Raw genomic sequence first — 461373 nt, 5'->3', positions numbered from 1 at the left:
ATTGTCGGCACCCGCCACCAAATCGAGCGCTCTAATTTGGGACTGCATTTCCTACGCAACCTCGCACATTTCACCGGGCAAAACCTGTGGTTCTTTGCCCTGACGGTCATCCCCCTTGCCCAGGTCTTTGCGCTCGAATTCACCTCACCCATCTGGGTTTTGCTGCTCAGCCCCTTGGTCTTGCAAGAACGGCTCAGCCTCAACCGCGTCCTCGCAGCCCTTATCGGCTTTATTGGCATTCTGATCGTCACCCGTCCCGAAGCCGACAATCTCAGCTTTGGCCAACTCGCAGCTGCGCTGGCCGCGATAGGCTTTGCGGGCTCTGCGGTGTTCACACGGCTTTTGACGCGCAAGACCTCGATCACCAATATCCTGTTCTGGCTGACACTGATGCAGGCAGGGATGGGGCTTATCTGCGCTGGGTATGATGGCGATATTGCCCTGCCCTCGCTGGATTCATTGCCTTGGGTGGTTTTGATCTCGGTCGCGGGCCTTGTTGCGCATTTCTGCCTGACAACAGCGCTGGGCCTCGCGCCCGCAACCGTCGTGATCCCAATCGATTTCACCCGCCTGCCCGTGATCGCCCTGGTCGGGATGTTGCTGTATCAGGAACCGTTGGATGGCTTTGTTTTTCTTGGCGCTTTGATCATCTTTGCGGCCAACTACACCAATATCTGGTTTGAGACGCGAAAAGCGCACTCTTAGAGTGTTACAAAAACGTGACGCAGCGTCGAACCACGTCACCTTTACGTATAGTCAAAATTGACCGGGCTTGAATGGTGCTTTTACCATAATGCTTGGAGACAACCCGAAAACCGGGACGAGGGAAGATATGAAAAAAACACTCTGGACCGCAGGCGCGGTCATAGCGACAGCGTCAGCCGCATCCGCCGCTGGCATTGAGCGCGCGAGCAACGATTACGGTATTTTGTTTCAGGATGGCCATCAGGCTTCTGTTTCGGCGACCTTTGTGAACCCCAGGGTTTCTGGTGACTATGTGGGCGGTGGGTCGACAGGAAACATGTCTAAGAACTACGTCGCGACGTCTGCATCCTACAAGGGTGACTTTGGCGAACGTTTGTCGTTTGGGCTTTTCTTGAACGATGCTTACGGGGCTGACGCGGAATATACTGCCGGAGCATATACTGGGTTGGCCGCAGAATGGGACAGCAAGCAGATCGCAGCCATCCTTCGTTATGGCGTAACAGATCGTTTCTCGGTCTATGGCGGTTTTCGCTACGTTCAAAGCGATGCCAACATCGTAATTCCCGGCCAGTTTTTTGCGCCTCGGGTTCAAGCCGGTGCAGACGAAGCGCAAACCGCCGCTGATACTTTGGCCGGGTTGGGTGCCGCAGATCCGTTGCATCCGCTGCACACTCAGTATTTGACCGCGGTTGGAACGGCTGCGCAACTGAACGGCGTGTTGGCCGCCTATGGCGGCGGCGCAGGCGCTGCTCCAAACATTCTTGATTACACCGCCAAGGGCGACAAGACCGGCGATTGGGGCTATGTCGTTGGTGCCGCGTACGAAAAGCAGGAAATCGCACTTCGTGTCGCTTTGACATATGAAAGTGCGATCACGCACACATTCGATACACGGGAAGCTTTGCCGGGCCTCGGTATCGGTGCCGATACAAAAACCGAAGTTGAGATGCCCCAGTCTTTGACACTCGACTTTCAGTCGGGCGTTGCAAAAGACACTCTTGTGTTTGGCAGCATCAAATGGACGGAATGGTCGAAATGGGAAGTACGCCCGCCTGAGTATTCTGATCTGACCGGTTCTGAAATCACCGGGTTTGACAATGACACCATCACCTACCGCCTTGGTGTCGGTCGCAAATTTACAGATTACACCTCGGGTTTTGCGCAGGTTCGCTATGAAAAGTCGAACGGCGGCGTAGCATCTCGTTTGGCACCCACAGACGGTATGTTCGCCTTCGGTGTTGGTGGTCAGTACACCAAAGACAACATCAAGATCCGAGGCGGGATGGAGTATGTGAAGCTCGGTGATGCCGAAGACGCGAGCGGCACCAAGTTTGAAGGCAACTCTGCTTTTGGTGTCGGCGTGTCACTGAGCATGTCCTTCTAAGCTGGATTTCAACGCAAATGAAAACACCCAAGTTCGGGCTTGGGTGTTTTTTTAGTGCTTATGTGTTGGATCCTTCGCTTTGGAAAAACGCGTTTCTTTTGGATGAGCGCAGGGTTTCCGCCCAGAGCTTCTGGTAGCGCCTACCCGCTCCGATGGTTCAGCCCACATTTTGCGATGAATAGATTGGCTTCATCAGGATCGGCGTGAGGTACATTGGAAACTGGTAACACCCGAGAAAGATCAAGAATTCGGGTGTTTGAGTAAAGCTTGATGCCACAAGGAAAAGCGCCACGTTTCGGTTCCCGGATACAATTGCAAAGGGCACGCGCTCCTTTTTGTATCCGCATCTTTTCAGTGCGAAGAACGCAGCAATCTGAGCCCCAAAATTGAGCGCAAAGGCGAACAGTAACCAAGCCACCACCTGACCGGGTGCTTTGGATAACATGGGGGCGATGGCGCTCATCAAGCCAATGACGATGACCGCCAGCGTCACTGAGATGACACCATCAAGCACTTGGGTTTCTTCGGCGCGCATCTTTGGTTTGAACACCGCGCGGCCCAAAAACCCAATCGCCACGGCGGCGGTCAGCGATAGGCCCAATGTGACTGCGGCGTCCAGAGCTTCTTGCCAATTCCCCAAGGCTGGCGAGACCCAAAAAATCGGTAAGATCGTCAGCGGCATAAGCAGCGTACCCAATGTCAGCACGCGAAAGGCGGGTTCAGGCGCATGACCAAGCATGACCGACATATTCGGCGCCGCGGTTACGGGCGGTGCGGCCAAGACAAGAAGGCCTGTGATGACAACCGGTGAATGATGTAGGCCCGCAGCCCACGCCGCCAACAAAAGCGCCAGCGGCAATCCCAACTGATAGGCCAAAACGAGGGTTAAAGTGCTTTTGAAACTCCTCAACCCGCGCAAGGCATCCGGTAAACCGATCCGAATGGCGTTGAGACAGAGCAAAGCCAGAACTAGCTCACTTAGCCAGGGGCGTAGAAACGCGGCAACTTGTGGCAGGAGCAATCCCGCCACAAGTCCGGCAATCAGAACAAAACGTCCGTGTCGCGCCAGGAGGCGCAGTAAGCCAAGCAAGGTTTAGCCACCTGGCCCCTGACGAATATTGTCGGGCAGCCATGTGGCCAGTTCTGGCCAGACCACCAGGATCACAACCATCACCAACATCAGCCCCACCATCGGGATCGCTGTCTTGGCGATGTAACCGATTTCGTGGCGCGTCATGCCTTGAAGGACAAACAGGTTGAAGCCAATGGGCGGCGTCACCTGCGCGGTTTCAATCACCACAACTAGGAAGATCCCGAACCAGATCACATCAATACCGGCCTGACGGATCATCGGCTCGACAATCGCCATGGTCAGAACAACCGAAGAAAGCCCGTCCATGAACATGCCAAGGATGAGGTAGAAGATCGTCAGAACCGCAATCAATGCCACCGGAGACAGGCCCCATCCATCGATCATTTCGGCCAGGGCGCGTGGCAGGCCGGTAAAGCCCATGGATAGCGACAGGAACGCCGCTCCCATCAGAATGAATGCGATCATCGCCGAGGTTTTTGTCGCGCCCATCAGGCTGTCACGAAAGGTTTCCCACCCCAAAGACCCCTGCAAGGCAGACAAGGCCAATGCACCGACGACTCCGACAGCGGCCGCTTCGGTCGCCGTGGCATAGCCCAGATACATCGAGCCGATGACCACAAAGACCAAACCAAACAGCGGCAGCAAAAAGCGACTTTCGGCAAACATCTTTCCAAGCGACATGGCCGGTTCTGCCTCGGGGCGCTGACTTTTATAGGCAAAGTGCCAGGCGATGATGTAGAGCATGAACAGCCCCGCCAGTACGAGCCCGGGAAAGACACCAGCCATGAACAGCTTGGTGATGCTTTCATTGATCGTCACACCATACACGATCAGCGTCAGCGATGGCGGGATCATCAGACCCAATGTTGCCGCACCGGCCAGGGTGCCGATAATCATGAACTCAGGATAGCCGCGTTTGCGCAGCTCGGGGATCGACATTTTGCCGACCATATTAAGCGTCGCCGCCGAAGAACCGGACACCGCGGCAAAGATCGTACAACCGGCAATATTGGTGTGCAAAAGCCCACCGGGCAGGAAGCGCATCCACGGCGCGAGACCGCGAAACATATCCTCGGATAATCGGGTTCGATACAGGATCTCGCCCATCCAGATAAACAGCGGCAAGGCCGTGAGGGTCCAGCTTGAGGCTCCGGTCCAGATCGTTGTGATCATGGCGTCGCCCGCTGGGCGCGAGGTGAAAAGCTCCATGCCAACCCAGGCTACCCCCATAAGCGCAAGCCCAATCCAGACGGAGCCGCCAAGGAGCGCAAAGAGCACGAAGAGGAAGATGACTGTTGCGTAGAGTTCGCTCATTATTCCAGCACCTCCGAATGAATTTGACTTTCACGCAAGGCCAGAAGCCGCGTGAGATAATCCCAGATTGCGATCGCCAAAAGAATGGTTCCGATCGACATAGGCAGTTGAGGCAACCAGACCGGGGTATAGACCCATTCCGAACCGGTCTTGGCCCACATTTCCCCCCATTTGGCGGGGGAACTGGCGAACATGGCAAAGAAAGTGAGCAACCATTCGGGAACAAAGTCTTGCCCCTGGGTGCGGTCGTTCAGGATCTCGGACATGATGTTTGTCTTGATCGCGTAGCGCGCAAAATAGGTGGCTGTGACTGCGGCGATGAGCATCGCGACCGCATCCAGCCAGAACTTGGTGTGTTCGTTGAGATTAAGCAGCACCGAAACCCGGATATGCCCGCCTTGGGTCAGCGTATAAGCCAACGCGAAAAACGAGGTCGCGGCCATGGAATAACCCGCATATTCCGTTGAGCCCGGAAAGGTCATATTGGACCAGCGCGCAACCATCTGCCCGATGATCAGCAACAGGATCACAACCATGAAAATGGCGGCCAGAACACCGGAGGCCTTGTAAACCCGGTCCAGCAACCGCCAGACAGGTTGCAACTGATTGGCCGCTTTTGGTCCCTGCCAAAAGCAATAAAGCGCCAGACATGTCGGAAAAACAAAGAGCCACACCCATAAGGGCAGCCCCAGAAAAGGTTGCCAATCTCGCATATATTTGTCCCTGTCGTAAGAGCGGCCCGTAGGTGAAACGGGCCGCCTGTTCGCTTAGTTTGCGTTATAGGCGTCTAGGATTGCCTGACCGTCTGCCCCGACTTCGGAAAGCCAGTCAGCCGTCATTTTTTCACCGATGGCTTCCAGCTCAGCCAGGAAGTCCGGACCGGCATCTGTCACCTTCATGCCATTGGCTTCGAGCTGTTCGAAATACCAGTTGGCCAGTTCCGCAGATTTCGCCGAGCAAGCCGCGCCGGTTTCGTCAGCCGCTTTCTGGATCGCGGCCTGGGTGTCGGCGCTGAGACCTTCCCAGATGCCTTTGTTGACCATGACATAGTTTCGCGGCAGCCAAGCGTTCACTTTGTAATAGTGAGACAGGTGTTCCCAAACCTTGCGGTCATAACCGGTTGAACCGGAAGATATAAAGGCCTCAGCCACGCCAGTCGCCAAAGCCTGGCTCAGTTCTGCGGCCTCGACCTGAACCGGGACCATGCCCAGCTCTTCGGCAAAAGTCGCCGTGGCGGTGTTGTAGGAGCGGAACTTGACCCCTTGTGTATCCTTGGAAGAGCCGACTTCTTTCTTGAAGTAAAAGCCCTGACCCGGCCATGGGCAGGTGTAAAGCGCAACGAGGTTCAGGTCGGAAAGCTGCGCGTTGACCTTGTCTTTGGCGGCGGCCCAAAGCTTTTCGTTGTTTTCATAAGAGGTTGCGATGAAAGGCAGGTTGTCCCAGCCCAAAAGCGGCGCTTCGTTGGCATGAGCGGACATGAAACGTTCGCCAATCGGAGCCTGACCTGTCTGAATGGCGCGCTTGATTTCGCCCCCTTTGAACAGAGATCCGCCCGGATGAACGGTGATATCGATGTCGCCACCGGTATATTCCCGAACCTTATCGGCGAAAACCACACCCATTTCAGAGTGATAGTTGGTTGCCGCATAGGCCATAGGCATATCCCACTTTTCAGCGGCAACTGCGCTACCGGCAATCGCGAGAGCGACGGCCGCTGCAGCGGTGTTCAGTTTTTTGGACAGTGCGTTCATTTTGTTTCTCCCTGAATTGGTGCACTTTTCTTGGCTATTACTTCGCTGCGAACCGCATGGGTTCGAAGGGACGCAAATCTTGGTTTGAATGGTTTCCGGCGATCATATCCGCCACAAGACGACCCGTCTTAGGCCCGCCCGTCAAGCCGATATGATGATGGCCAAAGGCCGTGAAGACGCCGCTGTTTTTGACTTCGCCAATCAATGGCAGGCTGTCGGTTGGTGCCGGGCGATAGCCAAGCCATTCTTCGGCGCTTTCATAGGTGAGGTCTGGAAAGAACTCCTGAACCTTGCGGCGCAACAGTTTGAGCGGCGCTTTTGACCGTTGCTCGGTCAGGCCCCCAAATTCGACGATGCCTGCACAACGCACCCCTTGATCCATAGATGTGGCCACAAATTTGCCTGCTGACAACATCATCGGGTTGTTGGGGCGTTGGCTCGGCTCTTTGAAAACAATGTGATAGCCGCGTTCCGCCTCAAGCGGGACAGACAGGCCCAGTTTCTCCATCAGGGGTTTTGACCAGACCCCGGATGACACAATCGCCTTATCACAATGAATGCGGCCTTCGCTTGTATCGACAGCACTGATCTGGCCGCCGCTCATCTCGAAATCTTTGACTTCGGCCTGGATAAACTTGCCGCCCAGTTCCTCAAGCAGTTTGACAAGATCCTGCACATAAGAGCCGGGATTATGGATAAAGCCATGGTCCTTCATGATTGCCAGAAGCTGAGTATTTTTACCCAGGATCGGCTCGGCCTCCTGAACTGCCGCACCCTCGATGATCTCGGGAACAAACCCGGCCTCTTCGCGCAACTGCCAGGTAAAGGCATCTGCTTCAAAGGCAGCGCGGTTCGCATAGGCAAAGTTGTATTGGCTTTCCTGCACCCATTTGGCCGCATCTGTCCCAGCTGTCAGCGCCTGGTGCTGTTCAAGGCTGTCACCGACAATGGTGTTCAAACCTTGGCTGATGCGACGCGTATCCGCAGTATTGGCGTGACCAAGATATTTCACCAGCCAGGGGATCAGCTTGGGCGCATAACTCCAACGCATGAATAGCGGAAAATCTGGATTGGCCAGGTAAACCGGCCCCTTGGCCAAAAGGCCGGGACCCGTCACCGGGACAATAGAACAACGTGCCAAAATGCAGCCATTCCCGTAAGAGGCCCCCATGCCCGGTGTGCCTTTGTCGAGGAGCGTCACGTCGAATCCCGCGCGTCTCAGCCAAATGGCCGAGGCAGCACCCACGATCCCAGCCCCTACGATGACGACATGCTTTGAATTCATTAACCAGCTTCCCCTGTTGAGATTCGAAGTCTGGCAGGGGTGCGATATCATTTCCAATACAAATTTGTGGAACATCCATTAGGAAAAATGATATCCATCCCGAATGAGACTTCGATTCAGACAGTTGCAGGCCTTTCACGCTATTGTCGAGGTGGGAACCGTGACCGGTGCCGCCGAGGCGCTGGGAATCTCTCAGCCGGGTATTTCAAACCTCTTGGCAGAGCTTGAACGCCAGACCGGCCTCAAACTGTTTGAGCGTCTGCATGGACGGCTTGTCCCGACACCTGAGGCGGAGTTGATGTATCGTGAAGTCGATACTGTGGTGCGCGGGTTGGATCACGTGACGCAGACGGTAGTTGATCTGCAAAACAAGCAAGCCGGTCAATTGCAGGTTGCTTCGCAACACTCCATGTCCTTTGGATTTATGCCGCGGACCATCGCCGAATTCGCCAGAACGCGCCCGGACATGAATATTTCATTTCAGTCGCAATACAGCTCAAAGATCCAGGAATGGGTGTTGTCCGGTTTGTTTGAGATCGGGATCTGCGAGATGCCGATGCTGTATGACACGCTGAATGTTTATCCGCTGCATGTGGAAACCAAGGTCGCCTTGCACCGCGACAATCCATTGGCCGCGTATGAAGTTCTCACGCCGGAGCTTTTGCGCGGCGAGCCCTTTATCGTTATGGGCCCTGATCACATTACCCAACGTCGGCTTCGCGATGTGTTTGAAAAGGCTGATGTCCCGCTCAAGACGCGCGTAAACTCACACCTTTTCAAAAACTTGTTGAGCTTTGTTAAAGAAGGAATGGGCGTGTCACTCTTGGATCGGTTCGGGCTGGAATTCGATTACGACGACCGCTTTGTCGCGCGCGATTTTGAACCCCGTATCACAATGGATCTGGCGGTCATTACATCGGCCACACGCCCCTTGTCACAAGTGGGTAAGGAGTTTTTGGCCTATTTGTTACAAGAGTTGGAGCCCTATTCCGCGACCGGCAGCTTGCGAAAACTCTCGCGCGACAAGGTGTGAGCTTAGAAAATGATCTAAGAGTGCGTGACTTATGAGTTTTCAGGAAAGTCGACAGTTCCGAACACCAGAGGATCTCCACTTGCAACTGCAGATTGACCGGACCGCAGGCGTTTTTGCATCACATGTGCATTAGTGCACTACGTTCCCATTGGAAAACTTGACCAATTGGTCGGTCTGAATGCAAACTTGCAAAGGGGAACATGCAAGATTGAAGCTGAATACAGTGACCAGAACGCTAATTGAGGTAAATCTTCAACCTGTTTGGAGCGCTTTCTTTGATGGCAAGGAGCTGACAATCAAGGGCAAAAAGACAATGGCCCTTGTAACCTATTTGGCGTTTGAGCCACACTCACATAATCATCGCGATGTGATCGCTGCCTTGCTGTGGCCGGATACCTCACAGGCCAATGCCCGCGCTTCGTTGCGCCAAGCGCTGTCGCAGCTTAGACGTCAGTTGGGGGAGGCTGCAGACACGGTTCTGGAAACGAATGGCAGTTCCATCGGCTTTGCCGACTGTGTGCTCAGAACCGATGCGGATACGGTGTTTGATACCATTCGCGACGGTGTTTTTGAGAAAAGCCATCAGGACTGGGCTGCAAATCTGCGCGAAATGCTCCGCCCCTTGGATGGTGTTTCCAACGATTTTGACGACTGGTTGCATGGCCTGCTTGGCAAGCTCGAAATGCAATTGGTTGAGGTGCTGGAACGCCAGTTTTCCGCACCCAATATCGCGATTGAGCAACGTTTGCGCATGGCCGAAACCGTTCTTTCGTTGGATGAGTACAACGAAAAGGCCGTGCAGGCTCAAATGGCCTGCCACGCCGCGATGAACGACAATGCCACGGCATTGCGGGTGTACCGCGATTTCTTTGACAAGCTCGATGCAGAGCTGGGCGGGGAACCCTCGCCCGAGACGCAGCAACTCGTGGCGAAAATCAAATTGTCTGGTCCGTACGGTCCACCGGATACGATCCAGAGGATCGAGCGCCCTGCCCGCCCGGCAGAAAAACGCAAACTGACCATGGTTGCTGTGCTGCCGTTTGAACGGCTTGGGCCGACCAATATTTCGCGCTTTCAGGTCCTGGCGCTGCTTGAACAGATCACCTGCCATTTGGCGGCGTTTAAATCGCCCGGCGTGATCTCTAGCAACAGCACGCGCCACTATATCGATAACCCGCCCAGAATTTCGGATATCGAACATGACCTTGGCGCGCATTATGTTGTGACCGGCTCGATCACGGCTGCAGGACCCAAGGTTCAACTCTCGGTGCAAATGGTGGGCGTTGATGATGAGCGGATCCTGTGGGCGACGACTTTGGCACTTGACCCCGAGGCCTTGCTGCTTGAAAGCGTCTCATTGGCCGAGCAAATCAGCCTTGCGATCGAACCCTCGCTGAATATCGCGGAATTGGAACGCTCCGAGGTTCTTCCGCTCGAAGAGTTGGAACCGCATCACTATGTCTTGCGCGCCAAGAACCTGATGTTCTCGCTTGGGCGCAGCGATTTTTCCGAGGCCAAGCGCATTCTGGATGTGGTGCAAACCAAACATCCACATTTTGGGCCGGGCCATACGGTCTTGGCGGAATGGTATGCCATCAACCTCTGGCAAGGTTGGTCAGCCAATGCTGATGCCGAACGTCATCACCTGGAACAGCATTCCCGCCGCGCCGTTGCTTTGACGCCGCAAAACGGGCGCGCCCTGGCGATGTGGGGGCATAACAAAATCACGCTGGATCGCGACTATGACAGCTCTTTCAACCTGTTTGAACGTGCGGTGCGCCTGTCCCCCAACGATTCCGAAACCTTGATCTGGACTGTTCCGACGCTGGCCTATGGGGGCGAGCCTGAATTGGCCTTGGACCACGCAGAAAGGGCGTTTTCCCTTTCGCCAGCAGACCCGTTCCTGTTCCGCAATGAACATTTTCTTTCTGTCGCGCATTACGTGAACGAAAACTACGAAGAGGCGGCGCGATATGGCCTGTCATGCTTCCGTCGTGCGCCGAATTACAGTTCGAACACACGTGCGACGATTGCCTCGCTTGTATCGCTGGATCGCGTCGATGATGCGCGTTTTCTCGTCGAACACCACAACTCGATTGCGCCGGAATTCTCGGTTGAAACCTTTAAGGGCAACCATGGATATCGCCATGCCCGCGACCGGGCGGATTATGCGCAAAAACTGATTTCAGCCGGATTGCCGGACTGACAATGCGTCGACAATGCGATCTCGGTTTCGCATTGGGTTTGTTGTTTTTGGTGCCTCACAGTCGCTGATCTGGACAGGTTTGGAATACCTGACTTGCCAGAGACTGCAGGATTTACGTTTCTTTGACGCATGTTTTACGCGTCCAACCTATTCAAAGGTTATTATATTGGGAGAGGACATTATGAGCATCTTGGGCAATTCGCACGGTCATTCGCACGGCCATTCACATGGGCATTCCCATGGACATTCGCACGGCCATTCGATGGCTGTCGCAGCACCGGGCACCGGGATGACCCATCCGGTTGTTGAACCGCTTGTGGATGACGGCACATTGGGTCCGGTGGATAGCGGCCCCTTTCTTGAGATCGAAGTGCATCCCGACCTTTGGGTGCTCGACAAGATCCCGACTTTGGTCGAAGGCCTGCCTGCCGAGTTGCTCGACGGGATGAAGACCGAGCTTCAGGCGATCCTGGACGGTCTGAAGGAAGACGGCACCAAACCCGGGAAAAACCCGGCAGATGTTGTCAAAGAAGACCTAGAGCGCGCGCTTTATGGCCGTTCGGAATCGCTGCGGGTGTTTGGTGGCGAAATTTCGTCCCAGTCCGGAAATTTTCAGGGGTATTACCATTCCCTTCTGTCGCTGAATTCCCGTCAGTTCCCGGCCACCATGCGGCTGATCGCGTTGGTATATGGTGTTGCGGGCATCGTTGGCATGAAGATGAAGTTGCATTTCATGCGCGCCCGCCCTGTTCAGGTCTGGCCCGGCCTTTTCCCGGTTTTGCCAACGCCGCCGCATCCATCTTATCCCAGCAATCACGCAACTCAGGCCTATAGCGTGTCCAAAATTCTGGGCCGTGTCCTGACCCAGACCAAGCGCGCCGGAACCGAAGAGCATGTCGCGACCATGTCCGAGCGGATTGCCCGCAACCGCGAATATGCCGGGTTGCATTTCGCCAGTGATACCGCTGCGGGTGATGCGGTTTCGACAGCATTGATTGACCACCTCGCCGATCAACCGCTGGTCCAGGACCTGATGGCGCGCGCCATTCTTGAGCTGGGGATCGCAGAATGACCGAGGCATGCCGAGATGCGCTTGGCTGCTCTATTCCGGCAAAGGGCGGCGTGGTGCAACGCGTCGCCTGCGCGCCGGATACAGCGCCGCGCCAAAGCTTTCACCTGCTGGGCGATTACCTTTCTGACCCGAATTTCTGGCCGGTCAAATATCAAGGTGCGCGTGGCACCTGCAACGCGTTTGCCGTGAATGCGGCGGTGGAGTTGGACCATTGGCTACGGGACAAATCACAGCCAATCACACCACTTTCCGAAGAATACATCTATGCAAAGATGCGTGGGATCAGCCTTACGGATAAACGCCTGAACCTTGATCTGACGAAACGACAGCTTGAGGAGCGGAAAAAGAGCGGTGCGACCTATCTTGCGCAGGCCGTGATCGCCTTGGCTGAAAACGGTGTCTGCCGCGCCGATCTTGCCCCTTATTCGCAGCGCGGGGCAATCAATCACTATCAAAAAGAGTTCACTGAAGAAGCCGAGGCAGATGCAGCGACCCGCCGCTCCAACGCTGCAGATCTGAGGCATTACATTGTCGTGCCGGGCGATGATCAGATCTTTTTCGGACCGGAAAGATGCTGGGAACCCCCTTTGGAAAAAGACGGTTCGCCGCAGGCCTGTTCTGACATCATCTATTCGGCCCTGGCCCAGGGAGCCCCGGTCGTTGCCGGGTTCGGTGTCTTGTCACAGGTGGGCAAAGCCGCCTGGTTTGGACTCAGAGCTTATCGGTTTGGCGGCATTCACTATCCGTCTGACAAACTGGTGCGCGAGGAAAAACTGGGGCCCTCGGGCGGTCACGCGATTTGCATCGTTGGATATGAACGTGACGAAGCCACTGGCAAAGGCTGGTTTGTCTTCCGCAACAGCTTTGGCAGTTTCGGCTTTAGTGCAGATCGCGACGATGACGACTTGCTGCCGATCGCGATTGCGCGGGGATATGGTTATATCTCATCCGACGATGTGGATCGGTACTGCTGGGAGCTGATGTATCGCCAGCCCGAGGCTTTGGTGGCCTAGGTCAATAACTGGTCACATCAAACGGCGCAATTTCCTGCGCCGTCATGATATAGCCGATATCCGCTAGCGGCGTAGATGCAGATGCTGTGTCAAAGATCCCGGTCACTTCGACCGGGTCAAACAGCCCGTCATATTCATAGGGCGTTTCTGTCGTAACCAGGATCAACTGGTTTGCCGGAGGCGGGGGCACATGGATGCAGGCACCGACAAATGGGGCCAAAATGAACATGGTGATCCCCTGCCCTGTCAGATCCAGCGGCACAACGAATCCGGGAATGCGGACCACGGAGCCGTTGAACTTCTGCGTCACCGCCTCAGCCTTTTCCTGCTCAAACCCGCTGGATAGTTCACCGTGATTGATAACCCCCAATTCGCGCAGGTCTTTCATCAACAGAGCGAAATCCGGGTCAGGGACCAAATCCCCCCAATCCAATGCAATCACATTCGGCTTGGCCAATCCACGCCCAGAAACCACGCCAAAAGACGTTGCAAGCAAAGTCAATAAAGCCTGTCTGCGGTTCATCGCATGTCCCATTTCAATCAACCGCCAAGCCAGATTTCTGTGCGATGCCAATATATTGGTTCGCGGCAAAGACATCGGCAATGGTTGTGGGGCGGAAAACCTGCATCGCTCGGTTCACATCTTTGGCATAACGCCAATCCGCCCGCGCACCAAACTGACGCGCCACGGCGGGCGCGAGATCAGGGTCAGTTTGCAGCAGCGCCATCACCTGTGCCTCAATCGCGCGCTTGACGCGTTTGTCACCGGTTTGGCCATGGATTGCCAACGCTTCGATCATGCGCTCGCGCAGCGCAACCGGGTGTTGTTTTGCATCTGTCAAATGGCGCGCGACCATGTCGACCCCTTGCGCCCCTTTGAGTTCAATCAAAGCCGTTGCATAGGCCCCCAAATAGGGCAGATCGCGCGTGATACCTTTGGCCAGCCCCTCTTGAAGGCGGCCGGCATAAGACGCATCGCCAGACAACCCCGTCATTAGCACGCGAATAGGCTCAAGATCCTCATCTGAGCTGAGCTTGTCAGTTTGCAAAAACGTCATCCGCGGAAGACGAAGATTGCGCAGCAGACCGTAATCCGCCCGGTCCAACTCCAACAATGCGAGGCGGCGAATATCCGGGTTGTTGCTGTTCAGGTGTTTGGCAAAAAGCTGAAACCGGCCTTGATCCCCTTCGTAAAGCCAGGTTTCGCGTTGCGCGATCACCCGTTTCACCAGCTTTTCATAAGCGGGATCCAAGACCGCCAATTGTGTCCAAGGGCCATAGGCACCGTCGCGCGCATATAAGAGCTTGGCGCGCTGGGAGCGGGCCAGAAACGCCTTGGTTTCGTTGTCCAAATCGGCTGGAAGGGCGACAGCCTGGCTAGGTCCAACCAGACCAGACACCACCCGCACCCCCTGCCCGTTCGCCGTTGGACGCGCCAAAACCACATGCTCACTGGCAAGCAGGAAATCGACAAGCGTCGGATCAGGCACATAGCTGTGAAAGGCGCAGGCATGTATCACCTGAGGTGCTGCCACGCCCAAGGCCAGCGCCAAACCTATGTTTCGAAGACTGTTTTTGAGGCGTCGCAAAACTCTCAGACCCTGATTTGCATCCCATCCGCCAATGACAAACGATAGGCCCGGATGGCCGGGGCGAGGCTGGCCAAAATGGCGGCGACCATGACCCAGCCCAAAAGGATGACCTCATCGCGCGTCAAAGGCGATATGTCCAAGTATAACCCAAATTGCGCATCCACATAGGGGCGTGCCAAAAACAACCCGGCATAAAGCAATATTACGCCCAAGATCACGGCCATGAGGCTCATGAATACTGCCTCGGCCATCAGTAAGGCAAAGATCGTCCGGGGCGCCGCCCCCAAGGTTCGCAAAATCGCCATCTCGCGCCGTCGCTCGTTCAACCCGGAAAACACCATGGCGACCATACCCATCAAGGCCGTGACGACAACCATGGCCGAAACGCCCATCAGTGCGGTTTCCGCCACGCTGATCACCTCCCACAATTCGGCCAGCGCCACCCCGGGTAAAATGGCCAGCAAAGGTTCTTGGGCATAATCGTTGACCCAGCGTTGCAGGCCAAACACTTGGAGACGGGATTCAAGCCCGATCAACGCCGCCGTGATCGCCTTGGGGCGCAGATCCATCGCTCGGACGTCTTCAGCGGAGATCGGATCACGGCTCTGCGCGCCGCCTTGCCAATCCACGTGAATGGCTTCAATCGCTTCGAGGCTCACAAAAACGGTGCGATCGACCGGTGTTCCGGTCTTTTCCAAAATCCCAGACACGCGAAATGGTTTGTCATCGTGATGCACGAAAGAAGCGATGCCATGGGCAACAACGATGGATTGATCAACCTCATATCCTAGTGATTTCGCCACATCGGCCCCTATAACGGCGTCAAACAAGTCGTCAAACCGCTGCCCCTTGGCCAGCTCCAGCGATCGGTCACGGCGGTATTTGTACCGGTCAAAAAAGGCCGTGGTCGTGCCCAGCACACGAAAGCCGCGATGGCTATCGCCAAGGGACATGGGCACACTCCAGGCAACCTCGGGGCGCGCGGCAATATCCTGATAGCTTTGCCAACTGACATTATTCGTGGCATTACCAATGCGGAAGACCGAATAAAGCAGCAATTGCACGCTGCCTGACCGCGCCCCGATGATAAGATCCGTGCCGGAAATCGTGTCGGCAAAGCTGTCCTTGGCACCGGTCCTGACCTTTTCAACACCAAGAAACAAGGCAACCGACAGCGCCATGGCGATCACCGTCAGGCCGACAGTCAGACGGCGGCTGAGCAGCGATAAAACGGCGAGACGCAGGAGGATCATGTAATGTCACCTCTCTGAACAAGCTCTGCCATGGAAATGCTGCGGTCAAAGTGTTGCGCCAAGCGGGTGTCATGGCTGACCATCAACAAGGTGGCATTCGCAGCCTCAACCTGTTCGATCAACAGGTCGACAAAGGCGGATTGGCTGGCCGCGTCCAGCGCTGAGGTCGGTTCATCCGCGATCACCACGCTTGGGCCGCCGATCAAAGCACGTGCAACGGCAACACGTTGCTGTTGTCCGGTGCTGAGGTCAGAGGTTGCGGCTTTGCTTACCTGCGCCTCGCTTAATCCCAAAGCTTGGCACAATCTCAAGGCTTCCTGCTGCGGGGCGCTCACCCTCTGGCTCCGCTTGGCTGAGAATGACAGAGGCAATAGGATATTTTCCAAGGGGGAGGCGTAGGGAAGCAAGTTAAATTGTTGAAATATCAACCCGATCTGATCGGCGCGTAGCCTGTCTTTTTGACGAGCGGACAAGGTGGTTAGGTCGGTGCCATTGACCTCTAACTGCCCGGCATCCGGCGTTACAATCCCGCAAATGAGGCTCAGCAAGGTGGATTTTCCCGACCCGCTTTCACCGGACAGAAAAACCTTTTCCCCGATCGTGATTTCGAGTTGCGGAATGTCGAGGGCAAAGCCGTGTTTGCCCTTCCAATCAAAGGCAATACCCCGAAGCCTGATCGCAGGACACGTGTCAGGCTTGGGTTCAGACATGATTTACCTCAATTTGAGTTCCGGCTGATCCGCGGACGCTTCCAGCAGCTTGGCGCCCGTCTCATCGATGAATTGGACATGTAGTTCCTTGGCATTTTTGAAGGCGGAAAAATAGCCCAAAGAGATCACATCAATGGCTGCTGTGTTCTGACAGCTCAGCACATATTCGGCGTGAAACTCTGAGTGTTGCGCATTTTCATGATCAGCATGATCATGCGAGTCTTCGTGATCATGATGGTCCTCATGATCGCCGTGCCCATGTTCCTCGTGATCCTCGTCATACTCGCCATTGTGCAACTCCGCCACGGCTTTGGTGACGTGGCAGTCAGCGGCTTCGGGCAATTGAAACACGTTCAAAGGCTCTGACAAGGCGGTCAATGCAGCTGCTATGGCATCCTTGTCATTTTGGGACTCTGCCGAATGTTCAAAGCCAACAATATCAAAACCTGGAACCTCAAGTTCTAACGCAATTTCAGAACCTTCTACGGCAATGTTCAACTTGCCCTCACCATGCACATGCGCATCGAGATCGCGTTGGGTTTCTGCTTGTGATGCCAAGGGGACAAGCGCCAGAGACGTGGACAGCAGAAGAGTTTTACAGGTCATGCGAATGCTCCGAAACCAAAACAGGTAGGGGTTTGTTATAGTATCACATAACGTCCCGCAATTGACGCTCGGAGCGCTGGCGATTACTTGCCAGTGACTGCGCCTAATCCGCCAACAGCTCTACATTGACCAGCGCCGTATGGGCGCTGCAGCCCTGCCCGAGTTGTGACGTGCCCACATCCAAAGTCAGTACATTTGGATTGCCGTTTTGGTCGATATTGTCCTGAGCGTCGCCGAACCACGCACCAGTCGGCAGCGCCACAACGCCTTGCAAAATGTCCTCGCTCACCTTGGCGCGAGCCCGGCAGGCACCGCGACTGTTAAAGACGCGCACCAAATCACCGCTCGAAATGTTTCGGGCGGCGGCGTCCACCGCGTTTATGACAAGTGTTTCGGGGCGCGCACCCTCATTGTCCTGAAGCGCCGCCTCTAACTGACTATGCAGCTTGTCCCCCGGCTGAGGAGAGACCATGTGCAGCGGTGCTTGCTCATCCGCCGATCCCAACCATTCCGACGGTGGCAACCATTTGGGATGCCCGGCGCAATCCGCGTATCCAAAACTGGCGATGGTCTCTGAGAAGATCTCGATCTTGCCCGAAGGTGTGCCAAGCGGATTTGCCTCTGGATCTTCGCGGAATTTGGCCAGCAGTGTCGGGACATATTCCTCTTGAACGATGGGCAGTTCGACCCAATTGCGGTCGCGCAACTCATCCAAATCAGGCACGTCAATTCCCGCGCTTTGCGCCTTATCGACATAGCCCTGATACAGGTGCCCCAGCCAGTCGCCACTGCTGCGCCCTTCGCTAAAGGCCTGACCAGCTTGCAATCGCTGCGCCAGCCCCCAAAAGATGTCGTAATCGTCGCACGCACCATATTGAGGCGGCACAAGAGCGGGCATGTGAAACAGGTAGTTATCCATGCCCGAGCGCCCGATATCCTCGCGCTCATACGGTGTTGTGGCAGGAAAGACGATATCGGCGCGTTTCGCGGTCGCCGTCCACCAGGGTTCATTGACGATCACGCAATCAGGATGCTGCCAGGCTTTGTGCAACTCCTTTAAATCCTGATGGTGGTGATAAGGGTTGCCACCGGCCCAGTAGATCAGCTTGATATCCGGGTAAGTCTTTGTTTCACCGTTGAATTCATAGTGACCACCGGGATTGCGCAGCATATCCCCGATACGGGCAACAGGGATGAAATACTTGATTGGGTTATGCCCTTGATCAAAGGTCATACCCTGCATCGGTTTCATCGCCTTGCCGATCCCGCCAATCGCGCCATAGCCATAGCCAATACCGCGCCCGGGCAAGCCGATTTGGCCGATCATCGCGCCAAGAACCGCTGACATCCAATAGGGTTGCTCCCCATGTTCTGCGCGCTGCAATGACCAGGCCGTGGTGATCATCGTCCGCCCACGCGCCATGCGCCGCGCCAGATCGCGGATGGTGTCGGCATCAACACCACATAGGGGCGCCGCCCATTCCGGCGTTTTGGCGATCCCGTCTTGCTCGCCCATCATATAAGGGCGGAACCGATCGAACCCGGTGGTGTATTTGTTCAGGAACTCATGGTCGCTCAAGCCTTCGCTCTCCAGCACATGGGCGATGGCTAGCATCAGGGCTGTGTCGCTGGCCGGCTTGCAGGGAATCCATTCGCTCCCCTCAATCCCGTCGCTGCGCTGCGGACCAATATTGATAAAGCGAATGCCCTTGTCGGCGTATTTGGCAAACCAATCGGCGGTGTCATGTTCCGTCACCCCGCCCATACTGACCTGAGCGTTCTTGGTGTTGATGCCGCCAAACATCACAATCGTATCGGCATTTTCGCCAATCGATTGCCAGCTTTCCTGGCAATCATAGGTGTATTGAAGGAACGGCATCCCCAACACATGAGGCATGATTGCCTGCGCGCAGCCGGTGGAATAGCTCCCAAAGGATGACACATAGCCGCCGATCTTGTTCAGAAATCTGTGCACCTGGCTTTGCGCATGGTGGAACCGCCCGGCCGAGCTCCAACCATAGGACCCGCCATAGATCGCCTGATTGCCATGCTCTTGCCGAATACGCTCGATCTCGGCTGCTGCGATATCAAGCGCTTCGTCCCAGGGCAGTTCCACATAATCGCCGTCACCCCGCCCTGCCCGGTCGCGACTGTTCAACCAGGCGCGGCGGATCGAGGGCTGTTTGACACGCAAGTCATGATGCACAGCCGCGGGCACGGCGGCTGGTATGCCCGAAGGGTTGGGATCTTTGTGGAAAGGTCGTGCGGCGATGATCTGACCGTCCTGAACATCAATTTCCATCGCGCCCCAATGGCTGGAGGTGACACGGGTTTCAATCGCACCGTTTTCAGAATTGTCCTTCGCCATACCCCATGCCCTCCGCACTTGTCGGGGCCAAGTCTTGCGCGCGAGTTTCACTGAAATCCAGACCAAAAACGCAAAAACCCCACGGCTTTACGCCATGGGGTCATCACATTCTGTTTCAGATCGGTTTAAGCCGATGCGGCAACCAAACCGGCCTCACGACGCTTGGTCAGCTCTTCGCCAACCAGGAAGGCGAGTTCAAGAGATTGCGACGCGTTCAGGCGTGGGTCGCAGGCGGTGTGATAGCGATCCGAGAGGTTCTCTTCGGTCACGTCACGCACGCCGCCGGTGCATTCGGTCACATCCAAGCCGGTCATTTCGAAATGCACGCCGCCGGGGATGGTGCCTTCGGCATTATGCACGCCAAAGAAGTCCTGAACCTCGCGCAGAACGGAATCGAACGGACGGGTCTTGTAACCGGTGGCGGATTTGATCGTGTTGCCGTGCATCGGATCACAGACCCACGTGACATTGGCCCCTTCTTCCTGCACGGCTTTGACCAGACGCGGGAGGTGTTCCGCCACTTTGCCAGCCCCAAAGCGCGCGATCAGGGTCAGCTTGCCCTCTTCGTTCTCCGGGTTCAGCTTGGCCATCAGCACCTTGAGGTCTTCGGCGGTGGTGGTCGGGCCACATTTCAGGCCAACCGGGTTCAAAACGCCGCTGGCAAATTCCACATGGGCGCCATCGGGCTGACGGGTGCGGTCACCGATCCAGATCATGTGACCAGAGCCTGCCAGCCACTTGCCGGATGTGGAATCAAGACGGGTCAGCGCCTCTTCATATTCCAGCAGGAGCGATTCATGGCTGGTGTAGAAATCGACGGTCTGCAAGGAATGCAAACGATCCGAGGTCACGCCTGCCGCCTTCATGAAATCAAGCGTATCGCTGATACGACCGGCCATCTCACGATAACGCGCGGCTTTCTCACCTTCGACAAAGCCCAGGGTCCAGGCATGCACCTGATGCACATCCGCATAACCACCGGTGGAAAAGGCGCGCAGCAGGTTCAGCGTCGCCGCTGCCTGGGTGTAGGCCTGCAGCATTTTCTTGGGGTCGGGAATGCGCGCTTCGGGGGTAAAGGCCAGTTCATTAATGATGTCGCCACGGTAGCTAGGCAGTTCCACGCCATCCACGGTTTCAGTTGGCGCGCTGCGTGGTTTGGCAAACTGACCCGCCATGCGGCCCACTTTGACCACCGGCACCTTGGCCCCATAGGTCAGAACCATCGCCATTTGCAGCATGACCTTGAACGTGTCGCGGATACCGTCAGCGCTGAATTGCTCAAAGCTCTCGGCGCAATCGCCGCCCTGAAGCAAGAAAGCCTCGCCACGTGACGCGGCGCCCAAGGCATCCTTGAGGCGGCGGGCTTCACCGGCAAAAACCAGCGGCGGATATTGCGACAGTTGCGCCTCGACGGCGTGCAGGGCATCGGCGTCCGTATAGTCCGGCATCTGAATCCGCGGCTTGTTGCGCCAATTCGATTTCTGCCACTCGGTCATGGGTTTTCTCCGCTAAAATTCGGCTTGCTGCTTGCGTCAGCGTTAACAGCGCCCCTTCTACCCAAACAAAACAGGGCTGACCAGCCTGCATTTCAGCGACAGAACTTGACGTGTTTTGCACATTCTGACCTTCTGACAAAAACGACTCGGCTGGCCTCGTTTCAGACAGAGTTGACCCACCCGCCTTTCGTAGCCCGCATATAGAAGGATGCAGCCAAATGCTCCCGTCGCAAAATCGACCCACGCTCGACGTGCAAAACATTCCAGACAAGCCCAAGCGCTTTGTCTTTGTTTTGCTGGAAAATTTCACCATGCTCAGCTTTGCGGCAGCGGTGGATTGCCTGCGTCTTGCGAACCGTATGGCCAATAAGGAACTCTATTGCTGGCAGGTCGTCGCGGATGGTGGCGGAACGGTTCAGGGATCAACCGGGATTGGCATCCAAACAGATGGCGATCTGGGCGAGTTGCACCGCGATGACACGTTGATCCTGTGCGGTGGCGCCGATGTACAGGGCGCGACGACGAAAAAACTGCTGAACTGGGTGCGTCGTGAAACCCGAAAAGGGGTGACAGCCGGAGGGTTGTGCACCGCTGCCTATACTTTGGCCAAGGCCGGTTTGCTGGACGGAAAACGGGCGACGATCCACTGGGAAAACCAGGACAGTTTTTCCGAGGAATTTGACGAAGTCGAGCTGACAAAGTCCGTGTTTGCCATTGATAACAATCGCTTGACCACCGCAGGCGGCACATCATCGATTGACCTATTCCTGCAGATCATCGCGTCGGACCACGGAGAGGAACTAGCCTCAGCCGTGGCTGATCAGCAGATCTACAACTCCATCCGCACCGATCAGGACACGCAGCGCCTGTCGGTTCCCACCCGCATTGGGGTGCGTCACCCGAAGCTCAGTCAAGTCATTCAGATGATGGAATCCAATATCGAAGAGCCGGTCAGCCCGTCGATCCTGGCCAAGGATGTCGGCATGTCGACGCGCCAGCTTGAACGGTTGTTTCGGCGCTACCTCAACCGATCCCCGAAACGCTATTACATGGAATTGCGCCTGCAAAAGGCGCGCAATCTGCTGATGCAAACCGATATGAGCGTCATCAACGTCGCCCTTGCTTGTGGGTTCGCGTCACCGTCGCATTTTTCCAAGTGCTACCGGTCGCATTACGAGACTACGCCCTATCGCGAAAGGGGCACCCATGCCTCGCGCTTGTCTGTTTAGATGACCGACCGGGACGTGATTGAGACAAGCCGTTTGCGCCTTCGTGCCGCAAGGCAAGAAGATTTGATGCCCTTGCATCAGATCTTTTCCGATCCCGATACCATGCGGTATTGGGATCGTCCCGCCTATACCGAGATCGCAAAAACCCAGGCTTTCCTTGATCACTTCATGTCCAAGGATATAAGCAATCGCGAGGAATATATCCTGGAGTTTCAAGGCGTTTGCGTTGGAAAGGCCGGGATGTGGAAACGTTATGAAATCGGCTACATTCTGCGCCGCGACCTCTGGGGGCAAGGCCTGGTCTGCGAAGCCTTAGAGGCGATTATTCCACGGGTGTTTGCGCGCTTTCCTGAAACGGATGTGCTTACGGCTGAGCTTGACCCTAGGAATATCGGATCAAGCCGGGTGCTGGAAAAGCTGGGTTTCGTGCAAACCGGCTTTGAGGAAAAGAACTTTCTCTATGGCGAAACCGAGCTGTGTGACACCGCCTATTATACGCTGACCAGGCCCGAGGTTTAAGTCAGAACAAGCTGTTCAGTGTTGAAAAATCAGAATTAAAACGGAAGTTGATCGCCACAACACGATCCCCCAGATCGTGGTACAGAACATAAGCATAAACATAGGACAATCCTGTCCAATAGGCGATCAACTCTTGCTGAAACCCGCCTTGAAGGTCGCCCTTGCGGATCACAACGACATTTTCAAAATCTGTCGGGTAAATCTGTTCGACCTGCGCATCGAGTTGGTCCAATTGTTGTGGTGTCATCTCGTCACTGCCGCCAAAACGCAGCATGAGCGACTGGATGTCCCGCGTGACCATCATGCGGTCCATTTCATCGCGCATTTCGTCGTAACTCGCAAAGACCGGGTCCTGCGCTTGGGCCTGTAGGGGCAAGGTCAGAACGATCGCCGTCAGCACCGATTGAAAGGCCGTCTTCAACATATCTTAATCCACTGGTTTTCCTCAACTTGGGCAGAGTGTGACACGATCCCAAGCCAGAAGAAACCTGCAATCTAAGACTGTACCGCAAAGGGGCTTATTGCGCGATTTTATACAGCGCCCCTTGTCCGACGCTGAGAAACCAAATCGCTCCGTCGGGTCCTTGCCGGACATCCCGAACGCGTTCGGTTTCTGGGCCAGAGATCTGCTCAACCTCCCTAAGAGGCGCGCCTTCGAGCCGGGCGATATAGTCAAACTTCAGCGATCCAACGAACATGTCGCCTTTCCATTCCTGGTTGCCACTGCCATCGTGAATGGCCATGCCGGATGGTGCGATGGACGGATCCCAGTAGAATTTTGGCTGCTCCAGCCCCGCTTTGGCGGTGCCTTCTCCTATCTTGGCCCCACTGTAATGCGTGCCGTATGAAATCACCGGCCAGCCGTAATTGGCACCGGGCTGGATCAAGTTCACCTCATCCCCACCGCGCGCGCCATGTTCCACCGCCCAGACCTGCCCTTGACCATCGATGGCCAATCCTTGCGGATTGCGGTGGCCGTAGCTGAAAATCTCTGGCTGAAACGCCGAGTCCTTGGTGAATGGATTTGATGCCAGGGGCTGACCATCCCGCGACAATCGCAGAACGCTGCCATTATGGGATGCGCGATCTTGTGCGGTCGCGTCATCGCCGCGATCACCAATGGTCATATAGATCGTGCCATCCTGACCTTCGACAATACGCGAGCCAAAGTGGCGGCCACCCGTGCCGGTTTTCGACATTTCAAAGATGGTTTTGCCTTGGGTCAAACGCGCCCCATCCTCGGACAAAACACCCCGAAACAAGGCGGTCCCAGATCCTCGCCAGCCTTGCTTGGTCACATAGGTTAGAAACACCTCACGACTGGTGGCAAAGTCGCGGGGGATCAGGATGTCTAATAATCCGCCTTGGCCGTCCGCTGTGATATCCGGAAGGCCCGCAACCTCGACTCGTTTCGTACCGGAAAAGTGCAAGAGCTTACCATCACGTTCGGTAATGAGAATGCCGCCTCCGGGTAGAAAACCAAAGGCCCAGGGCGTGTCCAGCCCCTCAACAACTGGCTCAAAGGTATAAGTGTCGGCAAAGCCAGGCGCAGGAATCGACATCAAGATCGCCACGCAAGATACTGCCTGAAAATACTTTTTCCTCAAAAAAATCATTTCAATCTCCTCTTGAACGGAGGTTGTTTCACCGGTCTTAGGTAAAGGTATAGCGCTGCTATACATAATGTCGACAAACCCAGCAAAATACACTTTTCTTTTGATCCAAGCCCGCTTACGCTCCCGCGAGATCAAAAGATCCAACGAGGGAGAATAAAATGAAAAAGCTGCTTCTGGCGACTGCCGCAACAGCACTGAGCGCCGGCGTTGTCGCCGCTGAAGAGGTCAAAGTTGGCGTCATTCTGGGCTTTACCGGCCCGATTGAATCCTTGACCCCACATATGGCTGGCTCTGCCGAACTGGCCATGAATGAAGTCAATGAAAGTGGCAAATTCCTGGACGGCATCACCTTGGCCCCGGTTCGCGCAGACTCCACTTGCGTTGACGCGGCTGCCGCCACCGCCGCCGCAGAACGCCTGATCACCGCCGAGGGTGTTGTTGCCATCATGGGCGCGGATTGCTCTGGCGTGACCGGCGCGATCCTGGCCAACGTGGCCGTGCCAAACGGCATCCCAATGGTATCGCCATCCGCAACTTCGCCTGCTTTGTCGACTGCCGAAGACAATGGCCTGTTCTTCCGCACCGCACCATCCGATGCGCGTCAGGGCGCGGTTCTGGCTGAGATCCTGACCGAAAAAGGTATCAACGAGATCGCGGTCACCTACACCAACAACGACTACGGCAAAGGTCTGGCAGACAGCTTTGCCGCGTCCTTTGGTGGCACCATCACCCTGTCGGCACCACATGACGATGGCAAAGCAGATTACTCTGCCGAAGTGGGCGCGCTAGCCTCTGCCGGTGGTGAGCTTCTGGCCGTGTTCGGCTATTCCGACCAGGGCGGTAAGGGCATGATCCAGGCCTCCATCGACACCGGTGCTTTTGACACCTTCCTGATGGGCGACGGCATGTATGGCGACGCACTTCTGGCGGATCTGGGTGGCGACATGGAAGGCACATTCGGTACCGTTCCTTGGGCCGAAGGTGATGGCGCAGATGCCTTTGCCGCAGTCACCAGCGCCGCTGGCGTCAACGGTGAATCCTCCTTCACCCGCGAAAGCTATGACGCGGCCGCCTTGATCGCTCTGGCGATGATGAAAGGTGGCGCAGCAACCTCCGAAGCCGTTGCAGCCAACCTGATGGACGTGGCCAACGCCCCGGGTGAGCCGATCCTGCCGGGTGAGCTGGGCAAAGCTCTGGAAATCCTCGCCGCTGGTGGTGATGTCGATTATGTCGGTGCCTCCGGTGTCGAGCTGATTGGCCCAGGTGAAGCGGCGGGTACATACCGCCACTACGAAGTCAAAGGCTCCGCCTACGAAACCGTCGAATTCAAATAAAATTCGATATGTCTTGGAACAGCCCGGTCTTTACCGGGCTGTTTCCGTATTCTGGTGTGCGCATCTGATAGCGCCATCATAGGGGGAACATCCTTGATCCGGGTTGAAAACCTTCACCGCCATTTTGGCGGCTTCCGAGCTGTTGACGGCGCTTCGCTTGAAATCGCCACCGGCTCGATCACCGGTCTTGTCGGTCCAAACGGGGCCGGGAAAACCACGCTCTTCAATGTCATCGCAGGTGCGCTGCCCCCAACCTCGGGGCAAGTCTTTATGGATGGTGAGAATATCACCGGCCTGCCGCCGCATGAATTGTTTCACAAGGGGCTGCTGCGTACCTTTCAAATCGCACATGAATTCAGTTCGATGTCTTGCCGGGAAAACCTGATGATGGTGCCAGGCGGGCAATCAGGTGAGAAACTGTGGAACACATGGTTTGGCCGCAAACGCATCGCTGATGAGGAACGCGCCTTGCGGGCCAAGGCCGATGAGGTGCTTGATTTCCTGACCATTTCCCATCTCGCCGATCATCCGGCAGGCGCGATTTCCGGTGGTCAGAAAAAGCTGCTCGAACTTGGTCGCACCATGATGGTTGACGCCAAAATCGTGTTCTTGGACGAGGTCGGCGCCGGGGTGAACCGCACCCTGCTGATGACCATCGCCGACGCGATCCTGCGCCTGAACAAAGAGCGTGGCTATACCTTCTGCGTCATCGAACATGACATGGATTTCATTGGCAAGCTTTGTGATCCGGTGATTGTTATGGCCGAGGGAAAACACCTGGCCGAAGGCACCCTGGATGAGATCAAGGCCAACCAACAGGTGATCGAAGCCTATCTCGGCACCGGCTTGAAAAACAAAGACAAAGAGGCCGTGGAATGAGCGATAATCCGTATCAGCACGACCGTGGCAACAAGGATCGCTCGCTAGGCAATCCTGATGGCATGGGCACCATGGACACCACCAAGAAAAGTGGTCCGACCAGTCAGACCAGCGGCGAGCCTTTCTTGATCGGGGCCAATATGACCGGCGGTTATGGCCGTGGCGGCCCGGACATTCTGCATGATTGCACCATTGCCGTCGAAAAGGGCGAAATCGCCGTGATCGTCGGCCCGAACGGCGCGGGCAAGTCCACCGCCATGAAAGCCACCTTTGGCATGTTGAACCTGCGCGAGGGGCATGTGACCCTGGACGGCGTCGACATCACCAACCTCACCCCGCAGGATCGCGTCGGCAAAGGCATGGGTTTTGTGCCTCAGACCAGCAATATCTTTACCTCGATGAGCGTCGAAGAGAACCTTGAAATGGGCGCATTCATCCGCACCGATGATTTCAGCGAAACCATGGAACAAGTCTATGATCTGTTCCCGATCCTGCGCGAGAAACGCAACCAACCGGCGGGCGAATTGTCTGGTGGTCAGCGTCAGCAAGTCGCCGTGGGACGCGCGCTGATGACCCAGCCCAAGGTCTTGTTGCTGGACGAGCCGACGGCAGGGGTTTCGCCCATTGTGATGGATGAGCTGTTTGACCGCATTATCGAAGTGGCGCGCAGCGGTATTTCCATCCTCATGGTGGAACAAAACGCCAAGCAAGCGCTTGAAATCGCGGATAAAGGCTATGTCCTGGTGCAAGGGGCCAATGCGCATACCGGCACCGGCAAATCCTTGATGGCCGATCCTGAGGTGCGCGCCTCCTTCCTGGGGGGCTGAGCCATGCGAACACCTTGTTTAACGGTGGTTTTGGCTCTGGCGCTGACATCTCCGGCTTTGGCGGCGATGACCTGCATACCCGAGGGCGAAAACGCCACCGGCTTTGTTCTGATCCCCTCGGCTGAGGGTGTGATGATGGTGCAGGAAGGGTTGAACTGGACCAAACCCAACGATCTTTTGCCCGGACCGGCCAGTGTTCAGGGGCTCGACAGCCCATCGGTGGTGATCGGCGGTTCGGCCACGGTGATTGTCGAAGGCAAACAGGCCAAACCGTCCTCGGGCACCCTGCCCTTGGCAAAACTGTCTGATGATCCGCTGACGCTGGCTTATCTCAACACGGCCTCTGGCTTGCGGCGCGATCTCACCATTTCCGACGAAGGTCTGTTCAGCGACACATTCGGTGGGCAAACCCGAATGGGGCGTTGCGTGGGGGATTTGTCATGAAACAAAGCCTCGCAATTGCTGGGATGCTTGCCATGCCCTGCGTTGTTTCTGCCGATGACCTCGCAGGAACTACGCTGACCTGCAGCTTTACAACCGAGTGTTACGAGCTTGAGGAATGCACCTTTGCCGATTTCTCGGTGGATGTTGCCCTGCCCGAGACCTTTCCTGGCACCGGCTCCCTTTTGCCCGACACAGGTCCGGCAAAGGGCACGGCGGATATGCTGGGCGATCTGTTGATCCTGTCGGCACGGGACGACAACGGCGCTTACCTTTTGTCTCGCAGCGCCGGTGGTCTGGCCAAGCTCAGTGTTCATTACTCCGGCAATCACATGATGATCGCCTATGACGGTCAATGTCGGGTGGCGCAATGAATATTCATCGCCTTCCCGCCCTGACCTCTGACATTCACAACAAAGACCTCGGCCACCTGCCGCGCTCTTGTCGAAAGGAAAATACCTGATGGATTTCCTGAACGCCCTTGTGGCGCTAACCAACTTTGTTCTGATCCCGGCCATGACCTATGGCAGCCAGCTGGCGCTAGGGGCTTTGGGTGTGACCCTGGTTTACGGGATTTTGCGGTTCTCAAACTTTGCCCATGGCGACACCATGGCCTTTGGCACCATGTCGGTGATCATCTTCACCTGGCTGTTCCAATCCATGGGGATCTCGCTGCACCCACTGCCCACCGCCCTGATTGCCATTCCTTTTGGTATCGCGGTGACAGCGCTTCTGATGTTGGGCACCGATCGCGTCGTTTATCGCTTTTACCGCGCGCAAAAGGCCAAACCGGTGATCGTTGTCATGGTCTCGCTTGGCGTCATGTTCATCTATAACGGGTTGACTCGCTTTATCCTTGGCGCGGATGAACAACGTTTTATGGATGGCGAACGTTTCATCATGCGGGCGCGTGATTTCAAGGAAATGACCGGCCTGCGCGAAGGTCTGGCGTTTAAAACCACCCAAGGCCTCACTATCATCACCGCCGTGATCGTTGTGATCGCCCTGTTCTGGTTCCTGAACAAGACCCGCACCGGCAAATCCATGCGCGCCTTTTCGGATAACGAAGATCTGGCGCTGCTCTCGGGCATCAACCCGGAACGTGTGGTCATGGTGACCTGGCTGATCGTTGCCGCGCTGGTGACTATAGCCGGTACGCTCTATGGGCTCGACAAGAGCTACAAACCCTTCACCTATTTCCAACTGCTGCTGCCAATCTTTGCTGCCGCCATCGTTGGTGGCCTTGGCAGCCCGGTTGGGGCCATCGCAGGGGGCTTTGTCATCGCCTTTTCCGAGGTCGCCGTGACCTATGCCTGGAAAAAGGTTGTGACCTACGCCCTGCCCGAGGGTCTGGCCCCCTCGAGCCTGCTGCAATTCATGGCGACGGAATACAAATTCGCCGTCAGCTTCATGATCCTCGTGATTGTCTTGCTCATCAAACCCACCGGGATCTTCAAGGGGAAAGCGGTATGACCCAGTCTATGAAAACCATTCTGCTTTTCGCGCTGGTGGCGGTGTTGATCATCGGTACTGGCATCCTGCAAGGGCCCAACCTGGCGCTTGTGATCCTGAATATGGGGCTGGTCAGTGCCATCATGGCGCTGGGGGTGAACCTGCAATGGGGCATTGCAGGGTTGTTCAATGTTGGCGTCATGGGCTTTGTCGCACTGGGTGGTCTGGCCGTGGTCCTGACCTCAACCGCGCCCGTGCCCGAGGCCTGGTCAGCCGGAGGCCTGCGCGCCTGGTTTGCCATCCTTTTGGCCATTTGCACGGTGGCGGGCTCTGCCATGATGTATAAACGCACCCGCAAGGGTTGGCTCGTCGCTTTGGTCTTGCTGGTCGGCTTTATCGTCTACCGCTGGGTTCGTGACCCTGCCGTGGGCGCGATTGAGGCCGTCAATCCGGCCTCGACCGGCTTTCTGGGTGGTCTTGGCCTGCCCGTGGTAATGGCGTGGCCCATGGGCGGATTGCTGGCTGCAGGGGCCGCTTGGGTGATTGGCAAAACAGCCCTGGGCCTGCGCTCGGACTATCTGGCCATCGCCACCTTGGGCATCTCGGAAATCATCATCGCCATCATCAAGAACGAAGACTGGCTGAGCCGCGGCGTCAAAAACGTCACCGGCCTGCCACGCCCAGTTCCCTACGAGGTTGATCTGCAAAACGATCCCGGCTTTGTCGAAAGCGCCGCCGGATTCGGGTTGGACGCAACATTGGCCTCCAGCCTTTATGTGAAAATTGGCTACTCGCTGATGTTCACCGCCGTCTTGCTGATCATCCTGGTCTTGGCGCAGCTGGCTTTGAACTCCCCATGGGGGCGGATGATGCGCGCGATCCGCGATAACGAAGTGTCATCCCGCGCCATGGGCAAAGACGTCACCTTCCGCCATTTGCAAGTCTTCATTCTCGGCTCGGCCATCTGTGGCATTGCCGGCGCGATGATGACTACATTGGACGGTTTGTTCGTTCCAACCTCGTATCAGCCGCTTCGCTACACTTTCCTGATCTGGGTGATGGTGATCGTTGGTGGCTCGGGCAACAACTTTGGCTCGATCCTGGGCGGGTTCATCATCTGGTTCCTCTGGGTTCAGGTAGAACAGATCGGCCCGGCCATCATGATCTTCCTGACCAGCGGATTGGCCGAAGGGTCTGCTCTGAAAGCCCACCTGCTCGACAGCGTCGCCCATATGCGCCTGCTGACCATGGGGGTGATCCTGTTGTTGGTGCTGCGGTTTAGCCCACGCGGGCTTTTGCCGGAAAAATAAACACCGCCCATCCGGCGAAGTTTTACAAAAATGTCATGGTCCGCGCATAGCTCTGCGCGGACCATTTTTGTAAGGGCCGATCAATGCTGCAAAAACTCGCCGCTGAATTCACCGGAACAGCCATGTTGTTGATCGCAGTTGTCGGGTCGGGCATCATGGGCGATACGCTGGCAGGTGGAAACACGGCCATCGCGCTGCTCGCCAATGCGGTGGCGACCGGCTGTATGCTTTACGTGATCATCTCAACACTCGGCCCAATTTCCGGAGCGCATTTCAACCCGGCCGTCACGTTGTTTTTCGCTTTGCAGCAGCAATTCCCTAAGGCGCAAATCCTGCCCTATATCAGCGTCCAAATCGCTGGCGGCATCCTTGGTGTCTGGCTCACCCATGTGATGTTTGACCTGTCAATCCTGCAGCTCTCCACAACAACACACCGCACCGGTTACGCGCAATGGAGTTCCGAGATCCTGGCAACGCTCGGCTTGCTCTTTGTCATCACGGGATGCAAGCCCGCCACCGCCCCTGCCCTTGTTTCGATCTACATCACCGGTGCCTATTGGTTCACGGCCTCTACCAGCTTTGCCAATCCGGCAGTGACAATCGCGCGCAGCTTCACCGACACTTTTGCGGGCATCCAACCCACGCATGCGCCCGCCTTTGTCGCCATGCAACTTTTCGCAATGGCGCTCGCCACGCTGACCCTGCCGCGCCTCTTCGCCAAACCTTGACCTTTCTTTCGGAGCCACCCGTCAGCTTGCCCATGTCCGGACAGGCTGCGGGCTTGGGGCCAAGGAAAATCAACGCGGGGCCCCGCTTGCGGGGATACGTTTATTCTCCTTGGCGCAAAGACCGAAGACTGTCAGGCAAAGGCTGCTGAGGGGTGGTTTTGCAAGAAAGGTCTTTCTTTTGGTGAACCCAAATGCACCACCTTTCACACCCAGCACACCAACGAGTTAAACCAACACCTCGCCACGCATCTAAAAAAGCGCGCGGAAGTGCACCTTTTAACAGCGATGTGCCGAAAGGTCAGTTGAGCGAGGTCACCCAAAGGATCGTTGCATCCTCATCCGAGACCGAGATCACATTATGCCCCATGGTGGAGTCATAATAGGCACTGTCCCCGCGCCGCATTTCGATGGGCTCATAGAATTCCGTAATCAGCTTGACCACACCGGTCAGCACATACAGGAACTCTTCACCGTCATGGCGCACCCAGCCGTCGAACTCTTCCATGGAGCGGGCCCGAACCCGTGCGCGATAGGGCAGCATCTTTTTGCGAGACAGGTTTTCGGCCAGCAACTCATGTTCATAGGTCGCGGTCAGGTGTTGCTGCCCCTCGCCGCTACGATTGATCGCCATGCGGCCATTCACCTTTTCCTGCTGCGGTTGGGTGAAGAGTTGCGGCACCGAAATCTCCAACCCCACGGCAAGCTTTTTCAAGGCTTCGTAGGTTGGCGACATTTGCCCGTTTTCGATCTTGGACAAGGTCGAGCGCGCCAGCCCCGCCTGTTTTGCGGCCTGTTCAAGGGTCCAGTTTTTTTCCTTGCGCAGGTCACGCACCCGCTGGCCCAGGTCCAGCGGTTCGGCAACGGCTTCTTCACCGCTCTCACGAGCGATACGGATCAGGCTTTTGGGGTCACGCGTCATAACGTCCTGCTATAGGGCCAAGTTTCCCCCGATTCAAGCAATCCCGAAACCGCCCCTTGCATCGGGTAAAGGACGGGCATAGGCAACTGGCATGGCCCTTTCGATTTTTGACAAAGGCGCGTTCGCGCCCTGCCCTGCGCCGTTCAATATGGCAGAACATGTGTTGGCTGCCGGGTTGGAAACGCCGGACAAGCCAGCCTTGTCGATCCTGTCACCGACGGTGTCAAAGGATTGGAGCTTTGCCGAAATCCGCGCGGCCATTCTGGGCACCGCAAATGGCTTGCTTGCCTCCGGCCTTGCCCCAGATGACATCCTCTTGATGCGGCTTGGGAATACGGTGGATTTCCCGATTGCCTATCTTGGGGCCATTGCCGCAGGCATCGTTCCTGTCCCAACCTCCTCGCAACTGACCGAGTTTGAGGTGGCCAAGATCATAGAACACCTGACCCCCGCTGCCATCCTGCGCGGGCAAGGCATTGCCTGCCCGGACACAAACCTACCGGTTTTCGATACGGTGACCTTTGAATCCTGGCACAGTTTGCCCGCTGTGGATTTCAATCGCGGTGATCCTAACCGGCTGGCCTATATCATTTACACCTCTGGCACCTCCGGCGTGCCGCGCGCGGTTGGCCACGCACATCGCGCGATTTGGGCGCGCCAGATGATGATGCAGGGCTGGTATGGGCTGAGTGCTGATGACCGCCTCTTGCATGCCGGGGCGTTCAATTGGACCTATACGCTCGGCACCGGATTGATGGACCCTTGGACTATGGGCGCGACGGCTTTGATCCCGGATCAAGGCAGCGATCCCGCGCAATTGGCCACCCTGATGCACCAGTATCAGGCGACGATTTTCGCTGCAGCTCCAGGTGTTTACCGCCAACTTCTCAAGTTTCCTATTCCTGACTTACCTCATCTGCGCCACGGATTGGCCGCGGGTGAAAAACTGACCTCTTCCATTCGCACCGCCTGGAAGGTCAAAACCGGCGGCGACATTTACGAGGCCTATGGCATGTCGGAATGCTCGACCTTCATTTCCTCGGCCCCCGGGTCGCAATCCGTCGAAGGCTCGCTAGGCAAACCGCAGATCGGGCGCAAGATTGCCATTGTCGATGAAACTGGCGCGCCTGTCGCTTTGGGCGATGACGGCATGATCGCCATTCACCGATCTGACCCCGGCCTGATGCTTGGATATGTTGGGGCGGCTGAGGCGACGCAGGACAAATTCAAAGGCAATTGGTTTCTGACCGGTGATCGCGCCCGTATGGATGGTGATTGCAACATCACCTATCTTGGGCGGTTCGATGACATGATGAATGCGGGCGGGTTCCGCGTCTCCCCACTTGAGGTTGAGGCGGCTCTGGCTGACTTTCCAGGGGTTACGGAACTGGCTGTCACAGATATCGCCGTGAAACAGGATGTCCGCCTGATCGCCGCCTTTTACACCGCAGAGCAAGAACTAGAGCAAGAGGCATTGCTAACCTACGCCCAAGAGCGTTTGGCCAAATACAAATGCCCCCGCAGCTTTATCCGGCTTGACGCCCTGCCCAAGAACCCGAATGGCAAACTCCAACGGCAAAAGCTCCGTGCCTTTGCGGACAACCAATAACTATATTTCTGCCCCACCGCTTGGTACAAACGCTTGGTACGCTGGGGCAAAGAGGACGTGACCGATGATCCAACTCGACATTTTTTCCGACCCGATTTGCCCCTGGTGCTATATCGGCAAAGCCAATCTTGATCGCGCCCTGGCGGATATTCCCGATCATCCGTTCAATATCCGCTGGCTGCCCTTCATGCTGAACCCGGCCATGCCTGCGGATGGCATGGATCGGCGCGAATATCTTGAGGGTAAGTTTGGCGGTCAGGAAGGCGCGGTTCAGGCTTATTTGCCGGTGCATCAACATGCCGAAGCGGCGGGTTTGGAGATCCATCTCGACAAAATCACGCGCACGCCCAACACGATTGATGCGCACCGCCTCATCCATTGGTCCGCCATGGAAGGCACGCAAACAGCGGTCGTTTCATCGATGTTCCGCGCCTATTTTGTCGAAGGGCGCGATATTTCCGATCACGAAGTTCTGGCCGATATCGCTGACGAATGCGCCATGGATGCCAGCGTGGTTCTACGCCTGTTGAAATCAGACGAAGATCGCCGCGAAATTGTCGAACGCGACGCCGCAGCGCGGGGCATGGGCATCAACTCTGTCCCGACGTTCATCGTCGCCGGGCAACATGCCGTTCCCGGGGCACAGCCGCCAGAACTCTGGGCCAAAGTGATCGAAGAGATACGCAACGGCCCGGTCGAGACCGCATGACCCATTACCGCGCCCTGACCCTTTTGGGGATGTTGTTCAGCGTCGTCGCAGTTGGCACCGTCTTTTTCCACTATGCCGAAGGGTGGTCTTGGCTCGACAGCTACTTTTTTACCGTCGTCACCCTGTCCACGGTGGGCTATGGCGAGTTGGTTCCGGCCACGCCAATTGGCAAGATCGGGACCACGGTGTTCATCTTTGTTGGGCTTGGGATTTTTGCGGTGGCGATCCAACAGTTTGGCCATTACGCCATACGCCGCCGCGAACAGCATTCCGAAATCCTTGTCGCGAGTTTGGGCAAGGAAGAAACTGCCGCAAATGATGATTTTTCCGAGGAAAAACCATCGAACGACCGCTCTTCTTCGCACTGATTGCCGTCTGAACAGCTTCGCAATCCTGGGCCGCCTGTGACGGTGGTGCATAGTTGTTAACATGGTAATAAAAATACCCCCCTCGGCCCTCTTGCCCTGTTCATCCCGAAACAAACTTGATAGCGCTCAACCATAGTTTGAGAGGTTTTATGCGCCCGCTCCCCAAAAGACTCGAAATCATCGCTTTGATGGCGATGCTCACGGCAACTTTGGCGTTTTCCATTGATGCCATGCTGCCTGCTTTGCCCGAAATCGCAGCCAAAATGACGCCGCAGGATGTCAATCGTGCGCAGTTCATCGTCACGAGCTTTGTGTTCGGGTTGGGCATTGGCACCCTTTTTGCCGGTCCTTTGTCGGACCGGTTCGGGCGTCGATCTCTGGTCATCGGCGGGTGCACCATCTATGTCGCGGCAGCAATTTGGGGCAGCCAGGCCCAAACTTTGGAAAGCTTGCTCGTTGCGCGGGTCATTCAGGGGATTGGCGCCGCGGGACCTCGCGTGGCGACCATGGCCATCTTGCGCGACCTCTATTCCGGGCGCGACATGGCGCGGACCATCTCGTTCGTTATGATTATTTTCACGCTGGTTCCGGCCATTGCGCCGCTTGTGGGCACCTATCTGATTCATTGGGGCGGGTGGCCGGCGGTCTTCTGGGCCTTTGCTGTCTTTGCGCTGATTTGCTCGCTTTGGTTTTCCATCCGAATGCCAGAGACCTTGCCTGTCGAAAATCGCCGCCCCTTCACGCTTGGCGCCATCTGGTCGGCAACCGTCGAGATGTATCGCCACCCCGTTGTTCTCTGGTCTATCGTGACCCAAGGGTTCTGTTTTGGCGTGTTGTTTTCGATGATTTCCACGGTGCAACCCATCTATGACGGAGTGTTCGGCCGGGGCGTAGAATTCCCCTATTGGTTTGGCGGCATCGTTTTGGTCGCCGGTATGTCTGGCTTCGTCAATGCCGCCTTGGTTATGCGCCTTGGCATGCGAAAATTGATTGTCACGATGCTTTGGGTGCAGGTGACAGCGTCATCCGTTATGCTGGCCTTGACCCTGTCCGGACTAAGTGGCGAGACCGCGTTCTATGTCTTTGTCGCCTGGCAGACTCTGGTGTTCTTTCAGATTGGCCTGACGCTTGGAAACCTGAACGCCATTGCCCTGGAACCGATGGGTCACGTGGCCGGTCTGGCCACCTCAATCATGGGCTCAATCGCAACCGTTGTTGCTGTGCTTTTGGCAGCACTCGTGACACTCAACTTTGACAATTCGATCCTGCCGCTTGTGGTTGGTATTCTGTCCTATTGTGCAATCGCGATCCTCTGCATGCGCATCATGGCGCGCGCAGAGCAGCGTATGTGAGCATGTCACTGCCTGACTTTACGGCAGTGGCCCAGTTTTACGCGCAAAAGAAGTGTATACCATCGCATACAGTCTTTATTCTTTAACGAATTCCAGCTAAGAGAGGGTCAAATCGTCCCTCCAACCAAGAGGCCAGTATGACCAAGATCAAGGTAGAGAACCCCATCGTCGAAATGGACGGCGATGAAATGACCCGCATCATGTGGCAGTTCATCAAAGACAAGTTGATATTGCCCTACTTGGACATTGATCTGCTCTATTACGACCTTGGCATCGAAGAGCGTGATCGCACCGAAGATCAGATCACCATCGACGCCGCCGAAAAGACCAAAGAGGTTGGCGTCGCAGTCAAATGCGCCACGATCACACCTGACGAGCAGCGGGTTGAGGAATTTGGCCTAAAAAAGATGTGGCGCAGCCCCAATGGCACCATTCGCAACATTCTGGGCGGTGTGGTGTTCCGCCAGCCAATTATCTGCAAAAACGTCCCGCGTCTGGTTCCGGGCTGGACCCAGCCGATTGTCGTCGGCCGCCATGCCTTTGGCGATCAATACAAAGCCACCGACTTCCGCTTTCCCGGCAAGGGCAAGATCACAATGAAGTTTGAGGGCGAAGACGGCACCGTGATCGTGAAAGAAGTCTACGACGCGCCAAGCGCGGGCGTGACCATGGGCATGTATAACCTCGATGACTCGATCCGCGATTTTGCCCGTGCCTCGATGAATTACGGCTTGAACCTGGGCTGGCCGGTGTATCTGTCGACCAAGAACACCATCCTCAAGGCCTATGACGGACGGTTCAAGGACATCTTTCAGGAGATCTTTGAAGAGGAGTTCGAAGCGCAATTCAAAGAGGCCGGGATCGAATATCAGCACCGTCTGATCGACGATATGGTGGCCTGCGCACTGAAATGGAATGGCGGCTTTGTCTGGGCTTGCAAGAACTATGACGGCGATGTGCAATCCGACACCGTCGCGCAGGGTTTCGGCTCGCTTGGCATGATGGCCTCGCAACTGATGACACCTGATGGCAAGATTGTTGAGGCTGAGGCCGCCCATGGCACCGTGACGCGCCACTATCGCCAGCATCAAGCGGGCGAAGCGACCTCGACCAACTCCATAGCCTCGATCTATGCTTGGACCGGTGCGCTCAAACATCGTGCCAAGCTCGATGAAAACACCAAGCTCAAGGAATTTGCACAAACGCTTGAGCAGGTGATTATCAATACAGTGGAATCCGGGTTCATGACCAAGGACTTGGCCCTGCTGGTTGGCCCGGATCAGGGCTGGCTGACCACCATGGGTTTCCTTGAAAAGATCGATGAGAACCTGAACAAAGCGCTTGCAGGGTGATTCTGCTTTAGATTGTTAAACAGGGGCTTATTGGGCCCCTGTTTTGAAACAGTGTTACCTCAACCTTATGACTGTTTCCGATCATTTTCCAATGCGACACAAATTTGCCTAAATCCTTGTGATTGTTCTCAAACTTCCTAATCTGACGCCGAGTATCAGTTTGGGGATTTAAGATATGCTTTTCTATTTGGCTCTTTTGGCTGCGGCAGGCAGCGTTGGTGTTCTTTATGCCGAAGGCACCGATGGCGACGACACCATGATCGGCACCGATGGTGAGGACATCATCTTTGGCGAAGACGGCAATGACCTGCTTCAGGGCAAGGGCGATAACGACCTGATACGCGGCGGCAATGGCGATGATACCATAGATGGCGGTGCCGGTGATGATCACGTTATGGGCGACGGCGGCAATGATTTTGTTACCGACGAAGAAGGCGGCAATGACACATTGCGCGGATATAATGGAAACGACACCTTACTCTCCGGCGATGGTGCGGATCTGGTCGAAGGTGGTCTTGGTGATGATTTCATCGGTGGCGGCGCGGGCGACGACTACCTGGTTGGTCAGCTCGGCAATGACATTATTCACACCAATGCCGGGGCTGATTTCGTCGAAGGTGGCTTTGGAAATGATTCCATCATCGCCTCGCCAGGTGACACGATTTTCGGCAATGAAGGCGATGATTGGGTCGAAGACGAAAACATCGACGGTGAAACAGGCGGGTTCACTGCGTATGGCGGTAGCGGCAATGACTATATGGATGGGTCTTACGGCGAGGATACGCTCGTTGGCGGCGCAGAAAATGACACGATCATGGGCCGCTTTGGCAGCGATATCCTGAATGGAGGCGGCGGCAATGACATCCTTTGGGGCGGCGCCTCGGGCAGTCACCAAAGCGATCCGGGTGACGATACCCTTATTGGCGGTGCCGGTGAGGATTCGCTCTACGGCAGCAACGGCAATGACCTGCTAATCGGCGGCAGCGAAAACGACTTCCTCAATGGCGAGGCCGGTGATGATGAATTGCGTGGCGGTCACGGTGATGACACGCTGATCGCAGATCGCGGCAATGACACGCTGCATGGCGGGTCTGGCAAAGACCATCTCAGCGATTATTCCCCTGATGGCACGTCGCAGTTCTTTGGTGGTGACGGAGATGACACGCTTGATGCGATTTCCGCCGATCACACTCTGCATGGCGGTTCTGGCGACGACCTGATCCTGAGCGATGGGGCAAACGGCGATAAACAACTCTATGGTGGCGATGGTAACGACATCCTCGTGTCTTCTGATACTCAAGGGTCGCTCCTGGACGCGGGCGCCGGAGCTGATGCGATATTTGACTTTGGCGGCAGTGACATCACGACTGGTGCTGGGGCAGACGCTGTTTGGATCAAGGTTGGCAATGCAACAGCCTCGCTCATCCAGGATTTTGATCCGTCCGAGGACCAATTGCTGATCGCCTATCCTGACTTCATTGATCCGGATGCCAGCACGATTGACGTGCGCGCATCTGCAAATAACACCGATGCGCTTGAGGTCTATTTGATGGACGACTCGGGCGGTGAGGTTCTGGTTGCCGTAGTGATGGGCCAGACTGACCCGACTTCCTTGCCTGCAGATGACATCGCTTTTGTGCCGCTGTCTGACATGCAAATGGCGGCGCAAGTGGCCTAACAGCCCTAGCCCTGCGCGCTGAAACGCTCTGGCAACTCTGTCCGATAGGGTAATTTCAGCGCGCGGGTTTTGACGAGGTTGCGGTTTTCCAAACGTGCGGGTTTCACCGACAAAGTTGCATAGGCTTTCGCCTCGGCCTTGTCCCAGGGCAATACCGGCTTGGCTTCGAAATCCGCCAGAAACCGGGTGGCATCAGCCTCGGCCTCTTGCCACCCTGCCCCGGGCAATCCGCTGCCCTCGCCATTTGCGACTTGCATCCGCACCTGCGTTGCATCGGCCAAGGCCGCAGCATTGGCGTATTTCAGATGCGCAAGGAGCAGCCCACGTGGCATGTTAAAGGGGAAGCTGTCCAACCGGCGCGGGGCCACCCGCACGCCATGAAGTGAAAAATCCATCGCGCGGCGCGACGCAACGGCTTTGGAATAATGGCCGCTAAAAGCCAGTTGACGCCGGGTGGCAAAGACCGGGCCGTCATTCAATTCCGGCTCCCCCGCTTGCGCCACCAGTTCAAACCCCAGGGCCGTCAAAACCGGAGATTCGGCATTGGCGGAAATCGCATCTGACAGCGAGGCGTATAAATCCGGGTCAAAGCAAATCAGCTCATCCGCATCGGTGCGCAACACCCAATCATAAAGCGCGGCCAAGCCGGAATGGATTCCGTTCAGCAGTGTCGCCCGCACCCGATCAAAATTGTCCAGGCTGTCACGCGGGATGGTGATGATGCTGGCCTTTGGGCAGATCTCGGCGATCTTCGGATCAGCCCCATGCGCCACGACAAACAGGTTCTCAAATCCAATTTGGGTGCCATGATGCGCATACCAACGCGACAGCGCCCAGTAATCGCGGTAAACCATTGTCAAAGCGGCAATTTTCATAACACCCACACTCCTTGCCGCAACCTATCCCAGACAAGGGCGCGAAAAAAGGGCCCCATGCGGGGCCCTTGCCAGTTTCGCTGATAAGGCTCCTATGATTCACCGCCCTTGAGTTTTTGCCTGCGGCCCTATCCGCGTTCAGGGCCAGCGCACCGGCCCCGGAAACGATTGGGGGCAGGCCTTGGCCTACCCCCTGTCTCATTAGCTACACCCGGATGTTGATCCGCAGGTGTTGCACTTCATGCAGGTGCCGTTGCGCACCAGCGTGTAGTTGCCGCAATCTCCACAGGCCTCGCCCTCATAGCCTTGCATCTTGGCGCGGCTCGCGGCTGTCATGGTAGGCATTGCCGCTGTCTCCATGACGGATGTTTCAGCGGCTGGTGACACCGAGGTCTCTGGCACCAAAGTGTTCAAGGCCTGCACCGGATCGGTGCCTGTCTGGCCCAGGGCCACACCGCCGGATTGCCCGCCTTGCAGCACAACCAATTCCTGAGGCAGACGTTTTCGCAGATAGCCGGTCGAACTGATTTGTTTCAGCACTTCCAAGGACTTGCTAGCCGCACTTTCGCTGAGCTCCTTGACGTTGGAAACGCCTTCTTCTTCGCCACGACCAAGGTCATCAAACGACGCGCCTTCGGGTTTGACATGGGCCAGATCGGTGCGGTCCAGATAGGACACCGCCAACTCGCGGAAAATATAGTCAAGGATCGAGGTCGCATTTTTGATGCTGTCATTGCCCTGCACCATGCCTGCCGGTTCAAACTTGGTGAAGGTGAAGGCGTCAACGAACTCTTCAAGCGGCACGCCATATTGCAGACCAACCGACACCGCGATGGCAAAGTTGTTCATCATGGCGCGGAAACCCGCCCCTTCCTTGTGCATGTCGATAAAGATCTCACCCAGGGAGCCGTCTGAATATTCGCCGGTGCGCAGATAGACCTTGTGACCGCCCACAACCGCCTTTTGCGTGTACCCCTTGCGGCGTTCTGGCATTTTGGAGCGTTCGGATTTGATGATCTCTTTGACGACGATTTTCTCGACGATCTTTTCCGCCAGAACCTGCGCCTTTTCTTGAGGTGCGCCAGTTTCCAGGATTTCGGCGGCCTCCTCGTCATCCTCAACCAAGGCCGCGGCCAGTGGCTGGGACAGTTTGGAGCCATCACGATACAGGGCGTTGGCTTTCACACCCATTTTCCAGCTGCGCTCATAGGCGGCCTGGCAATCCTCGATGGTGGCATCGTTGGGCATGTTGATGGTCTTGGAAATCGCGCCCGAGATAAAGGACTGCGCCGCGGCCATCATATCGATATGCGCATTCACCGACAGGAAGCGTTTGCCCTTCTTGCCGCATGGGTTGGCACAATCAAAGACCGGGTAATCTTCGACACGCAGATGCGGCGCGCCTTCCAGGGTCATGGTGCCGCAGACATGGTCATTGGCAGCATCAATCGCGGCCTTGTCATAGCCCAGATGACGCAGGAGGTCGAAGGTTGGATCATTCAGCTTTTCCGCCGGAATGCCCAGCACGTCCTGACAGAAATCCTCGCCCAGTGTCCACTGGTTAAAGACAAAGCGGATGTCAAAGGCCGTGGCCAGCGCGGTTTCGATCTTTTCGATCTGGGCCGGACCAAAGCCATGGCCGATCAGCGAGGTGTGGTTGATCACCGGCGCGTTGCCTAGCGTCTGATGGCCAACCGCATAGCCGATGATCTCTTCGATCTGGCTGGAGCTGTAACCCAGCTTGTCCAGCGCCGCCGGAACCGAGCGGTTGATGATCTTGAAGTAACCCCCCCCGGCGAGTTTCTTGAATTTGACCAGTGCAAAGTCAGGCTCGATCCCGGTTGTGTCGCAATCCATCACTAGGCCAATGGTCCCGGTCGGTGCGATCACAGACACCTGCGCGTTGCGATAACCGTGTTGTTCACCCAGACGCAGAGCTTCGTCCCAGCAGGACATGGCCAGCTCAACCAGCGTGCCATCGGGGCAGCCAGCGTGGTCCAGCGGTACTGGCTTGATCTCAAGCTTGTCATAGCCTGAGGTCGCACCATAGGCCGCATTGCGATGGTTGCGGATCACTTTCAGCATGTGATCCTTGTTACGCTTGTAGCCCGAGAATGGGCCCAGCTCACCGGCAATCTCAGCCGAGGTCGCATAAGAGACACCGGTCATGATCGCGGTCAGAACACCACCCAGCGCGCGACCTTCGACGCTGTCATAACCCAGCCCCATATTCATCAGCAGACCGCCAATATTGGCATAGCCCAGACCCAGCGTGCGGAAGTCATAAGACAGTTGCGCAATCTCTTTGGATGGGAACTGCGCCATGGTGACCGAGATTTCCAGGGTCAGCGTCCAAAGGCGCGTGGCATGCATGTAGCTTTCGGCGTCAAACGCGTCACCCTTGAGGAAGGTCAAGAGGTTCATCGAGGCCAGGTTACAGGCGGTATCGTCCAGGAACATGTATTCCGAACAAGGGTTTGAGCCGCGAATCTCACCATCTTCGGGGCATGTGTGCCAGGCGTTCACGGTGTCGTGGAACTGGATGCCCGGATCAGCACAGGCCCAGGCCGCGTGCCCCACCTGTTCCCACAGCTCCTTGGCCGAGATGGTCTTGGCGACCGAGCCATCGGTGCGGCGGATCAGCTCCCAAGGCTTGTCTTCTTTGACAGCCTTGAGGAAGGCATCGGTGACGCGGATCGAGTTGTTGGAGTTCTGGCCCGAAACGCTGGCATAGGCTTCACTATCCCAGTCGGTGTCATAGGTTGGGAACTCAATGCTGGCATAGCCCTGCTTGGCATAGTCCAGCACGCGCTTGATATAGGTCTCGGGGATCATTGTCCCCTTGGCGGCGCGGATCGCCCCCTTGAGCGCGTCGTTCTTTTTGGGGTCATAGGCGTCGGCCTCAAGACCATCCCAGGCTTTGATCGCATCAAAAATGCTATTCAGCATCTTTTCATGCATCATGGAGCCCGCAACGATCGAGGCGACCTTTTGCTCTTCCTTGACCTTCCAGTTGATGAATTCTTCGATATCGGGGTGATCGGCGTCACAGATCACCATCTTGGCGGCGCGACGGGTGGTGCCGCCGGACTTGATGGCGCCAGCTGCTCGATCGCCAATCTTGAGGAAACCCATCAGGCCCGAGGATTTGCCGCCACCGGACAAGGATTCCCCTTCAGCCCGCAAGCTGGAGAAATTGGTGCCGGTGCCAGAGCCATATTTGAACAGGCGCGCCTCACGCACCCAGAGATCCATGATGCCGCCCTCTTGCACCAGATCGTCAGAAACGGACTGGATAAAGCAAGCATGCGGTTGCGGATGCTCATAGGCGCTTTTGGATTTGGTCAGCTTGCCGGTTTTGTAGTCGACATAGTGATGCCCCTGCCCCGGCCCGTCGATGCCATAGGCCCAATGCAGACCGGTGTTAAACCATTGCGGAGAGTTCGGGGCCGCCATCTGCGTGGCCAGCATAAAGCGCATTTCGTCAAAATAGGCGCGCGCATCTTCTTCGGTGCTGAAATAGCCACCTTTCCAACCCCAATAGCACCAGGCACCTGCCAAACGGTCAAACACTTGCTTGGCCGAGCTTTCACCTGTTTTTTCGGTGCTGTCATTGGCAGGAACAGAGCGCCACAGAAATTCCGGCACGCCATCTTCGGGAACGCGTTTCAGCGCGACTGGTACACCAGCTTTGCGGAAATATTTCTGCGCAATCACATCACTGGCGACTTGAGACCATTTTGCCGGAACTTCGAGATTGTCATTTGAGAAAACAACCGTCCCGTCCGGGTTCCGAATCTCGGAACTGGTGGTGACAAATTCGATGCTGTCATACGCATCTTGGCCTGCTTTTGTGAATTTGCGCTCGATTTTCATCTGTGCTGCCCCTGTCTCTCTTTGTGACTCTGGCTGTCCCCGTTGTGATGCCTTCTTGCGAAGCATCAGAGACAAATCTTCCCTGTCAGCGCGCGTGGCAGCGCTGATCCCGGCGTGGAACCGGTGCAGATTGCTTGTCAGAGCGTTTTGTCCCTCATGCGGTCTTGGCTACTATATCTAGTGGGCTTCCCGACCGGCCCGCACAAATTGAAGTCTTTGGCCTGCCCGGTCAACGGGTTTTTTCACAGTTTCTCCATATATTTTGTGTTGACCAAATTTACCCCCACTAGGGGATGTGGAACTCCCCCGATTCACCCACAGAAGGTTAATTTGGGCTTTGCTTGGATTATTGGGAAAAACCTAATGTTGCGGCAGAGTTATCCACAGCTGTTGAAGAATAGCCTGAAGGATAACCCCAAAATCTGTTAATAATGGTTAAGTTAACCAAGATGTGGCCAAAGAGGCACGACCAAGGTCGAACTCGCCGAATCGAAACAAGCGGACACACCAGATATAGGCGCTCCGCAACGGAAACATGACAGTTTCATCTAGATTTAGTGAAGTGGTCGGGGCGGCGAGATTCGAACTCACGACCCCCTGTACCCAAAACAGGTGCGCTACCAGACTGCGCCACACCCCGACCGTGGAGGCGTATTTAGCGACCCTTTCAGCAGATGAAAAGCCCAAAAACGCGGAAAAATTCACTTAGGCAAAAGTTTTATGAACAGGGCCATGCAGGGTTGGAAATAGCCGGGTGCTGAATCTGCGTTCCGGGCAGGATTCCCAAGGCATTCGCCATGCCGCCATTGATCTCAAGCACATATTGGATAAGCCCCTCACCCGGAAGCGGCGTCAGATCACCGGGAACCGCATTGGCGTGAATCGACTGCACAACGCCGCGTTCATCGGCATAAATGATATCGAGCGGAATCAGCGTGTTCTTCATCCAGAAGGCCACTTCGCGCGGAAACTCATAAACAAAGAGCATCCCCTTGCTGGCGGGCATGCTTTCAACATGCATCAACCCCTGAGCGCGGGAATCGCGGGTATTGGCCACATCAACCGTAAAGCGCGCCTTGCCAAACTCGCCACGCAACCACAGCACATCCTCGGGGCATGTCGGTTTTGGGGCTTCGCTTTGATCCGCGATTTTCTCAGCCGCGTCATCTGTTGCAACGACATCACCCTCTGCATCTGGCGTTTCAACCTGTTCGGGATCGTCCATCGTGGTTGCATCCGGCTCTGTCACCGGCTGATCCGGCACCAAAGGCAATAGCTCGGCCGGAGGCGCAATTCCTGGGGCCGGAACAATAAGAGGGGCAGTGGCTCCTTCTATCGGTGCCCCTGCCCCTTCTGATGTGTCCCCATCTGCCAAAGTGGTGCTTGGCAAACCAGTTACGAGTGAAACCGTCGCTGACAATGCGACGGTTTTGACAATACGGTTTAACGTGTGAGGGCTGCTTCCCATGCGTTCACTTCCATCGCCATGCGTCCACGCTTGCCGTCGACCACACGGATTGCCAGGGCTTCGCCCGGTTGCAAATCCGCAAGTCCCGACCGGCGCAGAACTTCGATATGAATGAACACATCTTCGGGTTTTCCAAAGACATTTGCAAACCCAAAGCCTTTGGCCTTGTCGAACCATTTGACGCGTGCCGGCTCGAGTGAAGCCTGCGCCATGGTATCTGGGTCCAAATGCTCAAAATCCGCCAAAGGTGCACTGTCTGTGACCTCTGGTGGTTCGATCCGCAACACTTCTGTTGCTTGCACACCGCGATCGGTCTCTTGAACCTCGATCTCGATCTGCGCTCCGTCGGCTACTGAGCTCTGCCCGAAATTGCGCAAGACATTTGCATGTAGCAAAATATCTGGCCCACCTTCGTCGGCAACCACAAAACCGAACCCTTTTACAGGATCAAACCACTTAACCTTGCCCAACAGCCGCGTCACTTCTTTGTCGTTCTGTTTCAAACTCACCTTCCAGTGATGTACTGACGTATCCCCGCCGTCTGTCTTGATACATATGACAGTCGGATTTCAAGGCCTACAAAATGGCCTATTTTGTGTCAGGGCGACAGGCAAAGTTGAACAAATGGTCCAAAACTATCCGTTTGGGCATGATTCAATCCCTGCTAGGGATGCAGTCTGTTAACCTTCCATTTACCTTTACAATCTGCCCGTGTCCATCGAAAGCGGTCATGCAATCTAAAGGCACCATCCGCCCAGAACTCGATTTCCAGCGGGCGAATCCTGTAGCCGCCCCAAAATTCCGGACGCGGGGGATTCGGCCCCTTGGTTGCGGTGACTTTGGCGACTTCTGCCATCAGGGCAGAGCGTGAACTCAGCGGTTGCGATTGATGCGAGGCCCAGGCCCCTAGCCGACTTTTGAGCGAGCGTGAGGCATAATATACATCCGCCTGCGGCCCCTCTTCGCGTTCGACCAGGCCCCGCACTCGGATCTGGCGGCGCAGGGATTTCCAATGCATGACAAAGCTTGCCTTGCCCTGCGCGTCCAGCTCTTGCGCTTTGACCGACCCGTAATTGGTATAAAAGACAAAGGCGTCCGCCTCGATATCCTTAAGCAAGACCATGCGCACATTGGGCATACCGTCTGCATCCACCGTCGACAAAGCTATGGCATTCGGGTCGTTGATTTCTGATTTCACCGCCTCATCAAGCCATGCCTGCGACAAGGCAAACGGGTCATCCCCCGCGAAAATTCCGGATCTCTCGCTCATCACAGCCTCCTGTGCATATGACATTGTGCTTTGCCCAAGGTGTTTCTCAGCTTTCATGTTTGTGCAAGCCTTTAAAGCTGCGCCCTTGATGCCAAAGAAGTGATCACATAAAGACCTTGCAGGAATACGGACAGGGTTGGAGTGCCAAAGATGTCGAATGGTTTGATGGCTGGAAAACGTGGGCTGATCATGGGTCTTGCCAATGACAAATCCATTGCTTGGGGAATTGCCAAGGCTTGCGCAGATGCAGGCGCGGAACTGGCCTTTTCTTATCAGGGCGAAGCCTTGATGAAACGCGTCGGGCCACTGGCCGAGCAATTGGGCAGTGACATTGTCCTGCCTTGCGATGTGAATGACGAGGCCTCGATCGACGCCCTCTTCGCCGCGCTTGAGGAAAAATGGGGCAAGCTGGATTTTGTCGTTCACGCCATCGGCTTTTCTGACAAGGGCGAGCTGCGCGGTCGTTACGTCGACACCACGCGCGGCAACTTCTCTATGACCATGGATATTTCGGTCTACAGCTTTACTGCCGTCATGCAGCGCGCCGAAAAGCTGATGTCCGAAGGTGGCAGCGCGCTGACACTGACCTATTACGGTGCCGAGCAGGTCATGCCGCATTATAATGTCATGGGCGTCGCCAAAGCCGCGCTTGAGGCGTCCGTCAAGTACCTGGCCGAAGATCTGGGCAAGGACGGTATCCGCGTCAACGCGATCTCGGCCGGTCCGATCAAAACACTGGCCGCTTCGGGTATTGGTGATTTCCGCTATATTATGAAATGGAACGAATACAACTCGCCACTACGCCGCAATGTCACCACCGAAGATGTAGGCAAATCTGCGCTCTACCTGCTCAGCGATCTGGGCAGCGGTGTGACCGGGGAAAACCTGCATGTGGATGCGGGCTATCACGTGGTCGGCATGAAAGCCGTTGACGCGCCTGACATCTCCAAAGGCTGATGCGTCGGATTTTTGTTATCCTTGGAATGCTCGCCATTGTGGCGGGCATTTCTGTTTTGGCTTATCAATATCGCGCCCATTTGCCAGTGCGTATCGCCGAGCCGCTTGGGCTGCGGGCGGATATTTCCGACATTCGTTCCAAACAGGTGCCGCTGCTAACGCGCGCCTTCGCCCAGCACGGGCTGGCCTTCGGGGCACCTGTGTTCTTGCGGATCTTCAAAGAAGAGAGTGTGTTGGAATTGTGGGTTGAGAATGACGGCACATTCAACCTCTTCAAAACCTACCCAATCTGCCATTTCTCCGGTGACCTTGGCCCCAAACTGCGTGAAGGCGACGGGCAATCGCCAGAGGGCATTTATCATGTCCCAAAATCGGCCCTGAACCCGAATTCCAGCTTTCACCTGTCATTCAACCTCGGCTTTCCCAACGCCTTTGATCAATCACTGGGTCGCACAGGCAGTTTCCTGATGGTGCATGGCAATTGCGTCTCAATCGGATGTTACGCCATGACCGATCCCTTGATCGAGGAAATCTATGTGCTGGTCGAAGCCGCCTTGGCGCACGGCCAAGACCGTGTGCCAGTTCACGCCTTCCCATTCCGCCTCACAGAATCCCGTATCAAAGAAGCGGCTCAATCGCCCTGGCATGGCTTTTGGCAGGATCTGCAGCCGATTTACCAAGCTTTTGAATCAACCAAGAAAGTGCCCACCGTTTCCATCAAAGATCAGAAATACCACCTGAACTGACTTGCCCCTGCGCGTGTTTTGCGCTGTGCTCGGCCCACCGTTTGGTTTTTGCGGTGATTGGCATGAGGGGCGATCTATGGATTGGACACATTTACTGGCATTTAACCTGACCTTATTGGCGGCCCTCGCGGCCCCCGGCCCGGCTTTGCTGTTTGCCTTGCGCCAAGCCATCACAGGCGGGTTTTGGGTCGGGCTTGCTACGGGTCTTGGCCTTGCCCTGATGGCCGCCACCTGGACGGCCGCTGCCCTATTGGGGCTCGAGGCTGTCTTTGCCCTGTTTCCCTGGGCCTTTCTATTGATCAAGACACTTGGCGCGGCTTACCTGATCTGGGTGGCCTATGGGTTGTGGCGCGACGCCTCGAAACCGCTGAGCGACAGCGCAACACCGGGTCGCAAGGCATTTTTGGGTGGGCTCTTGGTCAACCTGGCCAACCCGAAATCGGTGCTGTTCGCGGCCTCGGTCCTGGTCGTGATCTTTCCCGCCGGACTGACCCTCAGCGAAAAGGCCTTTATCGTGACCAACCACCTCTTGGTCGAGGTCATCGCCTATGGCTCCTTTGCTGCCCTTCTATCGACCCCACCGGCTCGGGCTGGCTATCTGCGGCTGAAACCGGTATTCGACCGCGTGGCCGGGGCGATCCTTGGCTTGCTGGGCCTGAAGCTTTTGGTTGGGAAATAAATGCTGCTTTCCGTCTTTCTCTCTATCGCGCTCATCCACCTCTTGGCCGCGATGAGCCCAGGGCCGACCTTTGTGCTTTGCCTGCGCACCGCGGCGAGTGAAGGATTTCCCACCGCGGCCATGCTGTCGATCGGTTATGGAATCGGTGCGATGCTTTGGGCCGCCGGGGCGATGGCTGGCCTTGCCGTTCTGTTCGAACTTGTTCCGGCGCTGTTTGTCGGCCTCAAGATCCTCGGCGGACTATTCCTGCTTTATGTGGCCTACATGATGTGGAAACACGCCAAATCACCAATGCCGCAATTGGGCGAAGTCGCGCCACGCAGCAAAATGGCCGCCATGCGCATGGGATTTCTGGCCTTTGCCACCAATCCCAAACCAGCGATTTTCTTTGGTGCGGTCTTTGTCGGGCTCTTGCCCACCGATGCCTCGCTGTTGTCGCGGGTTTTGCTGGTACTGGTTATTGGGCTGAACGAAACCCTGTGGTATCTGACCGTGGCGCGGGTCTTTTCGCTGCCAAAACCACGCGCAATATATGCCCGTTTGAAAACCTGGACAGATCGGGTATTTGGCGCGATGATTGCCGCTTTTGGCGCGAAAATCGCCCTGACCTGAACCAAGCAGATCCAATGGATCGCCAAGACACCGCTAGGAGACCAGAATGACCGACCGTTTGCCCCATGAAAAAGGATTTCATGTCAGCTGGGATCAGCTGCATCGCGACGCCCGCGCGCTGGCGTGGCGTTTGCAAGGGCAAGGTCCGGGCGAAGATGGGGCGTGGAAGGCTGTGGTCGCCATCACCCGCGGCGGCATGGCCCCAGCGATGATCATCGCGCGCGAGCTCGACATTCGCATGGTCGATACGATCAGTGTCAAAAGCTACCATCACCAGACGCAATCGGAACCGCAGGTGATCAAATCGCCAAATGCCGATCTGGTGGGCGACGGCGAAGGCGTGCTGGTTATCGACGATCTGGTAGATACCGGCAAGACATTGGAAGTGGTGCGAAAACATATGCCCAAGGCCCATGTCGCCACCGTTTACGCCAAACCGATGGGCAAACCGCAGGTGAATTCCTATATCACCGAGGTAAGCCAGGACACCTGGATCTTCTTCCCATGGGATATGGCGCTGCAATATGTCAAACCCTATACCGGCAAGGATGACTGACCTGCTGATGATCAGAGGTCAGGCATGAGCAGTTGGACGCAAACCACCTTTGCGCCCCCAATTCCAGCCGCGCGCAAGTGGCTGGACGGGGTGACGTTTTCGCCTGACCGCCCTCTGATCAATCTCAGCCAGGCAGTCCCGGCTGACCCGCCCCCCTTGGCGTTGCAAGAGGTGATGGCCGAGGCGCTGAAAGATCCCGAAACCCATCTTTATGGTCCGGTTCTGGGCCTGCCGTCCTTGCGAGAGACCTTGGCCCAAAGTTGGTCGGGCTTTTACGCAGCACCCGTCCGCCCAGATCAAATTGCCATCACGGCGGGCTGCAATCAGGCCTTTACCGCGACGATTGCCGCGCTTTGTGGCGCAGGGGATGAGGTCATCCTGCCGGTGCCTTGGTATTTCAATCACAAAATGTGTTTGGACATGTCCGGGGTCATCGCCAAACCGATGAGTTTGGGCGCGGATTTGCTGCCGGATCCGGACATCGCCAAATCCCTGATTTCGCCGCGCACCAAGGCGATCTTGCTGATCTCTCCCAACAACCCGACCGGCGTCGAATACCCGCCCGCGCTGCTGCACAGCTTTTTTGAGCTGGCGCGAGATCACGGGTTAAAACTGATCATTGACGAAACCTATCGCGATTTTCACAGCGGAACTGACCCGGTTCATGATCTGCTGAAACAGGCAGATTGGGATCAAACCCTGATCCAGCTTTACAGTTTCTCCAAAAGCTTTCGCATGACCGGACATCGCACCGGGGCGATCTTTGCCAATGCGAAATTCTTGGCCGAGGTCGAGAAATATCTCGACACAACAACCATTTGCGCGCCGACCTTGGGGCAAACCTCCGCCGAATGGGGATTGCGCAACTTAACGGATTGGTTGGCAGATCAACGTCAGGACCTGATCGACAGGCGCGCGGCCATCGAAACCCATTTCCCCAAACTCGCCGCCAAAGGTTGGCGGTTGCAGGGCGTTGGGGCCTATTTCGCCTGGGTCACACATCCTTTTGCCGAAAGCGCAGACAGACTTGCCCCGAAACTGGTGACGGAGGCCGGTGTTTTGCTGTTGCCCGCCTCCATGTTCATGCCTGAGGGCGACCCAAACGCACCACGCGCCTTCCGCGTCGCCTTTGCCAATGTTAACGCGGTTGGCATAGCAGAATTCACAGAACGGCTCGCCAGCCTCGACTGGCCCCTTGCAGGGGCCTGACACGCGTCGTAGACATTGCGACACAAAAAGCACTTCATTCCTGCGGAGAACAAAATGGCCGAGAAAAGAACAAGCATGGGCAAGATTTTTGTCTACGGTCTCATGGCCTTGCTGTTTGTAGGATTGGGTGGCTTTGGCGCGACCAATTTCTCGGGCAATGTGCGCAGCATCGGCTCGGTTGGTGAGGCGGAAATTGGCGTTCAGGAATATTTCCGCGCCCTGCGCAACCAGATCTCGGCCGCCGAAGCACAGGCCGGTCAGCCGATCACCTTTCAGCAGGCGCAGGAACAGGGTCTGACCAGCCAGGTCTTGGCCCAGATGGTGGTGAATGCCGCGCTTGAGGACGAAGCCCGCCGCCTTGGCATCTCTATCGGTGACGAGCGTCTGGCCGAAGAAATCCGCAACACCCAGGCCTTTCACGGCCCAGATGGACAGTTCAGCCGCGAAGCTTATAACTACACGCTGGACAATGCCGGCCTAAGCGAAAGCGAGTTCGAGGAAGGGCTGCGCGCCGACAGTGCCAGCACGATTTTGCAGGGCTCGGTTCTTGCTGGTATCAAACTGCCGGCAACTTATGTTGACACTTTGGCCGCCTTTGCCGGTGAGCGTCGCGCCTTTACCTGGGCCGAACTTGGTGCCGAGGCACTGACAACCGGCCTTCCGGTCCCTTCGGAGGAAGAGCTGACCAAATGGTATGATGACAATATCGACCGCTTCACCCGTCCGGAAACCAAACGCATCACCTATGTCTGGCTGACCCCTGACATGATTCTGGATTCCGTTGACGTGGACCAAGACAGCCTGCGCGCCGCATATGAAGAGCGGGAGGCCGAGTTCAACCTGCCAGAGCGTCGTCTTGTGGAACGTTTGGTCTTTGGTGACGAAGCAACGGCGCAGGCCGCGCAAGATCGCATCACTGCCGGTGAAGCGACATTCGAGGATCTTGTGGCCGAACGTGACCTGACCCTGTCTGACACCGATATGGGCGATGTCACTGTTGGCGATCTCGGCGCTGCCGCGGATGTTGTCTTTGCTGCTGAAGTCGGAGCAGTTGCGGGCCCGGCGCAATCTGATCTTGGCCCGGCTCTGTTCCGTGTCAACGCTGTACTGCCCGCACAATCCACCAGCTTTGAAGAGGCTGTTCCAGCTCTGCGCGACACGCTGGCATTGGACCGCGCCCGCCGCGTGATTGAAGGCCAGGCACAAGGCTTTGATGATGAGCTTGCCGCCGGTGCCACTTTGGAAGAGCTGGCCGAGGCCTCTGATCTGCAACTGGGCGAAATTGGCTGGACGGGGCGTGATGGCGACGGTGAAATCGCCGCCTATGAAGGCTTCCGCAACCTTGCGGCGACGGTTTCGGGGGACGATTACCCAACCGTCACACAGCTGGGAGATGGCGGCATTTTTGCCATGCGTCTCGAAGAGGTGCTGGCCCCTGCCCCGATCCCCTTTGCCGAGGTGAAATCGCAAGTTGAAACCCAATACGAAGCCAAACAGCGCGTGGATGCTCTGGTCGCAATCGCCAAAGAGAAAGCCAGCGAATTGGGCGCAGGCAAAACCTTTGACGCGATTGGTTTGACCGCCAACAAGGAAGAGGCCCTGACGCGGAACGCTTTTGGTGCCGAGCTTGCCCCGGGTGTTCTGCAGGCGGTTTTTGAACTGGAGCCGGGTGAAACCCGTGTGATCGACGGGCTGGACAGTGCCGTGATCATCCAGTTGGACAAAATCCTGCCAGCGGACAAAGAAGATGAAAGCGCCCAGATGCTGGTGAATCTGTTTGGCGATCAGGCCAATGCAGATGTCGCACAGGATCTGTTCCGCGCCCTGTCTGCCGATATTCAACAACGCGCCACCGTGTCGATTGATCAGCAAGCGATCAACGCGGTTCACGCCAATTTCCAATAAGGTCCAGACCCGATATGTCCGCTCTGACCCCGTCTTTTGACGATTTCGCCAACGCCTACCAAGCGGGGCAAAATCAGGTCGTCTATACCCGTTTGGCCGCCGATCTGGATACGCCGGTTTCGCTGATGCTGAAATTGACTGGTGCCGCCCGCGACAGCTTTATGCTGGAATCGGTAACCGGAGGTGAGATCCGCGGGCGCTATTCGATTATCGGGATGAAGCCAGACCTGATCTGGCAATGTCACGGGACACAGTCGCGGATCAATCGCGCGGCACGCTTTGATCCGGATACGTTCCAGGACCAGGAGGGTGACCCGCTCACAAACCTGCGCGCTCTGTTGGCCGAAAGCCGGATCAACCTGCCCGAGGGGCTGCCGCAAGCCTCTGCCGGTCTGTTCGGCTATCTTGGCTATGACATGATCCGCTTGGTGGAGCATTTACCCAACATCAATCCGGACCCTCTTGGCCTGCCGGATGCCTGCATGATGCGACCGTCGGTTATTGCGGTGCTGGACGGTGCCAAAGGCGAGGTCACCGTGGTTTCCCCGGCTTGGGTCCAAGACGGTATGTCAGCCCGCGCAGCTTATGCGCAGGCGGCAGAACGGGTGATGGACGCCGTGCGCGATCTGGAACGCGCCCTGCCCCAACAAGCACGCGATCTGGGTGATGCAGCGGACCTGGGGGTGCCACAGTCGAATTTCAGCCATCAGGGCTATTTGGACGCGGTGGAAAAGGCCAAGGATTACATCAAAGCTGGTGATATCTTTCAGGTTGTTCCGGCTCAGCGTTGGACGCAGGATTTCCCACTGCCGCCCTTTGCGCTCTATCGCTCTTTGCGACGCACCAACCCGTCGCCCTTTATGTTCCACTTCAACTTTGGTGGCTTCCAGGTCATCGGGGCGTCCCCGGAAATTCTGGTGCGCGTCTTTGGCAATGAGGTGACCATCCGCCCCATCGCCGGGACCCGCCCACGCGGCGCGACCCCCGAAGAGGACAAGGCGCTGGAGCTGGATCTTCTGGCCGATAAGAAAGAGTTGGCGGAGCATCTGATGCTGCTCGATCTCGGCCGCAATGATGTCGGCCGGGTGGCCAAGATCGGCACCGTACGCCCGACCGAGGAATTCATTATCGAGCGTTACAGCCACGTGATGCATATCGTGTCAAACGTGGTGGGTGAGTTGCACGAGGATCAGGACGCCCTGTCCGCCTTCTTTGCCGGAATGCCCGCCGGGACGGTGTCTGGTGCCCCCAAGGTGCGCGCGATGGAGATCATCGACGAGTTGGAGCCTGAGAAACGCGGCGTATATGGCGGCGGTGTTGGTTATTTCAGTGCTGGAGGCGATATGGATATGTGTATCGCGCTGCGCACCGCCATTGTGAAAGATCAAAAGCTGTATATTCAGGCCGGTGGCGGCGTTGTCTATGACAGCGATCCCGAGGCGGAATACCAAGAGACCGTGCACAAATCCAACGCAATCCGTCGAGCCGCTGCCGATGCGGCCCGCTTCACTGGCAACGGCAATAGCTGATTTTATGTCAGAGCGGGGGCCAGCCCCCGCACCCCCGGGATATTTTTAGCCCAAAGAAACCCAAAAGGGCCCGTTGGGTTTTCAAACTTGGTTCTGCGCCTCAAGGCGGATGCGTTCGATCATCGAGCGCAAGCCATTGGATCGTTGCGCCGATAGGTGATCGTGCAGGCCGAGGCGGCCAAGCTCTTCGCGGGCTTCGACCGCGGTAACTTCGGAGATGGGCAAGCCGTCATAAAGCTTATGTAGCAGGGCAATCAGCCCCTGCACGATCATCGCATCACTTTCACCCTGAAAATGGAAAACGCCATCTTTGGGGGTGATATGCAGCCAGACCTGACTGGCACAGCCATCAACCTTTTTCGCCGCAACCTTGAGCGCATCATCAAGCGGCGGCAGAGCCTTGCCCATTTCGATCACCATGCGATAGCGATCTTCCCAATCGTCAAGGAATTCGAAATCTTCGACCACCTCTTCGAATGCAGCCTGGGCCATGCCTGTCTTCCTCTTATCCACTCTGCGCTTGCGCCTTCTGACCTAAGCCCGCTCATGGCAAAGGTCCAGCCCTGCAAGCGCTTTTCAAACCCGACAAATTGCGCTAACCCGGTATCCATGCAGGGTGAGGCAGATTGAAATGAAAAAACCGATTTCCGTTCTTGTTGTTTCTATGCTGGTTCTGACCAGCTGTGGCGCGGTGCGCGACTCGGTGGTCAATCCGTTCAACTGGTTTGGGCGCAGCAAATCCGAGCCGGTTGCCACAGAGGCCAATGTCAATCCATTGATCCCGAAACGACGCGCTTCGCTTTTCCGAAAGGAAAAGGATGAGAGCTATAAAGGTTGGGAGATCGCCGAGGTCACACAACTTTTGGTGGAGCGCCGCCCAGGTGGCGCGATTGTGCGTGCCTCGGGTGTGACAGCGCAGCAAAACGCGTTTGACGTTAAGCTTGTCCCCGTGAAAGAACAAAGCAACGAAACCACGTTGACCTTTGCTTTCAAAGCGTTGCAGGCACGTGGTCCAGTTGGCAGCGAAGCTTCTCGGACCGTGACTGCGGCAATCTGGCTGACGGATAACCAGCTGGCCGGGATTCGCCAAATCCGTGTTGTTGCGGCAAATAACGCGCGCGTGTCGCGCCGGTAACCCGGCGCACCCGACGTTAGGTTTCAATCACCACGACATTTTTGCCTTTGGCCGCCAAGGCAATTTCGCCTTGGCAAAGACGCAGTGCATCCTCTCCAAAGACTTCGCGGCGCCATCCGCGCAGAGCGGCAACGTCACGCTCACCTGACGCAATCAAATCAAGGTCTGATGCTGGCGCAATCAGTTTTGACGCCACGCCGTAATTTTCGGTTTTGGCTTTCAACAAGACGCGCAGCAAATCCGCCAAGGCCGGGTTCACCTGTTGTTTGTCCCGCTCTTTGGAGACTTTCGGCATTTGATCCGGTGGGCAATTCAAACCGGCCTGGATTGCTGCCAGAATACCTTCGGCAATGTCGCCCTTGCGGGCTTCGCGCAGCAAAAGCCGGGACCGCCCCAAATCCTGCATTGTGGCAGGTTTGGTGGAGGCCAGCTCGACCAAGGCGTCATCCTTAAACACCCGATTGCGCGGGATGTTTCTGGATTGGGCATGGGACTCGCGAAACTGTGCCAAGGCCCGAACAACCGCAAGGAAGCGCACCGAATTGGAGCGGGTTTTGACCCGTTTCCAAGCCTCTTCCGGGCGTGTGATATAGGTTTCGGGATCGAGCAATATGGCGATTTCCTCGCCGACCCAACGGGCGCGACCGGTTTCTTTCAACTTGCGCGAGAGGAACTCGTAAATCTGGCGCAGATGGGTCACATCCGCCAAGGCATAGGTCTTTTGTGCATCCGTCAGCGGGCGCCGGGACCAATCAGTAAAGCGCGAGCTTTTATCGAGCTGCTGTTTGGCGATACGTTTGACCAGTGTCTCGTAACCGACCTGTTCGCCAAAACCGCACACCATGGCCGCCACTTGCGTATCGAACAAAGGCTTTGGAATAACGCCATGATCAATATAGAAAATTTCCAGATCCTGACGCGCGGCATGAAAGACTTTGACAGTGTTTTCATCGCGAAACAGATCCAGTAGCGGATCCAGAGACAAGCCATCAACCAAGGGATCCACCAGCACCGCATCCTCGACCTTGTCCCCCGGCAAAGCCAATTGGATCAGGCAGAGTTTCGAGTAATAGGTGCGTTCGCGAAGAAACTCCGTATCAACCGTAACATAAGGTTGGCCTTTGGCGCGGTCGCAAAAAGCGGCGAGGTCCTGGGTCGTGCTGATCGTCTGCATGCGCAGCCTTTTCTTTGTTGTCTTTATCTTTTTGGCGCGAGTTTTCAGACAGCTAACCCTGTGGCGCGCGAAAACACAACCCAAACGGCGCGCCAATTCAGAATTTAAGGCAGTAAAACCGGTGTCTTATCGCCAACCGCAAAGCGACGCAGCACCGCTGGATAGAGTTTGTGCTCTTGCACCAAAACCCGTGCGGCCAAATCATCTGACGTATCACCCGCCACTATCGGAACCCGCGCTTGACCAAGGATCGGGCCACCATCAAGTTCAGCCGTGACCTCGTGCACACTGCAACCGGCCTCCTTGTCCCCAGCCTCAATCGCGCGCGCATGGGTGTGCAACCCTTTGTATTTGGGCAGTAAAGATGGGTGAATGTTCAGCACGCGACCGGCGTAATGGGTCACGAATTCTTCGGTCAGAATACGCATGAACCCGGCCAGCGCCAGAATGTCGGGCGCGTAAGGGTCAATAACTGAAATCAGTTTTCTTTCAAACCCTTCGCGATCACCTTTAAAGTCGCGGTGATCAACAACCTCGGTTGCAATCCCCATCTGCGCAGCCTTGGCCAGACCACCGGCATCGGGATTGTTCGACAGGACCAAAACCGGGCGCGCCGGATGATCATCGCTCATGTCCTCGGCAAGGCGAACCATATTGGATCCGCCCCCCGAAATCAGGATAGCGACCCGCTTCATGCAAGGGTTCCGCTATAGGACACCCCTTCGCCCGGAACGACACGGCCCAAACGCGCGACGTTTTCGCCTGCGTCGCTCAGCAGAGTTTCCAGCGCATCCGCCTGCTCGGCATCAACGGCCAGGACCATGCCCATACCACAGTTGAATGTCTTGAGCATTTCAGCGGTTTCGATCCCGCCGGTCTCTTGCATCCACTTGAAAACAGGAGGCAGGCTCCAGGCGCTGAGATCAATCTCGGCCCCCAGCCCTTCCGGCAGAACGCGCGGCAGGTTTTCGGTCAGCCCGCCGCCGGTGATATGGGCCAAAGCATGCACACCGCCCGCGCGGATCGCCGCAAGGCATTGTTTTACATAAAGGCGCGTCGGCGTCAGCAAGGCTGCGCCCAGCGATCCTTCGCCCCAGGGGCAATCGGCATCCCAGCCAAGTCCCGAGACCTCGACCAACTTGCGCACAAGCGAGTAGCCGTTGGAATGAACACCGTCAGAGCCAAGGCCGAGCAGAACGTCGCCCTCTTTGACACCTGCGGGCAATGCGGTGCCGCGCTCCATCGCGCCAACCGAGAACCCGGCCAGGTCAAAATCACCCGCCGGATACATGCCCGGCATTTCCGCGGTTTCGCCACCGATCAGCGCACAGCCGGACAGAACGCAGCCCCCGGCAATGCCTTCGACAACACGAGCAGCGGTATCTGTATCCAGCTTGCCGGTCGCAAAGTAATCAAGGAAGAACAGCGGTTCCGCCCCCTGGCACACCAGATCATTGACGCACATGGCAACCAGATCGATGCCAACCCCGTCCACATGACCGGTATCAATGGCAATCCGCAGCTTGGTGCCGACACCATCGGTGGCCCCAACAAGGATCGGATCATTGTAACCGGCATCCTTGAGATCAAAGAGAGCGCCAAAACCGCCAAGCCCGCTCATCACGCCAGAGCGGTTGGTGCGTTTCGCCGCCGGTTTGATCCGCTCGACCAAGGCATTGCCTGCGTCAATATCCACGCCTGCCTCTGCATAGGTCAGCCCGTTCTTACCATCGCTCATAGCGGTCCCCTTGATCGAGATATCGTCTGAAACGCCCGCATTTGCAGGCTTTGCGCCGCGATAGCCCATCCGCCGCCACACTTCAATGTCTGGCCATGTCGCAACCCGAATTTATCCCACACTTCGCGCCGAAGTTGACGGCTTGACGCCGGATACCGGTCTGATACGTAAAGCGATACGGTGGGCCTGTAGCTCAATTGGTTAGAGCAGGGTGCTCATAACGCCTTGGTTGGGGGTTCAAGTCCCTCCGGGCCTACCAGATTCAACACAAAGCCAGACTCAACATAAAATTTGGCTTCGGCCCTGTTCCTTTGCTTAGACAAGCAAAGACAAGGCCAGCCAGCCAGCGCATTCGGCGGCCAGTTGGACGGCACCCAGCACGTCCCCGGTTTGGCCACCAATCAGCCGTTTGGCCTGATATCTGAGGGCAAGCGCAGCGCATAGCATGGCGGTCAGGACGATGAAACCCTGTGTTCCCAGTGTCAAAACGCTGACCGAGGCGATTGCGAATCCAACGAATGGCCGCCATCCGCCGCGTTCATGGGCGCTGTGACCCATGCCATCGCTGCGCGCCGGTGACAATGTTTCCTGAACCAGCAACATGCAACCACGGCTGGCGGCCATCATCGCCAGCAAAGGCCAAAGCACGTAACCCGCTGCAAAAACCGCCAGCATTGCTTGCGCCTTGAGCGCCAGTGTCAGGCCAAGCGCCAGCACACCATAGCTGCCAATCCGGCTGTCGCGCATGATTTCGAGACGGTGTTTTTTGTCGCGCCCCCCGCCAAGCCCATCAGCCAGATCAGCCATTCCGTCTTCGTGCATGGCTCCGGTCAACAAAACGCCAATCGCCACCACCAAAAGCGCGGTGATGCCTGGGTGAAATCCCAGAAACGCCGCGCCGCTAGCGAACAAGGCCATCACCAGACCAAGCCCCAAACCGATAACCGGATAGGCCCATCGCGCATCTGGCAGGCTGGGAATCGGCTCCCGCAGCGTGCCCATTGGCACGCGCGTCAGCAACATGCCCGCCAGTCTCAGCTCTTGCAGGCGGCGGGCAAAGGGGGTCATGCGTCAGACACTCCGGCTTCGGCAAAGGTGGCCATGCCGTTATGACAGGCCAAGGCGCTGCGCAAAATGCCCAAGGCCAACGCGGCACCAGAGCCTTCACCAAGGCGCATATCAAAGTCCAGAACCGGGGTTTTGTTCATGGCAAACAATAGCTTTTGATGGCCGGGCTCAACGCTGCGATGACCGACAAGGCAGTGGTCAAGCAAGCTTGGGTCAACAGCGAAAAGTGGTGCCGTCGCTGCCGTGCAAATATAGCCATCCAGCAGAACCGGAATGCGCGCGGCACGCGCCGCAAGAACTGCGCCACAAATCGCGGCCTGTTCGCGCCCGCCCAAAGTGCTTAGAATCTCAAGCCCGTTGGCATCGCCATGCAAAGCGACGGCGCGTTCGACAACATCAACCTTACGCTTGACGCCTTCATCATCAGAACCGGTCCCGCGACCCACCCAATCCAAGGCGGTCCCACCAAAGACCGCATGGGCCAAGGCCGCGGCCACTGTGGAATTTCCAATGCCCATCTCGCCAAGAATCAGAATGTCAGCATCCAGATCGACCGCAGCGGCCCCGGCATTGATCGCGCTCAGCGTTTCTTCGGCTGACATGGCCGGATGCACTGTGAAATCCCGGGTCGGATTGTCCAAGTTCAAAGCAATGACCGACAAATCGGCCCCGTTGGCCTGACAAAGCTGATTGATCGCTGCGCCGCCCGCTTCGAAATTGGCGACCATTTGCACGGTCACCTCTTGTGGGAACGGGTTTACGCCTTGCGCACAGACGCCGTGGTTTCCCGCAAAAATAAGCGCTTGTGCCTTGTTGATCACTGGCGTTTCGACAGCTTGCCAACCGGCCATAAAGATCGCCAATTCCTCAAGGCGACCCAGGGCACCGGGGGGTTTGGTCAGGCTATCCTGGCGCGCACGGGCGGCGTCAGCGGCGGCATTGTCGACTTGCGGCAGATCCGCAACCTTATCTTTCAACGCATCCAACGCCGTCAGTTCAAATTTCGATGTCATTGGGTTTCACCTTCAATGGATAGCCAGCCACGGCGAGATACAGTTCCTCGCAGGCCTGGGCAATGATCTGATTGACGCGGCCCGCCTCATCACGAAACCGACGCGCCAGCGCGTTCTCGGGGACGATGCCGCCGCCAACTTCGTTTGTGACCAAGACCACAGGGGCGGTTTGCGTCGTGATAGCTTGAGCAAGCGCGCGCGCCTCGGCCTCAATCTCACGCTCATGATGCATCATGTTGGACACCCATAGGGTCAGGCAATCTAGCAGGCGCGGCCCCTGCCCGTCTGTGTCGCGCAAGGCCTGCCCAACGTTCAAAGGTTCCGCTACGGTGCGCCATTCCGGCCCGCGCCGTTCCTGATGCAAGGCAATGCGATCTTCCATCTCGGCGTCAAAAGCCTGGGCGGTGGCAATATAGACCGGCGGCAACTGGATTTCAGCGGCCAAACGTTCGGTAATACGCTCGGCAATGACGCTTTTCCCTGATCGGGCCCCGCCGGTTATCAGTATCGACTTGCTCATGGCGCTATGAAAAAGCAGAAACAGAGCGCGAGCGAAAGAGGAATAACGACAGTGCAAGACCATGTCGCGACAGAGATCTTTTTGATACGGCATGCGCCTGTCATTCAGGATGGTCGTGTTTATGGTCGCCGCGATATTGCGGCGGATTGCAGTGATTCCGATCATTTTGCGCGGCTGCGCTCTGCTTTGCCAACCATGGACCGCGTTCTGTCCAGCCCAGCACAGCGTTGCATTGAAACGAGCGCGGCCATCTGGCCCGATGCCAATCCCGTGTTGGAACCGGCTTTGTGGGAACAGGATCTGGGTGATTGGGAGGGGCAACCCTATGCTGCCCTGCCCGATCTCGGACCGATGGATGGCCAAGACTTGGCATCCTTTGCGCCCCCAAATGGCGAAAACTTTCTGGATGTCTGTGCGCGGGTAGACCCAGTTTTGGCCGATCTGCCCTCGGGCAAGACCGCGATTGTCGCCCATGCCGGCAGTATCCGAGCGGCGCTTTCGGTTGTTTTGGGCGGTGTACCCACAGCGCTGCGTTTTGATATTGCAAACCTGTCAGTGACCCGCCTTACGAAACTGCAAGGGGGCGTTTTCTGCATCAATGACGTCAATCGCTGCATATGAGAGCTGTATTCAAACCGTCTCGGGCCAAGATCACATCCGTCGCCGGCCATTTCGGAGAGCTTTTGCAAGGGCGTCTCGGCAAGGACGGGCCGTTGGTACTGGTCACCCTACCCTGCCCGAGTTTGGCGGTACACGCCCGGGCGATCCCAGCCGCGCAATACCACCTGTTCAGCGGGCAACGGATTTCCGACACCGTATCGGCACGGCGTTTTCTAAACCACCTCAATTGCCCTGCCCAATTCCGCTTTACCTTGCGCGCCGACATGCCACCGGGTGGCGGTGCCGGAGCGTCGACCGCCGCTCTTGTTGCGCTGGCAAGGCTTGCCGGTACAGCCGCAACACCGCACAATATAGCCAAAGCCTGCCTCGCGATCGAAGGTGCGACCGATCCGCTGATGTTTTCGAGCCCGGAACGCCTCCTTTGGGCCTCACGTCGGGCCGAAACAATCGCGCAACTGCCCGCTTTGCCGCGCTTTGAGGTCATTGGCGGGTTCTGGGGCCCTTGCCAAAGAACAAAGGCCAGTGACGTGAATTTCGCCGATATCAGCGACCTGGTTTCGGCTTGGAAAACACTTTCGCCGCAATCCCCCGTGGAAGAACTGGCAGAACTGAGTTCGGAATCAGCCCGTCGTAATCTGGCTTTGCGCAGCGCGGCCCAAGACCCGACGCCAGACTTGGCCAAAGCCCTGGGTGCTGCCGGCTACGTCATTGCACATACCGGGGCCGCGCGCGGCTTTGTCTTCCCACGCGGAGGTACCCCCAAACATGGCGCGGCACTGCTGCGCGAAGCGGGTTTGCGCCAAATAACCCAGTTTGGTGCCGGAGGGCCATCATGAGTTGGCCGCTTGCCATGATCTTCGCCCTAGCCCTAGACGCCCTGATCGGCTGGCCGGACCCGATTTTCCGTCGCATTGGCCATCCGGTGACCTGGATTGGACGCCTGATTTCCATGTTAGAGCAAAAAGGTAATGTCGGCAGCCCAACGAAACGGTTCCTCGCCGGCAGCCTGACAACACTGGTCACCTTGGCCATAACGACCCTTTGCGCGATTCTATTAACCATTGCACTGCCAGAAAACAGGCTCGGCACCTTGATCGCCGGGTTCCTAGCATGGCCCCTCGTCGCGGCGCGCTCGATGTATACCCATGTGCGTGACGTGGTCATCCCCTTGGAACGTGGCGATATAACCCGAGCGCGACACGCTGTTTCGATGATCGTGGGCCGCGATCCGTCTCAACTGGACTCTGCAGGTGTGTCTCGTGCCGCGCTGGAAAGCCTGGCCGAGAACAGTTCGGATGGAATCGTTGCACCAGTTTTCTGGGGCGCGCTGTTCGGCCTGCCCGGAATTGCCGCCTATAAGGCGATCAATACGCTGGATTCCATGATCGGACACCGCAATGAGCGCTATGAGTATTTCGGCAAAGCTGCCGCGCGGTTGGACGATCTGGTCAATTTGCTGCCATCCCGCCTGACCGGCCTGCTTTTTGCTCTGACCTCAAAGCGCCCCGGTGTAGCGCTGCGTTGCATCCTGGCAGATGCACGCAAGCACCGTTCCCCCAATGCGGGCTGGCCCGAAAGCGCCCTTGCCGGTGCCTTGGGCATTCGCCTGTCTGGTCCACGGGTCTACGGTGATCACATGTCCGACGAACCCTGGGTCAACGGCTCTTGCCCGGATCCGGACGCCATGGCGATACGTCGCGGATTGCGTCTCTATACGATTGCACTGCTTGCTTTGACCCTCGGGCTTGCTCTATGGGCCTTGTTCTGAGGGGGACAGAAATGCGCGATCACGGTGGCAATATCGATTGGGCCATGGCCCATTTTGGCGGTGACCCTAGCCGTTGGATCGACCTGTCGACTGGGATAAACCGGGTGCCTTACCCGATGCCCGCAGTCTCTCCCGCCGCATCGCAGGCCCTGCCCACCCGCGCCAGTATTGAGGCGCTGATCTCGGCCGCCGCCCGCGCCTATCGCTGGTCCGGGTCGATCCTGCCTATGGCCGGCGCTCAAGCGGCCATTCAACTTTTGCCCCGCCTTATCACCCCCGGCACCGCGCGCGTCCTTGCCCCGACCTATAACGAACACGCCGCCTGCCTATTGGCGGCTGGCTGGCAGGTTGAGGAAGTCGCCACACTGCGGGATCTGGCCGGAGCCGATCTGGCAGTGGTCGTGAACCCGAACAACCCGGATGGTCAAAGCTTTGCCCCGTCCGATTTGATCGCCCTCACCGACCAGGTTGGCCACCTTGTGGTGGATGAAAGCTTTGCCGATCCGCGCCCAGATCTGAGCCTTACCTCGGTCGGAACCCACCCGGAAAATCTCTATATTTTGCGTAGCTTTGGCAAGTTTTTCGGGCTGGCCGGGATTCGCTTGGGTTTCGTCCTTGGCAGTGCTGCCAATGTGGCAAAATTGGCTGAAATCTCCGGCCCATGGCCCGTGTCCGGCATCGCAATTGAGGTTGGCCAAAAAGCCCTGAGCGATGATACCTGGGCGCAAGAGACCATCACCCGCCTACGGGCAGAAACAAGCGAAATTGACAGCATGGCAAAGGGCAAAGACTGGACCTTGGTCGGGGGGACAGAATTGTTCCGTCTTTATAAAACTCCGAATGCCAAAGAGGCGCAGGAGCATCTCGCCCGCCACCATATCTGGAGCCGGATTTTCCCCTGGTCACAAAGTTGCATTCGATTAGGCCTGCCGGGAAGCCAGGATGAATGGGCGCGGTTGCAGGAGGCCATGGCGTGAAGTTCGACACCCCTCATCAGAGCTGCCTTCAAGACCTGTTGGAGTGGCGCCGCGATGTGCGTCACTTTGACGGTCGCGCGGTTCCAGAGCACCTGCTCGACAAGCTAAAAGACGCCATGGAACTGGCCCCTTCGGTCGGAAATGCCCGACCTTGGCGCGTCTTGCGCATCGAAACACCTGCCCTTCGCCAGCAAATCCGCGACGTGTTCGAAGCCAGCAATGCCGACGCCGCGCAAAGCTACCAAGGGGAGGATCGTCAAAAATACGACGCTCTGAAACTGGCTGGTTTGGACATTGCACCGGTGCAATTGGCTATCTTTACCGAAACGGACCCCGAAGAAGGCCGTGGCTTGGGCCGCAAAACCATGCCGGAAACGCTGGCGCAATCCACATCCATGGCGATCTTTAGCCTCTGGCTCACCGCGCGAAGCCACAATCTGGGGGTTGGCATGGTGTCTATCCTCGACCCGCAGCGTGTGATCGATATTTTGGACGTGCCCGCGACGTGGCAGTTCAACGCCTATCTCTGCATCGGCTATCCCAGTTTCACCGATGACACGCCGCTCTTGCATCGCGCTGGCTGGCAGGAAAACACGCCAACCCTGTGGCAAAAACGATAGTTTCCCTACCGGGCCAAAGCCAAAATTCCATCTACGTCAATATGTTGGCACATATGTTCAGCCAGGACATCCAAGGTCTCATCCACGGTTTGCGCGTAGCTTGCGACACTGGATGTCCCACCTAGCCTTTCGACAAAGGCCTTGCGAAATTGATCTGAGGAAAACAACCCGTGCAGATACGTGCCCATGATTTTGCCATCACTCGATTGTGCGCCCTCGGCGGTTCCATCAACGAAGGCAAAGGGCCGGTCACGATCAGGGCCATCACTGCGGCCGATATGGATTTCGTAACCGCTCATTTCGGCGCCGGAGTCGGCATGGCGCGCAGCGACGCGGGTCAGGCGTTTGTCATCGGTCATTTCCGTTTCAACCTGTAACAGCCCCAGACCAGCATCCCGACCGGCTAGCCCTTCGATCCCTTGTGGGTCGGAGATAACCGTTCCAAGCATCTGATACCCGCCACAAATTCCCAAAACATGCCCGCCACGCCGGACATGTGCCTGCAGGTCGATATCCCATCCTTGGGCGCGCAGAAACGCGAGGTCTCCTCGGGTGGATTTGCTTCCTGGTAGGATCACAAGATCGGTGTCGCCGGGAATGGCCTCGCCAGGAGAGAGCATGGTCAGGTCCACATCCGGTTCCTGCGCCAGAGGATCAAGATCATCAAAATTGGCTATCCGTGACAGGCGCAGGCACACCACCCGCAACCCCTGCCCTTTAGCACGTTTTGGCAAATCCAACGCATCTTCGGCTGGGAGTTTGTAAGCATCTGCAAAGAAGGGCAAAACACCGTAGCCCTGCCACCCAGTGATGGTCTCAATGAGCTTGTAACCATCCTCAAAAAGCGACGGGTCGCCGCGGAATTTGTTGATCAAAAACCCTTTGATCTGGGCGTTATCCTGATCATCAAGGACCGCTTGCGTGCCTTTGATCTGAGCAAAAACGCCTCCGCGATCAATATCTCCGGCCAAAAGGACCGGCACATTTGCAGCGCAGGCAAACCCCATATTGGCAATGTCACCAGCCCGCAAATTGACCTCTGCCGGGCTGCCGGCACCTTCGACCAAAACGAGGTCATGCTGGTCTCGAAGACGAGTAAAACTGTCGAGAACGCTCTCCATCAATCGCGGTTTAAGGTTGGAGTATTCTCTTGCCTTACAAGTGGTTAGTCGGCGACCTTGAACTACTACCTGAGCACCTACATCGGTTTCAGGCTTTAGAAGGATCGGGTTCATATCCGTATGCGGTTCCAACCCACAAGCCTGCGCCTGCAAGGCCTGCGCCCGCCCAATTTCACCGCCATCCGCCGTCACGGCGGCATTGTTGGACATGTTTTGCGGTTTGAACGGAGCGACAGACAATCCCCGATTGCGCGCCGCGCGACACAGGCCCGCCACCAACATGGACTTGCCCACATTCGAGCCCGCCCCTTGGATCATCAAAGCCTTGCTCATCCCCGCACGACTTCTGGATCAAGAAAGGCCTCAACCGCAGCCGAGGCAATCACGATAACATTGCCCGTATCGGGGTTGGTCACATTCAAGCCGCCGCTAACCGCCTTTACGGTCACGGATCCCCGCGGCAGGTTTTCACGCAACGCGTCACAATCGACCTGATCGGGTTCTTGAACACCCACAGTGACTTGCACGGACATCTTCATGTGGTCGATACCCAAGGTATCAAACATGGGAATCGAGGAATGGCGAATGGCGTCCTCGATCGCGCGCGCAGCGGCCTTGGTGTAGTTCTGGCCGTATTGATCATTGCCGCTGCCCATTTCGATAATGAACCGCTGCATCTAACCCTCCATCTCGAAACTGACGGAAATCGCGATATTCGCCATAACGGTCGGCTTGCCGCCATCCTGACGCGGAATGTCCAAGCCGCCTTTGCTCACGTGAACAGACACCTGCCCATAAGGGAACACTCTCGCCACTTTGTCCACATCCACCTGATCCGGGGCAGCGACGGCCACATCCACGTCGATCAACATGTCGGACTTTTCGCGCCCGAAAAGCTCGGCCAGATTGATCGAATTATGCCACAGCGCGTTTTCAACACCGCGCATAGCCGCTTGAGTGTAATCCTGTCGCCGAAGCGATGACCCAAAGCCAAATTCCGTTAGCAACCGCTTGCGTGGCATCAGAATTCCACCCCTTTTTGACCTTTGATCCCCGAGCGGAACGGATGTTTGACCAAGGTCATCTCGGTCACAAGATCGGCAATTTCAATTAGCTCTTCCTTGGCGTTACGCCCTGTCAAACACACATGGGTCATGTCCGGTTTTTCGGTCTTAAGGAATTCGACCACCTCAGCGATGTCGAGATAGTCATAACGCAGGGCGATGTTGATCTCATCCAGAAAAACGAAATTGATCTCAGGATCACGGATCAATTCCTTGGCCTTTTCCCAACCCTTTTTTGCGGCGGCAATGTCGCGCTCTTTGTCCTGAGTTTCCCAGGTAAACCCTTCTCCCATCGCGTAAAACTGGCAAAGATCGGGGAAGTTTTTTTCGATCAGGCTCCGCTCGCCGGTTTGCCAGGCCCCTTTGATGAATTGGACGACGGCGCAGGGCATTTCATGCGCGATACAGCGCAAAATCATGCCGAACCCAGAGGAAGATTTGCCCTTACCCGCCCCGGTATGGACGATAATCAGACCTTTTTCGCCCTCTTTCTTGGCCATGATCTTGTCACGCGCAGCTTTCTTCTTGGCCATCTTCATTGCGTGGCGTTCTGAATCGGCACTCATCCCGGCTCTCCTCGTTTCGGCTCAGGCCCGGAGTTGAAACGCAGCCTTTCCGGCCTGTCAATGGGGACTGTTTCCGGTTGAGGTCGAAAACGCGTAGCACCATTCGCCTGCTCGCTTTCGTCGCGAGCCCACCAATTCCCCCACAACGCACCGTTAGCGACAACATCCCAAGCGATCCGCGGCGCTAAGCACAAATCCCGACCAAAACCGTTGCGACATGTCGTTTTTCATCCTCAAATCGCCCCCTGTGACGCTTGACAAATACAGGCCTGAGCGATCATTTGGCCCGGCTGGTTCCTGTTTCACAACAGGCGAAGAGGGAATGTGTGAGATCAGCATTGATCGAAGCACAGCCGCCCCCGCGACCGTGACCGGAAAGGATGCTGCGCCACTGGCTAGAAGGCCGGGAAGGTGGGCAATCCGTTGGGGCCTATCAGGCGTCTGAATCCGCAAGCCGGGAGACCTGCCAGCGCGAATGATTGCAACGGGCGAACGGGGTGTTTCGCGACCGGCTTGGCAGAGTTTTGGCTCTCTTTGCTGGCAGACCTCGTCGTTCTGGAAAGGACGAATTGGATGGCCGAGGTCACCTTGACAGTATGCACCACCTGCCGCGCAGGTGCCCCAACCGATGAAGAAGGCCCCCGTGCCGGGCAGCTGCTATATGATGCACTAAACGCCCAGGATCTGCCGGAAGGGGTCACTTTGCGCCCTGTTGAATGCCTGTCGGCCTGCACACGCGGCTGTTCCATGGTGTTGTCTGGCGGGGCGGAACGGTGGACGTATGTGTACGGAGATCTGAAAGCCGATGAGCATGTCGACGATATTCTCACCGGGGCACGCGCTTATGCAGCAACGGATGACGGCCTGGTCCCATGGCGTGAACGCCCCGTGGTGTTTCGCAAACAATCGGTAGCCCGCATCCCTCCAATCATTTCCAAAGAGCAGGACAACAAGAAATGACCAACCTGAACAAAATCCCTGTCACGGTCATCACCGGCTTTTTGGGCGCAGGAAAAACCACACTTATTCGCCACCTAATGCAAAACCCGCAAGGCAAACGGCTGGCCGTATTGGTCAATGAGTTCGGAACAGCGGGTGTAGACGGTGACATCCTCAAAAGCTGCGCAGATGAAAACTGTCCGGAAAACAATATCATGGAGCTGTCCAACGGCTGTATATGCTGCACCGTGGCCGATGATTTCATCCCAACCATCGAAGCCCTGATGGCCCTGCCAGAAACGCCCGAGCACATCCTGATCGAAACCTCTGGCCTGGCCCTGCCCAAGCCTTTGCTCAAGGCTTTTGATTGGCCCGCGATCAAATCGCGCATCACCGTTGACGGCGTGATTGCACTGGCGGATGCCGAGGCTGTCGCCTCCGGTCAGTTCGCCCCGGATCTGGACGCAGTCCATGCACAGCGCGAGGCCGATGACTCTCTGGATCATGAAACGCCGCTTTCTGAGGTTTTCGAGGATCAGATTGCTTGCGCCGATATTATCCTGATGTCCAAGGCGGACCTTGCAGGCGAAGAGGGGCTGGCCAAGGCGCGCGCCGTGATTGAGGCTGAAACACCCCGCAAGCTGCCGATCATCCCTATGACCGAAGGTGTTGTTGACCCCCGAGTGATCCTGGGCCTGGAAGCCGCAGCCGAGGATGATCTGAACAACCGTCCCAGCCACCATGATCACCATCATGACAACCACGACGATGATCATGATCACCATCACCATGATCACGACCATGATGACTTTGACAGTATCGTTGTGGAATTGGGCGAGATCGCGAACCCGGACCAGTTGCAAAACAACATCGAGCGCCTGGCCAACGAACAGAACATTCTGCGCGTAAAAGGCTATGTTGCCGTGCAAGGAAAGCCCATGCGCATGTTGGTTCAGGCCGTAGGTGCCCGCGTTCGTGCACAATTTGACCAGCCGTGGGGCGCGCAGGAACGTCGCACGCAATTGGTTGTGATTGCAGAACACGACAATATCGACGAAACCGCGATCCGTCAGGTTCTGGAGGCCTAAACCAAATGCATGTCGTCTTTCGCGAAAGCCACGGGCTTGAAGAAACGGATACACCGCAGGATCTCGGGCAGACGCCCGCGGATCTGGTGGTGCTGTCCTTTTCTGACAGCGACCTCGGGGCTTTTGCAGCGGGATGGCATCGGGCCAATGGTGCGCTTCCCAGCCTGAGGCTGGCCAATATCGTTGCGCTCAAACACCCTTTGTCGGTCGATACCTATGCCGAACAAACCCTGGTTGGGGTCAAAGCGGTTTTGGTGCGCCTGATCGGTGGCGAAAGCTATTGGCCCTATGGGTTGGCGGTGTTGCAGGATATGGCGCGCCGCAACGGCTTTGCCTTGGCAGTCCTACCGGCGGATGGTCGTCCAGACGCGCGGTTGGACGAGGTTTCGACCCTTCCGGTATCCACATTGCGACAGTTGCAAAGGCTCTGCGATGCCGGGGGAGCCGTGGCAGCGCAGGCCGCCCTTGCGCAATTGTCTTTGGCGGCGGGCCTTTATGCGGGGCCGGTTACTGGCGAAAAGCATGTTCCGGATATGGGGTACTATCACCCAGCATCTGGCGTGTGCGGCAAGCCTGCCTCCGACCGCCCGGTTGTTCCCGTCACCTTTTACCGTTCCTATCTCACATCTGCCGACACCTCGCCGGTTGACGCCCTGATCGACGCGCTCGAGCAGCGCGGTTTTTGTGCCGTCGGCATGTTCGCCCCCAGCCTCAAGGCACCGGGCGCGGGCACCTGGTTGCGTCAGGAACTGGCGTCGTTGAATCCAGCCGCCATCGTCAACGCTACTGCCTTTTCAGCGCAGGGTGCAGATGGCGCGGCCTCGCCTCTTAACGAAACCGGCTGCCCGGTGTTTCAGGTCGCCCTGTCGACAGCGCGCAAAAAGGACTGGGCAACAGCGGATCGCGGTCTTTCGCCCGCCGATTTGGCCATGCATGTGGTGCTGCCCGAGGTGGACGGGCGCATTTTCACCGGTGTGGCCAGCTTCAAACAGCCCGGTCGCAAGGATGACGCGCTGGAATATTCCCGCTTTGCCCATCGCGCTGATCCCACCCGAATTGACGCGGTCGCTGACAAAGTCCTGCGCTGGCACAATCTGGCAAGCAAACCGCAGAAAGAGAAAAAGCTGGCCTTGGTGCTGTCCACCTATCCCGGCAAGCAGCATCAACTGGCCCATGCGGTGGGGTTGGATGCTTTGGCGTCATGTACTGAAATCATGCGCGAATTATCCGCCTCAGGCATCAACTGTGCAGAAACTGCCGATATTGGCGCACGTTTGACCACGGAGACACTGGCTTGGCCGCTCTCCGAGTACCTGTCAGAGTTGGCAAACCTGCCACAAGGGCTGCGCGATGATTTACAGGACGCCTGGGGAGCGCCGGAGCAAGACCCATTGCTGCGCGACGGCAGTTTTCACTTCCCGGCGATCCAATCCGGTGACGTTCTTATTGCCTTGCAACCCGAGCGCAGCGATGTTGACCTGCGCGTCGACGATTACCACGATCTCGACCGCACCCCGCGCCATTCTTATGTTGCCTTCTATCTCTGGATCCGTCGCCAGATCGATGCCCTGATCCATATCGGTGCCCACGGCACACTGGAATGGCTACCGGGCAAGGCGGTCGCCCTTTCACATGCCTGCTGGCCCGAAGCGCTGATCGGCGATTTGCCGGTCATCTATCCCTTTATTGTCAACGATCCCGGCGAAGCGGCCCAAGCCAAGCGACGCATTTCAGCCGTCACAATCGGCCACCTGCCCCCGCCCCTGGCGCAGACCAAACTGCCCGAGGGCATGGGGCGTTTGGAAAGCTTGCTGGACGAGTATTCGACAGCCGATGGGCTTGATCCAGCGCGACGAGATCGCCTGATCGGTGACATCAGGTCTGAGGCACAAGCTTCGGGTGTCGAGCAGGATCTTGGGCTGAGCTCAGACACTTCTGCCGCCGAAGCCATCACCCTGATCGATGCCTTTGTTTGCGACATCAAGGAAAGCCAATATGGCGACGGGTTGCATATTTTTGGCACCGGCGATTGCGGGGCCGAGGAAAGAGCCGGGCTCTCATCAGCCCTGCTGGGCCGCCTCGTGACACCTGGACCATCCGGGTCTCCGTTTCGCGGGCGCACAGATGTCATGCCCACGGGACGCAACCTGTTCACAACCGATCCTCGTGCGGTTCCGTCTCGATCTGCTCATGCGCAAGGGGTCAAACTGGCCGAAGAATTGCTGCGTCGCCACCTGCAAGATCACGGCGATTGGCCGCGCAATCTGGTGATCGACCTTTGGGGCTCCGCCACCATGCGCACAGCGGGTGAGGAATTCGCCATGGCGCTGCATCTGGCAGGCCTGTCGCCGAAATGGGATGAAGGGTCAGAGCGCGTTGGCGGGTTTGACGTCATCCCCTTGGCCCTACTTGGACGCCCGCGTATCGACATCACCTTGCGCGTGTCCGGCCTGTTCCGCGATGTGTTTCCCGGCCTCGCGCAGATGTTTGAAAAAGCGTCCGAAGTCTTGTCACAGCGCGAAGAAGCGGCGTCTGACAACCCGTATCTGGAACAACAGCCACGCGTTTTTGGGCCACGCCCGGGACAATATGGGTTGTCCATGAGCCAGCATCTCGACACCTATACAGATGAGGCGCGGCAAGCAGCAGGCGAGGCCTGGCTAAACGCCTCCAGTCACAGCATCAACGCGACCGGCGAAATCAAGGCCGACCGGCAGGCGATTGAGAAACGCGTCAAGGCAGCCGATGCCTTTGTGCACCTTCAGGACCTGCCCGAAACCGATATTCTGCTTGCCTCGGACTATGCCGCCCATGAGGCCGGGTTTGCCGCGGCAGTCGCCCGCGTCGGGGGCGAGGCCCCTGCCCTTTACCATCTTGACGCAACCCGCCCGGACAACCCCACCGCGCGTAACCTAAACGAAGAAATCGCACGCGTGACCCGCGCCCGAGCCGCCAATCCGGATTGGATCAACGGTATGATGCGTCATGGCTTTCGCGGCGCGGCAGAGATCAGCGCGACTTTGGACCACATGGCGGCCTTTGCCCATCTCGCGCAGGTGGTTCCGGCCCATCTGTTTGATCTGTTCTTTGATGCCACATTGGGCCGCTCGGACCTTGTTGAGTTTATGGCGGATGCCAATCCCGGTGCCCTGCAGGCCATGCGCGACCGCTTTCGCGCGTTGCAGGATTCCGGTCTTTGGACCACCCGCCGCAACTCGATCATTGCAACGCTGGAGGAAAGCGCATGAGCGCCGCGTCAAACGCCCCGATTGTCAAAGGCTGGTGCCCTGGTGCCCTGCGCCCAATGATGTCAGGCGACGGTTTGGTGGTGCGTATTCGCGCGCCCTTTGGTTATTTGTCACAGGAACAGGCCATTGGCGTCGCCGATCTCTCTGATCGTTACGGCTCGGGCCAGATGGATCTATCGGCGCGGGCAAATTTGCAGCTTCGCGGCGTTTCTGAGGGGAACCATCCTGATCTTTTGTCCGGTTTGCGGGAGCTTAACCTGCTTGATCCGTCCCTAGAAGTTGAGGCGCGGCGCAATATTGTCATGACACCCTATTGGGAGATCGGAGACGAAACTTTTCGCATTGCAACCCGCCTGAATGACGCGTTGCAAGCGGAGACCGCGCCACAAACACCGGGTAAGTTCGGCTATGCGGTGGATTGCAGCATGGCACCTGTGCTGGGCGATTGTTCTGCTGATATACGGATTGAACGTTGCGAGGATGGGCGGTTGATCTGTCGTCCAGATGGCCATGCATTTGGTGCTTGGGTCACCGAAAACTCGGCGGCACAAACGGCCTTGGAGCTGGCGCAATGGTTTCTGGATACCGGCGGAGCGCCAGAAAATCGCGGGCGGATGCGCGCACATCTGGCCAAGGGAGCAGTATTGCCTGAGAAGTTTTCCGAAGTGCCTGCGCCTCTCGGCGCGGCCCGTCCATGCCCGGGAATGTCTGAAAAGGGCGTATTCTTTGGTCTGGAATTTGGCGCTTTGACCAGTAACACTTTGCGCGGCTTGGCATCGCTGGGACCGCTGCGCTTGACCCCTTGGCGCATGATTTTGGTCAATTCCTGCACAAAACCGGCCGAAATCCCCGGCACCTACCTGGACCCAGAGACTCCTTTGCAACGCGCCTTTGCCTGCACGGGCGCGCCGCATTGCCCGCAGGCTCTTGGCCCGACACGACTCGTTGCGCGGTCGCTGGTTTCAATGCTAGAGCCCGGCCAAAATCTGCACGTCTCTGGCTGTGCCAAAGGCTGCGCCTTGCCCGGAAAGGCTGATCTGACACTTTGCGCCACCGGGCCTGACCGGTTTGACCTCATTCGCAATGGCCGGGCAAGCGACACCGCTGCCATGGAAAACATCTCTGCCAGCGCGCTACCTAAATACCTATCCTAGAAGAACAAAATGCCCCACACCTACGAAAAGAATGGCGCAGCGATCTACAAAGAAAGCTTTGCCACGATCCGCCGAGAAGCCGAGCTAGAGCGGTTTACCCGTGACGAAGAGCCGGTTGTCGTGCGCATGATCCACGCCCTTGGCATGGTTGGGCTCGAGGAGCATGTGCAGTTTTCCGATGGCATGGCCTCGATCGCACGCAAAGCGCTGGAAGATGGCGCGCCGATCCTTTGCGACGTTCGCATGGTATCCGAAGGCATCACCCGCCCGCGCCTGCCTGCTGACAACCAGATCATCTGCACCTTGCAGGACCCGCGTGTTCCCGAGATGGCCAAGGAAATGGGCAATACCCGTTCTGCCGCCGCGCTCGAACTTTGGCGCCCCCAGTTGGACGGCGCGGTTGTGGCCATTGGCAACGCGCCCACGGCCCTGTTTCACCTGCTGAACATGCTCGAAGACCCGAACTGCCCGCGCCCTGCGGCCATCATCGGCTGCCCGGTCGGATTTGTCGGTGCCGCTGAAAGCAAAGACGCTTTGATGCAAGACTTGCCTGTGCCCTCCATGATCTGCAAAGGACGATTGGGCGGATCGGCCATTACAGTGGCGGCGGTCAACGCCTTGGCGAGTTGGAAGGAATAAGATGGGCAAGGTTATTTGCGTCGGGCTGGGCCCCGGCGACCCCGAACTGATGAGCGTCAAGGCAGATCGTCTGATCCGGTCTGCCGGGCACGTGGCCTATTTCCGCAAAGCCGGTCGCAGCGGGCAGGCCCGCAAGATCGTGAATGGCATGATGGCCGAGGGTGTCACCGAATATCCCATGGAATACCCGGTCACGACCGAGATCCATTTCAGCGACCCAGAATATAACCGGCTCTTGGCCGAGTTCTACGATGACTGGGCCGTCAAGCTTGCCAAACTTGTTCATAGCCAAGATGTTATCGTGCTTTGTGAAGGTGATCCGTTCTTTTACGGGTCCTTCATGCACCTGCATTCCCGCCTGCAGGACAAAGCAGAAATCGAGGTCATCCCCGGCATCACCGGCATGTCAGGCTGTTGGACCGCGACAGGCATCCCGATCACCTGGGGTGACGATATTCTGACAGTCATGATGGCCACCCTTCCAGAGGAAGAGCTGACCCGCCGCGCCGCCGATACAGACGCTTTGGCGGTCATGAAAATCGGCCGAAACCTGCCCAAACTCAAACGCGCCTTGGCCGCCGCTGGCCGTTTGGACGACGCTTGGTTAATCGAACGGGGCACCATGCAGGGCCAGCGCATTGCTCGGCTGGCAGAGTCCGAGGGCGATTGGCCCTATTTCACCATCGCTGTCGTGCATGGTCAGGGGCGCCGCCCATGAGCGGTTGGGTTCAGGTCGCCGGACTTGGCCCCGGCGATGACAGGCTTGTCACTGCCGAAGTTCAGGAGGCTATTTCTCAGGCCACTGATATTGTTGGATATATCCCCTATGTGCGCCGTGTTGAACCTCGCGCAGGGCTGACCCTACATGAAAGCGACAACCGGGTTGAATTGGATCGCGCCCGCCATGCTTTGGAGATGGCCAGCCAAGGCAAACGTGTTGTGGTCGTGTCGTCGGGTGATCCCGGCGTTTTTGCCATGGCCTCGGCCCTGTTTGAGGCGGTCGAAAATGGCCCCAAAGCCTGGCAAGACCTCGATATTCGAATTCTACCCGGCATCACGGCCATGCTGGCGGCAGCGGCACAGCTGGGTGCCCCTTTGGGCCATGATTTCTGCGCCATCAATCTCAGCGACAATCTCAAACCCTGGGAGTTGATCGAAAAGCGGTTGCGACTGGCCGGACAAGCAGGCTTTGCCATGGCTTTCTACAATCCACGCTCAAAATCACGCCCGCATCAGTTTGGTCGCGCACTTGAGATTTTACGTGAAGAGTGCGGCACAAATACTCTGATTTCATTTGCAAAAGACGTCACAAAGCCAACGCAAAACCTGCTAACCGTTACCCTTGCCGAAGCTGTGCCAGAGATGGCCGATATGCGCACGGTTGTGATTGTCGGAAACGCGGACACCCGCCAGATAGGGCGTTTCGTCTACACGCCAAGGCAGGTTCAATGACCAAGCCAGCCCATGATTTGATCAACTTCGCCAAACACCAGACGCTCGGGCACCTGTGGTCGGTTGATCATGATCACCGGCAGCTTCAAGGCGCGGGCCGCCAAAATCTTGGCTTCGGCCCCGCGCCCGCCAGCGTTCTTTGCGATGATCAGGTCGATTTTGTGGCTTTGCAACAGAGCAGTGTCCTGGGCTGTGTCAAAAGGCCCGCGCGCGATCACGACACTCGTATTGGGCAGCGGCAGGTCGCCCTGCGGCGGATCAACCAACCGCAACAGATAGTGATGCTGGGGGGCCGCGGCAAAATCCGAGAGGTTTTGCTTACCAATCGCCAGAAACACACGCTTGGGCCTGTCGGGCAGCGCTGCAACAGCCTGTTCGATGCTGGCGACATTCTGCCAAATATCGCCGTCCATCGCCCGCCACGCCGGGCGTTCAAGCGCACACAAATCAACACCCGCAGCTGCACAAGCCGCAACCGCATTCCGGCTCATCTGCGCCGCAAAGGGATGGGTGGCATCGACCACATGGGTGATAGACTCTTGGCGCAAATAGGCGACAAGGCCCTCTACCCCGCCAAAGCCCCCGACGCGCGTCGGCAAAGGCTGAGCCACCGGATTAATCGTGCGCCCCGCATAGGAAAACACAGCATCACTGCCGCGCTCGGCCAAAGCGTGGGCCAATCGGCTCGCCTCGGTTGTTCCGCCAAGAATAAGGGTGCGCGCCATGTCTGAGCCCTGGTTGACCATCATCGGTATCGGCGAAGATGGCCTGAACGAGCTGAGCTCTGCAAGCCGTTCTGCGTTGGACGCGGCAGATTTTGTCTTTGGCGGCCCAAGGCATCTGGAGCTGGCAAATTTTCAGGATCGCGGACAGCCATGGCCAGTGCCGTTTTCGGTGCAACCGGTCCTCGAGCACCGCGGCAAAAACACCGTCATTCTCGTGTCCGGTGATCCGTTCTGGTATGGCGGGGGAGCGTCGATTGCGCGCCATCTAAAGCCTGATGAGTGGGTGACACACCCGGCCCCGTCGTGTTTTTCGCAAATCGCGGCGCGCAAGGGCTGGCGGATCGAGGAAACGCTGTGCCTTGGACTGCACGCCGCCCCTTTTGAGCAGCTGACCCGGCATCTCGGGCAAAAACGGCAGGTGATTTGCACATTGCGCGATGGCGAAGCACCCAAGGACTTGGCCAAGTGGTTGACGGAACACGGCTTTGGACAAAGTACGCTTGACGTAATTGAGCGACTGGGTGGGCCATTGGAAAGGCATCGCAGCAGCCCGGCCCAGGGGTTCGACCTGACGGACATTCAGGCACCAGTTGCCATCGCGCTAACCATGCAGACTGAGACGCAAGGCGGTTTTCAACAAGCTCCCGGGCGCGACGAAGATCAATTCGCCCATGACGGGCAAATCACCAAAAGCCCGGTGCGCGCCATGACCATCGCCGCATTGCAGCCGCGCTATGGCGATGTGCTTTGGGATCTTGGGGCGGGCTCTGGCTCGGTCTCGATTGAATTCCTGCTTGCCGCTGAAAAATCCCGCGCGGTCTGTGTCGAGGCGCGCGCCGACCGCGCCGCCAATATCACAGCAAACGCCAAACGGTTCGGTCTGTCCCATCGCATGAACATTGTGACCGGCAAGGCCATCGAGCAAATCGATACCCTGCTCGCGGGCAAATTTGGCCATCCCGACGCGGTGTTTATCGGCGGCGGTGCGCGCCATGACTTGCTTGAGGCGCTCTTTGCCAAATTGGCTCCGGGGACGCGTTTGGTCATCAATGCCGTAACGCTGGAAACCGAAAGCCTGTTGATTGAATGGCAGGCGCGCAAAGGCGGCGAATTGCTCAAGCTGGAACTGTCCCAGGCTGCACCGCTTGGCACCATGCGCGGCTGGGATCGCGCCCGCCCGGTCATTCAATGGAGCGTATCCCTATGAGGGTGGCCGGCATTGGATATCGCAGGGGTGCGCCCATTTCGGCCATGCGCCAAGCGCTTGAGGCGTTTGAGGTACAGGTCGATGCGCTGGCCGTTTCTGATCACAAAACGGATCGCGCGGCCCTGACCGACCTGGCGCGCCAGTTGCAAATCCCTCTTATCGCGGTTCGCCAAGACGAGCTGCGCAAACAACAAACTTTGACGCAATCACCAGCCCAATTGGCCCGGTTTGGCACCGGGTCCTTGGCTGAGGCAGCCGCATTGGCCGCGGCTGGCAAAGGGGCCATACTAAGAGGGCCGCGCGTCATCTCTCCTTGTGGTCGTGCCACAGCCGCAATTGCAGAAGGACAAACGCAATGACCGTCCATTTCATCGGTGCTGGCCCCGGGGCCGCAGACCTGATCACCTTGCGCGGGCGCGATCTGATCGCCTCTTGCCCGGTTTGCCTTTATGCCGGGTCGCTGGTTCCCGAAGCTTTGCTAAGCCATTGTCCCGAGGGGGCGCGGATCATCAACACGGCGCCTTTGTCGCTGGACGAGATTATGGCCGAAATTCAGGCGGCCCATGCCGCAGGACATGACGTGGCCCGCCTGCATTCTGGCGATCTGTCGGTCTGGTCAGCACTCGGGGAACAAACCCGCCGCCTGCGAGAATTGGACATTCCCTATGATGTCACACCAGGCGTGCCCGCCTTTGCTGCAGCTTCAGCCGCTTTGGGCGCGGAATTCACCCTGCCCGGCGTAGCTCAGTCGCTTGTCTTGACCCGAACCTCTGGGCGCGCCTCGGCCATGCCGGATGGTGAAACGCTTGAGAATTTTGCAAAAACCGGGGCGACCTTGGCCATTCACCTGTCGGTTCATGTGCTCGAAGACGTGATTGCGCGGTTGATCCCCTATTATGGCGGTGATTGCCCGGTGGCCGTGGTCTGGCGCGCCACCTGGCCCGATCAGCGCATCGTGCGCGCCACATTGGAAACTTTGGAAGAGGCCACCGGCGGAGAACGCGGGCGCACAGCCTTGATCATGGTTGGCCGCGCCATAGGTGCCGAAGAGTTCGACGAAAGCTGCCTTTATGCAGGCGATTACGACCGCCGCTACCGCCCCGTCGGCACCAATCCGCGTTTCCCGGAGGGAGTCGAATGAACGCCCCCGGATTGGTGATCTCTGCCCCGGCCTCAGGGACGGGCAAGACAACGCTGATGCTGGGGCTGCTGCGCGCCTTTTCCCAGCAGGGACTGACGGTGCAACCCTTCAAAAGCGGACCGGATTATATCGACCCGGCCTTTCACCGGGCCGCATCGGGCCGCGCCTCGGTCAACCTTGATAGCTGGGCCATGCCCAAGGGCATGATCGCGCAGCACCTGTCGGCGGCCAAGGATGCTGACCTTGTCCTGGCCGAAGGCTCCATGGGCCTGTTTGACGGTGTCGCCGTCAAGGGTGAGACCGGCAATGGCGCCAGCGCGGATGTTTCCGAAATGACCGGCTGGCCGGTGGTTTTGGTCGTCGACGTGTCAGGCCAGGCGCAATCGGCAGCAGCCACCGCCAAGGGATTTGCCAGCTTTAACCCCAATGTCAAACTGGCCGGTGTGGTATTGAACCGCGTCGCCTCCCCCCGTCACGAAGCACTGACCCGCGTTGGCATGGAAGCCATGGGGATCGAGGTTCTGGGTGCCCTGCCCCGCAAACGCGAGATTGAGATGCCTGAACGGCATTTGGGCCTTGTGCAGGCGCAGGAACAAGAAGGCCTGCAGCGCATTCTGGACGAGGCCGCCGCTTTCGTTTCCGAGCATGTTGATCTGGCGCGCCTACGCGAGGTGGCACAGCCATGTCAGATCTCACCAGGCGATACGCCTCTTATCACGCCGCCCGGCCAACGCATCGCCCTAGCACAGGATGACGCGTTTTCCTTTGTCTATCCGCACTTGGTGCAGGCCTGGCGCGCGGCGGGCGCAGAGATCATCCCGTTTTCGCCCCTTGCCGATCAAGCCCCTGATGACAGTGCTGATATCTGCTGGCTGCCCGGCGGTTACCCGGAACTGCACGCAGGCAAAATCGCGTCAGCGGCCGATTTCCGCGATGCTTTGCAAAAATTTGCCACGACCCGCCCGGTTCACGGAGAATGCGGGGGCTATATGGCCATGGGTGAGGCATTGATCGACAAGGAAGGCACACGCCACCAGATGGCAGGTTTGCTGGGCCTCGTGACCTCTTATGCCAAACGCAAGATGCATTTGGGCTACCGTCAGGCAAAACTGGCCACCCCAATGCCGGGTTTTGCGGCAGGCAAACAGTTGCGCGGTCACGAATTCCACTATTCAACCATTCTGGATCAGCCCGACGCGCCTTTGGCTTGCGTCCGCGATGCGAACGGCGCAGAAGTGCCCGAAACCGGGTCCGTGCGAGGCAATGCCAGCGGGACCTTCTTTCACCTGATCACGGAGGCCAGCACATGAGCGGTTTCGTCAGCTTTGTCTCCTCGGGCCCCGGTGACCCCGAGCTTTTGACATTGAAGGCCGTGGATCGGTTGCAAAATGCCGATGCGGTGTTGTTTGACGATCTCAGCTCGGGCCCGATCCTGGCCCATGCCCGCGATGGTGCGGATATGGTTGGTGTTGGCAAACGCGCCGGACGCCCCTCGCCAAAACAGGAACATGTCAGCCGGTTGCTGGTGGATTACGCCAAAGCGGGCAACCGGGTCGTACGTCTGAAATCCGGCGATTCCGGCGTGTTTGGCCGTCTTGAGGAGGAGCTGGTGGCGCTGCGCGAGGCCGGAATCGATTACGAAATCATTCCCGGCGTGACTGCGGCCAATGCCGCCGCGGCCGCTGCCGGTATCCCCTTGACCCGCCGCCTCACCGCGCGACGCGTGCAATTCATCACCGGCCATGACGTGACCGGGGCCCTGCCGGAAAACCTGAACATGCCCGCCCTGGCAGATCCGATGGCCACCACCGTTGTCTATATGGGACGGCGTACCTTCACCAAAATGGCCGCGATGTTGATCGAAGCAGGCCTGCCCGGCGACACACCCGCCATGCTGGCGGAATCCGTTTCAACCCCGGACCAAGCCATCAGCTTCCATACCGTGGCCGAGCTTGCCCAGGATCTCGACGGGCATCCCAGCCCCTCACCTGCCTTGATCCTCTACGGTCCACTGGCCGATCCAGACATGCAGTAACTCCGCCGCCATGATTGACCTATTGCTTGTCGGCATTGGTGCCGGAAATCCGAAACACCTAACGCTTGAGGCGATTGAGGCGCTGAACAGCGCCGATGTGATCCTGATCCCGCGCAAAGGGCCGGGCAAAGACGATCTGGCCGAGCTGCGCCGGGTCATCTGCCGCGATTACCTGACCAATGGTGGCCCGCCTCAGCATGAATTCGACCTGCCGGTGCGTGACCCGGCCACGCCCGATTACGTGCAACGGGTCAATGATTGGCACGACGCCATCGCCACCGCTTGGCAAGATGCGATCACATCGCAGGTTGGCAGCTCGGGCAGGGTTGCCTTTCTGGTCTGGGGCGATCCGTCACTTTATGACAGCACGCTGCGCATCGCCGAGCGCGTCCAAAGCAAACTGGCGCTGCGGTTAACGGTCATCCCTGGAATCACCTCGGTCCAGGCTTTGACCGCCGGCCATACAATCCCCCTCAACACGCTGGCCGCGCCGGTCACCATCACCACCGGGCGCAAATTGCGAGATTTTGGCTGGCCGCCTGAGACCCAGACTCTTGTGGTCATGTTGGATGCTGGCGGCGCTTTCGAGGTGCTCGCCAAAGATGATTACGACATCTGGTGGAGCGCCTTTGCCGGTATGCCGCAAGAGATCCGCATCGCCGGCCCCCTCTCTGAGGTACAGGACCATATCCTCGAGACTCGCGCCAAAGCTCGCGCCGATCACGGCTGGATCATGGATGTCTACCTGATCCGCAAACGCGACACATAGGACGACGCCCTAGGTTTCTTTGGGCCCAAAATATCCCGGGGGTGAATGGAGACCTTGGGCTCCAGACGGGGCTGGCCCCCTATTTTCGCCAAACCCGCCATTTCCCCCTTCAAATCCCCCAATTCCCTGCCTATATTCAATATGTTCCCTTGTGGAACTATGGACATAAACGCGCTCGTAATAAGCGGATCGGACCAGGGGGCGGTACCCTGCGTCTCCACCAAATACACACCGGCTGCGTCCTTCGTTTGGGGATGCGATCGGATCTGGGGGGACGAAATAGGATCGACGAACGTCTAAAGGGGTTAGCTTTGTTTCGGCTGTCTGCCACCGTTATCGGCGAAACTAGTACAATTGCAAACGACAATCGTGCTCCGGTTGCTCTGGCTGCGTAAGCAGTTCGAGTCGAACCGACTTTAAGCCCTTGCGCCTAGCCGCGTGAGGCGGGGTTCGCAGGTACCTGGCAACAGAAACCTGCACTTTCCAACATGATCGGCAGACAGGATTTACCCACAGGCTTTCAAGGCCCATTAAGACCTTTTTGCTATGCAAAACTCATGCGGCCTCTGACCAATCATATCCCCAATATCATCGATGACATCATGCGCGATGTCTGGGTGAACGAGGATTTGGAGGCTATCGACACCTATTTTCATCCCGATGCCCGGTTTTATGGGCGGATTCGCAACACCGCGCTGACGCGGAGCGAGTTTCGCGATTGGGTGGCGCAGTTTCAGTCCATGGCCTCCATCACGGGTTTTGAGCGCGTCTTGACTGTTGCAGAGGATGAGGAAAATTTTGCCCATGTTATCCGAGCTGATCTGACCTCTCATATGAATGGTGCGACCGGGAAATTGATGGGGATGTTTTTTGACAAGCTGTGTGATGGCAAGGTCATTCAATCTTATGCCAATGCAGATCTGTTGACCTATTTCGAAACCACCGGTTTCTTGCCTGACAATGCAACGCTGATCATGTTGGGCGGCACGCCTCTATCCTGAACAGGCGCGGTGACGCATAAGTTTCATTTGACCTCGCCCCATCTGCCTGTCACCTGCAATTCATGCAAAGCGACACTTCTTTCCGTCAACTTTTCCGGATTTTCGGGCGCATCGGCCTGCTCTCTTTCGGCGGGCCTGCGGCGCAAATCGGATTGATGCACCGCTCTTTGGTGGACGAGCAAAAATGGCTGAGCGAAGAGCAGTTTTTGCGCGCACTGAGCTTTTGCATGTTGCTGCCCGGCCCCGAAGCCATGCAATTGGCCACCTATGCTGGTTGGCGGCTGCACGGCATTTGGGGCGGATTGCTGGCCGGTTTGCTCTTTGTACTTCCCGGCGCGATGGTCATTGCGGGTCTGGCCTTGCTTTACGCTGAATATGGCAATCGCCCGGAAACGGATGTTTTGTTACAAGGGGTCAAAGCCTGCGTTGTGGTCATCGTGCTGCAAGCACTGTTGCGACTGTCGCAGAAAACGCTGACGTCTCAGGCCTCGTTTTGGCTAGCGGCACTGTCATTTACATTGATCTTTGCCTTCTCACTCCCCTTTCCCGTGATCATTGCCGGGGCCGCAATCTGGGGTGTTTGGCGCACGAAACCAAGGGATCAACCTGCCCTCGCCAGCCCACCGACGCAGCCAACACGAAAACGCATTTTGGTGCTTTTGGCGGCGCTGTGGCTGCTGCCCTTGCCAGTTCTGTTTCTGTCGGGCCAAACGCTCCTGTTTGATCTCGCGGCCTTCTTTGCCAAACTGGCCGTCGTGACCTTTGGCGGGGCCTACGCGGTTCTGGCCTATATGGCGCAGGACGTCGTGCAACATCATGGCTGGCTGAGCACAACCCAAATGGTGGACGCGCTGGGGCTGGCCGAGACGACCCCAGGGCCGTTGATCCTTGTCACCCAGTTTGTTGCTATGTTGACCGGGCATAGCAACGGCGGCGTTGCCGGTGCCTTGATCGCCGGAATTATCGCGCTTTGGATGACCTTTGTGCCGTGTTTTCTCTGGATCTTTGCCGGGGCCCCTTATGTGGAAAACCTTCTGCACCGGCCGCGTCTCAATAACGCTCTCTCTGCCATCACCGCGGCCGTGGTAGGGGTAATTTTGAACTTGTCACTTTGGTTTGCGCTGCATGTGCTTTTTGGCACAGTAATCATGGCAGAATTCGGTCTGGCCACCCTGCCCGTCCCTGACGCCGCCAGTTTCCAACCCGAAACTCTGGTCTTGATCGCTTTTGCCGGGCTGCTTCTTGGCCCCTTCAAACGTGGCGTGCCCCTGACTTTGCTCTGCACGGCAGCATTAAGTTGGACCATCGGGCAAATCTGATAAAATCCGACTTTCGTTCGCCACGGAATCCAATATGCTGATTTTCAACAGATGAAGGCGAAGACATGTCCTCAGGAATTGATTACGGCAAATTGATGCATCACGCCATGCGTGGGCTGATCCAAACGGTGTTGGAAGACGTTAAAGAAAACGGGCTTCCGGGTGACCACCATTTTTTTATCACCTTTGACACCCGTCATGAGGGGGCCAAGGCTGCGGATTGGATCAAGGAACGTTACCCCGAAGAAATGACCGTGGTGATGCAGCACGAATATGACGACCTGACGGTCACGGATGATGGGTTTTCCATCACCCTGTATTTCGGCGGTGCCCCGGAAAATCTGACGATTCCCTTTGACGCGATCCAGACTTTTGTCGATCCATCGGTTGAATTCGGTCTGCGTTTTGAAACGCAGGATGATCTGGATGATGACGGCCCGGAACCGCCAGAGGATGATCCAGATGGCGGCGAACCCGCGCCAGAGCATCACGACGCCGAGGTCGTCAGCCTTGACCGGTTCCGGAAATAACCCAGTCAAACAAGCCCCCAAGCCCTGGGGGCTTTTTCTTTGCGCGGGCTTCCGCGCATCAAAGTTTACGTTAAGACCGTTTCCCATCTTGTTTCCCAGCTTCGTAAACCGCATCTTAACAACAAATGAACAATTGACGGTTTCCAATATGTCATCACAGTCCGGTTTGCCTTTGTTTTTGGGCCAGTTAATTCGTTCCCCTAGAAACATCTCGGCCATTGCCCCCTCGTCCATGGCCTTGGCCCGGCAGATGGCTGCAGAGCTTCCAACCAATCGCACAGGCCCGGTCGTCGAATTTGGTCCCGGCACCGGCAGGATCACACAAGCCTTGCTTGAGGCCGGCGTGGCAGCGCAGGACCTACATGCATTCGAATTGAACGAAGAGTTTGTGCAATTGCTGCGACGTAGTTTCTCTGACATCCATGTGCATCACAAACCGGCCCAGGATCTGGGTACACTCGGCTTGGACCAAGTGCGCGCCGTGGTGTCTGGGCTGCCGCTTTTGTCGATTCCCGGTGCGATCCAACGCGAGATTTTGGGCGCGGCGTTTCGCGCGATGGGCGCTGGCGGCGTTTATATCCAGTTCACCTATGGCCCGAAATCTCCGGTTGATGAACAGGTCGCCCAAGAGCTAGCGCTAACCTACACAAAATCGCGCAGAATTTGGGGCAATCTCCCCCCTGCAACGGTCTATTCCTTCCGCAGCAACATGGTATAAGCCCTGCGCGCATGTAGCCTGTTGCCCTTTGAACCAAGGGGCTTTATTCGGCATGCAACTGTATACCACGCGAGGAGACCGTGATGTCCGAGACCCGTACAGAGACCGACAGCTTTGGCCCGTTGGAGGTTCCATCCGACAAGTATTGGGGCGCGCAGACACAGCGCTCGGTCATGAACTTTCCGATTGGCTGGGAAAAGCAGCCGGTTTCCATCGTGCGCGCGCTGGGTGCCATCAAAAAAGCCTGCGCCATGCAGAACAAGGCAACCGGCAAGCTGGATGAAAAGATCGCAGATGCGGTTATTCAGGCCGCTGGCGAAGTCTTTGAGGGCAAGTTTGACGATAACTTCCCCTGCGCCGTCTGGCAGACCGGGTCCGGTACCCAGTCCAACATGAACTCCAACGAGGTCATCGCCAACCGCGCGATTGAGATTCTCGGCGGTGTGATCGGCTCCAAAGATCCGGTTCACCCCAATGACCACTGCAATATGGGTCAGTCCTCCAACGACACTTTCCCGACCGCTATGCATATCGCAACCGCGATGTCTGTGCGCGATGTTTTGATGCCGGGCCTGATCAAACTGGCCGAAGGGCTTGAGGCGAAAGCCGAAGAGTTCAAGGACATCATCAAGATCGGCCGTACCCACACCCAGGATGCGACACCGCTGACTTTGGGTCAGGAATTCTCGGGCTACGCCCATATGATCCGCCAGGGCATCGCCCGTGTCGAGGCAACCTTGCCCGGCATTTACGAACTGGCACAGGGCGGTACCGCCGTTGGCACCGGTCTGAACACCCAGCCCGGCTGGGCCGAGGCTGTGGCCGCCAATATGGCAGAGATCACCGGCCTGCCGTTTGTCACCGCCCCCAACAAGTTCGAAGCGCTCAGCGCCCATGACGCCATGGTCTTTATGTCCGGCGCTTTAGCGACGGTTGCGGGGTCGATGTATAAAATCGCCAACGATATCCGCTTTCTGGGCTCTGGCCCGCGTTCCGGTCTGGGCGAGTTGATCCTGCCTGAGAACGAACCGGGCTCTTCGATCATGCCGGGCAAAGTAAACCCGACACAGGCCGAAGCCATGACTCAGGTTGCCGCCCATGTGATGGGCAATGACGCGGCGATGAAATTTGCTGGCTCGCAAGGTCATTTCGAGCTCAACGTCTATAACCCGATGATGAGCTACAACCTGCTGCAGTCCATCCAACTGCTGGGTGACGTTGCCGACAGCTTTACCACTCGGATGCTGAACGGCATTCAGGCCAATGAGCCTCGCATCGACAAGCTGATGAAAGAAAGCCTGATGCTGGTGACCGCGCTGGCCCCGACCATTGGCTATGACAACGCCACCAAAGTCGCCAAAACCGCGCATAAGAACGGCACAACCCTTAAGGAAGAGGCGATTGCGCTTGGTTTTGTCGACGAGGAAACCTTTGACGCGGTGGTGCGCCCAGAACAGATGATCGGCCCGAAAGCCTGATCATCCACCGCTTGGCGCATCGTCAAGACACGATAAATCCACTTAAACACGCCCGGTTTACCGCCGGGCGTGTTTTTTTTCGACGGGATTGAAAGGCTGGTGCGTACTAGGGGTGATGACGACAAAAGGAATTGAAAAATGTCACGCCTTTCCCCCTATTGGTTGTGGCTGGTATTGGCCTTGCCAGCCCTTGGTATGACCTATGAGCTTGCCACCACCACAAACCCGCGCATCTACCACATTTTGGTTCATCCGACCGGCGAATTCGCCGCGCGCTTTACCATTATCGCAATGCTCGCCACCCCGTTGATGTTGCTGTTCAAGGGCTGGCGCGGGCCGCTTTGGCTCAAGAAAAACCGACGTTACTTCGGCGTCGCCGCGTTTTTCTATGCCATTGCCCATACGGTGTTCTACCTGATTGACAAAGGGTCGATGGACCGTGTCATAACCGAATTGCCGCGCTTTTACATTTGGACCGGCTGGGTGGCCTTTGCCATTTTCATCCCGCTTGGCGTCACCTCGATGGACTATTTTGTGCGCAAGATGGGCCCGGCCTGGAAGCAATTGCAGCGTTGGACCTACCCGGCGGCGGCCTTGACCTTGCTGCATTGGGCCAGCCTGCACAACTGGAACAGCATTGCCCCTGCCATGGTGCATTTCGGCCCGCTGATCGCGCTTGAAGCCTATCGTATCTGGTATTGGTATCTGCGCCCCCGGCCCACACAACAGGCTTGAGCTTGGCAAGAAAAACGGTCTTGGCTATGGTATCCCCATGGCCGAGATCATCAATCTGAACCGCTTTCGCAAAAACAAACGCCGGGCTGAGAAACGTCAGGAGGCGGATGAAAACGCTGTCAAATTCGGGCGCAGCAAGGCGGAAAAGGAGTTGGATCAGGCGCAGCAATCCAAGGCTGATCGCGATCTAGACGGGCACGAGCTGGAATGAGCGGTCGTCCCGAAAAACACTCGCTGACATTGAAAGGTCACCGCACCTCGGTCTCTTTAGAGGCGGAGTTTTGGCGCGAATTTCGTCGCATCGCCGCCGCGCGCGACATGCCTATCAATGCCCTCGCAGCGGAGATTGACGCGGAACGTGATCCAGAGGTCGGGCTGGCCTCGTCTATTCGGGTGTTTATCCTTAGGGAAGCTTTGACTTCAACTTAGGCCTTTAGACAACTGTTATTCAACAGGAAAAACAAAGCAGCGATCGCGACGCACAGTCAACCAAAGCGGCATTCCCGGCTTGGGCATAAAGACATTGGGCACCGTCGCCTTAAGCACCTGACCATCATGATCCATGCGGAACTCAACCAGGCTTTCCGACCCCATAAAGCGCGCACGCTCCACAATGCCCCGCGCCGGTGTCCCGGCAAGCGCTGTGGGGTTTGGCCCCTTGCCATCACGGTCAAAGTCGATGCTGACATGTTGCGGGCGGAAAACGATTTCCACTTCGGCACCGTCAGGCTGACCGGGGGCCAGAAACTGACCAAAGGGGGTATCGGTAAGCGCCCCTTGAACTTTGCCGCGTAACACGTTGATGTCACTGAAAAATGAAACTGCCTCGCGATCCACCGGCGCGTTATAGATGTTATACGGTGCGCCACGTTGCACAATGCGCCCACCGCGCATGAGGGCGATTTCATCGGCCATGCGCATGGCTTCTTCTGGCTCATGCGTGACCAACAGGACTGAGGCCCCTTCTTCCTTCAGCAGATCCAGTGTTTCATCGCGGATACCGTCGCGCAGCCGGTTGTCGAGACCAGAAAACGGTTCATCCATTAGCATGATGGACGGGCGCGGCGCCAAGGCGCGCGCAAGCGCAACCCGTTGCTGTTCGCCGCCAGACAGTTGGTGCGGGTATTCGTCAATGAAATGCGCAAGACCAACACGTTCCAACAACGACTTCGCGCGGGCCTTTTTCTCGGCCCCAGTAGAGGAGGTCAGGCCAAAGGCGACATTCTCGCCCACTGTCAGATGCGGAAACAGTGCAAAATCCTGGAACATCAAACCGATAGAACGCCGTTCGGGCGGCACGCGAAACACCGTGTCGCACACCAGATTGCCATCCACATAGATTTCGCCACTGTTTTGCATGTCAACCCCGGCGATCATGCGCAGGGTCGTGGATTTTCCACAGCCTGATGGCCCCAAAAGGCACATGACCTTGCCCGGATCAATCGACAATGACACGTGATCGACCACGGTCTTGCCTTCATACACGCGCACGAGGTCGCGAATTTCCAATCGGGGATGGGGGGATGTGGTCAAACCGGCCTCGCGTCAATTCCGATACTTCTTCTCGGGATTGACGCGAGAGGTACCAGTCTTACTGCGGGCTCGCAACCCTGCGACTGCCCAGGATCACTGCGACAAAGCCAACCACCAGCACGACAACACAGATCACAAAGAGCTGTTCGTATTTATGCCCCTCGGGCAGGACCGCCGCGACCGAGGGCCAAGATCGGGCAAAATAGGCAAAGGCCCCGGCCATGGCGGCAAACCACGCCACCAGATAAGCCCAGAGCGTAACCTGACGCCCCAGAACAAGCCCGACGATCAGGACCGGTGTCAGGAACATGGATGCAGTGCCGCTGACCGCGACGGCGTCAAAAAGGGTCTGATTGCCCCACAGGGTCAGTGCTGTACCCGCGAGTGTAAAGACCACCATGGCGGCGCGGCCCCCGTTCAAACTGCGCGGCGCAAGCTTGAGCTCTTCGACCACCAGGCGGGCCGCTGAGCTCAGAGCCGAATCCAAGGTCGACAGCGCCGAAACCAGCAGAGATAGCAGCAAGGCAATAAAGATGAAGGGCGGGAACATCTGCGCCCATGTGCCCAGCAATTGTCCTTCGTATTCAGAACCTTGCAGGCTGGCCTGAATGCCGAAAAAGCCGAATCCGATAATGCAAAGCGCCGAAATCCAGAAGGCATGGATAAACGAGGCCCGCGTGGTTTTTTCATCGGCGAGAAAACCGCGATCCATCATCACCGGATCATGCACCGGGTAGGAGAACACTTGCAGCGCTGCGACAGCCATCAAGACCCACCCCAGATAGCCGCCGGAATTGCCCGGAGCGGTCACGACCGCAGAGAATGAAAAGGACGGGTTCAGGATCAGGGCGACAAAGGCCACCGCAAAGATCACCAGAAACAGCGACATCTGCAAAACATCGGTGCGCAAAGCTGCCGACAAGCCGCCCCAGGCGGAATAGGCCAGCGCCAAAACCGCCACGACCAAGACAGCCACAGTTCCCGAACCGTCGGAGACTGCGTTAAAGATCAGGCCGACAACGATGAGGTTCGCAAACACTTCGGACAAAAGGCGCAGGCCAATCACCAGATTATAGGCGGCATTCCCGGTTTGACCGAACCTTGCGCCCAGCCAATCCTGCACACTCATCGCCCCATTGCGGCGCAACTGGCCAACCACATAGGCTCCGGTTAAAAACGACCCGTAATAGGCCGCATAGGCCAGGGTACCGGCGATGCCATAGAAATAGCCCAGAATGGCAGAGTTCATCAGAGAGCGGGCAAAGATCCAGGTGGTGACCTGGCTCAGCACCAATGTCCAAAGACCCGGACTTTGCCCTGTCGCCCCAAGCCCGCCGAAAAATCCCTCAACCGAGGCCCGGCGTGGGGCAACGGCCAGGCTAAGCACTAGAATGGCACCAAAAATGGCAACCAGCAGAATGGTTTGCATTGCGTTTCTCCTGTCGATCCCTCTGCGCTAGCAGCAGAGACACCGGCGGACCAGTAGCGTTACACCTGCCTTGCGCAAATGTGAGCGAATGTCAGGAAACCGCTTTGGCGAGACGCGGCAGCCGGGCCTTTTTCAGCAAGGGGCGCATGTGCCAATCCTCACCGGATAGGGCGCGCGCCTGGGCCAGAACACGGTCTGCAACATGTTGGAGCGCCTCAGGGTTGGCCTGCCACAGGCCGAACAGGAAGGCATCGGGATCAGAACGCGCAACACCCTCTTCGGCGAGGATATTGCGCGGGAAATCCTTGGCGTTGACTGTCACAATCATATCCGCCGACCCGGCGATGGCGGCGGCCAGAACATGGGTGTCATTCGGATCTGGCAGATACAGTCGATCCTCCAGAGATGGTTTCCATGTCACCGATGCTTTGGGCCAATGCACCGCAAGCATGGTGATTTCGCTGCGCGCCTGCGCCTCGCCTTCCGGCCCGAGTTTACGGGCCGCGCGGGCCCATTCCTCAAGAATACGGTCTGACCAAAGCGGCATGAACAGGCCCTGCCCGGCTGCCCCCAACAACACTTCGCGCATCACGGTGGGAAACAGCACGCAGGTATCCAGCAGAACCTTCACAACCGCCCCTTACAACCGGAAAAACAGCGCCTTGAGATAGCCGCTTTCGGCCAGTTGCGGCAAAAGCGGATGATCCGGCCCGGCATAACCCGTATGCAAAAGTTGCGCGCGCCGCCCGGCCCGTCCAATCCCGCGCAGGCAGGCACCGGTAAAGGCGGTGACATCCGCGGCGTGGGAACAGGAACACAAGACGAGATAGCCGTCTTCCTTGACCAGGGCTGTCGCCAAACGGGCAACCCGTTCATAGGCGCGCAGCCCCTTGTCCAACGCGGGTTTGTTCGGTGCAAAGGCGGGCGGATCACAGATCACTACGTCAAATTTGCGCCCCTTAGCAGCAAGATCCGTCATGACGTCAAAGGCATCGCCCTGACGCGTATCCAGCACCTTGCCCATTTGGGCAGCCCCTTGCGCCGCCAGTTCCAAAGCCGGAGCCGATCCATCCACCGCCATAGCCGATTTCGCCCCGCCTGCCAGTGCTGCAAGAGCGAAGCCACCGACATGGGAAAACACATCCAACACGCTGGCCTCATAGGCCAAACGCGCCGCAAAGCCATGATTTTCGCGCTGGTCAAAGAACAGCCCGGTTTTCTGGCCGCCGGTCAGGTCGGCCATATAGGTCGCGCCATTCATTTGGACAGGAAGAGGAGCCTCAGGGGCTGAGCCTATCAGCACCGCATTCTGGTCATCCAACCCTTCCAACGCCCTGCCCCGACCCGAGGCATTTTTGAGCACATTGGCCACGCCCGTCGCCGCCATCAGCGCCGAAGCCATATCGTCAATCACCCGGTCGGCCCAGGCGGCATTGGGCTGGATCACGGCGGTATCGCCAAAACGGTCAATCACCACCCCCGGCAAACCATCGCCCTCGGCATGGATCAACCGGTAAAACGGCGCATCATAAAGACGGTCGCGCATCGACACCGCCTTGGTCAGCTTGTCAAACAACCAATCGCGGTCAATCACCGCCAAAGGATTGCGATCCAACATGCGCGCGACGATCTTGGAGTTTGGATTGACCGCAACAACGCCAATGGCCTGACGATCATTGTCTTCCAAAACCGCAAAGCTGCCCGGTTCGATTTTGCGGCTGCGGCGGTCCATCACCAGTTCATTTTCAAACACCCATGGCGCACCTCGCCGGATGGCACGGGCATTGGCCTTGGGCTTGAGACGCAGTACAGGCAGGGAATCGGGGCGATCAGATGCGGAAACGGGGGCTGTCATGCCCCCGCCTTAGCCTTGTTTTGCTGTGGTGAAAAGCAGGATCAGATCTGATCCACACCTTTTGCCAGACGTTCACCTTGATCCGCCCACCCATTGGCAAGCGTCAGCTCGGCGCGGATGACCCGCTCAAGATGACGGTGGATGCGTTCCTTCATGGTCAAGCCCTGACGATCGGCGTTGATCGCACGGCGACCACCAAAGGCCTTGAGGTCAGCCTTGACCGGACGTTCCAGCAGCACAGCCCCGGTTTGTGCATCGCGCAGAACAAGGTCAAAGTTGATGGAATGGACACCGCCAACGGTATAGCGGGTTTTTTCCGTGATCGAATGGAAGCGGCGCACGGTGATCTCAGCCTTGACCGCCTGCCCGTTCGAAACGCTGCGACGCGCACGGTTCAGCCCTTCTTGAAAGATATAGCCAACCTGATCCTTGCGGTCACCTATGGCATCACCGCGCCAGACGATGTCTGCCACAGGATAGTAGAGGTTCGCTTCGGAAACCGACAGTTCTTCGGGCACAGTGATCGCATAATTCACGATGTTATAGCGTGCTGTGGCGGTCGGACGCTGCGGCAGATCCGGCTGCGCAGCAACCACCGGCAAAGCGCGGTAACCTTCCGGTTGGCCCGTTGGCAGCCCGGTCTGGGCGGCAGGCAATGTTTCAAAAGGCACGTTGCGGCTGGCGAACTGCGAATTGCCACAGGCCGACACTCCGGCCAACATCAGAACGGCGGCTGTGATACGGATCAGTGTCATCTTTTTGCTCTCTCTTGCTCTGCCGGGCCTCTCCGGCGGTCCGCTCTTTGGCGGTTTTCATTGTTTGTTAACTTTTCAGTCGAATCGGGCTGAACTTGGGCAAGTTTGAGACAAATTGACGGAATACGGCCATTTTTGCGCAACTTCGAATAATTTCGCGCCAAAAAGAAAATGGGCGCGCCCCACACGAATAGCCACGAAAATACCTAAGATTTCCTACGATTAACGCCGAAAATCGGCTTTACTGTTAGCGCTAACCGAAATAGACCCGCACACAAGCGCATCAGGATGGATCACAGTCATGCCCAGCACCTCGCCACTCAATGACACCATTGCCCGGGTCACCGCTCGGATCGAAGAGCGCTCAAAAGAGCTGCGCGCCACCTACCTTGATCGCATGCGTCAAGCCGCCGAAGAAGGCCCGCGCCGCGCCCATCTGACTTGTGGCAACCAGGCCCATGCCTATGCGGCCATGGGTCAGGATCAGGACGCGCTGGCACAGGGGCGCGCGCCCAATCTGGGCATTGTGACCGCCTATAATGACATGCTGTCCGCGCACCAACCCTATGAGCGTTATCCCGCCCTGATCCGCGAGGCCATTCGCTCGGTTGGGGCCACCGCGCAGGTCGCAGGGGGCGTGCCTGCCATGTGTGATGGCGTCACCCAAGGGCAGGTCGGAATGGAGCTGTCGCTGTTTTCCCGTGATGTCATCGCTTTGGCTGCCGGTGTTGGCCTGTCGCACAACACCTTTGACGCGGCGGTTTATTTGGGGGTCTGTGACAAGATCGTACCCGGCCTTGTGATCGCCGCCGCCACTTTTGGCTATATCCCGGCGCTTTTCCTGCCCGCGGGTCCAATGCCCTCGGGTCTTCCCAATGATGAAAAAGCCCGGGTGCGCAACCTCTTCGCAACTGGCGAAGTCGGGCGCGAGGAATTGATGAAGGCCGAAATGGCCTCATACCATTCCCCTGGCACCTGCACCTTTTATGGCACCGCCAACACCAACCAGATGCTGATGGAGTTCATGGGGCTGCACCTGCCGGGCAGTTCCTTTGTGAACCCCAACACTCCTCTGCGTGACGCGCTGACCGTGGCCGCTGCCAAACGCGCGACAGAGATCACCGCGCTAGGCAATGATTACCGCCCGGTTTGCGACATTCTGGATGCCAAAGCTTTTGTAAACGGTCTGGTCGGGTTGATGGCCACCGGGGGGTCAACCAACCTGGTTTTGCACCTGCCCGCCATGGCCCGCGCCGCTGGCATCGCGCTGACTTTGGAAGATTTCGACGATATCTCTGCCGTTACCCCGCTGATGGCCAAGGTCTATCCAAACGGCTTGGCGGATGTGAACCACTTCCACGCCGCAGGCGGTCTGCAATACATGATCGGCGAGTTGCTGGATGCCGGCCTTATGCACCAGGATGTGCAAACGGTCGCCGGATCAGGTATGCATCATTACACCCAGGAGCCCAAGCTTGAGGGCGATGCAATCACCTTTGTCGAGGGCGCGAAAGAGACCCAGAATGACAAGATCTTGCGCCCTGCTCGCGATGCGTTCCAACCCACTGGCGGGCTGAAACAACTGGCGGGCAATCTGGGCAAAGGCGTGATCAAGATCTCTGCCGTTGCCCCGGAACGTCATGTGATCGAAGCCCCTGTTCGGATTTTCGAAGACCAGCATGACGTCAAAAAAGCCTTTCAAGCGGGCGAATTCACCTCGGACACCATCGTTGTCGTGCGGTTCCAAGGGCCGAAATCCAACGGGATGCCTGAGCTGCACAGCCTGACCCCGACCCTGAGCGTGTTGCAAGACCGCGGCCTGAAAGTCGCCTTGGTCACCGATGGCCGCATGTCCGGTGCCTCTGGCAAAGTGCCCGCTGCCATCCATGTCAGCCCCGAAGCCGCCGATGGTGGGCCGCTGGCCTATTTGCGCGATGGTGATGTGGTGCGTTTAGACGCGGCCAATGGCACGCTGTCCTGCCTTGATGACAGCTTTCTGTCACGCGAGGCTGCCACTGCCGATCTTTCAGGCAATGGCCACGGTGTCGGGCGCGAGCTCTTTGCCGCCTTCCGCAATTCCGTTGGCCTCGCCTCCGAAGGCGCAGCCGTTGTTGTCTAACGCCCTGTCTCTTCTTGGCCCAAATATCCCCGCCGGAGGCTCCACCGGCGCGTCACATGAAAAGGTTTGAACATGATCACGCCCCAAGACGCCAGCATCGCCAATGAAAAGCTTTGCCTCATGGCTCCGATCATTCCCGTCATCGTTGTCGAAGATCCCGCCCATGCCAAACCTTTGGCGACGGCGCTGGTCAAGGGCGGCTTGCCCGTGCTTGAGGTCACATTGCGCACCCCTGCCGCGCTTGAGGTCATTGCCGAGATGGCCACGGTTGAGGGCGGCGTGGTTGGAGCAGGCACATTGCTCACCCCCAAAGACGTTTCGGCTGCTGTAGACGCAGGTGCCAGGTTCGGTGTGTCGCCCGGTGCAACCGATACCCTGCTGGACGCGGTCGAACAGGCGGATTTGCCGACCTTGCCCGGGGCTGCAACCTCATCCGAGGTCATGCGCCTGCTGGAGCGCGGCTATACGGTTCAGAAATTCTTTCCCGCCGAGGCCAATGGCGGCGCACCAGCGCTCAAGGCCATCGGCGCTCCGCTGCCGCAGGTGCGCTTTTGCCCAACGGGCGGCGTATCGATGAAGAACGCCACCGATTACCTGAGCCTGTCCAACACCCTGTGCTGTGGCGGCTCTTGGGTGGCCCCAAAGCAAATGATGATCGACGGTGATTGGGACGGTATCACCAAGCTGGCGGCCGAAGCCGCCGCCCTGCCCCGCAGTTAAAACTCAGCTCAGCTTTGCGGCTGACGATGCCGCATGAAACCGCCGCGCCGTTTTGGTGCGGCGGTTTTTGTAAGGCCATCGCGCAAAACAGCCGTCATCGGATGATCTGGCGCATCGGCTTCATGACGTGCCATCAGCGTGCCAATCAGAGTGGTCGTGTCCACATCAACCGGCACCGAGAGCGCCCAATCCAGAAAGATCGTCCGACATTCCTCGACCCCGATCCCTTCGATTTTATAGGCATCTGCGATCAACCCTTTGGGGTCTATGGCGTCACCCTTCATGGCTTGGCATCCTCTTCGTTTTCCGCGCGTAGCGGGATTTCTGCGGTGATGATCTCAGCCGCGTGGCGCGACCGCGCTGTCAGTTCCGACTTCAGGCTCTCCATATCCGACGTGTTGGTCAGTCTCGTCAAGAAGGCACAACCACCAGAGCCAAGTGTTTCGGGATCCAGCGCCTCGGGACTGATCAGTTTCGAGCCGATCTGCAGAGACCAGAACAGCGCATAGCTGTCAATCAGCCATTGCCGGTCGGTTTCATTCAGCCATTCGGTCACGCGCAGCGCGCGCGGCGTGTGCCTGATCCCCTGCCCTGACACCAGTGTCGCCGCCTGAGAAAACAGCTCAATATCCTGCATCCGCCCCGCGCCGATCTTGGCCCCCCAAAGATTGCCTTCGCCCTTGGCAGCGGCGATGCGCACCCTCATTTCGCCGACATCCTGCAGGATGGCCTCGCGATCACGCGCGACACGCAACACTTCCAAACGAAACGCCTCCACATCCGCCGCCAAGTCAGCGGGGCCTGCCACGACACGCGCTCGGGTCAGGGCCAGATGTTCCCAGGTCCAGGCCTCTTCGCGTTGGTAATTCTGGAAAGATTCCCATGAGGTTGCCACCGGTCCCTGATTGCCCGAAGGCCGCAATCGCATATCGACCTCATATAGCCGCCCTTCGGCCATGGGCGCGGTCATCGCGGTGATCAGGGCCTGTGTCAGACGCGCATAATAGGTGCGGCTGGCGAGCGAGCGTTTACCATCTGAAAACTCAACCCCATCCGGGTCATAGATAACGATCACATCGAGGTCCGAATGCGCATGCAAGCGCCCGGTGCCAAGCGAGCCCATGCCGACAACCACGGCCCCGCGCCCCGGACAAGGCCCGTATTTACGCGCGAATTCTTCCTGAACCACCGGCCAGGTCGCCGCCAATGTTGCCTCGGCCAGATCCGCATAGGCGCGCCCGGCCTCTTCGCCCTCCATCAAGCCGCGCAGCAAATGCACCCCGACGCGGAAATGCCATTCCTTACCCCAGCGTCGCGCCAGATCGAGGCGGCGTTCGTAATCCGGTTCCTCCTGCAAACGCGTGGACAATTCCTGCGTCAAGGCAGATCGCCCCGGCCAGGGGCTAAAGAAATCGCCGCCAATCACCGCATCAAACACCTTGGAATTGCGCGACAGGTATTGCGCCAGATCGGGCGAGGTGCTGACCACATCAATCAAGAGATCAATCAGTTGCGGATTGGCCTCGAAGAGAGAAAACAGTTGAACACCCGCCGGTAACCCCTTGAGAAAGCCATCAAAAGCCAAAAGCGCCTCTTCTGGCTTGGCTGCTTGTCCCAACCGGTTCAGGATCTCGGGGCGCAACCGTTTGAAGATCTCGACAGCCCGTTCCGAACGAAGCGACGGATAAGTCAACCAGCGCGACGAAATCTCGGCATGTTCGCCCTCGTCAAACTCGCTCGTATTGGCCCCGGCATCCGGGGCAAAGAACCCTTCGGTCACGTCATGCACCTCGGTCAATCGGCGCGTCAGGTCCTGCTCCAATTCCCCGGCGGACATGCCCGCCAGATAGGCAAGACGTTCGAACCCTTCGGGCGATTTGGGCAAGTCATGGGTCTGAGCGTCGTTCACCATTTGAATACGGTGCTCAATATCGCGATGGGCGCGATAATGCTCTGCCAAAACATCTGCTGCGTCTTGCGGGATCCAGCCCTTGGCCGCCAGAACCTGCAAGCCGGGAACGGTTTGGCGCGTACGCAGCTCGGGGTCGCGCCCCCCAGCGATCAATTGTCGGGTCTGGGTGAAAAACTCGATCTCACGAATACCACCGCGACCGAGCTTCATATTGTGCCCCGGCAAGGTGATCGGACCACCCAAGCCCTTATGTTCGCGAATACGCAACCGCATGTCATGGGCGTCCTGAATGGCGGCGAAATCCAGATGCTTACGCCAGACAAAAGGTTTGAGCGTGTGCAAAAACCGCTCACCCGCCTGGATATCCCCCGCTGCCGGACGCGCCTTGATATAGGCGGCACGCTCCCACGTCCGCCCGAGGCTCTCGTAATAGCGTTCCGCCGCCTCCATCGCCATGCAAACAGGGGTCACCGCCGGATCAGGACGCAGGCGCAGGTCGGTGCGGAACACATAGCCCTCACCGGTCAAATCGCTCAGCGTTGACGCCATCTTGCGCGTTGCCCGCACCAATGAGGTGCGCGCCGCATGGAAGTCATCACGCTCATAGCGGGTCTCATCAAAGAGGCAGATCAGATCAATATCCGAGCTGTAATTCAGCTCATGGGCGCCGCCCTTGCCCATAGCCAGGCAGACCATGCCACCCGCCGTGGCAATGTCATCTTCGCTCTGCCCCGGTAGTTTGCCGCGGCGAACCTCCTTAGCGATGGCCGCCTCAAGCGCCAATTGAACCGCCAGATCCGAGAAATCCGTTAAAGCCCCGGTCACATCCTCCAAGGTCCAGACGCCGGACAGATCACAAAGCGCAATCAACAGCGCGACACGCCGTTTTGCCTGACGCAGGGTCACATCCACCGCGTCCGGGTCAGCCTGGCGTAGATTCGCAAAGAGCTCTGACATGGCCTGCTCAGGCTGTTCGATCGCGCCTTCCAGCCAATCCGTCTCTTTGGCCAAGAGCCCCTTTAGATAGGGGCTGGACCCGCATGTGCCGTGAAGCAGTTTGTAGACATCGCCGGATGCCCAAGGCGCAAGGGACTTGGCCTCATCTGCGTGGTCAGTGTCATAGGGGCGCGGCAGTCGGGTGATACGGTCAGACAGGTTCATATCGACAAATGGCCATGTCGCCACAGCCGGTGCAACCGCCAAAACATCACTTCAGGCGCGGCAGAACGTCGTTTTGAACTATAAATCTGGTGTTTTCGGCCTCAACTCCCCCATTTCACCCCACTTGTCACCTAAAAATATCTCCACCTAACCCGCTGGAAGTAAGTCAGAATTTCGAAAATGTAAAAAACATTCACATTGACCCTTGAAACCTCACCCGACAATCACGATCTGGTGTAATGTGAAAGACATTCACATCAACACAAAGAGAAACGGAGACACCAATGACCACCGCCACCTATTCCGCTGACGTTCCCGCCAATGCTGGCTGGTTCACCAAAAGCGAGGCCTGGCTGGATCAGCGCGGTAAAGGCGCGTGGATTGCTGCCATGGTCCTCGGTTTCATCTTCTTCTGGCCCGTCGGCCTTGCCCTTCTTGCCTATATGATCTGGAGCAAACGCATGTTCTCGAAATCCTGCCGCCATTCTGGTCACCGTAACGCCCGCCGTCAGGCATGGGCCGCGATGAAGCCAAGTGGAAACACCGCCTTTGACGCTTACAAGGCCGAAACCCTGCGTCGTTTGCAGGACGAACAAGACGCCTTTGAATCCTTCCTGGAGCGCCTGCGCGAAGCCAAGGACAAGGCCGAGTTCGACCAGTTCATGGATGACCGCGAAAAGCGCGCCAAGGAAATGATGGAAACTGAAGACGCCTAAGCGCATAATTTCCACAAAACATAGCCGGCCCAAATCGGGGCCGGCCCCCAACAAACCGCATCATTATGGAGACCAAAATGTATTCCGAGCCCCTGTCCCATCTGCCCGACCCGCAGCGACAGGCCGAATTTTACGAAGGCGTGGCCTTTAAACGTGGGATTGCCTGGTTCGTCGACTCGGCCATCATTTTGGCCATCACCCTCCCGATTGCGCTGTTTACCGTTGTTGGGCTGTTCTTTATCCCGCTGTTTTACATCGTAATCGGGTTTCTCTACCGCTGGTTCACGATTGCCAGCGGATCAGCCACCTGGGGCATGCGCCTGATGGCGGTCGAGTTGCGCGATGCCTATGGTCGGCGTTTGGATGGCACGCAGGCCTTGCTGCACACAGCGGGTTATTCCATCACCATGACAACCGTGATCCTGCAGATCATCTCCATCGGCCTGATGCTGTTCAGCGAGCGCGGGCAAAGCCTGACCGACATGTTCCTGGGCACAACGGCGTTGAATTTACGCGCCTAAGGATTCTTGGTTAAGTTAACCTAAACTTTAGAAAGACCCCGGTTTTCGGGGTCTTGTTCGTTTCGGGGGGTTGGAGAGGCGCGGAATTATTGTTACCGTTTTGTTAAAGTCTTAATCGTTATCGGACCCTCATGCGCCACTCGCTGCCCCTTGCCCCTCAGTTCTATGTCACGGCTCCACAGCCCTGCCCTTATCTTGAGGACAGGATGGAACGGAAGCTGTTCACAGCCCTGCAAGGCGATCAGGCGCAAGTGTTGAATGACAGCCTGTCCAAACAAGGGTTTCGCCGGTCGCAAAACGTGCTGTATCGACCCTCTTGCTCGGATTGCAATGCCTGCATGTCGGCGCGAATCTCAGTCAATGATTTCAAACCGTCGCGTAGCCAGAAACGGGTGATCAAGCGCAACACGCAGTTTGAACGTCGCGCCACCAGCCCCTGGGCCACGGATGAACAATACGAACTGTTCCGCAGCTATCTGGACAATCGCCACGCCGATGGCGGCATGGCGGATATGGATATCTTTGAATTCGCCGCGATGATCGAGGAAACGCCGATCCGCTCGCGGGTGATCGAATATATCGACCGTGAAACCGACCAACTGGCAGCGACCTGTCTGACCGATATGTTCGATGACGGCTTGTCGATGGTCTATTCCTTCTTTGATCCGGCTTATACCCGTGCCAGCCTGGGCACCTGGATGATCCTGGATCATATCGAAATCGCCCGTGAATCCGGTCTGCCCTATGTCTATCTGGGCTATTGGGTGCCCGGCAGCGAAAAGATGGGCTACAAAGCGCAATTCGATGCGCTTGAAATCTATCGCAACGGGTCATGGGAACCATTGGGAGATCCCGAAGGGTACGAGGACGATTTGCACCCGCTCTCCAGCGACCCGATTGCCGAACAAGTCGCCAAGATCTCCTTTCCTGACGGGCGCGGTTAACGCCTCGTCAGGTGACCAATCCAAAAGTTACGTAACGTCTCTTCACGTCAATGCTCCACTTGTTGGATTATGATCCCTATTTCTCCTTTTTCCCCTCTCAAAGCGCTTTGGAAAGGGGCATTTGCTGGTTCAGAAATTTGACTGCCCAGTAAAAATCAACATGTAGAGAAAGGGAATTGGCTATGAAACGCCCAGAAGATTACTGCGCTACGATCATTGAAGACACCCAGACATTGGCGATCGAAGATCGCATTTCCTATTTGCGCGGCATTGTCGTGCCTTTGATTGAACATTTGGGATATACTTTGGCCCACGCCCCCAAAGATTTTGCCGCCACCTCAACCTTTGTGTTGGCGACAGATATCGAAAAGCGATTGACCGCTTTGGAACAGGCTGTGTTTCCTCAGGGGCCCGTTCAGTGCTGAGACCTCGGTGCACTTTGGGAATGAAACCCCGGCAAGTGCACCAGCCAACTAGCCCAAAACAAACGCCCCGACGGCGAAACCTATCAAGGCAATCGCAACGAGACGTGCCTTGTTCTCGGGAACCGGGTCAGTCTCACCAGGCACAGGAAACCCGTCAGGCGCATATTGCAGCCCACGCATATTCGGCGCTGTTTTGCCGGAGACCTTGGCACGCCGCGCATTCAAATGGGCCTCAGCCTTGGCGAACAGGTCTTTTTGTATTCCAGCTTGAACTTGTGACCGACTAAGAGCTTCCACTCGGGTACCTGGCATATCTGCCTCCTCATGTGATCATAGGGTGATCAACGTATGAGGGTATTCTGTGCACCGTTTACGTTTTGTTAAGGTAAGTCCTGCGGCAAACCAGGATCGTTTTTAAGGCATTATCTAGGCAAAGAAAAAGGGCCACCCAACGGGCAGCCCTTTGATTTGTCAGAGAATAGCTCGCGCATCACGGCATGAGATCAGGCACGATGGTGACGATTGACGGGAAGAACGCCAGGATCGCCAACCCTACAACCTGGATCAGCACAAACGGGATCACACCGCGATAGATGTGGCCGGTTGTGACCTCTTTCGGAGCAACACCGCGCAGGTAGAACAGCGCAAAGCCAAAGGGCGGTGTCAGGAACGAGGTCTGCAGGTTCACCGCGATCATGATGGTCACCCATTTCGGATCGAAATGCGCACCATAGATCACCGGCCCAACGATTGGCACAACGATGTAGATGATCTCGAGGAAGTCGAGAACAAAGCCCAGCACAAAGAGCACCAGCATCACGATCAGGAAGACCGTGCGCACATCGTCAAAGCTCTTGAGGAACTGCTGGATGTAATGCTCACCCCCAAAGGAGATCACCACAAGGTTCAGCAGCTGCGAGGCGATCAGGATGGTGAACACCATGCTGGTCACTTTCGCGGTCTCACGCACCGCAGGGCTCAGCACCCCGGCCTTGTAGAGAACCCAGCAGCTGAACAGCAAGCCAAACAGCGCATAGAGGTAAGCCGCATAGGCAAAGAAGAACGCCACCCAGCTTTCAAAGCTGACCTCATTTGTGTTGATCCGCAGGTCAAAGTTCACACCGACAAGGATCATGATGAGAACCGCGAGGGTCGACATCAGGATGACCTTTGGTGATTTGTCCTGCTCGGTCAGCTTGCGATAGGCCGCCAGCATGATCGCCCCTGCCGCACCCAAGGCCGCAGCCGGTGTCGGGTTGGTGATCCCGCCCAGGATCGAGCCCAGAACAGCCACGATCAGAACCAGCGGCGGGAAGACCACGCGCAGCAGCTCATTCTTGGACAGGCGCACAAAGGCGTGCTTGCAGCCATAAAGCGTCAAGGCCCAGGGAACCGCCATCAGCAACACCGTCACCCCAGAGGAGGTTGTCGGTGTCAGCAACAGGATGTCGACCAAGTAACCCAAGGCCAGACCCCCTGCCCCGATCAGCAATGGCAGCGGATCAGAGGAAGGCGACACGCCGCGAGCAATCGCGAGGATCAGGCCCATGATCACCGCCAGGATCGCAATGCCGGTGCCAATCGGCGCAGCATTGTCGATCTTTTCGGCGCGCAGGGTCGCGATCTCTTCCTCGGTCAGACGACGGCTTTCGGTCGCGCCTCCCGATTGATCGATCTTCTCCTGCTCGGCGATTGCCGTATCCCAGGCTTCTTGACCATGCAGTTCGATCATCGAGACTTTACACTGCTCAGACACGTTGGTGCGCAGGCTGGCCGCCTCACCAATATCCGAGAAGCTGTCAACGCGCGTCGACTGATCACCAACCAGGCCAACTTGTGCGGCCAGAATGGTGCCTGCAATCAAGGCAATTGGCACCCCCAAATACCAGGTAAAGGCTTCGCCACGGGTTACAGGTTCATTGCCGCTGTCACCCAGAGCAACCGCAGGGGCTTTGGACGGGTTCAGCATGGCAAAACCAAAGGCATAAGCCGCATAGAGACCCGCGAGCATGACGCCGGGCAGCAGCGCCGCCTGGAACAAGGTCCCAACCGAGACAACCGCAGGCTCACCCAGATAGGTCAAGGCATCGGTACAACCCGCCTCGACCGCGCGGGTTTCCTGCGCAGCCGAATAGAGGTCACCGGCCAATGTGCCCAGCAGAACGATCACGATCGAAGGTGGAATGATCTGCCCCAGAGTACCAGACGCCGCGATCACACCCGTCGCCAGTTCAGGCGAATAGTTGTTGCGCAACATGGTCGGCAAGGCGAGCAAGCCCATGGTGACTACGGTCGCACCAACGATCCCGGTCGAGGCGGCAAGGAATGCGCCCACAACCACGATGGACACAGCCAGACCACCTGGCAGCGGGCCAAAAACACGCGCCATTGTGGTCAACAGGTCATTCGCAATCTTGGAGCGTTCCAGAACGATCCCCATCAACACGAACATCAGAACAGCCAGCAGGGTTTCAATCGACTGGCCCGCAATCACACGTTCGTTGATCCGGTTGGTGATGCCCGCAATGGTACGCTTCATCGCCGCTTCCCAATCCCCGGCCGGGAACAAGGAAGGCGCTTCGATACGTGGCAATTCCGGGTATCTGAAGATCGAGATCTTGGCCTCGACCACACCGCTGGCTACCAGGTTTCTATAGGCCTCCGAACTGGTATCGATGGCCTGGTGAATAAGAATGCCAGCACTGTCCAGTGAGGCGATGATCCCAAAGGAAATCACCCCGGCCCCACCGATGGCAAAGGCCACCGGGAAACCTGACAGAATGGCGGAAAAGAGCGTGAGAAAGACGATGATCAAGCCGATCTCGACGCCGTCCAATCCAAACAACATCTACGTGCTCCCTCAGAATTCTGCGTGGTCGTAGGGTTCTTCACCCGCTTCGAGCACGTCTTTGTCCAGATATTTGTTTTCAGACTCTTCGCCTTCGCGCCATTCCAGGAAGGAGCGATAGAAGAAGGCCCAGGCGTGCAGGAAGATCATGCCAACCATGACAACCATCAGCACCTTGAAGAGGAAGTAGCCGGTGAACCCGTTGGGGCTGAACCCGATGGTTTCCACATTCCAGCGCACCGCACGTGCCTTGAGTTCCAGGCGTTGCAGCGGATCGGATGGGGAAACCGGCGGGACAACCAAAGAGCGCCACATGAAGAACCAGTTATACATCCAGATCAGCACAGCCATTGGCACCATAAAGATAATGGCACCGACCATGTCGATGACCTTTTTGGTGCGGAAACTGACTGCCGAATAGACCAGGTCGACGCGCACATGACCGCCCTGCACAAAGGTGTAGGTCAGACACAGCGCCACAACCATGGCGTTATAAAGCTTCAGCTCTTCTGCATACCACGAGATGTCGAAATCCAGCGGCACGCCAAAACCGAACACGATGTCAGGTCGGGTAAAGATCCGCTGCATGAAAACGATGATGACCTGTTGCAGCACCATGGCCAGACCGGCCCAGGCGGCAAAGCGACCAACCGTATTGGCCAGCCCTTCCAGAACGCGTACCGCGCCCCAGAGAATGTTGCTTTTCCAGACACCAATCGCGAACAGCACAATAAAGAAGGCTGTGAAAACAAAGAAAAGCTCCGACGAAGCGCCGTAATAAACGGTCTTCATCAAGGATGCCTTGTCTTCTTTGGTGTTGTCCCAGATGACCCAATCCAGCCAGCTGGCCGGATGCGTGATCGCATATCCCAGATTGTAGAACGCCATGGCGAATTCGGTCAGCACCCATAGGATACCATCGCCCAATGCGCCCAGAGCCCCCGCGCTCTCTTCTTCCATAAGATCCCCCGCCGCCGGTTGTCCGGCTGATTTTCAGGTGATGTGCCGCGAACGGCAGTTGAGAAAAAGGCCCCTGATGTCAGGGGCCTTTCCGATTGTGGTCCTGTTCGGCTTAGCCGCCCAGCACGCGCACACGCTGTTGAACGTAGTAACCGTCCGACTTGTTGATCCAGCTTGCGGATTGCGCCAGCGAGGATTCAAAGGAGGCACGGATTTTCGCGAACAGTTCGTCATCCATGTTCTCGTCCATGACTTCGGCAGATGCTTTGCCGAACGCATCCCAAACATCGTCGGAGAACTGCAGAGTTTTCACACCCTGAGCCTGCAGACGTGCCAGAGCCGCACCGTTGTTGGCCAGAGTTTCGGCCAGCTGGTACTGGGTCACAGCCATGGACGCATAACGCAGGATCGCTTTGTGCTGGTCAGACAGTTCGTTCCAGACGTCGAGGTTGACGGAGGATGCCAGAGCCGAACCCGGCTCGTGGAAGCCCGCAGTGTAGTAGATCTTGGCAACTTCCTGGAAGCCGGCGCGCTCGTCAGCCATCGGGCCAACCCACTCCAGACCGTCCAGAGCACCAGAAGACAGCGCTTGGTACAGTTCGCCACCTGGGATGTTCTGAACGGATGCGCCCAGTTTACCCAGAACCTTGCCGCCCAGACCCGGCATACGGAACTTCAGACCGTTGAAGTCGTCAGCAGAGTTGATTTCCTTGCGGAACCAACCACCGGATTGCGAACCGGAGTTACCAGCCAGCAGGCCTTTGAGGTTAAAGATCTGGCCCAGCTCGTCATGCAGCTCTTCGCCGCCGCCATGATAGTACCAGTTGGAAACTTCCTGCGCAGTGCCGCCGAACGGAACAGCGGTGAAATAGGCGTAACCTGGGTGCTGACCGATATAGTAGTAGTCGGCAGAGTGGTACATGTCGGCCTGACCGGAAGAAACCGCGTCAAACACTTCCAGAGCACCAACCAGCTCGCCCGGAGCTTTCTTGTCGATGGTCAGAGAGCCACCAGACATCTCTTTAACCATGTTTTCAAGATAGGTAGCTGCATCATCCAGAACAGCAAAACCGCGTGGCCAAGATGTGACCATTGTCAGCGTACGGTTGCCCTGCGCGTAAGCCGGAGCTGCCAGAGTCGTCGCAGCAGCGGCGCCTGCACCAACGGTAGACGCTTTTAGAAAAGAACGGCGATCCATGTAATATCCTCCCATGGGTATTCTTATGCGCCAGGGCTCCCCACCCGGGCGCGGATCGTTGCAAGTGAGCGAAGCGTAGGACGCAAGCCCCCTGATGAGAATACCCACTGCTACGTAGTTTAGCCCAAAATTTCGCCAAGATGTTGAATTCAGTGGCAAAACAGATTCAAATTAGGTGAATTTTCGTTCATTTTTGTCCCAATTCGGCCAACTCTACTTGAATTTACGCGCATCATTCCGGTCCTCAGGCAAGAAATGCGCGCTCTTTTCCCAGACTTATCCGCTCGGAGGAATCGTAATCGTGTACGGAAGCGCTGCATCCCTTGGGCCCTACGCGAAATCCCAATCCTGTCGTCAATTGCTCGACACGCTCAGGCCTTTCACAAATCAGCCAAACCTGCTTTAAACCGCCCCCATGGCAAGCCTGTTTTCCCGGTTCAGCATCAGCTACGGCCAAAAGATGTTTCTTTTGGCCTCTGTTCCGTTGGTTTTGGCGGTGTCCGCGATCGCCTTTCTCGTGGCCGCACAATCCCGCGCCTTGGCCGAACGCGAGATCCGCAGCCTCGAAGAGCAATTGATCGAAGCCAAGAAACAGGAATTGCGCAATTATGTGACCCAAGCCCGCAACGGGTTTTACTTTGTATACGGGTCCGCCGCTCCCGATGACCAAGCCGCCAAGCAGCAGGTGAAACAGATCCTCGCCGCGATGATCTATGGTGATGAAGGGTTCTTCTTTGTTTATGATTATGACGGCAACAATATCGTCTCTCCGCGCCAGACCGATCTGATCAACAAGAACTGGCTGGATTATCAGGACAGCGAAGGCACGCCTGTTGTGTCAGAATTCCTGTGGACGGCACGCAGCGGCGCTGGCTATGTCGAACATTTGTGGCCCAAACCATCGACCGGTGAAGAGGCGCGGATGATCACCTATATCACCTCCTTTCCCTCCTGGCGGTGGGCGGTTGGGACCGGGGTGTTTATCGACGATGTCGTGTCCTCGGTCGCGGCGACCCGCGCCGAAGTCGAAGCCCGCGTTCAGCAAACTTTCTTTTATATCAGCGCGATCACCTTGGCCGCCCTGCTTTTGGTGTTCTTATCTGGTCTGGTGATCAATATCCGGGAAAGACGGCTCGCCGATGCCAAGCTCAAAGAACTAGCACAAAGGGTCTTTGACACGCAGGAAGAAGAACGCGGCCGCGTAGCGCGCGAGCTTCATGACGGGATCAGCCAGATCCTGGTAGGGATCAAATACGCGCTTGATGTCACCAAACGCCGCTTGGATCGTGGCGATGACCGCGCACAGGACACCTTGGACAAAGGCATCGACAACCTTGGCCAGGCCATCAACGAAGTACGCCGCATCAGCCGCGACCTGCGCCCGGGCGTGTTGGACGATCTTGGCCTTGGCCCTGCCCTGCACGCCCTGACCGAAGCCTTCCGCGCCCGCACCGGGCTGGAAACCGAATTTGAAACTGCTGTGTTTCGCAATCGCCTGTCCCAGGACGCCAAGATCGCCCTGTATCGTATTGCCCAAGAAGCCTTGACCAATGTCGAACGCCATTCGGGGGCCAGCAAGGTTTCAGTCATGTTGCGTGGACATCGGTCGGGCGGCACCTTGCGGATCGAAGACAATGGCTGCGGGCTGGATGACACCAAGCGTCGCGCCGGCCCCGGTATTGGGTTGCGCAACATGCAAGAGCGGATGGACCAGCTCGGAGGGACGCTCCGGGTCTTGTCGAGCCGCTCAGGGACCGTTATCGAAGCCCAAGTTCCACTGTCACACTTGTTGCCACCCGAAAAGGACGGCCTCTCAGATCCAAAGGTTCGCGCATGAGCACCGAGACAAAAGTTGTCATTGTCGATGATCATCCCATGGTCGCCGAAGGGATCGAAGCCATTCTCGACAGCTATGACGACATTTCGGTGATCGCGACCCTGTCTGATGGCAAGGCAATTGTTGATCAGCTTGAAGCCTTGGCCCCCGATGTCATCCTGATGGATCTCAACATGCCGGGTCTTGGCGGTTTGTCGGCGACCGAAATGATCCTTGAGAAAACCACAGACACGCGGATTCTGATCCTGTCGATGCATGACACTCCGGAATACATCAATACCGCGCTTAGCCATGGCGCACGCGGATATGTGCTGAAAGACGTTCAGACCGAAGAGATCAAGACAGCGATTGACGCGGTCATGGCTGGTGAAATCTATTTGTGTACCGGTGCCAAGGGGTCCTTGGCACCCAGCGATGACAGCCGCGAACCTTTGACCAATCGCGAGCAAACTGTGTTGCTGCAATTGGCGCAAGGCAAGTCGAATAAAGAAGTGGCGCTTGCCCTGGATATTTCGGTGCGAACCGTGGAAACCCACCGCAAGAATATCAAACGCAAGCTTGGCATCAGTACGACTGCGGGGCTGACCCGCTATGCGCTGGAATATGGTGTTTTGCAGGGCACCGGCACCAACCTGTAACCACCCACCAAGCAAAAAGCCCGCCTTGGATTACCTTTCGATAACCAAATAGCGGGCCGGACCTTGTCGGACAGCACCGCTTGAAAACCAGCGGTGCTGCCTCTTGATCGTAGAATTACTGGGTGCCTGACGAACTGTTGCTCAGCGCGAAGACGGTTACCAGAGCGATACCACCTGCGATTGCTGCAGCTGAGGCCCCGCCAGAAGATGCAGCTGCAGTAGCAACTGCTCCGGCTGGTGCATTTTGGTATTGCGTCACGCGGCAGACCTGCTCGCCGGTGCTTTTCTGTACGACGGTGACGCCGCCACGCGCTTGGCATTCTTGCGGTGTCAGCTCAACGCGCTCGTAACGGCTGTCCTGGCCGGTGCGCAAAACAGTGCAACCCGAAACTGCGGCTGCCGTCAAAATAACCAAGGCTGCTTTTGATACTGAAAATGTCTTCATTGTTGTGCCCTCAACCAAATGACGCTTTTGCGCCTAGGATCCCGATAGGAGAAAAATTAACTCCTGTTAACCTCATTTAACACAGTGGAATCCGTCGCAGCACAAAAAATCTGAAAATTCGCGGTTTTGTTGCACAATTTCTTGGTCAGAGAGCTAAAATTCACCGCTCTCTAAAGGGGTGCCAAACCTAAAGTTGAACACCCTTATCTTCATTCTCGCAATCCACGCCCAAAATGTGAATCACCGCCGGAAGAATACGCGCCTTGCCGACACCTTCCTCAGCCGCATAACCATTTGTCGCGCCGGGCACTTCACCTGCGAAGGCGGCGATACCAATAAGCACGGTCAATAACCCGGCCTTGATCAGGGTGAAGTCGCGGAAAAAAACGTTGCGGACCATGATAGCCCCCTTCCTGTTGCATTCTGAGAACAACTTGCCAGAAAAACCGTTCACGACACAATTCACGTTGCCGCGCGCAATTGTTGCAATTTCTGCGACACTGGCCAAATGACGCCTGAAACGCGCAGGCTCGGCAATCTCTTGCCGAAGCTTCAGCGCATTTCACGTGGTGGAATTGTTTTCTCTATCTAAGTGCCTATCTGCCCTGTTTGGACCGGCGCGTTACACACCAAAACCAGCTTGCATCGTCAGGGCGATGACGATCAATGTGCTGAGTTTCACCGCCTGGCACACACCGAAATCACGATAATTATGTGTTCTAAGCATTGGCGCATTTCCCGTTCTGAACTAACCGGTTCAGTATTGCAAAGATCAAGCCCGCTTTCCACGAATTGTTCTGTGCATCAGCGCACAGACATATATGCGACATCCGCCCCTGCCCCTGACATTTCTTGACCATGTGTTAAAATCGCCCATCCGCGCAACAACCGAAAAGAAAAAATGCGCCTTGCGACAGATTTATTCGCGCAATGGCGGTTGACGCCCCGTTCTCACTGAAATAACGTCCGCGCACGTGTTTAAAGGAGCCTGGGCATGAATGCTCTAGTCGTCATTGTAGGAAATATGCGCATGGGCCGGTAACGGAACCCTCTTTGGAACCCATGCGCCCCCGCCAAGACGGGGGCTTTTTTATGCGCGTTAGAAAAGTTGAATGATCGTAGACGGAGAAATGCGATGAGTGGTCAAATGACCGGTGCGAAAATGGTGGTTCAAGCGCTCAAGGATCAGGGCGTTGACACAGTCTTCGGATATCCCGGCGGCGCAGTCCTACCGATCTATGATGAGATTTTTCTGCAAAACGACATTCGCCACATCTTGGTCCGCCACGAACAGGCCGCGGTTCACGCTGCCGAAGGTTACGCCCGTTCGACCGGCAAGCCTGGTGTTGTTCTCGTGACCTCTGGTCCGGGCGCTACCAACGCTGTGACCGGCATCACCGATGCGCTTTTGGATTCCATTCCGCTGGTTGTTCTGACCGGTCAGGTTCCGACCTTTATGATTGGCTCGGACGCCTTTCAGGAAGCCGACACAGTGGGCATCACCCGCCCCTGCACCAAGGCCAACTGGCTGGTAAAAGAGACGGAAAAACTGTCCGGCACCATTCACGAGGCGTTCCATGTTGCCACTTCTGGCCGCCCCGGCCCGGTTGTGATCGACATTCCGAAGGACGTTCAGTTTGCCTCGGGCACCTATTCGCCCAAGCCTGCCGCATCGGCCAGCCATTACCAGCCGCCCGTTAAAGGCGACATTGAAACCATCACCCAACTGGTTGAGGCCCTCGAAACGGCCGAGCGCCCGGTTTTCTACACCGGCGGTGGCGTGATCAATTCCGGCCCGGCTGCGTCGCAATTGCTGCGCGAGCTGGTTGATGCGACGGGCGTTCCGATCACCTCGACCCTGATGGGGCTTGGGGCCTATCCTGCATCGGGCAAAAGCTGGCTCGGCATGTTGGGGATGCACGGTTTGTACGAAGCCAACCTGGCGATGCATGGTTGCGATCTGATGATCAATATTGGCGCGCGCTTTGACGACCGGATCACTGGCCGCCTGGATGCGTTCAGCCCGAACTCGACCAAGGCGCATATCGATATTGACCCCTCTTCGATTAACAAAGTGATCAAGACCGACATTCCGATTGTCGGCGATGTTGGTCATGTACTTGAGGACGTGCTGCGGATCTGGAAATCTCGCGGGCGCAAGATCAATCGTGAGGGACTGGCGCGCTGGTGGGCGCAGATCGAGGAATGGAAAAAGACCGATTGCCTGAGCTTTAAGGAATCGGAAAAAACCATCAAACCGCAACATGCCCTGGCGCGTTTCGAAGCACTGACCAAAGGCATGGATCGCTACATCACCACCGAGGTTGGCCAACACCAGATGTGGGCCGCGCAATATCTGGGCTTTGAAGATCCCAACCGTTGGATGACTTCCGGAGGCCTCGGCACCATGGGCTATGGTTTTCCAGCCTCCATCGGTGTACAGATGGCCCATCCGGATGCGCTGGTTGTGAACGTTGCTGGCGAAGCATCCTGGCTGATGAACATGCAGGAAATGGGCACCGCGGTGCAGTTCCGCCTGCCGGTCAAACAGTTCATCCTCAACAATGAACGCTTGGGCATGGTGCGCCAGTGGCAGGAATTGCTGCATGGTGAGCGTTACTCCCACAGCTGGTCCGAGGCCCTGCCCGATTTCGTCAAGCTGGCCGAAGCCTTTGGTGCCAAAGGCATTCAATGCTCTGACCCGGCTGATCTGGATGATGCGATCATGGAAATGGTCAATTATGACGGGCCGGTAATCTTTGATTGTTTGGTTGAGAAGCATGAAAACTGCTTCCCAATGATCCCATCGGGCGCACCGCATAACAAAATGCTGTTGGGCGAGGCCTCGACCAAAGACGCCATCGGCTCAAGCGGCGCTGTTCTGGTGTAAATCCACCGATCAGAGCAAAACAGATAAGGCCCGGTTCTTCGCCGGGCCTTTTCCTTTTGCGCCTCAATTGGTGTGCCTTGTCGCCTTCTTCTTTCGCAGGGCTTCCAACACCGGATGCACTGTTTCTTTTGTTGTATGGCGATGTTGGTTCAAGGCGAGCAAAAGCGTTTTCTTGCGGATCGGTTTGGTCAAAAACCCATCCATCCCCGCCGCAAGCGCCCGGTCTTCGTCTCGTTTAAAGGCGTTACCAGTCAGGGCCAAAATGGGTCGATAAGGCCAGCCGAGGTTCAATTGCCGTGCTCGAATTTCGCGCGCGGCCTCAAGCCCAGTCATCAGGGGCATCGACAAATCCATCAGAACCAGATCAACGGCATCTGGATCAAACTTCTCAACAGCTTCACGCCCATTATTGGCAATTGTGATCTCAACCCCGCATCGTTCCAGAATGCGGCGCACGACGAGCTGGTTGGTTTTATTGTCTTCCACCAGCAACACCCGCATCCCGGTGAGATCTTCAACCTCGGCATCGGTCAAAGATTTCGAAGGTTGACTACCAGGGCAAAGAACCAGAGGCAGCAGCACCTCAATATCCGTGCCATGACCGACCGAGGATTCGACAAAGATGTCGCCATTCATTGCGCGTATCAGGCTTTTGGTGATGGCAAGGCCCAGGCCTGTACCTTGATGTTGACGCGACTGACTGGAATCGACTTGTTCAAACGGGTCAAAGATTTTCTGCAACTGATCCACGGGGATGCCGATGCCGCTGTCGGACACCTGAATGACCAGCCCTTCATTAATGGCGGCGCTGAACTCGACGACACCCTGGTCAGTAAATTTGATCGCATTGCCAAGCAGGTTCAAAAGCACCTGCCGCAACCGCAACCCATCACCCATCATCATGGATGGCAGATTGTCGGCGATATCGAGGTTCAGAACCAATCCGCGCTCTTTTGCCAATGGCCCAACCAAATCCCGCACCTCACGCAGCAAGGAGCGGATGTCATAAGGTTCATGGGCCAATTCCAGACGACCGGCCTCAATCTTGGAGAAATCCAGGATGTCAGAGATCAAGGTGGTCAGGGCGACCGCCGATCCTTTGATCGTGTCTACGAACTCCTTTTGTTCGACTGACAGATCGGTGTCAGCCAAAAGGTCGGCCATGCCGACGATACCATTCATCGGCGTACGAATTTCATGGCTCATCGTTGCCAGAAAATTGGATTTGGTTTGGTTGGCGACCTCGGCCGCATCCTTGGCCTTGGCCAAAGCCAGGTTGCGTTCCTGCATGTCGGTGACGTCGGTATGCACCAGAACATAGCCCCCGGATGGGCGTTTGGCTGCGGTGGTATGAAAGAACTTGTTGCTGCTGGGCACCTCCATCATGACGGTTTCGCCCGCAGCCAACATCTGGTTCACCTCTTTGGCCTGCTTCATCACCCGCGCACTTTCGCCCCGGCTGGCCAAAAGCTGCAGATAATCGGGTAACGGCATATTCGGAGGGATGTCACCCTTGCGCAGGTTAAAGAGGCGGCGATAAGCCCGGTTGGTCAGGATAATTCTGTTGTCAGGATCATCGGCCTCGGTGCCCGAGGTCACCATCAACCCATCCCCCATCGCTTCGACGACTTCGGAAAGCAACTGGTTGGTCTTTTCCGTTTCGGCCTGCCGGCGCGCAACATCCTCTTCCAACGCATTGGCACGTTTCAAAAGTTCCTGCTCGGCCTTGATTGCATTTTTTGAACCGTTGACAGCCCCGGACAAGATCATCGCCGCGCCGCGGTAACCAATAAACTGCCCATCCGCGTTAAACAAAGGGTCACCACTGGTCGTCACCCAGTCCAGTTGTCCTTTTTGAAACTGATGGCGATAGACAAAATCACGAAACGGGCGATGGTTCTCGAGATCCTCAAGATGCTGTTTAGCCGCGTCGCTATGCTTGCTGATCTTAACAAAGTAGTCGCGCCGTGACATGCCGAGATAGGGTGCTTTCTTGGCATGGGTCAGCCGGCACCAACTGTCAGAGAAGTAACAAAAGCGATGATCGGAATCGGTTTCCCAGAACCACATCGGTACAATGCCAAGAACATCCGCGACCGCAGTCGGGATGTTGTCAATCACCTTGGCAAAGCCACCAATAGGAGGCCGGTCCGGGGCCCCATCTCTCATCGCAAATCCTACCGCAAACGCTTTTAAAACCTGATTTGACACTGGCGCATGGGCGTGAAGTATTGTTTAAGTAGCCAAGCAGTTTCCGCGCAACTTTATGAAAAGGCCTGACATGTCGCCGCTAAAGATCAAGAAAGGTTCGAGCAAGCACTCGGCTTACAACCTGCGTCCCACGTTTTCTGATATCCAAGAGACCCATACCCTGGCTGTCCTGGTCGAAAACGAACCTGGCGTCCTGGCCCGTGTCATTGGTCTCTTCTCTGGGCGCGGATACAATATCGAAAGCCTGACGGTCGCTGAAATCGATCACGAGGGTCACCTGTCGCGTATAACCGTTGTGACTACGGGCACGCCGCAGGTCATTGAACAGATCAAAGCGCAGCTGGGCCGGATCGTCGAAGTCCACGAAGTTCATGACCTGACTGTCGAAGGGGCCTCGGTTGAGCGTGAACTGGCACTGATCAAGGTTTCCGGAACCGGGGAAAAGCGTGTTGAGGCGCTGCGCCTTGCGGATATTTTCCGTGCGCATGTTGTTGATTCAACTTTGGAAAGCTTTGTGTTCCAGATCACCGGAACGCCGGACAAGGTCGACGCCTTTGCCGATCTGATGCGTCCTCTAGGCCTTGATGAGGTGGCACGCACCGGTGTCGCCGCCCTCGCCCGCGGCGCGTAATCACGCGACACAGCGTTAAGAACTTCAAGGCATCTGTGAAAACAGGTGCCTTTTTTCTTTCTAACGCGCTTTAGGCGCGGCCCGCAGGAAACTGAACAATGTTGTTCCGTTCAACCGGTTTGCTCTGCAAATTCGCAGCAATGTCTGGCGCGTAGCCAGAATTGACATGTTCAAGATTGCTGGCATAGCGGCAATCCCGCGATTCACTCATGTCAAATTGAATCAAATCACCGGCATCCAGGGCAACGCCGCAATGTGCGCTCTGCTCTGCAGCTGAATAATATGCCAGGTTTCCGTGATCCTCGCACCAGATTACCGCTTTGCTATCCTGCTTGTCGGCCCAGAGGACAACCCCATACATCCGTTCTTCCATGACGCACTCTTTGGTTATTGCCTTCTTAAGGTGACCGAAAGTTTTTGACTCGAATATGATTTTTCGCGCGTCGGGTCCTTGATTTTTGTGACGCAAATCTGCACGATTGGCGCGAGTAAGCATCATCATTGCCGCTAATTAGCATCAGGTGTTGTGTCAGTTTAGGACAATTTTCACGTCTGGGGTCCAATCCCCTGAAAGAAACAACCAAAAAGAGAAGGCGCATGCCCTCCGATCTGACCAAAACTGTGACCCGACGACCAAGCCCTGCGGAACTTCGCAGCATGCTCGGTGCGAACCTGCGTCAACTGTCCAACCAAGCCGCGTCCATATCCGCACTCTGCCGAGAATTGGGTATCAACCGGACACAATATAATCGCTATCTCGCCGGAGAGAGCTTCCCACGACCGGATGTTTTGCATCGCATTTGTTCCTATTTCGAAGTGGATGCCCGAATTCTGCTTGAACCAGTTGAGAAAATCGAAAATTCCTCCAGCGGGCTGCTAACAGACCCGGCCATTGCCGAATATGTCAGCGGCGCGTCCAGAAAACTGACAGAGGACGAATTTCCAAGCGGGTTTTACCGTTTCGCCCGGCGCAGCTTTATGGAAGATGCGAAATATGTTCAGGGGCTGATCTACGTGTTCCGCAACGGCAACAACTCCTTTTTGAAAGGGTTTGAAGCCAAGGATGCCATGCGCCAACAAGGGCTGCCGACTGACCCCTCAACACGCGAGTTCCGCGGCGCGCTGCTTCCCCAAGAAGATGGGGTTGCCGCATTGGTCAGCCGCAAAGGCTCAGCCACGACCTCCTTTAACTATCTGGCGCGTATTCCGTCCTTTGAAAACAATTTCTGGGCCGGATATGTCACGCGAACCGTTCGTGAAAACGTCGCCGGTCGCCGGGTCGAACGGTTGGTCTATGAATATCTGGGCACCGATACAGGCAAGGTTTTGGCGGCGGCCCGCGTCTCAGGCTTCTGCGACGAAGACGGGCTCGTCCCCTATCACAAGAACCTTTTGAAAGTCGGACAAGACTTTACCTGACGCGTCCGGTTGACGGTCGCACTCACCGGGAAAGGCAGGCCAGTATTTGGCCTGTCATTTCTGTTTTAGGCTTTGGCTTTGGTTCCATAGGCCAGCATGTCATAGAGATGCCATGTGGCGTGGCCCAACAGCGGAAGGGACAAAAACAAGCCAACAAAGCCGGGCAGCATCGACACAAATGTCAGCACCGCAATGAACCCAGCCCAGGCGAACATGACAACCGGATGTGCCTGTACATACTGAAAGGACGTGATCATCGCGGTGACAAAATCCACCTCGCGATCCAACAACAGCGGCAGAGACAGAACTGTGATCATGTAGAGAACACTGGCGAAAATCGCGCCAACGACTGTCCCCACGGTCAACATGGTAATGCCATCCACGGTGAAATAGACCTCAAGCGAGCTGGACACGTTTGTCATGGTCGACAGCCCCATGAACAGTGCAAAGATCATATGCGCCACAAAGAACCAGAACAGAAACACGACGATGATGATGGCACTGATCGACGGCAGTTGGCGTTTGGATTGCCGTATGATGACCGACAGGATTTCCGGCCAATCAAGGGGGCGCCCCTGCTCGATCCGCCGGCTGACGTCATATAAACCTACCGCAAAGAACGGCGCGATGAGTGGAAAGCCAATTGCCGCAAAAACCAACCAATAGCTTTGCCCCGTCCACCAGGTGATCCACGCCATGAGCCAGCCGCACAACACATAAGTCCCGGCGAAAACAAAGGCAAAAAGCGGAGCTTTGCGCAGGTCTGACCAACCCCGCGACAAAGCTTCTTTGAGATGGTCAAACGAAACCGCGCGCAGCGTTGGCACGCCGGGCTGCGGTGTATCGGGCCCTGAAGAATTGGCCATGTCCCCTCCTCCTTGAGACAAGTCCAGATGTTCATTCAGTAAAGCGGATATGTTTTTGTCGCGCAACAACGCCAGACATCCAATCGGCCTTCTGCGACAATTGATGCAGAAACGGCGAACCTTGACGCCGAAATTCCGTGCACGGAATTTGCAAAACCCGTTGACGGGTTTTCAGCGCCAAGTGCGTCCCAAGCGCGACACCTTAGTCGTCGGATTGCGCGTCAGCCCGGCTTTTGCCCGAAACTTGCAAGGCCAGCGTCGCCGCCATGAAACCGTCGAGATCCCCGTCCAGAACGCCCTTGGTGTCCGAGGTTTCGTAATTGGTGCGCAGGTCCTTAACCATCTGATATGGTTGCAAAACATAAGACCGAATCTGGTTACCCCAGCCCGCATCCCCGGCGTTTTCATGCACCTCATTCACCAGGGCAGACCGCTTGTCCAATTCCATCTGATAGAGCCGAGATTTCAGCGCCTTCATGGCGATGTCGCGGTTCTGGTGTTGCGACTTTTCAGATGAGGTCACTACGATCCCAGTGGGATGGTGGGTGATCCGTACGGCGGAGTCCGTCGTGTTCACGTGCTGACCACCGGCACCCGAGGACCGATACGTATCGATGCGAATATCAGCCGGGTTTACCTCGATCTCGATATTGTCATCCACCACAGGGTACACTTTGACCGAAGTAAAGGATGTGTGCCGCTTGGCCGCGCTGTCAAAGGGTGAAATCCGCACCAGACGATGCACGCCGCTTTCGGATTTCAACCAGCCATAGGCATTGTGACCGGAAATCTTATAGGCGGCGGATTTGATGCCCGCCTCTTCGCCCGCGCTTTCCGATTGCAGCTCGACCTCGTAGCCATGCGCCTCAGCCCAGCGGACATACATCCGCGCCAACATGCTGGCCCAGTCACAGCTTTCGGTGCCCCCTGCCCCGGAATTGATTTCCAGGAAGGTGTCATTGCCGTCTGCCTCACCGTCCAACAGCGCCTCAAGCTCTTTCTTGGCGGCCTTTTCAACCAAAGCTGTCAGCGCCTCTTCGGCATCTTTGACAACCTCGTCATCCTCTTCCATTTCGCCCAGCTCGATCATCTCGACATTGTCCGACATCTCTTGCTTGATCGAGCTATATGTCTCCATCGCGTCAACCAGCAGCTGACGATCGCGCATCAGCTTTTGGGCCGCCTCAGGATCATCCCAAAGGTTCGGATCCTCAACACGCGCATTGAATTCCTCAAGCCGGTGCTGGGCTGTGTCCCAATCCAACCGCTGGCGCAACAATTCGAGCGATTTCTCGATCTTTTCCACGTTGTTCTGTGCTTCTGCGCGCATCGGTTCGATCCTGTCTCACATCCTCAGGTGATGCGTGATAGCAAGGGGCGAAAGGCTGGGCAAGTCGGGTATCGGTGGAAATGGATTTAGAACAAGCTTTGCCGCGGTTTGACCTGCATTCCGCTATGGAACTGACCCAGACCAAGAGCGCCGCTCTATGGCGCGTTCAGGATCGCCATGGGCGCGACTTGGTGCTGAAACTCTATCACGGCCCGGACCCGGGCAACGAAGCCTCTGGCCTGCGTTTTATGCAAGCTGTGGCCCAGATCGCCCCAAATCTCGTGCCTGTTATCTATCGCACCGAGGAAAACGCCGTCGCTATGGAATATGTCGTAGGGCAGCCGTTGGGCGATGCTCTGCGACGGGGCGATTATATGCAAGAACACAGTCTGCTAGACACAGCCAGACAGTTGCACGCTCACACGCTGCAACCGATCTCAGGTTTGCCGCACCTGGCTGATTGGTTTCAAAGGCTGTTTAACCTGCGTTTTGCCAGTGATTGCCCCTCCGATCTAAAGGCGGACATGCAACGCGCCCAAGAACTCGCGAGCGCTCTCTTGGCGACACAAAGAAACGTCCGCCCCTTACACGGTGATCTACATCACGACAATCTGATTGGCGCGGGCAGCTGTTACAAACTTATCGACGCCAAGGGCGTCTTGGGCGAACCGGAATATGAGCTGGCAAATGCCCTGCGCAACCCGAAAGGTTGCGAGACATGGCTACGCGACAAGGACCAGCAAAAACAGCGCCAACGGGCCTGTTGTGCAGCGCTATCGCTTGATCCCAAACGCTTTGCCCAATGGGTTGCAGCCAAATGTGCCTGTTCCATCGCATTGCGATCCGGTGGAGTGCTAAAGGCCGACCCAGAGGCCGACCTTTTGAACATGTTTCTTGCGCTGGCAGACGAGGTTTAGAACAACCCGCCCGAGGACAGTGTGCCAAAGCCAGCTTTCGGGCCTACGATGGCTTTCTTACCTGTCGAAGTCGTGACTTCACGCGCTTGGCCTGCCGCCTCATTCGGGCGGATCAGGTCAAAGCTGCCAGAGACCGCAAAGCTGCCGGTCAGGCCTGCGCCGCCAAAGACGATGGTTTCGATATCGAACTCGCGGAAGCATTCCGAGACAACATTGTCGCCGCTGGCTCCTTCACCCACGCGTGCGCCTGAGAAGCGGTCAATTTTCACAAATTCGCATTCTTCGGGCACCTTGAACTTGCCGCCACCATATTTCTTGGTCGCTTTTTGCATAAAGCGGGTAAAGACCGGGCCACACATGCCGCCGCCCGACGCCCCCCGCCCCAGCGAGCGCGGCGTGTCATAGCCGATGTAACAACCGGCCACGATATTCGAGGTAAAGCCGACAAACCAAACGTCTTTGGCGTCATTGGTTGTCCCGGTTTTACCCGCCGTGGGCACTGACAGGTTCACTGTCTTTCTCGCCGTGCCGCGCTGCACAACCCCCTGCATCATCGAGGTCAGCTGATAAGCCGTCACCGGGTCCATCACCCGTTCGCGATCATTGATGATACGCGGGCTGCGACCACTGGTCAGGTTCGGATCGTCACAATTGACGCAAACACGTTTGTTGCCCTCAGCCGCGTCATGGCTAAAGATCGTGGTGCCATAGCGGTCCTGAACCCGGTCAATCAGGGTGGGCTGCACACGCTCGCCGCCATTGGCGAACATGGCATAGGCCGCGACGACCTTGTAAAGCGTGGTTTCATCCGCCCCGAGCGCGTTGGCCAGAACCCGGCCCATATTGTCATACATGCCAAATTTCTCGGCGTATGAGGCCACAACATCCATGCCCACTTCTTGTGCGAGGCGAATGGTCATCAGGTTTCGCGATTGTTCAATCCCGGTGCGCAGCGGTGTCGGGCCATAGAATTTGTTCGACGCGTTCTTGGGCCGCCAGACACCATGAGGGGTGTTGATTTCAATTGGGGCATCAACAACGATGGTCGCAGGGGTATAGCCGCTGTCCAACGCCGCCGCAAAAACAAAGGGCTTAAAGCTTGAACCGGGCTGACGTTGCGCCTGTGTTGCGCGGTTGAAGACCGAGTTCTGATAGCTGAAACCGCCCTGCATCGCGATCACGCGACCGGTATTGACGTCCATCGCCATAAAGCCACCCTGAACGCGCGGAACCTGTCGCAGGGTCCACCGGATGAACGCGCCGCCATTGTCGTCCTTCATCTCGCGCACATGGATCACATCACCGCGTTCAAAGTTTTCAAACAGGTTGCCCTTGAACCAGTTGGTGTCCTTGCGTGGCACACGGTTGCCGCGCGGATCGTTCAGGTCGATGCCTTCGATACCGATGACCAGCTCATTCTCGCGCACGTCCAGCACAACCGCCGGGTGCCATTGCGACACAAGATCAACGTCTCGGGCGACGCGGGTGTTGGACAAAGCCTCACGCCAGGCCTCTTCGCTGCCCAACTGCTCGGCTTCGATCTTTTTGCCGGTGCCGCGCCATTGACCCAGCCCACGGTCATACTGTTCCAGAGAACGTTGCAACGCATGGGCCGCCTCGACCTGCATGTCCGGGTCCAGGGTCGCGCGGACGGAATAGCCGCCCGAGAAAAACTGTTCCTCACCAAAGTCGCGGCTCAGCTGACGGCGGATTTCGTCGGTGAAATAATCGCGCGGCGGCAAGGACCGCGCATAGGGTTCGTAATCGCCGTTCTGAACCGATTTCAGCGGCAGCAGGCGTTCCGACTGATAGGTGTCCCATGAGATATAGCCATTCTCATACATCTCTTTCAGAACAAAGTTCCGCCGCCCGGTGACCCGTTCCTTTTTGCGAACAGGGTGGAATTGCGACGGGGCCTTGGGCAGAGAGGCAAGAAAAGCCGCCTCATGCGGGGCAAGTTCGCTCAGGGTCTTGTTGAAATAGACCTGCGCGGCGGCGGTGACACCATAGGCGTTCTGTCCCAGGAAAATCTCGTTCAGATAAAGCTCAAGGATCTTTTCCTTCGAGAGCGCGCTTTCAACGCGGGCGGCCAGAATGATCTCTTTGATCTTGCGGTCGATGCGGCGGTCACCAGACAAGAGGAAGTTCTTCATCACCTGCTGGGTGATGGTCGAGGCCCCGCGCACATCGCGCCCGCGCGATTGCACCGCCTGCACACCGGCGGCAACAATGCCGCGCAAGTCATAGCCCTGGTGGCTGTAGAAATTCTTGTCCTCGGCGGACACAAAGGCGTGTTTGACCAGATCCGGAATTTCACCGGCGGGGGTGAACAGGCGGCGTTCCTGGGCAAATTCGTCAATCACTTGCCCTTCGGTAGAATAAATCCGGCTGATCGTGGGCGGCGTGTATTGGGCCAGATGTTCGTGGCTTGGCAAATCGCGGCCATACATCCAGAAAATCGCACCAACTGACAGGGCCACCATAATGGTCCCCATTGTGATCACCGAAAAAATCGCTCCGAAGAACGAAAGGATGAACCTGGTCACGTCTGACCCCCGATCTGGTGTTTATGCACTGCTCTGGCTCTCATTATAGGCCAAGTTTGCGATGGTCAAAACACATCTCGCGGGGAAAGCACAAAGCGGCACGTCATTGCCGCCGCAAACGCGACAGCGCCTCGTCTTCCCGCGCCCAAGCCTCGATCCCATCGCGAATCCCGGCTGCCATGCCTGCGCGCCACACCGGATCTTGCAGGTTCTTGCGGTCTTGCGGTGTCGAAAGGAACCCCAGCTCGATCAGGACCGAAGGGATATCCGCAGATTTTAGAACCGAAAAACTGGCCTCGCGTTGCGGTTTCTTATGCATATGCCCCAGCGCGTTTTTGATCCCGCCAACCAGATGAGTCGCCAAGGATTTTGACCGCGGCGTGTTATCCAACCGCGCCAGATCCAGCAAAACCTGCGCCACACGGTCGTCAGAGCCTGACAGATCGACACCAGACAGCAGATCGCTGCGATTGTGGCGTTCCGCCAATGCCGCCGAGGCCGCATCAGAGGCCTCTGCCGCCAATGTGTAGACGGTCGCCCCATGGGCAACCCCTTGCTCTAGCGCATCAGCATGTAAGGAAACAAAAAGATCCGCACCGATTTCATGTGCCATTGCCACCCGTGCCTCGAGCGAGACAAAGATGTCCTCACTGCGCGTCATGGCCACGTTGTAATCACCAGTGCGGCGCAGAACCTCTTGCAATTCATGAGCAAATTGCAAAACGATATCTGCCTCATCCAAACCGCCCCGCTGTGCTCCGGGATCAATGCCGCCATGGCCGGGGTCAAGCAGAATGGTCTTTGGGCCGCCCGGCTCTTTGGGCGCGGCGCGTTGCACCACTGTCTTGGTGATTTGCCAATTCGGATCAAAGGGCATGCCTGACAGGGCTTCGAACTCGGTCTGATCGGTTTTAACAAGTATCAGGTGAAGCAAAGCCGTCGACGTATGCGGTTCAATCTCAAGGCTGGCCGTGTCCACCTTCATCGGCCCGGCCAATTCAGCGACAAGCCGCGACCATCCGGGGCGAAAGGGGCCCATGCGCATAGATAAAACCGCCTCGCTGTCATCCATAGTCAGCGCATTGGCCCCAGACCAATCCACTTCTTTGAAATCCAGAACCAATCGCGCCGGATCGCTCAGCGTGAACACCCGCCAAGGCACGCCTTGGCTCAGCTCGAGGTTTAACCGGGTTTCGCCGCCCCAAAACGCCTCGTCAAAGCCACCGCCCTGATAACGCGCCAGCGCCCCGATATCCTGCGCCCGCAACGGCGCGGCGGACCACAGGATCAGGGCCAGGAAAAGAAGAATTCTGCTCATCACATGCTCTTGATTTATCCAAGGCCGATCGGCCCGGTCTTTTCCCAAAGCCTAGCTTTTTTGCAGCTTTGCCACCAGCCCGCGCCTGTGATCAGGCGTGAATATGCCCATGCTTGGCCATGAAACGTCGAAGGCGCTCCAACCCTTCGGCAATATCGGCGCTGGATCGGGCATAGGAAAAGCGCAATGTCCCTGCCCCGCGTTGCTGATCAAAATCCAGGCCCGGCGTCACCGCCACGCCGACCTCGTCCAGAATGGCACGGGCAAACGCTGCGCTGTCATCAGTGATGTGGCTGATATCGGCATAGACGTAAAACGCCCCATCAGGTGGCGCGATGCGGTCAAACCCGGCGGCGGGCAACCCGTCGAGCATGAGCTGACGATTCTTACGATACACATCCATATTCGCCTGCAACTCATCCTTGGCCTCCAAGGCCCCAAGCGCCGCAATCTGCGCCGCATGGGGGGCGCAGATGAACATGTTCTGCGCCAATCGCTCGACCTGACGCACCTGCGGCTCGGGCAAAACCAGCCAGCCAAGCCGCCAGCCTGTCATGGAGAAATACTTGGAAAAAGAATTGATCACGCAGACATCATCCGAGACTTCAAGCGCGCTCACCGCTTTCTTTTCGTATTCAATGCCGTGATAAATCTCGTCCGACAAAAACGTCGCACCCTTGGCCTGGGTGGTTTCGATTAAGGCACTTAGCTCGGGTCGACCCAGCATCGTGCCACTGGGATTCGCAGGCGATGCGACCATGATCCCCTCATAATCGATCCCAGCGAGATCCTCGGGCACCAGTTGCAAGCGGTTCTTTGCCGAGGTCTGAACCTCGACCGGGACCAGGTTCTGCGCCTTGAGGATCTGGCGATAAGACGGATAGCCAGGCGCGCCCAGGACCACGCGATCACCCGCATCAAACAGGGCTGTAAAGGCCAGAACAAACCCGCCAGAAGACCCCGGCGTCACAACCACACGTGCGGGATCAAGATCGACATTATACCAATCTTTATAGAGGCTTGCGATACGTTTTCGAAGTGCTGGAATACCCAAGGCAACCGTATATCCCAGCGCGTCATCCTGCATCGCCTGTGTCAGAGCATCGCGCGCCGCTGCCGGTGCGGCCGTGCTGGGCTGCCCAACTTCCATATGGATGATGTGACGTCCCTCAGCCTCGGCCTGCCGCGCTGCTTCCATGACATCCATCACGATAAAGGGATCTACCGCCCCTCGGCTTGAATTCCGCATACCGCCCTCTCTACTGTGCGCTTAACCGAGGCTTAGGAGCGACAGGGGCTAAGTGCAATGATCCTTTCCAGATTGATGAGTGTGGTCCTCGTGCTGACCCTGCTATTCGCGGCCCCTGCGCGGGCCAGCGTATCTTTGCTACGCGATGCGGATATCGAATATGGGCTGAAACAACTGGCCGCGCCGATCCTGACGGCGGCTGGGCTAAGTTCGTCTCAGGTCAGGCTGTTGGTCGTGAATGATAGCAGCCTGAACGCCTTTGTGGTCGATACACGGCACATCTTCATCCATTCCGGGCTGATCATGAAGCTGGACAGCGCCGCCGCCTTGCAGGCGGTGATTGCGCATGAAGCCGCGCATATTGCCAATGGCCATATCACTCGGCGCCTAGGCAATTTGCGCACTGCGCGCACAGCCGCCGGGCTGGGCATGCTTTTGGCGGCGGCGGCTGGGGCGGCCTCGTCCGATGGGCGCGCGGCAGCGGCCATTGCTCTTGGCTCGCAAAACTCGGCCAAGCGCATCTTTCTTGCCCATACCCGCGCCGAAGAATCCTCGGCCGATATCGCGTCAGTGCGCTATTTGAAACGCGCCGGGATTGATCCCAAGGGCGCTGTCGAAGTCCAAGAGCTTTTCCGTGGTCAAGAGGCCCTGTCAACCTCGCGCCAAGACCCCTATGTGCGCTCGCACCCACTAAGCCGGGACAGGCTGCGCGCGCTGAAAGGGTTGGTTGCGGCTAATCCGGGCGGCAAACGCGACCCGAATGCAGAATATTGGTTTGCTCGGATGCGTGGTAAATTAACGGCGTTCAAACGCGCACCCAGTTGGACGCTACGCCGCGCCGGCTCCAGCGCTTCCAAGGACATCGCTTTGATGCGGCAGGCGGTGGCGCATCACCGCTCTCCCAATGCCAAAAAAGCCATTCGAGACATCAACGCCGCCCTGGCGCTGCGCCCCAATGATCCGTATCTCATGGAGCTCAAAGGGCAGATCCTCTTGGAATCACGCAATTTTGATCAAGCGGTGGCCGTCTATCGCAACGCGGCCAACCGCGCCCCACGCGAACCTTTGATCACTGGCGGTTTGGGGCGTGCTCTTTTGGCGGCCAACCGCCCCAAGGAAGCGTTGAAAGCCTTAGAAACCGCGCGTGGGCGCGACTTTTTCAACGCGGGCCTATTACGCGATCTCAGCGTGGCCTACGCGAAAACCGGACAACCGGCGCTGGCATCCTTGGCAACAGCCGAACGCTTTGCGCTGCGCGGGCGATGGAAAGATGCGGAATTACACGCAAAACGTGCCTCAGACCGCTTGCCACGCGGGTCCAGCCCATGGCAGCGTGCGCAGGACGTGCTACATGCTGCGAAACAATCCCAGCGCAAGCGGCGCTAAAATCTAGATTGGAGTGACGATGTTCAACCCCCGCCCTTTGTCCGCGACCCTTTTCGGAACAGTTGCCGCTGCCGCAATCGGCCTTGGGTCCATGACCATGGCCGACGAATTTGACCTGTCCAATATGAGCGACGATCAAAAAGCCGCTTTTGGTGAGGCCGTGCGCGCCTATCTGCTCAAAAACCCCGGCGTGATTTTCGAAGCCGCCGCGCTTTACGAGGAACAGCAGGCTGCACAACAGGCCCGCGCGGACGAGACCCTGGTCGCTGACAATCTCGACGCGTTGTATAACGATGGCTATAGCTGGGTTGGCGGCAATCCCGAAGGTGACATCACCGTGGTTGAATTCCTAGACTACCGATGTGGCTATTGCCGCAAAGCGCACCCGGAAGTGGCTGAATTGATTGCCAAAGACGGCAATATCCGTTTGATCGTCAAGGAATATCCGATCCTGGGCGAAGGGTCTTTGATTTCCTCACGTTTTGCCATCGCAACCCAGATTGTTGCCGGGGATGAGGCTTATAAAGCCGTTCACGAGGCGCTGATCGCCATGAAGGGCAATCCCGGCAAAGGCCCTTTGGTGCGCTTGGCGGGCACATTGGGGCTGGATGGCGATGCTATTTGGGCCGAAATGGAAAGCGAAGAAGTCACGCGCCGCATCTCGGAAACCCGCGCCTTGGGCCAAAAGATGGGCATCAACGGCACCCCCAGCTTTGCCTTCGGGGATCAGATGGTCCGTGGCTATGTGCCTTTGGATTCCATGCTGGAAATTATTGCTGAGCTGCGCCAGAACGGTTAACGACGCAAAAAGCGCGGAAGGATTTCCTTCTGCGCTTTCACAGGCTTACTAACAGCCCCTCAAGTTAAGCTTGAATTATTCAGCCGCAGCCTTGGCCGCCTCGGCCTCAAGAGATGCGGCTTTTTTCTCGACCTCTTCGACGATGTGATCGACCATCTGGTCGTTGTTCATCTTGTGACTGGCTTTTCCCGCGAGATAGACCATGCCGCTACCGGCACCACCGCCGGTGAAACCAACATCGGTCATCAACGCCTCGCCCGGGCCATTTACAACACAGCCAATGATCGACAGGCTCATAGGAGTTTTGATGTGCTCAAGCCGCTTCTCCAGCGTCTCAACGGTTTTGATCACATCAAACCCCTGGCGCGCGCAGCTGGGACAGCTGATGATATTGACGCCGCGATGGCGCAGACCCAAAGATTTCAGGATCTCATAGCCGACTTTCACCTCTTCCACCGGATCAGCGGACAGGCTGACTCGGATCGTGTCGCCAATCCCCATCCAGAGCAGATTTCCCATACCGATCGCAGATTTGATCGTGCCGGAGGTCAATCCCCCAGCTTCGGTGATCCCCAGATGGATCGGCGCATCGGTTTGCTCCGCCAGTTGTTGATAAGCAGCAGCGGCCATGAACACATCCGAGGCTTTGACGCTGATCTTGAACTCATGAAAATCATGATCTTGCAGAATCTTGATGTGATCCATGCCGCTTTCGACCATCGCGTCGGGGCAAGGTTCACCATATTTTTCAAGCAGATGCTTTTCCAAACTGCCAGCGTTCACACCAATCCGAATGGAACAGCCATGATCCCGCGCGGCCTGGATCACCTCCTTGACCCGTGCCTCGGACCCGATATTGCCGGGATTGATGCGCAGACAAGCCGCCCCCGCCTCAGCCGCTTCGATACCGCGGCGGTAGTGGAAATGGATGTCGGCGACAATTGGAACCGGGCTTTCGCGCACGATTTCCTTGAGGGCGCGCGCGCTGTCCTCATCAGGCACAGACACGCGAACAATATCCGCCCCCGCCTCGGCAGCGGCCTGAACCTGCGCGATGGTGCCGGCAATGTCCGTGGTGACCGTATTGGTCATGGTTTGCACAGAGATCGGCGCATCGCCTCCCACCGGCACATTGCCCACCATGATCTGACGGGAGGTCCGGCGATAAATGTTGCGCCAAGGGCGGACGTGGTTGAGGCTCATCGGAATGCATCCTGTGACGGAAGTGTTTGCGCCATACATAGAGCGCCGCGCGGGCCATTGCCAGCGCAGAGCCTGCGACAATTCAGGAAAGACTCAGGGTCCTGCCCTAGCGGTTGCCCGGTGTGACGCGCGGAACAGCCAGCTCAGCCACGACCTTGGCCAATTCCGGGTTCCGGGTCAGATCAGCCACAGCCAGTTTCTGGGTGATGGCGTCAGGAGACAAGGTCAGATTGCGCCCAAACTGACCACTTTTGCCATAGGGGCCGTAGGTCTGACCGTTCACCGCGAAATAAACCCCGCCAGCATTGCCGGAAAAGATCGTTGCGGCCTGTTCGGTCTGCGGCACGCTATAGCTTTGGCCCTTTTGCAAGGTCGCGGCAAACAGCTTGGTTCCCGAAGGAGATGTCACTTCGACCCAGGTTTCCGCCATGGCGACCACGGTCACACCGGGCAGCGGATCGGCCAGAACCTTGGGAATGCTTGGCGCAACAGGGGCTTGCGGAGTGGCAGTGGCAACCGCCATAGGGGCAACTGTCGGGCGGCTTTGGATGTCAAGTTCAACCAGAACCGTCTCCAAATCCTTGTCTCTGCTCAGATCAGCCTGCGCATAGCGATCCGTCAGATCCTGCGCGGTGAGTGACACGTTTTCGGTCACGGTGCCATTTGGGCCGGAGGGGCCAAGTGTTTGACCATTCACAGCAAAATAGATCGCGCCGGATTCGCCAATCTGCATGCGCGGCGTCGCGGCATCTGCCGGAACGACATAGGTGTCGCCCGCATTCATGATCCCGGTATGAAGCGTTTTCCCTGCCTCGTCCTTGATCAACACCCAAGCCGGGCGTGCGGCGACAATGGTAACGCCCTGCCTGTCAAGAACAGGTGCCTGCGCCAAGGCAAGCGGCGTCTCCCCCGGACGCGCGGCCAGCCCTTCGGCCAGGGCAGCCGCAGCAAGGCTGCTATCCTGAACCTGCGGCAGGTCACCCCGCGCCTGGCCAGCAAAGACGCCGACATTTTCCGGATCAAGTGTCGAGATCGGCCCATCACGCGCTACCAACACCGGCACATCCAGCGCCTCAGGACGGTACAAGCGATCAAAAGCCTCAGAGGTTGGCGGGGTGAACACCCCTGCCCCGGTTGGCCCGACAGCCGCGACAGTTGGGCCAACAGTGTTGGTTTCAGCGACAGGCGCAGCTGTGCCACGCGCGGCGGCGATCGGGTCCAACTCGCTCAGCACAACAGGGGTTTGATCAACCGGTGTCACCTGAACGCGCTGCACCTCTTGCAAAACGGTATAGCCGCCATAGCCAATGCCCGCGATCAAGGCGAGCAAGACCAGGGATGAGCCAATCGCGCCGGGTTCGACCCGCGACAAGACGGAATCGCCAACAGGAGCGAAGGGCATCTTGGGCTCGGCCAAGGGGTCGCGTGCCCGAGGGCGCAAGGCGCTGTCTTCAGATTTCTTAACGACCGAAGCCTTGTCGGACATGCCATGCGCCACGGAAAATCCGCTTTCGGCGCAGAAGGCTTCAAAGGCTTCGTCGGGGTCCATGCCCAGATAGCGCGCATAAGACCGCACATAGCCGGCAATAAAGCCGGGCGTATCAAAGGCAGAAGGATCACAATTTTCGATAGCAGCGATGTAGCTGGCTTTGATACGCAATTCACGCTGCACATCCAGCAGGGATTTGCCCAAGGTCGCGCGTTCACCCCGCATCACATCCCCGAGCGACAGGGTGAAGTCGTCAAAGCCCTGCGGAGTTTCCTCCACCACCTGTGGCTTATCCTGGGATTTGCGCCCGATCATCCAGACTGCCCCGCTTGAACCCTGTTCCATTAACGCCTGCTCGCTGCAAGCGACTCGATTCGAGTCGCTCACTTATTGCGTTCACATTACCATATCGCAATAGTTATGACAGGTTTTCCGCAGGTTACCCGGCCAATTCGGCACGATTCAGCGCACAATGGCTCCAAAGTTCATCCATAGCGTGAACGAGTTTATCCATCTCGTCCGGGCCATGAACCGGCGATGGGGTAAAGCGCAAACGCTCGGTTCCGCGAGGAACGGTCGGGAAATTGATCGGCTGAACATAGATGCCATAGCCGTCCAGCAGCATATCCGACAGCTTTTTGGTATGCACAGGATTGCCAACAATCACCGGAACAATATGCGAGCCGTGATCGATGATCGGCATGCCCAGACCTTTGAGACGGGTCTTGAGGATCTTGGCCTGTGTCTGGTGCTGTTCGCGCAGTTTCTTGTCATGCTTCAGGTGACGCACCGAAGCGCAGGCCCCTGCCGCAACAGCCGGAGGCATGGAGCTGGAAAAGATGAAACCGGGCGCATAAGAGCGGATCGCATCACACATTTTTGCACTGGCTGCGATATAGCCACCAACCACGCCATAGGCCTTTGCCAAGGTCGCGTTGATAATGTCCAGACGATGCATCAGGCGATCACGCTCGGCAACACCGGCACCGCGCGGGCCATACATGCCAACAGCGTGCACTTCGTCAATATAGGTCAGCGCGCCAAATTCATCCGCCAGATCACAGATCGCTTCGATCGGGCCAAAATCACCATCCATCGAATAGACCGATTCAAAGGCGATCAGCTTGGGCGCATCAGGATCGTCAGCCGCCATCAGCTCGCGCAGATGTTCGACATCATTGTGACGGAACACACGCTTGGCCCCACCATTGCGGCGGATACCTTCGATCATCGAGGCGTGGTTCAATTCGTCGGAATAAATGATCAATCCCGGGAACAGCTTGGGCAGCGTCGACAGAGTTGCGTCATTGGCCACATAGGCGCTGGTAAAGACCAAAGCCGCCTCTTTGCCATGAAGATCAGCAAGTTCGGCTTCCAAAGCCTTGTGATAAACCGTGGTGCCGGAAATATTGCGTGTGCCGCCTGAGCCTGCGCCGGTTGCGTCCAACGCATCATGCATCGCCTCAAGCACAACAGGGTGCTGGCCCATGCCAAGATAGTCATTGCCACACCAGACTGTGATCGGCTGCTCGGTCCCGTCAGGCTTACGCCATGTGGCGTGCGGGAAATTGCCTTTCTTGCGCTCAATATCAATGAAGGTGCGATAGCGACCTTCGTCATGAAGGCGATTAAGGGCTTCGTCGAGTTTCGCGGTGTAGTCCACCGGTGACCTCCTTCTTGTTATGGGCCTGAGCGCGGCAGCGACCCTTGCAGCGAGTTCCTGCATTCAATTTCACGAATAGATATCTTCCACGCATCTTTATGTCCATGGTCTAGCCGGGGACCAAGGGTCGCATCCTTGATTTACGTCAAGCTTATCACCCGGCCCAGTCCGGCATACCCCACCTGTGGTCGCCTATCGGAAACTTTGCCTTGTGCTCTGGACAGTGGACCGGCCTTTGATAGGGTCGCGCCAACCAAAAATTAGGAGTGCCTCCCCATGTCTCTTGATGCTGTCCTGACGCGCATTGATGACGATTTGCCCAACGCAATCGAGCGGTTGCTGGATCTGCTGCGGATCCCGTCCATTTCCACGGACCCAACCTACAAACCCCAATGTAGCAAGGCCGCAGAGTGGTTGGTGGATGATCTGAAATCCATCGGCATTGCCGCTGAAACACGGGAAACACCGGGCCACCCGATGGTTGTTGGCCATGTTGAGGGCGATGGTCCGCATGTGCTGTTCTACGGTCATTATGACGTGCAGCCGGTCGATCCGCTTGAGCTTTGGGACAATGATCCGTTTGACCCACAGATCGAGGAAACCGCCAAAGGCCAGGTCATTCGTGGCCGCGGCTCGTCGGATGACAAGGGGCAATTGATGACCTTTGTCGAGGCTTGTCGGGCCTGGAAAGCCGAGTTCGGAAAGATGCCATGCCGAATCACGTTTTTCTTTGAGGGTGAAGAAGAAAGCGGTTCGCCCTCGCTTGTTCCATTTCTTGAGCAGAATAAAGACGAGCTAAAGGCCGATATCGCCCTGATCTGCGACACCGGCCTCTTCGAATCGCGCGTGCCAGCGATCATCACGCAATTGCGCGGGCTCTTGGGCGAGGAACTGACCATCACCGCCGCCAACAAAGACCTGCATTCTGGCATGTATGGTGGCGTTGCGATGAACCCGATCCGGGTGCTGTCGGGCATTCTTGCGAACCTGCATGATGAGAATGGACGCATTCAGGTGCCGAACTTCTACGATGGTGTTCCAGAACTGCCTGCCGATATCGCGGAGCAATGGCGCGCCTTGGACTTTGATCACAGCGCCTTTCTAGGCGATGTCGGCCTGTCTGAACCCGCCGGTGAGCAAGATCGTTCGCCCATCGAAATGATCTGGTCGCGCCCCACCGCCGAAGTGAACGGCATCTGGGGGGGCTATTTTGGTGACGGTTTCAAAACCGTTCTCCCATCCAAAGCCCACGCCAAGGTAAGCTTCCGTCTGGTTGGACAGCAAGATCCGCACAAAATCCGCGAAGATTTCCGTGCTTGGGTGCAATCGCAACTGCCTAAGGATGTCGAGGTGGAATTTTCCGACCATGGCGCGTCTTCTGCCGGTCACATGTCCACCGCCCACCCGGCCTTTGAGGCCGCGCGTTCGGTGCTGGGCGCGGAATGGGGCCACGAGGCTGCCTTTGCCGGATGCGGCGGCTCGATCCCTGTTGCCGGGTATTTCGAGACGATCTTGGGCATGGATTCCATGCTGGTCGGTTGGGGCAAAGATGACGACCAACTGCATTCGCCAAACGAGAAATACGATGTGGAAAGCTTCCACAAGGGCATCCGTTCCTGGGCGCGGGTGCTGGACGCGATTTCGACCAAGGCCTGAACTGGCGCGGGAGAGCATCGTGCTCTCCCTTTTCGCCCCGATTCGGCCAAATTCATTAAGGTTAACCCGCAGTTAATTTCCTAAACCCGTGACGGTCCGGCGGTCAAAACCTAATAAAACAAGCATTCCTGACCCTAGGTCACCGGGAAAGTTTTACACATTCAAAGATAAATATGTCATTTTCGCCGTATTTGATCCTAGCTTTGCCTCAATCGTTGGATAATTCTATCGACATGCTGCGTACGACCAAAAAACTCACTCACCGGGACTTCCGGCAACGTATTCGCCGGGTTGATCCTCACTTTTACCGAACCGGTAATTGCGTTCAGATGGATGCGCGCGCGACGCGCCCAATTGGCGCAACACTACTGGGATTTGGGTGGGTCTATCTGGTCATCACCCTGCTGCAAAACCGCCCAATCCTTGAGGCCTCTTTGCACAAGGGCAACCTGCCGCAGGAATATCACATCTGGGTCATGGGCGGCCTGTCGGTCTTTATCGCTGCTTCGCTTGTCATGCTGGGCGCGCATGTGATGCGTTTTCTGTTCCAAAATGGCGCGCGCAAGAAAAACTCCGGCGGTATCCTGATGGGAAGCCTGGCCGCCATGGTGATGATCTTTACCCCACCCTCCGTTTGGCAGGCCGGGTTTGCGATGTTGGACGAGAATTCCCAGACCTTCATTCAAAGCGCCAGCGCCAAGATGGAGATCGACATGCCCGAGGTTAACCTGACGCAGGTTGCCTTTGTGTCCTCGCGCGGGAATTAATGGGTCCTGACCCCAAAGCGTTTCCAGTTTTCGTTGAAGCAATGCATCGGCTTTCTGCGTTTGAGCCTAAGGCGAAAGGCTGCGAAAGCTGATCCAATGTGAACTGGAAACGCTCTAAATCACGCCGTTGAACCGCTCGGGCAGCACAAACTGCGCGTCATATTCTGGACGTTTAAAGTGATAAAACCCGGTATCGCCGCGTGGTTCCCAACTGCGATACATCCGTTTGCGCACCCAGCCCAGGTCGAAATGCTCCTGCATTTGCAGCTGTGAAAAGGCTTCGAACACCGCGCGATCTTCGCCTCGCGCCTCGGCAAACCAATGCCGCCCGATCGACGCCTCCTTGACCCCGACCCCGACATCTTGCGTCACTTGATTGCGCGCATTCATGACCGAGGCGTATTCGGCAAAATCGCAGAATTTCAGATGAAACAGATAAAGCTCATCCGGCGTGTTGAGCTTGTCATATTGAGTAAAATGCCCGCCCCGCGCGATCTTTGCGCCGTGGCTGGTGATGCAGGGTTTCGAATAATGCGGGGCGAGGCGCACATGGCGGCGCGGGCCAATGATGTGATCGGTGATCGCCTCGGGTTCCAGATCGATGCGGTGGATCACCTCTAACCCCAGCGGCGTCAGCACCTGACGAGGTTTCTGATCCTTGAGGTATTGCAACAGGTTACGACCATCGCTTGGATCAACCACCACCAATTCATCCACATCGCCCACCACGATATGATCGTAGTAACAACGCAGCCCCTGCACAAAATTATTGAGCATACGCCAGCGTTTCATGTCGAAATTTGGATGCGGATCGCCGGGGATGCCGATGATGTTGCAGCCTGCGGCCAGTTCAGCGACCGCCTCGCCGCGCCCATGATTGACGATATAGCAATTCTCGCGGCCAAAGACCTCGCCGTAATGTCGAAGCCAGGCTTTCAGGAAAAACGCGTCATCGCGCACCATGGTAAGAGCGGCTGCCACCGATTGCATCTGCTGGCCTCATTCTTGTTTGTTTTGCGGCAACATTAGCGGATTGCCACGCGGCTGAGAATCGCCTTTCTGCGCAATCCCCGCTAACGTGGCGCACAAACATCAAAAACCACAGAATATCACTGGGAAAACCCCATGTTGTCCGAGCAGTTTCAGCAAAAAGGCTGGCAGATCCAACCGGGATCGATGCCCCCGACCCATATCCAGGTTTTTGGAGAGCGCTCCTCGGGCACCAATTTTGTCAAACGGCTGATCGGGCGCAATTCGCATCTGAAACCCAGCGAGGATCTTGGCTGGAAACACGGCTTTCCCCATATGACCGCGATCCCGGCCCATTTTGCCGTGATCTGCGTGGTGCGCGATGCGCGGGCCTGGGCGCTGTCGATGCATGCCAAGCCTTGGCATTGCCCCCCGGTGATGCAGGCCCTACCCTTTTCACATTTCATCCGCGCCGAATGGGCCACCATCGCCGACCGCCCGCGCTATTTCCCGCAGGTGAAAGAGCTGGGCGGCGCGGGCCAACCCCTGCAACATGACCGCCACCCTTTGACTGGCGCGCCCTTCGCCAACCTGTTTCAAATGCGCACCGCCAAGCTGCAAGGGCTGCTGTCCTTCTTCAATCGCGGCTGCACTTTGGTGTTTTGCCGATTGGACGCGGTGCAAAAAGCGCCAGAGAGCTTTCTGGCAGAGTTACAGGGCGATCTGTCATTGCCCGCATGGGACACTGAATACCGCCCGGTCATCAAACGCTTGGGGTCCAAATTCCTGCCATCGGTTGAGCCAAGGCTGCCCACGCCAAAAGAGATGAGCGCGCAGGATTTGGAGTTCCTACGCGCCCAGGTTTCCCCTGATCTCGAAGCCCAATTAGGTTTCGATTACGGCTAAGTCACCCTGCGTGCTTGTCCGCCAAAGCCTCAACCGCCGCCAGAACGTCTGGCAAAGGCGGGCAGGATTTGCGCGTTTCCAACGAGACATGCAGCAGGAATTGATCACAGCTTGACAAGACAGCCCCATCCGAGGCGCGCTTCATCTCGTGCAGCAAACGCAGCTTCTTACCCTCACCCAAAGCGACGCGCGTTTCGACAAAGAACTCTTCCCCGACAAGGGTTTCATCGAGATACTTGATGTTGGTTTCAGCGGTGAAATAGCTGTTTCCCGCATCGATATAGGCGCGATCCGCGCCCACATGGGCCATCAACTCTTCTGAGGCATCGCTGAACACTTGCCCATAGCGCCCTTCATTCATGTGACCATTCACATCGACCCAATCCACAGGAACGGTTCGGCGCACGGTGACCAAAGGCACCTCGTCCGCCAAGGGCCCCCGCAGCCGAGCATCATGGTCGCGGATCAGTTTACCGGCCGCGGCCTCTTGCCCTTTTAGGGCGCGCATCATGGCCACCAGATTGTTGTCGCGCAGCCGCTCCAACTCGCGGATCGACATATGGCCGGATTGATCATCGGACTGCCCTGCAATCAGATCAACCAGATCATTGTTGAACTCGGGCACATCCATCAGCTTGGTCCAGGGCCATTTCAGCGCCGGGCCAAATTGCGCCATGAAATGCTTCATCCCGGCCTCGCCACCGGCGATGCGATAGGTCTCGAACAGGCCCATCTGCGCCCACCGCAGACCAAAGCCATAGCGGATCGCGTCGTCCAGCTCTTCAGTGGTACAAATCCCGTCCTTGATCAGCCAAAGCGCTTCGCGCCAGACCGCTTCGAGCAGGCGGTCCGCAACATGCGCGTCAATCTCGGCCTTGATATGCAGCGGGTACATTCCGATGTCACGCAGGGTTTCTGACGCCTTTTCAATAACTTCCAGAGAGGCTTGCCCAGGCACGACCTCGGCCAGCGGCAGCAGGTAAACCGGGTTAAACGGATGCGCGACCAGGATCTGCTGCGGGCGCGCCGCGCCCTCTTGCAGCTCGGACGGCTTGAACCCGCTGGTAGAAGAGGCCAAGACCGCATTCTCGGCCACATGCTTTTGCAGCTCGGCATAGACCTTTTGTTTTATCTCCAACCGCTCCGGCACGCTTTCCTGCACATAGGTCGCCCCTACCACGGCCTCGGCAATCGTGTCGTGAAAGGTGATCTCGCCGCGCTTGGGCATTGGGGATTCGTAGAGCATCGGCAGGGCGCGCTCGGCATTGGCCATGACCTCACCGATCTTGCGCTCGGCCTCGGGATCCGGGTCAAACACCCGCACCTGCCAGCCCATCAGGGCAAAACGCGCCGCCCAACCGCCGCCAATGACACCGCCACCGATTATCGCTGCAATCTTTTCCAAAGCGCCTCTCCCTTGTCTGGCCTAACGCGCGCGCTCCATGCGGGTCAGGTCATAGCCGTACCAATCCAAAATCTCGCGCGCCGCTTTCAGGCGCTCACCGGGCTTGCCGGTGCGGTCCATGATCCACATGCGCGCGCCGCCTGGCTCCCCCATGGCGGCGGTACGGTTGTTGATATCCAACCAATGCACCCAGATCTCTTCCTCACCCAGCTGAAACCGTCCCGGCCCTGTGGCGACAAAAGGCAGAGAGACCTCTCCCAGCCGCATCACCCCGTCACTCACCACCAATTCACTGCCCACCGGCACACCTGCCGCCTCGACAATTTGCCAGCGCCCCGCCAGCCGCTCTGTCGTCACATCCACCTGCGAGGCGATCTGAGCCGTTGGATTGCGCAGAGGAATGGATAATTCGGGCAACATGGTTACCGGAGTGCAAGCCGTAGCCAAAACAAGAAGACCACCACACATCCCCCTGTAAAATAACGATAAACAAGATGCGTGCATCCATCCCCCTATAGGATCAGTTACTGACTAAACGCCAAATCAGCCGGTTTTTCATGCGCAAACCGAATGTAGTCATGCGCAAGGCGTCTCATGGGCCAAAACCTGCCTCATTTGCGCCGCAGGGTGAAGGCCGTCATTGGAATTAACGATTCAGGAGCTGCTGCCACATGCTTCTCACCCCGCCGCCTGTCCCAGGAAAAGAGACAGAGAACCGGTTTGCACGGGTTTTTGGTCTGTTTGAACAAGGTCTGGTTCAGGAAGACACCAAACCCACTACAACGCTATCAGAAGCCAAGGAAAAACAGCTTTTGGCCCAGGCGCTGACATCCTTGCATCAACGCCCCAAGGGCAAAGGCAAATCAGCCGCGAAAGCCAGTTGCGACAACGAATTTTTCCGACGAATCCGAGCGACTGGCGGGGGGTTTGACATGGGCGACCTTGGTGAACCGCTGCTTTAGGATCTGCTGCAGCGATCCTTCGGCACCGCCTGCCAGAACTTTGGCGACGAATGTGCCGCCCTCTTCGAGCACGTCAAAGGCAAGATAGGCCGCCGCCTCGCACAGAGCCATGATGCGCAGGTGGTCGGTCTGTTTGTGCCCCGAGGCCGAAGCCGCCATGTCGGACATGACCACATCTGCCTTGCCGCCCAGCCATTCCTTGACCTTGTCGTCCGCGTCATCCTCCATGAAATCCAACTGATGGATCTCGCAGCCCGCAATCGGGTCGACCTCTTGCAAATCGATGCCGAGAATCGTGCCGATGGCCTTACCCTGCTTTTCACCCAAAGCGTTGACGCGCTTTGCCGCGACCTGGCACCAGCCACCGGGCGCACAGCCCAAATCAACCACACGCGCCCCAGGCACCAAAAACCGAAACTTATCGTCCAATTCCAGGATCTTATAGGCCGCGCGACCGCGATAGCCGTCTGCCTGTGCCCGTTTGACATACGGATCGTTCAGCTGGCGCTGCAACCAAAGCGTCGAGGACAGTTTGCGCCCGCGCGCGGTCTTGACCTTGACCTTTAGATCCCGCTGGCCGCGTCCGGATGAGTTTTTAGGTGACTTGGCCATGTGGTTCGCCTCTTGCCGTTTCGCAATGGTCAGGTTGATCAGAGCGCGTCCCTATCACAAAGGTCCGTCTTCCAAAACCCCATCCGCAGACATCTGCGCATATAGCAGCCCCTCGCGCAGGCCACGATCCGCCACACTGAGCCGATCCGTGGGCCAAACCCGCAGCAAAGCCTGCAAAATCGCCGACCCGGACATGATCAAAGCCTGCCGATCCGGCCCAATACGCGGGTCTCGGCGCCGCCCTGTCGGGCCAAGTTCGAGATAGCGGCGAATGACCGACTCGATCTGGTCCGAGCTCATGCGTAACCCGTCCACTTTGGTGCGATCATAACGCCGCAATCCCAGATGCGAGGCGGCAACGGTGGTGACGGTGCCCGAGGTGCCAACGATCTGAAACCCTTCGCGCGCTTGCTCATCCGCATAGGGCGCAAATTCCGAAAGTTGCTCTTCGAAAAACCAGCTCATCAGCGCATAGCGACCGGCATCATCAGAGACATCCGAAAATTGATCACGCAAGGTGGCCACGCCAAGCGGCACGCTGATCCAATCCACCACTTTCGCGGTCGGAAACGGGCTGTCGACTGGGTGAAACCCAGCATGCAGACGCATGATCGCCGCTGGTCGGTCGCGGCGCGGGACAGAGCTGAGGTCGATCCAGACCAGTTCGGTCGAACCGCCGCCAATATCCACTACCAAGAGCTGTTCCGTTTTGGTTGACACCAAAGGCGCGCAGGAGATCACCGCCAGACGCGCCTCTTCCTCGGGCTGGATAATTTCCAGCGGCAGGCCGGTTTCCCGCCGCACTTGGCGAATAAATTCTTGCGCGTTTTTCGCACGCCGACAGGCCTCGGTCGCGACCAGACGCATTCGCGTGACCCCGTGGCGTTCGATTTTCTGACGACACACTTTCAAAGCCGACACCGTTCGCCCCATCGAGGCGCGGCTCAGCCGACCGTATTTCTCTAACCCCTGCCCCAGTTGGACAGATTTAGAGAAACTGTCGATCACATGGAACTGACTGCCCTTGGGTTGGGCAATCAACATGCGACAACTATTTGTGCCCAAATCCAGCGCCGCATAAAGCGCATTGGGATCAGGCCGATTTGGCGCGGTGCTCTCGACCGGTTTCGGGAAAACGCCCGCAGCCTTGGGACGCTTGGGCGCCATCTGTTGCGCCCTCCGATTTCAACTTGAATTCAGGATACGCGGCGGATCGGTGCCGCGCAAGTCGCATGAAGCTTCGAACCCAAGGGATTTTCATAATATCCCTTCAAGAATGCGTATTCCTCTTCCAGGAAGGGCCGGATCGCATCGATGGTCTCGGGCTTGAGGTCGTCCAGGGTCAGTTTGGCCTCAGATGTATTGCGGCGCGGCATCTCAACCGGTTGGCGGGTCAGCAGTGACAGATCATAGGCCAGCTGACCCAATTCCTCGGTCTTATAGACCTTGTTATAGTCCGCCAAATTGCGGCCCACAAACAGCCAGGCCTGAATGGCGTGATGTTTGATCGAAGACGAGGCCTGTTTATAGGCATCAAGGTTCTGAAAGAACTCGTCCGGGCTAGGTTCGCGCGGAAGATCGGGCAGCCAATCGCGCCCGTCGCGCAATTTGATGCTGTTCCTCAGATCGCCAAATTGCAGCACACGATTGGTATAAACCGACAGTAACCGCTTGATCGGGTCGCGCACCACGCAGAACCGCCAATAACCTTCGTATTCTTCAAACCGATGCGGGCGGAACCGCTTGGTCGGGTAAAGATTGTGCCAGGTATAGAGCGTCACATCCTTTTCATCCGGCAAATCCACCGATGGATCGACCCGTGCCAAGGCTTCCTTGACCGAGGAACACCCAGCCTTGGGAAGCGCCATATAAGCGAGTTTATGTGCGTCTATTGCGATGACCATTGGTCACTGCCCCTTCTCTTTGCCCTCTCCTTTTACTGCCACTTTCGGGCGAGAGTTTGGCAACAAGGTTAATTTGCCTCATGTTTATCCTGAAAACTTAGACGATCCGAACCGGTTTAACAATCTTGCTCTTGGCCTTACCCTGTCGCTCATGGATCGGCACAAGTCGAAATCCGACAAAACGCCAATCCCTCCCGCAGCTAGGGTGTCGGAACAGAACCGAAGGAATCAAACGGATGCCAGACATCACAATCGTCTATTGGAGAGATATCCCCGCGCAGGTGATTGTGGGCAAAGGTCGGCGTGGCGCAAAAGTTCAGCTGCCTGAACGTTTTGAGCAAGCCATTGATCGCGCCGCCATGAAGGGCGGTCAGATCGACACCGATGCTTATCTGGCAGAATGGCGCAAAGTTCCTTCCGGCTCTGCCGAGGGTGACCAGAATGACGTGGCCGCAGAATTGGCCGCCAAGCTGGACGCTGATTATGATCAAGAGCGCCTGAAAACGCTGATCGCCAATGATGGATGGGCCTAAGCCCGCCATGAAGCTGAGGGAGGCCATCATGGCTCTGCTGAATTTCCGCAAGCGCGATGACGCTGCAACTTCACCGCGCAATGCAGATCTGGAGGCCTTTCTAAAAGGCTATTCCATCGAGGTCATGCCGCGCACCGCCGCCAAGGTTGACGATTTCCGCGCGTTGCTGCCCGAAGGCACGCGCGTCTATATCGCTCATATCGAAGGCACCCCGATCGAGGAAATGGTCGCAACGGCCAAGCGTATTTCCGAAGACGGTTACAATGTGATGCCGCATTTCCCAGCGCGCATCATCAAAGACGCCGCGACCCTGGAAAACTGGATCGCCATGTATCAGGGCGAGGCCGGTGTTGAACAGGCGCTGCTGCTCGCCGGTGGTGTCACCTCTCCGCATGGGGATTTTCACAGCTCCATGCAGCTCATGGAAACAGGGTTGTTTGACAAAGCAGGCTTTAAACGTCTGCATGTCGCCGGTCACCCCGAAGGCAACAAGGACATCGACCCTAATGGCGGCGATGCCGTTGTGATGGACGCGCTGCGTTGGAAACAGAAATTCAATGAGACTACCGATGCGGAAATGGCGCTGGCCACCCAGTTTGCCTTTGACGCCGATCCAATCATCGCCTGGGCGGATCGCCTGAAATCCGAAGGCATCGATATCCCGATCCATATCGGTATCGCGGGCCCGGCCAAGCTGCAAACCCTGATCAAATTCGCCATTGCCTGCGGTGTTGGCCCCTCGCTCAAGGTTTTGCAGAAACGCGCCATGGATGTGTCCAAGCTGCTGCTCCCATATGAGCCAACTGACGTGTTGACCAAACTGGCCGCCCACAAAGCCGCCAACCCGGATTTCAACATCGATAAGGTCCATTTCTTCCCACTTGGCGGCATCAAGACCAATGCAAATTGGGCGATTGAAAACGGTGGCGAGTCGACCCGCCCGGCAAAGCAGTAGAACCGGTGTCGCGTCCTGCTCTGCTTTTCGACCTCGACGGCACGATGCTGGACACGGACGCGATCCATATGGCAGTTTTCGCTGACATGATGGCCCCGCGCGGGCTGGATGTGACGCATGAGTTCTACATGCGTCATGTTCATGGACGGCTGAACACCGACATTTTTGCTGAATTTCTGCCGGACGAACCGGATCCTCAGGGGTTGTCGGACGCCAAAGAGGCCGAGTTTCGCAACCGCCTGCCCCGCCCCTACCCGGCCATGCCCGGTGTCGTGGATCTGGTGGCGCGGGCGCAACGCAACAACTGGGGGCTGGCCGTGGTGACCAATGCCATGCGGCTCAACGCCGAGGCCATGCTGGAAGCCATCGGCCTGAGCACGGCGTTTGACGTGATTGTCATCGGCGAGGAATGCCCAAAAGGCAAACCAGACCCGGCCCCGTATACAATCGCAATGCAGCAATTGGGTGTGAACCCAGACCGCTGCATCGCCTTCGAAGACAGCCCTTCGGGCATGCGCGCTGCCGCAGCCTCGGGGGCCTATCCTGTGGGCATCCGCTCCTCCCTGTCTGACACAGATCTCAGGGCGGCGGGCGCACAAGACAGTTTGGAACACTTTAACGACCCTGCGCTGGCACACATATTGCAGCGTTTTGACAGAGAGGCACTGACATGACCCGCACGATCATCGAGTCGCAAACCAAAACCACCGTGATGGGCTTTGATCAGCCCTTCTGCGTGATCGGCGAGCGTATCAACCCAACAGGCCGCAAAATCCTGAATGCCGAACTGGAAGCCGGCGATTTCAGCCGCGTCGAAACGGACGCGCTGGCGCAGGTTGCGGCCGGTGCCAATGTGCTCGACATCAATTCAGGCGCAGTCTTTTCCAACAAAATGGCCGAAGATCCCCGTTATGCCGATAACAACTTTGTCGAGCCAGACCTGATGCGCCAATTGGTGGAAAAGGTTCAGGCGGTCACAGATTGCCCGCTTTGCATTGACAGCTCGGTGCCCGGTGCGCTGGAAGCTGGTCTTGAAGCCGCCAAAGGCCGCCCCTTGCTGAACTCGGTCACCGGTGAAGAGGAACGTCTGGAAATTGTTCTGCCGCTGGTCAAGAAATACAACGTTCCCGTTGTCGCGATCTCCAACGACGACACAGGCATTTCCGAGGACCCGGATGTGCGCTTTGCCGTGGCGAAAAAGATCGTTGAGCGCGCCGCCGATTTCGGCATTCCTGCGCATGACATCGTGGTTGACCCTCTGGTCATGCCAATCGGCGCTATGGGCACCGCGGGCCTGCAGGTTTTCGAACTGAACAATCGTCTGCGCAATGAGCTTGGTGTGAACACCACCTGCGGGGCCTCCAACATCTCCTTTGGTCTGCCCAACCGTCACGGTATCAACAATGCCTTCCTGCCCATGGCCATGGCCACCGGCATGACCTCGGCGATCATGAACCCGGTTGCCCTGCCCGTTGGCCCCAAGAAACTGGCCGAGAAAAAGGCCGAGGTTGAGGCCGCCGGTATCGTTCTGCCCGAGGGTATGGATGACGAAACCTTCTGCAAGATGTTTGGCCTCGGCTCGACCAAACCGCGCCCTGGCAAGGAAATGGAAGCGATCCGCGCCGCCAACTTCCTCACCAACAACGACGAAGGCGGTGCCAACTGGATCCAGTTCAACAAGGCACCGGGCGAAGCTGCAGGTGGTCGCGGTGGCCGCCGCCGTCGCCGCGCCTGATCCAAATTGGAAAATGCGAAACGCCCGCCAAACCGGCGGGCGTTTTTATTCGGTTGCCGTTGCCCGCTCAGCTCGTCTCGCCGCCCAGATTGGCCAGACGACCAAGATCAAAAAAGTCAGGTTGGCCAAGGCGTTCATCGGCGCGCCGACCAAAATGGACCCGCTGCTATCCACCAGATACCAGCTCCAGATCATTACCAACAGGGCGGTTCGGGTCTCATGGGGCATCCGGGCCAGATGCGCCCCGGCCATCACCCAAATGATCACCCCCAGCCCAACACAAAGCCCGGCCATGATCGCGCCCAGCATTTGACCCGGCGTCTTGCCAAGCGTTTCAGCCCCATCCCCGCTGAGAGTTACCAGATCCAGCAACAGCACCAATGGGCTCGACACCCCGAACACCAGGGCCGCCCAGGTCAGCACACCAAACCCGACAATCACCCCAGCGCCAAAGCGCAACCGTTTCTGTTCCAAAGTCATCGCAGTCTCCTTTCACGTTGCTGTGGAAACTGTCGATCCTGACGCGTCTCATCAATTACCTGTCAGGTAAGTGAATTCGTGATCCTGACGTGATAGCAAACAGCATGAGCAATTTTGGACAAGAGCTGAAAACATGGCGCAACACCCGCCGCCTGTCGCAACTGGCCTTGGCCACAGATAGCGGAATTTCCGCGCGCCACCTGTCCTTTTTGGAAACCGGACGCGCCCGCCCCAGTCGTGGGATGATTTTGCGCCTGACCGATTGTCTGAACATCCCACGCCCGGCCCGCAATCACATGCTGGTCGCCGCAGGGTTTGCCCCCGCCTATCCCGAGATCAAGCGGGACGCAGAGATGCTTGCCCCGTTCTCGCAAGCCATTGATCGGATGCTGGAAAAACACGCGCCTTACCCGGCCTCGGTCATGGATCGCGAATGGCGTATCTTGCAGATGAATGCGCCTGCGCAACTGTTGTTTGGCAGCGTCGGTTTGCAGGTCGGGCAGAGCCTGATCGACATCCTTCTTGAGACCAATATCGGCCCGGAAGTGGTTGAGAACTGGCCAGAATTTGGCCACCACATCCTCATGCGTCTACGCGCCGAAAGCGCGGAGGCCGGTGGTCTGCCAAGCCTGGACAAGGCAGCACGCATTCTGGCCGATGACCCAGCCATCGCCTCTTATGAGCCGCCTATCCCCTTACCAGCGGTCACACCGACCCGGTTTCGAGCTGGCCCAACCACCCTCTCGCTCTTCAGCACATTTGCACAATTTGGCAGTGCCGAAGAGGTCACCCTTTCTGATCTCAAAATTGAATTGTTGTTCCCCTGTGACGAAGCAACTCGGCTGTTTCTTGAGCAGCTAGGCTAAGTCAGACTTCCGTGCCAGGGCCCAGGAACAGATCGGAAAATCCTCCTGATTTTCCAGACTGTCCACATCCTCGCGGTAAGCCGGTGGAAAGGGCCCGGCAACATTGCGGATCCCTGCCCAGCGATTGCCCCATTGTTCGGCGTGAATCTCGGTTTCTTCAAACCCGCATTCAATCAGGAAATTCGTCAGCCCGCGCGCGCTCCAGCGCGTATTATCCACCGGTGCCCCGTGCAACGGCACGAAAAAAGGCACCGCCACCAGAAAATATCCGCCGGGTTTCAGCGATTGCAGCACATGTTGCGTGGCGCGGTATGGACGGTCGAGATGCTCCCAAACCTGATCAGCTATGATCAGATCATAGTGCAGCAGGCTGCCATCCTCAGCCTGTAGCGGAGATTTGCAGATGTCATATTCGGGAAACCAGAAGGCGCGGTAAGATTTGAAGGGAAACTTGGTGCCGAACTTCCCCGAAATCTCAGCCACATCAAGCGTTTCCGGCTCCAGCATTCGCACCAGATGCCGGCATTTCTTGGAACTGACAATACGATTGATACTGGCCATGACCCACCTCGCTTTGCGCCATTTGGCGTCAGCTTGCGAGAGGGGTCAAGCCCTTGTTGAAAAACGATCTATTTCGCCCGTTTCTTGATCTTACCCGCCGCCTCTGCGAGATCGCGGGCAATGGCAAAGGCTCCTTGGATCTTGTCCTTGTCGCTCTTCCAGTCACGCCGCAGGATAATCTTGTTATCTTTGATCTTGGCCATGTCGCCTTGCGCACGCATAAAGCTTACCAGCCCCTCAGGCTTGGCGAATTTGTCATTGTGGAATTGAACAGTCGCGCCTTTTGGCCCGCCATCAAGCTTGGCAATCCCGGCGCGTTTACACATGGCCTTGATGCGAACAACAAGCATCAAGGTGTTGACTTCACGCGGCAATTTCCCAAACCGGTCGATCAGTTCCGCGGCAAACCCCTCCAGCTCAACCTTGGTTGAAAGCGAGGACAAGCGACGATAAAGCCCGAGACGAACATCGAGATCGGGCACATAATCCTCGGGGATCAGAACCGGAACGCCCAGATTGATCTGCGGAGCCCACTGCCCATCATCGTCGGTCAGCCCCTCCATCTCGCCGGATTTGATCTTGGCAATCGCCTCTTCCAGCATGGATTGGTAAAGCTCATAGCCGACATCGCGCATCTGGCCAGATTGCTCTTCGCCCAGAAGATTGCCCGCGCCGCGAATGTCGAGATCCTGCGAAGCCAAGGAAAAACCGGCCCCCAATGTATCAATCGACCCCAAAACCCGCAGCCGCTTTTCAGCCGTTGCAGTCAGTTTGGCGCGCGGTTTGGTGGTCAGGTAACAATAGGCGCGGGTTTTGGAACGCCCAACCCGGCCTCGGATCTGATACAACTGGCTTAGGCCAAACATATCGGCGCGATGCACCACCATTGTGTTGGCCGTCGGAATATCCAGACCGGATTCAACAATCGTCGTGGCCAATAGCACATCATATTTGCCGTCATAAAACGCGTTCATACGCTCATCCAGCTCACCCGCGGCCATCTGGCCATGCGCCACAACATAAGAAATCTCGGGCATCTGCTCTTTGAGGAATTCCTCGATCTCAGGCAGGTCGGCAATGCGTGGCACCACGTAGAAGGATTGCCCTCCACGATAATGTTCGCGCAGCAGGGCTTCGCGGATGGTGACCGCGTCGAACTCGCTGACATAGGTGCGGATCGCCAGCCGGTCCACCGGCGGCGTACCAATGATCGACAGATCGCGCACCCCGGTAAGAGACAGCTGCAAGGTCCGAGGGATCGGCGTTGCGGTCAATGTCAGCACGTGAATGTCACTGCGCAACTGTTTAAGCCGTTCTTTGTGCTGCACGCCAAAATGCTGCTCTTCGTCGATGATCAACAGGCCCAGCCGTTCAAAACGGATATTTTTGGCCAAAAGCGCATGGGTGCCCACGGCAATATCCACCGTCCCGCGCGAAATCCCCTCGCGCGTCAAAGAGGCCTCTTTCGTGCCGACAAAGCGCGACAAAGGCGCGACCTGTACCGGAAAGCCCCGAAACCGTTCCGCAAATGACTTGTAATGCTGGCGCGCCAACAAGGTTGTGGGCGCAATCACCGCCACCTGAACCCCAGATAGCGCGGCGATAAAGGCGGCGCGCATGGCGACCTCGGTCTTGCCAAAGCCGACATCGCCACAGATCAGTCGATCCATCGGCTGGCCAGAATGCATGTCATCGACCACATCATTGATGGCGTTTAGCTGGTCATCGGTCTCCTGATAGGGGAAACGCGCCGCAAAGCTTTCATAAGACCCGACCGGAGGATCCATCACCGGAGCCTTGCGCAAGGCGCGTTCTGCAGCGATGCGGATCAAGCGATCCGCCATCTCGCGAATGCGTTCTTTCAGCTTGGCCTTTTTAGCCTGCCAAGCCCCGCCGCCGAGCCGATCCAACAACCCGGTGTCATGGCCATATTTGCTCAGCAGTTCGATATTCTCGACTGGCAGGTACAGCTTGGCCGCTTCGGCATATTCCAGGCTGATGCACTCATGCGCCGCCCCGGCGGCGCTGATCACCTCCAACCCCAGATAACGGCCAATCCCGTGATCCACATGAACAACCAGATCGCCGGGGCTCAGGCTTTGGGTTTCGGTCAGGAAATTCTCTGCCTTGCGACGTTTGCGCGGCGCGCGGATCAACCGATCCCCCAGAACATCCTGTTCGGAAATGACGGTGATCTCACCATCATCCCAAGGGGCCACAAACCCAGCCTCAAGCGACCAAACCGCCAAATGCAGCCCGCGCTTTCCGATCCTTGTGCCATTGCCAATCGGGACCGCCTCGGCCAGCCCTTCATCCTCGATCAAGCCGGTCAAACGTTCCCGCGCGCCCTCGGAATAAGAGGCGATCAAGACCGGCCCCTTGGCCATACGATCCTTTACGTGGGCAGCCAAAGCCCCAAACAGGCTAACATTTTCCTGCTGGCGTTCTGGCGAGAAATTACGCCCGATCCGCCCACCAGCATCAACGACGCCGGGGCCCGACGCCTGGGGCAGTGGATGAAACTGCACAGCGCGCCGCGTGCCGATCGCCTCAGCCCAGGTGCCATCATTCAAATACAACAGCTCCGGCGGCACCGGTTTATAAACGCTGCCCATGGTCTTTTTCTGAGACAAGGCATGGGTGCGCGTCTCATACTGATCCTGAATACTCTCCCAACGCGACAGGCGCGAAGGCGTCAGTTGGTCATCCATGACCACCGGCACATCCGGCAGGTAGTCAAACAGGGTTTCCAATTTCTCATGGAAAAACGGCAACCAATGCTCGATCCCCTGATGCTTGCGCCCGGCACTCACCGCCTCATAAAGCGGATCATCCTTGACCGCAGCGCCGAATTCGATGCGGTAATTCTGACGAAAGCGAGTGATCGCCGCCTCATCCAGGATGACTTCGGACACAGGGGCCAGTTCCACCACGTCCAGCTTTTCCGTGGTCCGCTGCGTCACCGGGTCAAAGCGGCGCGCCCCGTCCAACACATCACCAAAGAAGTCCAGACGCACCGGCCCACCCTCACCCGGAGGGAAAATATCCACAATGCCGCCGCGAATGGCGTAATCCCCGGGCTCGGTCACCGTGGGGGCCTGGCTAAAGCCCATACGCACGAGAAAAGCGCGCAATTCGGCCTCATCCACACGGGAATCAACCCGCGCGACAAAAGCAGCCTCGCGCAACACATTCCGTGCTGGCACTTTCTGCATTGCCGCAGACAGGGTGGTCAGAACCACATATTGCTTGGGCATGCCATGTAAAAACCCGGCGAGCGCCGCCATACGCGCCGCAGAAATATCCGCATTGGGCGACACGCGATCATAAGGCAGACAATCCCAGCCCGGAAAGGTGATCACCGGCACATCCGGTGCCAAAAACTCCAGCGCATCCCGCATCGAGGCCGCGCGCTTGTCATCGCGTGCCACATGCAGCACCGGCCCACCGCTGCGCGCCATCTCTTCCAGCAAAAGCTTGGCGTCAAACCCCTCCGGGGCCCCGCCCATGATCACGTTTTGTCCTGTCATACCGCCTGCAATGCCCCCCTGCCCGACCAAGGTCAAGCCCAGCTTTGTTTCGGAGCCATCCCTTGCTTGACGCAGGCGTGACGGGCTGGGTTTGGAGGGACAAGATCAATTGACGAGGGGCCCCATTCATGGGGAGACGTCCATTGATCTTGGCGCGACAAAAACAGTCTGTCAGGACCAATCAATCAAGGGATGGGTCAGTAACAAAGCGGTTTTGTTTTGGTGAATCTCAGCGCCCTCACCCTCTCGACCCGCACCCGCTTCACGCGGAATCGTCACCCAACAATTTGCTTCAAACAAAGCGCGCGGAAGCGCATAATGTAACAGCGCCACGCTCAGAGCACGTAAGACGAAAGGTTGTGATACATGCCCCACATGGCCGTCAAAAAGATCGACACCATGCCGATGAACTGCGTGGTCATGCGATGGATGCGCAAGCGCCGCCACAATGCCTCACCGCTGTTTTCTCCCCCCTTCACCTTGCGCGCCGAATAGATGCTCAGCAAGCCGACAAAGATCAACGGAGACATCAACAAGAACACCGCTTGCGCAAACTCAACCCCATAATAAAACCCCAAAACCAGCAAACCGCTCAACAAGGCCGAGGCAATGGCGGTGATCCACAACCCGGCCTCTTCGACGATGAACAAAAACCGGTTGGCATTGATGCGCACCAGATCCTCAAGATCCTGTTCGGCCTGCCCGCCATTGCGTCGCGCGCGGCTCACCATGTCAAAGGGCACGCCCAGAACCCAATGGCTGATCGAGGACCAGGCGACCGCCAGCACGATCCAGAACCAAAGATTGGAAAAGGACCGCATTTCGATCACTTCAAAAACGATTGTGTACCAATCCAAAGGGCTGCTCTTTCTTTAGTCGACCCGTTTCGGCCAAGTCTGATTTCTTTGTGTCGCGACCCTAAGGCGCAGATCACCAATTCGGGGCTTGAGACAATGCCCATTCCATGCCACCCAAATGCGACCTTTACAAGGACTTCACAATGAAACCCACTGTCGCCTCCTTTCCCGCTACAAGATTGCGTCGTCTGCGCCGCACCCCTGCCATCCGGTCCATGGTTCAGGAAACCACACTCAGCCCCGGCGATTTCATTTGGCCGGTCTTTGTGCGCGATGGAGAGGGCGAGGTTGAACCGATCCATTCTATGCCCGGCGTCAATCGCCTCTCGGTGGACAAAGTGGTCGAGGCCGCCAAGGACGCACACGCCCTGGGCATCCCCTGTATCTGCCTCTTTCCCTATACGGATCCCGCCCTCAAGAACGAGGATTGCGCCGAGGCCTGGAACCCGGACAACCTGTCAAACCGCGCCACCCGCGCCATCAAGGATGCGGTGCCCGATATTGCGGTCATGACCGATGTGGCGCTCGACCCTTATAACATCAATGGCCATGACGGCTTTGTCGAAGGCGGCGAGATCGTCAATGACCGCACCGTAGAAGCGCTGGTGAAACAGGCACTCAGCCAGGCCGAGGCTGGTGCCGATATCATTGGCCCTTCCGATATGATGGATGGACGGATCGGAGCCCTGCGCACGGCGTTGGAGGCTGAGGGGCATCAGAACGTCTTGTTGCTGAGCTATGCCGCCAAATATGCCAGTGCGTTTTACGGACCGTTCCGCGATGCGGTTGGCGCATCCGGTGCGCTCAAAGGCGACAAAAAAACCTATCAGATGGAGGCCGGCAATTCGGATGAGGCCATGCGCCTGATCGAACGCGACCTGATGGAAGGCGCGGATATGATCATGGTCAAGCCGGGAATGCCCTATCTCGATATTTGCCGCCGAGCCAAGGATATGTTCGGCGCGCCGACCTTTGCCTATCAGGTCAGCGGTGAATACGCGATGTTGGCCGGTGCCGGTGAGCGCGGTTGGGTTGATGGCGAGAAAGTCATGCTGGAAAGCCTTGTCGCCTTCAAACGTGCCGGTTGCGACGGCATTCTGACTTATTTCGCCCCTGCCGCGGCCAAAGTCCTCAACGGGTAGCGGGGATTTGCTCATAAATTGTGTCGGATTGGCAAGGTGAGGTGACAATCTTGCCAGCCCGGCCTATAAATCCACGCAACCGGCGCAAACAAGCCGGAGTTGAGGCACTGGCAAGGAACGAGCATATGACTCTCACACGACGGAATCTGACCTTTGGTCTGGGCGCAACCGCGCTCCTTTCAGCCTGCGGCAATGGTGTCGGCAGCCGCGGCCCTGCGATGATCGACGCGCGCGTCGATGCAACGCTGAGCCAGCTTTATTCGGATTACCCAGCCACCCGCGACCTGGCGACCAAAGCGACCGGTATGCTGGTCATGCCACTGGTGACCGAGGTTGGGCTTGGATTTGGTGGCGGCTATGGCCGCGGCGCTCTGCGCGTTGGCGGCGCGACTGTTGATTACTACTCGGTGGCCAAGGCCTCGGGTGGGTTGCAAATCGGTGGTTCGCAATACTCGCACGTGCTGTTCTTCATGACCGAAGAGGCGCTGAGCACCTTCCGCCGCTCCCCCGGCTATGCTGCTGGCGCGAATGTCGAATATGCGATTCCTGAGCGGGGCGAGACCCTGGCCGCAGAAACCACAACCTCGCTGGCTCCGGTGATCGCAGTGATCTTTGGTCAGGCTGGTTTACGTGTCGGTGCGACGCTTGAAGGCGTGAAATACACCCGTATTCTGCCCTGATATTCATTTAAATTAATGTGGTTAGGGGGCCAGCCCCCTGCCCGCCAAAAGGCGGGCCACCCCCGGGATATTTTTTGGCCCAAAGAAACGCTCAGTCGCGCGTTTTTTTAGTGATAGTGAAACTCTCCCACTACATTGCGCCATTCCCCCGGTGAGATCATTTTGCGATGGGTAAAACGCACTGAATGCAGCGGCCCTTCGATTTCGTCATGCCAGAAGGCGATGAAATCAAACAGACGCTCGTGATCGGGTGCCAGATCATATTCCTGCCAGATGAACGTGTTGAGCACGTGGGGATAATCCGGGATGTGGTAGAAAAGTTCCGCGGTGGTCAGCCCATAGCCTTTGAGCATCAATTCAGTCTCGGTTTCCTGCATTTTTGCCTCATGTTTTTCTGGGGTCACCAGACTGGCGCAGAAATCTTTACTTTTCAATAAAAACAACCTGTTAGCACTGTACAAAGGTGGCTGCCAGAAATGGGCAGCCACGCTGCCATTGCACCCTACATCCTGCATCTGTTATAAAAGCTTCAACAAGATATGGCAGATAACCGAGTAGGCACTCTACGTGAACGACACGCCAGAAACACCTGAAAACACAGACGAAAATCCGCCCGAATATACAGGGCCATCCATTTCCATCTCGCAAGAGATGAAAACCAGCTATCTCGATTACGCTATGAGCGTCATCGTGAGCCGGGCGATTCCCGATGTACGGGACGGTTTGAAACCGGTGCATCGCCGGATTTTGTACCACATGTATGATGGCGGCTATACGCCGGACAAATCCTATCGCAAGGCCGCAAAACCCGTTGGCGAGGTGATGGGCAACTATCACCCGCACGGCGATGGCGCGATCTATGACGCGCTGGTGCGTATGGCGCAGGATTTTTCCATGTCGCTGCCGCTGATCGATGGTCAGGGCAACTTTGGTTCTATGGATGGTGATAGCGCTGCCGCCATGCGTTACACAGAGGCGCGGCTTGAGAAAGCGGCGTTGAACCTGTTGGTGGATATCGACAAGGAAACCGTTGATTTCCAGGACAATTACGACGGCAAGGAACGCGAACCTACGGTTCTGCCCGCCCGTTATCCCAATGTTCTGGTCAACGGGGCTGAGGGCATTGCGGTTGGTATGGCCACCCGTATTCCGCCCCATAACCTTGGCGAGGTCATCAATGCCGCGCTGGCGCTGATCGAAAACCCAGATCTCGACAGCGAACAGCTGATCGAACACATCCCTGCCCCGGATTTCCCAACCGGCGGCGTGATCTTGGGGCGGGCTGGCGCGCGCAAAGCCTATACCGAAGGGCGCGGCAGCGTCATTATTCGCGCCAAGACCCGCGTCGAAGAGATCCGCAAGGATCGCTGGGCCATCGTGATTGATGAGATCCCCTATCAGGTCAACAAATCAACCATGATCGAGCGCATCGCTGAGGCGGCGCGCGACAAAAAGATCGAAGGCATCGCCCATGTTCAGGATGAATCTGACCGGGATGGCGTTCGCGTGGTTGTTGAACTGAAACGCGATGCCACGGCCGAGGTCGTGCTGAACCAGCTCTTCCGTTTCACACCGATGCAGACCAGCTTTGCCTGTAACATGCTCGCGTTGAATGGCGGGCGGCCTGAGCAGTTGAACCTGCGTGGGTTCCTGACGGCCTTCCTCGACTTTCGCGAAGAGGTTGTCATTCGCCGCACCGCGTATTTGCTGCGCAAAGCACGGGAACGCAGTCATATCCTGTGTGGTTTGGCTGTGGCTGTGTCGAACGTGGACGAGGTGGTCGCGACCATCCGTGCCTCGGCAGATGCGGCAGAGGCGCGCGTCAAGCTGATGGAGCGCCGTTGGCCCGCGCATGAAATCCTGCCTTATATCGCGCTGATCGACGATCCGACCCATAAGGCGAATGACGACGGCACCTATAACCTCTCTGAAACCCAGGCACGCGCCATTCTGGAACTGCGTCTTCAGCGTCTGACCCAGATTGGTGTCAAAGAGGTCACGGATGAGCTGGAAGAACTGGCCGCCAAGATCAAGGAATACCTTGCCATTCTCGCCAGCCGGGATCGCATCCTTGAGATCATCTCGACCGAAATGCGTCAGGTGCGCGATGATTTCGCCGTGCCGCGCCGCACCGAGATCGTCGATTGGGCCGGCGATATGGATGACGAAGACCTGATCGAACGCGAAGACATGGTCGTCACCGTCACTGCCGAGGGTTATATCAAGCGTACCCCGCTGGCCGATTTCCGGTCGCAGAAACGCGGCGGCAAGGGCCTGTCTGGCGGCGCGATGAAAGATGATGATGTGGTAACCACGCTGTTTGTGGCCAACACGCATACGCAGCTTTTGTTCTTTACCACCGACGGGATGGCCTACAAGCTCAAGACATGGCGTCTGCCGCAGGGCTCGCGCACGTCCAAGGGTAAGGCGATTGTCAACATCTTGCCGATCCCGTCTGGCGTTTCGATCGCGGCGATCATGCCGGTGGATCGTGACGAGGAAGAATGGGACGATCTGCAGGTGGTCTTTGCCACTTCGGCGGGCACGGTGCGTCGCAACAAACTGTCGGATTTCACCAATGTGAAATCCAACGGCAAGATCGCGATGAAGTTCGAGGATGACCATGCCGAGACCAAGCTGATCGACGTGCGCATCGCTGCGCCCGAGGATCACGTGATGCTGGTCACCGATTCCGGTCGCGCAATCCGCTTCCCGGCTTCTGATGTGCGGGTGTTCAACAGCCGTGCCTCGGTTGGTGTGCGCGGCATCAAACTGCTGGGCGATGATCGTGTTGTCTCGATGGCGGTGATCCATCCGTTCGAGGCCACGCCTGACGAACGCGCTGCCTACCTCAAGATGCGCCGTGCCATGGCGGGCCTGGCCGATGATGCGGAACTGCCAAGCGAAGAGGAAGGTAATGCCAATGCCCAACTGGGTCAGGAACGCTATGCCCAGATGTCGGCGGCTGAAAACCTGATCCTGACCATCACCGCCAAGGGTTTGGGCAAGCTGAGTTCGTCCCATGATTACCCGGTGCGCGGTCGTGGCGGTATGGGTGTGCAGGCCTTTGACAAAGCCATGCGTGGCGGGCCTCTGGTGGCGTGTTTCCCGGTTGAGATGGAGGATCAGATCATGCTGGCCACCTCGACCGGCCAATCGATCCGGGTGCCGGTGGATGGGATCTCCTTCCGCTCACGCGGCGCTGGTGGGGTCAATGTCTTCCGTACTGGCAAAAGCGAGGTGGTCGTCTCGGTCGCGCGCATTGCCGACCAAGAGGACGACCAGGACACCGATCCGGGAGAGACCAGCGACAGCTGATCCTTCCTCGAAAACCCAAACGCCGGCTTGTTCAAGTCGGCGTTTTTTTTCAGGTTTTTCAATGTGTACCACCCCTTACCTACAGCAACTCCATTTCGAAGGCTTCTTGCGCTTTTTGCAGGTCGACCTTGGATTGACTGAGGAACAAATCCAAGACGCCCTGAAGGAACTGGATGGCCCGACAGCGGTGGTCGCTTCTCGTGCCTATATCCTGGCCTATGACCATTTGGGACGGTATGTGTCACAACTCCTGACAGCCCGGCAGCTCAAGGCGTTTGTAACGCAGAACGAAACTGTTCTCACGGACGATGAAGACCGGTTTTTCTTTGCGCGAAGCTTGCTGGAAACCGCCACGCTGACAGCCACTGAGCGGGCTCAAATCATTGCTGCTGTGCCAGAGGATTACCAACCCAACCTGATAAGGTGGTTCGGATCAGACCACACAAACCCGGTTTAAGCCATCCTCAACCCTTCTCTGCCAATCTTGCGCCAGAGGAGACCGCGATGAACCTTTATACCTGCATGATCGATTTGAAGAATGATTCAAAGGCGCTGGCCTTTGCCCATGCGGTCGAACAATGGTTGGATCATTTGATGACCGCCGGGGTGATCACCCGTTGGCACCTCTATCGGCGCAAGCTGAACCTGGCGGCGGATTGCTATCGTGACTTTCTGTTACAGATTGAGGTTCAGGATCTGGCCCAACTCGATTCAGCTTTTAAGACCAGCGGCCAGCAGGATGATCATATCGAAACGCTCTATCGCGTCGTGCATGAACAGATTTTGTCATCGGATTTTGCCCTGTACCGCCCCTTCCCTGATGCGGAACGGGCGGAGCGAATGGCGCTGCTTTAGGGTCAGGACCCTAGGGTCGGGACCCATTAATTCACAACGCTCAGTTCGCTAAATTTTGTTTCAGACCAGGCATATGACCGCTGGAATAGTGGTTCTATTTCAAGGGCATATAACGCAGGTTGGGACAAAATCCGGTGAACCCGAAGGGCATGGAGAAATACATGCTCTCAGCGGCTCGATTTTCTTGCCAAGGCAACCAGCCTTGTCTGCGAAATTCAAACCTCTGATAACACGTATTTTTCCATGCTGAGCATTGTGAATTAATGGGTCCTGACCCTAAGGAAAAGGGCGGGTTGCCCCGCCCTGCCCGTTACAACTTGTAGAGATCTTTGAACTTGCTCTCGAGGTAATCGAGCAAGGGTGCCTCGCTTGGCTCTGCCCCGGTGGCATGTTTGATGGTTGCCTTGGCCTCGCGCAGCCCGCCATACTGCTGCAGGTTCTCTTGCAGCCAGCCGGTGGCGGCGCTGGTGTCACCCTGCGCCAATTGGTCATCCAGATCCGGCACCGCCTTGCGCAGCGCGTCATGCAGGCAGCCCGCATAGACATTGCCCAGCGAATAGGTCGGAAAATAACCAAACAGCCCTGCGGCCCAATGCACGTCCTGCAAGACACCGTTTGAGGGTTTGTCCACCGCATAGCCAAAATCGGCAAGGAACCGGTCGTCCCAGGCCCCTTGCAGATCGTCCACGGCCAGATCCCCCTTGATCACCGCTTGCTCCAGATCGAAACGCAGCAAGACATGTAAGTTATACTGAACCTCATCCGCTTCGGTGCGGATATAGCCGTTTTTGATCCGGTTCACGGCACCATAGAACGTCTCTTCGTCCGCGATCCCAAAGTCACCAAACTCATCGCGCATCTGTTTGAACAACCACCCGGTAAAGGCGCGCGACCGGCCCAGCTGGTTTTCATAAATCCGGCTCTGGCTTTCATGCACCCCCATGGACACGCCAGACCCCAGCGGGGTCAGACGATAGGCTTGATCGATGTTTTGCTCGTAACAGCCATGCCCCACCTCATGGATGGTGGAGTAAAAGCAGTTGAACGGGTCCAGCGCCTCGGTCCGTGTGGTGATGCGCACATCATTGCCACTGCCCGAGCTGAACGGATGCACGGCCTTGTCAACGCGGCCACGGCGGAAGTCATAGCCAAAGGCCGCCGCCAGCTTTTCGGCCAGACGCATCTGCCCCGCCTCGTCAAAATGGGTCGTCAGCCCCGGCAATTCCGGCTGTGCCAGAACCGCCTCGCGCAGGGCCACCAAACGAGGGCGCAGGGCCCCGAACATGGCGCTGAGCTCAGCTGCGGTTGCGCCCGGCTCGTAATCGTTCAACAGGGCGTCATAGCTGTCGCCCCCTTGCGCCAGCGCCTGGGCCTCTTCTTTGCGCAGGGCGACAACCTCTTTCAAGGTCGGGGCAAAGGCGGCAAAATTGTCATCCGCCCGCGCCTCGGCCCAGATCCCATGCGATTTGGAGATCATGCGCGCCAGTTCCGAGGCCAACCGTTCGGGCACCCGCGAATTGCGCTCAAACGAGCGCCGGATTTCGCGCACCTGTGCCTGTGCGACCGCGTCCAAAGACGCCTCATCAATAGCGGCCAGCCAGTCGCCAATGCGCGGATCGACACGGCGCTGATGCAAGATCCCCTCGATTGCCGCCATTTCATCGCTGCGCTGATCAGCGCTGCCTGGTGACATCATGGTTTCCTGATCCCAGCTCAGCCGGCCAGCGGTTTGACCCAGGGCCTCAGTGTCACGCTGAAAGGCCATAAGATCGGTATAAGCGTTCATATCACGCTGCTCCTCGGATGCTTTGTTCCACAGGGTAGCGGGCCGCAAACCGCGCGCGCAGGATCAATGCCCACAAAACCACTGCCCCCAATTGGTGCGCCAAGGCCAGATGCCATGGTGCGATATACAAGACCGCGACAATTCCCAGAACAACCTGCAAACACAACATGGCGAAAACCGCGTTGAACCTGAAACGTGTATCTGCATTTGCGGACAGTCGCGCACGACGCCAGGTGATGAAACCGTAAATCAACAATAAATATCCAAGTACACGGTGAACGAATTGAACCAACCCAGCATTCTCGAAAAAGTTGCGCCAAATCGGCTGAATGTCAAATGCTTCTGGCGGCAGGATTCCGCCTGCCATCAGCGGCCAATCGTTAAAGGTTCGCCCCGCATCAATACCGGCCACCAGTGCCCCCACCAGGATCTGCAAAAAGGCGAAATGCATCAGCCCGGTGGACATGCCAAACAGCTTGGCTTCGCTCAAACGCCGCGCTTGCATCAGCGCGCGTTCTTCGCGACCCAGACTGTAAACATACCAGGCGATAAAGCCCAAAATGACAAACGCCAGCCCCAAATGGGTTGCCAACCGGTATGAGGCCACATCGGTCATCTGCCCCGTCAGGCCCGAAGCGACCATCCACCAGCCAACGGCGCCTTGCAAACCGCCAAGTACGCCAAGACCCAGCAAACGGCCCGTCCAGCCTGTCGGAATACGTTTCGTCGCCAGAAAACCAAAAAAGCCAAGGGCCCAAACCAGGCCAATCACCCGGCCCAGCTGACGATGGCCCCATTCCCACCAATAAATGAACTGGAATTCAGACAGGGTCATGCCTTTATTCTCCAGTTCATATTCCGGGATCTGTTTGTATTTCTCAAATTCCGACTGCCAAGCCTCGGCACTCATCGGGGGCAGCGCACCTGTCACGGGGCGCCATTCGGTGATGGACAGCCCGCTATCGGTCAACCGGGTCAACCCGCCCACGGCAATCATCACGACCACCAGCGCAAATAGCAGCATCAGCCAGACACGGATCGCCCGCCGCGCCCCGCGCTTGCCCGCATCGATCATCCCGCCTGTCGGTTCGGCTGGCTTGCTCTGAGCCTCGCTCACATCTTCAAACAGCTTGCGTTTTTCAGCCATGTTTCTTCTCCATTTGCGCGAGACACTAGTGCTGGAGTGCACTGGCTTCAACCTCAACAGGGATGCGTTTCTGCGACGCGGTTTGGCGTTTCCCGTTTCCACAGAACCGCCGATCTAAGACCATGCCTTCACTGCCCTCTCGACATTGGCGAAACCTTGTTTCTGCGAAAATTGGATGAGCTAGAGGGTAAGGAATACCTTGGTCAGACTTTCCAGACTTAGCCGCCCCATCCCAATCATGTAGGTTGAATGCAGAAATTACGACAACAGCAACACAGACTTTAGCCAAGGACCTACAAAATGAAAAAGCTTCTGATTTCCGCCATTATCGCCGCCACTGCCATGGGTGCAACTGCCGCAACAGCCTCTACCGCATGGATCGAAAAAGGCGTTAAGCTGAACGCACGCTCCGGCCCAGGCACCTATTACAAGGTGATCGGCACCTTCCACCCCTGCACCAAGATCCACGTTGTGGGCTGGAAAAACGGTTGGGCCAAGGTGTCTTACAACCACCACTACTACTGGGTGTCCGGCAAGTACCTGCAGAACCATTCCTGCAACCACTACGTAAAGCCGAAGAAAAAGCATTACGGCCACAGCCACGGCCACAAGCATTACTAAACCTACCTGGCCGGGGTCTCCCCTCCCTAACCCGGCACAGCCTTGGACCAGCCTCTTGGCTGGTCCTTTTTCGTTCGACAAACCGTTATGAGCGATCTTTCCAGCGCACGATCTGGCGCATCATGCCATGCAACATCTGGACATCTGCGCGTGTCAGCGGCATTCGGCTCCACATATTGCGCAGGTTGACCTTCATACTCTCGATCTTGTGTTCCGGATAGAAAAAGCCCGCCTCTTCCATCCGCTCCTCATAATGCTTGGCAAGGTGTTCGATCTCCTGACCATTGGCCATTTCGGTGCCCGCCAGCACATCGACCACCGGCTCCGCCTCGGATGTGGCGCGCATCCATTCATAAGCACAAAGCAACACACATTGCGCCAGGTTAAGCGAGGCATATTCCGGATTCACCGGCACGGAAATGATCGCATTGGCTTGCGCGATGTCGGCATTTTCCAGACCGGCGCGTTCCGGGCCAAACATCACCGCCACTTTCTGACCTAGCGCGATTCGCACACGCGCCTCCTTCATCGCCTGTTCCGGCGTGTAAACGGTCTTGGTCAGATCCCGCGGCCGCGCCGTAGTCGCAAAGGTAAAGGTGCGGTCTTCCAGCGCGCCAGCCAGATCATCGCTCAGCTGGGCGGCATCCAAAACCCGACCAGCCCCCGACGCCATGGCAAAGGCCGCTTCGCTGGGCCAGCCGTCTCTTGGCCCGACAACCCGCATCTGTTCCAGCCCAAAATTCAACATCGCCCGCGCCGAGGCCCCGATATTCTCACCCATTTGCGGGCGCACCAAAACAAAGGCCGGCTGCGCGTTTTCAGACACCATGTCGCTCTCCTTCAATCGGCCTCATGCCCTAGGCCCCCAGCCGGTTTTGCGCAAGCCCCGTGTTTTTTCGATCCTGTCTTCTTCTTGGCAAAAACACTCCCGCCGGAGGCATCCGCCCCCTATACTGGGAACAAAGGTAAGGAGTGACACGATGCCCTATGATGAAGGCCATGCCACAGTGATGCGAGACGATCTCATGGCGGCGGGCGAATTGCCTGGCCATGAGGAAAAGCGCATGTTTGGCGGGCTCTGTTTCCTGAGTTTCGGCAATATGGTGTGCGGCGTTCACAAAGGGGGCGGCATGTATCGCGTCGGCCCGGATCGCTATGAAACCGCCCTCGCCCTGCCCGGCGTCAAAGAGCTGGGTTTCACAGGTCGTCCGATGAAAGGCATGGTCGAGGTGGACGAGGATGTGCTTGCCGATGACGACACTCGCCAGAAACTGACCGAGCTTGCCATGGCATTCGCCGCCTCACTGCCCCCTAAGCCAGCAAAGAAACCCAAGTCCAAATCCTGATGGTCAAACCCTGCGTGACCGGCTAAAACATCCGTCAAAGCAAACGCATAAGAGTTCGAAATGGCAGATCAGGACCTCCCGCAGATTTATCTCACCACGCCACCGGAATTCGATCTGGGCAGTTTCCCTGCCAAGCTCGAAACGGTTCTGCAAGGTGCCGAAATCGCCTGCCTGCGCCTGAGCCTTGCCACCCATGACGAAGATCGCCTGACCCGAGCCGCTGACGCCATTCGCGATGTCGCCCATCGCGCCGATGTGGCCCTGGTCATCGACACCCATGTTGTGCTGGCCAAGCGTTTGGGGCTCGACGGGGTGCATTTGCTGGACGGTGCGCGTACGGTGCGCAATGCCCGCAAGGAACTTGGCCCCGATGCTATTGTCGGTGCCTATTGCGGGCAATCCCGCCATGACGGGATGAGCGCGGGCGAAAATGGCGCGGATTACGTCTCCTTCGGGCCGGTTTCCGGCTCCTTGGGCGATGGCGAACTGGCCGGTCACGAGCTCTTTGAATGGTGGTCGCAGATGATCGAAGTGCCCGTTGTGGCCGAAGGCAATGTGACGCTGGATCAGGTAAAGACGCTGAGCCCGGTCACCGATTTCTTTGCCATCGGAGAAGAGATCTGGGCCACGGATGACCCGCTGGCAACATTAAATTCTCTCATCGCCGCAATGCGTTAAGAGGGCTCTTTCTGCCCGTTTTCAAACCCCTGTCGCACCTGCGCCTCCAATGCGGCCGCCAGCGCTTTGCGGTTTTCAAACGCATCGACGCGCACCGGGTCATGATAGGTCAGTGTAACCGAACCTTGCCGCGGTTGCGCAAGCAGCTGGATCAGAGAGGGGCCAAAATCCATATCGCCCCACCAGCCATAAAATCGTGGATCCTGCCCCCGTGGCGCTTTGTAGATCACGCTGACCGGCTGAACCTGCAATTCATGCTCTAATCGCGGTGAAAAGAACGCCGCAAAAAGCGTTGTTTTGAAGGGCAAAACCCGGCGACTATCGGTGGACGTGCCTTCGGGAAAGAACAGCAAACGATGCCCATGCAGCAAGCGATCCTCGATGATCCGCGCGTGTTTTTGCGCCTCTCTCCGGTCCCGATTGATAAAAACCGTACCCGTCGCCCGCGCCAGCCAGCCGATCCCGGCCCAAACGGCCACCTCGGCCTTGGAAACGAAATAGACATTCTTGCGGCTGTTGAGCACAAAGATATCCAGCCAAGAGGCATGGTTGGCCACAATCGCCCCCGGCCCGATCATGCGCGGCCCGCTGACCATTAGGCGCAGCCCCATGACCTTTAGCGTGATCCGACACACGGTTTGCGTGATCCACGGCGTCACCGGACGCTCCATGCCGAACAAAGGGCGTTCTACCAGCCGCAGCGCCAGCAGAACCAAGAGCCCGCCAAAGATCACCACCAGCAGAATCGGCACCCGGATCGCCACCAGCCCCCAGCCCAAGGCAGAAATGCGCACGTCGGGCGGGCGTTCGCCCGGGTCCCAGGTCGGGCTCATGCTTTACCTTCCTTAACGTAGAGCTGTCTTTGCCGATCCGTCATGCGCGCCGTGTCCATGACCAGACAGACATCTGTCGTGTTGAAGTCATGATCGACAAAGGCCCCATCGCCAACACAGCCACCCAGACGCAGATAAGCCTTGATCAGGGGTGGGATATTCAACATCGCCGCGCGCCGGTCGATATCCGCCTCCGGTATCAAATCCATGCTTTGATAGGTCCGCGCCCTGACCCGTAGCTCTTCGGGCACCAGATGACGATGATGCAACAAGGACAGCGACTGCGCCAAGGGCGCAATATCCGTACCGTGGAAACTGGCCGTTCCAAAGAGAATTTCGATCTCATGCGTCAGCACGTAATCCGCCAGCCCCTGCCAGAGATGGAACAATCCGGTGCCACCGCGATAATCCGGCGCAACGCAGGAACGTCCTAATTCCAATAGCTTGCGGCCACTTCTTACCAAAGGTTCCAGATCATATTCATCCTCGGAATAGAACTGCCCGGCCGCCTTGGCCTGATCTGCGCGCAACAGGCGATAGACCCCCACCACCACGCCATCGCGATTTTCATCCAGCAATAAAAGGTGATCAAAGAACGGATCAAACCGATCCCGTTCCAAACGGTTTTCGTGATCCACCAGCGGGCCATCGCCCCCCAACTCCTCGACGAAAACCTCATAGCGCAGGCGCTGAGCCGCCTTTAGATCCGCATCATCACGCGCCAATCGCGTGCGAAAGCTATCGACCTTGGCCACCATCATCCCATCCCGCGTTTCAGAACGTGTCTGCTTCTAGGCAGAGAGAAAAAGATTGGCAAGTTTGGCAACATGGTTAACTATTCAGAAACAGTTTCTCTGTACGTTAACCTTCGTAAACCGGGATCAAAACCACACGAGCGCCATCAATGACCACTTTGCCTTGTTCGCGGAAATTTACCGTAATGCGCCCCGCGATATTCGATTGGACCTGACCGGTTCCCCAATCAGGTTGATCGGGATGTGTCACCAACATGCCCGGCTCCAGCAAAGCGTTGAGATCGCTCATAACTACTCTCCTAATGTTGGAACACTAAATGCCCCATTCCAGTGAATCGCTAGCCACCCTTATCGGGTCGCGACTGTGTCACGATTTGATAAGCCCCATTGGTGCCATCCAGAACGGATTGGAGCTGATGTCAATGGCCGGTGCGGCCGATACCAGCCCAGAAATGGAATTGATCCAGGACAGTTGTGCCAGCGCCGCCGCCCGTATCCGGTTTTTCCGCGTTGCCTTTGGCAGTGCGTCAGACGGGCAAAAGATGAGCCGCAAGGAAACCGTCGCAACTCTTGAGGGGATCTGCAAAGGCACCCGGATGGAGGCGGAATGGCAGCCCCAAGACGACATGCTGCGCACCGAGGTACAGCTGGCCTACCTTGCCTATCTCTGCTGTGAATCCGCCATGCCGACCGGTGGCAAGGTGACTATCGAAAACACAGCCGCGGGCTGGATGATCTCGGCCACAGGGCCGCGCCTGTCGGTGACCTCCAACCTTTGGGAACACTTGAACGGAACCGCCGAATTGGCAGAACTTGCCGCCAATCGGGTGCAATTTGCCTTGCTGCCGGTTCTGGCTGCCGATCGCAGTCTCAAACTGCACGCCGCCGCCAGTGAGGTTAAGTTGAGCCTGTCGATCAGTTGATCAACAGGCCCACGCAGGTCAACCCCGCGTTGTTCCGTCTCCCACCACCAGATACTTAAAGCTGGTCAATTGCGCCGCCCCGACCGGGCCGCGCGCGTGCATCTTGCCGGTGGCAATGCCGATCTCGGCGCCCATACCAAACTCGCCCCCATCGGCAAACTGGGTTGAGGCATTGCGCATCAGGATCGCGCTGTCGAGCCGCTGAAAGAAACGGTCCGCAGCCGCGTCATCCTCGGTCAGGATGCAATCGGTGTGGTTCGAGCCATACTGGCGGATATGGGCGATGGCTTCGTCGATATCATCGACCACCTTGGCGGCAATGATCGTGTCGAGATATTCGCGCCCCCAATCCTCGGCGGTGGCTTCGGTTGTGCCTTCGATGGCTTTCAAGGTCTCGCCCGCGCGCACTTCGACCCCTGCATCCAGCAGTGCCTTGACCAGCCCCTGCCCGATCGTGTCAACCACATCGCGATGGATCAGCAGGCATTCCGCCGCGCCACAAATCCCGGTGCGGCGGGTTTTGGCGTTCATCACAACCGACAGGGCTTTGACCGGATCGGCGGCCTTATCGACATAGATATGCACGATGCCCTCAAGATGGGCAAAGACCGGCACGCGCGCCTCTTTCTGCACCAGGCCAACCAGCCCCTTGCCGCCACGGGGCACAATCACGTCTACGGTGTTGGTCATGGCCAACAACTCGCGCACGGCGGCGCGGTCACGGGTCGGGATCAACTGGATCGCATCCTCAGGCAGACCAGCCTCGCGCAGCCCCGCCACAAGGCAGGCGTGGATCGCGCCTGACGAGTGGAAGCTTTCCGAGCCACCGCGCAGGATCACCGCATTGCCAGATTTCAAGCAAAGCGCACCCGCATCCGCCGTCACATTGGGACGGCTTTCATAGATCACGCCGATCACCCCCAGGGGCGTGCGCACGCGGCGGATATTCAAGCCCGAAGGCTGGTCCCATTCCTCGGTCACTTGGCCAACAGGGTCATCCTGCGAGGCAACCGCGCGCAAACCGTCAACGATGCCCTGAATGCGGTCCTCATTCAGCATCAGGCGGTCCATCATCGCATCGGACAGACCCTTTTCGCGGCCATAATCCAGATCTTTGGCATTGGCCGCGATGATGTCGGCGCGCGCCGCCCAAACCGCATCGGCTGCGGCTTCGAGCGCTTTTTGCTTAACCGGGGCCGGGGCAAAGGCAAGCTCCGCTGACGCGGCTTTTGCGCGTGCGCCGATATCGGCCATGAGGGCGGGAATGTCTGTCAGGTCTTTCATGACGGCTTCCTTTGCGTGGTTTTGGTTTCGAACGTAGTGTTAATCTGTGCGGGCGTTTGCGTCTAGCTGCGGATCAAGACGCGTGTTTAAAGCGCCATATCATCGCGATGCACCAGCACCGCGCGGCCCGGGTAACCCAGCACCGCCTCGATCTCGGAACTGTGCCGCCCGGCAATGGCGCGGGCCTCGGTCGCCGTGTAGCGCGACAGCCCCTGCCCCAAGGTTTCGCCCGATGGCAATTGGATCGCCACAGGATCACCGCGGCCAAAGCGCCCTTCGACGCCGCGCAGCCCCGCTGGCAACAGCGATTTGCCCGAGGCCAGCGCGCGCGCAGCACCTTCATCCACGGTCAGCGCCCCTTGCGGTTTCATCGCGGAAATCCAGCGTTTGCGCGCCGCGTGTGGGTCAAGCTGCGGGGTGAACAACGTATTCGCCGCCCCGTTTTCAAGCCGTTTCAGCGGATGATCCTCGGCCCCATGCATAATGATCATCGCACAGCCCGAGGCCGTGGCAGTTTTCGCGGCCAGCACCTTGGTCTTCATCCCACCTTTCGAAAGGCCCGACCCGGCATCACCGGCCATCCCCTCGATCTCGGGGGTGATATGGTAAATGATATCAAGGTGTTGCGCTTTTGGGTCCTCATTGGGGTTCCCGGTATAAAGCCCATCCACATCCGAGAGCAATATCAACAGATCCGCGCCGACCGTGGCCGCGACCTGCGCCGCCAGACGGTCATTGTCGCCATAACGGATTTCATCGGTGGCGATGGTGTCGTTTTCATTGACGATGGGCACCGTGCCAAAGCCAAGCAGTGTCGACAGGGTTGCACGCGAATTCAGATAGCGGCGGCGATCGGCGCTATCCTCAAGCGTCACCAGCACCTGCGCCGTTGTCAGCTCATGCGGGGCCAGCGCCTCTTGCCAGGCGCGTGCCAGCCGAATCTGACCCACAGCCGCAGCGGCTTGGGAATGTTCCAGCGACAGCTCGGTCATGGGCAGGCCAAGAATGCCGCGCCCCAGCGCGATAGAGCCGGACGAGACCAGCACCACGTCACTGCCTTGCGCCTTGAGACCTGCAATATCCTGGGCGATGGCGCTCAACCAAGTCTCGCGCAGCTCGCCGCTGTCTCGATCCACCAACAGGGCCGAGCCGATCTTGATGACGACCCGTTTTGCCGCGCTTAGGGATGCCATGTTTCTTCCTCGGCATCGGGATCAACGGGCTTTTCTGCCTCGCGCTTGGCCTCAACATGCGGGCGCAGGGCGCGCAGAACTTCGGTTACCCCTTCGCCAGAAGCCCCTGACATCAAGAGGATATTTTCCGCCCCGGCCAGTTCCAGCTCTTCCTTGAGGAATTCGCGTTCTTCTGCATCCAAGGTATCGATCTTGTTCAAAACCGTGACGCGCGGCTTTTCGGCCAGTCCCGCGCCATAGGCTTCGAGCTCGTTGCAGATGGTCTGGTAATCCTCGATCAGCGACCCCGAGCTGCCATCGATCAGGTGCAAGAGCACCGCGCAGCGCTCCACATGGCCAAGGAAGAGATCGCCCAAACCGCGCCCCTCATGCGCGCCTTCGATCAGGCCGGGAATATCGGCGACAACCATCTCTTTGCCATCGACCAACACAACCCCAAGGTTCGGGTGCAGTGTGGTAAAGGGGTAATCGGCAATCTTGGGCCGCGCGTTTGACGTCGCCGCCAAAAAGGTAGATTTCCCCGCATTGGGCAGCCCGACTAGCCCGACATCAGCAATCAGTTTCAGGCGCAGCCAAAGTGTGCGGTTGATTTCCTCTTGGCCGGGATTGGCCCGGCGCGGAGCCTGGTTGGTCGAGGTTTTGAAATGCAGGTTGCCCCAGCCGCCATTGCCACCCTTGGCCAGCAGCACACGCTGGCCGAGCTCGGTTAGGTCGGCGATCACGGTTTCCTCATCCTCGTCCAGGATCTCGGTCCCGACAGGTACGCGCAACACAATGTCATCGCCATCCTTGCCAGTGCGCCCCTGCCCTTTGCCCGCCTGGCCGTTCTTGGCAAACCAGTGCTGCTGATAGCGGAAATCAATCAGCGTGTTCAGCCCATCCACAGCCTCGGCCCAGACCGAGCCGCCCTTGCCGCCATCACCGCCATCCGGCCCGCCATATTCGATGAACTTCTCGCGGCGAAAGCTGATACAGCCATTCCCGCCCCCACCAGAGCGGATATAGACTTTGCATAGATCAAGAAATTTCATCGGACGGGCTTTCTGTGAAGGATTGGCGCGGTGTAGCGGGGAACGGGCGGTGACTCAAGCGGGCTTGGCGATTTGCCACTGATCTTTTGACAGGGCAACACGTTCAATTGGCACCTCTTTCCCGTGAAAATAAGCATGGCGCATCAGGGTCTCTCCGGTCGGGGTAAAGCCAAGCTTGCCAAGCACGCGGGCCGAGCGGCTATTGCCACGGATCCAGCCCGAGCCGATTACCTCGCCCAGACCAGAGCCAAAGAACCAATCGACCATGCGGTGCCCGGCCGCGGTCATCACCCCGCGCCCCCAGGCATGTTCGGCCAGCCAATAGCCAAGCTCAGGAACGTTGGGACGGTCTGGGTCAAACGATGACGCGCTTTCAATAGAAATCACGCCAAGCGGATGCTCAGCCGCGATCACGCGAAACCTTGGGTTTTCAGCAAAGCGGTCAATGAACCACTTCGCATTTGACAGCCCATAGGGACAGGGCACGCTGGTCAGCCAGCGATGCACATTGGGATTGGCGACCTCGCGCGCAATCCAGTCAGCGTCAGCGGCACTGAGGGGCCGCAACTCAAAACGACCCATCTGATGCTCCGATTCAGGTCAGTTTCTTGATATAGGTCCAGGTCGGGACCTTGGCATTGCGTGACACACAGAACGCTTCGGCATCGCCGATATATTCAAAGCCGCAATTCACCAAAACACGGGCCGAGGCCGGATTGTCCTGAAAGACAGAGGCAAAGATCGTGTCATTGCCCATCGGATTGGCACCAATCAGCGCCTCTACCGCCTGCGATGCGGTGCCGGTGTTCCAGAATTGCGGCGCGACCCAATAGGCGACCTCGGATTGGTTGCGATCCATGCGTTTGAGCGTGATCGCCCCCATCACCTCGGCACTGCCGGTCTTGGAGGCATCCATGACCCAAACATCCTCGTCCCGCTCAACGGCGGTGACGCGATCAACCATGGCCTCAACTGCACCGGGCGGCAAAGGATGTGGGATCGTCGGGGTCATGCGCGCAACGCGTTCATCGCTGCAATAATGTTCCAGCAACCCGGTGTCAGACATCTGAACTGGGCGCAAATCGAACCGCTCGGTCTCAACCAAGGGCTGCTGCTGTAAACTATCCAGGCTCATCTGCACTCTCCTCTGTGCATTGCCTTTATCACTTAGGCATTTGGGTTCGGTTAATCGGCTTTTGTCGCCAGATTGTGACCGATCCACATGTCGTAAATGAAACAGGGGACCGGCAATGTGCCGATCCCCTGATTGTTTTTCAACCTCTAGGTCGGCTTATTCAGCGGCCTCCGCCACTGGCAGGACCGAAATAAAGGTTCGGCCCTTGAGGCCTTTGTGGAATTTGACCGCGCCTTCGACAGTCGCAAAGATGGTGTGATCTTTGCCCATGCCGACGCCTTCGCCTGGCCAAAACTTGGTGCCGCGCTGACGCACGACGATGTTGCCAGGAATTGCTGCCTGACCACCATACAGTTTTACGCCAAGACGACGACCAGCTGAGTCGCGACCGTTGCGGGAGGAACCGCCAGCTTTCTTATGTGCCATGTGTCTCTCTCCTTAGGCTTAGGCCAGGGTTTTGGCCTGTTCGACCCACTCGGGCTTGACTTTGGCACCGTCAAAGGTGTCCGCGTCAACAGCCGCCAGCTGGGCAAACGTGGTGATGCCGGCCTCGACCAGCTTTTTGGCAGCGGCTGGGCCGACACCGTTGATTTTGGTCAGATCATCTGCGCCCTCGGCTGCGGTAGCAGCAGGAGCCGCTTTCTCAGCTTTCGGAGCCGCTGCAGGTGCATCTGCTTTAGGAGCAGAAGCCGCACCAATCGCCGCCTTGACGCCCGACTTGTCCGCACCGGCAGTGAGGATCTCGGTCACGCGCAGCAGGGTCAGCTGCTGGCGGTGGCCACGGGTACGCTGCGAGCTGTGCTTGCGGCGACGCTTGACGAATTTGATGACCTTGTCACCTTTGATCTGATCGATGATTTCGGCCTGAACACCAGCACCTGCCACAAAGGGCGCGCCAATGGTCGTGCTGTCGCCACCAACCATGAGAATGTCGTTGAACTGGACGGTTTCGCCCGCATCAGCAGCCAGCTTTTCCACGCGGAGCAGATCGCCCGCCTGAACTTTGTATTGCTTGCCGCCGGTCTTGAGTACCGCGAACATCGCGTGTTTCCTTTCTTTCCCGCGTCCTTCGGCCCCCGGAACCCCGGGCGTTCATGGCTGGATATCGGCAGTTCCCCACCTCAACCCGCGGACCATCAGGCCCTGGCCGCCTCGAACCGCGCGCCCCTTGGGGACGTTCGTTTCAAAAAAAACAAAAGGCGGGGCGCACCGGCCCCGTCCTCGTGTGAGCGTGCATTACACAAAGGGCGGGCAAGTTGTCAAGTGGGACCGACAGTTGCGCGATCGACAAAACAACCGGTCCCCTCATGTAGCAAAATTTGACAATATCTGTTTGGCAACCAAGTAGGCAATGCCACCCCAGCCTTCGAATTCACAACCCGAGATTCAAACCGATTAAGTTGAAAGACTTCAAGACGCACACCCTTAACTTGCACACCTCAAGAGGTTATCACACGTTAACTTTGGTTAAGCCTATTTCGGGCGATTCATTTTGCCGCGAGTGACGGAGAGTTTTTACATGCCCACCATTAATCATGACCCAACTGCCCTGACCACCAGCCAAGGGGATGTGACCTCAGCGCATTTCGGATCGAATTTCCTGTTCGACCAGGATTTCAATCCTGACGGTACCATTGAGGGCAATTGGTACGATCAGGTCACCGATGCCGCCCATACCCAAACACTGCGCTTTCCCGGAGGAACGATCACTGAGACACAATTCGATCTGAATGATACCGCCAAATTAGAGGAGTTCCTGTCTTACTGCAGCGCTAACGGCCACAAGGCCATGATCGTTTTGCCGACATTCCGTTTTTTCGATCCAGACTCTCCCAATTCAAATTACCTGGAGAGTGACGCAGAAACCATTATCAAAAACTTCGTTCAAACCGTGTTGGATCTGGCTGACGCGCAGAATCCGAAAGTCATCATCGAAGGATTTGAAATCGGCAACGAATACTATCAAAAGAAGTTCACCAACGAAGATGATTTACTTTTCGGCGATGAAGACAACCCTTTTGTCGCAGATGAAGATACCCCCTGGACGACAGAGCAATTCGCAAGACTTCAGGCGCAGATGGCAAGCTGGGTAAATGACGTGGTTGCAGATAACGTGGGAGTCTACGTTCAGGCGGGACGAAACTCTGATGAAAACGACACACTCTACGGGGGGTTCGCGGATGCCGGAATCGGCCTGGACGTTATTGATGGTGTTTTAACGCACTTATACTACCCGCCTGAAAACCGTGATTTGTCAGTTATCGAAGACGTGGAGGTGCGAATTGAAACCATACGCGAAGTGTGGGGATCTAGTCGCGAACTTATCGTAACCGAGTGGAACACAAGCGAAGCGAATAACTACGGTGGTAACAACGCCGTTTATGGCATGGCCCGACTTGCCGCTCTGACACGCGGGTTTGCCGATTTTATCGGACATGGTGTAGACCAACTGCTCATATGGTCGACCATCGCCGGCGGGCCGAATGGACGGGCGACCCTAGGTCTCCATACCACTGCAGAGCAAGTCTTTACACCAACCGGGTACTGGTTCCGCTTGATGGCCTCGGAATTGATCGACACGCAGTTGGTCTCGGACTATGGAAGCGCCTCGCGTCTCCTGGACGCGCAGGATGAATTTGTGGGCTATTCCTATGTGTTCCAGGGAACGACATTCGAAACCAGTAACGACTATCACCTGCTCTATTCAAACGGCACGAATGGTGACCTGACACTGGACCTTGATCTGTCAAACCTCATGACAAATGACAGTTTCGTTTACGCTGCTCACATAGTTCATACAGGTGCGCTTTCACAAGGCGACCCCCAAGACGCTGCTGATCCAGCTGATCCACATGCCACGGCAGAGTTGCAATTCGTGACAAATTTTGAGGACTTGGAGGATTACGATCTTGGCGCTTACGAGTTTTTGCAGGTGAACATTGTCACCGGACACGGGATAGATCTGGAAACTGATCCGTTCAACGCTGTAGATGATAACATGTCGCTGACCAAATATGGGGATCGGCTGAGCACCTTTGATGGCAATGACAGCGTTTACGGAGGGGCAGGCTTTGACACAGTTGACGGCGGTGATGGCAATGACTTTATTAACGGCGAAAACCATGCGGATAGCCTGCTTGGCGGAGCTGGTGATGACACCCTGATCGGTGGTCACGGCGTTGACCAATTATTTGGTGGGGTCGGCCATGACAGCCTGGATGCCGGGAGCGAGGCCGACCGGGTTTGGGGCGGGGATGGCAATGATATCATCCGCGCCGGGTCCAATTTTGGTGAATCCGTCGACGGGCTCTGGGGTGAGGCCGGGAATGACACGCTTTATGGCGATGCGGGCTTTGATTATCTGTCAGGAGGCACGGGGGAGGATGTGCTTATAGGCGGTGACCAGGCGGATAACCTCTATGGCGACGCAGGCAATGACTCGCTCTATGGTGGTCAGGGTCTAGACCGGATGTTTGGTGGCGACGGCAATGACTACCTCTACGATATCACTGATAGTAATGGATTTTTCGGAGAGGGCGGCGATGACATGATGGTTGCCGGGAACGGCAATGATCGCTTTTTCGGCGGGACCGGGAATGACATCATTTCAGCCGGAGGTGGCAATGACTCGATCTATGGCGGCGCAGGTTTTGATACGATCATTGGCGGCGCGGGCAATGACGTCATGCGCGGGGATTTCAACGCCGATACCTTTGTCTTTGAAGACGGGCATGGCAGCGATACGATCAGCGATTTCGACACGAACACCAACCTGGAACAGATTGATTTATCAGGCGTTTCCGCGATCGCCAACGTCAGTGACCTGAACCTCGGATCGGCCACATCGGGCGCGGCAACGCAGGTCGGCGCGGATGTGGTGATCAACACGGGCGGCGGCAATTCCATCCGCCTGACCGGGGTGAATATCGCCGATCTCGAGGCGGGCGATTTCATCTTCTGAAGCCAAATTAACGCAGCGCCCGCAACCCGGTAACGGGGCGGGCGCTGAATGGGCAACGGGGCAATCAGTACAAAACAGAGCGCCTTTGGGGGAGATTGCCCCCTGCCCTTTCGCCCCAATTCCGGGGCCCCGGATCAAACCTCCCACCCAATCTGTCCGATTCTGCCTGAATTTAGCAGAGATTGCCCCCTGCGTTGGTTTTTCGGGCCGGAAACTGGGTTAACTTCGGTTAGGGTTGGTTAAGGGGGAGGGAATGGCAGTTTGCGGTCCGAAAGAGATGTTCGCTCCGGCTGTTCTGATCAAGTGGCCCCCGCAGTTGGGGCGGAGACCAACTATTCGCTGCGTTCCGAGCGAACGACCGCTACACAAGAAAATGTCCCTCTGGATCCTTGCAGAATGATGAAGTCCCTAGCATTCTATAGGCCGACTCCTTTTCGTTTTGGAGAGAATAGCCATTTCTCGCGGAAAGGCCCATTGCCATGCATTAGGACACAGTAAGGTTTTTTGATGAGCAGAATAAAGTCTATTGATTTCTATGACTACAAAACGTTTTCCAAGTTCACTATTTCAGCAAGGGCCAAAAACATCCTCGTTGGCCCAAACAATGCAGGCAAGTCGACAGCTTTAGACGCATTTAGGATTTGCTTTGATGCGCTAAGGTATGCCGGTCGACGGAACGCTTTTTTTAAGTCCCACGGTGAGGATGGCGTCTGTTCTACTTGGGAAGTACCAGTCTCGGCTGTTCAAACTGACCTAAGATATTGCATACACAATTTTGGAGATGGGCGTGCAAAAATATCAATCAAATTGGAGAACGGAAACTCCTTCATCGTTGCTGCTTCCAACGACGGGCCATTGGAATGTTACTTAAAAACAGAACTTCAACCACGAAAGAACACGCAGTTTTTGCGAGATCAATTCCCCATAAGTCTGACTATAGTTCCAACGCTCAGCCCGCTTGAGCAAAACGAAGAACTTGTGCAGCAAGAAACTGTAGAAAGAAACCGATATGGGCGACTTGCCAGCCGGAACTTTCGGAACTTTTGGCTTCATAAAACCGAAGCAGAGTTTGAGACGTTTGCAGATTTGGTTGAGTTGGGCTGGCCGGGTATTAGGGTCCAACGACCCGAGATCGAGCGAGGAGGCAAACGCCCAGTTGTTCGAATGTACTTCCGTGACGGGCCTCATGTAAGAGAGGTACAATGGGCTGGGTTCGGCTTCCAAGTCTGGATGCAAACTATGATGCACCTCTCGACCTCGAACCATGCATCAACACTTATCTTGGACGAACCTGACATTTACTTGCATCCTGATTTGCAGCATCGTCTTCTCAGACTGGTTGGCCAACGAGTTGGTCAGTACTTCATCGCAACGCACTCAACGGAAATTATTAACGACGTCGAACCCGGCGAAGTTTTAATTATCCGACCCGGATCCAGGAGCGCCAAGAGAATTCAGGGCGAAGCTGGATATTCAGATGTATATGCTGCGATCGGCAGCTCAGAAAATGCACAGTTTGCAAGATTGGCAAAAACAAAAAAGGTTCTGTACTTCGAAGGTAATGATGCAAGGATACTTTCGAAAATTGCCAAGAAGCTTGGGGGGATGGACTTCATTTCAAACTCATCTGTTACTCTCATGAAGACGGACGGATTCACAAATTGGACTAGAGTCACAACTTCCTCCTGGGTTTTTGAAAACTTCTTTGGGTTCAAGATTCCTGTGTCGGCGATTTTTGATCGTGACTATCGGTGTGATGAAGAGATAAAAGACTTCATAGAGGATGTGAGTGTTGGGGATACGCTCTGTCGAGTTCTTCCACGTAAGGAAATCGAAAACCTACTTTTGGTGCCTGAGGCGATTGCTGCCGTTGTAAAGAAGTATGGCCGTGATCAACTGCAAGAAGGCTATGAAAAAGTTGTCCTTGGCGCGATCAACACAAGTGTCGACGAAGTGAAGTCAAAGACGTTGTCGGCCAGGATTGGAGCAAAGATAGCGTATGAAGTTGGCAAAGGGTCAAAGAAGGACATCGCGACTATTTCCGCAGAAGAAGAGGCTAATTTCACAAAAGGCTGGCAAGAGGTGGACTTTCGGTATCGTGTTGTGCCAGGCAAGTCAGTATTTTCCGCAATCACCAAGAGGATACAAGAAGAGTTGAAAGTCACTGTGACTTCATCTCGGGTTATTGATGAGATGACAGCGGCTGATATCCCGCCAGAGCTTTTCGAAACCCTGAAGGAAGTGAAGGGCCATCTCGAGGGCTAGCTTGAAAGCAAGTGATTGCAGTGCTCGTCTGGAGGTTTTGTCTTTTATAACTTTGCAGCCGTTAAATGCAGATGTGACGAAAGGCTGGTTTGGGCTAGGCAAACCTGTCCGTCTGTCGTTCGCCAAACTTTGCAAAGCCCCCTTCCTGCGCTTTGCCGCCCCCTGCCCTAAAGATCCTGCCCTTGCATTTGGCGGGCGGCGGCGAGGCCCAGGGCGTAGGAGATGTCGTCATACATTTTGTTGAACCCGGCAAAGAGGGCGCGGTTGAGGGCGCGGCCTTCGGGGCTGGAGGAGAAGGCGACATAGGCGTCGAGCTGTTCAGCCTCCAGCGGGTCATAGGCCAGCATCAAAAAGCCATAGATCCATTCGCGGGTATCGTTGCGCGTCTCTTCTTCCTGCGCCCAGACATCCGAGAGGATCTCGCTCTCGCTCATCTCGAAACCGCCGCCATCGACCATGCCGCGATAGAACTGGAAAGAGGCGTTCAGGGCCCCGGTGACATTGGCTTCGATCAAGTCATTGGCCTCGATAAAGGCGGTGACACCGGCGAGATCCTTGTCATCGGTTTCGTAATATGAGGCCCGCGCTGCCTGTTCGACCGCATCATCGATCATCGCCTTGCGGGCGCGCAATTCCAGGGTGACCACCTCTTGGCCAAGGTCAGAGGCAAAGAAGCTCAGCAGGGCGGCGGTGTCGGCATCGCCCAGCGAGTCGCCAAAATGCTTGCGCACCACGGCCTCCATCTTGTCGATGTCATAGATCTGATCAAGCAGCGCCTGCCATTGCGCGTTTTCACCGCTGGCAAACATGTCGGTGGCCATGTCCTGACCATAGGCCACGCCCTCCTGGCGCATGATGGCGAGCAATTCATCCAGTTGCAGCGCATCCAGCACCTGATCCGAGGGCGCAACCTGGGCCCGGGCGGGATCCGGGGTGAGGATGGGCACAATCAGGGTCAGGGCAACAAGACAGACGAAAAAGCGGCGCAGCATTGCGGTATCCTTTGATAGGGTCCCTCTAACGGTAGGCCCCATGGGCGGGATTTCCAAGGGGGCAGCGCCTTGATGAGCGGATTGTGTAAATTTCGGGTTGCAACGGCCCGCTCTGCGGTCTAAACGCCCCTTCACCAAGACCCCCGCGGAGAGGTGCCGGAGTGGTCGAACGGGGCGGTCTCGAAAACCGTTGTGGGTGCAAGCCTACCCAGGGTTCGAATCCCTGTCTCTCCGCCACTTTTTCACTATCGTCGTCCAGGTCGTCTAAGGCCTTGAAGGGTAAGGTGGTTTTGGCGGTTCGAAATCCTTTTTCTCGGTGATATGGGATGGGGGCTTCGAAAACCAGTTTCAAGACGGTTTGACGGTCATCATCACGCCCTGTTTGCCAGAGTTTCCAAGGGTTTGCTAAGAAATCTAGAGCGGTTCGAAAACTTGTGTCGAAGTCCTTTTGTTTTGGCTTGGTTTTGGCGAGGTTTTCCGAGATCAACGCGGATTGCGTTTCAAGCTTTTCGATCTTTGCCTCAAGCGCGCGGGCTGTAGCCGCGCTTTCGGTGTCGATCAGCAGATCAGCGGCTTTGCGGATGTCGGTTTCGATTTTGCGTAGGGACGTCTGCTGTTCCTTGCGGCGGATTTCAAAATCGCCAATGCGTGCGTCCCAAAGGTCTTTGAACATGGCTGAGGCCACGGCGAACAGGCTGCGTGGCGGGCGCAGGGATTGCAGCAGCGTTTCGAACGCGCCCTCGACATCGGCGCGGCGGATCGACTTTCTGCGCGCATCGCACCCTTTTTGAAAGCACTCGTAGTAAGGATAGCGCTTGTTGCGCCCCTTTGCCCAATAGGCGGTCATCGGGTGGCCGCAGCTGTCGCAGGCGACGTAGCCGCGCAAGGGGAAGTCTTCGTTCGCCACCTTTTTCTGCGGCGCAGTCGACGTGCCATTCAGGCGGGTTTGAATGCGTTGGAACGTTTCCCACGAAATGATCGGGTCAAATTTGCCCTTTGAGAGCGGAATGCCCCAGGGTTTGTATTCGTAATAGCCCGCGTAAATCTTGTTGGTCAGCATGTTTTTGATGCGCTGCGGGTGCAGCGTGCCGTTGGCGTCCAGTTTGTAGATGCCATGCGGCACGAGGAAGCGGGCAACATCCGCTTGGCTGTCGAACCGACCCGATGCAAATCCCTCAAGCGCCTCTTGCAAGGTGCTTGCGGCTGGTTCGTCGCGGATTAGGACTTTGCCGCCGCTATCCCCTTTGACGTATTTGTATCCACGCGGGACAAAGAAGGGGTAATACCCTGCCTGCAACCTAGCACGCATGCGGTTTCGGGTTGTCTCGGCATTTTTCTGGCGGTGGTGCTGTGAGACAGAAGCCAGCATGTTTTCGATCAACAGGCTGTCGCTGTCGTCACCAAATTCGATGCTAGGACTTTCCAGCCGTGCACCAACCGAGCCAATCGCGGCGCGTAGTTTCAGGTGTGCATCCAGATCGCGAGCAAGGCGCGAGATATCATCAATGATGACCACGGGTTCGTGTTTGCGGTTCTTGCGCAACCAAACGAGCATTTCTTTGATGGCGGGACGATCCACCAGCCCACCGGAGACACCTTTGTCTTCATAGACCTTTTCGACGCTGTAGCCCTTGTAGGCCGCAAATTCGCGACAACGGCTTTGCTGCGAAGCAAGCCCGTCGCCCTTTTTCATCTGCGCTTTTGAGGACACACGCGTGTAAACTGCGGCAATTGTCATTGGCTGGCCTCCTTTTCTTGGGATTCTACTGTCTTCGCGGTGAAACTGGAGGGTTTATTGACCGAGGCGGGCAAAAGAAGTTGTGGACAAGTCTCGGACAACACACGGGGCAGCAGGGTTTCGAGACACGCCCAGAGGCGCAAGAGTCGGTCATCTGTGTAGAGATGCGCTTCGCCTTCCTGCTCGGCGATGCGGCGGTATTTGTTGAGGTCGGGCGACATGAAAAACACTTTCCAGCGCCGCCCAACTGGGCGGCGCAAAATTTGGTTACTGATTAGAAAAACAAATCCGCCGCGCACAAAGGGTGCGGGCCGCACGCGGGCGGGCTGCGGTGCAAATTCTGGGCGGATTTCTGGGAATGTTGTCCTAATCATGTCACATATCTCGGAAATTGTCTAATCTTTTGATGATCTTGCCGGATAGCGCGTCGCTATCCGGCAGTGACCATTCGTTACGCGGCTTTCATGGTGTCTTCCGTCTCGACAGCTACTGCGGCCTCGCGATAACTGCCCTGCGGGAAGGCCATGTAGCGGGGCATCCAGTCTGGATCGACGGGTTTGCGGGTGCCGTCCATACAGGCGGTCAGGAGGGCGCGTTGGGTCTTGGCAGTGGCGGTGATGTGCTCCGCCGCTGCATTTGTTCCTGCGAACTCACCTACCATGGCATTCAAGACCTGCTTGTCACGGATCAGCGCGAGGAATGTCTCGTCCGGTTGCCAGTGCTTGGACATATCCGTGCCCATGTCCTCGCCCAACTGTTCAATCATAGGGCTGTTCACATCAAGGCTTTCCGCCATGAGGAAGGTCAGGATGCGCAGCACGTCTTCGTCACTAAGTTTTTTCAAAGCATCCAGAATATCCCAGATCGGCTTGCGCTTGTCCCAATCCTCGGGATTGTAGAGGATGTTTGAAAGGTCGTCCAAACCAAGAAGCTTAGTGATTTCAAAGCGCTGTTCGTCGAAATGGGTTTGCCCCGAATTCGTCGCAAGGCTGTCTTCGATTTCCGGTTTCGCGGCAATTTGTAGATCGGGTGATACCGTCCAATGACGCGCCCCGCAGATCATATGCGCCGCAATCAGACGCAAAGCCAAACCCTGATGCACAAGCATATCGCTGCGCACGGCGGCATGGCGGTGCAGGTCGACGTAGTTCTGCGCGGCTTTGGTCAGTTCCGGCTTCTCGGCGGGCGTGATGTCTGCCTTCTCGCGGCGTTTGGCTTCTGCCTTGGTGATATAGCCCTTGTGGGACGTGACTTCGCCTTGGTTAGTCACGGTTACAAAGACCTTGCCGCCATCTTCCTTGGCGCAGCTGCGGTGATCCCAATTGGCGAACCAGTTGCCACGATCCATCAGGATCACATCCGCCCAGCCATCGGCCTTGAGTGCGTCCACGGCTTCGGCAATGGCGGTGTTTTGATGCGTCCAGAAAGCCTCAGCATCTGCAAAATAGCTGTCCTCGCTAAAGAGGTCAGAGACAACGGCAAGCCCGCTCTCCAGCACATCGAACACGGCATTCGCGGTTGGGATATGCGCCCCGCCAAACAGCCAGTCTTTGAGGCGCTGCCCTGTCGGCGCATAGGCATCTTCATCTTTCATCAACGCCCACCAGTCTTTTTGTTGCTTGGGCGTTGCCATGGTCAGATTGCGGATGTCGCCTGCTTGAATTGCGCCCTTGCGATAGGCCGTGAGGATCGGCGGGTGCAGCCGCCCGAGCGCGAGGCGTTGGCTCACCATGCGCGGAGTGATGCCAAACGTGGCGGCGATATCGTCTGCGTCGCGGCCTTCTTTGATCAGCTTGGCAAAGGCTTTGTACTGATCCACCTCGTCCATTGGCAGGCGCTCAATATTCTCTGCAAGACTGGCCTCAAGGGCAGCAGCATCGTCGCCCTCCGCCATCACAAGGCACGGGATCGGGTCAATCTCGCCATCCTCGGCGATGATCCGGCACGCGTTCAAGCGGCGCTGTCCGGCGATGACCTCAAAGCCATCTTCAAACGGGCGCACGAGAAGCGGTTGCAACATGCCAAGCGCGCGGATGCTGCTGACGAGGTCGTCGCATTCCTTTGCACCGAATTTGCGCACGTTGAGCGGGGAAACGGAAAGTTGGTCTAGGTCTATAAATTGCAGGGTCATGATTTTATCCTTTCATGAGTAATCGATGCGGGATTGCACCCTGAAACCGCTCACGCAGAGCGGCTTGGGGCTGCACTCCCCCTCACGCGGCGCGATAGACCAAGCGTTCCCCTGCGATGGTGATTTCGCTGTATTCCATGCCCAGATCACGGGCGATGGCGTCATAGTCGATGTAGAATTGCAGCCGCTCGGGGATGTCGCCGAAAACACCGTCCTCGACAAAGCGCTCGGCAAGCTCGCGCAGGCTGTCCACGTAATAGAAGTCGATGCCATGGCTGTCGGGGCATTCCTGCACATCAAAGCTGTATCCGCATTCGCCCACGGCAAAGATGACAAGGGTCTTTTCCCAATCTTCCCAGTCCTCGACACAGGTCAGATAGTCGGCAAGATTGGCCTGATTGATCCCGATGGCTTTCGCCATTTCGCAATCAATGTCTTCTCCGTCGATGAACTGAATCTCGAATTCCTCGACCGGATCGCCAAAGTCGTTCCGCAGCTTCGCGGATTTCTCGGCATAGTCCTCATAGCTCTCGAAATAGAAGCCGCAGGCGGTGATGTCGTAGGGTTGTGCATGAAGTGTAACGGTCATTTTTTCTTCCTTTCCAAATGGATGCAGGGGTTGCGCTTGCAACCCTTGCCCCTCGGCGAGAGCGGGGGTGCAAATGGAAAGGAAAACCGACGAAAGATGCTTTGCCTTTGACGGAGGCTCCGGCGCTTGCGCTGGAAACCGTCAAAGCAAGGATCTCTTCGATCTGTTTTGCTTGAAATGCGCCAGGGGCAGCGCCCCAAGCACGCGGCGGTCAAGACCGCTGCCATCGACATGCCGGTGATAACCGGTGCGCAAGGGATTGAAGCCGCATGGCCGAAACTGTCAAAGACAGGTTCGGTTCACGAAAGCCCGATCCGCTCGCGAATGCGCCAAAACTAAAAAAGAGGCGCAGCCAAAGCCACGCCTCTTCTCACAGGGGAACCTCGTTCGTTTGATCTATTCCGGCGACGGCTCAATCACCTCGCCCGTCCCATCATGATCCTCAGGCACGGTGCGCAGAACCAGCTTGCCATCAACCGGCATCGCATCCATCTGCACATTGAAGCCTTGCCCATCCTTATGCGCCCAGGCCACGGCAATCTTGCTCCAATAGGATTTGTTGCCCTCTCCTGTAGGTCGAACGGAATAGCCCAGCAGGAAGGGGTTATTCAAAGCGGGTTTATCTTGGGGTTGGTTTGTTTCATGGCTCATAAAATCTCCTTGGTTTATGTGTTGATGAAAGGAGAACATTGATAGAACAAAACACGCGTCACGATCAAGAATAAATTCCTGATTTCATACACTTGTATGGAATGGGCGGAAACCGGACCTTCGCTGCAGGTCCCGAAGCTGCCAAGAGTTTCGCGATAGGAGACATATTCTCGTTGCGAGATCTGCATTTTCGACCCATATGTTGAATACTTCTACTGCAACTCACGTAATAGGTGGATGGCGCTCGGGTGATTGCCAACCAGGAGATGAAATGCAAGCTTAGGAAGCAACGATACGAATCATGTTTTTGGATTGAATTCGAATGCCGATTGCGGAAATTGAAACGCCCTTTCTGGACGCCTGCGTAAGACAACGACTGGTCGAAGACGAAAATTTAGAAGATGCGAAAACCGAAGAAGCATTGACGCACTGCCAAGTGGATGCCGAAGATGAGGTGGAAGCGGCATTCAATGAATTTGCTGGTGGCAACCGTTTAGTGGGTATTCAGGCCGTCGAACTCGATGCTGGCGAATGGGTCGGCCACATTAAGCGGATTGACGCGATTACACGGTACTTATCGGGTGCGCTAAATGATCTCCCGGGTTCACCTGGGGACTTTTCCCCGGCCCAAGTTGAAGCCCGAATACGAGCTTTGGCTTTGCCGGGTAGTCCTCTTAGCAAAAATGAGGCCTTGATGTGGTTCGAGGAGGAGGTTTTCGACCAACTTCCTAACTACAAGGTAGCGGGCCGACCAACTTGGTTGTTTGAAGCCGACGATGGTGACGCAAGGTCTCTACTGGTGTCAAAGGAGTGTTCAACACTTCCATGCCGCTTGGGGTTGCCTGAACCACTTTTTTGGGGCGATCCACCTTTCTACCCCAGAGGGTTAGAGTTCGTTGGGTTCGCTTTCTCAGGCGATGATTTCGACGGTGGCAGACGACCGACTGCACTCGATGGAGATTATGACTCTGTTAGGAAGATTTGGATTATTGGCGGTCGAACACAGCCACTTCCACATGGACCTGAAGACATGAGGAAGCTCAACGGTTTGGGGGAGGTAGTTTCGGAGCCGCCGCTACTTTCCAATGCAGTCAACAACGTATATGTGTTTTTAAACTAGTGAGGGAACGTAAATGAGCCTTCTTCAAGCCTTTGAAGAAACGATCGCCGGTAAGGAGGATCGTGCCGGCATCACTGCTGTGGATGTTTTTACGTCAAAGTTTTTTGAGAACGGTCACTCTCAACAAGATAAATTGGTTGAATTGCAAGCGGTTGTTGAAGCCAACCTGGCTGACTCCGAACGCAAGTGGTTCATGTTGACCGGTGTGATCGCCAAATGGGGGATAACATCCGAAGCACTTTCTGAATGCATTCGCAGTAAACTGGCTGACGATGCCGAACCTATGCCATCTATGGCACAGTACCACGCGCTGCGGGCCATGGGCGCAGCAGCTGGTGGTTTGCTGCCAGTGGATGTGCTGAATGAGCATGCGCTAAGGCAATCCCACCCGAAACTTTGGGCGGAGCTGGTTTTGAGTGCATACAAAAATGGAAGTCCTGAACAAATTACTAAGCTTATGGTCAACTTGCTCGTAGGAAACCCGCCTTTGATGCCTTGGAAGAGCCTTCGTGCATTACTCCCAGAAGTGCGGTTGGCTTACGGTTCGCCAGCTGAGTTTCGTAAGCAGATTCAGATAATAGCGAATAATCTCGCTGACCTTACTGCCCGAAACGGAATACTAGATGCTGCAGAAAAAAGAGTCGGTGGAGGGATATCAAGTGGGGCTGTGAAAATATCCAATAAGACGGCTAACAGAAAACAATTCAACATTCCAACTAAAACAATAAGACGGGATATTAACTACGGCCGAAAATTTGTTGAGCCTGACGGGCAGCTTGCTCTAGCAACTGGTTGAGGTCAATCCGATGGGACAAACCACAGAGACTAGACCAATAACAGACGAAGACTTCCTGATTGAGCGTCCGTTCGGCGACATTTCGAGAAGCCTTTTTGAAGAGTGGTTTGATGCTGCAACTCTATTCGTCAATGCAAAAGAGTTGTTTACTGACGAGGATAGCTTTGTTTCGGCGGTAAATAAGTGTTTTTTGAGCCTTGAGAAACACTCTACTCGATATGATGATCATATCTCCGGTGGGCGACCAGGAGTTTATGAAACCGCGCGTGTGGTCGGTTCTAATAAAGTAAGATCAAAGAAAACGCGAGCCTTTCTCTTGCTGGAACAGATGTTTCAAGGTTTCTCGTTCAACCAACATCCACTTCTCGAAAAAGCCGACATCACCAAAGAACAGATGCGTATTCCGTCGCCTCTGCTTTTCATCCGTCGATTGCTTACCTCGGAAGACTATCTTGCCAGTGAAGCATATACCCATGCAGTTGTAAGAGCGGAGATTTTCGCGGCAGCGGCGCGCAGTTTCCCTCCGAGCGAGACGCAGAATCTCTATGAATATATTGCTGATCAAATAGACTACAAATCTGTCGGTGACGCTCTCAAAACCATGACTTCCTATGCGGAGAAGAGGGAATCCACCAACATAACCAAGCCGATACAGTTCATAGTCGGGCATTATTTGGCTTCATTGGGGCTGGCTCGGATAAGCCTATCGAGAACCCACCAATCGCACGGCCCAAGCCGCAACGAGTACAGACTGTTTTCTGTCTACGAGTTCCTAGAACGCAAGTCGCTAGATATCTTTCCGAATAAGTCTTCTAACCGTCGCGAGGACTATGGCTACGAGATCAAGCTGACTGTGTCTCCAAGTGACCTGCCATCGATACCACAAATCTTGAATGACCTAGAAGGGATACCTTTTCCTGTGCCTGGTGCGAAGACTGTGTTCGCTGGGGGCATTAGAATGACCGAGCATGGTGGTGCAGTAGTTAGAATAAGTGGCAAAAGCGGCAGTGGAAAGACAAGCCTCGCGCTCGCAGCGTGCGTGGGACTGGCACCGCTGGGCACTGAAACATTCTATTTGTCTTGCGAAGAAGAAAGGGATGATCTCCTCGACCGAATTTCAACGGTCACACCAGCTTTTGTAAGCACCAATCGGGTTTTTTCAGCAAAATCAGTGCACGGAGCAGCAGGCAGTACCTCGACCTCCCTTGAGACCGAAAGCCATTACGAAAACGCATGGTTTCACACTTATCATTTGGATAGTAATGACGCTCGCAGCAATTTCGAAGATGCTCTGTCTTTCGTTGACCAGATTATGGAGAAATATGACACAGAGCCTGGTGATCAACCTCGCTACCGAGCGCCGGGAACTGTTCCTTACGTCGTTGTCTTGGATGGGGTTCATGAACTTGTAGACCGTGATGCATATGAGCTGATCCTGAAGGACCCCCAGGTGGATGATGGGGGTGATTATGGTCCGATATCGGAGCTGCATCGGTTGATCGAAAAATACCGAAAGCTCAATGTTCTGGTCATATTGGTCTCCGCCGATTTTGATACACCTGTCTTTAGTTCGCTGGACTACCTAGTCGATGTAGTTGTCGAACTTGACAACAATCAGGATGTAGATGTGCCCCACAAGCCTCTACGTACTGCTAGCCTTACGAAGACGCGCCGCCAGTTTTCCAATACCGGCACCCACAAGTTTCATATTTCGAAAAGAGACGGTGTCCGCTTTTATCCAAATCTCGAAGCTACTGTTGAGCAGTTCAAATCCAGAAATTGGCAGCAGCCAGACGACAACTTTGTTTTTGACTTTCTGCTTGGGCAAGAGCCTTCGTTGAAGATTTTCAGTAAATCTCAAACAGTTATAGCGGGAAAGGGAAGCGGCGGGAAGGCAGGTTTTGCGCTCAGGCTTCTTACTTCACCGCTCACCCCGAGAAAAGAAAGAACTCTTGGTTTTGCCGATGCAAACGGTGTGGGCCTTGTTGGCCTGGCTCGGCGTTGTCTAATCATATCCTTTCTCTATCCACAATCCTATTACGCCGGATTGGTCAAGAAGATCAAACAGTCAAAATTCTCCGATAACTCAACTGACTATCCAAACCCAGATTTCGATTTCTCTACTCTCACTTTCTATCCTGGTTACGTGTCTCCAGAGGTGCTTCTAACCAAGGTTGCGGATGAATTGCGCTCGGCAGAATTACAAGGTTACCCGTTTGACAGCATTCTTCTCGACGGCCTTCACAATGTGTTCCTACAGTTCCCACTACTGGAAAAAAGCACATTGATTTGGCCGATGCTATCCGAAATGTTTAGGCGCTTGGGGGTTAACGTGGTTACAACCCACTCACACTTTGACGTGTTGGGGATGGGAAATGCTCCCCTCCTAGCGGCGGATGTTATGTCGGTCGCGCACAGGTCCACCCCTCTGCTTCAAGCGCTGATAAATTCAGCCGACTATTATCTTGATGTCTCTTCTGCTTATGACAATGAAAAAGTCAGGAGCAGGTCTGACAAAGACAACCTCTACGAAGTCAGGGTCGCAACTGCGTTTGGTCAAGCGGTGCCCCGCAGTGATGTCGCCTTTTGGGATAGAGAAGCTATGCAAATTAAAGACTTGAGCAAACTCATCTAATTTAGGCCAAGACTAAGATTGCCTCTCCTAGCCTTGGCGAGCCTCCTTGTTGAGGTGATGTTCGTAGCTTTCGGCTTATGTCGTTTTTAACAACATTATATCCCAGCCCTTTTGCAATTTCGGCTAAGATGCGACCGGTTTCAATTTCTACACCCGCATACTGACTGTTTCCCACCACGATCCATACCCGTCCTTTTGGTTTTTTAGACTTGGCGAGATTTTCCAAAAGGTTAGACATCTCGAGGAAGTATGTCTCGATCATTCTAGGAATTCGTTTGTCCCACAGTCGATCTTGCTGAATTTGTAACTTTTCTACCGTTTCAGTGAGTAGCGCAGGTTGATCCACCAAACGTGCAAAGGCCTTGGAAATTTGAACGTGTGAAGTAAGAGTTTGTCTTCTCAATTCAACGTTCTGGATTCGGTTTTTGAGGTAACCAAGCATCCACAGTTCAACATTGTAGACATCTGTATAGTCGAACGAATTCGGGTAAGGCGGTGAAAAAACACTGACGTCGAATTCCGGAAAGCAAAGGTCTTCATCGCGAACATCTTGCAGTTCTATTCTGGCCGGAACCGCTGACTTGGAGTTGAAACTCTCAATATCGACAAAGCAACGCTCGGCTCGCGTCTGAAAAGTATCGAGAAGGTCGAATTTTGTCTTCGGCCGTTGCTGCCAACTTTTCCGGTAGCGTCTTCCCTTCCCGTTAATCACGACGTTTGAGTTTTCGATGAGCGAGCTCCCCAGAATAACTTCGAAGAGGCGTCTTAACGTCGGGTCATTAAGACACGAAATCGCGTCTCGAAGTCGAAACACTTGGTGAGCAACATCTGCGTTGAAGAGCCATTTGCCGTTCTTTCCAGGTTCTACGAACGTTTCGGGTAAATTTGCTTCGTTGTTGTGGTCGAAGGTGCTTTCGTGGGTTTGGGCCGATTGGACAACGGAATGGAACGAGGAGCGAAGTTCCTTGATATCATAATATTCAGTCTTCGCGCGGCCGAGATCGGCCAAGAAGGGGTTTACCTCATATGAAGTGCTTGGGACGCCAAGGAACTGTGCTGTTAGCGCAGTGGTTCCAGAGCCAGAGAATGGATCAATGCAGGCCTTTACCTTCGTCGGATGATCGACAATCGCATGCTTAACAATTTCTGGTGAGAATGCTTCCTTGAAACGATACCAGCTAGAAAACGGCAAGTCCTGCGATCGGTGATTGGTTCCCAGAAAAACCGGGGTCCTTTCACCTATCCACTTGTCGAAAAGTGCCTGCATTTGTTTCTGCTCGATTGATTGCGGACGATTTGGTTGACTTGATCCTATACCTTATTACATGCAGCGATTTCGTCGCCAATGATGCATGGCGAAATCCTTACGCTTGAGTAAAACTGCTTCCGTTCCGCATAAAGTTTCTGGTTGAACTTGGCAAAGCAAGAATGGGTGATGGCTTGGCCCACTGACACTGAGCCGGAGTGGCCTCAAATTTTGCGACCGCAGCGAATCTCGGCGATGCAGGCTGCGACCGCGGCAACCAAGGAGCGAGTTCAAGGTCGGCTGTGGGCCGAAGTTTAGTTGGAACCCAGCGGCAATTGGATGTCAGGAAGCTTGGGGCGAATTGCATCTATCAACCTGTTGAACTGCTTCTTACCTAAGAATCGTCCTGTCGTTTTAGAACCTCGAAACAGCTCCGCACTACCAAGGTGCAGCTTGAGACCCACAAATCTATCTCGACCTCCAACGCAGTGAACGTGCGGGCTCGAAGGGAAAGGGTCCGCATCAAACTTATGCACCCGCCATACCTCCCCATCAACCTTGTAGTCCTTCTCAACAAGCCAACCTCCTTGCTGATCGCACAAAGCCATCTGCGAGATTGCAATGTCGATGTGATCATCTGTTTCATCTACAAGCTCAACGCTGCCTCGCTCATCCATCATCGGTACTAACCTTTCAATTGGCGGACAGCACTCCTATCATGCAACACCGTGCATTGAAACTCTGTTCTCGAAACTAATGGCAGCAAAGCGGGCTGCACTCGCAGCATCCCGGCCCATTGTCGAGTGACCGCTTTGGGCCGTCCTTCTCGAGGCGGCCAAACCTCTTGTCTACTCTTCAATTTGTTCCAAGCAGAAGATTCCCTAAGATCTTAAAGAGCGCATCACTTGGAGTTTCGGTCATTTTCTGCTAGCGTCGGCTCATTATTTTTTGAATTCTAGAGGTTTTGCATGGCAATTCGACTTAGCATTCGCTCGTTGGAACAAAATGGAGCGTCCATAGACGTTCTACGTGCTGCTTACGCAAACTTGAAATCTGTCTCAGATGAACGTGGGTTTGATTGGTTTGCTGCAACGCATGGTGCTCCCACGCCAATTTGGTGCCCGCACGGATCACCTCTCTTTCTGCCTTGGCACCGGGCATTCCTGTATTATTTCGAACTCGCCCTGCAGACACGGCTTGGTGCCCGTTTTACGCAGGTGGCCCCGGAACGAACCGAATTTGCCGACGTCGGACTGCCTTGGTGGGATTGGGCATCTGATCATTCCCACACTGTGGGCCTGCCGGAAAGCTATGCCGTGGCAAATGTGGGCGGACAACCAAACCCACTAGCGAATTCCGAGATTGGGAATCCGAGCTCCCCACTTGTTTCGGGTGTTTGGTCAGACGGGCTTATCAGTTTCATCCGCACAAATCCCGACTTTGAAGGTGTGATAACGGACGTGGACCCGCCAACGACACGAAGGGACCCGGACGATGCAGACGATTTACCTCGTCAAAGCACAATCCGCAATGTTTTGATGCGGATGGAGACGTTCGCCGACTTTACAACTAGCGTTGAGCAGATACATGACGACGTCCACGGCTGGGTTGGTGGGTCGATGTCATCCGTTCCGACGTCGGCCTATGATCCGATTTTTTGGTCCCATCACTGCATGATCGACCGCCTGTGGCATATTTGGCAGAATAGTTCGAACGCGATGGACCCACCGCCTGACTTGATGGACACGGTCTTGGCACCATTTCCGCTGACCGTTGCCCAAGTTTTGGACATTGATCGCATGGGCTATGAATACGCCGTCGCGGCTGTGGCTTAGGAGATAGTCAATGATTGGATACGATAGCACCATATCCGAAAAATCCTCTCCTGCAGAAGGGGTTGAACACATAGCCATGAAGTTTGATCTCGATATTGAAGATTGGGAGACGATCACGCGTGCCGATCTGGTTTTTGAAGACTTGTCGACTGTTGGCTCAAGTTATGGGCTGCGGGTTTTCTTCAACAACAAGAAAGCTGCTGCTGGGACAAAGAGGACCGCAAAGAATGGCTATGCCGGGCGGCTGACAATTTTTGGACATGGCGAATGCCTGGGGTCAGAAGGACACTGCTCCTCTGCGAGCAAGGTGCATGTACCTCAGGACACGCCAGCGATGCCTGTACTGCAACACCCTACAGCGCCGATGAAAAGGATCTTGACCGTAACACCGGCTTTGGATCGCGTCATGCGTCGCTATACTAAGGGCTTGCATACGGTAACCTTGGTCACGGTATTGCATGCGCCGTTGCGCAAGAACCGCAAGCCAATGTCTGGTCTTCTAAGATGCCGCCGCGTGTCATTACGCACATATAGTTAGAGAGTTTGGTGGGTGGGAGCCAAAGCAATGTGCTTTCTGGCTGATCGAATTTGAGCCGGCATTGCTATGGTTAGTATGGTCAGGATAGACGAGACCCGGAGTTCGCGCTTGCAGCGAATGGCCGCAAAGAGGGCTGCGCCTGCAGCAACGTGAAGGTGGGGCGAAGGGCCGCAAAGGGACGTGAGCGACGAAGAGTGACGAAACGGCGATACGTTTCATGGGTCATCCAGGGTTCAATGCCCTGCGATGACCCAAAGCCGAGAGGGTGCACGGGAGACGCGCAGCGGGTCTCCCTGCCAAGGTGTGGTGGTCTGCCACCACACATCTTGCAATCAGCGTGAACCATCGGAGAACGCACATCTCGCTTATGTTCTTTTTAGCTTAATTCTTTGCAACAGTAGAGCTGCCAAGTTGACCGCTTGGCGCATGATCTGGATCGGTATCATACGCTCAATAGAAATTCCGCCGCGCTGTGCTCGTCTTCATTTCTTCAGCTCAAACACATTCACCTCGGCGGCGTGCAGCAGAAGCACCCTGTTGCCCGTATCATCCCAACAGTAGTCATCAACAATATCAAAGTGATCGTTAGATAGGTATCCAAATTGGATAGACCTTCTGTTCCTAACGGGTCCCAACTCTACCAAATTCTCACCAAACTTGGAGCACACGGAAGCGAACTGAGATCCATGCTTCAAAACTAGAAGCCGCTCCCCATCTGGAGAGAAAACAGGCTCTCTGCATCCTTGCAGTATTGAGATTATGGAACCAGAAAACAGGTCAGCAATGACGACTTGTTGAGCGTACAGCTGTTCAAATGCAACCGTACGTCCATCCCTACAGAACGAAACGTTCGGCCATCCTGCAGCTCCTAGACCATCAAACTGGGTAGTATCGGTGTGCTCGCTGTTAGCGTCACCGTTTCCAAAGATTTCAAAACTTAGATTCTCCTTATGATCGATATTTACCAATATTGGTACGCCCGATGGGTGAGCATACAATTCTTCCCGAGCATTCAAATCGACTTTGGTGACCGAAAGCTCCCGATCGGTTACTTGTCCAAAGTAAACCGACCGTGGTTTCGGGTCGCTACCTAAGCGTAACCGGTCTTTGAGAACAAACGAGAAATCGCGGTATCCACCGCCGCGCTGGGACCATTGAACATAGGTGCCTCTAGCAGCTTGGTCACTCTCTACGTGTGATCCCAATCCATTGAAGCTTCGATAGTACTTAACAGGCGCTGTGTCTCCAGTGTTAAATAGAATAACATCTTGATCATTCTTAGAGCGCCGGGCGACACCGCATCCTTGGTTAACCTCTTCCCCGCGGAGGTCCGAGGTCTCAGCAGGAGTTCGTAGAAATACCCAATCCCATATTCTCCATGCCAATCCCAGAGAACCGCCAGACCAGTAGTAGTCTCTTGCCCCGTACCCGCCACAGACAGTGAAATAGTAATCTGGCCAGAAGAACCCATATTGCGAACGTACGCCTTCTATCCGTTTAGCACCTCTAGCAACGCCATCCTTCTGCCCAAGAAGCACTTCGGTTACATCGTCGTAACCATTGAAGAAGCAAATCCCAATTTCCTTTCTGTTTCCGCTATGGACTTCAAAGCGAAAGTCGTCACTCGGAGAACCACCAAACTCGTACTTTGCGGACCTTTCCCATTGTTCGTTTTGTTCACAAGGAACGATTGTCCCATCAGAAAAGAACGGGACACGCTTCAGGCGTCTCATAGTCTCTTCTTCCAACAAAACCGGGGCCAAAGACTGTCCAAAAACTCGTGGGTATGAAAAAGTTAGCCGCCTCAGAAGGTTATCTAGATCAGGAAGCAGACTTGATGTTCTGAGATGCTCGCTGTTCAGCTCCTCAAGAGATTTGATCGAAGAGGGAATGTCGGACACAGATAGTGGTTGAGATTCCCGATCTACAAGGATCGGGATAATAGTTTTTTCCAACTCGATGGCCGTCTTAATTTCCTCTGCAAGTGGATCGAACAGTTCTTGCCTTGCCCTTTCGCGCAAAGTCTCTTCCCACGAGCATCCAACAACACAGAACACAATTTGTGCTTGCTCCAATTTTGGAAGCGTTACCTCCTTGAACCGTTCACCAGGATTTAGAGAGCCGAAGTCCATGAAGACTTCATCATTTCCCAGTCGAGCGCCAAGGCGCGAATAAATTGTCTCAGAGACGCTCTGTGTGTCACTTCTTCGATATGAAATAAAAACCTGCATTCAGTACTGCCATCCCGAGCAGGTTGGTGTCAGTGACTTAAAAATTGAGCTGCTACCAACCTCACTTTCGCCCAAATTCGTTGTGATGGATTGCAACCAGGTTCCCAGATTGTCGATTTGTGAGCTAATCATCATCTGTGCGTCCGGATAGTCTAGAAGAGATGCCATCAAGGCCCCATACACGTTTGCCGCGATCAAGCGGAATGAGGTGCCGAGAAGGCACATTGACGAATTGTATGTCAAAATCAGGCCGGCGACCGCGAATGAGAAGGGGATTACGAAGTCTCTGAAAATTAGAGGTGGAACATACAGCACTCTTCGAAAGATCAGATCCTGCTTCGCTTCACCGTCGATTTCGTCGTTCAGGTACATGGCCGAAACGGCGAGGCACGAACCATAGAATGTTAAAGAACCAAAAAGGAATAATCCCAATACCCCCCGGATCTTTGGCGTAAACTCGCCAAAAACCAATACTAACTCTTCTTGAAAAACGAACGCAAACAATATCAAAGCTGAGATGCTCACTGTTCTGTTGCGCATCGACAATGTGGTAGTTGTTTTTTGGGGGTTTGCGGACCCAACTAAGATATTGATGAATGAAGCTATCGTCAGTACAATCAAATACACCGCCGGAACAGCAAAAATCGCAAGATAAATCGCGCCGAACAGCAGGCTGACAGAAATACCAAAAATCACCAAGATAATCGAAATTACAAGCATCAGCCTAAGAGCAATGATCGGCCACCGCATATCGTATAACTTCTTGTATATGGAACTAAGCTTTGAACGAATCATTCTGTATCTTTCTAGCGGAAAGCCCTGAGAAGAAGGGTCAAAAATTGTTTGCATCTGTGAGTCTCAGGCTAGCAATCTTTGGCACCGCTCATGATTATTTCTTCAGGGGCGCGGGCTCACATCTATGGATGTGTGCCATTTTCACAATATAGTGGTGCAGCTATGATCCTGCAGTTTGGAGTGCCGCGAAGGAATGCCTCTATCCCTCCCTGAAACCACCATACGCTCACTCCTATTTTGCCTAATCAATGAGCAACGTGAAGACATACGCTTCCCTGCGGTTTGGCTTGACTCGCAGATTGTCAAGTTGCAGGGCGAGATAGAAAACGACAGCGCACCCGTTACAGATGTTCGCGCCTTGCGACGTTTTTACGTGAAGGGCGAGCGCCCTGGCTCTCAAACCTTAGCTGCGTGTATTTCGCTTTTAGAGTATTACAAGTTTCTGGAGACCGATCACCTTGTACTCGCTCAGCAGCGCTCTCGAAAAAGTAAGAAACGGATGCCAGAAACCGGTATGATCCCGCCGCATCGAAGCCTAGAGGGCGTACATTTCGCCGAGCTCGGTGTTGGTTCGGTCACAAAACTGAACTGCTTGCTGCTCAGTGAGCGCGAGGAGACTTCCTTTCAGTGGGAAGCCTATCGGGCTGTGAGAAACTATGTGAAACAACCGGATGAGAGCGCAGAGCGCTACGAATATCGGTTGGGCGATGGCAATTATGATGATCTTGAGGAGTTTCTTGGCGTCGTTGATCTGCGTCTGGAAGGCACTTTTTTTGACTTTCGCGGTGAACACGGAACTTACCTTTGGGGAGGCCTCAATGGGCGCGTTCTGATCAAAGACGAGCAAAATCTTGTTTTAAAGCCTTTTGACCGCCAGCCTCCTGAGCCCCATAAGCGCATTGCACCGCTGGACGTAATGGCGGAGTCAGCATCCTCAAATTTGACCAAAAGGCAAAAAAATAATATAGTTAGATATGCGCAAAGATATTTAGCGCCAACCGGTGATTTTGTATTTAGGAGGTTTATGAGTAGTGATTTAACAAGCATTGATAGCAAACTATTGCAAGCGGCAAAGGATCAGCAACCGCTTGAAATAATGGCAGCATTGGCAGATGGTGCAAATATAAACGCGATTGATCCCGCCAATGGGCAGACGGCGCTTCATTACGTGGCTAGTGGATTAGATCCCTACTGTTTGGTCGCTTTGGTTTATGAGCCAAACTACTATCCTCACCTTCTCGACAGCCTAAAGAAAGACACCGACCTAAATGTCGTCGAAGTCGATCTCGCCGTCCGACAGGCGCAGGCAAGACTTGATCCTTTGATCTTGGATCATGAACACCGTTTTGCAAGCGAGCATGTCGACGTTCCTGGACCTGAAGAGGACGACGATGCCGATCCCACGGCCAGCCTGCGTCTCAACAACTATCTCTTTTTAGTTCGTTTCGAAGAGGAGGCGCTTCAAGCAGGTGGCTTGAGCCCAAGTCTGAACAATGTCTTGACATTCTCACTCGAAGAGCGGGTAAGGCAACTGTCAAACGGGCCTTCTGCTCCCAAACCTAGCGAGCCAGGGCTCTAAGCCTACACCCCGAGCTCACCCCGGACAACGAGATTACGATAGTGACGGCCAAGAGGTGTGAGTGCGCAGGACTTACGTTCAATCGCAGCATAATACATGTGCGCTGCACCGACCGGAACGACGAGTCCCTGACGGTTGCACGCCTGCAGTCCTTCAAAGATCATTGTCAGCTTGGGATCCGGCGGAATATCCATCAGTTCCTTCGGCACATTGTCCCGGTTCGGCTCATATCGTTCATCCAATGCGTGCTGATCTTGCATATCAGGGTTCGCCGCATTTTCTGGAAACCACTTCGGCAGGTTCTTAAGGTGCTCAATGTCAATGGGTGGTTCACACTGGCGCAAACTCGTGAACCTCGAGACATTTGCTTTGTAGACCGGACGCTGCCCAACCGCGCCAAAGTTCTGGTCAACAAATGAGTAAACAGCAGCTGGCGTGACCCGCCCAAGAAGATCTGCAGCGCCCCCCTTCAACGCTTCGAGCATCAAGCTTGTGAAAATACCACCGGCGTTTCTTTCCCCAGCTCGTTGTTTGCGACCGCTTGCCGCTAGAATGGTGACCCCTTCGCCCAAAGTAGATGTTGCTGAAGCGGAGTTCGAAATTCGGTTTTCACCCAAAGCACCGGAGTGACAGGTGTCGAGAATAATCACAGTCGACTGAACACGTGGAAAGGCGTCATTGGCCAGATTCATGATCTCTTGTAGGCTGACGCCACGGGACTTCTTTTCTCCTTCAGGTGTCACCAGAACCAGATCCGAACTGTTCGGCTTATAGACGCTGTGACCCGCCAGATAGATCACCGCGCAAGAGAGCGTGGATTGGAACAGTTCCTCAATAGCATCCATGATGCGGTCAGCCGTAACGTCCGCTGAAACTCCGCTCAACAGAGGCGTCACCTGCATGTTGCGCGCTCTGTTTTCATGCGCGGCAAGACAGTCAGCGACATTCTGGGCATCTGCGACGCAGCCATAGAGCATGTTGGGTTGCGAGTAATGATCGATACCGACCACAACAGCAGCTTTGTTGTTCTCTCCGGCAATCATCTAAATCTCCAAATACATTTACTTCGCCAAAATTACCTTGACCTGAAAAATGACGATTCGGCTATTCATTGTCCCCGTTGTTTCTGGCCGATTCGTTTTTCGTTGCTCCGAATCGACTCAGATCCAGGCCAGCTTAAAGACGTCGACTGCGGCCGGAAATGCTTCTGGTTTGGCCTTAACGCAAACCCCGAAAAAAAGGAGTTTGCTCAATGAGCAATACTGAAAGTGGAATTGTAAACACCCGTACCCTGATCGCGCTCCCTTTGGAAGTTGTTGAGATCCCTCAGAACGCCCACGCAATCGGCATGGCCATTGCCGACTTGCGCTGGCCGCGCCGGAAAATCGTGAACCGGATGCAGCTGCGCTTCGACTATTTTTTGGATGCGGGACATCAGTTCCGCAGTTACGAAGGCGATCCCTTCAATACTGGAAATGATCGGCTCGACAAGCTGTTCAACGATCCGGCGTACAAATGGTTCTCGGATTTTGCACGACGCTGCAAGACTGGGCCGTTGACACACGCGCCCAGCCTTTTGGTCCAGAAACGCTTGCAGCTTCTGGAACTCGGTTTGCGGACGCCGCCACTCGGCTACGCGATCTGACTTAACCGCTCGCCCTCACCAAATGAGGGCGAGCAACGATACAAAAAAACCCGCCCACTGTCAGCCCGAATGAGCGCATTCGAAGCCTTAGTCCGAAGCTATTCGCTCGGACAATCCGCGCGGGTTTCTACGTGAAAGGAAAACCGATGTCTGAACAAGATATCAAAGACGTAGGCGAAAGTGCTGAGTCGCATTTCAATGCCTTCGACAAGTCCGAAGGTTACGTTATCGCAGTGATCGCGGCGGTCTTCGTCATCACCGGCCTAGTCAGTGGTTTCGCCACCTTTAGCGGAATTCGCCTGTTCCTCGAAGAAGTTGGGCAGGCCAGCACGCTGGTCAACGGCACATCTGTGATCATTACAATTGCAACCTCGGCAATTGTGATTGTTGGCTGGAGCCTGATCACAAAATTCGGACCAGAGGCGCGCGGGCGCGCGATGAAAAGCTGCATGGTGCTGTTGGGAGCTGCGCTGCTTGCCATCACGCTATCCGTCTCAAGTTTGAGTAACCTGATGGCCTTGGTTGGTCCTGCCTCTAAGGTGCATGATTGGCGCGACACCCATCGGGTTCAATCAGAGAGAATGGAGCGTCTGGAACTGACGGCGCTTGGCGTCAAACAAATCTTGCCGGGTTGGAAGGCGGAAGCCGCCAAAGCCTGTCCCGCTGCCGCCCGTGAAGCGGAGGGCGGGATGGTGTCCGGAACAGGTCGTGGCGCTGGTCCAGTCGCTTTTGCATTGAGCGGCGTCTGCGAGCAAACCACCGCTTTTGTCGAAGCAATGGAAGGCGCGATTGCAGAAACGGATGATGCCGTTGATCTGGCGCGTCAGGCACTTCTGGAAATGCGCAAAGCGACCCGGGATCGCAAAACAGCCGTGATCGAACGAGAAGACCACTTTCTGCTGGCAGGAGACCTGCTGACCATCGCCATGCAGAAACTGCGAGCAGCGGATCTGACTCAGATTCTGGATGCTGGAGCCAAACAGGTGCGTGCCAGCGTCGCCGAACTCTCCGAAAACTCGACTTATACGGCAAAACAAGTTGAAAGCGTGCGCAGCATTCGAGACGGCATTGACGGCTTGATCCTGAGCACCGAATTGATCTCCGCTCAACTGCGCGCCGCGCCGATCCCGGACCGGCAGGCGATCACCTCTCCGGACTACATCGAAGGGGTCATTCGGCACGCGCAACGGTTCATTCCGGTCTTTGCAGCCGCGATTGGCATCGATCTGTTCCAGCTCTGGGCGCTGCTCTTCATGCTGGTGTCCAAGGCTGGCCAACCCAAATGCCCCCGACAGACGACCGCGCTCCAAACGTTGTTGGGACTTGTTCAAACCACATCCAAATCAAAGAAGGAGGCTGAGTGATGTTGAAGTTTTCATCCCGTGCAATCTCAATGACCATTCTAGCAAGTGCCATCGCCCTGACGTTCTCAATCATTGTCTTTCTGATGGCTGTAGTGCTGGTTGGAGAAGGCCCAGTTATCAAGGGCATTGCCTGCGAGCTTAACGTGTCGGAAGATTGCTTGCGCAAGGATCTGCAAAAGGAACGCCAGAAATTCCAGCAGATGCAGCGCCGCAACCAGGAATTACAGGCCGAGAACAAGAAGATGGAGGCGCTCGTCGAGCGCCTCGCCGCTCTGGATCATGCATCAAGCTCTTATGTGGTCTTCTACACCAAGTCCGGGCGTCGTTCGGTCACAACGGGCCATACCTATGCATCATTGCTCAAGCCTGACGACCTCATTGGTGCACATTGCTACTTTTTTGCAAATGTCACCGGTGCAGGCACCCGCCAGGTCAATCTGGGCAAAATGGATCGCCGTATGAGGCTGAAACTTTCAAATTACAATCCTTCGGAACTCCGTGGCACTGGCGTCAGTGTCGCGGATATCGCGGCGCTTCAAGCGCAGTGTCAGTGGCCGGAAGGCGCGAGCTAATCCGCCCGCCTTCCGCCCACGGATCAAATCGTAGCGGCAGATATTGGATTTGAGCGGCGCACAAGGCGGCGCTCTTTTTCTATTGGAGGACCCAATGGTATTGAAACACATCAAGCATGGACCAGTGGCAATGGCCGTGATTGCCGTGCTCATGGCTGACCCGGTGATGGCGGGTGGCGGCAATGCGGTTGGCAATGTTGCCGATGATTTGACGAAACTATTCAATGATCTGGCCAAGCCGACCACACCGCCGAAAACGCCGAAGGTGCAGTTGGACCTTAACACCCCCAAACGGGTGCCTGAAGGACCAACTGTCTTCGGAACCGGGCAGGTTGATGCGACGGTGCCTGACTTTCCGCTGCCGCCTGTCTTCAATCGTCAAGCGACGGGGAATGGGCCAGACTCGAATGGGCTGATGGACCTGTTCAACTTTGGCGCGCGTGGCCACTGAAAACAGCTGACAAACGGACGCTCTCCGGGAGACCGGGGAGCGTCAATTATTGTCAAATTTGCGAGCCGTCATCAAAACATGATATGATTTCATCATGTTAATTGGTGGCTACCGTGAAATGACATCTTATGCTGCGATCAATGCCAATGGGGCGATGATACGGCTCTACCTGCCCAAAACGCATTGGGATTGTCTGATCAGCATGCAGGCACATGGGCTTGACCTGGATGCATTTACCAAAGCCTGCGATCAGCGACGCCGAGGCATTCCCAAGGACAATATCTCAATCTCCGAATTCATCGAATTTGCGGTCTGTCGTTTGTCGGAGATGCATTGGCAATCTCTACCTGATCGAACCAACGTCATACAACCTGTGTTCAAGACCTTGCTGGCAAACGTCCTTGATAAGACTGAGGCATTCTTCCGAAAGTCCGGCGATAACCCGATGCGCCGATACGGGCCACTTGCGTCTCGTCGGGAATGACCAGCCGCCGCCGAACTCATCAATCACCACCAAATCCGCCCGACTGACGCCCGCATAACATCGGTCCAAGCGTTTTGATGTCCAAAGGAAAGCTCCTGTTTTCCAATTCATGACATCAACGCGGAGATCAATGATGGGCGATATTTTCCAAGCCTTCTTTCTTCATTTCCTCAACGGGATTACCTTTGAATTTGCCGATGACCTGCTTTGCTGGGCGGGGGATGCCTGGTTTGGCGGTCATCTCGGCACTTGCCGCGCGACCATGACCGGATGGGCCAATCACAGCGCCAATACCGCACCCTATGCAGCTTTCGCTGGAACACTCCTGGGCTATGCCGTGTCGCCACTATCGGTGATCGTCGCATGGTTTGTTGGCAAACCGAAAAGTCCTGGCGATGCGTTCTGGCGTGCAATCACGCTGGAACTCATCGAAGGCGTTATTGCTGTCATCGGACAGGTCATCACCGACCAGAACCTCGGCGTCGCCATGTGGTCGCTGGGGCTCAGCGCTGTGATCGCACCAATACGCGGCTGCGTGTCTTCTTTCACCTATGCCTGGAGCACGAGCGTCGTGTTCAAATTCTTCGTTTTGCTCTCCATCCTCACGGTCGCGGCCATCGGGTTGGCGCGCTTGGGTCTGTTGCCCCTGTAATTTGCGCCCACCCGAAGCCCGCCTGACCAACGCTCCCTTTCAACAATGCCATCAGCGCCCCGCATGTCGCGGGGCGTCTTTTTTGATGGAGGCAACTGTAATGTCGAACAAATCTTCTCAAGGCCCCTCGCCAATGGGGCGGTTACTGATGACGACGGCCATTGGCTACGGGCTCTATTCTTATCCGCTGGACACATTTTATGACCCGATGCTGCGGGCAATGTGGTGGTTTTTGGCGGCCTGTGTGGTCTGGGGCGCGCTTTTGTCCCTGCCGATGCTGTCCTTTGGGATCGGACGTGTGGCAAAGCTGTTTCGTGCCTTTGGCAAGGACACGTCCAAAGGCTCTGCCGGGTTCCTGAGCGAACGGGAAGCCCGCAAGGCGGGGCTGCAACGGCGGCGCAAAGGTGCGCGGCTTGCGGGTATTCTCGGCGGCACAGCCTTGTGGCTGTGGACCGAGACACACCACCTGATTATCGGCCCAAGTGGTTCCGCCAAATCGACGGCAGCGATCATCAATATCTTGATGGGCAGCCCGGAAGGCGCCGTGATCAACGATATCAAAGGCGAGTTGCTGGAAACCACATCCGAGCACCGCCGCAAGGCTTTTGGGCATGATATCGTTGTGATCGATCCCAAAGACCCGGATCAATCCATCAAGATCAATCCACTGGATGACATTGCGGCGAATATCGAGGCAGACAGCCCAGCTGCCCTGTCGCGGTCCCGTGGTATCGCGCTGCAACTCTCGCCTGACCCAAAAGATGGCGGCGGGGCCAATGCCATCTTCTACCAGGGCGGACGAAACCTGATTGTGACGGTGATGCTGGCGGTCTGTGTGGTCATGCCGCCGGAACATCGCAATCTGGCGATGGTCTATCGCGCCCTTAGCGATATGGACATCCTGCATGACTTGCTTGAGGCCGCCGCCAAATCCAAGGCGCTAAAGGGTGAAATCGGCGATATGGCCCGCTCGGCCCATGCGCAGGCCTTTGGGGATGATGGCAATGCCAAAACGTTTGATTCATTCCGGACGAATGCCACATTGGCGCTCGAGGTCTTCGGGCCAGGCAACTACCTCGCTGCCATCACCTCGGAAACCACCTTCCATTTCCGTGAGTTGAAAGAGCGCAAGGTCTCGCTCTACATCAAGATCGACTATGCAAATGCCGAGGTGTTGGGGAAATTCTCCGGCTTGATGCAACATCTGGCCGCTGAGGCGATGGTGGCCGCGGGCAACAACACGCCCGTGCTGTTCTGTCTCGACGAATTTGTTGCCGCCCCTTGCCAGAAAATCTGCTCCATCCTCGTGCTTCTGAGATCAGCAGGCGTCAGGGTCGTCATGGCCTGTCAGGACCTCAATGACATCGAGCGGGTCTATTCGAAACACGATCTAGAGACCGTGCTGTCGGAGACCCATATCAAGCAATTCCTCGCGGTTCGGTCGAAGAAGACACTCGATTGGCTTTCTGGCTATTTGGGTGACTACACCGAGACAATTTCCTCCTACAGCATGGGCCGTGACGGGCCGCAGGAAAGCCTTGCGCGGGCCTCGCGCAAGCTGCTGACCTCGGACGAGCTGCAACGCCTACCGGATCGCGCCCAGATCATTCTCTTCGGCAATTTGAAGCCCATTCTGGCGCTCAAGTGCCAGGTCTTTGCCATTGCCCCTTGGCGCAAAACGCTGGGGATCAATTCGAGCTATGGTAGCAAGCGCAAACTGTCGCCAGTAGAGATCCGTCTGCGCTGGTGGGGTACTGATGTCACGCCGCGTGCGCGCCGTGCCTATGCGCGGATGCTGCGCGCCGTGTTCCGGGATCGCGGCCAGAAAGGCCGCTTCTGGACGCATCTCGTCGGCGGGCTCCGTCCCGGCCTTTTCCTCGCAATCGGCTTGATCCTGGCCGCACTGACGCAATCGCCTGCGCTACCCAATTTGCGCTGGGACTTCACCTATACCGGTTCCGCCCATCAAGCGCCCCGGCACTACCTCACCTGCCGCTATGTCGGTCCTACCAGCCCCGGCGTCATTCGTGGCCCAAACTGCCCGCTGATCCTGTGGCGCTAATCAGAAGGAGACCAATATGGACGATCCCAAAGAAATCCGCATGATCCAAACCCGCGATGGCGTGGCCCGCGTGCCCCGATCACAAGTGGGCGTGAGCCTGCGTGACTATTTCCAACACACCGAACTTCCCGAAAACCTCGAAAGTGCGCAGGTGTTTGTGACGGCACAAGGCCCCGTTGCCGTGCCACCGGACCCAGTGGCTTGGACAGATGAACATACCGAGAAAGTCCGTCAATACGCACATCAGGTAAAGGAATATGTCGATGATAAAGGCAAATACGGTTGGAAACTCACAAGTTGTGCCAATGCGCTGTCACGCGAAACGGGGTATCGCCCAGCCGAAATGAAAGCCCATATTGTGGCCGCGTTTACCGATGAGTTTGGCCGGGACCCATATCAATACCTGAGGGAACAGCGTATCGCCAAAGGCCTGCCAGTGCGCGACCGCCAGCCAGAGATGGGACAGCAATCGGAGCCTGACTTCTGATGGCAGAGGAGGATTTTGCAAAAGCTGCAGACAGGCACAAGGCCGACCTTGTAGGTGCGCCTTTTCCGACCAAGGAGAAGCTCCTGAATCTCATCGCTGAACGCGACAAAGCCCTGTCGCGGATGATGCCAGAGCACAAGCCATCATGGGCACTTGATGCCAACGACGCGCGGCGCAAGCAATACCGTACATTGGCCCGCGCCAGCCAGCGCATTGAAACCCGGTTGGAGAAGGCCACTCAGAAGTTCCGGCATGACTTTGACTGGAACAGTTGAGGCCAAATTAGCAGACATGCCCGGGAATTTGTTTTTCTGGGGCATGTTCTTATCAGAGTTGAATTTTTTAATGGATCTGGAGCGCGAAATTCTGCTCCGCAAACAGGTCAGACAGGTCGAACTGCCCGGCGCGGGCAGCCACCAAGTCGAAGCCTACGCCCTCATCTGGCACTGGTACGACCGCCTCGCATCCTTCGAGTTCGGCGTCGGTGAGGCCAAGCTCCGCCACTACTGGCAACGCTGCATCGACGAAGAAAACCTCTCCCCTTCCAACGCCCTCATTCGCCTCGTCTATGTCTTCACCGAAGGCTACCAACGCGACGGCATCGACATCGCCAATCACAACCTGACACTAGACCTCGCCCAAAAGCACATGGCCGCGTGGCGAGAGCGGAAGGCAAGGCGTTCACAGGTATAATGCAGACGCTCGGAATCCGTCCTGCGAACGGGTATGTTGCGGACAATCCCGACCTTGGGTTTTTGCGCTTTGCTGACGCAGCATCTGCTCGCATCTGCCGCAAGTCTTTTGTTGCAGTGCCGCGAGTGTCGTCATTGTGGACGTCCACTGGTGTCGATTCCGCCCGAACTGACACGCTACTTTCGCCGCAGTCAGGTCAGACAGGAATAGTGCGGACGAACCGGTCATCCAAATTTCGCGCTTTGCTGACGCAGCATCCTCACGCTCATGTGGCGTCGCTTGTTTGCTGGAAAGGACGGTTCGCCAATCCGGTCATGAAATCCCAGCGAGAGGACAGATCCCACACCGCCCCCTTGCCGCTTGTGTAACTGACTAACAAGCCGAGGCCAGAACTAACGTTCGTTTGCTAGCCATTACACATTTCGCTGACACCAATGAAGGCGTCGATTTCGTCGCCGCCACCAACGATCAAACCAGGATCAAAGCGCCGCGCAAAGAGAGCCAAGACACCAGTCTCGAAAATTGTTTGCAAACACTTGCACCGTGCCCAACAACGCATTTGTCAACACAGATTAAAGCGCAGTAGTTACGCAGTTCCCTCCGAAACTGACGCCGCCATTGCTGAAAGGATCGCGAAGCCTACTTCCGGGCCGCGGATGTCTGCATGTCCTTTGACGAACGCGTCGGCGAGGAGGTTGTAAATGCGGCCCGACTGCAGGTCGTAGGGCCCCCCTCCGGCCGGCAGCAGAGCGCCATCCTGCGCTTCGTCGGTGTAAAGCGCGCCGTTTGCACCCAGCCCGCCGTATTGGCTTGGCGCGCCGTCTGAGAGCGAAGAGGCGTTCTGGCCCGACACGAGCGACGCGAGCGAATAGGCCCAGGTCACGGCCAGATCGTTGTGCGTGTGGCTGACCAGGATGGGTCCTGCCACGAGCTCGTCTTCCATCACCGGGCGGAAGTAACCCGCCCGATATCCCGGTGGGAACCGTGCCGAGAAGCTGTTTTGCGAGAACGCGGCTTGCAGCAGGCAGAGGCTGTCGGGCCGGGCCGCGGCGTCGCCCTCAATCGTTTGGGTCGCCATCGTCAGCACTCGGGCGCCGAAGCTGTGCCCGACGAAATGGATCCGCAGACCTGGACGCGCGTCTCGAAGGCCGCGCAGACTGCGGGCCACGCCGCGTTGTCCCACGTAGCCCGCGCGGCGCTTCATGGTGTAGAAGGTGGACAGGTTGAGCAGCAGGCCCACCGACGCGCGGGCGGTGCGCACGGGCCCGCCTGCCGCGCCGCCCTGTTGGAAGTCAACGGGTCCAAGACCGCTTTCAGCCATGGCGAACGCCTCAATCTGCGCACGCACCTCCTCGGCGACGCGCGCAGACCCGAACGCCGCTTTGTCCGACCGTTCCGCGGCCGTCTCATCCTCTGGCAGCGCGTCTCGGAGGGCGTTGAAGAACGACGGGAAGGCGTCACGGTCTGCGAAGGCCGCGGCGGCGCGGGCCTGCAGCCGATTGAGTTTTCCGGCCTCCACTTCACCGTCCAACGCGTCGCTGAGGTCTGCCAGGGCGGTATCCGCCAGCGCCTGCATCTCCTCTTCCCGGGTTGCGCCCGAGGCGGCTCCGCCGAGCTGCGCCCGCTCTGCGCCGAACTCGCGATAGGGTTTCGAGGGCCAGAACACAGCCATGACCCCGACCTTACGCCCCGCCAGCGCTTGGGCCGCGGCGCTGTCGCCCTCGCGAAGGGCGCTGATCTGGCTGCAGATAGCCGCGTAGAGGCTTTCGGCTTCAGCCGCGTCGTTGCGCCAGCCGTGGCTGATCACCAGCAGGTCGTCGAAGGCTCCCTGTCCCACGAAGTCCTGCAAGTCGTTGGCGTGGCCGCGGTCGTCGGCCTCGCCGCGTTTGTCATACTTGATGAAGTGTGCGGGGTAAGGGCCGAGTTGGGGCATCGCCGTGTTCCACTTTTCCTTGAGGGGTTAAACCGATTGCATGGCGCGCATCAGGTCGAGAAGTCCGGTGCCCTGCATGTAGCGGTCGCGTCCCAGGTCGGTTGCGGTATCCATGAAAATCTGCTTTAGGCGCTCGGGCTCGCCGATGAACTCGCGGCGCACGGATAGGAAGGCGGCCATCGCGCCCGACACATGCGGCGCCGCCATGGAGGTGCCGGAATCGTCCACATAGAGCCGTTTCATTTCGGCGTTGTCGGTTGTCCGCGCACGGGCCTTGGCGCCGGCACCGCAGGACAAGATGCGCTCACCGGGCGCGAGGATATCGGGCTTGAAGCGCCCGTCCCCTGTCGGCCCCTTCGAAGAGAAGAAAGACGGCCCGAATTCGTGGGGCTTGTCCCGATGCGTGGCGCCCACAGTGATGGCCAGCCGGGCATTGCCCGGGTCGTTGATCGTCATCATCATCCCCGCGCGGATGACCTTGGTCATCTCGGTCTGCTTGGTGCCGTAGCCCGAGTTTCCCGCGCTCACCACGACAACGACGCCAGAGCGCACCAGCCGATCCACTTCCACACAGAGCGGGCTCTTGCCACAAGCGAACCATTCAGGATTGAACGGGTAGCCCACGCTAAGGTTGACACCGTGGATGCGGATGAAGCGGCCGTGCTCGTTGATCTCTTGGATCTGCGCGAGGGCCGCGATGATGTTCGAGACGTCGCCCTCTCCCTCCTCGTCCAGCACCTTGAAACTGACGAGGCGGCATTTTGGTGCCATGCCTTTCAACGTTCTAATTGTGTTCTTGCTGTATTCTGGATCTCCATACTCGTCGCGACGTTTGATGCGCGTGATGGCTACAGTATCATTGTTGTTGTCGTACTCCCCGGCGATGATCCCGGCCACATGCGTGCCATGCCCGTATTCGTCGGTGAGGGCCGCGGCTTCTTCGTCCTTCGCCGCATCGTCCCCCCAGTTGCGCGTGAAATCCATGTGCCGAATTGGCAGGTCGGTGGGCTTAAGCTTCAGGTTCTCGTGTTTCTCGAAATGCAGGTGGTTGCGGTCGATGCCGCTGTCGACCACGGCCCAGACAACGTTCTCCCCGCTGGCACTGAAGGAGCGGGTGGCCGCGTCGACCTTCACGGTCGCAACGCTTCTGGTGATGTGGGCTTCCAGCTTGAAGTCGAGCCATATCAGGAAGATGGCACGGTTGGCGAAGGCCGCATCCCCCGGACTGCCCTGCGTGCCATTCTGATAGGCCAGCGCGGCGAGCTTGCGGATGATCTGCGCGGTCAAATTGGCAAAGACGAATTGCGGCGCGAGCCGCGTTTTGCGCTTGTCGACAGCCGTTTCACAGTCGTCAGGTCCAAGCAGCTTTTTGAGTTGGTCGCACACATGGGTCTTGGCGGCTGGCAAGCCCTCGCGGAAGGTGAAGTTGAGGTCAATAACGGTCGGAATGGGCACATCGTCGCCCGTATCCGCCATGCGTTCGAGCAGGGGCTTGGAGATGACAGACAAGTCCATCTCGTCAGGGTTGTAGACGTCGTCTTTTTTGCCTTTGACCCTTTTTTTGCCATGCGCGGAGGCTGTGTTCGTAGAGGCTTCCTCTTCCTCCGCAAATTCCTCTTCTTCTTCGACCATTTGATCCTCCCTCTCTCACGCGGGCCTCACATCAGCTGTTCAGCAGCTCATCCACCCGTTGCGTCACCCAATCGTAGAAGTCGCGCGCCATCATGCGGTCGTGCCGCGTTGCTGCCGTCCTGCGCAGCTTTCCGTAATACTCGTCGATATCGGCCCGAAGCGTCTCCAGTTTGCTTCTGTTCTCGTCCGAGGCTTCGCTGATGTCGGCGAAGGTCAGCACGGAGATGTCGAACAGAAAGAGTGGGCTGTTCAAGGGTGCGTTGATTTCCCCCTCATCGTCGAACTCGGGCACGCCGTCTGCAAGAGCGGCATCGGTCGATTCTTCGTTGCGTCCTCTGGCTTTGTTCATGGCGGACTCTGTTTTGAGCCGCTGCCATGCCCGCTTGGCTTCTTCCACCATGTCGTGAAAGCGTGAGGGGGTGTAGCTGTCGGGGAACCCTGGCGCTTCGGGCAGGATGAAATGGCCCAAGAGGTCGAAGAAGGGGCGATTGAGTGTCGCCTGGCGCCAAACATGCCCAGAGACGCGTCTGAGCTGGTTCTGCGTGCGGGGGTCGAAGTGATCAATCTGGTTTTGCTTGAAGAGCTGGTCATAGTGGCTGCGCGCCAATCGGTCGGCGTGTTCCAGGTCGTCCCTGGCTATGATCATGTCTTCCGCCGTTAGGCAGCTTTCGGGTGAACTTGAGCGCAGTCGCCGAAACTGCTCGAAAAGGCGCAGCGTTCCCCGTTCAGAAAGCGCGCGTGCCAATCGCAATTGTTCCTTGTGGTCGTCTTCCGGCGCCTTCGCGTGGTGGTCGATCGCCCGCGAAAGAAATCCGTCGGCCTCTTCGAAGTCGCTTTCGTAATGGCGCATGCGCCGTCCTATGGCCGCGGCATAGAGCGTCTCAAAATACCCTTCGTCCTGGGTGTCGGTGTGATTGCTTTTTGCGGCTGCCTCAAAGGCTTCCCGTGTCTTGTCCGCGTACCAGATGAGGCGGCTCCAATCGGACGCGCGCGCGGCCAACACGGCGCTGAGCAGAAGCGCGCTCCAGATTCGGTCGTCGTCAAGCGTTGTGATGCGGCGATCGATCTCGTCAAACGTGGACTTGTTGTTAAGCTCCAGCTCTTCTTGGACGGTGTGCAGCCGTTTGTCGCCGATAACGGGCCCATAGTCGAAAATCAGATGCGCGGGCATGCGCGTTTCGTCTTTGCCGCGCTTCCTACGCCGTTCGACAAGGGCATCGCGGACCTGACCTAGGGCCTCGCGGGCTGCGGTGGCCAGGCCGATCTGAGTGACGCTGTTCCAAAGTGACAGCTGCTCATCTTCGAGGAACTTCTCCAACTGACCGTCGCCCAATTGCACGTGCTCATGGATCTGCCGAGCGGCGCGCATGCGGTCGATCACGGCGCCGCGATTGATGATGATCGAGTGCTGCGTGCTGCCCAGCCATTTGTCCTGAAGCTCGTCAAAGCTTTTTTGGATGCGCTGACGGTCCTTCGAGGTGATCCGAGCAATGCAGGCCTGGATCCTCTGGATCGCACTGCTGGCGTCGCGCACGGCCTCTGTGGCGAGGTCGATGGTCTCCGCCTCGGAGTCCGTGATCATCGCAATGATCGCCTCGGTCCCTGTGACGACCTCGTTGAAAAGTTGGCGGCCGCTGATCTTGTTGCGCATCTGCCTCTGGTTCAGCGTGGCCACGAACTGCGCGGGGTGCCGTACAGTATAGGTGCGCATGAAGCGTGAGAAGATCTCGCGGTCCCAATCCGGCACGAACCGACCGTCGCTGTCGATTTCGCCGCCGCGGCCGCCGTATTGCGCAGCCTCGAGCCTCCGGTCAAAGAAGGCCTGGTGGATCGCGTGATCTCCGGTGACCAGCACGTTCAGCACGCGCTGCGACCGCGGCTTCTGCGCTTGCGCCTCGTTGAGCATATCCAACTGCGCCAGGACCTTCGCATCCGCTCGGATGCTGTCCTTCTTGCCCGCGTCGCGCAACGCCTTGGACCAGGCGCTCACCTCGGTTTCGCCGGGCCGGAAGACGGTCTGCGGGAGTTGGCTGGCTGGGAGGACAAGTTGGCGCTCGCGGATGCGCCGCTGCATCGCGATCTGCATGATCGTCGTTCGCTCCAGCCGAGCGGCCGCCGCCTCCATCCGTTCGGCTCGCAGCCTCTTCTGGATCTCGAGGCCGCCCTGGTTTATCTGTTCATTGGCACCTTCTAGGTGGTTGCGAGCGTCGGAAATAGCGTCCTGGAACTCGGCGGTGAGCCCCACGCTGTCGCGCCCTACCTCCTGGCCCAGGAAGGACCGGAGCCGGTTCACAAACTCGGTCCAATGGGACGGGAACATCTCACGGTGACGAAAGGCCGGCGTCTCGCCGCCTGCTTTGTCGGCGTCAAGATCGGTCAGAAAGAGGCATTCGCCCGACAGCAGCGCGTCCACAACCTCGGCTTCTTGCCCCGGAGAGCCATAGGAAAACGTCGCCAGGTAAGAGACGTTGTGGCGTTCTTGATCATAAAGCCGGCCCGGCCAAACGAAAAGCAGCAAGGCCACGGCAGGGTCAATGAAATAGCGGATCGGGCGCCGGAACTGCTCGGCGTAGCGGACATCATAGTCGTTGAAATATGCGAGGCCCCGCAGCCGCGCCGCGTTGTAGATGCTGTGTTCCAGAAGCTGCGTCTTTGTCATGGCGCGTCCAACCAGAGCGCTTCGTCAAGAAGGTTGTCGGCGCGGTAGAGGTCCTCAAGCGCCTCAAGTTCCCCCCATGCCCCCAAAGCGTCAGCATCGCCCGCGCCTGGCGGTTTCGCTTCCGTGCCCAGCACATCCAGGTCTTTCGTAAGCGCTTTTGTCGCGCCGTGAAGCCGCCTTAGCCCAGCATCCACGGACAGGTCCGCCGATACTCCGGCCAGATACATGTAACTGTAGCTGCACGTGTCTAAAGTGCGCTCGGTGTCCCAGTCCTGGCCGAGCGCTGCTCGATACGCGTCGTGTACCTCGGGCTGTTTGGCGATCTCGGGCAACTCGAATTCAGCATCGCGTGTCTGAAAGTACAACGTCGTGTAGGCGACGCCGGTTTTGATCGGCGTGGCCGCGCTTTTGAACAGGAGTTCCAGCGTGGGCATATGTCTGTAGCTCTGCGGGGTCGCGGGGCGGCCGTCGGGGTCGAATGTGTAGGGCAGGATGGCCGAGCTGCCGATCAGCACGTTGCGAAACCCGGCCCCGGCGACCACCTGTCGCAAGGCGCTGCGCTGCGCGCCCAGCTTAAGCGTCGCGAGCTCGGGCTGAAAGCGCGACAGATGGGTGTACCAATTGTCAGGCTCCGCCTGCACCAGCCCCGCCGCGGTCATCACGCTGCAATCGGGTGACCAGTAGTCATTCCGGTTGGGCATCTCCTTGAGTAGGTTCCGCGCCATCGTCGAAGGCGCGAATTCATAAGCAATCGCTACGGCCTTTCGCCCGATCGCCTTGTGCCAATCCGCGGGCGTCCTCGCCACCTGGCCGCGCGCGAGCAACATGTGCACGGTCTCCACCGCTGGCTCCAGCCGGTGCCGACGCGCAAGATCGAGCAGCAGGTACAGCGTCGCGGCCCCCTGAGACGGGACCCATTGCAGCAAGAGCCGTTCCAGGACCTCCCGCAACGGGCCCGTGCGGTCTGGCATGCCTGCGCGTGGGTGATCGGGGTTGCTGAGCGCGTCGGCGGTGCCAAGCGCCTGGCTGACATGGCGGTGAAAGTAATCCTCGCCATCGTAAGGTACTGGGTCGAGTGCGCGGCGGCGTTTCTCAAGGACGTCCCTGGCGTCCGCGCGCTTTCGGTCGATGGCCTCCGGCACGTCGCCGGTCTGCGCATTCGGAACCAGCGTCTTCCCGTAGGCATGCGCGGCATCGAGTATCCAATCCGCCAGCGCCTCTGCATTTTGGAGTTGGACGAGCTCAGGCATCCTTCAGCCCGCTTCCTTGAGGAACTGAGTGATCCGTTGTTTCGCCACGTCGATTGACTGCTGACGCATCATGATGTCCACCACGACCTTTTCTCGCCCGGTGCAGGGCGGCTCGTCAAGAACCTCCAACGGGATGCACCGTTCCACGGCGCTGCACGGGACCGAGGTCATGACGATTTCACGCCCCCCTTCCGGCATGGTTCCCGGGTCTTTGACCGCCGCGAGGTTGAGCGCGCGATTCCACGGGGCATGGGTCTGGTGGTCGAACAGGTGGAACCGTGCGTTGCCGATCCCTTCGAAAATGAAGGGCCGCGAAACCTGTGTTTCGGGCGAATCTGTATGGTTGCAGAGGGCATCTAAGTCGAAGACTAGTAGCACTAATTCGGCGTTCGCCCCACGTTGTACAAGCCCCAGGTGGTCCCGCAGCGTGCGCGCTTCCTCGAACGGGATTACGCGTTCAGTTTTCGCACTTGGCGCAACGTTGATAACGTCCTGCATCGTTGTGGCCCACATGAGGTCAGGGCGTTCAAGTGTCTGGGCACCTACCCGTGCGCCTGGCTCGAAGTCACTGGCCGTAAGCTCGGCGAAGTCATCATTGGTGACCATGTCCACGTCCAAGAATCCCTCGGGTAGGAGATACTCGACCAGCACGAAGCGCGTCACCAATGTGGCCATCTGGGTCTTCGAGACCTCCTCACGTCTCTCATCAAAGTGAAAAAGCTCGTTCCAACGCGGGAACACGTGGTCGGTAAAGACCTTCTCATGGAGATGGTTCGGAGGTAATGAACTTTCGAGCGCCACCATGCAATCGCGCGCCAACTCTCGCACTGCCTCGATCGCCTCGTCGGATCCAACCTCGGGAAGGCATTCGATCGCGTTGTACAGCTGAGCTAACAATATCTGACGTCTGTAATCTGGCATCGAATTTAGGTCGGGCATCGAACTTCCGTAAGTGAAACTGTTTAGGTAAACAAATTTTGAAAGAACGCTAATAAGATACCGGCCAACTAGCAAGGATTGATTGTATCCCAAATGTTCTTTCCACATTTGGCTTCACTAAAAAAGATATGGTGACCGAAGCTCAACCCTCCCTGGACGGACCAGCAAGCTCCGTTGTTTCTCTTCGCTCGATTACCGAAAACAGACTTAAACAGCAGGCCGAAACAGCGCTTGGTCCGCGAAATGTAATTTGCCGCGGATACCTAAACCGCGCCGGGCGTCAATGGCTGGTTTTCCTGCTGCCGCGCAACACGACCTTCGATACAAAGGCGTTAATTTTGGCGCGGCTGGCGAGCGCAGCCTGAAGGCTCAAGGTACTAATTGGGCTCACTACCGATCTTAACTGCAGGGCGTTTGGATGGAGTTGGGCGGACTTTGCCGACCTTCGATTTCGGTACCTCGCTGACGCAGCATGACTTCGCAATCGCGGCATGTCATTCACTGCGAAGCAGCGCATGTCACCTAAGCAGCCATTCAAGGGTATCGACTTGGCCAAGATCGAAAGTGAACTTTTGCCGCAGCTGAGTTCGACAACTCAGAAGCGGACAATCCAGCCTTTCGCTCACGCAGCTATTGCTGACGCAGCATTTGCTCGCGCGTGGAGAATGTTTGTTGCTGCGATGTCGTGTAAGTCACCGAAACAGTCGTTGCAGGGCGTCGATCTCATGGAAACCGAAACCAAACTTTCGCCGCAGGCCGATCCTACAACTCAGTCGCGGACTTTGCTGTCGTTGAGAAATTTTCGAGAAAATGGCTCTTGAGGTGTTTTGCGAACTATCAGCTTTTGTCGCCATGCGCTTGTGACGTGGCTTCTGCCTCCACGAGTTTGCTAGAAAACCTAAAATATGAAAACCCAGCCGCGCCGCATGAAATCGCGAATAGGCTTAGAGCAAAGAGTGTTGAAAACACGCTGTCCTCGACGCCTCCGAAGAGAACGATCAGCGCAGACATGAGCATAGAAGTGGCGCAAACTCCGTAGAGCGCAAGCGATGTCTTAAACATATACTCTCGTCTTTCGCTCTCTGATTTTGCCTCGATTTCTTTGATCACGATGTCCCGAAGCATCTGGTCTCCGATATCGCCATCGGATTGGAGTTGCCGTGACCTTTCGACGACTTTTTCGTCATTCGGCAATCGGTACTTTGATGCGAGGTAACGATCAATTTCTTCTGGAGCCAGGTCCTTAGCGCTTTCCCTAGGAAGTTCAGAAAATTTCTCACTTAAACGCACTGTTCCCATGGTTCGCCTCCTGCCTACCTTTTTGAATATTGGTATGAAGTGTTCTCATTGCAAGATGGTCTTCAACCACAGAAGAGAAGGACAGCGTCCATTTTGCGGCCATTCGTGTGCCGCGCAGCATTTGAAACTAATGGGCTCAGCGCCGACCAACGCCGCATAAGGGACGGACACCCGCTTTGAAATGGCGAACGGCAGGACCGTTCGCCAAGGTGTCTCAGATATCAATGCGCTCAGCTATGCTCAGGGCATCTTCGAGTTCGACGCCAAGATAACGCTCTGTACTGTCGACCTTGGTGTGACCAAGCAGCAGTTGCACCGCGCGGAGGTTGCCTGTCTTGCGGTAAATCTCCGCTGCCTTTGTACGGCGAAGTGAATGCGTGCCATACCCACTTGGTTCAAGGCCGATTGCAGTCACCCAATCGCGGACAAGCCGACCATACTGGCGAGTGGAGATATGCGGCCGGTCATGGAACCTGCTTGGGAACATGAACTGACACGCAAACATTTCGGGTGATTTGACCCAGGCCAAGACAGTTTCGCGTGTGTTTTCCGTCAATTCAAACTGAACCGGCCGCTTGATCTTGCTCTGGATGACCGATACGCGTTCTCGCACACGATCGTCCTTTACCAGGTCAGGCACAGCTAATCTGACGAGATCACAGCCGCGCAGCTTGCTGTTGATGGCGACGTTGAACAGCGCCAGATCGCGTAGATAACCAGCCAGTTCGAGCCGCGCCCGGATCGCCCAGACCTGTTTTGGCAGCAAGGGCCGTTTTTGACCGATGATCCGCCCCTTGTTCCAGGCTCTGCGTTTCGGGGTTGTTGCAGGAAGTTGGACTCTTGGCATGTTTTGCCCTCCGATCCTCCCTCCAAACCCAGTCACCAGCACCATGCGGGCAATGAGATTGTACCGTCCTTGGCAATGGCAGCTTTCAGAGGCCGTTCAACTGCGTCGGCTCTGCATGCGCACTCGGCGGCTTTGAGCCCATGTTTCTAAATCCTGCGCTTGGCATGAACGTCCGCTTCCATTGGATTGTGTTGAAAAACTCTTCCTTGATTTGGTGATGCGCGCCTGATTCAATCTCTGCATTGGTCAGGAGATTTGAAGATGATGGGGCATCGGCCAGAGGCACAACCAGCATTGTTTTATGAGTTTTCGCTGGAAGATCACGTCCCTCAAGATCACCTTCTACGTTCGATCGACCCTTTCGTGGATTTAACAGGCATCCGCGCTCACCTTTCTGATTACTATAGCCACACCGGACGCCCTTCCGTGGATCCCGAACTGATGATCCGGATGCTAATCATCGGCTATTGCTTTGGTATCCGCTCAGAACGACGACTGTGTCAGGAGGTGCATCTCAACCTCGCGTATCGCTGGTTTTGCCGCCTCGACCTAAGCGACCAGGTGCCCGATCATTCGACCTTTTCCAAGAACCGCCACGGTCGTTTTCGCGACAGTGACCTGTTCCGTCATTTGTTCGAAGATGTGCTCGCTCGATGCATCGCTGAAGGACTTGTCGGCGGCGCAGCCCTTGGCGCGGATGCCTCGCTGATCAAGGCCGATGCCAGCCGCTACAGCAAGGTTGATTTTAAGGAGTGGTCAGCCTCGGATGCGGTTGCCCGCGCGACCCAAGAATATCTTGATACACTCGATGACAGTGCCTTTGGCGCGGCAACGCCTGTGAAACCCAAGGCGATCTCGCCATCAGATCCCGTGTCACGTTACACCAGTGCAAACGGCGACAGACCCTTTTTTGCATACAGCACAAACTATCTGGTCGACTTAGATCATGCGGTCATCGTCGATGTTGAAGCGACGGTGCCCATCCGACAGGCCGAAGTGCGTTCGGTACGCCAGATGCTGGAACGCACGCGGGAACGCTTTGACCTGCATCCTGAACGATTGGCGGCCGACACAGCCTATGGCACCGCCGAGATGCTCGGCTGGCTGGTCGAGGAACAAAGCATTGAGCCGCATATTCCCGTCTTTGATAAATCCGCCCGCAAGGACGGCGCTTTCCCAGCCACTGAGTTCATATACGACCCCGAGACTGACGCGTATCAATGTCCGGGCAGACGCGAGCTGCGTCCCTACTGGCGCGACATCGGCAAGGGGCGGCCCAAGTTCAACAAGGAGGGGGGCAAACGTTATCAGTCCCGAAAACAGGACTGTGCCGCCTGTCCGCTAAAGTCAAAATGCACCCCCGGACAACCTATCCGGAAGATCTCTCGATCCAGACACGAAGCTGCTCGTCAGAAAGCCCGAGACATTGCCAAGACCGATGCCTATGTCGCGTCAGGCTACGCCAGGAAGAAGGTCGAAATGCTGTTCGCACACCTCAAACGTATCATAGGTCTCGATCGCCTTCACCTTAGAGGACCAAATGGAGCCAAAGATGAATTCTTGATGGCTGCAACCGTCCAGAACCTTCGCAAATTGGCAAAGATGAAGCCAGTGATGGTGTGAGAAGAGCTCAGAAAACCTTCAGGACCTCGCAACGAAACGTCCATCAAGCGAGTTTTTCAACAGCATCATTGATCTGCGGCCCTTTCGATGTGAAGGGTGTTATTTTCCTTCATTGGCCTGCAAGGCAGATATGATCCCACTCAGGGTGATAGCTGCTGCTCCAATGTAAGTGATCAGGTCGGGAACTTCGTTCCAGAACAACCATCCGAAGAGCGTTGCCCAAAGAAGCGCAGTGTAGTCGAGTGGAGCGACAACTGTTGCTGGTGCCAAACGGAAAGCCTGGGTCATCAAGACCATGCCCGCTGTTCCAAATGCAGCGACACCCGCGAACAAAATGAGATCCCGAACTTGGAGCGGGACCCAAAAGAAAGGCACTGCCAAGGCGCTGACCAAAGCGCTCGAAGCCGTCAAGTAAAGCATGAGTGTCCAAAAGCTTTCTGTCTCATCCACCCAACGCGCTGACAACATCAGGAAAGCAGCCATCAATGCTGCAAGAAGAGCTAAGAGAGCCAACGGATCGAATCCCGCAAGACCTGGTCGTACAATGATCAACGCACCAAGCAGCCCTGAGATCACGACAACCCACGTATTGAAGCCCGTTCTCTCTTTGAGGAAGACTGCGGAGACGGCAACAATGAGCAAAGGCGACGCGAGCAATAGGGCGGTCGATTTGGCCAGTCCCACATGTTTGATACTGGTGAAGAACAGGAAAGTCGCCAGTATCCAAAAGACCCCGCGTACAAGGTGCACGCCCGGTTTGCTCGACCGTAGAGCCCTGTGTCCTTGAAAGCCAAGGGCCAGTAGGAGGGCGACCGGCAGAGCAAGGACATTGCGCATAAACAGGATCTGCATTGGAGAGTATCGGTCCGCCAGGACCTTTGCGATCGCGTCATTCACACCAAAACACGCCACGCCCAGGCACATGAGTGCGACACCCGACAACACTGTCGCGCGCGATTGGCAATTGATCTCGGTCACTCGGAAAGCTCCACGATCTCGGTTCTTTCGATGCAGGCGTCACGTTCCGCCCGGACAGCGCGCGCTTCGGGTCCCTGTTTGTAGGATTCAAATGCCGCCTTGCTTGGAAACCCCAAGACATGTCTTTCTGTAGGGCCAACTTCAGGGCGGGATTGCCCGACAAGAATGCCGCCATAGTTGGCCATATTGACCATCGCTTTGCGTTCATATGCTTCGAAAGCTCTCTCCATCCCCGGTTTGACCCAGAGATCCACCTGGAGTTTGTACTGCGACGGATCGAGATAGTCCTCTTGGCTCCCGGAGGCCAGGTGGACCAACCCGTCATCACGAAATTGGAGCGTCTCGGCGGCAAGCTGACCTCTGTGATTGCAGAACACGATGACAACCATCTTGTGCCCGCCAAAGACATGCTGAACCTCGAACTTGAGGTCAGGCTGCGCCTTTAGAGCGGCCTCCCAGTAGACGCGCAAAGCCGCTTTGCCGCGGGTTTCTCCGTCACCGACAAAGACAAGGGCTTTTCTCGACCGAAAGACAACGTCGTCCGAGTAATGAGACAAAATGCGGTCCAGATCATGAGAGTTCCATGCGGCTTCCCATTCTCTCGCAAAGTCTTGGTAGTCAGGAATCATAGGTCACCTCTATTTACCTATTGCATTTATTGGACCGCCGGTCTAAAAAAGGCAAGAAACGAATTTTAGCGAGGCGGCCAGTATGAGTGAGCAGTCTGAAAGACTTTGGGCGCTTCCAGAGGATAAGAGGGCGCGCTTGCTCGATCCTGCTCAGGCTGAGTTCATTCGGCACGGGTATACCGACGCATCGCTCAATCGCGTTCTCTCCGACGCTCAGATGAGCAAGGGCCAAGCCTATTATTATATCACCGGAAAATCGGATCTGTATCTGGCGGTCTGCACACGTGATTTTTCTCCGTTGCTGGACTTCGCGCATAAGCAGGCCGAGACCCTGCGCGATGTGGACGACTACTGGATTGGTTTGGAAAATCTTGTAGGCGACCTTGTTGATTTGCTCCACGCAAACGACAAGGTGGCGGCGCTGGCGCTGACTGTTTACGGCAGTGCCGCTGCCGCGGAATGTCTCGCGCCGCTCACGGCCCAACTCGATGCAATTCTGGACGATGTCATTCAGATTGGTCAGACCGCCGAAGAGGTTCGGGCGGACCTACCAGACGGGTTGATCCGGGACATGCTCAAGGCTTTGGCTCGCAGCGTGGACCGATGGTTTGCGTTAAATGGGCCATCACTTTCCCCCGAGGAGATGGCCCATACCTCGAATAGTACTTTTGAAATGATCCGCGGCTTGGTCCGCCCCCTACCGGAAGGGAATTCTAATGATTGAAGACTTTGTCCCCAACCTATGGATCGTAGAGGGCCAATGCGTGAATTTTCACGGCTTCGCCTATCCGACCCGAAGCGTCGTCGCGCGCCTCGAAAACGGCGATATCTGGGTTTGGTCACCGATCAAGTTGACAGAAGAGTTGGCGCAAGAGGTCGAGGCTCTCGGACCGGTTCGACATCTCGTCAGCCCCAACAAGATTCATCATCTCTTTCTATCAGAATGGCAGCAGCGGTTTCCGGACGCTCTGCTCTGGGGGCCAGCTTCGACAATCAAAAAGCGTAATGATCTCAGCTTTCAGACGCCATTGAACGGTAACGCTCCGCGCCTTTGGAGCGATGAATTCGAACAGTTCCATGTACAGGGGTCAATGGCCATGGATGAAGTTCTGTTCCTCCACAAACCCTCACGAACGCTGATAGTTGCGGATTTTTCGGAGAATTTCGGGAGCGACTTTCTCGAGAAGAACTGGAAAGGCTGGCAACATTGGCTTGCACGCGCTTGGGGCATAACTGAGGGTAAGGGTTATGCTCCCCTGGATTGGCGCATGTCGTTTTTTCGTCGCGCCAAACTCAGGCAAATTCGCGACAAACTTCTGAGCCGCGACGTGGAAAACGTTGTGATGGCACATGGTGTGATACAGCAAACAAACGGAAGCGCCTACTTACAGCAATGCTTGCGATGGATTTGATTTATGTACTTGTTGCCGCACAGCACGCGACTAATGCTTGAGAGCCGCCATTGGCGCAGCCGCAGCGAAAGCTCTCTTTGTCCCACGCCTTTCCCATAACCTGAAAAAAATTTGCTGCGGCCGGCATGAACGGCCGGTTTTCACGCCACCTCGGAGAGACAAACATGATGCGAGTGCAGCAAGATTTACGCCGCGTGCGCGCGCAGCGAGAAAATCCAAGGTTCCAGTTGGGCTCCTGCACCTCCTTCGCCGCATTCCACCTGAGCGACCGCTCTAAGGCACTTCACTCCCACTCGCGTCCCATTGGTCCATGGCCCAGGCTTCGACGGTGCGTAGGAACTCGGCGCGGATGGATGGGTTTTTGATGGCGCTGTAGGCGGTTATGAGACGGAACAGCTCTGCCTCAGTGATGCCATAGAAATTGTATGTCATGGGGCCTCTCTTTCTTTTTAATGAATCGGGTATTCCAGCCCCAGCCGCCGGAACCCGCGTTGCAGGGTCAGGCGGGAGACGCCGAGGAACCAGGTCACGTAGCGGCAGGGTAAAGCGGCTTCGCGCATCCAGTCATGGGCCTCGCGGATCACAGTGTCGGGCAGGATTGCCGGACGTCCGAGGCGCACGCCGCGTTTGCGGGCCGCGGCGAGGCCTTCGCGGGTGCGGCGTCTAATGGTTTTGCGCTCGAGTTGCGAGAACAGCGCGAGGCAGCCGTAGAGGATTTCGCCGAGGTCGGTTTGCACGTCGACGGGTAGATTGATGATGTCAAACCCGACGCCGCGCTCGCGCAGGTTTTGCGCGGTGACAAGGGCATCGACAGCACTGCGAAAAGCGCGATCCACGTCCAGGACAACAAATGTGTCGCTTGCGCTGAGGTCGCGGATCAGGGCGTCAAACACAGGACGTTCGCGCGCCGCGCCGGATATGTATTCGATACGAATGTCGTCGCAACGCTCTTGCAACGAGTGGATTTGACGGTCGATCAGCTGGTCGCTGGTCGAGACGCGGACATAGCCGATGCGGCGGGGATTGGGCATGGGACCTGATCGGAATTGATCCTTTTCGATCAGGTCTCGATCTACGGGTTCGTGCGGGTCTTCGCCCTCGCAAACCCCTTGTTTTGCTGTTCCTCTATTTACCGTATTCGCGGAATCCCGAAAAGCTGCCGATTGAACAAAAACCATAGAAAATGAACAACATAGCAGGTGCGGTTGGGGCAACAGGCTTGGCGCTCATGACCGCGATTTGTCCACAGGAATCTGCGGCGGAAGGGTTTAACGGGACGGAGTTCCTGCAACGTTCTGCAGACCGCCAACGCGCCTATATTTCAACGCAACTTGTCATGGCCTCGTCCATCGCAGCGCGGATCAAGCCCGCCATGGCAGACTGTATTGGCTCAGCGTTTTTTGATGGAACCGGACTATCGGAAACGGGTTTTGAGACGTCAATTGAACGCATTCGAGAGTTCAACGACTACCACCCAAGTTCGGTTTTGGTTGTCGTCATTGAAAGCCAGTGTGGCCCATTCAACTGAAGCTCGGGAAGGCCTGTGGCGCGGCGAGTGGTTTGGTCTCTTGCGCCATATCTGTGTTAAGCGTGGCTTCTAGGGGTCTGGCAGTTTCAATCTGATCCAACGCGTCCTTCAAGTCATCTTTCGTCATTGGATTTTCTTTGTCATCATAGCGGTGGCGGATACCGCCCAGAACGTCGTTCCGATAGCTCTGCCATTCGTTCAGCTTTGCAACTGCAGAATCTCGTTCTGCACGAGCGGCGAAATAATCCTCTGCACTCGGGGCATTATCTGGCCAGATGATACCTGCAGCGATCTCGGGCGGTAGCTCTTCGCCGTCCGCGTGGACGACGCGACCGTGCGCCGTGCGGAAGACAGGTGCACCGTCCGGCCCTTTCGCCGCTCTGGCCTCAATGTCCGCGATCTCGGCTTCAATGGCGCGCAGATGCGCCTGCATCGCGGCAATGGTCTCATCCGCGCCCGTTTCGGCATCTCGCAACTTATCGCCCAGATCGTGATGCAGCGCCGCATATTCCGGGTCTTTCATCAGATCCATCAATCGCCGATCCGCCGCCTCCTGCTTCTCACGCTTGCGACGTTTGCCCTCGACCGAGCGATCGTCTTCCGCGCTTAGAAACCGCGAAATACGCCCCGTCTCATTCCCAGCAACCTCATTTTGTAGATCATCAACGTCGCGCTGGCGTTTGTCCGCTGCGCGCTCTGCGTCCAAATCCTCATCGGCGAAATCACGCATCACGCACCTCGATCCGCGCTGCGCCCCTGTCTCCTACAGAAGACAGGAAGCGGTGTTCTGCTGTCCAAAACATCGGTCGAGTCCCCGATGTCACCGGACCACCCAAATTGCAAAAACTACCAAATGAATTCAATATCATAACCCCATCATTGTACCGCATTTGTGGGGTGGCGTGCAAATTTGCCCGTGCGCATGCAGATGTATGATTGGATCAAGGCTCAGGGCCGGGAAAAGGTGCAATTTGCGCATCGTGCATAGGCCGTTTGCGTTTGCGCCTCGGGGTGGGCTGCGGGGCGGAAAGTTTGGCAACCAATTCATCACGTTCACTGCGCATTTCGCGGATCAGCCCCATCGCTTTTTGGCTCAACATACGGCGCTGTTCCTCCAACACGCGGCGCTCTGCCAATTGCGCTTCGCTCAAAGCCTGTTTCTGTGCTTTGTCGCGGTCGAGCGCGGCAAGCGCTTCACACTCGTTCTGCCGCGTGATGGCACGGCGTTTGCCCGAGAGGCGCTGCCAGAGGCCGGACAACCCGGCCTGAAAGCGCGCCTTGCGGGCGGCGGTTTCCTGCGCCCAGCGTTTGGCCTGACCCTGACTGAGCCGCGCACGTTCCTTTCGATGCGTGGCAATCATCGCCGCGCGTTGTGTGTCCAGCGCTTGTCGCCTCAAAGCCAGCTCCGCACGCGCTTCTCCAGCCATGCGCCCAAACTGCCCGCGCACATCTGCTCTATGCGCCTCCATCGCCTCCGCGACGCTCTGTAAATCATCCGGTGCGCCCAATCGCTCCTTCACGGCTTTAGCGCGCAGGCCTGTGGCTCTTGCAACGGTGAACACCTCACCATCATGACAGACGATCACATGCCCGCGCCGATCCCCTTTGGCGAGACGATAGCCATGATCGGCCAAAGCCGCCTCAAACCCCGCGCGGCTATCGCTCACCGCCCAGCATTGCTGAATCAATGCCTTTTGGTCGATGGCGTTCTTGCCGCGCCGCTTGGCGGCCTGCCATTCGGCGAGCGTGACATTGGTCGGGGATTTGAGGCTGCAGTCGCGCAGGCCAGCAGGCATTTTCCACGCGTTTTCGAGGAAAAGTTGGCGGGACAGGGTTTGCAGGCGGTTTTTATAGTGGGGGAGATTGATTGCGGTCATGCTGGCGGGGTCGATGCGCGAGAAGACCACATGCGCATGGCGACGCCCGTCTTTCTCATGGAAGATCACCACGCGGGGTTGGTGTTGAAGCCCGTTGGCCTCGGCCAATCGGTCGATGGCGTCGTCAAAGGTCTTGGGGTCGACCTTAGCCTCCATTGGCGGCGACAAGCTCACCGAAAAGAACATCTGACGGCATTTGGTGCCTTTGGCGATGGCTTCGATCTCGGCAAAGGCCTCGGTCACGTCCTCGCTGAGGAACCCATCGACGCTATGCACCTCAACATGATCATTGTCCTGATCATTGAGCAAATGCCGCGACAGTTGGGTGCCATGCCCGCGCTGGCTGCCCTTGAGGATCATGATCCCCTCCGCCCAAGCGCATCCATCAGTATGGCACGGATGTCGCGCAATAGGACATGAGCCTCGTCAATTTTGGCAAGCTGCGCCGCGTCGGCATCCAGCACGCCATTTTCCGCAGCACGCGCGGCTTGCCGGAACTCTCGTACAAGCTGATGCGTCCCCAACCGCGCCAGAATTGCGGCCGCGGCTTTGTCCTCCAATCGTACACGGCGCTGTGGCTTCGCCCGTTTGCCCGATGCATCGCCCAAAGCCGCCTCACGAATAAACGCGCTTAACGGCACATCCCCAGCTAAGGCCACAATCCGCGCATGCTCCTCCGGCTTGAGCCGAAGTGTGATACGATGATCGGACGTGCGGGACATGGCGGGTGGCAATTCTCCAAAGAAAAACCCGCCGCTCGTACCGAGGGCGGGTTGGTTAAAACTGTGATGTGTTGGCTATGAGAAGGCGGGCGTCAGCCGGGCGGATCAGGCGGATCTCACGGGTCGTCCGTCGACAATTTGGAATGCTGGCTCAAAACCTCTTCCCACCGCTCAAGCTCCGCAAAGAACTCATCCCATTGGTTCGAAGCACCTCCCCAATGCTCCGCCACTTTCCCCTTTAGAAATTTGGAAAACCGGGCTGTTTGCTTTTCCGTGCCCAAGTGCCTCCTCAGTGGCGAAGCGATGGGGGGCGGGGCTTTGCGTAGCTGAGTGACCGTCTGAACGACCAATAACCGGATGAAAGCAAGCTTCGAGTTCCAGGTACCTCAAGACAACCCTCGTGGGTCTTGCCGTTTTCGGTACATGACGTTTTCTTTTGACGGAATGGGCAAACCTTCCTAGGTTGGAATGTGTTAATGGTTTCTCTCAGGTGGACACAGGCACGAAAGCATCCTCACCATGCCGATAGCGCGCAGGATACTCCCAGAGTTCGGACTGACTTTCGTCCGCTACTTTGGTGATGTCACTGTCAAAGAGAACCTGGACTGCTTTCTGGGTTATATCGACGATCCGCAATTTGACCCGAACTTCCATGTGCTGGTTGATCAGGAATCCTGCACATTGTCCGAAGCCACCTATAGCGAGATGCGCAGGTTGGCCTATTGCCTCCTGCCCTACTACAAAGCGCGCGGGAGGGCGTCGCGCACGGCGTTATACGGGCCGACAGATGTCCAATTCGGCATTTCGCGCTTGTATGAATCCGTCTCCGAAACCTATGTGGATCGGGATGTCGGCGTTTTTCGCACACAAGAGGAAGCGCTGGCGTATCTGGGCTATGACCCGGAGGATCAGGAATTGTTCGACACGCTTTGGCAAAGTGCACTCCAATTCAAATCCGGGACCTAGGCTCTGTTGATAAAAGGCCACCACACAGGTTCGCAGGCGATCCGGCTATATTGGCGCTATGACAGGAATGCGGTTCCGGGCGACTAGGGCCAGGACGCATTGATGCGCCCCTGGCTTATCTGTCTTTCGCCTATCACCTTTTCATCCGCGTGCCCTCTGGGTCAAAGAGCGGTCCTGTGATCAGCGTCGCGTCAAACATCTTGCGGGCGATGTCGATCTGGACGGTGGTGCCGTCGGCGACAGGGGTTTTGATGTGACCAAGGGCGATGGGGGCATCGATGCGGTGGCCATAGGCGCATGAACTGGTTTGGCCGATGATGTCTCCGTTCAGATAGATCGGTTCATGGCCCAAAGGCACGGCGTTTTGATCTGCCAGTTTGAGCGACACAACCTGAGCCACCGCGCCGGCATCACGACGGGCAGCCAGGGCTTTGTCCCCGATGAAACCACCGCCCTTGCGGGTGGCGAAATCGAGCCCCGCTTCGATCGGGGTCACGTCTCCATCAAGCTCGTGGCCCATCGCACAAAATCCCTTTTCGATCCGCATGGAGGTCTGTGCATAAAGCCCGGCGGGCTTGGCCCCGGCCCTGGTGAGGGCGTGATAGATCGCAGGCGCATCCGAGGCCGCCATGGTGAGTTCCCAACCGGCCTCGCCCACATAGGACAGGCGCGCGGCGCGCACATCCTTCCCAGCAAGCCGGGCGAACGCGTGTTTGAAATAACCAAGCTCTTGCAACTCTGGTGCGCCGCAGTCTGCGGCTATCCGTGCTGCATCAGGCCCCATCAGGCCCAAAACCGCATAACTTTCGGTCCTGTCGCTTAGGGCGACATCAAAGCCTTCGGCATGGCTGCGAAACCAGGCGAGATCGCGTTTGATCGCGTTGGTGCCAACAAAGAGGCGATAGTGGTCCTGGGCCAGACGCTGTGCGGTGATGTCGGATTCAAACGTGCCGCGTTCATTCAACACGGCGGTATAGATCACCGAGCCGGGCGCGCGGCCCATGAAACCAGCGCAGGTCGTGAGCAAGAACGCCTCGGCATCCGGGCCGGTGACGTCGATCTTGCCAAAGGAGGAGGCATCAAAAATCGCGGCGCTTTCATGGGCGGCTTTGACCTCAGCTGCGACATGGTCAAACCAATCCGGGCGCTCAAACGTCAAACGCGGCTCGGCGGTTTTGCCGAAATAGAGCGGGCGTTCCCAGCCATAGAACTGCCCCATGTGCGCCCCTGCCCGTTTGTAGTCTTGCTCAAGCGGCAGGGCACGCAGGTTGCGCGCCGTCGCGAGCTGTTTGCCGGGAAAGGCGATGTCGTAATGGGTGCCCAGGATCTCGGGCGCGCGGGCCATGAGGTGGTCAATGGAATTGAACACCGGAGCAAAGCGTTTCGCATCCGCCTCGCCCAGATCATAGGCGGTATGGCCATGCACAATGCAATGGGCCAGGTTCATCCCTGCCCCGCCGCCCGAAGCAATGCCGACCGAATTCATGCCACAGCCAAGGAACAGCCCCTTGGTTTCGGCGGTTTCGCCCAGCATGAACGTGCCATCAGGCGTAAAGCTTTCGGGGCCGTTCAGCAGCATCTTGACCTCGGCGGTTTCCAGGGCGGGCAACCGATGCAGCGCGTTCATCATCATGGGTTCGAAATGATCCCAATCCTCGGGCAGCAGACCAAATTCAAAGCTTTCATCCAGAATGCCCGGCGCGATGGGTTTGCCCATGGGTTCAAAACAGCCAACCAGCAAGCCACCGGAATCGTCGCGGATATAGAGGTGGTTGTCATGGTCTGACAGGGTTGGCTTGTTGCCGGTGATGCCCTCAATCGGCTTGGTCAGCAGGTAGAAATGTTCGCAGGCCAGAGCCGGTACTTCGGCCCCCGCCATGGCCCCGATCTCGCGCGACCAAAGCCCGGTGCAAAGCGCAATGGCGTCACACATGATGGTGCCTTGATTGGTTTCAACACCCCGCACCCGGCCATTTTCCGTCAGAATGCCGGTGACGCCGGTCTCTTCAAAGATCTTTGCGCCCAGCCCCTTGGCTGCTTTGACCAGCGCCGCGCAGACATCCGAGGGCGAGACGCGCCCATCGTCAGGGGACCAGACCGCGCCCAGCACATCATCGGCATTCATCAGCGGCCAGCGTTCCTTGGCCTCCGCCGGCGAGACCGACACCGCGTCGATACCATAGGCATGGGCCAGCGCCTCTTGCCGTTTGATATGCACCAGACGATCAGGGTTGGTGGCGATGGACAACGACCCCTTTTGAATCCAGCCAACATTCTGGCCTGTCTCGGCCTCAAGCTGAGCATAAAGGTCAACCGAATACTGGATCATCCGCGTCAGGTTTTGCGAATGACGCAGGGCGCGCACCTGCGCGGCGGAATGCCAGGTGGTGCCGCTGGTGAGCTTGTTGCGCTCAACCAGAATGGCATCAGAGACACCCATCTTGGCGAGATGATACAGGGTCGAGCAGCCCATGATACCGCCGCCAATAACAACGACAGAAGCGTGAGAAGGAAGAGAATGCGCCATTTGGCAGGTCTTTCGGATTGTTGGGTCTTGGCCTGAGAAAAGGAAAAAATTACGCTAGCAGTCAATATGCGCGCCTATATAACACTGGTTATCAAATCCGCGGCCCTTCTGACGAACGACACCCAATGGACCCGACCCTAAAATCCAAAACGATTTCAATGCTTAAGGAGCGCGCGCCGCAATTGACGCCGCGAATGCAGGAGGCGGCCAAATACATCCTCGATAACCCGGCGGATTTTGGACTCGACTATATTCGCGAGACCGCGCGCAAATCCGGGGTCAGCACCTTTACCCTGATCCGGCTGGCGGAAAAGCTGGGCTTTGACAGTTTTGAGGCCTTTCGTGATCCCTTCCGTCATGCGCTGGTCTCGACCACCGAATTGCAGGATCGACCCGATTGGATTGACCCACTGTTTGCCCATGGCAAAACCGGTCAGGTTCAGGCCGAGGCGGCGCTGAACACCCTGTCAAATGCCCAAAGGTCTTTGGAGCGGCAAAACCCCGCGCTTTTGGCCGAAGTGGTCGAGGTATTGCTGACGGCTGATCGCGCCTTTGTCACCGCGGTGCGGGCCAGCTATTCCATGGCCTATTACTTTCACTATGTCGGGCGTATGGCGCTGACATCATTGGAACTTATCCCGCGCCACATGGGCAGCGCCGTGGATGAGCTGATCCATGCCAAACCCGGTGACGCGATGATTGCCATCAGCCTCACCCCCTATTCGCGCGAAACGGTTGAGGCCTGCCAATTTGCGCAGGCACGTGGGGTGAAGCTGATCCTGATCACCGATTCCGATTTCATCGCGCCGGATCTGGTGCCGGATTACCTGCTGACCGTTTCCTCGAACAGCACACATCACTTTGCTTGTTATTCCGGCGTGGTCTCGGTGCTTGAGGCGATCCTGTCGCTTTTGGTGTCCCATGGCGGCGCTGAGGCCGCCGAAAGAATCACCGCCTATGAACAGGCGCGGATCAAACAGAACGCCTATGTGACGATTGCAAAAAAACCGTAGTTATCTGCGCCTAGTCACCTACATTCGAAATCCTTGTCATAGAAAAATGTCCCCGGATCGTCTGCGATCCGGTTCGCGCCCGACCCCGCCCCCCAGGGCGGGCGCGAATTCGTCTGAACGTTTCAAAAAGATGCGCAGCTAGATGATGCCACAACCCATTTGCCAAGTTTCGACGCGCCCACCCTCGGTGCCGGGCGCGAACCAGTGTAGTAACCAATTGTCTATGTTGCGGATTTCAATTCCAGCACCCTAGGAAAAGGAGCGCCCGACCATCACCCCGGCCCAGGCGGCAATGCCGGTCAGGAAACCGCCCCAAAGCGTGTCGACAATCACTTGCTCAAGGCTCCAATCCCTGAGCGTCGCGTAATTGGTGAACTCATAGGTGCCATAGGCCAAGAGCCCCAGCAGAGCGCCGCCAATCAGCGCCGCCATCGGATCGCCCTGACGCAAGGCGGGCAGCGAGACAAACCACAAGATCCCCGCCACATAGCCCAAATAGAACAAAGCCGCCGCGCCCATACGGAACGGGTCGGCAAACAGATGCCCGACATGGCGCTCAAACACCGGTTTGACGAGGTAGCGCAGGCCAATAATATCCAACAGCAAAAACACCGCTGCGGTGACCAGATACAAAACGATCAGTTTCATGAGGGAAGTCTCTTTGTGAGGGGGAGTTGCAGCGCGCGCATCATCGCACCAGCCTCTGTGTCAGGGGGAGCGCCGCCCAATAGGGCAAGGCGCGCAAGAGTTTCAGCGCCAGGGTCAGGCGACGGGGAAAGTGGACCTCGAACTTGCGTCTGTTCAGGCCGTGGATGATTTCGCGTGCGGCCAGCTCGGGTGTGATCAAGGCGGGCATGTCGAAATCATTGCGCTGGGTCAGGCGTGTATCGACGAAACCGGGGCTGATCAGGCGCACGTCAATGCGGCCTTGCAGCTCGACCTTCAAAGATTCCACAAGGTTGATCACCCCGGCCTTGGTGGCGGAATATATCTGCCCCTGTGGCAGGCCGAAATAGCCCGCGATCGAGCCACACATGGCCAATTGCCCGCCCTGTCGCAGCACCCTGGGCGCCAGTTGCGAGATATGAAAACTACCGGTCAGATTGATGCTGACAATGCGCGCGGCGGTCTTGGCGTCAATCTCGTCAATGCGGCCCGGATCATAGGCGGCGGCCATATGGATCACCCGGTCCACCGGGCCCATATCCGACACCGCCGCAACCGCCTGTTCCAGACTGGCCCGGTCGCTGACATCCAGCGGCAGGGCAATATGCGGGTCGGTTCCGATCTCGCGCACGAGGTCATCCAACCGATCTGCCGAGCGCGCCGACAGGATCAGCCGGGCCCCGCGCATGGCAAACCCGCGCGCCAAAGCCGCGCCGATCCCATCCGAGGCCCCGATGATCCAGATGGTTTCGCGATCAGGCGCTGGCATGACCCAGCTCCACTTGCACCACATTGGTTTGGCCAACCGCAAAGGAGGCCGAACAGATGGCAAGGTAAAAGCGCCAGCTGCGCAGGAAGCCTTCGTCATAGCCCAGTTTGCGGATCTTCCGGGAGGCATCGTTTAACCGGTCCCCCCACATGGCGCAGGTGCGGGCGTAATCCTGACCAAAGGCAAAGCTTTCCCTGACCTGCAAACCCGCCTGCGCCGCCTGTTTGGCGATCACCTCATCCGATAGCAACATGCCGCCCGGAAAGGTATAATGGCGAATGAAATCAGAGGTTTTGCGATAGGTGTCGAAATAACTGTCCGGCACGGTGATCGCCTGCACCAGGGCGCGCCCGCCCTCGGACAGGCGCGATTTCAGCGTGGCGAAATAGGTCGGCCAATAGCGCGAGCCTACTGCCTCGATCATCTCGATCGAGACGATGGCGTCAAAGCTGCCACCGCTTTGGCGATAATCCTGCAAACAGATCTCGGCCCGCCCATCCAGACGCGCATCGGCATAGCCCTTTTGGCTGGGCGAGATGGTCAGCGCCTTGACCGCATGGCCGCGATCCGCAGCGCGTTCGGCAAAGCCACCCCAACCACAGCCGATTTCCAGCACGTTCTCGCGCCCATTGATCCGGTCAAGAATGCGGTCATATTTGCGGTTCTGCCCGCGCATCAGATCGCTGTCCCCCTTGGCAAACAGGGCCGAGGAATAGGTCATGCCTTCGTCCAGCCAGAGCTGGTAGAAGTTGTTGCCCACATCATAATGCGCCTGAATATTGCGCGAGGCTCCGCGCTGGGAATTGGCGCGCATCAACTGGTTCACCACCCGGAATTTCAGATTGTTCCAGAACCCGGCATACACATAGCCCTGAAAGGCGCTCATATTGAGCAAGGCAACCTCGGTCAGGGTCTGGATCGACGGACTGTCCCACAGCCCCGCCACATAGGTTTCACCCAGACCAATATCGCCGCGCGCTGCAATGGCGGTTACGACCGACCAGTCATGGATCTGCATTTCCGCCTCGGGGGCACCCATGCCGAAATTATAGGTCTCGCCCTCGGGCGTCAGGAGTTTGAGGCTGCCTTTCTGGATCTGCGCGCAGGTGTCGAGAAAGTCATGCTTTACGCGTTTGCTTAGGAAGAGCATCAGGTTACCTCGGTCTTTGGGGGTTCTGGCCGCGTGCGATAGCGCGCGCCTTTGAGTTTGAGTTGCAGGGCTTGCCAATAGATCAGCGCGATGGTGCGCAGCGCGCCTAGCGGGCGGCGCAGGCTGGCGGTGATCAGCCCGCGATTGGTCATCGGCGCGCGGGTGCCGCTAAGGGTGGCGTTCACGCCTTGGCTGTCATTGCGGTGCTTGATTGCGATGGCAAAACGGTCAGGCCCAATATCAAAGGTAAAGCCATAGCTGCCCTTGATCTCTTGGAAGGGCGAAACATGCAGCGCCTTGGGTTTACTCAGCCGGGTCTGCGCGGTGATCGGCGCAAAATCCGGTGCGTGACACAGATAGGAATGGCGGTCTTTGAACGGGGTCGAGACCTCGGCAATCACCGCCAGCAGCTCCCCCTCGCGATAGGCCAGCCAAAAGCTGACCGGGTTGAAAACATAGGCCAGAAAGCGCGGTTGCGTCAGCAGGAACAACCGGCACGTGGCCTCATCCAGCCCGTGTTCGCGCAGCACCTCACGCGCCCAGGTGGCCCCCCTGCCCTGTTTCCACACCCCACCATGATCGCGGTCATGCACCGAGAACAGGTTGAACCTGTTGCGGGAAAACAGGCCCGGGCTGGGCTGATCCGCCTCGGGTTCGATCAGCACAAAGTCGACGCCATAGCGAAAAGCATGGCGGATCTCGCCGCACCGGATATGGGTCGTGCTGCCCCGGATATGTTCGGCTGGGGTGATCATGCCGGTTGACGCTCCATCAACCGGGCAATGCGCGCCGCACTGGCAAACCCGTCTTCATGGAAACCATGGCGCGTATAGGCCCCGGCAAACCAGGTGTTGTTCTGCCCTTGCAACGCCGTCAACTGGCGCTGCGCGCGCAAAGCCGGACCGTCAAAGACCGGGTGGCGGAATGTGGTCTGGTCATAGATCAACCGCTCATCCACCGGCTCGGACGGGTTCAGCGACACAAAGAGCGGGTCCTTTTCGTCGATATTCTGCAGCCGGTTCATCCAATAGGTAACACCAATGGCGGGTTCCGGGCGGGTGGTGTCGGCCTTGTAGACCCAGCTGGACCAGACCGAGGGGCGGCGCGGCATCTGACGGGTGTCGCGATGCAGGATCATCTCATTATCCTGAAAGCGGATCGCGCCAAGCGCCTGCGCCTCCTCCATCGTTGGCTTTTCCAACAGGCGCAGGACCTGATCGGAATGGCAGGCAAAGATCACCTGATCAAAGGGTGCCTCTGCCCCCTGCCCGGTCTCAACGAAGCTCTGCTGGCCATCCCGGCGCACCGTTTGCACCGGCGTGCCCAGACGCATCACCACACCGCGCGATTTCAGATGCTGCTCCAACCGGGTGACATATTCGCGGCTCCCGCCATCCACGGTCCACCATTGATGCTGCCCCGAGGTGCTGAGCAAGGCGTGATTGCGGAAAAACTGCACCAGGGCGCGGGCCGGAAATTTGCGGATTTCCGAAGGCGGCGTCGACCAGATCGCCCCGCAAAGCGGCATCAGGTAAAAACGCTGGAACCAATCGCCCAAACGCATCTCATCCATCAGCTCGCCAATGGTGAGGCTGTCATCGCTGGACAGCCGTTCGGCATTGGCGTTGAAGCGCAGGATATCGCGCACCATGCGCAGGAAACCGGGCCGCGCCAGATTGCTGGGCTGGGCGGTCAGCGCCTTGAGATCCTTGAGCCCATATTCCACCCGTCCGTCATTGATCGAGGCCCCAAAGCTCATATCGCTTTTGGCCACCGGCACGTCGAGATCGTGGAACATGCGAGTCAGATGCGGGTAATTGGCGTAGTTAAAGACGATAAACCCGGTATCGACCGGCTGATCCCCCCGCATCCCCGCCATCACGGTGCGCGCATGGCCGCCCAGTCGCGGCGCGGCCTCAAACACAGTGACCGCATGATGGGGTGCCAACAGGTAGGCCGATGCCAGACCCGAGATGCCTCCGCCAATGATCGCGATACGCTGCGGGGCGATGGGGCGGGATTGAAACGTCATGAAAGCTCCGAAATCTTACGTGGTTTGATCTGGTTACGAGAAAACCCGCATTTCGGATCAAAAAAAGTGATCCGATTTTTCAATGCTTGCGTAATCGGGGTATGTTGAACAAAATCAGCGATATATCCCCGCGTTTGAAAGGCGCGCCAGCGGCGGTGCATCCGGCAGCGCTGCAAAAGGAGGTGACGCCATTGGCCCCGCCCAAGGCAGAGATATCGCAGCAAACGCTTTGGATGCTTGAGGTGCGCGATCAACGCGACCGGGCGGCCTTTGCCAATTTGTTTGACTTCTTTGCGCCCCGGCTCAAGGGGTTTGTGATGCGGTCCGGCACGCCCCCCAATCAGGCCGAAGAGATCGTGCAAGAGGTGATGCTGGCGGTCTGGCGCAAGGCCGAGCAGTTCGATCCGCACCGCGCGCCGGTCTCGGCCTGGATCTATCAGATCGCGCGCAATCGTCAGATTGACCATCTGCGCCGCGAAAACCGCCCCGTCCCCGAAGAGCTGCGCGAAGATCCCGGAACAGAACCCGATGCCAGCCAGATCCTGGCGGTGGACCAAGAGGCCGCCCATCTGAAAGAGGCGCTTTCCTCGCTGAAACCGGACCAGAGAGAGATCATAGAACAGGCCTATTTTGGCGAGTTGAGCCATCAGGATATCAGCAGCAAAACCGGCCTTCCGCTTGGAACCATTAAATCCCGTATCCGCCTAGGGCTGGAACGTTTGAGACATGAATTGAAGGGCATGCGATAAGATGAGCGCAATCACCCATCATATCCCCGATCACCTGCTGGCAGCCTATGCGGCTGGCAGCTTGGATTTTCCCTTTGCCATGGTTGTGGCGGCGCATGTGTCCATGTGCCTTGAGTGCCGCGCAGCACTTGAGGCGCATCAGACCATCGGCGGTACCCTGTTGGAAGAGGTGGCGGAAACGCGGATCTCTGCCGGGTTAAAGGATAAGGTCTTTGCCCAGTTGGACGCGCCGGTGCGCGAAAAACCGGTCTATCCGCGCTCTGGCGTGTTTCCCGGCCCGGTCATGCAGGCGCTCAAGGGCAAACCGCCACGTTGGAAAACGGTTGGTATGGGCGTGCGGCAATGCATTGTCTCGGCCAGCGAGCAAGGCACGGCGCGCCTGCTTTATATTCCCGGTGGCCGGGCGGTGCCCGATCACAGCCATAACGGGCTGGAGCTGACCCTTGTCCTGCAGGGCAGTTTCAGCGACGAGACCGGGCGGTATGGCGTCGGTGATCTTGAGGTGGCGGATGATGATTTGGAGCATACCCCCATCGCTGATGAGGGGGATCCGTGTATCTGTCTGGCGGCCACGGATGCGCCTTTGCGCTTCTCATCTCTGATCCCGCGATTGGTGCAGCCCTTCATACGAATTTGACCTATTACACTCCGCAAGAAAGCCGCCCTTTGAGGCGGCTTTTTTGTTTTAGGGCAACACCTTATCACGCAGTCATAACATATTCGTGAACTCAGTGAACCGCTCGCAACCTCCCCGCGTAACAGCCATGTGAACCATCACAAACAGGGACAGTTGTCCTCCGAAACCCAAGGGAGAATTTCAATGAAAACCACCATCGCAGCCGCCGCCTTTGCCCTGACCGCCGCAACCGCTCAGGCCTCGAGCATTGTGGATATTGCCGCCGGGGATGAGCGGTTTAGCACGCTGGTCGCCGCCGTTCAGGCCGCCGGTCTGGCCGAGACTCTGGCGGGCCCCGGTCCGTTTACCGTTTACGCCCCGGTGAATGACGCCTTTGCCGCCCTGCCCGAAGGCACCGTCGACACGCTGCTCAAGCCTGAGAACAAGCAACAGTTGACGGATGTACTGCTGTATCACGTGGATGATCGCAAATTGGCGGCGGCTGATATTCCGCAGGGCTCGAACTATTTCAAGCCGCTGCTGGCCTCAGAACGTCTGTGCATCACTGCCGGTGGCGAAGGTGTGATGATCGCCGATGGCACCGGGCAGATGGCCAATGTGATCATCGCCGATATTCAGGCTGAAAACGGTGTGATCCATGTGGTGGACAAAGTGCTGCTGCCCGGCACCCGCCCCGATTGCCACTGATCTCACGTTGATTTCCAGGAAAGAGCGGCCCTTGTGGTCGCTCTTTTTTCGTCTGGCTGCCCAGTCAAGCCTCTCAAAGTAGTCCTACCGCAGGTTCGCGCCCGGCACCGAGGGTGGGCGCATTTGAGCTTGATGAGCGGGTCTTTTCCTCCAAAACGGCGCGACCTGGCGACCCCTTGCATTTATTTCGCGCCCGCCCTGGGGGGCGGGGTCGGGCGCGAACCGGATTGCCCGCAATCCGGTAGGCAAACTAGCCCACCCATTCCCGACCATTAGCGCAAACACCACATCAGTGATGCAATATCTGCATTGGACACCTGGCCCCCTCCTGAGGTTTCTCTGCGCAAATCTACAACAGGGCAAACGGGCCAATGGCACAACAAAACTTCCTCGAAAGCGTCGAGCATTTCATCGATACAGCCACCGCACAAGTCGACCTCCCCGAAGGGCTGGCTGAACGCATCGCGCAGTGCAATTCCACCTATGCGGTGCGCTTTGGTGTGAAACTGCGCGGACGCATCCACAGCTTTATCGGTTGGCGTTCGGTTCACAGCGAGCATATCGAACCGGTCAAAGGCGGCATTCGTTATGCGCCCGATGCCAATCAGGACGAGGTCGAGGCGCTCGCCACCCTGATGAGCCTGAAATGCGCGCTGGTGAACATCCCCTTTGGCGGCTCCAAAGGCGCGTTGCAGATCAATCCCGCCGATTGGTCCGAGGATGAGCTGGAACATATCACCCGCCGCTTTACCCAGGAATTGGCGCGTCGCGACCTGATCCATCCCGGCCGCAACGTCCCAGCCCCCGATATGGGCACCGGTGAACGTGAAATGGCCTGGATGGCGGATGAATACCGCAAGATCGGCACCTCGGACGCGATCAACCAGGCGGCCTGTGTCACCGGCAAGCCGGTGGTGCGCGGTGGCATCGAGGGCCGGGTCGAGGCCACCGGGCGCGGCGTGCAATATGCGCTGAACGCCTATCTCAACCACCCCGACACGCCCCCCGTGTCCGGGCAAAAGACCGCCAAGGGCCTGACCGTGGTTGTGCAGGGCTTTGGCAATGTCGGCTATCACGCCGCGAAATTCCTGGCCGAAGATGGCGCGATCATCACCGGGATTGTCGAACATGACGGGGCGATCTTTGATCCGCTGGGGCTGGATGTCGAGGCCGTCGTCAAACACCGCAATGCCACCGGCTCGATCACCCATTTCCCCGGCGCGGAAACGACCACCAGCAGCGATGGGCTGACCTATATGGAGGCCGATATCCTGATCCCGGCGGCCAAGGAAAACGCCATCACCGCCGCCAATTGCCGTGATGCCAAATATCAACTGATCGTCGAGGCCGCCAATGGCCCGATCACCGCCGAGGCCGAAGACATCCTGACCGAGCGCGGTGTTGTCGTTTTGCCCGACCTCTATGTGAATGCCGGCGGTGTGGTGGTCAGCTATTTTGAATGGGTCAAGAACATCACCCACCTGCCCTTTGGCCTGATGGACAAGCGCCAGACCGCCAGTTCCGGTCAGGCGGTTGTCTCGGCTCTCGAAGGGATCTCGGGCCGCCCGCTGGCGGATGACCAGCGCCGCTTGATTGCCCGTGATACCAGCGAGATTGATGTGGTGCGTTCGGGGCTTGAGGAAATCATGACCCGCGCCTTTGACGACATCATGGCCCGGCAAAAAGAGATGCCCGACGCCACCTTGCGCACCGCCGCCTATGCTGTCACCATCGCGCGCATTGCTGATTACTACCGGGCCATCGGCCTCTAGCGCTGAGGGACCCAGCGCAGCGCAAGGAAAGACATCATGGACGTTCGCTGGCTCGAAGATTTTCTCGCCCTTGTGGATCTGAGAAACTTCACCCGGGCCGCCGAGTTCCGCAATGTCAGCCAGGCCGCCTTTTCGCGACGCATTCAGTCGCTGGAACAGTGGCTTGGCACACCTCTGGTGATCAAGGGCGCATCGCCGGTGCGCCTGACCGATGCGGGCGAGCAGTTTCGCGACAGCGCCCGCATCGCCGTTGAGCGCCTGTTCGAAGCGCGCTCGTCGATCCGCGCCAGCCAGTTCGACGTGATGACACAGGTGCGCATCGCCATGCCCTCGGTGCTGGCGCGGTCTGAATTCAAACGGATTCTGGATGCGTTTGGCGATCGCAATCGCAGTTCCTTTTCGGTGATTGTCGGGGCAACCAGCGATGTGGTGGCGCGCTATCTGGCCGGGGATGCGGATATCCTGTTCACCCATGATTGCCCCGCCATTCCCGTGCATGACAACCTCACCCAGCATCGCCGCTTGCATATCCGCAAAGACGTATTTCAGCCCTATGCTTCCAAAGATCCCGCCCGACGCGACCGGTTTGACTTTCCCGGCAGCAAATCCCGCCCGGTACCTCTGATTACCTATTCACAAAAGGCTTATTTCACCCGGTTGTTCGAACATCTTCTGGACCGCAACAAGGGCGCCCTGCCCTATAAGCAGCGCGTGCAATGCGACATGTCGGATGTGCTGAAAGAGGTCATCGCCTCGGGCTATGGCATCGGCTGGCTGCCACAAAGCGCCGTAGAGCCGCTGGACACCGCGCCGATTTCCGCAATTGGCGGGCCGGAATGGCGGCTCGAGATTGATATCTGCGCCTTTCGCCCGCAAAAAACGCTCAGCCCCAATATCGAAAAGGTCTGGACCATGCTGGAACAAAGCACGGCCTTTGCGGCCTAGGGCCAGGATGCAGCCCGGCGCCGCCGAGCTGCACATGCCAACCGGTTCCTATTCAACCGTGATGGTGATCACGTCGCTGACCATTTGCGGGCCAAATGGGACATGGTTCATATCACCAAACACCATTTGCAATGTATGCGTGCCCGTTGGCAGATCGAGTGAGGCTTCGGTCTGACCGCCACCGTAATGCTTGTGGTTCTCATCGGCAGGAAGGCCGTACAGCCATTCTTCGGCCCCATCTTCGCCCTCCCCCATGGTGGCGCGATTGATCAGCAGGTGATGATGGCCCGTGCCTTCACGTTCCGTCCCGGCGGGCGCTACACCCATGCCGCTGACACCCATGCGCACCAGAACCGGCGAGGTGACAGTCGCACCGTCTTTGAGATCAATGAAATAGACATAGGCCCCCTCGGTCGCGGGCCAGGCCAGGTGGTCGTCCGCCCAGACACTGCTGGCGGTCGCAAGGGGGATCATCGCGGCGGCAAATAGGAGATGTTTCATTGTTGACTTCCTCGTCGTTGGATCAGTTAGTAAAAGGGAAACACCTGTCCGGAGCGTCTTATTCGAAACTTTTTTGCAAAAAATGCGCGCCGCGGCGCGGGGCGTAAGGCTGTCCAACAGGGCTTGCCCGGCACCTATCCCCGCATCTGGCGTTTCGCCTTGTCCTTGACAGGGGATCGGGCCGGGGCGGATGACCTGGCGCAGGCGGTCGCCATGCGCGCATTGGAAAACGCAGACAAGTTTCAGCCCGGCAGCTCTTTGGACGCCTGGCTGTTCACCATGACCCGCCGGGTCTGGCTGAACGAAAAACGCGCCGAGCGCATACGCGGAGCCGGAGCCATTGGCGGCGCCGATCTCAGCGATCTGCCCGCGCCGGATCTGGACACCGAAACGAATATTCTCGCCCGTCAGGTGTTATCCCAGGTGATGGCCCTGCCCGAGGCACAGCGCAGCACGGTTTTGCTGGTCTATGTCGAAGGGTATAAATACAGCGAGGCGGCCGAGATTTTGGACATCCCCATCGGCACTATCATGAGCCGATTGGCCTCGGCGCGCAAAAAGCTACAATCGGCGACCCAAGAGAGTGAAACCCGGTCCAATGGATAAATCACTAAGCGACGATATTCTGACCGCCTATCTCGACGGTGAATTGGACCCGGTCCAAAGCCAACAGATCGAGGCTCGACTTGCCTCCGATGCCGCGCTTGGCAGACGGTTGGACGCGCTCCGCCTGTCGACATCTGACATCCAGGATGCGTTTGACGCCTTGCTGCCCACCGCCCCTGCGGTGCCGCCCCTGCCTGAACAAGCGCCCCAATCTGGCGCGCGCGTCGCTGTCATCGCCGCTGCTGTTTTGGGTCTGGGCATAGCCCTCGGCGCGGTCTGGTCGCCGCGCAGCCTGCCGGATGTGACAGATTGGAAACTGGCCGTCGCCAATTACCAGCTGCTTTATGTGCCTGAAACATTGGCGCAATCACCGCCCACACCGAAACAAGCCCAGGCACGCCTGACCGAACTGTCCAAGGCGCTTGGCTATGACGTGTCTTCGGCTTTCTCGGCAGCCGACCTAAATTACCGCCGTGCCCAGATGCTGCGGCATGAGGGCGAACCGCTGGTGCAAATCGCCTATCTCGGTGATGGTGACATCCCCTTTGCCTTTTGCATCACGCCGGTCAGCGACACCGCACATCCCTTGCAGGTCGAGATGCTGTCAGGTCTCGCCTCGGCCCATTGGGTCCAGGACGGGTACGGTTTTCTGGTGATCGGTGGGCAGGCCTTAGACAGGGTCTCGGACATCGCCCAGGACCTGCAAAGCAAGATTTGAGGACAGAAGATGAAATGGCGTGATCTGGCAGAACATCAAATTCAAAAAGCCAAGGCCCAAGGGGCGCTGGACGATCTCAGAGGCGCTGGCAAACCTCTGCCCAAGCGCGATGGCGGCGATATTGTCTCTGCCGGGATGGGCATCATGGCCGAAGCTGGCGTGCTGCCGCGCGAGATTGAGCTGAAAAAAGCCGTGGACGCCCAACGAGAGACCCTCGCCGCCTGCACCGACCCGGCCGAGCAAAAAGCCGCCATGCGCAAACTCGCCGACCTGGAAATGAAACTCGCCATCGAACAAGAGGCTCGGAGGAAGTTTTATCGGACGTCTTGAGAAACAGCCGCTTTGTGTGACATGGGTGCGCTCAGCTATACCCTTGTTTGATCGCAGACTTCAGGTGATCAGACAGGTCCTGTAGATCCTGTTTCAATATCGCTTCGCGCAACACCTCAACAGCGCTGTCCATTACATTCCTATAAACCTCAAAAAGCTGCCTCTGATCCTGCTCCTGCCTTGCCGCATCCAGCACGGAAAGGACGTCTGAAAAGAGACCTCGCCGCCAAAACGGATTGTTGATCAAAAGACGCTCGAACATGATCCGACGAAACGCTGGCGTCTGCTGGTCCGAGTTTTCGCCCAAGGCCAAAGGCACGCCCTGCGCGTGACAAATCATTTCGACGCCATCGTCAAGAAACACATTGGACATGGTGCAGAATTCGACAAAGCTCATCATAGGGTTTGAGCTGTGACGATACTTTTCAAAGGCCGTGCCTTGATCCAACAGGGTCAATTTTCGTGGGCCTCCGCCATGCAGGTGTGCCAGCGGGAAAGTCAGCTCCCACCAACTGCCATCGGTTTTGTCACGCAATAACACGTCCCAACCGTCTGATCTGCGCGAGATCTCGTCGAGTTGGTCACGCAGTCGCCGCGTGATCTCCTTCTCATTCTCATCCGGAACAGCCGTGCCATTTTTGATCAGCCATTTGCCTGTAATTTCCATCACGCCCTCTATGCATCAAACACTTTGTCAGCATCGTTCCCAACCAGACTGTCCCGGGCAAGGAGGTTGACTTCAAATCAGTTGGTCATTGGACACTGATTTGACCTCGTTTGAAGATGTTTCGCGACACCGTTATCTGGAGCCCATATTTTGGTGTTCGGACCCCTACCAAAAGCGAAGATGTGAATCCAAGCAGCCGCCAATATGGTTGGACATTATTGAAACCAACCGCGATCATTTAGATTTCGTTTTTGCCAGAGGTTATGGGGACAGCTATCTTTATCTCGTTAGAACCTGCGCCAGGATGGCTTCGATGTTGACGTCGTCCAGCTCGACAGCTTCTAAGATTTCCGAGGCTTTTTCGTAATCTTGTCTCTCGATAGCTTTGTCAAACACCGCCATAAATCCACTCACGACAAGGCGTTCATTGACGGTCATGCCTGCGTATTTTTGCTTATCGCCTACCAATCTCAAAACCTCTCTTACCGGTGCGCTCCATCCTAACCCCTACATATCAAACACTTTGTCAGCATCAATCCAGACCAGATTGTCCCGCGCAACCTTGCTGATCTCAGCCAAGTCAGCCTCGCTCACAACCCCCTGTGTCCCGAGGAAGCGAAAGATCAACTGACCGTCCTGTTCCCGGCTGACATGCAGGATATCGGTCCCCTCGCAGGACACTTCGAGGATCGAAGACTGGCCTTCGGCAGGGGCAAGGATGTTGAACTCAAATCGATTGGTCGTCAAACTTCGTTTTCTCCTATTCGACAGCAGTTCATTCACTCCTCCTTATCGGATGTCTAAAGACCTTCGGTCGATGTCTTTTGAGCGCGGCCAAAAGAGGCTCGCCAAAGATACATACCGTTTGTTCCCACGGGTGTCCCAGCCACCCAAAGGAAAAGGACTGCGACAGAAAGAGGTGATAATCCCCGTCTGGCAGGGCGGGGATCAGCCAGTCTTCACCACTCGAATGCGGGTCGAACTGATAGCACGGGTGGTTCCAATCCAAAGCGTAGATCAATTTCCCTTTGGGTGTCGCCTCCTTGAACAAGGCCTTGGCCCGTGCCTCCAGGTCCGCTTCCAAGCGATCAAATTCATCACCCCAAATGGTACTGAACGAATAGGTTACGGAGGGTTCGGGCTCTTTGAAGCCGGGAAAATTCTCTTTGTAAATACTTGGGTTGAACCCCAGGACTTTATAAACCCTCTCCCAGATCCTGTCCTCCTCAAAACGGCTTAACTCTTGCCAGTTTTTCTTTGTCACTCCAACATCCTATGTAACCAATCCTGCCGAATTTGACCTGCACTCACTAAAGCCGAAAGCCGTCACGCGATGCAGTATCGACGGTTGTCGCCCATAGGCCAAACAAAAAAGCCCGACCAGATGGCCGGGCTTTTCGATCTTATATCAGCAATACTTAGTGACCCAGGATCTGGCTCAGGAATTGCTGGGTGCGGTCTGATTGGGGGTTGTTGAAGAACTCTTCGGGTTCGTTCTGCTCCACAATCTGGCCGTCAGCCATAAAGATCACCCGGTTCGCCACCTGACGGGCAAAGCCCATCTCGTGGGTCACACAGAGCATGGTCATGCCCTCTTCGGCCAGTTCGATCATGGTGTCGAGCACCTCTTTGATCATCTCCGGGTCCAAAGCCGAGGTCGGTTCGTCAAACAGCATGATGCGCGGACGCATGCAGAGCGAGCGGGCAATCGCCACACGCTGCTGCTGACCACCCGAAAGCTGACCGGGATATTTGTTGGCCTGATCGGGGATCTTGACCTTTTCCAGGTAATGCATCGCCGTTTCGATCGCCTCTTTCTTGGGGATCTTGCGCACCCAGATCGGGGCCAGCGTGCAGTTTTCCAGAATGGTCAGATGCGGGAACAGGTTGAAGTGCTGGAAACACATGCCAACCTCTGAGCGGATCTTGTCGATGTTTTTCAGATCCGAGGTCAGGCGCGTGCCATCCACCACGATGCTGCCTTGCTGGTGTTCCTCCAGCGCGTTGATGCAGCGGATCAGGGTGGATTTGCCCGAGCCTGACGGGCCACAGATCACGATCCGTTCGCCCTCATAGACGGTCAGATCGATATCGCGCAGCACGTGGAACTGACCGTACCACTTGTTCATGCCGTTGATTTCAATCGCCACCTGGTCCGAGACTGTCATCCCACCGCGAGGCGCGTTTTCTTGTACTTGTTCAGACATTTATAATTCTCCCTTACCGGTGTCCGCGGTGGAGTTTGTTTTCCATATAGACCGAGTAACGCGACATCCCGAAACAGAACACAAAGTAGATCAATGCGATCACGAGATAGCCGGTATAGGCCGTGGTTGGGGTTGCCCAGGTTGGGTCGGTCAGCGTGGCGTTCATCATGCCCAAGAGGTCAAAGATCGAGATGATCAGAACCAGCGTGGTGTCTTTGAACAGACCGATAAACGTGTTCACGATGCCCGGAATAACCGTGGTCAGCGCCTGCGGCATGATGATCAGTCGCATTTGCTGCCAATAAGACAGACCCAGCGACATGCCGCCCTCATACTGGCCCTTTGGCATGGCCTGCAAACCGCCCCGGATCACCTCGGCCATATAGGCAGCCGAGAAGAGCATCACACCGATCATGGCGCGCAGCAGTTTGTTAAAGTCCACCCCCGGTTCAAGGAAATAGGGCAACATGGCCGAGGCAAAGAACAGCACCGAAATCAGCGGGATGCCCCGCACCACTTCGATGAAGATCACCGAGGTGTATTTCAGGATCGGCGCGTTCGACTGACGCCCAAGCGCCAGCAGCATGCCCAGCGGAAGCGAGGCCACGATACCCGCGATGGCCACAACCAGCGTGATGGTCAGACCACCCCATTGATTTGTCTCCACCACTTCGGTGCCCAGGGCAATATCCAGCGCAGCAGTGATCAGCGGCAGGAAGGCAAACAAGCCAAACAGGGCCGCCGCCATCAGCAGGATTGGGGCAACCGCCGCAGCGACCTCACCCAAACGTCCATCCCGCGCCAAGAACCAGCCTGCGCCGACGACACCCGCCACGATCAGCGGGAACCAGACACCGGCAAAGACCTTGCCCAGATCGCCGTCATGCTCGATCGGCATACCGTTCAGCAGCACGAAGGACACGATTGGGAACGCTGTCAGCATCAGCGCCGCCACAAGACCGCGACGCGGCATCGGGAAGACCAGCCAGGCAATACCAACCGCCAGCAGGAACATGGCGACATTGACGCGCCAGACTTCCTCAGCCGGATAGAAGCCATACATGAACTGATACCATTTGGCCTGAACATAGGGCCAACAAGCACCCGCATTGACCACACAAGCCTCGCGCTTCACACCTTCGGGATCGCTAAAGGTCGCCGAGAACAGGGTAAAGTCGAGCAGACCGGCAATAATCCAATACAGGAACAAGGCCGAACCGACGGTCAGGATGGTCATCAGGATCGAATTGATCGTCTTTGACACAGACGAATAATCCGCCATGGAAGCAAAGATGTTTTTCCACAACCAGCCCCGGATCCCGACCTCGGATGCCGGTGGCGGCAGGGTCGGGGCTTCGGAGGTGCGGAGATAGGCGATGTTTTTCTCTGTCATCTTCTTTCTCCCTTACCGTTCAACCAGTTTGACGCGGTTGTTGAACCAGTTCATGAACAACGAGGTCAGCAGCGAGATCGTCAGATAGACGATGATCACCACGGCGACGATTTCAATCGCACGCCCGACCTGGTTCAGAATGGTGCCGGCAAAGACTGCAACCAGTTCCGGATAGCCAATCGCGGCCGCCAGAGACGAATTTTTGGTCAGGTTCAGATATTGCGAGGTCAGCGGAGGAATGATCACGCGGAAGGCCTGAGGCAGGATCACTTTGCGCATCGCCAGACCACCGGGAAGACCCAGCGCCTCGGATGCTTCGGATTGCCCTTTTGGCACCGCCTGAATACCTGCGCGTACGATCTCACCGATAAAGGCCGCCGTGTAGGTGGTCAGAGCCAGGAACAGCGCCATGAATTCCGGCGCGATATAAGACCCGACACCACGCTCAAAGCCACGGCGCAAAACCGGACCCTCAGAGACGAAGTTTGGCCATTCAATGGTCAGCGGGCGGCCGGTGATCAGGAAAACCAGAGTTGGCAGACCGATCAGGATGGCAACCGAGATCAGAAAGACCGGGCTTTGTTTGCCGGTTTGTTCCTGAACCTTCTTGGCATATTTCCCATAGGCAATTACCGCCCCGATCGCGATGATCACCGCCATCATGGTCAGGTAGAACCCATCATGTGTGATTGGGAACGGGCCATAGATACCCTTGGTGTTGAACTGCAGCAGACCCGGCACAAATGTCCCGGCATCCCGTGGTCCCGGTGCGATCAGGCGCAGAGCCGCGTTCCAGAAAAAGATCTGCAACAACAAGGGGATGTTGCGCATCACCTCAATGTAGATCGTCGCAAACCCTTTGACGACAAAGTTGGACGACAGGCGCATGATGCCCATCAGGAACCCAAGGATTGTCGCAAAGAAGATGCCGGCAATCGCCAGGATCAGCGTGTTGGCAACCGAGAGTTTCAGCACATCAAAGATGGTGCTTTCACCCGGTACATAGCCCACCAGCCATGTCCCGAAAGTTGTCAGAATTTGAATGTCAGATGGGCGGTCGAAAAAGCCAAAGCCAAATTCTTTGCCCTGATCCGCCAGGTTTTGGGCGGCGTTCTGCACGGCCAGATAGATCATGACCATGATCAGAATGGCCAGAACCCCCTGGAAAAACAGCGACCTTGCCTTACCGTCATAGACAAGGGCCGCCAGACCCGAACGTTCTTCGGGCGTGTGGTCGACTTCGTTGGTCGTAGTCATTTAGGTCTCCCCGCTGTCGAAAAAGGGGCAGAGCACACGTCTCCACCCCTTTCCCAAACTGTTATTATGACACAGTCGTCACGACCCTAATTAGCGGATCGGTGCAGCATATAGGAAGCCGCCATCGCTCCACAGCGAGTTCACGCCACGGTCCAGCTTCAGCGGGGTGTTCACACCAACGTTGCGCTCATAGCTTTCGCCGTAGTTGCCAACGGCCTTGATCGCTTTGGCTGCCCAGTCTTTTTCCAGACCCAGAGCCGCGCCATAATCGTTGTCGCCTGCGCCCAGGATACGCTGAACGGATGGGTTATCAGAGCCCATCATTTCGTCAACATTGGCAGCGGTGATGCCATACTCTTCGGCTTCGATCAGCGCGTTCAGAGTCCAGCGAACGATCTTCAGCCACTGCTCATCACCGGCGCGGGTGGATGGGCCAAGCGGCTCTTTGGAGATGGTTTCAGGCAGAACAACGTGTGCGTCAGGATCAGCCAGCTTCAGGCGCTCAGCCGCCAGACCGGAACGGTCGGTGGTGAAGACGTCACAACGGCCCGCGCCATAAGCGGCAACAACCTCGTTGGAGTTTTCCAGAGCAACCAGTTCAAAGGACATGCCGTTCGCTTTGAAATAGTCGGTGATGTTCAGCTCGGTTGTGGTCCCGGTGTTGGTACAGATGGTCGCGCCATCCAGTTCCTTGGCCGAAGACACGCCCAGACCCGCAGGAACCATCATGCCCTGACCGTCATAGTAGTTCACACCGGCGAACGAGATGCCCAGATCGGTGTCACGTGTAATGGTCCAGGTGGTGTTGCGCGACAGGATGTCGATCTCACCGGAGGACAGCGCGGTGAAGCGGTCTTTCGCGGAAAGAGACACATATTCAACGGCTTCGGCATCGCCCAGAACAGCCGCAGCAACCGCGCGGCACATGTCAACGTCCAGACCGGTCCAAGCGCCGGAGTCATCGGGGTTCGAGAAGCCGGGCAGACCCTGGCTCACGCCGCATTTCAGCTTGCCGGCCGCTTTGACATCGTCAAGTGTCCCTGCGGCAGCAGCGCCAGCAGCGAGTGTCGCGGCAGCTGCAATCGTCAGCATAGTGGATTTCATCAGATACTCTCCAGTTGGTAGAATTTTGTGCCCGCCTGGTTGACCAGGTTCAGGCAGAGTTTGCGCGGGTTTCCCGCTGTTTTTCCATGTTGCGCAACAGCGAACCTGAATGACGCATTTGACTGCGTTCCCAGGCTTGGCCATCCCCAATTTTTCGCTGTTACTTTCAACATGGATTCGGACGGTAGCCACTTGATCCGGCGCTGTAAATCCGGCTTGACGACAGAATGTCGTCTAAATGCACACCCCTGCGACCAAGCCGCCGCACCCCCACCAATTAAACCTCTGTTAAGGTTACACTTTCTCAAGTCAATGATTTATTTTTAGGCAGTTTGAAAACTTTTCTTTTCTTTTTCCGGCCCGATTATTTGATTAAATTTTCGGCATTTTCTAACCATTCAGTAAAATTTTACCCCGTATTTTAAGGGAATCGCGGCTCTCTTCACCTTTCAGAAGGCCGCCAAGCGGGCGGTTTTTCAGCGCAAAGAGAATCCCGGTCGCTGCGCAACTCGCACCATGTCGCTTTTGATCAAGACCACGGCGCGTTCTGCGTTGATCCTGATCTCATGAGCGAACCACATCTCAGCAGTCTGCGAACAGAAATCATAACGGGCGCACGCCGAGGGCGTGCGGCGCGGGGGCGGCCTGATCGGCGCTGACCCAGCGCTTTGATCACGTTTCTCGCCAAATCTCAGACCACCACCCGCAACAGAGACCCGATATGACCGACATCACCCGCAAACCCGCTGGCCGCGCTTCTGGCCGTTCCTCCAGCCGATCCGGGGGCCGCGCCGCCCGTGTCGCCGCCCGCGCCGCCGCCCTGGCCGAAGATCAGCGCCCCATTCAGCCGGGCATGACCGGCGGGCTTTACCGCCCCTTGAGCGACGCACAAATGCAGCGCATCCATGAAACCGCCCTGACCGCCCTGGCCGAAATCGGTCTGGCCGATGCGCCGCCATCGGGCATCGAGGCCATGGTGGCCGCAGGTGCCACATTGGGGGATGACGGGCGCCTGCGCTATTCCCGCGCCCTGGTCGAAGACACATTGGCCAAGGCCTGCAAAGAGGTCACCCTCTACAGCCGCGATGGCCAGCATGATCTCAACCTCTCTGGGCAGCGTGTGCATTACGGCACCGCCGGGGCCGCCGTGCATATGGTCGATCTCGATGGCAGGAACTATCGCGACTCCACCCTGCAAGACCTGCATGACGCCTCCAAGATCAGCAACACGCTGGACAATATCCACTTTGTCCAACGTCCCATGGTCGCTCGCGATATCACTGACAATCTCGAAATGGATCTCAACACGATCTATGCCTGCTGCTCGGGCACGACCAAGCATATCGGCACGTCTTTCTCGGACCCCAGCCATGTCGCACGAGGGCTGGAGATGCTCAATATGATCGCTGGCGGTGAGGATAAGTATCGCGCCCGTCCCTTTGTCTCGAATTCCAACTGTTTCGTCGTACCGCCGATGAAATTCGCCACCGAAAGCTGCGAAGCGATGGAGCATTGCATTCGCGGCGGTATGCCGGTGCTGTTGCTTTCGGCCTGCATGGCCGGGGCAACCGCGCCGTCGACCATTGCCGGGGCGATTGCCCAGACCGTGGCCGAATGTCTGGCGGGTCTTGTTTATGTGAACGCCGTGCAGCCCGGACATCCGGCGATCTTTGGCACTTGGCCTTTTGGCCTGGATCTGCGCACCGGGGCCATGTCGGTTGGCTCTGGTGAACAGGCTTTGCTGACGGCAGGCTCGGCGCAGATGCACCAGTTTTACGGTCTGCCCGGCGGCGCGGCGGCGGGTGCTTCGGACAGCAAACTGCCGGATATGCAGGCGGGCTGGGAACAGATGTGTTCCAATGTCATGGCCGGGCTCTCTGGGTTGAACATGGTCTATGAGGCGGCGGGCATGCATGCGTCCCTGCTTGGCTTTTGTCATGAAAGCCTGATCCTGGGCGATGACTTGATTGGCCAGGCACAGCGCTGCGTGCGCGGGATTGAGGTCGATGATGACACTCTGGCGCTGGACCAGATGCGCGAGGTGTGTCTGGGCGGGCCGGGTCATTACCTTGGCACAGACGCAACCCTGGGGCGGATGCAAAAGGACCATGTCTATCCCTCCCTAGGCGATCGCACCTCGCCCAAGGAATGGGAAGAGAAAGACAAACCCGATCTGCTCGCCAATGCGGTTGCGCGCAAAGTGGCCATTTTGGCCCAGCCTTCTGAAGCGAGATTTGCGCCTGATCTTGACGCCGCGCTTCGGGCGCAGTTCAAGATCCATTTATAAGATGTAGGGTGGGGTTTCACCCCACCTCCCCTTTGCGGACCCATTCCAATGCCCTATCTCATCCTCGCTTTGGCGATCCTGGCAGAAACCATCGGCACAACCGCCTTGCAAGCCAGCCAGCAATTTACCAGGCCCCTGCCCGCGCTGATCACTGTGATTGGCTATGGCGCGGCCTTCTATCTGCTCTCCATTGCGCTCAAGACCTTTCCGGTTGGCATCGCCTACGCGCTTTGGTCCGGCCTCGGGATCGTGTTTATTGCCGCGATTGGCTTTGCGGTTTTCGGTCAGAAACTCGACCTTGCGGCGATCTTTGGCATGGGGCTGATCCTGGCCGGGATCGTGGTGATCAACCTGTTTTCCAGCACAGCCACGCATTAAGCCCGAAATGAAGTAGCACCAGGCCTTAATCAGCGCCTTTTCTCTGCCGAATTCAGCACAATCTCGCAAAGCCTCTGGCCTTTTCCCCAAAGGCCCGTTAGGGCCTGCGCAACTTTCGACTTTCTTGCGAACAAGGCGGCCCTCTTATGGACATGCGCAACATTGCGATCATCGCGCACGTTGACCACGGCAAAACCACCCTGGTTGACGAACTGCTCAAACAATCCGGCGCATTCCGTGCCAACCAGGCCGTTGCCGAACGCGCCATGGACAGCAACGATCTGGAACGCGAACGCGGCATCACCATCTTTGCCAAGCCAACATCCGTGGAATGGAAAGACACCCGCATCAACATCGTCGACACCCCCGGCCACGCCGATTTCGGTGGCGAGGTTGAGCGTATCCTGTCCATGGTCGACGGCGTTGTCCTGCTGGTCGACGCGGCTGAGGGCCCGATGCCCCAGACCAAATTCGTGACCTCCAAGGCGCTGGCCCTGGGGCTGCGCCCCATCGTTGTGGTCAACAAGGTCGACAAGCCCGATGGCGAACCGGATCGCGCGCTAGATGAGGTGTTTGACCTGTTCTCGTCGCTGGACGCAGACGAAGACCAGCTCGACTTCCCGCATATGTATGCCTCTGGTCGCTCTGGCTGGGCCGATCACGAGCTTGACGGCCCCCGCAAAGACCTGTCAGCGCTGTTCGACCTGATCGTCAACCACGTCCCTGCCCCGCGTCAGTTGGCGCGTCAGGATGATGATTTTCGTATGCTGGCCACCACTCTGGGTGCCGACGCCTTTGTCGGCCGTACCCTGACCGGCCGCGTTGAATCCGGCAAGATCAAGGTCGGTGCCTCGGTTCAGGCGATCAGCCGCATCGGTCAAAAAATCGAAAACTTCCGCGTCACCAAGATCCAGGCCTTCCGCGGCTTGCAAAACCAGGACATTGACGAAGCGGTTGCGGGCGACATCGTTACCCTAGCCGGCATGTCCAAGGCCACCGTGGCCGACACCATCTGCGCCCTGGCCGTGGATGAACCTCTGGACGCCCAGCCGATCGACCCACCCACCATCACCGTGACCTTTGGCATCAATGACAGCCCGCTGGCCGGTCGTGATGGCAAAAAGGTCCAGTCCCGCGTGATCCGTGATCGTCTCTATAAAGAGGCGGAAAGCAACGTCGCCATCAAAATCGCTGACACGCCGGGCGGCGAAGCGTTCGAGGTCTCGGGCCGTGGCGAACTCCAGATGGGTGTTCTGATCGAAAACATGCGCCGCGAAGGCTTTGAGCTGTCGATCTCGCGCCCGCAGGTGATCATGAAAGAAGAAAACGGCGTGCGCATGGAACCGGTCGAAGAGGCCACCATCGACGTGGATGACGAATATTCCGGCGCAGTGATCGAAAAGCTGACCGGCGCCCGCAAGGGGGAATTGGTCGAGATGCGCCAGAACGGTGGCAAGACCCGCATTGTCGCCCATGTGCCGTCGCGCGGGCTGATCGGCTATCACGGCGAATTCCTCACCGACACGCGCGGCACCGGCGTGCTGAACCGCGTCTTCCACGGCTGGGTCGAGCACAAAGGCCCGATCCCGGGCCGTCGTGCCGGCGTGCTGATCTCGATGGAAAACGGCGAGGCGGTGGCCTATGCGCTGTGGAACCTCGAAGATCGCGGCAAGATGATGATTGGCGCGCAGGCCCCAGTCTATCAGGGCATGATCATTGGCGAGCATTCGCGCGACAACGACCTCGAAGTGAACCCGCTGAAAGGCAAAAAGCTCACCAACGTCCGCGCCTCTGGCTCGGACGAGGCCGTGCGCCTGACCACCCCGATCAAGCTGAGCTTGGAGGAGGCAATCGCCTATATCAACGATGACGAGCTGGTCGAAGTGACGCCAAACGCCGTCCGCCTGCGCAAACGCTACCTTGACCCGCATGAGCGCAAGCGTATGTCGAAACAAAACTGATCACAGATTTCTTAAAACAGTACAAGACCCCGCCCTTTCGGCGGGGTTTTTCATTGGTCCAGCCGCGGAATCCCGCCCAAAAGAAAAGAGGCACCGGGTGGCAGTCCCGATGCCTCTTTCTTAGGGCCTGTGACCCTTACCTTATCGCACCCTTATTTGCAGGGCGCCTTGCGGGCAACATAGTGGCCTGCCTTGTCGAGATGTTTCTTTTCTTTGTAAACAGCCGGGTAATGGATCTTGACCATCTGGCCGTTGCGATATTCCCACTCGGTATGGGCCGCCATAATCAGCTTTTTCGAGTAAGTATAAGTCGCTGGAACCCAGATCTTATCATAGCAAGCGACGACCTTTCCTTCCCACGCAAATGCGGGGGCCGCCAGGGTAGACGCTGCAAGAATTGCGCCTGCAAGAACCTTTTTCATAGTCTTTCTCCCAAGAAAAAATTAAAGGTATTTTAAGTTTAGCCATGATGGCGCTGAACGCGCGACAGGAATTCCTTACTTGCGCAGGCAAATCCTCAATTTCTTCATGAGTTTGTCGGGCAAACGTGGCAAAACTACCTAATTTGCTGTGACGCGGCAGAGTTATCCACAAGACCAAGTGCGGCAAAATTTTCTCATTCGGAAACATTTCCTGACAACGAAAAAACTGTCTCAATTTTTGAAACAGATTTTTGCGGCAATTCGAATCACTGGCTCGGGTTCAAGAGCGGACAGGATCGCCCTCGCCCTGAAAAACAGGACGCATCGGAAAAATGTCCCAAAGGAGGGGCGCAGAACCGGCAATAATTGGCCAATGCCAAAGATCGCCTTGCCGGTTCAGATCGTCAAAATTTCGACCAATAGAGCCGTGGTCATTCGGTGGTTTCAACCACCAAAAGCTCGCGTTCCGAGGCGTCGCGCGCATGGCTCAGCGCCTCTTGATAGGCATCGGAATTGTAGCACTCCACCGCCGCTTCAACGCTTGGGAATTTTGCCACCACATTGCGGGGGCGTTCCTTGCCCTCAAGCTGAACATAGCGCCCGCCCCGCGCCACAAAAGATCCGCCATGCGCGGCGATGGCCGGGCCTGCCAGTTCGGCATATTTGCCATAGGCCTCGGCATCAGTGACGGTTACATGGGCAATCCAAAGAGCGGGCATAGTCAAACCTTTCCAAAATGCTAGCGCGTGCTCGGCGCATCAAAGCAGAGTGCAGCAGAAAGGCAAGGGCAAAGAAAAAGGGCCCGCCGCAGCGCGCCCTCATCCCCAATGTATAGCCGTTTAGCCTGCGATGACAGCCTCAGCCGCCTTGATCGCCGCCTCGGCATTGTCGACGCCTTTGGCCCCGCCTTGCGCCATGTCCGGGCGGCCACCGCCCCCCTTGCCGCCAAGCTCGACCACAGCGGCCTTGACCAGGTCAACGGCGCTCAAGCTGCCCTTGAGATCCTCGGTCACGCCCGCTGCCACAGCCGCCTTGCCACCGGCATCAGCGATCAGCAGCACGGCACCGGACCCGATGCGCGATTTGTGCTCGTCGATCAGGGCTGGCAGATCTTTGCCGCTGACACCGGCCAGAACCTGCGCAACAAAGCTGACCCCATTGACATCGCGCGTATCCGCGCCGCCGCCCTGCCCGGCCCCGCCGGCCATGGCCAGCTCGCGGCGCAGTTGCGCAACCTCATTGGCCAGCGCCTTACGTTCCTCCATCAGCGCCTTGACCCGCGCCGGAACCTCGGCCACCGGGGCCTTGAGCTCACCGGCAACGCTGCTCAGCGCGGCGGATTGCTCGGCCAGATAGGTCATCGCGGCCTCACCGGTCAGAGCCTCGATCCGGCGCACACCGGCGCTCGACGCGCTGTCGCCCAGGGTCACAAAGGCCCCGATATCGCCGGTCTGGCGCACATGGGTGCCGCCGCAAAGTTCCAGCGAATAGGTCGCCCCGTCGCTGCCCTTGCCCGACCCAACCTGCTGGCCCATGGAGACAACACGCACCTCGTCGCCATATTTCTCACCAAACAGCGCCTGCGCACCAATGGCGCGGGCATCATCCGGGGTCATGATCCGGGTGGAAACCTCGGTGTTCTGGCGGATATAGGCGTTTACCTCGGCCTCGACCTGCGCCAGTTCCTCGGCCGTCATGGCCTTAGCGTGGCTAAAGTCAAAGCGCAGACGATCAGGCGCGTTAAGCGAGCCGCGCTGTGCCACATGTTCGCCAAGCGCGTTGCGCAGGGCCTCGTGCAGCAGGTGCGTGGCCGAGTGATTGGCGCGGATGGTGCCGCGGCGGGCGTGATCGACCTCAAGCTCAACCGCGTCGCCCTTGGTCACGCTGCCCTTGGCCATGGTGACCTGATGGGCAAAGATCTTGCCATCGGCGTATTTCTTGGTGTCGGTGACCGTGGCCGCGTCATCGCGGTTCTCGATCCGGCGGATCACACCGGTATCGCCGACCTGACCACCGCTTTCTGCGTAAAACGGCGTTTGGTTGGTGACGATCCAGCCCTCAGCGCCCTCGGCGAGGCTGTCGACCAGCTTGCCATCCGAGACCAGCGCCACAACCTGTCCTTCGGCCTTTTCACTGTCATAGCCGAGGAAGTCAGTGGCCTCGCCCGCATCCAGCACGTCGAACCAAACCGCATTATCCGCCGCATCACCCGAGCCGGACCAGGCGGCGCGCGCCTTGGCCTTTTGCTCTTCCATCGCCGCGTCGAACCCGTCGGTATCCACCTCGCGGCCCTTTTCGCGCAAAGCGTCCTGGGTCAGGTCGAGCGGGAAACCATAGGTGTCATACAGCTTGAACGCTGCCTCACCGGACAAGGGCGCGCCCTCATCCAGCCCCGAAACCTCGTCATCCAGCAGTTTCAAGCCACGGTCCAAGGTCTTTTTGAACCGGGTCTCTTCGAGCAGTAGCGTCTCTTCGATCATCGGCTGGGCGCGGCTGAGTTCAGGATAGGCCTGCCCCATCTGCGCCACCAAAGCGGGAACAAGCGAATGCATAACCGGGTCTTTGGCCCCCAGCAGATGCGCGTGACGCATGGCGCGGCGCATGATGCGGCGCAGCACGTAACCCCGGCCATCATTGGACGGCATCACCCCATCGGCAATCAGGAACGAGGTCGAGCGCAGATGATCGGCGATCACCCGGTGATGCACGTTCTTGTCACCATATGGGTCCACGCTGGTCGCATGGGCGCTGGCCTCGATCAGGGATTTGAACAGGTCGGTGTCATAATTGTCATGGCTGCCCTGCAGCAGCGCGCCGATCCGTTCCAGCCCCATGCCGGTATCGATGGACTGCATGTCCAGCGCCTTCATCGAGCCGTCTTCGAACTGCTCGTTCTGCATGAAAACCACGTTCCAGATCTCGATGAACCGGTCGCCATCTTCCTCGGGCGAGCCGGGAGGGCCACCCCAGATGTGATCGCCATGATCATAGAAAATCTCGGTACAAGGACCACAGGGCCCGGTCGGCCCCATCTGCCAGAAATTGTCGGATGTGGCGATGCGGATGATGCGCTCTTCTGCGACCCCCAGTTTCTTCCAGATCTCAAAGGCTTCGTCATCGGTGTGGTAGACGGTGGTGTACAGCTTATCCTTGGGGATGCCGTATTCTTTGGTGATCAGCTCCCAGGCAAAGGGGATCGCCTCTTCCTTGAAGTAATCCCCAAAGGAGAAGTTCCCCAGCATCTCGAAAAACGTGTGGTGACGCGCCGTGTAACCGACATTGTCGAGGTCGTTATGCTTGCCACCCGCGCGCACACATTTCTGCGCCGTGGTGGCGCGGTTATAGTCGCGGGTTTCCAGACCGGTGAACAGGTTCTTGAACTGCACCATGCCGGAATTGACGAACATCAGCGTCGGATCGTTGTTCGGCACCAGAGGGCTGGAATCCACAATCGCGTGGCCCTGCTTCTCAAAGTAGTTCAAAAAGGTCGACCGGATGTCGTTCAGCGTCGCCATGTCTGGGCCTCATCTCGCGGAAATTTTCGAAGATGTACCCCCAGCCCGGGCCACTGTCCACAGGACAAGATCACCCAAGCTGTTTTTCAAAGAAATGCTCGGCATAGGGGTTGTCATTATAGCGCTCGATCTCGACCCAGCCGTCAGTGCGGTAGAGATGCAGTGCCGCCGTCAGCTTCCCATTGGTATCAAGCTGCAAGGTTGTCAGGCCCAGCCTTTGCGCATGGGTCTCGATCGCATTCATCAGCTGTTTCGCCAACCCCAACCCGCGCGCCGCCGGTGCCACCCACATGCGTTTGACCTCGCCCAGCCCTTCGGCCTGCCGCTTTACGGCAACGCAGCCAATGGGCAACCCGTCAGACAGCGCCAGGAGAAAGGTGCCATTGGGCGCGCGCAGGCTGCCCGCTTCGGGGTCGCCGGACACTTGCGGGTCAAAGAAAACGCCAAAAATCTCACTGATTTCATCGTAATAGGCCTGGACACAATGCTCAACACGCGGGTCCTCGGGATCAGCCTCGATGATTTCAATTCGGTCACGCCCCAGCACCGTGGCGATCAGATCCGCTGCTGCCAGCAAAGCCTCGCTTTGCTTGTAACGCCCCAGCACCGCCTCAGCCGATTGATCCGACAGCGCCTCGTATTGGGCAAAGGCCGCCTGCCCGGCCTCGGTCAGTTTGGCAATCCGGCGGCGTGCATCCTTGGGCGCTGGCGCGGTCTCCACCATCCCCTCAGCCTCAAGCCCCCGCAAGAGCCGCGACATCAAGCCGGAATCGAGCCCGAGATAGACGCGCAACTCGCCCACATCCTCTTTGCCATGGCCAATGGCATTCAGCACTCGGGCCGAACCAAGCGGGCGTCCTAACCCCAGAAAAGACGTGTCCAAAGCCCCGGTCTGTGTGGTGACAGCGCGGGCCAAACGGCGGAAGCGGGAAATATCATCGATCATATAGCTGACTTAAGTCAGACATCTTAGCGGCGCAAGAAAAAAGCGCCCCTTTTGCAAAGGGCGCTTCTTGCAACAACACGTGTTACCCCGTGTCACTCTTCAACCAGATCCGGATCATCCTCTGGCATGTCAAATTCCAACCCATGCGCGGCGCGGATCTTATCCTCGATCTCAAAGGCGATGCGGTTGTTTTCCTTGAGGAAATTCTTGGCGTTCTCCCGGCCCTGACCGATGCGCTCATCACCATAGCTATACCAGGCCCCGGACTTCTCAACCACGCCAGCCTTGACTCCAAGGTCCAGCAGCTCCCCGGTTTTCGAGATGCCTTCGCCATACATGATGTCGAATTCAACCTGCTTGAAGGGTGGCGCGACCTTGTTCTTGACCACTTTGACGCGGGTCTGGTTGCCCACCACTTCGTCACGATCCTTGATCGCGCCGATGCGACGGATATCCATGCGCACCGAGCTATAGAATTTCAACGCGTTACCACCGGTGGTGGTTTCAGGCGAGCCGAACATCACGCCAATCTTCATCCGAATCTGGTTGATGAAAATCACCATGCAGTTTGACCGGCTGATCGACCCGGTGAGCTTGCGCATGGCCTGGCTCATCAGACGGGCCTGCACGCCAACATTGCTGTCGCCCATATCACCCTCAAGCTCGGATTTCGGCGTCAGCGCGGCAACCGAGTCGACCACGACCATGTTCACCGCCCCCGAGCGCACCAGCGTATCGGTGATCTCAAGCGCCTGTTCCCCGGTATCTGGCTGGGAAATCAGCAGCTCATCCAGGTCAACGCCCAGCTTCTTGGCATATTGCGGGTCCAGCGCGTGTTCCGCATCCACAAAGGCGCAAACCCCGCCCTTTTTCTGTTCCTCGGCCACACAATGCAGCGTCAGCGTGGTTTTCCCCGAGCTTTCCGGCCCGTAAATTTCGATGATCCGGCCCTTGGGCAAACCGCCGATGCCCAGAGCAATATCCAGCCCCAAAGAGCCAGTCGAGGTCGCTTCGATCTCTTGGATGGCGTTGCCATCACCCAGTTTCATGATCGAGCCCTTGCCAAACTGGCGTTCAATCTGGCTCAACGCGCTATCCAGCGCCTTTTGCTTATCCGCGTTCTTCTTGTTCATAGTCAGGAGATCTGCCGTTGCCATCAGTTCCATCCCTTATTCCACAGGCCGCCTAGCGCGGCAATTGGCTGTTTTGTTCTCGTGATGTTCTCACTCTTAATGGGACCAAAAAGAGAACATTTCAAGTAAAATCTTTCCTTTCTTACGCTCGCGCAGGATGGTTAAAGGAAGGTTAGGAAATTGGGGAAAATTGACGATGTTGGTGTTCTGGAAGCAAAAACTGGTGATGTTGGCCGTGCCAAAGACGGGAACATCGGCCTATGAAGAGGCGCTGACACCGGTGGCTTCCATGATTGTGAACGACCCGCCCGAACTGAAACACGCGCCGGTCTATCGCTATAATCGATTCTTTCGCCCGATGTTTGACAAGGTTGGTGCCGAAGATATGGAGCTGCTCGCGGTGATCCGCGAACCGATCAGCTGGCTCGGCTCCTGGTATCGTTACCGCCAGCGCCCCTTCCTGGATGGTCGCCCAACCTCGACCAAGGACATCAGCTTTGACGATTTTTGCGACGCCTATGCGCGCGGTGATCGCCCGCCCTTTGCCAATGTTGGCAGCCAGGCCAAATTCATCGAACCGCGCCCCAATGGCGTCTCGGTGACCCATCTCTATAAATATGAAAACCAGGCCGGGCTGATCACCTTTCTCGAAGACCGCCTGAACATTGCTCTGGACCTGCCACGCACCAATGTCTCGCCTCAGCGCGACCTCACGCTTTCCCCCGACATCGAAGCCAAACTGCGCCGCAAATGCGCCGATGATTTCGAGGTCTGGGAGCGCGCAACCTGACCCTAATCCACCAAGGTTTCTCTGGGCCAAAAATATCCCGGGGAGTCTCGGCTCAGCCGAGACGGGGCAGCGCCCCTCCCCCCGCCAGTCAGTTAAACTGCTGATGCACCGTCTCGGTCAGTTCCGACAAAGAGAACGGCTTGGGCAGGAACACCGAATTGGGCACTTCCTGACTGCCCTCGCCAAAGGCATCCTCGGCATAGCCCGACACAAAGACCACCCGCGTGTCCGGCCGATCCACCAGCGCCTTGCGCACCCAGGTCGGCCCATCCATGCCCGGCATCACCACATCGGTGACAAACACATCCACGGCGAGATCGTCATCTTCCAGAAGGTCCAGCGCATCCTCGGCGGTTTCCGCCTCGATCACCGTGTAGCCGCGCAGACGCAAGGCGCGGGCCGCAAAGGCGCGCACCGGTGCCTCATCCTCAACCAAAAGAACCACGCCCGAGCCCTTTTGAGGCAATTTCTTGCTCTCTTCCTTCTGGACCTTCGGCGCGGCCTCTTCGCTGACCTCATGGGCCGGGAAGAGCAGCGTGAAACAGGTGCCTTTGCCGACAACGCTATCGACAAAGATGTAGCCGCCGGTCTGTTTCACGATCCCATAAACGGTCGACAGGCCCAGCCCGGTGCCCTCACCGGTGCGCTTGGTGGTAAAGAACGGCTCAAAGACTTTTTGCAGCTTGTCCTGCGGAATGCCCGAGCCCTCGTCATTAACGCGGACAGAGACATATGTCCCCGGAGGCACCACCGCGCGGTCGCGTTTCAGCGGTTCGCGCAGCACGCGGCGCTCGGTCTCAATGGCGATTTCGCCGCCGTCTGCCATGGCATCGCGGGCATTCACCACCAGGTTCATCATCACCTGTTCCAACTGACGGCGGTCGCCGCGGACGGGCGGCAGAACCGGATCGTGATGCAGGTTCAACTGCACCTTCTCGCCCACCAATCGGTTCAACAAATGCGCCAGGTCAGACAGGGTATCGCGCAGATCCAGCACCTCGGGTTGCATGGTTTGTTTGCGCGAAAACGCCAGGAGCTGCCCAACCAAGGCCGCCGCGCGATTGGCGTTCTGATTGATCTGAACCAGGTCACCATAGTCCGGGTCGCCCTGATCATGGCGCAGCAAAAGCAAGTCGCAATGCCCGGAAATCGCCGTCAGCAAGTTGTTGAAATCATGGGCCACACCGCCCGCCAGCTGGCCAATCGCCTGCATCTTTTGGCTTTGGACAAACTGCGCCTCAAGCGTTTTCAGCTCGGTCGCGTCGTTCAACACCGCCACCAGAACCGGTTCGCCATCTTCGACCACGCGGTTCAGCGTGACCTGCACAAATACCTCGCGATCCGCGCGGGTCAGGCGCAGGAATTCAGAGCGGTGCAAGCCCTTGCCCGCCGCCGCCTCTTGCAACCAATCGGTCAGCGCGCGGCCCAGACCCTCCATATATTCCGACAGGTTGCCCGGCTCACCCGTGCCAAGGTCAAGCATGCGCCGCGCCTCGGGATTGGCGCGCAACACTTTGCCATCGGGAAGGACCTTGACCAGCGGCACTGGCAGGCTGTCAAAGCTGCCCGTTGCCACCTTTTGCTGATCCTCCTCAATCAATGACAAGGTCAGCTCCATGCGCCCGGCACCGGTCTCGGCGCTTTGGACCAGCACACGCTTGACCTCTTCCTGAGCGGCCAATTGGTGCACGCCGCCCGGACGCAGCGGCAGATCCTCAAGCACGTCTTCCAACCTTTTGGCGCGTTGGCCCACCAGATCCCGTGCGGTCTGGTTCATGAACAACACCGCCCCGGTGCGCCCCAAAGTCAGCACCGCCTTTTCCGCCGTATTGCCCTTGGAGGCGCTGATGGCATCCGCCTCAAGCCGCCACAGCACCAATTGCGGTGGCACGCTGCGGGCGTGAATGCGGAACCCCTCGGAATGGCTGGTGATCTCTTCTGTGGCCGAGCCATTGGCCATCAGCTTGTGCATCAGGCGATAGACTATCCCCTCGGAACTGGCAAAGACATCGCGCAACACATCAGCAAGGCTGTGCCCCGCCGGGGTCTCAAACCGTTCGCGCGCGGCGTAATTGGCATGCAACAGCTGCCCATCGAGGTCGCAGACAAAACACAGTGCCGGTTCCTCTTCGACCAATTCGATCAGCATCGCGGTTTTTCGGCGCAGGCGCAGGCGTTTGGTCGCCTCATAGGCGATCCAACCGATCGACATGGCCCCCAAGGCACCCGCCGCCGCCAAGAGCCCGGATTTCACCAAAGGAGACAATGACATAAGCTGAACAGACAAGATGCAGAGCGCGGCCAAAACAGCCAATAACACGCTGCCACCGACCGGTGTCACTTTTCCAAAACGTGGACCGTCATTTTGTTCAGCCAAAGACAAAGGAACCCCCTATCGGTCTCGAATCCTAAGAAAGTGTATCACACCCCGCACGTTAATGACTGGTTAACCACACAGAAAACAACCGTAAGTAGATTCACCTTTGTGGTCAAGGCGACCAAAGGTGCCGTAACGTTACCCTTTGCGCAGGCAAGCGACAAAGAACCCGTCCCCGCCATCCTCGGGCAGGAACTGACGGTGAGACAGGCATTCCCAACCGCCATTCTGTGCCAAAAACCTTTCCACTTGCTCAAGATTTTCTTCGACCAGGACGGAACAGGTGGCATAGGCCAGAATGCCGCCCGATGTGACGAGGCCCTGACAGGTCTGCAGGATGCTGGCCTGAACCTTGGTCAAGTCCTGCAAATCCTCTGGCTGCAAACGCCATTTACCCTCCGGCGAGCGCCGCCAGGCCCCTGCCCCGGAACAGGGCACATCACAAAGCACCACATCAAATTCCCCTTTGGGCGCGGTGAGGCGGTCAACATTGGCCCCGGCCCGCTCGGCGCGCGCTGGCAAGTCTGACATGCGGCGCGGATCGGCATCATGGGCAAAGACCCTTTCGCCGCCCAATCGAGCCGCCAAAGCCAGGGTTTTGCCACCGCCACCGGCGCAATAATCCAACACCCGTTGTCCCGGCTGCACGGGAACCTCATCTACAACCGCCTGCGAGGCGGCGTCTTGCAATTCGACCAACCCGGTGAGGTAAGGCTCGGATCGCGCCACTTTGCGCGCGCCTTCGGTGACAAGCAGCGCCGTTGGCGACAAAACATGTGGCTGGGTCTCGATCCCCGCCTCTGCCAGCACCTCTTGAGCGCCGGCCAGATCAGTTTTTAAGGTGTTCACCCGCAGAAACACCGCCGCCCGACTGCGCAAAGCTTGCGCCGTGGCCTCGGCCTGATCACCCAACCCGGCCTGAAACCGCGCGCCCAGCCAATCCGGCAGATCCCAAGCGGCAAATCCTTGTGGTTCGCCCCCGGCTTGAGCTTCTTCATCGCTCAAAACCGCAGGCCCATGGCCCTGCCCCGAAAACAGCGCCGCCTCATCCAGGCCGTGATGGCGCAGCACACCCAACATGCGCGCGCGCCCGGTTTCACCACCGCCCAAAGCCGCCGCACTGCGCCACAGCCGCAGGCAATCAAACACGTGATCGCGCACCGCCGCCCGGTCCTTGGACCCGGCAAAGCGCGAGGCCCGCGCCCAATTGGTCAGCGCCTTTTCAGCGGCATTTCCGTCGCGGATTTTGTCAATGATGTCGATGGCAGCTTGCAGGCGGGCGGCGGGGGTCATGGCAGGTCTCCGGGACAGAATGGCCCGCTTATATCGCGTATTATTCGCAAGGTGAATCGGTTTTGGCCACCGTGACCAGCGGTCAGATGGCGAAAACGCGGAAAATCAGGGTTTCATCGTTTGAAAATGGCGGCCGCCAAAGCGGATCATCCTGCGGGTGCCAATCCGCCCCTATGCAGTGTGAACTGCCAGCCTTTGGAACGCGTTCCGCATCAGCTGCGGGAGAGATCCAGTTTCAGTGGTTAACCGCAAAGCAAGATGCCCTGTCCAACTTAAGCAAAACTTAGGCCACCGAGCGCCACCCCTATGGGCAGGCCCCAATAGGTCACGAGCGACGGATCGGGGTCAGCTCGGACTGTTTCAAAACCGCGCCATCGCGCCGGATGGTCGTTTTGCGCACGGTATCGGGCCCTTGATGCGCGACTTCGATTTCAACCTCATGCAGCTCATCGCCGCGGCCGCCAAAGCAATCCATCATTGCCTGCAAAATCCCGACATCCTCGATCCGGTTCAGCCGGGGGCGTGGATTGTTGCGCGGGCTGGGCACCGTGGCGGGGAAGAGATAGATGCAGGGTGGTGGCAGTTTATATTGCCCAACCTCGCAACGCCGCGTCTCATCCTTCAGTTTTGGACAGGGCCGCGCCGAGGTGCCACAGATCCAATCCCAGACCACCAGCCCGTCAATGCGCTGATTGCGATCAATCATTTCAGCACTCAGCCGCGTATGGATCCCCGACCAGACATTATGCCGTGGATCAGCACCGGGATTAGAGCAAACCGACCAGATCACAAATTCATCCGCATGCGGTGGGCGTTCAAAGATGTTGGTATTGTTGCCGTCCAGACAGCCTTTGAGCTCTATGATCGCAGTGCGATCATTGTTCAGGGTCACCGCGTAATCATGGCGATTGGCCTCTCCGGCGCTGCTCCAATCCTTGATAAACCCGCCAAAGCGCATCTGATCCAGCATCTGCGCCACAAACCCGCGCTTTTCCTTCATCGAAGCAGAAAACTGCCCGCGCACCCGTTCAATCGCGCCGCGAAACAGCCCCGATTGATAGAAGTCCTCTTCGTCCAGCCCATGCTCGCCCAGCTTATGGGCCTCTCGTTTCAGTACTTCGGCAAATTCGACGATCTTGAGCCGCAGCTCTTCATTCTTCTGGCAAGGGATCTCGCTCATGCCCTCGCCCCCTGCTTTGCCGGGACCAGCTTTTCGAACAGGTGCTGGGACAGGTGGCGCACCACCGGCACCGCCACCCCGTCACCGGTCAAATGATAGGCCTCATTATAGCGCTCTGGCAGTTTGTAACTGTCCGGCAAGCCCATCAGCCGCGCGGTCTCGCGCGTGGAAATCAGGCGGGATCGGATCTCGTCGCGCTCCACCACCATGATCAATTGCCGCGACGACCCGCCCGCAGGCGTGCGCAAACAGCCGGCAATCTCGTCAAAACGCACCTCGGCGCGCTGTACCTTGATGCCATGTTCAACCCGCGTGCGTTTATAAAGCGTCCCCACCATGCGCACGCCGCTGGCCTTGGCGGTTTCGACCTTGGCCAGATTGACCTCGGACATCATTGAAAGCAGTGCGCGCGTGTCCTGCTTGCTGTGCCATTTCGTGGATTTGGGAAAATCCTCAACCAGATCGGCAAAGCGCAGGATGCGTTCGGGGGGCAGCGGCATCTGCCACCAGAGCCAGTGTTTCTGCAAACTCTTGGGCAGGCCCTCAAACGCAGTGCGCAGCGCCTTATTGTGCCAGGGGTCCTGCGGGCTCTGGCCACTCACCCCATCGGGCAGCGCAAGATCGGCGCGCAAAGCCACGATGATCAGACGCGGGCGCGATTGCGGCACAAACAGCGCCGCATCCATCACCACCGCGCCATAGAGATAGCCCAAATCGCGCAACGCCCGACAAATCGCGGCAAAATCCTTGCCCTTATGCGAGGTGAGCGTGCCCAAGACATTCTCAAGCGCGATCACCGCCGGAGCGCGCCCGTCATCCCGCAAGGTCTGTATATGATGCACAAACGGCCAAAACGTGCCAGATCGCGCCGCCTTGAGCCCGCCGCCCATCCCCGCCAAAGACAGATCCTGACAGGGAAAGCTGCCCCAGACCAGATCGGGGGCCCCCGGCATATCTTCGGGCGCGAGGTTGCGGATGTCATCACAGATCAGGTGATCGTCGCCCCAATTTTGCGCATAGCTGGCCGCCTTTTTGGCGTCAAAGTCATTGGCCAAGAGACAGTCCCAACCGGTCCCAAGGCCCGCCCGGGCCATGCCGCCCCCAGCAAAGAATTCATAGAATCTGCGCACTGCTTCGCCCCGTCTTTGCGAATTGTTAAACCACGCCCATCAGAACGGAGCAAGAACAACCCAACAAAAAACCGCCGCCCATGCTTTGGGGCAGCGGTCAAACCTTTCGGCAGGTCTTCTTTGGGCGAAAAATATCCCGGGGGTTTGGGGGCTGGCCCCCAATCCGGTATCAGATCATTTAGCCAACCCGGTAATTCGGAGCTTCGCGGGTGATGGTCACATCATGCACATGGCTTTCCTTCAAGCCCGCACCGGTGATTTTGACAAAGTTACAGTTTTTGCGCATCTCAGGCACGGTGGCACAGCCGGTATAACCCATCGCCGCGCGCAAACCGCCGACCAGCTGGTGGATCACCGTGCCAGCGGGGCCTTTATAGGGCACCTGGCCCTCGATCCCTTCGGGCACCAGCTTGTCGCTGGCCGCGTCTTTCTGGAAATAGCGATCTGCAGATCCGCGCGCCATCGCGCCGAGCGAGCCCATGCCGCGATAGGCTTTGAACGAGCGGCCTTGATACAGGATCACTTCACCGGGGCTTTCATCGGTGCCCGCAATCATCGAGCCAACCATGGCGCAGGACGCCCCCGCGGCGATCGCCTTGGCAAAGTCGCCCGAGAATTTGATGCCGCCATCGGCAATCACCGGCACGTCACCGGCCGCCGTGGCGCAATCCATGATCGCGGTGAGCTGCGGCACGCCAACACCGGCCACCATGCGCGTGGTGCAGATCGAGCCCGGCCCGATGCCGACCTTGATCGCATCCGCACCGGCATCGATCAGCGCTTTGGTGGCGTCACCGGTAGCGACGTTCCCGGCGATGACCTGCACCTGGTTGGATTGGTTTTTGATGCGCTTCACCGCCTCGATCACCCCTTCGGAGTGACCATGAGCAGTATCAACCACAACAATATCCACGCCCGCATCAATCAGCATTTCCGAACGCGCAAAACCGCTGTCTCCCACGCTGGAGGCCGCTGCGACGCGCAGACGTCCAAGGTCATCTTTGCACGCAGTCGGGTTCAGCACCGCCATTTCAGTGTCTTTCAGGGTCAGCAAACCGGTCAGTTTGCCATTGCCATCATGCACCAGCAGTTTCTCGATCCGGCGCGCCTTCATCAGGCTTTTGGCCTCTTCCAGATCTGCCGGTTCCGCCAGCATGGCGAGATTGTCGCTGGTCATCATGACATGGACCGGCGTTTCATCATTCTGGGCAAAGCGCATGTCGCGATTGGTCAGAATGCCCTGAACGATGCCATTCGCATCGACCACCGGGAAACCGGTGAAATTATAGCGTTCAACCAAGGTCTTGGCGTCGGACAGGGTTTGGTTCACGGTCAGGGTCACCGGGTTATAGACGATGCCGGATTCAAAACGTTTCACCCGGCGCACTTCGCGCGATTGTTCTTCGGCATTCAGGTTCTTGTGGATCACCCCGATACCCCCGGCCTGGGCCATGGTGATCGCCATGCGCGATTCCGTCACCGTATCCATGGCTGAGCTTAGCAGCGGAATATTCATGGAAATGGATTTGGTCACCTGCGTGCGCGTGTCAGCGGTGTTTGGCAACACGGAAGACGCATTGGGAACGAGCAGAACATCGTCGAAGGTCAGGGCCTCGCGAATCTCCATGAGGGGCACTCCTGTGGCAGATACGGTTGGCACGTCCCTATTGCATGGCATCGACGTGGTGGAAAGAGGGAAAGCGGGCCTTGGCCCAGAAAGATGCTGCGCCTGCGGCGAGCGGGGAGCCGATTTTCCAGGAAATTCGGCAATTGGGGGCCAGCCCCCAAACCCCCGGGATATTTATGGCCCAAAGAAACCACAGCGTGGTTTTGTGTGGCGGGGCTTTGCCTGTCATCAGAATGTTTGTTGTCTCGGGCAGTGGGGAGGTGCAAAGAGGGAGAGATTTTTGCAAGGCGGAGCGGCGTCATGACAGCACCTTTGGCGGGCTATACGATTTTGGATCTGACCCATGTTCTGGCAGGCCCCTATTGCACCATGACCTTTGCCGATCTCGGCGCTGAGGTGATCAAGGTGGAGCAACCGGGGCTGGGGGATGACACGCGAGCTTTTCCGCCCTTTAAGGATGGCAAATCGGCTTATTTTGCCACGATCAATCACGGCAAGAAATCCATCGCGCTGGATTTGAAAGACGCCGATGATCGGGTGATTTTCGAACGGCTTGTGGCGCGGGCTGATGTTTTGGTCGAGAATTACCGCCCCGGCGTGATGGAGCGGTTGGGCTATGGTTGGGAGGCGCTGCATGCGGCCTATCCCCGGCTGGTTTACGGCGCAGTGAGCGGCTTTGGCCATACCGGCCCGGATGCCAAGCGGCCCGCCTATGACATGGTGGTGCAGGCGCGCGGCGGCGTGATGTCGATCACCGGTGAAGCGGGGCGCGATCCGGTGCGGGTTGGGGCCTCGATCGGGGATATTGTTGCAGGGATGTTCCTGGCGCAGGGGATCCTGGCGGCGCTGCTGGATCGGGACCGCTTGGGCAAGGGGCGCAAGGTGGATGTGGCCATGCTGGACAGCCAGTTGGCCCTGCTGGAACATGCGGTGGCGATCACCTCGGTCAGCGGGCAGCCCCCCGCCCCGTCCGGCGCGCGCCACCCGTCGATCACCCCGTTTGAGACCTTTCACGCCAGCGACGGCTTGTTCGTCATTGCCGCTGGCAATGACCGGCTGTTTGAAAAGCTGTGTATTGCGCTGAGCCTGCCTTTGTCCGATGATCCGCGCTTTGCAACCAATCCGGCGCGTTGTGAAAATGCCCGTCTGTTGAAACGGCTGATCGAGGCGGTAACCCTGGGGGACACGCGTGCCCATTGGATTGCCAAACTGACCGCGGCGGGCATTCCCACCGGGCCTATTCAGAATGTGGCTGAAGTGCTGAAGGACCCGCAAATCAAGGCGCGTAATATGGTGGTGGATGTGCTCGACAAGAATGGGCGGGCCGCCTATTTCGCGGCGGGCAATCCGATCAAGATGACCGACAACCCTGATCCGCCAACCCGCGCCCCTGCCCCGGATTTGGACGCCAATCGCGGTGAGATCCTGCGCTGGCTGGATGAGGGGTAGCCCCGCTTTTGCCCCATACCGACCTCAAAATGCTGCCCAGATCGAGAAGATCTGGGACGGCGACTGCCAAAAGTAGCATCTAAAATACATAAATTGACGCCTTCCGACACTTGAAGGTCGCCCATTGGCTTTTACTTTGGCGCAAAAGCGTTATTTTGCCAGGAAGCCAAGCCAGATTGCCGACGCAGAAGGATCCCTATGAGCACCGAGCAAACCCAAGACCCTCTTGTGATTTTCACCCCATCCGGCAAGCGCGGGCGGTTCCCGGTTGGAACGCCGGTTCTGACCGCCGCGCGGCAATTGGGCGTCGATCTGGATTCGGTCTGCGGCGGACGTGGCATCTGTTCGAAATGTCAGATCACGCCGAGCTATGGCGATTTCCCCAAACATGGGGTCACGGTCGAAGACGGCGCCTTGTCAGAATGGAACAAGGTCGAGCAGCGCTATGATGACAAGCGCGGGCTCAAGGAAGGGCGGCGGCTGGGTTGCCAGGCCACGGTGCAGGGCGATATCGTGATCGACGTGCCGCCGGAAAGCCAGGTTCATAAGCAGGTGGTGCGCAAGGCGGCCAGTGCGCGGGTCATCGAAATGGATCCGGCCACGCGGCTTTATTATGTCGAGGTGCAGGAACCGGACATGCATGAGCCGACCGGCGATCTGGAACGGCTGAAAATCGCGCTCAAAGAGCAGTGGGATCTGGATCAGGTCACCCTGCCGCAATCCCTGCTGCCGCGCCTGCAGACGGTGCTGCGCAAGGGCGGCTGGACCATCACCGTGGCGCTGCACAAATCCCATGAAGGCGGCGAGCAGCAGATTATCGAGATGTGGCCCGGCCTGACCGAAGAGCGCATCTATGGCCTTGCCATCGACCTTGGCTCGACCACCATCGCGGCGCATCTCTGTGATCTGCGCAATGGCCAGGTCAAGGCGAGCTCGGGGGTGATGAACCCGCAGATCCGCTTTGGCGAAGACCTGATGAGCCGGGTGTCCTATTCGATGATGAATCCGGGCGGCGATAAGGAGATGACCAGCGCGGTGCGCACGGCCATCAATGGGTTGACCGAGGCGATTGCGACCGAGGCGGGCATTCGCCCCTTCCAGATTTTGGAGACGGTGTTTGTCTGCAACCCGGTCATGCATCACCTGCTGCTGGGCATTGATCCGGTTGAGCTGGGTCAGGCGCCTTTTGCCCTGGCCACCTCGCAATCCCTGTCGCTGAGCGCGCGGGATCTTGAGCTCAATGTGATGAATGAAAACGCCCAGATTTATATTCTGCCCTGTATCGCGGGCCATGTTGGCGCGGATGCCGCGGCGGTGGCGCTGAGCGAAGAGCCGAACAAATCCGACGATCTGGCACTGATCGTCGATGTGGGCACCAATGCGGAAATCCTGCTGGGGGATAAAAGCGGCGTTCTGGCCTGTTCCTCGCCCACCGGCCCCGCCTTTGAGGGGGCGCAGATCAGCTCGGGCCAGCGCGCAGCCCCCGGTGCGATTGAGGCGATCCGCATTGACCCAGTGACCAAGGAACCGCGCTTTCGGGTGATTGGCTGTGAAAAATGGTCAGATGAAGACGGGTTTTGGGACCTTACGGCACAGACCGGCATCACCGGCATCTGTGGATCGGGCATTATCGAGGCAGTGGCCGAAATGCGCATCGCTGGGCTGGTTGATCCCAAGGGGCTGATTGGGTCAGCCGAGCAAACCGGTACGCCGCGATGCGAGGCCGAGGGGCGCACCAATTCTTATCTCATCCATGACGGCACCGAGGATGGCGGGCCGCGCATCACCGTGACTCAACAGGATATTCGCGAAATTCAGCTGGCGAAATCCGCGCTTTATGCGGGCGCGCGGCTGCTGATGGACAAGCGCGAAGTCGACAAGGTGGATCGTATCCTGCTGGCCGGGGCCTTTGGCGCGCATATCTCGGCCCTGCACGCCATGGTGCTTGGCATGATCCCTGATGTGCCCATCGACAAGGTTGGGTCCGCAGGCAACGCCGCCGGGACAGGCGCGCGGATTGCCCTGTGCAATATCGGCGCGCGCCGCGAGGTCGAAACCTTGGTGCGCCAGATCACCAAGATCGAAACCGCCATCGAAGAAAAGTTCCAGGAACACTTTGTCAACGCCAATGCGATCCCGCATGCCACCGATCCGTTCCCAGAACTGTTGACCCAAGTCACCCTCCCCGAGGTGGATTTCAACACGGGCGGTGATGGTGGCGAAGGCGGCGGGCGTCGTCGCAGACGGCGGCGGGGCTAGCTCGTCCCACCTGACAGCGGGCCTCGCGATGGTGAGGCCCGCCCTAAGGCGGGATGAACAGATTTTGCGCGGATCAGCCTTGACCCCTGCCCGCAAATCCCATAGCAGTCAACTCCTGCGAGCGCGGGTATGGTGAAAAGGTATCACGGCAGCTTCCCAAGCTTTAGTTACGGGTTCGATTCCCGTTACCCGCTCCAGAATTCCCACGGACTTATACCATTTAGTTTCAAAGCCTTAAACGGCATTCCTGTTGTGGATTTCGCACCAATCGAAAGAAGCTACATGAAAAAAAAGGGAACGTCTGGGGCGCTTTTGGAGCACGACCCCCGGACTATCCCTCAGACCTTAACCCTTAGACCAAGCGCATTTTCTGCAGCTTAGAACTTAGAGATCGAGTGATTGATGAAACGAGGACCTCAGGCCACATGTCGAACTGATAACAAAGGATGCCACACGGCACCCTTTGCTCCTAAGGCCGCAAAGGCTTAGGTCGTTGCTAACGGGGCGTGACCGCGCACTATGGTGAGTTTGAGCTTTAGCCCAAGCCCCCATCCTGTGAAGGCACCGGCGACGCGAAATAGAAACCCAGCCTTGTCTCGAAATGGGTACTTGCCTTTTTGGTCATGACAAACAAGAGTATTCCAAGTAATCATATAGTATGCTCCTTATATAAGGGTGCTGGAGACGCTGCCGCTTGAGTTCCAAATCTGACGGCGGCGTCTCACCCTTCATTCAGCATAGCATTGGAAGAGCACCTGACATTCTGAAGATGTGGGTCGCAACTGCAACGATTTTTTTCGCAGCTTCTCCATGTATTTTGTGTTGTCGTCTATTTCATCCACTAGGGGATGTATTGCGCCGCCGATTCACCCACAACCAGTCCCCCTGAGCCCCCCACTGCAAAGGCAAGTAAACCAAGGATATTTACCGCAGCCATGGGTCGAAAAGGCCAATTCCTCCACAGATTTCCCCCAAGATTCAAAGCACGTCAAAAAGCCACACTGAAGTGTTCACACAAACCGTGTTAGAGTGCCGAGATCCTGTTAATCTCCCGAAATCATTTACGTTTTCAAAGAGTTTTGACGCCACATAGCGGTAAACGACACACAAGTGATTCGCCCAAAAAGCTGACAAGATGTCCCACTTCGGGAATTGACCTCAGAAACCACGTTGGATTCTCGGGGCTCTTGGGCTGCCCGCATGTCCAATCTCGGCCACATTATTTTGTCTTGTTCAGTTTCAATTTGAAGCCAAAGCTCATCCTTCGGCTTTCTCTTCCAGCTCCAACCATTCCAGCTCGGCATTGGCCAGGGCCTCTTGCCGTTCGACCAAAGCTTCGGTGGCTTTCTGAAACTTCACCGGCTCTTTGTGGAAAAGGTCCGGGTCAGCCATGAACTCCTCAAGCTTGGCAATCTCGGCCTCAAGCCGCTCGATTTCGCCCGGCAATGCCTCGAGCCGGTGCTTTTCGGTAAAGGAGAGTGTGGGCGCTTTGGTCGGTTTCGCAGCGGGTTTGGCCACGTCTTTCTTGGGCTTGGATTTGACGGTCTGCGCCTGCGGATCATCTGCGCCGCGCTGTCGGCGATAATCGCTCCAGCCACCGGCATAGGCCACGGCGCGGCCCCTGCCCTCCATGGCGATGGTGGTGGTGGCGACGCGGTCGAGAAAATCGCGGTCGTGGCTGATCAGCAGCACGGTGCCGTCGTAATCGTCGAGCAGCTCTTGCAGCAGGTCCAGCGTTTCAACGTCGAGATCGTTGGTCGGTTCGTCCAGCACCAGAATATTGCTTTCGCGTGCCATGATCTTGGCCAGCAAAAGCCGCGCCTTTTCGCCACCCGAAAGCGAGCGCACCGGGGCGCGCACCTGGCGTTCGTCGAACAGAAATTCCTTGAGATAGCCGACCACATGTTTGGGCTGTCCGCGCACCATGACCTGATCGGCCTTGCCCGAAACACCGATTTCCTTATCCCCGGCCAGCGAATCCCAGAGCGAGACATCGCCATCAAGCTGCGCACGGGTCTGATCAAAGATTGCAGGCACAAGATTGGTGCCCAGCTTGACCGAGCCTTCATCCGGGGTGATCTCGCCCATCAGGATCTTGATCAGGGTGGTTTTGCCAACACCATTGGGGCCAACAAAGGCCACGCGGTCGCCGCGCTGCACCAAAAGATCAAAGTTGCGAATGATCGGTTTGTCGCCAAAGGCATGCGTCAAACCCTTGGCATCAATAACTTTCTTACCGGATTTTGGACCCGATGCCAGATCCATTGCCGCCTGCCCCTGACGCTTGATCTGGCTGGCGCGTTCCTTGCGCAGGTCTTGCAGCGCGCGCACCCGGCCCTGGTTGCGTTTGCGCCGCGCGCTGATGCCTTCGACGGCCCAACGGGCTTCGGCCTTGATCTTGCGATCCAGCTTGTGGCGCTGCATGTCCTCGTCATCCCAGGCCTTGTCGCGCCAGGCTTCAAAGGCGGCAAAGCCCTTTTCCTGGCGGCGCACCTGTCCGCGATCAATCCACAGGGTGGCGCGGGTCAGTTCCGTCAGGAAACGGCGGTCGTGAGAGATGAGGACAAAGGCGCGGCGGGTGGATTTGAGCTCTTCCTCAAGCCAGCCAATCGCCTCGATATCCATGTGGTTGGTCGGTTCGTCCAACAGCATCAGATCGGGTTCTTCGGCCATCAGCTTGGCCAAAGCTGCGCGGCGACGTTCGCCGCCCGAGGCGGTCTCGACCAAGCGGTTGGGATCGAATTTGAGACCTTCGCCGGCGCGCTCGACCTTATACATCTCACCGGGCGAAAGATTGGCGGCGGCGAACTCGCCCAATGTGGCAAAGCCGGACAGGTCCGGGTCCTGCTCCATATAGCCAACCGAAATACCCGAGGGGCTGACCTTGTCACCGCGATCCGGCTCCACCAGCCCGGCCATCACCTTCATCAAGGTGGATTTGCCCGAGCCATTGCGCCCCACAAGCGCGACCCGGTCACCCGGTTGCACATTGAGCGAGAGATCGTCGAAGACCGGTTCCCCGCCAAAGGTCAGAGAAACGCCAGAGAGTTGCAAAAGAGGAGATACAGCCATGCCAGAGCGCTAGGGCTTGTGACCGATAAGGTCAAGGCGGGCGCGCCCAAATTCCGTGCACGGAATTTGCAAATTCCATCAATGGAATTTGGTGGCGCTACCCGGCAACCGCGCGCAAGAGCCGCTTGCGGGCCGGTGGGATCGCGGCGATCTCGACCCCGGTGAACACATGCAGCGTGTTCATCTGGCCATCGACGACCGCATGATCGCTCACCCAGCCGCCCATCATCAGATAGGTGCGCAGCAAGGGGGGCATGCGCCCCATGGCCAATTTCGCATCCGGTTTGCGCCGCAAACGTTCAGCAAAGCGAAACACTTTCGGGGCTTTCACCCGTGGCAGCCAGCGACGCGGTGCCAGGTGGCGGGCTTTGAGCATGGCAAATGCGTCAGTGTACTGCTCCGCATCGGTCCCGGCAAAGGAGGCGCAGCCAAAGAGCATCTCCACCCCTTGCGCATCCACATAGGCGGTCATGGCCCCCCAGGCGACGCGCAGAATGTCCGGGTCTGTCCAATCGGGATGGATACAAAAGCGCCCCATTTCCACCATCGGGCCCTGAAAATCATGCAAGGCGGACAGCTCGTAATATTGCGCGGAATAGCTGCGCTCGATCTCGCGCCCATTGGGCAGCGGCAAGAATCGGAAACAGCAGACAAGGTCGCCAGACTTGCTCTCTTCGATCATCACGTGATCGCAAAGCGGGTCAAAATGGTCCGAATCGAGACCGCCCGGCCGTTGAAACGCCTGCCCGCGCAAGCGCTGCACACGCTCCAGATCAGCCGCATGTTCTGCCAGCCGCGCCGCATACCGCCCTTTGGCCAATTCGATCATGGCTTGCCCTGCCTCATCTTTGCTCCCCGTTAGGATACAAGGGTGACATGGACATGACAGAGCGGCCCCTCAACTGGCACTATGGTCAGCAGTGTCGGTCATTAATTGCCAAACAGCTGATCCGCACTCAGGCCACCCAAGTTGCCAAACAGTTTGCGGATAAAGCCGATATCGCCATCGCCGGTCTGTGTCACGCGTCGGGTCAGCGGCACGACTTTACCATCCTCAAGCCCATAGGTGACCAGATTATTGACCACGCCCGCCTCGTCAAAGGTGATGGCCAGCACTTCGCGACCCACCACTTCGGGGCGTTTCCAGGCAAAGTGGCGCACCTCTGATTCGACATAATAATAGCCGCTTTCGCGCAGCACACCGGCCGAAGATGGGACCCCGATCACATCCTCAACTGAGGCCCGGGTATCCACACCGGGAACGATCTGCTGAAGGTCCTCTTCGGGCGGAATATAACCGTGCGAGCGGTATTGAGCCGTACACGCCCCCAGCGCCACGAGAAGTGCCCCCGTCATCGCCAGATTTGCAATTCGAAAAGTGCCGCGCATACCCCACCCCTTGCTTTGGCCCATTTTGCCTCCTATTCGGCTTACATAAGGAATGCCCGTCATTCAAGCACAGGAAAACCCGACCATATGCCGCCAAAGCACCCAACCGCCGCAAAAATCCCCGTTTCGAAATTGAACAAGACCAGCGATACGCCGATCTTGCTTGAGCCCAATGCCGAGAAACGCAGCGCAATTGCTGAGGAACTTGGCGCGCTGGGGCTGAAAAAGCTGCGCTTTGACGGCGAAATTCTGCCCGAAGGGAAAAAAGGTTGGAAATTGCAGGCGTCTTTGGGCGCGACGGTGGTGCAGGCCTGTATTGTCACGCTCGAACCAGTGACCACACGCATTGATACCAAGGTCACACGATCTTTTGTTCCCGAACATCTGATCGATTTGCCTGAAGCCGGGTCGGAAACAGAGATTCCCGATGAGGATGAGATCGACGTGCTGGGCGAAGAGATCGATGTCGAAGCGGTCATGATCGAAGCGCTGTCGCTTGCCCTGCCCACCTATCCACGCAAAGACGGGGCCGAGATGGAAACCGGGCAGTTTTCCGCCGAGGGCGTCACCCCAATGCGCGACGAAGACACACGCCCCTTTGCCGGGCTCGCAAGCTTGCGTGAAAAAATGCAAAAAGATGGCGATGAGAGCTAAGAATCATCTTGCTCTTTTAAGCTTTCTGCGTATTTTCGCGCCTTCATGAGAACACGATGCTTGTCACCGCTGCTATCTTGCCGTAGAGGCCGGGGACAAACGGGATAAATCAGGGCTGGCCGTAACCGCCCTCAGACGCAAAGAAGGTTGAGACATGGCTGTCCAGCAGAACAAAGTATCCAAATCGCGCCGCAACAACCGCCGTGCGCATGACGCATTGGTTGCAGCGAACCCCAACGAATGCCCAAACTGCGGTGAGCTGAAGCGCCCTCACCACGTGTGCCCTTCCTGTGGCCACTATGCAGACCGCGAAGTCGTCGCAATGGCTGACGAAATCGATCTGGACGAAGACGCAGCATAAACTGACCTGATCGGGCCGGCTTCGTATGACCTCTCTGAAGGATCATAGCGCGACGACGCAAGACGAGACCGGCTCGGAACGGATAGTGATTTCGGTTGACGCCATGGGCGGCGACCGTGGACCGGCGGCAGTTGTCGCCGGTATTGCGCATTCTGCGAAAAAGAATCCGACGCTGGATTTCATCCTGCACGGGCCTGAGGACGAGCTGAAGAAGCTGGTCAAGAAACGCCGATCCCTGGATGGGCGCTGCCAGATTCGCGATGCCGAAGGCGTCGTTAAAATGACCGACAAACCCAGTCAGGTCATGCGCAATGGCAAGGGGACCTCTATGTGGTCCGCCCTCGAATCCGTCAAACAAAAAGAAGCCACCGTCGCCGTAAGCTGCGGCAATACCGGCGCGCTGATGGCGCTGTCGATGATCCGGTTGCGCAAACTGCCCGGCATCAACCGCCCTGCCATCGCGATCCTTTGGCCATCCAGCAACCCACAAGGGTTCAACGTCATGTTGGATGTGGGCGCGGATATCCGTGCCGATGCGCAGGATCTGCTGCAATACGCGCTGATGGGCACCTCTTATGCGCGCAACGGGCTGGACCTCGAAGTGCCGCGCGTCGGGTTGCTGAATGTCGGCACCGAAGAGAACAAAGGCTTTCCCGAGCTGAAAGAGGCCTATAACCTCATCGCGGCCAATGCGGATCGCGCCCAGTTCGAATTTGTCGGCTATGTCGAAGGCGGCGATATTCCGGGCAAGCGCTGCGATGTGATCGTGACCGACGGGTTCACCGGCAATATCGCTCTCAAGACCGGCGAAGGCACCGCCAAGCTGATCGGCGATCAGCTGCGCAAGACCTTTACCCATTCCTTTCTGTCCCGTTTGGCAGCGATGTTCGTTGTCTCGCCCATGCGGCGTTTTCAGAAACGGATCGACCCGCGCCGCGTCAATGGCGGCGTGTTTCTGGGGTTGAACGGAACAGTGGTGAAATCACACGGCTCCGCAGACGCAACCGGCGTCTCGGCCGCGGTCAAGCTGGCCTTTGAGCTGGCCCAGGCCGGATTTGGCGAAAGGCTGGCGGCACGGGTTGCGTCTGCTGCCGAGCTCGCCCAAAATGACGCAGCGGCGGACGGTCGCGACGCACAGGACAAGAGCAAGACATGACAATTCGAGCCACCGTGATCGGGGTTGGGCATTACCTGCCGGACCGCATTGTAGAAAATGCGGAATTTGAGAAAACCCTGGACACGTCGGACGAATGGATCAGATCACGCTCGGGCATTGAGCGCCGTCATTTTGCCGCCGAAGGTCAAACCACATCCGATTTGGGCACCCGCGCCGCCCAGGCTGCGCTGGCAGATGCCGGGATCGCGGCGGATGATATTGACGCGATTGTGCTGGCGACCTCGACTGCTGACCTGACCTTCCCGTCTGCGGCCACCATGATCCAGACCAATTTGGGCATGACGCGCGGTTTTGCTTTTGACGTGCAGGCGGTTTGTGCCGGCTTTGCCTATGCGTTGGCAAATGCCAATGCGCTGATCGTTTCCGGTCAGGCAAACCGCGTGTTGGTCATTGGGGCCGAGACATTCTCGCGTCTGATGGATTGGACCGACCGCGCCACCTGTGTGCTGTTCGGCGATGGCGCTGGCGCGCTGGTGCTTGAGGCCCAGACCGGCACCGGCACCAATGAGGATCGCGGTATTCTGGCCACCGACCTGAATTCGGATGGCCGCTACAAAGACATTCTTTACGTGGATGGCGGCGTCAGCACCCATTCCACCGGCCATCTTCGTATGCAAGGCAAAGAGGTGTTCCGCCATGCGGTGGAAAAGCTGGCTTCGACCGCCAATGCCTCTATGGCCAAGATCGGCATGACCGCGGATGAGATCGACTGGATCGTGCCGCATCAGGCCAATATCCGCATCATCAACGGCACCGCGAAAAAGCTTGGCCTGCCCTTGGACAAGGTGGTGGTCACGGTTCAGGACCATGGCAACACCTCTGCGGCCTCGATTCCCCTCGCCCTGTCGGTTGGCAAAGAGCGCGGCCAAATCAAACCCGGTGACATGGTTGTGACCGAGGCAATTGGCGGCGGATTGGCCTGGGGCTCGGTGATTTTGCGCTGGTAACGGGCGCAATCGGCTTTACATCTTTGATAAAGCACCGCTTTCAACCTATTGATATTGACTTGGCTTTTGTCTCTGGCCTAGTCTCCTTTCAAAACCGGGAGGGATGACAATGGGTGAAAAGACTTTGACACGGATGGATCTGAGCGAAGCGGTTTTTCGTGAGGTCGGATTGTCGCGCAATGAAAGCGCGGAACTGGTCGAAGCCGTGCTGCAACACATGTCCGATTCCCTGGTCGAAGGTGAACAGGTCAAGATCTCTTCCTTTGGGACATTTTCGGTTCGCGACAAAGCTGCCCGCGTTGGTCGCAACCCCAAGACCGGCGAAGAAGTTCCGATCCAGCCACGTCGGGTTCTGACCTTCCGCCCCTCGCATTTGATGAAAGACCGCGTGGCAGCTGGCAATAAGAGCTGAGGCCTAAATCATGGCAAAATCCCGGGACGCGTTCCGCACCATTTCCGAGGTTGCGGAATGGTTGGAAACGCCAGCGCATGTGCTGCGTTTCTGGGAAAGCAAATTCACCCAGATCAAACCTGTCAAACGGGCTGGCGGTCGGCGCTACTACCGCCCGGCTGACATGGAATTATTGGGTGGAATCAAGAAGTTGCTGCACGAAGATGGCATGACCATCAAAGGCGTGCAAAAGGTACTGCGCGAAAGTGGTGTGCGCCATGTGGCCGCGCTGAACACCCATAATGTCGATGAGGACGCAACAGGCGATACCATCGAAGACGCCCCATTCATCGAGGCCGAAGTGCCGGATTCGGTTGTGTCCTTTCCCGGCAAAACCGAGGCTGAGCCGCCCGCAGATACGCCGGACATGTTCGCCGAACCGGACGCCGAGGACGGCTCTGACGAGGCGGTCATTGAAATCATTGATGAGGCCGAAGAGATCGGTGCCGCTGAGGAGGTTTCAGAGGATGAGGCGTCAGATGTTGTGGTCTCAGAATCTGAAGATGTCCAGCTTGACGCGAGCGAGCCAGAGCTAGAGACAGCCACCGAGGCGCTGGATATCGTCGAGGAAGCAGCACCAGAGCCCGAGATTGATGTGGCAGATGAGACCACTGAGGAGGTGGAACCTGTCGAAGAGGCAGAGCCGGTCGCAGAAGACAGCGATTCTGTTGACGATGAGGTTTTGACCGAGGAAGAACCGGCACCCGAGCCAGAAGAGAGCCTAGCCGATGATGCGGGTGATGGTTTTGAACCTGCGACCCCTGTAGAGGAAGCCCCCGAACCAGATGAGGCCCTGCAATCAGAGGATGCCCCAGAGGAAGCAGAGCTGGCCGAAGAGGTAACCGCTGAGCCGGTTGCAGAGGAACCGGTAGACGAGGTCGTGGCCGAACCGGACAACGAGCCAGAGATCGAAGTCGAGGATGAGGCAACGGAGACTGCGTCCGAGGGAAGCGTTGTCCTTGCCGAAGAGGCCGAGCCCGAAGAGCCTTCGGATAAGCCAGCCTTGATCGTGCCTCCGCGCCCTGCCCTGCTGGGTCTGATTGCCCGCATCGACCGCTTGACGCCGGATCAGGCCGCCGCCTTATCCGCCCATTGTGAGACCCTGCGCGACATCGCCGCCCGGGCGCAAAAATCCTGATCAAAGACGGCGAATATTTTCTTATCAGGGGTTGCTCCTGCCGGTAAATCCAGTATGACACTCCGACAAGTCGGGCTATGGCGCAGCCTGGTAGCGCGTCCGTCTGGGGGACGGAAGGTCGCAGGTTCGAGTCCTGCTAGCCCGACCAAAAAATCACGACTTGTCCGACGAAGCGAAGCCCTTAATAAATTGGGCGGATCGCTTTTCGCAATTGCGGGTAGGTTGAGTCGTCTGAGCTTAATTGGATCAAAAAGACCGCCAATTCGAATAGGGTCTCGCGAAATATTCTGTCAAAACACAATAAGTTAATCATCAAGGTATATCTAGGACATAGGTACCGCCTTGATTGATCAGCAAAATCTTGTAACGTTGACAGACACAGTGATGGACCAAACAAAGTGAAGGCAGCACGCGGTGCTGACATAATGAATGCCCCATCTCTATATAGCTGACGACAATTTGGACTTTTCTGAATATTTGGAAACCGTCGCCACCCGCGAAGGTTGGACTGTCAGCTTGTGTGCCAATGGGGCGGAATTGGTGGCCAGTTTGAAATCCGGAACTGATCCTGCGTTCGCTCTGGTTGATATCAACATGCCCGAAATGAATGGCATCGAAGTCATCGACGAAATCACCGAGCTCAACCGCCCTTTGCGTGTCCGCTTTATCACCGGCGGCAGCGACAGCACCTTGCTGGCCGCGAAAATGATCGCCTCGGCCCGATCCCTTTCTGTTGGGCGCAGCGTGTTCAAGCCGGTGTCCAAGGACAATTTTGTCAAACTTCTGGTTGAAGAAGCTGAAGAGTTGTCAAAACTCGCCGATGCCTCTTCTTAGGGTCAGGACCCATTAATTCACAATGCTCAGCATGGAAAAATACGTGTTATCAGAGGTTTGATTTTCGCAGGCAAGGCTGGTTGCCTTGGCAAGAAAATCGAGCCGCTGAGAGCATGTATTTCTCCATGCCCTTCGGGTTCGCCGGATTTTGCCCCAGCCTGTGTTATATGCCCTTGAAATAGAGCCACTATTCCTACGGGCATATGCCTGGTCTGGAACAAAATCTGGCGAACTGAGCGTTGTGAATTAATGGGTCCTGACCCTAAGGTCTGAAGGCCGCTGTCGCGTCTTTTAGGCGCGGAACTGAAAGTCACATGGCGATTCAAAACACGTAAGTTAGCGGAACGGCAGAAAAACGCCCAAGAGTTGTACGTTTTGGAAACAGTGTGTGCGCGCGCTTTTCATTGACGTTAACGCCTTGTTTCCTATGATTTGGCATTAGAAAATAACGGATAATCCGTGTTTTTTGGGGCTGAACTAGATGATTACCGGGGGCGAGCGCGTCGCTGATCGGTTGTGTATGCCCCGGCTCAAATCTGCGAGGCTGACCATGGCATCATCTACTCCCCCCGAAGGCAACAGCCCTTTGATGGCCACCCATATGTCAGCGCAATATGACCGCCTGCTGCAAAGCCCGCGTGGCGGCACCTATTCCTTTACGCTTGAGGCGGATGAGCAGGCCCGCGTTCTGGTTAACGGCATGGTGTTGATGGACAGTATCGGCGCGGATCAAGAGGTGCAGACCAAACAGCTGAATCTCGCCCCGGGCAATCACCACATACAATTGCGCTATCGCGACCATGAAGGGGCAGCAAACCTGCGTCTCAGCGTCGGCGAAAGCCAAGCCAACAGCAATTTGCTGGAAATCGCGCAATACGGCAGCAAGGCCACCGTGATTTAACGCGCCGCGAGCGCTTTGGCATCTGTTCCTTTCCCCCGCCCCTTGCTATGCAGATCGGCAAGACCAAAGGGAGAGGCGTGATGACCGGTGTTCTGGCCAGCCAACAGATTGAAAACCTGATTGCCGAGGGCGCGCTATCTGCGTCCCATCCCTTTGTTGACGGGCAAATCCAACCGGCCAGTCTGGACCTGCGTCTAGGTCAGACCGCCTATCGCGTGCGGGCTTCGTTTCTGGCCGGGCATGAGCGCAAGGTCGCGGATCGGCTGGCTGAATTCGAGATGCATCAGATCGATCTGACCGATGGCGCGGTTCTGGAAAAGGGCTGCGTTTATGTGGTGCCGCTGATGGAGGTTCTGGACCTCTCTAGCGACGTACAGGCCATCGCCAATGCCAAGAGCTCGACCGGGCGGTTGGATCTTTTGACCCGTGTCATCACCGATGGCGGTGTCGAGTTTGACCGCATCCCATCCGGCTATTCCGGCCCGCTCTTTGCCGAAATCTGCCCCCGTTCCTTTTCGGTTCTGGTGCGCCCCGGGATGCGTCTGAACCAGATCCGTTTTCGCCGGGGCCAATCGGTGCTGAGCGATGCTGAGCTGACAGAGCTGCATGCCAGCGACATGCTGGTGGCAGGTGGCCCCGCCGTGATCAGCGAAGGCTTGGGCTTTTCCGTCGATCTGGAACCCGGGCAAGGCGATCTTGTCGGCTACCGCGCCAAACCGCATACCGGAGTCATCGATCTGGACCGGATCGGGCAATATGACCCGGCGGATTTCTGGGATGAGCTGCGCACCGACAGCCGCCAATTGGTGCTGGATCCCGGCGCATTCTACATTCTGGTGAGCCGCGAGGCGGTGCATATCCCTCCCGGCTATGCCGCCGAAATGGCCCCTTATCTGGCGATGGTTGGTGAGTTCCGCGTGCATTATGCCGGGTTCTTTGACCCGGGCTTTGGCCATGCGCCGGCGGGTGGTGCCGGGGCGCGCGGCGTGCTCGAAGTGCGCTGTCACGAAGCGCCCTTTGTGCTGGAACATGGCCAGACCGTGGGCCGCCTGGTCTATGAGCGCATGTCAGAAATCCCGCAGACCCTGTATGGGGCGGGCATTGCCTCGAACTATCAGGGGCAAGGGTTGAAACTATCCAAACATTTCAAGAGCTAAACAGGCGCTCTTCACGCACCACCATTGGCTTGTTGCTGCTCTTTGCGGGCGCGGCGTGCACGGCGCTTTTCGCGGATGGCCTGACGTTCGCGACGGGCTTGGCGTACCTCTTCGCGGGTTGGACCGCCTGAATCTTCGGACACCGCACTTTGCGTGACAACAGGTTCCTGGACGTGCGCATCCTGCTTGGGCTGGCGCATTTTTTCGACCTGTTTAAAACTGGCATCCACGCCGGTTTTGACCGCTTTGCGTACAAACATACGCAGGATCATGTTCAATATCTGGTTGGCATTCATACTCGGCCCGCCTCCATTCTGTGTCAGAATGCGTTGCTTTGTTTTTGTTATGCAACGGGACCTTTATACCATATTTAGCGCGAGTTTGTAGGGTTTTCTGCGCAAAACCGGGCGGATCAATCCTCGAACAGCTCGCTTTGCCCTTCATCGGTCTCTTCTGCCGCGTCCAGATCCCCCTCACCAGGTTGTGGAAGGCCCGAGGGCAGCGGGCGGCTTTCGAGCAGGCCAGCGGCGCGCAGCTCGGCCAGACCGGGCAGATCGCGCGCGCTTTCAAGGCCGAAATGATCGAGGAATTCCTGCGTCACCACAAAGGTCACCGGACGGCCCGGTGTCATGCGGCGACGACCAAAGCGGATCCAATCCATTTCCAGCAATTGGTCAATGGTCCCGCGCGAGACGCCCACACCGCGGATTTCTTCGATTTCGGCGCGGGTTACCGGTTGGTGATATGAGATAATCGCCAGGGTTTCGATCGCGGCGCGGGACAGCTTGCGCGTCTCGACAGTCTCGCGCTGCATGAGAAAGCCCAGATCAGCGGCCGTGCGGATCGCCCAGGCATCCCCCACCTTGACCACATGCACGCCCCTGCCCTCATAGCGTTTGCGCAGATAGACCAGCGCCTCGCCCGCGTCACAACCATGAGGCATGCGGTCGTTCAGCTCTTTGACCGTGACCGGGTCGGCGCTGGCGAACAGAATGGCCTCGACCATGCGTTCCTGTTCGCCCATTGGTGGGGCTTCGAACAGGCTGTCTGTGTTTTCGTCCAAGGGGGTGTCACTCACGCGGGGTCTCCCTTCGGCGCAATTGAATGGGGGCAAAGGTGTCGCTCTGCTGGATCTCGGCCTTGCCCTCCTTGACCAGTTCCAGCGAGGCGGCAAAAGTCGCCGCCGTGGCCGAGCGCCATTTCACCGGGTCATCATCCCAACCATCTGGAAGATATGACATAATATCGGTCCATTGGCCCGAGAAACCGATCATGCCACGCATCCGGTCCAGCGCCATTTCCATGGTAAAGACCTTTTCACGATCCATGACAAAGGGCCGAAATTCATCCTTGGTTCGGATGCGCGCATAGCCCTGCATCAGGTCGATCAGCGTGGCGGTATATTTGACCTTGCGCACGCGCTCATATTCTTCGGGCAGACCACGGACAAAGAAATCGCGGCCCTTTTGGTCACGCGCCATAAGCTTGGCAGCGCAATCGCGCATAGCTTGCAAGCGTTCGAGTTGAAAGGCCAGATGCGCGGCAAGATCTTCGCCCGAAGGCCCCTCTTCGGTTGGGTCTGGCGGCAGCAACAGGCGGGACTTGAGGAAGGCCAGCCAGGCCGCCATGACCAGGTAATCCGCCGCTAGTTCCAGGCGCAGCGCCTTGGCCTTTTCGACAAAGGCCAGGTATTGGCGTGAGAGATCAAGGATCGAGATCTTGCGAAGGTCGACCTTTTGCGTGCGCGCCATAGAGAGCAGCAAATCCAAGGGCCCCTCAAACCCGTCCACATCAATAACAAACGCCTCGGCGGCGAGGCGTTCATTGACGTTCAACGGCAGTTCAGGGTTTTCAGTTTCGCTCATGGGCGCTCAGCTTTGCGGCAGGAATGCCTCAAAATCCGCGCGAAGCTGGTCGATGTCAACATCTTGCGGTGTTTGCCGTGTGGCAAGCGCCCGTTCCGCGCGGGTTTGAGCGGCTTCGGTCATGCCGCCAACCGCGTCAAAGATCGACTGCATCTCTGCCAGTTTGCCATTGCAATGCAGAACGGCGTCACACCCCGCCTTGATCGCTGCGCTGCCCCGTTCGGCGACCGTGCCCGACAAAGCCTCCATCGAGATGTCATCGGTCATCAGAAAACCGTTGAACCCAATATCCTGCCGGATCAGGTTGATCATTTTCTTAGATATTGTCGCAGGTTGCGGGTCGATCTTGTCAAAAACCAGATGCGCGGTCATGCCCAAAGGCAGATCGGAAAAGGGTTTGAAGGCGGCAAAATCAACGGCATCAAGTTCCGCGCGATCCAAAGAGATGCGCGGCAGATCGAGATGGGAGTCGAGTTGTGCCAATCCATGGCCGGGAATGTGCTTCATAACTGGCAGGACACCGGCGTCTTGATGGCCCTTCACCACTGCATGTCCAACGTCAATAACACGCTGCAAGTCACTGCTATAGCAGCGATTTCTTAGGATTTGATGCGTGTTTGGCCGGGCCACATCCAGCATGGGCGCGCAATTGCCGTCAATGCCAAGAGCCTGCAATTCGAGACCGGTAATCTGATAGCGCAGGCGCATGGCCTCGGCGGCGTTTTCGCCAAAGCGGGCCACATCATCCAGAGGCGGCAGCCATTCGGTTGCCAGAGGCGCGCGCAGGCGTTGCACGCGACCGCCCTCTTGATCGATAAAGATCGGGGCGGCCCAGCCAACACTGTCGCGCAATTCTGCCGTCAGGGCGCGGATCTGGTCGGCGCTGTTGATATTGCGTGCAAACAGGATGAATCCAAAGGGAGAAACCTTTGCAAAGAAACGCTTTTCCTCATTTGTCAGGCGCAGGCCGTCACAGCCGAAAATCGCCGCAGCGAAGCGGTTCATTTTGTCACGACCGGGATGCAATCGACGTTTTGGGCCATGAAGGCGGCGCAGAAACGGCGGGCATCCGAGAGGTCAGCAAAGCCATGCACACGCAGACGGTAAAATTCGCGCCCGCCACGATTGGCCTTTTCGATCACGCGGTCTTTACCGGCGAGGAAATCACCAAAACGCGTGTCCAGACGCCCCCATTCCTTGCGGGCTGACTCCGGGTTGTTGAAGATTCCGACCTGGACCAGACGGGTCCCAGCCGGCAATGCAGAGGAGGACAGCTCGCGGGTGGCATTGGTGGCGCTGGTGGCCGCAGGCGCGGCATCTGTAGTGACCGGCGCATTCCCCAGCGCAGCCGTTCGCAAGCCAGCCGGGCGCAGCACAGGGCGCAGGGACCGTTCCAGCCCAGGAGGCAGGGGTTTGCGTGCGGCGGCAAGCTCTTGTTCGATCGTCGACACGAGCGGTTCCGCCGTTGTGGTCACAACCGGGTTGTTTTGACCGGCAGGCAAATCGGTGAGAGGCGCGGCCCCTGCAGAGAGCTGATTGGCCAGCGCCTGGATCGGGTCAAGTTCTGCCGCGGCTTGGGTCAGCTCGGCATTGGGTTCGATCTCCATGATCTCAGCCTCGCGCGTCAAAGACGCTTCCATCGGCATGGGCGCAGGCTGCGCGGCCAAGGCACCGGCGGCAACATCTTCTGACGCCAAACCAGCAGGCACGGGGGCGAGGACCAGACGATCGGCAGGTGCTTCTGCCGCGCCTTCGCCAGCGACTTTGTTCACCGCAAGGCCCTGATGATCGGCCAAAGTGCCGCCGGGATTTTCCGGAGCAACGCGCATCGGGCCTGACATGGCTTGCACAATCGGCACGCCACTGACGTCGCGCGCCATGACTTTGTAGCCCCAAACCCCGACGCCCACGATCAGCGCAAGCGAGGCCGCCGCGCCCATCCATGTCGCCAAATTCGCAACTTTACCAGAAGCAGGGGCTGCATATTGCGCCCCATCATAGGTGTAATCCGCCATTCGTGCCTCGTTTCCCCATGGCGATACGTGCCGCCGCGGTGGTCTGCTATATCTTTGTTTTGCGTGGCCTTTTCGGGCCAAAGCGCTGCCTGTTTGCGCCCCGGCCCGCTGCCATAAAGGATGCGTCTTTAGCGCATTTCAGTGGCCGGAGTTACGCCAAGGATACCAAGACCGGCAGAAATAACAACTGCAACGGCCCGCGCGAGCGCAATTTTGGACTGTGTTGCAACTGGGTCATCCTGAAGGAAACGCAGTTCAACCTCTTTGTTGCCCTTGTAGTAATGGCCATGCAGGTCCGACGCGAGCTCTTGTAAGTAGGTTGCGATGCGGTGCGGCTCGTGTGCTTTGGCAGCGGTTTCCAGGAAACGCGGCCATTCCGCCAGCTTTGCCACCAGCGCCTGTTCGGCGGGCAACATGGCAGAGAGATCGGCATTCGCGAGCGTCGCGTCATCCGTGGAAACTCCCTGTTCCGCCGCTTTGGCCAAAACCGAACAGATGCGGGCATGGGCGTATTGCACATAGAAAACCGGGTTTTCGCTGGATTGCTCAACCACCTTGTCAAAGTCAAAATCCAAAGCCGCATCAGATTTACGCGTCAGCATGTGGAAGCGTGCCACATCCGCGCCGACCATATCCACAAGATCGCGCAGGGTGATAAAGGTCCCTGCCCGCTTGGACATTTTGAACGGCTCGCCATTCTTGAACAGTTTGACCAGTTGGATCAGCTTGATATCCAACGGGGTTTTGCCATCAGACAGGGCCGAGACAGCAGCCTTCATCCGTTTGACATAACCGCCATGATCCGCGCCAAAGATGTCGATCAGCTGGTCATAACCACGCTCGACCTTATCATAGTGATAGGCGATATCGGGGGCAAAATAAGTCCAGGCTCCGTCCGATTTCTGGATCGGACGGTCGACATCGTCGCCATGTTCGGTGGATTTGAACAGGGTCTGTTCGCGCGGTTCCCAATCCTCGGGCTTTTTGCCCTTGGGCGGTTCCAGCACGCCGCGATAGATCAGACCTTTGGCGCGCAAGCTATCAATGGCCGCCTCGATTTTGCCGGTGCCATAAAGCGATTTCTCGGAAAAGAAGTGATCCATCTCGACGCCAAGCGCGGCGAGGTCCGAGCGGATCAGATCCATCATGGCATCGGTGGCAAATTCGCGGATCTCTTGCAGCCAGACATCTTCACCCTTGTCGAGATAGGCATCACCGACCTTATCCTTGAGCGCTTGGCCCACCGGGACAAGATAGTCACCAGGATAAGTTCCATCAGCGAATTCAACCTCTTGGCCATGGGCCTCGAGGTAACGCAGATAGACCGAGCGCGCGAGGACATCGACCTGCGCGCCACCATCATTGATGTAATACTCGCGTGTGACCTCGTAACCGGCAAAGTCCAGCAAGGAGGCCATGGCGTCACCGACAATCGCACCGCGAGCATGGCCCACATGCATCGGGCCGGTCGGGTTGGCCGAGACATATTCAACATTGACGCGCTGCCCCTGCCCCATGGTCGAGCGGCCATAATCGGTGCCTGCCTTGAGGATCGCGGCGGGCAATTGTTGCCAAACGACCGGCGCAAGACGCAGGTTGAGGAAACCGGGGCCGGCGACTTCGGCGCTGGTGATGCGATCGTCAGCGGCGAGCTTTGCGGCCAAGGCCTCGGCAATGTCACGCGGCTTTTGCTTGGCGGGTTTGGCCAGCACCATGGCGGCATTGGTCGCCATGTCACCATGGGCGGCGTCGCGCGGCGGCTCAACCGTCACCGGGGCAAGGTTCAGGTCCGCTGGCAAAGCACCTTCGGCTTGCAGCGAGTTGATCGAGGCGAGCACCAGCTCGCGAATGTCAGAAAACAGGTTCATGTATCGGCTCCGAAACTTGAGGCTGCTCTACCATGCTGGGCGGCAGCGTCAAATGGTCTGCGGGTTTTGTCTTGGGTTTAACTTGGGGCTTCGGCGCTTTGTCGTCGCGGCGCAAAGGACAAGACCTGCGCCCCGGCGGCATCGCGCAAGCTGTCCTCGGGCCCAAGCAGGCGCAACCCGCCGCCTTTGCCCAGCACGGCCACAGGCACCGCCTCGGGATGTTCGGCGCGCCAGGCCTCGGCGTTGAATGCGTCGCTCAGCGTGGTGGCGCGGAAATCCCAGCCCTCGGACATGCGGGCGTTAAGCTCAAAAAACGTCTCATCCGCGCCGATGGGTTTGCCACCCAACGTCACCGGCAAGGCGTGGCGCGAGCTGGTTTCGCGCACGCGGCGCAGTTGAAACACATTGGCCCGGCCAAATTCCGGCGCGAGATCGGTGGCGACCAGCGTGTTATAGGCGTCATTATCGGTGGCGCAGATCAGGGTATCATAGGCCACAATGTCCAGCCGGTCCTCGGCGGCCTCAGAGAGGATATCGCCGTAATAGACCGGCACGCCCGCCTCGCGTGCGTTGCGCAGATGGGCGTGGTTGGGATCGGCCAACAGCACCTGAAGGCCTAGTTTTTCAAGCCCCTGCGCCAGCGCGACCGAGAATTTTGATCCGCCCAGGATCAAAACGCCCGGCGTTGTGCCGGCGGTCAGGCCAAGCGCGCGAGCCACGGGCGTCAGGGTAAAGCCGTGCAAGACCACCGTGGCCAGAACCAGCGCAAAAGCCAGCGGTGCGATGCGCGCGCCATCCTCGATGCCGAGCTCGGCCAGACGTTCGCCAAACAGGCCCGCAACCGCGACCAGAACCACGCCGCGCGGGCCGGTCATCGCCACCAGCAGGCGTTCGCGCCAGGGCACGTTGGTAAAGGCGAGCGCCGCCAGCACCGGCAAGGGCCGCGCGATAAAGATCACCGCCAGAACAAAGAGCAAGGCGCGCCAATCCAACGCTGCCAAAGTCTCGCGGCTCATATTGGCGGAGAGCAGGATGAAAACGCCCGAAACCAGCAGCACCGTGGCATGTTCCTTGAACCGGCGCAGCTCGACATAGCTGGGCAGGTCGGAATTGGCGATCCAGAGACCCATTATGGTGACCGCCAGCAGCCCGCTTTCATGCAGCATGAAATCTGACAATGCAAAAACGCCAATCAATGCAACGAACAAGACCGGGATCTTCATGTATTCCGGCACCCATCCTTGGCGAAAGCTTTTGGCAATGCCCCAGCCCCCGGCAACACCAAGGATCGTCGCCAACCCGATGCCAATCGCCAGTTGCTGCACCGCATGACCGGCGCTGGTGGCAGCGTTCAGGACGACGATGACCTCAAAGGCCAGCACAGCAGCCAAAGCGCCAACAGGGTCGTTGACGATGGCCTCCCATTGCAAAAGCGCGGCGGGGCGTTTTTGCAAGCGGGCCTGTCGCAGCAAAGGCGCGATGACCGTGGGGCCGGTTACAATCATGATGCCGCCAAACACCGCGGAAGACGCCCAGCCCAAGCCAGCAACAAAGTGTAAAACCGAGGCCGAGGCCAGCCAGCCCAGAGGCGCGCCGACGATCACCAAGCGGCGCACCCCTTTGGCCGCGTCCGAAAGGCTGTGCAGGTTCAACACCATGCCGCCCTCGAACAGGATGATTGCCACGGCGATGGCCACCATGGGTTTGAGCAAATCTCCGAACTGTGCGGATGGGTTCAAAACGCCCAGGCCCGGCCCGGCCAAAAGGCCCGCCGCCAGCATCAGGACAATTGCAGGCAGGCGCATGCGCCAGGCCAACCATTGGCTGCCCACACCCAGGGCCCCGACCAACGCCATTGCCACAACCGGATCCAATCCGGTGCCCGAAGAAACCGCCATACCCACACCTTTGCCTGTTCGCTTATCGAAGGACTACCCTACGCAGGCGTCCCAGTCGATAACCGTCCCACCTTTGACCCCACGTGACACCGGATGGCACAGCATGAGAATCGTGTCGCCCGCTGACAAAGCCTCGGATCTGGTCCAGCTTTCCTTGCCGCGCGGCATGCGCACGCCGACCATGCGCACCATGGTGTTGTTCTTGGTAAATCGCTGAAGCAAGGCGCGGTAACTATCCGGCGCGGGGCGCGCGGTGTCGAGCGGGTTAGACCCTGGAACAACCAGAACTGACAGGGCCTTTCCGGCGCGCAGCCCACGTCGTAATGAGGCGGCAAGCCCGGCGCTGAAGGCGAATCCGTCTGAGGCTTCCAAACTGGTATCCACCTGCATCAGCGGCATGAGATCAACATAGATATCAATATGTTGATCGGCCCAGGCCTCTTGCAAAAGCGGCAGGATATCGCGCCAACCCGCATGCAGCGCCAAGGGTTCGATCTGTTTGGGGTTTGGAGTGGCCAAGGCGCGCAACTTGGTATCATCACGGCCCAAGGCAATGACGGTCGCGCCAAAACCGGCCAATCGCGCGGCCATCGCCGCTCCGATCGGGTGCTCGGCCCCGGCAATCACCGCTACCTTGTTTCGAAACCGCGATACGCCCAGCACGCACGCCCCCCCGGACAGTCCAACGCGACTGGCTGTTCGAAGGGGGTATCAACCCTCAATTGCATACAACCAACCGATACGCGTATTTGACACAAAGCCTAACTGGGGGGAAGCCCGGATTGCGCCAACCCCTCCAGCACATCGCGCCCGGTCAGCTGGATATGCTGCTGCAAGGCAAAGCGATCCGTCATGCCTGCCACGTAATCCGCGACCAGACGGGCGCGGGTGACCTCATCTTCCAGTGCGCTTGGGTCGACCTGCCAGCGTTGGGGCAACAGGGTCGGGTCTTGCATATAGATCGGAAAAAGCTCGTTCAGGGCGATGGTCACCCGGCGGCGCTGCTCCATCACGGTTGGGGCGCGATACATGTTGGAAAAGAGGAAGCTGCGGATCACCTTGAGCTCGGCCCAAAGCGCGTCAGAAAAGGCAATGACCGGCGCGCCCAGTTCACGGATGTCCTGCGCGGTCTTGCACCCCGAAGAGGCCAGTCGCGCCTTAGACTCTGTCAGCACATCGACGACCATGACCCCAAAGACCCGACGCAAGGCCTCGTGTCGGCGCCGATAAGCGTCAATATCGGGATAGGCCTTGTCGACCTCGGCATAGGCCGCGCCGACAATGGGCAGATCCATGACGTCACTTTCCTGCAGCAATCCGGCGCGCAGGCCGTCATGCAGGTCGTGATTGTTATAGGCCACATCATCCGACAGGGCCGCCACCTGGGCCTCGGCGCTGGCATGGGTGTGCAATTCAAGATCATGCAGCGCGTTATATTCGGCCAAGGCATAAGGAATGTCGCCGGTGACCGGACCGTTATGTTTGGCGATCCCTTCGAGCGTGTCCCAGGTCAGGTTCAAGCCGTTGAATTCGGCGTAGTGCCGTTCGAGCGAGGTCACAATCCGCAGGGTCTGGGCATTGTGATCAAACCCGCCATAGGGCTGCATCAGTAGATCCAGGGCGTCTTCGCCAGTATGGCCAAAGGGCGTATGGCCAAGATCATGGGCCAGCGCCACTGCCTCGGTCAGATCGGTGTTCAATCCCAACGCATTGGCAATGGTACGCGCCACCTGCGCGACCTCGATCGAATGGGTCAGCCGGGTGCGATAGAAATCGCCCTCATGTTCCACAAAGACCTGAGTTTTGTGTTTCAGCCGCCGAAAGGCCGAACAATGAATGATCCGATCCCGATCCCGTTGAAAGCACGAGCGATGCGCGCTTTCTTCTTCGTCATAAAGCCGGCCCCGCACCGCTTGCGGATCACAGGCAAAATATGCGCGCATGATCTGCGCTCCTTGTCGCTTGTCCCAAGCCGCCCTATATTGCAATTCTGCGCAGAGATAAACCGCGAGAGATCCCATGCAACTGCCCCCAATTGTCACCCCCCGCGCCTATGAACGGCTGTCTGAAATCGGTGCCGCCGAGGATGGCAAAGCCCTGCGTGTCGCGGTCGAAGGCGGCGGGTGCAGTGGTTTTCAATATGAGATCAAGTTGGACGAGCCAGCAGGCGATGATCTGGTGCTGGAGGAAAGCGGCGAAAAGGTTGTGGTTGACCCGGTCTCCCTGCCCTTTCTGGCGGGCGCGACCATTGATTTCAGCGATGAATTGATCGGCGCGCGGTTCACCATCGACAATCCAAACGCCAGCAGTTCCTGCGGTTGTGGCACATCTTTCTCGATGTAGGCTGGCACGGGCTTGAAATAGAAAAGGCCTCCGCAGTGCTGGTTGCGGAGGCCTTATTTGATTGGTGAGTCTTTTATTCAGCAGCGATGGCGGCGGAGTTGGCCTGTTGCGCATCGATCTTCTTGCGCTGCAGGCTTTCCTCGATCACCAGCCACAGGCCCGAGGCGATGACCAGCATCACGCCCAGAACAGTGCCGGTGCCGGGGATTTCACCAAAGGCGACCATGCCGATGGCAACCATCCAGACAAATTGCAGGTTCATCAGCGGGGTGGCCACATAGGCGGGCAAGAGCCGCAGCGCCTCGGCCACCACATAGCGTGCGCCAAAGAGGAAGACCGCGTAACCGACGATCCAGCCGGCATCGGCAAAGCTCATGGGCCGCCAGACAAAGGGCAAGGCCGCGCCCATGGCGATCAAAAGCGCCAGGTTGGGCCAGAAGACTTGCGCCAGAGGCGCACGTTCGACTTGGGCAATGACACGGGCCAAAAGCATGGAGGCCGTGCCGGTGATGGCAGCGGCGAAGGCCCAGAAATGACCAGCTTGCATGCCGCTAATCCCGCCGGGCATCAGGAAAAACACCCCGCAGGCCCCGATCCCAAGAGCCACCCAGGCCAAGGGGCGCGGGGTTTCCCCCAGCATAGGGCCCGACATGGCCGCCGCGATCAAAGGCATCAGGCCAATGAACAAAAAGACGTCAGCGAAAGGCAGCAACATAAAGGCCTTGAAAAAGGCCACGGCGGCAATCACGGTCAGGACCGAGCGGGCGATCATCGGTTTGACCGAATGGATGCGCAGGGTTTCGCCCTTGCTGACACGGGTGGCCCCCGCGGCCATCAGCACAACCAAGGCGGCGGAAAGCGCAAAGAGCTGCGGTGCTTCATAGCCTCCGGCGATGAATTTGGTGATGCCATCCGCCCCGGCCATCATACCGGTATATATAATGACGAGCAGCGCTCCGAGAGTTGTGGCCTTCATGACAACCGCCCTCCCTGGCTGATGCGCTGGTTGGCGCGGGCGAAGCCTTCGAAAAAGGCGTCGAATTCGGTGCTGCTTTCGGCGGCGATGTTCAACACGTCCCGCGCCTCGGGGGAGAGTTGTGGGGCCATGCGGTTGCGCATCACATGCCAATCACCGCTGCGCGCATCATCCAAAGAAAGCATGACTTGCGAAATCTCACGCAAAGCAGTGGCGCGATGATGATGCTCAAAACGCATCCGCCCGCCCGGAATGGGCATACGAAAGAGCGGGCCACCGGCGACCGCTTGGTGCCAATTGCACACCAGAAACGCGTGATAATCATCATTCAGCGGCACATGGTCTCCATCTTCTATTATGAACCCTACTGTTTCCGTTTTTAACCAATCAGTCCAGATTTTCGGTGGCACCACCCCCGCGTAACGGAGCGCAATGCAGATTTCGGCCAACAAATCAGCGTTCTGATCAAGAAAGGCGGTCAATCCGGCGAAATGCAAACTCAACTTCCCTTCTACGCTAAGTTTCGGGTCACGTCGACCGTACTCGCTCAGGTAGAATGAAATATGTGTTAATTCATACGCAGCTTTCTTGTTTGGCAGGGAAAAAGTGTGCGTTCGGGCGGCAAATGCGCGCAAACGGTCATCTAGCCCTTCATCTCTGACGCTTTCTACCCCACGGCGAATCATCAGCCTGCGCGCCTCTGCACGTTGCAGATCCGAGAGTTCGGCCAAAGGCAGGTCCTGTTGTTTTGCGAAATCCACCATGCGTTGCGCGACATCCCCTGGCAGGCCCAGATCCTCTAGGTCCAAAGCAAGAGACAGCAGAAAGCGGTAATATTGAGGAAAGAATTGCAGCCGCTTTTCGGCGTTTTGGTAAAATCCTTCGAAAAGCTGCAGGGTTTCGGGATGCACCGATTGGCCGGTGCATTCCAGAATGTTCAAAAGTTCCGCATTTTCCTTGAGCCAGAACACATCATCCGAGATGCGGCGGTCTTGGGAAAAGCAACCCAGAAGCGCGGAGATCCGCGCCTCCTGAGGCAGAATCCGGGTCGGAACGTTGAGCGCGATGACATTTGTCACAATAAGGTACTCCTCTTGGTCGGTGAGGCAGAGCAGCGACGCCCGCCCGGATTCTGAAGCCTGATAAGGGGTTAGGCGGTGACTGGACCGGACCAGGAGGTAAAGGCCTCGACATTGTCACCCGCATCGATCTGATCGCCCGCCGGGCCAGACCAGGATGTGAAGGCTTCGACGCTGTCGCCGGCATCGGTGTTGCCGCCTGCTGGACCGGACCAAGATGTGAACATTTCGACATTGTCACCTGCTTCGGTATTGCCGCCCGCCGGGCCGCTCCACGAGGTGAACATTTCTACATTGTCACCGGCATCGGTGTTGCCGCCCGCCGGGCCGCTCCACGAGGTAAACATCTCTACGTTGTCTCCGGCGTCGGTATTTCCGCTTGCAGGGCCGCTCCAAGAGGTGAACATTTCAACGGCGTCCCCTGCATCGGTGTTCCCGGCAGATGGGCCAGACCAGGATGTGAACATCTCGACCGCGTCACCGGCTTCGGTATTGCCACCCGCCGGACCAGACCACGAGGTGAACATTTCCACAGCTTCACCGGTCAGCGCGCTTGTTTCCACTTTGGAAACGGTTTGTTCAGAAATCATGTGCTTGTGTTGAGCAGACATTGGAATTCTCCGTTTGAGAGTTGCGTGTTGTTGCCCCCCAAAGCTGCCACCCTACCGCGTTTGCATAATAGTTAATTCCCGTTAAGGTTGTGGTCGCAAAAAGTTATCCACATCAATTAGTTATCGCAATGTCTTCAAGTTGATTTTGAATCAATTTTATCCACAGATTCAACTTTCCTGTGGATAAGTTGAAACTTTGCAATGCAACACTTTATTGCAAATTTTAGTGATTCCGAATCGCACCCGAGTCACATAGTTTCCTTGCGCTCTGCCCCCGCTTTCAGCGATAGAAAGGCAAAGGGAGTGCGTTCATGAAAATCGCCACATTCAACATCAATGGTATCAAGGCGCGGCTGCCCGCACTGCTTGCATGGTTGGACGAAGCACAACCAGATGTGGCACTGCTGCAGGAGATCAAGTCAGTTGATGACGCTTTTCCGCGTCAGGATTTCGAAGAGCGCGGCTATAATGTGGAAACCCATGGGCAGAAGAGCTTCAACGGTGTCGCTATTCTGTCCAAACTGCCCCTAGAAGACGTGACCCGCGGCTTGCCCGGCGACGAATCAGATGAACAGGCGCGTTGGATCGAGGCCACCGTGATGGGCGAACGGGATGCGATCCGCATCTGTGGGCTGTATCTGCCCAATGGCAACCCGGCCCCCGGACCAAAATATGATTACAAATTGGCCTGGATGGAACGGCTGCAGACACGCGCCCAGCAATTGCTGGAGGGTGAGATGCCCGCGCTGATGGCCGGTGACTATAATATCATCCCCCAGGCCGAAGATGCCGCCCGCCCGCAGGATTGGACCGAGGACGCGCTTTATCGCCCCGAAAGCCGCGCAGCCTTTCGCCGGATCCTGAATCTCGGCTTTACCGAGGCCTTTCGCGCCCGCACTCAAGGGCCAGAGCATTACAGTTTCTGGGACTATCAGGCCGGGGCCTGGCAAAAGAACAATGGCATTCGCATCGACCATTTCCTGCTGACACCGCAGGCGGCTGATAAAATGGTCGACTGCAAAATCGACGCCCATGTGCGCGGGCGCGAAAAGCCATCAGATCACGTGCCGGTCTGGATTGAGTTGGACATCTAACGCCTGATTGCCCAAGGGCGCGACCAAATGGTGGGGCGCAAGTGGCGGCAAGCGCTTGCGCCGGGCCGGGCATCGCCCTATTTCTGTCAGGAAAGACAACAAACCGGAGGCCAAGGCCACATGCCGATGCATGCCCAAGAAATCGAAGACCTGCTGCGCGAGACCTTTCCGGATGCCGAAATCCAGGTGGCAGGCGATGATGGTGTCCATATGTCTGCCATGATCATCGACGAAAGCTTTCGCGGAAAAAATCGCGTACAGCAGCAGCGCGCCGTCTATGCCGCCCTCAAAGGCAAGATGGACGGCCCCAGCGGCGAATTGCACGCGCTGGCTCTGACCACCAAGGCCCCGGATTGATCCCATGACCGGGCTGGCCAACTATCTCAACAATGTTTGGCCCATCCTGGCCTGTCTCGCCGTGTTGGGCGTGCTGACCTATGGCGCGCTGACCCCTTACATCCGCAAAGAGCGCAAACGCCGCTTAGAGGAGCAACAAGATGACTGACGCAAAGACCCAAATCGACGAAACCGTCAAAGCCAATGATGTGGTGCTGTTCATGAAGGGCACCAAGGACATGCCGCAATGTGGCTTTTCAAGCCGTGTGGCCGGTGTGCTGAACTATATGGGCCTGGAATACACGGATGTGAACGTTCTGGCCGACGATGCGATCCGTCAGGGCATCAAGGATTATTCCGACTGGCCAACCATCCCGCAGCTCTATGTCAAAGGCGAATTTGTCGGCGGCTGCGATATCGTCACCGAGATGACCCTTTCGGGCGAGCTGGACACATTGTTTGATGAAAATGGTCTGGCGTACAACAAAGAGGCAGCGGACAAGATCCGTGAGGCCAACGCCTGATCTCTTTATTCAGGAAGAGCCAAAGAAAAAGCGCCCTCAATCGGGGCGCTTTTTGTTTTGGTGAAGAGCGAAGCTTAAGCCAGCTTCTCATCCACTGAGGCTGCCAGTGCTTCGGCCTGCGCGGCCAATTCGGCCAGACCATCGGTCACATTGCCGGGGATCACCGGGACCTCGACCTTTTCGGGCATGGGCGGTGGTGCGCTCTTGAGCTCGTCCAACTCGGCCTGCAAAGCCGCCATCTTGTCATCCGCCTCGCGCAGCTTTTCCTCAAGCCCGGCGGTTTTGTCTGCCAGCATCAGGCCAGACATCAGCAACATGCGTGGCTCGGGGATGCGGCCGATCTGGCCCACCAGCACGCTGGCCTCGGCATCAAGCAGACGCGCGGCGGATTGCAGGAATTGCTGTTCGCCATCCTGGCAAGCCACCTCAAAGGTACGGCCACCAATGACGATTTCGACTTCGATCTGTGACATCAGGCACTCTCCTCTGCGGCATCAGCCAAGAGCGGCTCCATCGCGGCGAGCACGGCATTGGTTTCCGCCATATCGGTCGCGCGCGCCCGGCGCAGGTTTTCCAGCTCGGCCAGCATGGCCTTGTTGATCAGATGCGGATCGCCGACGCCCTGGGCGTTGGCTTCGCGCAGGGCCACAATGGTTTCCTCAAGCTGGGTGTTCGCGGCGCGCAGGCGTTGCAGATCGGTGTCCAACTGCTCCATCGCGGCGCGCTGGTCACTATCCCCGCCGGTATCAGCGACGACCGGAGCCTCCTCCTGCCGGGCGGTCAGCACACGCAGACGTTCCTGCAACTGCGCATTGGCCATCTTTTCGTCTTCGAGCTCTTCGCGCAGCGCGTCCAATTCGCCGCTATCAACCGCAGGTGCGGCGGGCTCTTCGACCTCTGCCACGGGCTCCGCTTCCGGCTCTGGTTCCGGAGCAGCCGAGGCCGCCATTTCCGCGGCCTCTTTGGCAGCGGCCAGTTGATCGGTCAGCTGGGCAATCTCATCCTCAAGCTGGCGGGTTTTCTCGGCTTCAGCCGCCGCAGCCTCGCGCGCGACATTGGCTTCGATCTGCGCTGCCTTGGCATCTTCTTGTGCAGCACTCATCGCTGCCTCAAGCTCGGCCAGACGGGCGGCGGCCTCGGGATCTTCGCCCGCGCTTTCCGGCGGTGCATACCCTTCGACACGTTGTGCAATCTGGTCCAGCGCACGGCTGATGCGACCGTGCAATTCATCGATTTGGGTCATCCTGCCCCCCTGCTTTGTCTCGGACCCGCTGTTGGCGCTAACGCACACGAATCGCGCTTTGGTCCGGTTCACAAAAGTTTATCAAGCGCACACGGAAATTGCGCCCCTTTATATTCCAACGTCTTAGGCCGGTTTTAAGGGTTTTGTCCACCTTGGCACGCTTGCACTTTGGCTCAACACTGCTATTGAGCGCCTAATCCCACCCAGGCTGAAGGATCAAGACCAAGTGGATATCCAAGAGCTCCGTACCCGTAATCCTGACCATTGGATGCGTTCGACCGCTATTCGTGCCCTGGCGCTGGACGCCGTGGCCGAAGCAAATTCCGGCCATACCGGCATGCCCATCGGCATGGCTGACGTGGCGACCGTGCTGTTTTCCAAGCACCTGAAATTCGACGCAAAGAACCCTGACTGGCATGACCGCGACCGGTTTATCCTGTCGGCGGGCCACGGCTCTATGCTGATCTATGCGCTGCTCTATCTCTGTGGCGATCCCGAAGTGACCCTGGAAGAGGTCAAGAACTTCCGTCAATGGGGCGCGAAAACTGCCGGTCACCCCGAGAACTTCTTGCTCAAGGCGGTTGAAACCACCACCGGCCCGCTGGGTCAGGGCATCGCCAATTCGGTTGGTTTTGCCATGGCCGAAGAAAACCTGCGTGGCCGTTTCGGTAAGAAACTGGTCGATCACCACACCTATGTGATCGCAGGTGACGGCTGCCTGATGGAAGGTGTCAGCCAAGAAGCCATCGGTCTGGCGGGGCGCTATGAGCTCTCTAACCTGATTGTCTTCTGGGACAACAATGACATCACCATTGACGGTAAGGTGTCCCTGTCTGATCGCACCGACCAGGTTCAGCGTTTCAAGGCCTCGGGCTGGCATGTTCAGGAAATCGACGGTCACGATCCCGAAGCCATCGACGCCGCGATTGTTGCCGCCAAGAAAGCCGGCAAACCGTCGATGATCGCCTGCAAAACCCATATCGCTTTGGGTCACGCGGCGCAGGACACTTCCAAAGGTCACGGCGCTTTGACCAACGCAGAACAGAACGTTGCCGCCAAGGAGAACTGGGGTTGGACCGCTGGTACCTTTGAGATCCCTGCCGAGATCAAGACCTGGTGGGAAGAGGTTGGCACCCGTGGCGCAGCCGAACGCGAAGCCTGGGAAGGCCGCTTGGCCGAAGCCTCTGCCGGTCGTCAGAAAGAATTCGCCCGCGTGATGAATGGCGAAGCGCCCAAGAAGCTCTCTGCCGTGGTCAAAGGCCTGAAAAAGCAGATCAGCGAAGAGCAGCCCAAGGTTGCGACCCGTAAATCCAGCGAAATGGCGCTGGCGGTGATCAATCCGATCATGCCCGAAACCATGGGTGGTTCGGCTGACTTGACTGGCTCTAACAACACGTTGACCGGCGATATGGGGGTGTTTGACACCGACAATCGCAAAGGTCGTTACGTCTATTGGGGCATTCGCGAGCACGGCATGTCCTCGGCGATGAACGGCATGGCGCTGCATGGCGGCGTGCGCCCCTATGCGGGCACCTTCATGGCCTTTACCGACTATGCCCGCCCGGCCATGCGTCTGGCGGCGCTGATGAAAGTGCCAACTGTGTTTGTCATGACCCATGACAGCATTGGTCTGGGCGAAGATGGCCCGACCCACCAGCCGGTGGAGCATCTGGCCATTTCGCGCGCCACGCCGAACACGTTGGTCTTCCGTCCGGCGGATACCGTGGAAACTGCCGAGGCCTGGGAAATCGCCCTGCGCCAGACCGGCACGCCATCGGTTCTGTCCCTGACCCGTCAGGGCCTGCCCACCGTGCGCAAAGAGCATAAGAACGCCAACCTGGTTGAGAAAGGCGCTTATGTGCTGGCCGAGGCCGAGGGCAAGCGTCAGGCGATCATTATGGCCACCGGCTCTGAGGTCGAAATCGCGCTGGCGGCGCGTGATCTGCTGCAGGCCGAAGGCATCGGCACCCGCGTGGTGTCCATGCCGTGCTGGGAGCTGTTTGAGCAGCAGGATGAAAGCTATCGTCGCCGCGTGCTGCCACCGGCTGGTCCGGTGCGCGTGGCTGTTGAGGCCTCGGTGCAGATGGGCTGGGACAAGTGGCTGTGTGGCGAGCGTGGCTCGGCCAAGAAATCCGGCTTTGTCGGCATGGAAGGCTTTGGTGCCTCGGCCCCGGCTGGCACGTTGTACGAAAAGTTCGGCATCACCGCCGAGGCTGTGGCCGAAAAGGTCAAATCGCTGCTGTAAGCGGATTAGAAGAGCTGATGAAAAGGCCGCGTGTTTACGCGGCCTTTTTTGTTGAATGAGTGGTTTTGCTGGGTCGCGCCTGCCTGGGCAGGCGCGTTCGAAACAGACCAATCAAGAACAAAGGTCGCAAACGACGCATCGCCTTGAAATGCCGCGAGGTTGCAAATGCGCCTGCCAAGGGGGCAGGCAGGCGCGGCCCGGCAAAGCCGGGCGGGAGTTCAGTTGACAGTCGCCTTGCCTTTCAACCCGTTCAAAACCGCCTTGGCGGCGCGCAGTCCCGGATGCTCTCCGCCCAAACCAAGGCGTTCCATGGTCAAAGCCATCGCCGCATTCTGCGCATCTGGCGCGTCCAGGACGTTCAAAACCTCAGCCGCGATTGGATCGGGTTGGCAGTCTTTGCCAATGAATTCCGGCACGGCGCGGGTTTCGGAAACCAAATTGACCAGTGTCACCGTATCCACCAGCAGCATGCGTCCAATTATCTGGCGGCTGAGCCAGCTCATATCATAGGCGATGACCATGGGCGTCCCCGCTGCGGCCAGTTCCAGCGACACTGTGCCTGACGCCGCCAGTGCCACATCAGCCGCCCGAAACGCCGCGCGCTTTTCAGCCCCATCATCGCCGCGCGGGTCCAGCACCAAAGGCGCGCCGGGCCAATCGCTAACCGCGTGTTGGACCGCCTCAACCACATTGCCAGCCGCCGGGATGACCAGTTTCAACGCGGGCCGTTTTTCGTGCAGAAGGACCGCGACTTTCGTAAAAACCGGCAGCAAACGCCCGATTTCTGACCTACGCGACCCCGGCAAAACCAAAGCCAATTCACCTTCGATCCCATATTTGTCCCGAAAAGCCTGCGCCTCTTCGGCACTGGCCTGCGGATCGGTCACCACAGGATGGCCGACAAAGTCGCACTCCATCCCCGCCTCGCGCATATAGGGCGGCTCAAACGGCAAGAGCGCCAGAACCTGGTCCACATGCGCCGCCATTTTTTGCGCCCGACCGGGCCGCCAGGCCCAAACGGTGGGGGCCACGTAATGCACCACGCGCACATCGCTCACCGCCTTAACCAAACGGTTCACCCGCAGGGAAAATTCCGGCAGGTCGATGGTGATCAACACATCGGGTTTCTCGGCAATCACCGCATCGGCTGTCTCGCGAATGCGGGCCTTGAGGTGACGATATTCCTTGAGGATCTCGGTCACGCCCATGACGCTGATTTCGTCCATGGGAAAGAGACTGTCGAGCCCCTCAGCCTCCATCAGCGGCCCGCCAATGCCACGGAATTGCACATCCGGCACCAGCTGGCGCAGGCCACGCATCAGAGCCACGCCCAGCTTATCGCCCGAGGCTTCGCCCGCTGTGATAAAGACCCGCATTATTCCGGCCTCTCGCGGATCCAAAGGAACAGCCCCTCAGCGTCCAGACGTTTCAGGGTTTCCTCAAAGTTCAGCACCATGACACCCTCGGCCTCGATCACGATGCCGGCAAGGCCAGCCTCAGCCGCGTTGCGGGCGGTATCCGGCCCGATGGTCGGCAAATCAGCACGGCGGTCCTGTCCGGGCTTGGGGGCCTTGTAGAGCACACCGCCACGCGCCCCCTGCCCCAGCGAGCTGAGCATGGCATCGGTGCCAGCATCGGTTTCGCGCGCGGCAATGCCGCTGCGGGCCACGACGCAGGCCTGCCCCAGATCCTGCCGCCCCTGATCGGCGCTGACCTCATCGCCCAGCCGCGCCAGACGGTCCGCCTCGGGCGAGGGTTGTGACAGGGTTGGCACGCCGTAATCCGGCAAGAGATCCGGCACTGCTTCATGCGCTGCCAAAACCTTGAACCCGGCGCTTTCAAAAATATCGATGGCAATCCGCAAAGCGCCATCATCCCCCCTGCGCAAAGCGCGCAGAATCCGGGGCAGCAAAAGGATCGTAGCAAAGTCGAGATATTTCCAGTCAAAGACCGGACGGCGCACGGCACCACACATGCAAATCTCGCTCACGCCTTGCGATTTCAGCCATTTCAGCAACCCGCCGAGCCGTTCGAGCCGAAACACATGATCCGGCTTCAACGACGTTGGCGCGACATGCTCCAAGGCGCAGATCACAGGACGATCTGGCAAAGCCTGCGCCACCACGGTGGGCAATTCACCTCGTCCTGCAATCAATGCCAACATGTTGCGTGCCTTAGCCCGGAGTTAGGAATGACCGATCACTGTCGCCCAGAATAAAGGCAACGATCTCTGAGACATAGTCACTCGATGTCTCTTCGCCAAGGCGACGGGCGCGATCTTGGAAGGTTCCTTCGCCTTGCGCCAACATCTGAAAGGCCGCGCGCAGGGCTGTGATGTCCTCACGCGCAACGCCGCGCCGTTTCAGACCCACAAGGTTGAGACCGTCCAACTGGCCACGCGGGCCCTGCACCAAACCATGCGGGATCACATCATTGGTGACCATGGTGACAGCACCAATAATCGCGCCGCGCCCGATGCGGACAAATTGGTGAACGCCGGACAAGCCGCCGACAATCACCTGGTCCTCAAGCGTGCAATGACCAGCAAGGGCGACGTTATTGGCCAGTATGACATTGTTCCCGACAGTCACATCATGGGCCACATGGCTGGAGGCCATGAAGAGCCCGTCATCGCCCACGCGCGTTACTCCGCCACCGCCGGCCGTGCCGGTATTCATGGTGACATGTTCCCGGATGCGATTGCGTTTGCCTACGATCAATCGCGTCTCTTCACCGTCAAACTTCAGGTCCTGAGGGATTTCACCGATCACGGCGAAGGGAAAGATAACCGTTTCCTCACCGATCTCGGTATGGCCGGTCACCACGACATGCGATTTCAACTCAACACGCGGGCCAAGCACAACATTGGGGCCAATCGTGCAAAACGGGCCAATGACGCAACCCTCGCCAATCTGCGCGCCCTCTTCGATTAAGGCTGAGGGGTGGATCTGCGCGCTCATGCAGGCAGGTCCATCATCGCGGTAAATTCGCATTCGGCGGCCATTTCGCCATCGACTTCGGCCACGCCGGAGAATTTCCAGACCTTGCCGCCGGGTTTGCCACGTACCGTGGTCAGGTTCATGCGCAGCTGGTCGCCGGGCACCACTTTGCGACGGAATTTGCATTTGTCGATGGCCATGAAATAGACCTTCATTTCTTTGTCGGCCATATCCAGCGCCGTGCCGACGATGACCGCGGCGGTCTGCGCCATCGCCTCGACGATGGTCACGCCTGGCATGATGGGCAGGCCCGGGAAATGGCCCTGAAAATGCGGCTCGTTCATGGTGACGTTCTTGATGCCAACGCCGGATTGCGTGCCGTTGATCTCTTCGACCCGATCCACAAGAAGGAATGGGTAGCGATGCGGCAGGATGCGCTGGATCAGTTGGATATCGGCGCTCAGAAGCGTGTCGGTCATGAAGCTTGCCCTTGTCTTATGCGACTGTCTTTTCGACGGTCTTTTCTGCCTATGTCCCTATCAACCCAGAGAAGTCAGGGCAAGAAGCGGTCATGGATCTTGTTTTGATGGCTCTTCGGCTGGGGCATCTTTTGGCGCATTGGCTTTGTCAGCTTCGGCCAAGAGCTGGTTGATCCCCAGAATGACCTGATCCGTCACATCAATGGCCGACACCGTGGCAAAGACATTGCGTTTGTCCATGACAACAACAGCCCCGGCATCCTGCATGATCCTGTTCAAAACCGGACGGGCAGAAATCAGGAAATCACGTCGGGCCGTTTCCTGACGTTCGACCAAAGCGCGGGCCTTGGTGTCTTGCTCGCGGCGCAGCTTTTGCACCTTTTGGTCAAAGGCATCCGCCAATTCGCGAAACGCTTGTGGGTCAAGAGTTTGGCGCTGTTCCGTGAGCTTCTGTTCTTCTTCCGTCAGTTCCGCTTCGATCTGACGGTTTTCAGCAGCGATTTCCGCCCCAGCCTGTTCCAGTTCTAGCGCAAAGCGTTTGCCAAAGGCGCTTTCGCCAAAGGCGCGTTCGAACTCAATCACCAGAACCGGGCTTTGCACGGTTCCGATATCAAATTCTCCGGGCACCTGTTGAGCGTGCGCCGAGGGGCCAAAGCCCCCCAGCACCAAGGCAAAAGCAAGTAACTGCGCCCGGAAACCGTTCATCGGATCAGAAGTTTCTGGAAACCGAAATGTTGAAGTTCAGCGGTTTGTCATGCTTGTTTTTCTTCACCGCCTCGGTGAAGTCGAGCCGCAGCGGGCCAAGCACACTGTCCCAGAACAGCGATACGCCAACCACATGACGCAATTCGAAATCACTGGATACGATTTCGCCGCCCGCAGACACGAGACTGTCATAGCCGTCATTGACGCCCCAAACAGAACCCACGTCATAGAACACGCCGCCTTTCAGGCCGTATTCTTCGGGCAGGCCCAAAGAAAAATCGGCTTCAAAACGTGCCACAGCAAAGAAGTTGCCGCCCAGAGGGTCGTCAATATCCAGGCCATCGTTGATTTCGCGCGGTCCGATACCATTGGTCTCAAACCCGCGCATGACAGTAGGACTGACCCGGAAGCGGTCTGTCGTGCGGCTGTCCTCTTTGGAATAGCTCAGCGCTCCGCCTCTAATCGACGCTCGCAAGGTCACTTCATCGTTGAAAATCTTTGTCTGCGCCACGGCACGCGCTGTGGTTTTGACAAAAGCGGTGTCGCCGCCCAACCCGCCAAAGTCCTGGCCGAATTCCAAACGAACACGCGTATTGTCGCTCAGACCAGCACGCAAGGTGTCGTAGGTATAGGTATACCCTACTGAACTATCAAACCGCTCGCCCAACCCGGATTCAAATTTGATAATGCCACCAACATCCGTATCCGTCGCCTCAATTTCCGGAAGGTCCGTATAGGCAAGTGTGTAGCGCAGTTGCAAACGGCCATTGTCAGATACCGGGAAGGCAAGGAACGGTAGGAACGTGCCGCGTGTCGTATCAAAGTTGGAGTTTTCATTGTTCGTTTCAGAATAGTTTGCGCTGAAACCGAACTCCAAATCACGCCCCAGGAAGGCTGGTTCACTGAAAGACAGATCATATTTGTTGCTCGATGACGTGGTATTCACGCCAAAGCTGAACTTTTGACCACGTCCCAAGAAGTTACGTTCGCTAAAGGACAGGTTCAGACCGATCCCGCCATCGGACGAATAAGACCCGCCAAACCCGATAGAGCCGGTTGGCTGTTCTTCCACATCGACGTCAATGATCACCTGCTGAGGTGTCGAACCCTCGCGGGCATTCACGTCAGCTTTGGTAAAGAAGCCCAAAGCGCGAATGCGCTCCGCGCTTTCACGAATGGCGCGTGGGTTGAACGGATCCCCTTCGGCAACCGGGAATTGCTTGCGCACCACGCGATCGAGAGTCGTCGTGTTGCCCTCAATATCGATACGCTCGACAAAGATCCGATCCCCGCGTGTCAGTTGCAATTCAACATCCAGGGTCAAGTCGCGATCATTGCGGGTGATGCGTGGCTCAACACGAACAAAGTTCAGACCTTCACGCACCGCCAGTTTTTCCATACGGGCAATTTCGTTTTCAACGCGGGTCGGTGAATAGACCTTGCCCGAGCGCAGACGGATTTTGCTTTGGAACAGGTCAACATCCACCTCTGGCAAGTCCGAGGTCACCTCGACATTGCCAACATGGAATTGCTGCCCTTCTTCGACATTGAACGTGACGAAATAGCCGTCACGTTCCTGGGTCAGTTCAGAGTTCACCCCAGTGACACGAAAATCGACATAACCGCGCGAGGCATAGAAATCGCGCAGCAACTGCTGGTCGAAGGCTACGCGGTCTTCGATGAAGGTGTCGCTTTTGATGATGGCACGCAATGGGCCGGCCTGTTTGGTCGCAAGAACGCGACGCAGGCGGCGGTCGCCAAATTCTGTGTTGCCAGCAAAGCCGATGCGCTCAATCTCGATAACGCCGCCTTCGAAAACTTCAAAGACCAGATCAACACGGTTGTCGCGGCGTTTGATAACCTTCGGGGACACACGCGCTGCGATACGCCCCTGCTGGGTATAGGCTTCGGAAATGCGTTGCGCATCTTCTTCGGCCACCCGCGGGCTGAACACGCGCCGTGTCTGAGTTTGAACGATATTGGACAGGTCCTCATCCTTGAGGCGTTTGTTGCCTTCAAAAGTGACAAGGTTCACTGTCGGGAATTCCACAACCTTGATGACCAGGGTAGAGCCCTGTGGGATCAGATCAACGGATTCGAACAGCCCGGAACCAAGGATGCGCTGATAGGCGTCATTCAACTCGCCCGCCGACACGCGCTGACCGCGTGCGATCCCGGCATAAGACAGGATGGTCGCCCCTTCGATGCGTTCATTGCCTTCGATAGATACGCTGGTGAAAGCATAGCTTTGCGCATAAGCGGTTTGTGGCAGGGTGGCAGCCCCGACACCGGCCGCCAAGGCCATGGAAACCGCCACAATCTTGGCAGCGCGTGACACGCGATTTTCCCGTTTGAAACCAACCTGCGCATTACGCGCGGAAATGACCTTTGCCATTTTGAAATCCACTCCGACATCCCTCAGAAAGTGAGTATCGGGAATGGCCGCCCTTGTCAAAAGGGCTTGGCAGTCATTTGCCTGTGTTTTTTGCTATACGATCTCTAAGGATAGAGGGTCAGAGGAACATGGTTCCCAGATATGCCCCCAAGAACAGGGCAAAAATGATCGTGAAGACATAGAGCAACCGGTCCCAGTTGATCGAGACCAGCAAGCTTACACTGCGATAGCCAGCTACAAGAGTCGTCATGGATTCGGTCCTTTCCGTTGCAGGACCTGAATACATGGTGAATCGGGCAGGATTAGGGCGATGGCCCTACCCTGCCCGAAAAATTGTTTCCGTCAGCAGAATAAATCGCTGCTCACGCCGAGAATCATTACCGAGAGAACGACAATCAACCCGATTTTCATCAACAGATCCAAGGCGCGCTCGCTCGGCTGTTTTCCAGTCACCGCTTCATAGGCGTAGAAACACAGGTGGCCCCCGTCGAGAACCGGGATCGGGAACAGGTTGATCAAACCCACGGCGGTGGACAGAACTGCGACAAACCAGATGAAATTCGTGGTGCCCTGGCTGGCCATATCACCCGAGGTTTCAGCAATACCGATGGGGCCGGACAGATTACAGGTGCTGATGGCACCGGTAATCATGTGCCACATGCCGGACAGCGAGCCAGTCATGATGCGCCAGACCTGATTGACCCCGGCAAAGAACGCCTCACCAAAACCGGGGGTTTCGGTGGCGGGTTCAAACAGGATGCCGCCAATCACGCCGATCCGGTAGAAGGTCTTGAACGTATTGTCAGGCTGGGGTTCATCCACGCGCTTGGGCGTCAGATCGGCAGACACGGTTTCGCCATCGCGCCAAAGGGTCAGCGCCAGCGTCGCACCTTCGGAGCCCTCGACCTTTTCCTTGAGCTGATCAAAGGCAAAGATCGCCTCGCCATTAATGGCAGTGATCACGTCGCCCTGCTGCAACCCGGCATCACGCGCGGCCGAACGCGGCGCGACCTGCGTCACGATGGGCGGATAGACATAGGGGCCAGAGACAGTTGTTTCGCTGCCATCACGCAAAACGGTGTAGTCCAGCAATTTCTTTTGCGGCAGGTTCTGCATGAAGGCCTCATAGGCGGCCCCATCCTCGAAAGATGGCGGTGCGCCGCCCTCGATCTCGAGGATCACATCGCCAGATTGCAGCTCTTGCGTCACCGGCAATATGCGCAATTCACCAACGGTCAACGGCTCGGACACGATGCCACGCGCCAGAATGATCCCGGTAAAGAGAACAATCGACAGGATAAAGTTAAAGACCGGGCCAGCGGCCACGGTGGCGGTGCGCGCCCAAAGCGGTGCACCATGCATGGTCGAGCGCATTGTGGCGTCATCCATGCCGTGGATCGCATCGCCATCAATCCCACCCGAAGCATTCGCATCGCCCCGGAATTTCACAAATCCGCCAAAAGGAATCGCTGCGATCTGCCATTTGGTGCCAAAATCGTCATATCGCGACCATAGGACCGGACCAAAGCCCAGGCTGAACACTTCTGGATAGATACCGGATTTCTTGCCGACGATGTAATGGCCGTATTCGTGGATCGCCACGATGATCGACAATGCCACGACAAAGAAAACCAATGTCCAAATCAGCCCGCCAAATTGCGGAATCAGGGATGTCAGGTCCAAAACGTCTGCCTTTCTGGTTTCTGTCGTTTATCGCGCCATGATCTCGTCTGCCCGCATACGGGCGAGATGGTCTGCCTCGGCGACCTTATCAAGGGTAATCTCGGCAGGATTATGACCTTCAAAGTAAGAAAGGTCACTTAACACTTGCTCGACCACCTCGGCCATGGCCGGGAATGAGATTTGCTCGGCGATGAAAGCATCCAGCGCGCGCTCCTTGGCGGCGTTGAACACCGCGCCCATCAGCCCACCGGCCTGCATGACCTCGCGCGCCAGTCGCAGGGCGGGCCAGCGGGTCTCACACGGGTTGCGAAAACTCATCTGGCCAAGCTTGACTAGATCCAGCCGTTCTACCGGCAGGGGTTTGCGATGCGGGTAATGCAGGGCAAAGCCGATGGCGTGACGCATATCGGGTGCGCCCACATGGGCCATCAGCGCCCCGTCATTGAACCCGACCAGGGCGTGAACCATCGATTCCGGGTGGACCACGGTTTCGATCTTGTCCGGTGAAACGCCGAAATACTCTTTGGTTTCAATCAGCTCCAGCGCCTTGTTGAACATGGAGGCGGAATCAATGGTGATGCGCTGCCCCATATCCCAATTAGGATGAGTCGCAGCCTGGGCCGGAGTCGCCTTGGCCAGATCCTCGAGCGGCCAATCGCGAAAGGCCCCGCCGCTGGCGGTGATGATAATGCGCTCAACGGCGGCAAGGTCTTCGCCGATCAAGGCCTGAAACACCGCGCTATGTTCGCTATCGACCGGCAGAATATGGGTGCCATGGGCTTGCGCGGTGCGCATGATCAGGGGCCCGGCGCAGACAAGGCTTTCCTTATTCGCCAAGGCCAGCGTCGCCCCGGTTTGCAAGGCCCGCAGCCCCGGTTCCAGCCCAGCCGCGCCGACAATCGCCGACATAACCCAATCAGCCGATCGCGAGGCGGCTTCGATCAAGGCCTGACGCCCGGCGGCAGCTTGCACATCGCTTCCTACCAAAGCCTCGCGCAGCTCTGTCAGGCGGTTTTCATCTGCGGTCACAGCCACTTGCGCCCGCAATTTCATGGCATCCTTGGCCAGTTGCGCAATGTTGCGCCCCCCGCTCAGGGCGACAACCTCATAGGCGTCTGGATCGCGCGCGATCAGGTCTATCGTGCTTTGCCCAATGGAGCCTGTCGCGCCAAAAATCGAAATGCGTCGTGCCATGGAATCAGGTCACCATATAGATGAACAACACCAAAGAGGCCCCAATCACCCCATCAAACCGATCCAAAACGCCACCGTGACCCGGGATCAGACCCGAGCTGTCCTTGACCCCTGCCCGCCGTTTGAGCGCGCTTTCCACAATGTCACCCATCTGGCTGCCAAAGCTCATGAATATGGCCGTTGCAATGAACAAAGGGCCGACATGCCCGGTCATCACCGCCAATGCGCCAACCACGCCGGACGCAACCCAGCCAGCCACAATGCCGGACCAGGTCTTCTTGGGGCTGATACGCGGCCAGAACTTTGGCCCGCCAAAGCTTTTGCCAGCAAAATAGCCTGCCACATCGGTGACAATCACAATGGCCAAAAGCAGAAACACCGTTTTGGGCGCTGCCAAAGACATGCCCGCCAAGAGGTTCCCGGTCAGCAAAATGGCCAAGACATAAGGCGCGAAATAAAGCTGGTCACGCTTTACAGCCAAGGTCAGCAGCAGCGCAAAAACCGCAGTGGCCCCAATGGCATAAAGCGCAAGAATCCCCAAAAGCAGCGGGTATGTGGTGAACACCACCGCCACCGTGACCGAAGCCGTGATCTCGGGCAGCATGACGAAACGCGGCTCATGCATGCGCACCAATTCCCAGACCATCAAACCGGTCGCAACCGATACAAGAACGGCGAACCAGAACGGCCCGGCCAGCGCTGCGCCGATGGCCAAGGCCAACATCACAACCGCTGAAATCACCCGAGGTCCAAGGTCACGCCATTTCTCAGTCATGTCTTTACCCCGCCAAAACGACGGTCCCGCTTGCCATAGCTGCCAACAAGGCTGGCAAATTCCTCAGCCGTGAAATCCGGCCAGAGCGTGTCGACAAATTCATATTCCGCATAGGCCGACTGCCAGAGCAGAAAATTGGAAATCCGCGCCTCGCCGCTGGTCCGAATGACCAGATCGGGATCGGGCAACACATGTGTGTCCAGATAGCGCGGCAGGGTTTCAACCGTCACCTCTTCGGGGTCAAGCTTGCCGTCCCGCACATCCCGCGCAAGGCGCTTGGTCGCGCGCGCCACCTCATCACGGCCGCCATAGTTCAACGCGATGGTCAAATTGGTGCCTGTACAGGTCTCGGTTTCGCGCTCAAGATCGTCCATCAACTGGATCAGCTTCGCATCCAGGCGCACCCGATCCCCAATAAAGCGCACCCGCACATTGCGATCCCGCAAAGCACGGGTTTCCTTGGCGATATAGCGGCGAAACAGGCTCATCAGCCCCGCCACTTCGACCTGGGTCCGTTTCCAATTCTCGGTCGAAAAGGCAAAGATGGTCAGGTAATCGACCCCGACTTCGGGGCAGGCTTCGACCACTTCGCGCACACGGCGCGCGCCGGCATGGTGACCAAACAGACGGGGACGACCACGATTGGTTGCCCAACGGCCATTGCCATCCATGATGATTGCCACATGGCGTGGCCCTGTCTCATCACGCGGCTGCGCTGCCATGCTGTCATCCTTTGCCAAAAAACCACCCGATCGATCGATAGCCTTGCCCAAGACACGGGGCACACGGTGTGACGTTCCCAAAATCAAGCAAGGCCCAAAATACACGAAAGAGGCAGCCTGCGCTGCCTCCCTTACTCATGCGGCCCGTTCGGGCCGCCCCAACAATCAGATCTGCATGATCTCTTCTTGTTTGGTTTCAAGCGCTTCATCAACTTTTTTGATGTAGGCGTCGGTCATTTCCTGAACCTCGGCTTCCCAGAGCTTCTGGTCATCCTCGGACATGCCGTCATTCTTGGCTTTCTTGATCTGGTCCATGCCGTCACGGCGCACATTGCGCACCGAGACCCGGGCGTTTTCCGCGTAGCCCCCAGCGACTTTGCCCAGCTCGCGACGACGCTCTTCGTTCAGCTCAGGGATGGGCAGCATGATGATGGTGCCATTGAGCTGCGGGTTGATCCCGAGGCCAGATTCGCGAATGGCCTTTTCGACCTTGCCGACCAGCCCTTTGTCCCAGACATTGATGGTGACCATGCGCGGCTCGGGCACGTTCACGGTGCCAACCTGGTTGATCGGCGTCATCGAGCCATAGGCATCCACCATCACCGGCTCCAGCATGGAGGCTGAGGCCCGCCCGGTGCGCAAAGAGGCAAATTCCGTGCGCAGGTTCGCCATGGCACCGTCCATGCGGCGCGAAAGATCATCAGTGTCGAGTTCAAAATCGTCGGACATGTGGCCCTCGGTCTTCTTCTTGTTTCCGCTTGGTTTGGTTCTATGCGCTCAGCAGGTGAATGTATAGGCAAGATGGCATGTCATTTGACACCTGACAAAAATCCGCAGGCAAAAAGCGGCAATATTCAGGGATATCGAAAGGCTTCGTTTACTTTAATCCCCGACAACAAAAGGCAACTGCCAAGGAAACAGACCACCACATGCATATCTGCCTGATCCTAGCTCCGGGTTTTCCGATTCTCACCTATGTGATGCTGCGCGAGGTTGTGACTCGCGCCAATGCCCTGGCGGGTCAGGCGCTGTTTTCGCTCGAACTGCGCAGCGTGACCGGGCAGCCCGTGGCCTCTGTTGACGGGATCGAAATCGCCCCGGATCGCACCGATTGGGAGGATCCGCCAGGGTGGGATCTGGTGATCCTATGCGCCGGGGCCAACCCGCTGGCCCGCCTGCCCATGGGGCTACGTGGGTTTCTGATGCGCGCTCAACAGGCGGGCGCGACCCTTGCCGGGTTTGAGGGCGGTGTGACCATCCTTGCCGCGCAAAACCTGCTGGACGGGCATCAGGCGGTGCATCCCCACACATTAAGCGAGGATGAGGTTGAGATCCTCGCCAATACAGCCCGATCTGATCAGATTTTCTGCTATGATCGCGGGCGGTTGACGGCGGCGACAGGGCTGGCGGCCGGTGACGCTCTTTTGGCTTGGGTTGCGCGAGTGCATGACAGCGATATCGCCAAACAGGTCTCTGACCAGCTTGCTCTGGGCCATTTCCGCTCCGATGGCGAGGCCCGCAACCACCCCAAGGCCGAAGACCCGGTGCTGGCGCGGATGCAATCGATCATGGCTGCCCATTTGGCGGACCCGCAACCGATGGATGCGATCGCGCAAAGCCTCGAGCTGAGCCCGAAACAGTTGCGCCGCCGCTGTCGCAAGGCACTTGGGCAAACCCCGACCCAGGTCTATCTGCGTCTTAGGCTGGATCGGGCCGAACAGCTTGTGCGCGACACCGCGCTTTCGGTCGAGGAAGTGGCCAAGGCAACCGGTTTTTTATCCCCGTCGGCCTTCACCCGCAGCTTCAAATCCCGCTTTGGTGCAGCCCCCCGCGCCATGCGCAAGATCTAAATTTCATCGAACCACACCCAGGCTTCTTTGGGCCCAAAATATCCCGGGGGAGTCTGCTTGCAGACGGGGGCAGCGCCCCCTGCCCGCTCTCCTCAACGCGCAACGTCAAAAATGCGGCAAACACATGGCGAGCAAGCTCAGCCTGTCACCCGCGTATAAGTCCCCTTGCCCGCCAAAATTCCGCGGAAGCCGCCTGGTTCATCCAGATTGAACACGATCAAAGGCAGGTTATTATCCCGCGCCAGTGCAATGGCCGAGGCATCCATGACTTTGAGGTTCTTGCTCAGAACTTCGTCATAGCTAACTTCATCATAGCGCTTGGCATCATCATGCGCGCGCGGATCTTTGTCATAGACCCCATCCGTGCCATTCTTGCCCATCAAGATGGTCTCACAAGCCATCTCATTGGCGCGCAGGGCGGCGGCTGTATCCGTGGTGAAATAAGGGTTGCCTGTCCCGGCGGCAAAGATGCAGACCCGCTTTTTCTCCAAATGGCGTACGGCGCGGCGGCGAATATAGGGTTCGGCCACCTCATCCATGCGGATCGCGGTGATCACCCGGCAGAACACGCCCATCCCTTCCAGCGCAGATTGCATCGCAAGGGCGTTCATCACCGTGGCCATCATGCCCATATAATCGGCTGTGGTGCGCTCCATCCCCTGCGCGCTGCCCGACAGCCCGCGAAAAATATTGCCGCCACCGATCACCATGCAGATCTCGACCCCGAGATCATGCACCGATTTCACCTCTTTGGCGACGCGTTCGACGGTTGGCGGATGCAGGCCAAAGCCCTGATCCCCCATCAGGGCCTCCCCCGAAATCTTCAACATGACCCGTTTAAAGGTCGTCTCTTGCGTGTCGGCGGGGGTGTCGCTCTCGGCCATGTTGCGCTCCGTCATGACTGGGGGATATGATCGCGCGCATATTTGGCGCAAATCACGCGCGGCTGCAATGGCCACACCGGGATTTTCCGCCGGATCGACCGGGGCATTTGGGGACAGCACGACATGAGTTCAATCAGCGCAGAGCTGATCCGGCAGATTGACCCTGCCCGCCCGGTGCTGATCGCGGGCCCCACCGCCAGCGGCAAATCGGCCCTCGCGCTTGAGATCGCCGAGACGCAGGGCGGCGTGATCGTCAATGCGGATGCCATTCAGGTCTTTGACGATTGGCGCATCCTGACCGCCCGCCCCCCGGCCGAGGACGAAGCCCGCGCCAAACATCTGTTATATGGACATATTCCCGGCCATCAGGACTATTCCGTTGGTCATTGGCTGCGCGAGATCACCCCCTTGCTCAACAGCCCCGAGCGTCTGATTATTGTGGGTGGTACCGGCCTTTATTTCACGGCGCTGACCCAGGGGCTGGCCGACATCCCACCGACGCCTGCACAGGTGCGTGCGGAATGTGAGGCTCAACTAAGTTCACAGGGGCTGGCCAGCCTGATTGCGGATCTGGACCCGGCCAGCCGCGACCGGATTGATCTGCAAAACCCGGCCCGAGTGTCGCGCGCTTGGGAGGTGCTGCGATCTACCGGGCGCGGCATTGCCGATTGGCAGGACAACACCCCTCCGCCACTTTTGCCCTTGGATCAGACCTTTCCGATCCTGTTTGACGCCCCCAAAGACTGGCTCACCCCGCGGATCGAACGCCGCTTTGATTTGATGATTGCCCAAGGAGCCCTAAACGAAGCCCGTGCCAATCTCGATACATGGCATCCCAAACTGCCCTCAGCCAAGGCCATCGGGGCGACCGAGTTGATCGCGCATCTGCGCGGAGAGATCAGCTTGGAAGAGGCCTGCACCCGCGCCACAATTCTGACACGGCAATTTGCGAAACGGCAACGGACCTGGTTCAACGCCCGCATGAAAAGCTGGACCAAAGTTTCGCCACAGGATGCAATTGCATGAAACGCCCCGCCTTTCTGACCAAACCCATGCCCCCCGGCCCTGGCCAGAAAGCGCCCGCAAAACCACCTGCGGACAAACCCACCCTGGCCTTGCCCACAGACCCGGTGCGCGCGGGGTCGTTGACTCTGGTGACCCAGGCGGCACCGTGGAAATACGAACTGCTGCATGACCGCCCTGACAATGTGCTGATCTGGCTGACACGAGGTCAGGGCATGATCATCGTGAACGGGGTACGGCGCGGTATTTCCACCAATCAGGCCATGTACTTACCCGCCGGGACTCTGTTTGCCTTGGACATGCCCAAAGGTACCCAAGGCTTGATGTTGCAATGCCCCGCCGGGCTGACCAAACGCATGCCGCGCGAAACCTTGCATCTGCGGGTGCGCGACAGTCTTGCTCAGGCCGAGATCATCTCGATCATCGACACAATGGGCCGCGAGTTGATGCAGGAGCGCCCGCTGATGGAGGAGGCGCTGACCGCGCATACCCATTTGGCTGCGGTCTGGTTGCATCGCCAAATTGCCGTTGGCGCTGTTGAGGAACCGCAAGACACCGCAGGCAGTCGCCTGGTCAGTCGGTTTTCGCAAAAACTGGTGCGCGATTACAGCTCGTCGGATGGGGTCAGCGGCTATGCCCAGGCGCTTGACGTTACGCCAACCCATTTGACCCGCGTCTGCCGCAAATCCTGCGGCAAGACAGCGGCCGATTTTCTGGCTGAGCGCAAATTGCACGCCGCCCGGCTGGCGCTTGGCACCTCCAAACAGCCGATCAAGGAAATTGCCGCCGCTTTAGGCTTTGCCTCAGCGGCCTATTTTACACGCTTTATCCAGACACAAACCGGCCATTCGCCATCCGCGCTGCGACGCGCCGACAAGGCGCATTTCCGAGACTGAAACCGCCTGTCTGACTCGCCAGTGTCGCATTCACCCTATGGCCGCGTCGCTTTTTATCGAAAAACGTGTCGCTTTTGCGACTCCAAATGTCGAAATCAACCATTGACCTGTGGCCTGATCTCGGGCGCTATGGGGGGCAAGGGGTGGAAAAGGTGCCGCAAAGCGGCCCGTTACAAAAACAGCACCCTAACAGATCAACAGTGTCTCAGGGAGAAGACCATGACATCTCACACGCAAGCCAACCGAACGCATCCAGCCGCGGATTTGTACGCGCGCGAGCTCAAGGAAGGTCAGCTTGATCGCCGCGAGTTCCTCGCTCGGACAACCGCTTTGGGTGTTACAGCTTCGGCGGCTTACACCTTGGGTGGTCTGTCCAGCCCCGCCGCAGCGGATGGGCACGCACAGCAAGGCGGCACCATTCGTATGCAAATGGAAGTCCGCGCCCTGAAAGACCCGCGCACCTATGACTGGACCCAGATCGCGACCTTTACCGCCGGTTGGCTGGAATACCTGGTTGAGTACAACAATGACGGCTCGTTCAAGCCGATGTTGCTGGAAAGCTGGTCCGCCAATGATGACGCCACAGAATACACATTGAACGTGCGCAAGGGCGTCAAATGGAACAATGGCGATGACTTCACCGCCGAGGATGTGGCCCGCAATATCGAAATGTGGTGTGACAAAGAGGTCGAAGGCAACTCGATGGCCGGTCGTATGGCCAGCCTGATCGATCCGGAAACCAACAAAGCCGCCGAGGGTGCAATCACCGTCGTCGACAGCCACACCGTGGTTTTGAAAACCAATGCGCCGGACATCACCATCGTTCCTGGCATGGCCGACTATCCGGCTGCCATCACCCATTCCAGCCACAACCCGGACACCATGCTCGATAACCCAATCGGCACGGGCTACATGCTGCCTGAAAGCCATGAGGTTGGCGTCAAAGGCGTGCTGGTACGTAACGAAGGCCATGATTGGTGGGGGTACGAGGCTGGTAAAGGTGGCTATCTGGACCGTATCGAGTTCATCGATTACGGCACCGACCCGGCTGCCTTTGTCGCCGCCTTTGATGCCGAAGAAATCGACATGAACTGGGAATCGGTTGGCGAATTTGTCGACGTGTTTGACGGGCTTGGCCTGGAACGCTCCGAAGTGCCGTCGGGCTTTACCATCGTCATCCGACCAAACCAACTGGCCGAAGACGCCGATGGCAACAAGATCTATGCCGATAAACGCGTGCGTCAGGCCTTGGCCATGGCGGTCGACAATGCGGTCTGTCTGGAACTGGGCATGTCCGGTTACGGGATCACCGCCGATAACAGCCATGTCGGCCCGATGCACCCGGAATATGACCCATCCGTCACCCGCCTGCCCCATGATCCTGCCAAGGCCAAGGCCCTGATGGACGAAGCGGGCATGGGCGATTACGAGCATGAGCTGCATTCGATCGACGATGACTGGCGCAAGAACACCACCGATGCGGTGGCCGCTCAGCTGCGCGACGCAGGTATCGCGGTCAAGCGCACGGTTCTGCCCGGCTCGACCTTCTGGAATGACTGGACGAAATACGCCTTCAGCTCGACCAACTGGAACCACCGCCCACTGGGCACTCAGGTTCTGGCACTGGCCTATCGTTCGGGCGAGGCCTGGAACGAATCCGGCTTTGCCAATGCCGAGTTTGACACGCTGCTGGCCGAAGCAAATGCCATCGCCGATGCGGACGCCCGCCGCGAAGTCATGGGCAAGATCCAGGCGATCATGATTGATGAAGGCGTGACCATTCAGCCTTACTGGCGCACGGCCATGCGTCATTCGCGCGAAGGCTTTGTCGGCAATGGCAAACATATCGCCGACCTGCCCCAAATCTACAAATGGGCCGTAAAAGCCTGATTTGGAACTGAAAAGGGCACGCAGCACGCGTGCCCTTTTTCTATCTTCTAGCCAGTACCGGACTCGCCGCGACCCTGTCGCATCTTCCGGTATCGCTACCTACAGGGGCACCCATGGGACTTTTCATCCTCAGACGTGTCGGTGTCATGATACTGACCGCGCTCTGTCTGACCTACATCGTCTTCTTTCTGACCAATCTCTACCCGAACCTCGAAAAGCTGGCCAAAACCCAAGGCAATTTCCGCATGACGGACGAAGCCGTTGCCAGCTGGCTGACCGATCGCGGCTATATGCAATCCATGCCAAAGAAATATGCCGAATGGATCGGGGTTGCCCCGTCGTTCCGGCATGTGGATGAGGATGGCAAAATCACGGGCCGTTGCATCCTGCCCGGGCAAGATCCGGCTGAGGCCCCGCAATATTGTGGCATCTTGCAGGGGCATTGGGGTTGGTCGACCGTATTCAAGGACAAGGTAGGCGATATCATCGGGCAACGCCTGTCTCTGACTGGGATATTGATGTTCTGGGTCATGGTGGTGATGGTCCCCTCGGCATTGATCGTCGGCGTTCTGGCCGGGATGCGCGAAGGCTCGGTGCTGGATCGCAGCCTGTCGACCGTTTCGATCACTTCGACCGCGACGCCTGAATATGTCTCGGGTGTGATCTTTATCGCCCTTCTGGCCAGCTCGAAATCGCCGCTCACCAATTGGCTGCGGGAAAATGGCTGGATCGAGGGCAAGACGGTGTTCAAAGGCTCCGCCACCTCGGCGATGGAGAACCCGACCTTTGAGAACTTTACCCTGCCGGTAATCACCATTGCGCTTTACGGCATGGGCTATATCGCCCGCATGACCCGCGCCTCGATGGCCGAAGTCATGGTGGCGCAATATATCCGCACCGCGCGGCTTAAGGGCGTGAGTTTTTACAACATCGTTGTGAAACACGCCCTGCGCAACGCGCTGATCGCGCCCTTTACCGTGATCATGCTGCAATTCCCATGGTTGCTGAATGGCGTGGTGATTGTTGAAACCCTGTTCAACTACAAAGGCTTTGGCTGGACCCTGGTTCAGGCAGCCTCGAACAACGATATCGAATTGCTGCTCGGCGTGTCCGTGGTCTCGGTCATCGTGGTTCTGGTGACGCAGCTGATTTCCGATATCGGCTATGTCTATCTCAACCCGCGTATCAGCGTGACATAGGAGGCGCTCATGGAACCGATAAGCTGGGGCGCCATTTTCACGCAAATCCTGATACAGTTCACACCGGTCTGGATCGCCTTGATTGTGCTGTTTGCCGTGTCGATCCGCTACAAGCGTCGCCTGGGCCTTTATGGCAAGCTGTTTGACAGTGTCATCGGCATGATCGGCTTTGCCTTGGTGATGTTCTGGGTCTTTACCGCAATCTTTGCCGGTGTGTTTGACCTGATCGGCACCCATGATCCACTGGCGCAGGTCTCGGGCATGAAGAACAAAGTGCCCGGCACGCCTGTGCGCGGTGCCGAAGAAGGCGAGTTTACCCATTACCTGCTGGGCGGCGACAAGCTGGCCCGCGACGTGTTCACTCGCATGGTGCTGGGCAGCACGGTTGTGATCGCCATTGCGCCGCTGGCCACTGTCTTTGCCTTTATGGTCGGGATCACGCTAGGCCTGCCCGCGGGCTATTACGGCGGGCGTCTGGATACCACGTTGAGCTTTCTCGCCAACCTGATCCTCGCCTTTCCGGTGATCCTGCTGTTCTACCTGTTGGTGACGCCAGAGATCGTGCAAACCGGGTTGCCGCAATTTATGGCTGTGGTGTTGTTCCTGTTCCCGCTGGTGTTTTTCGGCGTGCTGATCCATTCGCGGTTCCGCACCCAACCATCGCGCAACATGATCTGGCTGGCCGTCGTGCTGGTGCCGCTGGTACTGCTTTACATGTCACTGATCAACGAAAGCGGCTCCAAAATCAGCTTCTGGCCCCTGGACTTCTTTGATGTGCCCGGTGGGATTTTGGTGGTGTTTGTCTCGGTGGTCTTTGTGAACTCGCCCACGGTGTTCCGCATCGTGCGCGGGCTGACCATGGACATCAAAACCCGCGACTATGTGGCCGCCGCGCAGACCCGGGGCGAACGCCCCTGGTATATCATGCTGTGGGAGATCCTGCCCAATGCCCGTGGCCCGCTGATCGTCGATTTCTGCCTGCGGATTGGTTACACGACCATCCTTCTTGGGACTTTGGGCTTCTTTGGCCTTGGCCTACCGCCGGAAAGCCCGGATTGGGGCACGACGATCAATGAGGGGCGAAAGCTGTTGTCGGTCTATCTGCACCCGGCCCTGCCCCCTGCTCTGGCATTGCTGAGCCTGGTGCTGGGTCTGAACCTGCTGGCGGATGGTCTGCGCGAAGAAAGCCTGCGCGATTGATGAGAGGGGAGGCCGGGGCGCTGCCCCGGACCCCGGGATATTTTTGGCCCAAAGAAACCCTGGCGTTGGATTTGGGCCCTCCGAACAGGAGAGCGACATGAAAGATGATTATGACGGGCCCATTCTGGAGATCGACAACCTTTCGATTTCCTTTTTCACCCGGCTGAGAGAGATCCCGGCGGTGATGGATTTTTCCGTCACTGTGATGCCGGGAGAGGCGGTGGGGCTGGTGGGCGAATCCGGCTGTGGCAAGTCCACTGTGGCCTTGGGCGTGATGCAGGATCTGGGCAAAAATGGCCGGATCGTTGGTGGTTCGATCAAGTTCAAGGGGCGTGATCTGGGGGCGATGACGCGCGAAGAGTTGCGCGATATTCGCGGCTCTGAGATTGCGATGATCTATCAGGAACCCATGGCCAGCCTGAACCCGGCGATGAAGATCGGCAAGCAGCTGATGGAAGTGCCGATTGTGCATAAGGGCGTGTCGAAAGAGGAAGCCTATGAGCGCGCCTTGCAGGTTGTCACGGATGTGAAACTACCCGACCCCAAGCGTATGTTGGACAGCTATCCGCATCAGCTGTCAGGCGGTCAGCAGCAGCGGATCGTGATCGCCATGGCCTTGATGGCCGAGCCGTCCTTGTTGATCCTGGATGAGCCAACCACCGCGCTAGATGTGACCGTTGAGGCGGCGGTTGTGGAACTGGTGAAGGAGTTGGGCAAGAAATACGGCACCTCGATGCTGTTCATTTCACACAATCTGGGGCTGGTGCTGGAAACCTGTGACCGGCTATGTGTGATGTATAGCGGTGAGGCGGTTGAGACCGGATCGATTGAGGCGGTGTTTGACCATATGCAGCACCCTTATACGCAGGCGCTGTTCCGGTCGATCCCATTGCCCGGAGCTGACAAGAATGCCCGCCCTTTGGTCGCCATTCCCGGCAACTTCCCCCTGCCCCATGAGCGCCCGCCGGGCTGCAATTTTGGCCCGCGCTGTGACTATTTCGTCGAAGGACGCTGTAATGCGGATGCCATTCCGATGGCGGAGGTGCCGGATAAGGATCGTCACGAGACCCGCTGTTTGCGCTATGAAGAGATCGATTGGGACGCGCCGATGCAACATGCGGGTCAGGCGGAGAAGCCCGAGCCCGGGCGCGTTGTTCTCAAGATGGACAACCTGCGCAAATATTACGAGGTCGCGGCCAATGCTCTTTTTGGCAGTTCCGGTGAAAAGAAGGTTGTGAAAGCCAACGAAACCTTGAGTTTTGAGGCACGAGAAAGCGAGACTTTGGCGATTGTGGGCGAGTCAGGCTGCGGCAAGTCGACCTTTGCCAAGGTCTTGATGGGGTTGGAAACCGCGACAGATGGCCAGATTCTGCTGGATAATCGCGAGATCCAGGATGTGCCGATTGAGGCGCGGGATACGGACACGATTTCCGATGTGCAGATGGTGTTCCAGAACCCGTTTGACACGCTGAACCCCTCGATGACCGTGGGGCGTCAGATCATTCGTGCGCTTGAGGTGTTTGACATCGGTGACAGTGATGAGGATCGCCGCGAGCGTATGCTCAAGCTGTTGGATCTGGTGAAACTGCCGCGCGCCTTTGCGGATCGTATGCCGCGCCAACTGTCTGGCGGGCAAAAGCAGCGGGTCGGGATTGCCCGTGCCTTTGCGGGGGACGCGCGGATTGTGGTGGCGGATGAGCCGGTCTCGGCGCTGGATGTCTCCGTGCAGGCGGCGGTGACCGATCTTTTGATGGAGATCCAGCGCGAGCATAAGACCACGCTCTTGTTCATCAGCCATGACCTGTCGATTGTGCGCTATCTCAGCGACCGGGTCATGGTGATGTATCTGGGCCATGTGGTTGAGCTTGGTACAACAGATCAGGTTTTTGCCCCGCCCTATCACCCCTATACCGAGGCGCTGCTATCGGCGGTTCCGATTGCTGATACAAGCGTCGAGAAGCAGCATATCGTGTTGGAGGGTGACATTCCGTCGGCGATGAACCCGCCCTCGGGTTGCCCGTTCCAAACGCGTTGCCGTTGGAAATCCAAGGTGCCCGGCGGATTGTGCGAGGCAGAAGTGCCGCCGGTCAAAACCCTGTCACATGGTCACCAGATCAAATGCCATCTGAGTGATGCGCAGTTGGAGGAAATGGAGCCAGTGATCAAGATCGCGGCGGAGTAGATAGAGCCGGTTGGAGCCCTTACCGCTTCGGCCCGGTAAGCGAAGGGTTTAGCCCGCCCCGACCGCGTATACCCTTCGACAGGAGGTCAAAGGAAAGGCCTCCTGTCTTTTTAGCTGTCAGGGTGTCGCTTGCCTCAATCCAACGTCAGGCTTCGTATTTCGGCTTGGACATTCGTTCGGTCGCAGCCGCGTCTTGAGCCTCCCCCTCGCCGCCGCCATCCTGCGGTTTTTTGCTGTTATTCTTGATATAAAAGGGCGAAATCGTCGATTGTGCCAGCAGTTCCTTTTGCGTTTTCAGAGTGATCCGATACGAAAAGCGAAAGTCAGACACATCCTTGTATATTGCGCTGACATGAGCCTGGATCAGGATATCTCCGATCTCGAACACACCGCCGGATTGGCGAATTTTGCCGAGATATTGATCATACATCACCGGCTCATTCGGTAGGATACGGCAACCACCCCGCCCGAGTGTTGTGATCGTTACAGGCACTGCATCCGTCCCCAGACGCAAAATCGCAGAGATGCGACAGGCTTTGCGGTTATACATCAGTGCCATGGCCAGACGATAGCTGCTGTCGATCAAATAGAGCAATCCAACGACGGCACCGATGAGGGACGCCAGCAAAGCCAATGCCATAGGCGGGTTATTGGCAAGAACATTGTCGATTTCCTCCCAATTGACCCCGTCAGAAAACAGCGTACCTCCAGCCCGTTCATCCTGAATCTTCTGATAAATCAGCCCGTTGGAATCGTTACAAGCGATCATGGATTGCTGGTTCAGATCATAAAGCAGCCGTTTCAATCGGCGATGATCCGTCATTGTCGCCGAAGCCGCGATGCGGTCCGCCTCGGCAATAATATCGGCCAGAGTTATGGCCAGACTTTGCACGCCGTGTTTGCGCAGCAGCTCTACAAGAGTCTGATCGTCCAATTCATCCAATTGCGCGGCCAGTTCCGAAGCTGTGCGTACCGGAATGGGCCCGTTGACATTGGGAAGGCTGATCAGGAATGCCGAAAGCCGCGACAGGCGCGGCGGCATTTCGCAGCTTTGCGCCTGAGCGGTATTCACAAAACACACCACACTCAATACCGCCCCAAGAATGGAGCGCATCACCCAATTGAAATCTGTCAAACGAATGCCCATGGCCAATATCATCTGTTACAGTGCCGTAACAGATTGACATCGAAGCCCTAAAAACCCCTAAACGAGGTCTTCAGCTCCCCCAGATCTTTTTGACGTAGTTTTTGGTTTCGCGATAGGGCGGCACGCCGCCATATTTGATCACCGCACCGGGACCGGCATTATAGGCAGCCAAAGCCAAGCGCCAGGATTTGAACTTTTTGTACTGCATCTTGAGATAGCGCGCACCACCTTCAAGATTTTGCTTTGGATCCTTGGGGTTAACCCCCAATGACCGCGCCGTGGCCGGCATCAACTGCGCCAAACCAATCGCTCCGGCATGAGATTTTGCCTTGGGGTTGAAATTGGATTCCTGTTTGACCAAACGCAAAAACAGATCCTCGGGAATGCCATGTTTTCGCGCCGCCGCGCGCGCCATATCCGCATAAGGCCCATTATAGCGCCCGCGATATTTTGGAACCGCCCCTTCGGGCGTCACATCAATGGCCCCATATTTGGTCGGGGTCACCACGGTCGGCGGCTTGAGACGCACCGAACTGTTATATTGTTCCGAGGCGCGATTATCCAACACGCTGGTCTGATTGCGGAACAACAATGCCCGACTTTTGGTCGACAAAACATCCGCCATAACCGTTTGCCCGCCCAGCCCGAAAGCCAGCAAAGACAAAATGCTCAATCGCAAACCTTGCATGTTCAATCACCCGCCCAGCAATGCATTGGGTGCAATATAGCCAATTCTCGCTAAATCGCTAGGGTAAGGTTGCAGCCTCTTTATGTCGGCCCCAGCGCTGGTATAGGTTCGGCAAAGATTCGCCCAAGAGTGGCACAACGACAAGGAGAGATCATGGCCGGTTCCGTAAACAAGGTGATCCTGGTGGGTAATCTGGGACGCGACCCCGAGGTGCGCAGTTTCCAGAACGGCGGCAAGGTCTGCAATCTGCGCATCGCCACCTCTGAAACCTGGAAAGACCGCAACACAGGCGAGCGCCGCGAAAAGACCGAATGGCATTCTGTGGCGATCTTCCAAGAGGGTCTGGTGCGCGTGGCCGAACAATATCTGCGCAAAGGCTCCAAGGTCTATATCGAGGGCCAGCTGCAAACGCGCAAATGGCAGGACCAATCCGGCGCAGACCGCTATTCGACCGAAGTCGTGCTGCAAGGCTTTGGCGGAACGCTGGTGATGCTTGATCCGCGCGGTGGCGGTGATGGCGGCGGCTATGGCGGTGGTGGCCAGGGCGGCGGCTTTGGTGGCGGCGGCGGCGGCGATTATGGCGGAGGCTATGATGACCAAAGCTATGGCGGCGGCTCCGGTGGCGGAGGCGGCGGTCAATCGCGCCCACCTGCTCGCGATATCGACGACGAAATCCCGTTCTAAACACCAAAGGCCAGCCACCCGCGCTGGCCTTTCTTTTTGCGCCAATCCCGCCAGATTCGGGTCAAGGCTCAGCTTCAGCTGACCGCGCATTGCGCGGCTTGGCCTGGACGCGACTCTGGCAAAACCCACACTGGACAAGGCGCATTCAGGGCAAACCTGCCCCTGAATCGCTTCTCAGCAAGTAAAACCCGCTCTCATCCGCATTAGAGAAGGAACCGACCGTCACCTCTCCCCACGGTTCAACAAAAGCGCGCGGAAGCGCATAATGTAACAGCGGCTCGCCTTTGGAAAATCAGCTCAGCTGATCTTTCAACACCTGCAAAACCGCCTCGCGCGACACATCCGAGGTGACAAAGCTCTCGCCGATCCCCCGCGCCAGAATAAAGCGCAGCTGGCCATCGATAACTTTCTTGTCCTGCCCCATCAGATCCACCAGCGCCTCGGCCCCCGGCAATTCACCGGGAATGTCGGCCAGGTCACATTTCATCCCCATCGCTTTCAGATGCGCACGCACCCGGCTTGGGTCCTCCTGGGAACACAGCCCCAGGCGCGATGACAGCTCAAAGGCCAAGGCACAACCAATCGCCACGCCTTCGCCATGCAACAAGCGATCTGAATAGCCGGTCGCGGCCTCCAAGGCGTGACAGAAGGTATGGCCAAGGTTCAACAGCGCGCGATCCCCCTGCTCGGTCTCGTCACGCAGCACGATCTCGGCCTTCATCTCGACCGAGCGTTTCACCGCATGGATCCGCGCCTCAGCATCGCCCGCCGCCGCCTTTTCGCCATTCGTCTCCAGCCAATCGAAGAACGATGCATCGCCCAACAACCCGTATTTTGCCACTTCGCCATAGCCAGCGAGATAATCGCGCTTGGTCAGTGTCCCCAGCACATCAATATCTGCCAAAACCAGCGCAGGCTGGTGAAAGGCACCGATCAGGTTTTTACCGGCAACGGAATTGATCCCGGTCTTACCGCCGACAGAACTGTCGACCTGCGCCAACAGGCTGGTGGGGATCTGCACAAAGCGCACACCACGGCGCAGCACCGCTGCTGCAAAGCCGACGAGATCACCAATCACCCCACCGCCAAGCGCAATGACAATATCGCGCCGCTCGACCTTTTGTTCCAGTAGCCATTCCACCGTACGGGTAAAATGCGGCCAGCTTTTGGTCGCCTCTCCCGCTGGCAAAGACATCGAGACATGGTCGATCCCTTCCGCCTCCAGCGCTTTGGTCAGCGTTTCCAGATGCAGCGCCGCGACGTTCTCATCGCTGACGATCGCCACGCGCGGTCGTTTCAGCAATGGCGCGATCTCGGCGCCGGCCCGTTGCAGTAGCCCCTGCCCGATCCGCACCTGATATTCGCGCCCTTCCAGCGGGACTTCAACAATCTCGATCATGATTTTTGTTCCAAAACATCAGGGCGCTGATCCAGCAGCGCGCGTTGCACCTTGCGCCCCATTTCATCCAATGAGGCCCCGCCCCCCGACACCACCGACAGATCCGCAAGGGAATAGATCGGCACCCGTTTTTCATAAATCCCGGCCAGAGTCGCCTTGGGATCGGCGGTGCGCAGCAAAGGGCGCGTATCCTTGTGGCGCACCCGCTCCCACAGCACCTCAAGATCGGCATTGAGCCAGATCGAGACGCCTTTTTCAGTGATCATTTCGCGATTACGCTCCGCCAGAAACGCCCCGCCGCCGGTGGACAGGATACAGGGCGTGCCCTCAAGCAGACGCTCGATCACCTGGGTTTCTTTTTGGCGAAAGAATGGCTCGCCATCGCGCTCAAAGATCTCGGCGATGCTCATATTGGCCGCCTCTTCGATCTCGTGGTCGGAATCGAGGAAGTCGACACCGATCTGCGCCGCCAAAGTCCGGCCCACAGCGGTTTTTCCCGCCCCCATCATGCCCACAAGAACAATGGTCTTGTGCAATGTCACCGGATTGTTGGAAATCTGGGGTTGCTCCTCGGCCATCTCTCGCTCATTCCTTATTTCGTTGCGTGAATGACGTGAACGGGACAAAAAGGCTAGGTATAAACGTTAAAAAACCACGAGGCGGGGTAACAAGACGCATGGGGCGCATCATTAAATGGCTGTTCATCCTGGCCCTGCTGGGCGCAATCGCGCTGGTGGGATATGCCTATATCGGCCCGTTTTTCGGGGCAGATTTCAGCCCGCCGCAACAAGAAATTCATTTACCTGTTGAGCTGGATGCCAAATAGAGCCCTCTTTTTGACCTTGGCGCTCTTGCCGGTTCTGGCCAGCGCACAAACCAACCCGGCGGCGCAAAACGCCCCGGTGGCGCAGAGTGCTTTGCCGCCGAAAATCGAATCAGCGCCGCTGGATGCGCCTGGCCCCGGAGCGGTCGGATTGCTGCCCAGCACGCGCTCGGGCCTGCCTGCCAGCTTGTGGCGCGGCTCGTCCCCCGAAACCCTGTCCAATCTGGTCAAGGCCATTGATCCCCCCGTCCCGGCGCTGCGCGATCTGATGCGCAACCTCATGCTGGCCGAGGCGGATCCACCCGCCGATGGTCAGGCAAGTGTCGATCATCTGGTCCTGCGTCTGGATTGGCTGCTGGAAAACGGCGCGGTTGACGAAGCCTTGGCCATGCTCGACATCGTCGGCGCGGATGAGCCGGATCTGTTCACCCGCTGGGCCAATCTCAACCTGTTGGTGGGCGATCCTGCCCCGGTTTGCCGCCGGCTATTGTCGCGCCCGCGCCTGTCGGCGGATTTCTCGCTGCGCATCTTTTGCACCGCGCGCAGCGGCGATTGGAACCGCGCTGCCTTGATCCTGCGCAGTGCTGAAACGTTGGGTGAATTGGATGGTCGCCGCGCTGAACTGCTCAGCCGCTTCCTTGACCCGGAATTTGCCGAAGGTGGCCCGGCGCTTCTGCCCCCTGTCCGCCCCACCCCGTTGGAATTCCGCCTGTTCGAGGCATTGGGGGAACCTTTGCCCACCGCACCGCTGCCCTTGCAGTTCTCGGTGTTGGACCTACCCGGCGACAATGGTTGGCGCGCCCAGATCGAAGCAGCGGAACGTCTCGCACGGGTCGGCAGCCTGCCGCCTAACCGCTTGCTCGGGCTCTATTCTCTTCGCCAACCCGCTGCCTCCGGCGGTGTCTGGGATCGGGTCAGCGCGTTGCAGGATTTCGAAAATGCGCTGCTGCGTGGACGCTCTGACACGGTGTCGGAAACGCTGCTCCGGGTCTGGCCGCAGATGCGCAGCGCGCGCCTGCTGGACACCTTTGCCGATCTATTTGGCGAGGCGCTGAGCGCGCAAGACCTGTCAGGGCGCGCTCAGGTATTGGCGCAGCGCGCAGCGTTTCTGTCACCGAAATTCGAAGAACTGGCGCAGCAATTGCCCCAGGACAGGCCGGATGTGCGCTTTTTCACCGCCATCGCCCGTGGCCTTGCCCCGGACAGCAACGATCTACCTGACCTGCCCCATGTCCGGGCCGTGGCCGCCGGGTTTGCCGAGGATGCGCAAATGCCGCCTGCTTTGCAGGAGCAAAGCAAGGCCGGACGTCTGGGCGAAGTCATCCTGCGCGCCATTGCACTGTTTTCCAGCGGTGCGCAGGGCAATAGCCAGGATCTGAGCGATGCTTTGGCCAGCCTGCGCGCGCTTGGGTTGGAATCCAGCGCCCGTCAGGCCGCGTTGCAACTGGTCATTCTGGATGCCGAAAGGGCAAGACGATGAGCGCGGATCGCTGGATCAGCGGCTTTCTCGACGCTATGGCCGCCGAGCGCGGGGCCGCGGCCAACACCTTGGCCGCCTATGAACGCGATCTGGTGCATGTAGAAGGCTGGCTGGCCGATCAGGGACAGGATTTTGCCAGCGCCTCGCAACAGGATGTGGAATCTTACCTAGTGGATTGTGATGTTCAGGGCCTGTCACGCGCCACCCGCGCCCGGCGTTTATCCGCCCTGAAACAGCTTTATCGTTTTGCCTTTGAAGAAGGGTTTCGCGAGGATAATCCAGCCGTCCAGGTCAGCGGCCCGGGCCGCGACAAACGCCTGCCCAAGACGCTGAGCACCGAAGTAGTTGACCGCTTGCTGGAGGCGGCCAGCGCCCATGGGCGCGGCAAACAGGAACGCCAGCGCAACACCTGCCTGATGCAGGTTCTTTATGCCACCGGGATGCGGGTGAGCGAGCTGGTGTCTCTGCCGGTCTCCGCCGCACGAGGCGATCCGCGCATGTTGCTGGTGCGTGGCAAGGGCGGCAAGGAACGAATGGTGCCGCTCTCGCCCCCCGCACGTATGGCTTTGGCTGAATGGCTGTCGGTGCGCGATGAGCAACAGGCCCTAGCTGAGGAAAAAGGAAAACCCGCCTCGGCGTTTTTGTTCCCGTCACGCGGCAAGTCCGGCCATCTGACGCGGCATGCCTTTTACATGTTGATCAAGGAATTTGCGGTTGAAGCTGGCGTGTCACCTGAAAAGGTGACGCCGCACACGCTGCGCCACGCCTTTGCCACGCATCTCTTGGCCAATGGGGCCGATCTGCGCGCGATCCAGACCTTGCTGGGACATGCGGATGTCGCAACAACCGAGATCTACACCCATGTGCTTGAGGAACGGTTGAAGGAGCTGGTGCTGGAACATCACCCTTTGGCGCAGGATGCCTCGGACGGATAGAAGACTTTGGAAAAGTCTTAGGGGCGCTGCCCCGTCACAAGCAAGCTTGTGACTCCCCGGGATATTGTTAGCCCAAAGAAGCCAGGGGCGGCGGTCGTCGCAATGTGGGTGGGAGGACATCTTCGGAGGGCCAGTAGCCGGATGTCAGGCCCTGGTGGTAGCCCTGGGTCAGACCAGCGGTCATCATGGAATTGTAGGCCGCGTCGACATCGTAGGTCAAAGAGTGGAAAGATACCTGCCCGTCTTGCAACAGGGCATAGCGCGTCTCTGTTTGGCCGTCATGGGGTGGCATGCCGATCACGCCGGCATTGACCCAGGTAGAAGCACCGATCTGGCGCTGAAACGGAATGCCGCTGTGACCGGCAAAGATCCAATTCGGAGCGGTATGGGCTGGTGATTTGGCGGCAAGGGTTTGCAATTCTTCGAGGAACGCCTGTTCCGGAGACACGGACCACAAGAAGCGGCTGATATTGGTGAAACCGCCATGGGTGATCACCGCGCTTTGCCTCTGATGGGTGAACACCGCCGCATCGGGCAAGGCCCGCATCCAGTCGCGCGCGTCCTCATTGATCAGCGCATTGGCGTGTCGATACCAGCCGACCGAGAGCAAATCGCAGGTTGACCCTTCGTCAAAGCCACAACCGCAATCATCCGCCCCGACCGCCAACTGCCTCTCGCAATTGCCCGCAATCACGGCACAGCCCCAATCGCGGATCTCGTTGATGGTCTCAACCGGATCACCGCAATAGGCCACCACATCGCCGGTGCAGATGCAGTGATCGGCGGGAATGCCATGTCGCGATGCCTCGGCCCGCATCGCCTGGGTCGCCTGCAGGTTGGAATAGGGCCCGCCAAAAATCAGCACCGGCGCATCATCATCAAAAAGATGTTGCATGTGAAAGGCTTCCATTCACGGCTCCCCTTGATTGAACGGGTCTGTCACCCCATAACCACCCTAACCTTAATGGAAAGCAAAACGCATGGAAGCCGAGACCAGTCTGATTGACACCGCCTTTTGGATCACATCCTTGTCAATTCTGGCCCTTTTGACCCTATCGGCCTTTTTCTCGGGCTCGGAAACCGCTCTGACCGCGGCGTCGCGAGGCAAGTTGAAGGCTGCGCAGGACAAAGGCTCGACCGGGGCTTCGGTGGCGCTGGACATCACCGAGGATAGCGAGCGTCTGATTGGCTCGGTTTTGCTGGGCAACAATCTGGTCAACATTCTGGCCACCTCGCTGGCGACGGCATTGTTCACGCGGCTCTTTGGCGAAAGCGGCGTGGCGCTGGCGACTTTGGTGATGACACTCTTGGTGCTGATCTTTGCCGAGGTGCTGCCCAAGACCTATGCCATCACCAATCCCGAAACTGCCGCTGCGCGCGTCGCGGGCCCTATTTCGCTGGTGGTCAAACTCTTTGCCCCGGTAGTGGCGGCGGTGCGCCTATTGGTGCGTGGCGTTTTGCGCGTCTTTGGCGTTCAGATTGACCCGGACAGCCATATCCTTGCCGTGCGCGAGGAGATCGCCGGGGCGCTGCAGCTGGGCCATTCCGAAGGCGTGGTCGAAAAGGAAGACCGCGACCGGATCCTGGGCGCGCTGGATCTGGCCGAACGCACGGTTGAGGAAATCATGCTGCACCGCTCGGGGATTGAGATGATCAATGCCGATGACGCGCCCCAAGCCATTCTGGAACAATGTCTGCAATCCAGCCATACCCGCCTGCCCGTCTTTCGCGATGATCCCGAAAACATCATTGGTGTGATCCATGCCAAGGATCTGCTGCGCGCCATGTATGCGCTGATCGACGAGGCCGAGACCACCGCCGGGGCGCTGCATGGGTTCAAAGTGACCGATGTGGCCATGACCCCCTATTTTGTGCCCGACACCACATCTTTGGACGATCAGATGCGGCAATTCCTGCGCCGTCGCACCCATTTTGCGCTGGTGGTGGATGAGTATGGCTCGCTCGAGGGACTGATCACGCTCGAGGACATTCTGGAGGAGATTGTTGGCGAGATCACCGATGAATTCGATCCGGACGAGACACAGGCAACCCGCCGCGCCGAGGATGGCGATTACTTGATCGAAGGGGCGATGACCATTCGCGACTTTAACCGCGCCACGGATTGGACACTGCCCGATGATGAGGCCAATACGGTTGCCGGTCTGGTCATTCACGAGGCGCAGATGATCCCGGTCGTGGGTCAGGTTTTCTCGTTCCACAATTTCCGTTTCCAGGTGCTGGAGCGAGAAAACAATCGCATCACCCTGCTCAAGGTGCGCCCACTGATTTCCCGCCCCACAAGCGAAAGCTGACGCGCGCGCCTCCTGCATTAGGTCTTGAACAAATCTGCCCATACGTCTGGTTACAGGTTCGGGCTGGGTGTCCTTTCCGCTCGGAAAACTGCTCCGAACCGGCAATTCGCACGCTGTTCACGACACAACATGTCGCGACTGGCACGTTAAAGCGCCAATTCGCTCCTAAACTGGTCACGATAAAGATCATGTGTTCAGGCCAATACGGGGGGCATTTCATGAAAACCACGAGCAGAGTAGTTGTCATTGGCGGCGGCGTTGTCGGGGCGTCGGTGCTCTATCACCTGACCAAATTGGGCTGGTCTGACGTCATGCTGGTTGAACGCTCGGAGTTGACCAGCGGGTCGACCTGGCACGCGGCGGGTGGGTTTCACACCCTGAATGGCGACACCAATATGGCGGCGCTGCAGGGCTATACGATCAACCTTTATAAAGAGCTCGAAGAGATCACCGGCATGTCTTGCGGCTTGCACCATGTTGGCGGGCTGACCCTGGCGGATAACCAGGACCGTTTTGACATGCTGTTGGCCGAACGCGCCAAGCACCGCTATATGGGGCTGGAAACCGAGGTCTTTGGTCCCGAGCAGATCAAGGAATTTGCCCCGATCATCAACACCGATGGCATTATCGGCGCGCTTTACGACCCCTTGGATGGGCATCTTGACCCCTCGGGCACCACCCATGCCTATGCCAAAGCCGCGCGCATGGGCGGAGCGGAAATTGTCACGCATACCAAGGTGATAGAAACCAACCAACGCCCCGATGGCACCTGGGATGTGGTCACCGACAAGGGCACGATCCATACCGAACATGTGGTCAATGCCGGTGGGCTATGGGCGCGCGAGGTCGGAGCCATGGCCGGGGTCTATCTGCCGCTGCACCCGATGGAGCATCAATATATCGTCACCGACGAGATCGCCGAGATCTATGAGCGCGGCACCGAACATCCGCATGTGATGGACCCGTCCGGCGAAAGCTATCTGCGTCAAGAAGGGCGCGGGCTGTGCATTGGATTCTATGAACAACCTTGTCGGCCTTGGGCGGTTGACGGCACGCCTTGGGATTTTGGTCACGAATTGCTGCCCGACGATTTTGACAAGATCGAAGACAGCATTGCCTTTGCCTACAAACGCTTCCCTGTTTTGGAAACCGCCGGGGTGAAATCGGTCATCCACGGGCCGTTTACCTTTGCCCCCGATGGCAACCCGCTGGTCGGCCCGATCCCGGGCCTGCACGGTTATTGGAGCGCCTGTGGCGTCATGGCCGGGTTCAGCCAGGGCGGCGGTGTTGGGCTGATGCTGGCGCAATGGATGGTCGACGGAGAATGCGAACGCGACACTTCGGCGATGGATGTGGCGCGCTACGGGCGCTGGATCACGCCGGGCTATACGCTGCCCAAGGTGATTGAGAATTATCAGACCCGTTTCAGCGTGTCCTACCCCAACGAAGAACTGCCCGCCGCGCGCCCACTGCGCACCACGCCGATGTATGACGTCTTTGACAACATTGGCGCGGTCTGGGGGCAGCAATACGGGCTTGAGGTGGTCAACTATTTCGCTGAGGGCGATGAGCCACGCTATGAAACGCCGTCTTTCCGCCGCTCAAACGCCTTTGACGCCACCGCGCGCGAAGTCGCAGCCGTGCGCAACGCTGTCGGCATCAACGAGGTGCAGAATTTTGGCAAATATGACGTGCAAGGCCCCGGTGCCCGCGCCTGGCTTGATCGCCTGATGGCCGGTCGCATCCCTGCCCCGGGTCGGTTGTCTTTGACGCCAATGCTGTCGCCCCAAGGTCGGATCATCGGTGATTTCACCGTCAGTTGCCTCAGCGAAACCCATTTCCAGATCACCGGATCGTATGGCGCGCAGGCCTATCACATGCGCTGGTTCATGCGCCATGAACCCGACGGCGAGGTCACTCTCGACAATGTCTCGGACCGGCGCACCGGGTTCCAGATCGCCGGACCACGGGCGCACGACCTCTTGCAGGCCGTGACGCGCGAAGACGTCTCGGACATGCGGTTCATGGATGTGCGCCAACTGACGATTGGCCTTTCCACCGCCATCGTTCAGCGCGTCAGCTATACCGGTGACCTTGGATATGAAATCTATGTCGACGCGATGGAGCAACGCGCACTTTGGCAAGTGCTGTGGGAGGCCGGGCAAGAATTCGGCATCCGCCCCTTTGGCATGCGCGCCATGATGAGCCTGCGTCTGGACAAATTCTTTGGCTCCTGGGGGCGTGAATTCAGCCCCGACTACACCCCGGCCGAAACCGGATTGGATCGTTTTATTTCTTGGAAGAAAGAAACCGATTTCATCGGTCGCGCTGCCGCCGAAGCCGAACGCAGCGCGCCGCCTGAACGGGTATCGGTCGCCTTTGAAATCGAGGCCGAGGATGCGGATGTAAACGCCTATGAACCGGTCTGGATTGATGGAAAGGTACAGGGGTTCTGCACTTCCGGCGGGTATTCGCACCATCTGGGCAAGTCCGTTGCCCTGGCTTTGGTACCCCGAGCGCTGGTCTCATCAGACATGAAGGCCGAGGTGGAAGTGCTTGGAAACATGTGTAAAGCGACGCTTTTGCCCGAACCTCTCTTTGATCAAGACGGGGCGAGGATGCGTGGTTAACACAACCCAAAGGAGAGGCGTCAAAAGATTTCTCTGAGGGATTGTGCCATCTTGCTGTATGGTCCCGCCATGCTTGATATCGCCATTGTGATTCCCGCCGCCGGAGCCAGCCGACGGATGCGGGGCCAGGACAAATTGTTGCAAGAGATTGACGGCGTCGCTTTGCTGCGCCGTCAGGTTGAAATGGCCTTGGCCACCGGTGCGCATGTTTGCGTCACCCTGCCCGACTATGATCACCCCCGCGCCGAGGCCTTGCAGGGCCTGCCCGTGCAGATGGTCGCGGTGCCGGACGCGGCGCTTGGCATGTCTGCCTCACTGCGTCGCGGGGTGGGCATGTTGCCGCGCAATCTCAAGGCGGTGATGATCCTGCCTGCGGATATGCCGGACCTGACCACCGAGGACCTGTTGACGGTCTATCAGGGGTTCCTGAACGAGCCGCACCCAACCCTGCAACAGGCCACAACCGAAGACGGCACACCCGGCCATCCCGTGCTGTTTCCCGCAGATTGCTTTACCGCGCTCATGGCGCTTGAGGGCGATCAGGGCGCGCGGCAGGTGGTCAAGGATAACAGCTATCGCCTGCGCCGTGTCGCCCTGCCCGGTGATAACGCGCTCACAGATCTCGACACGCCCGAAGCCTGGGCCGATTGGCGCGCCGAACAGGTGGCTTTGGTCTAAATCCGAGTATCGGGCTGTCAGCTATCCGGGCTCCAATCAGGTTGTGTGTGAAAACACATCACGCCTTCGCCCAATTGATCCCATTCGGGCCTGTCACGCTCAAAGATCACCACGTCGACCGCTAGATCCTGCGCGTCATCCATACTGCCAAGGGTCAAAGTCATGTGATCCTCGGACAGGGTGTTGCAGCCATAGATCTGACAGGCGCAAATCGGGCATGAGGCTTTGGTTACTTCAGACCCGCGCGCCGACATGTATTTGTATTCATGCACCTGCCCCGACAAATTCACATCAGATTTTGCAAACATCGCGCCGATACTGTGACCTGTCCCGCTGATCTTGCGACATTCTTCGCAATGGCATTGCGCCACAACCACAGGCCGGCCCCGCGCCTCATAGCGCACTGCCCCACATAAACACTGCCCCTGAAAAACCTTTTCCATAAACTACCTCGATAGTCACGCTAAACGCCCCAAGCCTTCAACAACTCCGTTGGCGTCTGGCCAAATTCCGCGCGAAAACACTTGGCGAAATGGCCAGCCGATTGAAACCCGCAGGCCAATGCGACCTCAATGACCGGCATATTGGTCTGGGTCAAAAGGAAATAGGCCCGGCGCAGGCGCAAATGCATGTAATAGCGTTTCGGACTTTGCCCGAGATATTTGTTGAACAATCGTTCCAATTGCCGCGTCGACACGCCGATTTCCTGGGCGATTTGCGGCGGGGTGATGGGGTGTTCCAGATTGCCCTCCATCATCTCCAAGGCGGTCAGGACCGCAGGGTTCTTGACCCGGCTGCGCGCCGAGGCCTCGGCCGACGCCACCTGCTGCACCTGTTGCATGGTGACATAGTTCATCGATTCAGAAACACGCGTGGCAAACGCCTCGCCATGGTAATCCGCAACAAAACGTAGAAACAGATCGATGGCCGACACGCCGCCTGAGCTGGAACAACGATTGCCCTCAGCCACAAATGGCTTGGTGCTCAGCTCGATCTCGGGAAACCGCTCGCGAAAGGTGTCACGGAACTGCCAATGCAGCGTTGGCGCATCCCCACCCGCCATCCCGGCGCTTGCCAAAACAAAGGCCCCCGTCGCTAATGCTGACAGGCGCACCCCTTGCCGAACATGGCGCGCGAGCCAGGCGTTGAGCTTGGCATTGCTCAGCGCCGCGATTGTTGTGCCGCCCACAACAACCACCTCAGTTGGGGCTTTGATCGCCTCCAATGGCGCACAGGGGAATTCACAGCTGCCCAAAGTTGACACCGGCGTGTCCCCAGGCGCGTGAAACGACCAGGTGAACAAGCTTCGCTCAGCCGTGTAATTGGCGTTTTGCAACACCTCCAAGGCTGAGACCAACGACAGCAATTGATAGCGTTCCATCAGGATGAAATGGAAATGTTGCGCTGTCTGTTGCTCCACGCGAGGCATCCTTTTGCTTGAGGTTGTCCAATAGAAACCGAACCACATTCCCCAAGCCAAAGCAATGACTTGCCCGCAAAACCGCAACGGAATATCACGCGCGCCCAAGGCTTCTTTGGGCCCCAAGTATCCCGGGGTGAATTGGCCGCAGGCCAAGAGGGTCGTCATTGTTGCGCCATTGGTCCGAGCGACAATGACGACGCCCCTCCCCCGCCCGCCGCAGGCGCAAACCCCGCCGAACCAAAAACGCAGAAGGGGCAGCCCCAAGGGCCGCCCCGTCCCGGCCCACCACCTTGGCAGGGGCCGTGCTGCATATTCAGCGATTACTTGGCCAACTTACTTGGTGAGCAGAGCCGCCTCATGCTTCTTCAGCGAACGACGCGCCGAGCCATAAGCTTTCAGACCTTCCGCATGCTCCAACTCGGGGAACAGTTCAAAGATCTCCTGACGCTGGGCGTTGCCGATACCTTTGAGGCTGTAGTCACCCGGCTGGAAGCTTTCGGTCCAGGCCCCGTTCGACAGGATCACCTCATGGTTCTCGAACATGATGTGGATATAGCTCACGCCGAGGCTTTCGACCTCATCCACACCGTCCAGACCGGTCAGGTGCTTGGCGGCAACCAGAACTTCGCGCTCTTCAAAGTACAGAGCGGTCTTGTCATTGGCGACCAGCACGCGGTGGTTTGGCGAGACCAGCAGGTCATGCTCTGGCAGGTTGTTGCCCAGCGCGCCCTTCTGGATCAGGATCGGCTTGAAGTGAGGCTTGCGCGCCAGATCATGCCCGGTCAGGTCCTTGCGGCCCAGCCACTTGATTTCCTGAATGCCGTTGTCACGGGTAATGACACGGTCACCTTCCTGAAGGTCTTCGACCAGACGCTCACCCGATGGGGTCGCAATCAGCGTGCCCGGCGTAAAGCAGACGATCTCTTCGATCTCGAAGAATTCCATGGTGCCGGTGACATTGCCTGCCCCGTCGAGGAATTCGATCGTGCCGTCGAGACCGTTACCATTGCTGTCCGGTGTCGCGCCATCAGCGATACGCCAGTCAACATCGCGCTCGCCAACGCCACCCAGATCCAGAATGTCATGGTCGTCCCCTTCTGCACCACCGTCTACAGTGTCACCGATACCCGCAGGTGCGCTATCGACCTGGATCATGTCACGATCGGCACCACCACGGATGCTATCGTCACCGTCACCACCGTTCAGCGTGTCATTGCCATCGCCGCCCAGCAAGGTGTCGTCATCGCCGCCACCCATGAGCAAGTCTTCGTCAATGCCACCGTCCAGCAGATCTTCACCAGAGCCACCGATCAGCGTGTCATCGTCGTCGCCACCCAGCAGGGTGTCGTCGCCCAGCGCGCCATCAATGGAGTCACGGTCGTTTTCACTGTTCGGATCGGTCTCATCGTCAATCTCAAGCGAGGCCGGAGCAGACCCGTCGATGAAGTCATTGCCCTGACCGCCATCCAGCGTATCGGACCCGTGACCACCTAGGATCGAGTCATCACCCTGACCACCCATGACGAGGTCATCATCGATACCGGCGTCAATGGTGTCATTGTCGCCGCCACCGTCGATGGTGTCGTCATCGTCACCAGTCACAATCGAGTCATTGCCCAGGTTGCCCTGAATGCTGTCACGACCATCATCCGGGTTCGGATCGCGGTCAAAGCCGAGACCTGCCAGAGGCGTGCCAGGACCAAAGGCCGGATCGTCATTCGGATAATCCGAGAAGGTGTCGATGCCCGCCAGGATGGTGTCGTCGCCCGACCCGCCCAGGATGGTATCCGCGCCTTGCAGATCGAACACATAGTCGTCACCGCCGCCCAGGTTGACAAGGTCATCGTCAATACCAGGCAAGATGCTGTCATCGCCACCACCGGCATTGATGGTATCCGCATCATCTCCGGTTGCGATGGTGTCAGCGCCCGAAGTGCCGTCGATGGAGTCCAGATCATCCATTGGATCCGGGTCTTCGTCGAAGCCGTTCAACGGATCAAGCGGCTGCAGGCCCGGAGCAACTGGGAAGACGTCTGTGTCAATACGGCCTTCTTCGGGCTCGACGGTCACAACGATCTCACCGGTATCGGTGCCACCATTGCCGTCATCCACGGTGTAAGGGATCGTGTCCTCACCAACAAAGCCATCATCCGGCGTATAGGTCACAGTGCCATCCGGGTTCAGAGTGGCGGTGCCGTTGGTCGGATCACCCACACTGGTCACGGTCAGCGGATCGCCATCCGGGTCTTCGTCGTTGGCTGCAGGATCGTCAATAACAACCGGCGTGCCCTCGGGCGTGGTCGCGGTGTCATCAACAGCCGTTGGAGCCTCGTTCTCGTCTTCTGGTGTCACAGTCACAACGATCTCACCGGTATCGGTGCCACCGTTCCCGTCATCCACAGTGTATGGGATGGTGTCATCACCGGTAAAGCCATCATCCGGTGTATAGCTCACAGTGCCATCCGGGTTCAGAGTGGCGGTGCCGTTGGTTGGCGTGCCCACTTCGGTCACGGTCAGCGGATCGCCATCTGGATCGGTATCGTTGGCCGACGGATCATCGATGGTGACAGGCGTACCCTCGGGTGTGGTGGCTGTGTCATCCACCGCATCAGGTGCTTCGTTCTCGTCACCCTCTGGGGTCACGGTCACAACGATCTCACCGGTATCGGTGCCGCCATTCCCGTCATCCACAGTGTATGGGATGGTGTCATCACCGGTAAAGCCGTCAACCGGAGTATAGGTCACAGTGCCATCCGGGTTCAAAGTGGCGGTACCATTGGTTGGCGTACCCACACCAGTGACAGTCAGCGGATCGCCATCTGGATCGCTGTCGTTGGCAGCAGGATCGTCGATGGTAACCGGTGTACCTTCTTCGGTGACAGCCGTGTCATCAACCGCCACAGGAGGATCGTTCTCATCCCCATCCGGAGTCACAGTCACGGTCACAGTGGCCGTATCAGTGGCCCCATCAGGATCAGTGACTGTGTAATCAAAGGTCTCGGTCCCGGTGAAGCCAGGATCAGGCGTGTAGATAATAGTGCCGTCCACCGGATCAATGGTTGCTGTGCCATTGGTCGGATCATCAACCGAGGTGATGGTCAGCGCTGTGTCATCGCCATCCGGGTCTGTGTCATTGCCGCGCACATAGATACGTACGCCAGTGTCTTCGGTTGTGGTCGCGCTGTCATCATCCGCAACGGGTGGCAGGTTACCACCGTCATCGGCAACCGTCACAGTCACAGTTGCAGTGTCTGTGCCGCCATTGCCATCGCTGATGGTGTAATCAAACGTGTCGGTGCCAACAAAACCGCTATCCGGCGTGTAATCTACAGTGCCATCCGCATTTACAACAACCGAGCCATTGGCCGGATCTGTGGTGCCGGTCACGGTCAGAGGGTCGGATTCTGGGTCAACGTCATTGCCCAGCACGTCAATGGTGACTGGCGTATCAACCGTGGTTGTATCCGCATCATCAGCAGCCAGCGGATCGGTGTTGCCACCGGTCTCGGTAACATCAATGGTCACGGTCGCGGTATCGGTGCCACCATTGCCATCGGTGATGGTGTATTCAAACGTGTCGGTTCCGGTGAACCCAGCATCCGGCGTATAGGTAAAGGTCCCGTCGCCATTATCGACAACCGTGCCATTGGCCGGATCGGTATTGCCGGTCACGCTCAGCGGATCGCTTTCTGGATCGGTGTCATTGGCCAGCGCGTCAATGGTCACGGCCGTATCCATAATGGTACTGTCGCTGTCATCCACCGCATCCGGGTCGCTGTTTTCGTCTGTCACATCAACGGTCGAGAATTCAACGTCAGAGATCAGAACCGCCTGCTCGCTTTCGCCACCGTTTTCATAAACGATCTCGATACGCGATACTGGGCCCGCGATATTCACAAGAACCGAACCTGTGGGATCGGTGAATTCGGATGGGGTGTTGCCATCAACGGTGCTTCCGCTGACCGAGGCGCTGCCCGCAGGTGTCATTGTAACCGGAACCGGGTTTCCGTCGGCATCATAGGCGTTGATGGTCACGACATCTTCGAAATCAACGCCTGCTGCACCCAGGTCGCCGCCCGTGCCTGCATCAACGTCATTCAGACGGAAGCTGACATCCTGAACATTGTCAGTGTAAAGCTCAGTGTTTAGTGCGCGGAAGTCCAGAACCGTGGTCGAGGTCGCGGATGGGGTTGCACCGCCATCGCCACCGTCACCAAACAGCTTCAGATGCGACATCGGGTCGAATGTTTCATCCCCGGCGACGTAACCTTCACCATTGAAGGTGAACGCCTCGGCCCCTGCATCTTGACCATCAAAAGAGATATCAACGGCAACGCCGCCAGTATCCACGGTTGTTGTAACATCTCCTGGCGCGGTGTCTGCCAGCGCGGTGCCGTAAACGCCAAGGGCACCCCAATCCAATACCAAGTCAGCCATAGTCAGACCTTTCCATACTCCAGACGGGGGCTTGCCCCTTCCGCAAAAGCGGGAGGCAATGCCACCGGCACTGCCCGTTTCAATTACGCTCGTCGCGCCTGTCTGTATGCGAAGTGTTTCGCGCTGCCTCTGCCCACGTTTTTTTACGCGGACGAAGAACGCCTAATGCGGCACGGACGCAATGCGCCCTACGCTTCACTTCGCACCCAATTTGATGCGCAACAGTTCAGCGGCCGCCCCCGTGGCCTATGTCTTCACCCCCCAGTTGGGCTTGACCTATTGATACTGCGAACGGCCGCCTCTCAAAAGGAAAAAATGGCGCAAACGGGGCAATGGCTGCGACGTGCCTGTGGAAAAAACCCCTGAAAACGCCCGATTTTTCCGAAGGTTGTAGAAAAATTGTTTCCACTCGCCTTGCAAAAGCCGCAATGAAATCTGGCAAAATCGCCAATTTTAAGCGTTTTCGAGGCGAATTCGGTCGAACCTGGTTTTGCAATGTCTCGAGATTGGCAACAATCAGCCGATACCGCTCAATGGCTTATGGTCGCTCAAGCTGTTTTGCAATTGCGGCAAACTTTGTTCCAGATCCTGAACCAATAACCTCTGTGGCACAATATTGGCCATAATCGCCCTTTTTGAAGCTGCACAAAATGCGAATCATTCTTTATAAATCTAAAGAGAATTGCGGTTTGATTCGTGCCCGGGCCAGCCATACAGGCCCGCTCTTGGTCTCAGCTCCCCCACCGATTGCGCAAAGACTACACCAAGCGGCAACACGCCCCTCAAAAGGGCAAACTTTCTGTCTCGAACCGGCCCACGCTGTATCTTTCCGCACAAATCTTCGTATGGTTGTTTCAATTCAAGTCGACAAGACACCGCCCTCAACAGGGGCACATTGATCAACGGGGGACCTATTCAAAGATCTGTCACACCTTTCCCACGCGCCGCTGCCATCGGCGTGTCGTGAAAGCAGGCCAACTGACATTTTCGACCTGTCCATATTGGGACCGTCAATAATGGCCGGTGGCCGCCAGGTGACAATTCAAAACAACTCAACGAGAAAAGTTTGGAAAGAAAGGCGTAAAGTATGAAGCAGATTGTCGATGTTGGCATGTGTGAAGGCAACGATACCGATTTCTACCTGAAAAAAGGCTTCAAGGTATTGTCGATCGAAGCCCTCCCATCCAATGCGGATCAGGCACGTAAACGTTTCAAGAAAGAGCTGAAATCAGGCCAGCTTGAAATCATGCAGGCAGCGGCCACCGAAACAGCGGGCGAGGATGTGACCCTATGGGTGAACCCGCATAATCCCGGTGGCAACATGGTTCTGCCCCAGGAGGTCGCAGAAAAGCGTGGTGAAAGCATCACCGTCAAATCAACCAACTGGCAGGACATCGTCTCAAAGGTTGGCGAGGTTTATTACTGCAAGATCGACATTGAACGGCAAGAAATTCCCTTCTTGCGCAGTTTCACAGTGGAAACGCGACCCAAATACATTTCAGCGGAATGCTATTTCTTTGAGATCGTCGAGTATCTGCATCATCAACTGGGCTACACCAAGTTCAAGTTCGTCAACCAGACCATCCTGTTCAACTTCAAGGCCCCGAACCCCGCTTTGGAAGGCAACTATGTTGAGAACCATGTCTTCCAACATGCGTCAGGCTTCTTTGGCAAAGAGGTGCCGGGACCAAAATGGTGTGATTTTGACGAGATCCGCGAGGTTTGGGAAACGATCAATCACATCAAGACCTATGAAACGGTGATGTGGCCGGGCAATTTCTTTGACATCCACGCCACGACCTAAAGCGTCGCGCGCTCAGGTCCAAACATGCGGCCCATAAAACACAAAGAAACCCGCCTCAGATGAGGCGGGTTTCTTTGTTTCCAACCGGATAGGTTGGTACCCAAGGCCGGACTCGAACCGGCACGCCCGTGAAGGCGGGAGATTTTGAATCTCCTGCGTCTACCATTCCGCCACTTGGGCAGCGTCCTAGTCGTTTAGCGCCCTCGGCGAAGGAGGTAAAGAGGCAAAGCGCATGTTTAATCGCATGACTTGACGCTTGTTTTCGCACGTGGTCTTTGACCCGCGAAACACCCGCCTACCAAGGGAAGAACCGCCAATGTTGCGCAGCCTTTATGACTGGACCATGGCCCAGGCCGAACACAAATATGCGCTGTGGATCCTGGCCGCTGTCGCCTTTGTCGAAAGCTCGGTCTTTCCGATTCCACCGGATGTGTTGCTGATCCCCATGGTGATCGCCGCGCCGCATCGCGCCTGGCTGATTGCCGGTGTTGCCACCTTGGCCAGTGTGCTGGGCGGGTTGCTGGGCTATGGGATCGGGTTCTTTTTCTATGAAAGCATCGGCGCACCGATCCTGGAAAGCCTCGGCAAGGCGGAGTCGATGGCCGAGTTCAACGAAAAGTTCAACAATGTCGGGTTCTGGGCCGTGCTCACCGCTGGTATCACCCCCTTCCCTTATAAGGTCATCACGATCATGTCCGGCTGGACGGCCATGCCGATGGGCACCTTTATCGTGACCTCGATCATTGCGCGCGCGCTGCGCTTCTTTATCGTGGCGGCCTTGCTGCGGCGCTTTGGATCACCCATTCGTGATTTCATCGAACGGCGTTTGGGCCTTGTCTTTATCCTCTTTGTCGCGATTTTGCTCGGCGGCTTCCTATTGGTGAGATACATATGACACGCACTTTGATCCTTTTGGGCACACTTGGCTGCACAGGCCTGATCCTTGGCGCTTATGGGTTCCAATATATCGGTGACATGCCGCCCTGCGCCATGTGCTGGTGGCAGCGCTATGGCCATTTCGCCGGCATCGGGTTTGGTGTTTTGGGGCTGATCCTCTTACCCCGCCTGATGGCGGGTCTCGCCGGTCTTGGCGCGTTGGCCTCGGGGATCATCGCGATTTATCATTCTGGAGTTGAGCGCAAAATCTGGGAAGGTCCGGACACCTGCACGTCAAACCCGGTTGGCGGATTGACCCCTGAACAATTGCTCGAACAGATCATGGCTGCCCCTTTGGTGCGCTGCGACGAAATCCCGTGGGAGCTCTTTGGCCTCTCCATGGCGAATTACAATATCGCCGCTTCTTTTGTGATCGCCGCGCTGTTCTTTGCCGCCGCGCTGCGCAAAGCCTGACATCCCCAACAAATCACGGGTGACAGTTGCCTGTCTCTCTGGCATCAACACCCGTGACCCAATCAACCAATCCGGAGCCCGCCATGAGCAATCAGCTTGCAATCATCCTTGGCGTGGCAATCCTGGCGGCCATCGGGCTGGACTATTTTCTGGCCGGGGGTGAAACGCTTTTGTTTCTGGGGCGCAAGTTCTTTGTCCTTTTGGACTGGGTTGCCTTCTGGCGCTGACCCGGCCTGTCACTTATTAACTGTTGCCCGACCGCAGGCCTGTCGCTAGCCTTTGCATACGGCGGGGCCGAATGAATTACTGGCATCGCCGGATTTTTAGAATCTTGGGGATTAGCCATGACACTGCCAAAACTATCCAACACAGTTTGCGCCGGTTTGACCGGCACCGCTTTGCTCCTGACCTCTGCCTGCGGGATCAGCCTGTCCAGCGGCGTGCCCTATTGCGATCAAAACCCCGGCATCTGCGCCGCGATCGGGTTCTTGATTGTCGGAGGTATCATTGCCGCCCAAGGCGGAGGATCTGGCAGCTCAGACTCCGGCTATGGCGACACGGCGGTTGTCTCGGACACACGGCTCAAGACAGATGTAACCTATCTGGAGACACTGGATAACGGGCTACGCCTCTATGCATTTCGCTATCATGGCCAAAAGGACGGCTTTGTTGGGGTGATTGCTGACGACTTGCTGCAAGATCCACGTTTTGCCCATGCGGTCCATCGCGGCGAAGACGGCTATCTGCGGGTGGATTACACACGTCTTGGGGTGAAACTCTCAAACATGCAGGCGATGATCAGCGCGGGTAACACCGTCTTGGGCCTGCCGTCCTAAGCGATTCAAGCCGTCTCACAAAGCCGCGAATTCGCGGCCAGCTTCCCCTTGACTTTTTGTCGGGCCTTTGGTTGTTAGCGGTAACAGAGCTATCCAGCAATGACCGGCCAACATCTGGCCCACAAGGGGGACCTCCTCATGACCGTTAAAGTCGCCATCAATGGCTTTGGCCGCATTGGCCGCAATATCCTGCGCGCCATCATCGAAAGTGGCCGCACCGATATCGACGTAATCGCCATCAATGATCTGGGCCCGGTCGAAACCAATGCCCACCTGCTGCAATTTGACAGCGTGCATGGCCGTTTCCCGGTAGAGGTGACCACCACCGAGGACTCCATCGATGTGGGCCGAGGCCCGATCCGTGTCACCGCGATCCGCAACCCGGCTGACCTGCCCTGGTCTGACGTGGATGTTGTTCTGGAATGCACCGGCATCTTTACTTCGAAAGAAGCCTGCCAAGCGCATCTGGACAATGGCTCCAAACGGGTTCTGATCTCGGCCCCGGGCAAGGATGCGGACAAGACCATCGTCTTTGGTGTCAATGACGATGCGCTGACAGCGGATGATCTGATTGTCTCCAACGCCTCCTGCACCACCAACTGCCTATCGCCAGTGGCTAAAGTGTTGAACGACACTATCGGCATCACCAAAGGCTTTATGACCACGATCCACAGCTATACTGGCGACCAGCCAACGCTGGACACCATGCACAAGGATCTTTACCGCGCCCGCGCCGCCGCGATGAGCATGATCCCGACCTCGACCGGGGCTGCCAAAGCGGTTGGCCTGGTTCTGCCCGAGTTGAATGGCAAGCTGGACGGGGTTGCCGTGCGCGTACCGACACCGAATGTTTCAGTTGTGGATCTGACCTTTGAAGCATCCCGCGACACCACTGTGGACGAGATCAACGCAGCCATTCGCGCTGCGGCTGATGGGCCGCTCAAAGGTATCCTTGGATATACCGACAAAAAGCTGGTCAGCATGGATTTCAACCACGACCCGCATTCGTCGATCTTTGCCACCGATCAGACCAAAGTTATGGATGGCAGCATGGTGCGCATCCTGACCTGGTATGACAATGAATGGGGCTTCTCCAACCGTATGGCGGATACAGCCGTTGCCATGGGCAAGCTGATTTAACCTGCCCTTCCAGACGCCTGTCAAATTGACAGGCCTGTCAGATTTACAAAACGGGCCGTCCCCAAAGGGGCGGCCTTATTTGGTTTTGACCGCCGTCGCTGCCGCCTTATAGGCCAGGGCCGCGCGGGTGGCCGACGGCCCTGCCCGATCCGCATCGCTGGACTGCACCGGCGAAACCGGGCCCATCCACATATGCACCGCCTCAGGCGGAGGCAGAGCAGGTTCTACTGTCGTCGTTCTGGTCTTGGCCGTTGCGGGTTGTGTCGCACCCGGCCTTTGCAGCCGCGTCAAAGGGCGGCGCTGGGTCATCAAGACATCCATAGTTCACTCCAACAATCAGAGCGTCGCACCCCCCGGGCACGCAATATGGCATGTCCAGTAGATTAAACAAAAATGGTTTCCAATTCCCTACTGGGTCCGTATCGGCCCAAAGCGCTGAAAAATATAACCTTTCAGGAGAGTTGCAACCAACCCTCCGTTGGCATTTCCATCCCAAACCCGTTCAAATCGTCACATTGCCTAAGCGAGTGAAACAGCTTTCACCTAAGGCCATGTAACAGTGACGAGGCCGCAAATGACATTCCAACAAACCGCAACACTCTTCGCCCTGCTCTGCGCCACTCTGTTTGGCTGCCTTTTGCTTTATCCCAATCTGATCTACCTGATCTTTGCGCTCGATCCCCATCCGCTTGGCGATTTTCTGGCCAGACGGGCGGCGATGCTCTTCGCAGGCATTGCAGTGATCAGCTATTTCGCACGCACTGCCACCCCATCACCAACGCGCACCGCCATTTGCCTTGGCATTGCTACGGCGATGTTTGGTCTTGCTGCGACAGGTCTGTTCGAATTTTTGCGCGGCTATGTGGGTCTGGGAATTTGGCTGGCGATTCTGACAGAAATCACGTTCGGCATCCTGTTTTTGCGGCACCGATAAGGAGCCGCAAAGGATGCAATCCGCGTTCAGCCGTGACGTTCCTGCAAAGCCGCCAGCACCCGTGGCGGTACAAATTTGGACACGTCACCGCCCAGGCGCGAAATCTCTTTCACCAGTTTCGAGGCAATTGCCTGATGCCGCGCCTCGGCCATGAGAAAGACGGTTTCGACACTGTCATCCAGCGCCCGGTTCATGCCAACCATTTGATATTCATATTCAAAATCTGCGACAGCCCGCAAGCCGCGCACGATGATCGATGCCCCGACATCTTTGGCGCAATCGATCAGCAGGTTTTCAAACGGATGCACCACAATCTCGGTCCCGGTCTGTTCGGACAGGGTCGCGCATTCCGCCTCGATCATCGCGACGCGTTCCTCGAGCGAGAACATCGGCCCCTTGTCGCGATTGATGGCGACACCGATCACCAAGCGATCCACCAGCGAAGCACCACGGCGGATGATGTCGATATGTCCATAAGTGATGGGATCAAAAGTACCGGGATAAAGGCCGATGCGCATGGCGCGTCCCCCAATTGTCTAAGTGCGTCTTGCGCGCACGCAACAATATTGCGCGCCAGATTGCAAGCACGAAATCTCTGATCTTACCGCGCCGCAGCACTTCTATTGCGGCGGCGCAGCATGTCAGAGAGGTCAGTGACCCATAATCATCCCTTCTAGTGCGTCTTTTTCCATCGCAAGTTGCGACAGCCGCGCCTTGACCACGTCACCCAGTGTGATCAGACCAACCAATTCGCCATCCTCGACCACCGGCATGTGGCGGAACCGCCCCTCGGTCATCTTGGCCAGAACGGTTTCGGACATTTCTGCGCGAGTGCAGGTGACCAGATCCCGGGTCATATAATCATCGACGCTGGCCGACAGGCATGCCGCCCCTTTGGCGGCCAGTTCGCGGACGATGTCACGCTCGGACAGGATCCCATCGGCGGTCTTGCCCGTTTCAGAGATCACCACCGTCCCGATCCGCTTCTCCGCCAAAAGCTGCGCCGCCTCAGAGACCGGCGTGCCGGGTTTTACGGTATAAACGCTGGCATTGCCTTTGCTTTTGAGAATTTGCTGAACCTGCATACTGGGTCTCCTCCTTGCGTATCGTGCTATGTTCCAGCGTTCCCGGCAAAGGACGGACTGTCAAGTCAGACCTTCCAATCGCGCCAATTCGCGCCGCATCCCGGCACTAAGCGCTGCCGCAAAGCGGTTCATCCGCTCCAAACGTTGGTCATCCGCATGACGAACAAGGTAAAAGCTCCTGGTTAAGTGAACCTTATCACGCAAGACATAACGCAGGTCCGGCGCGGCGGGCATGGCAAAGTCATGTACAATACCCAGACCCGCGCCTGTGCGCACCCAATGAAATTGCACCGAGACGGAATTGGAGGCCAGCGGCACGCGCGTCATGCCAAGATCCGAGAGATAGTCCAATTCCTTGTCAAAGATCATATCGGGGATATAGCCGATGATGCGATGGCCCTTGAGATCCGCCAGGGTGGTGATGGCGGGGTTTTGGGCCAGGTAATCGGCGCTTGCAGCCAGATGCAGGTGATAATCGGTCACTTTCTGCACCAATAGCCGCCCGGCAGTGGGCGGTGAAACCGTCACGGCCATATCCACCTCGCGCCGCGACAGGTTCATCACCCGGGGCAAGGCGACGATTTGCAGGTCCAGATCCGGGTTTTCGTCCGAAATTTCGGCCAGAACCTGCGGCAACAGAAAATTGGCGCTGCCATCCGGGGCACCGATGCGGATTTGCCCGGACAACCCGTCAGAATGGCCGCGCACCGCTTCATTGGCCAGCGACAACGCCTGTTCAGCGGCCTCGGCATGTTCGATGAGACGCGCCCCCGCCTCGGTCAGCCCATAGCCCTGCGGGGATTTGGCAAATAACGGCGCGCCCATGCTTTCCTCAAGCCGCCCAATGCGCCGCCCCACTGTTGCGGGGTCCATGCGCAGGTCACGCCCGGCGGCTGACAGGCTTTCGCCGCGGGCCACCGCCAAGAAGATCCGCAGATCATCCCAATTGCTCATCACGCCTCTCCGACATCACCTTTGCATTTTTGCAAAATACTTTTGCCACAATGCCTGTTTTCGGCGCATTTTTGCAAGACTACAGTTGCGGCAAGCTTTCAAGGGAGGATTCCATGCAAGAACTGACCCACTATATCAACGGCGAACATGTCTCAGGCGCATCTGGCCGCTTTGCCGATGTCATGAACCCGGCAACCGGTGAAGTGCAGGCCAAAGTGCCGCTGGCCACCGTCGAAGAAGTCAACGCCGCAGTGGCCAAGGCCGCCGAAGCACAGAAAATCTGGGGCGCAACCAACCCTCAGAAACGTGCCCGCGTCATGATGAAATTCGGCGCGCTGATCAACGAACACATGGACGAGCTGGCCGAGCTGGTCGCCCGTGAACACGGCAAGACCCTGCCAGATGCCAAAGGCGACGTGCAGCGTGGTCTGGAAGTGATCGAGGTCTGCATGGGCGCGCCGCATATGCTTAAGGGTGAGTTCACCGATGCAGGCGGCCCCGGCATCGATCTGCACTCAATGCGACAGCCTCTGGGTGTGGTTGCGGGCATCACGCCTTTCAACTTCCCCGCCATGATCCCGCTGTGGAAAATGGGCCCGGCCCTGGCCTCGGGCAACACCATGGTTCTGAAACCATCCGAGCGTGTGCCTTCGACCGCATTGCGTCTGGCGGAACTGCTGAAAGAAGCAGGCCTGCCCGATGGTGCCCTGCAAATCGTCAATGGTGATAAAGAGGCCGTGGATGCGCTGCTGGACAATGACACCATCCAGGCGGTGGGCTTTGTCGGCTCGACTCCGATCGCGCAATATATCTACAGCCGCGCCACAGCGAACGGCAAACGCGCCCAGTGTTTCGGCGGTGCCAAGAACCACATGATCATCATGCCCGATGCCGACATGGACAAGGCCGCAGACGCGTTGGTTGGCGCGGGCTTTGGCGCCGCGGGCGAACGCTGCATGGCGATCTCGGTCGCTGTTCCTGTGGGGCAGGAAACCGCTGACGCTCTGGTGGAACGCCTGGTGCCGCGCATTGAAGCGCTTAAGGTTGGCCCCTACACCGCTGGTGACGATGTCGATTTTGGCCCGGTGATCACCGCCGCTTCGCAGGCGCGTATCAATGGTCTGGTGCAAAGCGGTGTCGATCAAGGCGCGAAACTGGTGGTCGATGGCCGTGATTTCAGCCTGCAAGGCTACGAAAACGGCTTCTTTGTCGGCCCGAGCTATTTTGACAATGTGACCCCGGATATGGACATCTACAAAGAGGAAATCTTTGGCCCGGTTCTGTCTCAGGTACGCACCGATAACTATGAGGACGCGCTGAGCCTGGTCATGGACAATGAATACGGCAACGGCACCGCGATCTACACCGCTGATGGGGATACCGCGCGTGACTTTGCCCACCGGGTCAATGTCGGCATGGTTGGCATCAACTTCCCGATCCCGGTTCCGCTGTCCTACCACACCTTTGGCGGCTGGAAGAAATCCGCTTTTGGCGACCTGAACCAATACGGCCCTGACGCCTTCCGCTTCTACACCCGCACCAAGACCGTCACATCGCGCTGGTTCTCGGGCATCAAAGAAGGCGGCGAGTTCAACTTCAAAGCCATGGACTGATCGCTGAGAAAATCAGCAAATGCCTATCCCCGCGGCACCCGCCGCGGGGATTTTTCATTTCTAAACCTCTGGCTGATTCCGGCGATCACAAGATATCGATTCGAAAATATTCCATTTTTTGAAGAAATCAGAACAACGCCCAGCAAGTCGTTGCAAAAAATACTAAAAATCTGGCCCTGTTAGCGCCCAAATCTATGCTTATGGATAGGGCTTTGCCTTGTAAGCATAGGTTGTCTCACCCTCCAATGTTTCTATCGTAGTAGACCCATCTGCGACTTTGGTCGTAGGCGCGAAACCGAGGATAGAATGCCCGTAGAATTCGACGTCTTGAAAAAACCAGACCTGACCTATGTACGCTTGGTCGGTGATGTCGAATTGGGCGACCTGCTGGCTTACATCAAAAGCTATCAGGCCCATCCCGAATATCGCCCGGGCCGGGACGAGCTGTTCGATCTGTCCCAATGGACCGACACGAAAATGGGTTATGCCGAGATGTGCGCCATGCGTCGCGCCGAACGCACACTTTACCCCAAACACCCCAAAACCCGCGCCAAATGCGGCATCTACGCCCCAAGCGAATTGCAATATGGCATGGCGCGCATTTACGCCAGCCTGACCGAACTGACCGGCGATGTCGAAGCAGTGGTTTTTGAAGACATGAACGCGACTTTGGGCTTCCTTGGCGTGTCGCCGGATGACGTCGAGCGCTAGTCAACTGGAACCGAAATCCTTGTCATAGAAAAATGTCCCCGGATCGCTTGCGATCCGGTTCGCGCCCGACCCCGCCGCCAGGGCGGGCGCGAATTCAACTCAAGGTTTCAGCAAGTTGCACTGCAATTTGGTGCCGAAACCCGATTGCCAAGATTTGACGCGCCCACCCTCGGTGCCGGGCGCGAACCTGTGTAATAACCAATTGTCTATGTTGCGGATTTCAGTTCCAGGGTACTAGGGGCAGAATGTCGCCCGCCTTTCCCTTGCATCCCGTCGAAAGCAGCGCAAAGCTGGCAGGTGGAAAAGAGGGGAGAGAGCCATGGCCGAGCCGGAATTCACACTGGGCATCGAAGAAGAATACCTGTTGGTTGATCCCCAATCTGGGGCTCTGGTCGAAGCCCCAGAGGAATTGATGACCGCCTGCGCTGAAGCGCTTCCGGATCAGGTCAGCCCCGAATTCCTCCAATGCCAGATCGAAATCGGCACCAAACCCTGCGCCAATATCACCCAAGCCCGAGACGAGCTGCGCAAGCTGCGCGCTGGCGTGGCCGAGCAAGCGGCCAAGTTTGGCTTGGCCCCCATCGCCGCCTCATGCCATCCTTTTGCCGATTGGAAGCAGCAGCATCACACCAACAAGGATCGCTACAACGAACTAGACCGTGACCTGGGCGGCGTGGTGCGGCGCATGTTGATCTGCGGCATGCATGTGCATGTCGGGCTGAATTCTGACCCGCTGCGCGCCGACCTCATGCGTCAGATGGGCTATTTCCTGCCGCATCTCTTGGCGCTGTCCACCTCGTCGCCATTCTGGAACGGGCGCGATAGCGGGCTGGCCTCTTATCGAATTTCGGTCTTTGACAACCTGCCCCGCACCGGGTTGCCGCCACAATTCGAAAGCTGGGATGACTATCAACGCTCGGTTCAGGTGCTGGTCAATCTGGGCGTGATCGAAGACACTTCGCGCATCTGGTGGGATCTGCGCCCCTCCTCGCGCTTTCCCACCCTTGAAACCCGCATCATGGATGTGCAGCCCCGGATGCAAGACACCCTGACCCTGGCAGCCCTGACCCAATGTCTGATGCGGATGCTGTGGCGCTTGCGAAAACAAAACCAGCGCTGGCGCATCTATGAGAATTTCTTGATCGGCGAAAACCGCTGGCGCGCGCAACGTTATGGCGTCAGCGAAGGTTTAATCGATTACGGCGCGGCCGAGATCATGCCCTTTGCCACCATCATCAACGATCTGATCGATCTTTTGCAGCAAGATGCCGAAGCCCTTGATTGTCTGCCCGAACTCGTACGCATGCGCGAGATTGTCGAAAACGGCAACTCGACCGAGCGCCAGCGCGCCACCCGTCAACAGGCAGCCCGGGACGGTCAGGACGAAGCCGCGCAGATGCGCGCCGTGGTTCATCACCTGATCGAAGAATTCAGTCAGGATCTGTGATACCCGACCTTGCAGCCCGCGCGCAGCACAGCGATAAGAGGCAAAAGATCCACAAAAGGACGCAGGATGCGCATCGCCATTGTCACCTCTGACTACTTTGTCATGGGGGAAACCTTTATCAACCGTCATATCGAGCACATGTTTGACGGCGAGACCGTGGTGATCTGTGGCCGCTCCAATGGTCAAAACCCGTTTGACAAACCACTCTTCACCCGGCGCGCGCGCCTGTCTCTGGCGGACAAGCTTCAGGCCCCCTTTGCCGCGCTCAGCGGAGCCCTGCTGCATGGCACCTCGCGCCTGCCCTTCGGGGCCAATCGGCGCAAGCTGCAGGCCTGGCTGCGCGCCCAACAGGTCGATGTAATCCTGGCGGAATTTGGCACCCAGGCGCTGGTTGTTGCCAAGCTCGGCAATGACATGGGCATCCCGGTCTTTACCTATTGGCGCGGCACTGATGCCTCGCGCGCATTGGGATCAAAACAACGGGTGCGCTCTTATAAACTGATGATGCCGCGCCTCGCGGGCATGTTCTCGGTCAGCCAGTTCCTGCTCGACAATCTCGCCAAACATGGCATCCGCCATCCCAATGCCCATGTGGTGCCCTCGGGCGTGAATGTCCGCCTGTTCACCCCCGGCCCCAAAACCCCTGGCAGCTTTCTTGCCGTCGGTCGCATGGTGGAAAAGAAAGCCCCGCAGGTCACCCTGCGCGCCTTTGCCAAAGCCGCCGCAGGGCGCGACGCGCATCTGACATTCATTGGCGATGGCCCCTTGCTCGACAGTTGCAAAACGCTTGCCGCCGATCTGGGCATTGCCGAACAGGTCACCTTTACCGGTGCCCTGCCTCATGACGAGGTGCGCAAACACCTTCAGGTCACCGAAACCTTCCTGCAGCACTCCGTCACCGCCAAGGATGGCAATACCGAAGGCCTGCCCACCGCCATCCAAGAGGCGCTGGCCTGCGGCTGCATCACCCTTTCCACCATCCATGCCGGCATCCCCGAAGCGGTCGAAGACGGGGTGAACGGCCTGCTGGTCCCGGAATGGGATGAGGCCGGATTTGCCGATCGCATCACCCAAATCCTCGACATGCCGGACCGCTCCGCCATGACCCTTTCGGCGCGCAAAACCGCCGAAGCCAAATTCGACAATGAGATCGGGCTGGCCAAGGTGGAAAACACCATTCTCAATACGCTTTGCACCTCACCCCGCGAAACACCCTAGTAAGAACGCCTGGGCTTAAGGCTTTCTTTGGGCCAAAAATACCCTGGGGTGAATTGGCCTTTGGCCAAGAGGGGCAACGCCCCTCCCTTTCCCGTGCAAAATACCCCCTGAAAACCCACCCCTACGGCATCATTGGGGTTGCAATCCTCTGCCCCTTCCGGCAAATTATGAACAAGTGTTCAATTCATGCTGGAGGGAGGAGCCCATGGATTTCGCGCTCACCGAAGAACAAAGCGCCATTTTCGACATGGCCTATGGGTTTGGGCAGGATAATATCGCCCCAAATGCGCAAAAATGGGAGGCCGATGGCACCATCCCCAAAGAGCTCTGGCCGCAACTGGCCGAGCTTGGGTTTGGCGGTCTTTACGTCTCCGAAGACAGCGGTGGTTCCGCCCTGACCCGGCTGGATGCGACGCTGGTGTTTGAGGCCCTATCCATGGCCTGCCCCTCGGTCGCGGCCTTTTTGTCGATCCACAATATGTGCGCCAAGATGATCGACACATTCGGCTCGGATGAACTCAAGACGAGGGTACTGCCCAAGGCTATGACCATGGAAACGGTCCTGTCCTACTGCCTGACCGAACCGGGCTCGGGTTCAGACGCCGCCGCATTGAAAACCCGCGCTGAAAAAACCAATGAAGGCTACCGGCTGACCGGGTCCAAGGCCTTCATCTCGGGCGGTGGCTATTCTGATGCCTACGTCGTGATGTGTCGCACCGGCGAGGACGGGCCCAAAGGCATCTCAACCGTGATCGTCGAGGACGGGGCCGAAGGTCTGAGCTTTGGCGCAAACGAGAAAAAGATGGGCTGGCAAAGCCAACCCACCGCCCAGGTACAATTCGACAACTGCCTGACATCCCTAGACAATCTGGTCGGCGAAGAAGGCCAGGGGTTCAAATATGCCATGGCAGGATTGGATGGAGGGCGGTTGAACATCTCGGCCTGCTCGCTCGGCGCGGCCCAGGCCGGGTTGAACGCGACGCTGCAATATATGTCGGAACGCAAGGCCTTTGGCAAAAGCATCGACCAGTTCCAGGCGCTACAATTCCGCCTTGCCGATATGGAAATCGAGCTGCAAGCAGCCCGCACCTTCCTACGTCAGGCCGCCTGGAAGCTCGACACCGGCGCGCCCGATGCCACCGCCTTTTGCGCCATGGCCAAGAAATTCGTTACCGAGGCCGGGTCAAAAGTGGTGGATCAATGTCTGCAATTGCATGGCGGCTATGGCTATCTGGCGGATTACGGGATTGAAAAGCTGGTGCGTGACCTGCGCGTGCATCAGATCCTGGAAGGCACCAATGAAATCATGCGCCTGATCGTGGCCCGCCATCTTTTGGCGCGCTAGGGTCAAACCAAGTGCTGGAAATTCCGTTGACGGAATTTGCAAAATCCATCGATGGATTTTGGAGCCCCCAGCCGCAAGCATAGAGGACTGGCAATGACCGATATCAACATTCGCAAAGACGGGCGCGCGGGCCGGATCACCTTGACCCGCCCCAAGGCGTTGAACGCGCTGTCCTATGACATGTGTCTCGCGGTAGAGCGCGCCATTGATCGGTGGCGCGATGATGCCAGCGTGGATCTGGTGCTGATTGACGCTGAAGGGGAAAAGGCCTTTTGCGCCGGGGGTGATATTGCGGAGATGTATCGCACCGGCACGGCGGGCGATTTTGACTATGGCCGCAAGTTCTGGCGCGACGAATACCGGATGAATGCCAAACTGGCGGAGTATCCGAAACCTGTGGTCAGCTTTCTGCATGGGTTCACCATGGGTGGCGGCGTTGGGTTGGGCTGTCACGGCAGTCATCGCATCGTGGGCGAAAGCAGCCAGATCGCCATGCCCGAGGTCGGGATCGGGTTGATACCGGATGTTGGCGGCACCTATCTTTTGTCCCGCGCGCCGGGGCGGATTGGGGAATATCTGGGCATCACCGCCAGCCGTATGGCGGCGGGGGATGCGATTTTCGCCGGGTTTGCCGACAGTTTTGTGCCCGAGGCGCAATGGCAGTCGTTCAAGGAAAGGCTCTGCACCACCGGCGACATCACCAGTCTTGAAGAGGCGGCAACCACGCCGCCAGATAGCGCATTGGCAGCGCAACAGTCGGAGATTGACGCGCTATTTGCAGGCGAAGGATTGCAGGATATCCACAACCTTCTTGCCACAAATGACGGTGATCTTGCGCAAAAGACCCTCAAAGCGCTGAACCGCAACGCGCCGCTGGCCATGGCGCTGACCATCGAAATGCTGCACCGCCTGCGCAGCCCCTCGCTGACCATCCGCAAAGCGCTGGAAATGGAATATCGTGTCAGCCATCGCATCATGGAACATGGCGATTTCCTCGAAGGGATCCGCGCGCAGATCATCGACAAGGACAAATCGCCAAAATGGCAATATGCCGATGGATCGGTCCCGGCCGTCGCAGTGTCAAAAATACTCATGCCTTTGGGCGCGGAAAAATTGGATTTCAAGGAGAGTGCTATGAAGATCGGTTTCATCGGATTGGGCAATATGGGTGGTCCTATGGCAGCCAATCTTGCCAAGGCGGGGCATGAGGTTTCTGGCTTTGACGTGGCCGGGGTTGAGATCGACGGTGTGACCTCGGTCGAGACAGGCCCAGCCGCAGCCGAGGGCGCGGATGTGGTGATCACCATGCTGCCAAATGGATCAATCCTGCGCGCTGTCGCTGATACGGTCATTCCCGCCATGAAACCCGGCGCGGTGCTTCTGGATTGTTCGACCGTTGACGTGGACAGCGCCCGCGCGGTGGCGCAGCAGGCCAAGGCGGCGAACTTGGGAGCCCTGGACGCCCCGGTGTCGGGCGGCATTGGTGGCGCAGCGGGTGGCACGCTGACCTTTATGGTCGGCGGCAATGACGAGGCCTTTGCCATCGCCAAGCCTCTGTTTGACATCATGGGCCAAAAGGCAGTGCATTGCGGTGAGGCGGGCAATGGTCAGGCTGCGAAGATCTGCAACAACATGGTCCTTGGTGTGACCATGATCGCCACCTGCGAAGCCTTTGCTTTGGCGGATAAACTGGGCCTGTCCCGAGAGGCCATGTTTGACGTGGTCAGCACCTCGTCTGGCTATAGCTGGAGCATGAATGCCTACTGCCCCGCCCCCGGCGTTGGCCCCACCTCGCCGGCCGACAACGGATACCTGCCCGGCTTTGCGGCGGAGTTGATGCTGAAAGATCTGCGGCTGAGCCAGCAAGCGGCCGAGGCCGCGGATGCGGATACGCCCATGGGCGAAGAGGCGACGGCGCTTTATGCACGATTTGTGGAAGATGAAGACGGGTTGGGCCAGGATTTCAGCGCAATGCTGCTGCGTTTTGAGAAACGCGGTCGCGGTTGAGATAAGCGCGGGAGGGGCGCTGCCCCTCTTGCTCGCCGGGCGAGCAATTCACCCCGGGATATTTTTGGCCCAAAGAAACCTGAAAGGGTTAGGGCCTGTTGCGGCAATTTGATTGGGGTTGCGGGGTTTTGTGACCGGCTCAAAACCGGCATCATGCCCTTATGAGCAATTGGACCGATATCACCGCCCTGCCCGATCTTTCTAAGGCTGCACTGGCTCGACTGGCCCGGTTGCAGCCCTTGGAGGTGCCTAAAGGGACGGTGCTGTTTCAACCTGGCGAGGCAGTCAAAGGCTTTGTCATCATGCTGGAAGGCCGGGTGGATGTGTTTCTGACCGGCCCAACCGGGCGGGAAATTCTGCTTTATGCGGTCGAGCCGGGGCAAAGCTGTGTGCAATCCACGCTTGGCCTGATGGGGGGCGAGGATTATTCCGGCGAGGCGATCACGCGTGGCCCGGCGCGGCTTGTTCTGGTACCCAAAGAGATGTTTTTGACCTTGATGGGCGAAGATGACGGGTTTCGCGATTTTGTCTTTCGCGCCTTTGCCAAGCGCATGCAAACCATGATGCATCTGCTTGAAAAGGTGGCCTTTACCCGGGTTGAGGCGCGGCTAGCGCAGATCCTGTTGGAGCGTTGCGAGGCTGGTGTTTTGACCGCGACCCATGCGGAAATCGCCGTGATGATCGGATCCGCGCGCGAGGTTGTCTCGCGCCGTTTGGACGCTTTGGCCAAGCGCGGGATTTTACATCTGGAACGCGGCCGGGTTGAAATCAGGGATTTCGAGACCCTAGTGGTTTTGGCGCAAAGCGATTGATGAGGCGCGGCGTCGGTGACCTAGTCACCGACAGCACTCATGGAGCAGCGTAACATGGGCTCAAAGCAAAAGGAGAGACCCATGTTTTCAAAGAATGTTGGCGGATTTGACAAGATCGCGCGCATCGTGATCGGCGCGCTGCTGATCGTCGGAGCCCTGATGGGCTATGGCTGGTGGATGTGGATAGGCGTTGTGCCACTGGTGACAGGCTTGCTTGGCTCCTGCCCGCTCTATTCCATCTTTGGGCTCAGCACCTGCCCGCTCAAGAAAAGCTAAAGAAAGGCCCGGTCTCAGCCGGGCCCTCCCTTACTCTGCCGCTTCGCGCTTGAGCCCCAACATCGGGGCAAGGTAGCGCCCGGTATGGGAGCGCGGCTCTTTGGCGACCTTTTCAGGCGTGCCCTGGGCCACAACTTCGCCGCCGCCATCACCGCCCTCTGGGCCGATATCGATAATATGGTCGGCGGTTTTGACCACGTCGAGATTGTGTTCGATCACCACCACCGTGTTGCCCTGATCGACCAGCTCATGCAGCACCTCGAGCAGCTTGCGCACATCCTCGAAATGCAGACCGGTTGTGGGTTCATCGAGGATATATAGCGTGCGCCCGGTAGAGCGTTTGGCCAGCTCTTTCGACAGTTTCACCCGCTGCGCTTCGCCACCCGACAGGGTCGTGGCCTGCTGGCCGACCTTGATATAGCCCAGCCCCACACGCGCCAGCGCATCCATCTTGTCGCGAATGCTTGGGACGGCCTTGAAAAACTCCTGCGCGTCTTCAACCGTCATATCAAGAACATCGGCGATGCTCTTGCCTTTAAACCGAATCTCAAGAGTTTCGCGGTTGTATCTGGCCCCATGACACGTCTCACAGGTAACATACACATCGGGCAGGAAATGCATCTCGATCTTGATGACCCCGTCGCCCTGACAGGCCTCGCATCGGCCCCCCTTGACGTTGAAGCTGAAGCGCCCTGGTTTATAACCACGAGCCTTCGCCTCAGGAAGCCCGGCGAACCAATCCCGGATTGGCGTGAAAGCGCCCGTATAGGTCGCCGGGTTTGACCGCGGGGTGCGCCCAATCGGGCGCTGGTCAATGTCGATCACCTTATCGAGGTGTTCGAGACCTTTGATGGTTTCGCAGGGCGCGGGTGTCTGACGCGCGCCGTTCAGCGCCATTGAGGCGGTCTTGAATAGCGTTTCAATCGTCAGGGTGGATTTGCCACCCCCGGACACGCCGGTCACGCAGACAAATTTGCCCAGCGGGAAATCGACGGTGACGTTTTTCAAATTGTTGCCGGTCGCCTTGACCACCCGAACCTTTTTGCCATTGCCCTTGCGACGTTTCGCCGGGACCGCAATTTCGCGTTCCCCAGACAGATATTGCCCGGTCAGGCTGGCCGGGTCGTTGGTAACCTCGGCAGGCGTTCCTTTGGAGACCACCTGCCCACCATGCACCCCGGCCCCCGGTCCGATGTCAAAGACGTAATCCGCCTCGCGGATCGCCTCTTCGTCATGTTCGACAACAATCACCGTATTGCCCTGATCACGCAGGTTTTTCAGCGTGTCGAGCAGCCTGGTATTGTCGCGCTGGTGCAGGCCGATGCTGGGTTCGTCCAGCACGTAAAGCACCCCGGTCAGGCCCGAGCCGATTTGCGAGGCCAAGCGGATGCGCTGGCTTTCGCCGCCCGACAAGGTGCCCGAATTGCGCGACAGCGTCAGATATTCAAGGCCCACATTGTTCAAAAACCCCAGCCGTTCACGGATTTCTTTCAGGATCGCGCGGGCGATTTCGTTTTTCTGATTGGTCAAAGACTCTGGCACGGTCTGGCACCAGGCAAAGGCCTCTTTGATCGACATTTCAACCACTTGCCCCACATGCAACCCGGCGATTTTCACCGCCAGAGCTTCGGGGCGCAAACGGTGACCTTCGCAGGTTCCGCACGGGCGGTTGTTCTGGTAACGCTCAAACTCTTCGCGGATCCAATTGCTATCGGTTTCGCGATAGCGGCGTTCCATATTGGGAATGACGCCTTCGAACACCCGCGTCACCTCATAGACGCGGCCGCCTTCGTCATAGCGGAACTTGATCTCTTCCTCGCCTGATCCGTACAGAAACACCTGCTGCACATGCGCCGGGAGATCCTTCCAACGGTCATTTTTGTTGAACTCGTAATGCTTGGCGATGGCCTCGATGGTTTGCAGGAAATAGGGCGATTTGCCCTTGCGCCAGGGGGCCAGCGCGCCATCGGCGACCTTGAGCGTTACATCGGGTACAACCAGACGTTCGTCAAAGAACAGCTCTTTGCCCAGACCGTCACAATCGGGGCAGGCCCCAAAAGGCGCGTTGAAAGAGAACAGGCGCGGTTCGATCTCAGGAATCGTGAACCCGCTTTCAGGACAGGCAAAGTTTTCCGAGAAAACAATGCGTTCCGGGTCACCCTCGCGCGGCGCGGTTTCCAACACCGCGATGCCCGAAGCAAGATCAAGCGCGGTGCGGAAACTGTCAGCCAGCCGGGTTTCCATGCCTTCGCGCACCACGACGCGATCCACGACCACATCGATATTATGGCGGAATTTCTTATCCAGGGTTGGGGGCGTATCCAATTCATAGAACTCGCCATTCACCTTGACGCGCTGAAAGCCGGATTTGCGCAGCTCGAGAAACTCTTTCTTATACTCCCCTTTGCGGTCGCGCACGATGGGGGCGAGCAGATAGGCACGGGTCCCCTCCTCCATCCCCATGACACGGTCGACCATATCCTGCACTTGCTGTGCCTCAATCGGCAGGCCAGTCGCGGGGCTGTAAGGCGTGCCGACACGAGCAAAAAGCAGGCGGAGATAATCGTAAATCTCGGTCACAGTGCCCACGGTGGAACGCGGATTTTTCGAGGTGGTTTTCTGCTCGATGGAGATCGCCGGGCTGAGACCAGCAATGTGATCCACATCGGGTTTTTCCATCATATCAAGGAATTGCCGTGCATAGGCGCTCAGGCTCTCCACATAGCGGCGCTGCCCCTCGGCATAGATCGTGTCAAAGGCCAGCGAGGATTTTCCCGACCCGGACAAACCGGTGATCACCACCAGCTCATCACGTGGAATATCCACGTCAATCGATTTGAGGTTATGCTCGCGCGCACCCCGCACTTCGATTTGCTTCAGCTCTGGCATCAGATCCCCCGTTTACGCGTGAGTAACAGATAGGGGAAAGCCCCAGCATAGCCAATCGAAAAGTTAGAACAAAAGGGGAATACAGACCTCCGCACTGACAAAAACTGTCAGCAAAAAGGTGCGGAAAACCCGCCTTGCAACTTTGTGCTAACGAAGTAATCTCAGCCCAAAGTGATTTTTCTACACAGTTTTCAGGGAGCTTTTGATGAAGCTGAGACGCAGTCTTTGGCTGGGCACCTTCTGCCTGCCGTTTTTATCGCCACTCGCCGCGGTGGCTCAGGAAACCCCCTCCAGCATTCTGGTGCTGGATGGATCGGGGTCGATGTGGGGCCAGATTGATGGCAAGGCCAAGATCACCATTGCCCAGGAGGTCGTGGGCGATCTGCTCAACACCCTGCCCGCTGAAACCCATCTGGGCCTGACGGTCTATGGGCATCGCGAAAAGGGCAATTGCCGCGATATTCAAACCGTTGTTGCGCCGGGTGCAAATACGCGTGGCGCGATTGCGGATGCCGTCAACCGCATCAAACCAAAGGGAAAAACCCCGCTCAGCGATGCGGTTCGTGCTGCTGCCGAGGAGCTGCGCTATACCGAGGATAAGGCGACGGTCATTCTGGTTTCAGATGGGCGCGAGACCTGTGTGGCCGACCCTTGCGAGGTCGCGCGCACCCTTGAGGAAACTGGCGTTGATCTGACTGTGCATGTGGTTGGCTTTGACGTTTCCGACGATCCGACAGCTCTAGGTCAGCTGCAATGTCTTGCCGATGAAACCGGCGGGCAGTTTGTGACCGCAGATAATGCCGATCAGCTTTCGGCAGCTTTGACCACCATCGCTGAAACCCCCGCAGCCCCTCCCGCGCCAAGCCCGGTCGAGACCAGCTTTGCCGCGCTGGATGGCGAGGGCGGCAGCCAGATGCAGTCTGGTGTCACCTGGCGTATCACCGGGCCTGATGGCTATCGCAGCGATGGCACCGGGGTCTTCACCCTCCCCCTCCTGCCCGGCGATTACACCGCCACCGCCATTCGCGACGCAGATGAGGTTGAGGTCAGTGGCACCTTCACCGTGGTCACTGACAGCCAGCGTGTCGTTCTGACCCTGCCGGTGATCACGCCCAAGGCCACCGTTACCGGCCCCGAAACCGCCTATCAGGGGCAAACCATTGATGTCAGCTGGGATGGCCCCGGCGAGCAGGGTGATTTCGTTTCGGTCCACACGGTCAATGGCGATGTTTGGGCGATCAACAGCGCAGATATTGCCAAGGGCAACCCGGTCAAGCTGCGTATGCCCGCACAGCCGGGCACTTATGAGCTGCGCTATCAGGTGAAACGCGACCGTGAGGTGGTCGCACGCACGCCGATCACCATCCTGGCCTCGGACATCTCCTTTGACGCGCCGGGTCAGGCCGAAATCGGCTCTTCGATCAAGATCGACTGGATTGGCCCCGCCAATCAGGGCGACTTTATTTCCGTCCACAAGGTGGGCGGCGATGTCTGGGCGATCAACTCGGTCGACACGGCCGAGGGCAGCCCGGTCACGCTGCGCATGCCCGGTGAGCCCGGCCCCTACGAGTTGCGCTATCAATTGGCCGAAGATCGCGCGGTGATCTACACGCAACCGATTGAAATTACCGACGCGCTGATCACTCTGACGCACCCCGCCGAAGCGCAAATCGGCACGGTGATCGAGGTTGACTGGAAAGGCCCCGCCAATCCGGGTGACTTTATCTCGGTCCACAAACCCGGCGGCGATGTCTGGGCGATCAACAGCGCCGATACCGCGCAGGGCAGCCCGGTCAAACTGCGCATGCCATCCGAGCCCGGCCCCTATGAGATCCGCTATCAATTGGCCGAGGATCGCAAGGTCGTCTTCACACAACCCATTGATATCACAGCGGCAACGGTTACCCTGGACTTCCCGGAACAGGCCGAAATCGGTCAGGTGATCGACATCACCTGGTCCGGTCCTTCCAATCAGGGCGACTTCATCTCGGTCAAAGAGGTGGGGGGCGACGTCTGGGGGATCAATTCGCGCGACACCGCAGAAGGATCTCCGCTGAAACTGCGCATGCCGCATAAACCCGGCGATTACGAGATCCGCTATCAACTGGCCGAAGAGCGTGAGATCATCCTGCGCAAGCCGATCAAGATCGTGCAGGCTGAGGTCGCCATCACCGTGCCCGCACAGGCCGAAATTGGTGAGACGATTGACGTGACCTGGTCTGGTCCGGGCAATCAGGGTGATTTTATTTCGGTCAAAGAGGCAGGCGGCGATGTCTGGGGGATCAATTCACGCGATGTCGCAGAAGGCTCGCCGCTGAAATTGCGCATGCCGCATAAGCCCGGCGACTATGAAATCCGCTACCAACTGGCCGAGGAACGCGGGATCATCCACCGCGTGCCAATCACGATTGTCGACGCGCAGGTCTCGATCACTGTGCCCGCACAGGCCGAGATTGGCCAAACCATCGACGTGACTTGGGACGGCCCGGGCAATCAGGGCGACTTCCTATCCGTCAAAGAGGCTGGCGGCGATGTCTGGGGGATCAATTCGCGCGATGTTGGCGAAGGCTCTCCGTTGAAACTGCGCATGCCACATAAGCCGGGTGACTATGAAATCCGCTATCAATTGGCCGAAGAGCGCGGAATCATCCACCGCGTGCCCATCACGATCATTGGCACCCATGTGGACCTGCAAGCGCCCAGCGATGCCAAGGCCGGTCAAAACGCGCTGATCGCCTGGGAAGGACCGGGCAATCAAGGTGACTTTATCTCGATCAAAGAGGTGGGTGGCGATACTTGGGGGATCCATAGCAGCGCCGTGAATGACGGCGGCCCGATCTCGCTTCGCATGCCTGACCAGCCCGGCCAATACGAGCTGCGCTATCAATTGGGTGAGGAGCGCGCGGTGATCCACCGGGTGCCGATCACGGTGAACCCCTAAAATGCAAAAAGGCGGGCCGTTTGGCCCGCCTTTTCTTTGCCGCCAAGAAACGCCTTAGCGATAGAGCAGCGATGTACCATTGGCGAACAAATGCACCTTATCCGCGGGTGCGGTCAGTTTGACGGTTTGCCCACGCATGCCTTTGTGAATGCCCGGCAGTTTGGCGATGCTCGGCTCCTGCCCTTCGTCGGCTTTGAAATAGAGCAAGGTCACTTCACCCAGCGCCTCGGTGATATTGACCTCACCGGCAAACAGCTCATCGCTCTCGCAGGTTTCAAAATCCTCGGGGCGGACGCCCACATTGACCTTGAGGCCAAGATCGCTCGCTTGCGTCGGATAATGCGAGACCGCCTCGCCACCGCCCGCCAGTTTCACGCGGGTTTGCTCTCCGGTTTCGATCACCTCGCCGGGCAAGAGGTTCATCGCCGGAGAGCCAATGAATTGCGCCACAAATTCGGAGTTCGGGCGTTCATAGAGCTCCAGAGGCGAACCCACCTGCGCAACCCCCTTATTGGCCAGAACCACGATTCGGCTTGCCAGCGTCATCGCCTCGACCTGATCATGTGTGACATAGATCATGGTGCGGTCGGGCATCTGCTCCTTGAGCTGGGCGATCTCGATCCGGGTCGCAACACGCAGGGCCGCGTCAAGGTTCGAAAGCGGTTCGTCAAACAGATAGACCTTGGGGTCACGAACAATCGACCGGCCAATCGCCACCCGCTGGCGCTGACCACCGGACAACGCCTTGGGCAGGCGATCAAGGTATTGATCCAGCTGCAACATCTTGGCGGCGCGATTGACCGCCTCGTCGATCTCGCCCTGCGCCTTGCCCGCCAGCTTCAGCGCAAAGCTCATGTTTTCGCGCACCGTCATATGCGGATAGAGCGCGTAAGACTGGAACACCATGGCAATGCCACGCTGCGCCGGGGGCACGTCATTGACCAGCATCCCGTCGATTTCCAGCTCACCCGAGGTGATCTTTTCCAACCCGGCAATCATGCGCAGCAAAGTGGATTTGCCGCAGCCCGACGGGCCGACAAACACGATCAGCTCGCCTTGCTTGATGTCCAGATTGATATCCTTGAGGACTTCGACAGCCCCGCCATATGTTTTACCGACATTGGTCAGTTTGAGATCTGTCATGTCTCCCCCCTATTCGTTAATGCGCCGCGCCAGCGCCACCTGCCATGGACCCAGCGCGACCGGACCGGCCTTGGGCAGTTCTGTGCTCAAAACGCCGCCGATCTGCTCCCAATTGCCCTTGGGCAGCGAAACCTCACCGGCTTGGCCGGACAGGTTAAAGGCGCAGAAGATGTCTTCGCCCGCCTCACTGCGTGTAAAGGACACCACCGGACCAGATTGCGCCAGCCCGCCAAGCTCCCCCTTGGACAAGGCGCGATGGGCATGGCGCAGTGCCAGAACCCGGCGATAGTGATGCAAGAGCGCCTCTGGGTCTTCCTCCTGTTCGGCCACAGAGCGCACCAGATGTTCCGGCGCGACCGGCAACCAGGGTTTGCCCTCGGAAAAGCCGCCATTGGAATTGGATTTCTCCCAGACCATCGGCGTGCGACAGCCGTCGCGCCCCTTGAATTCCGGCCAAAATTCAATGCCATAAGGGTCTTGCAGGTCTTCAAAGGCAACCTCAGCCTCGCCCAGACCCAGCTCTTCGCCCTGATAGATACAGACCGAGCCGCGCAGGCACATCAGCAAGGTGGCAAAGGCCTTTTGCCCAGCCAGATCCAGGTTCCAGCGGCTGGCATGGCGGATGACATCATGGTTCGAAAACGCCCAGCAGGCCCAACCATCCGGCGCCGCCGTATCGACTTTGGTCAAAACCTCAACCACCCGCGCCGCATCCGGTTGATCGCCAGACAGGAATTCAAAGGAATAGCACATATGCACGCGATCATCGCCTGCCGTGTACTCCCCCATAATCTCTAGCCCGCGCTGCGCATCGCCCACCTCGCCCACGGCTGTCGCCGCCGGGTATTCGTCCAAAAGGGCCCGGAATCGTTCCAAAAAGGCCAGGTTTTCCGGCTGGTTCTTGGAATAGAGATGGAACTGATGGTTATAGGGATTCACACTGGGCGCGATCGAGGAATCCCGCTCTTCTGGTGGCAAGGCCGGGTTCGAGCGCAGCTCTTTGTCATGGACATAGAAGTTGATCGTATCGAGACGGAACCCATCCACCCCCCGATCCAACCAAAACCGCACGGTCTCAAGCAGCGCATCCTGCACTTCCGCGCAGTGGAAGTTCAGATCCGGCTGCGAAGTCAGGAAGTTGTGCAGGTAATACTGCTCGCGCCGCGCGTCCCATTGCCAGGCCGACCCGCCAAAGATCGACAGCCAGTTATTGGGCGGCGTGCCATCGGGGTTCGGATCGGACCAGACATACCAATCCGCCTTGGGATTGTCGCGGCTGGCCCGGCTTTCCTTGAACCAGGCGTGCTGATCCGAACTGTGCGACAGCACCTGATCGATCATCACCTTCAGCCCCAACTCATGAGCGCGGGCAATCAGCGCGTCAAAATCCGCCAGCGTGCCAAACATCGGATCAACGTCGCAGTAATCCGACACGTCATAGCCGAAATCCTTCATCGGGGATTTGAAAAAGGGCGAGATCCAAATCGCATCAACGCCGAGCGACGCGATATGCGGCAAGCGGCGGGTGATGCCCTTAAGGTCGCCAATCCCGTCCCCGGTGCTGTCCTGATAGGAGCGCGGATAGATCTGATAGATCACCGCCCCGCGCCACCAATCCTTGTCCACAACCTGAGCCGCAGCTGAGATATTTGTTTGCGTGTTCATACTCATTCCTATGTCGCCCCTCTGGCGGGGTTATTTGACGGAGCCGGCCAAGAGACCGCGCACCAGGTATTTTTGCATGGCGAAAAAGACCGCCAAAGGCACTGCAATCGACACAAAAGCCGCTGTCGCAAGGATTTCCCAATTGCCACCGCGCGTGCCCAGCAGTTCCACGATCTGCGCGGTCATAACGGTGGTTTGACCGGTGCTGTCAATCAGGAAGACTTTGGCAACCAGCAGGTCGTTCCAGGTCCACAGGAACTGGAAAATCGCGAAACTGGCCAGGGCCGGAAAGCTGAGCGGCAGGATGATCTTGGTAAAGATCTGGAACTCGGTCGCACCATCGACACGGGCATTTTCGATGATGTCACGCGGCAGGCCGACCATATAGTTCCTAAGCAGGTAAATCGCCAAGGGCAGGCCAAATCCCGTATGCGCCAGCCAGGTGCCCAGATAGCCTTTGCCAATGCCGATGCCCAAATGCAGTTTGAGCAGTGGGATCAGCGCCAATTGCAGCGGCACCACAAGCAAGCCGACGATGATCGCAATCAACAGCGCGCGGCCCGGAAAATCCATCCAGGCCAGGGCATAGGCCGCAAAGGCCGCCACCACGATCGGGATGATTGTTGCCGGGATGGTTACGGTCAGCGTGTTGAAAAACGCCTTGGCCATGCCATCGACATTCTTGGGGTCGAGCAACATGTTTTCATAGTTTTGCGTGGTGAATTCCGCAGGCTTGGTGGCGGTGACAAAGATGCGGGTGCCGCGTTTGCCGCTAAACGCCTCTTCGTTTTCCATGCGATAATCGCCATTGGCCTGCACGGTAACGCGTCCGCCTTTGCGCAGCTCGGCGGTTTCGCCCGGCGTGTAATCAGAGATCGCCCGCGAGGAGATGCCCCAGGCGGTGATCTCGGCCTCGTCACCGTCAAAGAGATTGCCCTCGATCACATATAGCGCGCCGTCCTGGGTCTGGGTGTCCGGAGCGGCCGAGCGGATGGTCAGGTTTTGCTCGGACGGAAACAGGGATTTCCACCAGCCCGATGTGGCGATCTGGTCGGCCGTGCGAAAGGAGGATACGAACAGACCCACCGTCGGGAAAAGCCACAGGGCGACAAGAAACGCCACCGAGATATGAACCGCCCAAGTGAGGGAGGATTTGCTGCCAGCGATATTATCCATGGTGTGTCCTCATGTGTTGGGGGAACTGCGCAAAAGGGAACCATTCACGCGGAGTCAAGGGCCTTGGCCCGCCGCGTGATCGCCCTCCCGCCCCGTCGCACCAAAGGTGCGCCGCCGATAGGTGGCCCGCCTTTGGCGGGACGGTGGGCGATTTTTCTATCGTTTGGGTGAACACAGAAGTTGAATTGAGCTTGGCTGGGAAAAAGTGGCAGAAACCGAAGTTGTTTCGCCAACCCGCGAGAGGGCAATCACGCGTCTCATCTTTGTGGAAAAACCGTTCCATCACCGCATCTCCTTACGGGCATTGCGCACGTTCCAGACCAGGATCGGTGTCACCAGCAACATGATCATCATCGCGCTGGCCGAGCCAACACCCCAATCATTGGCAACGAACAGCTGGGTATACATGTAATTGGCCAGAACCTGCGTGCTCCACTGGCCATTGGTCATGGCAAAGACGATATCAAAGACCTTGAGCACAACCAGCGTGATCGTCGTCCAGACCACCATGATGGTCGACTTGATCTGCGGCACCTTGATCTTAAAGAAAATCTGGATCGGGTTGGCCCCGTCCACAATCGCCGCCTCGATGGTTTCCTCGGGAATACCGCGCAACGCCGCGCTCAGGATCACCATGGAAAAACCGGTCTGAATCCAGATCAGCACCACCATGAGGAAAAAGTTGTTCCAGATCGGCAGGGTCAGCCATTGTTGCGGCGCGCCGCCGCTAAAGGCGACATAGATCGCGTTCAACACACCAATCTGCTCAGTGCCTTCGGGGCGGGCGTCATAGATCAGTTTCCAGATCACCGCCGCGCCAACAAAGGAAATCGCCATGGGCATAAAGATCAGCGATTTGGCGATATTGCCCCATTTGATCCGGTCCGTCAGCTGCGCCACCAACAAGCCGAACATGGTCGACATGGCGGGCACCACAATCAGCCACAGCATATTGTTGCGCATGGCCTCCCAGAATTTGGGTTCGCCAAACATCTGCATGTAATTAGCCAGCCCGACAAAGGCCCCGTCCTGGTCACGATCCGTCAGCGACAGGCGTAACGTCTCGATCACCGGATAGGCCAGATACAGGCCCAAAGCGATCATCGCCGGGAACAGGAACAGCCAGGGGCGGATCAGATTGGCACGGTTGATATTCCGCCCCGCTTGCGGCCCCTTGGCGGGAAACAGGACATTGTCCAGCACCCAGTTGGAGAAGAAATAGTAGGCGACACAGCCCCCTACCCCGATGGCGATTGTCAAAAGACCCAGGAATGCTGGATGCATGATGTCCTCCCTTTTCTAACAGGATTCCCGCAAACCGGTGCGAGAAGAGGCCCCGGGCGTCATGGTCGGCACGCGGGACGGACATGTTCAGATGATGTGGTGATGATGTACCAAAAGACCTCGGCAGGGAACCCGCCGAGGTCAAGATCGTGAGTGGTTATTTCAATGCGTCCCAGCTGGACTGGATTTCGCCAGCCACATCCGAGGCTTCTTTGCCACCGGCATAGTCAACCATGCCAGTCCAGAAAGACCCGGCACCAACGCCACCAGGCATCAGGTCAGAGCCGTCAAAGCGGAAGGTGGTCGCACCCAGCAGGATGTCATTCATCTTTTTCAGGGTCGGATCGCCAAACGCGTCAGAATTCACGCCCTTATGCGGGGTCAGGAAACCTTTGAGCGCCATCCATGTTTCATGCGCTTCTGCGGTTTGCAGGAACTCGATGAACTGATGAGCCTCAGGGCTGTCGCTGGTGATCGCCCAAAGCGTACCTGCGCCCAGAACCGGATTGCCCAGCTCTTTTTCAGAATAGGACGGGAAGTAGAAGAAATCCGCGTCTTCACCCACGACTGTGCCTTCGGGGAAGAAAGCCGGGATAAAGGAAGCCTGACGGTGCATGTAGCACTGAGGAGGAGAAGCGAACATGCCTTTCGGGCTGTCGCGGAAATCGGTGCTGGCCACGGCGCCTGCGCCACCGGCCACATATTCATCTTTGCGGGCAAATGCGCCGAACTCGTCAATCGCCGCCACGATGCGCTCATCGGTGAAGGGGATCTCGTTCTTGACCCAGCCGTCATAGACATCCGGTGTCTGGGTGCGCAGCAGCAGGTCTTCGACCCAGTCGGTCGCTGGCCAGCCGGTCGCCCCGCCAGACCCCAGACCGATGCACCACGGCGTGCCACCATCCGCAACGATCTGATCGGTCAGCGCCTTGAGCTCTTCCATGGAGGTCGGAACGTCATAGCCCGCATCCTCAAAGTTCTCAGGGATGTACCAGACCAGCGATTTCACATCGACCTTGTAGAAGAAGCCATAAAGGCTGTCCGCGCCGTCTTTGCCCGCATAGGTGCCCAGATCGACCCAGGACTGACCCGCGGCATAGTTTTCCTTGATCCAGTCACTGGTGCCATCGGCCAGCGGTGTCAGGAAGCCCTTGGAGGCCATGTCAGCCGCCAGACCAGGCTGTGGGAAGACGGCGATATTGGGGGCAGAACCCGCCTCGGCGTCGATGACGATCTGCTGTTCAAAGCTGTCCGAGCCAACATAGCTGACATCAATGCCAGACTGGGCGCGGAACACATCCAGCACCTTCTGCACATTCTCCTCATCCGCACCCAACCATGGGCCGGAGATGGTCAGCTGTTCGGCAGATGCAGAACCAGCAACAAGCGCAGCCATGGCCGCGCCCAGATAAAACGATTTCCTCATGGACAATCCTCCCGATTGATCACGCCCTGCTTGGGCATGTGTCCGTTTTCGTGGCTTTTGAAGATTGGCCAAAGGTGAATTTGGCAAGTATCTCCAAAGCGCTTTGAATGACTTTAAATGATCTGAGTCGGCCTCTCCTGTCAAGCATCAAACCCAATATTTGCTGAGGTTTACATATGGGTCAGGATTTATTCCCTAGATTTCGCACCTGCAAAAATTCGCGGGGAGACTTGACAAATTCGAAGCGCTTTGGCCCTTAATGGGGCATGAGCCTTAAGAAACTGTCCGAACACCTGAACCTGTCCCAGACCACCGTCAGCCGCGCGCTGAACGGCTATCCTGAGGTGAGCGAAAAGACGCGGGAACGGGTGCAAAAAGCCGCGCAGGAGCTGAATTACAGCCCCAATGCGCGGGCCAAAGGGCTGGCCACGGGCCGCGCCCATGCGATCGGACATGTGATTCCCGTCTCGACTCAGCACGAGATGGTGAACCCGGTTTTTGGCGACTTTATCGCCGGGGCCGGGTCGGCCTATTCCAAAGCGGGATATGAGATGATGATCAGCCTTGTGGATGATCAGCAGCAGGAAAAGCTCTATCGCGATATCTGCGCGCGCCGGAACGTTGACGGAATCATCGTGCATGGCCCGACCATGAATGACCCTCGGATCGGCCTGCTGACCGAGCTGGACATGCCCTTTGTCGTGCATGGGCGCGCGTCAAACGTCGATATCCCCTATAGCTGGCTTGACACCAATAACAGCCGCGCCTTTCGCCGGGCAACGGATTTCCTGCTGGATCTGGGCCATCGCCGTATTGCGCTTTTGAACGGTCTGGAATTCATGGACTACGCTTTTCGCCGTCGCGAATCCTATGCCTCTGCGTTGCAAAAGCGCGGCATCGCGCTGGACCCGGCCCTGATGCAATCCACCGAAATGACCGAAATCAACGGCTTTCTCAGCGCCTCCGAGATGCTGAGCATGGACGAACCGCCGACCGCCTTTCTCACCTCCTCTATGATCACCGCCATCGGTGTGCGCCGCGCCATTCAGGCCGCCGGTTTGGAGATGGGCAAAGATGTGTCCGTCATCACCCATGACGACGATCTGGGTTACCTGAAAAACGGCCATGATGTGCCAATCTTTACCGCCACACGCTCTTCGGTGCGGGCGGCGGGCGTGCGGGCGGCTGAGCTGCTCTTGCGCCTGATCGCCAACCCGACGACCGGCCCCCAACACGAGATCATCGAAGCAGAGCTGATCATCGGAACCTCAACCGGCCCCGCCCCACAGCACCCTTAGACTGAACAGCGGCCAGCCCCAAGACAGAGTTCACCATGCCATTCAAACGTACTGATTTCCCCAAGGATTTCCTCTTTGGGGTCGCAACCTCCAGCTATCAAATCGAGGGGCATGGCTTTGGCCAGGCTGGTCGCACCCATTGGGATGACTTTGCCGCAACCCCCGGCAATGTGGTGCGCGCCGAAAACGGCGCAACCGCCTGCGATCACTATCACCGCTTCGAAGAGGATCTCGATCTGATCGCCGGGGCGGGATTGGATTGCTATCGGTTTTCGACCTCCTGGGCGCGGGTCATGCCCGATGGGCGCACCCCGTCCCAAGAGGGTCTGGATTTCTATGACCGCCTGACCGACGCCATGCTGGAACGCGGGATCAAGCCCGCCGCCACGCTCTATCACTGGGAATTGCCCTCTGACCTTGCCGATCTCGGCGGCTGGCGCAATCGCGACATCGCCAAGTGGTTTGGCGATTACACCGAAACCATCATGGGCCGGATTGGCGACCGGATGTATTCGGTGGCCCCGATCAATGAGCCCTGGTGCGTTTCCTGGCTCAGCCATTTCCACGGGCATCACGCGCCGGGCCTGCGCGACATCCGCGCCACCGCCCGCGCCATTCATCACATCCTTTTGGCCCATGGCACCGCCATCCAGACCATGCGCAGTCTCGGCATGGACAACCTCGGCGGCGTGTTCAACATGGAATGGTCCACCCCGGCCGATGACAGCGCCGAAGCTATTGAAAAAGCCGCCCTCTATGATGAGATCTATAACCATTGCTTCCTGAGCGGCGTCTTCAAAGGCCGCTATCCCGAACGCGTCATGGCAGGCATCGCGCCGCATCTGCCACAGGGCTGGCAGGATGATTTCGACGTGATCACCACCCCGCTCGACTGGGTTGGGGTGAATTACTACACCCGCAAACTGATCGCCCCCGACCCAACCGAACCCTGGCCCTCCCTTAAAGAAGTGACCGGCCCGCTGCCCAAGACATTCATGGATTGGGAAATCTATCCCGAAGGTCTTTACAAGTTCCTCAAACGCACCGCGCAGGACTACACCGGCGATCTGCCGATCTTTGTCACTGAAAACGGCATGGCCGCGCCGGATGTCCTGACCAACGGCACCTGTGACGACCCGGACCGCATCGCCTTTGTCGAGGCGCATCTTGCGCAGGTTCAGCGCGCCATGGCCGAAGGTGTGCCGGTGAACGGCTACTACCTCTGGTCGCTGCTGGACAATTACGAATGGGCGCTTGGCTATGAAAAACGCTTTGGTTTGGTGCATGTAGACTTTGAGACACTTGAGCGCACGCCAAAATCATCGTACCACGCGATAAAACAGGCCCTGGGAGCGCTAACATGACTGGTTCCATCCATGAATGATTTCACAGCTGTTGTTGCGGATATTGGCGGTACCAACACCCGCGTTGCCCTGACCCAAGGGACAAAGATTCGCCGCGACACCATTCGTCGCTTTCGCAATGCCGAGAATACCGGCATTGAACCGATCCTGACGCATTACCTTGCTGAGCTGCAAGAAAGCCCCGAAGCAGTCTGTGTCGATATGGCGGGTCCGGTTCAGGATGGCGTCGGCCAGCTGACCAATCTGGATTGGCGCGTTGAGACTGATCGTCTCGGCGCGACCACCGGGGCCAAAACCGTTGCTGTGCTGAACGATTTGCAGGCCATGGGCCATGCCTTGGCGCATATTGGCGATGACAGCATGCAGCAGCTTCTGCCCGGCCAGCCCAGCGGATCGCGCCGCTCTGACGTGCGTCTTGTGGTCAATGTCGGCACCGGGCTGAACATCGCCCCGGTCTATCACAGCCAGGGCCTGACCATTGTGCCCCCCTCTGAGGCCGGTCACATTTCCCTGCCCCCGCAGACGGGCCAGGAAATGCGCCTGTTGGACTGGCTGGCCGAACGCCACGACACCCCGTCCTTCGAAGAGGTTTTGTCAGGCCGGGGGCTGGAGCGGCTCTACGCCTTTATGTGTCGCGAAGACGGCACCGGCACCCCCCTGCCCGCCGCCGATATCATGGCTGCCTTTGGCGAAGGTCAGGACCGTGCGGTACGCACGCTGCGCCTCTTTGTCCGTTTCACCGGGCGTTATTGCAGCGATGTGGCGCTGATCACCCTGCCCTTTGGCGGCATCTATCTGGTTGGCGGCGTCATGCGCCATGTCGGCCCGCATCTGATGGATCTCGGCTTTGGCGAGGCCTTTGCCGATAAGGGACGTTTCAGCGATTACATGGCGCAATTCCCGGTACAGTTGATGACAGATGACTACGCCCCGCTGGCGGGCTGCGCCGGTCATCTGGCCGAGCAAATGGGGCTGGTGCATTAACGCGCGCCATCGGCCGGAACCCAGACTTGCAAAGCGTTGAAAACCCGGCAATACCGGGCGGTGAGTGATTTCAGCCGCCCGAGGCCATCTATGTCCATTCTCAACGTCAAAACCAATCCCATTGCCAATCAGAAACCCGGCACCTCGGGTCTGCGCAAAAAGACCCGCGTCTTTCAAGAGCCGGGCTTTCTTGAGAACTTTATCCAATCCATCTGGACTGGGATCGGCGGCGCGCAGGGCAAAACTTTTGTCCTTGGCGGTGACGGGCGGTTCTTTAACGCCGAGGCGATCCAGACCGTGCTGCGCATGGCCGCCGCCAGCGGTGCGGCGCGGGTGATTGTAGGGCAGAATGGTTTGCTCTCGACCCCGGCAGCCTCGAACCTGATCCGCAAACGCAAGGCCGATGGCGGCATCATCCTGTCCGCCAGCCACAATCCCGGTGGTCCGGATGGCGATTTCGGGGTGAAATACAACATCGCCAATGGCGGCCCGGCCCCTGAAAGCGTGTCCTCGGCCATTCACGCCGCCACCGAAGAGATTGGCGCATACCGTATTCTCGAAAGCGCCGATGTGGACTTGTCCGAGATCGGCATCGCCCAGATTGGCCGCATGGAGATCGAGATCGTCGACCCGGTGGCGGATTACGCCGCGCTGATGGAAGAGATTTTTGATTTCGACGCAATTTCGGCGCTGTTCCAGTCGGGCTTTCGCATGCGCTTTGACGCCATGCATGCCATTACCGGCCCCTATGCCAAAGCCATTCTGGAAACCCGGCTTGGTGCCGGGGCTGGCACCGTGACCAATGGCACCCCCCTGCCCGATTTCGGCCAGGGTCACCCGGATCCTAACCCGATCTGGGCCAAGGAGCTGGTGGATGTCATGATGGATCCAGATGGGCCGGATTTCGGCGCGGCAAGCGATGGCGATGGGGATCGCAACATGATCATGGGGCGCGGCATCTATGTGACGCCCTCGGACAGCCTTGCCGCCTTGGCCGCCAATGCCACGCTTGTGCCCGCCTATAAGGATGGCCTCAGCGGTGTCGCTCGATCCATGCCGACCTCGCTGGCGCTGGACCGGGTGGCTGAAAAGCTGGGGATCGAATGCCACGAGACCCCGACGGGTTGGAAATTCTTTGGCAACCTGCTGGATGCCGGTCGCGCCACCCTGTGCGGCGAAGAAAGCGCCGGGACCGGATCAAACCATGTGCGCGAGAAAGACGGGCTTTGGGCGGTGCTGTTCTGGCTCAACATCCTGGCCACGCGCAAGATTTCCGTGGCGGAGCTGATGGCCGATCATTGGCAGAGCTATGGGCGCAACTACTATTCCCGCCACGATTATGAGGGCATCGATAGCGGCATCGCTGCTGACCTGATGCAAGGGTTGCGCGCGCAATTGCCCGACCTTGCCGGGCGCAGCGTGGCTGGCTTAACCGTCTCCAACGCTGATGAATTTGCCTATGACGATCCGATTGACGGCTCGCGCACCGAAGGCCAAGGCATCCGCATTCATTTCGACGGCGGCGCGCGGGTGGTGTTTCGCCTCTCAGGCACCGGCACCGTGGGCGCAACCTTGCGGGTCTATCTGGAGTGCTTTGCCACCGAGGCGCTGGACCAGAACCCACAAGACGCCCTCGCCGATATCATCACCGCCGCAGATGAGCTGGCGCAGATCGAGGCACGCACCGGGCGCAAACGCCCGACTGTGATCACCTAGGGCCTGTTAACATGATGAATAACGCACTGGTTTCTGTCCAAAATCCGCTGATACAAGGCGTTTTCGCGCCGACAGGGTGGCCCCCTTTCAAGCGAAAACAACGAAGGAGCAGCGGATTTTGGCGAAATCCCGAAGGGGCGCGGCGGATTTTGCCTCCGACGTCGCTGATTTGCCCTTCCGATCACCCAGATCGCCACGGTCAAATCACCTCATCGGCGGCAAAATCCGACACGCGCCAGCGCGCTTTTCATCATGTTAGCAGGCCCTAACATGATCGTCCGCGCAATTGGCATCATGGTCCTGTCCATGGCCCTCTTGGCCCTGAGCGACGCCTTTATCAAACTGGCAGCGCAATATGCGCCGATGGGTCAGATCATGTTTGCCATCAGCACCGGCGGCACCTTGATGTTTCTGGTCATGGCGCGGATCAAGGGCTTTTCCCTGTTCAACCGCGACGCCCTGCATAAGATGGTGCTGCTGCGCAATCTCTTTGAGATTGTCGGGGCCATTGGCCTGGTGGTCGGCATCTCGAAAATCCCGCTTTCTGTCTTTGCCGCGATCATGCAGGTTGCACCGCTGCTGACCATTCTGGGCGCGGCGCTGTTCCTGGGCGAAGAGGTCGGCTGGCGCCGTTGGGCGGCGATCCTGGTTGGCTTGATCGGCATGTTGATCGTGATCCGCCCCTTTGGCAGTGCCTTTTCCGGCTGGGAGCTTTTTGCCGTTCTCGGCGTGACAGGTCTGGCGGCACGGGATCTGGTGACGCGATTGGCCCCAAGCCACATTCCGGCCCTGTCCATGTCCGCCTGGGGATTTGCAGCGACCATCCCGGTCGGGCTGGTGATCTTTTTCTTTGAAACCAAACCGTTGGATTTCGCCCCAATCACCCTGATGCATCTGGTCGGGGCGGTGGTGTTCACCGCCATTGGCTATCTGGCGGTCACCGCTGCGATGCGCATGGCCCCGGTTTCGATCATTGCGCCCTATCGCTACGCGCGGCTGATTTTCACCTCGGCTCTGGGCATTCTGATCTTTGCCGAACGCCCGGATGGCTACACATTGCTGGGGGCGGCTTTGGTTTTGGGCGCAGGTCTCTACAGCTTTTTGCGCGAACGCAAGCTGGCGCAAGGGTGAGAGCGGATTGGGGCGCTGCCCCGCCCCGAGCAAGCTCGGGACTCCCCGGGATACTTTTGGCCCGAAGAAGACTTGGGGGGCTTGGTGAGGCTCTGCTGTTAGCGCCCAACGTTAGCGCAACCCTGTCGCAACCACAATGTTAGCGATAACAATTCCGTTGCGTTTCACGCCCAGCCTGCTATGAGACAGGCAAATTTCTATGCCTGAGGGACAACCCATGAGCACCATCATTGATATCCACGCCCGCGAGATCCTCGACAGTCGCGGCAACCCAACCGTAGAAGTCGACGTGACGCTGGAAGATGGCACTCTGGGCCGCGCCGCCGTGCCCTCTGGTGCCTCCACCGGTGCCTATGAGGCGGTGGAAAAGCGCGACGGTGACAAGGCGCGCTACAAGGGCAAAGGCGTGCTGGAAGCTGTGGCGGCCGTGAACGGTGAAATCGCCGAAGCCATCCTGGGCTTTGACGCCACCGAACAGGTCGCTATTGACGGCGCGATGAATGAGCTGGACGGCACCGAGAACAAAGGCCGCCTGGGTGCTAACGCAATCCTGGGTGTGTCCATGGCAGTCGCCAAAGCGGCGGCGGATTTCACCGGCCAGCCTTTGTATCGCTATATCGGCGGCACCTCGGCCCGCGTGTTGCCCGTTCCGATGATGAACATCATCAACGGGGGTGAGCACGCCGATAACCCGATCGACATTCAGGAATTCATGATCATGCCTGTCGCCGCGAGCAATATTCGCGAAGCGGTGCGCATGGGCTCGGAAGTCTTCCACACCCTGAAGAAAGAGCTGTCCGATGCGGGTCTGTCCACTGGGATCGGTGATGAGGGCGGCTTTGCCCCCAATATCGCCTCCACCCGTGAGGCCCTGGATTTCATCCTGAAATCCATCGAAAAGGCTGGCTACAAACCCGGTGATGACATTCACCTGGCGCTGGACTGCGCGGCCACCGAATATTTCAAAGACGGCAAATACGTGCTGGCCGGCGAAGGCAAGACCCTGTCCAGCGAAGAAAACGCCGCCTATCTGCAGGCCCTGGTCAATGACTACCCGATCATCTCCATCGAAGACGGCATGGGCGAAGACGACTGGGAGGGCTGGAAGGCCCTGACCGACGCCATTGGCGACAAGGTTCAGCTGGTGGGTGACGATCTCTTTGTGACCAACCCGGCCCGCCTGGCCGAAGGCATCGAGCGCGGCTGCGCCAACTCCATGCTGGTCAAAGTGAACCAGATCGGCACCCTGACCGAGACCCTCAAGGCCGTCGATATGGCTCATCGCGCGCGCTACACCAACGTGATGTCGCACCGTTCGGGCGAGACCGAGGATGCCACCATTGCCGACCTCGCCGTGGCGACCAATTGCGGTCAGATTAAAACCGGCTCGCTGGCGCGTTCCGACCGGCTGGCGAAATACAACCAGCTGATCCGCATCGAAGAGATGCTGGACGAGACCGCCGAATTCGCCGGTCGTTCCATCCTGAAATAAGCCGCTCTTTTGGCTCTCTGGAAAAGGCACCGTTTTCGGTGCCTTTTTCTTTTGCACCGTCCAATTGAAACGTCCAATTCGCGCCTCGTGTTTCGGCAATTTGAAACACTCATTGCGCTAATTGCTTCGGCCCATTTCCCTCATTAGATGCGCCGCGCAATACTGATCAGCGTCCCTTATTTGCCTAGAACAACCGCTTTTGCGACTCTACGCAATAAACAGATATTACCCATATATATTTTGTTGTTGCCTGATCACGAACATATTTTTTGAAACTTCGCGATTGTTAACGAACGCGAACCGGAACCTATCCCTTTGTGGCGTTTGTTTGGCTTGCTCTGAAAAGCCATATAGGTCAGTCTTTGCATGAATACTAAATGAATGACGAACCAATCATGGCAAACGACGCAACCGCGCGTCTGATTAAGATGTACCGCGCGGATTTTGGCAATAGATCAGAGCTGATTTTGCGGCTGTTCGCGCTTTTGGTTGCGGTGCCAATCTTTGTCTTTGTGGCCAAGGACTGGACTTTGGCCATTTGGCTTCTGGCCTATTTCGCACAACAATCTCTGCTGTTTTATATCCTCAACCCCAGGCGGCGAAATTCTCCGACTATGCGGCTGCGCCATGCACGGTTGGCCTATAGTCTGGGTGCTGTGATTTTCCATGCTGGTCTGGTTTATATGGTGACCTCCGCAGATCACATCGTCTTTGTCGCGGGCTGCATTTCCGTGGTTGCCTCCGCGCTTTATGTCCTCAATCGCGAAAACCCGACCAAGGATTTTCTCTGGATCGACACAGCCGGATTTCTGGTGGTTATCCTTGCCATCCTCTATCGGATTTGGCCCGGCATTCCCAACCTGTCCAGCCAAGTGCTCCTGGTGGTGCTGACCAGCTTGGGCCTGTTCCTTTTGGTGCGCGCCCAGCATATGGAGCTTGAGCGGCAACAGGCGCGCCGCCATGCGGAACGCCGCTATGCGCAGGCGCAAAAAGCCCGTGCGCTCAATCAGTTTGTCGGCGGCGTCGCGCATGATTTCAACAATCAGATCACCGCGATCATGGGCAATCTGGAACTGGTCGAACTGTTGGAAGACCGGGAAGAACGGGCCGCCGCCATGCGCCAATGCCGCATTGCCGCCGATCGCGCCGCGCTGACCGTGCAGCAATTGGTTGCCTCCAGTGGGCGCACCCGTCTTTCCCCGGTCGATACCAATTGCAACAGCTTCCTCAAGGATTTGGGCCCGGTTCTGACCGACCTGCTCAATCCCGAAATCACGCTCGAAATCCTCCCCGCCGCCACCCCGCTTTGGGCCAAAGTGGATCGTGACATGTTGGAAACCTGTCTGATCCAGCTCTGCCTGAACGCGCAGGATGCCATGCAGGGCAAAGGCCATATCGAGATTGGGGTGAAAAAGGTCGACACCCTGCCCCACGGGCTGGAAGCCAAGCCGGAAACCGCGCCGCCCTATGTCAGCATCTATGTGCAGGATGCCGGGCCGGGCGTCTCTGACGAAACGCTGAACAAACTGCCGGAACCCTTTTACACCACCAAAGGTGTCGGGGCCGGGACAGGATTGGGATTGTCGGCCGTGTCAGGCTTTGCCAAGCAATCTGGCGGCGCATTGGTGCTGGACAACGCCCTGCCAACCGGCTTGCTGGTCACGCTTTTGCTGCCGCGTGTGGCGGGCGAATAGCGCCCCCATCACCGAGACCATCACAGGATCAGCTATCCTGATCCCCATGCTCCTGATAAACGCCCTGCTCTTTCAACGCGTCCACCACCTCTTTGGGCATGTAATTCTCGTCATGCTTGGCCAGGATCTCCGAGGCCTCAAACACCCCATCCACATAGCGCCCGGTGCCCACCATGCCCTGGTTCTCGGCAAAAAGATCCGGCAACACCCCAGCAAAGACCACCGGCACGGTCGCGCCACCATCGGTGACGTTGAAACGGATCTCCTGCCCGGCCCCACGGATCAACGAGCCCTCTTCAACAAGCCCACCAATGCGAAACACCTCATTAGAGGCGGGCGGCGCTTCGGTCACTTGTGTGGGGGAGCGGAACAGGTTGATCCCGTCGCGCATCGCATAGCCGATCAAAGCGGTCGAAACGATCAAAGCCACCGCCGCCAAGGCAATCACCTGAACACGCCGTTTCTTCTTCAAAGATTTCAAAGCCATTTGCAGATCCGCTCCAGCACCGTTTCATTGCACCCTATATAGGGCGCTCCCTTCTGGATTTGCAGACCCTATTTGTCACACCTTATGCCCCCGCCCCCGGGCAGCACGCCTTGACTTTGCGCAATCCGCCCCAGGTTTCTTTGGGCCAAAAGTATCCCGGGGAGTCCCGAGCTTGCTCGGGGCGGGGCAGCGCCCCAGCCCGCCCGCAACAAACGCAATCAGGGGAAACAGGGGGCCAACATCAACCCGGCGGTTTCCTCTTCGCCCAGCATCAGGTTGGCATTCTGCAAGGCCTGCCCGGAACTGCCCTTGGTCAGATTGTCCAGCGCCGCCACCACAATCACCCGGCCCGGCAGCCGATCCGCGACCACACCGATATGGCAAAAGTTCGAGCCGCGCACATGATGGGTGCTTGGGGTCTCGCCCGCCTCCAGCACCTCGACAAAGGGCTCCTCCGCATAGGCCTTGCGCAGCGACGCCTCAACCTCGGCCAGCTCGCCTTTGACATAGCAGGTCGCCAGAATACCCCGGTTGAACGGGCCAAGATGCGGGGTGAACTGGATCTTCACCTCACGCCCGGCAATGGCGGAAAATTCCTGATCGAACTCGCCCAGATGCCGATGCGTGCCGCCCACCGCATAGGCATTGCTGCCCTCGCTCAGCTCTGCATGCAGCAGGTTCTCTTTCAACGACCGCCCGGCCCCGCTGACCCCACATTGCAGGTCCAGAATGATCTCATCGAGATCAATCACCTGATCCGCAATCAATGGCCGCAAAATGAATTGCCCCGTCGCGGCGTTACAACCGGTGCCCGCCACCAACCGGGCCTTGGCAATCTCGTCCCGGTAAAACTCGGTCAGACCATAGACCGCCTCACCCTGCATCTCGACCGCCGAATGGGGATTGCCATACCACTTTTCATAGGCCTCCGGATCACGCAGCCGGAAATCCGCCGACAGATCGACGATCTTGACGCTCTTGGGCAGTTTCGAAATCACCTCTTGGCTGGTCTTATGCGGCAGCGCGCAGAAACACAGGTCAATCTGGTCAAAATCAATCTGCTCCCAGGTCACCAGATCCGGCAGATCCAGATGGCGCAGATGCGGGAACACTTTGGCCAGCGGCAGCCCGGCCTTGGAATTGGCGGCCAGCGCCTTGATCTTGAACGAGGGATGGGTGGCAATCAGCCGGATAAGTTCCGCGCCGGTATAGCCGGACGCACCGATAATGGCGATATTATGCGACATGCGAAGTCTCTTGCTGTTTGGGGGTGGCCCTGGGTTCTGTCCCAATCCGGCCAAAAAATAGATCACGCCCCGGACCAAAAGCCCGGTGAGTCACGGTCATCGTCGCAAAAACAAAGCGTCAAACGCAGCCATGGTGATCTCCTTTCGCGCAGCTATAACGCCGCTCTTTTGCAAATTCAATGGCTTTGGGGGTTTTCTGGCTGTGGCTGCATTGCTATCCGTTGAACAGCGTTCACACAAAGGTCAGACATGTCCGAAAAAACCAAAGCCCGCAAAGCCGCGCTGCGCGAAAAACTGATCGAGCTGGCCGAAGCCCAGATTGCCGCCGAAGGCCTGTCATCTCTGCGCGCCCGATCATTGGCCAAAGAGGCAGGCTGTGCCGTTGGCGCGATCTATACGCATTTTGATGACCTCAACGCGCTCACATTAGAAGTCAATGGCCGCACCTTCCGCCGCCTTGGGGCCAAGGTGGCCGAGGCCGTGGCCGAGAGCGCCAGCCAGCCGCCCCGCGACCGGCTGATCGCCATGTCCCACGCCTATCTCTACTTCGCCGCCGAACAACCAAGCCTGTGGCGCGCGCTGTTTGACGTGGAAATGTCGACCGAGGGCCCGGTGCCGCAATGGTATATGGATGCTCTGGGCGGTTTGTTCTCTTACATCTCCGAACCTCTGGCCGAGATTTTCCCGGATATGCATGAACAGGATCTCGACCTGATGACCCGTGCCCTGTTCTCATCGGTGCATGGCATTGTATTGCTTGGCCTCGAACAACGCATCTCAGGCGTCCCCCTGCCCCTGTTGAAGAAAATGATCGCGCAGATCCTGTCGCGGATTTCGTGACGCCACGTAAAATGAACGCCGTTCATTTATGGCTTGAACGCCGTTCACGCAATTGCTATTTCAAATTCATGAACGATGTTCACGAAATTGGAGAGCACCATGTTTGCAACTTTGAAGACTTTGATCGCCGGTGAAAGCGCCCGTCAGGAAGAAGCGCTGCGTGACCGCTACAGCATTGAACTGATTGACCAAAAAATCCGCGAGGCCGAGGCGTCGCTGAAATCGGCCAAGTATTCTCTGGCCAGCCTGATCCAGCGCGAACGCTCTGAGACCCGTCAGGTCGAAACTCTTGAGACCAAGCTGCAAGACCTGACCGAGCGCGCCACCGAAGCCCTCGCCGCTGATCGCGAAGAATTGGCCACCGAGGCCGCCCAGGCCATCGCAACCATGGAAAACGAACTCACCCTGCGCCGCGCCACCCTGCAGCGCCTGGAAACCCGCATCCTGCAACTGCGCCAATCGGTCGAAACCGCCCATCGCCGCATCATCGATCTGAAACAGGGGGCCCTCGCCGCCCGCGCCGCCAAGAAAGAGCAGGCTATCCAGAAGCGCCTGAATGCGCATGTGGCCGCCGATAGCAGTTTTGAAGAAGCCGAAGAGCTGATCGCCCGCGTGCTGCAAAAGGATGATCCCTTTGAACAGGGTCAGATCCTGAAAGAGATCAATGACGGTCTGACCCAGACCGATGTGGCGGACAAATTGGCGGCTGAGGGCTTTGGCAAAGCCTCAAAAAGCACCGCCAATGACGTCTTGGCCCGCCTGAAATCCACCAAATAAACCCCTACCCCAAAACACTATTTCCACGAGGAGACACAAAATGAACAACGCATCCAACGAAAACGGCATGATCCTTCTTATCAACATGGCGGGCGTTGCCCTGGCCTATGCCCTGCTGGCGATTTCCCTCTGGCTGTCGGTTGATGTTCCGCTCTCGACCAAAGGCTATTGGGGCATGGGCATCGTGCTCTTGACCATCAGCTTGATCAATGTGGTGAAATACAAATTCGATCAGCGCATCAGTAATGACCGCATCAACCGCATCGAGGAGGCCAAGAACGAAAAGATCCTCGAAGACGCCCTGCGCGAAGATCTCTAAGCGCCCCAAATCCTGCCCAAAAAGACGCCTCTCGGACACGAGGGGCGTTTTTCGCGCCTCCCTGTCAAAACTACCCGTTGAGCCATGCCTGCGCTCAGGTAGAACTTAGCCATGACTGACTCCGTGCCCCCCGTCCCGCTGTTCAAACTGTTCTGGAAACTTGGCGGTTTCATCCCGCTTTTCATGATTGGGATCTGGTCGGTGTCTCTGATCGTGTCGATCTTTGTCATCCTTGAGGAACGCCAGACCAATGGCAAAATGAAACCATCCCAGGCCACCGTTCTGAGCCACCTCGTCTCGGAAACCGAAGAAGCCGGCCTGCGCGACGTCATCAGCCATACCTATAATCTTGAGCTCCGCTTTCAGCTGCAAACCGGCAATGAGGTGCGGATCTATCACCCGGTTGGCGGGTTGGAATTTGACCGTATCAAGGATGGGGATGTCATCCCGGTCTGGTATTCCGAAGACAACCCGCGCCTGATCGAACTGACCGAAGGCGAGCGCGGCAAGGCCGCCAAAGTGCTGATCTGGGTTAATTCCGGCATCTTCCTTTTGGTGGTGCTGTGCTGCCTCCCCGCCCTGTCCAAAACCCGCGCCGCCCTGCGCGCACGGCGCAGGGGTGACTGGCAGTTGGTCACGGTCTGTGACTGGAAAAAATCGCTGACCTCTTCGCCCGTCGACCAGGAATACCGGCTGTGCTGGCAGGGCCCCGACGGCCAAGAGTTCCGCAGCTTCCCCCGCGGCGAAAGCGTGCTGAAACCCTACCGCAAGGGCAAAAAGATCGACGTGGTCTTTGAAGGCAAACGCAGCTGGTGGGTGCAGGATATCGGGCAGGAGTTCTAGCCGCGAGAGTAATCCAGGTAGGCTAAAAGCTAGATTTGCCTACAGAACTTTTCAGCCACAACAGAGGTTCGCGCCCGATCCCGAGGGTGGGCGCGTTTCGGCTGGATGACCGGGTGTATTGCCCACAACGACGCCACGTGTGGAAAGGTTAAAGCAATTCGCGCCCGCCCTGGGGGGCGGGTCGGGCGCGAACCGGATTGCAAGCAATCCGGTGTGAAACCCTTTCGCATCTCCAAACCCCACAGGTTCCGTTAACATTTTAATGAAATTCTCTTCCTCGGGGGCGCAAATCAGGAGGAGAGCATGTACCGCGTCATCTATATCAGCCATTCCAAATCCAGCATGTCGGATGACGAGCTGGACACAATCCTGTCCGAAGCCCGCCGCCGCAACCAGGCTGTGAATATCACCGGCATGCTGCTCTATTGCGGCCGCACCTTTTTCCAAGTCCTCGAAGGACCGCAGCATCAGGTTCAGGCCACCCTAGATCGGGTCTATCGCGACCCGCGCCATTACCGGATGAAGGTCCTGTCCTTTGGCCCCGCCAAGAAACGCCGCTTCAAAGACTGGTCCATGGGATTTCGTCGACTGCACAAGGGAATGGACGCCGATAACAGCTTTTTCGAACTGTCGCGCAACGCGCTCAACTACCGCATTCCCAAGAACGCGGCAGGTGATTTGCTGACACTGATGACCAGCTACGCATCGACCAAATTAAGCTGATGCATCCTGAACCTAGTCACCTGGATCCGAAATCCTTGTCATAGAGTTAGTGTCCCCGGATCGCCGGAGATCCGGTTCGCGCTCATGCCAGAGGCATGCTTACAGCATGACCCCGCCCGTCAAACCAAAGGTTTGCCTTCGACAAAGCGGCGGGCGCGAATTCGTCTCAACGTTTCAACAAGATGCACCGATATCTGATACCACTGCCCGGCTGCCAAGATTAGACGCGCCCACCCTCGGTGCCGGGCGCGAACCTGCGTGGTTGATAATTTTTATGTAGCGGATTTCAGTTCCGGGCGATCTAAGCCGCGCGAAACTTGATCTCGCGGCGCAGAAACTGCGTGGCATTGCCCGACACTTTCTTGGGGTCACCCGTGGTCAGAAACCCGCTTTCCTCACCCTTGCCCATCATGGCCGGATGCCGTTTCAGGTAATCCTTGAGCGAGGCCGCCACCAGATCCGCCTGGGAATAGACCTTGACCTCGGCCCCCAGCGCATCCTGAAAGATGTCTTGCATCAGCGGGTAATGGGTGCAGCCCAGAATGGCCGCCTGCGGGTCGGGCATCTTGCGTTTCAGCGCATCCACATGGCTGCGCACCAGCGCTTCGGCCAGGATCATGTCACCCTCTTCGATGGCATCAACCAAGCCACCACAGGCCTGCGCCTCGACATCGACACCGATGGCGCGAAACGCCAATTCCCGTTGAAAGGCACGGCTGCGCACCGTGGCCGGGGTGGCGAACAGCGCCACATGCTCAACAGCCACTTCGCGCGGCGGAGAATTGTCGCCCCATTGCCGCTCTGTCAGCGCTTCGATCAGCGGTACAAACACGCCCAGCACGCGCTTATCCGACGGGATCCAGCTTTCCTGCATCCGCCGCAGCGCTGCCGCCGAGGCGGTGTTGCAGGCCAGGATCACCAGATCACAGCCCTCCTCCCAAAGCCGCTCAACCGCTGCCGTGGTCAGGTTGTAAACATCATCCGCATCGCGCACCCCGTAAGGCGCGTGGCTGTTATCACCAAAATAGACAAAGGGAACCTCGGGCATCGCCTTGGTCACCGCATCCAGAACGGTCAAGCCCCCAAGGCCGGAATCGAAAACACCTACTGCCATGTCACTACCTCTGTTTTTGCCGTGCGTTCGCGGCTCTTTACCCCGTCATCAGGTGCGGGGCTTGTGCTTATCCTCAAACTCGAACCCGTAGTCATAAGATTTCAACGGCTTCGGGGAAAGATCATACGTGGATTTGCGCAGGAAATCCATCATTGCGCGGGTATCGCGGCTATATGCGTCAATTTCTGCGCGTGGGATCGGCTTTCCGATGCTAATCCGCACCGGCGTGTCCACCCGCTTGCGAAATTCCTTGATCAACAGCCCCATGCGCAAGGTGTAATGCAGATGGCTGGCCAGTTGAAACAGGCGCGAGGTGTGGCCGTCAAAATAGATCGGCACCACGGCGGCGTCGGATTTGGAAATCATCCGCGCGGTAAAACTGCGCCAGACCGGATCCATCGGTGGGCCAAAGGGTTTTTCAGCCGTGGCCACCGTGCCCCCCGGAAAGATCCCGATACAGCCGCCATCCCCCAAATAACGCAGGCTTTCCTTGCGGGTGGCCAGGTTCTGCTGCACCGCCTCGCGGGTCTCATCAAAGCTGATCGGCAGAATGATCTTGTCCAGCTCTTCGGCTTTGCGGAACACCTTGTGTGCCAGAATACGGAAATCGCCGCGCACCACCGACAGGATATGCCCCAGCATCAGCCCATCCAGAATGCCATAGGGGTGGTTGGCGATGACAATCACCGGCCCGGTCTTGGGGATGTTGTCGAGCGAACCGCCCATCACCTCAAGCCCCAGCCCATAGCGTTCCACCATGACCTGCCAGAAATCCTTGCCCGCCGCGACCTCTTGCTCATAGCCCTGAGCGCGTTTGATCAGGCTTAGCCGCCCGGTCGCGTTTTCCATCAACCGGATCATCGCCCGCCCCGGTTTGGACTGGGCGCTATAGGCGTATGAGATATCGCGCGCGGCGTGGCGGTCGTGTTTCATTCCGGGCCTCTTGTCGTCGCGGCTCCTTAAGTCAAAGCCTCCGGGGTTTCCAGAGACCCGAGCCCGCAAGGGTGTGAATCATGCGCCAAAGCCATGAACTTTTTGTGACAGAGCCCCTGCCTCGCATCGGCGGATTTCCCCCATGGGAGAGCTGAAAAGAATGACATCTCCTAAAACGGGTGGAAAACTGCTATCACTCCCACACGTCTTGGCGCAAATTTTCGCGCTATCCAAAGGCGGACACTTTTTCAAATACCTCATTTTTCAGGAGAAATACCATGACAGCCCAACTGAAAACCCTGTTCTTTGCTGCCGCACTCGCAACCGGAGCTTTTGCCAGCTCGGCCCATGCCTTTGGCGAACATTACCTGTGCTACAACATCGACCCGCATGGCGGGTTCAAAGAAATCCCGGTCGAGCTCAAGGACCAATTCGCCGGCTATAAGGGGCTGGTGATCCGCCCCGTCTCGCTGTGCAACCCGGTGGACAAGAATGGCGAAGGTATTCGCGAACCCGAGGTGCATCTGGTCTGTTACGAGATCAAGGCCGAGCCCGTCACCAAGACCAAACCAGCCATTGACGTGATGACCGCCAATCAGTTCCGCGAACAAAGCATGACGGCCGTCCTGCCGCCGCATACGCTCTGCGTGCCTTCGAAAAAGGAACATTTGTAAGACGACACGAGGCGCAGGGGGCCCCAGCGCCTCAACTGCAATCCTGATAAGCCAGAGCTTTCCGAAAAGGCGAAACAGAGGTTCGCGCCCGATCCCGAGGGTGGGCGCGTTTCGGCTGGATGACCGGGTGTATTGCCCTCAACGACGCCTTGTGCGGAAAGATTATAGCAATTCGCGCCCGCCCTGGGGGCGGGTCGGGCGCGAACCGGATTGCAAGGCAATCCGGAGGATTAGCGTCTAACAAAAACGCCCACCTATTGCGCCGCCTTGGCCGTCACGCTCAGCCCCTGGCGCAGAACCGCCAGGATCTCTTCGCGCCGCTTGGCCGCCTTGGCCTCATTCCCCTGTTTCACCGGACCAAAACCGCGGATCTGCAAGGGCAGTTCTGCCAAAGCCAGCAAAGCATCCGGATCGACCGAGCCCGCCTTGGGCAACCATTCCGCCATGTCACGCTCATATTGCTTGATCAGCGCGCGCTCCATCTTGCGCTCTTCGGTGCGGCCAAAGACATCCAGCGGCGTGCCCCGCACCCCCTTCATCCGTGCCAACAGCTTGAACCAGCGCAGCATCCCTTCGCTATATTCCTTCTTGGCCGGTCGGCCATTCGGCCCCATCTTGGACAACAAAGGCGGAGCCAGGTGGAAGGTCATCTTGGGATCCCCCTCAAAGCTTTCGGCCACCTTGGAGCGGGTTTCCAGATGCAAGCGCGCCACCTCATATTCATCCTTATAGGTCAACAGCTTGTGGTAGCCCTTGGCCAGGGCTTCCTTCAGCGCATCATCCCCAACCTGCGCCAACATCTTATCAAACTTCTTGGCCAAACCCTTGCCCTGATAAGCCACCAGATGTTTGCGCCGATACGCGATTTTCTCGTCCAAGGACTTGGGCAGCGCGACCACATTTGGCCCCAGGAAATCGGCGACATCATCCGCATGATCCACCGCCCAACGCCCGATCTCAAAGGCGCGCTGGTTCTTCTCAACCGCCGCCCCGTTCAGGTCAATCGCGCTCATGATCGCCTCATGGCTGAGCGGCACCAAGCCACGCTGCCAGGCCGCGCCAAGGATCATCATATTGGAAAAGATGCTATCCCCCAGCGTAGCCTTGGCCAGATCCGACGCATCAAAGAGCGAGACCTGATCCTGCATCCGCGCCTGCAAAGCCAGTTGCAGCCGATCCGTCGGCAGCGAGAAATTCGGATCTTCGGTAAAGGCCCCGGTGACAATTTCATGGCTGTTCACCACCGCCCCGGTGCGCCCGGTGCGGGTCAGGCCCAGCGTTTTGGCCCCGGCCGAAACCACCAGATCGCCGCCAATCAGCGCATCACATTCCCCGGTCGCCACGCGCACGGCGGAGATATCCTCCGGTTTTTCGGCCAGGCGCAGATGGATATGCACCGCGCCGCCCTTTTGCGCCAGCCCGGCCATTTCCATCATCGCCGCGCCCTTGCCGTCAATCTGCGCCGCCTGCGCCAGAACCGCGCCAATGGTCACAACCCCTGTGCCCCCAACCCCGGTGATCACCACATTATGGGTGCCGTTGATCTTGGGCAACTGCGGTTCCGCCAAATCCGGCAGGTCCAATTCCCGCGTCGCGGCCTTTTTCACTACAGCGCCCTGCAAGGTCACGAAGGACGGGCAGAACCCGTTCACGCATGAGAAATCCTTGTTGCAGCTCGACTGGTCAATCGCCCGCTTGCGCCCCAGCTCGGTCTCAGCCGGAACGATGGAGACACAGTTGGATTGCACGCCGCAATCGCCACAGCCCTCGCAGACATCCGTGTTGATAAACACCCGCTTATCCGGGTCCGGGAATTGCCCGCGCTTGCGACGACGACGTTTCTCCGCCGCGCAGGTCTGGATATAGAGGATCACCGACACGCCCTTGGTCTTGGCCATCTCGGCCTGCACATTCGGCATCTCGGCGCGCTCGTGAAAGGCAAGCCCTTTGGGGAATTGCCCCTGATCTACGTCTTCCTTTTCGTCATAGACCACGGCGATATTTTTTACGCCCATGGCCATCACCTCGGCGGCAATGCGCGGCGCGGTCAGGCCGCCCTCATTGGGCTGGCCACCGGTCATGGCCACCGCGTCATTATAGAGGATCTTATAGGTAATCGTGGTGTCGCTGGCCAAAGCCGCCCGGATCGCCAATGACCCGGAATGGTTATAGGTCCCGTCGCCAAGGTTCTGGAACACATGTTCGGTGTTGGAAAACGGGGCCTCGCCGATCCAGTTCGCCCCCTCGGCCCCCATATGGGTGAAACCAACGGTCTCGCGATCCATCCATTGCACCATATAATGACAGCCAATCCCCGCATAAGCGCGCGAGCCATCGGGCACTTTGGTCGAGCTGTTATGCGGGCAGCCGGAACAGAACCAAGGCGTGCGCGTGGCGATCTCCTCGGCATTGTCAGCGCGGGTAATCTCCGCCAGCGTGGTCAGCCCGGCCTTGATGCCATCGGTGCCACGCCCCTCTTCGATCAGAATGTCACCCAGTTTCTGCGCAATCCAGATCGGGTCGAGCGCGCCACGGGTCGGGAACAGCTCTTCGCGCCCCATCAGGCCCGCGCCACCCTTGTACCAGCCATAAATCCGCCGGCCCCTACGGTCGTCAAAGATCGCCTCTTTGATCTGTACCTCGATCAGCTTGCGCTTTTCCTCGATGACCACAATCAGGTCGAGCCCCTCGGCCCAATCGGTAAAGCCCTTCATATCCAGCGGAAAGGTTTGGCCGATCTTGTAGGTGGTGATACCCAGCCGCTCGGCCTCGGCCTCGTCAATCCCCAGCAGCGCCAGCGCATGTTGCAGATCCAGCCAGTTCTTGCCCGCCGAGACAAAGCCGATCTTGGCCCCCGGCTTGCCCCACATGCGCTTGTCCATCTTGTTGGCGCGGCTAAAGGCTTCGGCGGCAAAGCGTTTGTAATCGATCATCCGCGCCTCTTGCGCGTGGGGCGTGTCGCCCAACCGGATGTTCAAGCCACCCTCAGGCATGTCGAAATCTGTGGGCAGCACCAGGTTCATCCGGTCCGGACGGCCATCCACCACCGCCGTGGCCTCAACCGTGTCCTTCATGGTCTTGAGACCGACCCAAACCCCGGCATAACGCGACAGCGCAATGCCATAGATGCCGTAGTCAATCAGCTCCTGCACCCCGGCAGGCGAAACCACCGGCATATAGGCATCCACCAGCGCCCATTCCGACTGGTGCAACACGGTCGAGCTTTCGCCAGTATGGTCATCGCCCATGGCCATCAGCACCCCGCCATTTTGCGAGGTCCCGGCCATATTGGCGTGGCGCATAACATCACCCGAGCGATCCACCCCCGGCCCCTTGCCGTACCACAGCCCAAAGACACCGTCATATTTGCCCTCACCGCGCAGCTCGGCCTGCTGCGCGCCCCATAGCGCCGTGGCGGCGAGGTCTTCGTTCATACCTTCCTGAAACTTGATCTGCGCCGCGCTCAGGAACCTCTCCGCCCGCGTCATCTGCAAATCAACCGCCCCCAGAGGCGAGCCGCGATAGCCCGTGACATAACCGGCCGTATTCAGCCCCGCCGCCTTGTCACGTTCCGCCTGGGTCAGCATCAACCGCACCAAAGCCTGGGTCCCGTTCAACAGGATCTGATCCTTGGTGAGATCAAACTTGTCGTTCAACGATACTTTCTGAGTGCTCATCTCGCGCCTCCCCTCGCTGTGGTCCTCTTTTCAATATAGCGCAACATTAGGTCACAATTGCTGACCTGTATAGGGAATTTTTTGTGATTTTCACCGGTTACGTTATGGTGCTGTTGGATTATGAGGTTATGTCGTAAATCGGGCGCTAACAGAGGCAAAAGTTGCAACAATGGACTGGGACAAGCTAAGAATATTTCATGCAGTGGCGGATGCAGGCAGTCTGACCCATGCGGGCGACTCCCTTCATTTGTCGCAATCCGCCGTGTCCCGCCAAATCCGCGCGCTCGAGGATTCGCTCAAGACAACCCTGTTCCACCGCCATGCCCGCGGGCTGATTCTGACTGAACAGGGCGAGCTGCTATTTGATGCCACCTCTTCGATGGTGAAACGGATCGAGGCCGCGACCGCACGCATTCATGACAGCGAAGAAGAAGTCTTTGGCGAATTGCGCGTCACCACCACCCATGGCTTTGGCGCCATGTGGCTGGCCCCGCGTCTGGCCAAACTTTATGAGAAATATCCAGACCTTAAGATCGATCTGATGCTGGCGGAAAACGTGCTCGATCTGCCCATGCGCGAGGCGGATGTGGCCATTCGCATGAAAGAGCCCAGCCAGGCCGACCTGATCCGCAAACGCCTGATGGCCATTCGTATGCGCCTTTATGCGTCGCCGCGCTATCTCGACAAACATGGTGTGCCCGACAGCATTGAGGACATGCAGCATCACCGTCTGATCTGCCAAAATGTCCAATCCGCCCAGGTCAGCGCCGGCCTGCAGCTCAATCAACAGCTTTTATCGATCGTTAAGACCACTTTGACCGTCAATAACTACTTTGGTGTGTTGCAAGCGGTGCAATCCGATCTCGGGATTGGCGTGCTGCCCAACTATATCATTGACGGCAACCCCCATATCACCCGGGTCCTGCCCGAGGTCGAATCCGTAGAAGTGCCTGTTTTTCTGGCATATCCCGAGGAATTGCGTCAATCTAAGCGCGTTTCTGCATTTCGCGATTTTGTGCAGGAACAAATCCTGGAACACCGCCGTTCTTTGCGCGCACTAGCTGACGAGCAAAGTAGCTGATTCAACTATTGCGGGAAAGACACAGTGTGACATGCACACAACGCATAGCGGCAATGCTGCGACTGCAACATGTTTAGTCTTGATCGTTTCTAAAGTGATGCCATATTCAGCACATGATGATGACGCGTCGATCTTCGACGCCATTATCACCTCCCTGTTGGACTTCGGCCGAGCTTTGAGCTCGGCCTTTTTTCTTTTCAGAGGTCTTCATCTCCCCTCTCAGTCCGGCACCTAGGGTCAGGATGCATTGATTTGACGCCACTGGTTTACCTGATCTTGTTCCTGACAAGACACATCGACGCAGAAATACTGGTTGTATTTCAAGACGATGCAACGCAGATCAGGGGCAAGATCAGGTAAATCGTCCCGACGCGGGAAGCGCTGCAAAGCAGCGGCCTTGACCGCTTGAAATTGACCCTGCCAGTTCCTGCGCGCCCAAAACCTCTGCTTTATTGCTCTTCCTGCGCCAGTGACGCCAAATCAATGCATCCTGACCCTAAAGATCCGAGCTTGCAATTCCGCAGTAATGCGCCATCTCTGACTTAAGAAGTCAGGATCACCGCAGTGACGCAGAAACGACATCATATACTGACCCGTCCGGTCTGGGTCCTGTTTGGCGGGATCAGCCTGGCCTTGGGCGTGATCGGGATTGTCCTGCCGATCCTGCCTACCACGCCCTTTGTGCTGCTGGCCGCCTTTTGTTTTGGCAAAGGTTCGCCGCGTTTGCGCCGTTGGCTGGAAACCCACCCGACCTTTGGCACGCCGATTCTCACCTGGGAGGATCACGGCGCCATCGCACCTCGGCACAAGAAAATGGCAGCAACGATGATGGCTGCTGCTTTTTTGCTCAGCCTGGTCTTGCAACTGCCGCTCTATGTCTTGATCATTCAGGCCATCTGCCTCTCTGGCGCGGCCTTTTATGTGCTGTCGCGCCCGGATGGGCCCGCCGAGTAACCCGTCGCCAAAGCTTAGGAGCCTCCCATGTCTGACACCTGCAAACTCAGCTGCACCTGCGGCCAGATGCAATGGCATATCAAAGCAGGGGCGGATGGGCGGCATCTGATCTGCTATTGCCCGGATTGCCAGACCGGCACCCGTCACCTGGGCAAGCAAGACAGCTATCTGACCGATGGCGGCACGCAGATCTTTCAAACCACCCCCGATAATTTTGTCATTGATCAGGGCGCTGAACATCTCGGTCTGATGCGGCTTGGCCCCAAGGGGCTGTTTCGCTGGTACGCCACCTGCTGCGACACCCCCATCGCCAATACCCTGCCCAGCCCGACCCTGCCCTTTGTCGGCGCGGTCCTGCCTGCCGGCACCGATCACTTTGGCCGCGCCACCTGCCATGCCAACACGGACAGCGCCACGAAGAAAATCCGCCAGCGCGGCGTGCCCGGCGCGGTCTATTCGCTGTTCTGGCGCGCTGCCAAGGCTCTGATCAGCGGCAAAGACAAACTCCGCCCCTTCTTCAACCCCGACAAAACCCCGGTGGTCGCCCCCAAAGTGCTCACCTTGGAAGAACGCAACTCCGCCCGCCCCTGACCCAGAAACAGGGCCAAATTAACCTCGCTTAAGCGAATTTAACCAAAAACCGCCCCGCCCAAAGCGCGACAGCCGACAAAATTGGGGCAATATCCCCCAAGCCCGCCCAGAATCAGACAGATTGCCCCGCGCCCTCTCGCGCCGCCCGCAACTCACCCCCAGGCAATCCCCCCAAAACGCGCCCGGTTTTGTACCGATTGCCCCGTTGCGCAAACCGCGAACGCTCCATTACCCCCACCGAACGCTGCCTTAAAATCGCAAAACCCCGCCCCCATTTCTCTGGGCCACAAATATCCCGGGGTGAATTGGCCGCAGGCCAAGAGAGGCAGCGCCCCTTCCCTCTTCCCCTTTTGCATTGCTTGGCGTAAAGAGCGCCCGACGCCAGCTGCCAAAGAACAGGGGATCCCCATGCAAGAACCGGCCATCACCCAAGAGCTGATTGAATCCCACGGGATCAACGCCGAAGAATATGACCGCATTCTTGAGATCATGGGCCGCGAACCCACCTTCACCGAGCTGGGCATTTTCAGCGCCATGTGGAACGAACATTGTTCCTATAAGTCCTCGAAAATACACCTGAAAAAGCTCCCCGTCGATGGTCCGCAGGTCATCTGCGGCCCCGGTGAAAATGCCGGTGTGGTTGATATTGGCGACGGTCAGGCGGTGGTCTTCAAAATGGAAAGCCACAACCACCCCTCCTATATCGAACCCTATCAGGGCGCGGCCACCGGGGTTGGGGGAATCCTGCGCGACGTCTTCACCATGGGGGCCCGCCCCATCGCGGCGATGAACGCGCTCTCCTTTGGTGAAAAAGACCACCCCAAAACCCGCCAGCTGGTGCATGGCGTGGTCGAAGGTGTCGGCGGCTACGGCAACGCTTTCGGCGTCCCAACAGTCGGCGGCGAAGTCCGCTTCCACCCCGCCTATAACGGCAACTGCCTGGTCAACGCCTTCGCCGCGGGCCTCGCGGATGCCGACAAAATCTTCTACTCCGCCGCCTCCGGTGTCGGTCGCCCGGTCGTTTATCTCGGCGCAAAAACCGGCCGTGACGGGGTTGGCGGTGCCACCATGGCCTCAGCCGAATTCGATGATTCCATTGAAGAAAAGCGCCCCACTGTCCAAGTCGGCGACCCCTTCACCGAAAAACGCCTGATGGAGGCGACGCTGGAATTGATGAAGACCGGCGCGGTGATCTCGATCCAGGATATGGGCGCTGCGGGCCTGACATGCTCCGCGGTTGAGATGGGCGATAAAGGCGAACTCGGCGTGCGTCTTGATCTCGAAAACGTGCCCCAGCGCGAAGAGAACATGACCGCCTATGAGATGATGCTGTCGGAATCTCAGGAACGCATGTTGATGGTGCTGGATCCGGCCAAAGAAGACGCCGCCCGCGCCGTCTTTGAAAAATGGGATCTGGATTTCGCCATTGTCGGCGAAACCATCGCCGAAGACCGCTTCCTCATCATGCATAATGGCGAAGTCAAAGCCGATATGCCGCTGTCCAAACTCAGCTCGACCGCCCCGGAATATGATCGCCCCTGGGTGCCGACCCCCGCCGCCGCCCCACTTGAGGATGTGCCGCAAGTCGACGGGATCGACGCGCTCAAGGCGCTGATCGGTTCGACCAATTACAGCTCGCGCGAATGGGTCTATGAACAATATGACAGCCAGGTCATGGCCGACACCCTGCGCGTGCCCGGTTACGGAGCCGGCGTGATCCGCGTGCATGGCACCGACAAGAAACTGGCCTTCACCAGCGACGTAACCCCCCGTTATGTCAAGGCAAACCCGGTTGAGGGTGGCAAACAGGCCGTCGCCGAAGCCTTCCGCAACCTCTGCGCCACCGGGGCCAAGCCGCTGGCCACCACCGACAACCTGAACTTCGGCAACCCCGAAAAGCCCGAGATCATGGGCCAGTTTGTCGGCGCATTGGACGGGATAGGTCAGGCCTGTTTGGCGCTGGACATGCCGATCGTTTCCGGCAATGTCTCGCTCTATAATGAAACCGACGGTCAGGGCATCCTGCCCACACCGACCATCGGGGCCGTCGGCCTGATCGCAGCGGATGAAGAGCCCATTCTCGACTACGCCCGCGAGGGCCATGTCGCCCTGCTGGTCGGCGAAAGCGGCAGCCATCTCGGCCAATCCGCCCTGCTCGCCGAAGTCTTCAACCGCGAAGATGGCGACGCCCCCGCTGTCGATCTCAACGCCGAGCGCCGCAATGGTGATTTCATCCGCGCCCAGCGTGACCTGATCAAATGCTGCTCCGACCTCTCCGATGGCGGCCTCGCACTGGCCGCCTTTGAAATGGCCGAAGCTTCCGGCGTAGGTGTGCAACTGGACAGCGCGGATACCGCCGAACTCTTTGGCGAAGACCAGGCCCGCTACCTGATCGCCTGTAATTTCGATCAGGCCGAAGCACTGATGCTCGCCGCTGGTCAGGCTGGCGTGCCGCTGAAATCCGTTGGTAAGTTCGGCGGTGACACGGTGAAATTTGGCAGCTCCGAGGCCCCTCTGGCCGAACTCAGTTTGATCAGCCGCGAGGCTTTCGCAGGCTACTTTGCCTAAGGCACAGCGCTGATGTGACAGGGTCAGCCGCCACTTGGTTCCTCTCCCCGCATAAGGGGAGAGGTCAGGAGAGGGGCTTTCAAAATGGCTCGCATCTCATGCGAGACCATTAGGAAACCTCTCCGAACGCGGTTGCACAGAAACCGCCCCGCCCCCATATTTCACCCATGTTGAAATTCGCGCCAATCCTGCTCGCCCTGATCTATGGCTATGTGATGTTCCGGGTCTCAACCTGGCGCACCGCACGCGAGCTGGATGCCAAATCCACCGAGCTGGCCGATCCGGTGCTGAAACGCCTGACCGATCAAATGGCCGCTGCGCTCGATCTGCCTCGGATCAAAGTGCATATCTATGAGATCGAGCCGGTAAACGGCTTGGCCGCCGCAGATGGCCGGATCTTCATCACCCGCGGTTTTTTCAACAAATACAAAGCTGGCGAGGTCTCTGCCGAAGAGCTGTCATCGGTCATCGCCCATGAGCTTGGCCATGTGGCGCTGGGGCATTCGCGTCGCCGCATGATCGACTTTTCCGGCCAAAACGCCATGCGCACCGCTTTGGCGATGATCCTCAACCGCTTTATCCCCGGTGTCGGCGGCTGGATCGCCCATACTGCGATGTCCCTACTTTCGGCCCGCCTGTCGCGCGCCGATGAATACGAGGCCGATGAATATGCCGCCGCCCTGCTGGTCAAAGCCGGGATCGGAACCGCGCCGCAGAAATCCCTGTTCCACAAACTCGAAGACCTGACCAAATCACGCGGCGGTTCCGTTCCGGCCTGGATGATGTCCCATCCCAAAACCGGCGAACGCATTGCAGCGATTGAGAAATTGGAAAAGAAGTGGGATAAGTTGGGGTGATTTCCATCCCGCCTGTTAAGCAGCCCTAACCCGAAACCAGCTCAAACTCTCCCTCAGCCACATCCTGTCCGTTCACCTGCACCGTAATCCCATGGGTGCCGGGATACAGCGTAAAGGTGCTGGCATTGCCTTTCAGAACATGGCGCTTGTTCAAGGTCAGGCTCTTGCCCGCCTTGACCTTGGCCGCCTTGAGTTTGAACACCTTTTCCGCGTTTCCCTTAGGCCGCGCAAAGCGCAACCGGTAATCCACCATGACCGGTAAATCTTCCGCGCAGTCCAGGGTCACATCAAACGCCACCGCCTCACCAATCACCACCTCGGGTGTCGCGATGCTCAGCTGGGCCGAAACCGGACCAGCGCGATACCCAAGCAAATCCAACGCTCCGCGCTCCCCGCGTTTGATCGCGGTGCGCAGCGCGTGTTTGGTCATCCAGGTCAGCTCCTTGGGCTCTTGCAAGCCCGCCTCGCGCCAGGCGGACAGGCGCGCGACAACCTCATCGGGCATCAATTTGGACAGATCATTCATGTGGTTTGAGACCGAGCGCGTCACATAGCGCGTCTGATCCCCATGCAGCCGGTCCAGAAACCGCAAGGGCACATCCGGAGCCAAGGTGATATTGCGCGCCCAGGGCAGTTTCGGGCGCGTGCCCTCGGACACCAGGCGGCGCACATGGTAATTCTCATCCCCGCACCACTCATCCAACCGCGCCAAGGTTTCCTCGGGCCAGCGGTTTATGAAAGGGCGGATATAGAACTCCATCGAAAAGCGTTTGGTCGCGTCATAGAGCAGATCCAACGCCAGATCGCGATGATCCTCCACCCCGTGGCGCACCGCCAAAATTCCCGGAACCGCATGGATAAAGCGGCCAAAATCGTCGTCGCGCAAAGTCGGGTCCAGCTCGGGCGGCATGGCCGCGCGCAAAGCCTCGACCATGGCTGGAAATTCCGCAGGCAGGCGTTTTTCGACGCAGGTCGCGATCCAATCGAGCCGCTCCAAAAGGCCCAAACCGTCAAAGCCAGACAGGACCTCACGGGCAAAGTCCTCGGCCTCGAACCCCGGCAAGACACTGTATTCCTGCGCCAAATCACCAATCGAGCTCTCGTTAAACAACTGATCCGCCAGCGAAAACCCAGCGCCTCCGCCCTGCCCATCCGGTCCACGTGCCATATCTGCCTTATCCTCAATTCTGGATGCCCCAAATTCCATCCATGGAATTTGCAAATTCCGTCAACGGAATTTGGGGCTCTCGGTTAAAGGGTCGCGTTGGTCGCGCCGCCATCCAGCAGGATGTTCTGACCCACAATGAACCCCGCCTGTTGCGAGCAAAGGAAAGCGCACATGGCCCCAAATTCCTGCCGCGTGCCATAGCGCCGCGCCGGAATGGTTGCTGCACGCTGCTCGGCCGCCTCCTCAAGGGAAATCCCCTGCGCGGCTGCGACACCGCCATCCAGAGACACGGCGCGATCGGTGGCGTGAATGCCCGGCAGTAGATTGTTCACAATCACCCCATCCGGGGCGACCTGCCGCGCAGTGCCAGCCACATAGCCGGTCAACCCGGTGCGCGCCGCATTGGACAGGCCCAGTTGCGGGATCGGAGCCTTGACCGATTGCGAGGTGATATTGACCACCCGGCCCCAGCCCTTGGCGGCCATTTTCGGCATCAACTCGGTCATCAGCGCAATCGGCGTCAGCATATTGGCATCCAACGCGGCGACAAATTCCTCCCGCCCCCAATCAGACCACAACCCCGGAGGCGGCCCGCCCGCATTGGTCACCAGAATGTCCACATCTCCAGCCACTTCAAGCACCTTGGCGCGCCCCTCGGGCGAGACGATATCAGCCGCCACAGTGGTCACGGCCACGCCATAAGTGTCGCGGATCTCTTGCGCGGTCGCCTCAAGCGCCTCAGCTCCGCGCGCATTCATCACAAGTTCAACTCCGGCCTCGGCCAGCGCCTCGGCGCACCCGCGCCCTAGACCCTTAGAAGAAGCGCACACCAAAGCGCGCTTTCCCGCAATCCCCAAATCCATGATCTCTCCTGTTCATTTGCCCCCGACAGGGCCCCATCTGCACCAGCCGACAAAAGGCCGGATCACGGGCTATTTGATGCCACAATCATATATCATACAATGGGCTAAGCATTACCATCCGGGAATCGCCTGTACTGTTCCTATCCCGGGTTCCTGCCAAGAGGTGTCATGAGTATCCATTCGTCCAACCGATCCACTCAAACCCTGCATGTTTATCGTGCAGACCTGATCCGTGTGATCAATGGTGCCAATCTTGGCGACTCTCTGTCCTTTGCGGATGAGCTGATGCCGGACGATGTCTATCGCCTCTCGCCCCTGGCTGCGACGACCAAGCTGCGGGTTGTGACCGCGGGCAATCCCCCTTTCAAGCTGGCAACGGATTCCGATCTGGGTCAGGAGGGCGCGGATCTGCATCTGGATTGCTGCGTGACCTTCATGTCCAGCAAGGGCGAGACCATCGAATGTCTGATCCTGGTGGAGACCGACAGTGACTGCAATGTCGCCCGCGTCTACAGCCTGCCGCTTGGAGTGATGACACCCAATGCCGAATATGTGCTGGTGGGCGTCGATACCGACACCGCGCTGCAGCGCTTTGCCCAGGTCGCCTGTGTCTCTTTTACCGGCGGCACCATGATCACCATGGCCAATGGCGCACAACGCCCGATCGAAGAGCTGCAGGTCGGTGACCGCGTGCTGACCCGCGATGACGGCCCGCAAGAAATCCGCTGGCTCGGCCATCACACCGCCCGCGCCGTTGGGGCCTTTGCGCCGATCCTGATCCGCGAAGGCACGCTGAACAATATCCGCGACCTGCTGGTCAGCCCGGATCACCGGCTGTTCATCTATCAACGCAATGATGAAATTGGCGCTGGCCGTTCCGAGATCCTGGTGCGTGCCCGCCATCTGGTGAATGACAAATCCGTCCTGCCCGTCACCGGCGGGTTCATCGATTATTACCAGATGCTGTTTGACAGCCATCAGATCATCTATGCCGAGGGCATCGCCGCCGAAAGCATGCTGGTTGACACCCGCACACAGGCCGCCCTGCCCGAGGACCTGGATGAAAAGCTGGGCGAACTGATCCCCGGCCACCGCCGCTCGGGCTTTGGTGAATTGGAAGTGCAGGAAACCCTGCTCACCCGCCCAGATGCGGCGGATCTGTTGCGCAAATCCTCAACAGGATAAAGGCCGCGCCAAAGCGCGACCTTTCTTTTCTTTCAAACCTCGCAATTACTGCGCCCTATCCGGAATGATCCAGGCAAAATCCGACCGGGTCACGCCTTTGAAACAGGCATCATCCGGCGTCAAAGCCGCCAGCAGGTCCGGGCAATTGGGGTTGGAATAGCCCGTCTTCACCGGCGCATCCTTGGGTGTGTACCCGGCGCGCACATGGCAATTGCGGCAATTGGTGCGGATCGGGTGGATCACCCCTTCGATATAGGGGTTCACCGCGATCGGTAGCTCGCCATCGGGGCCGGGTTTATAGGCATTGGCTTCGGTCAGCAGGTAGTGCCGCCATGGCCCCTCAGCCTCCATATCCGGGCGATCCCAGGCATAGGGCCCCTCATCCGGGCGCGCCGACCACCAAAAGCTTTGCAAGGTCCAGGTCGGCACCTCTTTGGTAAAGATATGCAAGGCCACCTCGACCAGATAATCCCCCGGCTCGAACGGCTCATTATAAAGCCAATAGCTCGCCTGCGAGATGATCGCCTTGTCAGCTTCGGTAAAGACGCCCCAATCTTCTTCGGTCACCTGATGGTGATAAAAGCGGTCCAGCCCCACCACCTGCGCCGTGGCCCGGCGGGTTTCCATTGGGGTTTTGTCATGGTTTTGAATGCCATAGAGGTAATCAATATCGACCCAGTCTCCGATCCGATCCGCGCTGGGATCAATGGCAACCACCGTGCCCCAATTCTCATAGCCAACATAGCCGTTGAACATCGGGGAATAGTTGTTGTCCCACCAGGGCAGCGCCGTCAGCCCGTCGCGTTTCACCGGCCAATACATATGTTTGGTCGAGATATAGCGGTCGGTCAGATCAATGCTGAGACCATCCTCAAACAGCGCCTGCAACACGTCCTTTTTATACAGCTCCTCTTCACGGATCTGGCCAAACCCTTCTGGTGACAGGGATTCCGCCGCGATCATGATGTCGCCATTATTGACGAAAAAGGCCCCATCCTTGACCGAGCCATCGTCAGAAATCGCGCCGGGATACATGTCTTTGACCGCTTGCGGCACAGGGTAATTCGGCCCATCGGTGTTAACCGGAATATCCGCCCCGCCCTCCTTGGCCTTGCGGATCTGCTGGATTTGCGGCGAGACGCGGATCGACACCACGCGCTCGCTATGTTGACCATCCTTGGCAAAGGCCTGAGCCGAGGTCGGCCAGCTGAACCAGATCGGCCAGGAGTTTCTGTCTTCGGGATAAAGCGGCTGGTTGATCCCGGCAAAGAGCCGCCAGGCATGTTCGCGCGAGGGGCGCATATCGCCCTCTTCAATGCTTTCCCAGAGCTTTTCATTCTCCTGGAAATAGCCAAAGCGCTCCGGGATCGGCTGATAATCAGGCCGCCCCTCCTGCGCAAAAACCGGCGCGGCACATAACAGGCCCAACCCGGTCAGACATCCGGCTGTGCGTAAACTTGGCATGGAATCCTCCAATCAATAGGCGAGATAAAGCGTACACTTTCGACCCTAAGGAGATTCGCGCAAATCACATACACCTTTTCTTTCAACCTCCCCCCACTTGACGCCAACCCGCCCCCATGTTGCCTTTGGTACTCGAGCGGTACGAGGACAAAATGGCAAACAAACGACATATCGAATGGCTTAGAGAAGGGATTATTTCATGGAACGCCCGGCGTGAAAAAGACACCACCTTTGTGCCGGATTTAACAGGAGCAGATCTTCGCGGACTAGAACTAGAAGGAGTTAACCTGCGATCTTCAAAACTAGACAGCGCGAACTTTTCAGGTGCAATAATGCGCAACGCGGATTTGCGCAAAGCGAGCTTGAGAAGTGCAATTCTAGTGAACGCTAACCTCCATAAGTCAACACTTTACGCAGCAAATTTGTCAGCAGCTAACTTGCGAAGTGCCAATCTCTCCAATGCAAATTTACAGGAAGCTGATTTAACCAACTCAATTTTGATCGCATCCGATCTATCTCGAGGATACTTTTCTGGTACAAATTTCGAAGGTTCACAAGTTGCCTCTGACCTCACATCCAAGCCTACAGACCTCAGATTAGCGAATAACCTCTCGCAGCAACATCTACAGCAAATGATTGGCGACCGAAATACATTCATTCCGAAGCATTTGTTTCGACCAGAACACTGGTATGAAGAATTCGAAGAGACCAACGAATCTGCAGACCTTCTATCCCAATTAGAACTTGCTGAAGGCATCCTGCAGCAACCCCTAGTAAAAGCTAGTTTCGTCGATTTCAAATTCTCTGATGAAGGAGTCGAAGCTGTCACACCGGAAGGGCAAGATCTGCGCGCCATCCCTTTAGGAACTGACTGCGCGCTACGTGCCTCTGACCTTGCACAAAGCGCGCGAGACATAGCTGAGACAGTTTCAAACAAACTTGGCGAGGATACCAAAGCCGATCTGATACGCTATGCAGATCATCTGGAGAGTTCAGACACGGGAAACCCCCATCGTTTGGTGTCTCTAACTGTGGGCATAAAGGGCGACCTCGAAGACCCCTTTGTTAGCGAGGCGCTCAGTAGCCGCCTGAAACGTCAACTTGAACATTTCCTCTCAAATCATGTGTTGTTTCTGGGTCAATGCTTCCCACAAACAGCAGAATCTGTCGAAGTAAAAGCAAACACTGAACCCTCACGGGAAGTGACCAAAGAGGAGGTTACGGAAGTCCTCAACACCTTGGAGTCCGCTATTTTAGATGCTGAAGCCGCAACAGAGTCCTACAGCAAGACTATCGCTGAATTGCGCGCTCATGATGATGCCTTGAATGATATGATGGCTTTGGCGATTGACGAGACACAGATCAATCGTGTTCGCGCCGCCGTGCAACGCGAGGCTGTTGAATTGGCGTCTTTCGGGTCTCGATTGCTATGGCGTGCGAAACAAGCAATCGCTAGGGTTCGTCTTCACGCAGGTGACCTCGCAATTGCCGGAACATTGGCTGGCCAAACTGCAGAGCAAATGGCGCAAGCCGTCGTAAAACACCTTGATCCCGTTATTCGCCTTTTGCGTGAACTGTTCACGGTGTTGCCTCCCGTTTAGCCACTACCCCAAACCCGCATTGCCCCCGCTCCCGTTTCGCGCTAACCCGTGCCTCATGTTGGATACCGCTTCAAATCGCCCCGAATTGCCGCCCGAGATTGCGCGGCGTCGCACTTTTGCGATCATCAGCCACCCGGATGCGGGTAAGACCACGCTGACGGAAAAGTTCCTGCTTTATGGCGGTGCGATCCAGATGGCGGGGCAAGTGCGGGCCAAGGGTGAGGCGCGGCGCACGCGCTCGGACTTTATGCAGATGGAAAAGGATCGGGGCATCTCGGTTTCCGCCTCGGCTATGTCCTTTGATTTTGCCAGCGGTGACAAGAACTTCCGCTTTAACCTGGTCGACACGCCCGGTCACTCTGACTTTTCCGAAGACACCTATCGCACGCTGACGGCGGTGGACGCGGCGGTCATGGTGATTGACGGCGCGAAAGGGGTTGAAAGCCAGACCCGCAAGCTGTTTGAGGTCTGCCGCTTACGCGATCTGCCGATCCTGACCTTTTGTAACAAGATGGACCGCGAGGCGCGGGATACCTTCGAGATCATCGACGAGATCCAGGAAAACCTTGCCATTGACGTGACCCCGGCCAGCTGGCCGATTGGCATGGGCCGAGATTTCCTGGGCTGTTATGACATGCTCAATGACCGTCTGGAACTGATGGACCGTGCCGACCGCAACGTGGTGGCCGAAAGCATCTCGATCAACGGTCTCGACGATCCCGAGCTGGAAAAACACATCCCCGAAGCCATGCTGGAACAGCTGCGCGAAGAGGTGGAGATGGCGCGGGAATTGCTGCCCAAGCTCGATCCGCAAAGCGTGCTTGAGGGGCATATGACCCCGATCTGGTTTGGCTCTGCGATCAACTCTTTCGGTGTACGCGAGTTGATGGACGGCATCGGTACCTATGGCCCGGAGCCCCAGGTGCAAAGCGCCTCGCCCCGTGCCGTGGCCCCCGAAGAAAAGAAAGTCGCCGGGTTTGTGTTCAAGGTGCAAGCCAATATGGACCCAAAGCACCGCGACCGCGTCGCCTTTGTCCGCCTCGCCTCGGGCCATTTCAAACGCGGCATGAAGCTGACCCATGTGCGCACCAAGAAGCCCATGGCAATCTCCAACCCGGTGCTGTTTCTGGCCGCTGACCGCGAATTGGCCGAAGAGGCCTGGGCCGGCGACATCATCGGTATCCCCAATCACGGCCAGCTGCGCATCGGCGACACGCTGACCGAGGGCGAAGCGATCAAGGTTACTGGCATTCCGAGCTTTGCCCCGGAATTGCTACAAGGGGTGCGCGCGGGGGATCCGCTCAAGGCCAAACATCTGGAAAAGGCCCTGATGCAATTTGCCGAAGAAGGCGCGGCCAAGGTTTTCAAACCGATGATCGGTTCGGGCTTTATCGTCGGGGTTGTGGGCGCGCTGCAATTCGAAGTGCTCGGCAGCCGGATCGAGATGGAATACGGGTTGCCGGTGCGCTTTGACGCGTCGCAATTTACCTCGGCGCGTTGGGTGCATGGCGAACAGGACGCAGTGGACAAATTCGTCAACGCCAACAAGCAGCATATCAGCTACGATAATGACGGCGACGTGGTCTATCTGACCCGCCTGCAATGGGATATCGACCGGATCGAACGCGACTATCCCGATGTGACCCTGAGCGCGACGAAGGAAATGTTAACGTAGGTGCGTTCCATCGCAACTACGTTGGTGGCAAAGCAGTCTTTTGCTTGCAAGAGAGCTGCAGCCACTCAGTCAGGCCCTTGCCACGAACGCAGTGAGTGTCCCACGCTCACCCCATCGCGCCGAACAGATCCGGGGTCGCCTGCGCCCATCTCCCTTCCCCCGGGTCCGGGGGAAGGCCAGGTAGGGGGCCGCTGCCAAGCCTTGGGCTCGGACCAAGACCGTTTAACAACGCCTCACAACATCGCCATCAGCCGCGCCTTTTCCCCCGCATCGTCAGGCCGTGAGATCGCCAGCGCCAAATCTTCGAGCGATTGGATCGAATGCCCGGCGCGGAAGCTGTCCACAAGGGGCAACATAGTGCGAATGCCGCTGGCTTTGGGGGCGAATTCATCCCAGCGCAGCAGCGGGTTCAGCCAGATCAACCGGCGCGAGGAAAGCTGTAGCCGTTGCATTTCATGCGCCAGCGCCGCCGGTTCGCCGCGATCCAACCCGTCGGTGATCAGCAGGACAACCGCCCCCTGCCCCATCACCCGGCGCGACCAGTCGCGGTTAAAGGCGTGCAGGCTGTCGCCAATCCTCGTGCCGCCTTCCCAATCCTGCGCCTCGGCCCCGGCCGCTTTCAGCGCCGCATCCACATCGCGGGTCGCCAGATGGCGGGTGATATTGGTCAATTGCGTGCCAAAGGTAAAGGCATGCACCTTGGCCCAGCCCGCGCCTTTTTCATTGGCCACCGCATGCAGGAAATGCAGCACCATGCGGCTATATTGGCTCATCGAGCCGGAAATATCGCAAAGCACCACCAGATTGGGCCAGCGCAGGCGCGGCTTGGCGCGGGCGATGTCGTGAAACTCACCCCCCTGGCGCAAAGCGTTGCGCATGGTCTTGCGGTAATCCGTGCGCTTGCCCGCCGGGGCCGCAACTGAACGACGCGAGGCAAAAGGTTTCACTGGCAGGGTGAGCCGCGCCAACATGCGTTTGGCCTGCGCCACCTCTTCGGTCGACATCTGTTCGAAATCCAGAGTTTTCAGCCGTTCCTCATGGCTGATGGTCATCGAGGCGTCGACTTCGACCTGCGTCCCTTCTTCTTCCTGCTCGGCCTCGGGGACCTCGGGCATTTCATCACCCAGCAGCGCCTGGGCCGCACGTTTTTCCCCCGATTGGGCGAGCTTTTCCTCCTGCACGCCACGAATGGCGGGCAGCATCATCGACATCATATGTTCAAGGTAGCGCGGGTCGCGCCAATAGAGGCGAAATATCTGCGCAAAGATCACCCGATGCTCGGGGCGGTTCACGAAACAGGCATGCAGAGCCCAGTAGAAATCCATCCGGTCGGTGAAACCCGCCGCCTCAACCGCGCGGATCGCGTCAATCACCCGCCCGGGGCCCACAGGCAGGCCCGCCCGGCGCAGCGCGCGTGCGAAATGGATGATATTCTGCGCCAGCCGTGGGTTGTCCGGCAATTCAAGAGGGATGTATTCCGCCATCACCCAACATGGGGGCGCTGCCCCCATACCCCCGGAGTATTTTTATCAAGAAGAAGCATCAGGCCGGTTCGAGAGAGGCGCTGGCCTCGTCCAGAAGACGTTTGGCCTCTGAGCCTTGGATCTTGGCGATATCGTCCTGGTATTTCAGGATCGCGCCCAGCGTGTCGCTGATCACCTCGGGGGACAGGTCAATCACATCCAGAGCCAGCAGGCATTTCGCCCAATCAATGGTTTCGGCGACGCCGGGTTTCTTGAACAGGTCTTCGGTGCGCAGGGCCTGGACAAAGCTGACTATCTGGCGCGACAGGGCCTCGGCCACTTCGGGGGCGCGGGCATTGAGGATCTCGACCTCGCGCTCGAAATCCGGGTAATCGACCCAGTGATAGAGGCAGCGGCGTTTCAACGCGTCATGCACTTCGCGCGTGCGGTTGCTGGTCAGGATCACAACCGGCGGCTCGGGGGCCTTGATCGTGCCGATCTCGGGGATGGTGACCTGAAAATCCGACAAAGCTTCTAGCAGGAAGGCCTCGAACGGTTCATCGGTGCGGTCCAACTCGTCGATCAACAGGATCGGCGCGCCGTTTTCATCCGGGCGCATCGCCTCGAGCAACGGGCGTTCGATCAGGAAATCCTTGGAAAACAATTCGGTCTGCAAGGCAGTGCGATCCGCGCCGCCCTGCGCCTCGGCAGTGCGAATGGCGATCATTTGCGCGGGAAAGTTCCATTCATAAACCGCCGAAGAGGCATCCAGCCCCTCGTAACATTGCAGCCGGATCAACCGCCGCCCGAGCATCAAAGCAAGGGCCTTGGCGATCTCGGTCTTGCCCACCCCGGCCTCGCCCTCAAGGAACAAGGGCCGTCCAAGGCGCAAGGAAAGGAACACAACCGTGGCGAGCGCGCGCCCGCAGACATAGCCGGTGTCGGCCAATTGGCTTTGCACCTCATCGATAGACGCTGGAATTGTCATGAAAATCCTCCCTCACCCCCGAGGGATTGCCCATGCGGCACCAAGGGTCAATAGCGCCAAAGTCGCAATGGCAAGCCAAATCACGCGCTTCGCTTGACGCATGGACTCTGGAATGCGATGATTCGGTTAACAAAAACGGGGACAACCCCGGCAAGGTGGCGGAAGAGCAGACATGCCAGACAGCAACGCGCGGGCCCAAAGCCTGATCGCGCATAATGGGACAGGCCTGGCACAGGTGGCAGGCCGATGGATCGTAACCTCTGATTTGCGAGGATGCGCTATGCTTGCGCCATACGGCAGCTCGCGCGTCGCAAAAGGGGGCGTTCCATGCGCATAACCGCAGTCACTTGCGTCAAGAATGAAGGCCCGTTCCTGTTGGAATGGATCGCCTTTAACCGTCTGCTCGGCGTGACCGATTTTCTATTCTATTCCAATGATTGCACCGATGGCACCGATGTGCTGCTTGATGCTTTGGCAGAACAGGGGGGGGTCGTGCATCTGCCCAACCCGGCCAAAGGGCGCAATTACCAGATGGAGGCGCTAAAAAACGCCGCCAAGCAAGATGTGGTCAAACAGGCCGATTGGGTCTGGGTGGCGGATGTGGATGAGTTTCTCAATATCCATGTCGGCGATCACACCATCCCGGCGCTGATCAAGGCCTGCGGCAACCCTCAGACCATTTCGGTCACCTTCCAGTTCTTTGCCAATGGTGGCGTTGAGGGGTTCGAGGATCGCCCAGTGATCGAACAATTCACCCGCAGCCACAATCCCGATCTCTGGTGTGGTGAAACCGCGATTGAGGTCAAATCCCTCGTGCGCAAGGATTTTCCGCTGCAATATTACGGCGCGCACCGCCCGTTTTTCAAAGACAAGCTGGCCAAGGAGAAACGCCCCAGCTGGACAGATGGGGCCGGTCGTCCGGTGCAGCATAAATTTCTTGTCGCCGCCAATCCGCGCCGTATCCGCAAATTCCCCTCCCAGGGCGCGCGCGCCTTTGCGACGCTGAACCATTACGCCTTGCGTTCGCTTGACAGCTATCTGGTCAAGAATGACCGCGGGGATGTGAACCGCGAGAACCGCAATTTCGACGACACCTATTGGAAAGAGCGCAATGATGGCTCTTACGAGGATCGCTCGATCCTGCGCTATCTGCCCGATCTGAATGCGGCCATGGACGCGTTTCGCGCCGATCCGGTGATTGGGCCGCTGCATGAGGACTGCGTGCGCCTGCATCGTGAAAAGCGTGATCAATTGATGGCGGATCAGACCTATGCCGGGCTTTATGGTCATCTGCGCGAATTGCCCCCCTACCCGCCCGGCGAATATGAGCTGATGCTTGAGCTTGGGCTGGAACCAGAACCGGAATTGGCATCATGAGAGGGGTGAAATGCGTCAATCTTGGCCTGCCCAAGACCGGCACCACCACCCTGGCCTTTGCTCTGGAAAAGGCGGGCTGGCGGGTGGCCGATCACAAGGTGCGCCGCATCCATACCCGCGATCCGGGGCTTGGCGGGACCTTCGTTGGTCGCCAGCTTTATAATGGCTATTTCGAGGGTGATCCGTTCAAATATGTCGATCTTTACGATGCGCTGTCCGAAATCAGCGTGCTCAAGGGTGACACCTCGCTTTGGCCGCAATGTGATTATGCCATGATCAAGGCCATGCGCCTGGCCCGCCCCGATATGCTGTTTGTCGCCACCTGGCGCCCGGCCGCGGAAACCTCGGACAGTATGCGGCGTTGGAACAACCTTGGCACAGACCGTCTGCCCGCCGGGGCCATTCCGGGCCTGCCGCTGGGCTATGGTGCCTCTGACAGTGAACGTATCCAATGGATCAACGGCCATTACGACATGCTGAATGACATCTTTGGTGACGACCCGCGCTATCTGCGCCTGGATGTCGGAGCCGAAAACGCGCGCGCGCAACTCGCGGCCCATGTAGGGCGCAAACTGCCATGGTGGGGCAAGATGAATGTAAATAGTGGCGGCGATACCGCCTCCAAAGGGGCGGCGTGATGCGGATCTATGTTCATATCGGCCCGGACGGGGCCAGCAGTGATCGGCTGCAACGGGTGCTGGACAGCAAACGCGAACAGATGCTTGGCAAAGGGGTGCTTTATGCCCGCACGCCCGGTGCGCGCAATCATACGCGCCTGTTCATGGCTGTGACCGACCCGGAAAATATCGACAGCCTGCGCTACAATCGCGGCTATATTTCCGCTGAAAAACAACAGGTTCTGCGCGAAGACGTGGCGCGCAAGCTCAAGGATGAGGTTGATCGTCACAATCCCCACACGCTGATCCTGTCCTCGCACCAATTGGGGACTTCGCTGTGCAGCCCGTCCGAGCTGCAACGCCTGCGCGCGATCCTGCTGCCTCTCTCAAATGACATCCGCATTGTCTCGCATATCGATGATCCGGCGCGCATGTTGGTGCGGCGTTATGCGGCGCAGCTGATCGAGGGGCGCGCGCATTCCCTGCAACGCGAGCTTGATTGCCTGTCCGAGCCCGATTTCTGGCAGGCCGCGCTGGACAGCCGCCCCGATCCCGACCCGCAAGCGGGCCAGTTTGGTGAGGTGCAAGGTGCCTGTTTCTGGCTCGACTTCAAACGCTTGCAAAGTTTTTGGGAAGAGGGATTTGGCCCCGGTTCCTTTAGCTACCGCAATGTGAACCTGCCGCTGTTCTATTCCAACGCCGCCACCGAAGAGGTCCGCGCCGCCTTTGGCATCCAAGACACCATTGGCAAGGTCATCCCCGAAGACCTCCCCACCGCGCCCTCCGCCGCCTGGCTCAGCCGATCGCGCCGGTTCAATGACGCGGTGCTGCGGCTTTTGGCGAAAAAGGATGTGATCCTGCCCCGCCAGCTTTGGCGCAAATTCCTGGTGGAAATCAAAGTACCGGGTGACCCCATTGCGCCCGGCAGCCTGCATGCGCTGTCCAGCCGCTTTGCCGATGACATCGACAATCTCTGTTTCCGCCATGACGGGCTGGACGCTGACTTGCTCGCCCCCGATGCAAGCCTGCCCGACTGGGTCGAGACCGATCCGACCCGCGGTTTCCGCGCCACGCAATACCTGCTGGCCTTCCGCTGGCGCATCAATCAAGCGACCAAGGAAGAGCTGGCCAACAAGGCCGCTGATCTGGCCAAGCTAAACGGCAACGCCCCTGCCCCCGCGCCGGAAGAGACCGCCGAGGCCAGCAGCATCGAGGCCCTGCTTTCCCCGACCGCGCGCCGGGTCATGCCCCCCTTGGCCAAGCAGAATTTCGAAAAGCTGCAATCCTCGGTCTTTGCCCCGCATAACCGTCTGGGCCGCGTCAATGAAGAAGAGCTGGCAGGCCCCTATGACGCGATCACCCCGCGCAAATTGCCCGAGAAATCCAGCGGCAATGTCATTGTCGGCTGCATGAAGAACGAAGCCCCATATATCATCGAATGGGTCGCCTATCACCGCGCCATCGGCTTTGATAACTTCCTGATTTACACCAATGATTGCAGCGATGGCACGTCTGAGATCCTGGACCGGTTGCAAGAGATGGGCGTACTTCAGCATCGCAATAATGACAATTGGGGCGGCAATTCTCCGCAGCAATTCGCGCTCGACAACTCGCTCAAGGAACCGGTGATCAAAAACGCCGAATGGATCGCCCATGTCGATGTGGACGAATTCATCAATATCCGCTGTGGCAATGGCACGCTTTCTGACCTGTTCGAACGTGTGCCCGACGCCACCAATATCGCCATGACCTGGCGGCTCTTTGGGCATAACGGCGTCACCCATCTGAACGACAAATTCGTAATCGAGCAATTCGACACCTGCGCGCCGAAATACTGCCCGAAACCGCATACGGTCTGGGGCTTTAAGACGATGTTCAAGAATATCGGGGCCTATGCCAAGATATCCTGCCACCGCCCTAACAAGCTCCACGAAAACTTTGAAAACAAAGTCAAATGGGTGAATGGCTCGGGTCAGGACATGACATCCGAGGCCATCAAAAACGGTTGGCGCAATTCCAAGAAAAGCATCGGCTATGACCTGATCCAGCTCAATCACTACGCCCTGCGCAGCGCCGAAAGCTATCTGATAAAACGTCAGCGTGGCCGCGCGCTGCATGTGGATCGCTCCATCGGGCTCAACTACTGGATCCGCATGGATTGGTCGGTGCATCGCGACTTGACCATCAAACGCAACATCCCGCGCCTTCGCGAGGAGTATGATCGGCTGATGGCGGATGCCGAACTGGCGAAATGGCACCAAACCGGGCTGGACTGGCACCGCGCCAAGGCGATTGAGCTGCACGGAATGCCCGAATTCGAAGACCTGTATCAACAGGCGCTGAAACTGGATCTGACAGAGACTGAACGCGTGGCCTATGCGCTCGCTCTTGATATGGAGAACTGACATGGATGGCGCAACACCCGTGACCGAGACCGACGAAACTGACTCCCCGGCGCGCAAGCCCTTTATCCGCTCGCGGGGGCTCAAGATCCCCAAACATCCGCAACTGACCACCGGTCGGGTGCGCGGCGCTCTGCGCGAAGGCACCTATGAGCGCAAGGAATGCGACGCCGTGATGCGCGTGGTGCGCGAAGGCGACCGGGTTTTGGAGTTGGGCGGCGGGCTTGGCTACATGTCCACCCTGCTCTCGGTCAAGAAAAAGGTCGAGAAAGTCGTCACTTACGAGGCGAACCCAACCCTGATCCCCTATATCCAATCGGTGCACGCCGCCAATGAGGTCACCAATGTCGACCTGCGCAACGCGCTGCTTTCGCCCGAAGATGGCGACCCGGTCGAATTCTACATCCGCAAGAACTTTCTCGGCTCGTCGATGGATTTCGACGCCGATCCCGACAGCGTCACAGACATCGTCGAAATCGAAAAACACGCCATCACCCCGGTGCTGGACGATCTGAAGCCCAATGTACTGGTCTGCGATATCGAAGGTGCCGAGGCGATGCTGCTACCTTCTGCCGATTGGTCGGGCCTGCGCGTCGCGATCATCGAATTGCACCCGCAATGGATTGGCCAGGCGGGCGTTCAGGCAGTGTTTGACGCCATGCACAAAGCCGGGTTGACCTATTTCCCCAAAGCCTCCGAGTCCAAGGTTGTGACCTTCCGCAAGGATTGGCCGGTTTGATGATAGAAGATAAGGGCAGCGCGCGACCGCGGGTGGGCGTGAAGCGCCCGCCCGGGGGGGCGGTCGTGCGCTGCCCGGCTAACCGCCGGGCGATACAATTCTTTCGGTGCTATACCCTATGAACATCACCGCCATCCTCTGCGTCAGAAACGAAGCTGCCTTTCTCATCGATTGGCTGGCCCATCATCTGACCTGCGGCGTCACCCATGTGGTGGCGCTCAGCAATGATTGTCAGGATGGCACCGACACCATGTTGGATCGGCTGGAGGAAATGGGGTTTGTCACCCATATCCGCAATGATGGCCCCTATGACAAAGGCGGCATTCAATTCACCGGCCTCAAAAAGGCTGACAAGCTGCCTGCCGTCAAACAGGCCGATTGGCTGCTCAGCCTCGACATTGACGAATATGTCAACATCCATACCGGCGCACGCAGCCTGCCCGACCTGATCAGCGCCCTGCCCGAAGCCGACGCCATCACCCTAACCTGGCGGTTGTTCGGCAATGCCGGGGTTGCCCGCTATGAGGACAGACCGCTCACCCAGCAATTCACCCGCGCCGCGCCGGTCAACATGCATTGGCCCTGGCGCGCCGCCATGTTCAAAACGCTTTATAAAAACAACGGCATCTATCGAAAGCTCGGCGTGCATCGCCCGCGCAATCCCGATCCGGACCGCGTCGACACGGCCCGCTGGTTTGACGGTGAAGGGCGCGAATTGGACGCGCAATTCCGCAATCGCCGCATCTTTTCCAATTATGGCCGCTCCAATTACAAACTCGCCCAGCTCAACCACTATCCGCTTGGCGCGATGGAAAGCTATGTGCTCAAGGCGGATCGTGGCCGCGCTGTGCATTCCGATCATGTGCTGGGCATGGATTACTGGGTTGAACGCAATTGGTGTGACGAAGAGGATATCTCGCTCCTCGCCCTGCCCGGCGTGGCCGAGAAAAAGGCTGAGCTGTTGGCCGACAAGACCCTGGCTGATCTGCACGCTCAGGCGGTCATCTGGCGGCAAAGCCGTTTCGAAGACCTTATGGTACAAGAACCCTATCGCGCCCTTTTTGGTCGTCTGCTCATGTCGCGCCCTGCCCGCGCCATCGCCCCCGAAGCCGCGCGTTTTCTGGCCAGCCATGCCATCCGGGCCAAGGGCAAAAACGGCGATAAACAGGCGTAGCTTACGCAGAATAACCCCGCCTTAACCACATTTCCGCCCGAAATCCCCGTCAAATTCACCTCAACAAAGACTCAGATTGTCCCTTTCAGGGCAACTGGGCGCATGAGGAAACGGGCATGGCACAGAGTAAGAGCAGCTTTCCACCGGATCTGAGCAAGCTGTCGCGCGGCGAATGGCTGATGCAGCTGCGCGATATCGGCAATAACAAAGGCTTTTCCGAGCCTTTGGGCAAACATCATGCCGGGATCTTTGTCGAAGACGGCGACACATTGCTGGTCTCTTTTGAATCCATGGCCGGAATCGAGGCCCTGTCCCCCACCCGCACGCCCATCGGCTTTGACATGGTGCGCAGCCATGGCTGGTCGTCGCTGTCGGTGCTGAGCCATGGCGATACCTGGTTTCGCGATGCCCGCGTCTTTGGCTTCTTTGACCAATTGCTCGATGACGGCTTCTTTGACGAATTCGAAAACGTGATCTTTTACGGCGCGGGCCCCTGCGGTTATGCCGCTGCCGCCTATTCCGTCGCCGCACCGGGTGCGCGCGTGCTGATGTTGCAACCCCAGGCGACGCTGGATCCGCGCGTCACCGAATGGGATGACCGCTTTCCCGAACAGCGCCGCCGCGATTTCACCTCGCGCTATGGCTTTGCGCCTGACATGATCGATGCCGCCCATCATGCCCATGTGCTTTATGATCCACATGAGCGCATGGACGCAATGCACTCCGCCCTGTTTGAGCGCCGCAATGTCTCCCGTCACCGCATGCCCTATATGGGAACCGCCCTGCAAAGCGAGCTGATCGCGATGGATCTGTTGCCCTCGCTGCTGGCCGCCGTGGCCGAAGACCGCCTGGACACGGCCAGCTTTGCGCAAATGCTGCGCGCCCGCCGAAACCACCCGCCCTATCTGCGCCGTTTGCTGGCGCGCCTGGACGCCGAAGAGCGCCCGGAACTGGCCCGCATCCTGTGCCAAAACGTGGTCGCCCGCATGCACGCCCCCCGCTTCCGCCGTCGTCTGGCAGCGCTTGAAGCTGAGGATGACCAGGTCTCGCAATAAAGGCGCGGCTTTCACTGGAAAACCCGGCGCGCCCATGCTAGGCGGCGCGCATGCAACAGATCACGATCCGCCGCCCCGATGACTGGCACCTGCATCTGCGCGATGGCGCAATGCTGGCCGCCGTTGCCCCTGAAACCGCTCGCTATTTTGGCCGCGCCATCATCATGCCCAACCTGATCCCGCCCGTGGTCAAAAGCAGTGATGCCAGCGCCTATCGCGACCGTATTCTGGCCGCCCTGCCCGAGGGCAGCGATTTTCAGCCGTTGATGACGCTCTATCTGACCGAAGACAGCGATCCGGCAGATGTGAAACGTGCCAAGGAAGAGGGCTTGATCCACGCGGTCAAGCTGTATCCGGCCGGCGCGACCACCAATTCCGCCAGCGGCGTGACTAATTTCGACAAGGTGCGCGGCGTGCTGGAAACCATGGCCGAGATCGGCCTGCCGCTTTGTGTGCATGGCGAAGTGGTCGATCATGACGTGGATATCTTTGACCGCGAGGCCGAGTTCATCGACCGCGTGCTGGATCCTTTGCGCCGCTCCACGCCGGGCTTGCGGGTGATCATGGAACATATCACCACCAAAGAGGGCGCGGATTACGCCCGCTCCGGCGGCGATGATCTGGGGGCCACCATCACCACCCACCACCTCGTGATCAACCGCAACGCCATTCTGGTTGGCGGGATCAAACCGCATTATTATTGCCTGCCAGTGGCCAAACGCGAAGAACATCGCCTTGCCCTGCGCGCAGCCGCCATTTCCGGCGATCCAAGCTTTTTCCTTGGCACCGACAGCGCGCCGCATCTTGATCACCTCAAGGAAAATGCCTGTGGCTGCGCGGGCTGTTTCACCGCCTCCAACACCATGAGCATTCTGGCCGAAGTCTTTGAGCAGGAGGGCGCGCTGGACAAGCTTGAGGGCTTTACCTCGCTACATGGGCCGAAATTCTACGGGCTGGAGCCGAATGCTGCCGAGATGACCTTGGTCAAAGGCGATCCGGTCATCTACCCCGATAAGATCGACACGCCTGAGGGCCCTGTGACCGTGTTTGACCCGATGATGCCGCTGCATTGGCGCGTCGCCTGATCTTGGTGGCAGCAAAATCCGTCGACGGATTTTGAGCGAGGGGGCGCTGCCCCCTCTGGGCCCAAGGGCCCATTCACCCCCGGGATATTTTCGGCCCAAAGAAGCATGGGCGGGGTTTAATCGCCGCAGGTTTCACGCTAAAGCGGCCTGAAAACAGGAGTGCTGCTGCCATGATCCCCACATCATATCCCACCGCCGAAGAAATGGCCCGTCTGACCGCGCGCATGTTGTGGGAGATCGAAGCGGTGCATTTCATGGCGGATGAGCCGTTCAAGCTGGCCTCAGGCCTGCCCAGCCCCGTCTATATCGACTGCCGCAAGCTAATTTCCTTCCCGCGTATCCGCAGCACATTGATGGATTTCCTGACCGTCACCGTCATGCGCAATGCCGGGTTTGAGGCCTTTGACAATGTCGCTGGCGGCGAAACCGCGGGCATTCCCTTTGGCGCGATGGTGGCTGAGCGTATGGCGCTGCCTATGACCTATGTGCGCAAAAAGCCCAAAGGCTATGGGCGCAATGCCCGCATCGAAGGTTTGATGAAAGAAGGCGAGCGCGTCTTGCTGGTCGAGGACCTGACCACCGATGGCGGCTCCAAGCTCAGCTTTGTCGATGCGATCCGCGAAACCGGCGCGACCTGCGGGCATACAGCAGTGATTTTCTATTACGGCATCTTCCCGGAAACCATCAAAACCCTCGGCGATCACGGGGTCGAGTTGCACCATCTCTGCACCTGGTGGGAAGTGTTGGAAGCGGCCAAGGACATGGGCAATTTCAGTCAGGAAACCCTGGATCAGGTCGACGCCTTCCTCAAGGCCCCCCGTGAGTGGCAAGAGGCCAACGCTTTCTGATCGAAAGCGGAAATATCTCTCTCAGGCGCGCGCAACTTTGCTGCGCGCCTACCAAATCTTGACAGAACCAGTTAGCTGACGCCAATATCTGCCCAAGGATCAGCTTTGGGGAGCGCTCCACAGCTTATCCCCAGAAACATACAATTTGCCCCGAGGTGTTGGTCTTTGCTACCACACCCGCCAGAGCAGGTGGGGACCGCAATGAACGAAATCACGACCATCAATCCGACCGGTGTCCAGGTCGAGGAAGCGGAGACGATTCCGCATTCCATCGAAGCCGAACAGCAGCTGCTAGGGGCGATCCTAACGGATAATGACGTGTTCGACAAAATCACCGCGATCATCAATGCCAAGCATTTTTATGATCCGGTGCATGCGCGGATTTTCGAGGTCGCAGCGGCGCGGATTTCCAAGAACAACCTTGCCTCTCCTGTGACGCTCAAGGCGTTTATGGAGGATGATGAGGGGCTTAAAGAACTCGGCGGCCCGACCTATCTGGCCCGCCTTGCCGCCTCTTCCGTGTCCAGCTTTGCGGTGCGTGATTATGCGCAGATGATTTATGATCTCGCCGTACGCCGCGATCTGATCCGTTTGGGCAAGGATATTTCCACCAAGGCGGCCAAGGTCGATGTCGCCTCGGACCCCAAGGAACAGATCGTCGAGGCCGAGCAGGCCCTTTATAATATGGCCGAGCAGGGCCAGGTCGAAAGCGGTTTCGTGTCATTTCTAAAAGCCGTGACCGACGCGGTGAATGTGGCCAATGCGGCCTATCAACGCGAAGGCGGCCTGGCCGGTATTTCCACTGGATTGATCGATATGGATGGCAAGCTCGGTGGCTTGCACCCTTCGGATTTGCTGATCCTGGCCGGGCGTCCCTCGATGGGCAAAACCTCGCTGGCAACCAACATCGCCTTCAACGTCGCCAAGGCCTATAAAAAGGGCATCCGCCCCGATGGCACCGAGGGCGCGGTGGATGGCGGCGTGGTGGCGTTTTACAGCCTTGAGATGAGCGCCGAACAGCTCGCCAGCCGTATTCTGGCCGAAGCGTCCGAGATTTCGTCGCACAAGATCCGTCAGGGCGACATGGATGAAGGCGAATTCCGCCGCTTTGTCGAAGCGGCCAAATCGCTTGAGGCCTGCCCACTCTTTATCGACGACACGGCCGCCTTGCCGATCTCTCAGGTCGCAGCGCGGGCGCGGCGGTTGAAGCGGACCCATGGTCTGGATTTGTTGATCGTGGACTATTTGCAGCTTTTACGCGGCACCTCGGATAACCGGGTGCAGGAGATCGGTGAGATTTCCATGGGTCTCAAGGCCATCGCCAAGGAATTGAATATCCCGGTGATCGCCCTGTCCCAGCTCTCGCGTCAGGTGGAAAGCCGCGACGACAAACGCCCACAGCTCTCGGACCTGCGGGAATCCGGCTCGATCGAGCAGGATGCGGATGTTGTCATGTTCGTGTTCCGCGAGGAATACTATGTGGAGCGGGAAAAACCGTCAGAAGATCAACTGGATAAGATGGCCGAATGGCAGGAACGCATGGCGCGCCTGCACGCCAAGGCCGAGGTGATCATCGGCAAACAGCGTCACGGCCCGATTGGCACGGTGGAACTGGCCTTTGAAAGCCAATTCACCCGCTTTGGCAACCTGGTCAAACCCTGGCAAGGCGGCGGCGACGATTATTAAAGCCGCCCACTAGGGTCAGGACCTTAAGCCACGCACGCCCAAATTCCGTCCAAGGAATTTGCAAGGAGTTTGGCGAGGTCTCGGGGACCAAAGCAGTACTCAGGACGCCAAACCTCATTGACCGCGATTATCCACAACGGCCACGACCATCACCAAACTCCAGTTTGAAACAGAACCTCTAACGTCCAGTTTAAGCCCACAGAGCCGGGTTCTGCGGTGTCACAATTGAACGGATTTAGGCCGAAACCTTTCTAAACAAGAACGAAAATATGCGGCCGTCAGTCACGGCAAAGCCTAATGCGATGATTGCAAAGCCAATCCATGCTTCCTGTTCCATTTTTTCACCCAGGAACAGCACGCCAAGTCCAATTGCGAAAGGTGGAATGAGCAGAGTGACCAGCAAAAGATTGGCCGCACCGGCACGTATCAGAATGGCAAAATAGAGGACGTATGCCAGAGCCGTCGACAATACAGCCATACCGATAAGTGCGCCCCAAACGCCTGCTGAGAGAGAGAGGCTCGGTACCCCATCGAACAGGAACACGATCGGTATCATTAAAATCGCGCTGCCGATTAACATCCCGAGCGCATTCATAAGTGGTGGCTGACCAGCCAATGCTGTTTTACCCCAGACCCCTGCAAAGGCATAAGACAGCGTTGCCCCAAGAATGGCAAGCTGGGCCAGATTGCTCGGGTTAAACTCGGTTAACGCGCTCGGCCCCATGATGCACGCCACTCCTGCTATTCCTAAAGCAGCGCCAATGACTTTCCTTTTCGTTAAAGGTTCATCTCTGAGCAGAATGCCAGCTACAACGACAGCGAACATAGCGGTCGTCCCGTTCAGAATGGACGCCAACCCGCTTTCAATCTGCGTTTGCCCCCAGAAGATCAACGAAAAGGGAATGGCGTTGTTCAACGCACCCATAACCAAATAAGCTCCCCAAACTCGGGCGGCGCGAGGCAGCGCTATGCCCTTGAAGAGCACGACAATCGACAAGATAGGAACAGCCCAAATTACGCGATGAAGTGTTATGGTAAGCGGAGGAACCTCAACCAGAGCAATTTCGGCAAAGAAAAACGACCCGCCCCACACTGCTGCAAGCAGCAACAACATGACGGTGGATCTCAATTCCAAGGACGGGGTTGAAGCGTTGGCCATGTTCAGCAGTTCCCATTTCTTAAGTGCCGACCTTAGGTACCTTGTCAGAACACTAATTCGCGACCCGTTTCATGCGGATTGATTGAACATCATTGCAACTTTCAAGAGCGCTTGGTTGCAATTTTCGCAAACTGTAGAAATGTCCGCTTCGCTGTCATGGAGCCAGAAAAGTTTTGCATCTTGGCAATTGTGTTTGGCCCCCCTCACAACCACAAGCTCAACCCCAAATAGCTGCCCGTTTCCGCAAATAACATCACCGCCCCTAGGCAATCGCTGTTATAGCCGCGCAGTTTGCCCACCAACCGGCTGCGGAAAAGTTGTGCGCAGATCGTGCCTCCGGCCCAGGCGCAGGCGGCGGGCAGAAAGCCGACATAAAAAGCAAAGCACAGCCAAATCGCGGCCATGCTGCCCAGAGCAAAGCGATAGCCGCTGGCGGTGATATAGGGGGCTGCGGCGCGCAGGCCTTCGCCGTGCAAATAGGGCGTAGTCGCGATCACATGCACCACCGCCATCATAGCAATGACCGGCGCAAGGATCATCGCCGCCCCGGCGGTGCCCAGATCCATATGGCTGAGTAGGATCAGCTTCATCGCCACCACCAGCGCCACGCTGATTGCCCCGAACAGGCCCAGCCCCGGCCCCGCCATCATCTGCAGGATCTGCGTCTGCCCCTCGCCGCGATGCATGCCCTCAATGGATTTGGCCAACCCCTCCTCAAAGAAGCCACCGGTGATCATCAACCCCATGACCAGCGCCAGGATCAGCGCCGCGCTGACCGGCAGCCATTGCGCCATCATCCAGAAGGTCACCGCCCCGACCACCCCCAGCAAGGCCCCGACCAAGGGAAAATACTTGTTCGCCCGCACCCGCAGATCATCGGATTCCTGCAGGTTGCGCGCCAAAGGCAGGCAGGTCAGAAACCGCAAAGCCAGTTGATAAAGCTGCCATTCCAGCCGCAGCGTGTCTTTCATGCGCGCCTCCCCTTCCCCTCCTGTCTAACGCTAAAAGCGTTAACCATGCTTTGCAATCGCCCGCCACGATCCGGTCTGATCCACAATTCCCCCTGCCAAACCGGTGATTTTCGCTTGACCCTCGCGCCACGCCTGCCAAAGACAACACATGGCTGTTGCAGAACTTACAATTGATCTTGGGGCGCTTTGTGCCAATTGGCAGGCGCTGAGTGCGAAATCACAAACCGACACCGGCGCGGTGGTCAAGGCCAATGCCTACGGGCTGGGGCTGGACCAGGTCAGCACGGCGCTGGCAAAGGCAGGCGCGCGACAATTCTTTGTCGCCGCAACCGAAGAAGGCGCGCAGCTACGCGATATCCTTGGTTCGGGTCCTGACATCTTTGTCTTTTCCGGGCACATGTCTGGCGACACCGATATGATCCGCGACAACCAATTGACGCCGCTATTGAATTCCATCGACCAGATGCTGCGCCATGTCGAGGCCCTGCCCGGCCACCGCTTTGGCTTGCAACTGGATACCGGCATGAACCGTCTTGGCATGGAGGACGCCGAATGGCGCGCCCTGCGCGAGATCGCTCTGGCGCAGAACCCGGCTTTGGTGATGAGCCACCTTGCCTGCGCCGATGCGCCCGAACATCCGATGAACCAGCACCAGCTGCGCTGCTTTATCGATATGACCGACGGGATCGAAGCACCCCGCTCGCTCGCCGCGACGGGCGGTATTCTGCTCGGCGAAGATTACCATTTTGACCTCACCCGCCCCGGTGTCGGCATGTATGGCGGCCTGCCCTTTGCCGAGGCGCAGCCGGTTGCGACCCTCTCGGTGCCTGTCATCCAGACGCGCGAGGTTCTGCCCGGTGAAACCGTCGGCTATTCCAACACCTGGACCGCTGAACACCCAACCCGCGTTGCCACCATCGCTGCGGGCTATGCCGATGGCATCATCCGCGCCATGGGGCAAGAGGCCTGGCTGTGGTCCGGCGACACCGCCTGCAAGGTGCTGGGCCGCATTTCTATGGATATGATCGCCGTTGACGTGACCGAACTCGACGAAGATCCCGACCGGCTTGAGCTGCTCAATGCCCGCCAGAGCGTCGACACCCTGGCCGAATGGGCCGGAACCATCGGGTACGAAATCCTGACCTCCATGGGGGCACGCTATCAGCGGCGCTATATCGGCGCATGATCCTGCTGCAACCGATCGGAGCGCTGGGGCGCGCGACCCTGGGCGCGATGGGGTCCATTGGCCGCGTCACGCTTTTTGCTTTGCAAACCCTGTCGCACATGATCCGCCCGCCGTTCTATGGGCGCGAATTTCTGGTGGCGCTGCTGAATATCGGCTGGCTGTCTTTGCCCGTTGTCGGGCTGACCGCCATCTTTACCGGCGCGGCGCTGGCCTTGCAGATCTATTCCGGCGGTGCCCGGTTCAACGCCGAGGCGGTGGTGCCCCAGATCGTTGCCATCGGCATGGTGCGCGAGCTCGGACCGGTTCTGGTCGGGCTGATGATCGCCGCGCGCGTGACCTCTTCCATCGCCGCCGAAATCGCCACCATGAAAGTGACCGAGCAGATTGACGCGCTTGTCACCCTGTCCACCAACCCGATGAAATACCTCGTCGCCCCGCGCGTGCTGGCCGCCTTGGTCACCGTCCCGGCGCTGGTGGCGGTGGGGGATGTGATCGGCATCTTTGGCGGCTACGCCGTGGCCACCGGATCGCTCGGGTTTAACGCCGCTGCCTATCTCAAGAACACCGTCGATTTCCTGGAAGGTCTCGACATCCTCTCCTCCCTGGTCAAAGGCTGCGCCTTCGGCGGCATCGCCGCGCTGATGGGCTGTTATTACGGCATGCATTCGGGCCGCGGCGCCCAAGGCGTGGGCCGCGCCACCAAAGGCTCGGTCGAAGCGGCGGCGGTGCTGATCCTGGCGGCGAACTTCCTTCTGACGGGAGTGTTTTTCTCGCTATGATCGAACTCACCAACGTCCAAAAAACCTTTGGTTCCAACCAGGTGCTGCGCGATGTTAATCTCTGCATCGACAAGGGATCCTCGATGGTGATCATCGGCGGGTCGGGCACCGGGAAATCGGTATTGCTGAAATCGGTGCTGGGTTTGGTGATCCCGGATGCGGGCACGATCACGCTGGATGGGCAGGATGTCACCAAGGCGGATCGCGACGCATTTCTCGCCCGCTTTGGCATGTTGTTTCAGGGCGCGGCCCTGTTTGACAGCCTCACCGTCTGGCAAAATGTCGCCTTTCGCCTGTTGCGCGGATCGCTGAAACGCCCCAAATCCGAAGCCCGCGAGATCGCCATCGAAAAGCTGCGCCGCGTCGGGCTGAAACCCGATGTGGCTGACCGTTTCCCGGCCGAGCTGTCGGGGGGCATGCAAAAGCGTGTCGGTCTTGCCCGCGCCATCGCCGCCGAGCCCGAGATCATCTTTTTCGACGAACCCACCACCGGGCTTGACCCGATCATGTCCGGTGTCATCAATGAGCTTACCCGTGAGATCGTTGATGAAATGGGGGCCACGGCGATGACCATCACCCATGACATGTCCAGCGTGCGCGCCATTGCAGACCATGTGGCGATGCTGCATGACGGAGTGATCCAATGGAGCGGCGCGGTGGCCGATATGGATCACAGCGGTGACCCTTACGTGGATCAGTTCATCTCGGGGCGCGCCGATGGCCCGATTGAGGCGGTGAGGTAGCGATGGAATTTTTTGAACCAAGCCCGGTCCTGCTGGGGTTCCTGTTTTACAAGAAATTCCTCTTCCTGCCGCTCCTCGCTGCCCTTGCCCTGATCCGGGTAGCGGTTGGCCATGGCATCGCCCGCTGGCCCGCGCTGATTGCGCTGTTTCTCTCCGCCGGAGGCATCGCCACCACCTTTGCCCCCGCCGCTGGTCTGGCCGAGGGCGAGCTATACGTTGCTGCCGCGCAATTCATGGCCGAAGGCGGTGGCATGGCGGCCCTTCTGGTGCCCGCGGCCTTCTTTCTGATCTGCTCCATCACCCCGCGCGCGCGCTGGCGTTGGCTGGATGTGATCCATATCGTCTTGTTGCTGATCCTGCTGGGGCTCTGGTGGTGGACCAGTTAAATTTACCACTGGAAACCAGCCACCAGACCACATAAGTGCCTGACATGCGTTGGTTAAATCTTGTCCTGCTCGTCCTTTACCCGGTCTCCTGGTTCGCGCCCCTGATGCGCGCCGGATTGCTGCCGATCTTTGGTCTCTCCGAGATCAGCGTGATTTCCGGCCTGCAATCCTTGTGGAAATCCGACATCTTTCTCGCCCTGCTGGTCACCCTGTTTGCGCTCTTTGCGCCGATGCTCAAAACCATTGGTCTGGCACTGGTGCAGTTCCACCTTCTGGATCGCAAAACCATGCCGGTTTTGAACCTGATGGGCAAATTCGCCATGGCCGATATTTTCCTCGTCGCGCTCTATATCACCCTGTCCAAGGGCATGGGTCTGGGCACGATTGAAACCGCCTGGGGGCTTTATCTGTTCACCGCCTGCATCCTCGGTTCCATTATCCTGGGCGCGATAGAGGGGCGCAAAAAGGTGCGACAGATAGAGCACGCTTCAGAATCAGTTTAATTCCCCCTGCAAAAAATTTCCCCAGATGGGCATTATCGGCATAAACTTGCCGATGAGCTGCCGCTCTTTACTTTGATAATGAGTTTTCTGGGGGAATTTCGATGTCGACTTTGCGCCCTGCTGCCGGGCTGTTTCGCGATGTCATGCAACGTATTGCTTTTGGACTGATAATCGCACTGTCACTTGCGCTGACAGGGTATTCGATTGCCTGCGCCTTCGAACTGGCCCCGTGGCTGGAGCTGCCCATCGGCTTTGGCGATCAGATCTTTATGCAGGCGGGCATGTATATTCAGGTTGGAGTCTCTGCGCTGCTCTTGCTGCTGTGCTTTTTCCTGCCGACCAATGCCCGGGTTATGGCGCTCGAGCTGTCGCATCGCAATTTTCACACCAGTATGAAGGATGTCGCCTCGGCCTATGCGGCCTCGCATCGTGCGGATCGGGCGGGGGTGTTCCAGATGAAGGGCGAATATGACTCGATCCGTGAACGCATCGCCTTTCTGCGCGACCACCCGGATCTGGCCGATCTGGAACCTTCGGTGCTGGAACTCGCCGCGCAGATGAGCCATGTCAGCCACGAGCTGGCCGAGACCTATTCCGACAACAAGGTCACCCGCGCCCGTGACTTCCTGATTGCACGGCAGCAGGAAATCACCCTGTTCAATGAGCGGTTGGAAAAGGCCAAGCTTGCCGCGACCGAGATCCGCCAGTGGAACGAACAGATCGAGATGGACGAAGCCATCGCCAAGGCCCAGCTGGACCGCCTGAAAGAAGAGCTCGGGGATCTGCTGCCCGAACTGCAAAAGGCCGCGGATGCGCATTTCATCCCCGAAGCGGAAACGGCAGAGGTCGCGCTGGAAGGGGAAGATGTGGAAATGGCGCTGGAGGCAGAGAACGTCACTGTCCTGCCGCGTGCGGCGGAGTGACCGCCTTTGCATTGATTTCCAAAGCCGCGTGATCGCCGTCTCGCGGGTTGGCGATGAAACATCCGTTTCTGCCACTTTATCCCAGCCACACTCTTTCCAACCACCGTGTTCACCAAGCCGCTTGCCAAATCGCCGACCCGGGGGGCGGGACGGCGATCACGCGGCGGCCCAAGGGCCTTGATTCCGCGTGAGAAATCTATGAACGGGTGTTTACTTTTTGCAGCCTGCCCCTCCCCCGTTGTCCAACGCCAGCAAATCCCCTAAACCTCTCCAAAACCAAAAACATCCCCTCACAGGACAGCCCATGGCCAAATCCGTCACCACCTTTGTGTGCCAATCCTGCGGTGCCACCAGCTCCAAATGGTCTGGCCGCTGTGAATCCTGCGGGGAATGGAACACCATCACCGAAGAGAAACCGCTCAGCCAGGGCCCGTCCAAGAAATCCCTCGGGGCGATGCGCGGCAAAGCCATCCCGCTCACCGATCTCTCCACCAAAGAGGCCCCGCCCCCGCGCACCGCCTCCACCATGGCCGAGCTTGACCGGGTGCTCGGCGGTGGCCTTGTGCCCGCCAGCGCTGTGCTGGTGGGCGGTGATCCGGGCATCGGTAAATCAACACTGCTCTTGCAGGCTGCAGCCTCCTTTGCCAAGGCCGGGCTCAAGGTCATCTATATCTCGGGCGAAGAGGCCAGCGCCCAGGTGCGCCTGCGCGCCCAACGGCTTGGGTTGACCGATGCGCCAGTAAAACTGGCCACCGAAACCAGCCTGCGCGACATCCTCACCACGCTGGACGAAGAACAGCCCGACCTTGCCATCGTGGATTCGATCCAGACCATGTGGGCCGATAATGTCGACAGCGCGCCGGGCTCAGTCTCTCAGGTGCGCGCCGCCGCGCATGAGCTGACCACCTTCGCCAAAAGCCGTGGATCAGCAGTGATCATGGTCGGCCATGTCACCAAAGAAGGCGCGATTGCCGGGCCGCGTGTGGTCGAACATATGGTCGATACGGTGCTCTATTTCGAGGGTGAGCGTGGCCACCAGTTCCGCATCCTGCGCAGCGTCAAGAACCGCTTTGGCCCGGCTGACGAAATCGGCGTTTTTGAAATGACCGGCGCCGGCTTGTCCGAGGTCACCAACCCTTCGGCCCTGTTCCTGTCAGAACGCGGCCAGCCTGCCCCCGGCTCGGTCGTGTTTTCCGGTATCGAAGGCACCCGTCCCGTTCTGGTCGAATTCCAGGCCCTGATTTCCCCCTCGCCTCATAGCCAACCGCGCCGCTCGGTTGTGGGCTGGGACGGCTCGCGTTTGAACATGATCCTCGCCGTGCTCGAATCACGCTGCGGTATCCCCTTTGCCGGGCTGGATGTGTACCTGAATGTGGCCGGTGGCATGCGCGTGAACGAGCCCGCCGCCGATCTGGCTGTTGCCGCTGCGCTGCTTTCCGCCCGCGAAGATACCGGGTTACCCGCAGAAACAGTTGTTTTTGGGGAAATTAGCCTGTCAGGTGCGCTCAGACCGGTGTCGCAAACGGAAAATCGGTTGAAAGAGGCGCAAAAACTTGGTTTCAGCACAGCCATATTGCCAACCGGTGGCAAAGCCGCCGCAACACAAGGCATGGCACTGACGCGCATGGGAGATCTGACCACATTTGTGGGCGAGGTCTTTGGTGCCGGATAAACCAAGTGTCGGAACGGGCGCGAACAGGAAGGGGCGAGCAAGCTCATGGAAGGCTTTACAATCGTAGACGGCGTCGTCGCCGCAGTCATCGTACTCTCGGCCCTGCTGGCCTATTCCCGTGGCCTGGTGCGCGAAGCGCTGGCCATTGGCGGCTGGATCGTCGCGGGCATCCTTGCCTTCATGTTTGTCGGCCAGGTGCAACCGCTGGTCAAAGAGATCCCGATGATCGGGCAATTTGTCGGCGATAACTGCGTGATGTCGCTGATCCTGGCCTTTGCCGCGCTGATGACCGTGGCGCTGGTGGTCATGTCGCTGTTCACCCCCTTCTTTGCCTCGCTGGTGCAACGCTCGGTTCTGGGCGGGCTGGACCAGGCGCTTGGCTTCTTCTTCGGTGTGGCGCGTGGCATTGTTCTGGTTGCCGTGACCTTCTTTGTCTACGAGGTCGCCGTCACTGCCCAGGACATCCCAATGATCGATGACAGCCGCTCGGCCGCTGTCTTTGCTCAGTTCACCGACAAGATCGACGACCAAGACCCCGAACAGGCGGTCGGCTGGATCGAAGCGCAATACCAATCGCTGCTCAGCCATTGTGACGCCCCCGCGCAGAACTGATGAGCAGCCGCCAACAGGCGCAGTGGCAAAGCGCCTGGCATGACATTCTGGACGAATTTCCCGAACAGGTAGCCACGCCTCGCCCGGCAGTGCTCCCAGCGATCAAAGAAGATTTTCGCCTACATTTCGATTTCTGGGCCCTGCCAATCGAAGCCCAAAAGAACGCATTGTCTTTACTTCCCAACGGCGCGGCTCTCGGCCAGCGCGCAGAGGCTTGGCAGCGTTTGAAATCGCCCACATCCCCCAATGAGGCAAAGGTGCTTTTGCAACAAGGTTTGGCGCAGTTGCAGCATCAAGGCTACAGCTGCCCACACCCAAACAGCCCCGTCTCTTTTTGTGCGGCACAAAGCCCGGTTCTCATGCAGTCAGACCCGGTAACATTCGACCTCGATGACGCTCTTTTTGATATGCTGAGGGAATGTCCACCACGCACGGCTGAGGCCTTTCACTTTTTGTCCGAAACCTACTATCGCGCCGCCAATTGCTATGAGGTTGCCAACTGGTTGGTTTGGCCGCTGATCACCGAGCCCTCTGCACCCGATCTTTATTTACCGTTCGCGCGTCTTGCGGCGGGCGGTTGGTTTGCGGTCACGACAACCGGGAGTGACCTGTTGCTCTCCCAGCCAAGCCCCTAGGGTCAGGACCCCTTAATTTCCTTGCTGAGCATTGTGAATTAATGGGTCCTAACCCTAGGGGCTTAGCGTAGGCATCAGCCGACGGTGAATTGCCCCATCATGCCGCAATCTTCATGCTCCAGAATATGGCAGTGATACATATAGGGCGCATCCTTGGGGGCCTCATAGTCAAAGCGCACCAGCACCTCTGACCAGCCTTCTTCGACATGCACCATATCCTTCCACCCGGCGGCATAGGCGGGCGGCGCAGCACCGTTCTGGCTCAGGATACGGAAGGAACAGCCATGAATGTGGAACGGATGCAGTTGGTCATCCACCGAAACGCGCCAAATCTCGGTATTACCCTTGCGCACCACTTCGTCGATCCGATCCATCTTCATCGGTTGGCCATTGATCGCCATCGCCCCGGCATCGCCACAGAAATTGTCCCAGGACGCGGCCAGCGCGGCCAGATCCGCGCCCACATCCATCTCCAACTGGAAAGAGCGCGTCACACTGGCCTCTGAGGCTTTGGGGGGCGCAAGATTTGCCAATCTCCTCGGCATCGCCCCATCAAACCCGGCCTCTGCCCGACGTGTCAGGGTCAGCACCGTGGTGGCGGCATTCCCCCCAAACAGCGAAGCGAAAAAGCTCCCGCCACCATCCATATTCACAGTCAACTCATTGCTGTCGACAGTGCTCATATCCACCAGCACCTCATAGCGCTCCCCCGGCGACATCAGAATGCTTGCGGCCTCAACCGGCGCTGCGAGAAAGCCACCATCCGACGCGATGACCGTGATCGGCCCGCTCTGCATGGAAAGCTCCAGAAACCGCGCATTGCAGGCATTCAGAATGCGAAGGCGCACAAGGCCCGTGGGCACGCTCTGCGCAACGGGGGCAATGGCCCCGTTCACGGTCAGGGTGTCGCCCTCAAACCCATCCTCAAACACCTCCGCCGTCAGCGCATAGGTCATCTTTCCGCTGCCATCGAACATCTTGTCCTGTAGGATCAGGGTGAAATCATCGACCCCATAGGTCTTGGGCAAATCCGCCGACAGGCTGGCATCATCCTCAACCAGCAACACCCCGGCCAGGCCGGAATAGGTTTGCCGCGCCGTGCGGCCATGCATATGTGAATGAAACCAGTTCATCGAGGCGTGCTGAACAATCGGCACATCCGGTGACCAGGTGGCCCCATGGGCAATCTCCTGATGCGGGCCGCCATCTACATCGCCAGGAATATGCAGGCCATGCCAATGCAGGGTCGAGGTTTCGCCAATGTTGTTCACCACATCAAAGGGCAGTGTTTGCCCCTGTTTCACCCGCAGCACCGGCCCAAGGTAATCGTGATTGATGCCAAAGGTCTCGCTTTGCGCGCCGGTCCCGAAATCATGGCTGGCCTTGTTCAACGCCAGTGAAATACGCCCCTCAATCCCACCCGTCAGATCCGTCAGAGGGATCAATGGCAGCGGGCGCGGTGCCGATTGCGCCCAGGCCATACCACTCCCGGCCACCAAAAGGCCCGCCCCTGTGGACTTCAGGAAAGTTCTGCGGTTCATTGAAACCTCCAAAGAATATCAACTACGGTTGATAGATTGGCAGCAGAAGTGGATTTGTCAACTGTGATTGATAAAAGAGATAACGCTTTCCTCGGGCAAAACATCAAAGGCATGATGATGTCGCTGATCTCCCATTGGAACACGCGCATGGATGCTGCGCGGGCAGGAACCGAATTTGTCGATATCCGCCCCGCCGATATGCGCGTCTTTGGCAATCTGCGCGGACGCAGTGTCAGACTGTCGGCCATCCACAAGGAAATGAGCTTTTCCCGCCAAGCCGCGCAACAAGCCGTGGATCGTCTGGTCAAACATGGCATGCTCGAGGTCACGCTCGATCCCAACAGCAAACGCGACAAGCTGGTGTCGATCACCGAAAAAGGGCACCGCTGGCGCAGCATCGCAGCCGATCAAATCCGCCAGATCGAAACCGAGATCGCGGATGTGATCGGTGATGACGCCAAAGAAGAGCTGCGCAGCGCGCTGACAAGCCTTTTGCAGGCGACACAGAAATAACCTCCGGCCCGCGCTTTACGCCAAAAAGTGATCGACCGCCGTCATGAACTGCTCAAAGGCCGGTTCCTGCGGCACAAGGATGTGGTTGATGCTGTCCAGCCGCAGCAGGCTGGCATTGGGCAAAAGCTGTGCTGCCAGTTGCGCCTGCGAAAACGGTTGCAGCGCATCATTCGCCGCATGGGCCACCAGAACCGGCACTTCAATCTCGGGCAACAGATGGCTCACATCCACGGTCCCGAAAAAATCGCGCAACCGCACCGCCCATTCGCGCGAGGCCGAGGCGACCTGAATTTGCATGAAGCTTTGCACCTGATCCTCAGTCGCATCGGGCATAAAAAGCGAGGTAAAGGATTTGAGCGCCCCCACGGTCGGGCTGCCCCAACCGGTCGAAATCCAATGGCCAATCGCCTGGGTCAGCGCCTTGCCTTGATCGCCATCGCGGATCACCGCGCCTTGGACAAAGCTGCCATACAGGATCAGTTTCGACACCCGCTCAGGATAGCGATGGGCAAAGGCGCAGGCCACAGACACGCTTTGCGAGGCGGCAAAGATCGGAAACCGCGCCAGACTGGCCGCATCCGCCACCGCCTTGAGGTCATCCACCATCAGTTCCAGCGACAAATCAGTGCAGCCACGGTCCGACATGCCGGTGCCGCGCGGATCATAGCGCACCAAACGCCGCCCCCGACCCAGCCCTTGCAGCCAAGGCCCCCAGATTGGATTGTCCAGATCCAGCTCCTGATGGGTCATCCAATGTCCCGCCCGCAAAAGCGGCGCGCCCTCGCCAATCTCGCTCCAGGCAATGCCCGTGCCATCGCTGGACCGCAGCAGCCGCACCTGAACGGGCGGCATCGGCGCACTTTGCGCCCTGCCCTGCCTCTCGACCTCGGCCACCAATTGCAGCCCAACTCGGTGGATGGTGCGAATGATCTGTTGCGCCTTGCCCGTATCGCCCACCGCTTGCCGCGCTGCACTGATCCGAGCGCTGATCGTCGCCTCGGACACGATTTGCCCGTGCCAGACCTGATCAATGATCTCTGCCTTGCTCACCACCTGACCAGAATTGCGCGCCAGCAGAACCAGCAGGGAAAACACCTGCGGTTCCAGATGGCGCGCCTCTCCGCCACGCGTGAACAGGTGGCGATCATCATCCAAAAGGCAGTCTGCAAATCGATATTCCATGCGCTCACTAAACGCCTAAATTCAGGTCAGAGAAAGAGGTTTTGAGAAAAGACAAGGGTTTCACAAGAGTTTCTAAAGCCTGTCTTCAAGCGCGAAATTTTCAAACCCGCCACACTGTGTTCACACCCAAAAGGAGACAGTGCCATGGATAACAAAGCCCCCCATCGCCAGCTCAAGGACGGCTCGATCGATATCGGCTTCTACACCGCCCGCGCCCGCCAATTGCGCAGTGAACAGGCCTTTGCGCTGTTTGGCAAAAAGCAAGGCGAGCGCCGCAGGTTTCGCCTCATCCAAGGGTTTCGCCTGCTTTAGGGTCAGGCCCCTAGAACGCTGCCGAACCAAAGCGGCTCCGGCAGCTGCCCGAACGCCGAAAAACACGGTTTCTACGGTGTTCGGGCAGGTCACGGGAAAGCTGGGCGATCACCGTGCGACGTGCCGTCAGATCAGAAAATTCCCGCATTAACCTTTCCAAACGATAATTAACCCCAGTTTTTCGCCCTTTTGGCCAAGCACAGGGGCAATCCCCCCAAAACTCCGGTAGAATCGGACAGATTGGGTAGCGCCGTTTGATCCGGGGCCCCAAAGCCGGGCAAAATATCGGGGGGCAATCTCTCCTAAATCGGGGCTGTTTCGGACAGATACCCCCGTTGCGCATTCAGCGCGCGGGCCGTTACCCGGCGTGCGCTGGGTTTACCGGCATTTTGCCCTGATCTGGTCAGGATACAATTTGCCGCGCGCAAAACCGACTTTCTATCCTTAAGAATTGTAATCCTTTCGTGACAGCACTGCCCGTCTCGCCTATGACGGGGCCGAACACTCGCGACAGGATTCGGAGCTGCCCTTGCCCGACGGTAATATGCCCCCCGCTCACCCGTTCGATTTCGACGCTGTAAACAGCGACGGAGACAAACTCAAAGAAGAATGCGGCATCTTTGGTGCTGTGGGCGTGACCGACGCCGCCAATTTTGTGGCGCTGGGTCTACACGCCTTGCAACACAGGGGCCAAGAGGCTGGCGGCATCGTCACCTATGACCCTGTCGAGGGCTTCAACTCAGCCCGCCGCTTTGGCTATGTGCGTGACAACTTCACCTCGCAAACGCTGATGAAAACCCTGCCCGGCGCGCTCGGCATTGGTCATGTGCGCTATTCCACGGCGGGCTCCAAAGGGGCTGCAATCCGCGATGTACAGCCGTTTTTTGGTGAGTTTTCAATGGGTGGCGCGGCGATTGCCCATAACGGCAATATCACCAATGCCGACGCCCTGCGCCGCGAGTTGGTCGAGCGCGGCTCGATCTTTCAAAGCTCAAGCGACAGTGAATGCATCATCCACCTGATGGCTCGCTCGTTGCAGCGCAATATCCCCGAACGCATGGAAGACGCGCTGCGCCGCGTCGAAGGCGCGTTCTCGGTCGTCGCCATGACCCGCACCAAACTGATCGGTGTGCGCGACCCGCTGGGCGTGCGCCCGCTGGTGCTAGGCAAGATTGGCGAAGGCTGGTGCCTGGCCTCTGAAACCTGCGCGCTCGACATTATCGGTGCCGAATATGTGCGCGAAATCGAGCCGGGCGAAATGGTTGTTATCACAGCAGAAGATGGCGTTCAAAGCCACCGCCCGTTCCGCCCGCAACCCTCGAAATTCTGCATCTTTGAGCACGTCTATTTCTCGCGCCCGGACAGCATCATCGGCGGCCAATCCGTCTATGAAACCCGCCGTCAGATCGGCGTGGAACTGGCGCGTGAAAACCCGGTCGAGGCCGATCTGGTCTGCCCCGTTCCAGACAGCGGCACCCCCGCCGCCATCGGCTTTGCCCATGAAAGCGGCATTCCCTTTGGCATGGGTATCATCCGCAACCAATATATGGGCCGGACCTTTATCGAGCCGACCGAACATATCCGCAACATGGGTGTGCGCCTCAAGCTCAACGTCAACCGCGCCCTGATCAAGGGCAAGCGGGTGATCCTGGTCGATGACTCGGTGGTACGCGGCACGACCTCGCGCAAGATCAAAGAGATGATCCTGGATGCCGGCGCGGCCGAGGTGCATTTCCGCATCGCCTCCCCGCCCACCGCCTGGCCATGCTTCTACGGCGTCGACACCCCACAGCGCGAAAAGCTGCTGGCGGCGACCATGTCCGAGGAAGAGATGTGTCAGCATCTGGGCGTCGACAGCCTCAAATTCATCTCGCTGGACGGGCTGTACCGCGCCGTGGGCGAGGCCGAGGGTCGCGACAAATCCTGCCCGCAATATTGCGACGCTTGCTTCTCTGGCGAATATCCGGTGGAACCCGCTGATATGATCAAGAAAGGCTTTCAGATGAAGGCCGCCGAGTAATCCAATCGCCCCGCCCTTTGGCGGGGCTTTTTCTTTCTTTCGAGTGATTTATGAGTCAATTGGACCCCAGCGCCGGACGCAGCACCGTCACCGGGAATGACAGCGAACTCAACATCACCATCACCGCCAGACGCAGCTGGTTTACCGCCGCGTTTCTCACCTTTTGGATGATGGGCTGGGTCGTCGGAGAGGCGTTTGCGCTGCTCATGGTTTTTGGATCCGGCAGCCTGGGCATCAGCCTGTTCATGCTGATCTGGTTGGCCGCCTGGACAGCCGGGGGTCTTGCCTCAGGCGCAACCTTGCTTTGGCTTTTGATTGGTCGCGAGATCATAACCATCGACCACCAAACCATCACTGTCACCCGCAGCATCCGCCTATGGAAACGCCGCGTAGACTGCGAGACCGGGATGGTCAAAAACCTCCGCCTCGATAGCGAACCCAAGCGGCGCTACGCAAACAAACAATCCATCCAAGGCATTCTGAGCAGCCGCCATCAAGGCGTGCTCAAGTTTGATTATGGCGTCCACACCATCGGCTTTGGCTTGGATCTGGATCAGGCCGAGGCACGTCAAATCCTCGACCTGATCTCCGAACGTTTCCCTGACCTTATCAACCAAAGCCGGGATTGAAACCGCCCCTTACTGTTCGCATTTATAGCGGAACTTGCGGTCTTTCAGCTTGTGAAAGCCAACATTTTCCACATGGCGCTCACCGGTGCGACGCGCGACAGGAAACCCGGGCCGCTTACCCACTTTATGACAAACAATCTCGGCCTGCAGGGCGCGTTTGACCTTGCACCCGACCAAGGGGAAATTGATGGGCTTTGACACGGATTTCCCTGGCCCGGCGCAAATCTTTCGATCGCCCATCGTGGCGATGTTGTTGTTCATGCTGACCCAGCGCGGATTGGCACGGGTCTTGGATTTCAGGTGCAGACAGACCGCCCGATCATTGGACCGGTTATCCACACCGATATTGACCTTGCACCCAGCCGCATGGGCTGCGCCTGCCACGGCAACCAAAGATAGAGAAAGCAAAACGGTTTTAAGCATGTGAAGACCTCAAAAGTGATGAAAACCCCGGGCTCCTTCGCCGGGTCTTTGCTTTCGATACGCCTCAATTGAGGGCTGCACATACCGCATTTGGGGGATAACAGCGTAGAAATCGCCCCGTTCAGCATGGCAGTTTTGATAGGCATGCCAAGGGGATAAGGCCGGACCCCATCTGTCCCATCACGTCTTTTCCTTTCCCAATGCCCAGGACGAACCGTCGCCCAAACCTCACGACGGCCGATTTGCATTTTCACTCGGCAGCAAAACACGTTACACCCGCCCCGGATCGTTCAATAAAACCCGAGTATCCCCATGGCGCTTCTTGCCCTTGATAGCCGCTGGCGTCGCCTGCATTCCCCGCCCTTTGACGGGATTTTCGACATCGGTTTTGAAGAGCCCGAGGACTGGCCGCACACCGCTTTTGAGGGCGGGGGTGATCTGATTGTTGGCGAGGATCGTCTCAACCATGATCTCTGTCGGCTTGAGGGGCGCTATTTCCTGCGCGCCGTGCTATACCTGCCGGTGCGCGGATCAGATGACAGCTTTGGTTTTGGGCTATGGACCGAGGTCAGTGAAACCCTGTTTCGCGCATTCCTGGCAGCCTGGTCCGGCGATGCCCAAGACATCGAACCGGGCGAAGGCTTGATCGCCAATACCCCACCGGGCTTTGAGGAAGAGCTTGGCACGCTTTGCCAAATCGCCCCCGGCCCCGAGGATCAACGCCCGCGCCTCCATGCGATCGAAGGCCCCCTGGCAGAGGCCCAGGAAAACGGCATCAGCTTTGACGATTTGCTGGATATCTATGCCGCCGCGGGCAACGATATCCGCCCGAAACTGGCACAAGACTGATGTCAGACACCCCGCCGCTCCGCTTTCGTCCGCATCATTTCCTCTGTGCCCTGGGCTTTCAGGGCAAGGGCTATTCGGATGATTTCACCGCCAACATGCGCGCCATCGTCATGGGCCGCCTGCGCACCCCCGAGGGGCGCGAGACGCGGATCAAACTGACCGGCTACGCGGATGATATCTGCGCCCCCTGCCCCAAACGTCAGGGGCGGCTTTGCACCAATCAGCAATCCATCTCGCAATTGGATCGCTCTCATGCCGCCGCATTGAAATTGCAACCACACGAAGAACTCACTTGGGGCGAGGCCTTGCAACGCATCAAGCAAAACGTCCCCCCCGGCGCGCTCTCCACCGTCTGTTCCGGCTGCCAATGGCTCGAATATGGGTTGTGCGAAGACGCGCTCAAGCGCCTGCATGACAGCGACGAGGGCTGAAAAGAGCCTTTGTTTCTCTGGGCTGCAAATATCCCGGGGTGAATTGGGCGCTTGCGCCCAAGAGGGGCAGCGCCCCTTCCCCGCCCGCGGCACGCGCAAAACCACAAAAGAAAACGCCGCCCCGACCCCTCGGAGCGGCGTTCCCAATACTTGATCTAACGTGATCAGCGCTTGGCGAGGAAGCTCCAGCCACCAGCCATGATCAGAGCCGCCAGAACCGCCTTGACCGCATCACCGATCAGGAAGGGCTTCATGAAATAGGTCCAGTAGTAAGAACCGAATTCCTTGCCAATCCAGCTGCCTTCGATCCCGGCAACCTGCGCCACGGCCATCGGCCAGGCGATGCCCGGGATGTAAAGCAGAGCGGCAATGACCAGACCAACAATGGCGGTGGAGACAAAACCCTTGGCGATACCACGATCAGCCGCCAGCCCCGCCAAAAAGGCCACGCCAACGAACCCGATCAGAAAGCCCGCGGTCGGGCCAAAGAAAGCCGCACCATTTGCGCCATTGGCAAAAACCGGCAGGCCCATGGCCCCTTCGGCCAGATAGGTGACCAGCGCGGCGGTGCCCAGACGAGCCCCCAAAGCAAAACCAACCAGCAGGATGGCCAGCATTTGCAGCGTCATTGGCACCGGGAACATTGGTACGCTGACCTGAGCGGCTACGGCGATGAAGATCGACGCTCCAAGGACAATCCCGGCCTGCTTCAGTGCAGACAATTGACCAAGAGCGGAGTGAGAAAGGCTAGACATGCGCGCCCCCTTCTATGAATATCTAGTGACCCCGCACTTCTGCGGGCCTCATGGTGCAGTGTCAAGCACTGCACAGGCCTGATCAAGCCTGTTAGCGCCCGTTTTCGCTGCAAAACTTGCAAAACCCGACGCAGGACCACTTTGCAAAGCCAACAAGCTGCGACATCGCCGGTCTGATCCTGGCCATGGCTTGACCTTTTGAGCAAAGCAAGACACACCGCCCCCATGACTGAGCAAAACACAAAGATCGCCCTGATCACCGGCGCATCGCGCGGTTTGGGCTTTTACCTGGCCGAAGCACTGGCCCCGGAGTATCACATCGTCGCCCTGGCCCGCACCACCGGCGGGCTTGAAGAGCTGGATGATATGATCAAGGCCAAGGGCGGCGAAGCCACGCTGGCCCCGATGGACATCACCAATCGCGATGCGATGGCGCATCTGTGTCGCTCGATCTATGATCGCTGGGGCAAGGTGGCGCTTTGGGCGCATACGGCCATTCACGCTGCCCCGCTGACCCCTGCCCCGCATATGGATCAAAAAGACTGGCAGAAATCCCTGTCGATCAATGTGGACGCCATGGGACACCTCATTCCTTTCGTGGCCCCCCTGCTTGGCGATGACGGCACGGCGCTGTTCTTTGACGACCCACATGGCGGCGAGGCGTTTTACGGTCATTACGGCACGACCAAGACGGCTCAGATGGCACTGGCGCGCAGCTGGGCCACCGAAAGCGCCAAAACCGGCCCGAATGTTCAGATCCTGGAACCCAAGCCGATGCGCACCGCCCTGCGTGCTCGCTTCCATCCGGGTGAGGAACGCAACGCCCTGGCAGGCCCCAAAGACGAAGCCGCGCGCCTGCTCACGAAATTGCGAAGCTGACGGGCTTGACCTAAGACCACAGCCCCCGCCTAGTGCGGGAATGAACACGCTTTGGCCAGGATTTCGATTAAGCTTGACCCGTCGCCGTCCCGGCGGGACTTCTGGGCCAGATATGCAAAGCCTTTATGATGGGGCCGCCAAAAGCTGGCAATCGGGCATATCTAAACTTGGTTTTGATGCGGCTTACCGCGATTTGGTTCGGTTTGCCTGCCCCGAAGGTCCCAGAGCCACATCCGTCCTAGATGCCGGATGTGGCACAGCAGCTTTGTCCCAAGCCTTTTATGAGGTAACGGGCTCTGATGCAGAACTCGATCTTTTGGATCTTTCCTCAGACATGCTGACCCAAGCGCATTCCGTCTTTCCGACAGCGCGCTGTCTTCAGGGGACCGTTGGCGACACCCCCTTGGGGCGCAGATATGACGTCATTCTTTGCGCCCATGTGATCGAGCATTGTGATGACCCGATCCAAGCCTTGCGCTGGATTTTTGAACATCTCAATCCCAACGGTCGTTTGATATTGTCAGTCTCTCGCCCGCATTGGTGTACCGCGCTTGTGCGCTGGCGTTGGGGACATCAGTCATACAAGCCGACCGAGATTCTAGATCTCCTGAATGAGACGGGCTTTCATGCCCCAGCCCACGAGTTCTACCGCACAGGACCGCCCTATCGGCTGAGTTGCGGTTATTGCGCGACGCGTCTTTAGTCATCAGGAAACCAGCCACATAGCGTTTGCGCCATGCGCCGCAGCCAAAAGAGTGGCTGCACGCTTGCCCCATGGCACCACATTGCCTATGGAGAAGCAAACACCAAACAGGCTTTCTCATGCGCATACTCATCACCAATGACGACGGTATCAATGCCCCCGGCCTCAAAATTCTTGAGGCCATCGCGCAAGAGCTGGCCGGGCCGGATGGCGAAGTTTGGACGGTGGCCCCGGCCTTTGAACAATCCGGTGTCGGGCATTGCATTTCCTACACTCACCCGACGATGATTGCACAGATGGGCGAACGCCGTTTCGCCGCCGAAGGCTCGCCCGCGGATTGCGTTCTGGCCGGTGTGCATGACGTCATGGCCGACACCCCACCCGATCTGGTCCTGTCCGGGGTCAATCGCGGCAATAACTCGGCTGAAAACACGCTTTATTCCGGCACAATCGGTGCCGCTATCGAGGCCGCCTTGCAGGGCCTGCCCGCCATTGCTTTGTCGCAATATTACGGCCCTGACAATAACGCCATCGACAACCCATTTGAGGCCGCAGCCCAATACGGGGTTGAGGTCATTCGCAAGATCCTGGCCTCTGATCGCGCCGCTGATCCGGGTGACCAAGACCGCTACCGCCTGTTTTACAACGTGAATTTCCCACCTGTGCCTGCGGATGCCGTCAAAGGCATCACCGTGGCCCCACAAGGCAAACGCGCCAATACCCGCTTTAGCGTCACGCCACATAACGCCCCTTCCGGGCGGCGTTTTCTCTGGGTGCGGGGCGGCGACCAACGCGCGCCGGCCGAAACCGGCTCGGATGCGGAACGCAATCTCGACGGGTATATCTCGGTCACGCCCATGCGCGCGGACCTGACCGCCCATGACGCCCTGGACCGCTTGAAAGACGCCTTTGCATGAGTTTTGACGCCGAAGCCAAAATGCAGTTCCTCTTTGCGCTGCGCTCCAAAGGTGTGACCGATAGCAAAGTGCTGTCGGTGATGGAGCGCGTAGATCGCGGCGATTTCATCCAGGGCTATTTCACCGACCGCGCCTATGAGGACATGCCGCTGCCCATCGCCTGTGGTCAGACCATCTCGCAGCCCTCGGTGGTCGCACTGATGACGCAGGCCTTGCAGGTTGGTCCGCGCGACAAGGTGCTCGAGGTTGGCACCGGCTCCGGCTATCAGGCCGCCGTACTCGCCCTGCTGGCGCGCCGCGTCTATACGGTGGATCGCCATCGCCGTCTGGTCAAAGCCGCAACCAAGGTTTTTGACAAGATGGAGCTGACCAATATCACCGCTTTTACGGCGGATGGCAGCTTTGGCTTGCCCGATCAGGCCCCGTTTGACCGCATAATTGTGACCGCCGCCGCCGAAGATCCGCCCGGCCCGCTCTTGGCGCAGCTTAAAATTGGCGGTATCATGGTTGTACCGGTGGGCCAGTCCGATGCTGTGCAAAGCCTGATCCGCGTCACACGCCATGAGGATGGGTTCGATTATGACGAACTGCGCCCCGTGCGATTTGTGCCGTTGGTTGAAGGTCTGGGCAAAGACTGATCAGGGCTGACCATCGATAAAACGGCGGTGCAATGACGTCCCGGCAACAAGGGGCGCGTATGAGGAAATCGAGATGACAGCCAAAACCCGAATTGTATCTGCGCTTGCCCTGGGCCTGACGCTTGGTGCCTGTTCGCAACCGATTGATCTGGACCTGCGGGGCAAGATCGGCGGCCGGATCGACACATCTGCTGCGGCGCAAAAGGCAACGGAAAACCGCCCCGATCCCGATAATCGCGGCATCATTTCCTATCCCAGCTATCAGGTGGCGGTGGCCAAACGCGGCGACACCCTGGCCAGTCTCGCCGCCCGCATCGGCTTGCCCGCCAATGAGCTGGCGCAATATAACGGTATGAAGGTCGATGATCCGCTGAACCACGGTGCCTTGGTGGTTTTGCCGCGCCGGGTGAGCGAACCCTCCCCCGCCACTGGCTCTGACATCACCGGCCCGATCACCCCTGCGGCCACGGTCGATGTGGCCACCCTGGCCGGGGGCGCGATTGATCGCGCCGCCCCAACCACACCACGCGCCCCGGCGGGCTCCAGCGGGGTTGAGCCAACCCGTCATACGGTGGCACGCGGCGAAACCGCCTTTACCATTGCGCGGCTTTACGACGTGTCTCCACGCTCGCTCGCCGAATGGAATGGCTTGGATCGCAGCTTCTCGGTGCGCGAAGGCCAGCAATTGATTATCCCGGTGACGCAAAAACCCGCGCCATCCGCCGCCAAACCGCGTGAGATCCCGGAGCCGGGCCGTGGCACACCAACACCGCCGCCGCCCTCCGCCTCAACCCCATTGCCGGATGAAACGCCACCGGCAGCGGCCGTCACCCCAACCCCGGCCAAACCGGCCGCCACTCCGCCGAAACCGGCAAAACCCGTGGCCGATATCGGCACCTCCAAACCGGCCAAGTCAGAGATGGTCATGCCGGTCTCTGGCAGCATCGTGCGCGACTACGCCAAGGGCCGCAATGAGGGCATCGACATCTCAGCCCCCGCTGGCACGACGGTCAAAGCCGCCGCTTCCGGTCAGGTCGCCTCGGTCAGCAGCACCGCTGAAGGCATCAAGTTCCTGCTGATCCGCCATCCCGGTGACCTGATCACCGTCTACACCCATCTCGACAATATCACCGTCAAAAAGGGTGATGCGGTCAGCAAAGGTCAGTCCATCGGCAAGGTCAAACCAGGGGACCCCTCGATCCTGCATTTCGAAGTGCGCAAGGGCTTTGAAAGCACCGATCCGACGACCTATTTGCCCTGATCAACAGGTGCGATAACACAAAAAACGCCTCTGGGATCCAGAGGCGTTTTTCATTACTGCGATGGCATCAATTCAGATTTCCGCAGTCAGCCCAACGGATTCGATACCTGCCTTGCCAGCAATCGCGTCATTGTCCGAGGTGTCACCTGTCACGCCAACGGCCCCAATAACAGCGCCAGTCGCATCACGCACCAAAATACCCCCCGGCACCGGGATCAAACGCCCGCCATAAGCCCCATTGGCCGCGCCAATAAAATAGGCCTGCGCCTCGGCCCGCGCCATCTGCGCCGTGCCCGCCATGCCCAGCATCACCGCGCCATAGGCCTTGCCCATCGCAATCTCAAACCGCCCGGGCGCAGCCCCATCTTCGCGCTCAAAGGCCAAGACATGCCCGCCCGCATCCAGCACGATCACAGAAAGCGGCTTCATCTCCGCCTCGTTCCCGGCTGCCAAAGCGGCCCGCACAATGCCCCGTGCCTGTTCCAATGAGATCATGACACCTCTCCCTTTGTTTCTTCTTGGTCCAAATATTCCGGGGGTGAATGGGCCCTTGGGCCCAGAGGGGGCTGGCCCCCTTCGCGGGCGCGCTTGCGCGCCCGCCCCCCAGCGACGCGCATTGGCGCGGCGCAATACCTCTGGCTTCAGGCCGAGGCTTTCAACTCCAAACGGCGGCGATGCAGGACCGGCTCGGTATAACCCGACGGCTGCACACGCCCCTCAAAGACCAGATCACAAGCCGCCTTAAAGGCAATCCCGTCAAAACCCGGGGTCATGGCAACATAGCTCGCATCGCCCGCATTCTGACGATCCACCACCTCGGCCATGCGTTTCATGATCTCCATGACCTCCCCTTCCGAGATCACCTCATGATGCAACCAATTGGCAATATGCTGCGAGGAAATCCGGCAGGTGGCCCGATCTTCCATCAGACCAACATCATTGATGTCAGGCACTTTGGAACAGCCCACACCCGCATCAACCCAGCGCACCACATAGCCCAGGATCCCCTGCGCATTGTTCTCAACCTCACGGGTGATCTGCTCTTTGCTCCATTTCTGATAGGTCGCCAAAGGCACCTCAAGCACCGTGTCCACATGGGCACGCCGCCCGCCCTTGCGCAGCTTGGCCTGCACCGCAAACACATCCACCTTGTGGTAATGCAAAGCGTGCAAGGTCGCCGCTGTCGGCGACGGCACCCAGGCACAATTGGCCCCCGCCTTTGGATGCTCGATCTTGGTTTCGATCATCGCCGCCATCATGTCCGGCATGGCCCACATGCCCTTGCCGATCTGCGCCTTACCAGACAGCCCGCATTCCAGACCAATATCGACATTGCGGTTTTCATAGCCGCCAATCCAGGCCTTGCGCTTGATGAAATCCTTGCGCGAAAACGGCCCGGCCTCCATCGAGGTGTGGATCTCATCCCCGGTGCGATCAAGGAAACCGGTATTGATAAAGGCAACCCGTGACTTCGCCGCGCGAATACATTCCTTGAGGTTCACCGTGGTGCGGCGCTCTTCATCCATAATGCCAAGCTTGACCGTGTGACGCGGCAGGCCCAGCACCGCTTCAACCCGATCAAAGGTCTCATCGGCAAAGGCGACCTCTTCGGGCCCATGCATCTTGGGCTTGACCACATAGACGGACCCGTGATGCGAATTGCGGTTGCCTGCGGTCTTGGCCAGATCATGCTTGGCGATCAACACCGTGACCATGGCGTCCATCAGACCTTCAAAGATCTCCGAACCGTCTTTTAGCAAAATCGCCGGGTTGGACATCAGGTGGCCCACATTGCGTACCAGCAAAAGCGCGCGGCCCTTGATGCTGACATCGCCGCCATCCGGTCCGGTATAGGTCAGATCCGCGTTCAGCGCGCGCGTAACCTGCTTGCCGCCCTTCTCAAAGCTCTCTTGCAAATCGCCACGCATCAGGCCCAGCCAGTTGCGATAGGCCTGCACCTTGTCCTCAGCGTCCACACAGGCGACGGAATCCTCACAATCCATGATCGCCGAAACCGCGCTTTCCAAACGCACATCCGCCAACCCGGCCTGATCATGCGCCCCAATCACATGGGTGCGATCAAAGACCAGCTCCACATGCAACCCATTGTTTTGCAACAGGATCGCATCCGGGGCCTTGGGGTGCCCGCGATAGCCGACAAACTTGGCCGGGTCGCTCAGAAGCTTTTCATCCACCAACAGCGCCCCGCCCTGCACGTGATAGCGCCGCGCATCTGCATGGCTCAGCCCTTCAATCGGAAAGCTTTCATCCAGGAACACCCGCGCCCGCGCAATCACGCGCGCGCCGTGGCCTTTGTCATACCCGCCCTTTGGAGGCAAAACGCCCATGGCATCGGTGCCATAAAACGCATCATAAAGACTGCCCCAGCGGGCATTGGCCGCGTTCAGCGCATAGCGCGCATTGGTGATCGGAACCACCAGCTGCGGCCCCGGCACATTGGCGATCTCGGGGTCTGTATTGGCGGTGTCGACTTCGAAATCATCCCCTTCCGGCAACAGATACCCGATCTCTTGCAAAAAGGACTTATAGGCCTCGTGATCATGCGGCTTGTCGCGATTGGCAATGTGCCAGGCATCAATCTGCCCTTGGATGTCTTCGCGTTTCGCCAAAAGAGCTGCATTGCGCGGCCCAAACTCATGCGCCAGATCCGACAGCCCCTGCCAAAACGCATCAGCTCCGACATCTGTGCCAGGCAGGGCCTGCTCTTCAATGAATTCAGCCAGCTCAGCCGCAACTTGCAGGCCTGCTCGGGTCACTCTGTCAGACATCTCGAATCCTTCTCAACAGCGGGGATGGAGCCTGTATAGGGAAGAAGTTTCCTATCGGCAACAAAATCGGTAAAAAAATATTACCACATCTAAAAGCCAGACAAGCCCCCACCTGCAAGAAGCTTCTTCGTCTAAAACCGAAGATTGCGACCTCACCTTCAACGATCACTAAAAAGTCAGAACCCAGCCCCGCCTGCGCTCAAGCCGCCTCATCTTCGGCCACTTGCATCGCCCATAGATGCGCATAGCGCCCCGAGCGTGCCAGCAACTCTTCATGCGTGCCCTCTTCGACAACCTCGCCCGCATGCAAGACAACGATGCGATCCGCATCCGCCACGGTCGACAGACGGTGCGCGATGGTGATCACCGTGCGCCCCTCGCCCGCCCGTTTCAGCGCGCTTTGGATCGAGGCCTCGGTTTCAGTATCCAGTGCCGATGTCGCCTCGTCCAGCAACAGGATTGGCGGATTCTTGAGCAGGGTGCGCGCGATGCCCACCCGTTGCTTTTCGCCACCTGACAGTTTCAGCCCACGCTCGCCCACAGTGGTGTCATAGCCATCCGGCAGGGCAGCGATAAAGTCGTGAATCTGCGCATCTTTGGCCGCCTGGATGATCTCATCCTCGCTGGCCCCGTCGCGCCCATAAGCGATGTTATAGCGGATGGTGTCGTTGAACAGCACCGTATCCTGCGGCACCACGCCAATGGCGGCATGCAGGCTGTCCTGGGTTACATCACGCACATCCTGACCATCAATGGTCACCGCCCCGGCCCCTACATCGTAAAAGCGGAACAACAGCCGCCCGATGGTGGATTTCCCGGAGCCGGAGGCCCCGACCAGAGCCACGCTTTCCCCTGCCCCCACATGCACCGAGACATCCTTGAGGATCGGCCGCGTGTCCTCGTAACCAAAGGCGATATTCTCGAAGGCCACGACGCCACCATCGACCTGCAACTCGGGCGCGCCGGGCTTGTCAGACACTTCGCGCGGCTGTTCAAGCAGGTTAAACATCTCGCCCATATCCACCAGCGCCTGACGGATCTCGCGATAGACCGTGCCAAGAAAGTTCAGCGGCATGGTGATCTGGATCATATAGGCGTTGACCATGACGAAATCACCCACAGTCAGCGCGCCGTTCTGCACGCCAATCGCCGCCATGACCATGACCGCCACAAGTCCGCTGGTGATGATCAGCGACTGACCAAAATTCAGCATCGCCAGCGAGGTCGAGGTCTTGATCGCAGCCTCTTCATAGCCCTTCATCGCCTCGTCATAGCGTGCCGCCTCGCGGGCCTCGGCGCCGAAATACTTGACGGTTTCGAAATTCAGCAGGCTGTCGATGGCCTTTTGGTTGGCGTCAGTGTCCTGCGCATTCATCTTGCGCCGCAGCTTGACCCGCCATTCCGTCACCTTGAAGGTAAAGGCGACATAGGCGGCGATGACAAAACTCACGACGGCCAGATACCAGATGTCAAACATCCAGAACAAAACAATGCCGACCAGTACCAATTCCAACGCCAGCGGCCCGATGCTGAACAGCAGGAACCGCAAGAGGAACTCGACGCCCTTGACCCCGCGCTCAATAATCCGGCTCAGCCCGCCGGTTTTGCGGCTGATGTGATAGCGCATCGAGAGGCGGTGAATATGGGTAAAGGTTTCCAGCGCCAAGGCTCGCAGCGCGCGCTGGCCAACCTTGGCAAAGACCGCATCGCGCAATTGCTGGAACCCGACCGTCATGAGGCGCGCCAAGCCATAGGCCAGGGTCAGACCCACGGCCCCAATGGCCAGATCCGGGACATCCCCGCCAAGCGCATCCACCGCCTGTTTGTAAAACAAAGGTGTTGAGACCGAAATCAGCTTGGCCAGCAACAAGAGCGACAGGGCAATCACCACCCGGCGCTTGACCCAGTCCTTTCCATCTGGCCATAGATAGGGCCAAACCCGCCGGATCGTACGCCACCCCGAACGGCGTTCCTCAAGGGCGATCTGATCTGTGTCATCTGCTGGCGGCATGGCTGGCTCCTGTCAATCCAAACAACAGCTAAGCCAAAGACCGGGGAGAGACCAGTGGCCGAAACGGCTGCTTCGCTGTGCATCCATGCACAGCGGAACCGGTTGTTGGGGCCGTCACCCTGCCACACACCTCATCAAAGCGCGCGGAAGCGCATAATTTAACAGCGGTTCGCGAAAGGAAAATCACTCGGGCAGATCGAACACCTGCCCCGGATAGATCAAATCCGGGTCGCGGATGCGATCGCGATTGGCCTCAAAGACGCGCACATAATCGCGCCCCTCGCCATATCGATCTGTGGAAATCTCCCACAGGGTATGCCCCGGTTGCACCGTGACTGACCGCAAGGGCCCCGCCGCCCCCGAGGCAGCACTGGCCAAAAGCTCTGCGCTTTCGCGCAGGAACGGGCTTTCGACACGGGCAATCACCGCGCCGCTGTCATCGATCTGATCCACCCGCAACGTATAGGTGCCGGTATCCACCTGCGGCAGCTCCACCCGCCAACGCCCATCCTCGCGGATACGCGAGGTGGTGATCGGTGTGTTGTCCAGATAGACGCGGACAGAGGCGGTTTTCTTACCCCGCCCCGCCAAAAGCACTTCACCCTCATCATCATAGCTGATGGAATCCAAGGCCACTTCGCCGGGGGAGACCGGCGCGGTCTGCAATACTTCGACGCCACGGGGACTGGCCAGCAAGACCGTGGGCGGCAAAAGCGGGGCTGGCTCTTCGGTTTCTTCCGGCTCTTCGCGCACAATGTCAGATGGTGCATCTACCGCTACCGGTTTCGGCTCGGCCAGAGGTGCGACTTCGCTCGGCAAGGCCGGGGCCTGAGGCTCTTTGCTATCCGCCTCTGGTGCCGGTGGCTCAGCAACCGCCACTTGCTCAGCCTCTTTGCTCTCTTCTGGTTGCTCCGCTGGATCAACAACTGGCACCGCGGCACCCGCGCTTTCGAACACCGTGTCATCCAGCGCTGCCGTTTCCACAGGCGTGTCCTTTGGCGTATCTGCCGCTGGTTCCGGATCCTTGATGGCCATCACCGGAACGGCTGGTGTGACGATCACTTGCTCTTCGGACACCACACTGCCCTCGGGCGTTTCATTGCGTAATGTCAGGACCGAGCTGACCCCGGCAGCAGGCAGATCAACGAAGGACACGAACTTGCCATCACTGCCGACATCGACGGTTTCAGCGGCTTCGCCATTGACGATGATTTCCAGCTGCGTACCCGGTTCCGCTTCACCGGCGACCAAGGTGCTGCCATCGGTTTCAGCGCGGACGATGTCAAAACGCGGTGCGGGAACGGGGTTTGGCGTTGCCACCGGCTCATCCGTTTCGGCCAGTTCGGGGGTAATGTCGGATGTCGGTGCTGGCGCAGCCTCTTCTGCATCCTCCGGGGCGGTTTCTGGTTCGGCGGCCTTAGCGGCTTCGACCACCGGATCATCCTCGCTTACCTCTGGGGCCTGCGCCACCTCCGGTGCGTCCTGCGGATCCGGGGTTTCAATTTCGGTAAGCTCCGCATCAACCTCGGGTGCATCCTCTGCAACCTCAGCGACCGGAGGCGTCCCGGGCTCGGTTTCCGGCTCTGGCGTAACCACGGCCTCTTGAACCGGCTCCTCGGCGGGCTCCGCCGGGGCGATCGGGGCAGCGGGTTCCGCAATCAGGTTCGCCTCGGCCCCCTGTGCTGGGGCTTGCCCGGGCTTGGGCGCATCCACTTCAACCTCGGGCGCGGCAGCCGCAGGTTGCGGCGCATCAGACGGGGCAGATCCTGGAAGCTCGATCACGCCGGTGACAACGGCGACAGCTACGGCAGCAGCACCTCCTGTGCCGGCAATGGCCGAATAAAGTGCAAGTTTGCTCATGGCAGCCTTTCTTCTGTCCCAGCTTCCCCAAGAGCCCCCAAGCTCCAACCCGAAAAAACTGAGCGGTTGAGCGTGTATAGCTTACGCGGTATCAGCGGTCAAAACACCTTTTCACCAAGTCTTGCGGAGTGTTTCATGCCCCCCACATCCATTTGTGTCTATTGCGGCTCCCGTTCAGGGAATGACCCCGACTATACCACCCAGGCCGACCTGTTGGGTCAGGCCATCGCCAAGTCCGGATGGCGGCTGGTCTATGGGGCTGGTGATGTCGGGCTGATGGGCACCGTGGCCCGTGCGGCGCAGAAAGCGCAGGGAGACACCTTTGGCGTCATCCCGCAGCATCTGGTGGATTGGGAGGTCGGTAAGACCGATCTGACGACCTATGTGGTCACCGAAACCATGCATGAGCGCAAAAAGGTCATGCTGATGAATGCCGACGCGGTCGTGGTCATGCCGGGCGGTGCAGGGTCTATGGATGAATTCTTTGAGGTGCTGACATGGCGGCAATTGGGGCTGCATGACAAACCGATCATCCTGATGGATGTAAACGGCTATTGGGGGCCGCTGACCGCTTTGTTGCAGCATATTGTTGATCAAGGGTTCGCGAATGCATCGGTGTTGGATTTCATCCAGACAGCTGACAATGCTGCGAACACGGTGGCGCTTTTGCAAAAGTCGCTGGGTTAATCTGAGCCAACACATCGTGAGAAACGAAAAGAGCCTGTCAGGACAGTCCCGACAGGCTCAAACTTGTGTTGCGCGCCCAATCAGGCACGCAGGTCGCTATCGGTGGTTAGCCCAGACGCGACGCCACGTTTTCCCAGTTCACCAGGTTGTCCAGGAAGTTGGCCAGGTAGGCCGGACGCTTGTTGCGGAAGTCGATGTAGTAGGAATGTTCCCAAACATCGCAGCCCAGCAGCGCGGTCTGACCAAAGCAAAGCGGGTTCACGCCGTTTTCGGTCTTGGTCACTTTCAGACCACCATCCGCGTCTTTGACCAACCAGCACCAGCCAGAGCCAAACTGACCCGCGCCAGCCGCCGAGAATTGATCTTTGAACGCTTCGACGGTGCCGAAGCTGTCTTTGATCGCCGCTTCCAGCTCGCCCGGCATCTTGTTTTCGCCAGGGCCCATCATTTCCCAGAACTGCATGTGGTTCCAGTGCTGGGACGCGTTGTTAAAGATACCGTTTTGCGCGACAGCGCCCGCATCATAGGTGCCGGTGATGATGTCCTCGAGGGATTTACCTTCCCACTCGGTCCCTTCGATCAGCTTGTTGCCATTCACGACATAGGCATTGTGGTGAATGTCGTGGTGGTACTCCATGGTCTCCTGGCTCATCCCCTTTGAGGCGAGAGCGTCGTGAGCATATGGAAGATCTGGAAGTTCAAAAGCCATAGCGCTAATCCTTGTCCGCAGCAGTTGTTCTGTGTCCATACCTGTCGCTTTGACCCGCCAAGGTCAAGGCCAAGACCCGACTCATTTCAAAGCTTTGACCTCGCAAGTGCCGCGCCCGTTAAAGCGATTGGTATAGTTCAGAGGTTTCGCAGAAATCGAAAGCGTTCCGTCTTTTTTGTAATAGGTCGCGCGGTAGGACACTCTTGCAAACTGACCACTCGAGGTTTTGACCTTCAAACGCCATGTAAAGGTCGTACGCTTGTCGTTGTCCACGCTCAATTTGCCGCCGACTGGCTGACTATCGTTATAGTGTAGGATAATCGGGTCAGAAACGACAACGACGTCCTCGTCTGGATCATGCCCGATAAAAAGAACTTCAGGGAGCCAATAGCCTTGGCTTCGAACGTCTTTCACTTTGCATTCATAGGCTGTTCCTTTGGCCATAACAGGCGTTGACAGCAAACCCAGACTTGCAAGCAAAATTCCGGAAATAATCTTTTTCATAACCCACTCCAAATAGTTGTAATCTTTGAATTACAAACATTCGGAGTGGGGAACAAGTCAATTCTGGGCCGCACCCAAAATCAACCTTTGATTGCTAGATAAAACCGACTGAGGAACCCGGTTGCGCAGCAGTCTTGAGCAGATTGAACATGTATTCCCCAACCGACCGGAAGCACACGATTTGCGCCTTGTCTTCGCTGCTGAGCCAGAAAGCCCCCGCAACCTGTGCCAGACGTGTGCGACGTAGATCACCGACTGCGAATGCCTCGGGCGACATGTCAACCGGGGCCAGTTTCGCCAGCACTTCGCGAAGGTCGCCGCCAACCAGTTCAAAACAGGCCCGCGCATCTGACACATTGGCCACCAAAGCGTGTTGGTCCGCCAAGGCGTCACGCAGTTTTGCCTCTAGGATCGGTGCCTCAGCATAGGTGCAAAGAACCATCAACTCGTCCGGCGACATCCAGAGAATGCTGCGTTCGGCCCCCGTCGATACCTGCCTTTGGCCGGGCATGTCAGCCTCAACCAACCCTGTGACAGCCGACACAAAGGCCGGATCGGCGAAATCGCCGCGCAGGGTGATCATCCCCTGCGCACGCATTTCTTCGACACGGGTGATGCCTTCAAAGCTGGCACCGTTCAGGGACGTTGCGATATCAGACATTCTGTTTCTCCCCATCCGGGTCAAAGAAGACCGGGCTGACAATTTTTGCGCCGATCATGGTTTCACCATCCACGGCGGCGAATTCGATCACCTCGCCCATGCGGTCCGGGCCGTTCAAAACCAGCCCCATTGCAATCCCCTTGTTCAAGGTCGGAGAATGATAGGTCGAGGTCACGCGCCCTTGGGTGTTGCGTTGGCCATTGGCATTCTTGCCCTCAGCAACCGCATAGGCCCCATCCGGCAGGGTGGACCCGTCCACGGTTTCCAGCCCAACCAGTTTCCAGCGCTTGGGATCAGTCATATGGCTGCGCTGCTGCGCGCGTTTGCCAAGGAAATCCTCTTTCTTCTTGGAAATCGCCCAGTTCAGCCCCAGATCCTGCGGGATCACGGTGCCGTCGGTTTCATCGCCAATCATGATAAAGCCCTTTTCGGCGCGCATGATATGCAAACATTCGGTGCCATAAGGCGTGACGTTCCACTCTGCCCCAGCCTCAAGCAGTTTGTCCCAAAAGGCACGGCCCAGATTGGCAGGCACGGCGATTTCATAAGACAATTCACCCGAGAAAGAGATGCGATAGGCCCGAACCGGGAAGCCACCCAGTTCACCATCGCGCCACTCCATAAAGGGCAGCGCCTCCTTCGAGACATCCATGCCGCCCAGCTTTTCCAGCAATTTGCGCGCATTGGGGCCGACCACCGCGACCTGAGCCAATTGCTCGGTGATGTTGGCGGTATAGACCTTCCAATCCCACCATTCGGTTTGCAGCCATTCCTCAATATGGGCATGGATACGATCCGCGCCGCCGGTGGTGGTGTGGCACAGCCAGGTGTCTTCGTCGATACGTGCAACAACGCCGTCATCGGTGAGAAAGCCGTTTTCGGTGCACATCAACCCGTAGCGGCATTTGCCGATTTTCAGGTTGGACATCATGTTGGTATACATCATGTCCATGAATTTGCCGGCATCCGGGCCCTTGACGATGATCTTGCCCAGAGTTGAGGCATCGAGCAGGCCGAGGCTATTGCGGGTGGCGAGCACCTCACGATGCACGGCCTCTTTGACGCTTTCACCGGATTTGACAAACGCATATGGGCGGCGCCAATGACCGACAGGTTCAAAATGCGCGCCATTGGCTTCGTGCCAGGCATGCATTGGGGTCTTGCGGATCGGCTGAAAGATCTCTCCGCGTGCCTCACCTGCAATCGCGCCCATGGAAATCGGCGTGTAAGGAGGGCGGAATGTGGTGGTTCCGACCTGCGGAATATCCTCACCCAATGCATTAGAAAGCGTCGCAAGGCCGTTGATATTACTCAACTTACCTTGATCCGTCGCCATGCCCAGTGTGGTGTAGCGTTTGGTATGCTCAACACTCTCATAGCCCTCTTGCGCCGCCAATTGCACGTCTGAGACTTTGACGTCGTTCTGGAAATCCAGCCAGGATTTCAGGCGCAAGCCATAATGCGCGCCCTGTGGCATTTGCCAGATCGGCTCGATCGGGGTTTCTGGCTCTTCAGCGGCTTGTGGTGCGACTGCGGCCACCTCGAAACCAGCCGCCGCAGCTGCTGCCTGACCAACCGCAGTCGCGTCTTGCAGCCCGGCATTCAGGCCAAGCTCACCATTGGCGCTGCCTGCAACGCGCACCATCGCCTCGCCATCATCGCCTTTTGGGGGGCGGCTGGCATCCGGGCGGAAGAAGGCTTGGGTGTCGTCCCAGTTCAGCTTGCCGCCGCAATGGGACCACAGATGCACAACCGGCGACCAGCCACCGGACATGGCCACCGCCTCGCAAGGGATGGACCATAGAACCGCGCCTTCACCCGCTTGCTTGCAGATATCGACCGAGGTGACGCGCTTTTTGCCATGCACTTTGGCGATACCGCAGCCTGTTTCGACGCGAATGCCCAGGGCCTTGGCCTGCTCCATCAGAGCGCCGCCGCCAAATTCGCGCGCATCGACAATAACAGGCACATCCAAGCCCGCCTCATTTAGTGCAATCGCGGTGCGATAGGCGTCGTCATTATTGGTGACCACAACGGTGCGATCCCCGATTGAGACACCGTGATTGACCACATAGTCGCGTACTGCCGCTGCCAGCATGACGCCAGGAATGTCATTGCCCGCAAAGCTGAGCGGGCGCTCGATTGCACCGGTTGCGGTCACAATTTGCTTGGCGCGGATGCGCCAGAGACGGTGACGCGGGCCTGCCACTTTGGGTGCGTGATCGGTCAGACGCTCATAGCCAAGCGCATAGCCGTGATCATAGACACCCGCGCCCATCATACGATTGCGCAGAGTCACATTCGGCATGTTTTCAAGCGCTTCCAGCGTGTCTTTGATCCAATCAACCGCTGGTTTCCCGTCGATGGAGCCGCCATCAACCAGGCTACGCCCCCCCCAATCGGCGGTTTGTTCGATCAGCAGAACCTTGGCACCGGAGTCAGCCGCAGTCTTGGCCGCTTGCAAACCGGCGACACCGCCACCGATGACCAACACGTCCACAAACGCATAGAAATGTTCATAGGTGTCCGGGTCACGGGTTTCAGCATCCGGCGCTTTGCCAAGACCGGCGGATTGGCGGATGAAGGGTTCGTAGACATGTTTCCAGAAAGCGCGCGGATACATGAACATCTTGTAATAGAAACCAGCGGTCAGCAGACGCGAGGCATAGGAGTTCACCGCCCCAATGTCGAAATCGAGGCTGGGCCAAACGTTTTGCGGCGTCGCGGTCAGACCTTCGAACAGCTCGGTCGTGGTGGCGCGCTGGTTGGGCTCGTGGGTAACACCGCTGCCCAAGTTGACCAGCGCATTGGGCTCTTCGGCACCCGAGGCGACGATGCCGCGCGGACGGTGATATTTGAAGCTGCGCCCGACCAGCATCTGGTCATTGGCCAGCAGCGCCGAGGCCAGAGTATCCCCCTGATACCCGGTGAAGGATTTCCCGTTGAAGGAGAACTTCACGGTTTTGGAGCGGTCGATCAGGCGACCTCCTTTGGCGAGACGGGTGCTCATGAGTTCAGACCTTTCGCTTGAGGCGCGAACTGGGGGCTGTCTGCCCCCAGACCCCCGAGAATATTTTTGCCAAGAAGAAACAGCAGCGTCACGATTGATCCCTCCAGCTCCAGCCAGGGTGGCGGGCAGAGATTTTGTCTTTGATCTCTTGCGGGGGTTCGGTGGTTTGGGCGCTATAGGTGCCAAAGACCTCGAGCGTGGTGGTTGAGCGGGCGGCGTGAAACCACTTACCGCAACCATTGCTGTGACGCCAGCGTTCGAAATGCACGCCCATGGGGTTTTCCCGGGTAAAGAGGTAGCCCTCGAACTCATCATCAGAGGAGCCGGGACCATAGCGTTTCAGATGCGCCTCACCACCGGCGGTGAGTTCGGTTTCCTCGGCTTTGACGCCGCAATAGGGGCATTCAAGGATTAGCATTTATTTCCCCAGTCTTCTTTTTGCTATGGCTTTTTCGCCTTCAGTGAACAGCCCTTGCCATTCTGGCTCCAACACTAGGGCCTCAACGGTCAAATCCAGCCGTTGTTTTTCCCAAAGAACTGCAAAACCATCTGAAACCCCAGGTTGTGCAAGGAGAAACCGAGCGGTTTCTATCCCGCCTCTTTCATGAACCATTTGGAGGTATCGCGAAGCCTGGTATCCGGTTTCTTCTTTGGCTCGAAAATAAATATTCTCCATTGCGGAACCAAATCGCTTTTCAATCGAATCGGCCATCAGTGAGCAACCCCCGCCGCCACGCTTTCATCGATAAAGCGGCCTTCGGTAAAGCGGTTCAGGCCGAATTCATCCGTCAGCGGAGATTGCCCACGCGCCATGAGTTCAGCAAAGCCCCAGCCTGAGCCCGGGATCGCTTTGAACCCGCCGGTGCCCCAGCCGCAATTGACGAAACAGCCTTCGAGCGGGGCTTTGGACAGGATCGGCGAGCGGTCGCCGGTGACATCCACAATCCCGCCCCAATGGCGCAGCATTTTCAGGCGGGAGATCATTGGGAACGTCTCGACCAGGGCGCGCACGGTTTCTTCGAGATGATGGAAAGAGCCGCGTTGGGTGTAGCTGTTGAAGGCATCGGTGCCGCCACCAATGACCATCTCGCCTTTGTCGGATTGCGACATATAGCCGTGAACGGTGTTTGCCATCACAACCACATCCATGCAGGGTTTGATCGGCTCTGAGACAAGCGCCTGCAACGGCACGGATTCAAGTGGCAGACGGAAGCCGGCCATATCGGCCAGCGCACCGGAATGACCCGCCACGACAAGGCCAAGCTTTTCGCAGTCAATGTCCCCCTTGGAGGTGGTGACACCTTTGACCTTGCCGCCCTCTTGGCGCACAGCGGTGACTTCACATTTCTGGATGATATCCATGCCCATGGCGCTACAGGCGCGAGCATAACCCCAGGCCACCGCATCATGGCGGGCCGAGCCGCCGCGCGGCTGCCAGAGCGCGCCCAGAACCGGGTAGCGCGGGCCGTTGATGTTCATGATCGGGACAAGCTCCTTGACCCGCTGCGCGGAAATGAACTCCGTCGCGACGCCTTGCAGGGCGTTGGCATGGGCGGTGCGCTGATAGCCGCGCACCTCATGTTCGGTCTGCGCCAGCATCATGACGCCGCGCGGGCTGAACATGACATTGTAGTTCAGGTCCTGGCTCATGGTCTCGTAAAGCGAACGGGCCTTTTCATAAATCGCCGCCGACGGATCCTGCAGGTAATTGGAGCGAATGATCGTGGTGTTGCGCCCGGTATTGCCGCCCCCCAGCCAGCCCTTTTCCAGAATGGCGATATTGGTGATGCCGAAATTCTTGCCCAGGTAATAGGCTGTCGCAAGACCGTGCCCCCCTGCCCCGACAATGACAACGTCATAGCGTTTCTTGGGTTGCGCCTTGCGCCAGGCGCGCTGCCAACCGGTATGGTCACGCAGCGCCTCGCGGGCAATGGCAAAGGCAGAGTAACGTTTCAAGGGGGTCTGCATAGGGTTCGAATCCAACAGCTAAGAGTTCCTATTGTGTCATAAATGGTTAGCGCGAGAACTGCGGCCCACAACCGTCATTTTTGGCACAAAGACGACATCGCCTATCCTGTGAGCGCTCACAGGACCAGGATGCGAAAGTTTTTCACGGTTGCGACATCTCTGGTCATTCTTGACTTTTGTCCTTTTTTCTTGGTCGCGCCCTATATAGATCGGGTGTGAACCCATGGAGGCTTATTGATGTTCTGGATCCTCACTGGCGCTTTGGCACTGGTTTTGACGCTGCTCTTGCTCATCGCGTTGTTGCGCGGCAATCGGGATACCGGACCGGCAGAGGCCTTTGATTTGCAGGTCTATCGCGACCAACTGCGCGAGATTGAAAAAGACGCGGCGCGCGGGTCGATCCCCGAGGAAGAGGCCGCACGTCTCAAGGTCGAGATTTCGCGCCGTATTCTGGCGGCGGACGCAGCCGCACAGAAGGGCAGCGAAGAGGCCGGAAAAGCCGGGGCGGCCAGCTATGTCATGGGGGCTCTGGTTGCGGCCACGATCCTGGGCGGCGGCTTTGCGCTTTATATGAAACTGGGTCAGCCCGGCACACCGGATCAGCCGCTGACACAACGTTTGGCCGAGGCGCAGCAATTGCGTGACAACCGCATGTCACAGGAGGAGGCTGAGGCCAAAATCCCGGCACAAGCCCCCGTGCAAGCCCCTGACGAATATATGAAACTGGTGGAACAACTGCGCGAGGCCGTTGAAGAGCGACCAGATGATGTTCGCGGTCTGACGCTTTTGGCTGGCAGCGAGGCCAACCTGGGCAATTACCGCCGGTCTTATGAGTTGCAAAAGCAAATTGCCGAACTGCTGGGCGACAAGGCCGGGGCCAAGACCTTTACCGACATCGCGGATATGATGATCATCGCGGCCGGTGGCTATGTCTCGCCCGAAGCGCAGGTCGAGCTGGAAAAGGCTCTGGCGCTGGATCCCAATGATGGGGTGGCGCGGTTTTATGGCGGCTTGCTGATGGCGCAAACCGGGCGTCCCGATATCGCCTTTCAGATCTGGGATCGTTTGTTGCGCGCCAGCCGCCCCGATGCCCCCTGGGTCGGCCCGATCCGGGCGCAGATCGAAGAACTGGCCTTTCGCGCTGGGGTAACGCGCTACCAACTGCCGCCCCTGCCCGAAAGCCATGACGCGCCCAATGGCCCATCTGCTGATGACGTTGCCGCCGCGGCCGAGATGACGCCGGAAGAACGTCAGCAGATGATCCGCGGCATGGTCGATGGCCTCTCAACCCGTCTCGCCGAAGAAGGCGGCCCAGCCTCGGATTGGGCGCGCTTGATTGGGGCGCTGGCGGTTCTGGGGGAACAGGATCGTGCCAAAGCCATCTATAGTGAGGCGCGCACGGTCTTTGCCGAGAAACCTGAGCTATTGAAACAGATCGACGCCGCCGCAAATCGCGCTGGCCTGACTTCCGAATAAAACCGCCTCCGATCCGCCCCCGGCCCTTTTCAAGCGCCGGGGTGGGCGGGTGGGCGGTGCTTGAAAAGGGCCTGCATGACCATGATCCACGAAGATATCGCCGAGTTTGCCGCCACCCTGCCGCCGATGCGGGCTTTGGCAGGCTTGGATCTGGGGACCAAGACCATTGGTGTGGCCGTCTCCGACAGTCTGCTCAGCTCTGCAACGCCCCTTGAAACCATCAAGCGCAAGAAGTTCACCCAGGATGCCGAGCAATTGCTGGCGATCCTGAAAAACCGCGACATTGCTGGGATTGTGCTGGGCCTGCCGCGCAATATGGACGGGAGCGAAGGTGCGCGCTGCCAATCCACCCGCGCTTTTGCGCGCAATTTCTCGCGTCTTTGGGAAGGGCCCATCACCTTTTGGGACGAACGGCTCAGCACCGTTGCCGCGGAACGCGCGCTTTTAGAGGCAGATACGTCACGAAAACGTCGCTCTGAGGTTATCGACCATGTCGCTGCCTCCTATATCCTGCAAGGAGCGCTGGACAGATTGCGCCATCTCGGAGGCTGACGTGGCAAAGGATCAAGACAAGAACAAGGTTTGGAAACGGGACGAAATCGAAAGCCCGTGTATTCAGATCTGCGTCGTGCACCCCGAAGCCCGCATCTGCACGGGGTGCCTGCGCAGCATTGACGAGATCACGTCCTGGTCAAAGATGAGCCATGAAGAGCGCAGCGACATCATGGCCGCGCTCCCCGAACGAAAATCCCTGCTGACCAAGCGGCGCGGTGGCCGCAAGGCGCGCTTGGCCAAAGGCTGAATTTAGGGCTGCAGATCTGGCTCCCAGCCATCAATGGTGACCGCCACATTGGCCGCGCTGAATCCGCTGGCGACACCGCCATCGATCCGCGCCAAGGTCAGCGTACCACTGCCATGTTCGACCTGAACCAGCACATCACCGGTCAACCCATCAGGGGTGATGATGATATCGCCGCTCGGCTGGCCAGCACCGCCAAATTCGTTATCCCACAAGGTGATTTGCAAAACGTCGGCATCGGCTCCGGTGGTAGCGAAATCGGTGACCCTCATTGTCGCTTCGCCACCCGCTTCACCAAGTTCGAAATAGGTGTTGACGTGGAACACATCCGATCCGGCCCCGCCTGTGGCGATTGAGTTGCCGAAATTGTTGATCAGAATGTCGTCGCCATCGCCGCCGAACAGGGCGTCAGTTCCCAGACCGCCGCGCAAAACATCGTCGCCGGTCCCGCCGGACAGAACGTCATTGCCTTCATCGCCCCAAAGGATGTCATTCCCGCCATTGCCCAGCAGGGTGTCATCGCCCTCGCCACCATGCAGGGTATCCGCCCCCTCTTGGGAGTCTGGGCTTGTGTCTGAGACATCGCCGCTCAGGTGATCATTCCCGGCACCCCCAACAACACTGTCAGCGCCGAGACCACCAATCAATGTATCATCCGCGTGACCGGCTGTCAGAAGGTCGTCGCCTTCGCCACCATCCAAAGTGTCAGAGTTCAGGTCTTCGATATAGTCATTGATAGCCAGGCTATCGTCCCCGGTCCCACCTTGCAGGATATTGAACCCGGCTGCGGCGCGCAGGTCGTCATCCCCATCACCGCCAAACAACACATTGTTGCCGGTTGCACCGTTTACATAGTCATTGCCGTCGCCGCCATCCAACGTGTCACCGCCTTCGCCACCATTCAGTGTGTCGTCTCCGGTCTCGCCAAGCAGGGAATCGTCGCCTTCACTGCCTCTAATAAAGTCGGGGCCAGTGCCACCATAAACCGTGTCATCGCCATCCTGCCCGTCGATCCGGTCATCATTCGAACCGCCATGGATCTCGTCATTGCCATTGCCGCCCAGAAGACGATCTTCGCCAAGGTTGCCATAAATCGTGTCATCACCATCGCCACCGCGAATGGTGTCTGCGCCGCCATTGCCGGTGATGCTATCATCGCCACCCGCTCCATCGACAATATCATCGCCATAAAGCGCCTGAATGGTGTCGTCCCCATCGGTGCCATCAATCGTATCGGCACCGTTGCTCGGCTCAATGGGATCATCAGGTGTGGGTGTATCGCCCGAGCTATCGCCGTCATCATCACTGTCGCCATCGCCATTGCCGATCAGCACTGACATCATCAACAACGGAAAAAGAGCAAGAAACCAAGCCATAGCCACCTCGAAATTAGACATTCTGGTTCTAGAACTCGTTCAACAATAAATCAATTTTTTGATGTGATTGGTCAAAAGTTAACGACAATTGCCCAAGAGAGTGAGGCATTGTTTTCGTCAGCAATAGAAATGCGCCTCATTTCAAAGCGCTAAGTTGGGGTCCCTAAAACGGAACCCCATCAGATTCGAAATACCGTTAGCCCCAAACAGCCTGACGCAGCATATTCAGGCCAACAATCAACAAGAAGATCCCGAAAATCCGCTTCAGGGATTTCGCGGGCAAGGAATGCGCCAAGCGCGCGCCAATTGGTGCGGTGATCAAGGTCATGGATACTGCAATGGCAAAGGCGGGCACGTTGACTGCCCCAATGGTAAAGGGCGGTGCGGCTTCGGTTTTCAAGAACAGAAAGCCAATGACTGACGGCACTGCAATCAACACGCCGAACCCAGCGGCCGTCGCAACGGCGCGATGCATGGGGACATTGAACAAGGTCATCAAAGGCACACCAAAGCTGCCCCCACCAATGCCCATCAGCACCGACATGAACCCGACAGTGGGCGATAAAGCGGCGCGGGTTGCGCCTGTCGGCATGTCTGCCCCAATCCGCCAACTGTCTTTACCGAAGGCCAGATATAGTCCGATCACGCCAGCCAGCAGGCCAAAGATGACTTCCAAAGCGTCTGATTTCAGGCCCGCCGCAACGACCACCCCCAGAATCGCCCCGATCACGATGCCCGGTGCCCAGGACCGCAAAATGCTCCAATCCACGGCCCCGCGTTTGTTATGCGCCTGAACCGAGCGCAAAGAGGTCAGGATGATTGTCCCCAGGGATGTGGCCAGACAGACCTGCATCAGCATGGGGCCGTCATATCCAAGCCAGCTGAAAATATAAAAGAAAACCGGAACCAGAACGATCCCACCACCGACCCCCAAAAGACCAGCCAGGATACCGGCAAAGCCGGACGCAACCAACAACAACACAAGGAGCGGCAAAAGTGTCATAATATCGGGCATCAGGCTGCGGCCTCTTTCATTGCGTTTATGGCGTGCAGGACAATTTCGGGGCCTGCGCCTTCTTTGGTTGCCTCGGTGGACAGAACCTGGCGCCAGCGGCGCGCTCCGGGCTGACCGGCAAACAGGCCCAGCATATGCCTGGTGATCTGATGCAAACGGCCGCCTTTGCTAAGGTGCCGTTCGATATAGGGCAGCATGTCTGCGATCACCTGATCCTGCGTGGTGGCATGATCCAGCCCAAAAATGCGTTGATCTGCCTGGGCAAGCACCTGCCACGGCTGATGGTAGGCCGCGCGCCCAATCATCACCCCATCCAGCCCCTTGTCCAACAAGGCGCAGGCCGTGTCCAAATCCTCAATACCGCCATTGATGGACAAATGAAGCTGAGGAAAGGCTTGTTTCATTTGCAAAACCAGATCGTAATCCAACGGCGGAATATCGCGGTTTTCCTTGGGGCTGAGCCCCTGCAACCAGGCCTTGCGCGCGTGGATCGTCACCCGCTCGCAACCCGCCTTGGCGATGTGCTCCAGAAAATCGGGCAAAACCTCCTGCGGGTTTTGATCATCCACGCCAATGCGGCATTTGACTGTCACCTCGACATCGACCGCCTCTTTCATGGCCGCAACGCAATCACCCACCAATTGCGGGTGTTTCATCAAAACCGCACCAAAGGTGCCGGATTGCACGCGATCTGACGGGCAGCCGCAATTGAGATTGATCTCATCATAGCCGGCTTGCGCCCCCAAGCGCGCCGCCTGCGCCAATTCCTCCGGGTCCGACCCGCCTAGCTGCAAGGCGACCGGGTGCTCTTCGGCATTGAAGTCCAACAGATGAAGAGCCCCACCACGCACCAGCGCCGGTGCCGTCACCATTTCGGTATACAGCAAGGTCTGCGACGAAATCAGCCGGTGGAAAAAGCGACAATTTCTGTCGGTCCAATCCATCATGGGTGCCACGCTTAAACGCGCTGCTTTTTGTGCGTTATTTTTCAAAGCATTAGCTCCATTTCACCTTAGACGTCGCGTAGCACGATTTCCCCTGTTTCCACCGTATTTCAGGGGGTTTTCCGAGGTTTTCGATTCGAGCGTGCTACGGTGTAGCACATCTCAAAGGCGCAGACAGGGGTCCGAAAACGGACCAATCCACTGCCGAGATCCCCCCCTTTTCTTTCCACCAATCGCCGGGCTCAGGGATTCAAACCTCCGATGCGGTTTCTGAATTTTGTGCCCAGGTCATTCATGAAAATTATCAGAGAAGAGAAACTCAAATGAAACGAATGGAAAAGAGCACTCAGGAAATGCTGAGTAAGATGACGTTGGCGAACTCAAGGGCGACCATCATGCCTCCGACACCGCAGGGTAGTGAAACGCTTCGCGTACCTCAGAAGTCATCTTTACAAGCTTCAGCAACAAAAAAAGCTGCCAGCGCGAAGCCAAGCGAACCTGTGAAAGAAGAGGTTTTCAGCGAACCGAATATCAACCGCCGCCCTGTTGGTGACGAGAAGTTCTCCTACACAGTTCAAATTCGGCGGCGAATTGATGGCAAGCAACACAGCCTGAGCAAGACTTTCACTCGGCTCCCTGCGGCCAAGAGTTGGCGTAACAATAGACTGCTGGAAATTGAGGAACGTGGGTTTCCTCTGCATGTAGTCGCAAAAAACAACAATTGCTGATGTCATCAAAGATCGTCTGCAGCGTGGGGCAGAACTTGCCCGAACCGCAGAACATACGCTGAAGTTCATTGCCAACCATGAGTTTGGCCAAACCAAGGTAGGCACACTCACTCGGCAACAGCTGTATGACTTTGCCGACCTTTTATCATCCGAGGAACGAAGCCCGCAAACCGTAGCAGGCTACATGTCCCATCTCGCAAGAACGCTTCACTGGGCGAATGATCGAGGAACAGCCATCCCAGTCGAAGCTGTAACAATCGCGATGCGGACGATGTGGGAAGACGAAGTGCTCGCACGCTCTGAACAGCGTGATCGTAGGCCGGAGGTGTGGTAACTCGATCGCATCCTTACGGCTATTTTCGAGAATAAACGGCAAAAAATTCCCGTGGGCCAAATCCTGGTCTTTGCTCTATTCAGCGCACGTCGCATCAGTGAGATTTGTAATCTCCGATGGGAAGATTTCAGGAAGGAAGAAGCCAAGATCT

The 461373-nt window shown here is 57.7% G+C and carries 434 protein-coding genes, 6 tRNA genes, 1 other RNA gene, 2 pseudogenes and 1 riboswitch (1 of these 444 only partly in view); of the genes and pseudogenes, 234 read left to right on the top strand and 209 right to left on the bottom strand.

Annotation, left to right across the window (positions count from 1 at the left end; genetic code table 11):
* Both CLV87_RS12310 and CLV87_RS12305 read left to right on the top strand, forming a co-directional pair.
* A protein-coding gene (locus tag CLV87_RS12310; RefSeq protein ID WP_099245709.1) for a DMT family transporter crosses the window boundary here: on the top strand, positions 1-705 show its 3' portion. Its footprint begins 162 nt before the window's first position; only the last 705 of its 867 coding nucleotides appear in the window; its start codon lies off the left edge, out of view; its stop codon occupies positions 703-705.
* Between the two features lie 67 nt (positions 706-772).
* Positions 773-2089, top strand: a complete 1317-nt coding sequence (locus CLV87_RS12305) for an OmpP1/FadL family transporter (protein ID WP_133840773.1) — start codon at positions 773-775, stop codon at positions 2087-2089.
* Between the two features lie 157 nt (positions 2090-2246).
* On the opposite strand, the gene CLV87_RS12300 is transcribed toward CLV87_RS12305, so the two are convergent.
* The 5 genes from CLV87_RS12300 to CLV87_RS12280 are packed head-to-tail and all read right to left on the bottom strand — an operon-like array spanning position 2247 to position 7532.
* Positions 2247-3179 (bottom strand): hypothetical protein, encoded by a 933-nt coding sequence (locus CLV87_RS12300; RefSeq protein ID WP_133840772.1) that lies wholly within the window; start codon positions 3177-3179, stop codon positions 2247-2249.
* A gap of 3 nt (positions 3180-3182) precedes the next feature.
* Positions 3183-4496 (bottom strand): TRAP transporter large permease, encoded by a 1314-nt coding sequence (locus tag CLV87_RS12295; protein ID WP_099245703.1) that lies wholly within the window; start codon positions 4494-4496, stop codon positions 3183-3185.
* Positions 4496-5209 (bottom strand): TRAP transporter small permease, encoded by a 714-nt coding sequence (locus CLV87_RS12290; protein WP_099245701.1) that lies wholly within the window; start codon positions 5207-5209, stop codon positions 4496-4498. The genes CLV87_RS12295 and CLV87_RS12290 overlap by 1 nt, the downstream gene beginning before the upstream one ends.
* A gap of 54 nt (positions 5210-5263) precedes the next feature.
* Positions 5264-6247, bottom strand: a complete 984-nt coding sequence (locus tag CLV87_RS12285) for a TRAP transporter substrate-binding protein (RefSeq protein WP_099245699.1) — start codon at positions 6245-6247, stop codon at positions 5264-5266.
* Positions 6248-6284: 37 nt separating this feature from the next.
* Positions 6285-7532, bottom strand: a complete 1248-nt coding sequence (locus tag CLV87_RS12280) for an NAD(P)/FAD-dependent oxidoreductase (protein ID WP_099245697.1) — start codon at positions 7530-7532, stop codon at positions 6285-6287.
* A gap of 103 nt (positions 7533-7635) precedes the next feature.
* On the opposite strand from CLV87_RS12280, the gene CLV87_RS12275 reads away from it, so the two are divergent.
* The 4 genes from CLV87_RS12275 (at position 7636) to CLV87_RS12260 (ending at position 12856) form a co-directional block, all read left to right on the top strand.
* Entirely contained in the window at positions 7636-8565 is a 930-nt protein-coding gene (locus CLV87_RS12275) for a LysR family transcriptional regulator (RefSeq protein ID WP_099245695.1), read from the top strand.
* Positions 8566-8878: 313 nt separating this feature from the next.
* Complete coding sequence (locus CLV87_RS12270) at positions 8879-10771, top strand: BTAD domain-containing putative transcriptional regulator (RefSeq protein WP_166652748.1); 1893 nt, start codon at positions 8879-8881, stop codon at positions 10769-10771.
* Between the two features lie 262 nt (positions 10772-11033).
* On the top strand, positions 11034-11843 hold the full coding sequence (locus CLV87_RS23890; RefSeq protein WP_166652747.1) for a phosphatase PAP2 family protein: 810 nt from the start codon (positions 11034-11036) through the stop codon (positions 11841-11843).
* A complete protein-coding gene (locus CLV87_RS12260) occupies positions 11840-12856 on the top strand; it encodes a C1 family peptidase (RefSeq protein ID WP_099245691.1) in 1017 nt (338 codons plus the stop codon). The genes CLV87_RS23890 and CLV87_RS12260 overlap by 4 nt, the downstream gene beginning before the upstream one ends.
* Position 12857: 1 nt before the next feature.
* On the opposite strand, the gene CLV87_RS12255 is transcribed toward CLV87_RS12260, so the two are convergent.
* From CLV87_RS12255 to CLV87_RS12225, 7 genes are all read right to left on the bottom strand, one after another.
* The gene (locus CLV87_RS12255; protein ID WP_235871917.1) at positions 12858-13358 is read right to left on the bottom strand and encodes a DUF3299 domain-containing protein; all 501 of its coding nucleotides are present in this window, start codon (positions 13356-13358) and stop codon (positions 12858-12860) included.
* 34 nt (positions 13359-13392) lie between these two features.
* Complete coding sequence (locus tag CLV87_RS12250; RefSeq protein ID WP_133840771.1) at positions 13393-14445, bottom strand: hypothetical protein; 1053 nt, start codon at positions 14443-14445, stop codon at positions 13393-13395.
* A gap of 5 nt (positions 14446-14450) precedes the next feature.
* Positions 14451-15698 (bottom strand): ABC transporter permease, encoded by a 1248-nt coding sequence (locus CLV87_RS12245; protein WP_099247732.1) that lies wholly within the window; start codon positions 15696-15698, stop codon positions 14451-14453.
* Positions 15698-16411, bottom strand: a complete 714-nt coding sequence (locus CLV87_RS12240) for an ABC transporter ATP-binding protein (protein WP_099245687.1) — start codon at positions 16409-16411, stop codon at positions 15698-15700. Before CLV87_RS12240 ends, CLV87_RS12245 begins: the two co-directional genes overlap by 1 nt.
* Before the next feature lie 3 nt (positions 16412-16414).
* Entirely contained in the window at positions 16415-17017 is a 603-nt protein-coding gene (locus tag CLV87_RS12235; RefSeq protein ID WP_099245686.1) for a ZrgA family zinc uptake protein, read from the bottom strand.
* A gap of 103 nt (positions 17018-17120) precedes the next feature.
* Positions 17121-19385, bottom strand: coding sequence for a molybdopterin-dependent oxidoreductase (locus CLV87_RS12230; protein WP_099245684.1), 2265 nt, complete (start codon positions 19383-19385; stop codon positions 17121-17123).
* A 125-nt stretch (positions 19386-19510) separates the two neighbouring features.
* Positions 19511-20881, bottom strand: a complete 1371-nt coding sequence (locus CLV87_RS12225; protein WP_099245682.1) for a class II 3-deoxy-7-phosphoheptulonate synthase — start codon at positions 20879-20881, stop codon at positions 19511-19513.
* Positions 20882-21099: 218 nt separating this feature from the next.
* Between CLV87_RS12225 and CLV87_RS12220 the strand changes: the two genes are divergently transcribed.
* On the top strand, positions 21100-22110 hold the full coding sequence (locus CLV87_RS12220) for a GlxA family transcriptional regulator (RefSeq protein WP_099245680.1): 1011 nt from the start codon (positions 21100-21102) through the stop codon (positions 22108-22110).
* On the top strand, positions 22111-22629 hold the full coding sequence (locus CLV87_RS12215) for a GNAT family N-acetyltransferase (RefSeq protein ID WP_099245678.1): 519 nt from the start codon (positions 22111-22113) through the stop codon (positions 22627-22629).
* A 1-nt stretch (position 22630) separates the two neighbouring features.
* On the opposite strand, the gene CLV87_RS12210 is transcribed toward CLV87_RS12215, so the two are convergent.
* Both CLV87_RS12210 and CLV87_RS12205 read right to left on the bottom strand, forming a co-directional pair.
* Positions 22631-23053, bottom strand: a complete 423-nt coding sequence (locus CLV87_RS12210) for a hypothetical protein (RefSeq protein ID WP_099245676.1) — start codon at positions 23051-23053, stop codon at positions 22631-22633.
* Positions 23054-23147: 94 nt separating this feature from the next.
* Positions 23148-24191, bottom strand: coding sequence for a PQQ-dependent sugar dehydrogenase (locus tag CLV87_RS12205; RefSeq protein WP_099247730.1), 1044 nt, complete (start codon positions 24189-24191; stop codon positions 23148-23150).
* A gap of 212 nt (positions 24192-24403) precedes the next feature.
* On the opposite strand from CLV87_RS12205, the gene CLV87_RS12200 reads away from it, so the two are divergent.
* The 8 genes from CLV87_RS12200 (at position 24404) to CLV87_RS12165 (ending at position 31216) form a co-directional block, all read left to right on the top strand.
* On the top strand, positions 24404-25579 hold the full coding sequence (locus tag CLV87_RS12200; RefSeq protein ID WP_099245674.1) for an ABC transporter substrate-binding protein: 1176 nt from the start codon (positions 24404-24406) through the stop codon (positions 25577-25579).
* Positions 25580-25672: 93 nt separating this feature from the next.
* The gene (locus CLV87_RS12195; protein WP_099245672.1) at positions 25673-26458 is read left to right on the top strand and encodes an ABC transporter ATP-binding protein; all 786 of its coding nucleotides are present in this window, start codon (positions 25673-25675) and stop codon (positions 26456-26458) included.
* The gene (locus CLV87_RS12190) at positions 26455-27285 is read left to right on the top strand and encodes an ABC transporter ATP-binding protein (RefSeq protein WP_099245670.1); all 831 of its coding nucleotides are present in this window, start codon (positions 26455-26457) and stop codon (positions 27283-27285) included. Before CLV87_RS12195 ends, CLV87_RS12190 begins: the two co-directional genes overlap by 4 nt.
* Positions 27286-27288: 3 nt before the next feature.
* Entirely contained in the window at positions 27289-27729 is a 441-nt protein-coding gene (locus tag CLV87_RS12185) for a hypothetical protein (protein ID WP_133840770.1), read from the top strand.
* On the top strand, positions 27726-28100 hold the full coding sequence (locus CLV87_RS12180; RefSeq protein ID WP_099245666.1) for a hypothetical protein: 375 nt from the start codon (positions 27726-27728) through the stop codon (positions 28098-28100). Before CLV87_RS12185 ends, CLV87_RS12180 begins: the two co-directional genes overlap by 4 nt.
* Positions 28101-28188: 88 nt before the next feature.
* A complete protein-coding gene (locus CLV87_RS12175; protein ID WP_099245664.1) occupies positions 28189-29199 on the top strand; it encodes a branched-chain amino acid ABC transporter permease in 1011 nt (336 codons plus the stop codon).
* Positions 29196-30488 (top strand): branched-chain amino acid ABC transporter permease, encoded by a 1293-nt coding sequence (locus tag CLV87_RS12170; RefSeq protein WP_176556030.1) that lies wholly within the window; start codon positions 29196-29198, stop codon positions 30486-30488. Before CLV87_RS12175 ends, CLV87_RS12170 begins: the two co-directional genes overlap by 4 nt.
* An 83-nt stretch (positions 30489-30571) precedes the next feature.
* Positions 30572-31216, top strand: coding sequence for an aquaporin (locus tag CLV87_RS12165; protein ID WP_099245660.1), 645 nt, complete (start codon positions 30572-30574; stop codon positions 31214-31216).
* Between the two features lie 298 nt (positions 31217-31514).
* On the opposite strand, the gene CLV87_RS12160 is transcribed toward CLV87_RS12165, so the two are convergent.
* A complete protein-coding gene (locus tag CLV87_RS12160; protein ID WP_099245658.1) occupies positions 31515-32135 on the bottom strand; it encodes a helix-turn-helix domain-containing protein in 621 nt (206 codons plus the stop codon).
* Between the two features lie 91 nt (positions 32136-32226).
* On the opposite strand from CLV87_RS12160, the gene CLV87_RS12155 reads away from it, so the two are divergent.
* From CLV87_RS12155 to CLV87_RS12130, 6 genes are all read left to right on the top strand, one after another.
* The gene (locus CLV87_RS12155) at positions 32227-33744 is read left to right on the top strand and encodes a class I adenylate-forming enzyme family protein (protein WP_099245656.1); all 1518 of its coding nucleotides are present in this window, start codon (positions 32227-32229) and stop codon (positions 33742-33744) included.
* A gap of 64 nt (positions 33745-33808) precedes the next feature.
* Complete coding sequence (locus tag CLV87_RS12150) at positions 33809-34453, top strand: DsbA family oxidoreductase (RefSeq protein ID WP_099245654.1); 645 nt, start codon at positions 33809-33811, stop codon at positions 34451-34453.
* A complete protein-coding gene (locus CLV87_RS12145) occupies positions 34450-34821 on the top strand; it encodes a potassium channel family protein (protein WP_099245652.1) in 372 nt (123 codons plus the stop codon). The genes CLV87_RS12150 and CLV87_RS12145 overlap by 4 nt, the downstream gene beginning before the upstream one ends.
* A 149-nt stretch (positions 34822-34970) precedes the next feature.
* On the top strand, positions 34971-36173 hold the full coding sequence (locus CLV87_RS12140; RefSeq protein WP_099245650.1) for a multidrug effflux MFS transporter: 1203 nt from the start codon (positions 34971-34973) through the stop codon (positions 36171-36173).
* A gap of 137 nt (positions 36174-36310) precedes the next feature.
* Positions 36311-37525, top strand: coding sequence for an NADP-dependent isocitrate dehydrogenase (locus CLV87_RS12135; RefSeq protein WP_099245648.1), 1215 nt, complete (start codon positions 36311-36313; stop codon positions 37523-37525).
* 175 nt (positions 37526-37700) lie between these two features.
* The gene (locus CLV87_RS12130; RefSeq protein WP_099245646.1) at positions 37701-39203 is read left to right on the top strand and encodes a calcium-binding protein; all 1503 of its coding nucleotides are present in this window, start codon (positions 37701-37703) and stop codon (positions 39201-39203) included.
* A 5-nt stretch (positions 39204-39208) separates the two neighbouring features.
* Here the strand turns inward: CLV87_RS12130 and CLV87_RS12125 are convergent, their stop codons facing one another.
* The 6 genes from CLV87_RS12125 to pdxH form a co-directional block, all read right to left on the bottom strand.
* A complete protein-coding gene (locus tag CLV87_RS12125; protein ID WP_099245644.1) occupies positions 39209-40078 on the bottom strand; it encodes a glycosyltransferase family 2 protein in 870 nt (289 codons plus the stop codon).
* Positions 40079-40279: 201 nt separating this feature from the next.
* Positions 40280-43954, bottom strand: a complete 3675-nt coding sequence (locus CLV87_RS12120; protein ID WP_099245642.1) for a vitamin B12-dependent ribonucleotide reductase — start codon at positions 43952-43954, stop codon at positions 40280-40282.
* Between the two features lie 563 nt (positions 43955-44517).
* Positions 44518-44594: transfer RNA gene (locus CLV87_RS12115), tRNA-Pro, on the bottom strand.
* A 78-nt stretch (positions 44595-44672) separates the two neighbouring features.
* On the bottom strand, positions 44673-45422 hold the full coding sequence (locus CLV87_RS12110; protein ID WP_235871916.1) for a DUF192 domain-containing protein: 750 nt from the start codon (positions 45420-45422) through the stop codon (positions 44673-44675).
* The gene (locus CLV87_RS12105) at positions 45398-45925 is read right to left on the bottom strand and encodes a cold-shock protein (RefSeq protein WP_099245640.1); all 528 of its coding nucleotides are present in this window, start codon (positions 45923-45925) and stop codon (positions 45398-45400) included. The genes CLV87_RS12110 and CLV87_RS12105 overlap by 25 nt, the downstream gene beginning before the upstream one ends.
* A gap of 161 nt (positions 45926-46086) precedes the next feature.
* Positions 46087-46692, bottom strand: a complete 606-nt coding sequence (pdxH, locus tag CLV87_RS12100) for a pyridoxamine 5'-phosphate oxidase (protein WP_133840769.1) — start codon at positions 46690-46692, stop codon at positions 46087-46089.
* Positions 46693-46842: 150 nt separating this feature from the next.
* Between pdxH and fabI the strand changes: the two genes are divergently transcribed.
* From fabI to trpE, 8 genes are all read left to right on the top strand, one after another.
* Positions 46843-47649 (top strand): enoyl-ACP reductase FabI, encoded by an 807-nt coding sequence (fabI, locus tag CLV87_RS12095; protein WP_099245638.1) that lies wholly within the window; start codon positions 46843-46845, stop codon positions 47647-47649.
* A complete protein-coding gene (locus CLV87_RS12090; RefSeq protein WP_218012918.1) occupies positions 47649-48395 on the top strand; it encodes a L,D-transpeptidase family protein in 747 nt (248 codons plus the stop codon). The genes fabI and CLV87_RS12090 overlap by 1 nt, the downstream gene beginning before the upstream one ends.
* A 76-nt stretch (positions 48396-48471) precedes the next feature.
* Positions 48472-49074 (top strand): LysE family translocator, encoded by a 603-nt coding sequence (locus CLV87_RS12085; protein ID WP_099245636.1) that lies wholly within the window; start codon positions 48472-48474, stop codon positions 49072-49074.
* Entirely contained in the window at positions 49075-49686 is a 612-nt protein-coding gene (locus tag CLV87_RS12080) for a LysE family transporter (protein WP_099245634.1), read from the top strand.
* A gap of 46 nt (positions 49687-49732) precedes the next feature.
* Positions 49733-50242 (top strand): xanthine phosphoribosyltransferase, encoded by a 510-nt coding sequence (gene gpt, locus CLV87_RS12075; RefSeq protein ID WP_099245632.1) that lies wholly within the window; start codon positions 49733-49735, stop codon positions 50240-50242.
* 24 nt (positions 50243-50266) lie between these two features.
* Positions 50267-51451, top strand: a complete 1185-nt coding sequence (locus CLV87_RS12070; protein WP_099245630.1) for an aminotransferase — start codon at positions 50267-50269, stop codon at positions 51449-51451.
* Positions 51452-51505: 54 nt separating this feature from the next.
* On the top strand, positions 51506-53356 hold the full coding sequence (locus CLV87_RS12065; RefSeq protein WP_099245628.1) for a peptidyl-prolyl cis-trans isomerase: 1851 nt from the start codon (positions 51506-51508) through the stop codon (positions 53354-53356).
* A gap of 14 nt (positions 53357-53370) precedes the next feature.
* Positions 53371-54885, top strand: a complete 1515-nt coding sequence (gene trpE, locus CLV87_RS12060) for an anthranilate synthase component I (RefSeq protein ID WP_099245626.1) — start codon at positions 53371-53373, stop codon at positions 54883-54885.
* A gap of 81 nt (positions 54886-54966) precedes the next feature.
* On the opposite strand, the gene CLV87_RS12055 is transcribed toward trpE, so the two are convergent.
* Positions 54967-55377 (bottom strand): SufE family protein, encoded by a 411-nt coding sequence (locus CLV87_RS12055; RefSeq protein WP_099245624.1) that lies wholly within the window; start codon positions 55375-55377, stop codon positions 54967-54969.
* Positions 55378-55516: 139 nt separating this feature from the next.
* Between CLV87_RS12055 and CLV87_RS12050 the strand changes: the two genes are divergently transcribed.
* Positions 55517-56020, top strand: coding sequence for a hypothetical protein (locus CLV87_RS12050; protein WP_099245622.1), 504 nt, complete (start codon positions 55517-55519; stop codon positions 56018-56020).
* A gap of 16 nt (positions 56021-56036) precedes the next feature.
* Here CLV87_RS12050 and rnd read toward each other — a convergent pair whose 3' ends face one another.
* The 3 genes from rnd to purM all read right to left on the bottom strand — a co-directional run bounded on the left by rnd (position 56037) and on the right by purM (position 58932).
* A complete protein-coding gene (gene rnd, locus CLV87_RS12045; RefSeq protein WP_099247722.1) occupies positions 56037-57194 on the bottom strand; it encodes a ribonuclease D in 1158 nt (385 codons plus the stop codon).
* A 104-nt stretch (positions 57195-57298) separates the two neighbouring features.
* A complete protein-coding gene (gene purN / locus CLV87_RS12040; RefSeq protein WP_099245620.1) occupies positions 57299-57889 on the bottom strand; it encodes a phosphoribosylglycinamide formyltransferase in 591 nt (196 codons plus the stop codon).
* A complete protein-coding gene (gene purM, locus CLV87_RS12035; protein ID WP_099247720.1) occupies positions 57886-58932 on the bottom strand; it encodes a phosphoribosylformylglycinamidine cyclo-ligase in 1047 nt (348 codons plus the stop codon). The genes purN and purM overlap by 4 nt, the downstream gene beginning before the upstream one ends.
* A gap of 182 nt (positions 58933-59114) precedes the next feature.
* Here purM and CLV87_RS12030 point away from each other — a divergent pair.
* A tRNA-Ile gene (locus tag CLV87_RS12030) sits at positions 59115-59191 on the top strand.
* Positions 59192-59247: 56 nt separating this feature from the next.
* On the opposite strand, the gene CLV87_RS12025 is transcribed toward CLV87_RS12030, so the two are convergent.
* Genes CLV87_RS12025 through cobU form a run of 3 tightly spaced genes read right to left on the bottom strand, consistent with a single transcriptional unit; the run spans position 59248 to position 61533 of the window.
* A complete protein-coding gene (locus tag CLV87_RS12025) occupies positions 59248-60000 on the bottom strand; it encodes an adenosylcobinamide-GDP ribazoletransferase (RefSeq protein ID WP_099245618.1) in 753 nt (250 codons plus the stop codon).
* Positions 59997-61013 carry a nicotinate-nucleotide--dimethylbenzimidazole phosphoribosyltransferase gene (gene cobT / locus CLV87_RS12020; RefSeq protein WP_099245616.1) on the bottom strand — a complete coding sequence of 339 codons (1017 nt, stop codon included), beginning with the start codon at positions 61011-61013 and terminating at the stop codon, positions 59997-59999. The genes CLV87_RS12025 and cobT overlap by 4 nt, the downstream gene beginning before the upstream one ends.
* Positions 60997-61533 carry a bifunctional adenosylcobinamide kinase/adenosylcobinamide-phosphate guanylyltransferase gene (cobU, locus tag CLV87_RS12015; protein ID WP_099245614.1) on the bottom strand — a complete coding sequence of 179 codons (537 nt, stop codon included), beginning with the start codon at positions 61531-61533 and terminating at the stop codon, positions 60997-60999. Before cobU ends, cobT begins: the two co-directional genes overlap by 17 nt.
* A 51-nt stretch (positions 61534-61584) precedes the next feature.
* Here cobU and CLV87_RS12010 point away from each other — a divergent pair, with 51 nt between their 5' ends.
* From CLV87_RS12010 to bluB, 5 genes are read left to right on the top strand one after another with little or no spacing between them, the layout of a single operon-like run.
* A complete protein-coding gene (locus tag CLV87_RS12010; protein ID WP_235871915.1) occupies positions 61585-62154 on the top strand; it encodes a histidine phosphatase family protein in 570 nt (189 codons plus the stop codon).
* Complete coding sequence (locus tag CLV87_RS12005; RefSeq protein ID WP_099245610.1) at positions 62151-62990, top strand: GHMP family kinase ATP-binding protein; 840 nt, start codon at positions 62151-62153, stop codon at positions 62988-62990. Before CLV87_RS12010 ends, CLV87_RS12005 begins: the two co-directional genes overlap by 4 nt.
* On the top strand, positions 62987-63922 hold the full coding sequence (gene cbiB / locus CLV87_RS12000; RefSeq protein WP_099245608.1) for an adenosylcobinamide-phosphate synthase CbiB: 936 nt from the start codon (positions 62987-62989) through the stop codon (positions 63920-63922). Before CLV87_RS12005 ends, cbiB begins: the two co-directional genes overlap by 4 nt.
* 11 nt (positions 63923-63933) lie before the next feature.
* Positions 63934-64899, top strand: a complete 966-nt coding sequence (cobD, locus tag CLV87_RS23885; RefSeq protein WP_166652745.1) for a threonine-phosphate decarboxylase CobD — start codon at positions 63934-63936, stop codon at positions 64897-64899.
* The gene (bluB, locus tag CLV87_RS23880) at positions 64896-65519 is read left to right on the top strand and encodes a 5,6-dimethylbenzimidazole synthase (RefSeq protein ID WP_235871914.1); all 624 of its coding nucleotides are present in this window, start codon (positions 64896-64898) and stop codon (positions 65517-65519) included. The genes cobD and bluB overlap by 4 nt, the downstream gene beginning before the upstream one ends.
* Positions 65520-65524: 5 nt before the next feature.
* Here bluB and CLV87_RS11990 read toward each other — a convergent pair whose 3' ends face one another.
* Genes CLV87_RS11990 through cobO form a run of 4 tightly spaced genes read right to left on the bottom strand, consistent with a single transcriptional unit; the run spans position 65525 to position 68270 of the window.
* Positions 65525-66973 carry a cobyric acid synthase gene (locus CLV87_RS11990; protein ID WP_099245606.1) on the bottom strand — a complete coding sequence of 483 codons (1449 nt, stop codon included), beginning with the start codon at positions 66971-66973 and terminating at the stop codon, positions 65525-65527.
* Positions 66970-67317, bottom strand: coding sequence for a Lin0512 family protein (locus CLV87_RS11985; RefSeq protein ID WP_099245604.1), 348 nt, complete (start codon positions 67315-67317; stop codon positions 66970-66972). Before CLV87_RS11985 ends, CLV87_RS11990 begins: the two co-directional genes overlap by 4 nt.
* Complete coding sequence (locus tag CLV87_RS11980) at positions 67318-67662, bottom strand: Lin0512 family protein (RefSeq protein WP_099245602.1); 345 nt, start codon at positions 67660-67662, stop codon at positions 67318-67320. It lies immediately after the preceding gene.
* Positions 67662-68270 carry a cob(I)yrinic acid a,c-diamide adenosyltransferase gene (cobO, locus tag CLV87_RS11975; RefSeq protein WP_099245600.1) on the bottom strand — a complete coding sequence of 203 codons (609 nt, stop codon included), beginning with the start codon at positions 68268-68270 and terminating at the stop codon, positions 67662-67664. Before cobO ends, CLV87_RS11980 begins: the two co-directional genes overlap by 1 nt.
* 274 nt (positions 68271-68544) lie before the next feature.
* A riboswitch (cobalamin riboswitch) is annotated at positions 68545-68755 on the top strand.
* 88 nt (positions 68756-68843) lie between these two features.
* Between cobO and CLV87_RS11970 the strand changes: the two genes are divergently transcribed.
* The 7 genes from CLV87_RS11970 to cobJ are packed head-to-tail and all read left to right on the top strand — an operon-like array spanning position 68844 to position 76790.
* Positions 68844-69230, top strand: coding sequence for a DUF1636 family protein (locus CLV87_RS11970; protein ID WP_099247718.1), 387 nt, complete (start codon positions 68844-68846; stop codon positions 69228-69230).
* Entirely contained in the window at positions 69227-70297 is a 1071-nt protein-coding gene (gene cobW, locus CLV87_RS11965; protein WP_099245598.1) for a cobalamin biosynthesis protein CobW, read from the top strand. Before CLV87_RS11970 ends, cobW begins: the two co-directional genes overlap by 4 nt.
* A 5-nt stretch (positions 70298-70302) precedes the next feature.
* Positions 70303-73545, top strand: a complete 3243-nt coding sequence (gene cobN, locus CLV87_RS11960; RefSeq protein WP_099245596.1) for a cobaltochelatase subunit CobN — start codon at positions 70303-70305, stop codon at positions 73543-73545.
* On the top strand, positions 73542-74699 hold the full coding sequence (locus tag CLV87_RS11955; protein ID WP_099245594.1) for a precorrin-3B synthase: 1158 nt from the start codon (positions 73542-73544) through the stop codon (positions 74697-74699). Before cobN ends, CLV87_RS11955 begins: the two co-directional genes overlap by 4 nt.
* Positions 74700-74708: 9 nt before the next feature.
* Entirely contained in the window at positions 74709-75338 is a 630-nt protein-coding gene (locus CLV87_RS11950) for a precorrin-8X methylmutase (protein WP_099245592.1), read from the top strand.
* A 1-nt stretch (position 75339) separates the two neighbouring features.
* A complete protein-coding gene (locus CLV87_RS11945; protein ID WP_099245590.1) occupies positions 75340-76056 on the top strand; it encodes a precorrin-2 C(20)-methyltransferase in 717 nt (238 codons plus the stop codon).
* Positions 76053-76790 carry a precorrin-3B C(17)-methyltransferase gene (gene cobJ / locus CLV87_RS11940; RefSeq protein WP_099245588.1) on the top strand — a complete coding sequence of 246 codons (738 nt, stop codon included), beginning with the start codon at positions 76053-76055 and terminating at the stop codon, positions 76788-76790. The genes CLV87_RS11945 and cobJ overlap by 4 nt, the downstream gene beginning before the upstream one ends.
* Here the strand turns inward: cobJ and CLV87_RS11935 are convergent.
* Positions 76784-77515: a cobalt-precorrin-6A reductase gene (locus CLV87_RS11935; RefSeq protein WP_099245586.1), complete on the bottom strand. Its 732-nt coding sequence runs from the start codon at positions 77513-77515 to the stop codon at positions 76784-76786. The genes cobJ and CLV87_RS11935 overlap by 7 nt on opposite strands.
* Here CLV87_RS11935 and cbiE point away from each other — a divergent pair.
* From cbiE to CLV87_RS11860, 15 genes are all read left to right on the top strand, one after another.
* Positions 77514-78722, top strand: coding sequence for a precorrin-6y C5,15-methyltransferase (decarboxylating) subunit CbiE (cbiE, locus tag CLV87_RS11930; RefSeq protein WP_099245584.1), 1209 nt, complete (start codon positions 77514-77516; stop codon positions 78720-78722). The two genes, CLV87_RS11935 and cbiE, sit on opposite strands and share 2 nt — an antisense overlap.
* Entirely contained in the window at positions 78719-79081 is a 363-nt protein-coding gene (locus CLV87_RS11925; protein WP_208293342.1) for a cobalamin biosynthesis protein, read from the top strand. The genes cbiE and CLV87_RS11925 overlap by 4 nt, the downstream gene beginning before the upstream one ends.
* Positions 79078-79863 (top strand): precorrin-4 C(11)-methyltransferase, encoded by a 786-nt coding sequence (gene cobM / locus CLV87_RS11920; protein WP_099245580.1) that lies wholly within the window; start codon positions 79078-79080, stop codon positions 79861-79863. Before CLV87_RS11925 ends, cobM begins: the two co-directional genes overlap by 4 nt.
* The gene (locus CLV87_RS11915) at positions 79860-81173 is read left to right on the top strand and encodes a cobyrinate a,c-diamide synthase (protein ID WP_099245578.1); all 1314 of its coding nucleotides are present in this window, start codon (positions 79860-79862) and stop codon (positions 81171-81173) included. The genes cobM and CLV87_RS11915 overlap by 4 nt, the downstream gene beginning before the upstream one ends.
* Positions 81170-81898 carry a uroporphyrinogen-III C-methyltransferase gene (cobA, locus tag CLV87_RS11910; RefSeq protein WP_099245576.1) on the top strand — a complete coding sequence of 243 codons (729 nt, stop codon included), beginning with the start codon at positions 81170-81172 and terminating at the stop codon, positions 81896-81898. The genes CLV87_RS11915 and cobA overlap by 4 nt, the downstream gene beginning before the upstream one ends.
* A gap of 10 nt (positions 81899-81908) precedes the next feature.
* On the top strand, positions 81909-82667 hold the full coding sequence (gene cobF, locus CLV87_RS11905) for a precorrin-6A synthase (deacetylating) (RefSeq protein ID WP_099245574.1): 759 nt from the start codon (positions 81909-81911) through the stop codon (positions 82665-82667).
* A gap of 104 nt (positions 82668-82771) precedes the next feature.
* Positions 82772-83148, top strand: a transfer-messenger RNA (tmRNA) gene (ssrA, locus tag CLV87_RS11900).
* A 76-nt stretch (positions 83149-83224) separates the two neighbouring features.
* The gene (locus CLV87_RS11895; RefSeq protein ID WP_166652743.1) at positions 83225-83668 is read left to right on the top strand and encodes a nuclear transport factor 2 family protein; all 444 of its coding nucleotides are present in this window, start codon (positions 83225-83227) and stop codon (positions 83666-83668) included.
* Positions 83669-83730: 62 nt separating this feature from the next.
* Positions 83731-84987: a chromate efflux transporter gene (chrA, locus tag CLV87_RS11890; protein ID WP_099245572.1), complete on the top strand. Its 1257-nt coding sequence runs from the start codon at positions 83731-83733 to the stop codon at positions 84985-84987.
* Positions 84988-85052: 65 nt separating this feature from the next.
* Positions 85053-85517, top strand: a complete 465-nt coding sequence (locus CLV87_RS11885; protein WP_099245570.1) for an SspB family protein — start codon at positions 85053-85055, stop codon at positions 85515-85517.
* 250 nt (positions 85518-85767) lie between these two features.
* Entirely contained in the window at positions 85768-86235 is a 468-nt protein-coding gene (locus tag CLV87_RS11880; protein WP_133840768.1) for a class I SAM-dependent methyltransferase, read from the top strand.
* Between the two features lie 83 nt (positions 86236-86318).
* Entirely contained in the window at positions 86319-87713 is a 1395-nt protein-coding gene (gene fumC / locus CLV87_RS11875; RefSeq protein ID WP_099245567.1) for a class II fumarate hydratase, read from the top strand.
* Between the two features lie 138 nt (positions 87714-87851).
* Positions 87852-88448: a protein-methionine-sulfoxide reductase heme-binding subunit MsrQ gene (locus tag CLV87_RS11870; protein WP_099245565.1), complete on the top strand. Its 597-nt coding sequence runs from the start codon at positions 87852-87854 to the stop codon at positions 88446-88448.
* A 37-nt stretch (positions 88449-88485) separates the two neighbouring features.
* Positions 88486-88659, top strand: a complete 174-nt coding sequence (locus tag CLV87_RS11865; RefSeq protein WP_099245563.1) for a DUF4169 family protein — start codon at positions 88486-88488, stop codon at positions 88657-88659.
* A complete protein-coding gene (locus CLV87_RS11860) occupies positions 88656-88877 on the top strand; it encodes a ribbon-helix-helix domain-containing protein (RefSeq protein ID WP_099245561.1) in 222 nt (73 codons plus the stop codon). Before CLV87_RS11865 ends, CLV87_RS11860 begins: the two co-directional genes overlap by 4 nt.
* Before the next feature lie 15 nt (positions 88878-88892).
* Here the strand turns inward: CLV87_RS11860 and CLV87_RS11855 are convergent, their stop codons facing one another.
* The 5 genes from CLV87_RS11855 to CLV87_RS11835 form a co-directional block, all read right to left on the bottom strand.
* Positions 88893-89981, bottom strand: coding sequence for an ABC transporter ATP-binding protein (locus tag CLV87_RS11855; protein ID WP_099245559.1), 1089 nt, complete (start codon positions 89979-89981; stop codon positions 88893-88895).
* 58 nt (positions 89982-90039) lie between these two features.
* Positions 90040-91410, bottom strand: coding sequence for an SLC5/6 family protein (locus CLV87_RS11850; protein ID WP_099245556.1), 1371 nt, complete (start codon positions 91408-91410; stop codon positions 90040-90042).
* A gap of 91 nt (positions 91411-91501) precedes the next feature.
* A complete protein-coding gene (locus CLV87_RS11845) occupies positions 91502-92041 on the bottom strand; it encodes an RSP_2648 family PIN domain-containing protein (RefSeq protein WP_099245554.1) in 540 nt (179 codons plus the stop codon).
* Positions 92042-92050: 9 nt separating this feature from the next.
* Positions 92051-93265: an RSP_2647 family RNA methyltransferase gene (locus tag CLV87_RS11840; protein ID WP_099245552.1), complete on the bottom strand. Its 1215-nt coding sequence runs from the start codon at positions 93263-93265 to the stop codon at positions 92051-92053.
* Positions 93266-93306: 41 nt separating this feature from the next.
* Positions 93307-94020 carry a DUF6778 family protein gene (locus CLV87_RS11835; protein WP_133840767.1) on the bottom strand — a complete coding sequence of 238 codons (714 nt, stop codon included), beginning with the start codon at positions 94018-94020 and terminating at the stop codon, positions 93307-93309.
* Positions 94021-94321: 301 nt separating this feature from the next.
* Between CLV87_RS11835 and edd the strand changes: the two genes are divergently transcribed.
* Both edd and eda read left to right on the top strand, forming a co-directional pair.
* The gene (gene edd, locus CLV87_RS11830; RefSeq protein ID WP_099245548.1) at positions 94322-96139 is read left to right on the top strand and encodes a phosphogluconate dehydratase; all 1818 of its coding nucleotides are present in this window, start codon (positions 94322-94324) and stop codon (positions 96137-96139) included.
* A 72-nt stretch (positions 96140-96211) separates the two neighbouring features.
* Positions 96212-96859: a bifunctional 4-hydroxy-2-oxoglutarate aldolase/2-dehydro-3-deoxy-phosphogluconate aldolase gene (gene eda / locus CLV87_RS11825; RefSeq protein WP_099245546.1), complete on the top strand. Its 648-nt coding sequence runs from the start codon at positions 96212-96214 to the stop codon at positions 96857-96859.
* An 8-nt stretch (positions 96860-96867) separates the two neighbouring features.
* Here the strand turns inward: eda and CLV87_RS11820 are convergent, their stop codons facing one another.
* Positions 96868-97143, bottom strand: a complete 276-nt coding sequence (locus CLV87_RS11820) for a hypothetical protein (protein ID WP_099245544.1) — start codon at positions 97141-97143, stop codon at positions 96868-96870.
* Entirely contained in the window at positions 97140-99932 is a 2793-nt protein-coding gene (locus tag CLV87_RS11815; protein WP_099245542.1) for a [protein-PII] uridylyltransferase family protein, read from the bottom strand. The genes CLV87_RS11820 and CLV87_RS11815 overlap by 4 nt, the downstream gene beginning before the upstream one ends.
* Before the next feature lie 284 nt (positions 99933-100216).
* On the opposite strand from CLV87_RS11815, the gene CLV87_RS11810 reads away from it, so the two are divergent.
* The 4 genes from CLV87_RS11810 to CLV87_RS11795 all read left to right on the top strand — a co-directional run bounded on the left by CLV87_RS11810 (position 100217) and on the right by CLV87_RS11795 (position 102538).
* A complete protein-coding gene (locus tag CLV87_RS11810; protein ID WP_099245540.1) occupies positions 100217-100648 on the top strand; it encodes a DUF2852 domain-containing protein in 432 nt (143 codons plus the stop codon).
* A gap of 77 nt (positions 100649-100725) precedes the next feature.
* Positions 100726-101169: an RDD family protein gene (locus tag CLV87_RS11805; protein ID WP_176556029.1), complete on the top strand. Its 444-nt coding sequence runs from the start codon at positions 100726-100728 to the stop codon at positions 101167-101169.
* 131 nt (positions 101170-101300) lie between these two features.
* Positions 101301-102113: an arginyltransferase gene (locus CLV87_RS11800; RefSeq protein ID WP_099245538.1), complete on the top strand. Its 813-nt coding sequence runs from the start codon at positions 101301-101303 to the stop codon at positions 102111-102113.
* A gap of 182 nt (positions 102114-102295) precedes the next feature.
* Positions 102296-102538 (top strand): hypothetical protein, encoded by a 243-nt coding sequence (locus CLV87_RS11795; protein WP_099245537.1) that lies wholly within the window; start codon positions 102296-102298, stop codon positions 102536-102538.
* A gap of 48 nt (positions 102539-102586) precedes the next feature.
* On the opposite strand, the gene CLV87_RS11790 is transcribed toward CLV87_RS11795, so the two are convergent.
* The 4 genes from CLV87_RS11790 to CLV87_RS11775 form a co-directional block, all read right to left on the bottom strand.
* Complete coding sequence (locus tag CLV87_RS11790; RefSeq protein WP_133840766.1) at positions 102587-102850, bottom strand: hypothetical protein; 264 nt, start codon at positions 102848-102850, stop codon at positions 102587-102589.
* A 178-nt stretch (positions 102851-103028) separates the two neighbouring features.
* Positions 103029-105386, bottom strand: a complete 2358-nt coding sequence (locus tag CLV87_RS11785; protein WP_099245535.1) for a TRAP transporter large permease — start codon at positions 105384-105386, stop codon at positions 103029-103031.
* A 12-nt stretch (positions 105387-105398) separates the two neighbouring features.
* A complete protein-coding gene (locus CLV87_RS11780; RefSeq protein ID WP_166652742.1) occupies positions 105399-106346 on the bottom strand; it encodes a TRAP transporter small permease subunit in 948 nt (315 codons plus the stop codon).
* A 112-nt stretch (positions 106347-106458) separates the two neighbouring features.
* Positions 106459-107544, bottom strand: coding sequence for a TRAP transporter substrate-binding protein (locus tag CLV87_RS11775; protein ID WP_099245533.1), 1086 nt, complete (start codon positions 107542-107544; stop codon positions 106459-106461).
* A 415-nt stretch (positions 107545-107959) separates the two neighbouring features.
* On the opposite strand from CLV87_RS11775, the gene CLV87_RS11770 reads away from it, so the two are divergent.
* Together CLV87_RS11770 and CLV87_RS11765 are read left to right on the top strand one after the other, a co-directional pair.
* On the top strand, positions 107960-109381 hold the full coding sequence (locus CLV87_RS11770) for a cache domain-containing protein (RefSeq protein ID WP_099245531.1): 1422 nt from the start codon (positions 107960-107962) through the stop codon (positions 109379-109381).
* Positions 109378-110019 (top strand): response regulator transcription factor, encoded by a 642-nt coding sequence (locus tag CLV87_RS11765; protein ID WP_099245529.1) that lies wholly within the window; start codon positions 109378-109380, stop codon positions 110017-110019. The genes CLV87_RS11770 and CLV87_RS11765 overlap by 4 nt, the downstream gene beginning before the upstream one ends.
* Before the next feature lie 115 nt (positions 110020-110134).
* Here the strand turns inward: CLV87_RS11765 and CLV87_RS11760 are convergent, their stop codons facing one another.
* Positions 110135-110464, bottom strand: coding sequence for a hypothetical protein (locus CLV87_RS11760; protein ID WP_099245527.1), 330 nt, complete (start codon positions 110462-110464; stop codon positions 110135-110137).
* Positions 110465-110651: 187 nt separating this feature from the next.
* Positions 110652-110864: a hypothetical protein gene (locus tag CLV87_RS11755; RefSeq protein ID WP_133840765.1), complete on the bottom strand. Its 213-nt coding sequence runs from the start codon at positions 110862-110864 to the stop codon at positions 110652-110654.
* A gap of 735 nt (positions 110865-111599) precedes the next feature.
* Between CLV87_RS11755 and CLV87_RS11750 the strand changes: the two genes are divergently transcribed.
* Complete coding sequence (locus CLV87_RS11750; protein ID WP_099245523.1) at positions 111600-113354, top strand: acetolactate synthase 3 large subunit; 1755 nt, start codon at positions 111600-111602, stop codon at positions 113352-113354.
* A gap of 63 nt (positions 113355-113417) precedes the next feature.
* Here the strand turns inward: CLV87_RS11750 and CLV87_RS11745 are convergent, their stop codons facing one another.
* Entirely contained in the window at positions 113418-115523 is a 2106-nt protein-coding gene (locus CLV87_RS11745; RefSeq protein ID WP_099245522.1) for an ATP-binding protein, read from the bottom strand.
* Between the two features lie 112 nt (positions 115524-115635).
* On the opposite strand from CLV87_RS11745, the gene ilvN reads away from it, so the two are divergent.
* Positions 115636-116196, top strand: coding sequence for an acetolactate synthase small subunit (ilvN, locus tag CLV87_RS11740; protein ID WP_099245520.1), 561 nt, complete (start codon positions 115636-115638; stop codon positions 116194-116196).
* Positions 116197-116266: 70 nt separating this feature from the next.
* Here the strand turns inward: ilvN and CLV87_RS11735 are convergent, their stop codons facing one another.
* Positions 116267-116569, bottom strand: coding sequence for a hypothetical protein (locus CLV87_RS11735; RefSeq protein ID WP_099245518.1), 303 nt, complete (start codon positions 116567-116569; stop codon positions 116267-116269).
* A gap of 224 nt (positions 116570-116793) precedes the next feature.
* Here CLV87_RS11735 and CLV87_RS11730 point away from each other — a divergent pair, with 224 nt between their 5' ends.
* On the top strand, positions 116794-117615 hold the full coding sequence (locus tag CLV87_RS11730) for a helix-turn-helix domain-containing protein (RefSeq protein WP_099245516.1): 822 nt from the start codon (positions 116794-116796) through the stop codon (positions 117613-117615).
* A gap of 65 nt (positions 117616-117680) precedes the next feature.
* On the opposite strand, the gene CLV87_RS11725 is transcribed toward CLV87_RS11730, so the two are convergent.
* Both CLV87_RS11725 and prfB read right to left on the bottom strand, forming a co-directional pair.
* Positions 117681-118481 carry a DUF2189 domain-containing protein gene (locus tag CLV87_RS11725; protein WP_099245514.1) on the bottom strand — a complete coding sequence of 267 codons (801 nt, stop codon included), beginning with the start codon at positions 118479-118481 and terminating at the stop codon, positions 117681-117683.
* Between the two features lie 202 nt (positions 118482-118683).
* A complete protein-coding gene (gene prfB, locus CLV87_RS11720; RefSeq protein ID WP_099245512.1) occupies positions 118684-119811 on the bottom strand; it encodes a peptide chain release factor 2 in 1128 nt (375 codons plus the stop codon).
* Positions 119812-119891: 80 nt separating this feature from the next.
* On the opposite strand from prfB, the gene CLV87_RS11715 reads away from it, so the two are divergent.
* Positions 119892-120728, top strand: coding sequence for an aminoglycoside phosphotransferase family protein (locus tag CLV87_RS11715; RefSeq protein ID WP_099245510.1), 837 nt, complete (start codon positions 119892-119894; stop codon positions 120726-120728).
* On the opposite strand, the gene CLV87_RS11710 is transcribed toward CLV87_RS11715, so the two are convergent.
* From CLV87_RS11710 to CLV87_RS11700, 3 genes are all read right to left on the bottom strand, one after another.
* Positions 120725-123274 carry a penicillin-binding protein 1A gene (locus CLV87_RS11710; protein WP_099245508.1) on the bottom strand — a complete coding sequence of 850 codons (2550 nt, stop codon included), beginning with the start codon at positions 123272-123274 and terminating at the stop codon, positions 120725-120727. The genes CLV87_RS11715 and CLV87_RS11710 overlap by 4 nt on opposite strands.
* A gap of 103 nt (positions 123275-123377) precedes the next feature.
* Positions 123378-124592, bottom strand: a complete 1215-nt coding sequence (locus tag CLV87_RS11705) for an N-acetylmuramoyl-L-alanine amidase (RefSeq protein ID WP_099245506.1) — start codon at positions 124590-124592, stop codon at positions 123378-123380.
* A 91-nt stretch (positions 124593-124683) separates the two neighbouring features.
* A complete protein-coding gene (locus CLV87_RS11700) occupies positions 124684-125841 on the bottom strand; it encodes a pyridoxal phosphate-dependent aminotransferase (RefSeq protein WP_099245504.1) in 1158 nt (385 codons plus the stop codon).
* Between the two features lie 57 nt (positions 125842-125898).
* On the opposite strand from CLV87_RS11700, the gene CLV87_RS11695 reads away from it, so the two are divergent.
* Both CLV87_RS11695 and CLV87_RS11690 read left to right on the top strand, forming a co-directional pair.
* On the top strand, positions 125899-127227 hold the full coding sequence (locus tag CLV87_RS11695) for a M48 family metalloprotease (protein ID WP_235871913.1): 1329 nt from the start codon (positions 125899-125901) through the stop codon (positions 127225-127227).
* A 19-nt stretch (positions 127228-127246) separates the two neighbouring features.
* Positions 127247-128026, top strand: coding sequence for a DsbA family protein (locus CLV87_RS11690; protein WP_370739637.1), 780 nt, complete (start codon positions 127247-127249; stop codon positions 128024-128026).
* Between the two features lie 75 nt (positions 128027-128101).
* Here CLV87_RS11690 and ispG read toward each other — a convergent pair whose 3' ends face one another.
* The 3 genes from ispG to hemA form a co-directional block, all read right to left on the bottom strand.
* Positions 128102-129229 carry a flavodoxin-dependent (E)-4-hydroxy-3-methylbut-2-enyl-diphosphate synthase gene (ispG, locus tag CLV87_RS11685; protein WP_099245501.1) on the bottom strand — a complete coding sequence of 376 codons (1128 nt, stop codon included), beginning with the start codon at positions 129227-129229 and terminating at the stop codon, positions 128102-128104.
* Positions 129230-129335: 106 nt separating this feature from the next.
* The gene (locus CLV87_RS11680) at positions 129336-131063 is read right to left on the bottom strand and encodes a helix-turn-helix domain-containing protein (protein ID WP_235871911.1); all 1728 of its coding nucleotides are present in this window, start codon (positions 131061-131063) and stop codon (positions 129336-129338) included.
* 94 nt (positions 131064-131157) lie between these two features.
* Entirely contained in the window at positions 131158-132381 is a 1224-nt protein-coding gene (gene hemA, locus CLV87_RS11675; protein WP_099245499.1) for a 5-aminolevulinate synthase, read from the bottom strand.
* A gap of 276 nt (positions 132382-132657) precedes the next feature.
* Here hemA and CLV87_RS11670 point away from each other — a divergent pair, with 276 nt between their 5' ends.
* Together CLV87_RS11670 and CLV87_RS11665 are read left to right on the top strand one after the other, a co-directional pair.
* On the top strand, positions 132658-134037 hold the full coding sequence (locus CLV87_RS11670; protein ID WP_099245497.1) for a M20/M25/M40 family metallo-hydrolase: 1380 nt from the start codon (positions 132658-132660) through the stop codon (positions 134035-134037).
* Positions 134038-134270: 233 nt separating this feature from the next.
* A complete protein-coding gene (locus CLV87_RS11665; RefSeq protein ID WP_133840764.1) occupies positions 134271-134804 on the top strand; it encodes a hypothetical protein in 534 nt (177 codons plus the stop codon).
* A 114-nt stretch (positions 134805-134918) separates the two neighbouring features.
* Here the strand turns inward: CLV87_RS11665 and CLV87_RS11660 are convergent, their stop codons facing one another.
* Positions 134919-135794 (bottom strand): glycosyltransferase family 2 protein, encoded by an 876-nt coding sequence (locus CLV87_RS11660; protein WP_099245493.1) that lies wholly within the window; start codon positions 135792-135794, stop codon positions 134919-134921.
* Positions 135795-135929: 135 nt separating this feature from the next.
* Between CLV87_RS11660 and CLV87_RS11655 the strand changes: the two genes are divergently transcribed.
* The gene (locus CLV87_RS11655) at positions 135930-136679 is read left to right on the top strand and encodes a hypothetical protein (RefSeq protein WP_099245491.1); all 750 of its coding nucleotides are present in this window, start codon (positions 135930-135932) and stop codon (positions 136677-136679) included.
* Between the two features lies 1 nt (position 136680).
* Here CLV87_RS11655 and CLV87_RS11650 read toward each other — a convergent pair whose 3' ends face one another.
* The 5 genes from CLV87_RS11650 to CLV87_RS11630 all read right to left on the bottom strand — a co-directional run bounded on the left by CLV87_RS11650 (position 136681) and on the right by CLV87_RS11630 (position 141562).
* The gene (locus CLV87_RS11650) at positions 136681-138084 is read right to left on the bottom strand and encodes a carnitine 3-dehydrogenase (RefSeq protein ID WP_099245489.1); all 1404 of its coding nucleotides are present in this window, start codon (positions 138082-138084) and stop codon (positions 136681-136683) included.
* Between the two features lie 21 nt (positions 138085-138105).
* Complete coding sequence (locus tag CLV87_RS11645) at positions 138106-138552, bottom strand: lipocalin/fatty acid-binding family protein (RefSeq protein WP_099245487.1); 447 nt, start codon at positions 138550-138552, stop codon at positions 138106-138108.
* A gap of 395 nt (positions 138553-138947) precedes the next feature.
* Positions 138948-139658: an RlmE family RNA methyltransferase gene (locus tag CLV87_RS11640; RefSeq protein ID WP_099245485.1), complete on the bottom strand. Its 711-nt coding sequence runs from the start codon at positions 139656-139658 to the stop codon at positions 138948-138950.
* Between the two features lie 54 nt (positions 139659-139712).
* Entirely contained in the window at positions 139713-140825 is a 1113-nt protein-coding gene (locus CLV87_RS11635) for a Ppx/GppA phosphatase family protein (protein WP_099245483.1), read from the bottom strand.
* A 29-nt stretch (positions 140826-140854) separates the two neighbouring features.
* Positions 140855-141562 carry a sulfotransferase family 2 domain-containing protein gene (locus CLV87_RS11630; RefSeq protein ID WP_099245481.1) on the bottom strand — a complete coding sequence of 236 codons (708 nt, stop codon included), beginning with the start codon at positions 141560-141562 and terminating at the stop codon, positions 140855-140857.
* 236 nt (positions 141563-141798) lie between these two features.
* Between CLV87_RS11630 and CLV87_RS11625 the strand changes: the two genes are divergently transcribed.
* Genes CLV87_RS11625 through CLV87_RS11610 form a run of 4 tightly spaced genes read left to right on the top strand, consistent with a single transcriptional unit; the run spans position 141799 to position 144785 of the window.
* The gene (locus CLV87_RS11625) at positions 141799-142095 is read left to right on the top strand and encodes a virulence factor (RefSeq protein WP_099245479.1); all 297 of its coding nucleotides are present in this window, start codon (positions 141799-141801) and stop codon (positions 142093-142095) included.
* 28 nt (positions 142096-142123) lie between these two features.
* Positions 142124-143050 carry a methylenetetrahydrofolate reductase gene (locus CLV87_RS11620; protein WP_099247706.1) on the top strand — a complete coding sequence of 309 codons (927 nt, stop codon included), beginning with the start codon at positions 142124-142126 and terminating at the stop codon, positions 143048-143050.
* A gap of 5 nt (positions 143051-143055) precedes the next feature.
* Positions 143056-143724 (top strand): HAD family hydrolase, encoded by a 669-nt coding sequence (locus CLV87_RS11615; RefSeq protein ID WP_099245477.1) that lies wholly within the window; start codon positions 143056-143058, stop codon positions 143722-143724.
* Positions 143721-144785: a methyltetrahydrofolate cobalamin methyltransferase gene (locus CLV87_RS11610; protein WP_099245475.1), complete on the top strand. Its 1065-nt coding sequence runs from the start codon at positions 143721-143723 to the stop codon at positions 144783-144785. The genes CLV87_RS11615 and CLV87_RS11610 overlap by 4 nt, the downstream gene beginning before the upstream one ends.
* A gap of 45 nt (positions 144786-144830) precedes the next feature.
* On the opposite strand, the gene CLV87_RS11605 is transcribed toward CLV87_RS11610, so the two are convergent.
* Complete coding sequence (locus CLV87_RS11605; RefSeq protein WP_099245473.1) at positions 144831-145265, bottom strand: hypothetical protein; 435 nt, start codon at positions 145263-145265, stop codon at positions 144831-144833.
* Positions 145266-145369: 104 nt separating this feature from the next.
* On the opposite strand from CLV87_RS11605, the gene CLV87_RS11600 reads away from it, so the two are divergent.
* Complete coding sequence (locus tag CLV87_RS11600; protein ID WP_099245471.1) at positions 145370-146131, top strand: helix-turn-helix domain-containing protein; 762 nt, start codon at positions 145370-145372, stop codon at positions 146129-146131.
* Here the strand turns inward: CLV87_RS11600 and CLV87_RS11595 are convergent.
* The 3 genes from CLV87_RS11595 to CLV87_RS11585 all read right to left on the bottom strand — a co-directional run bounded on the left by CLV87_RS11595 (position 146123) and on the right by CLV87_RS11585 (position 151079).
* Complete coding sequence (locus CLV87_RS11595) at positions 146123-146692, bottom strand: methyltransferase domain-containing protein (RefSeq protein ID WP_099245469.1); 570 nt, start codon at positions 146690-146692, stop codon at positions 146123-146125. The genes CLV87_RS11600 and CLV87_RS11595 overlap by 9 nt on opposite strands.
* A 68-nt stretch (positions 146693-146760) precedes the next feature.
* On the bottom strand, positions 146761-150222 hold the full coding sequence (mfd, locus tag CLV87_RS11590) for a transcription-repair coupling factor (protein WP_099245467.1): 3462 nt from the start codon (positions 150220-150222) through the stop codon (positions 146761-146763).
* Between the two features lie 335 nt (positions 150223-150557).
* Positions 150558-151079, bottom strand: a complete 522-nt coding sequence (locus CLV87_RS11585; protein WP_099245465.1) for a component of SufBCD complex — start codon at positions 151077-151079, stop codon at positions 150558-150560.
* 143 nt (positions 151080-151222) lie between these two features.
* Between CLV87_RS11585 and hemB the strand changes: the two genes are divergently transcribed.
* Entirely contained in the window at positions 151223-152221 is a 999-nt protein-coding gene (hemB, locus tag CLV87_RS11580) for a porphobilinogen synthase (protein WP_099245463.1), read from the top strand.
* 125 nt (positions 152222-152346) lie between these two features.
* Complete coding sequence (locus CLV87_RS11575) at positions 152347-152901, top strand: lipid-binding SYLF domain-containing protein (protein ID WP_099245461.1); 555 nt, start codon at positions 152347-152349, stop codon at positions 152899-152901.
* Between the two features lie 107 nt (positions 152902-153008).
* Here CLV87_RS11575 and CLV87_RS11570 read toward each other — a convergent pair whose 3' ends face one another.
* Complete coding sequence (locus CLV87_RS11570; protein ID WP_099247704.1) at positions 153009-153278, bottom strand: usg protein; 270 nt, start codon at positions 153276-153278, stop codon at positions 153009-153011.
* A 190-nt stretch (positions 153279-153468) separates the two neighbouring features.
* Here CLV87_RS11570 and gyrA point away from each other — a divergent pair, with 190 nt between their 5' ends.
* The 3 genes from gyrA to CLV87_RS11555 all read left to right on the top strand — a co-directional run bounded on the left by gyrA (position 153469) and on the right by CLV87_RS11555 (position 157074).
* Positions 153469-156219, top strand: coding sequence for a DNA gyrase subunit A (gene gyrA, locus CLV87_RS11565; RefSeq protein WP_099245459.1), 2751 nt, complete (start codon positions 153469-153471; stop codon positions 156217-156219).
* A 61-nt stretch (positions 156220-156280) separates the two neighbouring features.
* On the top strand, positions 156281-156676 hold the full coding sequence (locus tag CLV87_RS11560; RefSeq protein WP_099245457.1) for a hypothetical protein: 396 nt from the start codon (positions 156281-156283) through the stop codon (positions 156674-156676).
* A 47-nt stretch (positions 156677-156723) separates the two neighbouring features.
* Positions 156724-157074 carry a DUF6614 family protein gene (locus CLV87_RS11555; protein WP_099245455.1) on the top strand — a complete coding sequence of 117 codons (351 nt, stop codon included), beginning with the start codon at positions 156724-156726 and terminating at the stop codon, positions 157072-157074.
* Positions 157075-157384: 310 nt separating this feature from the next.
* On the opposite strand, the gene CLV87_RS11550 is transcribed toward CLV87_RS11555, so the two are convergent.
* Both CLV87_RS11550 and ctaA read right to left on the bottom strand, forming a co-directional pair.
* Entirely contained in the window at positions 157385-158860 is a 1476-nt protein-coding gene (locus CLV87_RS11550; RefSeq protein ID WP_099245453.1) for a carboxypeptidase M32, read from the bottom strand.
* Position 158861: 1 nt separating this feature from the next.
* Positions 158862-160007 carry a heme A synthase gene (gene ctaA / locus CLV87_RS11545; RefSeq protein ID WP_099245451.1) on the bottom strand — a complete coding sequence of 382 codons (1146 nt, stop codon included), beginning with the start codon at positions 160005-160007 and terminating at the stop codon, positions 158862-158864.
* Positions 160008-160307: 300 nt separating this feature from the next.
* Between ctaA and CLV87_RS11540 the strand changes: the two genes are divergently transcribed.
* Positions 160308-160628, top strand: a complete 321-nt coding sequence (locus CLV87_RS11540; protein WP_099245449.1) for an SH3 domain-containing protein — start codon at positions 160308-160310, stop codon at positions 160626-160628.
* An 85-nt stretch (positions 160629-160713) separates the two neighbouring features.
* Here CLV87_RS11540 and CLV87_RS11535 read toward each other — a convergent pair whose 3' ends face one another.
* Positions 160714-161457, bottom strand: coding sequence for an RNA methyltransferase (locus tag CLV87_RS11535; RefSeq protein ID WP_099245447.1), 744 nt, complete (start codon positions 161455-161457; stop codon positions 160714-160716).
* A gap of 151 nt (positions 161458-161608) precedes the next feature.
* On the opposite strand from CLV87_RS11535, the gene CLV87_RS11530 reads away from it, so the two are divergent.
* Together CLV87_RS11530 and CLV87_RS11525 are read left to right on the top strand one after the other, a co-directional pair.
* Positions 161609-161974, top strand: a complete 366-nt coding sequence (locus CLV87_RS11530) for a TfoX/Sxy family protein (protein WP_099245445.1) — start codon at positions 161609-161611, stop codon at positions 161972-161974.
* A gap of 60 nt (positions 161975-162034) precedes the next feature.
* Positions 162035-162652: a thiamine phosphate synthase gene (locus tag CLV87_RS11525; protein ID WP_099245443.1), complete on the top strand. Its 618-nt coding sequence runs from the start codon at positions 162035-162037 to the stop codon at positions 162650-162652.
* On the opposite strand, the gene CLV87_RS11520 is transcribed toward CLV87_RS11525, so the two are convergent.
* The 3 genes from CLV87_RS11520 to CLV87_RS11510 all read right to left on the bottom strand — a co-directional run bounded on the left by CLV87_RS11520 (position 162649) and on the right by CLV87_RS11510 (position 164529).
* Positions 162649-163485 (bottom strand): lysophospholipid acyltransferase family protein, encoded by an 837-nt coding sequence (locus CLV87_RS11520; protein WP_099245441.1) that lies wholly within the window; start codon positions 163483-163485, stop codon positions 162649-162651. The two genes, CLV87_RS11525 and CLV87_RS11520, sit on opposite strands and share 4 nt — an antisense overlap.
* On the bottom strand, positions 163482-164243 hold the full coding sequence (locus CLV87_RS11515; RefSeq protein ID WP_099247702.1) for a GNAT family N-acetyltransferase: 762 nt from the start codon (positions 164241-164243) through the stop codon (positions 163482-163484). The genes CLV87_RS11520 and CLV87_RS11515 overlap by 4 nt, the downstream gene beginning before the upstream one ends.
* 103 nt (positions 164244-164346) lie before the next feature.
* Positions 164347-164529: a DUF3553 domain-containing protein gene (locus CLV87_RS11510; protein WP_099245439.1), complete on the bottom strand. Its 183-nt coding sequence runs from the start codon at positions 164527-164529 to the stop codon at positions 164347-164349.
* Positions 164530-164557: 28 nt separating this feature from the next.
* Here CLV87_RS11510 and CLV87_RS11505 point away from each other — a divergent pair, with 28 nt between their 5' ends.
* Positions 164558-165163: a histidine phosphotransferase family protein gene (locus CLV87_RS11505; protein ID WP_099245437.1), complete on the top strand. Its 606-nt coding sequence runs from the start codon at positions 164558-164560 to the stop codon at positions 165161-165163.
* Between the two features lie 18 nt (positions 165164-165181).
* Here the strand turns inward: CLV87_RS11505 and CLV87_RS11500 are convergent, their stop codons facing one another.
* The 7 genes from CLV87_RS11500 to CLV87_RS11470 form a co-directional block, all read right to left on the bottom strand.
* The gene (locus CLV87_RS11500; RefSeq protein ID WP_099245435.1) at positions 165182-166447 is read right to left on the bottom strand and encodes a glutamate-5-semialdehyde dehydrogenase; all 1266 of its coding nucleotides are present in this window, start codon (positions 166445-166447) and stop codon (positions 165182-165184) included.
* Positions 166448-166533: 86 nt separating this feature from the next.
* The gene (gene proB, locus CLV87_RS11495) at positions 166534-167640 is read right to left on the bottom strand and encodes a glutamate 5-kinase (RefSeq protein WP_099245433.1); all 1107 of its coding nucleotides are present in this window, start codon (positions 167638-167640) and stop codon (positions 166534-166536) included.
* On the bottom strand, positions 167628-168671 hold the full coding sequence (gene obgE, locus CLV87_RS11490) for a GTPase ObgE (protein WP_099245431.1): 1044 nt from the start codon (positions 168669-168671) through the stop codon (positions 167628-167630). The genes proB and obgE overlap by 13 nt, the downstream gene beginning before the upstream one ends.
* A gap of 54 nt (positions 168672-168725) precedes the next feature.
* Positions 168726-169253: a GNAT family N-acetyltransferase gene (locus CLV87_RS11485; RefSeq protein WP_099245429.1), complete on the bottom strand. Its 528-nt coding sequence runs from the start codon at positions 169251-169253 to the stop codon at positions 168726-168728.
* A 13-nt stretch (positions 169254-169266) separates the two neighbouring features.
* Positions 169267-169806, bottom strand: a complete 540-nt coding sequence (locus CLV87_RS11480) for a GNAT family N-acetyltransferase (protein WP_099245427.1) — start codon at positions 169804-169806, stop codon at positions 169267-169269.
* Positions 169807-169962: 156 nt separating this feature from the next.
* Positions 169963-170232, bottom strand: a complete 270-nt coding sequence (gene rpmA, locus CLV87_RS11475) for a 50S ribosomal protein L27 (RefSeq protein ID WP_099245425.1) — start codon at positions 170230-170232, stop codon at positions 169963-169965.
* A gap of 18 nt (positions 170233-170250) precedes the next feature.
* Positions 170251-170847 (bottom strand): 50S ribosomal protein L21, encoded by a 597-nt coding sequence (locus CLV87_RS11470; RefSeq protein WP_099245423.1) that lies wholly within the window; start codon positions 170845-170847, stop codon positions 170251-170253.
* A 478-nt stretch (positions 170848-171325) separates the two neighbouring features.
* On the opposite strand from CLV87_RS11470, the gene CLV87_RS11465 reads away from it, so the two are divergent.
* Positions 171326-173767 carry a calcium-binding protein gene (locus tag CLV87_RS11465; protein ID WP_099245421.1) on the top strand — a complete coding sequence of 814 codons (2442 nt, stop codon included), beginning with the start codon at positions 171326-171328 and terminating at the stop codon, positions 173765-173767.
* Between the two features lie 507 nt (positions 173768-174274).
* Positions 174275-176032, top strand: a complete 1758-nt coding sequence (locus CLV87_RS11460; RefSeq protein WP_099245419.1) for an ATP-dependent nuclease — start codon at positions 174275-174277, stop codon at positions 176030-176032.
* 167 nt (positions 176033-176199) lie between these two features.
* Here CLV87_RS11460 and CLV87_RS11455 read toward each other — a convergent pair whose 3' ends face one another.
* A complete protein-coding gene (locus CLV87_RS11455; RefSeq protein WP_099245417.1) occupies positions 176200-177024 on the bottom strand; it encodes a DUF2059 domain-containing protein in 825 nt (274 codons plus the stop codon).
* Between the two features lie 147 nt (positions 177025-177171).
* Between CLV87_RS11455 and CLV87_RS11450 the strand changes: the two genes are divergently transcribed.
* Positions 177172-177261 (top strand) — tRNA-Ser (locus tag CLV87_RS11450).
* A gap of 493 nt (positions 177262-177754) precedes the next feature.
* Here the strand turns inward: CLV87_RS11450 and CLV87_RS24360 are convergent.
* The 5 genes and pseudogenes from CLV87_RS24360 to CLV87_RS11425 all read right to left on the bottom strand — a co-directional run.
* A pseudogene (locus tag CLV87_RS24360) lies at positions 177755-178762 on the bottom strand (recombinase family protein); the annotation flags it as partial.
* Positions 178759-178983, bottom strand: coding sequence for a hypothetical protein (locus CLV87_RS11440; protein ID WP_133840763.1), 225 nt, complete (start codon positions 178981-178983; stop codon positions 178759-178761). The gene CLV87_RS11440 and the pseudogene CLV87_RS24360, both read right to left, overlap by 4 nt.
* Before the next feature lie 230 nt (positions 178984-179213).
* A complete protein-coding gene (locus CLV87_RS11435) occupies positions 179214-180893 on the bottom strand; it encodes a ParB/RepB/Spo0J family partition protein (RefSeq protein ID WP_099245413.1) in 1680 nt (559 codons plus the stop codon).
* Positions 180894-180975: 82 nt separating this feature from the next.
* A complete protein-coding gene (locus tag CLV87_RS11430) occupies positions 180976-181482 on the bottom strand; it encodes an antirestriction protein ArdA (protein ID WP_099247700.1) in 507 nt (168 codons plus the stop codon).
* Between the two features lie 396 nt (positions 181483-181878).
* Positions 181879-182133 carry a hypothetical protein gene (locus CLV87_RS11425; protein WP_208293341.1) on the bottom strand — a complete coding sequence of 85 codons (255 nt, stop codon included), beginning with the start codon at positions 182131-182133 and terminating at the stop codon, positions 181879-181881.
* A gap of 322 nt (positions 182134-182455) precedes the next feature.
* Here CLV87_RS11425 and CLV87_RS11420 point away from each other — a divergent pair, with 322 nt between their 5' ends.
* Genes CLV87_RS11420 through CLV87_RS11410 form a run of 3 tightly spaced genes read left to right on the top strand, consistent with a single transcriptional unit; the run spans position 182456 to position 186684 of the window.
* Positions 182456-183253, top strand: coding sequence for a hypothetical protein (locus CLV87_RS11420; protein WP_099245411.1), 798 nt, complete (start codon positions 182456-182458; stop codon positions 183251-183253).
* Between the two features lie 13 nt (positions 183254-183266).
* Positions 183267-184049 carry a hypothetical protein gene (locus CLV87_RS11415; protein ID WP_099245409.1) on the top strand — a complete coding sequence of 261 codons (783 nt, stop codon included), beginning with the start codon at positions 183267-183269 and terminating at the stop codon, positions 184047-184049.
* A gap of 10 nt (positions 184050-184059) precedes the next feature.
* Positions 184060-186684 (top strand): RAD55 family ATPase, encoded by a 2625-nt coding sequence (locus CLV87_RS11410; protein ID WP_099245407.1) that lies wholly within the window; start codon positions 184060-184062, stop codon positions 186682-186684.
* Between the two features lies 1 nt (position 186685).
* On the opposite strand, the gene CLV87_RS11405 is transcribed toward CLV87_RS11410, so the two are convergent.
* Both CLV87_RS11405 and CLV87_RS11400 read right to left on the bottom strand, forming a co-directional pair.
* Positions 186686-187951: a TRM11 family methyltransferase gene (locus tag CLV87_RS11405; RefSeq protein WP_099245405.1), complete on the bottom strand. Its 1266-nt coding sequence runs from the start codon at positions 187949-187951 to the stop codon at positions 186686-186688.
* A gap of 293 nt (positions 187952-188244) precedes the next feature.
* The gene (locus CLV87_RS11400; protein WP_099245403.1) at positions 188245-188610 is read right to left on the bottom strand and encodes a hypothetical protein; all 366 of its coding nucleotides are present in this window, start codon (positions 188608-188610) and stop codon (positions 188245-188247) included.
* Between the two features lie 288 nt (positions 188611-188898).
* On the opposite strand from CLV87_RS11400, the gene CLV87_RS11395 reads away from it, so the two are divergent.
* Together CLV87_RS11395 and CLV87_RS11390 are read left to right on the top strand one after the other, a co-directional pair.
* The gene (locus CLV87_RS11395; protein WP_099245401.1) at positions 188899-189765 is read left to right on the top strand and encodes a tyrosinase family protein; all 867 of its coding nucleotides are present in this window, start codon (positions 188899-188901) and stop codon (positions 189763-189765) included.
* A 10-nt stretch (positions 189766-189775) separates the two neighbouring features.
* Positions 189776-190303 carry a hypothetical protein gene (locus tag CLV87_RS11390; RefSeq protein WP_133840762.1) on the top strand — a complete coding sequence of 176 codons (528 nt, stop codon included), beginning with the start codon at positions 189776-189778 and terminating at the stop codon, positions 190301-190303.
* Positions 190304-190785: 482 nt separating this feature from the next.
* On the opposite strand, the gene CLV87_RS11385 is transcribed toward CLV87_RS11390, so the two are convergent.
* Together CLV87_RS11385 and CLV87_RS11380 are read right to left on the bottom strand one after the other, a co-directional pair.
* Positions 190786-192534 (bottom strand): toll/interleukin-1 receptor domain-containing protein, encoded by a 1749-nt coding sequence (locus CLV87_RS11385; RefSeq protein WP_099245399.1) that lies wholly within the window; start codon positions 192532-192534, stop codon positions 190786-190788.
* Positions 192535-193284 (bottom strand): hypothetical protein, encoded by a 750-nt coding sequence (locus tag CLV87_RS11380; RefSeq protein ID WP_133840761.1) that lies wholly within the window; start codon positions 193282-193284, stop codon positions 192535-192537.
* A 238-nt stretch (positions 193285-193522) separates the two neighbouring features.
* Between CLV87_RS11380 and CLV87_RS11375 the strand changes: the two genes are divergently transcribed.
* Positions 193523-194908: an ankyrin repeat domain-containing protein gene (locus CLV87_RS11375; protein WP_099245395.1), complete on the top strand. Its 1386-nt coding sequence runs from the start codon at positions 193523-193525 to the stop codon at positions 194906-194908.
* Positions 194909-194910: 2 nt separating this feature from the next.
* Here CLV87_RS11375 and CLV87_RS11370 read toward each other — a convergent pair whose 3' ends face one another.
* Positions 194911-195951: a caspase family protein gene (locus CLV87_RS11370; protein WP_099245393.1), complete on the bottom strand. Its 1041-nt coding sequence runs from the start codon at positions 195949-195951 to the stop codon at positions 194911-194913.
* Between the two features lie 209 nt (positions 195952-196160).
* Between CLV87_RS11370 and CLV87_RS11365 the strand changes: the two genes are divergently transcribed.
* The 10 genes from CLV87_RS11365 to CLV87_RS11320 all read left to right on the top strand — a co-directional run bounded on the left by CLV87_RS11365 (position 196161) and on the right by CLV87_RS11320 (position 203318).
* Positions 196161-196553 carry a hypothetical protein gene (locus CLV87_RS11365; protein ID WP_099245391.1) on the top strand — a complete coding sequence of 131 codons (393 nt, stop codon included), beginning with the start codon at positions 196161-196163 and terminating at the stop codon, positions 196551-196553.
* Positions 196554-196699: 146 nt separating this feature from the next.
* A complete protein-coding gene (locus CLV87_RS11360) occupies positions 196700-197917 on the top strand; it encodes a hypothetical protein (RefSeq protein WP_099245389.1) in 1218 nt (405 codons plus the stop codon).
* Positions 197917-198489 (top strand): hypothetical protein, encoded by a 573-nt coding sequence (locus tag CLV87_RS11355; protein WP_133840760.1) that lies wholly within the window; start codon positions 197917-197919, stop codon positions 198487-198489. The genes CLV87_RS11360 and CLV87_RS11355 overlap by 1 nt, the downstream gene beginning before the upstream one ends.
* Positions 198490-198583: 94 nt before the next feature.
* On the top strand, positions 198584-198940 hold the full coding sequence (locus CLV87_RS11350; RefSeq protein ID WP_099245385.1) for a hypothetical protein: 357 nt from the start codon (positions 198584-198586) through the stop codon (positions 198938-198940).
* 94 nt (positions 198941-199034) lie between these two features.
* Positions 199035-199424: a hypothetical protein gene (locus CLV87_RS11345; RefSeq protein WP_099245383.1), complete on the top strand. Its 390-nt coding sequence runs from the start codon at positions 199035-199037 to the stop codon at positions 199422-199424.
* A 133-nt stretch (positions 199425-199557) separates the two neighbouring features.
* Positions 199558-200076 carry a hypothetical protein gene (locus CLV87_RS11340; RefSeq protein ID WP_133840759.1) on the top strand — a complete coding sequence of 173 codons (519 nt, stop codon included), beginning with the start codon at positions 199558-199560 and terminating at the stop codon, positions 200074-200076.
* Positions 200077-200224: 148 nt separating this feature from the next.
* A complete protein-coding gene (locus tag CLV87_RS11335) occupies positions 200225-202138 on the top strand; it encodes a type IV secretory system conjugative DNA transfer family protein (protein WP_166652739.1) in 1914 nt (637 codons plus the stop codon).
* A 16-nt stretch (positions 202139-202154) separates the two neighbouring features.
* Complete coding sequence (locus tag CLV87_RS11330) at positions 202155-202625, top strand: hypothetical protein (RefSeq protein WP_099245377.1); 471 nt, start codon at positions 202155-202157, stop codon at positions 202623-202625.
* Complete coding sequence (locus tag CLV87_RS11325) at positions 202625-202900, top strand: hypothetical protein (RefSeq protein ID WP_099245375.1); 276 nt, start codon at positions 202625-202627, stop codon at positions 202898-202900. The genes CLV87_RS11330 and CLV87_RS11325 overlap by 1 nt, the downstream gene beginning before the upstream one ends.
* A complete protein-coding gene (locus CLV87_RS11320; RefSeq protein ID WP_133840758.1) occupies positions 202878-203318 on the top strand; it encodes a hypothetical protein in 441 nt (146 codons plus the stop codon). The genes CLV87_RS11325 and CLV87_RS11320 overlap by 23 nt, the downstream gene beginning before the upstream one ends.
* A 586-nt stretch (positions 203319-203904) precedes the next feature.
* Here CLV87_RS11320 and CLV87_RS11315 read toward each other — a convergent pair.
* Genes CLV87_RS11315 through CLV87_RS11295 form a run of 5 tightly spaced genes read right to left on the bottom strand, consistent with a single transcriptional unit; the run spans position 203905 to position 211731 of the window.
* Entirely contained in the window at positions 203905-205251 is a 1347-nt protein-coding gene (locus tag CLV87_RS11315; protein WP_099245371.1) for a hypothetical protein, read from the bottom strand.
* Positions 205252-205278: 27 nt separating this feature from the next.
* Positions 205279-206883, bottom strand: coding sequence for a S8 family peptidase (locus CLV87_RS11310; protein ID WP_099245369.1), 1605 nt, complete (start codon positions 206881-206883; stop codon positions 205279-205281).
* 31 nt (positions 206884-206914) lie between these two features.
* On the bottom strand, positions 206915-209542 hold the full coding sequence (locus CLV87_RS11305; RefSeq protein WP_099245367.1) for a hypothetical protein: 2628 nt from the start codon (positions 209540-209542) through the stop codon (positions 206915-206917).
* On the bottom strand, positions 209539-210792 hold the full coding sequence (locus CLV87_RS11300; RefSeq protein WP_099245365.1) for a hypothetical protein: 1254 nt from the start codon (positions 210790-210792) through the stop codon (positions 209539-209541). Before CLV87_RS11300 ends, CLV87_RS11305 begins: the two co-directional genes overlap by 4 nt.
* 3 nt (positions 210793-210795) lie before the next feature.
* Positions 210796-211731, bottom strand: a complete 936-nt coding sequence (locus CLV87_RS11295; RefSeq protein ID WP_099245363.1) for a hypothetical protein — start codon at positions 211729-211731, stop codon at positions 210796-210798.
* 128 nt (positions 211732-211859) lie between these two features.
* Here CLV87_RS11295 and CLV87_RS11290 point away from each other — a divergent pair, with 128 nt between their 5' ends.
* Complete coding sequence (locus CLV87_RS11290; protein ID WP_099245361.1) at positions 211860-212096, top strand: hypothetical protein; 237 nt, start codon at positions 211860-211862, stop codon at positions 212094-212096.
* 183 nt (positions 212097-212279) lie between these two features.
* Positions 212280-212552 carry a hypothetical protein gene (locus CLV87_RS11285; RefSeq protein ID WP_133840757.1) on the top strand — a complete coding sequence of 91 codons (273 nt, stop codon included), beginning with the start codon at positions 212280-212282 and terminating at the stop codon, positions 212550-212552.
* 16 nt (positions 212553-212568) lie between these two features.
* Here the strand turns inward: CLV87_RS11285 and CLV87_RS11280 are convergent, their stop codons facing one another.
* Positions 212569-213030 (bottom strand): hypothetical protein, encoded by a 462-nt coding sequence (locus tag CLV87_RS11280; protein ID WP_099245357.1) that lies wholly within the window; start codon positions 213028-213030, stop codon positions 212569-212571.
* A gap of 214 nt (positions 213031-213244) precedes the next feature.
* A complete protein-coding gene (locus tag CLV87_RS11275) occupies positions 213245-213877 on the bottom strand; it encodes a tyrosine-type recombinase/integrase (protein WP_099247696.1) in 633 nt (210 codons plus the stop codon).
* A gap of 261 nt (positions 213878-214138) precedes the next feature.
* Between CLV87_RS11275 and CLV87_RS11270 the strand changes: the two genes are divergently transcribed.
* Entirely contained in the window at positions 214139-215500 is a 1362-nt protein-coding gene (locus tag CLV87_RS11270) for a transposase (protein ID WP_099245355.1), read from the top strand.
* A 99-nt stretch (positions 215501-215599) separates the two neighbouring features.
* Here CLV87_RS11270 and CLV87_RS11265 read toward each other — a convergent pair whose 3' ends face one another.
* Positions 215600-216478: a DMT family transporter gene (locus tag CLV87_RS11265; protein WP_235871910.1), complete on the bottom strand. Its 879-nt coding sequence runs from the start codon at positions 216476-216478 to the stop codon at positions 215600-215602.
* Complete coding sequence (locus tag CLV87_RS11260; RefSeq protein ID WP_099245353.1) at positions 216475-217107, bottom strand: nuclear transport factor 2 family protein; 633 nt, start codon at positions 217105-217107, stop codon at positions 216475-216477. Before CLV87_RS11260 ends, CLV87_RS11265 begins: the two co-directional genes overlap by 4 nt.
* 82 nt (positions 217108-217189) lie before the next feature.
* On the opposite strand from CLV87_RS11260, the gene CLV87_RS11255 reads away from it, so the two are divergent.
* Both CLV87_RS11255 and CLV87_RS11250 read left to right on the top strand, forming a co-directional pair.
* A complete protein-coding gene (locus CLV87_RS11255; protein ID WP_099245351.1) occupies positions 217190-217831 on the top strand; it encodes a TetR/AcrR family transcriptional regulator in 642 nt (213 codons plus the stop codon).
* Positions 217824-218519, top strand: a complete 696-nt coding sequence (locus CLV87_RS11250) for a DUF4336 domain-containing protein (RefSeq protein ID WP_099245349.1) — start codon at positions 217824-217826, stop codon at positions 218517-218519. The genes CLV87_RS11255 and CLV87_RS11250 overlap by 8 nt, the downstream gene beginning before the upstream one ends.
* 273 nt (positions 218520-218792) lie before the next feature.
* On the opposite strand, the gene CLV87_RS23870 is transcribed toward CLV87_RS11250, so the two are convergent.
* Both CLV87_RS23870 and CLV87_RS11245 read right to left on the bottom strand, forming a co-directional pair.
* The gene (locus CLV87_RS23870) at positions 218793-218951 is read right to left on the bottom strand and encodes a hypothetical protein (RefSeq protein WP_166652738.1); all 159 of its coding nucleotides are present in this window, start codon (positions 218949-218951) and stop codon (positions 218793-218795) included.
* A gap of 17 nt (positions 218952-218968) precedes the next feature.
* Positions 218969-219550: a recombinase family protein gene (locus CLV87_RS11245; protein WP_099247692.1), complete on the bottom strand. Its 582-nt coding sequence runs from the start codon at positions 219548-219550 to the stop codon at positions 218969-218971.
* Between the two features lie 152 nt (positions 219551-219702).
* On the opposite strand from CLV87_RS11245, the gene CLV87_RS11240 reads away from it, so the two are divergent.
* Entirely contained in the window at positions 219703-220047 is a 345-nt protein-coding gene (locus CLV87_RS11240) for a hypothetical protein (RefSeq protein WP_099245347.1), read from the top strand.
* Here CLV87_RS11240 and CLV87_RS11235 read toward each other — a convergent pair.
* The 3 genes from CLV87_RS11235 to CLV87_RS11225 form a co-directional block, all read right to left on the bottom strand.
* Complete coding sequence (locus CLV87_RS11235) at positions 220040-220777, bottom strand: hypothetical protein (protein ID WP_099245345.1); 738 nt, start codon at positions 220775-220777, stop codon at positions 220040-220042. The two genes, CLV87_RS11240 and CLV87_RS11235, sit on opposite strands and share 8 nt — an antisense overlap.
* A gap of 211 nt (positions 220778-220988) precedes the next feature.
* Entirely contained in the window at positions 220989-222284 is a 1296-nt protein-coding gene (locus tag CLV87_RS11230) for a relaxase/mobilization nuclease domain-containing protein (protein WP_099245343.1), read from the bottom strand.
* The gene (locus CLV87_RS11225) at positions 222281-222646 is read right to left on the bottom strand and encodes a hypothetical protein (RefSeq protein WP_099245341.1); all 366 of its coding nucleotides are present in this window, start codon (positions 222644-222646) and stop codon (positions 222281-222283) included. The genes CLV87_RS11230 and CLV87_RS11225 overlap by 4 nt, the downstream gene beginning before the upstream one ends.
* 519 nt (positions 222647-223165) lie before the next feature.
* Between CLV87_RS11225 and CLV87_RS11220 the strand changes: the two genes are divergently transcribed.
* Positions 223166-223612, top strand: coding sequence for a hypothetical protein (locus tag CLV87_RS11220; RefSeq protein ID WP_099245337.1), 447 nt, complete (start codon positions 223166-223168; stop codon positions 223610-223612).
* A gap of 133 nt (positions 223613-223745) precedes the next feature.
* On the opposite strand, the gene CLV87_RS11215 is transcribed toward CLV87_RS11220, so the two are convergent.
* Positions 223746-226139 (bottom strand): GcvT family protein, encoded by a 2394-nt coding sequence (locus CLV87_RS11215; RefSeq protein WP_099245335.1) that lies wholly within the window; start codon positions 226137-226139, stop codon positions 223746-223748.
* A 158-nt stretch (positions 226140-226297) separates the two neighbouring features.
* Here CLV87_RS11215 and CLV87_RS11210 point away from each other — a divergent pair, with 158 nt between their 5' ends.
* Positions 226298-227152 (top strand): MurR/RpiR family transcriptional regulator, encoded by an 855-nt coding sequence (locus CLV87_RS11210; protein WP_235871908.1) that lies wholly within the window; start codon positions 226298-226300, stop codon positions 227150-227152.
* 249 nt (positions 227153-227401) lie between these two features.
* Here CLV87_RS11210 and CLV87_RS11205 read toward each other — a convergent pair whose 3' ends face one another.
* From CLV87_RS11205 to CLV87_RS11185, 5 genes are read right to left on the bottom strand one after another with little or no spacing between them, the layout of a single operon-like run.
* Positions 227402-227800, bottom strand: a complete 399-nt coding sequence (locus CLV87_RS11205) for a DUF2177 family protein (RefSeq protein WP_099245331.1) — start codon at positions 227798-227800, stop codon at positions 227402-227404.
* A gap of 40 nt (positions 227801-227840) precedes the next feature.
* Positions 227841-228587, bottom strand: coding sequence for an SDR family NAD(P)-dependent oxidoreductase (locus CLV87_RS11200; RefSeq protein ID WP_099245329.1), 747 nt, complete (start codon positions 228585-228587; stop codon positions 227841-227843).
* Entirely contained in the window at positions 228574-229737 is a 1164-nt protein-coding gene (locus CLV87_RS11195) for an SAM-dependent methyltransferase (RefSeq protein ID WP_099245327.1), read from the bottom strand. Before CLV87_RS11195 ends, CLV87_RS11200 begins: the two co-directional genes overlap by 14 nt.
* Positions 229737-230492 (bottom strand): DUF1365 domain-containing protein, encoded by a 756-nt coding sequence (locus CLV87_RS11190; protein WP_099245325.1) that lies wholly within the window; start codon positions 230490-230492, stop codon positions 229737-229739. The genes CLV87_RS11195 and CLV87_RS11190 overlap by 1 nt, the downstream gene beginning before the upstream one ends.
* Positions 230489-231769: an NAD(P)/FAD-dependent oxidoreductase gene (locus CLV87_RS11185; RefSeq protein ID WP_099245323.1), complete on the bottom strand. Its 1281-nt coding sequence runs from the start codon at positions 231767-231769 to the stop codon at positions 230489-230491. Before CLV87_RS11185 ends, CLV87_RS11190 begins: the two co-directional genes overlap by 4 nt.
* Before the next feature lie 101 nt (positions 231770-231870).
* On the opposite strand from CLV87_RS11185, the gene CLV87_RS11180 reads away from it, so the two are divergent.
* The 5 genes from CLV87_RS11180 (at position 231871) to CLV87_RS11160 (ending at position 236559) form a co-directional block, all read left to right on the top strand.
* On the top strand, positions 231871-232518 hold the full coding sequence (locus CLV87_RS11180; protein ID WP_099245321.1) for a sigma-70 family RNA polymerase sigma factor: 648 nt from the start codon (positions 231871-231873) through the stop codon (positions 232516-232518).
* A 1-nt stretch (position 232519) separates the two neighbouring features.
* A complete protein-coding gene (locus CLV87_RS11175; RefSeq protein ID WP_099245319.1) occupies positions 232520-233155 on the top strand; it encodes a ChrR family anti-sigma-E factor in 636 nt (211 codons plus the stop codon).
* A 183-nt stretch (positions 233156-233338) separates the two neighbouring features.
* On the top strand, positions 233339-233842 hold the full coding sequence (locus CLV87_RS11170; RefSeq protein ID WP_099245318.1) for a fasciclin domain-containing protein: 504 nt from the start codon (positions 233339-233341) through the stop codon (positions 233840-233842).
* A gap of 371 nt (positions 233843-234213) precedes the next feature.
* Positions 234214-235614 carry a Glu/Leu/Phe/Val family dehydrogenase gene (locus tag CLV87_RS11165; protein ID WP_099245316.1) on the top strand — a complete coding sequence of 467 codons (1401 nt, stop codon included), beginning with the start codon at positions 234214-234216 and terminating at the stop codon, positions 235612-235614.
* Between the two features lie 36 nt (positions 235615-235650).
* Positions 235651-236559, top strand: a complete 909-nt coding sequence (locus tag CLV87_RS11160) for a LysR family transcriptional regulator (protein ID WP_099245314.1) — start codon at positions 235651-235653, stop codon at positions 236557-236559.
* Between the two features lie 48 nt (positions 236560-236607).
* Here CLV87_RS11160 and CLV87_RS11155 read toward each other — a convergent pair whose 3' ends face one another.
* Positions 236608-237060, bottom strand: coding sequence for a DUF4399 domain-containing protein (locus CLV87_RS11155; protein ID WP_099245313.1), 453 nt, complete (start codon positions 237058-237060; stop codon positions 236608-236610).
* A gap of 123 nt (positions 237061-237183) precedes the next feature.
* Between CLV87_RS11155 and CLV87_RS11150 the strand changes: the two genes are divergently transcribed.
* From CLV87_RS11150 to CLV87_RS11140, 3 genes are read left to right on the top strand one after another with little or no spacing between them, the layout of a single operon-like run.
* Complete coding sequence (locus CLV87_RS11150; RefSeq protein WP_099245311.1) at positions 237184-237666, top strand: RNA polymerase sigma factor; 483 nt, start codon at positions 237184-237186, stop codon at positions 237664-237666.
* Positions 237659-238384, top strand: a complete 726-nt coding sequence (locus CLV87_RS11145) for an anti-sigma factor family protein (protein ID WP_099245309.1) — start codon at positions 237659-237661, stop codon at positions 238382-238384. The genes CLV87_RS11150 and CLV87_RS11145 overlap by 8 nt, the downstream gene beginning before the upstream one ends.
* 9 nt (positions 238385-238393) lie before the next feature.
* Positions 238394-238714 carry a DnaJ family domain-containing protein gene (locus tag CLV87_RS11140; RefSeq protein ID WP_099245307.1) on the top strand — a complete coding sequence of 107 codons (321 nt, stop codon included), beginning with the start codon at positions 238394-238396 and terminating at the stop codon, positions 238712-238714.
* Between the two features lie 31 nt (positions 238715-238745).
* Here the strand turns inward: CLV87_RS11140 and CLV87_RS11135 are convergent, their stop codons facing one another.
* The 8 genes from CLV87_RS11135 to CLV87_RS11105 all read right to left on the bottom strand — a co-directional run bounded on the left by CLV87_RS11135 (position 238746) and on the right by CLV87_RS11105 (position 245345).
* Positions 238746-239381, bottom strand: coding sequence for an Imm27 family immunity protein (locus CLV87_RS11135; RefSeq protein WP_099245305.1), 636 nt, complete (start codon positions 239379-239381; stop codon positions 238746-238748).
* A gap of 279 nt (positions 239382-239660) precedes the next feature.
* Entirely contained in the window at positions 239661-239819 is a 159-nt protein-coding gene (locus CLV87_RS23865) for a hypothetical protein (RefSeq protein ID WP_166652737.1), read from the bottom strand.
* A gap of 69 nt (positions 239820-239888) precedes the next feature.
* Positions 239889-240128, bottom strand: coding sequence for a hypothetical protein (locus CLV87_RS11130; protein WP_099245303.1), 240 nt, complete (start codon positions 240126-240128; stop codon positions 239889-239891).
* Positions 240129-240156: 28 nt separating this feature from the next.
* Positions 240157-240645, bottom strand: coding sequence for a DUF2716 domain-containing protein (locus tag CLV87_RS11125; RefSeq protein WP_099245301.1), 489 nt, complete (start codon positions 240643-240645; stop codon positions 240157-240159).
* Between the two features lie 154 nt (positions 240646-240799).
* Entirely contained in the window at positions 240800-241549 is a 750-nt protein-coding gene (locus CLV87_RS11120) for an amino acid ABC transporter ATP-binding protein (RefSeq protein WP_099245299.1), read from the bottom strand.
* Positions 241550-241601: 52 nt separating this feature from the next.
* Positions 241602-242981, bottom strand: a complete 1380-nt coding sequence (locus tag CLV87_RS11115) for an amino acid ABC transporter permease (RefSeq protein ID WP_099245298.1) — start codon at positions 242979-242981, stop codon at positions 241602-241604.
* Between the two features lie 12 nt (positions 242982-242993).
* Positions 242994-244238, bottom strand: a complete 1245-nt coding sequence (locus CLV87_RS11110) for an amino acid ABC transporter permease (RefSeq protein ID WP_099245296.1) — start codon at positions 244236-244238, stop codon at positions 242994-242996.
* 90 nt (positions 244239-244328) lie between these two features.
* A complete protein-coding gene (locus tag CLV87_RS11105) occupies positions 244329-245345 on the bottom strand; it encodes an amino acid ABC transporter substrate-binding protein (protein ID WP_370739646.1) in 1017 nt (338 codons plus the stop codon).
* A 718-nt stretch (positions 245346-246063) separates the two neighbouring features.
* Here CLV87_RS11105 and CLV87_RS11100 point away from each other — a divergent pair.
* The 3 genes from CLV87_RS11100 (at position 246064) to typA (ending at position 249968) form a co-directional block, all read left to right on the top strand.
* Positions 246064-247629, top strand: a complete 1566-nt coding sequence (locus CLV87_RS11100; RefSeq protein ID WP_099245292.1) for a trimethylamine methyltransferase family protein — start codon at positions 246064-246066, stop codon at positions 247627-247629.
* Between the two features lie 48 nt (positions 247630-247677).
* The gene (locus CLV87_RS11095) at positions 247678-248007 is read left to right on the top strand and encodes a DMT family transporter (RefSeq protein WP_099245290.1); all 330 of its coding nucleotides are present in this window, start codon (positions 247678-247680) and stop codon (positions 248005-248007) included.
* A gap of 146 nt (positions 248008-248153) precedes the next feature.
* Positions 248154-249968, top strand: coding sequence for a translational GTPase TypA (typA, locus tag CLV87_RS11090; protein ID WP_099245288.1), 1815 nt, complete (start codon positions 248154-248156; stop codon positions 249966-249968).
* Positions 249969-250120: 152 nt separating this feature from the next.
* On the opposite strand, the gene CLV87_RS11085 is transcribed toward typA, so the two are convergent.
* The 5 genes from CLV87_RS11085 to recA all read right to left on the bottom strand — a co-directional run bounded on the left by CLV87_RS11085 (position 250121) and on the right by recA (position 256008).
* Positions 250121-250390: a hypothetical protein gene (locus CLV87_RS11085; protein ID WP_099245286.1), complete on the bottom strand. Its 270-nt coding sequence runs from the start codon at positions 250388-250390 to the stop codon at positions 250121-250123.
* A gap of 431 nt (positions 250391-250821) precedes the next feature.
* On the bottom strand, positions 250822-251109 hold the full coding sequence (locus tag CLV87_RS11080; protein ID WP_099245284.1) for a DUF1330 domain-containing protein: 288 nt from the start codon (positions 251107-251109) through the stop codon (positions 250822-250824).
* A 120-nt stretch (positions 251110-251229) separates the two neighbouring features.
* Positions 251230-253905 (bottom strand): alanine--tRNA ligase, encoded by a 2676-nt coding sequence (alaS, locus tag CLV87_RS11075; RefSeq protein ID WP_099245282.1) that lies wholly within the window; start codon positions 253903-253905, stop codon positions 251230-251232.
* A 70-nt stretch (positions 253906-253975) separates the two neighbouring features.
* A complete protein-coding gene (locus CLV87_RS11070; RefSeq protein WP_099245280.1) occupies positions 253976-254851 on the bottom strand; it encodes a bifunctional helix-turn-helix transcriptional regulator/GNAT family N-acetyltransferase in 876 nt (291 codons plus the stop codon).
* Between the two features lie 92 nt (positions 254852-254943).
* Positions 254944-256008 (bottom strand): recombinase RecA, encoded by a 1065-nt coding sequence (gene recA / locus CLV87_RS11065; RefSeq protein ID WP_099247690.1) that lies wholly within the window; start codon positions 256006-256008, stop codon positions 254944-254946.
* 172 nt (positions 256009-256180) lie between these two features.
* Here recA and CLV87_RS11060 point away from each other — a divergent pair, with 172 nt between their 5' ends.
* Entirely contained in the window at positions 256181-256774 is a 594-nt protein-coding gene (locus CLV87_RS11060) for a gamma-glutamyl kinase (RefSeq protein ID WP_099245278.1), read from the top strand.
* An 88-nt stretch (positions 256775-256862) separates the two neighbouring features.
* Here CLV87_RS11060 and CLV87_RS11055 read toward each other — a convergent pair whose 3' ends face one another.
* The 5 genes from CLV87_RS11055 to guaB form a co-directional block, all read right to left on the bottom strand.
* The gene (locus CLV87_RS11055) at positions 256863-259046 is read right to left on the bottom strand and encodes an ATP-binding response regulator (protein WP_099247688.1); all 2184 of its coding nucleotides are present in this window, start codon (positions 259044-259046) and stop codon (positions 256863-256865) included.
* 243 nt (positions 259047-259289) lie between these two features.
* Positions 259290-260444 (bottom strand): RsmB/NOP family class I SAM-dependent RNA methyltransferase, encoded by a 1155-nt coding sequence (locus CLV87_RS11050; RefSeq protein WP_099245276.1) that lies wholly within the window; start codon positions 260442-260444, stop codon positions 259290-259292.
* Positions 260445-260769: 325 nt separating this feature from the next.
* Positions 260770-261624 carry a hypothetical protein gene (locus tag CLV87_RS11045; protein ID WP_099245274.1) on the bottom strand — a complete coding sequence of 285 codons (855 nt, stop codon included), beginning with the start codon at positions 261622-261624 and terminating at the stop codon, positions 260770-260772.
* Positions 261621-262754: a DNA cytosine methyltransferase gene (locus CLV87_RS11040; RefSeq protein WP_099245272.1), complete on the bottom strand. Its 1134-nt coding sequence runs from the start codon at positions 262752-262754 to the stop codon at positions 261621-261623. Before CLV87_RS11040 ends, CLV87_RS11045 begins: the two co-directional genes overlap by 4 nt.
* A gap of 178 nt (positions 262755-262932) precedes the next feature.
* The gene (guaB, locus tag CLV87_RS11035; RefSeq protein ID WP_099245270.1) at positions 262933-264381 is read right to left on the bottom strand and encodes an IMP dehydrogenase; all 1449 of its coding nucleotides are present in this window, start codon (positions 264379-264381) and stop codon (positions 262933-262935) included.
* A 300-nt stretch (positions 264382-264681) separates the two neighbouring features.
* On the opposite strand from guaB, the gene CLV87_RS11030 reads away from it, so the two are divergent.
* The 3 genes from CLV87_RS11030 to CLV87_RS11020 all read left to right on the top strand — a co-directional run bounded on the left by CLV87_RS11030 (position 264682) and on the right by CLV87_RS11020 (position 268286).
* A complete protein-coding gene (locus CLV87_RS11030) occupies positions 264682-265830 on the top strand; it encodes a CaiB/BaiF CoA transferase family protein (protein ID WP_099245266.1) in 1149 nt (382 codons plus the stop codon).
* Between the two features lie 198 nt (positions 265831-266028).
* On the top strand, positions 266029-268089 hold the full coding sequence (locus CLV87_RS11025) for an ASKHA domain-containing protein (RefSeq protein ID WP_099245264.1): 2061 nt from the start codon (positions 266029-266031) through the stop codon (positions 268087-268089).
* A 123-nt stretch (positions 268090-268212) separates the two neighbouring features.
* A tRNA-Gly gene (locus CLV87_RS11020) sits at positions 268213-268286 on the top strand.
* Between the two features lie 1060 nt (positions 268287-269346).
* Here CLV87_RS11020 and CLV87_RS11015 read toward each other — a convergent pair.
* The 3 genes from CLV87_RS11015 to CLV87_RS11005 form a co-directional block, all read right to left on the bottom strand.
* Complete coding sequence (locus CLV87_RS11015; RefSeq protein ID WP_099245262.1) at positions 269347-271161, bottom strand: ABC-F family ATP-binding cassette domain-containing protein; 1815 nt, start codon at positions 271159-271161, stop codon at positions 269347-269349.
* A 97-nt stretch (positions 271162-271258) separates the two neighbouring features.
* Positions 271259-271990, bottom strand: coding sequence for a GNAT family N-acetyltransferase (locus tag CLV87_RS11010; RefSeq protein WP_099245260.1), 732 nt, complete (start codon positions 271988-271990; stop codon positions 271259-271261).
* A 101-nt stretch (positions 271991-272091) separates the two neighbouring features.
* Complete coding sequence (locus tag CLV87_RS11005) at positions 272092-272550, bottom strand: outer membrane protein assembly factor BamE (RefSeq protein ID WP_166652736.1); 459 nt, start codon at positions 272548-272550, stop codon at positions 272092-272094.
* Between the two features lie 87 nt (positions 272551-272637).
* Here CLV87_RS11005 and CLV87_RS11000 point away from each other — a divergent pair, with 87 nt between their 5' ends.
* The 10 genes from CLV87_RS11000 (at position 272638) to CLV87_RS10955 (ending at position 280170) form a co-directional block, all read left to right on the top strand.
* Positions 272638-273204: a YceD family protein gene (locus CLV87_RS11000; protein ID WP_099245258.1), complete on the top strand. Its 567-nt coding sequence runs from the start codon at positions 272638-272640 to the stop codon at positions 273202-273204.
* A 154-nt stretch (positions 273205-273358) separates the two neighbouring features.
* A complete protein-coding gene (gene rpmF, locus CLV87_RS10995; RefSeq protein WP_099245256.1) occupies positions 273359-273565 on the top strand; it encodes a 50S ribosomal protein L32 in 207 nt (68 codons plus the stop codon).
* Positions 273566-273590: 25 nt separating this feature from the next.
* Entirely contained in the window at positions 273591-274721 is a 1131-nt protein-coding gene (gene plsX / locus CLV87_RS10990; RefSeq protein ID WP_099245254.1) for a phosphate acyltransferase PlsX, read from the top strand.
* Positions 274718-275689 (top strand): beta-ketoacyl-ACP synthase III, encoded by a 972-nt coding sequence (locus CLV87_RS10985; protein WP_099245252.1) that lies wholly within the window; start codon positions 274718-274720, stop codon positions 275687-275689. Before plsX ends, CLV87_RS10985 begins: the two co-directional genes overlap by 4 nt.
* A gap of 109 nt (positions 275690-275798) precedes the next feature.
* A complete protein-coding gene (gene ihfA, locus CLV87_RS10980) occupies positions 275799-276101 on the top strand; it encodes an integration host factor subunit alpha (RefSeq protein ID WP_099247684.1) in 303 nt (100 codons plus the stop codon).
* A 10-nt stretch (positions 276102-276111) separates the two neighbouring features.
* A complete protein-coding gene (locus CLV87_RS24145) occupies positions 276112-277278 on the top strand; it encodes a MerR family transcriptional regulator (protein ID WP_235871906.1) in 1167 nt (388 codons plus the stop codon).
* Positions 277279-277349: 71 nt separating this feature from the next.
* Positions 277350-277426 (top strand) — tRNA-Pro (locus tag CLV87_RS10970).
* Between the two features lie 281 nt (positions 277427-277707).
* Complete coding sequence (locus CLV87_RS10965; RefSeq protein ID WP_099245250.1) at positions 277708-278112, top strand: response regulator; 405 nt, start codon at positions 277708-277710, stop codon at positions 278110-278112.
* A 550-nt stretch (positions 278113-278662) separates the two neighbouring features.
* Positions 278663-279013: a PA14 domain-containing protein gene (locus CLV87_RS10960; RefSeq protein ID WP_166652735.1), complete on the top strand. Its 351-nt coding sequence runs from the start codon at positions 278663-278665 to the stop codon at positions 279011-279013.
* A gap of 80 nt (positions 279014-279093) precedes the next feature.
* The gene (locus CLV87_RS10955) at positions 279094-280170 is read left to right on the top strand and encodes a 2'-deoxycytidine 5'-triphosphate deaminase (protein ID WP_099247682.1); all 1077 of its coding nucleotides are present in this window, start codon (positions 279094-279096) and stop codon (positions 280168-280170) included.
* An 11-nt stretch (positions 280171-280181) separates the two neighbouring features.
* On the opposite strand, the gene CLV87_RS10950 is transcribed toward CLV87_RS10955, so the two are convergent.
* The 9 genes from CLV87_RS10950 to CLV87_RS10910 all read right to left on the bottom strand — a co-directional run bounded on the left by CLV87_RS10950 (position 280182) and on the right by CLV87_RS10910 (position 289759).
* The gene (locus tag CLV87_RS10950) at positions 280182-280442 is read right to left on the bottom strand and encodes a hypothetical protein (RefSeq protein ID WP_133840756.1); all 261 of its coding nucleotides are present in this window, start codon (positions 280440-280442) and stop codon (positions 280182-280184) included.
* A gap of 140 nt (positions 280443-280582) precedes the next feature.
* A complete protein-coding gene (gene scpB / locus CLV87_RS10945; RefSeq protein ID WP_099247680.1) occupies positions 280583-281194 on the bottom strand; it encodes an SMC-Scp complex subunit ScpB in 612 nt (203 codons plus the stop codon).
* 46 nt (positions 281195-281240) lie between these two features.
* Complete coding sequence (locus CLV87_RS10940) at positions 281241-282035, bottom strand: segregation and condensation protein A (protein WP_099245244.1); 795 nt, start codon at positions 282033-282035, stop codon at positions 281241-281243.
* A gap of 6 nt (positions 282036-282041) precedes the next feature.
* The gene (gene nagZ / locus CLV87_RS10935) at positions 282042-283040 is read right to left on the bottom strand and encodes a beta-N-acetylhexosaminidase (protein ID WP_099245242.1); all 999 of its coding nucleotides are present in this window, start codon (positions 283038-283040) and stop codon (positions 282042-282044) included.
* On the bottom strand, positions 283037-284050 hold the full coding sequence (locus CLV87_RS10930) for an SPOR domain-containing protein (RefSeq protein WP_099245240.1): 1014 nt from the start codon (positions 284048-284050) through the stop codon (positions 283037-283039). Before CLV87_RS10930 ends, nagZ begins: the two co-directional genes overlap by 4 nt.
* A gap of 128 nt (positions 284051-284178) precedes the next feature.
* Positions 284179-285918 carry an arginine--tRNA ligase gene (argS, locus tag CLV87_RS10925; protein WP_099245238.1) on the bottom strand — a complete coding sequence of 580 codons (1740 nt, stop codon included), beginning with the start codon at positions 285916-285918 and terminating at the stop codon, positions 284179-284181.
* A 77-nt stretch (positions 285919-285995) separates the two neighbouring features.
* Positions 285996-287816 (bottom strand): cation:proton antiporter, encoded by a 1821-nt coding sequence (locus CLV87_RS10920; RefSeq protein ID WP_099245236.1) that lies wholly within the window; start codon positions 287814-287816, stop codon positions 285996-285998.
* Between the two features lie 33 nt (positions 287817-287849).
* Positions 287850-288479 (bottom strand): hypothetical protein, encoded by a 630-nt coding sequence (locus tag CLV87_RS10915; protein WP_133840755.1) that lies wholly within the window; start codon positions 288477-288479, stop codon positions 287850-287852.
* Positions 288480-288577: 98 nt separating this feature from the next.
* Positions 288578-289759: a deoxyguanosinetriphosphate triphosphohydrolase gene (locus CLV87_RS10910; RefSeq protein ID WP_099247678.1), complete on the bottom strand. Its 1182-nt coding sequence runs from the start codon at positions 289757-289759 to the stop codon at positions 288578-288580.
* Between the two features lie 76 nt (positions 289760-289835).
* On the opposite strand from CLV87_RS10910, the gene CLV87_RS10905 reads away from it, so the two are divergent.
* Positions 289836-290159 (top strand): HesB/IscA family protein, encoded by a 324-nt coding sequence (locus tag CLV87_RS10905; protein WP_099245232.1) that lies wholly within the window; start codon positions 289836-289838, stop codon positions 290157-290159.
* 73 nt (positions 290160-290232) lie between these two features.
* On the opposite strand, the gene CLV87_RS10900 is transcribed toward CLV87_RS10905, so the two are convergent.
* The 3 genes from CLV87_RS10900 to CLV87_RS10890 all read right to left on the bottom strand — a co-directional run bounded on the left by CLV87_RS10900 (position 290233) and on the right by CLV87_RS10890 (position 292825).
* Positions 290233-291135, bottom strand: a complete 903-nt coding sequence (locus CLV87_RS10900; RefSeq protein ID WP_099245230.1) for a DMT family transporter — start codon at positions 291133-291135, stop codon at positions 290233-290235.
* Positions 291132-292214, bottom strand: a complete 1083-nt coding sequence (locus CLV87_RS10895) for a DUF6902 family protein (RefSeq protein WP_099245228.1) — start codon at positions 292212-292214, stop codon at positions 291132-291134. The genes CLV87_RS10900 and CLV87_RS10895 overlap by 4 nt, the downstream gene beginning before the upstream one ends.
* A gap of 71 nt (positions 292215-292285) precedes the next feature.
* Positions 292286-292825 carry a DUF6749 family protein gene (locus CLV87_RS10890; protein ID WP_133840754.1) on the bottom strand — a complete coding sequence of 180 codons (540 nt, stop codon included), beginning with the start codon at positions 292823-292825 and terminating at the stop codon, positions 292286-292288.
* 311 nt (positions 292826-293136) lie between these two features.
* Here CLV87_RS10890 and xth point away from each other — a divergent pair, with 311 nt between their 5' ends.
* The 4 genes from xth to grxD all read left to right on the top strand — a co-directional run bounded on the left by xth (position 293137) and on the right by grxD (position 294779).
* Positions 293137-293919, top strand: coding sequence for an exodeoxyribonuclease III (gene xth / locus CLV87_RS10885; protein WP_099245224.1), 783 nt, complete (start codon positions 293137-293139; stop codon positions 293917-293919).
* Positions 293920-294039: 120 nt separating this feature from the next.
* On the top strand, positions 294040-294276 hold the full coding sequence (locus CLV87_RS10880; protein ID WP_099247676.1) for a BolA/IbaG family iron-sulfur metabolism protein: 237 nt from the start codon (positions 294040-294042) through the stop codon (positions 294274-294276).
* 4 nt (positions 294277-294280) lie between these two features.
* Positions 294281-294424, top strand: a complete 144-nt coding sequence (locus CLV87_RS23860) for a hypothetical protein (protein ID WP_166652734.1) — start codon at positions 294281-294283, stop codon at positions 294422-294424.
* Positions 294417-294779: a Grx4 family monothiol glutaredoxin gene (grxD, locus tag CLV87_RS10875; protein WP_099245222.1), complete on the top strand. Its 363-nt coding sequence runs from the start codon at positions 294417-294419 to the stop codon at positions 294777-294779. Before CLV87_RS23860 ends, grxD begins: the two co-directional genes overlap by 8 nt.
* Positions 294780-294853: 74 nt before the next feature.
* Here grxD and CLV87_RS10870 read toward each other — a convergent pair whose 3' ends face one another.
* Together CLV87_RS10870 and CLV87_RS10865 are read right to left on the bottom strand one after the other, a co-directional pair.
* On the bottom strand, positions 294854-295252 hold the full coding sequence (locus tag CLV87_RS10870) for a cell division protein ZapA (protein WP_099245220.1): 399 nt from the start codon (positions 295250-295252) through the stop codon (positions 294854-294856).
* The gene (locus tag CLV87_RS10865) at positions 295252-296022 is read right to left on the bottom strand and encodes a hypothetical protein (RefSeq protein ID WP_133840753.1); all 771 of its coding nucleotides are present in this window, start codon (positions 296020-296022) and stop codon (positions 295252-295254) included. The genes CLV87_RS10870 and CLV87_RS10865 overlap by 1 nt, the downstream gene beginning before the upstream one ends.
* A 226-nt stretch (positions 296023-296248) precedes the next feature.
* On the opposite strand from CLV87_RS10865, the gene tkt reads away from it, so the two are divergent.
* Positions 296249-298267, top strand: coding sequence for a transketolase (gene tkt, locus CLV87_RS10860; protein ID WP_099245216.1), 2019 nt, complete (start codon positions 296249-296251; stop codon positions 298265-298267).
* A 218-nt stretch (positions 298268-298485) separates the two neighbouring features.
* Here the strand turns inward: tkt and lpxB are convergent, their stop codons facing one another.
* The 12 genes from lpxB to frr all read right to left on the bottom strand — a co-directional run bounded on the left by lpxB (position 298486) and on the right by frr (position 309888).
* Positions 298486-299643, bottom strand: coding sequence for a lipid-A-disaccharide synthase (gene lpxB / locus CLV87_RS10855; RefSeq protein WP_099245214.1), 1158 nt, complete (start codon positions 299641-299643; stop codon positions 298486-298488).
* Positions 299643-300431 (bottom strand): LpxI family protein, encoded by a 789-nt coding sequence (locus CLV87_RS10850; RefSeq protein WP_099245212.1) that lies wholly within the window; start codon positions 300429-300431, stop codon positions 299643-299645. The genes lpxB and CLV87_RS10850 overlap by 1 nt, the downstream gene beginning before the upstream one ends.
* Positions 300432-300441: 10 nt before the next feature.
* Positions 300442-301227, bottom strand: a complete 786-nt coding sequence (gene lpxA / locus CLV87_RS10845; protein ID WP_099245210.1) for an acyl-ACP--UDP-N-acetylglucosamine O-acyltransferase — start codon at positions 301225-301227, stop codon at positions 300442-300444.
* Positions 301224-301685: a 3-hydroxyacyl-ACP dehydratase FabZ gene (gene fabZ, locus CLV87_RS10840; RefSeq protein WP_099245208.1), complete on the bottom strand. Its 462-nt coding sequence runs from the start codon at positions 301683-301685 to the stop codon at positions 301224-301226. Before fabZ ends, lpxA begins: the two co-directional genes overlap by 4 nt.
* A 90-nt stretch (positions 301686-301775) precedes the next feature.
* Positions 301776-302390 carry an OmpH family outer membrane protein gene (locus tag CLV87_RS10835; protein WP_099245206.1) on the bottom strand — a complete coding sequence of 205 codons (615 nt, stop codon included), beginning with the start codon at positions 302388-302390 and terminating at the stop codon, positions 301776-301778.
* A gap of 4 nt (positions 302391-302394) precedes the next feature.
* Complete coding sequence (gene bamA, locus CLV87_RS10830; RefSeq protein WP_370739635.1) at positions 302395-304785, bottom strand: outer membrane protein assembly factor BamA; 2391 nt, start codon at positions 304783-304785, stop codon at positions 302395-302397.
* A 118-nt stretch (positions 304786-304903) separates the two neighbouring features.
* A complete protein-coding gene (locus CLV87_RS24270; protein WP_255301724.1) occupies positions 304904-305035 on the bottom strand; it encodes a hypothetical protein in 132 nt (43 codons plus the stop codon).
* A 92-nt stretch (positions 305036-305127) separates the two neighbouring features.
* Positions 305128-306468: an RIP metalloprotease RseP gene (gene rseP, locus CLV87_RS10825; protein WP_099245204.1), complete on the bottom strand. Its 1341-nt coding sequence runs from the start codon at positions 306466-306468 to the stop codon at positions 305128-305130.
* Positions 306469-306495: 27 nt separating this feature from the next.
* Positions 306496-307662: a 1-deoxy-D-xylulose-5-phosphate reductoisomerase gene (gene dxr, locus CLV87_RS10820; protein WP_099245202.1), complete on the bottom strand. Its 1167-nt coding sequence runs from the start codon at positions 307660-307662 to the stop codon at positions 306496-306498.
* Positions 307663-307666: 4 nt separating this feature from the next.
* Positions 307667-308437, bottom strand: coding sequence for a phosphatidate cytidylyltransferase (locus CLV87_RS10815; RefSeq protein ID WP_099245200.1), 771 nt, complete (start codon positions 308435-308437; stop codon positions 307667-307669).
* Entirely contained in the window at positions 308434-309159 is a 726-nt protein-coding gene (locus CLV87_RS10810) for an isoprenyl transferase (RefSeq protein ID WP_099247672.1), read from the bottom strand. The genes CLV87_RS10815 and CLV87_RS10810 overlap by 4 nt, the downstream gene beginning before the upstream one ends.
* Positions 309160-309324: 165 nt before the next feature.
* Positions 309325-309888 carry a ribosome recycling factor gene (frr, locus tag CLV87_RS10805; protein WP_099245198.1) on the bottom strand — a complete coding sequence of 188 codons (564 nt, stop codon included), beginning with the start codon at positions 309886-309888 and terminating at the stop codon, positions 309325-309327.
* Between the two features lie 200 nt (positions 309889-310088).
* On the opposite strand from frr, the gene CLV87_RS10800 reads away from it, so the two are divergent.
* A complete protein-coding gene (locus CLV87_RS10800) occupies positions 310089-311009 on the top strand; it encodes a GlxA family transcriptional regulator (protein WP_099245196.1) in 921 nt (306 codons plus the stop codon).
* A 137-nt stretch (positions 311010-311146) separates the two neighbouring features.
* Here CLV87_RS10800 and pyrH read toward each other — a convergent pair whose 3' ends face one another.
* Complete coding sequence (pyrH, locus tag CLV87_RS10795; protein WP_099247670.1) at positions 311147-311893, bottom strand: UMP kinase; 747 nt, start codon at positions 311891-311893, stop codon at positions 311147-311149.
* Between the two features lie 123 nt (positions 311894-312016).
* Between pyrH and miaA the strand changes: the two genes are divergently transcribed.
* The 6 genes from miaA to CLV87_RS10765 all read left to right on the top strand — a co-directional run bounded on the left by miaA (position 312017) and on the right by CLV87_RS10765 (position 320283).
* The gene (gene miaA, locus CLV87_RS10790; protein WP_099245194.1) at positions 312017-312919 is read left to right on the top strand and encodes a tRNA (adenosine(37)-N6)-dimethylallyltransferase MiaA; all 903 of its coding nucleotides are present in this window, start codon (positions 312017-312019) and stop codon (positions 312917-312919) included.
* Entirely contained in the window at positions 312916-313812 is an 897-nt protein-coding gene (locus tag CLV87_RS10785) for an AraC family transcriptional regulator (RefSeq protein ID WP_235871905.1), read from the top strand. Before miaA ends, CLV87_RS10785 begins: the two co-directional genes overlap by 4 nt.
* A gap of 219 nt (positions 313813-314031) precedes the next feature.
* Entirely contained in the window at positions 314032-315702 is a 1671-nt protein-coding gene (locus tag CLV87_RS10780; protein ID WP_099245192.1) for an ABC transporter substrate-binding protein, read from the top strand.
* A gap of 113 nt (positions 315703-315815) precedes the next feature.
* Positions 315816-316901, top strand: coding sequence for an ABC transporter permease (locus CLV87_RS10775; protein ID WP_099245190.1), 1086 nt, complete (start codon positions 315816-315818; stop codon positions 316899-316901).
* Between the two features lie 9 nt (positions 316902-316910).
* Positions 316911-318101, top strand: coding sequence for an ABC transporter permease (locus tag CLV87_RS10770; RefSeq protein ID WP_099245188.1), 1191 nt, complete (start codon positions 316911-316913; stop codon positions 318099-318101).
* A 97-nt stretch (positions 318102-318198) separates the two neighbouring features.
* A complete protein-coding gene (locus CLV87_RS10765) occupies positions 318199-320283 on the top strand; it encodes a dipeptide ABC transporter ATP-binding protein (RefSeq protein WP_099245186.1) in 2085 nt (694 codons plus the stop codon).
* 145 nt (positions 320284-320428) lie between these two features.
* Here CLV87_RS10765 and CLV87_RS10760 read toward each other — a convergent pair whose 3' ends face one another.
* Both CLV87_RS10760 and CLV87_RS10755 read right to left on the bottom strand, forming a co-directional pair.
* Complete coding sequence (locus CLV87_RS10760; RefSeq protein WP_099245184.1) at positions 320429-321430, bottom strand: hypothetical protein; 1002 nt, start codon at positions 321428-321430, stop codon at positions 320429-320431.
* Positions 321431-321500: 70 nt separating this feature from the next.
* Entirely contained in the window at positions 321501-322055 is a 555-nt protein-coding gene (locus tag CLV87_RS10755) for a lytic transglycosylase domain-containing protein (RefSeq protein ID WP_099247666.1), read from the bottom strand.
* 216 nt (positions 322056-322271) lie between these two features.
* Between CLV87_RS10755 and ssb the strand changes: the two genes are divergently transcribed.
* Positions 322272-322802 carry a single-stranded DNA-binding protein gene (gene ssb, locus CLV87_RS10750; RefSeq protein WP_099245182.1) on the top strand — a complete coding sequence of 177 codons (531 nt, stop codon included), beginning with the start codon at positions 322272-322274 and terminating at the stop codon, positions 322800-322802.
* 292 nt (positions 322803-323094) lie between these two features.
* Here the strand turns inward: ssb and aroB are convergent, their stop codons facing one another.
* Positions 323095-324201 (bottom strand): 3-dehydroquinate synthase, encoded by a 1107-nt coding sequence (aroB, locus tag CLV87_RS10745; protein WP_099245180.1) that lies wholly within the window; start codon positions 324199-324201, stop codon positions 323095-323097.
* A complete protein-coding gene (locus CLV87_RS10740) occupies positions 324198-324779 on the bottom strand; it encodes a shikimate kinase (RefSeq protein ID WP_099245178.1) in 582 nt (193 codons plus the stop codon). Before CLV87_RS10740 ends, aroB begins: the two co-directional genes overlap by 4 nt.
* Positions 324780-324877: 98 nt before the next feature.
* Here CLV87_RS10740 and CLV87_RS23855 point away from each other — a divergent pair, with 98 nt between their 5' ends.
* Genes CLV87_RS23855 through CLV87_RS10730 form a run of 3 tightly spaced genes read left to right on the top strand, consistent with a single transcriptional unit; the run spans position 324878 to position 327439 of the window.
* Positions 324878-325027: a hypothetical protein gene (locus CLV87_RS23855; protein WP_166652732.1), complete on the top strand. Its 150-nt coding sequence runs from the start codon at positions 324878-324880 to the stop codon at positions 325025-325027.
* A 10-nt stretch (positions 325028-325037) separates the two neighbouring features.
* A complete protein-coding gene (locus tag CLV87_RS10735) occupies positions 325038-326504 on the top strand; it encodes a hypothetical protein (protein ID WP_099245176.1) in 1467 nt (488 codons plus the stop codon).
* The gene (locus CLV87_RS10730) at positions 326501-327439 is read left to right on the top strand and encodes a site-specific tyrosine recombinase XerD (RefSeq protein ID WP_099245174.1); all 939 of its coding nucleotides are present in this window, start codon (positions 326501-326503) and stop codon (positions 327437-327439) included. The genes CLV87_RS10735 and CLV87_RS10730 overlap by 4 nt, the downstream gene beginning before the upstream one ends.
* A 67-nt stretch (positions 327440-327506) precedes the next feature.
* Here CLV87_RS10730 and CLV87_RS10725 read toward each other — a convergent pair whose 3' ends face one another.
* Positions 327507-328334: a metallophosphoesterase family protein gene (locus tag CLV87_RS10725; RefSeq protein WP_099247664.1), complete on the bottom strand. Its 828-nt coding sequence runs from the start codon at positions 328332-328334 to the stop codon at positions 327507-327509.
* 85 nt (positions 328335-328419) lie between these two features.
* Here CLV87_RS10725 and CLV87_RS10720 point away from each other — a divergent pair, with 85 nt between their 5' ends.
* The 3 genes from CLV87_RS10720 to CLV87_RS10710 all read left to right on the top strand — a co-directional run bounded on the left by CLV87_RS10720 (position 328420) and on the right by CLV87_RS10710 (position 333059).
* Positions 328420-329751: an HlyC/CorC family transporter gene (locus CLV87_RS10720; RefSeq protein WP_099245172.1), complete on the top strand. Its 1332-nt coding sequence runs from the start codon at positions 328420-328422 to the stop codon at positions 329749-329751.
* Positions 329752-329969: 218 nt separating this feature from the next.
* Positions 329970-332381 (top strand): GcvT family protein, encoded by a 2412-nt coding sequence (locus tag CLV87_RS10715; protein ID WP_099245170.1) that lies wholly within the window; start codon positions 329970-329972, stop codon positions 332379-332381.
* A gap of 69 nt (positions 332382-332450) precedes the next feature.
* Positions 332451-333059 (top strand): nucleotidyltransferase family protein, encoded by a 609-nt coding sequence (locus CLV87_RS10710; RefSeq protein WP_099245168.1) that lies wholly within the window; start codon positions 332451-332453, stop codon positions 333057-333059.
* A gap of 17 nt (positions 333060-333076) precedes the next feature.
* On the opposite strand, the gene CLV87_RS10705 is transcribed toward CLV87_RS10710, so the two are convergent.
* The 3 genes from CLV87_RS10705 to CLV87_RS10695 form a co-directional block, all read right to left on the bottom strand.
* Positions 333077-333502: a GFA family protein gene (locus CLV87_RS10705; RefSeq protein WP_099245166.1), complete on the bottom strand. Its 426-nt coding sequence runs from the start codon at positions 333500-333502 to the stop codon at positions 333077-333079.
* 20 nt (positions 333503-333522) lie between these two features.
* A complete protein-coding gene (locus CLV87_RS10700; protein ID WP_166652730.1) occupies positions 333523-334479 on the bottom strand; it encodes a GlxA family transcriptional regulator in 957 nt (318 codons plus the stop codon).
* Positions 334480-334815: 336 nt separating this feature from the next.
* A complete protein-coding gene (locus tag CLV87_RS10695) occupies positions 334816-338919 on the bottom strand; it encodes an Ig-like domain-containing protein (RefSeq protein ID WP_099245162.1) in 4104 nt (1367 codons plus the stop codon).
* A gap of 1087 nt (positions 338920-340006) precedes the next feature.
* Here CLV87_RS10695 and CLV87_RS10690 point away from each other — a divergent pair.
* Complete coding sequence (locus CLV87_RS10690; RefSeq protein ID WP_099245160.1) at positions 340007-340723, top strand: FkbM family methyltransferase; 717 nt, start codon at positions 340007-340009, stop codon at positions 340721-340723.
* A gap of 94 nt (positions 340724-340817) precedes the next feature.
* Here CLV87_RS10690 and CLV87_RS10685 read toward each other — a convergent pair.
* Positions 340818-340903, bottom strand: a tRNA-Leu gene (locus tag CLV87_RS10685).
* Positions 340904-341039: 136 nt separating this feature from the next.
* Here CLV87_RS10685 and CLV87_RS10680 point away from each other — a divergent pair.
* From CLV87_RS10680 to gap, 5 genes are all read left to right on the top strand, one after another.
* Positions 341040-341618 (top strand): YqaA family protein, encoded by a 579-nt coding sequence (locus tag CLV87_RS10680; protein ID WP_099247662.1) that lies wholly within the window; start codon positions 341040-341042, stop codon positions 341616-341618.
* On the top strand, positions 341615-342073 hold the full coding sequence (locus CLV87_RS10675; protein ID WP_099245158.1) for a disulfide bond formation protein B: 459 nt from the start codon (positions 341615-341617) through the stop codon (positions 342071-342073). The genes CLV87_RS10680 and CLV87_RS10675 overlap by 4 nt, the downstream gene beginning before the upstream one ends.
* Before the next feature lie 83 nt (positions 342074-342156).
* Entirely contained in the window at positions 342157-342300 is a 144-nt protein-coding gene (locus CLV87_RS23850) for a hypothetical protein (protein WP_166652729.1), read from the top strand.
* 117 nt (positions 342301-342417) lie between these two features.
* On the top strand, positions 342418-342909 hold the full coding sequence (locus CLV87_RS10670; protein WP_099245156.1) for a tail fiber domain-containing protein: 492 nt from the start codon (positions 342418-342420) through the stop codon (positions 342907-342909).
* 138 nt (positions 342910-343047) lie between these two features.
* A complete protein-coding gene (gene gap, locus CLV87_RS10665) occupies positions 343048-344049 on the top strand; it encodes a type I glyceraldehyde-3-phosphate dehydrogenase (protein ID WP_099247660.1) in 1002 nt (333 codons plus the stop codon).
* Positions 344050-344124: 75 nt separating this feature from the next.
* On the opposite strand, the gene CLV87_RS10660 is transcribed toward gap, so the two are convergent.
* The gene (locus CLV87_RS10660) at positions 344125-344358 is read right to left on the bottom strand and encodes a hypothetical protein (protein WP_133840752.1); all 234 of its coding nucleotides are present in this window, start codon (positions 344356-344358) and stop codon (positions 344125-344127) included.
* 265 nt (positions 344359-344623) lie between these two features.
* Between CLV87_RS10660 and CLV87_RS10655 the strand changes: the two genes are divergently transcribed.
* Positions 344624-344983, top strand: a complete 360-nt coding sequence (locus CLV87_RS10655; RefSeq protein WP_099245152.1) for a hypothetical protein — start codon at positions 344624-344626, stop codon at positions 344981-344983.
* A gap of 26 nt (positions 344984-345009) precedes the next feature.
* On the opposite strand, the gene coaD is transcribed toward CLV87_RS10655, so the two are convergent.
* The 3 genes from coaD to CLV87_RS10640 all read right to left on the bottom strand — a co-directional run bounded on the left by coaD (position 345010) and on the right by CLV87_RS10640 (position 347022).
* Positions 345010-345501, bottom strand: coding sequence for a pantetheine-phosphate adenylyltransferase (gene coaD / locus CLV87_RS10650; RefSeq protein ID WP_099245150.1), 492 nt, complete (start codon positions 345499-345501; stop codon positions 345010-345012).
* A gap of 132 nt (positions 345502-345633) precedes the next feature.
* Entirely contained in the window at positions 345634-346068 is a 435-nt protein-coding gene (locus CLV87_RS10645) for a CBS domain-containing protein (protein ID WP_099245148.1), read from the bottom strand.
* 60 nt (positions 346069-346128) lie between these two features.
* Positions 346129-347022: a LysR family transcriptional regulator gene (locus CLV87_RS10640; RefSeq protein ID WP_166652728.1), complete on the bottom strand. Its 894-nt coding sequence runs from the start codon at positions 347020-347022 to the stop codon at positions 346129-346131.
* A 113-nt stretch (positions 347023-347135) separates the two neighbouring features.
* On the opposite strand from CLV87_RS10640, the gene CLV87_RS10635 reads away from it, so the two are divergent.
* From CLV87_RS10635 to CLV87_RS10600, 9 genes and pseudogenes are all read left to right on the top strand, one after another.
* Entirely contained in the window at positions 347136-348635 is a 1500-nt protein-coding gene (locus tag CLV87_RS10635) for a CoA-acylating methylmalonate-semialdehyde dehydrogenase (RefSeq protein ID WP_099247658.1), read from the top strand.
* Between the two features lie 306 nt (positions 348636-348941).
* Positions 348942-349346 carry a hypothetical protein gene (locus CLV87_RS10630; protein WP_099245144.1) on the top strand — a complete coding sequence of 135 codons (405 nt, stop codon included), beginning with the start codon at positions 348942-348944 and terminating at the stop codon, positions 349344-349346.
* Between the two features lie 319 nt (positions 349347-349665).
* Positions 349666-350793 carry a carboxylate-amine ligase gene (locus CLV87_RS10625; protein ID WP_099245142.1) on the top strand — a complete coding sequence of 376 codons (1128 nt, stop codon included), beginning with the start codon at positions 349666-349668 and terminating at the stop codon, positions 350791-350793.
* Between the two features lie 66 nt (positions 350794-350859).
* Positions 350860-352011: a glycosyltransferase gene (locus CLV87_RS10620; RefSeq protein WP_099245140.1), complete on the top strand. Its 1152-nt coding sequence runs from the start codon at positions 350860-350862 to the stop codon at positions 352009-352011.
* A 205-nt stretch (positions 352012-352216) separates the two neighbouring features.
* The gene (locus tag CLV87_RS10615) at positions 352217-353356 is read left to right on the top strand and encodes an acyl-CoA dehydrogenase family protein (RefSeq protein ID WP_099245138.1); all 1140 of its coding nucleotides are present in this window, start codon (positions 352217-352219) and stop codon (positions 353354-353356) included.
* 51 nt (positions 353357-353407) lie between these two features.
* Positions 353408-354391 (top strand): annotated as a pseudogene (locus CLV87_RS24340) (enoyl-CoA hydratase/isomerase family protein); the annotation flags it as partial.
* Positions 354392-354490: 99 nt separating this feature from the next.
* A complete protein-coding gene (gene mmsB / locus CLV87_RS24335) occupies positions 354491-355363 on the top strand; it encodes a 3-hydroxyisobutyrate dehydrogenase (RefSeq protein ID WP_306438020.1) in 873 nt (290 codons plus the stop codon).
* Positions 355364-355524: 161 nt separating this feature from the next.
* The gene (locus CLV87_RS10605; protein WP_099245135.1) at positions 355525-356175 is read left to right on the top strand and encodes a Crp/Fnr family transcriptional regulator; all 651 of its coding nucleotides are present in this window, start codon (positions 355525-355527) and stop codon (positions 356173-356175) included.
* Between the two features lie 81 nt (positions 356176-356256).
* Positions 356257-356451, top strand: coding sequence for a YgaP family membrane protein (locus tag CLV87_RS10600; RefSeq protein ID WP_099245133.1), 195 nt, complete (start codon positions 356257-356259; stop codon positions 356449-356451).
* Between the two features lie 30 nt (positions 356452-356481).
* On the opposite strand, the gene uvrA is transcribed toward CLV87_RS10600, so the two are convergent.
* Positions 356482-359340: an excinuclease ABC subunit UvrA gene (uvrA, locus tag CLV87_RS10595; RefSeq protein ID WP_099245131.1), complete on the bottom strand. Its 2859-nt coding sequence runs from the start codon at positions 359338-359340 to the stop codon at positions 356482-356484.
* Between the two features lie 205 nt (positions 359341-359545).
* On the opposite strand from uvrA, the gene CLV87_RS10590 reads away from it, so the two are divergent.
* Positions 359546-362281 carry a VWA domain-containing protein gene (locus CLV87_RS10590; RefSeq protein WP_099245129.1) on the top strand — a complete coding sequence of 912 codons (2736 nt, stop codon included), beginning with the start codon at positions 359546-359548 and terminating at the stop codon, positions 362279-362281.
* A gap of 54 nt (positions 362282-362335) precedes the next feature.
* Here CLV87_RS10590 and CLV87_RS10585 read toward each other — a convergent pair whose 3' ends face one another.
* The 5 genes from CLV87_RS10585 to CLV87_RS10565 form a co-directional block, all read right to left on the bottom strand.
* A complete protein-coding gene (locus CLV87_RS10585) occupies positions 362336-363424 on the bottom strand; it encodes an ABC transporter ATP-binding protein (protein WP_099245126.1) in 1089 nt (362 codons plus the stop codon).
* A 9-nt stretch (positions 363425-363433) separates the two neighbouring features.
* Positions 363434-365089: a beta-galactosidase BglA gene (gene bglA / locus CLV87_RS10580; RefSeq protein WP_099245124.1), complete on the bottom strand. Its 1656-nt coding sequence runs from the start codon at positions 365087-365089 to the stop codon at positions 363434-363436.
* Positions 365090-365119: 30 nt separating this feature from the next.
* Positions 365120-366265 (bottom strand): carbohydrate ABC transporter permease, encoded by a 1146-nt coding sequence (locus CLV87_RS10575; protein WP_099245122.1) that lies wholly within the window; start codon positions 366263-366265, stop codon positions 365120-365122.
* A gap of 282 nt (positions 366266-366547) precedes the next feature.
* A complete protein-coding gene (locus CLV87_RS10570; protein WP_099245120.1) occupies positions 366548-367549 on the bottom strand; it encodes a carbohydrate ABC transporter permease in 1002 nt (333 codons plus the stop codon).
* 157 nt (positions 367550-367706) lie between these two features.
* On the bottom strand, positions 367707-368975 hold the full coding sequence (locus CLV87_RS10565) for an ABC transporter substrate-binding protein (protein ID WP_099245118.1): 1269 nt from the start codon (positions 368973-368975) through the stop codon (positions 367707-367709).
* A 266-nt stretch (positions 368976-369241) separates the two neighbouring features.
* On the opposite strand from CLV87_RS10565, the gene CLV87_RS10560 reads away from it, so the two are divergent.
* From CLV87_RS10560 to CLV87_RS10530, 7 genes are all read left to right on the top strand, one after another.
* Positions 369242-370273, top strand: coding sequence for a LacI family DNA-binding transcriptional regulator (locus CLV87_RS10560; protein WP_099245116.1), 1032 nt, complete (start codon positions 369242-369244; stop codon positions 370271-370273).
* 35 nt (positions 370274-370308) lie between these two features.
* Complete coding sequence (locus CLV87_RS10555) at positions 370309-371637, top strand: GH1 family beta-glucosidase (RefSeq protein WP_099245114.1); 1329 nt, start codon at positions 370309-370311, stop codon at positions 371635-371637.
* Between the two features lie 12 nt (positions 371638-371649).
* A complete protein-coding gene (locus CLV87_RS10550; protein ID WP_099245112.1) occupies positions 371650-372621 on the top strand; it encodes a glucokinase in 972 nt (323 codons plus the stop codon).
* A gap of 90 nt (positions 372622-372711) precedes the next feature.
* Positions 372712-374337 carry an alpha-D-glucose phosphate-specific phosphoglucomutase gene (locus CLV87_RS10545; RefSeq protein WP_099245110.1) on the top strand — a complete coding sequence of 542 codons (1626 nt, stop codon included), beginning with the start codon at positions 372712-372714 and terminating at the stop codon, positions 374335-374337.
* A 270-nt stretch (positions 374338-374607) separates the two neighbouring features.
* Positions 374608-375468, top strand: a complete 861-nt coding sequence (locus CLV87_RS10540; RefSeq protein ID WP_099245108.1) for a DMT family transporter — start codon at positions 374608-374610, stop codon at positions 375466-375468.
* A 217-nt stretch (positions 375469-375685) separates the two neighbouring features.
* Positions 375686-376960 (top strand): phosphopyruvate hydratase, encoded by a 1275-nt coding sequence (gene eno / locus CLV87_RS10535; RefSeq protein WP_099245106.1) that lies wholly within the window; start codon positions 375686-375688, stop codon positions 376958-376960.
* Between the two features lie 377 nt (positions 376961-377337).
* A complete protein-coding gene (locus CLV87_RS10530) occupies positions 377338-378654 on the top strand; it encodes a sensor histidine kinase (RefSeq protein ID WP_099245104.1) in 1317 nt (438 codons plus the stop codon).
* 28 nt (positions 378655-378682) lie between these two features.
* Here CLV87_RS10530 and ccmE read toward each other — a convergent pair whose 3' ends face one another.
* Positions 378683-379141: a cytochrome c maturation protein CcmE gene (gene ccmE, locus CLV87_RS10525; RefSeq protein ID WP_099245102.1), complete on the bottom strand. Its 459-nt coding sequence runs from the start codon at positions 379139-379141 to the stop codon at positions 378683-378685.
* Positions 379142-379359: 218 nt separating this feature from the next.
* Complete coding sequence (gene argC, locus CLV87_RS10520; RefSeq protein ID WP_099245100.1) at positions 379360-380388, bottom strand: N-acetyl-gamma-glutamyl-phosphate reductase; 1029 nt, start codon at positions 380386-380388, stop codon at positions 379360-379362.
* Positions 380389-380637: 249 nt separating this feature from the next.
* On the opposite strand from argC, the gene CLV87_RS10515 reads away from it, so the two are divergent.
* The 5 genes from CLV87_RS10515 to CLV87_RS10495 all read left to right on the top strand — a co-directional run bounded on the left by CLV87_RS10515 (position 380638) and on the right by CLV87_RS10495 (position 383890).
* Positions 380638-381228: a TetR/AcrR family transcriptional regulator gene (locus tag CLV87_RS10515; RefSeq protein WP_099245098.1), complete on the top strand. Its 591-nt coding sequence runs from the start codon at positions 380638-380640 to the stop codon at positions 381226-381228.
* A gap of 99 nt (positions 381229-381327) precedes the next feature.
* Positions 381328-382005, top strand: coding sequence for a PspA/IM30 family protein (locus CLV87_RS10510; RefSeq protein WP_099247656.1), 678 nt, complete (start codon positions 381328-381330; stop codon positions 382003-382005).
* 40 nt (positions 382006-382045) lie between these two features.
* The gene (locus CLV87_RS10505) at positions 382046-382324 is read left to right on the top strand and encodes a hypothetical protein (RefSeq protein WP_099245096.1); all 279 of its coding nucleotides are present in this window, start codon (positions 382046-382048) and stop codon (positions 382322-382324) included.
* Between the two features lie 111 nt (positions 382325-382435).
* Positions 382436-383167, top strand: a complete 732-nt coding sequence (locus CLV87_RS10500; protein WP_099245094.1) for a DUF3592 domain-containing protein — start codon at positions 382436-382438, stop codon at positions 383165-383167.
* A gap of 303 nt (positions 383168-383470) precedes the next feature.
* The gene (locus tag CLV87_RS10495; protein WP_099245092.1) at positions 383471-383890 is read left to right on the top strand and encodes a BLUF domain-containing protein; all 420 of its coding nucleotides are present in this window, start codon (positions 383471-383473) and stop codon (positions 383888-383890) included.
* Between the two features lie 301 nt (positions 383891-384191).
* On the opposite strand, the gene murI is transcribed toward CLV87_RS10495, so the two are convergent.
* Positions 384192-385004: a glutamate racemase gene (murI, locus tag CLV87_RS10490; protein ID WP_099245090.1), complete on the bottom strand. Its 813-nt coding sequence runs from the start codon at positions 385002-385004 to the stop codon at positions 384192-384194.
* A 48-nt stretch (positions 385005-385052) separates the two neighbouring features.
* A complete protein-coding gene (locus CLV87_RS10485) occupies positions 385053-385937 on the bottom strand; it encodes a lysophospholipid acyltransferase family protein (RefSeq protein ID WP_099245088.1) in 885 nt (294 codons plus the stop codon).
* Between the two features lie 278 nt (positions 385938-386215).
* Between CLV87_RS10485 and CLV87_RS10480 the strand changes: the two genes are divergently transcribed.
* Complete coding sequence (locus CLV87_RS10480) at positions 386216-386611, top strand: DUF7450 family protein (RefSeq protein WP_099245086.1); 396 nt, start codon at positions 386216-386218, stop codon at positions 386609-386611.
* A gap of 254 nt (positions 386612-386865) precedes the next feature.
* Here the strand turns inward: CLV87_RS10480 and CLV87_RS10475 are convergent, their stop codons facing one another.
* On the bottom strand, positions 386866-390288 hold the full coding sequence (locus CLV87_RS10475; RefSeq protein WP_099245084.1) for an indolepyruvate ferredoxin oxidoreductase family protein: 3423 nt from the start codon (positions 390286-390288) through the stop codon (positions 386866-386868).
* A gap of 169 nt (positions 390289-390457) precedes the next feature.
* Between CLV87_RS10475 and CLV87_RS10470 the strand changes: the two genes are divergently transcribed.
* The 5 genes from CLV87_RS10470 (at position 390458) to CLV87_RS10450 (ending at position 396339) form a co-directional block, all read left to right on the top strand.
* Positions 390458-391369 carry a LysR family transcriptional regulator gene (locus CLV87_RS10470; RefSeq protein WP_099245082.1) on the top strand — a complete coding sequence of 304 codons (912 nt, stop codon included), beginning with the start codon at positions 390458-390460 and terminating at the stop codon, positions 391367-391369.
* 564 nt (positions 391370-391933) lie between these two features.
* Positions 391934-392323: a YbaN family protein gene (locus CLV87_RS10465; protein WP_235871904.1), complete on the top strand. Its 390-nt coding sequence runs from the start codon at positions 391934-391936 to the stop codon at positions 392321-392323.
* Between the two features lie 27 nt (positions 392324-392350).
* Positions 392351-392914, top strand: coding sequence for a DUF6151 family protein (locus CLV87_RS10460; protein WP_133840751.1), 564 nt, complete (start codon positions 392351-392353; stop codon positions 392912-392914).
* 408 nt (positions 392915-393322) lie between these two features.
* The gene (gene purL, locus CLV87_RS10455) at positions 393323-395482 is read left to right on the top strand and encodes a phosphoribosylformylglycinamidine synthase subunit PurL (RefSeq protein ID WP_099247652.1); all 2160 of its coding nucleotides are present in this window, start codon (positions 393323-393325) and stop codon (positions 395480-395482) included.
* A gap of 167 nt (positions 395483-395649) precedes the next feature.
* Positions 395650-396339 (top strand): M48 family metallopeptidase, encoded by a 690-nt coding sequence (locus tag CLV87_RS10450; RefSeq protein WP_099245078.1) that lies wholly within the window; start codon positions 395650-395652, stop codon positions 396337-396339.
* A 25-nt stretch (positions 396340-396364) separates the two neighbouring features.
* Here CLV87_RS10450 and CLV87_RS10445 read toward each other — a convergent pair whose 3' ends face one another.
* Together CLV87_RS10445 and CLV87_RS10440 are read right to left on the bottom strand one after the other, a co-directional pair.
* On the bottom strand, positions 396365-397507 hold the full coding sequence (locus tag CLV87_RS10445; RefSeq protein ID WP_099247650.1) for a hypothetical protein: 1143 nt from the start codon (positions 397505-397507) through the stop codon (positions 396365-396367).
* A gap of 83 nt (positions 397508-397590) precedes the next feature.
* Entirely contained in the window at positions 397591-398370 is a 780-nt protein-coding gene (locus CLV87_RS10440) for an SDR family oxidoreductase (protein ID WP_099245076.1), read from the bottom strand.
* Between the two features lie 168 nt (positions 398371-398538).
* Between CLV87_RS10440 and CLV87_RS10435 the strand changes: the two genes are divergently transcribed.
* Positions 398539-399555 (top strand): Hint domain-containing protein, encoded by a 1017-nt coding sequence (locus tag CLV87_RS10435; RefSeq protein WP_099245074.1) that lies wholly within the window; start codon positions 398539-398541, stop codon positions 399553-399555.
* A 45-nt stretch (positions 399556-399600) separates the two neighbouring features.
* Here CLV87_RS10435 and CLV87_RS10430 read toward each other — a convergent pair whose 3' ends face one another.
* Complete coding sequence (locus tag CLV87_RS10430) at positions 399601-401019, bottom strand: hypothetical protein (protein ID WP_099245072.1); 1419 nt, start codon at positions 401017-401019, stop codon at positions 399601-399603.
* A 152-nt stretch (positions 401020-401171) separates the two neighbouring features.
* Between CLV87_RS10430 and CLV87_RS10425 the strand changes: the two genes are divergently transcribed.
* Together CLV87_RS10425 and CLV87_RS10420 are read left to right on the top strand one after the other, a co-directional pair.
* Entirely contained in the window at positions 401172-402620 is a 1449-nt protein-coding gene (locus CLV87_RS10425) for a pentapeptide repeat-containing protein (protein WP_166652727.1), read from the top strand.
* 55 nt (positions 402621-402675) lie between these two features.
* Complete coding sequence (locus tag CLV87_RS10420) at positions 402676-404295, top strand: peptide chain release factor 3 (protein WP_099245068.1); 1620 nt, start codon at positions 402676-402678, stop codon at positions 404293-404295.
* Between the two features lie 233 nt (positions 404296-404528).
* Here CLV87_RS10420 and CLV87_RS10415 read toward each other — a convergent pair whose 3' ends face one another.
* Positions 404529-405779 carry a vWA domain-containing protein gene (locus CLV87_RS10415; protein ID WP_099245066.1) on the bottom strand — a complete coding sequence of 417 codons (1251 nt, stop codon included), beginning with the start codon at positions 405777-405779 and terminating at the stop codon, positions 404529-404531.
* A 58-nt stretch (positions 405780-405837) separates the two neighbouring features.
* A complete protein-coding gene (locus CLV87_RS10410; protein ID WP_099245064.1) occupies positions 405838-406746 on the bottom strand; it encodes an AAA family ATPase in 909 nt (302 codons plus the stop codon).
* Positions 406747-407073: 327 nt separating this feature from the next.
* Between CLV87_RS10410 and CLV87_RS10405 the strand changes: the two genes are divergently transcribed.
* The 9 genes from CLV87_RS10405 to CLV87_RS10365 all read left to right on the top strand — a co-directional run bounded on the left by CLV87_RS10405 (position 407074) and on the right by CLV87_RS10365 (position 417729).
* On the top strand, positions 407074-408123 hold the full coding sequence (locus CLV87_RS10405; protein WP_099247648.1) for a glycosyltransferase family 2 protein: 1050 nt from the start codon (positions 407074-407076) through the stop codon (positions 408121-408123).
* Positions 408120-408761 (top strand): sulfotransferase family protein, encoded by a 642-nt coding sequence (locus tag CLV87_RS10400; RefSeq protein ID WP_099245062.1) that lies wholly within the window; start codon positions 408120-408122, stop codon positions 408759-408761. Before CLV87_RS10405 ends, CLV87_RS10400 begins: the two co-directional genes overlap by 4 nt.
* Positions 408761-411145, top strand: coding sequence for a glycosyltransferase family 2 protein (locus CLV87_RS10395; protein ID WP_099245060.1), 2385 nt, complete (start codon positions 408761-408763; stop codon positions 411143-411145). The genes CLV87_RS10400 and CLV87_RS10395 overlap by 1 nt, the downstream gene beginning before the upstream one ends.
* Position 411146: 1 nt before the next feature.
* Positions 411147-411881, top strand: a complete 735-nt coding sequence (locus CLV87_RS10390) for a class I SAM-dependent methyltransferase (RefSeq protein WP_099245058.1) — start codon at positions 411147-411149, stop codon at positions 411879-411881.
* Between the two features lie 118 nt (positions 411882-411999).
* Positions 412000-413055 carry a glycosyltransferase family 2 protein gene (locus CLV87_RS10385; RefSeq protein WP_099245056.1) on the top strand — a complete coding sequence of 352 codons (1056 nt, stop codon included), beginning with the start codon at positions 412000-412002 and terminating at the stop codon, positions 413053-413055.
* A 116-nt stretch (positions 413056-413171) separates the two neighbouring features.
* Positions 413172-414110, top strand: a complete 939-nt coding sequence (locus CLV87_RS10380) for a phosphoadenosine phosphosulfate reductase (protein ID WP_099245054.1) — start codon at positions 413172-413174, stop codon at positions 414108-414110.
* Positions 414111-414160: 50 nt separating this feature from the next.
* The gene (gene pyrC, locus CLV87_RS10375) at positions 414161-415195 is read left to right on the top strand and encodes a dihydroorotase (protein WP_099245052.1); all 1035 of its coding nucleotides are present in this window, start codon (positions 414161-414163) and stop codon (positions 415193-415195) included.
* A gap of 170 nt (positions 415196-415365) precedes the next feature.
* Positions 415366-416043 (top strand): orotate phosphoribosyltransferase, encoded by a 678-nt coding sequence (locus tag CLV87_RS10370; protein WP_099245050.1) that lies wholly within the window; start codon positions 415366-415368, stop codon positions 416041-416043.
* Between the two features lie 201 nt (positions 416044-416244).
* The gene (locus CLV87_RS10365; RefSeq protein WP_099245048.1) at positions 416245-417729 is read left to right on the top strand and encodes a replicative DNA helicase; all 1485 of its coding nucleotides are present in this window, start codon (positions 416245-416247) and stop codon (positions 417727-417729) included.
* Positions 417730-417964: 235 nt separating this feature from the next.
* Here CLV87_RS10365 and CLV87_RS10360 read toward each other — a convergent pair whose 3' ends face one another.
* Both CLV87_RS10360 and CLV87_RS10355 read right to left on the bottom strand, forming a co-directional pair.
* Complete coding sequence (locus tag CLV87_RS10360; RefSeq protein ID WP_235871903.1) at positions 417965-418888, bottom strand: DMT family transporter; 924 nt, start codon at positions 418886-418888, stop codon at positions 417965-417967.
* A gap of 203 nt (positions 418889-419091) precedes the next feature.
* Positions 419092-419859, bottom strand: coding sequence for an adenosylcobinamide-GDP ribazoletransferase (locus tag CLV87_RS10355; RefSeq protein WP_099245044.1), 768 nt, complete (start codon positions 419857-419859; stop codon positions 419092-419094).
* A 148-nt stretch (positions 419860-420007) separates the two neighbouring features.
* Between CLV87_RS10355 and alr the strand changes: the two genes are divergently transcribed.
* The 9 genes from alr (at position 420008) to CLV87_RS10310 (ending at position 427298) form a co-directional block, all read left to right on the top strand.
* A complete protein-coding gene (gene alr, locus CLV87_RS10350; RefSeq protein WP_099245042.1) occupies positions 420008-421045 on the top strand; it encodes an alanine racemase in 1038 nt (345 codons plus the stop codon).
* Positions 421042-421824: an MlaE family ABC transporter permease gene (locus CLV87_RS10345; RefSeq protein ID WP_099245040.1), complete on the top strand. Its 783-nt coding sequence runs from the start codon at positions 421042-421044 to the stop codon at positions 421822-421824. The genes alr and CLV87_RS10345 overlap by 4 nt, the downstream gene beginning before the upstream one ends.
* A complete protein-coding gene (locus tag CLV87_RS10340) occupies positions 421821-422567 on the top strand; it encodes an ABC transporter ATP-binding protein (RefSeq protein WP_099245038.1) in 747 nt (248 codons plus the stop codon). Before CLV87_RS10345 ends, CLV87_RS10340 begins: the two co-directional genes overlap by 4 nt.
* Positions 422568-422569: 2 nt before the next feature.
* Positions 422570-422953, top strand: coding sequence for a hypothetical protein (locus CLV87_RS10335; protein WP_099245036.1), 384 nt, complete (start codon positions 422570-422572; stop codon positions 422951-422953).
* Positions 422954-422997: 44 nt separating this feature from the next.
* Positions 422998-423456 (top strand): paraquat-inducible protein A, encoded by a 459-nt coding sequence (locus tag CLV87_RS10330; protein WP_099247646.1) that lies wholly within the window; start codon positions 422998-423000, stop codon positions 423454-423456.
* 101 nt (positions 423457-423557) lie between these two features.
* Positions 423558-424379, top strand: a complete 822-nt coding sequence (locus CLV87_RS10325; protein WP_099245034.1) for a DNA repair protein — start codon at positions 423558-423560, stop codon at positions 424377-424379.
* Positions 424380-424683: 304 nt separating this feature from the next.
* Complete coding sequence (gene radA / locus CLV87_RS10320; protein ID WP_099245032.1) at positions 424684-426051, top strand: DNA repair protein RadA; 1368 nt, start codon at positions 424684-424686, stop codon at positions 426049-426051.
* Positions 426052-426096: 45 nt separating this feature from the next.
* Entirely contained in the window at positions 426097-426663 is a 567-nt protein-coding gene (locus tag CLV87_RS10315; RefSeq protein WP_099245030.1) for a CvpA family protein, read from the top strand.
* Positions 426663-427298, top strand: a complete 636-nt coding sequence (locus CLV87_RS10310) for a hypothetical protein (protein ID WP_099245027.1) — start codon at positions 426663-426665, stop codon at positions 427296-427298. The genes CLV87_RS10315 and CLV87_RS10310 overlap by 1 nt, the downstream gene beginning before the upstream one ends.
* Before the next feature lie 74 nt (positions 427299-427372).
* Here CLV87_RS10310 and CLV87_RS10305 read toward each other — a convergent pair whose 3' ends face one another.
* The gene (locus CLV87_RS10305) at positions 427373-428839 is read right to left on the bottom strand and encodes a multicopper oxidase domain-containing protein (RefSeq protein WP_099245025.1); all 1467 of its coding nucleotides are present in this window, start codon (positions 428837-428839) and stop codon (positions 427373-427375) included.
* 63 nt (positions 428840-428902) lie between these two features.
* Between CLV87_RS10305 and CLV87_RS10300 the strand changes: the two genes are divergently transcribed.
* A complete protein-coding gene (locus CLV87_RS10300; protein ID WP_133840750.1) occupies positions 428903-429352 on the top strand; it encodes a MarR family winged helix-turn-helix transcriptional regulator in 450 nt (149 codons plus the stop codon).
* Between the two features lie 15 nt (positions 429353-429367).
* Here the strand turns inward: CLV87_RS10300 and CLV87_RS10295 are convergent, their stop codons facing one another.
* Positions 429368-430534 (bottom strand): alpha/beta fold hydrolase, encoded by a 1167-nt coding sequence (locus CLV87_RS10295; protein ID WP_099245021.1) that lies wholly within the window; start codon positions 430532-430534, stop codon positions 429368-429370.
* Between the two features lie 144 nt (positions 430535-430678).
* On the opposite strand from CLV87_RS10295, the gene CLV87_RS23845 reads away from it, so the two are divergent.
* From CLV87_RS23845 to CLV87_RS10285, 3 genes are all read left to right on the top strand, one after another.
* On the top strand, positions 430679-430846 hold the full coding sequence (locus tag CLV87_RS23845) for a hypothetical protein (protein WP_166652725.1): 168 nt from the start codon (positions 430679-430681) through the stop codon (positions 430844-430846).
* A 544-nt stretch (positions 430847-431390) separates the two neighbouring features.
* Positions 431391-432866 (top strand): amidophosphoribosyltransferase, encoded by a 1476-nt coding sequence (gene purF / locus CLV87_RS10290; RefSeq protein ID WP_099245019.1) that lies wholly within the window; start codon positions 431391-431393, stop codon positions 432864-432866.
* A gap of 50 nt (positions 432867-432916) precedes the next feature.
* On the top strand, positions 432917-433495 hold the full coding sequence (locus CLV87_RS10285) for a hypothetical protein (protein WP_099245017.1): 579 nt from the start codon (positions 432917-432919) through the stop codon (positions 433493-433495).
* 9 nt (positions 433496-433504) lie between these two features.
* On the opposite strand, the gene CLV87_RS10280 is transcribed toward CLV87_RS10285, so the two are convergent.
* Entirely contained in the window at positions 433505-433918 is a 414-nt protein-coding gene (locus CLV87_RS10280) for a hypothetical protein (RefSeq protein WP_099245015.1), read from the bottom strand.
* A gap of 312 nt (positions 433919-434230) precedes the next feature.
* On the opposite strand from CLV87_RS10280, the gene CLV87_RS10275 reads away from it, so the two are divergent.
* Both CLV87_RS10275 and CLV87_RS10270 read left to right on the top strand, forming a co-directional pair.
* Positions 434231-434767, top strand: coding sequence for a DUF2199 domain-containing protein (locus tag CLV87_RS10275; protein WP_099245014.1), 537 nt, complete (start codon positions 434231-434233; stop codon positions 434765-434767).
* Complete coding sequence (locus tag CLV87_RS10270; protein WP_099245013.1) at positions 434767-435198, top strand: DUF1284 domain-containing protein; 432 nt, start codon at positions 434767-434769, stop codon at positions 435196-435198. The genes CLV87_RS10275 and CLV87_RS10270 overlap by 1 nt, the downstream gene beginning before the upstream one ends.
* 164 nt (positions 435199-435362) lie before the next feature.
* On the opposite strand, the gene CLV87_RS10265 is transcribed toward CLV87_RS10270, so the two are convergent.
* Entirely contained in the window at positions 435363-435953 is a 591-nt protein-coding gene (locus CLV87_RS10265) for a biotin transporter BioY (RefSeq protein WP_099245012.1), read from the bottom strand.
* 225 nt (positions 435954-436178) lie between these two features.
* On the opposite strand from CLV87_RS10265, the gene CLV87_RS10260 reads away from it, so the two are divergent.
* From CLV87_RS10260 to CLV87_RS10240, 5 genes are all read left to right on the top strand, one after another.
* Positions 436179-436832, top strand: a complete 654-nt coding sequence (locus tag CLV87_RS10260; protein ID WP_099245011.1) for an SDR family NAD(P)-dependent oxidoreductase — start codon at positions 436179-436181, stop codon at positions 436830-436832.
* A 112-nt stretch (positions 436833-436944) separates the two neighbouring features.
* Positions 436945-437535 carry a class I SAM-dependent DNA methyltransferase gene (locus CLV87_RS10255; RefSeq protein ID WP_099245010.1) on the top strand — a complete coding sequence of 197 codons (591 nt, stop codon included), beginning with the start codon at positions 436945-436947 and terminating at the stop codon, positions 437533-437535.
* Positions 437536-437654: 119 nt separating this feature from the next.
* Entirely contained in the window at positions 437655-438452 is a 798-nt protein-coding gene (gene surE / locus CLV87_RS10250) for a 5'/3'-nucleotidase SurE (protein WP_099245009.1), read from the top strand.
* Positions 438449-439090, top strand: coding sequence for a protein-L-isoaspartate(D-aspartate) O-methyltransferase (locus CLV87_RS10245; protein ID WP_099245008.1), 642 nt, complete (start codon positions 438449-438451; stop codon positions 439088-439090). Before surE ends, CLV87_RS10245 begins: the two co-directional genes overlap by 4 nt.
* 73 nt (positions 439091-439163) lie before the next feature.
* Positions 439164-440351 carry a peptidoglycan DD-metalloendopeptidase family protein gene (locus CLV87_RS10240; RefSeq protein ID WP_099245007.1) on the top strand — a complete coding sequence of 396 codons (1188 nt, stop codon included), beginning with the start codon at positions 439164-439166 and terminating at the stop codon, positions 440349-440351.
* 72 nt (positions 440352-440423) lie between these two features.
* Here CLV87_RS10240 and CLV87_RS10235 read toward each other — a convergent pair whose 3' ends face one another.
* From CLV87_RS10235 to CLV87_RS10220, 4 genes are all read right to left on the bottom strand, one after another.
* Positions 440424-440846, bottom strand: a complete 423-nt coding sequence (locus CLV87_RS10235) for a GlcG/HbpS family heme-binding protein (RefSeq protein ID WP_099245006.1) — start codon at positions 440844-440846, stop codon at positions 440424-440426.
* 146 nt (positions 440847-440992) lie between these two features.
* The gene (locus CLV87_RS10230) at positions 440993-443140 is read right to left on the bottom strand and encodes a malate synthase G (protein WP_099245005.1); all 2148 of its coding nucleotides are present in this window, start codon (positions 443138-443140) and stop codon (positions 440993-440995) included.
* 199 nt (positions 443141-443339) lie between these two features.
* Positions 443340-445151, bottom strand: coding sequence for an ABCB family ABC transporter ATP-binding protein/permease (locus CLV87_RS10225; RefSeq protein ID WP_099245004.1), 1812 nt, complete (start codon positions 445149-445151; stop codon positions 443340-443342).
* 183 nt (positions 445152-445334) lie between these two features.
* Positions 445335-447011: a LysM peptidoglycan-binding domain-containing protein gene (locus CLV87_RS10220; protein WP_099245003.1), complete on the bottom strand. Its 1677-nt coding sequence runs from the start codon at positions 447009-447011 to the stop codon at positions 445335-445337.
* A 135-nt stretch (positions 447012-447146) separates the two neighbouring features.
* On the opposite strand from CLV87_RS10220, the gene CLV87_RS10215 reads away from it, so the two are divergent.
* Entirely contained in the window at positions 447147-447698 is a 552-nt protein-coding gene (locus CLV87_RS10215) for an LOG family protein (protein ID WP_099245002.1), read from the top strand.
* 106 nt (positions 447699-447804) lie between these two features.
* Here CLV87_RS10215 and CLV87_RS10210 read toward each other — a convergent pair whose 3' ends face one another.
* The 7 genes from CLV87_RS10210 to CLV87_RS10180 all read right to left on the bottom strand — a co-directional run bounded on the left by CLV87_RS10210 (position 447805) and on the right by CLV87_RS10180 (position 454538).
* The gene (locus CLV87_RS10210) at positions 447805-448407 is read right to left on the bottom strand and encodes a superoxide dismutase (protein WP_099245000.1); all 603 of its coding nucleotides are present in this window, start codon (positions 448405-448407) and stop codon (positions 447805-447807) included.
* Positions 448408-448488: 81 nt separating this feature from the next.
* The gene (locus CLV87_RS10205) at positions 448489-448911 is read right to left on the bottom strand and encodes a hypothetical protein (RefSeq protein ID WP_099244998.1); all 423 of its coding nucleotides are present in this window, start codon (positions 448909-448911) and stop codon (positions 448489-448491) included.
* A gap of 94 nt (positions 448912-449005) precedes the next feature.
* Positions 449006-449572, bottom strand: coding sequence for a sarcosine oxidase subunit gamma (locus CLV87_RS10200; RefSeq protein WP_099244996.1), 567 nt, complete (start codon positions 449570-449572; stop codon positions 449006-449008).
* Positions 449565-452582 carry a sarcosine oxidase subunit alpha family protein gene (locus tag CLV87_RS10195; RefSeq protein WP_099244994.1) on the bottom strand — a complete coding sequence of 1006 codons (3018 nt, stop codon included), beginning with the start codon at positions 452580-452582 and terminating at the stop codon, positions 449565-449567. The genes CLV87_RS10200 and CLV87_RS10195 overlap by 8 nt, the downstream gene beginning before the upstream one ends.
* Positions 452583-452670: 88 nt before the next feature.
* Positions 452671-453000 (bottom strand): sarcosine oxidase subunit delta, encoded by a 330-nt coding sequence (locus CLV87_RS10190; protein WP_099244992.1) that lies wholly within the window; start codon positions 452998-453000, stop codon positions 452671-452673.
* Positions 453001-453294: a hypothetical protein gene (locus tag CLV87_RS10185; RefSeq protein WP_099244990.1), complete on the bottom strand. Its 294-nt coding sequence runs from the start codon at positions 453292-453294 to the stop codon at positions 453001-453003.
* Entirely contained in the window at positions 453294-454538 is a 1245-nt protein-coding gene (locus CLV87_RS10180; protein ID WP_099247644.1) for a sarcosine oxidase subunit beta family protein, read from the bottom strand. The genes CLV87_RS10185 and CLV87_RS10180 overlap by 1 nt, the downstream gene beginning before the upstream one ends.
* A 249-nt stretch (positions 454539-454787) precedes the next feature.
* Between CLV87_RS10180 and ccmI the strand changes: the two genes are divergently transcribed.
* The 3 genes from ccmI (at position 454788) to CLV87_RS10165 (ending at position 456828) form a co-directional block, all read left to right on the top strand.
* Positions 454788-456026: a c-type cytochrome biogenesis protein CcmI gene (gene ccmI / locus CLV87_RS10175; RefSeq protein WP_099244988.1), complete on the top strand. Its 1239-nt coding sequence runs from the start codon at positions 454788-454790 to the stop codon at positions 456024-456026.
* Between the two features lie 81 nt (positions 456027-456107).
* Entirely contained in the window at positions 456108-456578 is a 471-nt protein-coding gene (gene ruvX / locus CLV87_RS10170; RefSeq protein ID WP_099247642.1) for a Holliday junction resolvase RuvX, read from the top strand.
* A gap of 1 nt (position 456579) precedes the next feature.
* The gene (locus CLV87_RS10165) at positions 456580-456828 is read left to right on the top strand and encodes a DUF1289 domain-containing protein (RefSeq protein ID WP_235871902.1); all 249 of its coding nucleotides are present in this window, start codon (positions 456580-456582) and stop codon (positions 456826-456828) included.
* Between the two features lie 2 nt (positions 456829-456830).
* Here the strand turns inward: CLV87_RS10165 and CLV87_RS10160 are convergent, their stop codons facing one another.
* The 3 genes from CLV87_RS10160 to dusA form a co-directional block, all read right to left on the bottom strand.
* Positions 456831-458201, bottom strand: coding sequence for a calcium-binding protein (locus CLV87_RS10160; protein WP_099244984.1), 1371 nt, complete (start codon positions 458199-458201; stop codon positions 456831-456833).
* A 196-nt stretch (positions 458202-458397) separates the two neighbouring features.
* Positions 458398-459216 (bottom strand): sulfite exporter TauE/SafE family protein, encoded by an 819-nt coding sequence (locus CLV87_RS10155; protein WP_099244982.1) that lies wholly within the window; start codon positions 459214-459216, stop codon positions 458398-458400.
* Complete coding sequence (gene dusA, locus CLV87_RS10150; RefSeq protein ID WP_099244980.1) at positions 459216-460208, bottom strand: tRNA dihydrouridine(20/20a) synthase DusA; 993 nt, start codon at positions 460206-460208, stop codon at positions 459216-459218. The genes CLV87_RS10155 and dusA overlap by 1 nt, the downstream gene beginning before the upstream one ends.
* Positions 460209-460483: 275 nt before the next feature.
* On the opposite strand from dusA, the gene CLV87_RS10145 reads away from it, so the two are divergent.
* Positions 460484-460888 carry a hypothetical protein gene (locus tag CLV87_RS10145; protein WP_099244978.1) on the top strand — a complete coding sequence of 135 codons (405 nt, stop codon included), beginning with the start codon at positions 460484-460486 and terminating at the stop codon, positions 460886-460888.
* Positions 460889-461373: the final 485 nt, after the last annotated feature.

This window comes from Pelagimonas phthalicica, from assembly GCF_004364805.1.
GTDB lineage: Bacteria > Pseudomonadota > Alphaproteobacteria > Rhodobacterales > Rhodobacteraceae > Pelagimonas > Pelagimonas phthalicica.
Note: the sequence above shows the minus strand (reverse complement) of the source record. Positions and strands in the feature narration are given on the sequence as shown.

Excerpts from the sequence above, each read along its gene's own strand:
- CLV87_RS12295 (WP_099245703.1), bottom strand. The coding sequence starts at position 4,496 with ATGAGCGAACTCTACGCAACAGTCATCTTCCTCTTCGTGCTCTTTGCG.
- CLV87_RS12290 (WP_099245701.1), bottom strand. The coding sequence starts at position 5,209 with ATGCGAGATTGGCAACCTTTTCTGGGGCTGCCCTTATGGGTGTGGCTC.
- CLV87_RS12285 (WP_099245699.1), bottom strand. The coding sequence starts at position 6,247 with ATGAACGCACTGTCCAAAAAACTGAACACCGCTGCAGCGGCCGTCGCT.
- CLV87_RS12280 (WP_099245697.1), bottom strand. The coding sequence starts at position 7,532 with ATGAATTCAAAGCATGTCGTCATCGTAGGGGCTGGGATCGTGGGTGCT.
- CLV87_RS12275 (WP_099245695.1), top strand. The coding sequence starts at position 7,636 with ATGAGACTTCGATTCAGACAGTTGCAGGCCTTTCACGCTATTGTCGAG.
- CLV87_RS12270 (WP_166652748.1), top strand. The coding sequence starts at position 8,879 with ATGGCCCTTGTAACCTATTTGGCGTTTGAGCCACACTCACATAATCAT.
- CLV87_RS23890 (WP_166652747.1), top strand. The coding sequence starts at position 11,034 with ATGGCTGTCGCAGCACCGGGCACCGGGATGACCCATCCGGTTGTTGAA.
- CLV87_RS12260 (WP_099245691.1), top strand. The coding sequence starts at position 11,840 with ATGACCGAGGCATGCCGAGATGCGCTTGGCTGCTCTATTCCGGCAAAG.
- CLV87_RS12240 (WP_099245687.1), bottom strand. The coding sequence starts at position 16,411 with ATGTCTGAACCCAAGCCTGACACGTGTCCTGCGATCAGGCTTCGGGGT.
- CLV87_RS12235 (WP_099245686.1), bottom strand. The coding sequence starts at position 17,017 with ATGACCTGTAAAACTCTTCTGCTGTCCACGTCTCTGGCGCTTGTCCCC.
- CLV87_RS12230 (WP_099245684.1), bottom strand. The coding sequence starts at position 19,385 with ATGGCGAAGGACAATTCTGAAAACGGTGCGATTGAAACCCGTGTCACC.
- CLV87_RS12225 (WP_099245682.1), bottom strand. The coding sequence starts at position 20,881 with ATGACCGAGTGGCAGAAATCGAATTGGCGCAACAAGCCGCGGATTCAG.
- CLV87_RS12220 (WP_099245680.1), top strand. The coding sequence starts at position 21,100 with ATGCTCCCGTCGCAAAATCGACCCACGCTCGACGTGCAAAACATTCCA.
- CLV87_RS12215 (WP_099245678.1), top strand. The coding sequence starts at position 22,111 with ATGACCGACCGGGACGTGATTGAGACAAGCCGTTTGCGCCTTCGTGCC.
- CLV87_RS12210 (WP_099245676.1), bottom strand. The coding sequence starts at position 23,053 with ATGTTGAAGACGGCCTTTCAATCGGTGCTGACGGCGATCGTTCTGACC.
- CLV87_RS12205 (WP_099247730.1), bottom strand. The coding sequence starts at position 24,191 with ATGTCGATTCCTGCGCCTGGCTTTGCCGACACTTATACCTTTGAGCCA.
- CLV87_RS12200 (WP_099245674.1), top strand. The coding sequence starts at position 24,404 with ATGAAAAAGCTGCTTCTGGCGACTGCCGCAACAGCACTGAGCGCCGGC.
- CLV87_RS12190 (WP_099245670.1), top strand. The coding sequence starts at position 26,455 with ATGAGCGATAATCCGTATCAGCACGACCGTGGCAACAAGGATCGCTCG.
- CLV87_RS12185 (WP_133840770.1), top strand. The coding sequence starts at position 27,289 with ATGCGAACACCTTGTTTAACGGTGGTTTTGGCTCTGGCGCTGACATCT.
- CLV87_RS12180 (WP_099245666.1), top strand. The coding sequence starts at position 27,726 with ATGAAACAAAGCCTCGCAATTGCTGGGATGCTTGCCATGCCCTGCGTT.
- CLV87_RS12175 (WP_099245664.1), top strand. The coding sequence starts at position 28,189 with ATGGATTTCCTGAACGCCCTTGTGGCGCTAACCAACTTTGTTCTGATC.
- CLV87_RS12170 (WP_176556030.1), top strand. The coding sequence starts at position 29,196 with ATGACCCAGTCTATGAAAACCATTCTGCTTTTCGCGCTGGTGGCGGTG.
- CLV87_RS12165 (WP_099245660.1), top strand. The coding sequence starts at position 30,572 with ATGCTGCAAAAACTCGCCGCTGAATTCACCGGAACAGCCATGTTGTTG.
- CLV87_RS12160 (WP_099245658.1), bottom strand. The coding sequence starts at position 32,135 with ATGACGCGTGACCCCAAAAGCCTGATCCGTATCGCTCGTGAGAGCGGT.
- CLV87_RS12155 (WP_099245656.1), top strand. The coding sequence starts at position 32,227 with ATGGCCCTTTCGATTTTTGACAAAGGCGCGTTCGCGCCCTGCCCTGCG.
- CLV87_RS12150 (WP_099245654.1), top strand. The coding sequence starts at position 33,809 with ATGATCCAACTCGACATTTTTTCCGACCCGATTTGCCCCTGGTGCTAT.
- CLV87_RS12145 (WP_099245652.1), top strand. The coding sequence starts at position 34,450 with ATGACCCATTACCGCGCCCTGACCCTTTTGGGGATGTTGTTCAGCGTC.
- CLV87_RS12140 (WP_099245650.1), top strand. The coding sequence starts at position 34,971 with ATGCGCCCGCTCCCCAAAAGACTCGAAATCATCGCTTTGATGGCGATG.
- CLV87_RS12135 (WP_099245648.1), top strand. The coding sequence starts at position 36,311 with ATGACCAAGATCAAGGTAGAGAACCCCATCGTCGAAATGGACGGCGAT.
- CLV87_RS12130 (WP_099245646.1), top strand. The coding sequence starts at position 37,701 with ATGCTTTTCTATTTGGCTCTTTTGGCTGCGGCAGGCAGCGTTGGTGTT.
- CLV87_RS12125 (WP_099245644.1), bottom strand. The coding sequence starts at position 40,078 with ATGAAAATTGCCGCTTTGACAATGGTTTACCGCGATTACTGGGCGCTG.
- CLV87_RS12120 (WP_099245642.1), bottom strand. The coding sequence starts at position 43,954 with ATGAAAATCGAGCGCAAATTCACAAAAGCAGGCCAAGATGCGTATGAC.
- CLV87_RS12110 (WP_235871916.1), bottom strand. The coding sequence starts at position 45,422 with ATGGGAAGCAGCCCTCACACGTTAAACCGTATTGTCAAAACCGTCGCA.
- pdxH (WP_133840769.1), bottom strand. The coding sequence starts at position 46,692 with ATGAGCGAGAGATCCGGAATTTTCGCGGGGGATGACCCGTTTGCCTTG.
- fabI (WP_099245638.1), top strand. The coding sequence starts at position 46,843 with ATGTCGAATGGTTTGATGGCTGGAAAACGTGGGCTGATCATGGGTCTT.
- CLV87_RS12090 (WP_218012918.1), top strand. The coding sequence starts at position 47,649 with ATGCGTCGGATTTTTGTTATCCTTGGAATGCTCGCCATTGTGGCGGGC.
- CLV87_RS12085 (WP_099245636.1), top strand. The coding sequence starts at position 48,472 with ATGGATTGGACACATTTACTGGCATTTAACCTGACCTTATTGGCGGCC.
- CLV87_RS12080 (WP_099245634.1), top strand. The coding sequence starts at position 49,075 with ATGCTGCTTTCCGTCTTTCTCTCTATCGCGCTCATCCACCTCTTGGCC.
- gpt (WP_099245632.1), top strand. The coding sequence starts at position 49,733 with ATGACCGACCGTTTGCCCCATGAAAAAGGATTTCATGTCAGCTGGGAT.
- CLV87_RS12070 (WP_099245630.1), top strand. The coding sequence starts at position 50,267 with ATGAGCAGTTGGACGCAAACCACCTTTGCGCCCCCAATTCCAGCCGCG.
- CLV87_RS12065 (WP_099245628.1), top strand. The coding sequence starts at position 51,506 with ATGGCCGAGAAAAGAACAAGCATGGGCAAGATTTTTGTCTACGGTCTC.
- trpE (WP_099245626.1), top strand. The coding sequence starts at position 53,371 with ATGTCCGCTCTGACCCCGTCTTTTGACGATTTCGCCAACGCCTACCAA.
- CLV87_RS12055 (WP_099245624.1), bottom strand. The coding sequence starts at position 55,377 with ATGGCCCAGGCTGCATTCGAAGAGGTGGTCGAAGATTTCGAATTCCTT.
- CLV87_RS12050 (WP_099245622.1), top strand. The coding sequence starts at position 55,517 with ATGAAAAAACCGATTTCCGTTCTTGTTGTTTCTATGCTGGTTCTGACC.
- rnd (WP_099247722.1), bottom strand. The coding sequence starts at position 57,194 with ATGCAGACGATCAGCACGACCCAGGACCTCGCCGCTTTTTGCGACCGC.
- purN (WP_099245620.1), bottom strand. The coding sequence starts at position 57,889 with ATGAAGCGGGTCGCTATCCTGATTTCGGGGGGCGGATCCAATATGGTT.
- purM (WP_099247720.1), bottom strand. The coding sequence starts at position 58,932 with ATGAGCGATGGTAAGAACGGGCTGACCTATGCAGAGGCAGGCGTGGAT.
- CLV87_RS12025 (WP_099245618.1), bottom strand. The coding sequence starts at position 60,000 with ATGACCCCCTTTGCCCGCCGCCTGCAAGAGCTGAGACTGGCGGGCATG.
- cobT (WP_099245616.1), bottom strand. The coding sequence starts at position 61,013 with ATGACATCGAAATTTGAACTGACGGCGTTGGATGCGTTGAAAGATAAG.
- cobU (WP_099245614.1), bottom strand. The coding sequence starts at position 61,533 with ATGAGCAAGTCGATACTGATAACCGGCGGGGCCCGATCAGGGAAAAGC.
- CLV87_RS12005 (WP_099245610.1), top strand. The coding sequence starts at position 62,151 with ATGAGAGCTGTATTCAAACCGTCTCGGGCCAAGATCACATCCGTCGCC.
- cbiB (WP_099245608.1), top strand. The coding sequence starts at position 62,987 with ATGAGTTGGCCGCTTGCCATGATCTTCGCCCTAGCCCTAGACGCCCTG.
- cobD (WP_166652745.1), top strand. The coding sequence starts at position 63,934 with ATGCGCGATCACGGTGGCAATATCGATTGGGCCATGGCCCATTTTGGC.
- CLV87_RS11990 (WP_099245606.1), bottom strand. The coding sequence starts at position 66,973 with ATGAGCAAGGCTTTGATGATCCAAGGGGCGGGCTCGAATGTGGGCAAG.
- CLV87_RS11985 (WP_099245604.1), bottom strand. The coding sequence starts at position 67,317 with ATGCAGCGGTTCATTATCGAAATGGGCAGCGGCAATGATCAATACGGC.
- CLV87_RS11980 (WP_099245602.1), bottom strand. The coding sequence starts at position 67,662 with ATGCCACGCAAGCGGTTGCTAACGGAATTTGGCTTTGGGTCATCGCTT.
- cobO (WP_099245600.1), bottom strand. The coding sequence starts at position 68,270 with ATGAGTGCCGATTCAGAACGCCACGCAATGAAGATGGCCAAGAAGAAA.
- CLV87_RS11970 (WP_099247718.1), top strand. The coding sequence starts at position 68,844 with ATGGCCGAGGTCACCTTGACAGTATGCACCACCTGCCGCGCAGGTGCC.
- cobW (WP_099245598.1), top strand. The coding sequence starts at position 69,227 with ATGACCAACCTGAACAAAATCCCTGTCACGGTCATCACCGGCTTTTTG.
- cobN (WP_099245596.1), top strand. The coding sequence starts at position 70,303 with ATGCATGTCGTCTTTCGCGAAAGCCACGGGCTTGAAGAAACGGATACA.
- CLV87_RS11955 (WP_099245594.1), top strand. The coding sequence starts at position 73,542 with ATGAGCGCCGCGTCAAACGCCCCGATTGTCAAAGGCTGGTGCCCTGGT.
- CLV87_RS11950 (WP_099245592.1), top strand. The coding sequence starts at position 74,709 with ATGCCCCACACCTACGAAAAGAATGGCGCAGCGATCTACAAAGAAAGC.
- CLV87_RS11945 (WP_099245590.1), top strand. The coding sequence starts at position 75,340 with ATGGGCAAGGTTATTTGCGTCGGGCTGGGCCCCGGCGACCCCGAACTG.
- cobJ (WP_099245588.1), top strand. The coding sequence starts at position 76,053 with ATGAGCGGTTGGGTTCAGGTCGCCGGACTTGGCCCCGGCGATGACAGG.
- cbiE (WP_099245584.1), top strand. The coding sequence starts at position 77,514 with ATGTCTGAGCCCTGGTTGACCATCATCGGTATCGGCGAAGATGGCCTG.
- CLV87_RS11935 (WP_099245586.1), bottom strand. The coding sequence starts at position 77,515 with ATGGCGCGCACCCTTATTCTTGGCGGAACAACCGAGGCGAGCCGATTG.
- CLV87_RS11925 (WP_208293342.1), top strand. The coding sequence starts at position 78,719 with ATGAGGGTGGCCGGCATTGGATATCGCAGGGGTGCGCCCATTTCGGCC.
- cobM (WP_099245580.1), top strand. The coding sequence starts at position 79,078 with ATGACCGTCCATTTCATCGGTGCTGGCCCCGGGGCCGCAGACCTGATC.
- CLV87_RS11915 (WP_099245578.1), top strand. The coding sequence starts at position 79,860 with ATGAACGCCCCCGGATTGGTGATCTCTGCCCCGGCCTCAGGGACGGGC.
- cobA (WP_099245576.1), top strand. The coding sequence starts at position 81,170 with ATGAGCGGTTTCGTCAGCTTTGTCTCCTCGGGCCCCGGTGACCCCGAG.
- cobF (WP_099245574.1), top strand. The coding sequence starts at position 81,909 with ATGATTGACCTATTGCTTGTCGGCATTGGTGCCGGAAATCCGAAACAC.
- CLV87_RS11895 (WP_166652743.1), top strand. The coding sequence starts at position 83,225 with ATGCGGCCTCTGACCAATCATATCCCCAATATCATCGATGACATCATG.
- chrA (WP_099245572.1), top strand. The coding sequence starts at position 83,731 with ATGCAAAGCGACACTTCTTTCCGTCAACTTTTCCGGATTTTCGGGCGC.
- CLV87_RS11885 (WP_099245570.1), top strand. The coding sequence starts at position 85,053 with ATGTCCTCAGGAATTGATTACGGCAAATTGATGCATCACGCCATGCGT.
- CLV87_RS11880 (WP_133840768.1), top strand. The coding sequence starts at position 85,768 with ATGGCTGCAGAGCTTCCAACCAATCGCACAGGCCCGGTCGTCGAATTT.
- fumC (WP_099245567.1), top strand. The coding sequence starts at position 86,319 with ATGTCCGAGACCCGTACAGAGACCGACAGCTTTGGCCCGTTGGAGGTT.
- CLV87_RS11870 (WP_099245565.1), top strand. The coding sequence starts at position 87,852 with ATGTCACGCCTTTCCCCCTATTGGTTGTGGCTGGTATTGGCCTTGCCA.
- CLV87_RS11865 (WP_099245563.1), top strand. The coding sequence starts at position 88,486 with ATGGCCGAGATCATCAATCTGAACCGCTTTCGCAAAAACAAACGCCGG.
- CLV87_RS11860 (WP_099245561.1), top strand. The coding sequence starts at position 88,656 with ATGAGCGGTCGTCCCGAAAAACACTCGCTGACATTGAAAGGTCACCGC.
- CLV87_RS11850 (WP_099245556.1), bottom strand. The coding sequence starts at position 91,410 with ATGCAAACCATTCTGCTGGTTGCCATTTTTGGTGCCATTCTAGTGCTT.
- CLV87_RS11840 (WP_099245552.1), bottom strand. The coding sequence starts at position 93,265 with ATGACAGCCCCCGTTTCCGCATCTGATCGCCCCGATTCCCTGCCTGTA.
- CLV87_RS11835 (WP_133840767.1), bottom strand. The coding sequence starts at position 94,020 with ATGACACTGATCCGTATCACAGCCGCCGTTCTGATGTTGGCCGGAGTG.
- edd (WP_099245548.1), top strand. The coding sequence starts at position 94,322 with ATGCCCAGCACCTCGCCACTCAATGACACCATTGCCCGGGTCACCGCT.
- eda (WP_099245546.1), top strand. The coding sequence starts at position 96,212 with ATGATCACGCCCCAAGACGCCAGCATCGCCAATGAAAAGCTTTGCCTC.
- CLV87_RS11820 (WP_099245544.1), bottom strand. The coding sequence starts at position 97,143 with ATGAAGGGTGACGCCATAGACCCCAAAGGGTTGATCGCAGATGCCTAT.
- CLV87_RS11815 (WP_099245542.1), bottom strand. The coding sequence starts at position 99,932 with ATGAACCTGTCTGACCGTATCACCCGACTGCCGCGCCCCTATGACACT.
- CLV87_RS11810 (WP_099245540.1), top strand. The coding sequence starts at position 100,217 with ATGACCACCGCCACCTATTCCGCTGACGTTCCCGCCAATGCTGGCTGG.
- CLV87_RS11805 (WP_176556029.1), top strand. The coding sequence starts at position 100,726 with ATGTATTCCGAGCCCCTGTCCCATCTGCCCGACCCGCAGCGACAGGCC.
- CLV87_RS11800 (WP_099245538.1), top strand. The coding sequence starts at position 101,301 with ATGCGCCACTCGCTGCCCCTTGCCCCTCAGTTCTATGTCACGGCTCCA.
- CLV87_RS11795 (WP_099245537.1), top strand. The coding sequence starts at position 102,296 with ATGAAACGCCCAGAAGATTACTGCGCTACGATCATTGAAGACACCCAG.
- CLV87_RS11790 (WP_133840766.1), bottom strand. The coding sequence starts at position 102,850 with ATGCCAGGTACCCGAGTGGAAGCTCTTAGTCGGTCACAAGTTCAAGCT.
- CLV87_RS11785 (WP_099245535.1), bottom strand. The coding sequence starts at position 105,386 with ATGTTGTTTGGATTGGACGGCGTCGAGATCGGCTTGATCATCGTCTTT.
- CLV87_RS11780 (WP_166652742.1), bottom strand. The coding sequence starts at position 106,346 with ATGGAAGAAGAGAGCGCGGGGGCTCTGGGCGCATTGGGCGATGGTATC.
- CLV87_RS11775 (WP_099245533.1), bottom strand. The coding sequence starts at position 107,544 with ATGGATCGCCGTTCTTTTCTAAAAGCGTCTACCGTTGGTGCAGGCGCC.
- CLV87_RS11770 (WP_099245531.1), top strand. The coding sequence starts at position 107,960 with ATGGCAAGCCTGTTTTCCCGGTTCAGCATCAGCTACGGCCAAAAGATG.
- CLV87_RS11765 (WP_099245529.1), top strand. The coding sequence starts at position 109,378 with ATGAGCACCGAGACAAAAGTTGTCATTGTCGATGATCATCCCATGGTC.
- CLV87_RS11760 (WP_099245527.1), bottom strand. The coding sequence starts at position 110,464 with ATGAAGACATTTTCAGTATCAAAAGCAGCCTTGGTTATTTTGACGGCA.
- CLV87_RS11755 (WP_133840765.1), bottom strand. The coding sequence starts at position 110,864 with ATGGTCCGCAACGTTTTTTTCCGCGACTTCACCCTGATCAAGGCCGGG.
- CLV87_RS11750 (WP_099245523.1), top strand. The coding sequence starts at position 111,600 with ATGAGTGGTCAAATGACCGGTGCGAAAATGGTGGTTCAAGCGCTCAAG.
- CLV87_RS11745 (WP_099245522.1), bottom strand. The coding sequence starts at position 115,523 with ATGAGAGATGGGGCCCCGGACCGGCCTCCTATTGGTGGCTTTGCCAAG.
- ilvN (WP_099245520.1), top strand. The coding sequence starts at position 115,636 with ATGTCGCCGCTAAAGATCAAGAAAGGTTCGAGCAAGCACTCGGCTTAC.
- CLV87_RS11735 (WP_099245518.1), bottom strand. The coding sequence starts at position 116,569 with ATGGAAGAACGGATGTATGGGGTTGTCCTCTGGGCCGACAAGCAGGAT.
- CLV87_RS11730 (WP_099245516.1), top strand. The coding sequence starts at position 116,794 with ATGCCCTCCGATCTGACCAAAACTGTGACCCGACGACCAAGCCCTGCG.
- CLV87_RS11725 (WP_099245514.1), bottom strand. The coding sequence starts at position 118,481 with ATGGCCAATTCTTCAGGGCCCGATACACCGCAGCCCGGCGTGCCAACG.
- prfB (WP_099245512.1), bottom strand. The coding sequence starts at position 119,811 with ATGCGCGCAGAAGCACAGAACAACGTGGAAAAGATCGAGAAATCGCTC.
- CLV87_RS11715 (WP_099245510.1), top strand. The coding sequence starts at position 119,892 with ATGGATTTAGAACAAGCTTTGCCGCGGTTTGACCTGCATTCCGCTATG.
- CLV87_RS11705 (WP_099245506.1), bottom strand. The coding sequence starts at position 124,592 with ATGAGCAGAATTCTTCTTTTCCTGGCCCTGATCCTGTGGTCCGCCGCG.
- CLV87_RS11700 (WP_099245504.1), bottom strand. The coding sequence starts at position 125,841 with ATGCGGAATTCAAGCCGAGGGGCGGTAGATCCCTTTATCGTGATGGAT.
- CLV87_RS11695 (WP_235871913.1), top strand. The coding sequence starts at position 125,899 with ATGATCCTTTCCAGATTGATGAGTGTGGTCCTCGTGCTGACCCTGCTA.
- CLV87_RS11690 (WP_370739637.1), top strand. The coding sequence starts at position 127,247 with ATGTTCAACCCCCGCCCTTTGTCCGCGACCCTTTTCGGAACAGTTGCC.
- ispG (WP_099245501.1), bottom strand. The coding sequence starts at position 129,229 with ATGAGCCTCAACCACGTCCGCCCTTGGCGCAACATTTATCGCCGGACC.
- CLV87_RS11680 (WP_235871911.1), bottom strand. The coding sequence starts at position 131,063 with ATGGAACAGGGTTCAAGCGGGGCAGTCTGGATGATCGGGCGCAAATCC.
- CLV87_RS11670 (WP_099245497.1), top strand. The coding sequence starts at position 132,658 with ATGTCTCTTGATGCTGTCCTGACGCGCATTGATGACGATTTGCCCAAC.
- CLV87_RS11665 (WP_133840764.1), top strand. The coding sequence starts at position 134,271 with ATGCTGCGTACGACCAAAAAACTCACTCACCGGGACTTCCGGCAACGT.
- CLV87_RS11660 (WP_099245493.1), bottom strand. The coding sequence starts at position 135,794 with ATGCAATCGGTGGCAGCCGCTCTTACCATGGTGCGCGATGACGCGTTT.
- CLV87_RS11655 (WP_099245491.1), top strand. The coding sequence starts at position 135,930 with ATGTTGTCCGAGCAGTTTCAGCAAAAAGGCTGGCAGATCCAACCGGGA.
- CLV87_RS11645 (WP_099245487.1), bottom strand. The coding sequence starts at position 138,552 with ATGTGTGGTGGTCTTCTTGTTTTGGCTACGGCTTGCACTCCGGTAACC.
- CLV87_RS11640 (WP_099245485.1), bottom strand. The coding sequence starts at position 139,658 with ATGGCCAAGTCACCTAAAAACTCATCCGGACGCGGCCAGCGGGATCTA.
- CLV87_RS11635 (WP_099245483.1), bottom strand. The coding sequence starts at position 140,825 with ATGGCGCCCAAGCGTCCCAAGGCTGCGGGCGTTTTCCCGAAACCGGTC.
- CLV87_RS11630 (WP_099245481.1), bottom strand. The coding sequence starts at position 141,562 with ATGGTCATCGCAATAGACGCACATAAACTCGCTTATATGGCGCTTCCC.
- CLV87_RS11625 (WP_099245479.1), top strand. The coding sequence starts at position 141,799 with ATGCCAGACATCACAATCGTCTATTGGAGAGATATCCCCGCGCAGGTG.
- CLV87_RS11620 (WP_099247706.1), top strand. The coding sequence starts at position 142,124 with ATGGCTCTGCTGAATTTCCGCAAGCGCGATGACGCTGCAACTTCACCG.
- CLV87_RS11610 (WP_099245475.1), top strand. The coding sequence starts at position 143,721 with ATGACCCGCACGATCATCGAGTCGCAAACCAAAACCACCGTGATGGGC.
- CLV87_RS11605 (WP_099245473.1), bottom strand. The coding sequence starts at position 145,265 with ATGACTTTGGAACAGAAACGGTTGCGCTTTGGCGCTGGGGTGATTGTC.
- CLV87_RS11600 (WP_099245471.1), top strand. The coding sequence starts at position 145,370 with ATGAGCAATTTTGGACAAGAGCTGAAAACATGGCGCAACACCCGCCGC.
- CLV87_RS11595 (WP_099245469.1), bottom strand. The coding sequence starts at position 146,692 with ATGGCCAGTATCAATCGTATTGTCAGTTCCAAGAAATGCCGGCATCTG.
- mfd (WP_099245467.1), bottom strand. The coding sequence starts at position 150,222 with ATGACAGGACAAAACGTGATCATGGGCGGGGCCCCGGAGGGGTTTGAC.
- hemB (WP_099245463.1), top strand. The coding sequence starts at position 151,223 with ATGAAACCCACTGTCGCCTCCTTTCCCGCTACAAGATTGCGTCGTCTG.
- CLV87_RS11575 (WP_099245461.1), top strand. The coding sequence starts at position 152,347 with ATGACTCTCACACGACGGAATCTGACCTTTGGTCTGGGCGCAACCGCG.
- CLV87_RS11570 (WP_099247704.1), bottom strand. The coding sequence starts at position 153,278 with ATGCAGGAAACCGAGACTGAATTGATGCTCAAAGGCTATGGGCTGACC.
- CLV87_RS11560 (WP_099245457.1), top strand. The coding sequence starts at position 156,281 with ATGTGTACCACCCCTTACCTACAGCAACTCCATTTCGAAGGCTTCTTG.
- CLV87_RS11555 (WP_099245455.1), top strand. The coding sequence starts at position 156,724 with ATGAACCTTTATACCTGCATGATCGATTTGAAGAATGATTCAAAGGCG.
- CLV87_RS11550 (WP_099245453.1), bottom strand. The coding sequence starts at position 158,860 with ATGAACGCTTATACCGATCTTATGGCCTTTCAGCGTGACACTGAGGCC.
- ctaA (WP_099245451.1), bottom strand. The coding sequence starts at position 160,007 with ATGGCTGAAAAACGCAAGCTGTTTGAAGATGTGAGCGAGGCTCAGAGC.
- CLV87_RS11540 (WP_099245449.1), top strand. The coding sequence starts at position 160,308 with ATGAAAAAGCTTCTGATTTCCGCCATTATCGCCGCCACTGCCATGGGT.
- CLV87_RS11535 (WP_099245447.1), bottom strand. The coding sequence starts at position 161,457 with ATGGTGTCTGAAAACGCGCAGCCGGCCTTTGTTTTGGTGCGCCCGCAA.
- CLV87_RS11530 (WP_099245445.1), top strand. The coding sequence starts at position 161,609 with ATGCCCTATGATGAAGGCCATGCCACAGTGATGCGAGACGATCTCATG.
- CLV87_RS11525 (WP_099245443.1), top strand. The coding sequence starts at position 162,035 with ATGGCAGATCAGGACCTCCCGCAGATTTATCTCACCACGCCACCGGAA.
- CLV87_RS11520 (WP_099245441.1), bottom strand. The coding sequence starts at position 163,485 with ATGAGCCCGACCTGGGACCCGGGCGAACGCCCGCCCGACGTGCGCATT.
- CLV87_RS11515 (WP_099247702.1), bottom strand. The coding sequence starts at position 164,243 with ATGGTGGCCAAGGTCGATAGCTTTCGCACGCGATTGGCGCGTGATGAT.
- CLV87_RS11510 (WP_099245439.1), bottom strand. The coding sequence starts at position 164,529 with ATGAGCGATCTCAACGCTTTGCTGGAGCCGGGCATGTTGGTGACACAT.
- CLV87_RS11505 (WP_099245437.1), top strand. The coding sequence starts at position 164,558 with ATGCCCCATTCCAGTGAATCGCTAGCCACCCTTATCGGGTCGCGACTG.
- CLV87_RS11500 (WP_099245435.1), bottom strand. The coding sequence starts at position 166,447 with ATGAAAGACCTGACAGACATTCCCGCCCTCATGGCCGATATCGGCGCA.
- proB (WP_099245433.1), bottom strand. The coding sequence starts at position 167,640 with ATGGCATCCCTAAGCGCGGCAAAACGGGTCGTCATCAAGATCGGCTCG.
- obgE (WP_099245431.1), bottom strand. The coding sequence starts at position 168,671 with ATGAAATTTCTTGATCTATGCAAAGTCTATATCCGCTCTGGTGGGGGC.
- CLV87_RS11485 (WP_099245429.1), bottom strand. The coding sequence starts at position 169,253 with ATGGGTCGTTTTGAGTTGCGGCCCCTCAGTGCCGCTGACGCTGACTGG.
- CLV87_RS11480 (WP_099245427.1), bottom strand. The coding sequence starts at position 169,806 with ATGAGCCTGGATAGTTTACAGCAGCAGCCCTTGGTTGAGACCGAGCGG.
- rpmA (WP_099245425.1), bottom strand. The coding sequence starts at position 170,232 with ATGGCACATAAGAAAGCTGGCGGTTCCTCCCGCAACGGTCGCGACTCA.
- CLV87_RS11470 (WP_099245423.1), bottom strand. The coding sequence starts at position 170,847 with ATGTTCGCGGTACTCAAGACCGGCGGCAAGCAATACAAAGTTCAGGCG.
- CLV87_RS11465 (WP_099245421.1), top strand. The coding sequence starts at position 171,326 with ATGCCCACCATTAATCATGACCCAACTGCCCTGACCACCAGCCAAGGG.
- CLV87_RS11460 (WP_099245419.1), top strand. The coding sequence starts at position 174,275 with ATGAGCAGAATAAAGTCTATTGATTTCTATGACTACAAAACGTTTTCC.
- CLV87_RS11455 (WP_099245417.1), bottom strand. The coding sequence starts at position 177,024 with ATGCTGCGCCGCTTTTTCGTCTGTCTTGTTGCCCTGACCCTGATTGTG.
- CLV87_RS11440 (WP_133840763.1), bottom strand. The coding sequence starts at position 178,983 with ATGTCGCCCGACCTCAACAAATACCGCCGCATCGCCGAGCAGGAAGGC.
- CLV87_RS11435 (WP_099245413.1), bottom strand. The coding sequence starts at position 180,893 with ATGACCCTGCAATTTATAGACCTAGACCAACTTTCCGTTTCCCCGCTC.
- CLV87_RS11430 (WP_099247700.1), bottom strand. The coding sequence starts at position 181,482 with ATGACCGTTACACTTCATGCACAACCCTACGACATCACCGCCTGCGGC.
- CLV87_RS11425 (WP_208293341.1), bottom strand. The coding sequence starts at position 182,133 with ATGAGCCATGAAACAAACCAACCCCAAGATAAACCCGCTTTGAATAAC.
- CLV87_RS11420 (WP_099245411.1), top strand. The coding sequence starts at position 182,456 with ATGCCGATTGCGGAAATTGAAACGCCCTTTCTGGACGCCTGCGTAAGA.
- CLV87_RS11415 (WP_099245409.1), top strand. The coding sequence starts at position 183,267 with ATGAGCCTTCTTCAAGCCTTTGAAGAAACGATCGCCGGTAAGGAGGAT.
- CLV87_RS11410 (WP_099245407.1), top strand. The coding sequence starts at position 184,060 with ATGGGACAAACCACAGAGACTAGACCAATAACAGACGAAGACTTCCTG.
- CLV87_RS11405 (WP_099245405.1), bottom strand. The coding sequence starts at position 187,951 with ATGCAGGCACTTTTCGACAAGTGGATAGGTGAAAGGACCCCGGTTTTT.
- CLV87_RS11400 (WP_099245403.1), bottom strand. The coding sequence starts at position 188,610 with ATGATGGATGAGCGAGGCAGCGTTGAGCTTGTAGATGAAACAGATGAT.
- CLV87_RS11395 (WP_099245401.1), top strand. The coding sequence starts at position 188,899 with ATGGCAATTCGACTTAGCATTCGCTCGTTGGAACAAAATGGAGCGTCC.
- CLV87_RS11390 (WP_133840762.1), top strand. The coding sequence starts at position 189,776 with ATGATTGGATACGATAGCACCATATCCGAAAAATCCTCTCCTGCAGAA.
- CLV87_RS11385 (WP_099245399.1), bottom strand. The coding sequence starts at position 192,534 with ATGCAGGTTTTTATTTCATATCGAAGAAGTGACACACAGAGCGTCTCT.
- CLV87_RS11380 (WP_133840761.1), bottom strand. The coding sequence starts at position 193,284 with ATGCGGTGGCCGATCATTGCTCTTAGGCTGATGCTTGTAATTTCGATT.
- CLV87_RS11375 (WP_099245395.1), top strand. The coding sequence starts at position 193,523 with ATGCCTCTATCCCTCCCTGAAACCACCATACGCTCACTCCTATTTTGC.
- CLV87_RS11370 (WP_099245393.1), bottom strand. The coding sequence starts at position 195,951 with ATGATTGCCGGAGAGAACAACAAAGCTGCTGTTGTGGTCGGTATCGAT.
- CLV87_RS11365 (WP_099245391.1), top strand. The coding sequence starts at position 196,161 with ATGAGCAATACTGAAAGTGGAATTGTAAACACCCGTACCCTGATCGCG.
- CLV87_RS11360 (WP_099245389.1), top strand. The coding sequence starts at position 196,700 with ATGTCTGAACAAGATATCAAAGACGTAGGCGAAAGTGCTGAGTCGCAT.
- CLV87_RS11355 (WP_133840760.1), top strand. The coding sequence starts at position 197,917 with ATGTTGAAGTTTTCATCCCGTGCAATCTCAATGACCATTCTAGCAAGT.
- CLV87_RS11350 (WP_099245385.1), top strand. The coding sequence starts at position 198,584 with ATGGTATTGAAACACATCAAGCATGGACCAGTGGCAATGGCCGTGATT.
- CLV87_RS11345 (WP_099245383.1), top strand. The coding sequence starts at position 199,035 with ATGTTAATTGGTGGCTACCGTGAAATGACATCTTATGCTGCGATCAAT.
- CLV87_RS11340 (WP_133840759.1), top strand. The coding sequence starts at position 199,558 with ATGGGCGATATTTTCCAAGCCTTCTTTCTTCATTTCCTCAACGGGATT.
- CLV87_RS11335 (WP_166652739.1), top strand. The coding sequence starts at position 200,225 with ATGACGACGGCCATTGGCTACGGGCTCTATTCTTATCCGCTGGACACA.
- CLV87_RS11330 (WP_099245377.1), top strand. The coding sequence starts at position 202,155 with ATGGACGATCCCAAAGAAATCCGCATGATCCAAACCCGCGATGGCGTG.
- CLV87_RS11325 (WP_099245375.1), top strand. The coding sequence starts at position 202,625 with ATGGCAGAGGAGGATTTTGCAAAAGCTGCAGACAGGCACAAGGCCGAC.
- CLV87_RS11320 (WP_133840758.1), top strand. The coding sequence starts at position 202,878 with ATGACTTTGACTGGAACAGTTGAGGCCAAATTAGCAGACATGCCCGGG.
- CLV87_RS11315 (WP_099245371.1), bottom strand. The coding sequence starts at position 205,251 with ATGCCCCAACTCGGCCCTTACCCCGCACACTTCATCAAGTATGACAAA.
- CLV87_RS11310 (WP_099245369.1), bottom strand. The coding sequence starts at position 206,883 with ATGGTCGAAGAAGAAGAGGAATTTGCGGAGGAAGAGGAAGCCTCTACG.
- CLV87_RS11305 (WP_099245367.1), bottom strand. The coding sequence starts at position 209,542 with ATGACAAAGACGCAGCTTCTGGAACACAGCATCTACAACGCGGCGCGG.
- CLV87_RS11300 (WP_099245365.1), bottom strand. The coding sequence starts at position 210,792 with ATGCCTGAGCTCGTCCAACTCCAAAATGCAGAGGCGCTGGCGGATTGG.
- CLV87_RS11295 (WP_099245363.1), bottom strand. The coding sequence starts at position 211,731 with ATGCCCGACCTAAATTCGATGCCAGATTACAGACGTCAGATATTGTTA.
- CLV87_RS11290 (WP_099245361.1), top strand. The coding sequence starts at position 211,860 with ATGGTGACCGAAGCTCAACCCTCCCTGGACGGACCAGCAAGCTCCGTT.
- CLV87_RS11280 (WP_099245357.1), bottom strand. The coding sequence starts at position 213,030 with ATGGGAACAGTGCGTTTAAGTGAGAAATTTTCTGAACTTCCTAGGGAA.
- CLV87_RS11275 (WP_099247696.1), bottom strand. The coding sequence starts at position 213,877 with ATGCCAAGAGTCCAACTTCCTGCAACAACCCCGAAACGCAGAGCCTGG.
- CLV87_RS11270 (WP_099245355.1), top strand. The coding sequence starts at position 214,139 with ATGATGGGGCATCGGCCAGAGGCACAACCAGCATTGTTTTATGAGTTT.
- CLV87_RS11260 (WP_099245353.1), bottom strand. The coding sequence starts at position 217,107 with ATGATTCCTGACTACCAAGACTTTGCGAGAGAATGGGAAGCCGCATGG.
- CLV87_RS11255 (WP_099245351.1), top strand. The coding sequence starts at position 217,190 with ATGAGTGAGCAGTCTGAAAGACTTTGGGCGCTTCCAGAGGATAAGAGG.
- CLV87_RS11250 (WP_099245349.1), top strand. The coding sequence starts at position 217,824 with ATGATTGAAGACTTTGTCCCCAACCTATGGATCGTAGAGGGCCAATGC.
- CLV87_RS23870 (WP_166652738.1), bottom strand. The coding sequence starts at position 218,951 with ATGACATACAATTTCTATGGCATCACTGAGGCAGAGCTGTTCCGTCTC.
- CLV87_RS11245 (WP_099247692.1), bottom strand. The coding sequence starts at position 219,550 with ATGCCCAATCCCCGCCGCATCGGCTATGTCCGCGTCTCGACCAGCGAC.
- CLV87_RS11240 (WP_099245347.1), top strand. The coding sequence starts at position 219,703 with ATGAACAACATAGCAGGTGCGGTTGGGGCAACAGGCTTGGCGCTCATG.
- CLV87_RS11235 (WP_099245345.1), bottom strand. The coding sequence starts at position 220,777 with ATGCGTGATTTCGCCGATGAGGATTTGGACGCAGAGCGCGCAGCGGAC.
- CLV87_RS11230 (WP_099245343.1), bottom strand. The coding sequence starts at position 222,284 with ATGATCCTCAAGGGCAGCCAGCGCGGGCATGGCACCCAACTGTCGCGG.
- CLV87_RS11225 (WP_099245341.1), bottom strand. The coding sequence starts at position 222,646 with ATGTCCCGCACGTCCGATCATCGTATCACACTTCGGCTCAAGCCGGAG.
- CLV87_RS11220 (WP_099245337.1), top strand. The coding sequence starts at position 223,166 with ATGCCGATAGCGCGCAGGATACTCCCAGAGTTCGGACTGACTTTCGTC.
- CLV87_RS11215 (WP_099245335.1), bottom strand. The coding sequence starts at position 226,139 with ATGGCGCATTCTCTTCCTTCTCACGCTTCTGTCGTTGTTATTGGCGGC.
- CLV87_RS11210 (WP_235871908.1), top strand. The coding sequence starts at position 226,298 with ATGCTTAAGGAGCGCGCGCCGCAATTGACGCCGCGAATGCAGGAGGCG.
- CLV87_RS11205 (WP_099245331.1), bottom strand. The coding sequence starts at position 227,800 with ATGAAACTGATCGTTTTGTATCTGGTCACCGCAGCGGTGTTTTTGCTG.
- CLV87_RS11200 (WP_099245329.1), bottom strand. The coding sequence starts at position 228,587 with ATGCCAGCGCCTGATCGCGAAACCATCTGGATCATCGGGGCCTCGGAT.
- CLV87_RS11195 (WP_099245327.1), bottom strand. The coding sequence starts at position 229,737 with ATGCTCTTCCTAAGCAAACGCGTAAAGCATGACTTTCTCGACACCTGC.
- CLV87_RS11190 (WP_099245325.1), bottom strand. The coding sequence starts at position 230,492 with ATGATCACCCCAGCCGAACATATCCGGGGCAGCACGACCCATATCCGG.
- CLV87_RS11185 (WP_099245323.1), bottom strand. The coding sequence starts at position 231,769 with ATGACGTTTCAATCCCGCCCCATCGCCCCGCAGCGTATCGCGATCATT.
- CLV87_RS11180 (WP_099245321.1), top strand. The coding sequence starts at position 231,871 with ATGTTGAACAAAATCAGCGATATATCCCCGCGTTTGAAAGGCGCGCCA.
- CLV87_RS11175 (WP_099245319.1), top strand. The coding sequence starts at position 232,520 with ATGAGCGCAATCACCCATCATATCCCCGATCACCTGCTGGCAGCCTAT.
- CLV87_RS11170 (WP_099245318.1), top strand. The coding sequence starts at position 233,339 with ATGAAAACCACCATCGCAGCCGCCGCCTTTGCCCTGACCGCCGCAACC.
- CLV87_RS11165 (WP_099245316.1), top strand. The coding sequence starts at position 234,214 with ATGGCACAACAAAACTTCCTCGAAAGCGTCGAGCATTTCATCGATACA.
- CLV87_RS11160 (WP_099245314.1), top strand. The coding sequence starts at position 235,651 with ATGGACGTTCGCTGGCTCGAAGATTTTCTCGCCCTTGTGGATCTGAGA.
- CLV87_RS11155 (WP_099245313.1), bottom strand. The coding sequence starts at position 237,060 with ATGAAACATCTCCTATTTGCCGCCGCGATGATCCCCCTTGCGACCGCC.
- CLV87_RS11145 (WP_099245309.1), top strand. The coding sequence starts at position 237,659 with ATGGATAAATCACTAAGCGACGATATTCTGACCGCCTATCTCGACGGT.
- CLV87_RS11140 (WP_099245307.1), top strand. The coding sequence starts at position 238,394 with ATGAAATGGCGTGATCTGGCAGAACATCAAATTCAAAAAGCCAAGGCC.
- CLV87_RS11135 (WP_099245305.1), bottom strand. The coding sequence starts at position 239,381 with ATGGAAATTACAGGCAAATGGCTGATCAAAAATGGCACGGCTGTTCCG.
- CLV87_RS23865 (WP_166652737.1), bottom strand. The coding sequence starts at position 239,819 with ATGACCGTCAATGAACGCCTTGTCGTGAGTGGATTTATGGCGGTGTTT.
- CLV87_RS11120 (WP_099245299.1), bottom strand. The coding sequence starts at position 241,549 with ATGACAGTCTCGGACCAGGTGGCGATTGAAATCAACGGCATGAACAAG.
- CLV87_RS11115 (WP_099245298.1), bottom strand. The coding sequence starts at position 242,981 with ATGACAGAGAAAAACATCGCCTATCTCCGCACCTCCGAAGCCCCGACC.
- CLV87_RS11110 (WP_099245296.1), bottom strand. The coding sequence starts at position 244,238 with ATGACTACGACCAACGAAGTCGACCACACGCCCGAAGAACGTTCGGGT.
- CLV87_RS11100 (WP_099245292.1), top strand. The coding sequence starts at position 246,064 with ATGACCGACATCACCCGCAAACCCGCTGGCCGCGCTTCTGGCCGTTCC.
- CLV87_RS11095 (WP_099245290.1), top strand. The coding sequence starts at position 247,678 with ATGCCCTATCTCATCCTCGCTTTGGCGATCCTGGCAGAAACCATCGGC.
- typA (WP_099245288.1), top strand. The coding sequence starts at position 248,154 with ATGGACATGCGCAACATTGCGATCATCGCGCACGTTGACCACGGCAAA.
- CLV87_RS11085 (WP_099245286.1), bottom strand. The coding sequence starts at position 250,390 with ATGAAAAAGGTTCTTGCAGGCGCAATTCTTGCAGCGTCTACCCTGGCG.
- CLV87_RS11080 (WP_099245284.1), bottom strand. The coding sequence starts at position 251,109 with ATGCCCGCTCTTTGGATTGCCCATGTAACCGTCACTGATGCCGAGGCC.
- alaS (WP_099245282.1), bottom strand. The coding sequence starts at position 253,905 with ATGGCGACGCTGAACGACATCCGGTCGACCTTTTTGAACTACTTTGAG.
- CLV87_RS11070 (WP_099245280.1), bottom strand. The coding sequence starts at position 254,851 with ATGATCGATGATATTTCCCGCTTCCGCCGTTTGGCCCGCGCTGTCACC.
- recA (WP_099247690.1), bottom strand. The coding sequence starts at position 256,008 with ATGGCAACGGCAGATCTCCTGACTATGAACAAGAAGAACGCGGATAAG.
- CLV87_RS11060 (WP_099245278.1), top strand. The coding sequence starts at position 256,181 with ATGTTGGTGTTCTGGAAGCAAAAACTGGTGATGTTGGCCGTGCCAAAG.
- CLV87_RS11055 (WP_099247688.1), bottom strand. The coding sequence starts at position 259,046 with ATGTCATTGTCTCCTTTGGTGAAATCCGGGCTCTTGGCGGCGGCGGGT.
- CLV87_RS11050 (WP_099245276.1), bottom strand. The coding sequence starts at position 260,444 with ATGACCCCCGCCGCCCGCCTGCAAGCTGCCATCGACATCATTGACAAA.
- CLV87_RS11045 (WP_099245274.1), bottom strand. The coding sequence starts at position 261,624 with ATGAGCGAGATCCCTTGCCAGAAGAATGAAGAGCTGCGGCTCAAGATC.
- guaB (WP_099245270.1), bottom strand. The coding sequence starts at position 264,381 with ATGGAGATTCGCGAGGCCCTGACCTTCGACGATGTTCTGCTCGTTCCC.
- CLV87_RS11030 (WP_099245266.1), top strand. The coding sequence starts at position 264,682 with ATGACAGCACCTTTGGCGGGCTATACGATTTTGGATCTGACCCATGTT.
- CLV87_RS11025 (WP_099245264.1), top strand. The coding sequence starts at position 266,029 with ATGAGCACCGAGCAAACCCAAGACCCTCTTGTGATTTTCACCCCATCC.
- CLV87_RS11015 (WP_099245262.1), bottom strand. The coding sequence starts at position 271,161 with ATGGCTGTATCTCCTCTTTTGCAACTCTCTGGCGTTTCTCTGACCTTT.
- CLV87_RS11010 (WP_099245260.1), bottom strand. The coding sequence starts at position 271,990 with ATGATCGAATTGGCCAAAGGGCGGTATGCGGCGCGGCTGGCAGAACAT.
- CLV87_RS11005 (WP_166652736.1), bottom strand. The coding sequence starts at position 272,550 with ATGCGCGGCACTTTTCGAATTGCAAATCTGGCGATGACGGGGGCACTT.
- CLV87_RS11000 (WP_099245258.1), top strand. The coding sequence starts at position 272,638 with ATGCCGCCAAAGCACCCAACCGCCGCAAAAATCCCCGTTTCGAAATTG.
- rpmF (WP_099245256.1), top strand. The coding sequence starts at position 273,359 with ATGGCTGTCCAGCAGAACAAAGTATCCAAATCGCGCCGCAACAACCGC.
- plsX (WP_099245254.1), top strand. The coding sequence starts at position 273,591 with ATGACCTCTCTGAAGGATCATAGCGCGACGACGCAAGACGAGACCGGC.
- CLV87_RS10985 (WP_099245252.1), top strand. The coding sequence starts at position 274,718 with ATGACAATTCGAGCCACCGTGATCGGGGTTGGGCATTACCTGCCGGAC.
- ihfA (WP_099247684.1), top strand. The coding sequence starts at position 275,799 with ATGGGTGAAAAGACTTTGACACGGATGGATCTGAGCGAAGCGGTTTTT.
- CLV87_RS24145 (WP_235871906.1), top strand. The coding sequence starts at position 276,112 with ATGGCAAAATCCCGGGACGCGTTCCGCACCATTTCCGAGGTTGCGGAA.
- CLV87_RS10965 (WP_099245250.1), top strand. The coding sequence starts at position 277,708 with ATGCCCCATCTCTATATAGCTGACGACAATTTGGACTTTTCTGAATAT.
- CLV87_RS10960 (WP_166652735.1), top strand. The coding sequence starts at position 278,663 with ATGGCATCATCTACTCCCCCCGAAGGCAACAGCCCTTTGATGGCCACC.
- CLV87_RS10955 (WP_099247682.1), top strand. The coding sequence starts at position 279,094 with ATGACCGGTGTTCTGGCCAGCCAACAGATTGAAAACCTGATTGCCGAG.
- CLV87_RS10950 (WP_133840756.1), bottom strand. The coding sequence starts at position 280,442 with ATGATCCTGCGTATGTTTGTACGCAAAGCGGTCAAAACCGGCGTGGAT.
- scpB (WP_099247680.1), bottom strand. The coding sequence starts at position 281,194 with ATGGGCGAACAGGAACGCATGGTCGAGGCCATTCTGTTCGCCAGCGCC.
- CLV87_RS10940 (WP_099245244.1), bottom strand. The coding sequence starts at position 282,035 with ATGAGCGAAACTGAAAACCCTGAACTGCCGTTGAACGTCAATGAACGC.
- nagZ (WP_099245242.1), bottom strand. The coding sequence starts at position 283,040 with ATGAACCGCTTCGCTGCGGCGATTTTCGGCTGTGACGGCCTGCGCCTG.
- CLV87_RS10930 (WP_099245240.1), bottom strand. The coding sequence starts at position 284,050 with ATGGCGGATTACACCTATGATGGGGCGCAATATGCAGCCCCTGCTTCT.
- argS (WP_099245238.1), bottom strand. The coding sequence starts at position 285,918 with ATGAACCTGTTTTCTGACATTCGCGAGCTGGTGCTCGCCTCGATCAAC.
- CLV87_RS10920 (WP_099245236.1), bottom strand. The coding sequence starts at position 287,816 with ATGGCGGTTTCTTCGGGCACCGGATTGGATCCGGTTGTGGCAATGGCG.
- CLV87_RS10910 (WP_099247678.1), bottom strand. The coding sequence starts at position 289,759 with ATGCGCGCATATTTTGCCTGTGATCCGCAAGCGGTGCGGGGCCGGCTT.
- CLV87_RS10905 (WP_099245232.1), top strand. The coding sequence starts at position 289,836 with ATGCAACTGCCCCCAATTGTCACCCCCCGCGCCTATGAACGGCTGTCT.
- CLV87_RS10900 (WP_099245230.1), bottom strand. The coding sequence starts at position 291,135 with ATGAAGGCCACAACTCTCGGAGCGCTGCTCGTCATTATATATACCGGT.
- CLV87_RS10890 (WP_133840754.1), bottom strand. The coding sequence starts at position 292,825 with ATGTCTGCTCAACACAAGCACATGATTTCTGAACAAACCGTTTCCAAA.
- xth (WP_099245224.1), top strand. The coding sequence starts at position 293,137 with ATGAAAATCGCCACATTCAACATCAATGGTATCAAGGCGCGGCTGCCC.
- CLV87_RS10880 (WP_099247676.1), top strand. The coding sequence starts at position 294,040 with ATGCCGATGCATGCCCAAGAAATCGAAGACCTGCTGCGCGAGACCTTT.
- CLV87_RS23860 (WP_166652734.1), top strand. The coding sequence starts at position 294,281 with ATGACCGGGCTGGCCAACTATCTCAACAATGTTTGGCCCATCCTGGCC.
- grxD (WP_099245222.1), top strand. The coding sequence starts at position 294,417 with ATGACTGACGCAAAGACCCAAATCGACGAAACCGTCAAAGCCAATGAT.
- CLV87_RS10870 (WP_099245220.1), bottom strand. The coding sequence starts at position 295,252 with ATGTCACAGATCGAAGTCGAAATCGTCATTGGTGGCCGTACCTTTGAG.
- CLV87_RS10865 (WP_133840753.1), bottom strand. The coding sequence starts at position 296,022 with ATGACCCAAATCGATGAATTGCACGGTCGCATCAGCCGTGCGCTGGAC.
- lpxB (WP_099245214.1), bottom strand. The coding sequence starts at position 299,643 with ATGCGGGTCTTTATCACAGCGGGCGAAGCCTCGGGCGATAAGCTGGGC.
- CLV87_RS10850 (WP_099245212.1), bottom strand. The coding sequence starts at position 300,431 with ATGTTGGCATTGATTGCAGGACGAGGTGAATTGCCCACCGTGGTGGCG.
- lpxA (WP_099245210.1), bottom strand. The coding sequence starts at position 301,227 with ATGAGCGCGCAGATCCACCCCTCAGCCTTAATCGAAGAGGGCGCGCAG.
- fabZ (WP_099245208.1), bottom strand. The coding sequence starts at position 301,685 with ATGACCGACACGCTTCTGAGCGCCGATATCCAACTGATCCAGCGCATC.
- CLV87_RS10835 (WP_099245206.1), bottom strand. The coding sequence starts at position 302,390 with ATGAACGGTTTCCGGGCGCAGTTACTTGCTTTTGCCTTGGTGCTGGGG.
- bamA (WP_370739635.1), bottom strand. The coding sequence starts at position 304,785 with ATGGCAAAGGTCATTTCCGCGCGTAATGCGCAGGTTGGTTTCAAACGG.
- CLV87_RS24270 (WP_255301724.1), bottom strand. The coding sequence starts at position 305,035 with ATGACGACTCTTGTAGCTGGCTATCGCAGTGTAAGCTTGCTGGTCTCG.
- dxr (WP_099245202.1), bottom strand. The coding sequence starts at position 307,662 with ATGGCACGACGCATTTCGATTTTTGGCGCGACAGGCTCCATTGGGCAA.
- CLV87_RS10815 (WP_099245200.1), bottom strand. The coding sequence starts at position 308,437 with ATGACTGAGAAATGGCGTGACCTTGGACCTCGGGTGATTTCAGCGGTT.
- CLV87_RS10810 (WP_099247672.1), bottom strand. The coding sequence starts at position 309,159 with ATGGCAGCGCAGCCGCGTGATGAGACAGGGCCACGCCATGTGGCAATC.
- frr (WP_099245198.1), bottom strand. The coding sequence starts at position 309,888 with ATGTCCGACGATTTTGAACTCGACACTGATGATCTTTCGCGCCGCATG.
- CLV87_RS10800 (WP_099245196.1), top strand. The coding sequence starts at position 310,089 with ATGCATATCTGCCTGATCCTAGCTCCGGGTTTTCCGATTCTCACCTAT.
- pyrH (WP_099247670.1), bottom strand. The coding sequence starts at position 311,893 with ATGGCCGAGAGCGACACCCCCGCCGACACGCAAGAGACGACCTTTAAA.
- miaA (WP_099245194.1), top strand. The coding sequence starts at position 312,017 with ATGAGTTCAATCAGCGCAGAGCTGATCCGGCAGATTGACCCTGCCCGC.
- CLV87_RS10785 (WP_235871905.1), top strand. The coding sequence starts at position 312,916 with ATGAAACGCCCCGCCTTTCTGACCAAACCCATGCCCCCCGGCCCTGGC.
- CLV87_RS10780 (WP_099245192.1), top strand. The coding sequence starts at position 314,032 with ATGACATCTCACACGCAAGCCAACCGAACGCATCCAGCCGCGGATTTG.
- CLV87_RS10775 (WP_099245190.1), top strand. The coding sequence starts at position 315,816 with ATGGGACTTTTCATCCTCAGACGTGTCGGTGTCATGATACTGACCGCG.
- CLV87_RS10770 (WP_099245188.1), top strand. The coding sequence starts at position 316,911 with ATGGAACCGATAAGCTGGGGCGCCATTTTCACGCAAATCCTGATACAG.
- CLV87_RS10765 (WP_099245186.1), top strand. The coding sequence starts at position 318,199 with ATGAAAGATGATTATGACGGGCCCATTCTGGAGATCGACAACCTTTCG.
- CLV87_RS10760 (WP_099245184.1), bottom strand. The coding sequence starts at position 321,430 with ATGGGCATTCGTTTGACAGATTTCAATTGGGTGATGCGCTCCATTCTT.
- CLV87_RS10755 (WP_099247666.1), bottom strand. The coding sequence starts at position 322,055 with ATGGCGGATGTTTTGTCGACCAAAAGTCGGGCATTGTTGTTCCGCAAT.
- ssb (WP_099245182.1), top strand. The coding sequence starts at position 322,272 with ATGGCCGGTTCCGTAAACAAGGTGATCCTGGTGGGTAATCTGGGACGC.
- aroB (WP_099245180.1), bottom strand. The coding sequence starts at position 324,201 with ATGATCGAGATTGTTGAAGTCCCGCTGGAAGGGCGCGAATATCAGGTG.
- CLV87_RS10740 (WP_099245178.1), bottom strand. The coding sequence starts at position 324,779 with ATGGCCGAGGAGCAACCCCAGATTTCCAACAATCCGGTGACATTGCAC.
- CLV87_RS23855 (WP_166652732.1), top strand. The coding sequence starts at position 324,878 with ATGGGGCGCATCATTAAATGGCTGTTCATCCTGGCCCTGCTGGGCGCA.
- CLV87_RS10730 (WP_099245174.1), top strand. The coding sequence starts at position 326,501 with ATGAGCGCGGATCGCTGGATCAGCGGCTTTCTCGACGCTATGGCCGCC.
- CLV87_RS10725 (WP_099247664.1), bottom strand. The coding sequence starts at position 328,334 with ATGCAACATCTTTTTGATGATGATGCGCCGGTGCTGATTTTTGGCGGG.
- CLV87_RS10720 (WP_099245172.1), top strand. The coding sequence starts at position 328,420 with ATGGAAGCCGAGACCAGTCTGATTGACACCGCCTTTTGGATCACATCC.
- CLV87_RS10715 (WP_099245170.1), top strand. The coding sequence starts at position 329,970 with ATGAAAACCACGAGCAGAGTAGTTGTCATTGGCGGCGGCGTTGTCGGG.
- CLV87_RS10710 (WP_099245168.1), top strand. The coding sequence starts at position 332,451 with ATGCTTGATATCGCCATTGTGATTCCCGCCGCCGGAGCCAGCCGACGG.
- CLV87_RS10705 (WP_099245166.1), bottom strand. The coding sequence starts at position 333,502 with ATGGAAAAGGTTTTTCAGGGGCAGTGTTTATGTGGGGCAGTGCGCTAT.
- CLV87_RS10695 (WP_099245162.1), bottom strand. The coding sequence starts at position 338,919 with ATGGCTGACTTGGTATTGGATTGGGGTGCCCTTGGCGTTTACGGCACC.
- CLV87_RS10690 (WP_099245160.1), top strand. The coding sequence starts at position 340,007 with ATGAAGCAGATTGTCGATGTTGGCATGTGTGAAGGCAACGATACCGAT.
- CLV87_RS10680 (WP_099247662.1), top strand. The coding sequence starts at position 341,040 with ATGTTGCGCAGCCTTTATGACTGGACCATGGCCCAGGCCGAACACAAA.
- CLV87_RS10675 (WP_099245158.1), top strand. The coding sequence starts at position 341,615 with ATGACACGCACTTTGATCCTTTTGGGCACACTTGGCTGCACAGGCCTG.
- CLV87_RS23850 (WP_166652729.1), top strand. The coding sequence starts at position 342,157 with ATGAGCAATCAGCTTGCAATCATCCTTGGCGTGGCAATCCTGGCGGCC.
- CLV87_RS10670 (WP_099245156.1), top strand. The coding sequence starts at position 342,418 with ATGACACTGCCAAAACTATCCAACACAGTTTGCGCCGGTTTGACCGGC.
- gap (WP_099247660.1), top strand. The coding sequence starts at position 343,048 with ATGACCGTTAAAGTCGCCATCAATGGCTTTGGCCGCATTGGCCGCAAT.
- CLV87_RS10660 (WP_133840752.1), bottom strand. The coding sequence starts at position 344,358 with ATGACCCAGCGCCGCCCTTTGACGCGGCTGCAAAGGCCGGGTGCGACA.
- CLV87_RS10655 (WP_099245152.1), top strand. The coding sequence starts at position 344,624 with ATGACATTCCAACAAACCGCAACACTCTTCGCCCTGCTCTGCGCCACT.
- coaD (WP_099245150.1), bottom strand. The coding sequence starts at position 345,501 with ATGCGCATCGGCCTTTATCCCGGTACTTTTGATCCCATCACTTATGGA.
- CLV87_RS10645 (WP_099245148.1), bottom strand. The coding sequence starts at position 346,068 with ATGCAGGTTCAGCAAATTCTCAAAAGCAAAGGCAATGCCAGCGTTTAT.
- CLV87_RS10640 (WP_166652728.1), bottom strand. The coding sequence starts at position 347,022 with ATGAGCAATTGGGATGATCTGCGGATCTTCTTGGCGGTGGCCCGCGGC.
- CLV87_RS10635 (WP_099247658.1), top strand. The coding sequence starts at position 347,136 with ATGCAAGAACTGACCCACTATATCAACGGCGAACATGTCTCAGGCGCA.
- CLV87_RS10630 (WP_099245144.1), top strand. The coding sequence starts at position 348,942 with ATGCCCGTAGAATTCGACGTCTTGAAAAAACCAGACCTGACCTATGTA.
- CLV87_RS10625 (WP_099245142.1), top strand. The coding sequence starts at position 349,666 with ATGGCCGAGCCGGAATTCACACTGGGCATCGAAGAAGAATACCTGTTG.
- CLV87_RS10620 (WP_099245140.1), top strand. The coding sequence starts at position 350,860 with ATGCGCATCGCCATTGTCACCTCTGACTACTTTGTCATGGGGGAAACC.
- CLV87_RS10615 (WP_099245138.1), top strand. The coding sequence starts at position 352,217 with ATGGATTTCGCGCTCACCGAAGAACAAAGCGCCATTTTCGACATGGCC.
- mmsB (WP_306438020.1), top strand. The coding sequence starts at position 354,491 with ATGAAGATCGGTTTCATCGGATTGGGCAATATGGGTGGTCCTATGGCA.
- CLV87_RS10605 (WP_099245135.1), top strand. The coding sequence starts at position 355,525 with ATGAGCAATTGGACCGATATCACCGCCCTGCCCGATCTTTCTAAGGCT.
- CLV87_RS10600 (WP_099245133.1), top strand. The coding sequence starts at position 356,257 with ATGTTTTCAAAGAATGTTGGCGGATTTGACAAGATCGCGCGCATCGTG.
- uvrA (WP_099245131.1), bottom strand. The coding sequence starts at position 359,340 with ATGCCAGAGCTGAAGCAAATCGAAGTGCGGGGTGCGCGCGAGCATAAC.
- CLV87_RS10590 (WP_099245129.1), top strand. The coding sequence starts at position 359,546 with ATGAAGCTGAGACGCAGTCTTTGGCTGGGCACCTTCTGCCTGCCGTTT.
- CLV87_RS10585 (WP_099245126.1), bottom strand. The coding sequence starts at position 363,424 with ATGACAGATCTCAAACTGACCAATGTCGGTAAAACATATGGCGGGGCT.
- bglA (WP_099245124.1), bottom strand. The coding sequence starts at position 365,089 with ATGAACACGCAAACAAATATCTCAGCTGCGGCTCAGGTTGTGGACAAG.
- CLV87_RS10575 (WP_099245122.1), bottom strand. The coding sequence starts at position 366,265 with ATGGATAATATCGCTGGCAGCAAATCCTCCCTCACTTGGGCGGTTCAT.
- CLV87_RS10570 (WP_099245120.1), bottom strand. The coding sequence starts at position 367,549 with ATGCATCCAGCATTCCTGGGTCTTTTGACAATCGCCATCGGGGTAGGG.
- CLV87_RS10565 (WP_099245118.1), bottom strand. The coding sequence starts at position 368,975 with ATGAGGAAATCGTTTTATCTGGGCGCGGCCATGGCTGCGCTTGTTGCT.
- CLV87_RS10560 (WP_099245116.1), top strand. The coding sequence starts at position 369,242 with ATGAGCCTTAAGAAACTGTCCGAACACCTGAACCTGTCCCAGACCACC.
- CLV87_RS10555 (WP_099245114.1), top strand. The coding sequence starts at position 370,309 with ATGCCATTCAAACGTACTGATTTCCCCAAGGATTTCCTCTTTGGGGTC.
- CLV87_RS10550 (WP_099245112.1), top strand. The coding sequence starts at position 371,650 with ATGAATGATTTCACAGCTGTTGTTGCGGATATTGGCGGTACCAACACC.
- CLV87_RS10545 (WP_099245110.1), top strand. The coding sequence starts at position 372,712 with ATGTCCATTCTCAACGTCAAAACCAATCCCATTGCCAATCAGAAACCC.
- CLV87_RS10540 (WP_099245108.1), top strand. The coding sequence starts at position 374,608 with ATGATCGTCCGCGCAATTGGCATCATGGTCCTGTCCATGGCCCTCTTG.
- eno (WP_099245106.1), top strand. The coding sequence starts at position 375,686 with ATGAGCACCATCATTGATATCCACGCCCGCGAGATCCTCGACAGTCGC.
- CLV87_RS10530 (WP_099245104.1), top strand. The coding sequence starts at position 377,338 with ATGAATGACGAACCAATCATGGCAAACGACGCAACCGCGCGTCTGATT.
- ccmE (WP_099245102.1), bottom strand. The coding sequence starts at position 379,141 with ATGGCTTTGAAATCTTTGAAGAAGAAACGGCGTGTTCAGGTGATTGCC.
- argC (WP_099245100.1), bottom strand. The coding sequence starts at position 380,388 with ATGTCGCATAATATCGCCATTATCGGTGCGTCCGGCTATACCGGCGCG.
- CLV87_RS10515 (WP_099245098.1), top strand. The coding sequence starts at position 380,638 with ATGTCCGAAAAAACCAAAGCCCGCAAAGCCGCGCTGCGCGAAAAACTG.
- CLV87_RS10510 (WP_099247656.1), top strand. The coding sequence starts at position 381,328 with ATGTTTGCAACTTTGAAGACTTTGATCGCCGGTGAAAGCGCCCGTCAG.
- CLV87_RS10505 (WP_099245096.1), top strand. The coding sequence starts at position 382,046 with ATGAACAACGCATCCAACGAAAACGGCATGATCCTTCTTATCAACATG.
- CLV87_RS10500 (WP_099245094.1), top strand. The coding sequence starts at position 382,436 with ATGACTGACTCCGTGCCCCCCGTCCCGCTGTTCAAACTGTTCTGGAAA.
- CLV87_RS10495 (WP_099245092.1), top strand. The coding sequence starts at position 383,471 with ATGTACCGCGTCATCTATATCAGCCATTCCAAATCCAGCATGTCGGAT.
- murI (WP_099245090.1), bottom strand. The coding sequence starts at position 385,004 with ATGGCAGTAGGTGTTTTCGATTCCGGCCTTGGGGGCTTGACCGTTCTG.
- CLV87_RS10485 (WP_099245088.1), bottom strand. The coding sequence starts at position 385,937 with ATGAAACACGACCGCCACGCCGCGCGCGATATCTCATACGCCTATAGC.
- CLV87_RS10480 (WP_099245086.1), top strand. The coding sequence starts at position 386,216 with ATGACAGCCCAACTGAAAACCCTGTTCTTTGCTGCCGCACTCGCAACC.
- CLV87_RS10475 (WP_099245084.1), bottom strand. The coding sequence starts at position 390,288 with ATGAGCACTCAGAAAGTATCGTTGAACGACAAGTTTGATCTCACCAAG.
- CLV87_RS10470 (WP_099245082.1), top strand. The coding sequence starts at position 390,458 with ATGGACTGGGACAAGCTAAGAATATTTCATGCAGTGGCGGATGCAGGC.
- CLV87_RS10460 (WP_133840751.1), top strand. The coding sequence starts at position 392,351 with ATGTCTGACACCTGCAAACTCAGCTGCACCTGCGGCCAGATGCAATGG.
- purL (WP_099247652.1), top strand. The coding sequence starts at position 393,323 with ATGCAAGAACCGGCCATCACCCAAGAGCTGATTGAATCCCACGGGATC.
- CLV87_RS10450 (WP_099245078.1), top strand. The coding sequence starts at position 395,650 with ATGTTGAAATTCGCGCCAATCCTGCTCGCCCTGATCTATGGCTATGTG.
- CLV87_RS10445 (WP_099247650.1), bottom strand. The coding sequence starts at position 397,507 with ATGGCACGTGGACCGGATGGGCAGGGCGGAGGCGCTGGGTTTTCGCTG.
- CLV87_RS10440 (WP_099245076.1), bottom strand. The coding sequence starts at position 398,370 with ATGGATTTGGGGATTGCGGGAAAGCGCGCTTTGGTGTGCGCTTCTTCT.
- CLV87_RS10435 (WP_099245074.1), top strand. The coding sequence starts at position 398,539 with ATGAGTATCCATTCGTCCAACCGATCCACTCAAACCCTGCATGTTTAT.
- CLV87_RS10430 (WP_099245072.1), bottom strand. The coding sequence starts at position 401,019 with ATGCCAAGTTTACGCACAGCCGGATGTCTGACCGGGTTGGGCCTGTTA.
- CLV87_RS10425 (WP_166652727.1), top strand. The coding sequence starts at position 401,172 with ATGGCAAACAAACGACATATCGAATGGCTTAGAGAAGGGATTATTTCA.
- CLV87_RS10420 (WP_099245068.1), top strand. The coding sequence starts at position 402,676 with ATGTTGGATACCGCTTCAAATCGCCCCGAATTGCCGCCCGAGATTGCG.
- CLV87_RS10415 (WP_099245066.1), bottom strand. The coding sequence starts at position 405,779 with ATGGCGGAATACATCCCTCTTGAATTGCCGGACAACCCACGGCTGGCG.
- CLV87_RS10410 (WP_099245064.1), bottom strand. The coding sequence starts at position 406,746 with ATGACAATTCCAGCGTCTATCGATGAGGTGCAAAGCCAATTGGCCGAC.
- CLV87_RS10405 (WP_099247648.1), top strand. The coding sequence starts at position 407,074 with ATGCGCATAACCGCAGTCACTTGCGTCAAGAATGAAGGCCCGTTCCTG.
- CLV87_RS10400 (WP_099245062.1), top strand. The coding sequence starts at position 408,120 with ATGAGAGGGGTGAAATGCGTCAATCTTGGCCTGCCCAAGACCGGCACC.
- CLV87_RS10395 (WP_099245060.1), top strand. The coding sequence starts at position 408,761 with ATGCGGATCTATGTTCATATCGGCCCGGACGGGGCCAGCAGTGATCGG.
- CLV87_RS10390 (WP_099245058.1), top strand. The coding sequence starts at position 411,147 with ATGGATGGCGCAACACCCGTGACCGAGACCGACGAAACTGACTCCCCG.
- CLV87_RS10385 (WP_099245056.1), top strand. The coding sequence starts at position 412,000 with ATGAACATCACCGCCATCCTCTGCGTCAGAAACGAAGCTGCCTTTCTC.
- CLV87_RS10380 (WP_099245054.1), top strand. The coding sequence starts at position 413,172 with ATGGCACAGAGTAAGAGCAGCTTTCCACCGGATCTGAGCAAGCTGTCG.
- pyrC (WP_099245052.1), top strand. The coding sequence starts at position 414,161 with ATGCAACAGATCACGATCCGCCGCCCCGATGACTGGCACCTGCATCTG.
- CLV87_RS10370 (WP_099245050.1), top strand. The coding sequence starts at position 415,366 with ATGATCCCCACATCATATCCCACCGCCGAAGAAATGGCCCGTCTGACC.
- CLV87_RS10365 (WP_099245048.1), top strand. The coding sequence starts at position 416,245 with ATGAACGAAATCACGACCATCAATCCGACCGGTGTCCAGGTCGAGGAA.
- CLV87_RS10360 (WP_235871903.1), bottom strand. The coding sequence starts at position 418,888 with ATGGCCAACGCTTCAACCCCGTCCTTGGAATTGAGATCCACCGTCATG.
- CLV87_RS10355 (WP_099245044.1), bottom strand. The coding sequence starts at position 419,859 with ATGAAAGACACGCTGCGGCTGGAATGGCAGCTTTATCAACTGGCTTTG.
- alr (WP_099245042.1), top strand. The coding sequence starts at position 420,008 with ATGGCTGTTGCAGAACTTACAATTGATCTTGGGGCGCTTTGTGCCAAT.
- CLV87_RS10345 (WP_099245040.1), top strand. The coding sequence starts at position 421,042 with ATGATCCTGCTGCAACCGATCGGAGCGCTGGGGCGCGCGACCCTGGGC.
- CLV87_RS10340 (WP_099245038.1), top strand. The coding sequence starts at position 421,821 with ATGATCGAACTCACCAACGTCCAAAAAACCTTTGGTTCCAACCAGGTG.
- CLV87_RS10335 (WP_099245036.1), top strand. The coding sequence starts at position 422,570 with ATGGAATTTTTTGAACCAAGCCCGGTCCTGCTGGGGTTCCTGTTTTAC.
- CLV87_RS10330 (WP_099247646.1), top strand. The coding sequence starts at position 422,998 with ATGCGTTGGTTAAATCTTGTCCTGCTCGTCCTTTACCCGGTCTCCTGG.
- CLV87_RS10325 (WP_099245034.1), top strand. The coding sequence starts at position 423,558 with ATGTCGACTTTGCGCCCTGCTGCCGGGCTGTTTCGCGATGTCATGCAA.
- radA (WP_099245032.1), top strand. The coding sequence starts at position 424,684 with ATGGCCAAATCCGTCACCACCTTTGTGTGCCAATCCTGCGGTGCCACC.
- CLV87_RS10315 (WP_099245030.1), top strand. The coding sequence starts at position 426,097 with ATGGAAGGCTTTACAATCGTAGACGGCGTCGTCGCCGCAGTCATCGTA.
- CLV87_RS10310 (WP_099245027.1), top strand. The coding sequence starts at position 426,663 with ATGAGCAGCCGCCAACAGGCGCAGTGGCAAAGCGCCTGGCATGACATT.
- CLV87_RS10305 (WP_099245025.1), bottom strand. The coding sequence starts at position 428,839 with ATGAACCGCAGAACTTTCCTGAAGTCCACAGGGGCGGGCCTTTTGGTG.
- CLV87_RS10295 (WP_099245021.1), bottom strand. The coding sequence starts at position 430,534 with ATGGAATATCGATTTGCAGACTGCCTTTTGGATGATGATCGCCACCTG.
- CLV87_RS23845 (WP_166652725.1), top strand. The coding sequence starts at position 430,679 with ATGGATAACAAAGCCCCCCATCGCCAGCTCAAGGACGGCTCGATCGAT.
- purF (WP_099245019.1), top strand. The coding sequence starts at position 431,391 with ATGCCCCCCGCTCACCCGTTCGATTTCGACGCTGTAAACAGCGACGGA.
- CLV87_RS10285 (WP_099245017.1), top strand. The coding sequence starts at position 432,917 with ATGAGTCAATTGGACCCCAGCGCCGGACGCAGCACCGTCACCGGGAAT.
- CLV87_RS10280 (WP_099245015.1), bottom strand. The coding sequence starts at position 433,918 with ATGCTTAAAACCGTTTTGCTTTCTCTATCTTTGGTTGCCGTGGCAGGC.
- CLV87_RS10275 (WP_099245014.1), top strand. The coding sequence starts at position 434,231 with ATGGCGCTTCTTGCCCTTGATAGCCGCTGGCGTCGCCTGCATTCCCCG.
- CLV87_RS10270 (WP_099245013.1), top strand. The coding sequence starts at position 434,767 with ATGTCAGACACCCCGCCGCTCCGCTTTCGTCCGCATCATTTCCTCTGT.
- CLV87_RS10265 (WP_099245012.1), bottom strand. The coding sequence starts at position 435,953 with ATGTCTAGCCTTTCTCACTCCGCTCTTGGTCAATTGTCTGCACTGAAG.
- CLV87_RS10260 (WP_099245011.1), top strand. The coding sequence starts at position 436,179 with ATGACTGAGCAAAACACAAAGATCGCCCTGATCACCGGCGCATCGCGC.
- CLV87_RS10255 (WP_099245010.1), top strand. The coding sequence starts at position 436,945 with ATGCAAAGCCTTTATGATGGGGCCGCCAAAAGCTGGCAATCGGGCATA.
- surE (WP_099245009.1), top strand. The coding sequence starts at position 437,655 with ATGCGCATACTCATCACCAATGACGACGGTATCAATGCCCCCGGCCTC.
- CLV87_RS10245 (WP_099245008.1), top strand. The coding sequence starts at position 438,449 with ATGAGTTTTGACGCCGAAGCCAAAATGCAGTTCCTCTTTGCGCTGCGC.
- CLV87_RS10240 (WP_099245007.1), top strand. The coding sequence starts at position 439,164 with ATGACAGCCAAAACCCGAATTGTATCTGCGCTTGCCCTGGGCCTGACG.
- CLV87_RS10235 (WP_099245006.1), bottom strand. The coding sequence starts at position 440,846 with ATGATCTCATTGGAACAGGCACGGGGCATTGTGCGGGCCGCTTTGGCA.
- CLV87_RS10230 (WP_099245005.1), bottom strand. The coding sequence starts at position 443,140 with ATGTCTGACAGAGTGACCCGAGCAGGCCTGCAAGTTGCGGCTGAGCTG.
- CLV87_RS10225 (WP_099245004.1), bottom strand. The coding sequence starts at position 445,151 with ATGCCGCCAGCAGATGACACAGATCAGATCGCCCTTGAGGAACGCCGT.
- CLV87_RS10220 (WP_099245003.1), bottom strand. The coding sequence starts at position 447,011 with ATGAGCAAACTTGCACTTTATTCGGCCATTGCCGGCACAGGAGGTGCT.
- CLV87_RS10215 (WP_099245002.1), top strand. The coding sequence starts at position 447,147 with ATGCCCCCCACATCCATTTGTGTCTATTGCGGCTCCCGTTCAGGGAAT.
- CLV87_RS10210 (WP_099245000.1), bottom strand. The coding sequence starts at position 448,407 with ATGGCTTTTGAACTTCCAGATCTTCCATATGCTCACGACGCTCTCGCC.
- CLV87_RS10205 (WP_099244998.1), bottom strand. The coding sequence starts at position 448,911 with ATGAAAAAGATTATTTCCGGAATTTTGCTTGCAAGTCTGGGTTTGCTG.
- CLV87_RS10200 (WP_099244996.1), bottom strand. The coding sequence starts at position 449,572 with ATGTCTGATATCGCAACGTCCCTGAACGGTGCCAGCTTTGAAGGCATC.
- CLV87_RS10195 (WP_099244994.1), bottom strand. The coding sequence starts at position 452,582 with ATGAGCACCCGTCTCGCCAAAGGAGGTCGCCTGATCGACCGCTCCAAA.
- CLV87_RS10190 (WP_099244992.1), bottom strand. The coding sequence starts at position 453,000 with ATGCTAATCCTTGAATGCCCCTATTGCGGCGTCAAAGCCGAGGAAACC.
- CLV87_RS10185 (WP_099244990.1), bottom strand. The coding sequence starts at position 453,294 with ATGGCCGATTCGATTGAAAAGCGATTTGGTTCCGCAATGGAGAATATT.
- ccmI (WP_099244988.1), top strand. The coding sequence starts at position 454,788 with ATGTTCTGGATCCTCACTGGCGCTTTGGCACTGGTTTTGACGCTGCTC.
- ruvX (WP_099247642.1), top strand. The coding sequence starts at position 456,108 with ATGATCCACGAAGATATCGCCGAGTTTGCCGCCACCCTGCCGCCGATG.
- CLV87_RS10160 (WP_099244984.1), bottom strand. The coding sequence starts at position 458,201 with ATGGCTTGGTTTCTTGCTCTTTTTCCGTTGTTGATGATGTCAGTGCTG.
- CLV87_RS10155 (WP_099244982.1), bottom strand. The coding sequence starts at position 459,216 with ATGCCCGATATTATGACACTTTTGCCGCTCCTTGTGTTGTTGTTGGTT.
- CLV87_RS10145 (WP_099244978.1), top strand. The coding sequence starts at position 460,484 with ATGAAACGAATGGAAAAGAGCACTCAGGAAATGCTGAGTAAGATGACG.